This is a genomic window from Pyxidicoccus sp. M6, from assembly GCF_055568925.1.
The window spans coordinates 10,456,939-10,918,311 of the sequence record NZ_CM145714.1; the positions used below are offsets into that span (position 1 = coordinate 10,456,939).

Consider the following 461,373-nt stretch of genomic DNA (forward strand, 5'->3'; position numbering starts at 1 on the left):
ACCATGTACTCGGGCAACCGCGACTTGGCGTGCTCACGCAGCCCGGAGACACCGGGCCAGCCCTCCGCCTTCGGCACAACGTAGGCCACGAGACGCTTTTCTCCGGCGCCCTGGCCCTTGGCCACCACCACCGCATCCTTCACCGCGGGGTGAGCGCGCAGCGCCCCTTCCACCTCGCTCAACTCGATGCGGAAGCCACGCACCTTCACCTGCGTGTCCGCTCGGCCGAGGAACTCCAGCACCCCGTCCGCTCGCCACCGCGCCAAATCCCCGGTGCGGTACATCCGCTCTCCGGGCACCTTCGCGTGCGGGTCCGGAATGAAGCGCTCCGCCGTCAGCTCCGCACTGCCGATGTAGCCACGCGCAACGCCCTCACCCGCCGCGTACAGCTCTCCGGCCACTCCCACCGGCACCGGCTTCAACGCCCCGTCCAGCACGTACACCCGCGTGTTTCCAATCGGCCGCCCAATCGCCACCACCTCGCCCACCTGCGAGGCGGCCGTCATCCGGTGGCAGCTGGTGAAGAGCGTGTTCTCCGTCGGGCCGTAGCATGCCGTCACCGGCACTCCCAACTCCTCCACCACTCGCTTCACGTGCGGCGCAGACACCACGTCTCCGCCCGTCAGCAGCTGGTGCAGCCCATTCAGCACCTCCACGTCCGCGTCCACCACCTGCGAGAAGAGTCCCGCCGTCAGGTGCAACGTCGTGACTCCCTGCCCCTTCACCACCTTCTTCAACTGCTCCACGTCCCCCACCGGGCCCGCCGGGTACACCACCAGCCGCGCCCCGTTCAGCAGGCTGCCCCACACTTCCAGCGTCGACGCGTCGAAGGACACGGGCGCAATCAGCAGCAACGTCTCGTCCGGCCCCAGGTGCGCGTAGTTGGCGCCCTTCACCGTCCGCAGCACGCTTCTCTGCTCCGTCCCCACTCCCTTCGGCTTCCCCGTGCTTCCCGACGTGAAGTCCACGTACGCCAGGTTGTGCCCACTCACTCCACTCTTCGGCGCGTGCTTCGGCTGCTGGGCCAGTGCCTCAGCCACCTCCTCCAGCAGCACGCACTCCAAGCCCTCCACCGGCAGTCGCTCCGCCAGCGCGCGCTTCGTCACCACCACGCGTGGCTTCGCCTCCTCCACCATGTGCTCAAGCCGCGCTCGCGGGTACTCCACCTCCAGCGGCACGTACGCACCACCCGACTTGGCAATGGCCACCAACGCCACCACCAACTCCACCGAGCGCTCCAGGCACAGTGCGACGCGCTCCTCCGCGCCCACGCCCTTGCCGCGCAGGTAGTGCGCGAGCTGATTCGCACGCGCGTTGAGCTGCGCGTACGTCAGCCTCTCCTCCCCGCACTCCACCGCCACCGCGTCAGGCCTCAAGGCCACCTGACGCTCGAACTCCTCCGCGATGCTCGACTCGCGCGCGTACTCCTGCCCCGTCGCATTCCACTCCACCAACACCCGCTGACGCTCCGCCTCCGTCAGCAGCGACACCTCGGCGAGTCTCTGTTCCGGATTGGCCGCGGCCGCCTCCAGCAGCACGCGCAGATGCCCGAGCATCCGCTTCGCGGTCTCCGCCTCGAACAGGTCCGTGCTGTACACGAGCACGGCGCGCAGTCCCTCGGGCTCTTCCTTGAAGAGGAGCTCGAGGTCGAACTTCGCCGACAGGTCCGCCTGCGGCATCGGAGTCAGCGTGAGACCCGCGACCTCCATCCGCTGCGGCTTCGCCTGCTCCAGGTTCACCATCACCTGGAACAGCGGCGAGTAGCTCAGGTTGCGCGCGGGCTTCAGCTCCTCCACCAGCTTCTCGAAGGGCACGTCCTGGTGCGCGTACGCGCCCAGGGTGGACTCCTTCACGCGCTTCATCAGCTCGCGAAAGCTCGCCTCAACGGGCAGCTTCGTGCGCACGACCAGCGTGTTGACGAAGAAGCCGATGAGCCCTTCCAGCTCGGACTGGTGCCGGCCGGAGATGGGCGTTCCGACGCAGACGTCCTCCTGCCCCGAATAGCGCGCGAGCAGCGTCTGCCACGCCGTCAGCAGCACCATGAAGGGCGACATCCCCTCCGCCTGCCCCAGTGCCTTCAGCCGCTCGTAGAGCGCTCGCGGCAGCAGGGACTCGCAGCTCGCGCCACGGAAGCTCTGCACCGAGGGACGCGGACGGTCCGTCGGCAGCTCCAGCACCGGCGGTGCCCCGGTAAGCTGCTCGCGCCACCAGCCGAGCTGCTTCTCCAGCACCGCCCCCTGGAGCCACTCCCGCTGCCACAGCGCATAGTCCGCGTACTGCACGGCCAGCTCGGGAAGCTGGCTCGACTGGCCGCGCGACAGGTTCGCGTACAGCAGGCCCATCTCGCGCACCAGCACGTCCATGGACCAGCCGTCCGAGACGATGTGGTGCATCGTGAGCAACAGCACATGCTCGCGCTCGCCCAGCCGCAGCAGGGTGGCGCGCAGGAGCGGCCCGCGCGTGAGCTCGAAGGGCTTCTGCTGCTCCTCGCGAGCCAGCCGTCGCGCCTCCTCCTCCCGAGCCGCCTCGGGCAACGACCTGAGGTCATGCAGCGTCAGCGCGAGCGGCGCCGGCGGCGGGATGACCTGGACGGCCTGCCCGTCCTCGTCTCGGAAGACGGTCCGCAGCGACTCGTGGCGGCGGAGCAACTCCGCGAAGCAGCGCTCCAGCACGGCCACGTCGAGCACGCCCTCGAGCCGCACGGCTGCGGGCATGTTGTACGTGGGCGTCCCGGGCTCCATGCGGTCGAGGAACCACAGGCGCTGCTGGGCGAACGAGAGGGGCGCCGTCCCGTTCTCACGCGGACGCGCGGTGATGGCCGGACGCGCCGCCTGGGCGTCCTTCTTGCGAAGCTGGCGGAGGAGCTGGTCTCGCTTCTCGGGCGAGAGGGCCGCGATACGCTGATGGATGTCGCTCATGGATGTCATTCCTCGCGGGATTCCGCGTGCCCTGATGCGAGCAGGGCTTCGATGTCGCCGCCGGCGTCCTGCTCCAGCAGGGCCAGCAGTTGTTCCAGCTCTTCTGGGTCGGCATGGGTGGACTGCGCCTGCACCAGGTGGACGGAGAGCCGGGCAATGCTCGGGTTTTCGAAGAGCGCACTCAGCGGCAGCTCGACGCCGAGCTCGCTGCGAATGCGGGAGATGGTTCGGGTCGCGAGCAGGGAGTGACCTCCCAGCTCGAAGAAGTCGTCGTGGATGCCGACTCGCTCCACGCCGAGGATTTCGGACAGGATGCTCGCGAGCTGCCGCTCGATGTCGCTGCGCGGCTCGACGTACGGCTGGTCGGAGGCGATGCGAGCACCAGAGACATCCGGCAGGGCCTTGCGGTCCACCTTGCCGTTGGACGTGAGTGGCAGTGCCTCCAGCGGCATGAACGCCGACGGAAGCATGTAATCGGGCAGCCGGGTCTTGAGGTTGCGGCGGACTTCGGCCACGTCGAGGGTGTCTCGGCTGTGACCGACGACATAGGCCACGAGGCGCTTGTCTCCGGCGCCCTGACCCTTGGCCACCACCACCGCATCCTTCACCGCGGGGTGAGCGCGCAGCGCCCCTTCCACCTCGCTCAACTCGATACGGAAGCCACGCACCTTCACCTGCGTGTCCGCTCGGCCGAGGAACTCCAGCACCCCGTCCGCTCGCCACCTCGCGAGGTCTCCCGTGCGGTACATCCGCTCCCCAGGCACCTTCGCGTGCGGGTCCGGAATGAAGCGCTCCGCCGTCAGCTCCGCACTGCCGATGTAGCCACGCGCAACGCCCTCACCCGCCGCGTACAGCTCTCCGGCCACTCCCACCGGCACCGGCTTCAACGCCCCGTCCAGCACGTACACCCGCGTGTTGCCGATGGGACGGCCAATCGCCACCACTTCGCCCACCTGCGATGCGGCCGTCATCCGGTGGCAGCTGGTGAAGAGCGTGTTCTCCGTCGGGCCGTAGCATGCCGTCACCGGCACTCCCAACTCCTCCACCACTCGCTTCACGTGCGGCGCAGACACCACGTCTCCACCCGTCAGCAACTGGTGCAGCCCCTTCAGCACCTCCACGTCCGCGTCCACCACCTGCGAGAAGAGTCCCGCCGTCAGGTGCAACGTCGTGACTCCCTGCCCCTTCACCACCTTCTTCAACTGCTCCACGTCCCCCACCGGGCCCGCCGGGTACACCACCAACCTCGCCCCGTTCAGCAGGCTGCCCCACACTTCCAGCGTCGACGCGTCGAAGGAGACGGGCGCGATGAGAAGCAGCGTCTCCTCTGGCCCCAGGTGCGCGTAGTTGGCGCCCTTCACCGTCCGCAGCACGCTTCTCTGCTCCGTCCCCACTCCCTTCGGCTTCCCCGTGCTTCCAGACGTGAAGTCCACGTACGCAAGGTTCCGGCCGCCTACTCCGCTGCGAGGTGCGTGCTTCGGCTGCTGGGCCAGTGCCTCAGCCACCTCGTCCAACAGCACGCACTCCAAGCCCTCCACCGGCAGTCGCTCCGCCAGCGCGCGCTTCGTCACCACCACGCGTGGCTTCGCCTCCTCCACCATGTGCTCCAACCGCGCGCGCGGGTACTCCACCTCCAGCGGCACGTAGGCACCACCCGACTTGGCAATGGCCACCAGCGCCACCACCAACTCCACCGAGCGCTCCAGGCACAGCGCGACGCGCTCTTCCGCCCCCACGCCCTTGCCGCGCAGGTAGTGCGCGAGCTGATTCGCACGCGCGTTGAGCTGCGCGTACGTCAGCCTCTCCTCCCCGCACTCCACCGCCATCGCGTCCGGCCTCAAGGCCACCTGACGCTCGAACTCCTCCGCGATGCTCGACTCGCGCGCGTACTCCTGCCCCGTCGCATTCCACTCCACCAACACCCGCTGACGCTCCGCCTCCGTCAGCAGCGACACGTCCGCCAGTCGCTCGTCCGCGCGGGCCACCAACTCCAGCAGCGCGCCCCTCCACTGCTTCAGCAGCACTTCCATCCCGCTCGGCTCGAAGCGCGGCGTCTCGAACGCGAGCCGCAAGCGCATCCGGTCGCCGGGGATGACCGACAGCGTGAGCGGATAGTTCGTCTTCTCTCCGAGCCACACGTCCCGCACGTTCAGCCGAGTCGTCCTGCTCTTGATGGAGTCATCGATGGGGTAGTTCTCGAAGACGAGCAGGCTCTCGAAGAGCGGCTGCCGGCGAGGGACGTCACTCCAGCCCTGCACCTGCACCAGTCCGCTCTGCTCGAACTGCCGCTGCTCTGCCTGCTGCTTCTGCAAGGCCTTCAGCCACTCCGCGACGAACTCGTCTCCGGGCAGGCGCACACGGACCGGCAGGCTGTTGATGAAGAGCCCCACCATCCCTTCCACGCCTTCGAGCTCCGCGGGCCGGCCCGCCACCGTCGCGCCGAACACCACCGAGGACTCGCCCGCGTGACGTCCCAGCACCAGCGCCCAGGCGCCCTGCGTCAGCGTGTTCACCGTCACCTGGTGACGCTGAGCGAAGGCCTGCACCACCGAGGTCTCCGCATCCGTGAGCAGCACGCTCGACTCGTGCTGGCCCCTGGCCCCCTGCTGACCACGAGTCTCCAGCGGCAGCCGCGTCGCGGCGCTGATGCCTTGGAGCGCCTCGCGCCAGTAGGTTTCCGCCTTGTTCGAGTCCTGCTTCGCCAGCCACGCGATGTACTCGCGATAGGCGGGGCGGGCCTTGCCTCTGGGCTGTGCGCCCGTGCTCAGCGCCTCGTAGGTGCTGAAGACCTCCTCCAGCACCAGGCCGAGGCTCCAGCCGTCCAGCAGCAGGTGGTGGTGGCTCCAGACGAACCGCCACCGGTCCTCGCCCAGCTTCATCGCCGCCATGCGCATCAGCGGCGCCTTGCCCAGCTCGAAGCCCTGGCGGCTGTCCGCCTTCAGGTACTCATCGAGCGCGCTCCGCTGCTGCGCCTGCCCGAGGCCGCTCCAATCGAGATCCTCCCAGGGCAGCACCACCGCGCCCTGCACCACCTGCAGCGGCTCCTCCAAGCCGTCCCACGCGAAGCGCGTGCGGAGCACGGGAAGCCGCTCCACCGCGCGCTCCCAGGCGGCTCTGAAGGCCGCGAGGTCCAAGCCACCGCGCACCTCCCAGGTGAGCTGCTCGACGTACACGCCGCTTCCGGGCTCCAGCAACGAGTGGAAGAGGAGCCCCTGCTGCAGCGGAGACAGCGGGTAGACGTCTTCCACGCCCTCGCCACGGCCCAGCACCTTCTCCAACTGCGCCGTGCTGGCCTTCACCAGCGGGAAGTCCACCGCCGTCCACAATCCCGCATCCGGCTCCTGCTTCTCGCGCAGCAGCTTCTTCAGCTGCGCCTCGTACTCCTTCGCCAGCGCGTTGATGCTCTCGTGGTGGTGCAGCTCGCGGCTGTACTCGATGGCCACTTCCAGCCGGCCGCCCACCACCAGCCCATTCACGCTCAGCACGTGCCCGCGCTTCTCACCCGTCGCCTGGGCCGCTCCTGAAGTATCCGTCGAAAGAGCGAAGCGCTTCGACTCGGCTGCGATTCCGTCCACCTGACCGAGGTAGTTGAAGATGACTTCGGCCCTGGGCAGTGCACCCAGCTTGCGCCGCGTCTCTTCGTTGCCGAGGTACTTCAGCAGTCCGTACCCCAGGCCCTTGCCCGGCACGCGCCGCACCGACTCCTTCACCGCGCGCACCCACGCCCCAGCTGTCTCCTGCGCAGGCGCAGCCACCACCACCGGGTACACGCTGGTGAACCAACCCACCGTGCGCGACACGTCCAGCCCGACTTCCTCTTCGCGCCCGTGGCCCTCCAGCTCCACGCGCAGGCTCAGCGAACCCTCCGCGCTGCGCTCCTTCGGCCCACTCCACTTCGCCAGCGCCGCCGTCAACGCGGCCAGCAGCACTTCGTCCACGCGAGCGCGGTACGCACCGGGCACTTCCCTCAGCAGCGCTCCCGTCTCTTCCCGGCTGAGCTCCAGGCGGACCTCTCCCTCCAGCCCCGTCTCATTCCGCCCGCCCTCCACGTCCACCGGCAGCTTCGCCACCGACTTCGCGCCCTGCTCCTCCCAGTACGCCAGCTCCCCTTCCACCGTCCCCGCGTACTCACCCAGCTTCTTCGCCCACTGCTGGTACGAGGCCGTCTTCGGGCCCAGCTCAATCTCTTCCCCTCGGCTGGCCTGCTCGCACGCCCTCTCCACGTCCTCCACCACCACCCGCCACGAGACGCCATCCACCACCAGGTGGTGCACCACCACCAGCAGTCGCCTTCCCGCCTCTCCCATCTCGAAGAGCACCGCCTTCACCAGCGGCCCCTTCTCCAAGTCCAGGCTGCCCTGCACCTGCGTGGCCACGCGCTCGAGCTCCGACGCGCCCGCGCCGCGCAGGTCCATCTGCTCCAGCTTCAGGCTGCCGGCCTCTTCCACCCCGGCATTGCGCTGACGCCACTCCCCTTCCACCTTCTCGAACCGCATCCGCAGCGCGTCGTGGTGCCTCACCACTGCGCTCAGCGCCTTCTCCAGCACCGCTGCTTCCGTCCCCGCCTTCACCTCCAGCAGGACGGCTTGATTGAAGTGGTGAGCCTTGTTCCGCCCCTGCGCGAAGAAGTGCCGCTGAATGGGCGTCAGTTCGACCGGTCCTTCCACCGGCTCCTGCTGCGCCACGCTCACCGCCGACTTCGCCACCTGCGCCAGTTCTTCGATGGTCTGCCGCTGGAAGAGCTGTCTCGGAGCGATCTCAACTCCGGTCCTGCGTGCTCGCGAGACCACTTGCAGCGTGAGGATGGAGTCGCCGCCCAACTCGAAGAAGTTGTCCTGCACGCCGACGCGGTCGAGCCCAAGGACCTTCGCCCAGACGTCGGCCAGTGCCTTCTCCACTTCCGTGCGCGGCGCCACGTACTCGCGCGCCAGCTCCGGGCGAACGCCTTCCGGCTCCGGCAGTGCCTTGCGATCCACCTTGCCGTTCGAGGTCAACGGCAGTGCATCGAGCGCCACGAAGACCGAGGGCACCATGTACTCGGGCAGCCGCGACTTCATGCCATGGCGCAGCTCGCTCACGTCCAGTGAGTTGGGACCGTGGCCGACGACGTAGGCCACGAGGCGCTTTTCTCCGGCGCCCTGGCCCTTGGCCACCACCACCGCATCCTTCACCGCGGGGTGAGCGCGCAGCGCGCCCTCCACTTCGCTCAGCTCGATGCGGAAGCCGCGCACCTTCACCTGCGTGTCCGCTCGGCCGAGGAACTCCAGCACCCCGTCCGCTCGCCACCTCGCGAGGTCTCCCGTGCGGTACATCCGCTCTCCGGGGACGGAGGCATGCGGGTCCGGAATGAAGCGCTCCGCCGTCAGCTCCGCACTGCCGATGTAGCCACGCGCAACGCCTTCGCCCGCCGCGTACAGCTCTCCGGCCACTCCCACCGGCACCGGCTTCAACGCCCCGTCCAGCACGTACACCCGCGTGTTTCCAATCGGCCGCCCAATCGCCACCACCTCGCCCACCTGCTCGGGCCTCGTCATCCGGTGGCAACTGGTGAAGAGCGTGTTCTCCGTCGGGCCGTAGCACGCCGTCACCGGCACTCCCAACTCCTCCACCACTCGCTTCACGTGCGGCGCCGACACCACGTCTCCGCCCGTCAGCAACTGGTGCAGCCCCTTCAGCACCTCCACGTCCGCGTCCACCACCTGCGAGAAGAGTCCCGCCGTCAGGTGCAACGTCGTGACTCCCTGCCCCTTCACCACCTTCTTCAACTGCTCCACGTCCCCCACCGGGCCCGCCGGGTACACCACCAACCTCGCCCCGTTCAGCAGGCTGCCCCACACTTCCAGCGTCGACGCGTCGAAGGACACGGGCGCGATCAGCAGCAACGTCTCCTCTGGCCCCAGGTGCGCGTAGTTGGCGCCCTTCACCGTCCGCAGCACGCTTCTCTGCTCCGTCCCCACTCCCTTCGGCTTCCCCGTGCTTCCCGACGTGAAGTCCACGTACGCAAGGTTCCGGCCGCCTACTCCGCTGCGAGGTGCGTGCTTCGGCTGCTGGGCCAGTGCCTCAGCCACCTCCTCCAGCAGCACGCACTCCAAGCCCTCCACCGGCAGTCGCTCCGCCAGCGCGCGCTTCGTCACCACCACGCGTGGCTTCGCCTCCTCCACCATGTGCTCAAGCCGCGCTCGCGGGTACTCCACCTCCAGCGGCACGTAGGCACCACCCGACTTGGCAATGGCCACCAACGCCACCACCAACTCCACCGAGCGCTCCAGGCACAGTGCGACGCGCTCCTCCGCGCCCACGCCCTTGCCGCGCAGGTAGTGCGCGAGCTGGTTGGCGCGCTCGTTGAGCTGTGCGTACGTCAGCCTCTCCTCCCCGCACTCCACCGCCACCGCTTCAGGCCTCAAGGCCACCTGTCGCTCGAACTCCTCCGCGATGCTCGACTCGCGCGCGTACTCCTGCTCCGTCGCGTTCCACTCCACCAACACCTGCCGCCGCTCCGCCTCCGTCAGCAGCGGCAGCTCCGACACGCGACGCTCCGGCTCCGCGACGGCTGCCTCCAGCAGCACGCGCAGATGCCCGAGCATCCGCTGCATCGTCGCTTCCTCGAAGAGGTCGGTGCTGTACTCCAGCGTCCCCTGGAAGCCCTCCGCCGTGTCCGCGAGCGACAGGGTGAAGTCGAACCGGGACGTGCCGACATCCACATCCTTCAGGCTTGCGCGCAGCCCCGGGAGCGCCAGCTCCGACTGGAGGTCCTGCTGGAGGATGAACATCACCTGGAACAGCGGCGAGTACCCCAGCCGCCGCTCGGGCTGGAGCGCCTGAACCAGCCGCTCGAAGGGCAGGTGCTGATGCGCGAAGGCTCCCAACGTCACCTCGCGCACGCGACCCAGCAACTCACGGAAGGACGCTCCGTCCTCCAGCTTCGTGCGCAGCACCAGCGTGTTGATGAACACGCCGATGAGGTCCTCCACCTCCGCTCCGTGGCGGCCGGCCACCGGAGTTCCCACGCTCACGTCCTGCTGTCCGGAGTACCTCGACAGCAACACCTGGAGTCCTGACAGCAACACCATGAAGGGCGTCACGCCCTCGGCGCGGCTCAGCGTCTTCAGCGCGCTGGAGAGCTCCCGGGGCAGGTGCACCGGCAGGAGCGCACCGCGGAAGCCCTGGACCGCCGGACGCGGCCGGTCCGTCGGCAACTCCAGCACCGGCGGCGCCCCCGCGAGCTGCTCGCGCCACCAGGACAACTGCGCGTCCACGACCTCGCCTCGCAGCCACTCACGCTGCCACTGCGCGTAATCCCCATACTGCACGGGAAGCGCCGGCAGCACGGGAGCACGGCCCTCCACGAGCGCGCCGTAGACCTGCACCACCTCGCGGACCAGCACCCGCAGCGACCAGCCATCCGAGACGATGTGGTGCATCGACAGCAGCAGCACATGCTCACGCTCACCGAGCCGCAGCAGCGTGGCCCTCAGCAACGGTCCTCGCGTGAGCTCGAAGGGACGCCGAGCCTCTTCGCGAGCCCACCGGTGCGCCTCGGCCTCGGCTCCCTTCAGCTCGACCACGTCCAGCAGCGGGCCGGACTCCACGGGCCGCACCATCTGGACGGGCCCGTCCTCCGACTCACCAAAGACCGTGCGAAGCGATTCATGCCGGCGGAGGACCTCGCGGAGTCCCTCCTCCAGCGCGGCCACGTCCAGCGTCCCCTCCAGCCACACCGCGCCGGAGATGTTGTACGCGGAGTTGCCCGGCTCCATCCGGTCCAGGAACCACAGCCGCTTCTGCGCGAAGGACAGCGGCGCCGGCCCCTCGTGATGCACGGGCCGCACCGGCGGCGGAGCGGAGGACGACTCATCCCGGGACAGCGCCTGGAGCCGCTCCACCAGTCGAGCCACCGTCGGCGCCGAGAACACCTCGCGCAGCGGTACCTCCACGCCCAGCGACGCGCGCAGTGCCGACACCAACCGGGCCGCCAGCAGCGAGTGCCCGCCCAGCTCGAAGAAGTCATCGTGGAGCCCCACCCGCTCCACCTGGAGCAGGCGTGCCCAGAGTCCCGCCACCAGCTCCTCGGTGGGCGTGCGCGGCGCGACGAAGGCCTCGCGGCGCGGCTCCAGCGAGCGACCCTCCGGCGCGGGCAGCGCCTTGCGGTCCACCTTCCCGTTGGGCGTGAGGGGCAGCGCTTCCAACACGACGAAGGCCGACGGCACCATGTACTCCGGCAGCCCGCGTCGCAGGTGCTCGCGCAACGCGCCCACGTCCAGCGTCAGCCCCGCGCGAGGCACGGCGTACGCCACCAGGCGCCTGTCGCCGGGCACGTCCTCCCGAGCCAGCACCACCGCGGCCTGCACGTCCGGGTGGCGCGCGAGCGCGGACTCCACCTCTCCCAGCTCGATGCGGAAGCCGCGCACCTTCACCTGGAAGTCCGCGCGGCCGAGGAACTCCAGCGTCCCATCCGCCTTCCAGCGCGCCAGGTCTCCGGTGCGGTACAGCCGCGCTCCTGGCCGGCCGCTGAAGGCGTCGGGCACGAAGCGCTCGGCCGTCAGCTCCGGACGACCCCGGTAGCCACGCACCACGCCCGCGCCGCCGATGTACAGCTCTCCCGCCACGCCTACCGGCACCGGGCCCAACTGCGCGTCCAGCACGTACAGCTCGGTGTTGGCGATGGGCCGACCAATCGAGACCGGCGACTCGGCCGGTACCACCGTGTGCGTGGAGGACCAGACCGTGGTCTCCGTCGGCCCGTACATGTTGAGCAGCCGTCCGGGAAGCCGCCGCTCCAGTGACTCCGCCAGCGCGGGAGGCAGGGCCTCGCCGCCCACCATCAGGCAGCGCAGCGTGCCGAGGACGTCCTCCGCGCCCGGCTCCAGCAACAGCGCCTGCGCCAGTGACGGCGTGCCCTGCAGATACGTGGCGCCGTGCGCGCGCAGTCCCGCCAGCACCGCGGCCGCGCCCACCTCGTCACCGTGCACCACCACCTGGAAGCCGCGCGCCAGCGTCCACAACAACTCCAGCACGGAGATGTCGAAGGAGACGCTGGTGACGGCCAGCCACACGGGACGGGGGCCCACCGGCACACGCTCGTCCATGCCGGCGAAGAAGTTGGCCACGTTGCGCTGCAGCACCTGCACGCCCTTGGGACGCCCCGTGCTGCCGGACGTGTAGAGCACGTAGGCCAGGTGCTCCGGACCCGCGCCATGGCCAGGGCCCCGCGCGGACTCCGCGTCGCGCGACTCGGCCGCATCCAGCAGCACCGGGCGCACGCCCTCGACAGACAGGGTGCCGGCCAGCGACGCCTGCGTCAGCAGCAGCCGCGCCCCCGAGTCCTCCAGCATGTACGCCAGGCGCTCCACCGGGTAGCCCGGGTCCAGCGGCAGGTAGGCGCCGCCGGCCTTGAGGATGCCCAGCATGCCCACCACCAACTCCACCGAGCGGCGCGCGCACAGGCCCACCACCACCTCGGGCCCCACGCCCAGCTCGCGCAGCCGCAGCGCCACCGCGTTGGCCCGGCGGTGCAGCGCCGCGTACGTGAGCCGCTGCTCACCACAGACGAGCGCCACCGCGTCCGGCGTGCGGGCCGCCTGCGCCTCCAGCAGCGCCGCGAGCCCCGCTTCTTCATACGGACGCGCGGTGGCGTTCCACTCCACCAACACCCGCCGCCTTTCCTCCTCCGGCAGCAGGGGCAGCCGCGACAACGTGCGCGAGGGCTGCGCCACGGCGCCCTCCAGCAACGTCGCCACGCTCGCCGCCAGTCGCGCGGCGGTGGCGGGCAGGAAGAGGTCGGTGCTGTACTCCAGCGTCCCCTCCAGCCCGTCCTTCACCTGGTGCAGCGACAGCGTCACGTCGTACTGCGACGTGCCGGTGTCCACATCCTCCAGGCGGGACTCCAGGCCGGGCAGCGACGGCGCCGCGGCCGAGGCGGGCTGGAGGATGAGCATGGCCTGGAACAGCGGCGCATGACTCCGAGAGCGCGCGGGCTGCAGCGCCTGCACGAGCAGCTCGAAGGGCACGTCCTGGTGCGCATACGCCCCGAGCGTCACCTCGCGCACCCGCGCCAGCATCTCGCGGAAGGTGAGCCGGCCCTCCACGTGCGTGCGCAGCACCAGCGTGTTGATGAACACGCCCACCAGGCCCTCCACCTCCGCGCGCTGCCGGCCCGACACCGGCGTGCCGACGCACACGTCCTCCTGGCCGGAGTAGCGGTGCAGCACCGTCTGGAAGGCGGCCAGCAGCACCATGAAGGGCGTGACGCCCTCGCGCACGGCGAGCCCGCGCACGGCCCGCGTGAGCTCCGCGGACAAGCGCACGGGCAGCTTCGCGCCCCGGTACGTCTGCACCGGCGGGCGCGGAGCATCTCCCAGCAGCTCCAGCACGGGCGGTGCCCCCGCGAGCCGCTGACGCCACCACGTGAGCTGCGACTCCAGCACCTCGCCCTTCAGCCACTCGCGCTGCCACGCGGCGTAGTCCACGTACCGCACCGCCAGCGGCGGCAGCGCGGCGTCCCGGCCCTCGCGCAGGGCCGCGTAGAGCGCCGCCACCTCGCGCACCAGCACGCCCATGGACCAGCCGTCCGCCACGAGGTGGTGCACCACCACCAACAGCACGTGCTCGCGCACGTCCGCCCGCACGAGCAGTGCCCGCATCAGCCCTTGCGACACATCAAAAGGGCGGCGCGCCTCCTCCCGAAGGCGTCGTTGCAGCTCCGCCTCGCGCCTCGGCGCGGGCACGCCCGACATGTCCACGAGGGGCAGCGCCACGTCCACGGCGGGCAGCACGCGCTGCACGGGCACTCCGTCCTGCTCCATCACCGTGGTGCGCAGGGCTTCGTGGCGCCGGGTCAGCTCACCCAGCACGCGCTCCAGGGCCGCCACGTCGAGCTCGCCGGACAGCCTCACCGCCGCGGGGATGTGGTGCAGCGCACTGCCCGGCTCCAGCCTGTGCAGGAACCACAGCCGCTGCTGCGCGAAGGACAGCGGCGCGGCACCCTCGCCCGGAATGCGGGTGAGGGCCACGCGCGCGCCCCCATCGCGCTTCGCGACGATGCGCCGGGCGAGCTCGGAGAGGCTCGGCCCCTGCAGCAACACCTCCATGGGCAGCGCCACGCCCAGCCCCGTCTCCACCTCGTTCGCGAGCTCGACGGCGGCCAGCGAGTCGAGACCGTAGCGGGTGATGGGCTCCTCCACCCGGAGCTCCTCCGGCCGCAGCTGCAGCCGCGCCGCCAGCCGGGCCGCGAGCCACGCCTGCACCGCCTCCAGTCGCGTCGGCTCGCCCTCTCCGCCCAGGGCACGCACCGTGCCGCCGCCCGTGGTTCCTGACGGAGTACCGCCCGAAGACGGTCCACCCGAGGGAGCGCCGCCCGAAGACGGTCCACCGGAAGGGCCACCATCGGACGGAGGGCCCTCCTCCTCCCAGGAATGCACCACGCGCAGCTCACCCGCGAGCCAGGCTGCGCGGGTGGCCCTGCGCTGCACCTTGCCGCTGGACGTCTTGGGCAGGCTCCCCGGCTCGATGAGCACCACCGCGTGGGGGCGCACCTCGTGCCCCTCGGCGAGGCGTTGACGGATGGCGCCCAGCGCGGCCTCGGCCGCCTCCAACTGCTGACGCAGATTCGAGTAGCGGCGCAGGTCCACCTCCTGCACCAGCACGAGCCGCTCCTGCCCGCCCGCTTCCACCGCGAAGGCCGCGCCCCCGCCCGGCCTCAGCGCCGGGTGGCTCCCCTCCATGGTGAGCTCGAGGTCCTGCGGATAGTGATTGCGCCCGCGGAGGATGATGAGGTCCTTGAGCCGCCCCGTGACGAACAGCTCTCCATTCGCGTCGAGGAAGCCCAGGTCCCCCGTCCGCAGGAAGGGCCCGCGCCCGTCCACCAGCTTCCCCTGGAAGGCCGCCTCGGTCTCCTCGGGGCGCTGCCAGTAACCGTGCGCGACGCTCGGCCCCGTCACCCAGACTTCGCCCACCGCGCCCACCGGGCAGGGCTCGCGCAGCTCGGGGTGCACCACCCGCAACTCCTGGCCCTCCAGCACCGCGCCGCAGCCCACCAGCGTGCGCGCCACCGTGCCCGCGCGCGGCGGCTCCGCGAGGCCCTTCTCCAGCGCCTCGCGGTCCAGTTCGCGCAGCACCGGCGCGTGGCCCTTCGTCGCGCCCGTGACGATGAGCGTCCCCTCCGCCAGGCCGTAGCACGTGTAGAGCGACTCCCGCCGGAAGCCGCTCGGCCCGAAGGCCTCCACGAAGCGCTCCAGCGTCTCCGCGCGAATGGGCTCCGCACCGCAGAAGGCCACCTCCCAGCGGCTCAAGTCCAACGTCCGGCGCTGCTCCTCCGTCACCTTCCGCACGCACAAATCAAAGGCGAAGTTGGGCCCGCCGCTGATGGTGCCCCCCGTGCGCGACAGCACCTCCAACCACCGGAAGGGATTCTTCAGGAACGTCAGCGGCGACATCAGCGAGCACGGGAAGCCCCGGTACAGCGGCTGGAGGATGCCGCCGATGAGCCCCATGTCGTGGTACGGCGGCAGCCAGATGACGCCGACGCTGTCGTCCCGCACGCCGAAGGCCGAAGAGATGAGCCCCAGGTTGTGCAGCAGGTTGCCGTGGCTGAGCATCACCCCCTTGGGCGTGCCCGTGGACCCCGAGGTGTACTGGAGGAACGCCAGCGACTGCGCGTCGTGCTCCGGCCGCTGCCAGCCCGATTCCCCGCCCTCGGGCAGCTCGTCCGTCGCCACCCACCGCAGCGCGGCCAGATCCGGCGCCAGCTCGAAGAGGGCCTCCTTCATCGACAGCACGAAGGACGTGGTGAGTACCGCCGTCGCCCGCGCGTCCTGGATGATGGCCCGCAGCCGCGGCAGCGTCCGCTCCAGCCGCATCGGGTCCGGAGGGTAGGCCGGTACCGCCACCACGCCCGCGTAGAGGCAGCCGAAAAAACCCGCGACGTATTCCAGCCCCGGCGGATACAACAACACCGCGCGCTCACCCGGAGCGGTGGACGCCTGCAGTGCCGCGCCAATCCGCCGCGCCCGCACATCCAGCTCGCGGTACGTCAGCTCCGTGTCGGGCCCTTCCTCCTCCACGAAGCTGTAGAGGCGCTCCCCCGGTTTCTCCTCCACCCGCGCCAACAAGATATCAACCAACGACCCGGGACGCGGGAAGCGAACTGCGGACATTACATTCCTCGGTGATTAAGCCAACTTGACGAGAAGAGCGCGCTTGGCCGAGAGCCCTGTAATCGCCCTTAAAACGACTTTCACTGAGAAGACACCTATACAACTTTATTGCTTGTGGCAAACTGGGCGATGCCCGCGGCCGGTCGGGTTCCCCGACTCGCGACCGTGAGCCCGGACGACCCGCCATCACCTGGGCGGGCGTGTTTCACCGAGGACCGTGGGATGTCTCAGCCAGCGCTGTACCTGAAGCAGAACGTCGTCACCGAGCCGCTCTACAACCAATGGTACGCGTGGTGGTTTCTCGCCTCGCCCATGACGGCGCCGCTCTTCGTCGCCAACCTCCATGTGAAAATCATGGAGTCCTTCGTGGCCAACCCGGCCATCCACGTGGCGGCGCTGAAGAGCCCCGCCCTGCGAGGTGGACCCTACCTCAACTACGGCGTGGACCGCGTGGCCGAGGTGAAGGAGTTGCTGGAGCGCACGCTGAAGGAAGAGGCGCTGTCGCTCCAGTACGCGAAGGCCATGCTGGAGCTGGACAAGCTGCTGGCCACCGCCGAGGGCTACTCGCTGGAGGACCTGTACCCTCGCGTCCCGGACCTGCTGCGCGGCTACGTGGAGCTGACGTATGACTTGAACAACCGGGCCACGCCGCGCTTCTTCGAGCCACTGCTCTACCGCAGCCCGTTCCACCGCGAGTCGTCGCAGAGCCTGTCCATGCGGCTCATCCACAAGGACGCGCGGCCGTATGTCTTCAGCACTCCCCGTCTTGATACAGCGGACGGCAGCCTCCTGGTGAAGGTGCCCTACCGGCACGAGGCCATCGACCAGCTCTTCGCCATGCGCCGCACGCCCGCGCCGGTGGAGCCGGTGCGCGAGGCGCTGGGCATCCAGGAGAAGGACCGGGACACCTTCGCTGCCTTCTTCACGGAGGAGCCTCCGCGCCCCGCGCCCCGGTATGACGGCGACGGCGTGCGCGTGCGCTACTTCGGCCACGCGTGCGTGCTCATCGAGTCACGCCACGTCAGCATCCTCACGGACCCCGTCGTCAGCTACGACTTCCCCACGGACCTGCCGCGCTACACCTTCGCGGACCTGCCCGAGCACATCGACTACGTCCTCATCACCCACGGCCACGCCGACCACCTGATGTTCGAGCCGCTCCTGCAGCTGCGGCACCGCATCGGCACCGTCGTCGTCCCCGCGGCCGGCGGCGGCCGGCTGGCGGACCCGTCGCTCAAGCTGATGCTCAAGCACGCGGGCTTCAACAACGTCGTCGCCCTGGCGGAGTTGGAGTCCCTCCCGATGAAGGGGGGCGAGCTCATCGGCCTGCCCTTCATCGGCGAGCATGGCGATTTGGACATCCAGGCCAAGCTGGCCCACCTGGTGAAGCTGGAGGGCAAGTCGTTGTTGATGGCGGCGGACTCCAACGCGCTGGAGCCGCGCCTGTACGAGCACGTCCACCGGGAGGTGGGCCACATCGACATGATGTGGCTGGGCATGGAGTCCGAGGGCGGTCCGCTCAGCTGGATGTATGGGCCGCTGTTGCCCACGCCGCTGCAGCGGAAGATGGACCAGTCGCGGCGCCTCAACGGCTCCAACGCCGTGCGCGCCATCGAAATCGTCCGGCGGCTCGAGCCCGGTCAGGTCTACATCTACGCCATGGGCCGCGAGCCGTGGATGGGGCACGTCATGGTGATGGGCTACCACGAGAACTCGCCCCAGCTCGTCGAGTCCCGCAAGCTGCTCGCGTACTGCGCGGAGCACGGCATCCCCGCGGACATGCCCTACGTGCAGGCCGAGTACTTCCTGCGCTGACGCCCCGCGTGGCCCGGGACACCCCGGGCCCCGAGGCACCTCCCGAGGTCTCCCATGCAGAGCCATCCGTCCTCGGCGCCGTCCAGCGGCCGGGCCACCTTCCTGATGATTACGCCCGGTGGCGAAGGCCAGATGAAGGGCCACCTGACGCGCGTGTTGGACCTGGCCCAGGGCCTCGTCTCCCGGGGCCACCGCGTGCTCGTCTTCACCGAGGCGGCCGTCCCCGGTGAGGTGGAGGCCTCGGGGGCGGAGTTGGTGCAGGCGCGCACCTACCGGGGCATCCGGGACCGGCTGGACGCCGCGCGCGAGACGATTCCCAAATGGATGCACGTCTCCCTGCTGGCGCGCCGGGCCTGGTGGTACGTCTGCTACCGGCGTGCGGTGCTGGGCAGCGCGGAGGCGTACTTCGAGGAGCTGGAGCCGCTCCTGCGCCAGGAGCAGGTGGACTGCGTGGTGTACGACTACTTCGCCTTCGGCTCGGGGTACGCGGCGGAGAAGCTGGGCATCCCCGCCATCAGCACCGGCAACCTGGGGAGCGTCATCGATGCGGACGGGCTGCCCCTGCTGCTGCGGGCCTCCCCGCCCGGCAAGCTCGCGCACAAGATGCCCCGGCTCGCGCACGCGCTGACGGACGCGTTCATCCCCCTGCACCGCACGCGCGAGAAGCTGGGCCTGCCTCCACGCGCGGCGAAGCACGCCGAGCTCTTCCAGACCATGGGCTCCAGCGACCTCCACCTCGCCATGGTCCCCGGCAACGTGCTGGACGGCATTCCCCGCCGCGAGCGCCAACTCTACGGGGGCACCATCGCCTTCGACGGCAGCTCCAAGGCGAAGGCCGAGTCCTTCGGCCCCATCGCCCCGGGCACCCTCCTGGTCAGCACCACCAGCGTGGGCCAGGACAACGGGCTGATGCGCAAGGTGCTGGAGGCGCTCAATCCCCTGGGCCGCCCGGTGCTGGCCTCCACGGCCGGCGCCCGCGACGTCCCCACGAACCTGGGCCCCCACATCCGCACCGAGGCCTACGTCCCGCACGAGCAGGTCTTCCCCCACGTCTCCGCGCTGGTGACGCACGGTGGCTGGGGCGCGGTGGGCCGGGCGCTGCGCCACGGCCTGCCCATGCTCATCATCCCCCTGTTCGCGGACCAGCCGCTCAATGCCCTGCTATTGGAGCAGCAGGGGCTGGCCTACCACCTGCCATTGCACAAGGCCACGCCCGAGGCCATCCGTGAGCGCGTCGAGGCCCTGCTGAAGGACGAGGCCCTGCACGCGCGCGTGAAGAAGCTGTCCGAGGAACTGAAGGCCTTGCGCCGGGACAACGCGGCGCTGGATACCCTGGAGCGGCTCGCGCTCGAGACGCGCGAGCGCAGGCAGGCCGCGGCGGCCTGAAGCCCGCCGCCCCAGAAACGATTCGACGCCCATGTCCACCGCAGAGTCCCAAGTCACCGTGCGCCGCATCCTCAGCCTTGCTCGCCCCGAGGCGGGCAGGCTCTCGGTGGGCATCTTCTTCCTGTTCGTCGGCAGCGCGCTGTCGCTGGCCTTCCCGCAGGCCATCCGCCTCATCATCGACGAGGCGCTCGGCGCCAGGGACCAGCGCCTCATCGACGAGGCCACCCTGTGGATGACGGCCGTCTTCGTGCTCCAGGCCGTGGCACACGCGCTGCGCTACTACTTCTTCACCAGCGCGGGCGAGCGCGTGGTGATGCGGCTGCGCGAGCGCCTCTTCTCCAACCTCGTGTCCCAGGAGGTGGCCTTCTTCGACCGGAGCAAGACGGGCGAAATCATCAGCCGGCTGGGCGCGGACTCGGCGGTGCTGCAGCACGCGGTGAGCGGCAACATCTCCAATGCGCTGCGCAGCGGGGCGCAGGTGATTGGCGGCCTCGCGCTGCTCGTCTACACCTCGCCCTCCCTCACGCTGCTGATGCTCGTCGTGGTGCCGCCGGTGGTGGTGGCCGCCGTGGTGTACGGCCGGCGCATGCGGCTGACGTCGCGCAAGGTGAACGACGCGCTGGCCGCTTCCAACGGCGTGGCCGAGGAAATCTTCGTCGGCATCCGCACCGTGCGCTCCTTCGCCGCCGAGCGCCACGAGGTGGTGCGCTACATGGAGGCCATCGGTGAAGCGAACACCCTGGCCAACCGGCGCTCACGGCTGTCCGCCTTCTTCATCGCCGGCACCTCCTTCAGCGGGTTCGCCGCCGGCTCCATCGTGCTCTGGTACGGCAGCCGGCTGATGCTGCGCGGCGACCTGACGGTGGGCAACCTCACCTCCTTCCTCGTCTACACCACGCTGGTCTCCATGTCGGTGAGCGGGCTCACGGACTTGTGGGCGGACTTCATGCGCGCCTCCGGCAGCGCGGAGCGCGTCTTCGAGATGCTGGACCGCCAGCCCGAGATTCCCATCTCCGGCGGCGAGCGCCTGGAGGGCCTGCAGGGCCGGCTCGAGTTCCAGGGCGTGCGCTTCGCCTACCCCACGCGGCCGGACGCGCCCGTGCTCCAGGGCGTCGACCTGGCGGTACAGCCCGGCGAGGTGGTGGCCATCGTCGGTCCCTCGGGCGCGGGCAAGTCCACCATCGCCGGCCTGCTGGCGCGCATGTATGACCCGCAGGGCGGGCGGCTGCTGTTGGACGGGCGCGACCTACGCACCCTGGACCCGGAGTGGCTGCGCCAGCAGATTGGCGTGGTGGCGCAGGAGCCCATGCTCTTCTCCGGCTCCATCTTCGACAACATCCGCTACGGGCGCATGGACGCCACGCAGGCGGAGGTGGAGGCCGCGGCCCGCGCTGCCAACGCGGCCGACTTCATCTCCCGCTTCCCGGAGGGCTACGGCACGCTGGTGGGCGAGCGAGGCATCCAGCTGTCCGGCGGCCAGAAGCAGCGCGTGGCCATTGCCCGCGCCGTGCTGAAGGACCCGCGCCTGCTCATCCTCGACGAGGCCACCAGCGCGCTCGACGCGGAGAGCGAGCACCTGGTGAAGGAAGCGCTGGAGCGCCTGATGAAGGGCCGCACCACGCTCATCATCGCCCACCGCCTGTCCACCGTGGCCAACGCGGACCGCGTGCTCGTGCTGGAGGGCGGACAGGTGGTGCAGAGCGGAGACCACGCCTCCCTCATGGAGCAGGGGGGCCTGTACCGCCGGCTGGTGGAGCGGCAGTTCGTGGCCGCCTGAGCCGGCTCACGACGCGCGGGCCGACTTCGCCTCGGCGTCCGCGCGCATCTCGCGCAGGCCCTGCTCCCGCGTCATGTGGCCCTGGTAGCCCAACTCCTGACGGGCCTTGGCGTCGCTCACCGTCACCTCGCGGCCCACCAGCAGTAGCTCGGCGCGGGTGAGCGGCGGCCGGCTGCTCAGGTGGAACGTGCTCCACAGCAGGTCCGTCACCGTGGCCAGCGTCGCCGCCAGGCCGAACGGCACCGTGCGCGTGCCCGCGTCCACGCCCTGCGTCTTCAGCATCTCGGTGAGGAAGTCGCGGAACACCACCGGCGCGCCGTCGGTGAGGAAGTATGCCTCGCCTCCGCGCCCCTTCTCCGCCGCCAGAATCATGCCCTCCACGCAGTTGGCCACATGGCAGGTGGAGGTCAGGTAGCGCCCGCCGCTGAACCACGCGAAGCGCTTCGCCTTCACCGCGTCGATGATTTGCGGCAGCAGCGACGTGTCGCCCCTGCCCCAGATGAAGCGCGGGCGAACCGCCACCGTGGTGAGGTCCGCGGAGTTGACGCTCAGCACCCGCTTCTCCGCCTCGGCCTTGGTGGACGGGTAGTTGCCGATGGGGCGCTCCGGTACCGGCCACGTCTCGTTCACATTCACCAGCGGCGAGCCGTCCACCAGCACCGCCTCCGTGCTGACGTGTACCAGGCGCTTCACACCCGCCGCGCGCGCCGCCTCCAGCACCCGCTCCGTGCCTCGCACGTTGGCCTCGTAGAACTCCTCGCGCGGCCCCCAGCCCGTCACGTACGCCGCCGCGTGGAAGACGGTGTCGCAGCCCTCCATGCCGGACTTCAGCTTGTCGGCGTCGGAGAGGTCTCCCTCGAAGGGCTCGGCGCCGGCCTCCGTCACCGCAGCCACGGAGGAAGGAGAGCGCGCCAGCGCACGCACCGAGTCCCCGCGCGCCTTCAGCGCCGCGATGAGGTTCCTGCCCACGAAGCCCGAGCCGCCGGTGACGAAAGCCCGCATCCACGTCTCCCTGTCATGAGGACCCCGCGCTCCTATCACCACCCGCATCCCGCGCGGTATCCGGCGGCGGGCCGCATCGGGAGGGCCACTGGCTCCGGGGCAGGAATCCAGCGCCAGCGGCGAGGCCGACTGGCGGAATGTCGTCGTCCCACCATTGCCGCGAGGAGGGCCGTGGCTGGCGGGGGCGCGTGCTACGGAGAGCCAGGCCGCCGGCCCAGCGCCTCCGCGAACCAGGCGCCGTACACCGTGCCCACGGTCGACACGTACGGCCGGAACCCGCGCAGGGCGTACTTCACCAGGCGCTGGGCGGTGCGATGCGGACGGGCCATCTCCACCACGCGGACGCGACGCTGGAGGAAGTCCTCCCAGGAGTGCGGCCCCGCGTGCAGGTACCGGTCGTCCAGGGTGAACTGGCAGATGCTCAGGTCCGTGAAGGCCATCTGGTTGTGCAGTGGAACGCCTTCGCGGAAGAGCGACGGGAGGTGCACCACCTGGAGCACATGCCCCTCGGGCGAGTGGAACTGGAGCACGTACATCTCACTGCCATCCGCGAAGCGCCGGAGCCGGAGCAGGTCCTGCACGGGCACGGCGCGGGCCTCTTCCGTGGAGCACCGGGCATGCTCGTCACGGCCGAGGGCCATTCCCATCAGCCACTGGAACGTCGTCGCGGGGCCCCGCCTCCGGCACGGCGTGTAGCCGCTCTCCAGCATGCGCCGCGCCGTCCGCTCGAAGGCGGCAACAGAGCCGCAGTACACGTCGTAGTCCCCGTCGTCCCGCCCGCCCCCCATCTCGCCGCTGAGCCACCGCACCACGCGGCCCCCGAGCAGCCACGTGTCCTCCGCCAGGAGGTGGGCATGGGGCATCTCCCCCAGCCCGAGGATGCGGCGCACCTCCGGGATGGGAATGGGCGCACCCGACTCCAGCAGGGGACGCAGGTCCTTCTCCTCGGGGGACGTGAAGCGGCGGGCCATGAGCGGACGCGATGAAACCATGAGTGCGTTGCCTCCGTCCCGTCTCCACCGGAAACTCCCGACGGGCTGCAACCGTCAGCCGAGGAGCGCACGTGGTGGACGAAGAGCTTTCCCTGGTCGGACTCACGGAGGACATGCAGGTCAACGCCGTCCTCTTCGGCTTCATCAGCCTGTGCCAGCTCACCTTTCCGGGACGGCTCCGCTCCGTCTACCTGCTGGGCAGCCACGCGACGAGCGAGGCCGTCACGGACAGCGACGTCGACCTCGTGCTCGTCTTCAAGGAGCGCTTCCAGGAGGGAGAGTTGGAGCGCTGCACCCGGCTGCGCCGCGCCATCGGCCCCCTGTCGCGCCTCCCGTTGGATTTGAGCGCGGTGGAAGAGGCCCGGCTGCTGGAGCATGGCGAGGTCAACCTGAAGCTGTCCTCCGTGCTGCTGGCCGGTGAGGACCAACGCGAGCGGATTCCGCTGATGCCGATGGACCGGTGGCTGCGCTACTGCATGCACCGGCCCCACATGTTCATCGAGCGGGCCCGTGCACGCGCCGAGGGCGAGCCGCTGCGCTACCCGCTCGGCTACCCGGACCCTCGCGGCCAGCTGTATGGCTATGACCACCGCGAGTCGATGGACGCGAACGGCGCGCTGCACCGGGGATTCAAGGAGCTGGTCACCCTGGCCTGTCGAATCGCCACGGCGGAGGTCGCGCGCAAGGCGGGGAGGCACACGTCGTCCAAGCAGGACGCCATCGAGGCGCATCGGCTGTATGTGAATGACGCGTGGTCGCCGCTGTTCGTGGACATCTACGCGTGCCGCAAGCGCTGGGGCTATCGGGTACCGGAGGGCCTGGCGGACCGCGAGCACCTGCGTTCGCTCTGCGCCCGGATGCTGGACGCGGAGAACCACTTCCTCGCCAGCTACAGGGACTATCTGCTGGAGGAGGTGCGGCGCGGCGAGCTGGCCGACCGCGTGCTCGCCGTCCAGCGATTGGGCGAAATCATCTACCCCGGTGAGGAAGTGCCCGCTGCGCTGGAGGCGCTGAAGGATGCGCCCGAGGAAGCGCTGCGCGAGGCCGCGAGTGAGTCGCTGCGCAAGGTGAAGCAGTACGGCACCTCGCCACGGTAGCCGGCGACCCGAGCGGGCCACCGGCCACCGCGCTCCGTCTACCCGGCCCTCTGCAGCGTCTCCCCTGAGCGGGCCCGCGCCAGCAGGGTCCGCAGCCGCGCGGCGAGCGGGTCCACGTGAGGCACGGCCACGAGGGTGAAGTGGTCACCCGGCACCTCGAACACCTCCACCCCACCCTTCGCGAGCCCCCGCCAACCGAGGTCCTCCGCCTGCCCCGGCGGCCCCTCCGCCGCACGCAGCAGCACCAGTGAGCCATCGAGGGCCCGCGGCTCGTACCCGCGAGATGCCCGCCGGTTCCGAGCGAACGTCCGCCAGAGCATCCGCAGCTCCGAGCACGCCTCCGCATCCAGCGCGGCATCGGCGCCGGGCTTCTCGTCCAGCACCGCCGCCAGCTCCACGGCGTCCACGTGGTCCAGCACCTCCGCCGCCCTCGGGTGGAGGCTGGCCAGCCGCGTCAGGTGGCTCGCGAACTCCAGCACCACCTCCGCCTCCAGTTCCTCGGCCGGTGGTGCCTCGGTGCGGCCGAGCGCGTCGATGACAACCAGCAGCCCCACCTCTTCCCCGCGCTCACGAAGCTGCCGCGCCATCTCGTACGCCACGCGTCCTCCCATGGACCAGCCGCCGAGGAGGTACGGGCCTTCCGGCTGCACCTCGCGCACGGCCTCCAGGTAGCGCGCGGCCATCTGCTCCACCGTGTCGCCGGAGCCGTCCGTGGGGACCTGCAAGCCATAGAACGGCTGGTCCGCGTCCATCCGCTTCGCCAGCTCCAGGTAGGCGAGCACGTCGCCACCCACCGGGTGCACGCAGAAGAAGGGCCTCGCGTCACCGCCCTTTCTCAACGTCACCAGCGGCGAGTCCGACGTGGTGCCCGCCTCGATGCGCGCGGCCAGTCCCTCCAGCGTTGGCGCCTCGAACAGGTCGATGACGGCGAGATGTACGTCGAACAGCGAGCGCACGCGCGCCACCACCTGCGTGGCCAACAGCGAGTGCCCGCCCAGGTCGAAGAAGTCGTCGCGCACGCCCACGCGGGGCACTTTCAGCAATTCCTTCCACAGTCCGGCCAGCCGCTGCTCCGTCTGCGTGCGAGGCTCCACGTACTCCGCCCCGGCTCGATTCCGCGACGGAGCCGGCAGCGCCCTGCGGTCCACCTTGCCGTTGGACGTCAGCGGCAGCGCCTCCAGCACCACGAACGCGGAGGGCACCATGTAGTCCGGCAGCCTCGCCGCGAGGTGCTCGCGCAGCGCGGGCTCATCCAGCGTCCGGCCCGTGCGTCCCACCGCGTACGCCACGAGCTGCTTGTCCCCGGGCACGTCCTCGCGCACCACCACCACGCACTCGCTGACGCCCGGGTGCTGCGCGAGCGTGGCCTCCACCTCGCCCGGCTCCACGCGGTAGCCGCGAATCTTCACCTGATGGTCCACGCGGCCGAGGAACTCGATGCGCCCGTCCTCCAGCCAGCGCACGCGGTCTCCCGTCCGGTACAGGCGCGCACCGGCCTCACCGCTGAAGGAATCCGGAACGAAGCGCTCCGCCGTCCCGTCTGGCCGGCCGAGGTAGCCGCGGCCCACGCTCTGGCCGCCCACGTACAGCTCACCCGGCACGCCCGCAGGCACCGGCTGGCCATACCCGTCCAGCACGTACACGCGCACGTTGCCCAGCGGCCGACCCAGCGGCACCGAGCGCGTTCCCGGCACGCGCTCGCCACGCTCCACCCGTCCGGAGAGCACGCCCACCGTCGTCTCGGTGGGGCCGTAGTGGTTGAACACCTCGCACTCCGGCGCGAGCGCGTGGACGCGCTCCACCAGCGCCCACTCCGCCCGGTCTCCGCCCAGCACCAGCCGCCTACGCGGCAACAGGTCGCGCGCGCTCTCGTCCAGGAGCAGCGCCTCCAGGTGCGTGGGGACGATCTTCAACCCCTCCACCCCGTGCTTCCGCCCGTACGCCCACAGCCGCGCCGGGTCCGACGCAGCCGCAGTCCCCACGAGATGCACCGCGCCTCCGGCGCACAGCGTGGGGAACAGCGCGGTGTGGCCCAGGTCCGCCGCCAGCGTGGACACCGAGGCGAAGCTCATGCCCTGCGGCAGCTCCATCCTCCGGCTCACACCAGCCACGTAGCAGGCGAGCTGCCCGTGCTCGATGCACACGCCCTTCGGCTGTCCCGTACTGCCCGAGGTGTAGATGACGTACGCGGCATTGCCCGGCACCACGCCGCTGTCCGGAGCCTCCTCGGGCTGCGACTGCAACAGCCCGTCCTCCGCGTCGAGGCTGACCAGGAACCCTCCCTGCGAGGGCAGCTCGCTGGCCAATGCCTCCTCGGTGACGATGACCTGCACCTTCGCATCGTCGAGGACATGCCGGACACGCTCACTCATGTGCGCGTGCGCCGGGTCGATGGCCACGTACGCGCCGCCCGCCTTGAGGATGCCGAGCAGGCCCACCAGCGCATGCGCCCGCCGCTCCACGAACAGGCCCACGCGCGTCTCCGGCTCCACGCCCAGGGACTTCAGCCAGTGCGCGAGCTGGTTCGCCCGCCGCTCCAGCTCCGCGTACGTGAGTTTCTCGTCACCGGCGACCACGGCCACCGCCTCCGGCGTCCGAGCGGACTGCTCGGAGATGAGGTGGTGGATGCACTTGCGCGCATACGGCGCCGCGGTGTCGTTCCACTCCACCAGCACCCGGTGCCGCTCCGCGTCCGTCATGAGCGGCAGCGCGGACAGCCGCTGCCGGCCCTCCTCCGCCACCACCGCCTCCAGCACGCGCTCGAAGTGCCGCGACAGGCGCTCCATCGTGGAGGACTCGAAGAGGTCCGTGCTGTACATCCACGAGCACACCAACCCCTCGGGCATGGGGCTGACGAGCACTGTCAGGTCGAGCTTGGACGCGGCCGCGTCGGACTCACCGACGTGCAGCTTCAGGCCGGGCAGCTCCGGCGGCTTCAGCGGCATGTTCTGCAGGACGAGCTTCACCTGGAAGAGCGGCGCGTGCGCCATGCTCCGCTCCGGGTTGAGCGCGCGCACCACCTCCTCGAAGGGCAGGTCCTGGTGCGCGTACGCGTCCAGGGACACGCGCTTCGTCTGCTCCAGCACCTCGCGGAAGGAAGGGTTGCCCTCCAGCCGCAGGCGCATGACGAGCTGGTTGATGAAGAAGCCGATGAGGCCTTCCGTCTCCGCGTGGTTGCGGTTGGCCACGTCCGTGCCCACGACGAGGTCCGTCTGCCCGCTGTAGCGGTGCAGCAGCGACTGGAAGCCCGCCATCAGCACCATGAAGAGCGTGGCGCCTTCACGACGGGCCAATGCCTCCAGCTTCTGCGCCAGCTCCGGGCGCAGCGTGGAGACATGCCGCGCACCCTGGTACGAGCGAACCGCGGGCCGGGGCCTGTCGGCGGGCAGCTCCAGCACGGAGGGCGCGCCCGCCAACTGGCGACGCCAGTACCCGAGCTGGGCCTCCAGCACGTCGCCTCGCAACCACTCGCGCTGCCAGGCGGCATAGTCCGCGTACTGCAACGTGAGCGCGGGGAGCGGCGAGGGCCGGCCCTCGCGGTGCGCGGCGTAGAGCGTCACCACCTCGCGCACCAGCACGCCCATGGACCAGCCGTCCGAGGCGATGTGGTGCATCGTCAGCAGCAGGAGGAACTCTTCCTCCTGGAGCCGCAGCAGGGTCGCGCGCAGGAGCGGGCCCTTCGACAGGTCGAACGGCCGCAGCGCCTCCTCCGCTTCGAGCCTGCGCGCCTCCTGCTCACGCGCCTCCTCCGGAAGGATGCTCAGGTCCGCGCCCGCCAGCAGCAGCTCCGCGTCAGGGACGACCACCTGCGCGGGCCCCTCGGGCGTTTCGACGAACACCGTGCGGAGCGCCTCGTGCCGGCGCACCACCTCCTGGAAGGCGTGCTCCAGCGCGGGCACGTCCAGCGCACCCTCGACACGGAGGGAGATGGGGATGTTGTACGTGGGGCTGTCGGGCTCGAGCTGGTCCAGGAACCACAGTCGCTGCTGCGCGAACGACAGCGGCATGCGCTCCTGGCGCGACATGGGATGCGGGTGCGACGCCTCCTGCCGCTTCGTGAAGGACTGCACGCGCGCGGCCTGCTCCGCGAGGGTGTGCGCGTCGAACACGGCCTGCAGCGACAGGTCCACCGAGAAGACGCCGCGGATGCGGGACAGCAACTGCGTGGCCAGCAGCGAGTGGCCTCCCAGCTCGAAGAAGTCGTCGTGGATGCCGACCTTCTCCACGCGCAACACCTCCGCCCAGAGGGACGCGAGCTGCTCCTCCACGGGCGTGCGAGGCGCGACGAAGCGGGCCTCGTCCGAGACGGGCGCCTCCGGTGCGGGCAGGGCCTTGCGGTCCACCTTGCCGTTGGCGTTGAGGGGCAGCGCCTCCAGCCGGACCACCGCGGAGGGCACCATGTACTCGGGCAGCTTCTGTCCGAGGAAGGCGCGCAGGGCGCGGCCGTCCTCCCCCGCCGGGCCCACGACGTACGCGACGAGGCGCTTGTCACCGGGCACGTCCTCGCGTGCCACGACGACGGCCTCCGTCACGCCTGGCGCCTGGCGCAGCACGGACTCCACTTCGCCCGGCTCGATGCGGAAGCCGCGCACCTTCACCTGGAAGTCGGTGCGGCCCAGGAACTCCAACGTGCCGTCCGCGCGCCAGCGGGCCCTGTCGCCCGTGCGGTAGAGGCGTGCGCCTCGCGTGGCGGAGTGCGGGTGCGGGACGAAGCGCTCGGCCGTGAGGTCCGGGCGATGGAGGTAGCCCCAGGCCAGTCCGTCTCCCCCAACGTACAGCTCTCCCGGGACACCGACGGGCACCGGCTCCAGCGAGTCATCCAGGACGTACACCGTGGAGTTACCCACGGGCCGGCCAATGGGCACCGACGCGCCCACCGGGTCCCCTCGCCGCAGCGTGTGCGTGGTGGAGAACGTGGTGTTCTCCGTGGGGCCATAGCCGTTGACCAGCACCGCGCCCTCGGACAGTCGCGCGAGGTGCTCCCGCACGGCCTGCACCGGCAGCACGTCGCCGCCCGCGAGGACCTGCGACACGCGAGCCAGCGCTTCACCCTGGTGCCGAGCCATCTGCCCGAACAGCGCGGACGTCAGCCACAGCGTGGTGACACGGTGCTGGACGAGCAACGCGCCCATCTCCTCCAGTGACAGCTCGCGTGGCGGAGCCAGCACCAGCCGCGCGCCGTGCAGCAGCGCGCCCCAGATTTCCAGCGTGGACGCGTCGAACGCGACGGGCGCGAGCTGGAGAAGCACCTCCTCCGGGCCGAAGTGGATGAACGGCTCCGACTTCACCAGCCGCACCACGCCCCGGTGGGGAACGCAGACGCCCTTGGGCTGGCCGGTGCTACCCGAGGTGAACATGACGTAGGCCAGCGCCTCGCTCCCGAAGTCGATGCCGAGGTCCACCTCCGGCCAGGTGGAGATGAGCGCCGACTCGGAGTCCACGAGAACGAAGAGGGTGGAGGCAGAGGGCAATTCATCCGCCAGCGCCTCGCGGGTGACGAGGACGCCCACCACCGCCGTCTGGACCAGCGCCGTCAGCCGCTCCGCGGGCTGGCCCGGGTCGAGCGGCACATACACCGCGCCCGCCTTGAGGGTGGCGAGCAGTGCAACCACGAGGTCGACGGAGCGGTCCAGGCACACACCCACCCGGACACCGGGCCGCACGCCTCGCGAGCGCAGGTGCCACGCGAGCTGATTCGCTCTGCGCTCCAGCTCCGCGTAGGTGAGCTGCTGCTCTCCGGATACCAGGGCCACCGCATCCGGCGTGCTCGCGGCCTGGATGGAGAACAGCGCGTGGATGCTCGCCTCGATGGGCCGCGGAGCCCCGCGCGTGCTCCACGCCCCGAGCACGAGCTGCCGCTCCACGCCGGACATCAACAGCAGGCGGGACAGGGGCCGCTCTGGCCAGGCGACGGCCTCCTCCAGCACCACGCGCAGGTGCTCCACCATTCGCGCGGCCGTGGAGGCGTCATACAGGTCGGTGCGGTACTCCAGCATTCCGCGCAGGCCGTCCGGCGTCTCGCTGAAGACGAGCGACACGTCGAACCGCGCGGAGCCGTTGTCCACCTCCAGCTTCTCCATCCGCAGCCCAGGCAGGTCGAGCTTCGCCTCGGGCGTGTTGAGCAGCGCCAGCACCACCTGGAAGTACGGCGTGAGGCCCGGCTGCCTCGGCGGCTGGAGCGCTTCGACCAGCTTCTCGAAGGGCACGTCCTGGTGCGCATACGCGCCCAGCGTCACGTCCTTCACGCGGCCGAGCAGCTCGCGGAAGGAGCGGGCTCCGTCCAGCCGGGTGCGCAGAACGAGCGTGTTGACGAAGAAGCCGATGAGCCCCTCCGTCTCCGCCTGCGTGCGGCCAGCGATGGGCGCGCCCACGCAGATGTCGTCCTGTCCCGAGTACCGCGACAGCAACACCTGGAGGCCGGCCAGCAGGCCCATGAACAGTGTGGCGCCCTCGCGCTGGCAGAGCGTGGTCAGGGCCCGGGTCAACCGGGGCGACAGCTCGATGGGCAGCGAGGCCCCCGGACTGCCCGAGTCGACAGTGCGTCGACGGTCCGTGGGCAGCTCCAGCGTGGGCGGCGCGCCTTCGAGCTGCGTCTTCCAGTAGCCGAGCTGCGCCTCCAGCACCTGGCCCTGGAGCCACTCGCGCTGCCACGTCGCGAAGTCCGCGTACTGGATGGGCAGCGGAGGCAGCGGCGACGGACGGCCGGAGACGAAGGCCTCGTAGAGCGCGGCCATCTCCCGGATGAGCACGCTGATGGACCAGCCGTCCGAGACGATGTGGTGCATCGTCACCAGCAGCAGGTGGTGCTGCTCGGACAGGCGCAGCAGGCGCGTGCGGAGCAGCGGGCCCTTCGCGAGGTCGAACGGCAATCGCGCCTCTTCACGCGCCAGCCGGAGCACCTCGGCCTCCGGCAGGTGCCCCACCTCCTCGACGACGAAGCGGAACGACGACGCGGGAGCGATGGTCTGGACCGCCCTCCCCTCCGTGGCGCGGAACGTGGTGCGCAGCGCCTGATGCCTGCGCACCAGCTCGGTGAAGGCCCGCTCCAGGGCCGCCACGTCGAGCGCCCCCTCCAGCCGCAGCGCGGCCGGCATGTTGTAGAGCGGCGTGCCCGGCCGGAGCTGGTCCAGGAACCACAGCCGCTGCTGGGCGAAGGACAACTCCGCTTCCACCGTGCGCGGGACGATGACCGGAACCGCGGGCCCTCGCGCCATGCCGGACATGCGGCCTTCGAGCCGGCGGGCCAGCGACTCCACGGTGGGAGCTTCGAACAGCTCGCGCAGCGGCACCTCCAGCTTCACCACGGAGCGCAGGCGCGAGACGACCTGCGTGGCCAACAGCGAGTGGCCTCCCAGGGCGAAGAAGTTGTCGGTGACACCCACGCGCGGCACGCCGAGCACGCTGGCGAAGACGTCCGCCAGCGACTGCTCCAGCTCACTTCGCGGTGCGACGAAGGGCCCCCCACCGCGCAGACTGCCGGCATCCGGCGCGGGCAGCAGGCGGCGGGCCAGCTTGCCGCTCGGAGTGAGCGGCAGTGCGTCCAGCTTCACCAGCGCCGAGGGCACCATGTACTCGGGCAGCCGGCCGCGCAACGATTCGCGCAGCGACTCGGGAGCCCACGTGGCGTCAGGCGGGAGCACCACGTAGCCCACCAGCCGCCTGTCGCCGGGCACGTCCTCGCGCACCACGGCGGCGGCATCGCGCACACCGGGCGCGTCTCGCAGAGCCGCTTCCACCTCGCCCAGCTCGATGCGGAAGCCGCGCACCTTCACCTGACCGTCCATGCGGCCAAGGAACTCGATGACGCCCTCGGCCTTCCAGCGGGCCCGGTCGCCCGTGCGGTAGAGGCGCGTTCCCGGCTCGGAGGAGAACGCGTCGGGCACGAAGCGCTCCGCGGTCAGCTCGGGACGGCCGGGGTAGCCGTGCGCCACCTGCACACCGCCGATGCACAGCTCACCCTGCACGCCGATGGCGCAGGGCTGCCCGCGCTCATCCAGCACGTAGAGGCGCGTGTGCGGCAGCGGAGAGCCGATGGGCGGCAGGCGCGGCCACGATGCCGGCGGCCCCTCCAGCCGGTACGCGCTCACCACGTGCGTCTCGGACGGGCCGTACTGGTTCTCCAGCACGCACCCGGGCAGCCGCTCGAAGAGGGACACCAGCGCGGGTGTCACCTGGAGCTGCTCGCCCGCTGTCACCACCTCGCGCAGGCTTCGCGGTAGCGGCGCGCCCTGGGCCACCGCGTCCGCCAGGGCCTGGAGCGCGACGAACGGAAGGAACATTCGTTCCACGCCCCGGCGCTCCATGAGGCCGAGCAGCGCGGGCATGTCCCGCCGGGTGTCGGCCGTGGGCACCACCAGCGTGCCGCCCGCGCACCACGTGGAGAACAGCTCCTGGAAGGACACGTCGAAGCTGAGCGCCGCGAACTGCAACGTGGTGGCGTCCGGCTTCACCGACTGGCCGAGCTGCCACGCGAGCAGGTTCGACAGCGCCCGGTGCGGCAGCGCCACGCCCTTCGGCCGCCCCGTGCTGCCCGAGGTGTAGATGACGTAGCACGCGGACTCGGGAGACACGTCGAGCGCCGGAGTTCCCTCCGGCTGGCGCGCAATCTCCGCTGCCTCCGTGTCCAGCAGCACGCGGTTCCCGGCCGGCAGCGCCGAAGCCAGGGACGCCTGCGTTACAACCACCGCCACGGCCGAGTCCTCCAACATGAAGGCCAGCCGCTCAGCCGGATAGCTTGGGTCCAGCGGCAGGTACGCGGCCCCCGTCTTCAGGATGCCGAGCACGCCCACCGCCAGCTCCAGCGAGCGCTCCACGCACAACCCCACCCGGTCTCCCGGCCTCACGCCCCGCGCGAGCAGGTGGTGCGCGAGCTGGTTCGCCCGGCGCTCCAGCTCCGCGTACGACAGCCGCGAATCCTCGAAGACCACGGCCACCGCGGCCGGCGTCCGCACTGCCTGGGACGCGACGAGCGTGTGCACGCAGGCCGCGTGAGTGCTGCCCACCTTCGTGTCGTTCCCCTCTACCTGGGCCGCCGCGAGCTCGCGCACGCTGGCCACGGAAGCCGTCCCCATCTGCGTTTCGTTCCACTCCACCAGCACCTTGCGGCGCTCCGCCTCGGACAGCAGGGACAGCTCGGACAGGCGGCGCTCGGGGTGCGCCACCGCGTCCTCCAGCAGCGTGCGCAGGTGCTCTACCAAACGCGCGGCCGTGCGGTCCTCGTACAGGTCCGTGCGGTACTCCAGCGCGCCGCGCAGGCCTTCGGGCGTCTCGCTCAGCGTCAGCGTGAAGTCGAACTTCGCGGTGCCGCTGTCCAGCTCCATCAGATTCAGCTTGAGCCCGGGGACGGTCATCTCCGTCGTGGGCGTGTTGAGCATCACCAGCGCTACCTGGAAGAACGGTGTGCGCTCGGGCTGCCTCGGAGGCTGGAGGGCTTCCACCAGCCGCTCGAAGGGGACGTCCTGGTGCGCGTACGCATCCAGCGTCACGTCCTTCACGCGGCCCAACAGCTCGCGGAACGTGGGGTCGCCGTCGAGGCGCGTCCGCATCACCAGCGTGTTGACGAAGAAGCCGATGAGCCCTTCCGTCTCCGACTGCGTGCGACCGGCGATGGGCGCGCCCACGCAGACATCATCCTGGCCCGAGTAGCGCGACAGCAGCGCCTGGAGTCCGGCCATCAGCCCCATGAACAGCGTGGCGCCCTCGCCCTTGCACAGCGCCGTCAGCGACTGCGTGAGTGCCGCCGGCAGCTCCACGCGCAACCACGTGCCCGGGTTGAGGGCGTCCGCGGTGCGCGGCTTGTCCGTGGGCATCTCCAGCGCGGGCGGTGCCCCGTCGAGCTGCTTCCGCCAGTAATCGAGCTGCGTCTCCAGCACCTCGCCCTGGAGCCACTCGCGCTGCCACACCGTGTAGTCCGCGTACTGGATGGGCAGCGGAGGCAACGGCGACGGACGCCGTGCCAGCGCCGCCTCGTACAGCGCCACCATGTCGTGCGTCAGCACGGCGATGGACCACCCATCCGAGATGATGTGGTGCATCGTCACCAGCAGCAGATGGTGCTGCTCGGACAGGCGCAGCAGCCGCGTGCGCAGCAGCGGGCCCTCGGTGAGGTCGAAGGGACGGCGCGCCTCCTCGCGCGCCAGCTTCATCGCCTCGCCCTCCCGCTCAGGCTCGGGCAGTCCCGAGAGGTCCTCCACCTCCAGCGCCCACTCCGGCGCGGGCGCGATGACCTGGACGGGGCGGTTGTCCCGCGAGGCGAACGTGGTGCGCAGCACCTCGTGCCGGCGGACCAGCTCGGTGAAGGCCCGCTCCAGGGCGGCCACGTCGAGCACGCCCTCCAGCCGCAGCGCGGCCGGCATGTTGTAGAGCGCGCTGTCCGGCTGGAACTGGTCCAGGAACCACAGTCGCTGCTGGGCGAAGGACAGGTCCGCGTCGCCCGTGTCCTTGCGAGGCGTGATTCCCGGCGCGGACGCCCGGCGCGGCTCCGACGGAATCCGCGCTTCGAGCCGCCGCGCCAGAGACTCCACCGTGGGCGCCTCGAACATCTCCCGCAGCGCCACCTCCACGCCCAGCGCGGTGCGCAGCCTCGCGACGACCTGTGTGGCCAGCAGCGAGTGCCCGCCCAGGGCGAAGAAGTTATCGGTGACGCCGACGTGCGAGAGATTCAGCACGCTGGCGAAGGCCTCGGCCAGCGCCTGCTCCAGCGGGTTGCGCGGCGCGATGAGGGGCGCCTCGCCGCGCAGACTCTCCACGTCCGGAGCGGGCAGCAGATTGCGCACGAGCTTGCCCGTGGGCATCAGCGGCAGCGCGTCCAGCCGCACCAGCGCGGAGGGCAGCATGTACTCGGGCATGCGGCGCGCGAGCGTCTGGCGCAGGCCTTCCGGGTCCCACGCCGTGTCCGGCTGGAGCACCACGTAGGCCACCAGTCGCTTGTCGCCCGGCGTGTCCTCTCGGACCATCGCCGCGGCCTCGCGCACGCCGGGAGCGTCGCGCAGCGCGGCCTCTACCTCGCCCAGCTCGATGCGGAAGCCGCGCACCTTCACCTGGCCATCCAGCCGGCCGAAGTACTCGAGGACTCCGTCCTCCCTCCAGCGCGCACGGTCCCCCGTGCGGTAGAGCCGCGCGCCCGCCACACCGGAGAGCGCGTCCGGGACGAACTTCTCCGCCGTCAGCTCCGGCCTGTCGTGGTAGCCGAGCGCCACCTGCACGCCGCCCACGTACACCTCACCGGGCACGCCGATGGCGCACGGGCGGCCATGCACGTCCAGCACGTACAGCCGAGTGCCGGGCACCGCGCTGCCCACGGGCGGCAGCAGCGGCCAGGTAGAAGGTGCACCGCTCAGCCGGTATGCGCTCACCACGTGCGCTTCCGAGGGGCCGTACTGGTTCTCGAGCACGCACTCCGGCATCCGCTCGAAGAAGGACACCAGCGCGGGCGTCACCTGGAGCTGCTCGCCCGCCGTCACCACCTCGCACAGGTGCGGGGGGAACTGCTTCGCGTGGGCCACCGCCTCCACCAGTGCCCGGAGCGCGATGAACGGGAGGAAGATTCGCTCCACGTCGTGGCGCACCATGAAGTCGAGCAGCGCCGGCATGTCCTGGCGCACGCGCTGCGTGGGCACCGCCAGCGTGCCGCCGACGGACCAGGTGGCGAACATCTCCTGATACGTGACGTCGAAGTTGAGCGAGGCGAACTGCAGCGTCCTCGCCTTCGCGCGCACGGAGCGCTGGCGCTGCCACGCCACCACCGCGGACAGCGTGCGGTGTGGCACCGCGATGCCCTTGGGCCGGCCCGTGCTGCCGGACGTGTAGATGATGTAGCAGAGCGCGTCCGGCGAAAGCGGCCACCACGGGGCGTCATCGGGCAGACGCGACCAGGCCTCCGTCTCCGTGTCCACGCACACCACTCGCGCGACCATGCCCTGGGGCAGCGACGGGAGCAGGTGCGACTGCGTGAGCACCAGCGGCGCGCCCGAGTCCTCCAGCATGAAGGCCAGTCGCTCGGCGGGGTACTGCGGGTCCACCGGCACGAAGGCCGCGCCCATCTTCAGGACGGCCAGCACCGACACCACCATCTCCGGCGAGCGCTCCAGGCACAGCGCGACCCGGTCGCCGGTGTTCACGCCCTTCGCGCGCAGGTGCCACGCGAGCTGGTTGGCCTGCCGCTCCAGCTCCGCGTAGGTGAGCTGGCTGCCGTCGAAGACCACCGCCACCGCGTCGGGCGTCCGCGCGGACTGGGCGTCGAACATCTCGTGGACGCAGAGCTCGTCCGTGGTGTCCACCGCGGCGGCGTTCCACTCCACCAGCACTCGGCGCCGCTCGGCCTCGGACATGAGGGCCAGCTCGGAGAGCCGGCGCTCCGGGCGCGCCACGGCGTCCTCCAGCAGCGTACGCAGGTGCTCCATCATCCGCGCGGCCGTCGAGGCCTCGAACAGGTCACTGCGGTACTCCAGCACGGTGCTCAAGCCCCGGGGCGTCTCGGTGCAGACCAGGGTGAAGTCGAACTTGGAGGTGCCGCTGTCCACGTCCACCGGGCGGAAGGTGAGCCCGCGCGCGGCCAGCTCGGCTGACGGCGTGTTGAGCAGCACCAGCGTCACCTGGAAGAAGGGCGTGTGGCCCGCCTGCCTCGGCGGCTGAAGCACTTCCACCAGCTTCTCGAAGGGCACGTCCTGGTGCGCGTACGCGCCCAGCGTCACCTCGCGCACCCGCCTGAGGATGTCGAGGAAGCTCGGGTCCCCGTCCAGGTGCGTGCGCAGGACGAGCGTGTTCACGAAGAAGCCGATGAGCGCTTCCGTCTGCGGCTGCGTGCGCCCGGCGATGGGCGAGCCGACGCAGAGGTCCTCCTGCCCCGTGTAGCGGGACAGCAGCGCCTGGAGGCCCGCGAGGAGCCCCATGAAGAGCGTGCCCTTCTCACGCCGGCAGAGCGCGCGCAGGCCCTTCATCAGCTCCAGCGGCAATTGCACCCGATGCGAGGCGCCAGGGCTGCTCGTGTCCGTGGTGCGAGGCCGGTCGGTGAAGAGCTCCAGCGCGGGCGGTGCCCCGGCCAGCCGGTCCTTCCACCAGGCGAGCTGCTCCTCCAGCACCGGGCCCTTCAGCCAGTCCCGCTGCCACACCGCGTAGTCCGCGTACTGGATGGGCAGCGGAGGCAGCGGCGACGGCCGGCCGGAGACGAAGGCCTCGTAGAGCGCGACGACCTCGCGGATGAGCACGCCGATGGACCAGCCGTCCGAGACGATGTGATGCATCGTCACCAGCAGCAGATGCTCCGTGTCCGTCAGGCGAAGCAGCCGCGCACGCAACAGCGGGCCCCTGGACAAATCGAAGGGACGGCTGGCCTCCTCGCGCGCCAGCTTCAGCGCTTCCTCTTCGCGCTGCGCCGTCGGCAGGTGGCCCAGGTCCGTCACGTCCAGCGAGGTGGCCACGCTATCGGGAGCGAGCACCTGGATGGGCTCACCCTCTCGCGCCTGGAAGGTGGTGTGCAGCGCCTCGTGACGGCGCATGAGCTCGGCGAAGGCCCTGCCGAGCGCGGACACGTCGAGCGTGCCCTCCAGTCGCATCGCGGAGGGGATGTTGTAGAGCGCGGTGCCCGGCTGGAACTGGTCCAGGAACCACAGCCGCTGCTGAGCGAACGACAGCGGCAGCACGCCACCTCGCGCCACGCGCGGGATGAGCGAGTCGGCTGGGACTGGCGCGGGGAGGCTCGATGCAGGACGGAGGGCGGCCTCCACGGCGCCCTTCGCGGGCAGGGGCGCCAGCTCATTCCGGCCACGTGCGGGATGCCAGGCCGAGGACGTGACGGCCTCCACGCTCCCCTTTGCGTGTGCAGGCACCGACCCGGTTCGGGCAGGCGCGAGACGCCGCGCCACGAGCTCGACGGAACCGTCCGGGCGATAACGCGCGTGCGTACCCGTGCCGAACAGCCGGCCCCCGGAGTCCTCCGGCGACACGCGCAGCCGCGTGCGTGACGCCTCCGGTGCATTCCAGAAGCCCAGCGGCACGGCGTCTCCGCCGATGAAGACCTCTCCCACCACGCCCACGGGAGCGCGGCGGCCCGCACCGTCCAGGATGAACCGAGGCGCCGTGCCCTCCCGGCCCTCGGGTACCACGGGCACAGGGGACACCACGCGCACGGACGCCGCGGCCTTCAACGACGCAACAAGGTCCTCCGGCAGCCGGTCCGCGTCCTCGACCACCAGCGTGCGCACGGGCGTGAGCACCGACGCCGCATCCGGCAACCCCGCAAGCGTCCGGGCGAGCGCGGCCGTCACGCGCAGATGATTCGGAGCCGCGGTGCGCAGCACCTCCGCCAGCGGCGCGGCCGAAGACTCCTCGTGCACGCGTCCCTGTCCGCGCTGGCTCTCCTGGCGCAGCACGTCCAGGTGCCGCAGCCCCTCCATCGCGACCTCATGAGCGAAGCCGAAGTCGACGAGGCAGGCCACCTCGTCCACGTCGCACTGGCGCAACTGCTCGATGCGCGCGGCGAGCGTCTGCGGCGTGCCGAAGAGGCCACCCGCCTCCAGGTAGCGCGAGACACCCTGCTCCAGCAGCACGTCCATGTCCGCGGGCGTGAGGCCGCGCACGTCGAAGCCCGGCCCCTGGCTCGCCACGAGGCTGTTGAACAGCTCCACCGAGCTGCGGAAGTAGCGGATGAGCGGCTCGCGCGCCTGCCGCTTCACCTCTTCCACGTTGCTGGCCACGAAGGTGTGCAGCATCAGCACCACGTGGCCCCGGTCGTACCCCGCCTTGCGGCGGGCCTCGCGGTACAGGGCAATCTTTCGCGACAGCTCCTCGAAGTCCTGGCCCAGGCCGAGCACGTTGGTGAGCAGGCCCGCGCCCAGCTCTCCGGCCAGCCGGAAGGTCTCCGGGTTGAAGGCTGCCGTGAGCCACATCGGCAGCTCGGCCTGCACCGGACGGGGACGGATGGAGATGTCCACCTCCGTGCCATTCCCGTTGGTGCGGCGCACGGTGCCGCCCTTCCACAGCGTGCGCACCTCCTCCACGCCCTTGCGTACGGCCTCGGGGCGCTGGTCGAAGTTCTCCGGCGCGAAGACGAAGTCGTTGACGTTCCAGCCCGTCGCGAAGGACACGCCCGCGCGGCCGTTGGAGAGGTTGTCGACGACGGACCAGTCCTCCGCCACGCGGATGGCGTCGTGCAGCGGCAGCACCACGCTGCCCGCGCGGATGGAGACGCGCTCCGTCACCATCGCCAGCGCCGAGCTGGTGGCGACGGGGCTGGGGTACGGACCACCGAAGGCATGGAAGTGCCGCTCGGGCGTCCAAACCGCGCTGAAGCCGTGGGTGTCCGCGAACTTCGCGCCGTCGATGAGGAGCTGATAGCGACCGCGGCCGGACGCCTCCGTGTCGTTGGCGAAGTAGAAGAGGCTGAAGTCCAGCGGCCTCCGCGTGCTCTCGGCGCGCGGGGCCACGGAGCGCTCGGGAGTCTTCGAGGGGAACGCCACCGTGAGCCCGCGCGAGAGCGCCCACAGCGTCTCCAGGTCTCCGGCTCCATCGGCACCGAGCCACGTCTCGCCCGCTCGAGCATCCACGCGCGAGTCCAGCGCGTTGAAGTGGTGCACGAGGTTGCGGTGGCTGAGCATCACCCGCTGCCCCGCCCCTTCATGAGGCATCAGGCACGCCAGCGTGTCCGACTCCACCGTGGGCAGATCGGACGCCGCGCGTGATTCGCCAGAGAGGGACAGACGCAGGGCGCGCGCCGCATCCACGCTGGACGGAAGTGGCAGCGACTCGGACACAATCAGAAGCGGCGTGACCAGGGACGACAGTCCACCGAGCTCATCTTCCGTGACGAGCGCGAAGGCGCCACCGGACGCCAGGATGCCCCACAGCGCAACGGTCCGCTCGGGCGAGGGCTCCAGGCACACGGCCACCGGAACACCGGGCCCCACGTTCCGAGCACGCAGCTCCGTCGCGAATGAGTGCGCGTGCTCACGCAGCTCGCGCCAGCTCAGGCGGCGCGTTCCCTCGCGGAGCGCCACCGCGTCCGGAGTCCGCTCCGCCTGCGCAGCCAACAGCGCCGGAACAAGAACCGGGGTGGCCGCCTCGACCACTTCGGAGGTCCGGCGCTCCACGGCCGCATCTCCAAGCGCGAGCTGCGACAGCGGCTTCTCCGGCGAAGCCACCGCGTCCGCCAGCAACGTCTCCAACTGCGAGAGCAGCCGCTCGATGGTGGAGACGTCGAACAGGTCGACGGCGTACTCCAGCGTGCCGGAGAAGCCGTGCTCGTCCTCGCGCATGAGCAGCGTGAGGTCCGCCAGCGACGTTCCGTACTGCGCGGGCAGCCCGGTGACGTCGAAGTAGCCCAGGCGCAGGCCGGGGAACTCCAGCATGGGCGCGGACACGTCCTGCGTGTGCAGCAGGAAGATGGCGTCGAACAGCCGCGACAGCCGCATCTCCTCGCCGGGCTCCAGCTCCTCCAGGAGCTGCTCGTAGGGCACGTCCGGGTGGGCGAACGCGGACAGCGTGGTGTCGCGCACGCGCAGCGCCAGCTCGCGGAAGCCCGGGTCTCCGTCCAGGCTGGTGCGCAGGGCCAGCGCGTGAGCCACGTAGCCAATCTGCGGCTCCAGCTCGGGCCGCGTGCGGTTGCCGATGGACGTGCCCACGAGGATGTCCTCCTGCCCCGAGCACCGGGCCAGGAGGGCCTTGAAGCCCGCCAGCAGCGTCATGTATGGCGTGAGCCCCTCGCGCTGACTGAAGGCCTTCAGCGCCGCGCCCAGCTTCCGCGAGAAGGCAAACGAATGCCGAGCACCGCGCCTGCGCGCTCCCGGCACACGCGGCCTGTCCAACGGCAACGGGAGCGGTCCGGGCCGCCGCGCGAGCCGCTGTCTCCAGTACGCCTGCTGTGCCGCCAGGGTGCCATCCGCGAGCGCCTTGCGCTGCCACGCCGCGAAGTCGAGGTACTGCACCGACAGCTCCGGCAACGGCACCGAGACGCCGAGCGTGAAGCCCGAGTAGAGCGCCACCGCCTCGCGGATGAAGTTCACCAGCGAGAGCGTGTCCGCGACGATGTGATGGATGGTGACGAGCAGGACGTACTCGGTCTCCGCAAGCCACAAGAGTCGCACCCGCGCGAGCGGGCCCCGGTCCAGCGCGAAGGGCTCGGCGGGCTCCAGCCGCGCCAGGCGCATCGCCTCCGCCTCGCGGTCCTCCGCGAAGTCGCGCAGGTCCACCACGGGCAGCGGGATGCGCACCTCGGACAGGATGCGCGGAAGGGCCTTCGCGCCAGACTGCGGGAAGACGGTGCGGAGCGACTCGTGCCGGCGGATGACGCCGTTGAAGGCGCGCTCCATCTCGGCGACGCGGAGCGCGCCGGAGATGCGGACCGCCAGCGGCTCGTTGAAGATGGAGCTGCCCGGCTCCTGGAACTCCAGCTCCCAGACGCGCGCCTGCACGTAGGACAGCGGTAGCTCGCCCGTGCGGGAAATGGGCCGCATCGCCGTCACGGTGGCGGTCGCGGTGCTCGCGGGCCGCTCGGCCTGGAGCCGCGTCTCGATGCGCTCGGCGAGGCTGGCCACCGTGGGGGCCTCGAACAAATCACTGAGGGGAATCTGGACGCGGAACGCCTCACGCAGCCGCGTGAGCAACTGCGCCGCCATCAGCGAGTTGCCGCCCAGCTCCAGGAAGTTGTCGTCCGGGCCGATGTCCGCAATGCCCAGCCGCTCGCGCCACAGCTCCATCAACCGCTGCTCGATGTCGCTCCGGGGCGCCGCGTCCACCGGCACCGTGCGAGGGCTCTCCTCCTTCGGGACGGAGACCGTCGGCGAGACGGCCTCCACCGGGAGCACCGGCCGCGCCTCCACGGGGAAGCTGCGCTCCTCGAAGGGGTAGCCCGGCAGCGAGACGCGCCGCCGCTGCTCATGGGCGTAGAAGCCCTCCCAGTCGACAGTCGCACCCGCGCGCCACAGCGCGCCCAGCGACTCGAACAGCGTCCTTCCTTCCGACGTCGTCGAGCCGCTCTTCGGCAGCGAGGGAACCACGAGCGCATGGCGCTCGGTGCGCAGCCGCAGCTTCGCGAGCGCGGCGAGCTGCTGGTCCGGGCCTGCTTCGATGAACCAACCGCAGCCCCACTTCACCAGCGAGTCCATGCCCGCGGTGAAGCGGACGGGCTCGCGCATCTGCCGGGCCCAGTAGCGCGGCGACATCGCCTCGTCGGCGTGAATCCACGTCCCCGTGAGGCTGGAGACATACGGAATCGACGGAGCCCGCAGCGTCAGCCCGGACACCACGCGCTCCAGCTCGGGCATCAGCGTCTCCACCGCGCGCGAGTGGAAGGCATGCGCGGCGGACAGGCGCATCACGCCCACGCCCCGGCTGTTGAGGTCGCGCTCCAGCGCCTCCAGCGGCGCCAGCGGTCCGGAGACGACGCAGCGGAACGGGCCATTGTAGGAAGCCAGCTCCAGCTCGGAGGAGAGCTGCGGAATCAGCTCCTCGGAGGACAGCCCCACCGCGAGCATGCCCCCTGGCGGCAGCCGCGACATCAGCTCGCCGCGGACCACGGCGAGCCGCAGCGCGTCCTCCAGCGACAGCACGCCGGACAGGCACGCCGCCGTGTACTCACCGAAGCTGTGCCCCAGCATCGCGGAGGGACGGAAGCCGAAGACCATCCACATCCGCGCGAGCGCGTACTCCACGGAGAGCAGCGCCGGCAGCGCGAAGCGGGGCTCCGCCATCCTGGCCGCGGCCTGTGCTTCCGCGCCCGGCTCGGGGAAGAGCACCGCGCGCAGGTCCTCCTTCAGCCCGGCTCCAGACAGGAGCGCGAGGCAGGCGTCCAACTCCCGCTGGAAGGCGGGCTCGGACGTGTAGAGCTCGTGCGCCATCCGGACGGACTGCGCGCCCTGGCCCGGGAAGAGGAAGGCCACGCGCGCGGAGCGGGCCTCTTCCAAATCCTTCACCTCGACGACGGTGCCCTTCTTGCGAAGCGTCCTCGCCAGGCCGGCGGTGTCGCGGGTAATCACCGTGCGGCGGAACTCGAAGGCCTTGCGCCCCAGGGCCCGCGTGAAGGCCAGGTCCGCGAGGTCCACTTCCGGGTGCGCCTCCACGTGGTCCGCGAGCGCGCGCGACATCGCCTCCAGCGCGGGAGCAGTGCGCGCGGAGAGCGTGACCAACTGGCGAGCGCGCGAGCTGCCCTTCCCCACCGTCCTCGGCGGCGCCTCCTCCAGCACGAGGTGCGCGTTGGTGCCGCCGATGCCGAACGAGCTGACACCCGCCCTGCGCGGCTCCGCGCCCCGCTGCCAGGGGCGCAGGGTGGTGTTCACGAAGAAGGGGCTCTTCTCGAAGTCGATTTCGGGGTTGGGCCGCTCGAAGTGGAGGCTCGGAGGCAGCTCACCGTGGTGCAGCGCGAGCGCCGTCTTGATGAGGCCGGCGATGCCCGCCGCCGTGTCCAGGTGCCCGATGTTCGTCTTCACCGAGCCGATGGCGCAGTAGCTCGTCCGGTCCGTGTGCGTGCGGTACGCGCGCGTGAGCGCGGCAATCTCTATCGGGTCGCCCAGCGGAGTGCCGGTGCCATGCGCCTCCACGTAGCCAATGCTTGCCGCGTCCACACCCGCGGCGCTCAGGGCGCGAGCAATCACCTCACGCTGCCCCTGCACGCTGGGCGCCGTGTAGCTGACCTTCGCGTCCGCGTCGTTGTTGAGCGCGGAGCCCTTGATGACCGCATAGATGCGGTCTCCGTCGCGCTGCGCCTCGGCGAGCCGCTTGAGCACGACGACGCCCAGGCCGTTGCCCAGCACGGTGCCCCGGGCGCGCGCGTCGAAGGCGCGGCAGTGCCCGTCGGGCGAGAGAATCATTCCCTCCTGGAAGAGGTAACCGGTGCGCTGCGGCAGTGACACCTTCACCGCCCCGGCCAGCGCCACGTCCGAGTCCCCCATCCGCAGGGAGCGGCAGGCCAGGTGGACGGCCACGAGTCCGGTGGAGCACGCGGTGTAGACGTTGAGGCTCTCACCGCCGAGCTTCAGCTTGTACGCCGTCTTGGTGGCGGCGTTCTCTCCCGTCGTGGTGCCCAGCGCCTCGAACAGCGAGGCCGGGTCCCTCCGCGTCTGGCCGAGCAGCGAGAGCACGTGCCCGCCCGACGAGCCCGCGCCGGCATAGAGCGAGATGAGCCCCTCGGAGCGCTCCGGGTCGTAGCCCGCGTCCTCCAGCGCATTCCACGCGCACTGGAGGAAGAGCCGCTGCTGCGGGTCCATCCACTGCGCCTCGCGCGGGGACACCTCGAAGAAGCGTGCGTCGAAAGCGTCGGCACTCTCCAGCACGCCACCCGCGGGGACGAAGTCCGGGTGGCTCCGCAGTGAGTCGGGGAACAGCGGCGACGGCTCCAGCTCCTCGGACGAGAAGCGGGAGATGGACTCCACGCCACCGCGCAGGTTGCGCCAGAAGGCATCCAGGTCCGGCGCCCCCGGGAAGCGACCGGCCATGCCGATGATGGCGATGTCTCCAGAGCCCTCGTCGGAGAAGTCCCTGCGCTCCGGCGCCTTCGCCGGGGCAGGCTCGGATTGCTGCTCACGCTCCAGTCGCGCGGCGAGCCCGTGCACGGTGGGGTGCTCGAAGAAGTGGGTGACGGGCACGTCCCGGCCCAGCGCCTCACGGAGCTGCGTGCTGGCCTTCACCACCAGCAGCGAGCTGCCCCCCAGGTCATCGAAGAAGTGGTCGTGCAGGCCGACGCTCGGAACACCGAGCACTCGCGCCCAGGCCTCGGCGATGCGCTGCTCCAGCTCCGAGCGCGGCTCGGCGTTGGCCAAGTCCCGCTCCGGGCGCACCGAGTCGGGCGAAGGCAGCGCCTGCCGGTCCACCTTGCCGGACGAGGTGAGCGGCAGCGCGTCCAGCCGCACGAAGGCGGAGGGCACCATCACCTCCGGCAGCCGCTCCTTGAGGAAGCGCCGCAGCGCCGCGGGCTCCAGCGCGTCGATGACGGCATACGCCACCAGGCGCTCCTCGCGCGCCACGACGACGGACTGCCGCACGCCGGGGTACTGAGCCAGCGCCGCCTCCACCTCGGCGAGCTCCACGCGCACGCCGCGCACCTTCACCTGGGCGTCGCGCCGGCCGAGGAACTCCAGCCGTCCGTCCGCCAGCACGCGCACCCTGTCTCCGGTGCGGTACAGCCGCGCGCCGGGCGTCGAGGAGAACGGGTCCGGCACGAAGCGCTCGGCGGTGAGCTCCGGACGGTGCAGGTAGCCCCGCGCCAGTCCCGGGCCGCCCACGTACAGCTCGCCGGGCACACCGGGAGGCACCGGAGCCATCCGCGCATCGAGCACGTACACGCGGGCACCGGCGATGGCGCGGCCGATGGATGGCCGCACCGGGTCCACGTCCAGCTCGACGGTGGCGCAGATGGACACCTCGGTGGGGCCGTACGCATTGAGGAGCCGGCGGCCGGGCTTCCAGCGGGCCGCCAGCGCGGGCGTGCACGCCTCTCCGACGGAGGCGACGACGGACAGGGCGGGCAGTGCCTCCGGCTCCAGCGGAGCCAACGCCGTGGGCGTGGCCTGCAACGTGGTGATGCCGCGCTCCGCTAGCACCTGCTGGAGCGGAGGCCCGGGCAGCAGCGACTCGGCCGGTGCGAGGCACAGCTCCGCGCCGGAGAACAGCGTCGCGAAGACCTCCGCCACCGAGGCGTCGAAGCCGATGGCGGCGAGCTGCAACATGCGATGACCGGCCCGCAGCCCCAATGCGTCACGGAGGGCGCAGGCGGTATTGCTCAGGCCGCGATGCGGAAGCAGCGTCCCCTTCGGCGTCCCCGTGGAGCCGGACGTGAAGATGACATAGGCGAGGTGCGCGGGCGTGACGTCCGGAGCGGGCCTCGGCGGCGTCGAAGGCTGGCGCTCCAGCGCGTCGCGGTCCGCATCCACCAGCACCAGCAACTCACCATGCGAGGGCAGCCGGTCCGCCAGCTCCTCGCGGGTGACGAGCACGGGCGCACGGGCCTCGCGCAGCATCCATTCCAGCCGAGCGGGAGGTTGGCTGGTGTCCAACGGCAGGAAGGCGCCGCCCGCCTTGAGCACACCGAGCAGCGCCACCACCCATTCCGGCGTGCGCTCCAGGTGCACACCCACCACGACGTCCGGACCAACGCCGGAGGCGCGCAGGTGCCAGGCGAGCTGGTTGGCGCGGGCCTCCAGCTCCCGGTACGTCAGCGTGCGCTCACCCGTGGAGACGGCGGGAGCATCGGGCGTGCGGAGCAGCTGGGCCTCGAAGAGGCGGTGCGCGCAGAAGTCGGCGATGGCGGGCGCGGTGTGGCTCCACTCCTCCAGCGCACGGCGGCGCTCCTGCGGCGAGAGCAGCGCCAGCTCGGAGATGCGGCGCTCCGGAGCGGCGGCGGCCTCCGTGAGGAGGGTGCCCAGGTGCTCCAGCATGCGGCCAGCGGTGTCCGCGTCGAAGAGGTCGGTGGCGTACTCGCAGAGCAGCTCCAGACCGCTGTCCGTGTCGGTGACGGACAGTGTGAGGTCGAGCTTGGTGGCGCCCGTATCGCCCAGCGTGCTGTCCAGCGACAGGCCGGGCAGCCGCAGCGGCGCGGGCGCGGCGTCCTGGAGCACGAGCTTCACCTGGAACACCGGCGCATGCGCGAGGCTGCGCTCGGGGTTGAGTGCCCGCACCAGCTCATCGAAGGGCAGGTCCTGGTGTGCCCACGCGTCCAGCGCCACCGGGTGCAGGCGCGCGAGCAGCTCGCGGAAGCCCGGGTCGCCGGACAGGTCTCCGCGCAGCGGGAGCTGGTTGACGAAGAGGCCGATGAGGTCCGCCGTCTCCGCGCGACCGCGGTGCGCGGTATCCACGCCCACCACGAGGTCGTCCTGGCCCGTGTAGCGGTGCAGCAGCACCTGGAAGCCGGCGAGCAGCGCGACGAACGGAGTGGTGCCCTCGCTCTGGGCCAGGGCCTTCACCTGCTCCCACGTGGCCCGCTCCACGCGCCGTGCAACGTGCGCGCCCCGGTAGGACTGCGTCTTCGGGCGGGGCCGGTCCGTCGGAAGCTCCAGCACCGGAGGAGCATCCGCGAGACGCGTGCGCCACCACTCGATGAGGTTCTCGAGCCGCTCGCCGCGAAGCCACTCGCGCTGCCATGCCGCGTAGTCGGCGTACTGCAAGGGAAGCTCGGGCAGCGAGGGCGTGCGGCCGGAGAGGAAGCTCTCGTAGTGCTCCGCCAGCTCGCGCACCAACACGCGCATGGACCAGCCATCCGCGATGATGTGGTGCAGCGTGAGGAGCAGCACGTGGTGCTCGTCGCCTTCGCGCAGGAGCACGGCTCGCAGCAACGGCCCGTGGGCCAGGTCGAACGGGCAGCGGGCCTCTTCCTCGGAGAGCCGCCGCACCTCCGCCTCGCGCTCCTTCGTGGACAGTGAGCGCAGGTCGACCACCGCCAGCGGCAGGGGCAGTGTCTCCCGGATGCGCTGGACCGGCTCCCCCTGCTCTTCCACGAACACGGTGCGGAGCGCTTCGTGCCGCTGCACCAACGCCTGGAGGGCACGCTCCAGCGCGCGCGTATCCAGCCGGCCTTCCAGCCGCGAGGCGACGGGCACGTTGTAGAAGGCGCTGGCCGGCTCCAGCCTGTCGAGGAACCAGAGCCGCTGCTGCGCGAAGGACAGCGGCAGCGTCCCAGTCCGTGGCACACGGGGAATGGGCGGGAGCAGCCCCGCCGCGGAGCGCTGCTTCGCGAGCTCCCGCGCCAGCTCGGAGGCACTCACGCCACCCAGCAACAACTCCACCGGCACCGCCACCCCGAGGTCCTTCTCCAGTCCGTGAGCCAGCTCCACCGCGGCCAGCGAGTCCAGGCCGTAGCGCGAGAGCGGCGCCGCCGCGTTCAGCGTCTCCACACGAGCGCCCAGGCGAAGCGCCACGCGCGCGAGGACTCGCTCGAGCAACTCATCCACGGGCGCGGAGGAATTCGCGAGGGATGCCTCGGCTGGCGGCGCGCCGGAATTCACAGCCGCGTCGGCAGGCGCCGAGGCCGGGGCGTCCGTGCGTGACGCCTCGACCGTGTCGGCAGGCGCCGGGGCCGAGGGGCTCGCGAGTGATGCCTCGGCAGTCACGACTCCGGCGCCCGTGCCCCCCTCAGCCGGCGCCGAGCCTGGAGAGCTCACACCCAGCGAATCGACGGAAACGTTCCGCAGAGTGTCCGGCTCGTTGGAGGCCGCCCCACCCTCCGCTGACGACTGGCTCGCCGAGTCGACCGGGGCCACCGCCCTCGGAGCCAGCTCACCGAGCGCCACGCTCCAGGCGTACACCTCTTTCAAATCTCCAGCGAGGAACGCCGCCCGGCACGCGCGGCGCTGCACCTTGCCGCTGGACGTCTTGGGCAGGCTGCCCGGCTCGATGAGCGCCAGCGCATGCGGGAGCACCTCGTGCAGCTCCGACAGCCGCTGCCGGATGGAGCCCGCCACGTCCTCCATCGACCCCGTCACCTTGCGCGCGTCCACCTCCTGCACCACCACCAACCGCTCCTCACCATCCACCTCGACGCTGAAGGCCGCGCCGCATCCGGGACGCAGCGCCGGATGGCTGCGCTCCACCGTCAATTCCAGGTCGTGGGGGTAGAGGTTCCGCCCCCGGAGGATGAGCAACTCCTTGCGCCGGCCCGTGACGTACAGCTCGCCCTCTTCGAGAAAGCCCAGGTCGCCGGTGCGAAGGTACGGCCCCTCGTTCTTGTTGGTCCGCGCCGCGAAGACGCTCGTCGACTCGAACGGCCGCTGCCAGTAGCCGCCCGCCACGCTGGGCCCGCTCACCCAGATTTCGCCCACCTCTCCCGGCGCGCAGATGCGCTGCAGGTCGGGGTCCACCACGAGGACGCGATGCTCCGGCAGCGAGCCGCCGCAGCCCACCAGCGTCCGAGCCTCGCCTCTCGGCGTCTCCGCGTGTCCCTTCTCCAGCGCGGCCGCATCCACCTCCAGCAACCGGGGCTGCGCGCTCTTCGCGCCGCCGGAGACGATGAGCGTGGCCTCGGCCAGCCCGTAGCAGGGATAGAAGGCCTCACGCCGGAAGCCCCACGGCGAGAAGGCCTCCGTGAAGCGAGCCAGCGTCTCGGCGCGAATGGGCTCCGCGCCGCAGAAGGCCACCTCCCAGCGGCTCAAGTCGAGCCCCTCGCGCTCGGCGGGAGGAATGCGGCGCACGCACAACTCGAAGGCGAAGTTGGGACCGCCGCTGATGGTGCCGCCCAGCTTCGTCAGCATCTCCAGCCAGAAGCGCGGCCGCTTGAGGAACTCCATCGGCGACATCAGCGCGGTGTGGAAGCCCTGATACAGCGGCACCAGGATGCCGCCGATGAGTCCCATGTCGTGATACGGCGGCAGCCAGATGACCCCCACGCTGTCATCGCGTGTTTCAAACGCGCCGCGAATGAGCTCCAGGTTGTGGAGCAGGTTGGCGTGACTCAGCATCACGCCCTTCGGTGAGCCGGTGGAGCCCGACGTGTACTGGAGGAAGGCGAGTGAATCCGCCTTCACCTCCGGCTTGCGCCACGCGGACTCGCCCCCCGCCTCCAGCGCGTCCGTGGCCACCCAGCGCAGCGCCTTCAAGTCCGGCGCGCTCTCGAAGAGGGCCTCCGCCATGGAGGCGATGAACGAGGTGGTGAGCACCACCGTGGCGCGCGAGTCGTCGATGATGGAGCGCAACCGCGGCAACGTACGCTCCAGCCGCGCCGGGTCCGGCGGATAGGCGGGCACCGCCACCAGTCCGGAGAAGAGGCACCCGAAGAACCCCGCGAGGTACTCCGCGCCGGGCGGGTACAGCAGCACCGCGCGCTCGCCCGCGGAGGCCAGAGCCTGCAACGCCGCGCCGATGCGCCGCGCCTGCGTGTACAGCGAGCCCCGCGTCAGCGCGGTGCCTTCCCCGGCCCCGTCCTCCAGGAACGTGTAGAGGGTGTGCTCGGCGCGCGTGAGGCTTCGCTCTTCCAGGAGGTCGATGAGGGTACGAGGCGCGTGCATGGTCGAATGGCGCGGGAGGGGGAAACCCGGAACTTCCGCCCCTGCCGGAACGCCGAGAATACGTCACAACCGCGCTGGCACCGCGTATCTGGCCACCTGGCACCCGCCGTGAAGCCCGGGGGGTGGCGGGCCCTGGGTGAAACATGTCTCACCCGGGGTGCCGCGCTCCTCTGGACGACCCTCGGGAGGGAGCAGGCCGGCTCGCGCGAGGGCCCCGGTCCTTGCACATCGGACGCCTCGTCCCGAACTCAGTCGGGGGACCGGCTCCGAGAGATGGGCCGGTGTGCGGCGGCGCGACCGACCCCTCGGTCCTCCGCACGCCGGCCACTTGAGGAGGGACACATATGGCAACCCGCGACAACGAAACGGTCGTCAGGGACTTCTACCGGGCCTTCAACGAGAAGAACCTGGAGCTCATCCACACCCTGGCGCATCCGGATGCCATCGTGCAGAGCATTCCCTTCGACGAGACGGAGGTGTTCCTCGACCACTGCGAGAGCTGGGCGACCGCCATCCCGGACGGACAGGTGGACCTCACCAGCCTCATCGTCCAGGGAGACCGCGTCGTCGCCGAGTTCACCGGTCGGGGCACCCACGCGGGTCCCTTCAGGGGACCGGGCGGCGCGATGATTCCCGCTTCGAACAGTCCCCTCGAATTGCGCTTCATCGAGGTCTTCGAGCTGCGCGACGGAAAGATTGCGGAGATGCGCCAGTACTACGACGCTCTCAGCCTCATGACCCAACTGGGCGTCGGCACCCAGGCTGACATGGAGCGCGAGGTGGGAACGCCCATGCCCGACGCCCGGCACTGACGCCCACGCACACAGCGATACATGTAGACACTGGACGCGACGTGCGCGTCGGGATTCGTGTGGTTTGACACGAGCGGGCCAATCGCTCGCGGACTCCCGCAGCGGCGGCTCGCCGGAAAGCCGCACGCGCTCCTGAATGGGATTGCCTGGCGTTTCTCGCCACTCCCCACCGGGTTACATCAGTACAGGAGCTGTATCATCCGGCCCCAGAAATTCTGGGCGGCTGGACTTTGCCGCATTCACTGCGGCACGATTCCCTGGCAACCCCGCCCGCAGGGAGTGCCCATGGACCGAAGGCCCATCACCGCCGCGGCATTCGCTTCGACGCTTCTCGGATTCAGGGCTGGCTCCCGCAGGTGTACGCCACGTGGTAGCCGCGTCCGTCCGTTCCCCAATGCAACACACTGAAGTGCCGTCTGTAGAACCCGCACCGAGAAGAGGAACAATCATGAAGAAGACGCTGGGTCTCACGGGCCTGATGGTGGCCCTGCTGTCGGGTTGTGGTCCGGAGACCGTGGAGAAGCAGCCGCCCGCCGACATCCAGGCGGGACAACAGGAGGCTGCGATTGGCCCGAACCAGAACTGGCTCACCACGTACTACTCGGACGCCGCGAAGACGAAGGTCGTCGGCTTCTACGACCATTGCCCTCCGGGCTCCAGTGGGGGGACCACGTCCAACTACTACACGAACACCGTCATCACGTGCGTCGGGGGAAACACCGTCGCACCCTGAGTGACGGCGCTCGGCACCGGCGCGCCGTGCACAACGCGCGACGGTGCCTGTGAGCACTGTCACCTCGTGTCGCGCAAGGGCGATGCGGCGGCCCTGCCCCCAGGGCCGCCGTCCCCGCTGCCCCACCCAGGTCACGTCGAGCGGCTCGAGCACCGCGCCGAAGAACCTCTTCTCGGAGCTGGAAGTCATGCCTCAGCGACCGACCAGCGCCTGGAGGTGCGGGGGATACCGGTCCCCCTGCACCGTGATGTTGGCGAGGGCGGCACCGATGTCGCGGAGCTCGGCGGGCGTCAGCTCGACGGCCGCCGCTCCGACGTTCTCCTCCAGGCGATGCAGCTTCGTGGTCCCCGGGATGGGGACCAGCCACGGCTTCTGGGCCAGCAGCCAGGCGAGCGCGAGCTGGGCACGTGTCGCCTTCTTCCGCTCCGCGATTTCGCCGAGCAGGTCCACCATGCCCTGGTTCGCCTTTCGGGCCTCCGGCGAGAAGCGCGGGACGATGTTGCGGAAGTCCTTGCTGTCGAACGCCGTGGTCTCGGTGATGGCGCCCGTGAGGAAGCCCTTTCCGAGGGGCGAGAAGGGCACGAAGCCGATGCCGAGCTCCTCCAGCGTCGGCAGGATTTCCTTCTCGGGCTCCCGCCACCACAGCGAGTATTCGCTCTGGAGGGCGGCGACCGGCTGGACCGCGTGCGCACGCCGGATTGTCTGCACGCCGGCTTCGGACAGGCCGAAGTGCTTCACCTTGCCCTGCTGAATCAGCTCCTTCACCGTGCCCGCCACGTCCTCGATGGGCACGTTCGGGTCGACGCGGTGCTGATAGAAGAGGTCGATACGGTCCGTCTTGAGCCGCTTGAGCGAGGCCTCGGCCACCTTCCTGATGTTCTCGGGACGGCTGTTCAGCCCGCTCTGGGCGCCGCTGGCGTCGAAGCCGAAACCGAACTTGGTGGCGATGACCACCTGGTCCCGGAGCGGAGCCAGGGCCTCGCCCACGAGCTCTTCGTTCTTGAACGGGCCGTATACCTCGGCGGTGTCGAAGAAGGTGACGCCGCGCTCGACGGCCGCCCGGATGAGCTTGATGCCCTCCTGCGTATCCGTGGCCGGTCCATAGCCATGGCTCAGTCCCATGCAGCCCAAGCCGATGGCCGAGACTTCCAGTCCACTGTTTCCGAGTCTGCGCTTCTGCATCGCTTCTTCTCCTGGATGCCCCCCGGCGGGCCGGGCGGGATTTGCAGCAACATGGATAGAGGTAGCCCCCGGCCCCGTCGGGGACCAGTCGCTCGGAGACAATGGGCTTTGAAGCCAGGCTTGGTAATGAGTCGCAGCCCTCGAAGGGACTCTCGCGATGAAGACGGCACTCCTCCCTCAGCTCCAGATGTTCCTCGCCGTGGCGCGCCTGCGCAGCTTCAGCGCGGCGGCGCGCGAGTTCGGCATCTCCGCCTCCGCGGTGAGTCAGGCAGTGCGGCAGTTGGAGGAGCACCTGCGCGTGGTGCTGCTGACGCGCACGACGCGCAGCGTGTCGCTGACGGATGCGGGGAGGCGTCTCGTGGAGGGCGCGGGGCCGGCCCTGGGACAGGCGCTCGCCGCACTCACCGAGGTTGGCGCTCAGCCGGGAGAGGTCGTGGGCCGGCTGCGGCTATCGGTACCCCGGGCGTCGGTGCCCTTCGTCATCGCCCCGGTGCTTCCCGCCTTCCGCGCGCGCCACCCGCGCGTGGAGGTGGAGGTCGTCGTCGAGGACCGCTTCGTGGACATCGTGGCCGAGGGCTACGACGCGGGCGTGCGACTGAGCGAGGCCATCGAGCGCGACATGGTGCAGGTGCGCCTCACCGACGCGTTCCGCTTCGTGGTGGTGGCCGCGCCCGACTACCTCGCGCGACACGGCACGCCCGAGCGCCCCGAGGACCTGCTGCGCCACGAGTGCATCACCTTCCGCTTGCAAGCCACCGGGACCCTCTACGCGTGGGAGCTGGAGCGCGGCCGCAGGACGTGGCGCGTGCCAGTGCGCGGGGGCGTCGTCACCAATGACAGCGCGCTGAGTCTGACCCTGGCGGAGCAGGGCGTGGGGCTGGCCTACGCCTTCGAGCCGGCGGTGCAGGAGCGGCTCCGCACCGGGAAGCTCCAGCGGGTGCTCGAGCCCTACGCGCCGACAGTCCCGGGCTTCTTCCTCTACTACCCCAGCCGCGCCCAGCGCTCCGAGCCGCTGCGCCTCTTCGTCGAGACGGCTCGGGAGATGGTCGCGAAGTCGATGTGAAGGTGCGGCCCGAGCAGCCCCGCGGCGCCAATCCGTCCTCCCGGCCCGTGCACCCGAGCCTCGGGCCGTCAGCAGGCGTTCGCCGTCACACGGTCCCCAGACCCCGCCGTCGGATATGCCCCGGCCTCGCGGCGAGCATAGGGTGCCATGCTGAGCTTCGGGTGTGCGCGCATCGACGCGCACGCCGTCATCCGCTCGGCAAGGCGTGAAGGCTCCCCGGCGGAGTGGCGGCAAAGGCACACCTGCCCTGAAGCGCACCCATGAAGCCATCGCCCTGGGAACCTCCGACGACGTTTGACGAGTACCAACTCCTGCGACTGCTCGGCAGCGGCGCCATGGGCAAGGTCTACCTCGCCCGGGACACGCTGCTCGACCGGCTGGTGGCGGTGAAGTTCATCGCCAGCCTGGTGCCCAGTGAAGCCCAGCGCGAGCGCTTCCGCACGGAGGCCCGCGCCATTGCCCGCGTGCAGCACCCCAACGTGGTGCACATCTACCGCGTGGGTGAGGTGCAGCGCCGCCCGTATCTGGTCTCGGAGCTCCTGCGCGGCGAGAGCCTGGACCAGCTCCCCAAGCCCCAGCCCTGGAGATTCGTCCTCGAGCTCGCCCTCGGCCTCGCGCGGGGACTGGCGGCGGCGCACCGTCGCGGCGTGCTGCATCGGGACCTGAAGCCCGCCAATGCCATGTTGACCGAGGAGGGGCAGCTCAAGCTGCTCGACTTCGGTGTGGCCAAGCTCCTGGACCTGGCGAGCGGCATGCCCGAGCAGAAGCTGACACTCCCCAGGCGCGAGGGCCGCCTCACTCCGCCGTGTCCTGACGAAGACACGGTGGACCTCCCCCGGACCTCCGGCGCGGCTCAGCCATTCTTGTCTGGAGACCTCCCCAGGCCCGCCGCGACAGGGATGGTCGGAACACCGCTCTACAGGGCCCCCGAGGTGTGGCGCGGAGAGCCCGCGACCGCGCTGAGTGACCTCTACTCGCTCGGGGTACTGCTCTATGAGCTGTGCAGCGGGAGCACACCGCATCGGGCCCACGACAGCCAGTCGCTGCGAGAAGCCGTGGAGCGGCAGCCGTTCTCCCCCCTGGCGCAGGTGGCTCCGGAGGTGGAGCCAGCAATTGCCTCCATCATCTCCCGGTGCCTGGCACGAGAGCCTGGTGAACGCTTTGCATCGGCCGAGGCGCTGTGTGAAGCCCTGGAGGCACTTGAGCAACGTTTCCTGGCGCGCGCCCGCCCGCCCTCGCGAGTGACTCCGAAGCCCTTCTCCGAGCTCGTGTTGAACCCGCCGGTGCTCGCGGGACGGGAGCGCGAGTGGGCATTGATGGAGGCGGCCTGGGAGGCCGGGCAGGGCATCGTCCTGTGTGGCGAGCCCGGCGTGGGCAAGACACGCCTGATGAAGGAGTTCCTTTCCTCCAAGGGACGTCCCCTCTACTTCTCAGGCCGTCCGGGAGACCGCTCCGTGCCTTATGGAACGCACGCACGCACCTTCCGTGAGCTCTTGAAGGAATTGGAGCGGCAAGGGGTGACGCCTCCTCCGTGGGTGCTGCGCGAGCTGACCCGGCTGATTCCCGGGCCTGGCGAGCCACCCGCGCCCATGAGTGGCGAAGAGGATCGCCTGCGCTTCTACCAGGCCAAGGCAGAGCTGCACCGGATGGCCCTTCAGCGGGGCTACGACTCGATGGGCTACGACGACGTGCAGTACGTCGACGATGCCAGTGCCCGGGCCGCCCACTACATCCTCGGGCAGTTGCTGGCCGAGCCCCACGTCCCGCTGCACAGCGTGCACTGCTACCGGAAGGGAGAGCTGCAGGCAGACGTCGAGACCGTCGTTCAGCAGAGCGTGTCCGAGGGGCAAGCCATCCTCGTGGAGCTGGGCCCGCTGGACACCGAGGGCGTGAAGAGCCTGCTCGCCAACCTGGGCATGCCGGGGTTGGAGGGGCTCGCCGAACAGGTTGCCCGCTACACCCTGGGCAACCCGCTCTTCGTGCTCGAGACCCTCAAGCACCTGCTGGAGACGGATGGGCTGAAGCATGGCTTGCCCAAGCATCTGCCTCCGCCCGGCAAGGTGGGGCTCATCATCCACAGCCGCCTCCGTCGGCTGTCCACCCCCGCGCTGCAGCTGGCCCGGTTGCTGGGCGTGCTGCGCGGAGACTTCTCGCTGGAACTGGCGTCGGTGGTGCTCGGAGCAGAGCTGGCCGGGCTCCTCGAGCAGTGGACCGAGCTCGAGGCGGCGCAGGTCGTGCACGGCGCGGAGTTCACCCATGACATCTTGGGAGAGACGGTGGTGGCCACCATGCCGCCACCGGTGAAGACGGTGCTGCACCGGAAGGCGGCCGAAGCACTCGCCTCACGGGGGGCGCCTGCCGCCCGCGTCGCCGAGCATTGGCTCCAGGCTGGAGACCCTGGACGCGCAGCGCCCGCCCTGCTGCAAGCCGCAGAGGACTCCCGCTCGTCCCTCCTCGAAGAGGCCGCCGGCTTCTACTCGCGAGCAGCCGTGGCCTTCCAGTCCCAGGGCGATGAAGCGAAGGCTCGGGAAGCGCTCAGGGCGCGCCAGCAGGTGCTCGACGGAAAGTGAGGTGGGACTCTGGAGTGAAGTCGTCCCATCACGAGCGCTTTCGCCGAGGACCGCTGTGCAGCGGAAGTATCGGCTCGACCAGGGTTGCCAGGGCGTCCACGAAGAGCCGGACCTTTGCCGGAAGATTCACCCGGCTCGGATAGACGACGTGGATGGCCCGCAGCGCCGCGGGCCTGGGGCCGAAGAGGACCTTCAGCCGGCCGTCACGGACTGCATCCCGGCAGAGGATGGCCGGGACGCGCGCGATGCCGACCCCGGCGATTGCCGCCTCGCACGCGAGTTCGAGGTCGTTCACCGTCAGGACCGGGTCGATTCGAAACTTCACCCCCTCGGCCACCCACGTCTCGAACGCACTGACGCCAATGCAGCGCGCGGAGTGGAGCTCCCGGGCGCTCGGCGTGCCGTACTTCGACAAGTAGTGGGGGCTCGCCACGAAATGGACCGGCCCCTCGCCGAGCTTTCGCGCCACGAGCGACGAGTCGTCGAGCGGGCCGATGTGAATCGCGACATCCAGCCCCTCTTCGATGAGGTGGACACGGCGGTCCGCCAGCACCAACTCCACCTGCGCCTGGGGATGAAGGGCGAGGTACTTCGAAACCACGGGCGCCAGGTATCGCCGGCCGTAGAACGTCGGCGAGGAGACTCGCAGGAGGCCGGTCGGCTCCGCCTGCCGGTTCTGGACCTCACTGTTCGCCTCGTCGATTTGCGCGGCGATGGCGGCGCAGCGCTCGTAGTACGTCGCTCCGGTCCCGGTGACCCGCACGCGCCGCGTCGTTCGTTCGAGCAGCCGCACCCCGAGCCGCTCCTCCAGATTGCGGATGCGCTCGCTGACGGTCTGCTTGGTGATGCCGAGCTGGCGCGCCGCCCGGGTGAAGCTCTCCGCTCGAACGACCGCGACGAAGAGCAGCATGTCGGCTGGTGAAATCATGACCGTCAAGTCTAGCCTGACAATGAGTTCGCCTGTGGCTGCATTGTCAGGACGCCCTGGCCGCCGCATGTTTGTCGCCTCCCGCAATCGCAATCTTCAGGAGCGCCACACATGAAGCTCTACTTTGCCCCCAGAACCCGAGCGGTCCGTCCCCGATGGCTGCTGGAGGAGCTCGGAGTGCCGTACGAACTGGTCAGGCTCGACCTCGCCCGACAGGAGAACCTCACCCCTGAATACCTGGCAGTGAGTCCGCTGGGCGACGTCCCCGCCCTGGTGGATGGAGATGTCACGCTGCTCGAGTCCCTGGCCATCTGCCTGTACCTGGCCGACCGGTTCCCGGAGAAGCACCTGGCGCCGCCGTTGGGTTCCGCGGAGCGCGGCCCGTATTACCAATGGATGGCCTTCGCGGAGGTGAGCCTCGACCCCGTGGTGGTGGAGCTCTACAGGCACGCTCAGTTGCCCGAGGAGCAGAAGGCCAGCGCGAGCTCGAATGAAGCGCTCGCGAAGCTGAGGCCCCGCCTCAAGGCCTTGCTCGACACCCTCGACGTGGGCCTCGGCGGCCGTGAATACCTCGTGGGAGGGACATTCACCGCCGCCGATGTGGTGATGGCATCAATCCTCCACCTGGCACACACGCTGAAGCTGCTCGACGGGCATCCGCGGCTGTTCGAGTACACCCTGCGCCACGCTCAACGCCCGGCGGTGAGACGGGCCGTCTTGGGGTGAGACGCGTTGCATGCGGCACCCGCCGCTTGTCAGGGACTGGCGCATGCCGCCCGCTTCAGAACATGTCCCGGATGGACGGCTGCGGCCCGGAGAACAGGGCCACCGCCGCGCGCACGGTGGCGTCATCCGCCTCCAGCATCCCCGCCATCCGCAGCGCCTCCGCGGAGTGGAAGCCCGTGTAGAGCGGAGACAACCCGCGCACGTGCAGGCGCAGACTGCCATCCCCTCCCCGCCGCACACGCGCCGCGCCGTCCGACACCTCCAGCACGTAGCGCCCGCGGTTCTCCGGGAACAGGTCGTCCTCCACCTCCAGGTGCAGGGCCCCGGACAGCCCGGGCGGCCAGCCGCGCGCCTCCAGCGCCTTCGCCACGTCCAGCACCCGCACCATCCAGTACATGTCCAGCTTCACCGTGTACGTCTGCTCGAGCACGTGCAGGAGCAGCGGGTCATCCGCACCGCCGAACCAGTACGCCTCGCCCACCAGCGAGCGATGGTCCCCGAGGAAGCTCAGGATGCGCCGCGCCGCCGCGGGCGTGTTCGCCACCACGTCCGACAGGAAGAGCTCCTGCTTCCACCCCGCGAGAGACTTGCGCACCACGAACAGGTGCCCCTCCACACCGGAAGCGCCCTCGACGAGGTACCCGGTCGCCGCCCCATCTCTCGGCGCGTACACGCGGTTCCACACGTACGGCCCACGCGCCAGCCAGCCCTGCCGCCCCTGCGCCGCACGCTGGTAGCACGCGGCGACGGAGGCCTCGTCCTTCGCCTCCACCGGCCGCAGCGTCAGGGTGCGCTCGCTCACGTTCAGCATGGGCACCTGCAACCGCACCTCGTACCGCGCGCCCGCGTGCTCGTAGCCCACGCGCCGGTACAGCGGCTGCGTCGCGGGATACAGCGCGGACAGCGGCGCGCCCGAGTCCCTCGCTTCACGCAGCAGGCTCTGCATCAACCGCGTGGCGGTGCCTCGGCCCCGGTGCACCGGAGACACACCCACGCCACCCACGCCGATGATGGGCACATTCCGTCCGCCGTACCACTGCCCCATCGGAATGGACACCAGCGTCCCCGCGACGCGCCCTCCCTCGCGAAGCAGCCGCAGGCCCGACGCGCCCACGCGTTGGGTCCACGTCGCCGCCGCTGCCGGCGCCATGGCATACGACTGCGTCATGATGTCCGCGGCGGCCGCCAGCTCCTGCTCATCCCTCGGTGACCCGTACTCTCCAGATGTCGTGTCCACGTGCGTCCCCTCCCGATGCGCGCTGCCCGTACCTGCAATGGCGTAGCATGCTCAGGACGGCAGGGTCAGCCTGTCGAGGAGCAACCCGAAGAAGTCACCTTCGCCACGAAACACCCAGCCCAGGTGCGTGCGACACGCGGCGCAGTGCGCCACCTGCCACGCGAATCCGGGGAACCAGGTAGCCTCCATCGTGGGGAAGCCGTCCGCGGTGCAGCCCTCCGCCTGGGCGAAGCACCCGAAGTGGAAGACGATGCCGAAGGGGTTGACGCGCGTGTGCGAGTGCCGGCCGTTGAACGGTATGCGGTGGCGCTCGCGTGTCACGACGTTCCCACAGCGCGCGCAGCACAGCGGCGCCGCGGGCTCGCGCGTCTCCAGCGACTCCTCGGCCTTGGACTCCGGAGCTCCGGGCTCACTCCCGGACGCCGTGCCCTTGAGGAGCCGTGCTGCCCCGTGTCCGGCCGCCTGCATCATCCCCTCCGTGCCCATGCGTCTCAGGTAGCCCCTGGGCGCGCCGGGCACCAGGGCTCACGGCGCCATGCGCTGAATCTTCGCGTAGAAGGACGACGCGAACAGGTAGGCGAACGTCGCGTCGCCGAACCCCAGGAGGTCGCCGTCGCGCACGTGCGCCTCGCCGCCCGACGGCAATTCCTTCGCGTTGATGAAGGTGCCGTTGCTCGACTTCAGGTCCACCACTGTGCAGCCCACGGAGGGGCCGTGCCAGTGGAGCTCCGCATGGCGCTTGGACACGGAGGGCTCGTTCACCACCAGGTCGCAGTCCGGCTGCCGGCCCACGGTGAGCACGTCCTGCCCCTCCACGGGAGGAAGCGTGGCCACGGTGAGCGCGTCGAAGTGCAGCCAGAGGGCCACCTGCTGGCGCTCCAGGCTGGGGATGTCGCGCGCCATCGTCGTGCGGGCCGCGCCCATCTTCAGCGCGAGCTGCGCCATCACCGGACTGGGCGGCCGCTGTACCAGCACGAAAGGCCCTACCTGCTTGCAGAAGAACGGCTCCGTCAGCCGCCTGCTCAGCGCTCGCAACTCCTGGACCGTCAGCATTGCCCTGCTCCCCCACCCGTGATGTGCGGCCGGCATCCTACCCGGCGGCCTGCGCCTCGTCGCGCGTCATCAGGATGTGGCGGTATGGCACCACGCGCAGCAATTCCGCCAGCGTCGTCGTGCGCGCGGCCACCTTGTCCAGCGCGTCCTGCACCAGCGTGCGCATGCCACGCCGCCGTGCATGCCGGCGCAGCTCCACCGCGGGCGCGCCGCGCGCAATCAGGTCCTGGAGGTCCGGGTCCACCATCAGCAGCTCGAAGATGCCCAGGCGTCCCTTGTAGCCGGTGTGGTGGCACGCCTCGCAGCCCCGCCCCGCGTGCGGTTGGATTCCCTTCAGCAGCGGGCCGAGCAGCGACTCCTGTTCCGCCGTGGGCTGCACGGGCTCCACGCACTTCTCGCAGACGCGGCGAACCAGCCGCTGCGCCAGCACCGCGAGCAGCGAGTCGCTGATGTCCACGTCGTCCAGCTTCAGCCCGCGCAGCCGCGCCACCGAGCCCACCGCGTCCGCGGTGTGCAACGTGCCCAGCACCACGTGGCCGGTGGCCGCCGCGTTGAGGGCCATGCTGCCCGTCTCCAAATCACGCACCTCGCCCACCAGCATGACGTTGGGGTCCTGGCGGAGCATGGCGCGCAGCAGCGTGGCGTGTGGCATCTGCGCCGTCACCTGCTTCTGGTTCACCTTGGGGACGTAGTACTCGATGGGGTCCTCGGCGGTGATGATCTTCCTCCGGCCGTCATTGAGCCGGGCCAGCGCCGAGTACAGCGTCGTCGTCTTGCCGCTGCCCGTGGGCCCGGTGACGAGCACCAGCCCCTCCGGGTTGCACAGCAGCTGCAGGAAGAGCGTCTGCATCTCCGGGGACATGCCCAGCTTCTCCACCGGCACCAGGCCCACGCTGGAGTCGAGGATGCGGATGACCACGTCCTCGCCCACGGGGCTGGGCACCACGCTGACGCGGAAGTCCACCAGCTTGCGTCCCTCGGAGCCCTCCAACAGCGCGCGGAAGCGGCCGTCCTGCGGGCGCCGCCGCTCGGTGATGTCCAGCCCGGCGAGCAGCTTGATGCGGCTGACCACCTCCGGCAGCGAGCGCGGGTCGATGTCCGTGTACGACTGGTGGAGGATGCCGTCGATGCGGTAGCGCAGGTCCACGTCGTCGAAGTAGCCCTCCACGTGGATGTCGCTGGCCTTGAGCTCCACGGCGGTGGCGAGCACGTGGTCCAGCAGCTCCACGGGCGACGGGGCCGCGGACAGCGGCACGCGCGCCTTCAGCGAGAGGTCCGCGGTGACGCGAGGCCCGGCGCCGAAGCCCACCTCCAGCGCGGACTCCACCTCGTAGTGGTTGAGGCGCACGGGCTTCAGCGGGCGGCGCAGGAAGTCGCTGATGAGCTCGAGGACGACGCGGTTGTCCGGCTGGACCATGCCCACCGTCACCGACGCGTCCTCCGCGGCCGGGTCCACGCGGCCCAGCACCGCCACCTTGTTGCGGCGGCAGAAGGACTCCGGGAGCAGTCGGAGCGAGGGACGGTCCAACGTGAATTGGGAGAGCTCTGAGAAGGAAGGGACGTCCGCCATGTGGACCCTGGATTATCAGCCCGGGCCGCGCATGGGCTACGGGGGACCGGCCCTCCGCCTCATCGCTTCGCAGGCATGCCTCATGCCACCCGCGCTCCCGGCGTGTCCGAGCCCGCCTGCTCGTGACTGAATGCTACCGCGGGCCGGGAACCAGGCGGCCCCGGCCCCTCGCGAAAGCGCGCCGCCTGCTATCCTCGGGGTCCATGAAGCGCCCCTCCGAGCCCGACGCGCCGGCCATGCCGTCACTGCTCGTCTTCGCCATCGCGGTGCTCGTCTTCGGCTCCCCACTGCGACGGCTGTGGCTGGCGGAGGGCGCGCCCGGCTGGCTGCCCTTCCTCGTGTGGCTGGGCGTCATCGGCCTGGGCTTCTGGGCGGCGCACCGGAGCGGTGGACATGACGCTTGAGCTGGGCTCGCTCGTCGCCGCGTCCGTCGCGTACCTGCTGGTGCTGTTCCTGGTGGCCTACGCAGCCGAGCGCGGCCGCATCTCCGCGCGCATCACCCAGCACCCGTTGGTGTACTCGCTGGCGCTGGGTGTGTACGCCACGTCGTGGTCCTACTTCGGCAGCGTGGGGTACGCGGCGCGGCACGGCTTCCGCTACCTGGGCATCTACCTGGGCGTCACGCTGGCGTGCCTGCTCATGCCCGTGCTGTGGCGCCCGCTGCTGCGGCTGACACGCGAGCTGCAGCTCACCTCCCTGGCAGACGTGCTCGCCTTCCGCTACCCGGGCCAGTCCACCGGCACGGCGGTGACGCTGTTCATGCTGGCCGGCAGCCTGCCGTACCTCGCGCTGCAGGTGCGCGCCGTCGTCGAGTCCGCGAAGGTGCTCAGCCCCTCCGCGTCGCCCACGCTGGTGGGCCTGGGCTTCTGCGCGGTGCTCATCGGCTTCTCCGTCCTCTTCGGCGCGCGGCACCTCACGCCCCGCGAGCGCCACGAGGGCCTGATGCTGGCCATCGCCTTCGAGTCCCTGGTGAAGGCGGTGGCGCTGGTGGCGGTGGGCCTGTGGGCGGTGTCCTCGGTGTTCGGCGGCGTGGATGGCTTCCTCGCGTGGCTGGATGCACACCCGGAGGCGGTGGACGGCCTGCAGCGTCCGGCGCGAGACGCGTCGTGGGCACCGCTGCTGGCGCTGTCCTGCGCGGCGGCCTTCCTCACGCCCCGCAGCTACCACGTGGCCTTCACCGAGGCCCCGGAGCGCGACGCGCTGTCCACCGCGACGTGGGCCTTCCCGCTGGTGCTGCTGGTGATGAACCTGATGGTGCCGGTGGTGCTGTGGAGCGGCGACGCGCTGGGGCTGCCCTGGCCCGCGGACTTCCACGTGCTCGCGGTGCCGGCGTCGCGCGGAGCCACGGTGCTGGCGCTGCTCGCCTTCATCGGCGGAGTGTCCGCGTCGAGCGCCATGGTCATCGTCACCACGCTGGCGCTGGCGCCCATGTGCCTCACGCACCTGGTGCTGCCGCTGGGTTACGCGCGCGGCCAGCCGCACCTGTACGGCTGGCTCCTGTGGGCGCGGCGGCTGCTCATCGCCCTCATCATCCTCGCGGGCTACGGCTTCTACCGGCTGCTGGACACGCGCGGCACGGGGCTGGTGGACCTGGGGCTGGTGTCCTTCGTCGCGGTGGCGCAGTTCGCGCCGGGCGTGCTGGGGCTCCTCTTCTGGAAGCGCGGCACGCGGGCGGGACTGCTCGCGGGCCTGGGCGTGGGCGCGGTCATGTGGGCGGTGACGCTGGTGGTGCCGCTGTGGGCCTCGCCCGGCGTGGTGGCGTGGACGCGGCGGGTGGCGGTGCTGCTCGGCTTCCCTTCGGACGAGCCGTGGGGCTTCTCCACCTTCGCGTCGCTGACGCTCAACGTGCTGGCCTTCGTGGCGGTGTCGCTGGCCACGCGGCAGTCCACGCGCGAGGCGGAGGCCGCGAGGGCCTGCACGCGCGAGGCGCCGGGGCTGGCCTCGGGCGAGGTCGCCGCGGGCTCACCGGAGGAGTTCCGCCGGAGCCTCGTGCCGCTGCTGGGCGAGGAGGCCGCGGCGGCGGAGGTGGACCGGGCCCTGGCCGCGCTGGGGCTGCCTCCGGACGAGCGCCGGCCCGCGGAATTGCGCCGCCTGCGTGACGGCGTGGAGCGAAATCTCTCGGGCCTCATCGGCCCGGTGCTGGCGCGGCTGACGGTGGAGGAGGCGCTGCGGCTGGAGCCTGGGGCGCGCACCGCGCTGGCGGAGCAACTGCGCTTCGTGGAGGAGCGGCTGCGGGACGCGCGAGGCATGCAGGGCGGCACCGTCCATGCGCTGGAGTCGGTGCGGCGCTACCTGCGGCGCGTCCTGGAGGAGCTGCCGCTGGGCGTGTGCGCGGTGGGGCCGGACGGCGAGGTGGTCATCTGGAACGCGACGCTGGAGCGGATGTCCGGCGTGGAGGCGGGCGCGGTGCGCGGGCACCTGCTCGCGGCGCTGCCGGAGCCCTGGGGTGTGCTGCTGTCCGGCTTCGCGGCCGGCGCGGAGGAGGACACGGAGACGCGCGTCACCGTGGGCGGAGGCGAGCGCGTGCTGCGGCTGCACCGCTCGCTGTCCGCCGCGGGAGAGCGCGGCACCGCGTCCGAGGGCATGGCGCTGCTGGTGGAGGACCTGACGGAGCGCAAGGCGGTGGACGCGCGGCTGGCGCACCAGGACCGGCTGGCCTCGCTGGGCCGGGTGGCGGCGGGAGTGGCGCACGAGATTGGCAATCCCCTGACGGCGATTGCGAGCCTCGCGCAGAACCTCAAGTACGAGTTGGACGACGCGGAGGCGGTGCGCGAGCGCGTGGGGCTCATCCTCCAGCAGTGCCGCCGCATCGACGCGATTGTGCGGGCCCTGGTGGGCTTCAGCCACGCGGGGACGGTGGGCGGAGAGGCACGCCCTTTCATGCGAGTCGCCGTGGGCCCCCTGCTGACGGAGTCGGTGCAGCTCGCGAGGCTGGCACGGGGTTCGAGGAAGGACCGCGGGCTGCGCTTCGAGCACCGCTGCCCGGAGGGGCTGGAGGTGATGGGCGACGCGCAGCGCTTGGAGCAGGTGCTGGTGAATCTGCTGACGAACGCCATCGACGCCTCGCCCGACGGGGCGGTGGTGGAGCTGGAGGCGGAGGCGAGCGAGGGAGACGTCCACCTGAGGGTGCTGGACCGGGGACCTGGCGTCCCGCGCGAGCTGGCACAGCGCATCTTCGAGCCGTTCTTCACGACCAAGCAGCCAGGCGAGGGGACGGGATTGGGGCTGGCGCTGGTGGCGGGAATCGTGAGGGAGCACGGAGGCGTGATGCAGGTGGACAGCCGCCCCGGGGGAGGCACTAGCGTGACGGTGAGCCTGCCGGAGCCGCGCCAGACGGAGCAGGGAGTCCGCACCGGACGGGGAGCCCTGGCATGAGTCGCATCCTGGTCATCGAGGACGAGCCCATCATCCGCACGGAGCTGCGCCGCCTGCTGGTGCGCGCGGGGCACGACGTGTCCGAGGCGGGCAGCGTGCACGAGGCCTCGACGGACTACGAGCTGGACTCGTTCGACCTGGTGCTTTCGGACCTGCGGCTGCCGGGAGCTGCGGGGACGGATGTGATTGCGCTGTGTCCGGGCGTGCCGGTGCTCATCATGACGAGCTACGCCACGGTGAAGTCCGCCGTGGACGCGATGAAGCTGGGCGCGGTGGACTACATCGCGAAGCCGTTCGACCACGACGAGCTGCTGATGCAGGTGGAGCGGGTGCTGCGCGAGGGGAAGCTGGCGCGGCAGAACGCGGCGCTGAAGCGCGAGGTGGAGCAGGCGCACCCCGTGAGCGGAATGGTCGGGAGCTGCCTGGCCATGCGCGAGGTCTTCGAGCGCGTGCGCAAGGTGGCGCCCTCCCCCGCCACCGTGCTGGTGCTGGGCGAGTCCGGTACGGGCAAGGAGCTGGTGGCGCGGGCCATCCACGCGCAGAGCCCGAGGACGGACGGGCCGCTCGTCGCGGTGAACTGCGCGGCGATTCCGGAGGGGCTGCTCGAGAGCGAGCTGTTCGGCCACGAGAAGGGAGCCTTCACGGGAGCCCAGGCCGCGCACGCGGGCCTCGTGGAAGCGGCGCACGGAGGCACGCTCTTCCTCGACGAGATTGGCGAATTGCCCGCGCCCGCGCAGGCCCGGCTCCTGCGCATGTTGCAGGACGGCGAGGTGCGCCGGGTGGGCTCGACACGGCCTCGCCGCGTGGACGTGCGCATCGTCGCGGCGACCCATCGGGACTTGCCGCGCCGCGTGCAGGAGGGACTGTTCCGCCAGGACCTCTACTTCAGGCTGCGCGTGGTGGAGATACGGCTGCCACCGCTGAGGGAGCGCGGAGAGGACATCACCGCGTTGGCGAAGCACCTGCTGGAGAAGGTGTGCCGTCAGCTCGGCAAGCCCGTCGCGACGTTCTCCACGGAAGCGATGATGGCGATGACGTCACATCCCTGGCCGGGCAACGTGCGCGAGCTGGAGAATGCGATTGAGCGCGCCATCATCCTCGCGGACGGCCCGGTGGTGACACCGGACCTGCTGGCGCTGGAGCCGCCGGGAGGCGCCGAGGCGGTAGCGCTCGACCTTGGCGAGCCAGGTGCCGAGGAGGCGGGAGACTCGCCGGACTCGATGGAGGAGTACTTCCGCCGCTTCGTACTGGAGAACCAGGACCACATGGGCGAGACGGAATTGGCGAAGCGCCTGGGCATCAGCCGCAAGGCGCTGTGGGAAAAGCGCCAGAAGCTCGGCATCCCACGCACGCGGGCCTGACACCGGCCTCGTCTCCCGGCCAGCTCGCCGGGCAGGGCGACAGCATCGGCTACTCGTCAAGACGTGCGCTTCGCCAGCGCACGGGCAGCACTCAATGTGCAAGCTCGCACGTGCTCGCCATGCCTCCACCTCCGACTCCCGACTTCCGGCAACTCTTCGAGAAGAGCCCGGACGCGTACCTCGTCGTCGCGCCGGACGCGGACTTCACCATCATCGCGGTGAGCGACGCCTACCTGCGCGCCACCCAGACGACCCGCGAGGACATCCTCGGCCGCCCCCTCTTCGAGGTGTTCCCCGACAACCCGACGGACCCGAATGCCACGGGCGCGCGCAACCTGCGCGCCTCGCTGGAGCGCGCCCTGGCCACTCGCGCGCCGGACACCATGTCCGTGCAGAAGTACGACATCCGCCGTCCCGAGGCCGGAGGAGGCGGCTTCGAGGAGCGCTATTGGAGTCCCGTCAACACGCCCGTCCTGTCCGCCGAGGGCGAGGTGCGCTACCTGCTGCACCGGGTGCAGGACGTAACGGACTTCATCCACCTGTCGCGCAGTCGCGACGCGTCCCTGACGCTGGCCACCCAGGCGCGCGAGGAGACCGCGCGTCAGCGGGAATGGCTCCACACGGTCTTCATGCAGGCGCCGACGGGCATCGCCATCTTCCAGGGCCCCCGCTACATCATCGAGCTGGCCAATCCCCAGGTGTGCCGCCTCTGGGGCCGCCGTCCCGAGCAGGTGCTGGGCAGGCCCCTCTTCGAGGCCCTGCCCGAGGCCGTGGGCCAGGGCTTCGAGGAGCTGCTGAACGGGGTGCTCGCCACCGGCAAGCCCTATGTCGGCAGGGAGCAGCCCGCGAGGCTGGCGCGCCTGGATGGCGGGGGCCTGGAAGACGTGTACTTCGACTTCGTGTACGAGCCCCTCCGCGACGCCCGGGGACGGGCGGAGGCCGTCATCGCCGTCGCCTCGGACGTGACGGAGCGGGTGCGCTCTCGCCAGCGGAGGGACGCGCTCGCCGCGGAGCGGCTGCGCCTGGCCACCGAGGCCCTGGAGCTGGGAACGTGGGAGATGGACGTCACGACGGGCGCGCTGGTGTGGGACGGACGAACGCGTCTGCTCTTCGGGCTGCCAGCGGATGCTCCCGTGGACTACCCTCTCTTCCTCTCGCGCGTGCATCCCGAGGAGCGCGAGCGCGTCGACCGCCTCGTCCAGCAGGCGCTGGCGCCTGGCGGTACCGGGACCTTCTCCACCGACTACCGCATCATTCCGCTCGCGGGTGCGCAGGAGCGGTGGGTCTACTCGCAGGGCCGCACCCACGCAGACGCCTCGGGGCGCCCCATCCGCTTCCTGGGCACGGCGCTCGACATCACCGAGCGCAAGCGCACCGCGGAGGAGCTCACCCGCGGCGCGGCCACCCTCCAGGCCATCCTCCAGGCCATCCCGGATGCCCTCTACGTGGGCGATGCCACCGGCATCAAGCTGGCCAACGCCCCGGCGCTGGAGATGCTCGGCTTCACGTCCCTGGAGGAGCTGAACCAGAACATCGCCACCCTGGGGGAGCGGCTGCGGAACCAGTCCATGGAAGATGGCCACCGCCTCACGCCCGAGGAGGAGCCCTTCATGCGGGCCATCCACGGGCAGGCGGTCACCCAGGAGGTCCGCTCACGCCACCTGCAGACGGGCCGGGACGTGGTGGTGCGCTGCGCCGCCGCCCCCGTACGCATCGGGGATGACATCGTCGGGGCGGTCGCCGTCAACACCGACATCACCGAGCGCAAGCGCATCGAGGAGGAGCTGCGGCAGACGGCGTGGTTCCGCGAGCGCCTCCTCGGCATCGTCTCGCATGACCTGCGCAACCCCCTCAATGCCATCCTCCTGTCCGCCGACGCGCTGATGCGCTCGGAGTGCGCCGTCCCGCGCCACCTGAAGGCCGCGCGCCGTATCGCCCTCAGCGCCGAGCGCATGGAGCGGCTGGTCTCCGACCTGCTCGACTTCACGCGCGGGCGGCTGGGGGGTGGCATCCCCATCAGCACCCGCCCGGCCAACCTGCGCTCCCTCTGCCAGCAGGTGCAGGAGGAGCTGGAGGTGGGCCATCCCCAACGGGAGCTCCGGCTGAGCGTCCGGGGAGAGCGCTTCCAGGGCGTATGGGACGCCGACCGGCTCACGCAGCTCCTCGGGAACCTGGGCAAGAACGCGCTGGACTACAGCCCCGTGGACAGTCCCGTCGAGTTCGTGCTGCACGACGAGGGAGCGCACGTGTGCGTGGAGGTCCACAACGCGGGCCCACCGGTTCCGGCGGACCTGCTCCCGCACCTGTTCGAGCCCTTCCGGCGGGCGACGGACCAGGGCCATCCGACTTCCGGTCTGGGGCTGGGCCTCTTCATCGTCCAGCAGATTGCCCGCGCGCACGGAGGCCACGTCGAGGTGCGCTCCAACGAGGCGGAGGGGACCACGTTCACCGTGTGGCTGCCGCGCTCCGCCCCAATCTCGCGAGGCTGAGGCCGCACGAGTGACGGAAGGAGCTCCAGCCACGCGGCGGCCGCTCCGTCCTGCGTCCTGAAACAGCCGCGGTCCTGTGTCTCGGATTGACGCTCGGCGGAGCCGAAGGAGCAGCGCGCGGAGTCACTTCGCCCTGGAGTCCAGGCCGAGTGTCAGGGACCCGAGGGTTCCACCCCTGGATAGACCGGTATGTCCGGGCAGCTCGTTAGCAAGGCTCCACCACATCCCGGGGGGACGTCATGGCAGAGAAATCCTTCGCAGTCGGTGAGCCCAGACCAGGCAGCGCCGAGGCAATCACATCCATTCCTCAACAAGACACCAACAGTCGCCTGCTCTTCCTCACGGGCGCGCTGCCGTTGGTGGTGCTCGCCACGTCGTGGTTCGTGGCTCCCGGCTGGAGCTACGTCGCCACCACCGGCGCGCTCGCGATGTTCCTCCTCGTGCTCGGCCAGGCCATCTCCGGGACGCCCTTCGGCGTGCTCATCAACGAGCGCAACCTGATGAGCCTCTCGCGCGTGCAGGCCGCCCTCTGGACGGTGGTCGTCATGGGCGGCTACCTCACCATGGCCATCTCGCGCGTGAAGGCCGGCACGGCGGACGCCGTGGACATCGGAATCCCCCAGGAGCTGTGGCTGGCCATGGGCATCTCCACCACGTCCCTGCTCGGCACGCCGCTCATCCTCGGCGCCAAGCGCGCACGGAAACCGGACGACAAGCTGATGCAGAACACGTCCACCCAGCTCAACGAGTCCAAGGACGACCTCGCCCAGACGAGCCAGGGCACGCTCTACGCGAACAAGAGCCTTCAGGACGCCCGCGTCTCGGACCTCTTCCAGGGTGACGAGGTCGGCAACACCGCCCACGTCGACCTCGCCAAGGTGCAGATGTTCTATTTCACGCTCATCGCCGCGGTGAGCTACTTCATGGACGTCGCCGCCTCCGTCATGGCCGGCAAGACGGGCGGCCTGCCGCCCCTGTCCCAGGGCTTCGTCGCGCTCCTCGCCATCAGCCACGGCGGCTACCTGCTGGGCAAGGCGAACGACCACTCCAACTCCAAGCCCGCCTGACGCCACAATGCGTGCCTGACGCACCGCGCCTGCCTCCAAAGGCAGGCGCGTGCTCACGTTACGACGCATTGCATGAATCGTTACCGCGGTAACGCCCACGTCACCTTCCGTAACATCCTGACGCACCGGGCCAACCTGTAAGGTCCTGAAACTCCGGGTAGCGAGCGTTGGCAGAGGCATTGCTCATGCGGCGGGCATGCGCCCTGCCCCCTCACGCCTGCTGTCGCTCCTGGCCTTCATGGTCCTGCTGCCCGCCGGCCCCGCGGCCGCGGGCAAGATTCAAATCAACGACGAGGCGGTGCTGAACATCAGCCTCCTCCTCCAGCCGCAGTTCCAGCTCATCAAGGACGGCGCCCCCGTGGGCGACGTGGGCACGGACCTCTACCTGCGGCGGACGCGGCTGCTCGTCTACGGCAGCGTCACCAAGCACCTGTCCTTCTTCTTCGAGACGGACCAGCCCAACTTCGGCAAGGACGGCAACTTCGACGTCGCCTTCTACGTGCAGGACGCGTTCGCCTCCTACGAGGTCGCGGACAAGCTCTTCGTGGACGCGGGCTTCCTCATCGCCCCGCTGTCGCGCCACAACCTGCAGGGCGCGATTGCACTCAACACGGTGGACTACCACTCCAACGTCATCCGCTTCACGCCGGGCGTCGGGAAGGTGTGGCGCGACGTGGGCGTGCAATTGCGCGGCTTCGCGGGGCCGCTCGGCTTCCGCGCCGCCATCCTCAACGGCGCCGAGGGCAAGAAGACGACCGACGGCGTCAACGTCAACCCGGATGACCTGCCGCGCGGCGTGGCCAGCGTCCGGTACAACTTCCTCACCCGCGAGGAGGACCTCTTCTTCCAGGGCATCTACTTCGACGACAAGCCGCGCCTGTCCGTGGGCGTGGGCGCCGACTACCAGCCCTCCGCCGTGGCCACCGCCACCGGCGTCCACGACTCGGCCAACTTCGCCACCGACGTCTTCCTCGACCTGCCGCTGGCCGGGGACCAGGCCGTCGTCTTCAACACCGGCGTCTACCACTACCGCCAGGGCTTCGACGCGCCCCAGAGCGGCACCGGCTTCTTCTCCGAGGTCGGCTACCGCATCGGCCAGTGGGAGCCCGTCGTCTCCGGCGAGTACTTCAACTCGCGCGTGGTCAACCAGGACGTCCTCGTGTTGAGGCCGGGCTTCAACATCTGGTTCCAGAAGCACACCCTCAACCTCAAGTCGGAGGTCGCCATCTCCAAGGCGGGCGACATCTCCGAGGCCGACACCGGCATCACCGGCACGGCCCAGCTCCAGCTCTTCTACTGACTCTTGTCGCCCCAAGGATGCCCCGCAATGACCTCGACCCAGGACGCGTTCATCCCCCCGAAGGAGCAGTTCAGCCGGACCTCCCACGTGAAGAGCCTGGAGGACTACCAGCGCCTCTACAAGCAGAGCCTGGAGCAGCCCGAGGCCTTCTGGGGCGAGATGGCCCAGCAGCTCACCTGGTTCCACAAGCCCGACACCGTGCTGGACGTGGACGCCGAGGCGGTGGACTTCTCGTGGTTCGCCGGCGGCAAGCTCAACGTCGCCTTCAACTGCGTGGACCGTCACGCCAAGAGCCGCCCTGGTAAGCCCGCCATCATCTGGGCGAAGAACGAGCCCGGCGAGTACCAGGTCATCACCTTCCGCGACTTGCAGCACCACGTGGGCCGCGTGGCCAACGTGCTGAAGGCCCACGGCGTGCGCAAGGGCGACCGCGTCTGCATCTACCTGCCCATGGTGCCGGAGCTGGCCTACACCATGCTCGCCTGCGCGCGCATCGGCGCGGTGCACTCGGTGGTGTTCGCCGGCTTCTCGTCCGAGTCGCTGCGCGAGCGCATCCTCGACTCGGGCGCGAAGGTGCTCGTCACCGCCAACGAGGGCCCGCGCGGCCCCAAGTTCGTCCCCACCAAGGCCATCGCCGACGAGGCGGTGGAGGGCCTCACCCAGGTGGAGTCCATCCTCGTCGTGCGCCGCACGTCGAAGGAAGTCCCCATGCGCATGGGCCGCGACTACTGGCTGGACGTGGAGATGTCCAGGCACCGCGGCACCTGTCCCGCCGAGTGGATGGACGCGGAGGACCCGCTGTTCATCCTCTACACCTCCGGCTCCACCGGGAAGCCCAAGGGCGTGCTGCACACCACCGGTGGCTATCTCACGTACGCGGCCACCACGTTCCGCTACATCTTCGACATCCAGCCGGACGACGTGCACTTCTGCGCCGCCGACCTGGGCTGGGTGACGGGCCACAGCTACATCCTCTACGGGCCGCTGGCGACGGGCACCACCACCGTCATGTTCGAGTCCACGCCCACGTACCCCAACGCGAGCCGGCTCTGGCAGGTGGTGGACGACCTCAAGGCCACCATCCTCTACACCGCGCCCACCGCGCTGCGCGCCCTCATCAAGGAGGGCGACGGCTTCGTGAAGAAGTCCTCGCGCAAGACGCTGCGCCTGTTGGGCTCGGTGGGCGAGCCCATCAACCCCGAGGTGTGGCGCTGGTACCACGACGTGGTGGGCGAGGGCCGCTGCCCCGTGGTGGACACGTGGTGGCAGACGGAGACGGGCGGCATCCTCATCGCCCCGCTGCCGGGCGCCACGCCGTGCAAGCCGGGCTCGGCCACCCTGCCCTTCTTCGGCGTGGAGCCGGTGCTGGTGGATGACGAGGGCCGCATCATCGAGGGCAACGGCGTCACCGGGAACCTGTGCCTGGCGCGCTCGTGGCCGGGGCAGGCGCGCACGCTGTACGGCCACCACCAGCGCTTCGTGGAGACGTACTACTCGCGCTTCCCCTCGCTGTACTTCACGGGCGACGGCTGCCGCCGCGACGAGGACGGCTACTACTGGATTACGGGCCGCGTGGACGACGTGCTCAACGTGTCCGGCCACCGCCTGGGCACCGCTGAAGTCGAGAGCGCGCTGGTGGCCCACGAGTCCGTCGCCGAGGCCGCCGTGGTGGGCTTCCCGCACGACTTGAAGGGCACGGGCGTCTGCGCCTTCGTCACCATGAAGCCGGACTGGGCGGAGGCCTCACAGGAGCAGATGGTGGGCGCGCTCAAGGAGCAGGTGCGGCACGTCATCGGCCCCATCGCCACGCCGGACCGTGTGGTGCTGGTCAATGGCCTGCCCAAGACGCGCTCCGGCAAGATTCTGCGGCGCATGCTGCGCAAGATTGCCTCCGGCGAGACGGACAACCTGGGTGACGCCACCACCCTGGCGGACCCCGCCGTGCTCGATGAACTGCTCGCCAAGGGCATGCCCCCGCAGGCCAAGCGATGAGAGGAGAAACGTCGATGCAATCGAGTTCCCGAGAGGAAGCGCTCGAAGCGCTGGCCGCGTCACGCTGGAAGGTGGCCGCGGTGCTCACCGCGGCCATGCTGGTGGCGTACCTCGGCTTCATCCTGTTGGTGGCCTTCAACAAGCCGCTGATGGGGCATCAAATCACCCCGGGCCTGTCCATCGGCATCCTGCTGGGCGTGCTCGTCATCCTGGCCGCGTGGGTGCTGACGGGCATCTACATCCTCTGGGCGAACGGCAAGTACGACCGGGCCCTCCACCAGTACCGGAACGAGAAGTGAGGACGGCATGAACCCGACGACTCCTCCGGGCACGCAGCTGGGCCAGCCCAACACGACGGCCATCATCTTCTTCCTCCTCTTCGTCGGCATCACCCTGGCGATTACGTACTGGGCGGCGCGCAAGACGAAGTCGACCTCCGAGTTCTTCGCCGCGGGCGGCGGCGTCAGCGCCGCGCAGAACGGCTTCGCGCTGGCGGGCGACTTCATGAGCGCCGCCAGCTTCCTCGGCATCGCCGGCCTCGTGGCGATGTCCGGCTTCGACGGCCTCATCTATTCCGTCGGCTGGCTGGTGGGCTGGCCGGTGGTGACGTTCCTCATCGCCGAGCCGCTGCGCAACCTGGGCAAGTACACGTTCGCGGACGTGGTGGCGTACCGGCTGAAGCAGACGCCGGTGCGGCTGTCCGCGGCGCTGGGCACGCTCGCCGTGGTGAGCTTCTACCTGATTGCGCAGATGGTGGGCGCCGGCAACCTCATCCACCTGCTCTTCGGCCTGTCGTACGAGACGGCAGTCGTCATCGTGGGCGCGGTGATGATTCTGTACGTGCTCTTCGGCGGCATGATTGCCACCACGTGGGTGCAGATTGTGAAGGCCGTGCTGCTCCTGGCGGGCGCCACGGCGCTGGCGGTCGCGGTGCTCTACAAGTTCGGCTTCAGCCCGGTGGCGCTCTTCAACGAGGCGGCCACGCAGTACGGGCCGGAGACGCTGGCGCCCGGCAAGCTGGTGGCGAGCCCGCTGGAGGCCATCTCCCTGGGGCTGGCGCTGATGTTCGGCACGGCGGGCCTGCCGCACATCCTGATGCGCTTCTACACGGTGCCGGACGCGAAGGCGGCGCGCGGCAGCGTGTTCTACGCCACGGGGCTCATCGGGTACTTCTACCTGGTGACGTTCATCCTCGGCTTCGGCGCGTCGGTGCTGGTGGGCCGCACGGCGATTACGGGTGTGGACAAGGGCGGCAACATGGCGGCGCCGATGCTGGCCGAGGTGGTGGGCGGCACGGGCTTCCTGGGCTTCATCTCCGCGGTGGCCTTCGCCACGATTCTCGCGGTGGTGGCGGGCCTGACGCTGTCCGGCGCGGCGGCGCTGTCGCATGACTTGTGGTCCTCGGTGGTGCGCAAGGGCAAGGCGCCGGAGCACGAGCAGCTCCGGGTGGCGCGAATCGCCAGCTTCGCGCTGGGCGTGCTGGCCATCATCCTGGGCGTCATCTTCAAGGGTCAGAACGTGGCCTTCATGGTGGGCCTGGCCTTCGCCATCGCCGCGAGCGGCAACTTCCCCGCGCTGCTCCTGTCCATGGCGTGGAAGAACTTCACCACGCGGGGCGCGGTGGCCTGCATGCTGACGGGCACGTTCAGCGCAGTGGTGCTCATCTTCCTGTCACCCACGGTGCAGGTGGACCTCTTGAAGAACGCCACGGCCATCTTCCCGCTGAAGAACCCGGGCATCATCACCATCCCGCTGGCCATCGTGGTGGGCGTGGTGGTGTCGCTGCTGTTCCCGGAGCGCGAGGCCGCCGACCGCTTCGCCGAGGTGCGCCACCGGATGCACGTGGGCGCCCCCACGCCGAGCATCCCCGCGCCCGAGGCACCGGTGTCCACGGCCTCCGCCACGCCGCCGGCCGGAGTCCACCCGAGCAAGGCCTGACGACGACATCGCCCTCCCGCTCCTCCTCGACGGGAGGGCAGGGACGGGACCCGGGTCACCAAGGGGCCCGGGTCCCGCACCCGTTTTCGTGCGCAGTGCGCGTAACGCGAAGGCGTCACGGCGAAGTGGATGGATGAGAGGACGGAGCCGAGACCCGGCGTGCCGAAGTGCCCGGGCCTCGTGCCCGTCCTCGCGTGCGGCGCCTGGGACGCCTCAGGCCCGAGGTGTCACGGCCCCGTGAAGCGCCTGCCGCACCGCCGCGCGCACGGGCGCGGGCACCTCGTCGCCGGGGATGCGGCGGCAGAGGGAGACGGTGCGCTTGAGGGACTCACAGGCCTCGGTGCAGCGCGCACAGCGCCCGAGGTGGTCCTCGATGCGGACACACGTGGCCTGGTCGATGTCCTGCGCGGCGTAGTCGGACAGCTCCTGCGCCAGCTCCGGGCATCCCTGACCGCCGGCCGCCGCGTCCTCGCCCATCAGCGTGGAGAGGTGCTCCCGCAACTGCATGCGCGCACGGTGCAGCCGGCTCTTGAGGGCGCGCACCTCGATGCCCACCACGCGTGCGGACTCCTCCGCCGACAGGCCTTCGACGTCCCGGAGGATGAGCGCCTCCCGATATGTTTCCGGGAGCGCGAGGATGGCGGCCTGGAGGACCTCGCCCATCTGCCGTGCGTGCGCCTTCTCGTCGGGACGTGGGCCTTCCGTGGGCACTCCGGACGCATCAGGGGAGTCGAGCGTGAGGTGCTCCTCGGGCATTCCCGCCCGTCGCCTCCGAGCACGGAAGCAGTGGCTCCGCGCCACCTGGTAGAGCCAGGTGGACAGCTCCGCGTCGCCCCGGAAGGCGTGCAGGCCCCGGAAGGCGGTGAGCAGCGTCTCCTGAAGCACCTCCTTCGCGTCCTCCTCCGAGCCGCACATACGCAGGCCGAAGCGGTACACCTGACGCTCGTGCCGCGCGAGCAGCGTGTCCAGGGCTCCGTCGTCGCCCTCCCGTGCCGCCGCAATCAACTCCACGTCACTTCTCGCCGCCATTGAAGGGGCCTCCTCGAAAACGCCCGACCGGGGGGACGGCGGGCGCCTGTTCCGGCTGCCCGGTGAATCCTGTTTCCATCGGCCTGACTCTCAACGTGTGGGGCCACGACGATGCTCTTCCGACAACTCTTCGATGCCACGTCTTCGACCTATACCTATCTCATCGCCGACCTGGCCAGCCGCAAGGCGCTCCTCATCGACCCGGTCGCCGAGCAGGCGGAGCGCGACCTGACGCTGGTGCGAGAGCTGGGCCTCACGCTCAGTCACGTCCTCGACACGCATGTCCACGCCGACCACGTCACCGCCACGGGTCTCCTGCGGGAGCGCACAGGCGCCAGGGTGGTGGGAGGCGCGGCGGGAGCCCCGTGCGCCGACATCCACGTGAGCCACGGGGACGTGGTGCGCGTGGGCGCGCTGGCGCTCAGCGTGCTCGCCACACCGGGACACACCGACGACAGCGTGAGCTACTTCATGGGCGACCGCGTCTTCACCGGGGACGCGCTCCTCATCCGCGGCAACGGGCGCACCGACTTCCAGAACGGGAGCGCGAGCACGCTCTACGACTCCATCACCCGCGTGCTGTTCGCCCTGCCCGACGAGACGCTCGTCTACCCCGCGCATGACTACAAGGGCCACACGGTGACGACCATCGGCGAGGAGAAGCGCTTCAACAAGCGCGTCGCCGGCAAGAGCCGCGAGCAGTTCATCGACATCATGGACCACCTCGGGCTGCCGAAGCCCAAGCAGATCGACGTGGCCGTCCCCGCGAATCGAGCCTGCGGCCTCGTGCGGCCCGACGCGCACGCAATACAATGACCCCCTTTCTTCTTCGAGCGACTTCACGATGAACCCCTACCTCCTCTCCCTCCTGGGCGGCGTCCTCATCGGCGTGAGCGCCTCCCTCCTGCTCCTCTTCAACGGACGCATCGCGGGCGTCAGCGGCATCACCGGCGGGCTTCTCACGCCCTCGAGCGGAGACGTCGGCTGGCGCGTGGCCTTCATCGGCGGCCTCGTGCTCGGCGGCGCCCTGCTGTTGGCCTTCCTGCCTCGAGCGATTGGAGCCCCGGTCGTGTCGAGTGCGGGAATCATCGCCCTCGCGGGCCTGCTCGTCGGCTTCGGCTCGCGACTGGGCAGTGGCTGCACCAGCGGCCACGGCGTCTGCGGCGTGGCACGCGGCTCGAAGCGCTCGCTGGTGGCGACCACCGTCTTCGTGGCCACCGGCATGGGCACCGTCTTCGTGATGCGTCACCTGATGGGAGGTGCGTGATGAAGACCCACCTGATGGCTGGACTGGCCGGCCTGCTCTTCGCGGTGGGCCTGGGCATCGGAGGCATGACGGACCCGGCCCGGGTCATGGGTTTCCTCGACGTCACTGGCGCCTGGGACCCGAGCCTCCTCTTCCTCATGGCCGGTGCCGTCGGGACGCACGCCGTCATGCGCAGGTTCATCCTGCACCGGACGCGGCCCGTGCTCGCGCCGGCCTTTCCCAACCTGCCCCAGACGCGCGTGGACGGGCGGCTCGTCGGCGGCGCGGCCCTGTTCGGCATCGGCTGGGGCCTGGCGGGTTACTGCCCGGGGCCGGCGCTCGTCTCGCTCGCGAAGGGCGCGCCCCTGCTGGTGCTCTTCGTCGCGTCCATGCTCGCGGGCATGGCCGTCTTCCGAGGGTGGGAGGCGGCACGGACGGCTACGCGACGCGGGCCCGCCACCGGAGCGAGTCCCACCGGCGGCCGGCCGCACGCGGGCACCACGCCCTGAGCGTCACCTGCTCTTCCGCGCCCGAGCCAGCCCCTCCTGGCAGTCGGCGTAGGGCTCCGGCAGGCGCAAGCATTGGAGGAAGGCCGCTTCCGCCTCGCCGTAGCGGCGTTGGTGCAGCAGCACCGCGCCCAGGTCACGCCAGTAGAGCGGTTCCCCTGGCGCGAGTTCCGTGAGCTTGGAGCGATGCTGCCGAGCGCCCTCCAGGTTCTGTTCCTTGAACTCCAGACGCGAGAGGGCAAGGTGGGCGCCAACATTGCCGGGGTCGGTATCCAGCACGGCGGTGAGCTCCTTCCGAGCCTCTTTCCGCTGGTCGAGCTTGAACAGGACGACCCCCAGGCCATATCGCGCGTCGAGGGAGCCCGGGTCCACCTCCAGGGCCTTGCGGAAGCGCTCGCGCGCGAACTCGTAGGCCCCCTCCTCCAGGTGGACGTAGCCCAGGCTCAGGTGCGCCTGCAGGTAGCCCGGGTCGTACTCGAGCGCCTTGAGGATGTGCCGCTTCGCCTGTGAGGTGTCCTGCCGCTGGAGAGCGATGAGGCCCTTCGTGACCCACAGGTCCGGGTTCTTGGGGGAGAACTCCAGGCCCAGGTCGCAGTACGTCTCCGCTCTGTCCAGGTTCCCATTCGCCAGCTCCTGTTCGCAGAGCTCCCCGTCGAAGCGCGGACACTCGTGGACAGGTGGGGACGCGCAGGCGGAGAGGAGCAGCGCGGCGACGAAGGGCAACGCAAGAGCAGACCTTCGGAAGTGCATGGCCGGAGAAGCGTAACCCGGGGGTCCCCCAGGTGGAGGAGGGCGAGCGGATGCTGAACGGGGCCGCGGGAGGAACGGTCTCCGCGAGCGGGCAGGAGTTGCGGGGCAATGCGGCGTGTGGGGGTCATGGTCGCCGCGAGGTCGAGCGCCCCGTTCCCTCCGGCCATGACCCGCCAGCGCGGGCCCCGGTGCCGGCACTCAACGCGCGCCGGCCCCGCCGCCGTGGGTCAACGGTGCGTGTGCACGGAGACACTGGCATGCGGTGCTTCGCCCTGCGGGGCAGGTGAGTTGACGCGAAGGACACAGCCGCGCGCGAGGACAGGGGGCGCGAGGACGACGGACCGGGTCTTCCCGCGCTATGTCGGTGGAGTGGATGGGGGGATTTGATGCGACGCGCCGCCAGCAGCCCGTTGGAGGTGGATGAGGAGAAGCTCGTCCGTCGGTTCCCCGGCCTGGACCGCAAGGCGACGGGTGCGTTCTTCACACCCGCGCCGCTGGTGGAGCGCACGCTGGCGCTCGCGCTGGCGCACCTGGGCGAAGGCCCGCTCACGGTGGTTGACCCGGCGTGCGGCGCGGGCGCATTTCTCACGGCAGCCGCGAGGCTGCGGCCCGATGCGCGCCTGTGCGGCCTGGAGTTGGACCCGGAGGTGGCGCGCGCCTGCAAGTCCCGCGTGCCCGGCGCCGACGTGCGCGAGGGAGACGCGCTGCGCGGAGGTCTGGAGCCGCTCGTCGCCGCCACGCCGTCGGAGCACCGCGAGCTGTGGGTGGGCAACCCGCCGTACAACGGCACGTCGCCGGTGCTGAAGGACGCGAGCACCTACGCGCGGCTGCGTGCCCTGCTCCCGCTGGCCCTGCCTCCGGGCACGAGCCTGCGCGACGACTTCGCCTTCTTCCTGCTGGTGGCCGCGCACCGGCTCGTCTCGCGTCCCGGCGTGCTGGCCTTCATCACGCCCGCGACGCTGCTGGACGCGTTCCTCTATGCGCCGCTGCGCCAGTCGCTGCTGGCCACGCTGGCCCTGCGCGAGGTGGTGGACCTGGGCCCCGGCGCCTTCTCCGGCACGCAGGTGCGCACGTGCATCACCGTGTGGTCCTCGCTGCCGGGTCCGCGCGAGGCACCGCGCTTCGAGCGCGGAGGCGTGTGGCAGGGCTTCACGCCGGAGGCACCGGAATGGCGCCTCGCGCCCACTGCACCGGAAGCCTCCGAGCTGGACGCGCGCTGGCGGGCGGAGGGCGAGCCGCTGACGACGCTCGTCCCGGTGAGCCTGCCCGGTGTGAAGACGCGCTTCGACGAATTGCTGGTGGACGCGGATGCGGAGCGGCTGCTGGCCCGCGTGCGAGCCTTCGCCGCGGCCCGCATGGACGAGCTGCCCGACTTCGCGCGCGCCCATGGGCTGCCGGAGGAGCTGCTGCCCAAGCTGCGCGAGCTGAAGGTGGGCCCACCGCTGGAGGTGGACCCGAGCCACGTACGCCCGTTCTTCCGCTACGGAGGCGCGAGGCACCGAGGCACGGTGCCGCACGAGGCACGGGCGTACTGCTACCTGGACCGGCGCCTCATTCCACGTGGAGACCATCGGCTGCGTGGGCCGTATGACCCGCACCTGGGCGCGGTGAAGCTCCTCTTCAACGTGCGTGAGCTGCCACTGTCGGCCGCGCTGCTGGAGGAGGAGGGCTGCGTGCACGACCACCGGCACGCCCGCTTCGCGCCGCTGTACGTGCCCCGGCGCCTGCGGGATGAAGGGCTCGCCGTCACTCGCTCCGCGTCGACGCTGGAGGCATTGGGGCCGCTGGTGCCCAACCTCTCGCCTCGGGGGCAGCAGTGGGCGGAGAGCCTCGGAGGCCCGCTGGAGGCCTTCCGCGCGCTGGTGACGTTCCTCAACGGGCCCGAGGTGCAGGACGTCTGGGCCCCGGCCTTCGGTGCTTCACGCGTGGTGCCGGTGCCGCTGGTGGCTCCCGCGAAGGAGTGAACGGTTCCGGGGCGTCTCTCTTGAAAGCCCGCACGGTTTCCCCGGCACCGCGCTCGGGCAGTCGCTAGTGTGCCGCTTCTCCGCAGCGACCTACCCAGGAGGAAGGACCGACTTATGAAGATTCGAGCCCTGCTGACCGCCGCAGCCCTCACCGCCGCCATGCCCGCGCTGGCCCAGGCCCCGCAGGCCGCGCCGCCCGCCCAGGGCGAGGGAAAGGGTCAAGGCAAGGGGAGCGCGGGTGAGCAGCACGGAAAGGGCAAGGGGGCCGAGCAGACCGGCAAGGAGCCGGGGGCGCCCGCCGCTCCGGCAGCCACTCCGGAGAAGAAGGCTCCACCGAAGGGCGAGACGGCCAAGGCGATGGTGAAGGACGCCCAGGGCAAGGACGTGGGTGAAGTCACCCTGGAGCAGACGGCGCAGGGCGTGGTGGTGAAGGGCACGCTGAGCAACCTGCCGCCGGGCCAGCACGCGTTCCACATCCACGAGACGGGCAAGTGCGAGGCCCCGGACTTCAAGACGGCGGGCGGCCACTTCAACCCGACGAAGAAGGCGCACGGCATGATGTCGCCGAAGGGCAAGCACCACGGCGACCTGCCCAACCTCTACGTGGACCAGACCGGAAGCGTGAAGTTCGACTTCTTCGCGCAGAACGGCCTCACGCTGAAGCAGCTCTTCGACAAGGACGGCTCGGCGGTGATGGTGCACACGAAGGAGGACGACTACTTCACCGACCCGACCGGCGACGCCGGCGGCCGCATCGCCTGCGGCGTGGTGGAGAAGGCGCAGTAGCCGTCCCTGTGGCGGGTGCCTCTCCCATGCTGGGGAGGGGCACCCGCGAGCTGCGTCAGTGCACGGGACCCGCGACCGCGCCGGCCGCGTCCTCCTTCACCGGCGTGAAGAGCAGGTCCTGGAAGTCGTAGCTGAAATCCGTCATTGGCGACACGGGCTGCATCCGCATCTCGCCGATGGAGCCATCCGGCTTCAGCGAGAACGTCACATACGCATCCGCGTTCAGCGTGCGCTCCCTCCACTTCGCCACGAAGGTGTCGTACTGCCAATGCTCCAGCTCGCCCGTGAGCGCGGGCGTGCGGCTGAAGCGCAGGACGAGCTTCTCCCCTTCCTTCGCGATGGCCACGTCGCCGTACCACGCATCGCGGTACTTCCCGACGTAGGCATCGACAGGAAGGGACGGCCGCGACTGCGCATTGCGCGACGCGCTCGCCGCGCCCACCACCGCCTGCGCCTTGCTCTCCTTCTCCGCATCGTCCGCCTTGTACGCGGCCACCCAGTCCGTGCCCGGCGCGCCCAGGTACACATCCAGCAGCGTCCACGTGGGCGCCTCGTACCCGCCGCGCGCCTCCTGGTTCGTCAGCACGGCGATACCCAGCCGCTGCTCCGGCACGAGCACCACGCGCGACACGTAGCCCGGCAGTCCGCCCGTGTGCCCCACCAGCTTGAAGCCCCGGTAGTCGCGCAGGTTCCAGCCCAGTCCGTACGCAGCGAAGTTCGCGCGAATCCCGGCCAGCGCCTTCGACGGCTCCTTGATGGGCAGCACCGTCTGCGCGGACCACATCTCGCGCGACTGCTCCTCACTGAAGAGCCGCTTCTTCCCATCCGTGCCCGGCACCACACCCCGGTCCAACTGCGCCAGCATCCACCGCGCCAGCTCATTCACGCTGGTGTTGATGCCGCCAGCCGGCGCGTTGTTGTCGAAGGGCACCGGTGCAATCGCCTTGAGCACGCCGTCCGCCTTCGCATGCGGCATCGCCACGTTGGTGCCGGGGCGGAAGGCCGTCACGCTGGTGTTGCTCGTGCGCATGCCGAGCGGCGCGAAGATGCGCTCGCGGATGAACGCGCTCCACGTCTTCCCGCTCGTCTTCTCGATGACCTTCCCCGCGACGAGGTACAGGATGTTGTCGTACGCGTACCTGCTGCGGAAGCTGCTCGCCGGAGGGATGCGCCGCAGCCGCGCGACGATTTCCTCCTCGGTGAAGGTGGACTGCGGGAAGTAGAGCAAATCTCCCGCGCCCAGCCCCAGGCCGCTGCGATGCACGAGCAGGTCGCGAATCGTCAGCTCACGCGTGACGTAAGGGTCGAACATCTGGAACGACGGCAGGTGGTCGATGACGCGGTCGTCCCACTGGAGCTTGCCCTCGTCCACCAGCATCGCCAGCGCCGCCGCGGTGAAGGCCTTGGTGTTGGAGGCGATGCCGAACAGCGAGTCCGCCGTCACCGGCGCCTTCTCGCCCAGCTTGCGCACGCCGTAACCCTTCGCGAGCACCACCTTGCCGTCCTTCACCACGGCCACGGCGATGCCGGGCACCTCGAAGGTCTCCATGGTCCGCTGAATCGCGGCGTCGAGGTCCGACTGCGCGGCCTGCTGGGCGAATGGCGTGAGCGGGAGGATGAAGAGGAGAAGCGCGAGGGCGTATCGCACGGGAACTCCGGGTGGGGGACAGGCGACTGTCTACCGCACCCGGCACCCGTGCTACAGCGACGCCCCGCTCACACGTAGCCGAAGCGGCGCCGCGCGAACCACTCCGCGCCGAGCAGCGCAATCAGCGCCACCAGGTAGTACCAGCGGTCCCACAGCGGCTGGTCCTTCGCGCGGCCCACCTCCACCACCGGCGGGTCCAGCAGCGGCACATCCGGCAGCCCATCCTGCGGCAGCTTGTACGCCTTGCCACCGGTGACCTTGGCAATCGACTCCATGAGCTCCGGCCGCACCGAGGCATCCGACAGCTCCGGCCCCACGGCGCGCACCGCCACCGCGTCCTCGCCCGAGCCCAGGTCCGTCTCACCCTTCTTCGCCGAGGCCAGCAGCTTGTACGGGCCCGGCGCGGGCGGAGCGAACTCCAGCCGAATCACGCCATCCGCGCCCGTCGCCCCCGTCTGCACCGCCACCGGCTTCTGCGTCGCCACGGAGAACAGCTCCACGCGCACCTGCGCGTCCTGCGCGGGCTGGTAGTCCGCCATGCGCGCCTGCACCACGACGCCCACGGGCTTGCCGGGCTCCACCGACGGAGGGTCCGCCGTCACCTTCAGCGTCGTCAGGTCCGGGTCCCTCACCAGCCACCGCAGCGCATTGCCCCAGAAGCGGTCATACGCACGGTTCGGCGAGCCGTCCTTGTGCGCCTCGAAGGCCCAGTACCAGGACGCATCCGTCGCCATCACCAGCGCGCGGCCCCGACCGTAGTCCCACACCGCCACCAGCGGCGCGTTCTTCCCATTCGCCGTCATGTGCGGCACGTCCAGCAGCACCGTCGCCCCGGGGCGCGCCGTCGTGAGGTTGGCGCCCGGAATCGCCGGCAGCTCGGCCCACGCGGCCTCGGTGCTCGCCGCGCCGGTGGCGATGGCCGTCACCGGGTGACGCAGGCCCTCGGGCGTCACGCGGGCCTTGAAGGGCTCCGGATTCGCGGGGCCGGCGGCCGCCACGGGCAGCGCCTCCATCAGCGTGGGCATCGTCGCGCGGCCCTCGCCCAGCACGCTGTCGCCGCCAATCATCACGAAGGCGCCGCCGTTGTGGATGTAGCGCTCCAGGTTGCGCTCGTACTCGGAGATGGAGAGCGACGGGTCCGCGTGCCCGAAGTTCTGGAAGATGACGACGTCGAAGGTGTCCAGCTTCGTGTCGAAAATCTCCTCCATGGGGAAGGGAATCAGCGACAGCTCGCGCTCGCTCGACACGCCCGGGTCATCCGACAGCGTGCGGAGGATGTAGAAGGACACCAGGTCCACGTTGGCGTCCTGGCGCAGCAGGCCGCGCAGGTAGCGCTCGTCCCACGAGGGCCGGCCCACCACGAGCAGCACGCGCACGCGGTCTCGAATCACCTTCAGCGTGAAGGAGCGCGTGTTGTTGTCCGCCACCGCCTCGTCCGCGAAGGTGGGCACCGTCACCGTGTAGACGAAGCGCCCCGTCTGGTCCGGCGTGAAGGTGAAGGACACCGGCTTCACGTCGTCCGAGGACTCCAGGCGCACCGTCTTGCTCGCCACCGTCTTGCCTTCCTGGCTGAGCACCACCGGAATCTCGCGCCCGCTGAAGCCGCGGCCGTGAATCTCCACCTCCACGGTGAGCGAGTTGCGCACGAAGGCGAAGTCATCCACCTTCAGCCCCTCCACCGCGAGGTCCTTCAGCGCCTCCTGCCCCACGGTGAAGGTGGACACGGGGACATTCAAATCCGCCAGCGCCGCGCGAGCACGGCCCACCACGCCCGCCTTGAGCTCCTGGTTGTCCGCGCCGTCGCTGAACAGCAGCACGCCCGACAGCTTGCGAGAGCCCTGCCCCGCCCCCGCCGCCGCGCGCACCGCGGAGAGCAAATCCGTGGTGCCCGCGCGCGCCGGGTCCTTCGCCAGCGACGCGGGCGTCACCGGCGCCAGCTCCGGGTCGAAGCCGTACATCTCCACCGTGAAGCGGTCCTGCAGCGCGGCCAGTTGTGGCGCGGCCTTCTCCAGGAAGGAGGCCACCTGCGCGGTGCGCGTGGGGCCACCGGGCTCGGAGGGGAAGCTCATGGAGGCGGAGCGGTCCACCAGCACGGCGACGCGGTTCTTCATCCGCGCCACCTGCAGGTGACGGATGCCGGGCTCCAGGAGGAAGAAGAGCGCGGCCACGCCGGCGCCGATTCGAAGCAGCCAGAGGAGGACGCGGCGGTAGCGCGAGGGCTCGCGGCGCACGCCCCAGGCGGCCAGCGCCACGCCCAGCACCAGTCCGAGGGCGAGCAGCACCAGCGCCCACTGCGGGAGCGGAGAGAGGCTGACGAGCTTCCAGGCGTTGAAGGTGGGCGAGTTCATCCAGGCTTTCGGCGTCAGGCCGGTGCTGCTTCAGCGCCGCTTGTTGAGGATGAGCGGCAGGTGGACGGCGTCATCCTTGTAGTCGAGGCAGAGGGCATACATGCAGATGTTGATGCCCAGCCGCACCGCCAGCTCGCGCTGGGGCTCGCCGCCGGGAGACACATCGAACTCGTAGTCGCCGGACTCGCTGCGGCTCCACGCGCCGGCCAGGTCGTTCTGCGAGTACAGCACCGCCGCGCGCTTGCCCAGCATGGAGGCCATCAACTGGGGCTTGTTGAGCAGCCGGCCCGGCGCCGCGTCCAGCATGAAGAAGGATTTGAACACCACGTGGCTCGAGGGCACCTCGGCCAGCGGGTTCTGCGGCAGCACCCGCGCCATCTCCCGGCGGAAGGACGCGTCGAAGCCGTCCCCGTCGCTGCCGTCGTTGGCGTCCGCCAGCAGGAAGCCGCCGTAGGTGAGGTAGCGGCGCAGGTTGGTGACCTCCTCCTCGGTGAGCGCGGGGAAGGAGCCCTCGCCGCCCATGTACAGGAACGGATACTCGAAGAGCTCTGGCGAGCTGAGCGCGTAGGGGCGCGCGTCCGGCACCACCTCCACCGAGGTGCGGCGCTGCAGCTCCCAGGCGATGCGACGCAGCCCGGACAGGCGCGCGTCCCAGCGGCCGCCGTGGCGGGCCACCGCGGGGATGAAGCGGCTCTTCTCGCCGAAGGCGTCCGCCCGCCGGGCCAGCAGCGGAGCGAGCGCGGCGGTGCCGAGCAGGAGGGTTCGACGCGTCAGTCGCCGGGAGGACATGGGGAGGTTCTATATACCGTCGACGGGTATGCGCATTCCCCGGTATAGAGGGCCCCCATGGCAAAAGGCGGACAGACGCCTCCCGAGCCCGGGTCCCCGGACGTGAAGGCCGCCTGGGCCCGGAAGGAAGCGGGCGACGTGGCCGGGGCCCGGAAGGACGCGGAGCGCATCCTGGCGCAAGACCCCTCCCCCGAGGAGCGGGCCGAGGCCGAGGAGCTGCTCCGTCGCACCTCCACCCCCCGAAGCCTGTACGGCTTTGCCCTGCTGGCCGCGGCCGTCCTCATCGTGCTGCTGGTGCTCGCGATGTCCCGTTACGCATAAGCTGGAGCGGCTCGCGCCCCGTCCCGGGCGCGCACGGCATTGCGCGAAGCAATAGGAGCAGAAGCAATGGAAGGCCTCATCCAGGCCCTGAAGGCGTACGAGACGTTCAACCCCTCGGGCTGGGTGGGCATCTACCGGCTGCTGCCCATGTGGTCCGGCATCGTCCTCGGTGTCGCCGGGGTGGTGTTGCTGCTGGCGGGCGGAGGGCGCCTCTTCCGCGTGCTCGCGGGGCCCATCGGCGCGCTGCTGGGCGTGTGGTGCACGGGCATCGTCGCCACGAAGCTCGGCCTGCCGGACGTGGCGAAGCTGCCCATCATCGTCGCGACCGTGCTGCTCGCGCTGGGCTTCCTCTTCCCCCCGGTCATCACCTTCGTGGGCGTGGGCATCCCCCTGGGCCTGATTGCCGGGGAGATTGCCGGGCCCCAGGACTACCTGCTCGGCTTCGCGCCGGGCTTCATCATCGGCGGGCTGGTGGGTGCGCTGCTGCATCGCGTGGTGAGCGCGCTCGTCTCCTCGGCCGTCGGCGCGTGGCTGCTCGTCATCGGCGCGCTCGCCGCGCTGCACCAGTTCGGCGGGCTGGTGGCGGCGGTGGCCAGCCGCCCGTGGGGCGTCATCGTCGCGGCGGGCCTCTTCGCGATTGCCGGAGCCGTGTACCAGTTGGCAGTCCGCCCCTCCCCCGAGGAGGCGGACAAGCAGCGCGGCGAGCGTGAGCGACAGCAGCAGCGCCAGGCGGAGCAGCGGGCGCTCGAGAAGCGCTGGGGAGTCAAGTAACCCCGACCGCGGCGCGCTTTACCTCCACCGTCCTGGCGCGTACATTCCGCCGCCTTTCCCCCCGGAATCCCCCGTAAGGACTTGATGGGCCAGGCCAGGCGCAAGGAAAAGGACAAGGAGAAGCCGCAGGAGTCGGCACCGGAGCCCTCCCCCGGGCCGGCCGCTCCCGCGACGGAAGGGTGGGTGAAGCCCCAGGGGCTGTCCCGCCGCGGTTGGGCCGTGCTCGTCGGCCTCGTCGTCCTCATCCAGTTCCCCCTCATCCACCACGCCCTCTTCCGCGGTGACGCCGACGTGACGACGTCGGTGCCCTACACGCAGGACTTCTCGGACCCGGCGGTGGTGAAGCGCGACTTCTTCTCCACCGGCGGCTTCTGGCGAGAGGTGAACGGTGAGCTGCTCGCGCCGGGCGTGAAGAACAACCCGCTCTGGCTGCAGGCCCCGCTGCCGGACGACGTGGCCGTCGAGTTCGACGTGCGGTCCGAGGCTCCGGAGGGTGATGTCCGGTTGGAGATTTTCGGCAACGGCGTGGACCCGGCCTCGGGCTACGTCCTCGTGCACGGCGGATGGAACAACTCGCTGTCCGTCATCGCCCGCAAGGACATGGGCGCGCCCAGCATGGACGTGCTCAAGCGGCGCGCCAGCCGCAATGGCAACGAGGGCGCGGACCTCGTCGCCTCCGGCGTCTACGACAAGGACACCGCGGTGCGCGTGGAGGCGCGTGGCACGCCGGTGCAGGCGGGCCGCACGTACCACTGGCGCGTCGAGCGGCGCGGCACGAAGCTGAAGTGGACCATCGACGGCGAGCCCATGCTCGAGCTGGACGACCCCTTCCCGCTCAAGGGCCGCGGCAATGACAGGCTCGGCCTGTCCGGCAACGAGTCGCAGATCTTCTTCGACAACCTGCGCGTGGACACGCCGGACCGGCTGCCGCCCACCGCGCCCGCGGCAGCAGCGCCCACACCGCCGCCCGGCCCCTACGCGGACGACTTCAACCGCGCCACGCCAGGCGACGCGTGGAACGTCACCAACCCCTCCGCGGTGAAGCTGGAGGACGGCGCGCTGGTGGTGGAGCTCATCCACAACCGCCCCGTCTGGCTGAAGCAGCCCATCCCCACCAACGCCATGATTGAGTTCGACGCCTGGTCGGACAGCCCCGAGGGCGACATCAAGGTGGAGGCCTGGGGCGACGGCCGCTCCTTCTACGCGGGCGACTTGCGCCTCCAGTACACGGCCACGGGCTATGTCTTCATCCTCGGCGGCTGGCGCAACACGCAGTCCGCCATCGCCCGCCAGCACGAGCACACCCCGGACCGCGCGGTGCGAGACGGCCAGGTCGTGGTGCCCGGAAAGCACCACCACTTCAAGATTACCCGCCGCGGCGGCCACATCGCGTGGGAGCTGGACGGCCAGCCCTTCCTCACCCTCCAGGACTCCGCCCCGCTGGTGGGCCCGCGCAACCAGTACTTCGGGTTCTCCGGTTGGAAGACCCGCGTGCACTTCGACAATCTGAAAATCGAGCCGCTCTCCCCCTAGCGGCGAAGGAAAGCCTCACGTGCGTAGAGTCGGTATCTTCGGCTGGGGTGTCGTTGCCCCCAAGTCCAGGAACATCGAAGCTTTCGAGCGGAACCTCCAGTCCGCCGAGAGCTGGCTGTCCCCCTTCAACGGCTTCGGGCCGGACAACTTCCTCGTCGGCATGCCGGAGTTCGAGCTGACCGACTACAAGCCGTGGATTGACGCGCGCTTCCCGGCCAATCGCTTCTCCCAGTTGGAGAGGAAGATGGGCCAGCCGACGCAGTTCGCCATCGGCGCGTTCATCCAGTCGCTCCAGCAGAACCCGGGCCTGGAGCAGGAGCTGCAGGCGCTGGGGAGCCGCGCCCACGTCTACGTGGGCACCGGCCTGGGCGATTTGCCCACCATCCAGAACATCTCGCTGGACCTGTACCGTGCGCAGCGCCGGTGGGACCGCTTCTGGGCCGCGCCGGAGCGCAACTCCGTGCTGCGCAAGTGGCTGGAGACGCGCGAGCCCCTGCCGGGCCTGCCGCCGGAGCCGAGCACCGTGGAAGAGGCCACGCGCGACGAGGCCGAGGACGCGTGGTGGCACTACTGGGCCGGCCGCTCCGTGGAGCTGCGCGAGTACCTGGAGGAGCTGCGCGAGATTGAGGCCATCGGCGTGCCCGACGAGGGCGACGTCGAGTCCGCCAAGCTGGCCGTCATCAAGGAGAAGCGCACCCGCAACGCCCGGCTCCAGAAGAAGTGGATGTCGCCGGAGCCACCGTGGAACGCCGTCTCCTCCAACGTGCTGTGGAACATCCACAACACGCCGGCCTCGCAGATTTCGATGATGGGGCGCATCACCGGCATGACGTTCGCCCCGGTGGCCGCGTGCTCGTCCTTCGGCTACGGCCTGCGGCTGGCCATCAACGCCATCCAGCTGGGCCAGGCCAAGGCCGTCGTCATGGGCATGACGGACGCGGCGCCCAGCCCGCTCGTCGTGGGCGGCTTCTACAACGCGCGCGTCATCTCCGCGGACGCCGCCTTGTCCAAGCCCCTCACCGCGCTGCGCGGCACGCACATCGCTGGCGGCGCCGCCGTCTGGGTGCTGGGGGACCTGGAGCACTTCACGGCCCGGGGCTTCAAGCCGCTGGGCATGGAGCCAGTGGCCGTGGGCGTCACCGCGGACGCGGACCACATCATCACCCCGTCCAAGGAGGGCCCCACCCTGGCCATCCGTGAGGCGCTGGCCGACGCGAGCCTGACGCCGCAGGACGTGGGGAGCTGGGATTTGCACGCCACCGCCACGCCGGGTGACTTCCTGGAGGTGCAGAACCTGCGCGACGTGCTGCCGGGCACGGTGCTGATTACCGCGCGCAAGGGCACTTTCGGCCACGGCATGGCCGCGGGCGGCGGCTGGGAGCTGACGGCCCAGTACCTGGGCTACGGCCAGGGGAAGGTGTTCCCCACGCCGCTGAAGCAGACCGAGCTCAACAAGCAGATTTCCAAGGTGCACAGCCGCTTCGTCTTCGATGAGGCCGTGGCGGCGCCCGCGGGCTGCGCGGGCAAGCTGTCCATGGGCGTGGGCGGCATCAACGCCTGCGTGATTTCACGGCCCTGGAAGAAGTAGCCGCTGTTCAAGGATGGGCGCGCTTCGCGTCCGTCTCCAGCTTCGCCGCCGCCTCCGGGTCGATGCGCTGGAGCAGCTCCAGCTCCAGCTCCAAGTCCCTCGAGGAGCGGTTCTCCACGGGCAGCGAGCCGCTGGCGGTGCTGTTGTTCGCCGCCAACGCCCGCTCGCGGTTGGTGCGAGCCACGCCGTCCGTGTAGCCCACGCCAATGGACTGCTGCGTCCTGTCCAACCGCATCACCCGCAGGCCGACGCCGTTGGCCACGCGCACGCCCTCCACGAGGAAGCGCGAGGAGGTGGTGGGTCCCAGCGTGCCGCCGCCGGACTCGCGCCACTCCGTCTCCAGCACGAAGCGACCCGGGTTCTCCCGCCACGAGAGGCCCCGCTCCTTCAGCACCGCCTGCACCACCGGCCAGATTTCCGCCAACTCCTTCTGGTAGACGTGACGCGATGCCTGGTCACGCAGGTAGTTGTGACGGAGTGAGCCGGAGCAGCCGGCGAGCGCCAGCGCCGCCAGCGCGAGACACAGTCCCGCGGCGCGGGTGATGCGAGTCATGAAGAGCCCCCTGGAGTCGAGATGAACGGTGCCAGGCGGCCAGCATAGCGCCACCGCCCGGCCGTGTATTCCCGGCTATCAGGGTAGTCCCCGCTGCCTCCTGGAGGCTCAGGCCTTGGGAGTGGCCACCAGGTCGAAGTCGGGGATGTGCTCGCGCATGAACTCGCGCATCCGGTTGATGAGGGCCGCCTCGATTTGACGGGCGCGCTCGCGGCTGACGCCGTACTTGTCGCCGATGTCCTGGAGCGTGAGGGGCTCGTCGGAGGTGAGGCGGTTCTCGAAGATGTAGCGCTCCTTGCCTTCGAGCGTGCGGGCGAACTCGGCCAGCTTCTCGCGGAAGAGGGCCTTGAGCTGCTCGGCGCCGAGCCGCTCGTCGGCGCCGATGGCACCCGAGGGCAGGTAGCGGTCCGCGCGCGTGGCGCCGGAGTCCTCGTCGCCCCTGAGCGGCGCGTCGATGGACACCTCGTCGTGACCCAGCCGCTGGTCCATCTCCACCACGTCCTGCTCGGAGACGTTGAGCCGCTCCGCCAGGAGCTTGGGGCTGGCCTCGAAGCCCTGGGCGATGAGCTTCTCCTGCTCCTGGCGCAGCTTGAAGAAGAGCTTCCGCTGGGCTTCCGTCGTCCCCAGCTTCACCATCTTCCAGTTGTCCATGATGTAGCGGAGGATGTACGCCCGAATCCACCACGCGGCGTAGCTGCTCAGCTTCACTCCGCGCTCGGGGTCATACTTCTTCACCGCCTGCATCAGCCCGATGTTGCCCTCCTGCACCAAATCGAGGAGGGACAGCGGGTTGCGGTGGTACTCGTGCGCCAGCTTGACGACCAGGCGCAGGTTGGAGGCCACCAGCCGGTAGGCCGCGTTCACGTCCCCTGTCTCCCGGTACTTCCGGGCGAGCGAGACCTCCTCCTCCCGCGTCAGCAGGGGGTGGCGCTGCACCTCGCTCATGTAGGCCTGGAGGGGGTCCTTGGTCGTGAGGCTGGACGCCTCCGCCCGGGCCAGGGCCCGGGTGGGCACGAGGGGGCCCGAGACGTCCTCCTCGGGCTCCACCTCCGCCAATTCCGCGGGGTCTGGCTCGACGGAGTCCGGGTCCACCTGCGCCTCGGCCTCGGCGCCCTCCGTCTGGGCGTCGACGACCTCCGCGTCCACCACCTCGCTGGCCGGGCGCTTCGCGCGAGGGCGGGGAGCCGCCCCTTTGGTTCTTTTCCTCCCATTCGCCATGGGCGCTCCATACAGCAAAGTGCAGCGATTGTTGCCAGAGGGTAATGCAGGGGCTATGCCCATGCTTGATGAGCGACAACCAAGAGCCCACGCCGGGAAGCCCGGCGCCTGATGAAGCCCCGACGCGTCCCGCCGAATACATCGCGGACATCGGCTTCGACGAGATGAACCTCTCCGAGCCCATCCGCCGTGCACTGGCGGAGCGCGGCTATACCAACCCCACCCCCGTCCAGGCCCGCGCCTTCCGGCCGGCCATGGAGGGACGAGACCTCATCGTCCGCAGCAAGACGGGCACGGGCAAGACGGCCGCCTTCGGCCTGCCCCTGCTGGAGAAGATTCCCGCGGACGAGAAGCGCGTGCGCGCCCTCATCCTCTGCCCCACCCGCGAGCTGGCGCTCCAGGTGGCCGACGAGCTGAAGACGCTGGCGAAGCACAAGGGCGTGAAGGTGGCGGCCATCTACGGCGGCGCCTCCATGAAGCAGCAGGAGGACGCGCTCGAGGAAGGCACCCCCATCATCGTCGGCACCCCGGGCCGCGTCTTCGACCACATCAACCGCGGCAACCTGAAGCTGGACGGGTGCGACCACGCGGTCCTCGACGAAGCGGACGAGATGCTGAACCAGGGCTTCTACGAGGAAGTCACGCGCATCCTCGACCGCCTCCCCAAGACTCGCCAGGTGCTGCTGTTCAGCGCCACCGTCCCCACGGACATCCAGAACCTCATCGCCCGCTACACGACGAACGCGGAGACGCTGCTGTTGTCCGGCGACGTCTTCACGGTGGAGCACATCCACCACATCCGCTACGACGTGTCGGACGCCTTCCCCAAGCCGCGCAACCTCATCTACGTGCTGGAGAAGGAGGAGCCGCAGAACGCCATCATCTTCTGCAACACCCGCGACGACACGGCGCTGGTGACGGCGGTGCTCAACCGCAACGGCTTCGACGCGGAGCTGCTCAACGGAGACCTGCCGCAGAAGGAGCGCGAGCGGGTGATGGGCAAGGTGAAGCGCGGCGAGGTGGCCTTCATGGTGGCCACGGACATCGCGGCGCGCGGCATCGACATCTCCGGGCTGGAGTACGTCATCAACTACTCGCTGCCGGAGGACGCGGCGGTGTACCTGCACCGCGTGGGCCGCACCGGCCGCATCGGCAACAAGGGCACCGCCATCAACCTCTTCTCCGGGCGCGAGCTGGCGACGTACACCACGCTGGAGAAGAAGTACGGCATCAAGTTCGAGATGCGCGAGATGCCGGCGCCCGAGGAGGCCATGCGCCTGTGGACCGAGCGCCACGTGCGCGAAATCCACGAGGCCGCCGGCGCCTCCATCTTCGAGGGCTTCCTCCCCCTGGCCTCGCAGCTCAAGACGCGGCCGGACGCGGATGACCTCATCGCCTTCCTGCTGAAGTACTTCTTCAGCCACCTGCGCATGGAGAAGGCCGCCGCGGCAGCAGCGGCCGAGGGGCGCGAGCCCGCGCAGGAGCGCAAGCCGGAAGCGCGCGACGGTGGCCGCCGGGAGCGCGGCGAGAAGCGCGAGCGCGGGGAGCGTCGTGAGCGCGAGGAGCGCCGCGAGCGTCCGGCCCGCGCCGAGCGGCCGGAGCGCGCGGAGCCCGGTGAGCGTGAGCGGCGTCCCCGCCGGGACGAGCCCCGGCGCGAGCGCGGCGAGCGGAGCAGCGCGGCGCTGGAGGCGGGCCCCGGCGAGGTGAAGCTGTGGGTCAACCTGGGCACCGCGGATGGCCTCGGGCCGGGCAGCATCGCCACGGCGCTGGAGGATGCGGGCGCCCCGCTGGGGAAGATGGTGCGCGCGGAGCTGCGCCCCACCTTCGCGTACGTCTTCGTGGCGGAGGACGACGTCACCGCCTTCGAGACGCTCAACGGCAAGCAGCATGGCACCAAGACGCTGCGCGTGGAGCGCAGCAAGCCGCGCACGGAGCGCGAGTCCACGCCCCGCCCGCCCCCGTCCCCGGACGCGGGCCCCGGCGAGGCCAAGCTGTGGACGAACCTGGGCACCGATGACGGCATGGACGAGGCGAAGCTGCCCGCCGCGCTGGAGGCCCTGGGCGCGCCTGCCGGCAAGGTGCTCAAGGTCGTCATGCGTCCCACGTACGGCTACGCCTACGTGGCCGAGGCGGACGCCCCGGCCTTCGAGGCCCTCAACGGCAAGCCGCACGGCGACAAGCCGCTGAAGGTGGAGCGCCACCGCCCGCGCGGCGCGCGCGAGGAGCGCCGCCCGAGGCCCGAGTCCGTGCCGGACGTGCCGGGCCAGACGCGCCTGTGGGTGGGCCTGGGCCGACAGGACGGGCTGGACGAGACGGGCGTCACCGCCGCGCTCGAAGCCGCGGGGGCTCCGGCTGGCAAGGTGGTGCGCATGGACCTGCGCCCCACGTACGCGTACGTCTTCGTGGCCGATGAGGACGCGGCCGGCTTCGAGGCCACGCATGGCAAGCCACACGGCGACCGCACGCTGAAGGTGGAGCGGGCGAAGAAGAAGTAGACGTGGAAGGAAGGCGGGCCCGTCAGTCCCCGGTGCCCGCCTCTTCGGCCGCCTTCCGGCGCCGCTCCCGATGGTAGTGGGCGGCGCACAGGCCCCGGGCGAGCACGGGCTTGCCACAACCGGGCTCGCCGCAGCGGGCGGGCTCGGGGCGGCGGAGCGCCTCCGCGTCTCCAGCCGGGGCGGCATCGCTGAACATCACCTCCGCCACCGCCAGCAGCCGGTCCAGGTCCGAGCGCGACAGCCGGCGCGCCCGGACGAAGTCCTCCAGCCGGTGCACTCCCGCGTCCTGCGTGTCGTCCAGCCGGAGCAATTCCCACAGGGGCAACTCCAGCGCGGAGGCCACCTGGAGGAGTGTCTCGTAGCTGGGGCTGCGCTCGCCGCGCTCCAGCAGTGACGCGAAGGAGACGGAGATGCCGCACCGGGCGGCGAAGTCCTCCTGGGTGAGGCCCCGCCGCTCTCGCAGCGCGCGGATGCGCCGGGCCAGTCCCTGGAGATGTCCGCTCGCGGGAGAAGTGTCAGGCGAACCGGCCGGCATGGCTGTTTCCTATGGTATCCCACCCCTTCTGTTAAGGTCTCGCGCGCGATGCGGGCTCCTCTCGGAGCCCCTCTCGCCTCCAGGAGTCTTCCGAGCCATGAGCGCCGTCGAGGGTACCAACTACTTCTTCCGCAAGGCCGCGCGGATCATGGACGTGGGCACCCCCATCGAGACGCTGCTCGCCACGCCCCTGCGCGAGGTGAAGGTGCAGGTCTCCATCGAGATGGACTCGGGGGAGATTCGCACGTTCCTCGGCTACCGCATTCAACACGACAACAGCCGTGGCCCCATGAAGGGCGGCCTGCGCTACCACCCGCTGCTGGACCAGGACGAGTGCTCGTCGCTCGCGTCGCTGATGACGTGGAAGACGGCCGTCGTGAATGTCCCCTACGGCGGCGCGAAGGGCGGCATCGCCTGCGACCCGTCGCAGCTGTCGCTGAAGGAGCTGGAGCGCCTCACCCGCAAGTTCGTGGACCAGGTGCAGGACGTCATCGGCCCCACGCGTGACATCCCCGCGCCCGACGTCAACACCAACCCGCAGGTGATGGCGTGGATCATGGACCAGTACTCGCGCTACCACGGCCACTCGCCGGCGGTGGTGACGGGCAAGCCGCTGGAGCTCTACGGCTCCAAGGGGCGCGAGGCGGCCACCGGGCGCGGCCTGCTCTACGTGTGCCGTGAAATCATGCGGGACTTGGGCCTCCCGGTGAAGGGCACGCGCTTCGCGCTGCAGGGCTTCGGCAACGTGGGAAGCCACACCGCGCAGCTCCTCTGGGAGGACGGCGGCGTGGTGGTGGCGGTGTCGGACGTGCTGGGCGGCGTGCGCAACCCGCAGGGCCTGGACATCCCCTCCCTCTTCGAGCACGTGAAGCGCACCGGCACGGTGACGGGCTTCGGCGGCGGCACGCCGTGCACCAACGAGGACGTGCTCGCGGCGGACTGCGAGGTCCTCATCCCCGCGGCGCTGGGCCACGTGCTGACGCGTGACAACGCCAACGCGGTGCGCGCCCGGCTGGTCATTGAAGGCGCCAACGGCCCCACCCAGCCGGAGGCGGACGAAATCTTCGAGAAGCGCGGCATCTTCGTGGTGCCGGACGTGCTCGCCAGCGCGGGCGGCGTGACGGTCAGCTACTTCGAGTGGGTGCAGAACCTCCAGCACCTGTCGTGGGAAGAAGAGCGCGTCAACGCGGAGCTGGAGAAGACGATGAAGGAGGCCTACGAGCGCGTGGCTCAGATTGCCCGCTCGCGCAAGGTCTCCATGCGAACGGCCGCCTACATCCTGGCCATCGGCCGGGTGGGCAAGGCCACGGTGCTGCGCGGCATCTGACGCGGCCCGGCACGTCCTCGCCGTGTGTCCTCCGGTGGACGTGCCGCGTTGCGGCGGGACGCTCGGCCGCAGGGCAGCCCGCCGCGTGTCTCTTCCGCCCGGGGCCCGCATCCGGTACACGCGGCCCACATGGTTACGCTCCAGGACATCCTTGCCGCGCGGGAGCGCCTGCGCGAGGTCATCCGCCCCACGCCGTGCCCGCAGTCGGACTACTTCACGGAGAAGACGGAGTGCGCGGCGGTGTTCTTCAAGATGGAGAACCTGCAGCGCACCGGCGCCTTCAAGGAGCGCGGCGCGCTCAACAAGCTGCTGACGCTGACGCCGGACGAGCGGCGCCGGGGCGTCATCGCCGCGTCGGCGGGCAACCACGCGCAGGGCGTGGCGTACAACGCGCTGAGGCTCGGCATCAAAGCGACCATCGTGATGCCGGAGCGCACGCCCCTCATCAAGGTGTCGCGCACGCGTGACGAGTACAAGGCGCGCGTGGTGCTCAAGGGCTCCAACTACGACGACGCCTACGCGGAGGCGCTGCGCATCCAGAAGGAGGAGGGCTCCGTCTTCGTCCACCCCTTCAACGACCCGCACGTCATCGCCGGACAGGGCACCATCGGCCTGGAGTTGCTGGAGCAGTGCCCGGACCTGGAAGTGGTGCTCGTGCCCATTGGCGGCGGCGGGCTCATCTCCGGCGTCGCGTGCGCGCTGAAGGAGAAGAAGCCGGGCATCCGCGTGGTGGGCGTGCAGACGTCCACCATCGCCAGCATGAAGGCCTCCATCGAGGCCGGAAAGCTGATGGACCTCACCGCCGCGGGCACCACGATTGCCGACGGCATCGCCGTGAAGCGCGTGGGCGAGCTCACCTTCCCCATGGTGCGCAAGTACGTGGACGAGGTGGTGGCGGTGGACGAGGAGGAAATCGCGGCCGCCATCCTCACGCTGCTGGAGCAGGAGAAGAGCGTGGTGGAGGGCGCGGGCGCGGTGGGCCTGGCGGCGCTGCTCAGCGGCGACGTGCCGCAGGCGAAGGGCAAGCGCACCGCCATCATCCTCAGCGGCGGCAACATCGACATGAACGTCATCAGCCGCATCATCGAGCGGGGCCTCGTGAAGACGGGGCGCCTGGTGCAGCTCGAGGTGCGGCTGCCGGACCGGCCCGGCATGCTCGCGAAGCTCACCACGCAGGTGGCGGACCTGCGCGCCAACGTGGTGGAAATCCATCACGAGCGCGCCTTCTCCAAGGCGGGCCTGGGCGAGGCCATGGTGGAGGTGACGCTGGAGACCACCGGCCCCGGCCACATCGAGGAGCTGATGCAGTCGCTGCAGCAGCTCGGGTGGCAGGTGGCGCGCAAGTAATCCCTCGTGGGTCTTGCATGACCGCGCGGGGGCTCGGCCATACTGGCGGGCATGCGTGCTTTGCTCGTCGCCCTCGTCCTCGCCGCCGCGCCTCCTCCGTCCGCCCAGAAGGCGAAGGAGCTGGCCGCGAGCCGCGCCTGGGAGGAGTTGTACCTGGCCTTCGCCTCCGGTGACGTGAAGGACGTGCCGGACGCGCAGCGCCGCACCATCTCCGCCGCGCTCCTCAAGGGGTGCGAGGCCCTGCTGGACGAGGACCCGGTGATGGCCTTCTCCCTGGGAGAGCGCGCCACCGTGTACGAGGAGTCCCCCGGCGCGCTGCGGTGCCTGGCCCGCTCGGCGCGCAAGACGGACCAGCGCGCCTCCGCCGAGGCCGCCCTGCGCAGGGGCCTGGAGAAACACCCGAAGGACGGCTCCTTCCCGCTGGAGCTGGGCCGGCTGCTCCTGGAGGAGCAGGACGCGGAAGGGGCGCTGGCGGTGCTGGCGAAGGTGCCGCCCCGCTCGCGCGAGGCCGCCGAGGCGAAGAAGCTGGCTCAGCAGGCCCGCGCGAAGACGAGCGAGGAGGGCGCGGCGCGCAAGGAGGCCGAGCGGCTCGAGCAGCTCATGAATGGCGACGGCACGTCAGCGCCGCGCCCGTCCGGCAAGGAGGGCAAGGAAGGCAAGGAAGGCAAGGAGGGGAAGCAGGGCCGGCAGGGCGTGACGCCGGACGTGGAGCCGGCGGCGGGGCGCGACGAGGACAGGGGCGACATGCGCCGGGTGAGCCTCACCTACGAGTCCGGCACGGACGCGAGCGGCATGCGCACGCGCTCCAACGGGCGCTTCACCATCCGCTACTTCAACAACGCGCGCGACTTCGGCCAGCGCGCCGAGTACGAGGGCCAGATCGTGGCCGCGCTGGACGAGGCCTATGACTTCACCCAGCACATGCTCGGTGAGACACGCCGGGGGTCGGTGGACGTCGTCCTCTACACCCGCGAGGAGTTCTCCCGTCACTTCGGCAAGACGCGGGGCCAGGTCGTCGCGGGGATCTACTCGGATGACGCCATCCGCATCAACGACGCGGCGGAGCTGACCCAGGAGACGCGGGCCACGCTGGTCCACGAGTACGTCCACGCCGTGCTCGACGAGTTCATGAAGATTCCCGAGCAGCCCCTGCCCGTCTGGCTCAACGAGGGGCTGGCCGAGTACGTGGAGTGGCGCTACCTCAAGGTGGAGGTCCCTCGGAGCCGCAACGTGCAGCAGATGATGGTCAGCATGGCCAAGGCCGAGAAGCTGCCTCGCCTGGCGGACCTGGCGACGGTGTCCCTCATCCTCACCCGGAACCCGGACGTTGCCTATGCAACGTCCGCCCTCGCGGTGAAGGAGCTGGTGCGCCGAGGTGGGGTTGAACTGCTCATCACCTTCATCCGGGAGGTGGGTGCGGGAAAGCCCGTCGAGGACGCCCTGCGGGAGCACTACGGGGAAACCCTCGTGGGCCTCGACTGGCGCGTGCAGCAAGGCATCCTGTAGGGGAGGCGGCCAGCCGAGCCCGGTCCATTTGGTTTACCCCTCCCCGGGAGTCCCCTACACTCGCAGCCCCCCATATACGCTGCGACAGGAGCCTGGGTTGTACGCTGTCCGCAGCAAGGTGACGGATGTCGGACACGCGTGCGGCGATGAGAGAATTTCGCTTCCTGGACGAGAAGCGGAAGCTGGGAAGCCTGTCTCCCATTGAGGAGGCTCGTTGGAACGAGCTGCGCGGGCTCCTGGGCATCCAGGACTCGGCCGCCGTGCCCGATGCCTCCTGGCAGCAGCAGGCGCCACAGGGCTACTACGGCGCTGACGGCCAGTGGTACGCCTACCCCGCCCAGGCCTATGAGCAGCAGCCGCAGGGCTACTACGGCGCCGACGGCCAGTGGTACGCCTACCCCGCCCAGGCCTACGCGCAGCAGCCGCAGGGCTACTACGGCGCCGACGGCCAGTGGTACGCCTACCCCGCCCAGGCCTACGCGCAGCCGGGCTACGACCCGAACCAGGCGTATGCGCAGCCGGGCTACGACCCGAATCAGGCCTACGCACAGCCGGGCTATGACCCGAACCAGGGCTACGCGCAGCCCGGTTACGACCCGAACGCGTACGCCCAGCCGGGGTACGACCCGAACCAGGGCTATGCGCAGCAGGGCTATGACCCGAACGCGCAGGCCTACGCGGGCTACCCGCAGCAGGGAGGGTACGATCCAAACGCGCAGGCGTATGCGCAGCCGGGGTACGACCCGAACGCGCAGGGCTATGACCCGAACGCGCAGCAGGCGTATGCCGGGTGGTCGGCCGATCCGAACGCGCAGCAAGGCTATGCCGCGGACCCCGCGCAGCAGCAGGCCTATGCGGGCTATGCGCAGCCGCAGCCCTACCCCGACCATGCGCCGCAGGACCCGAACGCCTATGCGCCCCAGGCTCCGGTCGAGCAGGACGCCCTGGCCCTCAGCGCGGACGACATCGACATCCCCGCGCTGAGCGAGCCCGCGCCGTGGATGACTCCGGCCGCCACCACGGCGGCACCGGAGCAGGAAGCGCAGCAGCCCGCCGCCGCGGCCTCCTCCGAGGACGTGCTGGAGGTGACGGAAGGCGATGTGGCGGTGGACGCCACGCCGGATCCGTCCGCCTCGTTCGCGGACGTCACCGCGGACCTGATGGAGTCGGAGCCGGGCGCCGCGCCGCAGTCGATGCCGGTGGTCACCGCGGAGGAGGACTTCTCCTCGGTCGGCGAGCCGGAGCAGGCGCCGGCTCCTGCTGCCAGCGCCGAGGAAGCATCGCTGGAGGCGTCGTTCGCCGACCTGTCGATGGAGGTCGAATCGGCGCCCGAGACTCCGGCCGCGCCCGTGGCCTCCGCGGATGGGGAGCAGTCCGCCTCCGAGCTGGAGGTGGCCTCGTCCGAGGTCGAGCTGGTCGACGCGACGGCGGAGAGCGAGCCGCTGCTGGCCGAGGAGCTCACGCCCGCGCCCATGGACGATGCGTGGGCATCCGCCCCGCTCGCGGTGGAGGCCACGCAGGCCGAGGTTGCCGACGCGGGTGACATCATCGACGTCGCGGAGCTCGCGGAGGCCACTCCGGCCGCGGATGGCGCCGTGGAGCTCATGGCCCAGGACGCGGACGTGGTCACCGAGGCGGAGGCCGGGGACGCGGAGATTCCGCTCGATGCCTCCGACATGCTCGAGCCCGTGTCCGCGGACGAGGTGACTCCGATCGCGGAGAGCGGGAGCGAGTGGAGCGCTGCGTCCGACGTGGCTCCGGCTACCGAAGCCGCTGCGAGCGAGTGGAGCACTGCGTCCGAAGTGGCTCCGGCCTCCGAGGCCGCTGCGAGCGAGTGGAGTGATGCGTCCGAGGTGGCTCCGGCTACCGAGGCCACTGCGAGCGAGTGGAGTGATGCGTCCGAGGTGGCTCCAGATACCTCTGCTGCGGCCGAGTGGAGCGATTCGGCCGAGGCGGCTCCGGATACCTCTGCTGCGGCCGAGTGGAGTGCTTCGGCCGAGGTAACTCCGGCCACCGAAAGCGCCGCGAGCGAGTGGAGCGCGGGCGAAGCAACTGAGGGTGCAGCCAGCTCGTGGGACGCGAGCGCTTCGGCCGAGCCCTCTGCGGTCGCGGAGAGCTCGAGCGAGTGGAGTGCTTCGGCCGAGACGACTCCGGCCACCGAAAACGCGCCGGGCGAGTGGAGCACGGGCGAGGAGACTCCGGTCGCGGAGACTGCGGCCGGCGAGTGGAGCTCGGGAGAAGCGGCTCCGGTTGCCGAAGCTGTGGCCACCGAGTGGAGCACGGGCGAGGAGACTCCGGTCGCGGAGACTGCGGCCGGCGAGTGGAGCACGAGCGAAGCGGCTCCGGTTGCCGATGCTGTGGCCACCGAGTGGAGCTCGGGCGAAGCGGCTCCTGTTACCGAGGTTGCAGACACCGAGTGGAGTGCGGACAGCGCGGCTCCGGCTGTCGATGCTGCGGCCACCGAGTGGAGCACGGGCGAAGCGACGCCGGTTGCCGAGAACGCGGCCACCGAGTGGAGCACGAGCGAAACGACGCCGGTTGCCGAGAACGCGGTCAGCGAGTGGAGCGCGGGCGAGGAGACTCCGACCGCGGAGACGACCGCGAGCACATGGGACACGGGTACTGCGGCCGAGACGACTTCCGACGCTGAGGCAATGTGGGACACGGGCACCCCGGCTGACGTGACTCCTGTTGCGGAAGCGACCCCGGACACCTGGACCGCTGAAGCCTCTGCCGAGGCGACTCCGGCTGTTGAGGCTTCGGAAGGAGCCTGGGGCGCGGACAGCGCGGCCACCGAGTGGAACGCGGGCACGTCGAGCGAGACGACTTCGTTCGCCGAGAGCGCGTCGAGCACCTGGGACGCGGGAATTCCGGCAGAGACTCAGGCCTCCGCGGAGCTCGGCGTCTCCGCCGAGAACGCGACGATTCCGGCGAGCGTGGAGGTCGAGAGCGCTTCGGAGGACCTGTCGGGCGTGGCGGAGATTGCCCTCGACGCTTCTGACGTGACCGAGGCCGCGCAGGCGGAGATTGCCCTCGACGCCTCCGACGTGACCGAGGCCGATGCCTCGGCCGCCGCTCAGGACAACACGGGCGCGACGTGGGAGCAGAACACGCCCGCGGGCTCCGAGGAGATTGCACTCGACGCCTCCGACGTGAGCGAGGAGCCCGCTGCCACTCCGTCCTTCGGCGCTGAAGAGAACGTGCCCACGATGGAGCTGAGCGCGGCCGACGCCACTCAGGAGCCGTCGCTCGATGTCATGGACATCGAGTCGGCTCCCGAGAGCACGGAGCCGCCCACGCTCGACGTCGCCGACCTCGGCGCGGAGGCGGAGCCCGCTCCGGCCGGGTCTCCGTTCGCGGCCTCGGACGTGCCGTCGCTCGAGATTCGCCCGGTGCAGGTGGGCCCGGACCTTCAGGCCGACACGCTCGAGGTCGCGGGGGGCTCCGGCTCGCCCGCCGCTCACGAGTACGCGGGCCCGCCGTCCGCGCAGGAGATGTTCGACCTGAGCGGCAATCCCGAAGAGGCGGTGCCGCTCGCCGCCGCGGGCGAGTTCGTGGAGTACCGCAGCTTCACGTCCACCGACGACCGTGGCGTGGAGCTCCGGAGCGAGAGCCCGTCCACGGTTGCCAGCTGGAGCTCGGACTCGGCGGATGCGATGCCGCTCGTGAGCGAGGAGCAGTCCACCAGCTCCGACTGGAGTGCGAGCTCCGCGGACGCAGTGCCGCTCGCGAGCAATGCGGACTTCGTGTCGGAGATGGGCACGGCCGGCCAGTCCTGGAACAACACCACCGAGGACTCGGCGGCCATCGAGCTGCAGCCCGAGTGGGCATCGGCCTCCGAGCCGTCCACCACGGATGCCTCGACCTCCGAGTGGAGCGCGACGGGTGACGCGCCCGCCAGCGCGGCGCCTGCCGCCGAGTGGGAGACGCCGGTCGCCGAGGCCACGCCCGCCGAGGAGTCCGCACCGGTCGAGCTCCAGGCCGAGTGGGCCACGCCCATCGAAGAGGCGCCGCTCGAGGCAACGCCCGAGGCCGCACAGCCCGAATGGGCCACGGCTGCACCCGAGAGCACGCAGCCCGAATGGGCCACGCCCGAGGCTCAGCCCGAGTGGGCCACGCCCACTGAAGAAGTCCCCGCCGAGGCGGTCCAGCCCGAGTGGGCCACGCCCGCCGAGGAGGTTCCGGTCGAGGCGGTGCAGCCCGAGTGGGCCACGCCCGCCGAGGACACCGCATCCGCGCAGTCACAGTGGGCCCCCCCCGCCAGCGAAGACGCCGCCGTGACGGCCCAGCCCGAGTGGGCCGCCCCGGTCGAGGAGCTGCCTGCGGACGCCGTCCAGGCCGAGTGGTCGTCCCCCGCCGCGGAGGCTCCTGCCCAGCCCGAGTGGGCCGCCCCTGTCGAGGAGCTGCCCGCCGATGCCGTCCAGGCCGAGTGGTCGACTCCTGCCGGCGAGGCCCCTGCCCAGCCTGAATGGGCCGCTTCCGCCACAGAGACCGCGCAGCCCGAGTGGGCCACGCCCGTCGAGGAGCTGCCCGCCGACGCCGTCCAGGGCGAGTGGGCCGAGCCCGCTGCCGAGGCCCCTGCGCAGCCCGAGTGGAGCGCGGCCGAGGAAGTCGCCACCGAGGACGTCCAGGCCGAGTGGGCCGAGCCCGCTGCCGAGGCCACTCCCACGACGGCCCAGGCCCAGTGGAGCGCCCCCGCCGCCGAGGCAGCGCAACCCGAGTGGGCTGCTCCCGTCGAGGAGCTCCCCGCCGACGCCGTCCAGGCCGAGTGGAGCACGGACGCCGCGGACCCAGGCGCCCAGCCTGAGTGGGCCGCTCCCGCCGCCGAGGCCGCCCAGCCCGAGTGGGCCGCGCCCGTCGAGGAGCTCGCTCCCGAGGACGTGCAGGCCGAGTGGGCCGAGCCCACGGCCGACGGCACCCAGAACGCCCAGCCTGAGTGGAACGCCACCGCCGTGGCGCCTGCGCAGCCCGAGTGGAGCGCGCCCGCCGCCGAGGCCGCCCAGCCCGAGTGGGCCGCCCCCGTGGAGGAGCTGCCCGCCGACGCCGTCCAGGCCGAGTGGGCCACGCCCGGCGCCGAGGCCGCTCCGGAAGAGGTCCAGCCCGAGTGGGTGACGACGGAGTCCGAACCCGCCCCCGCGTGGAGCGCGCAGCAGCCCGCCGCCGAGTGGAGCGAGACTCCCGCCGAGGAGATCTCCCTCGCGGACGCGCCAGTCGAGGCCGAGTGGAGCTCCACGCCCGCCCAGACGGCCTCGTCCTTCAGCGCGCCCGCCGAGTCGGTGCCGTGGGAGCAGGAGCCGCCGCCTCCGCCGGCCTGGCAGTCCCGCGCCAGCGCCTTCGACACCGCGCCGCAGGACTTCTCCGCGACCGAGCCCGAGTCCGTGGACGTCAGCTTCGACGCCACGCCCGCGGCCACCGTCGAGGAGGAAGTCCCGGTGGAGCTCGAGCAGGAGCTCGCGGAAATCGACCTCGTGGAGGAGTCCGTGGAGCCGCCTCCCGCGGTCTACACGCCGCCGCCTCCGCCCGCGCCGCCCGCTCCCGTCATGGCCGCGGCCACCGTGGCCTCCGCCGTGCGGACTCCCGCCAGCGCCGCCCCGGCGTCCCGCATCTCCACGAGCACGCCCGTCGTTCCGCCCGCGGCCGCCCCGAGCGCCCGGGCTTCCGGCTCCGTGCCCGCGGTGACGGCCACACGGGCCTCCGGTTCCGTGCCGGCCGTGGCTCCCCCCGTGGCCGAGCCCACGCCGCCGACGCCCGCCAACCAGGTGCGCGCCGCGCGTGACCCGCTCTTCCCCCAGCCGGCCGTGGCGGACTCGGCGCCCTTCACCTCCTTCGTGGAGGGCGAGCACCGCGTCATCATCCACACCGTCGAGGGACAGGTGAAGCGCGGCACCATCCGCGACGCGGACCTGCTCGACGAGGTCATCTCCCTGGAGCAGCAGACCGGCTACGCGCCCGAGCAGATTCCCGGCAAGCGCGTGAAGGCCATCTTCTTCATGCTCACCGCCGGCGCGCGCCAGCCGCAGGCCGAGGGCCAGAAGATTCGCGTCACCTTCAACGACGGCCGCCAGGTCGCGGGCTTCTCGCAGGACTTCAAGGGCGCCACCCCGGGCTTCTTCGTCATCCCCGCGGACCAGCGCACCAACACCGCCCGCATCTTCATCTACCGCTCCAGCGTGCAGGCCGTGGCCGAGGGCTGAACGCGCCCGAAGCCCACCCGCCCGCGAAACGAAAAAGGGGCCCCCACCACAGTGGTGGGAGGCCCCTTCGTCGTTCAGAGCGGCAATCTTCAGCACCAAATGAAAGAGGGGCCTCCCGCGTGGGAGACCCCTCCGTCGTTCAGCGAGAGTGCTCGCTGCGGACGACTACTTCTTGTCCGTGGCCGTGGCCGGAGCCGCCGGCTTGGCGGCCGCGTCGGCCTTCTTCACCAGCTCGAGCTCCAGGTTCACGGTGACTTCCTCACCCACCGCCACGCCGCCCGTCTCGAGCGCCTGGTTGTAGGTCAGGCCGAAGTCCTTGCGGTTCAGCTTCGTGGTGGCGGCCACGCCGGTGCGGGTGTTGCCCCAGGGGTCCTTCGCCTCCTTGGAGGGGCCCTCGACGTCGAGGACGACGGACTTGGTGACGCCGTGCATGGTCAGGTCGCCGGTGACCTTCAGCTTGCCCGCGCCGGCCTTCGCTACCTTCGTCGACTTGAAGGTGATGGTCGGGTACTGGGCCACGTTGAAGAAGTCAGGCGACTTCAGGTGCTCGTCGCGCTTGCCGTTGCCGGTGTTGATGCCGTTCACGTCGATGGTCGCCTCGACGGTGGACTTGGTGATGTCCTTGTCGTCCAGGTTGACGGCGCCCTTCACCTCACCCAGCGAGCCCTTCACGTTCGACACCATCATGTGCCGCACGGAAAAGCCGGCGGCGGAGTGCGCGCCGTCTACGTCCCAGGCGGAGGCCAGGGCCAGCGACGGGAGGGCGAACATCAGGGCAACAGCGCTCTTCACAGAGGTCTTCATGGGGGTGTGCTCCTTGGGGTACAGCGGTTTCAAGCGCGCAGCGCGAAGCTGCGCATCGACAGGGTTCCGTGATGGAAGCCCTCGAATACGGGGGTGAGTCTGTCCTCGGGGAGGGCTGCGCCGAGGGCGAAATACAGCGGCATCAGGTGTTCGGCTCTTGGATGCGCGAGCCGTGCATTCGGTGCATCCAACCACTGCTGCAGGCCGGAGAAGTCCCGCGCCTCCAGCTTCCGCGCAATCCAACCATCAAAGGCCTGGGCCCACGGCTCCACGGACGCGTTCTTCTCGTGGAAATTCAGCCGGCGCAAGTTGTGGACGATGCCGCCGCTGCCCATCAGCAGCACGCCCTGCGCGCGCAGCGGACGCAGCACCTCGCCCATCCGTGCCACTTCGGCCGGGCTCGCTCCATACGGCATCGATACCTGCACCACCGGCAGCGTCGCCTGCGGGAAGGCGTGGAGCAACGGCACCCAGGCGCCGTGGTCCAGCCCCCGCTCCGCATCCGCCACAGCAGGCAGCCCGGCGTCCTTCAGCCGCGCCACCACGTCCGAGGCCAGCGCGGGCGCTCCCGGCGCCGCGTACTTCAGCCGGTAGAGCGGCTCCGGAAAGCCATAGAAGTCATAGATGAGCGGGGGCTGGGCGCTCGCCGAGACGCGCACCTCGCCCTCCGTCTCCCAGTGCGCCGACACCACCACCAGCGCCCGCGCCGCCGCCGCGCTGTCGCCAAAGGCCTTCAGCGCCTTCGGGTAGTCGTCCGAGTCCAGCGCCACCATGGGAGAGCCGTGGGATACGAACAGCGCCGGAGCCATCGCCCGGCTGCCCGCCTGGCCCGCGCCAAGCGCCCCGGCCACTCCCACGGCCGCCGCCCCTTGCAGTACCTCGCGCCTGTCCAGTCCGTCGCCCATGATGGGCGCCATCTAGTGCAACCCCGAGACCAGGACACGCGACATGCCAAACCCCTGGAATCACTCCACTCCCTTGGCGGCGCGTGCAAGAGGACTCTCATAACGATAGATAGACAACTCACTCTGGAAGGGAGCAGTACACCGTGGCTGGCGGATTCGAGCTGGGCTTGAACGAGCTGTTGTCCTTCGAACCTGGGGGCGGCCTCATCCACTTCGCCGGGCAGCGGGCCATGCTGATGGACCCGGTGGCGCTGGGGCTCTTGCGCAAGGAGCTCATCGACCTGCTGGGGATGACGGCGGCGCGCGGCATCTTCACGCGCCTGGGTTACGCGCACGGCTGGCGGACTGCGGAGGCGCTCAAGAAGGCGGTGCCCTGGCCGGATGAGTCCGTCTGGCGCCGGGCCGGCGGCCGTATCCACACCCTCCAGGGGCAGGTCCGCATGGAGCGCGTGGAGCGCAAGCCCGAGGAGGGCCCGGAGCCCTTCGCCGAAGCGCTATGGCGCGACTCCTACGAGGCCGAGCAACACCTGCTGCACCTGGGCCAGGCGGACCAGCCGGTGTGCTGGAGCCTCACCGGCTTCGCGTCCGGGTACATGAGCTACGTCAACGGCAAGCCCATCTACGGCACGGAATTGCGCTGCGTGGGCCGGGGCGACGCGGCCTGCCACTTCGTGGGCCGCCCCGCCGAGGAGTGGAGCACCGAGTGCACCGAGGTGCTGCGCTTCTATGAGACGCAGTGCATGGAGGGCGTGCTGGCGCAGGTGACGGACGCGCTGAAGCAGGCCGAGCGCAAGCTGCGCGCGAAGCGCCAGTCGCTGGCGCGCGCGGGCGTGACGGAGGACCCGGCCGGCATGGTGGCGCGCTCCGAGTCCATGCAGCGGGTCATCAACCTGGCGCGCCGCGCGGCGAAGGTGGACTCCACGGTGCTCGTCACCGGCGAGAGCGGCGTGGGCAAGGAGCGGATTGCGCACCTCATCCACGACGAGTCCAGCCGCGCGCACAAGGCCTTCGTCGCCGTCAACTGCGCGGCCGTCACCGAGAGCCTGCTGGAGAGCGAGCTGTTCGGCCACGCGCGCGGCGCCTTCACCGGCGCCACCCATGACCGCGCGGGCCTCTTCGAGGCGGCCCACGGCGGCACCCTCTTCCTCGACGAGGTGGGCGAGGTGCCGCCGTCCATGCAGGCCAAGCTCCTGCGCGCCTTGCAGGAGAAGGAGGTGCGGCGCGTGGGCGAGAACAACAGCCGCAAGGTGGACGTGCGCGTGGTGGCCGCCACCAACCGGGACCTCGCCGAGGAGGTGCGCCTGGGCCGCTTCCGGCAGGACCTCTACTACCGCCTGCGCGTCATCGAGCTGAAGATTCCTCCGCTGCGCGAGCGGCGCGAGGACATCCTCCCCCTGGCGCGGCTGCTGCTCGCGGAGGCCTCGGAGCGGCTGGGGCGCAAGGTGGCGGCGCTGTCTCCCGAGGCCGCGGACCAGCTCTTGCGCTACGGCTGGCCCGGCAACGTGCGCGAGCTGGGCAACGCGGTGGAGCGCGCGGTGGCCCTGTGCGAGGGCCAACGCGTGGAGCGCGAGGACTTGCCGGAAGAGGTCCGCGCCGCGCCGCCCAGCCTCGTGCCCACCGGCAACCCTCGCCGGCTGGAGGACATGGAGAAGGAGTACATCCTCGCGGTGCTGGCCCAGAATGGCGGCAACCGCGCTCGCACCGCCGAGCAGCTCGACATCGGCGTGGCCACGCTCTACCGCAAGCTCAAGCAGTACGGGCACCCCGAGGCCGCGCACTGAGCGCGGCCGTCCGGCGATGCCTTCGTCCCGCGCTCAGTTGAGGTACTGGTCCCGGTCCGGGCGGCTCTGGTTCTTCGGCACCACGCGCAGGTGCTTGGACCGGTCCTTGAGCTGCCGCTGCAGGCGCCAGTGCTGGAAGTGCAGCATCAGCCGGCGCGGGTTGGCGCCGCGCACGTAGGCGAACACCAGGAGCAGCGCCAGCACCTGCGGAATCTGGCTGTAGAAGCCAATCGTCAGGATGCGCAGCACGACGAAGCCCACGCCGATGGCGGCGAACGCATTGCCCGACAGGGGGATGCCCCAGAAGTTCGTCTCGCCCCGGCCAATGGTCAGCCCGTAGGCCACCCACAACACCGAGCACATCACCCAGCCGCCGCGGTAGCCGCCCGGCAGGAGGAAGAAGAAGCTCAACAGCGCGGTGAGCACACCCGCCAGCGCCGTGCACCCCACGGCCGCCACGAGCAACCGCTTCGAGCCCCACGTCTGCTCCAGCCAGCCGCCGATGGACCAGAGGAGAATCGCCCCGAAGATGATGCTGATGGGGTCATCCTCGATGAAGGCGTACGTCAGCGGCTGCCACAGGAAGAGCTGGCGGAAGACGGCGTCCGGATAGAGCAGGAGCAGCGGCGCCTGGTTCCCAATCCGGGCCGCCAGCAGGAACAGGGCGGAGCCCACCACGAACGCGGCAGTCAGCTTGGACGCCGTCGTATCCAGGCCGGGCAGCCCGCCACCACCCCTGCCGCCGAAGCCGCGCATCGGTCGCATTCAGTACTCCTCCCACTCGCCGAACGTAGAGCCGACCAAAGGTGGTGGAACCCCGGCCGCTTCGCAACCCCAAACGACAGAGAGCGCCCATCCCCGTCACCAGGGAGAGCGCCCTCGCACACCGACTCTTCCTACCGCCGTGGGGCCGCTCAGGCCTTCGGCTTGTAGAAGAGCGTGATGGTCAGACAGTGGAACTCCTTGTCGGAGGACTGCGTCACCACTCTGTCCACCACTTCGACGTTGGGGTTTTCCTTGAGCCACTTGGTGATGTTCTCACCCATGTTCTCGCGATCCCTCGCGAGAGTGGTGGAGAACACCTTGACTCCCGTGAAGCTGATAACGCCCATTCCGACCCTCGTCTAAACCAGAGATTCTGGACGTTTACCCCGAGACGATTCCACCTTCAAGAAACGGGGCCGACAATCCGGCCCCGGCGCGTCCGGCTGGACACCGCTCCCACCCGGGGACGGAGGGCCCGCCGTTCTTCGTCGGACAGTAGGCGGGGGCTGGCCCGGGCCGCCCGGGGGACGGCGCGGGGCCCGAGCCCGGGACTTCACCGGCTGCCGGCGGCCTTGCGCGTCAGGCAGGCGACCTCGTCCTTGCACGCGGGGCCGATGCCCTCGGGGTGCGCGTGGAAGGGCGTCTTGTCGCTCTCCTCCACGCCACACACCACGCACTTGCGCTTGCGGTTGCGGCGCTCGGCGCGGCGCTGCTCGGCGATGGCCTTGGCCCGCTCACGAGCCGTCTTCGCGTCCACCTCGTTGCTCATCTCGCGTCCCGTGTCTTGTGCGGCCATCAGAGCGCCTCGACCAGCACCGCGATGCCCTGGCCACCGCCGATGCAGGCGGACCCGATACCATAGCGCGCGCCGCGGCGCTTCAGCTCGTACACCAGCGTGGTGGTGATGCGCGCCCCGGAGGCCCCCAGCGGGTGGCCCACGGCGATGGCGCCGCCGTTGACGTTCGTCCTGTCACGCGGCAGGCCCAGCTCCTTCTCCACCGCGAGGTACTGCGGCGCGAAGGCCTCGTTCACCTCGAAGAGGTCCACGTCGGACAGCTGGCACTGCGCGCGCTCCAGCAGCCGGCGGATGGCCGGCGCGGGGCCAATGCCCATGATTTTCGGGTCGCACCCGGAGATGCCCCAGTTGACGAGCCGGGCGATGGGCTTGAGGCCGTGCTTCTCCACGAAGCTCCGCGCCGCCATCACCATGGAGCCGGCGCCGTCGCAGATGCCGCTGGCCGCGCCCGCGTGCACCACGCCGTCCTTCTTGAAGACCTTGGGCAGCTTGCGCAGCCCCTCCACCGTGGTGTCCGGGCGGTTGTGCTCGTCCTTCGCGACGACGGTGTCGCCCTTCTTCCCCTTGAGGGTGACGGGGGCAATCTCGTCGTTGAAGCGGCCCGCCTCCTGCGCGGCGGCGAAGCGCTTCTGGGTGAGGACGGCGTACTCGTCCACCTGGTCCTGCGTGAGCGCGTAGTCCACCGCGAGCTGCTCGGCGGTGAGCGCCATGGCCTGGCCGGTGTAGCTGTCCGTGAGGGCCGTCCAGAGCATGTCCTCCAGGTTGCCCTTGCCCAGCGGCAGGCCCCAGCGGGCGCCGCGGATGACGTGGGGCGCCTGGCTCATGGACTCGGTGCCGCCGGCCAGCACGACGCTCGCCTGCTCGGTGAGCATCATCTCCGCCGCGGTGACGAAGGCCTGGAAGCCGGAGCCGCACAGCCGGTTGACGCCGAGCGCGGGCACCGGGACGGGCACACCGGTGCGCAGGCCCACGTGGCGCGGCAGGTAGATGGCATCCGAGCTGGTCTGCACCACGTTGCCGTAGACGACGTGCTGGACGTCCTCGGGGGACACCTTCGCCTGGGCGAGGGCCGCCTTCGCCGACTCCACGGCGAGGTCGGTGGCGCTGAGGTCCTTCAGGCTGCCCCCGTAGGTTCCGAACGGGGTGCGCTTGCCGGACAGGAAGTAGATCTCCTCGGTCTTGGACACGCTCTTCATGGTGGTCGTCTACCTACTCTCAACGGGCGCGCGGTGCACGCACGCCGTGACGTCGTGATGTGTATGCCCGGGTCGTCAGGGCCCCCGCTTGCCCAGGAAGGCGCTGGCGACGATGGCCAACGCCATGACGGTCCACAGGAAACCCTGGAGGTTCTGCCGCCGAATCTCCTTGCGGCCGAGCCCCTGGTACCAGGAACGCCCGGCCTCCACGCGGCCTTCCCAGGTGAAGTCGCCCTTGGGGCTGAAGCCCTCCAGGCGGCGCAGGTGGGCGCGCAGCAGGCGCTCCGGCGAAGCGTCCTCCAGTGAACCCGAGCGATAGACGCCGGGGACCTCCAGGGCGGGGCGGCGGTAACCGGCGGTGATGACGAAGCCTTCCGGCGCCACCGGGGTGAGGAGGTAGAGCCGGGGCGCGTCGTCCTGGGCCAGGTGCAGCGTGGCGAAGACGCGCTCGCCCGGGTGGGCCCAGTCGTAGGAGCGCGTGGCCTTCTGGAGACGGGGCTTCTCCTCGTGACTGCCGAGCGGCACGAAGCCGAGCGCCTTCAGTTGTGTGGCCAGGGACTCCAGTTCCACGGGCAGGTCCATCTGGTCGGCGGGGGCCTCGGGCTCCACGCGGACGCTGGCGGGGAAGAGGAAGAGGATGGCGCGCCAGAGGTTGAGCGACAGCAGGACGATGGCGAGCACGAGGCCGGCGACGGCGATGCCCAGCTCGACGAGGACGTTCATGCGGGGAGGACCTCGAAGAAGTCGGGCTTCAGCGCCGGGAGGCGGTCGACGGCAGATGGCTCCAGCGCTCGAGGTCCACCTGGGAGAGGGGGTCCTCGCCACGCAGGTACTGCTCCAGGTGGCCGAGCGAGTCCACGCCGAAGAAGACCTCGTTGTCCACGAGGATGCTGGGCACGCCGAACGCTCCGGCGGCGAGCGCCTCCTCCGTGTTGCGGCGCACGCGGTCCTTCACCTCCTGCGTCTGCGCGGCGGCGAGCAGCACCGAAGCGTCGAGCCCCGCGGCCTGGATGGCGGCGGACACGGCCTCGGGTGACTCGGCGCCCTTCCCTCCTCCCCACGTGGAGGCATAGAGGGCGGACACCAGCCGGCTCCGGGCCTCCCAGTCGTCCACGGCCGCCGTCACACGCAGCGCGAGCAGCGGGTTGAACGGATGCGACGGCGGCGGCACCAGCGGCACGCCGAACCCGTGCGCGATGCGGAACGTGTGCTTGAAGACGTAGACGCGCTTGGGCGGAATCTCCGCCGGCCCCACGCTGCCGAGCGCGTTGAGCAGGCCCGCCAGCAGCACCGGCACCGGCTCCACCACGCGGCCATGCCGCGCGGCGATGGCGGGCATGCGCGTCCACGCGAGGTAGGCGTACGGGGACAGGTAGTCCAGACAGAAGCGCAGGGGAGCAGGGGCCATGCGGCTACTCTAACGCCGCCGCTGGGGGATGCGCGGTACAGCGCCGGCCCCGGAGGAGCCGCACAGGCTACGCGCTCTGCCGCACACCCGCGCGCCGCTGCAGCGCACCGCGCACGGAGCTCGCCAGGGACCGCAGGCTGGTGGCGCGCGCCTCGGTGAAGAGCGCCTCCGCCGTCTCGAGCTCCACCACCGCGGCCTCCGTCACCCGCTCACGCTCCGCGAGCGCCAGGTGCACGAGCCCCATCTGGAGCACGTTGCCCGTCAGCTCCGCCAGCGCCAGCGCACGCCGCAGGTGCGCGGTGCCCTCTTCCCCGGGCCGCAATGCCGCCACCGCGCGGCGGGCGATGATTTCATCCCACGGGTTGGCGAGCACCGGGTCCAGCGCCCGCGCCAGCGCGGCCTCCGCCGCCTCCAACGCGGCCAGGAGATTCCCCTGCTCCCGCTCGAAGCGCGACTGGTACACCCGCAGCAGCGTCTCCATGCGCAGCCCGCCCTCGCGCGTGGCCTCCAGCGCCCGGGGCAACGACTTGCGCGCCGCCGCCGCGTCCTCGAAGAGTACGTCGCGGCAGGCCTGGTACACCTGCACGTGGCACTGCAGCCACCTGTCTCCAGGCAGCACGCCCGCGAGCGTCTCCGCGCGCGTCACCACCGCGGCCACGTGCTCGTGCTCACCGCGCTCCAGGTAGTAGGGCGGCGTGAAGATGGCCAGGTTGCGCTCCATCAGCCGGGGGTTGCCCAGCCGCCGCACCAGGTCCGTCTTCTCCGTGAAGGCCGGCACGAAGGCCGTGGCGTTGCCCGTGAAGGCCGCGCGCGTCACCACCGCGAACAGGTGGAACGCCCGCACGTCCGTGAACCCGTGCGCCTCCGCCACCGCGTACCCGTCGCGCGTGGCCTGCGCGTCCAGCGGCTCGCCGCGCAGCGCCAGGTTCATGTTCATCATGTAGCCGCCCATGCCGAGCGCCCACGCCAGGCGCCGGGGGAGCCGGCCCATCGCCTCGCGCAGCCCGCGCAGGCGCGCCAACTGCTCGTACTGCGTCTCCAGCACGCCCGCGAAGCGGCCCGTGTACGCGCACAGCACCGCCTGCGACAGCAGCACGCCGGCGCGGTACGGCGACACCTCCGGCTGCTCGGCCTGCACGCGCTCCAGCAGCACCGACAGCTCCGCCGTGCGCCCGACGATGGCCAGCGCCATGGCCTGGAGAATCCGCAGCTCCGCCTGCTTCCAGAAGACGTCCGCGGGCGACGCGTACGCATCCGCCTCGCGCTCGCGCAGCACCTCGCGCAGCCGCGCGGGGCGCTCGGACTCCGGCGCGGCGCACGCCGCCTCCAGCGCCTCCCACGCCTGCTGCTGGCCCTCCTTCAAGTCCACCGTGGCCGCCCAGTGCGCGAAGAGCTTCTCCACGAAGGCCAGCGAGGTGGGCGGGTCGCTCGAGTAGCCCACCTCCACCATCGTCACCCAGATGCGCAGGAGCAGCCTGTCGCGCCCCGGGAAGTCCGGCGCGGCCTCCAGCAGCGCCGACGCCTCCTTCAACAGCAGCGTGGCCTCCAGCAGCGCCTGCGCTTCAATCGCCGCCCGGCCCGCGTCCAGCAGCGGGCCGATGGCCAGCTCCGGCTCCGACGAGCGCAGGTAGTGCCAACCCACCGTGCGGGATAAGTCCGGCCGCTGCGTGTGCAGCGTCTGCAGCGCCAGCGCCACCTGCCCGTGCGCCACGCGCCGCTCGGACTCCGGCGTGCTGTCGTAGACGGACTGGTGCACGGTGTCGTGCGTGAAGACGTAGCGCCCCTCCGCCTCCTGGAGGAACTGCCGCTCGACGATGCCGTCCAGCACCGCGAACAGCTCCACCTCGGGCAGGTCCGCGAGCGCGCGCACCATGGGCAAATCCAGGCTGCGTCCCGCGGGCGCCAGCCTGCGCAGGAGCGCCACCTGCTCCGGCGGCGAGGTGGCCAGGCGCGCGAGCACCGCGTCCTGGATGCTCGCCGGCAAGGGGCGCGTGTCCAGCCCCTCCGCCGCGGTCCACCGCCCGCCCACGCGCTTGAGCGCGTCCGCCTCCACCAGCGCGCGCAGGCACTCGGTGGCGAAGAAGGCATTGCCGCCCGTAGTGGCGTGCAGCCGCGTGACGAACTCGCGCGGCACCGACAACCCCGGCAGCACCAGCTCCACCAGCGTGCGCACGTGCTCGGCCGTCAAGGGCTCCAGGTCCATGCGCGTGGTGAGCTTCTCGTCCACCGTCTGGAAGGCGAGGCTCAGCCGGCTCAGCTCACCCGAGCGGAACGTGCCCACCACCATGCCGCGCGTGCCGTGCAGCGTGCGGATGAGCACGTTGAGCACCTCCAGCGTGGCGCTGTCCGCCCAGTGGAGGTCCTCGAAGCACAGCACCAGCGTCATCTGGCGCCCCAGCGCCTGCACCCACTCCGCGAGCGCGCCGAAGAAGGCCAGCTTCTCCTCGCCCACGGCCTGCACCGAGCCGCCCTCCGGCCCCAACAGCCCCGGCAGCAGCCGCCCCAGCTTCGGGGACAGCCGCTCCATCATCTCCACCGGCGTGTGCGGCACGAGGCTGCGCAGCGCCTGTGCAATCGGCGCCAGCGGCGCCTGGGCCTCCGCCCGGCACTGCCCGCGTCCGAAGGGCAGCTCGGCCAGCTTCGCCTGCAGCTCGAACTCCTGGAGCAGCCGCGTCTTGCCCACGCCCGCGGGCGCGCCGATGAGCACCGCGTGCGACTGGCCCCAGTCCGCCTCGGCCAGCCCGTTCATCAGCGCTTCCAGCTCCGCGCCGCGCCCCACCACCTCCGGCACGTGCAGGTAGCTGGCGCGCGCCGACAGCGGCTCCTCCGGCAGCGGCTCGCCGCTGGCCTGGCACAGCGCCTCCAGGAGCTCGCTCGCGTCCTGGAAGCGATCTCGCGGGTCCTTGGCCAGCAGCTGGAGGATGATTTCCTCCAACGCGGGCTCCACGGGCCCCAGCGTGGAGGGCCGCGGCGGCGGGCGCGTCAGGTGGTCGGCGAGCAGCGCGGCCGGCGTGGCGCGCTTGAAGGGCAGCTGGCGCGTGACGAGGTAGTAGGCCATCACCCCCAGCGAGTAGAGGTCCGCGCGCCCGTCGATGCTCGCGCCGCGCTGCCACTCCGGAGCCAGGTACTCCAGCGTGCCCTTGAGCCGGCCGGGGCTCGGCGTGCCGAGCTGGTGCATCACCCCGAAGTCCATCAGCTTCACGGCGCCGGAGCGGGTGATGCGCACGTTGCTGGCCTTGATGTCGCAGTGCACGTACAGCCGCGAGTGCAGGAAGGCCAGCACCTGCGCCATCTGGATGAGCACCCGGTACAGCGTGCGCGTGTCCAGCGGCGCGTCGCGCACCAGCGTGCTCAAGTCCTTCCCGTCCACCACCTCCATGGTGATGAAGCGGTTGCCGGCCTCCGTCATGCCCCAGTCGAAGACCTTGAGCGTGCCGGGGTGCTGGAGCTTCTTCATCGCGAAGAACTCGTGCCGGAACATCAGCACCAGCTCCTCCGTCTTCCCGGCCGTCAGCCCCGCGGGGACCTGCATCTCCTTGAGCGCCACGCGGCGCTTCTCGTGCAGGTCCGACGCGAGCCAGATGCGGCCCATGCCGCCCTCACCGAGCAGCCCCTCCACCTGGTAGCGCCCCGTCACCACCATGCCCACGTCCAGCGAGCGGCGCTCTCCGGAGGCTCCCGGCAGGGTGATGGGCGTGCGGATGCGGTCCCCCCACGAGCTTGGAGGACGGCTGCGCTCGTCCAGGACGGTTGTCTTCTCCTCGTCGCTCACAGAGGTGCGGTGGGACCCGGGGTTTGGCGGAATCCAGAGGTCGATGGAATATCACGTTTCCACGGTACGAGCACGTTCCGTGGGGCTGGTGCGGGTAACAGCGGACCTCCATTCATCGTGCACAGGCAAGTAACAACCGGCGCGCGCCCCGGCCGCGCGGCTGCCGGACAGCCCTGCCTGAAGGGGCCTCGCGGTGGGTGCGCATCCTCCCGGCAGGTGCGCCGCCGCGAAGGGGCGCACCCACGGACGGAGGCGAAGCATGCGCGCGGGCTCGAGGTGGTGGCTGGCATGCGTGGGAGCGCTGGCGGTGGCGACGGTGGCGTCGTGCGATGGAGGCGCCCCGGTGGAGGACGGCACGCCTCCGGACGTGGACGACGTGTCGGCGGCCACGGTGACGCTGGGACTGGGGCACTGCGCGGGCGTGGTGGTGGAGGACGGGCGCCATGCCCTCACGGCGGCGCACTGCGTCCAACCGCTGGAGGCGCGGGTGGACCTGTCCTTCTTCAACGGACAGCGGCTCGGTGGCACCTACGTCCACGTGGACCGGGGACGGGACGTGGCGGTCATCCGGTTGGATGCCCGGGCGCCGGTGCGCGGGCTCGAGGTGGCGGACGCGCTGCCCACGCCGGGCGAGCCGCTCATCTTCCCCGGGCGGAACGACAGGCCCGGCGATGCGCAGGAGGCCGTGCTGGAGCGGCTCGGGCGCTGCCCCTCGCTGCCGGAGGTGCCAGCCGCCCTCTTCACCACGATGAGGGGCCGGCCGGGAGACTCGGGCGCGCCGCTGGTGGACTCGCACATGCGCGTGGTGGGGCTCGTCCATGGGGGCGCGGCGTGCCGCATCGCCACGCCCACGGCAGGGTTGGGCGCGGTGGTGGAGGAACTCTCCCGGGGCGGCCCGACACTGGCGCACCAGGGCACGGCAGCGCCCCGCTAGCCCACCACCCGGACGGACGGACGGGCGACGCTTGCCCGGCGCGCCGCCGCTTCTGAACTTGAGTCGGGCACGAGGCACGCACGGAGGCGCACCATGGCGGGCAACAAGGGCAAGGGCCCGAAGGACGAACGTCCCCGGGACATTGGCGACGACCAGCAGGCGGGCTTCCACGCTGGGGAGAACTTTCAACCGCGCAACCGGGGGCAGCTCGAGGACGCGCAGGACAGGGGCGCGGCCGAGACGGCCCGGGAGCTGAACCGCAAGCAGCGCGACGCCAGCCCTGGCCCCATCGCCGACACGGACTGGGAGGCCCGGGTGGAACGCGGCGAGGAGTGGGACACGGAGCAGGTACCGGAGCGCGAGGCGCGCGGCGACGAGGAACCCGACTCCGAGGTGTCCCGCCGGGGGCTCGTGAATCCCCCACCCGAGGAGTAGTCCGACCCATTTCGGGATGGACCCGCGCGGGGCGGCGGGCACCGGGGCACGCATGCCCCGACTGGGGGCGATGCGGACCCCTTGCTCGCCGTGCGCGGTGCGGTGATGCTGGAGCCGTTGATGACCACCTCGGGAGTCGGTGTGCCTTGAAGCCAAGGGTCCTCATCGTCGAGAACTCGTGGACCATGCGAGAGACGCTGCGTCTCCTGCTGTCCGGCGAGTTCGACTGCACCACGGCCCCCGACGGCGAGGCAGGCCTCGCCCAGGCGCTCGCCCAGCCTCCAGACGTGCTGTTGTCCGACGTGAACATGGACGGCATGGACGGCTACGAGCTGTGTCGCCGCTTCCGCGCCGAGCCCACGTTGAAGGACATCCCCGTCATCTTCGTCAGCGGCTACCAGCCTCGCGAGGCGGGTGGCGCCTCGAGCCAGCCGCAGCCGGACGTGTACCTCGTCAAGCCGGTGAAGCCGCAGGTCCTCATCACCGAGATTCACGCCCTGCTGCGGAGCGACACGGACGCCCGCCGCGCCGCTCTGGGCCACAAGCTCTGACGCGCGCCTGCTTCAGCTCCCTCGATAGGTGGAGTAGCCGAAGGGGCTCAGGAGCAGCGGCACGTGGTAGTGCTCGTCCGGCGAGGCCAGCTCGAACAACACCGTGACGGACGGATAGAAGCCCTTCACGCCGAGCGCCCGGAAATACGCCCCCGTATCGAAGGTCATCCGGTAGATGCCCGGCTCCACGCGGGAGCCCTGCGGCAGGAAGTCGCGCACGCGGCCGTCGTCGTTGGTGACTCCGCGCGCCAGCTCCTTCCAGGTGCCGCCCGAGGCCTGCACTTCGAGAGTGATGGGAACCCCGGAGGCCGGCCGGCCCCGGTTCGTGTCGAGAACGTGCGTGGAAAGAGTGCTCATGACGCCAGCAGCTTCTCCAATCGGATGCGGGTGATTTTCGCCTGCTCCTCGGCGGCGATGCGCAGCTCCTCGTCCGGTGGGTTGTCCAGGCGCGCGCGCAGCAACTCCAGCATCTCCGCCGCGCCCTTCCCGGTGGCGCACACCAGGAAGATGAAGCCGAAGCGCTTCTCGTACTCGACGTTGCCGTCTGCCAGGCCCTTCAGCACCGCCTCGTCCGCGCCCTGCACCCCGCCCTGCTCCTGCGAGGACCACGACGCGGTGGAGGCGAACTTCGCGCGGAGCTGCGACTCGCCGATGCGTGGGTGGTGCGTGAAGGCCTCGCGCCAGTCTTCCGGCCCCGTCTGCTTCCAGAGCCACGAGGCCTCCGAGAACAGGTGCTCCGCGTCGCTGAAGGGACGCGCCCGCACCATGGCGTCCGCCCAGCGAGAGGAGCCGCAGCAGCGCATCAGCTCCGCGCGAGCCTCCGAGGGCAGCAGCTTGTTGAACCTCTCCAGCGCCGCGCTCATGCCGGCCGCCCGTGGACCCTCAGCCGGCTGACGCCGCCGTCGGGGAAGATCTTCAGCCGCACATGGGTGAAGGGCCCCTGCGCGCGCAGCTCGGACTCGAAGAAGTGCCGGTGGTCCGCCTGCAGCTTCGTGCGCGGCAGCAACTCCGTCCAGGTGATGTCGTGCGCGTTGGCGAAGTCCACCACCGGCTCGCGCAGGTAGCAGCCCTCCAGCGACGCGGACTCGGGGAAGTTGCCCTTGTAGTGCGCGGTGTCCACCTCCACCTTCTGCACGTTGCCCGGCACGGCGAGCTTCACCACAATCCAGTCGAAGCCCGGCAGCACGCGCTTGCGCCGCGTCTCCCAGCCCTCACCCATGTTGGCCGCGCGGCCCGGAAGAATCAGGTTGTCCTTGCCGCCGAAGAAGGCGTCGTTGCACGCCACCACCGTGCCGCCATTCTCCGCCGCCGCCAGGTCCACCGAGCCATGCGCGCGGACCCGCTTCTCGAAGTCCGGCCGCACCTCGCCATGCACGCGGAAGCGCGCCACGCCGCCATCCGGGTAGATGTTGAGGCGCAGGTGAGTCCACCGCTGCTCGCTGGCAATCGGGAACAGGTTGCGCGAGCCGCCCTGCAACCGGAGCTGCGGGAGGATGCGCGTCCACTTCGCGTCCACCAGCGACTCGGCCGAAGGCGAGCCCTCCACCTCGAGCGCATCCACGGACGCGTACTCGGGGAAGTTGCCGAGGAAGTGGTTGGTGTCGATGTCCACGCCGCGAATCACGCCCGGCAGGCCGAGCTGGAGGATGCACCAGTCATGGCCCGGCACGCGCTTGCGGCGCGACTCCCAGCCATCCATCCACTTGCCCTGCTCCGTGTACTTGCCGGGGATGAAGACGCCCCGGCCGGGCTTCAGGAGGTTCTCCTTGCCCGCGAAGAACTCATCGCTGGCCAGCAGGGCCTTGCCGCCCACGTGCTCGGCGGCGAGGTCGATGAGCTCGGTGAAGCCAACGCGCAGCTTTCCCTCTTCGGGTGCTTGCATGATGTGTCTGTCTCCAGGTGTCCCAGGTGTTTCAGGCAGCGACGCGCGCCGCGACGGGGCGGCGCACCCAGCGTCCAATCGGGCGCGGCAACGGCTGACCGCGCTCGTGAATCTTCGTTCCGCGCAGGAACGTCATCTCCACCACGCCATTCAACGTCCGCCCCGCGTAGGGCGTAATCGGGTGACGGTGTAGCAGGCGCGAGGGCTCCACGGTGAAGGAAGCCTCCGGGTCGAAGACGATGAGGTCCGCGTCCGCCCCGGGCACGAGCGAGCCCTTCACCCCGGCCAGCCCCACCAGCTTCGCGGGCGACTCGCACATCCAGCGCGCCAGCGACTCCAGCCCCAGGCCGCGACGACGCGCCTCCGTCCACACCGCCGGCAGGCTGAGCTGGAGCGAAGCGATGCCGCCCCACGCCGCGCCGAAGTCACCCTTGTCCAGGTGCTTCAGCGCCGGAGTGCAGGGCGAGTGGTCCGACACCACCAACTCGATGTCCCCCTGCGCGAGCCCCGTCCACAGCCGCTCGCGGTTCTCCGCCTCGCGGATGGGCGGCGCGCACTTGAAGTGGGTGGCGCCGTCTTCGATTTCCTCCGCGGTGAAGGAGAGGTAGTGCGGGCACGTCTCCACGGACACGGGCAGCCCCTCGCTGCGCGCGTCGCGAAGAATGGGCAGCGCCTCCGCCGACGACAGATGGACGATGTGCACACGGGTGCCGTGCTTGCGCGCCAGCTCCACCATCATCCGGATGGCGTCGTTCTCCCAGCGCTTGGGCCGCGACTCCAGGTAGCCCCGGTACGTACGCGGGTCCGCCTCCGCCGCGCGGCGCCGCACCGGAGACTCCAGCTCCGCGTGGACGATGAGCGGCACGCCCCGCCGTGTCAGCACCGGCATCGCCACGTCCAGCACCGCTCGGTCCGCGTGCGGGAACTCATCCACGCCGGACGGGCACAGGAAGCACTTGAAGCCGGAGATGCCCGCGTCGATGAGCGCCTCCAGCTGGTCCGCGTTGCCCGGAATGACGCCGCCCCAGAAGGCATGGTCCACCTGGCAGCGGCCCTCGGCGGTACGCGCCTTGAGCATCAGCGCGTCCAGCGTGGTGGTGGGCGGCAGCGAGTTGAGCGGCATGTCCACCACGGTGGTGATGCCACCAGCGGCCGCGGCGCGCGTGGCCGTCTCGAAGCCCTCCCACTCGGTGCGGCCGGGCTCGTTGATGTGCGCGTGGCAGTCCACCACGCCGGGCATCACCACCTTGTCGCCCACGTCCGTCACCGGCAGGCCCGCCGGAATCTCGGAGGGGCCCACCACCGCGGCCACCTTCCCGTCCTTCACCACCACCGCCGCCTCGCGCATGCCGCCGGGCGCCAGCACCCGCCGGCTGCGCAGCACGAACTGCTCTCCACTCATGGCTCGAATTCCTTCTCGTCGTAGCGTTCCAGGGACTCGAAGAACGCGTCCCGGTCATCCAGGTAGAGCTGCCGAGTCACCCCGCCCACCAACCGGGGCAGGCCGTACTTCATCCCCGAGATGCTGGCCCCGCCGAACCCCAGCGACAGCAGGCAGCCGAAGGTGAAGTTGAAGATGGAGGACAGGTACGGCGCGCGGCCCGGCTGCTTCTCCTGCAACTCGAAGTGCTCGCCCAGGTACGGGTGGCGCAGCAGGTCCGCGTGCTCCTGCCCCTTCGGCGGCGTGAAGCGGTCCTTCCACAGCGCGATGTCCTCGCACAGCGCCGCCAATTCCGGCCGCAGCGACAGGTCCGTCACCGTGCCGCTGCCGACGATGAGCTTGTCGAAGGTGAACTCTCCATGCGGCGTGCGGACGCGGGCCCTGCCGCCCACCTCCTCCGCGGAGAGCCACGGGCTTTCGCCGTGCAGGTGGAACCGGGGGAAGTGGCGCGCGCGCTTGAAGGTGTCCGCGGGCGGGAGCTGTCCCATCTCGATGATGCGGTGGATGAAGCGCCACCTGTCCGCGTCCGGCAGGTCCGCGTGGTGCTTGAGGAAGCCCACGAACTCCGCCCAGCGGTAGGGATTCACGTTGGGCAGCGTCTTGCGGCGGTAGAAGAGGCGCACCTCGGCGGCGCCGTGCTCCAGCGCCACCGCCGCGTTGTCGAAGGCGGACGCGCCCGCGCCCAGCACGCCCACGCTCTTCCCACGCAGTGCGTCGAAGTCGATGTCGTCGCGCGTGTGGGCGTAGAGCTCACGCGGCAGGCCGGCCACCACGGACGGCACCTCCCACCGGCCCGAGCCGTCGATGCCGGTGGCCAGCACCACCTTGCGCGCATACAGCACACCCGCCTCGCCCTCTCGGGTGTGCGTCAGGGGAGCGACGAAGCACTCCTCCTCCGCGCTCCACCTCAGCGCGCCCACCCGCGTGCGGCAGCGCACGGGAATCTCCAGCGTGCGGCGGTACCAGTTGAGGTAGTCCGCCCACATCTCCTTGGGAATGCGCTCCACGGACTCCCACGACGAGTCGCCGTGCTGCGCCTCGTACCAGGACTGGAAGCAGAGGTTGGGCAGGTTGTGGTCCGGCCCGGTGAGGTGCTTGGGCGTGCGCAGCGTGTGCATGCGCGCGAAGGTCTTCCACGGTCCCGCGAGGTCCGGCTCGCCGTCATCCACTACGAGCAGGTTCGTGACGCGCTCGCGCATCAGGCCAAAAGCAGCGGTGAGCCCGCTCTGCCCGCCGCCGATGATGAGCACGTCCAGCACCGGCTGCCCGGCCCTGGTGCAGCGCGGCAGAACCCACGGGCGCTTCGGGTACTCCAACCGCTCCAGGTCCTTCCGAATCGCGTCTTCCAGGGCGGTCAGCCCGGGGGCCGAGGGGAGCTCGGGACTGCGGGGCAGGATGCGCATGCCCCACATCGTAGCCGTGCATAGAGTCCATCAGCCAATGTCACCCGGAGGACAGGGAGCCTCTGGAAAATCCAGGGGTTTAGGACATACCGCGCCTGCTTACCCGCTGCCCCGGCGGGGTGGGTTCGTTATGCTCCCCCGCCCTTCGTCTCCGTCCCGAGGTCAACCCGCGTGATCAACGCCACCACCCGCGTCCCGGCTCCGAAGAACGAGCCCGTCCTTTCCTACGCGCCCGGCACGCCCGAGCGCCGCGAGCTGCAGGCCACGCTCAAGCGGATGAGCGCCGAGCAGATCGAGATTCCCGTCATCATCGGCGGCAAGCACGTGCGCACCGGCAAGACGGACACCGTGCGCATGCCGCACAAGCACCAGCACGTGCTCGCCACGCTGCACGAGGCCGACGCCGGCACCGTGGAGCAGGCCATCCAGAACTCCCTCTCCGTGAAGGAGGACTGGGCGCGCATGCCGTTCCAGTCGCGCGCCGCCATCTTCCTGCGCGCCGCGGAGCTGCTGGCCACGCGCTACCGCCCCATCATCAACGCCGCCACCATGCTGGGTCAGTCCAAGACGGCCCACCAGGCGGAGATCGACGCCACGTGCGAGGCGGTGGACTTCCTCCGCTACAACGTCCACTTCGCCGAGCAGATTCTGGCCATGCAGCCGGAGAACGCGCCGCAGACGTGGAACATGACGGACTACCGCCCGCTGGACGGGTTCGTCTTCTCCGTCGCGCCGTTCAACTTCACGTCCATCGCCATGAACCTCGCGGTGGCACCGGCGCTGATGGGCAACGTGGTGCTCTTCAAGCCGTCCAACACCGCCGCGTACAGCGCCTGGTACATCATGGAGCTGCTGCGCGAGGCGGGCCTGCCCGACGGCGTCATCAACATGCTGCCGGGTGACGGCCCGACGGTGGGCAACCCCGTGCTGGCGAGCCCCCACCTGGGCGGCATCCACTTCACCGGCTCCACGCCCACGTTCAACCTGATGTGGAAGACGGTGGGCGAGAACATCTCCCGCTACAAGCAGTACCCGCGCCTCGTGGGTGAGACGGGCGGCAAGGACTTCATCGTCGCGCACGCGTCGGCGGCGGATGACGTGGAGGCGCTCGCGGTGGCCATCGTCCGCGGTGGCTTCGAGTACCAGGGCCAGAAGTGCTCCGCGCCCAGCCGCATCTTCGTGCCCGAGTCCATGTGGCCGAAGCTGAAGCCCCGCCTCCAGGCGCTCATCAGCGAGATTCGCATGGGCGACGTGACGGACTTCCGCAACTTCATGGGCGCCGTCATCGACGAGAAGTCCTTCAAGAAGACGTCGGGCTACATCGACCTGGCGAAGAGCGACAACGGCGCCACCGTCGTCGCGGGCGGCGAGGTGGACCGGAAGGAGGGCTGGTTCATCAAGCCCACGCTCGTGCAGCTCCAGGACCCGAAGCACCGCATCATGCGCGAGGAGATCTTCGCGCCTGTCGTCGGCCTGCACGTGTACCCGGATTCGAAGTACGTGGAGACGCTGCGCGAGGTGGACGCGGCGGCCTCGTACGCGCTCACCGGCGCGGTGTTCGCGCGGGACCGGAAGGCCATCGACACGGCGCTGAGCGAGCTGCGCCACGCGGCGGGCAACTTCTACATCAACGACAAGCCCACGGGCGCGGTGGTGGGCCAGCAGCCCTTCGGCGGCTCGCGTGCGTCCGGCACCAACGACAAGGCGGGCTCGGCGCTCAACCTGCTGCGCTGGACGAGCCCTCGCACCATCAAGGAGAACTTCGTGCCGCCGACGAAGGTGTCGTACCCCTTCATGGACAGCGACCCGCACGAGGGCGCCATCTGAGGAGCGTATGAGCGGTCCGTTCCCCGGCATCGCCGGCCTGGACACGTACGCGCTGGTGGACGGCGGGTGCCGCGTGGAGGTGATTCCCTCCCGCGGCGCCCTCGTCACGCGGATGACGGTGGATGGCGACGAGGTGCTGTACCTCGACGAGGCCACCGTCGCCGACCCGGCGAAGAACGTGCGCGGCGGCATTCCTGTTCTCTTTCCCATCGCCGGGCCGCTGCCCGGGGACGCGTACCCCGCGGACCGGAAGATGTACTCGCTGCCTCAGCACGGCTTCGCGCGAAAGCTGCCGTGGAAGGTGCGGCAGGCGGAGGACTCGCTGCTGGTGGTGGCGCTCTCCTCCTCCGACGAGACGCTGAAGCAGTTCCCATGGGAGTTCGACGCGCAGCTCACCTTCTCCCTGGTGGGGACGCGGCTGACGTTGGACTTCGACGTGGAGAACCGGGACAGGCGGCCGATGCCGCTGCACCTGGGCTACCACCCATACTTCCGGGTGCCGGAGGCATTGAAGGCGCGAGCGACGGTGGAGACGGATGCCACGCACGCCTGGGACAACCGCCTCAAGCGCGAGGTGCCCTTCACGGGCTTGGACCTCACGCAGCAGGAGGTGGACCTGCACCTGAGGGACCACTCCGGTCCTGGGACGAAGTTGGAGCGTGGGCCGGGGAACCGGCCGGTGCACCTGTCGTGGAGCCCGGAGTTCCGCCTGCTCGTGGTGTGGACGCTGAAGGGCAAGGACTTCGTCTGCGTGGAGCCCTGGACGGCGGCGGCGGGTGCGCTCGCTACAGGTGAAGGCCTGCTGCACGTGCAACCCGGTGAGCGGGCGTCGCTCGCGTTCGACATCGAGGCGTAAGCACGCGGCTGCTCCCCGGTGCGTGGACCGGGGGGCACGACGGGCGCTGGAGTCCCTTCCCGTCTCTCGGTTCGCCCCGCCTCGCGCCGCTGCGCCAGCCCCCAACCCCCTGTCGCGCGGGTCCTGGCCTCCTGGGTGGTTCCGGACCAGAATGCGCTCAGGATGACAAGGCGCCCTCTACAGCCCCTCGACATCACCCTGCGCCACGGACGGCGTTACCAGTGGATGCGAAGGCTCTTCCTGGGCGTCTCCGTGGCGCTGACCTTCGGGCTACCGCTTTGGCACCTCCACGCGCTGGACGTGGAAGGCGCCGGCCTCGCCGCGGATTCTGGCTGGGCGAAGCTGGCGCAGGCCATGCCTGACGCGCCGCCTCCCTTCTACGGCGCACCGACGAGCATCTGGGTTGGGGTGTTCGAACTGGTCGACCCGCTGGAGGCCCTGGCCGTCGCTCTCTTTCGGGGCTTGTCGTGGAACTGGGCGTGGACAGTCCTCCCCGGGGTCGTGCTCATCGTGTTGTTGGGCCGGTTCTTCTGTGGCTGGGCGTGCCCCTATTTGCCCATTCTGGCGGCGGCGAACGCGGCGCGCTGGGTGCTGACGCGGCTGGGCGTTCCGCTCGCGGACCTGAGGGTGCCCCGCGTTACGTCCTTCGTCGTGATGGTCGGAGTGCTCGTCGTCGGCGGGCTGGCCGGAACGGTGTTGGTGCCGCTCGTCTATCCGCCCGCCATCATTGGTCGCGAGGTGTTTTGCGCCATCTTCTACGGCTCGTTTGGCGCGGCGGCGCTGGTCGTGGTGGGCGCGTTCCTCTTCGACACCTTCGTTTCTCGCGCGGGCTTCTGCCGCAGCCTGTGCCCCGGAGGCGCGATGTTCTCGGTGCTCGCGAGCCTGTCTCCGGTGCGCGTGCACAACGAGCGCGCGAAGTGCACCGACTGCACGGTCTGCGACGTGGTGTGCAACCTGGGACAGTCGCCCATGACGAACACGCTGGACTCGGGTTGCGAGCGATGTGGCAAGTGCATCGCGTCGTGTCCGACGAAGGCGCTCTCGTGGAGCCTTTCCGCGCCACCTGTGGTGCGGCTGATATCGCCGCGGGTGGAGCGCGTGGAACAAGAGTTGTCGGAGCCGAAGACGTGAACCGCCGCCCACTCATAGGCGCCATTGCCGCGGCCACCCTGCTGGCCGTCGTGCCGAAGAGGACGCGGGCCAGCCCGAAGAAGATTCGCCCGCCTGGGGCACTCGAACCTGGCGCCTTCGAGCAGGCGTGCATCGGCTGTTTCCGCTGCGCCGAGGTGTGTCCCACCAACTGCATCCGCTTCCCGTCGGTGTTCTCGCTCGACCAGGCGATGCCCTTCATCGACACCGTCCATAAGGCCTGCATCCTCTGCATGAAGTGCACGCAGGTGTGCCCCACCGACGCCCTGGTGCCTCTCCAGGCCGACCCCGACGTCATCGCGAGAGAGGTGCGAATGGGCGTTCCGGTGCTGGCGCGCTCGAAGTGCCTCCCGTGGAACGGTCAGGGCATCTGCCGGCTGTGCTACCAGGTGTGCCCGTACCCTGAGTCGGCGGTGGAGCTCGTCGGCCCCCAGAAAGCACCGCTCTTCCACCCCGAGGCGTGCGTTGGGTGCGGGCTGTGCGAAGAGGCGTGCCCCGAGAGCGCCCAGGCGATTCGCATCCTCCCCATCCCTGACCAGGAGGCCGCGCCGAAGGCGCCGCGGAATCGCCGGGGCGCGCGGAAGTCTGGCGGAGGTGGCACATGAGCCGAACGCCGGCGAAGACCATCGTTCGGAAGAGGTGGACCCGGCGCGATCTTTTCAAGGCCGCGCCCATCGCGGCAGTCGGCGCGAGCGCATTGGGTCTCGCGGTCGCAGGCCGGGTGCAGGCACCGCTCAAGAAGACCTCCGGAACCTGCCGCTTCTGCCTCATGCACTGCGGCGTGGTGACCACGGTACAGGGCGAGCGGCTGGTGAAGGTGGAGGGCGACCTCAAATCGAAAACGCGCGGATTCGTGTGCGAGCACGGCTACGCCCTGCGCGAGTTGGTGCACAGCCACGCCCGCCTGACGCACCCGCTCCTTCGCCGCGGAGAGGAGCTTCACGAGATCAGCTGGGACGACGCACTGGGAGAGCTTGCGGAGAGGCTCGAGGTCATCAAGCAGCGATACGGTGCCAGGGCGCTCGCAATCCAGACCGGCTGGCCCCTCGTACGTCACCCGCTGGTAGGCTTCCTCCACCGCTTCGCACGCGCCTTCGGAAGCCCCAACGTCGCCACGGTCGCGAGCCTCTGCGAGGCATCGCTGCGCATGGGGCAGGCCCTGACGGTGGGAACGAAGTACACGCCGGATCTCCGCAACCTGAAGACGCTGGTGGTGTGGGGCGCCAATCCGCCAGTCACGGCCCCACCCTTCGCGCACGTCGTTTCGGGGAAGGGGCTCAATGGGAACCTCGTCGTCATCGACCCGATACGGACGACGCTGGCGAAGGAAGCCACCGTGCACCTCGCGCCGCGTCCAGGCACCGACGGCGCGCTGGCGCTCGGCCTCATTCACGTCATCACCCGCGAGCGTCTCCATGACAAGAGCTTCGTTGCGAAGCACACCGTGGGATTCGACGGGCTGGCGGAGCTCGCTTCCCAGTATCCCCCCGAGCGTGTGGAGGCAATCACCTCGGTGAAGGCCGCGGACGTGGAGAAGGTGGCGCGGCTCATGGCACAGGACCGGCCCATGGGCATCTGGCAGGGTCTCGGCGTGGAGCACCACGAGAACGGCGTACAGACCGTGCGAGCCATCTCGTCCATTGAGGTGCTGTGCGGGCGCTTTGACGGCACGCACGAGCCAAGGAGCCTTCTGTCGCCGGTAGGACCGCGCTTTCTCGAGGAGATGCTGCCTGCGCTGTATCGCATGCGCACGCCCGAGCCGGTGCCTCCGCCCCTCGACGTTGCGCCCATCGGCCGCGGGCGTTTTCCGCTCTACGAAATCTTCAACCGCGAGGCACAAGGCGAGCTGCTGGCGGACGCAATCCTGGACGACCAGCCGTACCCGGTTCGCGCGCTCATCCTGTGGGCGTCGAACGCGCTGGTGACGGCATCGGGCACAGCCCGGCTCGAGAGAGCAGCGGACCGGTTGGAGCTGCTCGTCTGCGTGGATCCGTATCTCTCCGACAGCGCGCGAGTGAGCGACCTGGTGCTCCCGGCGTCTACCTTCGCCGAATCGGAGGACGTCGACGCTGACGACAAGGATGTGGCGGGCCAGAGCCTCGTGCCTCCTCAGCCCGGGTCGATGCCGGACTTCACGATCCTCACCAGGCTGGCCCACGCAGTGGGCCTCGGCCAGTACTTCCCCTGGGCAACGTTCCACGAAGCGATGAAGGCGACGCGCATTCCCTGGATGGAGGAGGCCGCTGTGCAGCCCCGCCCCGAGGTGGCGGAGGGCTATCAGCCCACCTTCGGGACGGTGACGGGAAAGGCGGAGTTCGCGTCCACCCTGCTCGAGCGCGTCGGGCAACCCGCCCTGCCCGAATGGACGCCTCCGACGGAGGCTCTCTCGGCCGAGTTCCCACTTCGCCTCGTCACGGGGCCCAGGCCGCGCGCGCGCATCAACTCGCAGTTCGCGCAGAGCCCTTCGGTGACGGCCCGCATGCGCGAGCCGGAGTTGCTCATTCATCCCGACGCCGCCGCGCGGGCGGGCATCGTCCACGGCTCGAAGGTGGAGGTGGTCTCGCCGCACGGACGCATCACCCTCCGCGCGGTGGTGACGAAGGACGTGCACCCCGAGTGCGTGGTCATGCCAGCCGGCTGGGCGCAGGCGAACCCAAACCGGCTCATCTCCGACGCAAAGCGCGACCCCGTGAGCGGCTTCCCCGCCTTCCGCTCGGGCGTGTGCCGGGTTGAACCGCTTCCAACGAGCTGAGCTCACCTCGGTCTCGAAGTCGCGTTCGACATCGAGGCGTGAGCACACGATTGCTCCCTGGCGCGCACACCGGGGGGCAGGCCGGGCGCTGGAGTCTCCTCCCGCCCTCTCGGACTTGCCCCCAGGAGTGGGCGTGCCCAGCGGTTGCCTCGAAGGCCACCAGCACGGGAGAGCGCCATGTCCACGGTCAGGTCCATGCAATCACACGGAAGGGCGCGGGTACCGGTCGCATGGGTGCTCGCCATGCTTGTGTCGGGCGTGGCACTGCCCGGCGTCGCGCGCGCCGCGGACCTGCGCACCGGGGACACCGTGGTCATCGGTCCGCAGGAGGTCATCGACGATGACCTGTATGCCTTTGCCAATGAGGTGACCATCCAGGGCACGGTCCACGGCGACGTGGTGATGGCCGCGCGGAAGGTCATTCTGCAAGGCAAGGTGGATGGCGACGTGCTCTCCGCGGCGGCGGACACGGTGGCGAACGGACAGGTGGGCGGCAGCCTCCGGAGCGCCACCAACAACCTCCAACTGGGTGCCACGGTAGGCAAGGACGCGCTGCTCGCCGGCAACAAGATGCGGCTTCTTCCCGCGGGGAACATCCCGGGAGACCTCCTCATCGCGGGGAACTCGGTGGACGTCCGCTCCCAGGTGGGAGGGGACATGCGGGCCGCCTCGCAGGTGCTCACGCTGAGCGCGCCGGTACGGGGCAGCGTGGATGCCGAGGTGAACACGCTGAACTTCGCCGAAGGCGCGAGCATCGGCGGAAACCTGAGCATCACCTCCGAGAAAGGGGTGCAGGTGCCTCCGGGCGTGGTGACGGGCAAGGTGGAACAGACGCGTGCCCATGGTGAGAGCGCGGCGGGTACGGCGCTCGGGGTGCTCTATCTCTGGGTGCGCTCCATCGTCGGACTGTTCGCGCTGGGGTTGCTGCTGGCACTCCTGGCGCCCCGGCTCGCGAGGAGCGCTCCGGCGGTGCTGCGGGAGCGCCCCTGGCAGAGCCTGGGCCTGGGTCTGGTGGCCTTCGTTGCCGCGCCCATCGCAGCCTCCGTCCTCGTCGCGGTGGGACTCATCGTGGGAGGCTGGTGGCTCGGCGTGTTCGTGCTGGGGCTCTACGCACTGGCGCTGTTCGCGAGCTTCCCGGTAGTGGGGATGCTCATCGGCAGGCAGTTACTGGAGAGGTTCGGCAGGCACGGGCCTTCACTTGTGCTGGCCTTGTTCACGGGCCTCGTCCTGCTGACACTGTTGCGCCGGGTGCCCTACCTTGGCGGAGTGGTCGCCCTGGTCACCATCTTCTTCGGACTGGGCGCACTGCTGCTGGCCATCCGGAACCAGCGCACCACCGCTGCACCGCGAGGAACACCCGCTTGACGCCCTGCGGCTCACGAACGAGCAGCCATCAGAGGCTGCTGCAGAGTTTCCGACTCTCATAGTGAGCGATGCGATGGACCAACCACCATCCTTGACGCCGAACAACGCCTTGGGCAGCACCTTCCCAGAGCGCCCATCGGCACGCATCGTGTACCGCTGGCAGTTCCTGCGTCGACGCCGGCTACGGCGCGCGTGAGCATCTGCATGTGAACCGCAACCCTTGCTAATTGTCCGAACAATGCAGCACCATTCGGACAGCATCTGTAAGAATCAATGCGCACTTGGATTGCGCGCAACCACTCGTGGTGGCAACGGCGGCCCAACCAGGAACGGCCCAGCAAGGATCAGGACTTCTGCGTGAGTGACCAAATCCTACTTCGTTTTTTAGGCGCGGGCCTCATCAACGTCGGTGGAGATGACACCAAGCTGGAAAAGCTACGGGAGACTGCGGCTGACCTAGCGCTCGAACTGCAGAGAGCGCCTTCTAAGGCAGCCTCATATGCACTTATCGCCTTCGACCCCGAAGCGCCTCCTGATGACCCGGTGATTAAGGAGGCCGTCACCGCGCTTCAGAATCGCTGGGCCACCTACGTGAACACCTTCTCTGGGACGCCGGTCGCCGTACTTCGCGCCCTGTTGCTTGATGCTCTCACCCGGGCGGCTAGTGCAAATGACAAGGTCGGCGTTGCCTTCGTGACGTCGGCACGAAACGCGCTGCCGTTCATGGAGGCCGGCAACGAGCGCGCTATCTGGGTAGATGTCATCGCGAGCATCGAGCAGCGCGTTGACGTCCGTGCAGAAGCCGAGTGGGCGACACCCGAGACGATCACTGTGCCGACAATGGCATTCCAACCTCCGGCCGCGATTGAACTCGGCACGTCGCAAGTGACCATAGAAAAAGCCGCGCTGGCAAAGAAGATCGAAGCTGCCGCCGGTCCGAATAACGCAACAGGACAAACAAATGGAAACCCCTATTGGCCGCACGGCAACCCTGCGAATTGGGTTACGGAGTTCAGTAATCGACTGGCGGATGCATTAGTCGAGGCGCTCGGCGCGGCGGTGCAAGGAGCCAAGTTCAAACCAATCGACCTGGCCTCTCCTCTCAAGGGTCTTGCTCAGGCCGTATCGGCACATGTTGATGGAACGCTTAGGGAAGTGAGCGGCGCAACTGCAGGCCTCCAGCGGCGAAACAACCTGCTCTGGTGGAAAGAGACGCTCTACTCTCCGAGCGCCCATGTCAGCTATCGCAAACTGCCGCCTTCGACTGCGGCAGCACTGATGGCCTTCGACCTGCACATACAGGTGCCAACGTTCTCGCCCGCTAGCGTCGCCGCGTTCCTGCACGAGGCGGTCATGAGCCTGCCCACCCTCGGCTCGGGCAGTACCCGACCAATCGGTGAGCTTCTAACGGAGGCCGTATGCTCCGACGATCTGACGCCGTTAAGGCACGCTGCAACAGAGCTGGTTCCTCCTCCCATGGGCCGGGGTCCCATCCTCGGCCTCGTGGGCCACGGCGCCGGCCGGCCTCCGCTCGATGCTCAAGCGTTCCGCGCGCGGGTCGGAGTGCCGGCGACTACGATGCTGACGATGTCGGAGTGGGCGACATGGATTTTCCGGGAACTGCAAGCAACACGCGCGACCAAAGAGGGAGCCGAAACAAGGAAACGGGGGCTCAAGACCCGATGAACGCGTGCTCACGACCGACCTGCTTCGCGCCCGAAAGCACCTGCGATTTAGGCTTCCTCGACCGGTCCAAGTGCCAGGCCTGGAAAGGCCGCGAGAAAGCAGGCACGCAAGATGAAGCCACTACGGACGAGCTGCTCCTGCCTTGGTCAGGGAGCGCACTTGGCCTCGTTGATCTCGGCTTTGTCGCGGGCCGCAGCAAGCCGCTGGTCGTCGGCATCGCCGGGCCGCAGAATGCCGGCAAGACTACGCTGCTTGCGGCTTGGTATTTGCTCGTCGGTCGCGGTCTAACCGGTGCGGAGAAGCGCCAGTTCGCCGGCTCCTATTCGCTCGCGGGTTGGGAAGCCGTGGCCAGCGCACTTCGGTGGAAGCCCGGCCAGCAGCCAAACTTCCCGCCGCACACGAGCAGCCGGGGTGGGCGGGCGCCCGGTCTGTTGCACTTAGCGTTCAGGGATGGCGGCGAGCAGACTCGCAACTATCTCTTTACCGACGCTCCCGGTGAGTGGTTTCAAAAGTGGGCGGTGAATCGCAATGCTGTCGATGGGGAAGGTGCCCGCTGGGTGGCAGAGCACGCCGACGTCTTTCTGCTGATCGCCGACCGTGAAGCCCTTTCCGGCCCCAACATGGGCTCAGCCCGCGGCTCATTACAGCTCCTCGCCCAGCGGTTGGCTGCCGAGCGCTCGACCCGCCCGGTGGCGCTCGTCTGGACCAAGTCCGATGTCGCTGTCGCGCCTGAAATGGAGAAGGCGATTCGCGGAACCGTACTAGGCCTCATGCCGGAAACTTTAGAGTTCTCGGTGAGCATCGCACCAAGCGACCAGAGCGCGCCCGGCATAGGTCAAGGCCTCGTCGAATTACTTGACTGGACGCTGAACACCCATCGCAAGCGCGTGTCCTTGCCTCCGGCCACCGCGAGCAGCGCCGACCCGCTCTTCATGTTTGGCGTGAGGTGAATATGAGCGCCAACGATAACTCAATCCTGCTCATCGGCGAGTCTGGTGTCGGTAAGACGCATTACGGAGCCCAAATCTTGAAGCGGTTGATGAAGGGCGACGGCCGGCTCCGCATGGACGGGGCGGCGACCAATCTAGAACCATTTGAAGCCGCGATGGAGAGCCTGAATGAAGGGATGGCAGCGGGTCATACGGCCACGACGACCTATGTCGAAAGCATCTGGCCAATTACCGATGCCCACGGCGCCAAGGCAGAACTCGTGTGGCCAGACTATGGGGGCGAGCAGATCAAGGCCATGTCGTCGACCCGACGCATTCCGGCTGCGTGGCGCGCGCGTGTGCTCTCCACGCCAGCTTGGCTACTGCTCGTCCGCCTCCAGCAGACCCGCATGAGCGACGACATCTTCTCGCGCCCGCTCGGCGACCTGAAAAAAGCAGGCGGTGAAAATCGTGAGATTCAGATTTCCGATCAAGCTAGGCTGATTGAGCTTCTTCAAATGCTTGTTTATGTTCGCGGGGCGATCAGCCCAGAACCGCTCCGCAACCCACGTCTTTGCGTGCTGCTCAGTTGCTGGGACGAGCTAGGAACCGACGACAGGCCCGCTGCGGTTCTGCAGCGACGGCTGCCCATGTTCTCGAGTTTTCTGGTGAGCACCTGGGCGGAACCAAGCGTGCTCGGTCTCTCAGCGCTGGAGCGACCACTCAGCCCTCGCAATCGTGACATGGAATACGCGGCGCGCGGCCCAGAGCAGTTTGGCTACATCGTTCTGCCCGACGGCGCGCGCTCGCCGGATCTAACGTTGCCGATCCAGCATCTTTTGACCAAAGCCTCCTGAACCTCACTCCGGCAGAAGCATGAAGGTCCAACAAGCTATCTATGGAGAGGTCCGCGGCGGACACGCCCTGCGGGTGTCAAGCGACCACGGCCGGTTTTCTTCCGAACTGACGTCGCGCCTGGATCTGCCCGACACCGCCCCGCCCGGTGCAATTTGGTCCCCTTTCCTAAGCGGTTTCCCGCACGGCGATCGCTACGTCCTCGCGCGCACCTTCTCCGATTCGGCCGCTACACGGGCGGGCATGGTCCTCTCGCACGCCGTGATTGCATCGCTCGATGAGGTATCATCGACGACTGATCTACGGTCGCTCCTGGCCTTGCTGAGCGCATCCCCGCAGATGCCCGCAACGCTGGAATCGCGTGAAGTCTCGACGTCCACCGAAACACCTGCTGTGGCCGTCGATTTGGTCTCTACCGCCGAAGCCCTCACAATCCGTGGAGCCGGACCTGTGGTCCGGATCGGGCACCAGGGGTTTGAAGACTTGGTGGTCTCCTTGTGGTTTCATCTCTGGCCCGAACTGCGGGCCGGCTTCGCCTTTCGGCTGAGCTTCGGGCCGCAGGACTTGGTCGATGTGCCAAAGCCCTCGCTCGTTTGCACCCCGACAGCTTTAGCGGCTCGCTGGGCTGGCTACCGGATCGTAGGATCCACCACGCTAAAGACCAACTCGCACGCTGCCGCAATCCTCAGCGGAGGTGCGGGAGCAGAACCTATCCTGGGCTTTGCGCGCGAGATCGGTGCGCGGCTCGACGACCTCGCTAACCTATCCCTCCTTGAGCGGGCTTACGAACTCGGATTGGCTTCGACACGAAACTTCAACGAGTGCGTCGCTGTTCTTCGGCTGGTGGAGCGGCTCTCCCCCGATCCCGCTGCGGGCGTGCAGGGCAAGACGAGGCTTGTCGATCGACTCATTGACCGGCTGTCCCTAGCCTCGGCGCACGACGTTCTCTTGCTTAGGAATTTAGGCTCCGAAGCGTTTGCTACAGCCGACACCGTATGGGCTGGCGTTCGGGCTTGGGCTGCGAGGAACCGGTTCGCCCCTGCGGAAGACGAGCAGTTCCTGTCGGTGATCAACGACGCCATATCACCTGCAGCTGCAATCCCCGCATGGCAGAAGGCGATCCTCGCCGGCTTGGCCGAAGCGTCGCGCTCTGCATCGACGCTCTTCCCGGCTGCCTTCTGGCGATGGGCAAACGCAGGCCCCGCCACACTGACCGCGCTTTTCGAGCACCTCCCCGCCGACCGTGACATTGAGGCGCGCCTCGTGAGGGCTGCGCCTCACAATTTACCTCAAGGGGTCGGCGATGCCGTGATGGCGCTCGCACTATCTAAGCGTTGGCTGCATCTTCACGGTGCCGCAGCTGGCGCAAGCCTCGGCCCACACGAGGCGCTCCATCGGCAGCTCTTCATCGATGCCGATCCGACGCACATGGACGGCGTGCGAGCAGCCATTCGTCAGGCGACGCCAGTGCAAACGCTTGATGCTGCGTGGGAGACGGCCGACCCGCGCGTCCTGCGCATTGCTTCCGAAGAAGTCGCGCGGATGCCGCAGCTCTTGAAAGATGTCGATTTCCGCGCCGCGACCGCCCAGCAGGTTTGGGCAGGCGCACTGACAATCAATTTAGACGCGTGGAAAGGGCCGGTCGATCCATGGCAGGCCTTCACCGTCGTCCTCAACAATCTCATCGACGGCAACCCGGCCAATGAGGACCTGATCTCAGCGTTGTCTACGTCGCCGGTCGCCGATCTCAGTGATTATCCTCACCGCACGGATGTCTGGCCTCGGGTCGGAAGCACTGCTCGTAGCAACCTACTAAGGGCGACGGCCGCCGGCTGGTTAAAGCACGCTACGTCGACGGCCGTGCCATACGCTCCCGATCGACAGCTCGAGAATGTCCTTCTCTCCAGCAGCCCGCTGGATCAGGAACTGCGAGCCCTGCTTCAAACCAACGTAGGTGCGGTTGTCCGGATCGTCGCGGCGTTGTCTGGCTACGACGAATCCCGCTTCCTGCACCGGCTAGAGGAACTAGCCACATCACGCCACGCCCTTCCGGTGGCCGACGCCAACGCGCTCGGCCGTCTTGTTCTCGAGAGACGTTGGCAGCGCGTGGTAAATCAGATGGCTGACTGCGTGCGGCTTGGACGAGACGACTTCAAACCCGCGCTCAGCATTTGCTATACGATGATCAGCGCCTTCACTCGCTGGTCTCTCGGACTTTCATCCATCTCATCCGACGAGAAGTGGCAGGTGTTGGAGGAACTCGCGGCCTACCTTTACCCGAAAGGGCCAGACGACAACGAGTTGTGGGAGCGAGCCGGAGGTCGGCATGCCGACCTACAGAGCTACGGCAGCGGCCTCGCCCGCTGGCGGGACGCGATAGGGCAGATCCGTCGTGGCAAGGGACCGCGCTCCCGCCATCTGATCGAGGAGATGAGCCGCGATTTCCCTCAGAACGACCAACTGCGGTACTTGGCCGCTGACCCGGAGTTTAGGAGTGGGTACCGCTGAGCGCGGGACAAGGATGAAGCGATGAACGTGGATTATCAAATCGATGCGGTTGCGAAGACCGGCTTTCCAGGTGGGCATGCCCTAGTGATAGCCGTCGCGGCCTACCCAAAGGCCCCCCCGCTACCCACCGCAGTCATAAACGACGCGCGCGAGGTCGCCGCCGTACTCACTTCGCCGACGCATTGCGGCTATGCGCCCAAGAATGTGACCCTGCTGCTGGATGGACAAGCCTCGCTTGACGCGCTCCGCCGCGAGCTCGCGGCGCTCGCATCTCGGGCCAAACCCGACGACACAGTGGTGATCTTTTTCTCGGGTCACGGCGCACGCATCGGCACCCCGGCGAGCCCCGAGAGCGCCCTCGTCCCTATTGACTGCGACCCGGCGAACTTCACGTCGACGGTCCTGTCGGAAGCGGAGTTCTCGGCCGCGCTCTCGCGCATTACGGCGCAACGTGTCGTGGTGCTCATTGACGCATGCCATTCCGGCGGAGCCGGCAGCTTCAAGGCTGCCGACGGCGTTCCACTTCCTGAGTTCGGCTTCAGCGAGAAGTCGCTGGATCGGTTGGCGCAGGGGACTGGCCGCGTCCTCATCGCATCGTCGCGAGCGTCCGAGACATCCCTCGTTCTTGCGGGAGCAACGAACAGCCTATTCACACAGCACCTCGTAGAAGCCCTGCGGGGGAGCGCCCGTACGCACGGCGACGGGCTGATCCGCATCTTCGAGGTCTTCAACTACGTTTCCGAGAAGGTGCGTGGCGCCGCGCCTGGCCGTCAGCACCCAATCTTCAAGGCGAGTGACCTTGAAGACAATTTCGCGATAGCACTTGACCGTGGCGGTACCAAGAGCACGGGGACCGCTACAGCCGTGCAGACCTTACGTGACTCGTGGCGCCAACTTGAGGAGATTCTCCCTGACCTCTACCCTGCGGGTCCGCAGGACCAGGAGATATGGGCCCGAGCCGGTGGTGACTTATCGCGACTTCGCCTCACCAGCACGGGGCGAGCGAACTGGTTCGCGGCGCTCCGAACGCTCCGGCAAGGCGGCGGCGGCGCAGAAATCAGCCAGGACACTCTCGTCAAGGCTGCGCTCGGAGACTTCCCTCACCATCCAGAGCTGCGCAGGCTGCTTAGCAGCCAATGACCAGCAGCCAATCAACGAGCGCTCTACCTATTCCAAGCGGAATTCGAACGTTCAGAGCCGGGAACCAGTTCTCAACCCCGGAAACGCGTCACTGCGGCAGTGAGCAACTGGTGCTATCCCTCTTCACCGACCTCGTCCTGCTTGCGCTACTGCGGCGGGTGCCGTTCCTAAACGGAGTCGTCGCCCTGGTCACCATGTTCGGCCTGGATGGACTGCTGTTAGCCATCCGAGGCCAGCGCGGCCCATGCCTCCCGTCAGCGATCCAGCGTGAACAGCGCTACCGCCACACGTTCTCGTTCGAGGGATTCAAGACGGCCTCAATGGAATCCCCGTACAGGATGGCCATGTATCCGGGAGGCAGGGCCAGAACGTCCAGGACGGAGGGCCGCAGGTGGAAGAGTTGCCAGACCGAGAGGGCTGTCAGCTCACGTTCCTGCCCTTCTGCTTCATCCCTGTCCGCGCTCCCGATGAACCACCCCGAGTCGCCCTGCTCCGCCTCGATGCGCCCCAGGTAGATGCGACGAAGGTCCAGGCAGCCCTTCTCCAGGACCACCTTGTCGACGAGCCGGGCCTCGGCGGGCCCCGCCCCCACGCGCGACGTCAGGGCCAACTGACGCACCAGGCACGACAGGAGCGGAGTGACATCCGCCTCCGTTCCGAGAACCAGCTGGCCTTCGATGACCGGCCTTCCCAGCCACAATTCCTCGCCCCGCTGGGAGAAGGAGAACCAGAGGCCGCCGAAGTCGAAGGACTGACCGTCCTCAAACCGGGAGCATCCCGCGTGCATTCGCGCTAGGACTCCAAACAGGGATTTGTTGGCGGTCATCGCGGAGCGCGGAAATCTGGTCATCGGATGCAGCTCGGCCCCGCCCCCACCGCGGAGCGGGAGAGCGGGGCCGGCTGGCCGCAGTGGGACGCGGAGGGGGTCAGCCCTTCTTGGCCTTGCGCTCGGCGCGGGACTCCTCGGCCACGCGTCGGCGGTAGCTGTCGCCCTCAATGCTGATGATGCTGGCGTGGTGGATGACGCGGTCGATGAGAGCGATGGCGCACGCGGCGTTGGGGAAGATGGTGGTCCATTCCGAAAACGGCAGATTGGTCGTCAAGACAATCGGCTTTTTCTCATACCTGCGCGACACCACTTGGAAGAGCAGGTCCGCGTTCCGGGCGTCGTAGGAGAGGTAGCCAATCTCGTCGATGACGAGCAGACCCGCCTGGGTGCAGTAGTGCTTCAGGCGCCGGTCCAGGGCCCTGGCGGAGTCCTGACTGCCCAGGTCGAGCAGCAGTTGGGAGGCGGTGGTGAAGAGGACGGAGTGGCCAGCCTGCACGGCGTTGTAGGCGATGTTCTGGGCAATCATCGTCTTGCCCAATCCCTGAGGGGCGACAAGGACGACATTGGCGGGGCGGGCCATGAAGTCCAGGGCCAGGGCGCTCTCGACGGCCGGCCTGTCAATGCGCTTGGGCCAGCCCCAGTCGAAGTCGGCCATCGTCCTGAGCGCGCCGAGCTTGCTGCGTGACAGGCGCCGCTCCACGCTGCGACGAGCCCGGTCCTTCGTCTCCTCCTCGGCGATGGCTTCCAGCAGCTCGGTCGGCCCCCACCTGCGCTTGGTGGCCATGGCAATGAGGTCATCGAGTGCGTCGCTGGTGTGGCTCAGGCCGAGGGCGGTGAGACGTTCTTTCAGGGGCATCATGGTGCTTGCTCCGGGTCGCCCTCGAGGAGGGCGTCGTAGGCGTTGAGGGAATGCTGGGGGACGCGCTGCTCACGCACGCGCGGGTCATCTGGCAGCACCAGGGGCAGCGGCGGAGGCGCCCCCTTCTGACGGCGTCGCTGGTCGAGGACGTGGGCGACGGAGGCGGGCCCGAGTGCGCCGCGCTCGAGCGTCTCGGCCAGGGCGGCGTCCAGTTCCGCGGCGCCGTAGCGCTCTGCTAGCGCCAGCAGCTTCACGGTGTGGTTGCCGAGGTTGTCACCGCGGTCGGCGAGCGCCTGGAGCATCTGGTCGGCGCGTGGGCAGCGGGCGCGCAGCAAGTCCCGTCCGCGCAGCTCGTGGGCGTGGGCCTTCTTCCTGGCCAGCGCGGCCAGGTGCTGGGCGTCCTCGACGAGGGCGCCCTTGTCCCAGCTGCGCACGTGCGAGGCGACCTGCTGGGCGCCGTCGAGCAGGCGCACCGTGGTGGCAGAGGCCACCAGCGTGAGAGGACGGCGTACCAGGCCATCCGGAATCGAGTAGTCATTGCCGTCGAAGCGCACGTAGGGCGTCTTGCCGGAGGAGGCGGGGCGCACCACGTCGGTGGGCAATGGGTGGGCGGGCAGCGGCAGCAGGCGGGGACGCTCGTCTTCCAGTGCCTCGGCCACCGTGCGGCCCGAGGCGTCGCCGGGCACCCGACGCTGGTGGGCCACCTCGTCCACCCAGCGCTTGAGCTGCCGATTGAGGTCGTCCAGGCCGTGGAAGCTGCGAGCGGCGAAGAAGGAATCGCGCAGGTAGCGGATGGTGCGCTCCACCTTGCCCTTCTCGTTGCCGCGGTAGGGGGCACAGGGTTTGGGCGCGAAGTGGTAATGCCCGGCGGCCTCCAGCACGCGGGGGTGGAAGCGGATGGCGTCTCCGGCCCGCTCCAGCACGACGGACTTCAAGTTGTCGTAGAGGAGGCTGCGAGGCACGCCCCCGAGCGCCTCGAAGGCCTGGACGTGGCCCTGCAGAAAGCACTCCATCGTCTGCCCCAGGAAGAAGCGTGCGTACATGGCGCGCGAGTGGCCCAGCACCAGCACGAAGCAGGAGAGCGTCCGGGAGGCCCGCCCCACCTGCACCTTGCCGAAGCTGCCCCAGTCCACCTGCGCCTCTTCGCCAGGTAGGGTGCAGCGGCGCAGGAAGGCCTCGGCCTGGGGCCCAGGGCGCACCCGCCGCACGTAGCGCTTCACCTGCTCGTAGCCCCCCGGGTAGCCCCGGGCCTTCACCATGTGGAAAAGGCGCGTGGCCCTCAGGCGCGGGTGGGCCTTGAGGGTGGCGTCGATGAAGTCCGTGTAGGGGCCCAGCACGGTGGGTTTCACCGTGCTCCTATCGGCAGGGGCCACCTGCACGTCCTCGAGGGCCGCCTCCACGGTGTCGTGGTGCAGGCCCAACTCCGTGGCGATGGTGCCCACCGGCCAGTGCTCCGCGTAGTGCAGCCGGCGGATGCGGGCACGTACCTCCGGGGCAATCATCCGCCCACCTCCTCACGGAAGGCCGCGCCGCCAACGCGGGCCCACTCGGGTGCGCGCCAAGGTGGTGTGGCGGAGGAAGGGGCTTTGGCGCCCGCAGAACGTGCAGGCGGGAGAAGGCGGCAGTGCATGCGGAGGGGGCCTCGCTGCGCTCGGCTCCGAGGCCACCTGCGTGGTGGCCTGGACCGGCGCGAGTGGCACCGTCGCCTCGTGAGCCGCCTCCGGGGGAGCCTGATGCGTCACTTTCCTGCGTCGCTCCCGGTATGCAGCCTGGCGCGCAGCGTGGGCGTGCCGCCCGTCCCGCGTGCGCTGGTAGCGCCGCCCGGCCGCACGCACCGACTCCGCGCGCGCCCTCCTGCCGCAGGCCCGCTCGCAGTAGCGCTGGCCCCGGTCGCATCCGGTGCACAGCTGAAACAGCCGTCGGCACTCCGGCCGACCGCACACCGCCAACCGCAGCGACTCCACGCGCAGCCTCCCGCGCGCGCCGACTTCTGGCGCTACGCCCCGGACTGCGCTACCCCTGCCTCACCGGCCCGCCCCTCTCGCACACCAGGGCGCGCCTCCAGGAGGGCCCTCCAGGTGTCGCTGGTGGGCCTTCCGTTTTTCAGGACGCGCGCGACCGCGGACTCCACCGGCGCACTCCCCACCCCTCAACTTTTTGGCTGCACGCGCCGACGGTGCCGGCCACGAAGTCACGGAACTCCGGGCGACCGATGACCAGGAATCAGCGCTTCCTGGAGACCATCAACACAGGGATTCCGCCTGCCGGGCCAGGCGCTCGTTACACCAGAGGACGAACTTCCGGCGTCCGATGTCCCGCTCGAAGCGCTTCGATGCGCTCACTTCGCGTGGGCCACCACGGGCATCTTCACCGGGCCGCGCACCGTCATGGAGCGGTTCCACTCCATCGGCCCGGCCGGGGTGAAGCGGGCGAAGCGCGTCAGCAGCGCCTCCAGTCCGAGCTTCACCTCCAGTCGCGCGAGCGGCGCGCCCAGGCAGAAGTGCACGCCATGGCCGAACGGCAGGTTGTTCACCCCCTCGCGGTCCATGTCGAACGTCTCCGCGCCCGGGAAGTGCGTCTCATCCCGGTTCGCCGCGCCCATCATCAGCGCCACCGGTGAGCCCTTCGGAATCGTCACACCGCGAATCTCCGTGTCCGCGGTGGTGACGCGCATGATGGCCTGCACCGGCGGCTCGTAGCGCAGCACCTCCTCCAGGAAGCGCGGAATCTGCGCGGGGTTCGCCCGCAGGCGCTCCAGCAAATCCGGGCGCTCCATCAGCACGCGCATCGCGTGGCTCATCAGGTGGATGGTCGTCTCCAGCCCCGCCACCAGCAGCAGGAACATGAAGTTCATCAACTCCGCGTCGCTCAACTGCTCACCGTCCACGCGCGCGTTGATGAGGTCCGTCACCAAATCATCCCGAGGCTCCACGCGGCGGCTGGCCAGCACGCGCCCCATGAAGTGCTCCGTCTCCTTCACTGTGGCGCGAATCTCCGCCATGCGCGGCGACTCCGCGGAGCCGGGGGGAATGGACGTAATGCTGGTGAGGTCGTCCGCCCAGCGCTTGTAGAGATGCGTCTGTGCCGGGTCCAACCCGATGAGCTCGCCGATGACGCTCGCGGGCAATGGCAGACAGAAGGCGTCCACGAAGTCCACCTCCCGGCCCTCGGGGATGCGGTCCACAATCGCTCCCGCGAAGCCACGGATGCGCGGCTCCAGGCGAGCCAGCACCGGCGGACCGAAGGCGCGGTTGACCAGCGCCCGCAGCCGCGTGTGGTTCGGCGGGTCCATCCCAATCATCGAGTCCGCGAACGGGTTGTGCCCCAGCCACGCCGGCTTCGTCGCCACGCGCATGCCGATGCTGGAGAACACCGCCGGATTCTTGAAGGCCGCCACCACGTCGTCATGCCGGGTGAGCACCCAGTAACCACCCGGGTCCACCTGGCACACCGGAGACCGGCGCAGCTCGGCATAGGTCGGATAGGGATTGGCCCGGACCTCGGGCACCAGGAGATTCACGCGTCCGCTCATGGGCTCGAATCCTCGCCCGGCAGAGGGCCCGCAGGGAACGTGGGTATCCGATGACACGTGTACTTCAACTGTCTGTAGCTACGGGCACCGCCATCGGTGCGTGCGCCCTACCCCGTCCCCAGCTCCCTCGCGAGCGACAGCAACTCCGAGCGCAGCCATCTGTTACGCGGCTCCGAGTCCGATTGCCTGTGCCAGTAAAGATGCAGCTCCAGCGGAGGCAGTGACAGCGGCATGGGCAGGAGGTGGTTGCCCAGCAGTGCATGCAGCGCCTCCGCGCGGCGCCGCGCCATGGTGAGGAGCTGGTCCGAGCCAGACACGATGTGGAACGCGGCCTCGTAGTGCCGGCACCGCACCGTGACGTCGCGCTGGTAGCCCAGGCGGCTGAGCACCAGGTCCTCCACCGTCAACCCCGTGCGGCGCGACGACACGGCCACATGCTTCGCGGCCATGTACGCCGCCACATCCAGCCTGCGCCTGCGCCGGCTCACCACGCAGAAGGTGTCGCGCAGCAATGGTTCATGGCGCAGCTCCGCGCTCGTCGGCTGCTCCACGTCGATGGACAAATCCAACCGCCCCGACGCGAGGTCCCGCTCCAGCCGGGGCCGGTCCAGCCGCACGCTGGTGACGCGCGCCTCAGGAGCGCTCTTCCGCAGCCGCTCCACGAGGTGCGGGAGCAGGGACGGCTCCAGCATGTCGGTCATCGCGATGACGAGGTTGCCCACGTCGCGCTTCGGTTCGAAGCCGCGCGTGTGGTGCACGGCCCCGTCGAGCAGCGCCAGCGCCTCGCGGATGTCCGGCGCCAGCCGCTCCGCGAACGGGGTGGGCGCCACCCCCCTGCCCTCGCGCACGAAGAGCGGCTCCCCGAGCTGGTCTCTCAGGCGGGCGAGCGCATGGCTGATGGCCGACTGGCTGAGGAAGAGTACCTCGGCGGCCCGGGTGAGGTTCCGCTCCCGGAGGACGACGTCGAACACCCGGAAGAGGTTGAGGTCCAGCCGGGCAAGCCGGGCGGAATCCTGAACTGGGTTCATACCAACACATGACCAACATTCACTGGATGCATCAAGCCCGGATGCGGAGGATGGGGGTACCCACGTCAGAAGGAGGACCGCGATGGACTTCGAACCGAGCGCCCGTACCAAGGACTACCTGGAGCGCATCAAGCGGTTCATGCGCGAGCACATCGAACCGGCGGAGGCCGGCTTCCGCGATTACGTCAACGCCCACTGCCACGGCGGTGACTGGACGACGTGGAAGGTGCCGCCGGTGATGGTGGAGCTGAAGGCCCGCGCGAAGGCGGAGGGCCTGTGGAACCTCTTCCTTCCCGACGAGAAGCTCGGCGCCGGCCTCAGCGTCCTCGAGTACGCGCCGCTGGCCGAGGAGATGGGCCGCAGCTTCATCGCCCCCGAGGTCTTCAACTGCAACGCCCCGGACACCGGCAACATGGAGGTGCTCTGGAAGTACGGCTCCGAGGAGCAGAAGGAGCGCTGGCTCAAGCCGCTGCTCGCGGGCGACATCCGCTCCGTGTTCTGCATGACGGAGCCCGACGTGGCCTCGTCGGACGCCACCAACATGCAGGCCACCGCCACCCTCGACGGCAACGAGGTGGTCCTCAACGGCAGCAAGTGGTGGTCCTCCGGCCTCGGCCACCCCAACGCGAAAATCATCATCTTCATGGCCCGCACGCCCGACACGGGCGGTGACCGCCACCACCAGCACTCCATGGTGCTGGTGCCTACGAACGCCAAGGGCGTCAACATCAAGCGCATGCTGCCCGTGTTCGGCGACTACGACGCGCCGCACGGCCACGGCGAGGTGCACTTCGACAACGTGCGCGTGCCCCTCTCCAACATCATCTCCGGCCCCGGCATGGGCTTCGAGATTGCCCAGGGCCGGCTCGGCCCCGGCCGCATCCACCACTGCATGCGGTGCCTCGGCGCGGCGGAGAAGGCGCTGGAGCTGATGATTGACCGCGGCATGAAGCGCACCGCCTTCGGCAAGCAGCTCCTCAACCTCGGCGGCAACCGCGAGCGCGTCGCCGAGGCGCGCGTGGCCATCGACCAGGCGCGGCTGCTCACGCTCTACGCCGCGTGGAAGATGGACGAGGTCGGCGCGCTCGGGGCCATGACGGAGATTTCCGCCATCAAGGTCGCCGCGCCCAGCGTGCTCCAGAAGGTGGTGGACGACGCCATCCAGGTTCACGGCGGCGCGGGCGTGTCCCAGGACACGATGCTGTCCGGCTTCTTCGCCCAGGCGCGCACGCTGCGTCTCGCGGACGGCCCGGACGAGGTGCACAAGGGACTCATCGCCCGCATCGAGCTGGCGAAGCGCGGCTACTCCCGGAGCTGAACGACATGTCCGACAAGCGCATCTTCATCACCGGTGGCGCCAGCGGGTTGGGCAAGTCCATCGCCCTGCGCTTCGCTCGCGCGGGGTGGAAGGTCTGCATCGCCGACCTCCACGAGGCGCGGGGCGCGGAGACGCTGGCCGAGCTCGGGGCGAATGGGCTCTTCCTCCGCTGTGACGTGACGCGCGAGGAGGACCTCCACGCGGCAGCGGAGATGCTCCAGTCCCGCTGGGGCGGCGTGGACGTGGTGGTGAACAACGCGGGCGTCGCGCAGGCCGGCGCCATCGAGGACGTGTCCATCGACAACTGGCGGTGGATCATCGACATCAACCTGCTGGGCGTGGTGCGGGGGTGCAAAGTGTTCACCCCCGTCTTCAAGCGACAGCGCCACGGGCACCTCGTCAACGTCGCCTCCATGGCGGGCCTGCTCGATGTGCCGATGATGAGCAGCTACAACGCCACCAAGGCGGCCGTCGTCTCGCTGTCGGAGACGCTGCACAACGAGCTGGCGGAGGACAACATCGCCGTCAGCGTGGTGTGCCCGTCGTTCTTCAAGACGAACCTGGGCGACTCGCTGCGCACCACGGACCCGCGGCTGGGGGCCACCATGGCGCGGCTGTTGGAGCGCTCGTCCATCACCGCGGAGGACATCGCCAACGACGTCTTCCGCGCGGTGGAGAAGAAGGAGTTCTACGTCCTGCCCCACGCGGAGGGCCGCAAGGCGTGGTTCCTCAAGCGCTTCCTCCCGCGCGACTTGTACGTCAAGGTGATGCGCAAGAGGACCGCCCGGATGCGCCCGAGCCCCGGCCCCGCACCGACGACCTGAGGGAGAGAACGCGCCATATGCCTTCCAACAGCCCCATCGACCAGGGACGCGCCGTCCGCCCCGGCGAGGAACTGAACGTCCCCGCTGTCGACGCCTGGCTCAAGGCCCTCGTTCCCTCCCTGGAGGGCACGCCGGAAATCACCCAGTTCTCCGGCGGCGCCTCCAACTGGACGTACCGGCTGAAGTACCCCAACCGGGACCTCATCCTGCGCCGCCCTCCCGCGGGCACGAAGGCCAAGTCCGCGCACGACATGTCGCGCGAGTACAACGTGCAGAAGGCCCTCAAGCCGGCCTACCCGGTCGTGCCGAACATGGTCGGCCTGTGCCAGGACGCGTCCGTCATCGGCTCGGACTTCTACGTGATGGAGCGCGTCGAGGGCATCATCCCGCGCAAGCACATGCCGCGCGGGCTGGAGCTCGACAAGGCCACCACGCGCAAGCTCTGCCTCAACGTCATCGACAAGCTGGTGGAACTGCACCAGGTGGACGCGGCCTCCGTGGGGCTGACGTCGCTGGGCAAGGGGCCGGGCTACCCGAAGCGACAGATTGAAGGCTGGTCGGACCGGTACGAGAAGGCGCGCACCTGGAACGTGCTCAGCTTCAAGCGCGTGCGCGACTGGCTCAAGGCGAACACGCCGGATGACGTCGCCACCTGCATCATCCACAACGACTGGCGCTTCGATAACGTGGTGCTGGACCCGGGTGACCCCACGCGTGTCATCGGCGTGCTCGACTGGGAGATGGCCACGCTGGGCGACCCGCTGATGGACCTGGGCAACACGCTGGCCTACTGGATTCACGCGGATGACAACTTCATGCTGCGGATGACGCGCCGCCAGCCCACGCACCTGCCCGGCATGCTGCGGCGCGAGGAGGTGGTGGAGTACTACCTCGACAAGATGAAGCTGAAGCCGGGCAACTGGACCTTCTACGAGGTCTACGGCCTGTTCCGGCTCGTGGTCATCATCCAGCAGATCTACTACCGCTATCACCACAAGCAGACGCGCAACCCGACGTTCAAGAACTACTGGCTGCTGGCCAACTACCTCGGCCTGCGCTGCGAGCGGCTCATCCGCACGAAGGGAGCCCGCTGATGGGTGTGGTGTACCTCGTCCGGCACGGGCAGGCCTCGTTCGGGGCCGCGGACTATGACCAGCTCTCGGAGACGGGCGTGGCGCAGTCACGGGTGCTCGGGGAGACGCTGCGCTCGAGGCTGCCGCGCGTGGACGCGGTGGTGACGGGGACGCTGACGCGCCACCGGCAGACGGCCGAGGCGTGCCTCGCCGCGCTGAAGGTAGACGCCCCGCCGAAGCGCGTGCCGGGGTTCGACGAGTTCGACCTCGACGAGCTCATCGTCCGCCACTCGCCGCGCTACGCGGACCGCACGCTGCTGATGCAGGACATCGCCTCGGCGACGGAGCCGCGCCGCGCGTTCCAGGAGCTCTTCACGGAAGTGGTGGCCCGCTGGGTGAGCGGCCGGCACGACGACGAGTACACCGTGTCCTGGCGCACCTTCCGGGACGGCTGCATCCGGGCGCTCGACGAGCTCATCCTCGAGCTGGGCGCCTCCAGGAGCGCGCTGGTGTTCACCTCCGGCGGCCCCATTACCGCCATCTGCCAGGACCTGCTGCGCATTCCGGACGAGCACGCCTTCCGCCTCAACACGGCCCTCGCCAACTGCGGCGTCACCAAGGTCGTCTACAGCGAGCGGGGACGCTTCCTCTCCACGCTGAACGAGCACAGCCACTTCGAGGGCCCGCAGCGAGCCCTCCTCACCTACCGCTGAGGGCCGCCCTCCATGCGAAAGAACATCCTGATTACCGGCGCCAGCTCCGGTCTCGGCGAGGGCATGGCGCGCGAGTTCGCCGCCCTGGGCCGCAACCTCGCGCTGTGCGCGCGCCGCACCGAGCGGCTGGACGCGCTCAAGGCGGAGCTGCTCCAGAAGCACCCGGGCATCACCATCTCCGTGCGCGCGCTGGACGTGAATGACCACGCGCAGGTGTTCAGCGTGTTCGACGCCTTCGCGCAGGAGCTCGGCAGCCTGGACCGCATCATCGTCAACGCGGGCATCGGCCTGGGCAAGCGCATCGGCACCGGCCACTTCGCCACCAACGTGCAGACAGCCCAGACGAACTTCGTCTCCGCGCTCGCGCAGTGCGAGGCGGCGGTGGGCATCCTCCGCAAGCAGGGCGACGGGCACCTGGTGACGATTTCCTCCATGAGCGCCATGCGTGGGATGCCCCGGCACCTGACGGCGTACGCCGCGACGAAGGCCGGCCTCTCCACGCTCACCGAGGGCATCCGAGCCGAGCTGCTCGGCACGCGCATCAAGGTCAGCACCATCTTCCCCGGCTACATCCACACGGAGCTCAACGCGGGCGCGAAGAACCTCCCGTTCGCCGTGGACTCCGAGAAGGGCTCGCGCGCCCTGGTGAAGGCGATTGAGCGCGAGCCGGTGAAGGCCTACGTGCCCGGCTGGCCCTGGGCCGCCGTGGGCTTCCTCCTGCGCAACCTGCCCCTGAAGCTCGTGGCGCGGATGTCTTGACCGTCGCTGGTCTCACGCGGGAGTGACGGCTAGCGTTCGCGGCCCCATGACCGCCAACGTCTCTCCTCCCGCGCAGTCCACCGCCGACGCGCCTCCGGCCCGACTCGGGCTGATGGCTCGCTTCGGCCCCGGCATCCTCGTGGCGGCCACGGGCGTCGGCGCTGGCGACCTGCTCACCGCGAGCCTCGGTGGCTCGACGGTGGGCGTGTCCATCCTGTGGGCCGCCGTCGTCGGCTCCGTGCTGAAGGCGTTCCTCAACGAGGGCATCGCCCGCTGGCAGCTCGCCACCGGCACCACGGTGCTGGAGGGCTGGGCGCGGTTCGGCGCGGGCCTTCGCTACGTCTTCTTCATCTACCTGCTCGGCTGGAGCTTCTTCACCGGCGGCGCGCTCATCTCCGCGTGCGGCGCCGCGGGCGACGCGCTGCTGCCGCTGAGCAGCGACGCGGAGACGTCACGACGCATCTGGGGCGTGGTGCACTCGCTCGTCGGGCTGGGGCTCGTCTGGTACGGCGGCTTCCGCCTCTTCGAGAAGCTGATGGCCGCGTGTACCGCGCTGATGTTCGTCGCCGTCCTCTTCACCGCCGTGGGCTCGGGCCCGGACTGGGGCGCCGCCGCGCGAGGCCTCGTGCTTCCAGCCTTACCGAAGGGCGGCACGGCCTGGGTGTTGGGACTCCTTGGCGGCGTGGGCGGCACGGTGACGCTGCTCTCGTACGGCTACTGGATTCGCGAGAAGGGCCGCGAGGGGGCGAAGTGGCTGAAGACGTGCCAGGCGGACCTCGCCGTGGGCTACGCGCTCACGGGCATGTTCGGCATGGGCATGGTGCTCATCGGCTCCACGCTGAAGCTGCAGGGCAGCGGCCTCAAGGTGGCGAACCTGCTCGCGCAGCGGCTCGGTGAGGTGATGGGCCCCGCGGGCTACTGGCTCTTCCTGCTCGGGTTCTGGGGCGCCGTCTTCACCAGCCTGCTGGGCGTCTGGGAGGGCGTCCCCTACCTCTTCGCGGACTTCCTCCGCATCCACGGCAAGCGGCCCGAGCCGCAGATGGACTTGAGGAACACCCGGGCCTGGCGCCTGTACCTCGTGGCGCTGGCCCTGGTCCCCCTGCCCATGCTGTGGGCGCCGCTGCAGCGCGCACAGCTCGCCTACGCGGTGGTGGGCGCGCTTTTCATGCCGCTGCTCGCCGCCACGCTGCTGGTGATGAACAACCGGCGCGCGTGGATAGGGGCGCTGCGCAACAACTGGCTCACCAACGCCGCGCTCGTCGCCACGCTGCTCTTGTTCCTCGTCGTCGGGCTCGACGAGGCGCTCGAAGCGCTCCGCAAGCTCCAGGGCCCGTGAGCGAGGCTCAGGCCCGCGCGGCCCGCGCCGCGCCGTCGTCGTTCTCCGCGCCGTAGCGCAGCGACTCCCACGCGAGCATCACCTTCTTGCGCGCGGGCCCCCAGCGGTAGTCGCCGAAGACGCCCGTCTTGCGCAGCACGCGGTGGCAGGGGATGAGCAGCGCCACCGGGTTGTCTCCCACCGCCGAGCCCACCGCGCGCACCGCCTTGGGGTTTCCAATCGCGCGGGCGATGTCCTCGTACGTCGCCACCTGCCCCGGGGAGATGCGCAGCAACGCCTGCCACACCTGCACCTGGAAGGGCGTGCCCTTCACCAGCACCGACAGCGGCGTGGGCTCGCGCGGAGGCGCCTCGGGGAAGATGCGCTCCGCCCACGACGCGGTGCCCTCGCGCGACGCCAAGAAGGTGGCGTGGGGCCACTGCTCCTTCAGCGACGCCAGGGCTTCCTCCGCGGACTCGCCGGTGAGGAAGTGCAGGCCGCAGATGCCCCGCTCGCAGGCGGCGATGAGGCAGTCGCCAAAGGGCGACGGGTGGATGCCGTAGCGGATGGTGAGCCCCTCGCCGCCGAGCTTGAACTCTCCCGGCGTCATCGCGGTGAGGGTGACGAAGAGCTCGTGCAGGCGCCCGCCGCCGGACAGGCCCACGGAGTAGGACGTGTCCAGCACGCTGCGCCGCTCGGCCAGCAGACGGCGGGCCGAGCTGAGCGTGTGTACCTGGAGGAAGCGCTTGGGGCTGATGCCCGCCCAGCGCGTGAAGAGGCGCTGGAAGTGGAAGGGGCTCAGGCCCACGTGCGCGGCCACGTCATCCAGGGACGGCTGCTCGCGCGCATGGGCGTCGAGGTAGAGGATGGCCTGCTCGATTCGTGCGTAGTCGCTGGTCGCCATGGAAGGGTCGCTCCTGCTCCTGGGTATGGCCGCCGGACCGCGTGCAAACAACCCGGTTCTTGCGCCCACCTGGCGCCGCCGAAGGCCGCAAGGAGCGGGTCGTCCGGCCGGGGCGTGCTCCCTACCCTGCCTCGCGTTCCACCCCTTCCGGAGTCCCTGATGCGTCTGTACGACTATGCCCCTTCCGCCAACGGCTACAAGGTCCGCCTCCTGCTCTCCTGGCTCCAGAGGCCCTATGAGCTGGTGCCCGTGGACATCTTCGCGGGAGAGAGCCACACGGAGGACTTCCTCCAGAACAAGAACCCCGACGGGCGCGTCCCCGTGCTGGAGCCGGAACCCGGCCGCTTCCTCGCCGAGTCCAACGCAATTCTCCTCTACCTCGCGCGCGGCACGCCGCTCCTGCCCGAGGATGCTTTCGAGTGCGCCCACGTCCACCAGTGGCTCTTCTTCGAGCAGAACAGCGTGGAGCCCAACGTGGGCACCGTGCGCTTCTGGCGTCTGACGGGACGCGCCTCGCACCATCCGGAGACCTTCCGCCTGCGCACGGAGCGGAGCCACGAAGCACTGGCCGCGATGGAGCGCCACCTGCGCGGGCGCGCATTCTTCGTGGGCGAGCGCCCCACCGTCGCGGACATCTCGCTGTACGCGTACGCGCACGTGGCGCCCGAGGGTGGCATCGATTTGAAGCGCTACCCCGCCGTGGCCGCGTGGCTGGAGCGCGTGAAGGCGCGGCCCGGTCACATCGGCGCGCTGGCGCCGTACACGGCCAACGCGCACGTCGTCATCGCTCCGGCGGCGTGACGGTTTCAGCTGACTGCGCGCATCCCGACCCGCCTCGCGTCGCGCCGCGCGGACGGCCCCTCCGGGAGCGTTGCGGAAGCGTCCTCTTCGGAAATGTCGGGGGTTTTGCGCGGGCGGTCTCAACCGGTCATCGCAACGACCCGGGCGAAATGTCCCGACATTTCCGAACAGCATGCCCTCGACCCGCACCCGGCCCGCCTCCCCCATGGCGTAGCGGCGAAGCCATCCAGAAGCCCCTGATATCCCTGGAACTCACTGAACATCTCGCAACGTCCTTCAGGGATGCGCGGCTTGACTCGCCGCGGGCAGAGGACTAATCCGTACCCGCGATGAAGCACTTCCGCTCCATGTGTCGAATGTCGAAGCCGGGTGGGCCCCAGCCCGCCAGCGTCGGCTGACGTCCACACCGACACTGACGAGCCACCGGAGCCCACCCACCCGCGAGGGTTGGTGGGCTTCGTCGTTCCTGGACGCGCGCTCTCCCTCGCCCCTTCTACCCGAGGAACCCGCGTCCCATGCCCACGCCCAGCACTCCATTCCCCGCGCCCACTCCGCGCCTCTTCGACCTCGCCCTGCCCGGCTTGAAGCTCGAGGCCGGCGCACGTGTCTCGAATCACCTCGTCCGTGGCTGGTGGTGGGGTCCGGAGGAAGACCTCCCCTGGCTCCACTCGCACGCGCGCGTGCTCTCGGAAGAAGAGGCCCGCGCGAGCACCCTGCGCGTCGTCCGCCGCACCGTGACCGAGCAGCGCAACGCCGTCGAGCGCGCCCGCCCCCATGGAATCACCCGCGCCCCCGCTCGCGTCCCCACCGTGCTGCTGGTGCACGCGCTCACGGGGGACATGCGCGCGGGTGGAGAGGGCGGCTGGTGGGAGCCGCTCATCGGCCCCGGGCGCGCGCTGGACCCGGCGCGCGTGCGGCTGCTGTGCTTCAACAACCTGGGCTCCTGCTACGGCACCACCGGCCCCGCGGATGAGGGCTTCCCGGGGCGGCTCGACGACGTGCGCTTCGGACCGCCGCCGCCCGTCGGCAAGGGAGACCTGCGTCAGGACGAGGCACGGCTGCCGGCCACGATTACGCCGTGGGACCAGGCGCGCAGCATCCTCCTCGCGCTGGACGCGCTGGACGTGGAGGAGGTCGAGCTCGTCACCGGCGGCTCGCTGGGAGGGATGATTGTCCTCTGCCTCGCGGCGCTGGCGCCGGAGCGCTTCGCGCGCATCGCGCCCATCGCCACCGCCGAGTCCGCCACGTCATGGGTGGTGGGCTTCAACCACGTGGCGCGGCAGGCGATTCTGCTGGACCCGGGCTTCCCGGAGGCGCCGCACCGCGGGCTCGAGTTGGCGCGGCAGCTCGCGATGCTCACGTACCGCGCGGAAGCGGGACTGGAGCGTGGCCAGGCGCGTCCCGCCGCGTGGTCCTCGCGCGCGCTATACCCGGTGCAGAGCTACCTGGAGCACCAGGGCCGCAAGCTGGAGGCGCGCTTCGACGCGCGCGCGTACCTCGCGCTGCTGGGGGCCATGGACCACCATGACGTCTCGCGCTGCGTCGACCGGGGGCTGCCTCGCATCCGCGCGAGCGCGCTGTGCGTGGGCATCGACCAGGACCAGCTCTTCCTCCCGCACCACATGGAGGCACTGGCCCGTCGCCTGCGAGAGCACGGCCTCCACGCCGAGCACGCGGTGCTGTCCAGCCCGTACGGGCACGACGGCTTCCTCGTGGAGTGGGACTCCATGGCCGCGCTCCTCACCCGCGCGCTCGCGCTGCCGCCCGGGTTGGGCTCAGCCGCCCGCGCCCAGGTGGCATAGCGCCGCTCACCCCGTCTTGCGCTGTCCCGACGGCTCCGAAGCGGCGGACGTGTGGTGGGACCACGTCGGCGGCTCGGACTCGCGGGTGAAGGCGCGCAGCCGTCGGTACTCCTGGTACGACGCCTGGAGCGTCAGCACGTCCCCGGCGTGGATGACCTCTTCACCCGCCGGGTTGAGCTTCTCCTCCCCGGCGCGCAGCAGCGACAGCGTCAGCGTGCCGAACCTGTCTCGCAGGTTGGCGATGTTGAGCCCGGGCAGCCCTTCGCGCGCGTCGAACTGGGACACCACCATCAGGTGCTTGCCCAGGTGGAAGGAGTGGATGATGCGCGGGTCCATGGCCGCCAGCGCCATGGCGGGCGCGGCGAGCGACGAGCTGGACAGCGCCTCCGCCTTGAAGGTGTCGCGCACCTTGCCGCTCAGGTCATCGTCGAAGAGGCGGATGACCACGCGGATGTCCGGGTTGAGCTTGCGCGCGTCGAGGGCGATGTTGAGGTTGGCCAGGTCATCGTCCGTGGCGCAGACGATGGCCGAGGCGTGCTTCACGTTGGTGCGCGGCAGGCACAGCGGGCTGCGCGTGTCGTCGATGAGCAGCGGCACCTGCTCGTCCCGCAGCGCGGACACGAAGGCGGCGTCCTCGCGCTTCTCCACCACCACCACGTCGCGGCCCATCTCACGGAGCTGCGTGACGACGCGGTAGCCCACCCGGCCCGCTCCGCACACCACGACGTGGCCCTTCATCGTCTCGGTGACCACTTCAATCCACTCCTTGTCGTTCTTGTGCCGGGCGAAGAAGAGGTACGCGAAGCGCACCACACCGTCCGCCACCAGGGCGATGCCCACCGGTGGAATCACCAGGTTGACCAGCTCGATGACCCAGTCGCGCACGTACGGCAGCGACGGCTGGCCGTACATGAGGAAGTAGACGTGGTGCAGGCCCTCACCGAAGGTGATGCCGGTGCCGTCCGGCCCCACGTAGCGCAGGCAGAACAGCAGCGGCCCCAGGATGAACAGGGCCGCGGACAACACCAGCGTGGTGCGGAAGCGCCGGATGAGCGCCCGCAGGTAGCGCAGGTTCACCTGGACCTGGCGGCGGGACAGCTTCAAGGCGCCTCCTCGAGGACGGGGACGACTAGGACGCCGGGGTGATTTCGGTTGCCGCCGCGTTGCGCGCGCGCCGCCGCTCCACCAGCCACACCAGCAGCACGCCCAGCTCGTAGCAGGCCAGCATGGGGCCCGCCATCAGCGACAGATTCACCACGTCGCCCGTGGGGGTGATGATGGCCGCGGCGATGAGGCACACCACGAAGGCATGGCGCTGGTACTTGAAGAGCCATCGCGACTGAACCACGCCCACCACGCCCAGGAGCGCCATCACCAGCGGCAGCTCGAAGATGATGCCAAAGGCGAGGATGAGCAGCAGCACCAGCGAGAGCTGCTCGTCCATGCTCAGCATGGGCCGCGTCCACCTCGCGGCCTCGTGCTGGGCGATGCCGGACGCCAGCTCCTTCTCCAGCCTCCACACCTCCTGCAGCTCTTCCGAGTGCGTAGGCGCCGCGCCGCCCACCAGGCTGACCGCGCTGTCCATGGCCGCCGCCGCCGCCACGTAGTCCTGCTTGCCGAACGCGCTCACCGCCTCCACGCGCTTCTCCACGGCCTGCTTCAGCACGCCGCGCGCCTGGGTACCGAACCCCTCCGAGGCGGAGTCCAGGAGCCGCCCCAGCGCGTCCAGCCGGGAGCGCAGCTCCACGCCCCCCGCGGGCGCCTGCTTGGGCTCGGTCACCTGGCCCTCGCCGGTCGCCCGCAACAGCTCGTTGGTCTCCTTCGCGAGCGAGCCCGCCCGCTCGGCGTCACCCACGCGCAAAAAGCGCAGCACGTCCTCCGCGCGCAACTGGGCCGTGTCCAGCCGCTGCTCCAGCGCCAGCGTCTCCTCCTCGTTGAGGAGGAACTTGAACATGGAGGGCAGCACCGCGAAGTAGCAGAAGCTCGCGCCGAGGATGAAGGCGATGGAGCCGAACGCCACGAAGGGCGCGGCGAACCGGCGCTCCTCCGGGTACAGCCCCGGCGATACGAAGCCCCAGATTTGAAGCAGGATGACGGGCGTGGTGAGGAAGATGCCGCAGTACACGCCCACCTTCATGAGGACGTTAATTTCCTCGATGCCGGACGTGTAGATGAGCGCGCGGTTGCCCTCGGGGAGCGCGTCCAGCACCGGCCGCATCAGCAGGCCGAAGATGGGCCGGGCGAAGACGAGCGAAACGGCGCCCAGCACCAACACCGCGATGGTGCACTTGAACAGGCGCGAGCGGAGCTCCGCGAGGTGCTCCATCAGGCTCATGCGCAGCTCGGGCTCCGGGGAGACGGGCGGGGGGCTCAGGGCTCAGCTCCGTTTCGGCGCGTTGCGCGCCACCGTGCCGGGGACGGGGACCGGCGTATCAGGGGTGAGTGCCACCGGCTCGGCCGCGGGGGCCTGCGGGGCCTCGCGCAGGAAGGAGGGCTCCGCCGGACGGGGCCCGGACGCGTCCAGTTCCAGCACCTGCGTCGTCGTCCCCGGGGCGGGGGCCGGCGCGGCGGCGTCCGGGGCCGGGGCCACCGGGCTCGCATTCGCGGCATCGGGAGGAAGGACGGGGGCCTCGGGCAGGCTCACCGAGGAAGGGGGCGGCGTGTTGGAGAAGGACGACCCGGGGCGCACGGGCGGCGTGGGCGCGGAGACGTCCTGGTCCATGGTGTAGAACTCCCGCTCCACGACGTTGCGCACCTCGTCCGTCTGGCGGCGGAACTCCCGCATGAACTTGCCGATGCCACGTGCCAGCTCGGGCAGCCGCTTCGGCCCGAGAATGAGCAGCGCGGCCACCGCGATGAGCACCATCTCGCCTGCGCCGATGTTGAACATGTCCTGACGCGCTCCCGGGAAAAGCAGCCCGGGTTATCGCGCCCCGGACGGGCCGGCGCAACCGCTCGTCGCTTCCATGCGTCCGCCCGACACCGTGGGAGGGTGGCAGGCGGGCAGGCGGGGCAAAAAGCCCCATCACGAGTGGGGAGAGGCCTCGGGGGACAGCGGGACGGCGCCCCCCTTGGCCGGCGCCACGGCCAGGGCCCGGGCCTGCTCCCGGGCGCGCACCCGGTGCTCCACCGTCCGCATCATCGGCGGCACCAGGAGGGCGAGGGCGATGGAGAACCCGGCCACCTTCGTCATGCCCCCCAGGGTGCCGTCCGGCAGGTCCGTCAACAGCTGCACGCTGACGAAGGCGCCCACCGCGGCGGCCATGTGCTGGATGGCGGACTGCAGCGACATGAAGCGCGCGCGCACCGGATTCTCGGGCACCCGCGAGGTGAGCGTGTTGTAGGCCACGTTGCGCATGCCCATGGACAGCATGAAGGCCATGAAGAGCACCGGCACCGGCAGCCACTGTGGGTAGTGCACGAAGCCGATGTACGTGGACACCACCGCCAGCGCCGAGCCCACCGAGCCCACGACGAAGGCGCCATGCCGGTCCACCAGCGGGCCCGACACGCGCAGCGTGACGAAGCTCACCAGCCCGCCCACGAAGTACGCGAAGCCGAGGCTCTCACGCGGGTAGCCCAGGTTCTTCTGCACGTAGGCGGAGATGTTGGGGACCATGACGAAGCTGGCCATCATCACCAGCGCCGTCATGACGTAGGAGAGCTGCACGTCGCCGCGCGAGAGCAACTCCCGCACGCCCACCGTGTGCACCGGCCGGCCCGAGTCCAGGTGGCCGCGCACCGCGGGCAGGTAGAAGATGGCGCCCGCCGCCACGAGCAGCCCCAGCACCGCCACCACCAGGAAGGGCGTGCGCCAGCTGCCCCACTCCGCCAGCCACAGGGCCATGGGCACGCCAGCAATCGATGCGATGGAGAAGGCCCCCATCACCGCGCCCAGCGCGCGTCCCCGCCGCTCCACCGGCACCAGGTCCGCGATGATGGACAGCGACAGCGACGTGGCCGGCCCACCGAAGATGCCGGCCGCCACGCGCGCCAGGAGCAGCGTGTACAGCCCCGTGGCGAGCCCGCCCACCGCGGTGGACAGCACCAGCCCCAGCATGGACACCGCCAGCGCCTTGCGCCTGTCATAGCGGTCCAGGAAGTAGCCGCCCACGAGCCCCGCCACGCTCGCCGCCGCCGTGTACGCGCCGCCGATGGTGCCGATGTGCGAGGCGGCGATGCCCAGCCCCTTCGCGAAGTCCGGCCCCAGCGGCATCACCATCACGAAGTCCAGGATGTTGACGAACTGGACCGCGCCGATGAGGAACACCACCGCGCGCTCGGAGACCTGACTTTGAGTGGCCATGTACGGCCTCTTCTCTAAGCCATTCCCACGCGCCGCGCACGTCTACACGCGGAAACGACGCACCTCGGCACGGAGGATTTCCGCCTGCCGCTGGAGGTTGTCGATGGCCTCCTCCAATTGACGCACCGAGCGGGTCTGGTGCTCGGACACGCCCTTGATGGTCTCCACCGCCTTGAGCACCTGCTCGCTGCCCTTGGTCTGCTCCTTCTGGGCGCGGTTGAGGTGCGTCACCATCTCGTTGATGCTCTCAATCGAGCGCGTAATCTGCTTGCTGCCGTGCGCCTGCTCCTGGCTGCTGCGCTGCACGTGGGCGGTGAGCGCCTTCATCTTCTCCGCGCTCTTCATGATTTGTTCGCCGCCCTTGGCCTGCTCGTTGGAGGCCTTGGAAATCTGCGACACCGTCTCGCTGATGCGGTGGATGGAGGCCGTCACCTGCTTGCTGCCGCGCGCCTGCTCCACGGTGGCGCGGGCAATGGCCTTCACCATCTGCGTGGACTTCTCCGTGCTCTCGTTGATTTTGCGCAGCGCCCCTTCCGCCTCGCGGCCGAGCTGAACGCCCTCCTCCACGTTGCGCACGCCCTGGTTCATGACGACGACGGCGTTGCGGCTCTCCTCCTGGATGCTGCGGATGAGCTCGGCAATCTCCTTGGTGGACGCGCCGGTGCGCTCGGCCAGGTCCTTGATTTCCTCCGCCACCACCGCGAAGCCCTTGCCGTGCTCGCCGGCCTGCGCGGCGATGATGGCCGCGTTGAGCGCGAGCAGGTTCGTCTGCTCCGCCACGTCGTCGATGACGTTGAGGATGTTGCCAACCTCGGAGATGCGCCGGCCCAGGCTGTCGATGACGCCCGCGGCCGTGCGGCTCGTCTCCTTGATGCGGTCGATGCCGGTGAGCGTCTTGCGCAGGGACTCCACGCCCGTCTTCGCGTCCTCGAAGACCTGCTCGGACAGGCGGGCCGTCTCCTTCGCGTTGGTCTCCACCTGACCAATCGCCGCGTCCATCTGGCTGATGGCCGAGGACGTCTCCTCCGTGGAGGCGGACAGCTCCTGGATGTTCTTGGCCACCTCCTTGATGGAGAACGTCATCTCTTCAATGGCGCTGGTGGTCTCCTCCACGCTGGCGGCCATGGCCTGGACGTTCTCCGCCACCTCGTCGTTGGTGGCGGCCATCTCCATGATGGAGGAGCTGCTCTCCTCGGCGCTCTGGTAGAGGACCTCGACGTTCTCGGCGATGCCGCGCAGCGAGGCCATCATCTCCACCATGGAGGAGGACGTCTCCTCCACGCGGGCCTGCACGGTGCTCGCGCCGGAGGACACGGTGGTGCCGGTGCGGTGAATCTGCTCGATGACGCCCGCCACCACGTCCGACACGCCGCGCACGCGGCCCAGCGTGTCGCGCCAGCTCTGGGCAATGCGGTTGAGCGCCTCGGCGAGCTTGCCCAGCTCGTCCTCGGTGCTCACGTCCACGCGGCCGGTGAGGTCCGCCTCCGCCAGCCGGCGCGCCATGCTCATCATCGCGTCCAGCGGCACGAGGATGAACGCGCGGGAGAGGAAGAAGGCCACCACCAGGAACAGCGCCAGGCCGATGCCGAAGGCCAGCAGCACCACGTGGCGCAGCGAGGACACCATGGAGTCCAGCCCGGTGAAGTCCACCACCACCAGCGACTGCCCCATGCCGCTCTCGCGCAACGACACCGGGCGGGCCACGGCCCTGTCTCCATTGGAGAAGCGGAAGCCGTCCAGCGGCGCGCCCGGCGAGCGGGCCCGGAGCTCCTGCTCGAACCAGGGCGGGGGCGGCGCGGGGTGGGTGATGACAATCCGGCCATCCGCGGCGACGACACCGAGCACCGCGAAGTCGTCGTCGCCTCCGTGCAGGTCTCCCAGGCCGGTGGACGAGCCCGTGTCGGACTGGGCGGCCAGCACCCGGGCAATCTGCTCGGCCTTGTCCTCGCCGTGCTTCAGCAGGCGACCCTCGAGATAGGCCTCCACCCGCGACGGGACGACGAAGAAGAGCGTCCCGAGGATGAGGGCGAGCACCAGGGCGAAGGAGCCGAGCAGCAGGCTTCGCAGGCCGGGTTTCTTGAAGCGGGCAGTCAAGCCCGGGCACTGTAGGGACTGAATCACCGGCAGGGCAAGAACCGGGGCCCCCACCCCGCCCCTCCGCCCGGTGGGGACCTGACTTCCCCGTGCCTGGATGCGTAAGGTTCTACGTGATGACCGCTACCCTGCTGCTGACCGACCCGCTCTTCCAGAGGCATGACCCGGGCCAGGGCCACCCGGAGTCCCCCGCGCGGCTGCAGCGCGTGCTGGGCGTGCTGGCGAGCACGCCGGTGGCGGGCACGCTGATGGCGTCGCCCCGCTCGGCCACGGACGCGGAGCTGGCGTCGGTGCACACCCCGGAGCTGCTCGCCTACCTGGACCGCCTGAGCGGGCACCCGGCGCAAATCGACCCGGACACGCAGGTGTCGCCGGACAGCGTGGACGCGGCGCGACTGGCGGCGGGTGCGTCGGTGCAGGCGGTGGAGGCGGTGATGAAGGGCCAGGCCAGCAATGCCTTCGCGCTGGTGCGGCCGCCGGGGCACCACGCCGAGCCGGGCCGGGCCATGGGCTTCTGCCTCTTCAACAACGTGGCCGTCGCCGCGGAGGCCGGGCGCAGGCTGGGCGCGGAGCGTGTCCTGGTGCTCGACTGGGACGTGCACCACGGCAACGGCACGCAGGCGGCGTTCTGGGGCCGGCGCGACGTCATGTACCAGTCCGTGCACCAGTACCCGTACTACCCCGGCACGGGCGCGGCGCCCGAGGTCGGCGTGGGCGAGGGCGAGGGCTACACCCTCAACATCGGCCTGCCCGGGGGCAACTCGGACGCGGACTACGGGATGTTGTTCGAGGAGCTGTTCCTCCCCGTGGCCGAGGCGTACCGGCCGCAGCTCGTGCTGGTGTCCGCCGGCTTCGACGCGCACCAGCACGACCCGATTGGAGGCATGGACCTCACCGAGCGCGGCTTCGCGGCGATGTGCTCGGCGGTGAAGTCCATGGCCGAGCGCGTGTGTGACGGCCGGCTCGTGCTGCTCTTGGAGGGAGGCTACTCGCTGGAGGGGCTGTCCCAGTCCGTGCACGCCTGCGTGGAGGTGCTCGCCGGGCGGAAGGACTCATTCCCCACCCGGCCCACGCACGCGGACGCGAAGCACGCGCTGAATGCCAGTCGCGACGCGCTGAAGCCGTACTGGTCCGTGCTGTAGCGGCCCTGTCACGCATGCTGCGGCTGCGCCTGCGGGCGCCGCACGTAGCGCTCCACGGTGCCCAGCAGCTGGTCCAGGTCCACCGGCTTCTTGAGGTACCCGGACACGCCGAGCGCGGCGACGTCCCGCGCGCTCACCCCCTGGCCGGAGACCACCACCACGGGGAGGGAGGCGAGCGTGGCGTCGGCGAGCTGCAGCTCGCGGAACTCCCAGCCGCTGATGTCCGGCATCATCAAATCGAGCAGGATGACGGCCGGGCGCGCGCCACGCCGCAGGAGCTCCAGCGCCTCGCGCCCGCTGCGGGCGAGCAGCACGCTGTAGCCCTCCATCTCCAGCACGTCCTTGAAGGCGAGCAGGATGTCGGCGTCGTCATCCACCGCCATCACGCTGTTCCATGGCGTCATGCCCCGTCCTCCCCGGAGACCATAAGGTGCGGACGGGCAGGCCCACATGCCATCGGCCTGGCGACGCAGCCCCCGGACACGTCCGTGGCCCCCTGGGGCTGGACGCCCGCCCGCCAGTCCACACGTCCCGCGACATTTGTGTCCCCCCTCGCGTCCAACCGTGCGAGAAGCCAGACGCACGGAGGAGCACTGCATGGCGGAGATGAGCTACCGGACGGCGCTGGTGACGGGGGCGTCGAGCGGCCTGGGACGCGGGCTGGCGCTGTGGCTGGCCAAGCGCGGCCTGCGCGTGTTCGCCGCCGGACGGCGGCTGCCCCAGCTCGAGGCCCTGTCCGCCGAGGCCCAGGCGGCGGGCGCCACCGTGGAGCCCCTGGAACTGGACGTCAACCAGGCCGAGGCGGCGATGGAGCGCATCCGCGAGCTCGACGGCGAGTGCAGCGGCCTGGACCTGGTCGTGGCCAACGCGGGCGTGGGCGGCGTCACGAACGGCAAGCGCATGCAGTGGGAGAAGGTCCGGAGCATCATCGACACCAACGTCACCGGCGCCGCCGCCACGCTGACGGCCGTGCTGCCGCGGATGGTGGAGCGGCGGCGCGGGCACGTGGTGGGCATCTCCAGCCTCGCGGCGTACCGGGGGCTGGCGGGCCACGCGGCCTACTCCGCGTCCAAGGCCTTCCTCGCGACGTTCATGGAGAGCCTGCGCGTGGACCTCGCCGGCACCGGCGTGCGCGTCACCTGCGTCTACCCCGGCTTCGTGAAGAGCGAGCTGACGGCGAAGAACGACTTCCCCATGCCCTTCCTCATGGAGACGGACGCCGCCGTGGAGCTGATGGGCAAGGGCATCCTCCGCGGCGACACGGAGCTGTCCTTCCCCTGGCAGCTCGCGCTGCCCACGCGCCTCGCGAAGGTGCTGCCCAATCCCCTCTTCGACGCCGCCGCGCGCCGGCTGCGCTGACGCCTTTCCGCCCGGAGAAAGCCCGATGACGACCTTTGCTCCACCGTTCGTCTCCAACTTCAACGCGCTCGCGGACCAACGCTCGCCGTTCTGTCTCGGCATCGACCCGTCGAAGGATTTGCTCACCCGCTGGGGGCTGCCGGACACCGCCCAGGGCCTGCGCGAGTTCTGCGACCGGCTGGCCGACGCCGCCGGGGACACGGTGGCGCTGGTGAAGCCGCAGAGCGCCTTCTTCGAGCGGCACGGGCCCGACGGCCTGAAGGTGCTCCAGCACGTGATGAAGCGCTTCAAGCAGGCCGGCGCCCTCACGCTGCTGGACGTGAAGCGCGGTGACATCGGCTCCACCATGGACGCGTACGCGCAGAGCCTCTTCGGGCCGGACAGCGCGTACCACGTGGACGCCGCCACCTTCACCGCGTACCTGGGCTTCGGCGCGCTGGTGAAGACGCTGGACCTGGCTCGCGCGGCCAATGCCTTCGCCTTCATCGTGGTGCGCTCGTCCAACCCCGAGGGCACGTCCCTCCAGACGTCGAAGGGAAGCGACGGCCGCACGGTGGCGGAGGCGCTGGCGGACGACATCCGCGCGTACAATGAGAAGCCCGGCACGGGCGCGCCACCGGTGGTGGGCGCCGTCATGGGCGCCACCCTGCCCGACAGCGACAGGGGCGTGGTGGAGCGGCTGGGCGGCACGCTGATGCTCACGCCGGGCATCGGCGCGCAGGGCGCGGGCTTCGATGACCTGAAGCGCCTGTTCGCCGGGCGCGAGCTGCAGGTGGTGCCCACCGCCACGCGCTCCGTGCTGGAAGCAGGCCCCGACAAGGCCCGCCTGCGCGACGCGCTGGAGCGACACCTCGAGCCCGCGCGCCGCTTCCGCGACGGCGCGAAGCGCTGAGCCCCTCGCGAAACACGAAGGCCCCGCGCCCTCCCGAGAGGGGCCGCGGGGCCTCGCATGATTCCGCTTCGACGCCGGACTACTGCGCGCCCATCATGAACTGGTCCACGTCGACCTGGTTCTTGTCGGGCACGGCGTCCTTGGGCTCCGTCCCTTTCTTGAAGAACATCAGCTCCGCGCCCTTGGCGCCGGGCGGGGCAATCTTGCCCGTCTTCTTGTCGATGTAGAGCCGCACCAGGTCCATGGACTGCCACGGGTAGAACTCGCCCTGCGGCCGGCCCTCCAGGGCGCGCTTCATGTAGTTGAGCCAGATGGGCAGCGCCGCGCGGCCGCCCGTCTCGTAGCGGCCCAGCGGGTGCGGGTTCAAGTCGTAGCCCACCCACGCCACCGTCACGAGGTCTCGCGTGTACGCGGCGAACCACGCGTCGAACGAGTCGTTGGTGGTGCCCGTCTTGCCCGCGGCGGGCTTGCCCAGCCTCGTGGCCGGGCCGCCGGTGCCCTGGAGCACCACGCCGCGCAGGAGGTGCGTGAGGATGAAGCCCGTCTCGGGGCTCATCACCTGCTCGCCCGGCTCGAAGAGGCGCGCGTAGCCGGCGGCCACGCGGTCCTGCAGCGGGGCCCACGGGTCGTCGAAGGCGGTGTGGTCCTCCAGCGTGCGGCCCCAGCGGTCCTCCACCTTGCGGATGAAGTACGTGGGCTTCTTGCGGCCGTAGCGGTTGAACGTCGCGTACGCGTTGGCCAGGTCCACCGGGTACACGCACGACGAGCCGAGCGCCGCGGAGAAGTCCATGTTCATGGGCGTGGACAGGCCCAGCTTCTGGCTCCACGCGGCCATGTTCTTCACGCCCACCGCGGCGAACGTCTTCACCGCGGGGATGTTCATGGAGTTGACGAGCGCGGTGCGCAGCAGCACGTCGCCCACGAACTCCTCGCTGTAGTTCTCCGGCTTCCACGACACCTTGTTGTCCGGGTCGTGCTCGACAATCGGCGAGTCGACGATGACGGTGGCTTCCGTCCAGTTGAGTTGCTCCAGCGCCGCCGAGTAGACGAAGGGCTTGAAGGAGCTGCCCGGCTGGCGGCAGGCCTGGAACGCACGGTTGAACTCGTTGTCGTCGAAGTCGTACCCGCCCACCATGGCGGTGAGGTACTGGCGGTGGGGGTCGATGGAGACGAGCGCGCTCTGCGCCTCGGGCGTCTGCTCCAGGCGGAAGAGCGTCACGCCCTCGTCCGGAATCTCCTCGGCCAGCTTCTTGTCCCACTGCTCCTTGTCGTCGGTGAGGTCCTTCTTCGTCACGTGGCGCAGGACGATGACGTCGCCCACGGCGATGGCCTTCTTCACCGACGTAATCATCATCGCCGGGTAGTAGCCCTCCGGGTTCACCTTGCGCGCCCAGCGCATGCCCAGCAGCGGCAGCCGGCCCGGGTACGGCCCCACCTGCACGTCCGCGCCCTTGCCGTCCGAGTCAATCGCGGTGACGACGCCGACGTAGAGCCGGTTCTCCACCAGCTCCTGCTTGCCCATGGCCTTCTTCGCGCGGTCGATGAAGGCCTTGATGTCCTCCGCCTTCGCGAGCTGCTGCACCGGCCCGCGCCAGCCCTGGCGCTTGTCCACGGAGAGCAGGCCGTCCAGCACCGCGTCCTGCGCGGCGCGCTGGCGCTCGCTGTCCATGGTGGTGAAGACCTTGAGGCCCTCCTTCAGCAGCACGGGGTTGCCGTACCGGTCCACCACGTCCTTGCGCACCTGCTCCACGAAGAACGGGGCGAACTCGTGGAAGACGTCCTCCACCGGGTACACCTTCACCGGCTCGGCGTTGGCGGCGTCGTGCTCGGCCTGCGAAATCATGCCCTCGTCGAGCATGCGGCGCAGCACGTACGAGCGGCGCTTGCGCGCGGCCTCCGGACGCAGGAAGGGCGAGTAGCGGCTGGGCGCCTGCGGCAGGCCGGCGATGAGCGTCATCTCCCCCAGCGTCAAGTCGCGCACGTCCTTGCGGTAGTAGTTCTCCGCCGCGCTCTGCACGCCGTAGCTGTGGTGCCCGAGGAAGACGTTGTTCAGGTAGAGGTAGAGAATCTCTTCCTTCGTCAGCGCCTGCTCCAGCCGGAAGGCGAGGATGGCCTCGCGAATCTTGCGGGTGAGCGTCTTCGCGGTGGCGCTCTTGTAGCCCTCCGCGGAGATGAGCACGGCCTTCGCCGTCTGCTGCGTGAGGGTGGAGCCACCCTGCACGCCGCCGGAGCGCAGGCCCAGCTTGGACGCCACCGTCTTGAAGCCGGCGCGCGCGGTGCCCAGCACGTCCACGCCGAAGTGGTCGAAGAAGCTGGAGTCCTCGCTGGCGATGAAGGCCTGCACGAGCCGCTTGGGGATGCGCTCGTACGGCACCACCTTGCGGCGCTCGTTGTAGAACTCGCCGGCCAGCACCGCGTCGTCGGTGTAGACCTCGGTGACGATGGGCGGCCAGTACTCGTCCACCTTGGGGATGGCGGGCAGCCCCTCGGAGTACTTGTAGTAGATGACCGTCACGGCCACGGCGGCCGCGGTGGCACCGGTGAGCGTCAGCCACGCAGCGGCCTTCAGGAGGAACTTCCACCAGCGCCCGTGAGGGACGCCGTCGAGCACCAGCTTCGAGCGGCTGCGGTCAGGAGTCTTGGGGTCGGCCATACGCGTTTCGGAACCTTGCGGGCTTCAGGGCACCAGTGCGGCCCGCTTGAGCACGTCCCTCAATTCCGGTGGGAGGGGGGCCTCCACGGCCACCTTCGCACCGCCATCGGGATGCGGGAATTCAATGCGCTCGGCGTGCAGGAACAGCCTCTTGAGCCCCCAGCGCGCCCGCACGTCGCGGTTGAAGGCGAAGTCACCGTATTTCTTGTCGCCCGCCACCGGGTGTCCGATAGCGGCCAGATGCCTTCTTATCTGATGGGTGCGCCCCGTCTCGATGGAGCAGGACAGGAGCGCTGCGTCGCCCGATTGCTTGACGACCTTCCACCGGGTGAGGGCCTCCTGCATGTTCACCCCGCGACGGGCCTTGGACTCGGCCGTCTGCTGGTGCTCCGAGAGGGGCAGGTCGATGACGCCGGAATCCTTGGGCATCCGCCCCTTCACCAGGGTGAGGTACCGCTTCTTCGACAGGCCCTCGGTGAAGACCTCGGTGAAGTGGACCATCGCCGGGCGGCGCTTGGCGACCAGGATGACGCCGGACGTCTCGCGGTCCAACCGGTGGGCGGGGGACGCGGCGAAGTCGTTGCGGACGGCCTTGGGGCCCAGGTAGGCGCGGACGTAGTCCACCAGCGTTCCGCCGGTGATGCCGCTGCCGGTATGGACGGCCATACCGCTGGGCTTGTCCACGGCCATGAGCCAGTCGTCCTCCTTCAGAATGACGAGCCGGCTGGGGTCCACCGGCGGGGGCGGGGGCTTTGGACGGTCCGATTTTGGACGGTCGTCGGCCGTGAGTTGGTCTGCGTCGCCGCGGATGGTGAGCACGTCTCCCTCGGCTAGCAACTGCTCAGGCTGGGCACGTTTCCCGTTCACCCGCACCTTCTTGGTGCGAATCATCTTGAACAGGTGGCTCACCGGAACATTGGGGAGCCTCTTGCGCAGGTGCTTGTCCAGCCGCATCCCGGCGGTGTCGGCTTCGATTCGGTACTCGATCATTTGTGCTGGCGCACGGACCAGACCACACGAATAATCCCCGGTCCATGGCGAAAGCCCCCAGTATCGAGAAGCTTCTTCAGAGTGGCTCGGCGGAATGGAACCGGATGCGCAAGTCCGGTCAGGTTCCTTCCGACCATACCGGCGCCACCTTCAGCCAACTGTTCTCCGCCAACACGGACCTCTCCGGCCTGGGCCTCGTCGGCTCCGAGTGGGAGCGGTGCGACCTGTCCAAGGTCAACTTCCGGGACGCGGACCTGTCCAACGCCTACTTCCACGGCGGCCGACTCCAGGACTGCGACTTCCGCGGTGCCAACCTGGAAGGCGCCACCTTCGAGAAGTTGAAGCTCCTGCGCTGCGACTTCACGGGCGCCAAGGGCCTGGAAGAAGTGGAGATGGACGACGTGGACATGGACCGCGTCGTCGGCCTGGACGGCGAGGAGGCCCCGCCTCCGCCGCCTCCGCCGGCCCAGGGCATCACCGCGTTCACCCGTGAGCAGCGCGAGAAGGCGCTGGGCGTGCAGGCGGCCGCCGTCATGCAGGGTGGTGAGCCGAGCGGCGACGAGCTGCCGCCCTTCCGGCCGCAGGACCCGCCGGGCTCGCTCTTCTTCCGCGCGCTCAAGCGCATGGCCATGCCGCCGCTGTGGGTGCTGGACGTGCCGGGCCTGCGCCCGCTCCTGCCGCAGCGGCTGCCCCCGGGCAGCTCGCTGGAGACGCTGTACCGCGAGGCGGTGAAGACGCGGCTGGAGAACAAGAAGCCGGCGGCGGACCCGGCGGTGGTGGAGCGCGCGCAGAAGGCGGTGCGCATGGGCGCGAAGGACGCTTCCGTGGCGGCCATGTACCTGCGCGAGGTGGGCGTGCTGCCGCTGGCGCGCTTCTCGGCGGCGCAGGTGCTGAAGGCGGCGCTGCGGGAAGAGGTGGAGGTGGATGACCTGACGGGCTCCATCGACCCGCGCACCACGGGCGCGCTGCTGGAGCTGCGGCTGGTGCACGAGGTGGTGGAGCACCTGCAGGAGGCGCGGCGCCGGCTGGCGGCCACGCAGCTCTACACGTCGCTGCTCGAGGCGGGCTTCAACCCGGAGAACAACTGGGAGGAGGCGCTGGAGTCGAGCGACCAGGCGATGGAGCTGGCGCAGGCGGCGACGGGCGAGGACCGCAACGCGCTGTTCGAGGGCTTCCAGGTCTTCGCGGCGCTGCCGGAGGAGGCGCGGCTGCGGCGGCTGGCGTACCTGGCCGAGTCCGTGTCCAACCTGGAGCTGGTGAGCCGGCTGCCGGAGGGCATGGAGCCCGCGTGGATCAACGGCCCGGAGACGCGCGAGTGCCATGACCGGGAGATGACGTACGTCCAGGCGCTGAAGGCGCAGGACATCCCGACGAAGGCGGCCGCGCTGGCGAAGGCGGAGCTCGGCGTGCCCGAGGGCGAGGTGCCCGAGGAGAGCGACGACGACCTCTTCGTCCACGTGCGCTGTGACGTCTGCGGCAAGGAGAAGCTCATCGTCCAGTCGCCGGACGTCTGACGTCTGAGTGAATGGCGAGGCCCGCGGGGCCGCTGTGCTCGGAGACGCTTCCGGGCCTGGCGGCCCCGTGGTGTTTCCGGGGGCTCCCACGGCCCGTCACGTTCCCATCACTCCCCCCTGGTACGGGTGTGCGCCAGGTCCCGGAGAGTTCCTCCGGTCCATGGCCATTCCAGAAGGCGCCCCGTCCATGTCCCGAGCGCACCCGCTGTTCCTCCTCCTCTCCGTCCTGGCCGTCGGGCTGCTCCCGCGCGAGGCGTCTGCCATGTGCAAGGACGGAGAAATCGTCTCCACGAAGCTCCCCAACGGCTGCGTGTCGCGGAAGATGTGCGTCGACGGCGGCTATGAAGGGCTCGGATGCGATGCCACCGCCACCGTGGCCTGCACCGGGTGCGGCGGCCAGGCGGGCGTCAGGGCCTGTACCGAGTCCTGCCAGGTCACCGGCTGCAACGTCGGCCCAGAGGTCTGCAACAACTGCGACGACAACGGGGACGGCTTCGTCGACAACAGTTGGAATGGGACCAACGTCGCGCCCCTGACGGAGTCCTGCAATCCGAACGCGTGCAGTCAGGCGGGGATGCGGACGTGCACCTCCGGTGTGTGGAGCGCGTGCTCGGGTTGTGGCGGCACCGTGGCCTGCCAGGGCTGCGGCAACAAGGCCGGCACCCGGGCCTGCGCCTCGAATTGCTCCGTGGCGCCGCTGTGCAATGTGGGCGCGGAGACGTGCAACAACTGCGACGACGACGCGGATGGGCTCGTCGACGAGAACCTGACGCGCAACGCGTGCACCAGCCCGTCCGGCTGCGGGGGCGTGGAGACGTGCGTCAGCGGCCAGTACACGTGCAGGTACCAGGCAGGAACGCGCCGCGCGTGCTCGGAGCTGACGGCCTCCTGCCCCGGCTCGACGGCGGAGTGCCGCGCGGATGGAAGCTCAGGCCCGTGCCAACCCGCCTCGGCCCGCGCCGAGGACTGCAACTCCTGTGACGACGACCTCGACGGCGTCGTGGACAACGTCCCCGGCGGAGGAACGGGCAGCATGACGCGTCCCTGCACGAACTCCGTGGGGGAGTGCCCGGGGGTGAACCAGGTGTGCGAGGTCCGGCCCACCAATGGCGGCGTCTGGCTCGACAACCGGTGGGGCGCCTGCGTGGGGCCGCCGGAGACGTGCAACGGCGAGGACGACGACTGCGACGACGGCATCGACGAGGGCGAGGTCTGCCGCCTCGAGAGCAGTCCTGCCTGCATCAACCCCGCGGACTGAAGCGCCGCGTCCGTCACCCTGGAACTCATGCCCACTGGCGCGCGGAAGGCGCGGGGGCTCCCCCTTTGGAAATCTGGAGGAAGTGCGATGAAGCGGCTGCTCGCAGCGATGGTGGTGTCCGCCTGGGTCTTCGGCGCCTGTGGCCCGGGCAATGCCCCCCAGGAGAAGGTCCGGGAGCAGGAGCCCGGGATGCAGCGCCAGCCCCTCGCCCTTCCGGCGGAGGTCCTCCTTCCGACAGAGGCCGATGAGGGCGGATACGCCGCGGGCAACGTCGACAGCACCTCTGGCGTGAGTCCGGATGGCCAGGCCACCTACACCATTCCCCTGTGGGTGCCCGCCGGCCGCGCCAGCATCCAGCCGGACCTGTCACTGCGCTACGCCGGCAACGCGGGCAACGGGCCGCTGGGAATGGGCTGGACCCTGTCCGGCTCGTCCCGCATCACCCGATGCAGGCGGACGGTCCTCCAGGACGGCGCCGCGGAGCCCATCACCTTCACGGCAGCGGATGCCTTCTGCCTGGACGGTCAGCGCCTGGTGGCGGTGCAGGGCGCTTACGGCGCCGCCGGCACCGAGTACCGCACCGAGATGGACAGCTTCGCCAAGGTGGTCTCCCTGGACACGGACGCGATGGGCCCCGCCTTCTTCCGCGTCTACCTCAAGGACGGCAAGGTCCTCACCTACGGCCAGCTCAACGGCTCCACCTTCACGGGTGAGCGAATCCGCGTCGCGCCCGCAGGCGACACGGACTTCAGCACGACGCGTGACGGGCTGGCCCACCGCTATGCGTGGGCGCTCGCGCGAGTGGAGGACCGCAGCGGCAACTTCCTCTCCATGCACTACACCGTGGAGGACGACGCGGCCCATTCCGGCTACGAGCACCTGCTGACGCGCATGGAGTACACGGGCTCGTCGCTGGGCGCCGGGGCCCCCCCGAAGCGCTTCGTCTACTTCGAGTACGAGGCCCGGCCGGACGCGAGCACGCAGTACGTCTCCGGCTTCAAGCTCCGGACCCGCAAGCGCCTCAAGGCGCTGAGGATGCACGGGCCCCGGCCGGATGCGCCGGGCCTCCTGCGCAGCTACGTGTTCACCTACGTCCAGGCCACCTTCCATGGCAGCAGCGAGCTGCGGACCGTCAGCGAGTGTGATGGGAGCGGGGTCTGCAAGCGGCCCCTGGCCTTCCTCTACTCCCAGCCCGGCCTCACCCTGTCTGAAATAGACACCGGCGCGACCGACCTGACGGACCGCGCCGGCGTCTCGAGCGACCGCGACATCTGGATTCTCCAGCCCGCGGACGTGGACGGCGACGGACGGGATGACCTGCTGTACCGCAAGGCGACCGGTACGTACGACGCGTATAACGCCGCCTTCTTCAAGTGGGTGGTGCGGAAGACCCTGCCGTCGGGCACGGGCGTCGGCGCGCCCGTGGACCTGGCGCTTCCGGTCACGTGCTCCTCGCCCATGGAGGGGGAGAACGGCCGTTGGTTCGACCTCAACGCCGACGGCCGCACCGACGTCAGCATCGTGCAGAAGCCCAGCTGCGGCCCTCCGCCTCCGCGTCAGCTCAACAACTACCTGGGTGGCAGCGGCGGCTTCGTGCAGCAGGACACCGGCGAGGCCGGGGACGTACGGTTCGCGGACCTGGAGGGAGATGGAGCCGTGGAGCTCCTCCAGGTGTTGAACCAGACCACGGGGCAGCCGCAGCTCTCCTACCGGCCCAACGCTGGCGGAGTCCTGCAGTCCTTCCTGCCAGTGAATGCCTCGCTCTGGAGTGACAACATCGGCTTCGCGCTGGACCTGAATGCCAGCGGGCGGATGAGCCTGCTCGTCACCGACAAGACGGGGTTCTCCTTCCCGGTGGGCCAGCGCTACTGGGCCGTGGAGAAGCGCAACGGCGTCTTCACGAAGCAGGAGACCACGCTCGTCCGCACCGACGTCAACGAGAAGGTATACGTGTTCGCGGACGTCAACGGCGACGGGCTGCCGGATGCCCTCCGCTCTCCCCTGGCCGGTGGCGACATCGAAATCCTGCTCAACACCGGCAACGGCTTCGCCGCGCCGGTGGCGCAGAACCTGCCGGACTTCGCGAAGCCGAGCGCCTGGTCGAAGGACAATGGCGTGCGCGTCCTGGACTACGACCTCGATGGGCGCGACGACCTGCTGCTGATGGACGCGCGGCCGGGGCTGCAGAGCCCCGTGGTGCTGCTCGCCCGGGATGCCGGTTTGAGTCCCTATGTGCCCCCCATGCCGGTGGGGAGGACCACCCCCGCGGGCTACCTGCTGTCCCAGGTGCTCGACGTGAATGGCGACGGGATGACGGACATGGCCCAGGTGGTGAACGGCACGCTGCGCATCTACAAGCGCACGGGCCCCATGCCGGGACTGCTGGTGCGGGCCGAGGACGGCCTGGGGGCCGTCACCACGTTCCTCTACAAAACCATCAGTGACTCATCGGTGTACCAGCCCGGCACGGCATGCGGCCTGCCGCGGGCGTGCGTCCGCAAGGGCCGCTGGGTGGTGTCCGAGCACCGGGTGGACGCGGGCGAGGGACAGCCCACGCGCGCGAAGCAGTTCTTCTACCAGGACGGCCGGGTGGACCTCGCCGGCAGGGGGTGGCTGGGCTTCGCCGCGGTGGTGACCACCGACGTGCAGACGGGAGCCGTCGTGCGCACCGAGTACGACCACCAGACGAGGGTGGGCACGCACTATCCCCGGGCCATGAAGCCGGTCCACGAGACGATGGAACTGGTGGACAACGGCTGGCGCACCGTCCGCGAGCGCTCGCTGGTGTACCGCAGCACCACTCGCCCGGGGACGAGCGGCATCTCACAGGTGGTGACGCTGCTCCCCTCCACCGCGAGGGAGACGGAGCTCGTCCATGCGCTGGGAGCCCCGACCACCTCCGGCTTCTCGCGCACCACGGACACGACCTGGCAGTACGACGACCTCTACGGGAACCTGCTGTCGAAGACGCAGCAAACCCTGGGCGGTGACGAGGGGACCTGGAGCGCCACGTACTCCAACACCCCGTCGACGTGGCTCGTGGGCCTGCCCACACGCGTCCAGGAGGAGAGCACGGTGGGCGGCATGTCCACCACGCGCGCACGGCGCCTCGAGTACGCCCCCGGCACCGGGCTGCTCGAAAGGGAAATCATCGAGACGGGAGATCCGCAGACGGAGCTGACCACCACCTTCGTGCGGGACGCGGACGGGGTGGTGTCGCAGGTGAAGCGCGAAGCTCCCGGGTTGCCGGCGCGCATCACCACCTATGGACATGACCCGGTGGACCGGACGACCCCGGCCTGGATGACGAACGCCGCGGGCCACACCGTGGAGTACGCCTACCACTCAGGCCTGGGCGTGCTGGCCGCCAGCGTGGACGAGAACGGCGTGCGGACGGAGTGGAAGTACGACGGCTGGGGCCGGCTGCGGAAGGAGGATGGCCCCACGGACGCGGACACCGCGGTGAGCTACACGCACGACGACGTTCCGGGGCAGGTCTTCCAGGTGCACTCGCGGACGGCGGGTGGGCAGGAGACGTGGACGGGGTATGACCGGCTGGGACGGGCCGTGTCGAGTCGCAGCCGCGGCTTCGACATGAACACCTTCGTGGACATCTCCCAGGTCTACAACGGGCTGGGCCAGCTCTCGGAGGTCCGCACGCCCAACCCGCGCGGCGGGACGCGGCCGGTGACGACGGCGTACCAGTATGACCTGCTGGGCCGCCGCGTCCGGGTGACCAGGCCCGACGGCAACACCGTCATCACGAGCTACGAGGGCAGGCCCGAGGGCATCTGGACCCGCACCGTCGACGAGAAGGGCAACGTCCGCCGGCTGCTGGTGGACGCGAACGGCCGCACGGTGCGCAGCGAGGACGAAAAGCAGCCGGGGGTCGTGGTGGCGACGACCTATGAGTACGGGCCCTTCGGGCTGCTCCGCCGCAGCCTCGACGGCGACGGCAACACGGTGGTGGTGGAGTACGACCGGTGGGGCCGCCGCACGCGGCAGGTGGACCCCGACTCGGGCGAGGACATCACGCGCTACAACGCCTTCGGCGACGTCGTGGAGACGCGGGACGGCAACGGCGATGTCACCGTGTACGAGCCCGACGCGCTCGGCCGGGTGGTGCACCTCACCGGCCCGGATGGCGAGTCCGTCTTCCAGTGGGACCAGGGAGCCCACGCGCTGGGGCGGCTGACTGGCAGCACGCGGAAGGGAGACCCGACCACCACGCTGGACGACATCAGCGTGGTCCACACCTTCGACGCCCTGGGACGGCCCTCCACGGAGACCTGGAGCGTGGGCGGCCCGGGCGGCACGGCGCCGCAGGTCCATGTCTTCGAGCAGGGCTACGACGCGACCTACGGTCGTCCCTTGCAGGTGACCTACCCGGACGTGAATGGCCACAGACTGAAGGTGGAGTACGGGTATACGAGTTGGAGCGGCCAGCTCAACGTGGTGAAGGAGCCGGGCGCCAGCGGCAGGGTGCACTGGCGCGCGGACGCCGTCACGCCGACGGGCCAGCTCTCCCAGGAGACGTACGGCAACGGCGTGGTGACGCGGCGTCTCTACGACGTGCTGGGGCGGCTGCGCTTCATCGACTCCAAGCTCCAGCCCGGCGGCACCCCCATCCAGGGGCTGGCCTACACGTACGAAGCCAACGGCAACCTGCGCGGCCGGTTCGACCGGTTGTCGAAGACCTCCGAGGACTTCGCCTACGACGCGCTGGACCGGCTGACGCGCTGGACGGTGACGCAGGCCTGCCGCACGTCGGTGCAGGAGTACGGCTACGACGACCTGGGCAACCTGCTGTCGCGCACGGTGCTGCAGGGCACGGGCGTGGCCGGCACGTACACCTACGGAGCGGGGACGGCGGGGCCGCACGCGGTGACGGGCTCGAGCGAGGGCACCTACCACTACGACGACGCCGGCAACCAGGTGGAGGCTCCGGGCCGGCAGGTGCAGTACACGGGCTTCCGCCTGCCCTCGTCGGTGACGGACGGCGCCCTCGCGGTGTCCTTCCGCTACGACGCGCACAACCGCCGGACGGTGAAGACGGGCTCGGACGGCTCGGTGACGATGTACCTGGGCGGGCTGTACGAGCGGCGCCAGGCGCCGGACGGCACCGTGACGCACGTGTTCCAGGTGATGGGCGCCAGACGCTCCGTGGCGCAGGTGCAATGGAAGGAGGTGGGGGCGACGGTGGAGGAGCAGTGGCTGTATCTCCATCCGGACCACCTGGGCTCGGTGGAGACGGTGACGGACGCCACCGGCGCCGTGGTGGGCCGCTCGAAGTACGAGCCCTTCGGGCAGCGCCGCCGGCCGGATGACCTGACGGTGCCGCAGACCGCGGCGTCCGGGACGGTGAGAAACGGCTTCACGGGTCATGAGCACGACGACGAGCTGCGCCTCATCAACATGCGCGGACGCATGTATGACCCGCAGCTGGGCCACTTCCTCAGCCCGGACCCCTTCGTCCAGGCGCCGCTCTTCAGCCAGTCCTTCAACCGCTACAGCTACGTCTTCAACAACCCGCTGAGGTTCACGGACCCGTCCGGCTTCGTCGCGACGGAGCGCATCTGGTACTACGACAGTTGGTACGGCGGCTGGGTCTCCCGAGGCATGGTGGGAGGAACCCCTGCGGAATCTCGCTCACCGGACATCGGGCAGGGCCGCGGCTTCTTCGAGTACATGCCGGGCTACCACGATGTTTCCTTCCGCATCGCGCCGCGCGCCATGCAGGAGAAGGGCTACGAGAGCTCGGGCTGGGGTGGCTCGGGGCCTCCGCCGGGCATGGAGACCATCGTGCGTGCCCCGAGGTACGACCCCACCGCCAACATCAATCCCATCAGCGGTCAGCAGAGCCTGCTTGAGTACCGGCTCACGCAGTTCTTCGCCGGCACGACGATGGGCGTCAGCGCGGGGCTGCTGCCCTTCGGGTACATGCTGCCGCTTCCCGAGAACATGTCGACGGAGGGGCGCCTGGGCTTTGGAGTGGGCATGGGCGCCGCGAGCCTCTACGAGCTGTACCAGGGGCTCAGCAGCATCCTGGGCGGTTTGAGGGCGATCATCGCGGGCGCTGGCGGAACCATCGCCACGGATGGCCTCGGCGCCGTGCTGGGTGTCCCCCTGGCGCTCGCCGGCGCCGCCTCGGTGACCGTCGGCGGGGTGATGGTGGTCGACGCGGGCAGGAAGGGGGCCAAGGCGCTGGACGTCCTCATGATGTCCAATGAGTCCGGAGGCAGTGGAGGCAGCCCACCGGCTCCATCCAAGCGAGCCCCGACCTCCTCCAGTCGCGAGTACTTCGACCTGGATGAAGCTGCCAGTGCCGCCCTGGGCGAGGATGCGTCTATCACCGGACGCATTGGCGACATCGGACCCGTGAAGAATCAAGGCGTCATCAACGACCTCAGACAACTCGGCTACGACCCCAGTGACTTCCGGGCCGTGCAGTACGAAGCAACAGGCGGGAACGGCAGCTACATCATCACGGTGTTCGAGTCCGAGGGTGGCGTCTACTTCGGGCCGCATCTCTCGTCGGCCAACTTCTAGCCGCAGCAGACCCTTGCGAGTCAGTCATGGAAGAAGACAAGAGGCAGCAGATTGTCGCTCGCGCCATTTCCCTCGTCCGCGATCACTTCGACCACCTCAATGCGGGAAGGCTGGCGGATGCTCGCGGTCAACTGTTCTTCCCGCCAGGCATGAGTGACAAGCCGCTCGACATCTACGTCGAGAGCATGAGGAAGCTGGCACCGTTCCAGGTGCTTTCGCTCTCGGACAAACGATTCGAAGATGTTCGCCAGCGGCGCCACGGCCCTGTCGCCGTTGTCTGGCTGGATGTCGCGGTGCGCTGCGCTCTCGGCGAGAAGGCGTCGGAGATGACGGTGTGGTGGTTTCCGGAAAGCGACCGATACCAGATATCGGCGCGCCCTTCGGATTGGGTACTGGAAGGGTCACGCGGCAACTGAAGGGAGCCGTGCCGCGATTCATCCACCCCTGTGGCGACTGGCCGCTCACATCTTCCCGCGAGCTGACTCCACCGGAAGCACGTACGTCACGGGCCTGGGCAGCATCACCCGCACCTCATCGCCCGCGCGGATGAGGCCGGGCCGCTCCACCCAGGCCACGAGGCCCCGTCGCTGCCACGCGGCCTTCACGAAGCGGCTCGCGAGCTTCTCCGTGTCCGGGTGGTGCGCCTCAATCACGCGCCCTGGCCCGGTGCACGGCTCGTTCTCCCCTTCCACCGCGAGCACCGCGTCCTCGGGGAAGAACAGCCGTGTCCCCGGCGGAAGCTGCGTCAGCGTGGGGATGCCCGCGACTTCGAGATTGGCCCCCAGCCACGACGCGAGCACCTTGGGAATACCCAGCGTCTCCGCCACCTGGGCCAGTTCCTCTGAGGACACGAGCGACAACTGCCGCGTGTTGCGGATGGGCGCGCCCTTGGGGAACCAGGGCGTGCGCACGTCCGCGGGCCGCGTGAGGCCCGCGTGCCTGTCCCCTTCGATGCCCTCGAAAGTCACCTTCGTCTCGGCCAGCTCATGCGTGACGAAGGTCTTCTTTTCGGTGCACACGAGGACTCGCACTGTGCGTCCGGACAGCTGCGGGGAGCGGGGAGACATGGGCGTTCTTCTAACTCAGAGGAGTGTGAGCTGCTGCGGCTTGCCTCCGAGCGGGCGTGCGTCGATGCCCGCGTCGCGCAGCGCCTGCGCCAGCTCCTCCGCGAAGCCGTGGCAGGTAATCACCTCGCTCGCGCCCGTGGCCTTGGCGTAGGACACCAGCGAGGGGAAGTCCGCGTGGTCCGACAGCGGAAACGCCACGTCCGCGCCGTAGCGCCGCGCCGCGCCCCGGTCCACCGCCCAGCCCGTCAGCACCGCCGTGGCCCTGGGCCACAGCGCCGCCAGGGCGCCTCCTCGTGCCTGGTGCGGTGGAATGAAGAGCACCTCGCCCGGATCCACCTTCCCGGTGAAGAGGCGCACGTTCTCAATCGGCACGCCCAGCTCCGCGTAGAGCTGAGCGACTTCATAGATGGACTCGTGCGCCACCAGCTTGAAGCCTCGGCCGGCGAGGTACTTCATCGCCTCCTGGCTCTTGCCCAGCGGATAGCCGAGCAGCACCGGCACCGCGCCTCGCTCCAGGTGCTTGCGAATCCATGCCTCCACCTCGCCCAGCACCTCCGCGCGAGGCGGGAAGCGGTAGCGCGGATGACCGAAGGTGGACTCGATGACGAGCGTGTCGCACTCGGCCACCACCGTGGCCTCGGCGGTGAGTGAGGGCGCGACGTTGAGGTCGCCCGTGTAGACGATGCGCTTCCCGTCCGAGCGGATGGCTCGGAGCTGCGCGCTGCCGAGGATGTGACCCGCAGGCAGCAGCTCCAGCGTCAGCGGCCCCAACTCGAAGGGCTGGCCGTAGGGCACCGCGAGCGGCGCATTCACCGGCCCCAACCGGTGCGCCATGAAGCGCAGCGTGGCCGCGGTGGCGATGGTGCGCTCGTGCCGGGCGATGTGGTCCGAGTGCCCATGACTGACGAAGCACAGCGGAGACTTCCGCTTCGCATCCAGCGACAGGGGGGTGCCCGTCAGGTGCATCCCGTTTCGGCGCAGCTCCACACTCATGGGAAGGGCCCCGGATATAGCGCGTCCCGGCGGCGCTGGCCCTGCTCTCTTCCCCACCCTGCCCGCCCGGCTGCCCGGCGTGCCACTACCCGCCGCGGGACTTCGAGCGCCACCACGCCCACGCCGCCGCGCCCACGTCGGACACCAGCACGCCGAGGAGGATGAGCCCGCCACCCGCCCACTCGCGCGCGCCCAGCACCTCGTAGCCCAGCGCCACCGAGTAGGCCGCGGCGAACACCGGCTCCATGGAGTAGATGACCGCCGCCCGCACCGCCGTGGTGCGCGCCTGTCCCCACGTCTGCACGCTGATGGCCACCGCGCTGGCCAGCACGCCGCACACCAGCACCGCCGCCACGAAGGACGGATGCCACTCCACCCGCCGCGTCACGAAGGGCAGGCACAGCGCGGACAACAGCGCCACGCTCCACAACTGCACCGCCACCAGCCCGGCCACGCCCTCCTTGGGCGCGTACCGCTCCGTGAGGGTGATGTGGCACGCGTACGCCACCGCGCAGCCCAGCGTCAGCACGTCGCCCCGCGCGAGGCCCTCGCCCTCCCCGCCGGCCTCCGGCCGCGTGAGGAAGTAGAGCCCCACCGCCGCCAGCACCACGCCCATGAGCGACGTGGCCTTCGGCACGCGCTTGAAGAGCACCAGTGACAGCAGCGGGACGAACACCACGCTCATCCCGGTGATGAACGCCGAGCGCGACGGCGTCGTCAGCGTGAGCCCCACCGTCTGCAGCGCGAAGCCCACGAAGAGGAACGCGCCCAGCACCAGGCCCCGTCGCAGGTTGACGGGGTTCAGCACCTTCCGCCCCGCCAACGCGCTCAGCACGGCAGCGCCCACGGAGAAGCGCAGCGTGAGGAACGAGAACGGGTCGCCATACCCCAGGGCGTCCTTCACCACCACGAAGGTGACGCCCCAGAAGAGGGTGATGAGGGCCAGGGCCCCGTCCGCCTGGAGCCGCTGCGTGCGCTCCGGGCGGACCGCGCCGCCAAGGGTTTCGGGAGTCGAGGTGCTCAGGACGCGTTACGGGATGAAGAAGAAGGTGACACCGAGGATGGCGTAGACGCCCAGCAGCATCACGCCCTCCAGCCAGTTGGACTCGCCGTCGAGCGCAATCAGCGTGGCCGCGCCGGTGCCCACCGCCATGCCGATGACCTCCATGTGGCTGAACTCCAGCGTGAGGTTCTGCCCCAGCGGAATGGACAGCAGCACCAGCACCGGCGCCACGAAGAGGGCAATCTGCTTCGAGGACTCGAAGGCGATGTTGAACGCCAGGTCCATCTTGTTCTTCAGCGCCATGATGATGGCCGTCGAGTGCTCGGCCGCGTTGCCCACCACGGCGATGATGATGACGCCCACGAACGTGTGCGTGAAGCCGAACGTCGCAATGGCCGCTTCGATGGCGTGCACCAGGAACTCGGCGACGATGACGACGCCCAGCGTGGCGGCCAGCAGGATGATGGTGGCCTTCTTCGTGCCCCACGCCGGCAGCTCCTCCGGCGTGCCGTGGTCCTCGCCCGCGTACAGGTGCGCGTGCGTCTTCAGCGAGAAGAGCAGCGACAGCGCGTAGACGATGAGCAGGATGACGGAGATGGTGACGGACATCGGGAAGAGGACCGCGTCCGCCGCCGAGCCGCGCACCGCGTGGAACAGGTCCGGAATGGCCAGCGCGGTGAGCGCCAGGAACATGATGGACGAGCCGGACAGCGCCGCCGTCGTGTTGAACTTCTGCACGCGGAACTTCAGGCCACCGGCGAGAATCGCCGCGCCCAGCACCAGCAGGATGTTGCCGAGGATGGCGCCGGTGATGGACGCCTTCACCACGTCCGCGTGGCCGGAGCGCAGCGCGGCGAGCGCGATGATGAGCTCCGCGGCGTTGCCGAAGGAGGCGTTCATCAGGCCGCCCAGGCCGCTGCCCAGCTTGTGGGCGATGACCTCGGTGGCCTCACCCATCAGCCGCGCCAGCGGAATCAGCGCGATGGAGCAGAGGATGAACGTCCACACACCCGGGAAGAGGAAGTGGGAGGCGATGGCAGCGGGGAAGGCCACCACCAACAGGCCCATGAAGACGCGGTCGGCGTTGAGCCACGTCCCGTCCTCATCGGGCTTGGGAGAAGAGGCGGGTGGTGTAGGCGTGACGGAGGCGGGCGTGCTCACAAAAGTCCTCGCTGCGAGAAGGGCTCGGGGCGGGACGCTTTTGGCGCACCCCGAGGCCCCAACGCAACCCCCCGGCGCGTCACGGCGCCAGTTCGCGCTCCAGGACCACCAGGGCCTTGGCCCGGCCCGCCGCGTCCCAGGCCTCGTTCGCCTTCCGGGTCAGCTCGGGCGGCGCGGGCCGGAAGCCCAGCCCCGCGAAGGTGCGCAGCGAGGCGGTGTTGTCCTCGTCCACGTCCGCCTGGACTCGGACCTCGCCCTGGCGCCGGGCCTCCTCCATGAGGCACGTCAACAGGCGCGTGGCCACCCCCATCCGCCGGGCCCGCGGCGCCACCACCAGCGAGCGCACCCAGACGCCGTCCAGGGGCAGCGCCTCCTGACGGTACGAGTCCACCCAGGCGAAGCCTCGCATGCGGCCCTCCGCGTCGAAGGCCCCGGCCGCGGCCCCGCGCCGCCCGGCCGCGTCCACCCCCCACCGCTCGCGGAGCTGGCGGCGCAGGAAGCCGGTGGACACCACCAGCCGCTCGCCCGCGTAGACGAGCAGCGCGTCCAGGTCGTCGGCCCGGAGGAGGCGCACCTCCAACGGCCCCACGAGCCGGCGCCGGAAGGGCCGTGACCAGCCGGAGAAGAAGAAGTCCCGCACGCTCCGGTAGACTACCCGCCCTCCCGGCCGGGCCCACACCGCCGCCAGCGCCCGTTGCGTCATCCACAACGCCGGCCGGAAAGGCCGGGGCAGCGGCACCACCCACTGCCCGCGCTTCACCGCCACCACCCGCCCCAGCGTCACCCCGCCCGGCACGTCCGCGCCTCCCAGCAGCGGAGCCGTCCGCCACGGGCGCGTGGACACCACCACCTGCGCCACCAATTGGCGGCCCTGGCGCAGGAGCGCCACGTCCCCTCGCGCCAGCGCCCCGGGCCCGCAGCGCAGCACCCGCACCGCGTCCCCGCCGCGCAGGAAGGGGGCGAGGCTGGCCCCCACACCATGCACCCACAGCCGCTGCCCGGGGGGCAGGGCCTCCAGGACGCCCAGCAGCACGTGGATGGAGGGGTTCTTCCGCGACGGCATGACCCTGGCCTTCGAATTTCGTAGCCGACACCGGCCCGTGCGGGTTTCTACCGCGCTCCGCCCGGGCCCGATATGAGGGGACGCGCGCCTGCCTGCCATCTGTGCGCGCGAAGGAAGGACGAGTCCATGGACGCGGTACCCGAGGGTTCTCACGTTCCCCAGCGGGGCTGGTGGAGTCGCAACTGGAAGTGGGTGGTACCCGTGGGGTGCCTGGGGGCCCTGGCCTCGTGCGGCTGCCTGGGCATCGGCATCGCGTGGTTCGCCTACTCGTCGCTCTCCAAGATGGGGGCGTACACGGAGGCGGTGGCGATGGCCACCGGCGACGACCAGGTGAGGAACGAGCTGGGCACGCCCATCGACACCGGCCTGCCCCGACAGTCCTCGGTGAACTCGACCAACGGCCGCACCGAGGCCCGCTTCGACATCCCCCTCGACGGCCCCCGCGCGGACGGCACCCTGCACGTGGACGCGACGCAGGAGCCGGGCGACCCCGAGTGGCACTACCGCACCCTCAACGTGGAGCTGGAGGACGGCCGCGTCATCGACCTGCGCGAGGGCGCGGAGCCCGGTGAGGAGGCGGAACCCGAGGAGCCGGAGCCCGAGGAGGATGGGCCGCCCATGCCGCCTCCCTCGCCGAAGCCGCCCGTCCCTCCCGAGCCGCCCTTCGGCGCCGAGCCGCCCGGCCGCGACTCGGACACGCCCGAGGAGGACGCCAAGGGCAACCACGACATCGAGCTGTAGGGGCATGCCCCAAAAGCGAAGGGGCGGCGCGGGGAAGGTCCCCACGTCGCCCCTCGCGGCTTCACGGCCGTGTGCCGGGGACTACTTCAGCTTGTGCAGCTCGGCACGCAGCTCGGGCAGGACCTTGAAGAGGTCCGCCACGATTCCGTAGTCCGCCACCTGGAAGATGGGGGCCTCGGGGTCCTTGTTGATGGCGACGATGGTCTTCGAGCTCTTCATGCCCGCCAGGTGCTGGATGGCGCCGCTGATGCCGGCCGCGATGTAGAGCGCCGGGGCCACCACCTTGCCCGTCTGGCCGACCTGCAAGTCGTTGGGCACCCAGCCCGCGTCGCACACCGCGCGGGACGCGCCCACCGCGGCGCCCAGCTCGTCGGCCAGGGCCTCAATCTCCTTGAAGTCGCCCTTGGTGCCGCGACCACCGGAGACCACCACGCGCGCCTCGGTCAGCTCGGGGCGGGCGCTCTTCACTTCCTTGAAGTCGACGTACTTCGTCTTGGAGTCCTCCACCTTCGGGGTGAAGGTCTTCACCTCGGCGGCGCCCTGGCCACCCGCGGCCGGGGAGAACTCGGTGGCGCGCAGGCTGAACACCTTCACCGGCGTGGTGAGCTTCACCTCGGCGAAGACGTTGCCGGCCCACATGGGGCGGTGGAAGGTGACGTCGGCCCCGCTGCCGCCGAAGCCCATGACGTCCGTGGCCATGGCGGCCTTGAGGCGGGCGGCCAGGCGCGGCATCAGGTCCTTGCCCTGCGCCGTGGAGGCCATGCCCACGTAGTCCGCCTTGATGTCCGTGGCCAGCGTGGCCAGGGCCGGGGCGTACGTCTCGGCGAGGTAGTGCTCCAGCGCAGGAGCGGCGCCCACGTGCACGGCCTTGGCGCCGGTGCCCTTGAGCTCGTCGGCGACCTTCGCGGGGTCCTTGCCGATGAGGGCGATGTGCAGCTCGCCGCCGGCCTTCTCCGCGAGCTGCTTGCCCGCGGTGATGGCGTTGAAGGTGGCCTTGCGAAGGTGCCCGTCCGGCTGCTGCTCGGCGATGATGAGAACGATTGGCATCTGGTGGCTCCGTAATCTCTAGATAGTTCGCAGAATCAGACGACCTTCGCCTCGTTGTGGAGCTTCTCCACCAGGGCCGGCACGTCGGCGACCTTGATGCCCGCCTTGCGCGCGGGAGGCGCCGACATCTTCAGCACCTGAATCTTCGGCGTGACGTCCACACCCAGCTTGGCCGGCGTCAGCTCTTCAATCGGCTTGCTCTTGGCCTTCATGATGCCGGGGAGGCTGGCGTAGCGCGGCTGGTTGAGGCGCAGGTCCGTGGTGACGATGGCGGGCAGCTGGCACTCCAGGGTGGCCAGGCCGTTGTCGACCTCGCGCACCACGCGCACCGTCTTGCCGTCCGCGCCGATGACGAGCGCGGGGACCTTGTTCTTCTCCTGCTCGCTCTCCAGCGACTCCACCTTGGAGGCGAACGTCGCCTGGCCCCAGCCGAGGAACTCGGCGAGGTACTGGCCCACCTGGTTCTGGTCATCGTCGATGGACTGCTTGCCGAGGATGACGAGGTCCGGCTTCTCCTTCTCCACGACCTTCTGGAGCAGGCCGGCGATGCCGAGCTGGTCCAGGGGGCCGGTGTGGTTCACCCACACCGCGCGGTTGGCGCCCATGGCGAGGGCGTGCCGGAGCTGCTCCTGCACCTCCTTGCCGCCGATGGACACCACCACCACTTCACCCTGGTGCTTGGCAACGAGGCGCAACCCCTCCTCGACGCCAATCTCGTCGAAGGGGTTGATCTTGTACTTCAGCCCCTCCTGAACGATGCCCGAGCCATCGGGCTTGACCTTGATCTTCGACTCGGGGTCTTCCACGCGCTTGGCGGTGACGAGAATCTTCACGGTGGTGCTTCTCCTTACCGGGAGACGTTTGAAGTCTGTGAGACAGTCCGTACGCGCGGGGTTGACGCGGCGCGCGAACAGTCCGGGTTAATAGGCATCCGGGAAGCACGGCGGCAACGGGAAACGGCCGCCGGCCTCAGTTCCGCTTTTCTACTTGAACAGTTCGCGCGCGATGACGAGCCGCTGGACCTGGCTGGTTCCCTCGTAGACCTGGATGAGCTTGGCGTCGCGCATCAGCTTCTCCACGGGGTAGTCCTTGATGTAGCCGTAACCGCCGTACACCTGCACCGCGTCGGTGGCGACCTTCATGGCCATGTCCGCGGCGAAGCACTTGGCGTAGCTCGACTGGAGGCTGTTGCGCTTGCCCTCGTCCAAGAGCCACGCGCTCTCGTAGGTGAGCATGCGGGCGGCGTGGGTGTTCATGGCCATGTCGGCAATCATGAACTGGATGGCCTGGTGCTCGATGATGGGCTTGCCGAACGTCTTGCGCTGGGTGGCGTACTCCATGGAGTACTCGAGCGCGGCGCGGGCGATGCCCACGGAGAACATGGCCGTCAGCGGGCGGCTGTTGTCCAGGGTGGCCATGGCGACGGCGAAGCCCTGGCCCTCCTCGCCGATGCGGTTGGCCACGGGCACGCGCACGTCCTCGAACGTCAGCGACACCGTCTCGCTGGCGCGCTGGCCCATCTTGTTCTCGTGCTTGCTGGCGGTGAGGCCCTTGGGACGGCCCTCCACCACGAAGCACGTAATCCCCTTGTGCTTCTTCGCCTTGTCCACCGTGGCGAACACCGTGTACTGCTCGGCCTGGCCGCCGTTGGTGATGAAGCACTTGGCGCCGTTGAGGACGTAGTGGTCACCGTCGCGCACGGCGGTGGTCTGCATGTTGGCCACGTCGCTGCCGGCCTCGGGCTCGGTGAGGCAGAAGGACGAGAACTTCACCCGCTCGGCGAAGTGGCCCAGCAGGCGCTTCTTCTGCTCCTCCGTGCCGTGGAGGATGATGGGCAGGTTGGCCAGGTCGTTGGCGATGATGGACGTCGCCACGCCCGCGCAGCCCCAGCTCAGCTCCTCCGCGACGATGACCTGCTCCAGGTGGGACAGGCCCACGCCGCCGTACTCGGCCGGGATGGCCATGTTCAGCAGGCCCAGCTCCCACGCGGTGGACAGCAAGTCCCGGGGGAAGGTGGCCGTCTCGTCGTAGTGGGCGGCCTTGGGGCGCACCACCTCGCGGGAGAACTTGCGCGCGGCCTCCTGGAGTGCGCGCTGGTTTTCGGTGAGCTGGAATTCCATGCGATTCCTCGTGACTCGGGATGCTCGTTGACTCTGGAGTCAACGAATACATGCCGCGCCGCGAAATCGCCAGTCCTATGAGCCGGGCTCCCGCCCCGGGCGGCTCCCACCTGCCCTGCCGGTTCCCTCCGCAGGGCAGTCAGGCGGCCGACGGAGGCGTAAGTTCCAGGAGTACACCCCGTCCGGCCGCCGGCACACGCGCCGGCCCGGGACGCGCGGATGCGCCCCGGAGCCGGGTCGGTGCGGGTATCGAGCAGCCTTCACCCGGTCAGCGGACTAGGGGCCACCGAAGAGATACGAGATGTGCATGAAGTTGAAGAGCCGCGTGTAGTTCGACGAGTAGTTCACCTCGTCCGGGGCATCCTCCTCGGAATAGACAAGGGTGCCGGTGGCGCCGTCGATCGTCCGCTTGACGACGACGTCGACGAACACCTTGTCTTCTTCGGTCCGGGAGGACTCGGTGTACAGGGAACCCGCGCTGTCCAGCGCCGACGTGAACGAGGAGCCGCCGACGTTCTCCGGGAACGGACCGTACGTGCCCTCGAGGGTGGCGACGCCGTCATTGGTGACGTGCCACCGCTGCTGGGCAGTGACCTCGGAGTTGAACGTGTAGAGGGCCAGCCAGAAGCCTGTCGTCGGGTGCGCGCGCGCGTCGAGGAGCGAGATGCCGACCGGAAGCCCGGTGACGGGAATGAACGTTCCGTCGGGAGTCCGCACGACCCAGTCGCTATAGCTGGAGCTGCGCTCGAGGCCGAGCATGAAGCCCTCGGCGTTCCACGCATGCAACTTGTGTCCGGACGAAACGACCTCCCCCGTGGAGTTGTAGTACGTGGTGTCCGAGACGTTGGTGGCGTCGCAGGTGTAGAGGATGGCGCCGGTGCCCGCCTGCATGACGAAGCTCTCCACGTCCACGGAGGCACCGCACCCGGGCGCCGCGAGCTTGATGTCATCCAGGTTTCCATCCGAGGGGTACGAGCGGTTCCTTCCTTCGAGCTTGAAGCTATCCGGAACGAAGATCTTCACCCGCTGTGGTTTCTCACCCCCATCGACGTAGTAGATGCGGCCGTCGGGTGAGAGCACCGCATGGTCGAAGATGGTGTCGCTGCCGCAGCCGAAGCCCACCTGCACGCGCGAGGGCGACAGGACGCTGGAGACGGCATCGTGGCAGCCGGACCCCTCCGAGAGCGTGCCCCAGATGAGCACGTCGTTCCCAGCCGGCATATCGGTGTGGCACCAGTTGTCGTCCCCGCACGTCGGCTCCCAGAGATAGCTGCTGCCGGCACAGTCGTTGGAGGTGCTGCACCGGCCCTGCTGGAGCTCGCAGAGCTTCGTCTCCGTGTTGCAGTCCTCATAGGGCTGGCATTGCGCGGCCGACACGCAGCGGCCCTCTCCGAGCGCACAGGCGTGGTCCTCCCCGCAGACCTCCCAGGCCTGGCAATGCGCCTTGGTCTCGCACATGCCCGCGCGCAGCTCGCACCGCCGGTCCGCCGAACAGGCCTCCCAGGCATTGCACTGGTCATCGCCGCCGCACCCGACGCAGACCCCCTGCTCACAGCGCAGGCCCGGCAGACAGCCCGAGTCGTTCTCGCAAAGCCCCGGGGCCGTATCCGTGCACGCGAGGAACAGCACCGCACCACACACCACGAACGAGCGAATCACCAGCTGCCCCCCACATTGACGTTGCCGCCGCCGTCGCCATCCGATTCGAACGACACGGCCGACAGACCCCAGAAGGTGAGCCCGGTGAGCGCGATGACGCCGCCACCAATCATCAGGGTGTTGGCCAACGTGTTGTACGTCTTCACCTGGTCGTACTTGGAACGGTCCGCCGGCACCAGGAGGCCCCCGGTGTAGCGGCGCGAGAGGTCGTTGGTGAGGCTCTTGCTGCGCAGGCCGAAGAATCCGCCGGCGCCCAGCGCGACCGCGCCGCCAACCGTCGCGTAGATGCCCGTCTTCCGCATCCACTTGGAGGACGAGCTCGGCCGGGGCTCGCCGTCGAGCGACTCGGAGAGCGACGCAGGGTCCTCCTCGTACCGCGAGCCGGATTCGGTGGAGGGCGCCGGCGCGGCCGCCACGGACCGCGGCTCGGTGCGGACATCCTCCTGGGGCCGGGTCGGTGCATCCACCGGTGCCGGGGCGTCCGCCACGGCGTCAGAGGACAGCGCGGTGAGGGCCTTCTCGAGCTGCTCGACCGCGAAGTGCGCCGGCCGCAGGTCCAGGAACCCCGGGATGAAGCGGAAGCTGACGGGCTCCGTCCGCTTCCCCTGGCCGGTAATCAGCGACATGGTGACGGAGACCTCCCCGTCGGCCCGCGCCGCTTCGGCGTAGATGACGGCGCCCCCACGCCCGAGCTCCGCCAGACACTCCGTCGTCGCCCGGGGCGCGCACGACGCCTTCAACGGCACGGGGGCGCGCAGGATGAACGTCCCCCGCCGCCGGTCACTGGAGCGGACTCCGGATACGATGAGCCCCTGCGCATCCGCGAGGAGCTTGGGTTCTAGATTTCCCTGTACCGGATAGAGGCCGACAACGACCTGCGCGCTAGCAATTCCAGGCAACGCGAGGACCGCCGCCAGCACGAACAATCGAACGACGCGCGCGCGTAGCATCGGCGCGGCAATCTATTTAAACACTACACGAATGTAAATATTCCCAGCCAAAGACGGGAATACCTGTTTTGTCTTCAAATGTCTGGGTTATCTTTGCACCATGCCGGCCACCTCGCCATCCTCCGCGGACAGGCGGGTGGCCGTCATGATTCGCAGCCTGGCTAGCGCTCGGCCGGGGGCCTGGCGCTCTTCGGGACCTTCTCCCAGTCGGCCAGGAACTTCTTGATGCCCGCGTCGGTGAGCGGGTGGTTGGCGAGCTGGGTGATGACGCTGTAGGGCAGCGTGGCGACGTCAGCGCCCATGCGCGCGGCCTGGAGGACGTGGACCGGGTTGCGCACGCTGGCCACGAGCACCTGCGTGGTGAAGTCGTAGTTCCGGTAGATCTCCAGGATGTTGGAGATGAGCTCCATGCCGTCCTGGGAGATGTCGTCCAACCGGCCCACGAAGGGCGAGATGTACGTGGCGCCGGCCTTGGCGGCGAGCAGGGCCTGGTTGGCGGAGAAGCAGAGGGTGACGTTGGTGCGGATGCCCTCGGCGGTGAGCGCCTTGACGGCCTTCATGCCCTCGACGCCCATGGGAACCTTCACGACCACGTTGTCGTGAATCTTCGCGAGGCCGCGCCCCTCCTTCACGAGCTCCTCCGCCTCCAGCGAGACGCACTCGGCGCTGATGGGCCCGTCCACGATGGCGCAGATTTCCCGGATGGTCTCCTCCAGGGGGCGCCCCACCTTGGCGAGGAGCGACGGGTTGGTGGTGACGCCGTCCACGCAGCCCATCGCATAGGCCTTGCGGATCTCCTCGACGTCTGCGGTGTCGATGAAGAACTTCATCTCGTCCCTCTCCTGGGAAGTAGCTGCGGTTGAATGAAGGTGGATGTACCCGGGCCGCGAAGCCCAGGCGAGCAGGCGCGTAACCGATGCCCTCCCATGCGTCAAGGGTGGCCACCGTGGGGTGCTGAAGGGTAGAAGGTCCGGCCATCACCATGGCCCGCGCCCCTCGCTCCGCCGCCAAGAAGCCCCGCCTTCGCGCCCTCCCCGGCCGCCCCGCTCCCTCTGCTCCCGCATCGGACGCCGAGGCCACGCTCGCCTACGCGAAGGGCGTGCTGGAGGCCGAGGCGCGAGCCATCCTCAACGTCACGGAGCGCCTGGGCGACGCCTTCGTCCAGGCCGTGAAGCTGGTGCGCGAGTGCGCGGGCCAGGTGGTCGTCACCGGCATGGGGAAGGCGGGCCACATCGGCCAGAAGCTGTCCGCCACGCTGGCGTCCACGGGCATCCGCTCGGTGTACCTGCACCCGGCCGAGGCGGTGCACGGAGACCTGGGCCGCGTGGCGCGCGGAGACGTCGTCCTCGCCCTGTCCAACAGCGGCTCCACGGAGGAGCTGCTGCGCCTGTTGCCCGCGTTCAAGCGGATGGCCACGCCGGTCATCGCGCTCACGGGGGATGCGCGGAGCCCGCTCGCGCGAGGCGCGGAGCTGGTGCTGGACATCGGCCCGATTGAAGAGGCGTGCCCCATGGGGCTGGTGCCCACCGCGTCCACCGCAGCGCTGCATGCGCTGGGGGACGCGCTGGCCATGGCGGTGCTGCGCTCGCGGCCCTTCGGCACGGAGGACTACGCGCTGCTACACCCCGGCGGGAAGCTCGGGCGCTCCGTGCAGCGCGTCTTCGAGCTGATGCGCAGCGGCCCCGCCAACCCGCTGGTGCTGGATACGGCGCCCCTGTCGCAGGTGGTGGGGGTGATGACGAAGACGCCGGGCCGTCCGGGCGCCGCGTGCGTGGTGGACAAGGGCGGGAAGCTGGTGGGCATCTTCACCGACGGCGATTTGCGCCGCCGCGTGGAGGACGGTCTCACCGACTTCACCGTGCCGGTGCGAGACGTCATGGGCAAGCACCCGCGCTGCGTGACGCCGGAGACGCTGGTGATGGCCGCCACCGCGCAGATGCGCGAGCTGAGGGTGGACCAGCTCCCCGTCGTGGATGCCGAGGGCAACGCCGTGGGCCTGCTCGACGTGCAGGACCTGCTGGCCGCGAAGTTCGTCTGACGGTGGACGGCCGGTAGCCCCGGGGTCGGAGGCGGGGCCTGTCAAGCCTCGCCGCGGAATGTCCCACGGAAAGTTGCTCGCGCGTCTCCCCCGCCGGGTCCCCAACCCGGCCTGGAGACAATGGCCCGGGGTCGCCTCCTGGACCCACGCGAGGGCTGTCCTTGAGCGAGCCGGACGACGACGTCGACCTGACCGAGGGGTACTACCGCCGCTACGGCGAAGCCGTGCATCGGAGGTGCCGGCGGCTGCTGGGTGACGAGGCCCTGGCGTGGGACATGACGCAGGAGGTGTTCCTGCGGGCCCATGCGCACCTGCGGCACCTGCGCGGTGCGAGCTCGCCGCTGTCATGGCTGCTCACGGTGGCGGACCGGCAGTGCTTCTCGGTGCTGCGGCGCCGGCGCACGGAGGCCGCCTCGGAGCTGGCCCTGCGCGCGCCGACGCCGGGGGCCCGGGCCGCGCCGGATGATGCGTTGGAGCGGTGGTTGATGGACGCGGACCTGGTGCGCCACGTGCTCGCGCACTGTCCCGAGGACGTGCAGCGCATCGTCGCGCACCGCTTCCTGGATGAGCTGGAGCAGGAGCAGATAGCCGCGCTGCTCGACGTGTCGCGCAAGACGGTGCAGCGCAAGCTCCAGGCCTTCTTCGACATCGCGCGGAGGCTGCTGGATGCCCCCGCGGCCGTCCCGCAGAAAGGAACCGCCCTCGTATGAGCTCTCCATCCGTGCCCCATTTCCCGGGCATGCCGGACCTGTTGCTCGAGCGCTACCTGTGCGGGGAGCTGCCCCCGGACGAGACCCTGCGCGTGGAGGAGGCGGCGCGCGCGTCTCCGGCGCTCGCACTGCACCTGGAGAACCGGCGTGCCGCGCAGCGAGCGTTCGCGGAGGCGCGGCCGTTCACTCCGGTGCGAGCGCGGCTCGACGCGCAGCGGGCCACGGAAGCGCGTACCGGGTGGGCACGGCTCGCGAGCGCCCTGCGTGAACGCGCGCTGGAGGCACGACACGCGCGCAGCCCCCTTGCGACCGCTCGATGGGCGATTCCCGCGCTCGCTCTCTGCGCGGTGCTGACGCTGGTGGCGGTGCGCGCCCTGCCCTCCAACGGCGACACCGGGGACCACGTGAGCGTGCGAGGCGGGCTCACGGCGCGGGTCCTCATCAAGCGCGGCGAGGCCGTCTTCGAGCAGGGGCCCGGAGTGGTGCTGCGCCCGGGAGACCGCGTGCGCATCGAGGTGGAGGACGTGGAGGGCGGCACCGTGTACGTCGTGGCGCTCAGTGACCGCGGGCGCGCCACGCCGTTGCATGGCTTCGCGCAAACGGGAGGCCCCGTGAAGATGGAGTCCGGGCGGTTCGTGCTCCCCGGGAGCCTGCAACTGGACGCGGCGCCTGAGCGTGAGGCCTTGGCCGTGGTGCTCGCCCCGCGAGAGGACGGCGCCCCTTCCCCGGAGGAAGTGCTGCGCTGGGCGGAAGCGGCAGCGAGGAGCACGGACTTTCCTCCCCACCCTTCCCCGCTGGCCGGCACCCGCCATGCGGTGCGGGAGTTGCCCAAGGAGCTGCCATGACCGCGGCCAGGGCGCACGCCGCGAGACTGGCGCTCACGCTGGCGCTGATGGCAACAGTCCCCGCCCACGCGGAGAGCCGCTTCGCGCTCAGCGTGGGCCACAACGTGGGCCTCGCCACGGACGAGCCCCTGCGCTGGGCGGAGCGGGACGCGGAGCGCATGGACGCACTCTTCGGCCAGCTCGGCGGCGTGCCCGAGGACCGCCGAATCCTCCTGCGCGGCGAGGACCCGGCCAGCGTGCGGCTCGCCCTGGCCCGGGTGCGTGGCCGCATCGAGGAAGCACGGCGCATGGGCGAGCGCACCCTGCTCTTCTTCTTCTACTCGGGCCACGGCGACGAATCCTCGCTGCACCTCGGAGGACAAGCCCTGCCCCTCGCCGAATTGCGGCGCCTGCTCGCCGACGTGCCCGCCACCGTCTCCGTCGCCGTGCTCGACGCCTGTCACAGCGGCGCCGTGGTGAGCGGACGCGCGAAGGGCCTGTCCTCCGCGCCCGCCTTCGACGTGTCCTTCGTCCGACAGGTCGGCCCCGAGGGCCGCGTGTTCATCACCTCCGCCGGCGCGCACGAGGTGGCCCAGGAGTCCGACAACCTCCAGGGCTCCTACTTCACGCACCACCTCATCTCGGGCCTGCGCGGCGCGGCGGACGTGGACGGCGACGCACGGGTGAGCCTCGCGGAGGCCTATCACCACGTCTACCACCGCACCCTCATGGGCTCTCACGGCTCCACGGCGGCGGTGCAGCACCCCGAGCTCTCCAGCCAGCTCGCGGGCGAAGGAGACTTGTTCCTCACCGCGCTGGAGCGCTCACAGGCACGGCTGGAGTTGCCCCCCGCCGTGGGCGACAGCGTGGTGCTCGTGGAGGAGCGCACCCTCCAGGTGATGGCCGAGGTGGAGCCCCGTCCGGACACACCGGTGCAGGTGGCACTGCCCGCCGGCCGCTACCGCGTCCAGGTCCGCCGGGGCGCGCAGGTGCTCTTCGGCCGCGTGTACCTCCCATGGGGAGAGCGCCAGCGCCTCCAGCCCGAGTCCCTCGAAGTGCGCACGCTGGCCCTCCACCAGCGCAAGGGCGCGCTCCTGGAAAGCGATGGCTGGAGACTGCAAGCGGGCCTCGGCGTGGGCCGCGCCGCCACGCCCTCGGGAGGCTGGGGTCCACAGGCCGGCGTGTTCCGCGCGCTCGAGGAGCCTGGCCGCCTGGGGCCCTCCTTCGTCGGAGGCCTCACGCTCGGCGTCACCCGCGCCTCCACCGAACGGCTCCGGCTGGACCAGGTGGAGCTCGGCGCCTGGAGCGGCGTGGGCATCGCGGGCGCATTCGACCGCATCTGGGCCGGAGCCCACGCGGGCGTCGGCGTGCTGGGCATCTTCCAGCGCGCGAGCAGCCTCGAAGCTGCGCGGCGGCAGAGCATGGACCTGCCCGCCACGAGGCTCCGCGCGGGCGCCGGTGCGGCCGTCTTCGCCGCGCTCTCCGCGGAGCTTCCCATCAGCGCGCGCGCAGGCCTCTTCGCGCGCCTGGGCGGCCACGTCGCGCTGACGCGACAGGACGGCGTGCTCCGCCTGAGCCCCGTGCCCACGCTGCTGCTCGGCAGCACCTGGGGTCTGTGAAGCAAGCATCTCCGCGCGCATGTCCCGCGCAATGCGCGTCAGGCGTCTCCACCGTCGCACCGGCCGGCGACGCCCGCGCCCCTCCCCGAGAACACGGGCCTCGGAATGGAGCGGGCGTCACCGGCCCGGTGCTCACTTCGAAAGACGGAGCGGAGGGCACATGACGACATGGAAGGTCCGTAGGACCCTGACGACGGGAATGCTGGCGCTGCTGACGCTGGCGGGTTGCGGCGACATCCTGGGCGACGACGCGGAGGACGAGACGCTGCTCTCGGTGGAGGGCACGCTGAAGGCCACCGGCGGCGAGCTCGACGAGGCGAAGGCGAAGAAGCTGCGCGCCGCGCTCGTCTGGGAGCGCTACCCGGAGAGCACCCTGGAGTGCTTCAAGGCGCTGCAGCCCGGGGAAAATACCCTCAAGTGCCTGAGCCTGGACACGCCCTATGACTACCAGCGCGCCACGATGGACGTGAAGGTGGACGCGCGCACGCCCACCACCGTGCGCATCCCCATCCACCAACTGCCGCCCGCCTCGGTGCTGAATGGAGAGCCGGGCTCACGCCTGGGCCTCGCCAGCGTGGTGATGTACGTGGACGGCAACGACAATGGCCAGCTCGACATCGTCAGCACCACCGCGACGACGAGCCCCGACACCGTCATCGGCTTCCAGGAGGGCTACACGCAGGAGTCCCAGTCCTACTACTGGATTGTCTACCGCGAGGGCGCGCTCCATCCGCTCTACCAGCACCTCGCCTCATGCCCGGAGCCTTCGCAGGGCTACTCCGTCGCGGAGTACCGCTTCGGTCCCTACAGCGAGGAAGAGCCCCAGACGTTCGACGGCTGCTTCCTGCACCGGGGCCGCGTGTCGATGAACGTCATCATCGACACCGACATGCAGTCCTTCAACCAGCTCGCGTGCGAGGACGCCTACGGAGTCACCTTCCCCGAGCGGGCCCCCGCCACGTCACCCATTCCGCAAGGCGCCGAGACGTGGTGCTCCCACTACTTCGGCAACGCGACGCAGACGCTGTTCGTGAAGGAGCACCCGGAGCGCTTCTGCGTGGATGGCAACGTGAAGGCGTATGGCGTCATCGACATCGCGAGGAACCGCTGGGACGACCGCGCCAACCCGCCCGCGTGGTGGCCGTGCGAGGTGTCCCCGCCGGCCCCCTGAAAGCGCGCGCCTACTGCCCCAGCTTGGCCTGCAGCGAGGCCCGGTTGGGGTAGTTCGGCGCGTCGGCGGCGAGCTTCTCCCAGAGCGCCTTCGCGCCCTTCTCGTCGCCCTTGCTCTTGAGCGTGTCGCCCAGCTTCTCCACCGCAGCCGGGTCGGCCTGCACGGCCACTCCCCACACGCGCGCGGCCATGGGACGGCCCAGGCCCACCAGCGCCCACGCCATGCCCGCCTTCGCACGGCCGTTCTCCGGCTGGAAGGGCACCACGCGCGTGTAGTTGGCGAGCGCCTCCTGGTAGCGGCCGCGAGCCAGGTGCTCCTCGCCCTCATCCACCAGCTTCGCCAGGCCCTGCTCCAGCTCCGGCGTGCGCTCGGTGTTCTGCACGGCGTCGATGGCCTCCTGCGACAGCGGGCGCGGTGCGTCCGGCATCGCGGGAGTCGTGGGCGCCTGCGACAGCCGGATGCGCCGGTCCTCCGCGCGCGAGGCGAGCAGCTTCTTCCGGCCACCGGCCTTCACCGTCTCGTCCACCAGCGTGCTCAGCCGCTTCGCCATGGGCGCGCGCTGCGAGCCCGGGTGCGCGGCCAGCATGGCGTCGAAGCCCGCGCGCGCCTGCTTCAGCGCGGCCAGGTCCTCGCCCTTCGTCTCGAAGAGCAGCGCGGAGCGCGAGTAGAGCGCCTCCTCGTGCGTGGGCTCCACCTCCAGCACCGCGCCGTACGCCGCCAGCGCGCCGCCCGAGTCACCGGAGAGGACCAGCGCGTTGGCGCGCATCAGCTCCACGTCCAGCACCGGTGCCAGCGCCGCTCGCGCGCAGGCCGCCGCGCCCGCGGTGTCGCCCTTCTTCGCGCGCTCCTGCGCCGCCGCCGACATGTCCTCCACCGTCGTGCCCGCGGAGAAGCCGCAGCCCGCCGCGTCCGCCGTCGGCACGGGCGTCTTGCCCAGCTTCTTGCGCTGCGCGAGGAACAAATCACGCGCCGGCTTCGCCCGCGCCTCGGCCTGCAGGAGGTAGGTGACGGCGTCCGTGTTGCGGCCGTTCACGTAGTAGAGCCGCCCCAGCGACGAGGCGATGTCGAACGTCTTCTCGCGCTCCTTCAGCCCCTCCGTGGAGTCGAGCTGACGCAGCAGCTCCTCCGCGGACGGCGGCGCGCGGCCGGTGCCCGACATGGGCGGATGGCCCGCGGGCAGCTCACCCGACGGGGCCGCGGCGCCGGTACCGTCCAGGCTGGGATGCCCCTCGGGCAGGGCTCCAGAGCCGGCAGTGGTGCCCTGCGCGGCAGCGGGCGGGTTGGCGGGCGATGCCGTGGTCCCCGGGGGGATGGCCGGGTGGCCGGGCGGGAGGTTGGACGGCTCGGCGGAGAGCAGCGCCGCGGTGGCCAGGGCAAGGGACAGGTTCATGAGTCGTTGCTCGAGTAGCTCGCTTCGGGCCACCACGTGGCCTCGCTCCTGCGGACGTCCTGCGGGGCGAGTTTCCCGAGGAGCTCCTGCACCGTGACGCCCAGCACCGGGTGCTTCAGTTCCGGCGCCAGCTCGGCCAGCGGCTCGAGCGCGAAGCGGCGCTTGTGCAATTCCAGGTGTGGCACCTGGAGGTTCGGGTCCGCCACCACCTGTCCCTCCCAGAGGAGGATGTCCAGGTCGATGGTGCGCGGGCCCCAGCGCACTTCGCGGCGGCGCCCGAGGTCCTTCTCTATCTGCTGGAGGATGACCAGCAACCGCTGGGGCGGCAGGTCGCACTCCAGCGCCACCACGGCATTCAGGTAGCGCGGCTGCGGCGGCCCCACGGGGGCGCTATCGAAGAGGGAGGAACAGCGAAGCACCGCCACCGCGTCGATGCGGGACAGTGCAGTCAGGGCGCCGACGAGGTGGGCCTCGCGGTCACCTTCATTGGAACCCAGCCCGACGTAGACGGTGGTGCTCAAGGCTCAATCTCAACCGGATTGACCAGGGTTCCGATTCCCTCGATCTCCACCTCCACCGTGTTCCCTGCCTCCAGTTTCCCCACACCCGACGGCGTCCCCGTGCTCACCATGTCGCCCGGCAGCAGCGTCATGCCCTGCGAGATGAAGGAGACCAGGCGGGCGGGACTGAAAATCATGTCGGACGTCCGGCTGTCCTGGCGCACCTGCCCGTTCACCCGGCAGACAATCCGCAAGTCGAGCGGGGACAGCCCCGTCACGGCCCACGGCCCGGCGCAGGCGAAGGTGTCGTAGCCCTTCGCGCGCGTGTGCTGGATTTCGCGCTTCTGGATGTCGCGCGCCGTCACGTCGTTGAAGCAGGTGAGGCCCCAGATGGCGCGCGCGGCCGTCGCCTCGTCCGCGCCCTTCACCTTCTCGCCGATGATGAGCGCCAGCTCCGCCTCGTAGTGCACCTCCTGGCTCGCCTTCGGAATGCGGATGGGCGAGCCCATGCCGTTGAGGGCGGTGGAGGGCTTGATGAAGATGAGCGGCTCGGGCGGGACGGGCTTGCCCATCTCCTCCGCGTGCTTGCGGTAGTTCTGCCCGATGCAGACGACCTTGGATGCGTCCGAGGGCACCAGCAGCGTCAGCGAGGACAGCGAGCGGCGGATGCCCGTGTCCTTGCCTCCGGCCCACGGCGCGGCGGTGAGGACCACCACCTCGCTGCCCTCGACGCGGCCGTGGTGCGCACGGCCTTCGTGCTGGAAGCGGCAATAGCGCGCCGTCGTCATGATGCGGACCTCTGGAAGCCGAGCACGTCGGCCATGTCGTAGAGCCCTGGCGCCTTGCCCACCGCCCAGCGCGCGGCGCGCAGCGCGCCCAAGCCGAACTGGTCTCTGCTGGTGGCCCGGTGGGTGAGCTCGATGCGCTCGCCCTCGCCGAAGAAGAACACCGTGTGCTCGCCCACCACGTCCCCGCCGCGCAGCGTCTGCACGCCAATCTCGTTGGCCGGCCGGGCGCCCACCATGCCGTGGCGAGCGAAGGTGAGGTCGTCCTGCGTGCGGCCCAGCGCCCCGGCCAGGACTTCCGCCAGCCGCAGCGCGGTGCCGCTGGGCGCGTCCTTCTTCATGCGGTGGTGCGCCTCCAGCACCTCCACGTCGAAGCCCTGCCCCAGCACCCGCGCCAGTTCCGCCGCCATGCGGAAGACGACGTTGACGCCCACGGACATGTTGGGCGCGGCGACGATGGGAATGGACTTCGCGCTCGAGGCCAGCGCCGCGGTGGACTCGGGGGAGAAGCCGGTGGAGCCCACCACCAGCGCCACGCCACGCGCCGCGCACGCCTTCGCGTGGGCCACGCTGACTTCCGCGCTGGTGAAGTCGATGACGACGTCCGCCTTCGCGGCGTCCAGCGCACGGCCCAGGTCATCCACCACCTGGACCTCCAGCGCGCCCTGCCGCGCGGCAAGCCCCGCGTCCAGCCCCACCGCGGCGCTGCCCGGGCGCTCCGTGGCGCCCACCACCTTCAGGTCTTCCGCGTCCCGCGCCAGGCGCAGCAGCGTGCTGCCCATGCGGCCCGTGACGCCGGTGATGACGGTGCGAATCATGAGTGCCGGCGCTCCTGGCAATGAAGAATCGGCCCTCAGGCCTTGAGCAGCCCCAGCGTGCGCAGTTCGTCGCGCAGCTTCGCCGCGTTGGGCTCCGTCATCTGCACCAGCGGCAGGCGGATTTCCGGCCCGAAGAGGCCCATGAGGTGCAGCGCCCACTTCACCGGAATGGGACTGGACTCCACGAAGAGCAACCGGTGCAGGTTGTTCATCCGCACCTGGATGTCGCGCGCCTTGGCGAAATTCCCCGCGCGCGCGTTGGACACGATGTCCGCCATCATCCGCGGCGCCACGTTGGAGGACACGGAGATGACGCCCTTGCCGCCGCAGGCCATGAAGGGCAGCACGGTGAAGTCGTCACCGGACAACAGCGTCATCCGGTCGCCACACTTCTCGAGGATTTCGAGCGCGCGGAACATGTTGCCGGTGGCCTCCTTGATGGCCACCACCTCGGGGATGTCGCACAGCCGCTGCACCGTCTCCGGCAGCAGGTCCACGCCGGTGCGGCCCGGCACGTTGTACGCGACAATCGGGAAGCCCGGGTGCGCGCGCGCAATGGCGCGGAAGTGCTCCACCAGGCCCGCCTGCGTGGGCTTGTTGTAGTACGGCGTGACGATGAGCGTGCCGTCCGCGCCCGTCTCGCGCACGCGCTTCACGCCTTCGATGGCCTCCGCCGTGCTGTTGGAGCCGGCGCCGCCCACCACCGCCGCGCGCCCCTTCGACTCCTCCACCGCGACTTTGACGGCCCGGGCCCGCTCGTCGGGCGTCATCGTCACCGACTCGCCCGTGGTGCCCATCGGGATGAGCACGCTGGTGCCGCCTTCAATCTGGTAGCGCACCAGCGCCCGGTAGGCCTGCTCGTCGAACGCCCCGTCACGAAACGGGGTGGCCAGCGCCGTCATGGAGCCTTCGAAGGTCTTCATGCCGGCGCTTATACGGCTAGGCCCGCTCGCCGCGCCAGAGATCCTCGACGCGCTCCCGTTCGCGGACAACCCTCCACGCCTCCCCATCCACCATGACCTCGGCCGGCCGGGGACGGGAGTTGTAGTTGGAAGCCATGCTCATCCCGTAAGCCCCGGCGCTCATGAAGGCATACAGCTCGCCCGCCTGGGGGAGGACCAGGGGCCGCGCCCGGGCCAGCACGTCGGTGGACTCGCACACCGGCCCCACCACGTCCACCTCCACCGCCTTCCCGCGCCGCTTCACCAGCGGCTGGAGGGAGTGGTGCGCCTCGTAGAGGGCCGGGCGGATGAGGTCATTCATCCCCGCGTCCACGACGACGAAGTGCTTCGCGGGCGTCTTCTTCCGGTACAGCACGCGGGTGAGCAGCACGCCCGCGTTGCCCACCAGCGCGCGGCCCGGCTCCAGCACGAGGTGCGCGCCGGTGCCCTTCGCCGCCTCCAGGACGATGCGCGCGTACTCCTCGGGGGAAGGAGGCGTCTCGTCCGTGTAGGTGATGCCCAGGCCGCCGCCCACGTCCAGGTACGCCAGCGGGTGCCCCTGCGCCTTGAGCTCCGTGTAGAGGCCGGCCACCTTGGTGAGCGCGGAGCGCATGGGCGAGCCCTGCGTGAGCTGCGAGCCGATATGGCAGTCCAGCCCGGCCGCGCGCACGCCCTTCAGCTTCTTCGCGCGCGTGTAGAGGGCGACGGCCTCCTCGAAGGGCACGCCGAACTTGGACGTCTTCAGGCCGGTGGAGATGTACTTGTGCGTGCGCGCGTCCACGTCCGGATTCACGCGCAGCGCGAAGGGCGCGCGGCGGCCCAGGCGGCGGCCCACCGCGTCCAGCGCCTCCAATTCCTCGGCGCTCTCCACGTTGAAGAGGAGGATGCCCGCGGCCAGCGCCGCCTCCATCTCCTCCTGCGTCTTGCCCACGCCGGCGAACACCGTCTTCTCCGCCGCGCCGCCGGCCGCCTTCACTCGGGCCAGCTCGCCGCCGGAGACGATGTCGAACCCGCCGCCCAGCCCGGCGAAGAGCCGGAGGATGGCGAGGTTGGAGTTGGCCTTCACCGAGTAGCAGATGAGGTGCGGCGTGTCGCCGAAGGCCTCCGACACCACCCGGAAGTGCCGGGTGAGCGTGGCCGCGGAGTACACGTAGGTGGGCGTCCCCACCGACTCGGCGATGGCCGGCAGCGGCACGCTCTCCGCGTGCAGCACACCCTTGCGCCAGTTGAAGTGGTTCACGTTGGCTCGTTGTCGCCGGGTGCGACGATGCCCGCGTCCGCCGTCGGCGTGAGGGTGGGCCCCGAGGGCTCGAGGGGGCCGCGGTTGGGGTCCTCCGGAGGCGGCTGCGTCTCCGTGGCCGGCGCGGGCGGCGGCGCCGGTGGCTTCGGCGAACCCTTGATGCCACACGCCACCAGCACCAGCGCGAGGCCGGTGGCGACACACACGGACGGGAGGACGCGGCGCATGGCTAGAAGCTGATGCCCAGCCAGCCACGGATGGTCTGCGGCGTCTCCAGGTCCTCCCCGATGGAGCCGTACGTCTTCAGGCCGCTCATCGGGAACAGGATGCCGTACGCCACGCCGGCGATGAAGCCGTCCTCCGTCTTGTAGTCCGCGCCGACGTTGGCCTCCACGCCCAGCGCCTTGCTCGTGAAGGACGGGGTGGACTCCGCGTAGAGCGCCTGCGAGTAGATGAGGCGGCCGTACAGGTCGAAGCCGTCCGTGATGGAGTACTTCGCCGAGGGGCGCACGTAGAAGGCGTCGGTGATGCCGCCGAGGATTTCGCGCCAGAGGATGAGGTCCACGCGGTAGTCGCGGTTGAACCGGAAGTTGCGGATGGCGTTGTCGGAGCAGCCGCCGGAGCCGCAGCTGTACTGCGGGCCCTCCACGTCACCCGGCGCGGTGGCGCCGTTGCTGCCGGTGCCGGCGCGGGCCGGGTAGTTGCCGAAGCCGGGCGCCTTGTCACCGGAGGCGAAGCCCACCTCCAGGCCGAGCGACAGCTTGTTGTTGGCGACCTTCACCTCGCCCTGGGCCACGCCGCCGAACTGGGCGATGCGCAGGCTCTGGTTCTGCGTGGGGTCGTTGATGCCGCTCACGTCCGTGGCGCGGTTGGTGATGTTGCCGAACTGGCCGGCCAGCTCGAACTCCAGGCGCCAGGTGCGCTCCTCGTAGCGCAGCCAGAGGTCCGGGACGTAGAGCTCGGCGGAGCGGGGGATGAAGCCCGTGCCGGAGCCGTTCGTCGTGCTGCCGTCGTACTCCCAGTTCTGGGTGCGGTAGGTGAAGTGCAGGCCGTACTGGAGCACGCCCTGGTTGTTGTCCAGCTTGGAGCGGATGACCGCGTCCGTGTCCCGGCGGGCGATGGCCAGCACCAGCCCGTGGCTGTCGTCGGCCTGGGTGAGGTCCACCGGCTCGCCCTGCGAGCCGCGCCCGTCGACGACGCCCTCGGCGTTGAAGTCGAGCATGGGCGTCACGTACCAGCCCTCGAAGGGGTTGGTGACGAACTGGATGCGGTCCACCGTGTCGCCGAAGTCGCAGTCGAAGCAGGTGCCGTCGTTGCGCAGCATCCCGAGGCCCCACTGGCTGCCCATGCGGCCGAAGCGCAGGATGCCCACCGGAGTCTTCACCTCGCCGTAGGCGCGGCGAATCTTGATGGAGTCCTCCAGCATGTCCACGGCGGAGTCCTGGCTCTCCGAGAAGATGCCGAAGAGGTTCCGCTGGTCACCCGGGTAGAGGTAGTCCGGCTGCGAGCCCAGCACCACGTTGTCCAGGCCGAGAATCTCCGTCTTGATGCTCACCTGCTCGGAGACGTTGAACACCGGCTCCATGCGCAGGCGCATGGTGGCGAAGGACTGGGTGTTCTCCGAGGCGCCGCGGGGCGAGCGCGGGAAGAGCTCGTCGCCGGGCGCCTTGCCCAGGTCGAACTTGTAGAAGAGCGTGGGGCGCACGCGGAAGTAGCCGTCGAGCGTGAAGACCTCCAGCTTCTTCTTCTCCTCGGGGAACTCCTCGTTCCACTCGGTGGAGTCGACGGACTGCTTGGCGGCCTCGGCGCGGATCTCCTCGCGCAGCTCCTGCTTGGCGGCATCCAGGTCCTCGCGGGTGACGGACTCACCCGGGGTGGCGCCAGCGGCGGGGGCCGGTTCAGCGGAGGGAGCAGCGGGCGCGGCGGGCGCGGCCTCGGTGGCGGCGGGCGCGGGCGCGGGCGTGCCACCGTCGGGCACCGGCGTCTGGGCGGTGGCCGTGGACGAAGCGACGAGCAGCGCCGCCAGCAGGGCGTGAGACATGGGCAACATTCTCCAGGGCCGCGCGGGGCGGCCGGGTCTGAAAGGCGGGCGATTCAAGCCACGGGACATGGGGGTGTCAACGCTTACTGGCCCGAGGCTTTGGCGCGTGAACGCCTGAGCGGGGCTGGCATTTCGGACAGAAGTGGGTGGTGCGGCCGCCCTGGGTGAAGGACTCGACGGGCGTTCCGCACTTGGAGCATGGGCCGCCGGCACGGCCGTAGACGAGGAACGGGTTCTCCGAGCGGCCCTCCTCCAGGTACACCGGCTCCTCCCCCTCCTGCTCCTTCAGGCCGAAGTCGATGGTGGCCCGGATGGCGGCCACCAGCCGCTTCCAGTCGTCGGGGGTGAGGGAGGCGGGCTCCCGGGAGGGGTGGAGGCCCGCGCGGAAGAGGGCCTCGGCGGCGTGGATGTTGCCCAGGCCGGTGATGCGGGCCTGGTCCATCAGCGCCACCTTCAGGGGCTGCCGGGACGGGGCCACGGCCTTTTCGAGCTGGCCCGCGGTGAGGCCGTCCGCCAGTGGGTCCCTCCCCAGCGCCTTCACCACGTCCATCTCCCGCAGGAGGGCGGCGGGGCCAGGCTCCAGCCGCCCGAACATGCGCGGGTCGCTGAAGTGGATGACGTGGCCGTCGTCGAGGTGGAAGCGGGCGCGGCTGTAGGGTTCCTTCTGCGCTTCCGTGCGGCGGACGAACTTGCCCGTCATGCCGAGGTGGCCCAACAGGCCCCGTCCTCCCTCGAAGGCGAAGAGGAGGTACTTGCCCCGGCGGACGAGGGACTCCAGCCGCCCGGACAGCTCGGAGAACCGGCGGCGCTCGGCGCCTCGGAAGATGCGGGTGTCGTCGGCCTCGGCCCGCACGAGGCGCCGGCCATTGAACCAGCGCACGAGGTTGCGCCGGGCAATCTCCACTTCCGGAAGCTCAGGCATCCGCTCGGGCACATAGCACCGGGCCCGGGGGCGGCGCGCGCATTTCCGACATGTCCTGCCGCTCACACCCGCCCGAGTTTCTTCACGCCGGGGCTTTTTGCCTCCGCTATGCAGGCGCCTTTCGGACCTGTCCCAACCCCTTCTTTCGGAGGCAGCATGGCGGACGTTCCCCAGAAGAAGTACACGCCGATGCAGTTCCCCCACCTCAAGGGCCTCAAGGGCCTGAGCGACGCCGTCCTCGACACGCACTTCAAGCTGTACGAGGGCTACGTCAACCGCACCAACAAGCTGACCGAGTCGCTCTCGGGCCTCCAGCTCAAGGGCGAGGCCGCGGGCACCAACCCCGCCTATGCGGAGATGACCCGCCGGCTGGGCTTCGAGTACAACGGCATGGTCCTCCACGAGTACTACTTCGGCAACATGAAGCCGGGCGGCTCGGGCGGCTCGCCTCCGGGGAAGCTGAAGAAGGCCATGGAGGAGAGCTTCGGCTCCTTCGAGAACTGGCTGACGGACTTCAAGGCCGTGGCCACCATGCCGGGCATCGGCTGGGCCGTGACGTTCCAGGACCCGCGCACGGGCTGGCTGTCCAACCACTGGATCACCCTGCACGAGACCAACAACATCGCCGGCTTCAAGCCCATCATCATCATGGACGCGTGGGAGCACGCCTTCACCCCGGACTACAAGGCGAACGAGCGCGGCAAGTACGTGGACGCGTACTTCTCCAACATCGACTACGACGCCTGTGAGGGCCGGCTGAAGTAGTCGTCGCCGGACTCCTTCCCGGCGAGAAGCTCAGGCGGAAGGCTCCTCACCCTCGTCCTTCTTCTCCCGGGGCTCGGAGGTGCTGGAGCTGGGAGTCTCACCACCGCTCCGCTCCCGGACCTCGCGTGCCGAGGCCTGGGGGCGCAGCCGCAGTGAGCCCGTCTCGGGCGGCAGCGGCTGCCCGGCCCGGAGCGCGGCCACGCTGCGCTCCAGCGCCGCGAGCAAATCACTCTGTGATGGAGCCCCCGCCGTGGCCCCCGCGTGCACCACGGGCCGCCGCTCCGCCCCCTTCGGACGCGTGCGCGCGGCGCGGCGCTCGATGAAGGCCAGCAGCCGCTCGCGGTGGACGTCGTGGTAGCGCTGGGGCTCGAAGTGCGTGGCGCGGGCCTCCACGAGGTGCAGCGCCGCCTCCAATTCGCGCTCATGGGGGCGCGCGCCCGCGAGTGCCAGCTCCGCGAGGCTGTCCTGCGAGACGACCTCCTCCGCGTAGTGGAGCGTGGACAGGAGCAACCCACGTCCATGGGGCCGCACCGCGCACAGGTGTCCCCTCTGGTAGAGGACGAAGCGGCCGATGCCCACGCGCCCCGATTCCTGGAGCGTGGCCACCAACAGCGAGTACGCCCGCTCGGCCCCTTCCGCGGGGACCAGGTGGTAGGGCGTGTCGTAGTAGATGGGGTCTATCTCCCCCGCCTCCACGAAGTCCTCCAATTCGATGACACGGCTGGACTCCGGGTCGAAGGCCTCCAATTCCCCGCGCGTCACCGCCACGTGGCGACCGTCCGCGAGCTCGTAGCCCTTCACCACGTGCTCGTACGCAACCTCCTCGCCGTCCGCCGAGCACACCCGCTTGTTCTGGATGCGGGCGCCGTCCGCGTCATGCAGCAGGTGGAATTGCACCTGCCTCGGGCTGACGGCGCTGTAGAGCCTCACCGGTACGCTCACCAGGCCGAAGCCCAGCGAGCCCACCCACACGGGACGTGACATCCGCGCCTCCCTCGGCGCCCCATTCGGGGCACCCGTACCCCCAAAGGTCCGTACCGCGTCCGCGTGCCGCAAGGCTCGCCGGGCCCCCCGGTGGGGACGCGGGGCGGCGCATCCCCCGTTTGGATGGATTCCGCCGGCCGCACGTCCCCGCGAAGACGAAGCATCACGCGGCGCTTGCCGTGAGGCGGGCGCTGCCCAAGAGTCCGGCTCGCTCAAGACGCACAACTGACGGAAAGGAAGGAACACCCGGTCATGCAGCGAATCCTCTCAATGGTACTGGGCCTCACCCTGGCAATGGGCCTCTCCACGGGCTGCGCCAAGCAGCGCATCTCCGCCGAGAAGGCCATCGCGGCCACCCTCATCTCCGACGAGCAGGAGGAGGAGCTCGGCAAGCAGGTGAAGCAGGAGCTGGAGACGAAGGAGAAGATCAAATACGTCCAGGACCCGTCCGTCGTCGACTACGTGAAGACCATCTCCTCGCCCATCCTCCGGCAGGCCACCAAGGACCGGCCCGGGGTGAAGTGGAAGGTCAACGTCATCGACGACCCGAAGACGGTGAACGCGTTCGCCACGCCGGGCGGCTACCTGTACGTCTACACGGGCCTGCTGCTGGCGGCGGACAACGAGGCCGAGCTGGCCGGCGTCATGGCGCACGAGGCGGGCCACGTGGTGGGCCGTCACTCCGCGCGCGCCATGGTGAACCAGATGGGCCTGCAGACCGTCACCCAGGCGGCGCTGGGGCAGAACCCGAGCGCGGTAGCCTCCATCGCCGCGCAGCTCGTGGGTGGTGGGACGATGCTCGCGCACGGACGCAGCGAGGAGACCGAGGCGGACGAGTACGGCGCCCGCTACGCCTCCGGCGCCGGGTATGACCCGCGCGGCCTCATCACCTTCTTCCAGAAGCTCCAGCAGGAGCAGGGTGAATCGCCGGCCTTCATGAAGTGGCTGAGCACGCACCCGGCGAACAAGGACCGCATCGCCCACCTGCAGAAGGTCATCTCGCAGAACAACCTGCGCGGCAGCAACAACGCGCCGGGCGGGCTGCCGGCCATCCAGCAGAAGCTGGGCAAGAAGTAGCGCTCAGTGCAGGTGGGAGGGGGGCTCGCCCTCCATCTCCGGCAGGGTGGGCTCGGGGGACTGGCCCCGGGCCACGCGCCGCCTCCACCGGAAGCGCGCCAGCCGCGACTTGTGGGCGCTGCTGGCGCTCTTCGCCGCCCCGGGCGTCATGATGGGCGGCTCCAGCGGCGCGGGCTGGTTGAAGTCGCGCGCCCCCTTCTCCTTCCCCTCCGCGGACGCGTGCTCGAGGATGGCGTTGATTTCGCCGCCGAGGATGAAGACGAGCCCGGAGATGTAGAGCCACAAGAGCAGCACCACGACGCCGCCGATGGAGCCGTAGGTGACGTTGTATTTCCCGAAGTGCTCCACGTACTGCGTGAAGCCCCACGTGGCCACCAGCCAGCTGCCCGTGCCCAGCGCCGAGCCGGGGGTGATGTACTTGAACCGCTGCTTCACGTCGGGGAGCAGGTAGTAGCAGAGCGCGAGCGCCAGCATGACGAGCGCCGCGGTGAAGGGCCAGCGCAGCCAGGACCAGAGGACGTAGAACGCGCTGACGATGTGGAGCTTGTTGGCGAGCCACTCTCCCAGCCGCCCGCCGAGCAGGAACAGGGTGAAGGACAGGGGAATCAGCAGCGAGCCCATCAGCGTCACCAGCATGGCCAGCCCCTGCGTCTTCCAGATGGGACGGGACTCCGACACGTCGTAGGCGAGGTTGAGCGCCTTGCGCAGGGCATCCACGCCGCGCGACGCCGTCCACAGCGCGATGACGAGACCGGCCGTCAGCAGCTTCGGCCGTGGCTGGTTCACCAGCGATTGCAGATGGTCCGTCACCAGCCCCAGCGCATCGCCGGGGACGAGGGGACGGATGCGGTCCACCATGGCGTCCACCGCGCCGGGCGCGAAGGGCATGTACGCGACGAGCGTGAAGAGGAAGAACAGGAACGGAAACAGCGAGAACAGCAGGTAGTACGACAGCTGCGCGGCGATGTCGGTGACGGTGTCCTCCTGGAACTCCTTCACGAGGCGCCGGCCGAACTCACGCCACGTCAGGTACTTGAGCCTGGGCAGTCGCATCTCCCCTCCTCGCTCGCTTTCCCCCGGGGGAACGAAGGTGGGGATGGCGAGGAGGGTTGGCAGCAGGCGGGCAGGCAGGCGCCCGTCCGGGCAGCCGGCGGCTCAGACGACGTTGGGCGGGAGGTATCTGCCCAGGAGTGGACGAAGCCGGGTGCGGACCTCGTCGGGGATGCGGGTGCGCTCGGTGGCGATGGCCAGCGCGAGCGCGGAGTCACAGCGACACGCATTGCCGCGGCCCTCGGCGATGCGGGGCAGCGCGCGGCGGATGAATGCGGCGGCGGTGAGGGTGGCGGACTGGACGTGGTGGGAGACCTGCATCAGCCGGTCCTCATGCGCCTGCTCCGGCGGCGGCGTGCGCCACGCGTCGTAGTCGGAGACGAGGGCCACCATGGCGTAGTGCAGCTCGGCCTCGCGCGCGAGGCGGGCCTCGGGCATGGCGGTCATGCCCACCACATCCGCTCCGGAGGCCTGGTACAGGAGGCTCTCCGCGCGCGTGCTGAGCGAGGGGCCCTCGATGCAGACGTAGGTGGCGTCGCGGTGGACGGTGGGGCCCAGCGGGTCCGCGGCGGAGGCGAGCACCTGCCGGAGCGTGGAGCAGAAGGGGTGGCCGAGCTCCACGTGGACGGCGACGTCGTCGTAGAAGGTGCAGGGCCGGCGGTAGGTGCGGTCGATGACCTGGTCCGGCAGGACGAGCTGAAGCGGCTGGAGGTGCTCGCGCAGGCTGCTGACGGTGCCAGTGGCGAGGACGTGGGTGACGCCGAGCATCTTCAGCGCGAAGAGGTTGGCGCGGTACGGGGCGCGGGTGGCGTTGTAGAGATGACCCGGCCCATGGCGGGACACGTAGACGACGGGCACACCCTCCAGTTCCGTGGTGACGATGGAGCCGGCGTGCGGGCCGAAGGGTGTCTCCAGGGTGTGGGATTCCCCCCGACCGAGAACTCCGAGCGTCTGTCCGAGACCGTGGTTCCCGATGATGCCCACCCTGACGGCCATGTGCCTCCTCTTGGCGTGAGTGCCAACAGTGCGGACCATAGCGCGGGCACCTGACGCCGCGAGGGAAGAAGACTGGTAGTTTTCGCATTCGTCATGCGTCCCTACCCACTCCTCGCCCTGCTCTTCGCCTCCAGCCCCGCCGCCGCGGCCGTCCCCACCGGATGTCAGGAGGACTACGCCACGTGCAAGGAGGACTGCTCCATCGAATATGGCGGCAGCGGCCGCGCCATCAAACAGCTCACCCAGTGCCTGGCCGAGTGCCAGGAGACGCTGGACCACTGCGCCAACCGGCACTCGTCGCTGAAGGATTTGCCGCCCGGCGTGGCGGACGACGAGCCCCGCCCGTCCCGGAGGAACTCGTCCGAGAAGAAGCCGTCGAAGAAGGACATCCGGGAGGATGACCCGTGGGCCGACGAGGCGCCGGCACCGAAGCGCTCCCACAAGGACGACCCGTACGGTGACACGTCTTCGTCCGACTCCAAGGGTGGGACGGAGAAGAGGGAGTCCTATCGAGCCTCGGAGGCGCCGCGTGAGGAGGTGCCCCCGCCCGCGGACTCGCCCCGGCCGAGGGGTGCCCCGGGCTCTCGGGCGACGTCGGGCCGCGCGGATGCGGAGGAGATGGTGACGGGGACGTCCGCGAAGCGCAGCGGATACCGTGCGTCGGACAAGGAGCCGGAGCCCGAGAAGTCGCTGGGGCTGGAGGGCCTGGAGCCACTGGACGCGAAGCCGGAGCCCGAGCCCGTGGCGAAGTCGGGAGCGAAGGGGGCGAAGGAGAAGCCGGCTCCCGCGCGCGAGCCCGAGCCCGTGAAGTCCGAGCCGGCGAAGCCCGCGGCCTCCGCGAGCACCGCGTCCGAGAAGGACCCGCTGCTGGACGAGGAGCCCGCCGTGCTGCCGGCGCCGGCGCCCGAGCGCAAGCCGTCGACGGCGACGACGAAGGCGCCGCCCAAGCAGCCTCCTCCTCCCGAGCCCAAGAAGGACATCTCGGAGTGGGACCCGAACGGGGACTGAACTGCTGGAGAGACTCTAGATTCGATTCGCTTATCCGAACGCAACGACAACCCAAACCACGTCCCCTTCACTTAAAGGAATGGAAGCTTCCGCCAAAGAGTGAATCGACCCTGAAGAAGACAAGCGCCACCACGCACACTCGCACCTATCTCGCACATACCCGAGAAGACTTGCCTCAAAGGCCGCCATGAGCCGACTTCCATCAAACACCAATGACCAGCAGAATGATTCAAGCACAGAAATCGAGGGAGACGATCCACCAAAGCAAGCCATTGACACATATCCCTTAGACAACCTGCTTATTCGAACGGAGGTCCGATCAATCATTGACGTCATTCGACGAATCAGCCAAACCATGGTTGTCTTGGATCCGGATTTCCAGCGGGACTTTATCTGGAAAGAAGATCGACAGAGCAGACTTATAGAATCCGTACTAATGCGGATTCCACTGCCCGTCTTCTATCTTGCTGAAAATGCTGCTGGGCGCCTTGTTGTCGTAGATGGTCTCCAGCGTCTCTCAACGCTTAACCGCTTCTATGCCGGGGACCTCGTCCTCAATATCCCAAGCAACAAAGAGCTTCACGGGAAGACATTCTCAATGCTCCCACAGAAACTTCAGAATCGATTCGAAGATGGCCAACTGACGCTCTATTTGATTGATCCCAAAGTACCAGATCGAGTGCGCCTCGACATTTTCGAACGCGTCAACTCAGGCGTCCCCCTTACTCGTCAGCAAATGCGCAATGCTTTGTACAACGGCCCAGCAACTCGCCTCTTGCGCGAACTGAGTAGTTCCAAAGAATTTATACGCGCAACCGATGAAGTCCTAAACACAGAGACACATCGAAACAACATGCGAGACCGCGAGGTAGTTAATCGATTCCTCGCGTTTCACGTGCTTGGCTGGACAGACTACATCAAGAGAGGCTCCGGAGACCTTGACGAGTTTCTCGGAAGCGCACTGGATCAAATCAACAAACTCCCAGAAGCAAAGCACTCGGAACTCGTAAATGCATTTCGAAAGAGCATGAGAATCAACCACCACATCTTTGGAAACCGCGCCTTCAGAAAATATAGTGATCCCGCCGAGCGCAGAAAGCCATTCAACGTAGCCCTGTTTGATGTATTTTCAGAATTATTCGCACGCTACGACGAATCACAAATTCTAAACAAAGAACAAACAGTCCGACAAGCCGTCAACGCGCTCATGCAACAACGCGAATACTCAAATGCAATCACCTACGCAACGACGTCACCCGAGAACGTGAAAACCCGGTTCCAAATGGCAGAACTCAAACTGGCAGAGGCGATCGGTGATTCATAAACTCCACCTGAGGAATTTCAAGTGCTTCTCAGACCAGAACATTCCTTGTGGGCCGCTCACACTCTTGACCGGCTTCAATGGAGGTGGGAAGTCAACGGCTCTCCAAGCACTGCTATTGCTCCACCAAGCCCTGGCAGACGGCGTTGAGAGCGCGACACTACGAAGGACGCTTCCCTTAAATGGAGCCTTGCTTTCACTCGGAAGCCTTCGTGATGTTGTAGACAAAATAAATGGAGGCACAGGCTTTAAAATTGAAATCTCATCCAATCACATCAACATCGAATGGGACTTCAACAGCATCGAATCCGCTCGCGAGGCCTTGTCTGTACCTGTTTCCAAAGTGAAATGGTCAACCACAGATGCGGCCAACGAACACAGAGAAGCAAGTGGAGTTCTCATCCCTGCTGCACTCTGCGAAATATCATCTGCCGTCGAACTGCTCAGAGCACTTGGAACGCTAAAGTATGTTCCCGCAGACCGCGTTGGCCCCGAGCAAACATACCCTCTTGAAGAGCCGCAACGACACGAAACTCTCGGCCCGCGAGCCGAACGAGCCGTCGGAAGCCTCTTCGTCAACAGCGACTTCATCGTTGACCAAGACTTACGCCATCCAAGCAGACTTGATACTTTGACTTTTCCGCGACAAGTCGAAGCATGGCTGTCTGACATATTCCCCGGAGCCCTAATCGAAGTACAAAAGGTATCGAACACCAACCTCGTAACACTTGGGGTGCGCACAAGCGACGTAACGGACCTGCATCGTCCCCAGCATGTTGGTTTTGGTATGACATATGTACTACCAGTTCTGGTTGCGCTGCTCTCATCTCGCCAAGGCGACGTCGTCGTAATTGAGAATCCCGAGGCCCATCTACACCCGCGCGCCCAGGCAAGAATAGGATCCCTGTGCGCCCGAGCAGCCGCTTTCGGCGTGCAAGTTCTAGTCGAAACCCACAGCGACCATGTACTCAATGGCATTCGGGTTGCTGTACATCAAGGCAACATCAAACCAAGCGACGTCACAGTACTCTTCTTCTCGCCGAGAAGCGATGAGCCTGTACGCACCTTGAACATCGATCGGCGTGGGCGCATTCCACATTGGCCCCACGGCTTTTTTGACGAAAACGAGCGCCTCCTTGATGTCCTGCTGGAGCCAATCCCCACGCAGAGCGAAACATGAGCAATGCACACATCGTCCTAAATGAACTATCTGCAGGCCACACATCACCAACAGCGCGGCCCAGTGGCGTCGATCTGCTGAAAACCTTGGCACAAACAATTCACTTCATCCGGCAAAGCGTAACCCAGCATGATGAAGCATTCATCGTTCCCGTAGTGCCCGATGGCATCGGAGCAATGCAACTGCCGGATGGCAGTACGGTACTAAAGGCACTGAAAGCTCTTGCGGCTCAGGATCATGTTGCAGCAATGTTACTTCGCCATGTCCTGAACGAAGGGCCATGGTTTGACACGTCAGGGAATGTAAGCTCTTTCCAACCGAATACCGACCGCGTTTCTGCCACAATCTATGGGCAAGCCGCCACAGGCGTGCGCGCGGCACTCGATCTGGATGGATTAACCTTGAGCTTTGACAACATTCCATGGCAAACAATCACACTACATCCAGTCGTGACAACAGTTGATGGATCTACTCGGGCAGAGCAATTAGAGAACCTTTGGACTCCCAGCACTACCCCATCTCACATCGTAGCGCTTGAAAGGCACGTATCAGTACTGCCTGAATATGAAGACCCAGGTCATCACGACCCATCAAGCCCTAACTACAAACAGGGAAAATCACATCTGCCTCGCGCGGCCAAGCATATCCTACGGCACAGCTTGCCCACAGATTCAACAAAGACAAAGTGGTGGGCCCGCTGCGAGCACAATTTCTTTCACCGCTTTCAAGGTGTACCACAGGGACAGCGAGTGCGCGTCCATTGGAATGGGACTACCAACCCCAAGGCTCGCGAATCTTCGAGGGAGGAGGATATCCCCATCGGCATACGCAACACCCTTCGGCAGAGAGATCCTGCTAGAGATTGCGGCTGTCGCGAACTAAACTAACTGCCACCCGACACAAGCATCAACAACACCTCCCTACATTAAATGCATTTCATAAAACTCCCCTGCCTCCGAAACGTCGCGTGAAGAGATACAGCCGCCGGTGGGCTCGCCCCGGCCGAGGGGTGGTGCTCCGGGCTCGCGGGCGACGTCGAGCCGAACGGACGCGGAGGAACTGGTGACGGGGACGCCCGCGAAGCGCAGCGGGTACCGTGCGTCGGACAAGGAGCCGGAGCCCGAGAAGTCGCTGGGGCTGGAGGGCCTGGAGCCGCTGGACGCGAAGCCGGAGCCGGAGCCGGAGCCCGAGCCCGTGGCGAAGTCGGGAGCGAAGGGTGCGAAGGAGAAGCCGGCTCCCGCGCGCGAGCCCGAGCCCGTGAAGTCCGAGCCGGCGAAGCCCGCGGCCACCGCGAGCACAGGGACAGAGAAGAAGGACCCGCTGCTGGACGAGGAGCCCGCCGTACTGCCGGCGCCAGCGCCCGAGCGCAAGCCGTCGACGGCGACGACGAAGGCGCCGCCCAAGCAGACACCTCCGCCCGAACCCAAGAAGGACATCTCGGAGTGGGACCCGAACGGGGACTGAGTGGCCCTCGCCCGAGTCGCCGCTTGATTCACGTATCCGTCCGGCGAACGCCGTGCCGAGCCGCTTGAAGACGGTCGGGTGCTGTGCTCGGCAGTGGTCGCGAGCAGCACGACGTCCCAGGGCGTGAGCAGGTGGACGGGATGGAGCTGAGCGAGGGTGCTCAGGAGGAGTCGGCGGCGCGCAGGCGCTTCCACTCGTGGGGCAGCAGCTCGCCGATGCGCGAGTGGGGGTGCGTCTGCACGCGCAGCAGCACGTCGGCCAGGTACTCCTCGGGGTTGACGTCGTTGACCTCGCAGGTGGCTACCAGCGCGTAGAGTCCGGCGAGGTTCTCACCCGCGGCCTCGTGGCCGACGAAGAGAAAGTTTTTGCGGCCCAGAGCTGCCTTTCGCAGGGCACCCTCGCTCCGGTTGTTGTCCAACGGGAGTCGTTCATCGGAGACAAAGCGGCTCAGCGCGTCCCATTGCTTCAGCGCGTAGGAAATGGCCTGCCCCAGTGGCCCCTTGGGCGGATGCCGTGGGGCCTGCGTCTCCAGCCAGGCGCGCAACTGCGCGAGGACGGGCACGCTGTGCCGCTGGCGCAGCTCGCGGTGGGCGGCCGTGCGCACCACGTCCGCCTCGCGCGCCTGGGCCTCCACCCGGTAGAGGGCCAGGATGAGGTCCAGGGCCTCGCGCGCCTCGGGCGCGGTGGCGAGCGCGTCGAAGAAGCGACGGCGGGCATGCGCCCAACATCCGACGCGGGTGCGCCCGTCCGGCAGCGTCACCGGGTTGTAGCCGGTGTACCCGTCCACCACGAGCGCGCCCGTCGTGCCGCCCAGCACGTCCAGGGGCGTCCTGCCCCCGCGGCCCATGCTGAAGCGGTAGCCGATGAGCCATTGGCCCTTCTCGTTCTGGGTGAGGAACGTCCAGAGGTAGCCCAACTTCGTCTTCTTCACGTCCAGCACGCGCAGCGGCGTCTCGTCGGCCCACACCACCTCGGCGGACGCAATGCATTGCAAGAGGTGGCGGGACAGCGGCAGCAGTACCGAAGCGGACAGGTGGAAGAGGTCCGTCAGGGTGCTGCGGCTCATCGGCACCCCGCCTCTCTCAATCCGCTGCGCCAGCCGGTGCAGGGGCATGGAGTCAGCGCACTTGGACGTCACCACGTGCGCCAGGAAGCCCGGGCCGTACTCGCCTCTGTCCACCACCTTGGCGGGGGCGGGCGCCGTCACCACGCCCTGGCCGCACTTGCACGAGAGGACTTCCTGCACGTGCACCTGGCGCTCGAAGCGGGCGGGTATGTACTCGTACACCTCGGTGGTGCGCCCCTTGCCCAGCGGCTTCAAGTCCTCGCTGCCGCACGCGGGGCAGTGGCGCTCCTCGGCCGGGACGGCGTGGCGAATCTCGCGCGTGGGCGCCTCCTCCGCCTTGCGGGCCGCGCGCTCGCGTCGCTTCTTCAGCGCCGCCTCGTCCCGCGTCGCCTGCGCCTGCGCGCTCGCTGCGTCCGCGCGCAGCTCGGCCGCTACCGGCGGCAGGCGCTCCGCCTTGCGTCCGAAGACGTGGCGCTCCAGCGCCGCCATCTTCCCCTCCAACGAGGTCAGGCGCGCTTTGAGCTCCTCGGCTTCCTCGCGCCAGGGGCAGAAATGGTCGAGGGGCAGCTCTCGCGGCACCTGGGCTCAACACCGCCCCGGGTAGGGCATTCGCCACGTGACGTGCTCAGGTACCTGGACGCCCCGGGGGAGTCCAGGCAGGCTGGCGCTTCACCTGAGCCACGTCGATGCCGTCCAACAGCATCGCCAATTGCGTGGCGTCCAGCGGCACCGACTGCGCGTCGGCGTCCACCGGCGGCAGCCGGAAGCGGCCCGTCTCCAAGCGCTTGTAGTACAGGACGAAGCCGCCCCGACTGAAGGTGAGGATTTTCACCCTGTCGCCCCGCCGGCTGACGAAGGCGAAGAGGTGCCCGGAGTAGACGTCCTCGCCCCACGAGGTGCGTACCAGGGCCATGAGCCCATCAATCGACTTACGCATGTCCACCGGAGAGGTGGCCAGCAGGATTCGCACCGAGGCCGGCAGCGTCAGCACGCGGTGCGCCCCAGCGCCGCCACCAACCGCGCCACGTAGTCCACGTCCGTCCCGGGACAGAACCGCACGCGCGCCCCGCCGACGGTGAGCACCTCCACCGTCACCTCCTCGGCCCTGAGGGGAGGACTCACCTGCACGGGCAGCAGGCGCACGGGCGGCTCCGCCTCGGCACTCACCTGGCGCCGACGCCGGTACACCCACGACTGCAGCGTGCTCAGCCGCAGTCCGCGGCCCTCGGCGAACTCTCGCTGCGTCTGCCCGCTCGCTTCGAACTCCTCGGCGACCCGCAGCCACTCCGGTTTCTCGGCCCTCTTCTGCATCCGTCGAGGGATGACCCGAACGGCTCAACCCGGCAATGCCCCGCAGCACGTCATCCGCCGTACGGATACTGATTCACGGCGTGGGGCCGCGTGCGCGCTCCACGTCGAGGATGTTCTGCCAGAGCGCGAAGGGTGAGGCACCCGCGTAGCCGCTCTCCTGGCCGTCATTGCACTCGATGACAATCCACCGGCCGGAGACCTCCTGCGCCACGTCCACCACGAGGAACGGGACGGCCAGCCTCCGCGCCACCTCGCGGCCCAGCCCGAGCGCCTCGCGCTGCTCCTCCGCGTTCATCGTGTATGACGAGCCCTGCCACCAGTAGGGCCCCCACCCCACCAACTCGCCGCGCCACCAGAAGGTGCGGAACTCGAAGGAGCTGGGGATGCGGTCCGGTGCGCCCTCCTCCACCCGGCGCAGCGGGCGCAGCTCGCGACACACGACGCGCTGCCAATGCAGGATGGAGTCCTTCGCATACACCTCCATCGCGCGGCGGAACTGCTCCGGGCCCTCGATGATGGAGAGGGACTTCTGGTGGCGGCTCGTCTGCCGCTCGCCCTTCACGAAGACGGGCCACCCGAGCAGCCGCTCCACCGTCTCCGCATCTGGCCGTTCGTCGAACCAGACACTGCGCGGCGTGAGGTCCGTGAGGCGCGGGTACCAGTGCGGCAGCTCGGTGGCCAGCAGGTGCTGCTCCGGTGAGTGCACCAGTCGCCCGCCCTCCGCTTCCAGCTCGCGGTAACGCTCCGCGTAGTCGTTCCACACGCCGACGCGGGCGATGACCTCGAGCGACCCGGGCAGGGCGTACGGGCGGCGACACGCGAAGAACCGGTCGAAGGCGAAGTCGTAGATGCCCTTCCCCGTCGGCGCGGTCAGCACCCACAGCCGGTCTTCCACACGCAGCAGGTCCTCACCCGGACGAAGCATTGCGCGAGCCTACGCTGGCTTCCTCGCCACCCGCACGAGCACGAGACCCGGCGCAGCGCTGGAGGGAGCGCCAGACAGCAGGTGCCCACGGGTCCGCGCCCCATCGTCCCTCCCGCGAGGCAGCCTGGCCCAGCCCCAGCCGACCGTCGGGGCGTCCATGTCGCGGAGTCTCTATTGCGACCTGATGCCGCCGCGCCCCAGCTTGCCAGGGGGTCGGGCAATGCCCCTCCCCGGAAAGAGCTGGACGACATGAGAACTCGACAGAGGGTGGTGCTCCTCGGTGCGCTGGGTGCACTGGGGTTCGGATTGGGTTGTGCGGGCACGAAGGAAGCAGGCAAGGACGTCGGCGCCGCCATACCCGGCGTCTCCCAGCACCGGGATGGCCTCATCACTGGCGTCCAGGGCGACAACATCGCCGTGGCCGACGCCAACAATCCCAACGAACCGGTCGCCTGGTTCCATATCAGCGCCGATACCAAGATTGAGCGCGAGGGTCAGCGGGTGGAGCTGAACCAGCTCTCCGAAGGAAGCGCGGTGCGGGTCTCCTTCGAACCGGCCACCGGCGCCGAGAAGACCTCCAAGATCGAAGTCCTCACCGGTGACCAGGCAAAGCAACTGGAGCAGAAGCTTCAGGGTCAGCCTGAGACTCCTCCGCCTCCGCCCACGCAGACCCCATAGTACGGCCCCACCACGAGCACCCTCGACGAGCCGCCGTGTCCTCTCATGCGGCGGCCCGCTTCCTCTTCCATGCCCTCGAAGCAGGACCACCGCCGCGTCGAGGCGACGAACAGATTGCATTCGCTGTTCAGCCTCAGTGAACAATGAGACATGGACCGCTTCGATTCGATGCGCGTGTTCACCCGCATCGTCGAGTTGGGGAGCTTCACCAAGGCAGCGGCCGACCTGCGGCTGCCACGCGCCACCGTCACGCTCGCCGTGCAGCAACTGGAGGCGCGGCTCGGCGTCCGGCTGCTGCACCGGACGACGCGCGAGGTGAACACGACGCCCGAGGGCCAGCGGTACTACCAGCGCTGCTCGCAGGTGCTCGCGGACGTGGAGGACGCCGAGGCCGAGCTGTCTCCACGGGAAGGCACACCGCGAGGCAAGGTGCGGGTGCACATGGTCGGCGGCATGGCGGCGTACGTCGTCATCCCCGCGCTGCCCACGTTCCGAGAGCGCTACCCGCAGGTGGAAGTCGAGGTGGGCACGGGAGACCGCGCCGTCGACCTCGCACGAGAAGGCGTGGACTGCGCCTTGCGCGCGGGCGTGGTGGACACGCCGAACCTCGTGGTGCGGCGCCTGGCGCCGATGCCGCAGGTAACGTGCGCGAGCACTCTCTATCTCACGCAGCGCGGAGAGCCGCGCTCACTGGAGGCGCTGGAGCGGCACCACGCGGTGAACTACCTGGAGCGCTCCACCGGCAAGCCGTACCCGCTGGAGTTCATGGTGCGCGGCGAGCTGAAGACGGTGCGGATGGCGAGCGCGCTGACGGTGACGGACTCAGAGGCCTACCACGCCGGCTGCCTGGCCCACTTCGGGCTCATCCAGGTGCCGGAGTACCGGGTGGCGGGGCTCATCGCCGAGGGCAAGCTGCGCGAGGTGCTGGCCCAGATGCGGCCTCCGCCCATGCCGCTCGCGCTGGTCCATCCGTATCCGAGGAAGGCACCACCTCGCGTCCGCGTCTTCATGGAGTGGCTCGTGGCCCTGTGCACGAAGCAGTTCGGCACCGTCGCGGAGTCACCACCATCCACCGGCCCCGAACCCAAGCCACCCCGGCGTGCCTCACGGGGACGGTGACTCCTGGCCGTCATGACACCCGGCAACAAGAGTTTCTCGATTTCCAATCAACGCAACGACCACGTCTGCTTCAGTGCGGGGAAAGATGAACTCCCCTGTCGTGCATGAGCGGAAACTTGCCGAAGGCGGAGGCACATAGACTCCGCCGCCATGACGCGACCCAAGAACGTCCCCCCCGAAGCGACCTTTGATGCCGACGCTGCCCTCTGGCGCGAAGGTGGCCCGAACGAGGCGCGTGAGCGGCTGTGGATCCATCCGTCGGGCCTATTGCTGCTCGACGCCACACGCAAGAACGGGAAGCTCGACGGCAAAATCAAGTGGTCGCTCGGCTACCACGAGATGTCCGAGTACGCGCCGCGCGTGGCCATGCAGGCCGCGCTTGGCCTGCCGACGGGACCAACCGGCACGATGATTGCGACGTTCGCGGACGGCGCGCTGGTCGAGGTGCGCTTCCGTCCCGGCTTCGACTTCCCGGACACGCTGCGGGTCGAGCTCCGTGACGGTGTCATCGACGGCACCGTCGACTGGGTCATCGGGCCGACCAATGGTGGTGCGCTGTTCGAGCACGCCGGCACCACGCTCCTGCCCAAGGTCTTCAAGGTTCCCAAGCCCTGGCCCCATCGCGTGACGGCGGTCTTCTCCAAGGGCAAGCTGAAGAGCGCGACGTTCTTCAACAAGGACGGCACGCCCCTCGACGCGAGCCCCACCAAGGTCACCGAGTGGGGTGAGAACATCGAGGCGGGTGCCATCACCGGGTACATCGAGCGCGGCGACTTCGCGGCGGACGCGGCGCGCTTCTTCCCGAAGGAGCGCCGCATCTCGAAACCGAGCAGCAAAAAGGTTCGCAAGGTTCCCGCGGGTCGCCTGCTCGACGACGTGGTGACCGGCGGTGGCGTGCCGGTGATGACCCTCGCGTTCGACTTCAATAGCTATGGCTTCGACTGCAAGAAGGAGGACCTGTACGGAGCCAACGACGACAAGTACGTCGGCATCGCAAGTGATGGCTCCGGCGAGATGTTCCTCCTCGATGTCACCACCGGAGAAGTCGTCCGCTACGCGCACGAGGAAGGCACCGTCGCACCGGCCTTCAAGTCACTCGATGAGCTCGCCTTTGCACTCCTCCGCATCGAGGCCGCCGCCAAGAAGCTGATACCGAAGGCGAAGCTCGCGGCGCTGTTCAAGCGGCTCGGACTCACGACGGCCGGCGCGCTGTTGAAGGAGTACTGAGCGCGAAACCCGGGCGATGAGGGCACCGCTCCCGGCATGGCGCACGGGGCGGTGACTCAAATCAGGCAGACGAGCACGCCTTCACCTCTCGCGGCAGCAGCCTCGTAGAGCGAGCCCTGGCACGTTGGCAAGCCACTCTCCAGCCTCCGCATCCTCCCGAGACTGTTCGAGGATGCACGAGTCCACTGGAATGGCCTGGTAGACGGCGTCGAGTCCCCTGGATGCGAGACTACGCCGCCTGCCGCTCGCCCTCCGGAGGCAGCGGCGCCGAGGGCGGTGGCCGCACGTGCGCCGTCTGCGTCAACCTCACGCCCACGAGCACGAGCACGCCGCCCACCGCAATCTCCCAGTGCAGCGCCTCGCCCAGCAGGGCCCACGCCGCCAGCGCGGTGGCCGGCGGCTGGAGGTTCGAGAAGATGGCCACCTTCGACGCCGGCACCTTCGACAGCGCGTAGTACCAGATGAGGTACGCCACCACCGACGTCATCAGCCCCAGGTACACGATGGAGCCCTTCGCCACGTTGCTCGCCGCCAGCACCTCGGTGGGCTTCGCCATGACGGGCGCCATCAGCAGCATCATCAGAGTGGCCGCCGTCATGCTCCACGCCGTCGCGCGAATCGTCCCGTGCTCCGCCACGAAGGGCTTGCCCTCCGTCGTGTACAGCACCCACGCCACCACCGCGCCGAGGATGAGCATGTCCCCCAGCAGCGAGCCGCTCGCGTCCGCCAGCCCCCGCCCCAGCAGCAGCACCACCACGCCGACGAACGCCGTGACGATGCCGCCCACCGCGCGCACCGAGACGCGCTCCTGCCCTCGCGCCAGGCTCAGCAGGTACACGCCCATCGGCGTCAGCGAATAGAACAGCGCCGCGTGCGCCGCCGAGGACTTCGACAAGCCGTAGAAGAAGAACGCCTGGTTCACCGGCCCCGCCAGGAGGCCCAGCACCAGCACCCGCTTCCACTCGTGGCGCGGCGGCAGCTTCGGCCCCGGCGTCAGCCCCAGCAGCAGCACGAACACCGCGCCGCTCAGGATGAAGCGCCACAGCACCACCGTCAGCGGTGGCAATTCCGTCATCGCCCGCTTGCCCGCGAGGTACGTGCCCGCGCTGATGAACACCTGGACACACATCCCGGCGTACACCAGGCCCAGCGAAGAAGGAGCAGTCGTGGAGGTCAGGGGTCGAGCTGGCTGAGCGCCCATTGCGCCGCTGTACGTACCAACTCGCTTTCATCCCCGCAGAGCTTTTCGAGCAACCGCCGCGAGTCCGCCCGCTTCGCGACGCCCAGTGCATACACCGCGTTCCGCCGGAGCCCGTCGTAACGGGCGCGTGCCAGCGCTGTACCGGGCACCAGGTGCTCGTACTGTTCCGGTGTCAGCCCCGCCAATTCCAGCGTGCCCAGCTCGGCAATCGCTCGCGGTGCGAAGCGCGGGTGCTCCGCGAACACCGGACGCCGGTTCAACGGGCACACCTGCTGGCAGATGTCGCAGCCGAAGATGAGGTTGTCGAACTTGAGACGGAACGCCTCGGGCACCTCGCGCTCGCGGTTCTCAATCGTCTGGTAGGACAGGCACGCCCGCGCGTCCACACGGCCGTTGCCCACCAGCGCTCCCGTGGGACAGGACATGAGGCACCGGCGGCACGAGCCGCACCGGTCCACCGCCGGGCCCTCGCCATATGCGTCCACCTCCGCGTCGAGCACGAGCGTGGACAGCAGCACCCACGAGCCATACGGCTCGGTGATGAAGCAGCCGTTCTTCCCCACGTAGCCCAGCCCCGCGCGCGCCGCCCACACCTTCTCCATCAGCGGGCCACTGTCCACGCTCCCGTAGGTGCCCAGGCCCGGGAACATGGTGGCCACCGACTTGCGGAAGGCCTTCATCCTGTCCCGCAGCGTGGAGTGGTAGTCGCGCCCCCGCGCATAGCGGGCGATGGGCGAGTCCACCGTCTCCTCGTCGTCGCGCCAGTAGTTGTTCGCGAACACCACCACCGTCTTCGCGCCCGGGAGCAGCTTCTGTACGTCCAGGCGCTCGGCGGCCCGCTCTCCCATCCAGTCCATGTCCGCCGCGTAGCCGGACTCCAGCCACTCCATCAGGAAGGCAGGCGGAATCGGCTCGGCGCGCGCGAAGCCCACCAGGTCGAAGCCAACGAGGCTGGCGAGCTCACGGAGCTGGGCGGTGGGCAGCGTTTCCATCAGACGTCTTCTACGGCGTGCTCTTCGGCTTCTCCGGTATCCACTTCACGTCCGGCACGCCAGCCCGGTGGTTGGCCAGCCGCGCCATGACGAACAGCAGGTCCGACAGCCGGTTCAGGTAGACGACCACGGCCTGCGGAATCTTCCCTTCACGCAACAGCGGCACGGTGCGGCGCTCCGTGCGGCGGCACACGGTGCGCGCCAGGTGCAGCGCCGCGGCGGCCTGGGTGCCCCCGGGGAGGACGAAGTGGGTCATCTTCGGCAGCTCGGCCTCGAAGCTGTCGATGGCGCGCTCCATGTCCTCCGCCCACTCCGCCTTCAGCTCCGGAATGTACGAGGACGCCTTCGTCCCCGTGGGCGTCGCCAGCACCGCGCCCAGCGTGAAGAGCTGGTCCTGGATTCGGTGCAGGAGCGCGTCCAGGTCCGTCGGCATCGTGAAGCCGCGGGCCACGCCGATGGTGGCGTTGAGCTCGTCCACCTCGCCGTACGCGTCCACGCGCTCGTCGTCCTTGGGCACGCGTCCGCCACCGAACAGACCCGTCTCCCCGGCGTCTCCGCTCTTCGTATAGATCTTCATCGCCGCCGGCTTGTAACGGCACCGAGTGTGCGACGTCCACGGGAAGGCGGACGAATACATCAAAGACTTGATCCAGACTGGCGGCGATCCTACATGGCCGCATGCGGCAATATCTCTCCCTGCTCGACCACGTCCTCACCCATGGGACGAAGAAGGGCGACCGGACCGGCACTGGCACGCTCAGCGTCTTCGGCCACCAACTGCGGTTCGACCTCACGCAGGGCTTCCCGCTCGTCACCACCAAGAAGCTGCACGTGAAGTCCATCCTCCATGAGCTCCTGTGGATGCTCGCGGGGGACACCAACGTGCACACGCTCCAGGCCAACAACGTCACCATCTGGGACGAGTGGGCCAACGCGGACGGCAGCCTCGGGCCCGTGTATGGCCACCAGTGGCGCTCGTGGACCGCGCCCAACGGCGAGCACATCGACCAGATGAAGCTCCTGGTGGAGGGGCTGAAGAAGAACCCCGACTCGCGCCGGCACATCGTCAGCGCGTGGAACGTGGCGGACCTGCCCTCCATGAAGCTGCCGCCCTGCCACGTGCTCTTCCAGTTCTACGTGGCCGACGGAAAGCTGTCCTGCCAGCTCTACCAGCGCAGCGCGGACATCTTCCTCGGGCTGCCGTTCAACATCGCCTCGTATGCACTGCTGACGATGATGGTGGCGCAGGTCACGGGCCTGAAGGCGCACGAGTTCATCCACACCGTGGGTGACGCGCACCTGTACCTCAACCACGTGGAGCAGGCGAAGACGCAGCTCTCCCGCGAGCCGCGTCCCCTGCCGCGCATGCGCCTCAACACCGACGTGAAGGACCTCTTCGCGTTCAAGTACGAGGACTTCACGCTCGAAGGCTACGACCCGCACCCCGCAATCAAAGCGCCCGTGGCCGTATGAGACTGTCCGCCATCGTCGCCATGGCCTCCAACCGGGTCATCGGCGCCGGCAACCAGCTCCCGTGGCGGCTGTCCGCGGACCTGGCCCGCTTCAAGAAGCTCACCATGGGCCACACGCTGGTCATGGGCCGCAAGACGTACGAGTCCATCGGCCGACCGCTCCCGGGCCGCACCTTCATCGTCGTCACGCGGCAGAAGGACTACGCACCCGCGGGCGTCACGGTGGCGCACTCGGTGGACGAGGCGCTCTCGCTGGCCCGCGCGCGCGGCGATGACGAGGTGTTCATCGCGGGTGGCGGAGACGTCTACGCACAGACGATGGACCGGTGGAACCGGCTCTATCTCACGCGCATCGACCGCGAGTTTCCCGGCGACGCGTACTTCCCCGACGTGGACCTCTCCGCCTGGCGGCTCATCGAGGACGAGCAGCACCCCGAGGCCGAGCTTCCGCACGCGTTCCTCACCTACGAGCGCTGAGGCGCGTCACCGGTACAGGCGGAAGAAGCGGAACGCCTTCGGCCACTCGCGCCGGGGCTTGAAGGCGATGGCGACTTCCTGGCCACCGAGCGCGGACTCGGTGAGCACCACATGCGCCTCGCAGGCCCGGCCCTGCTCGAACTCCGCGTCCGTCACGCGGCACACGGCCTTGTAGAACGGGCCGGAGAGCCACTCGGCCACCTCGGGCGTGTCCTTGAACTTCAGGTATGCCGCGAGCGACGCGTGCGCCGCCGCCAGCACGGCGTGCCCGGTGGGCACCGAGTCGCGGATGAGGATGTACATCTTCAGCGGTGCGGCGGGCTTCGGCGCGGGGATGTCCCGGTTCATGCAGCCTCCCTGAGTCCTTTCGGACGCTGCCCCGGAAGCCCGCTGACACCCGACGCAGTCTAATCGGGCGTTTGATGTGCCGTAATTTTGATATTGATTCGCAAGATTGAAATACAGTCCCTCGGCTGGTAGACCGGTGGGCATGAATCGCGCCGCCCTGTCCGTGCTGTGCCTGCTGTTCGTGCTGCCCCTGTCGGCCCGCGCCGCGGGCACCTCCGAGGAGCGGACCTGGCACCGGCTGATCGGCATCCTCCAGTACCTGGAGGCGGACTATCCCAACGCCATCGAGTCCCAGTCGGAGTTCGAGCTCGCGGAGCAGAAGAGCTTCGCGGCCGAGGCGCTGGACGCGGCGAAAGATTTGGGCCCCGCGGCGGAGGCCTTCGTCCCGCGAGTGAAGGCCATCCAGGACCGGGTGAACAAGGCACAGGACGCGCAGGGCGTGAGCAAGGACTGCGGCGCGCTGGTGGAGGACCTGGTGCTGGCCGGCGGCCTCGCGCGCAGCCCGCGCCGCGTGCCGGACCTGAAGCGCGGCGAGGCGCTCTACCAGACGAACTGCGCGGCCTGCCACGGCGCGGACGGCCACGCCAACGTGCCCATCGCCGCCACCATGGAGCCCACGCCCGCCAACTTCCAGGACGCGGAGTTGATGGGCGGCCTCACGCCCTACAAGGCCTTCAACACCACCAGCTTCGGCGTGCCGGGCACCGCGATGCCGGCCTACCCCACCCTCTCCGAGGAGGAGCGCTGGTCGCTGGCCTTCTTCGTCTTCACCCTGCGCCAGCCCGCGTGCGACGGCACCCCGCCGAAGGCCTCGCTGGAGAAGCTGGCCAACTCCACCGATGACGACCTGGTGAAGGAGTTCGGCCAGGAGAACCTCTCGTGCCTGCGCCGCAAGCTGCCGGACGCGGACGAGGAGCGCTCGCTGCTGGCCGCGCGCGAGGGAATCGAGGAGGCCATGCGCCAGGGCGCCGCCGGCAACCCCGCGGCCGCGAAGGCGGCGCTGCTGGACGCGTACCTCAACGGCGTGGAGCCGGTGGAGCCCAAGCTGCGCGCGAGAGACCCGGACCTGGTGCTCCGCCTGGAGAAGGCCTTCCTCCAGGCGCGGCTGGCGGCGGAGAGCGGCAGTCCGCACCTGCAGGACGACGGGCGCGAGCTGGTGTCCATCCTGGACCAGGCGCGCCGGAGCACGGGCAGCTCGGCGGACCTCGTGTCCACGATGTGGCTGACGCTGCTCATCATGCTGCGCGAGGGCTTCGAGGCCACCATCATCGTCGCCGCGCTGCTGGCGGCGCTGAAGAAGATGAAGGCCACCGAGCACATCCGCGTGGTGCAGGCCGGGTGGATGTCCGCGCTGGTGGTGGGCGCCATCTCCTACGTGCTGTTCCGCCACCTGCTGGCCGGCGCGCAGCGCGAGTGGATGGAGGGCGTGGCCGCGCTGGTGGCGGTGGGCATGCTGCTGTACGCGGCGCTGTGGCTCAACGCGCGCTCCAGCATGAGCCAGTTCATGGGCGAGCTGCGCCAGAAGATGCAGGGCGCGCTGGGGCGCGGCAGCCTCGCGGGCCTGTTCTTCATCTCCTTCACCGCCGTGCTCCGCGAGAGCTTCGAGACGGCCATCTTCCTCCAGGGCCTCGCGCTGGACTCCCCGGCGGGCGTGGCCTGGGGCGCGCTCCTCGGCGTGCTGGCCATCGCCGTGCTGGTCCTCTTCGTCAACCGCATGGGCTACCGGCTGCCCATGAAGACGCTCTTCAACGCGTCCACCATCGTCCTCCTCGTCACCGCCGTCATGCTGCTCGGCAAGGGCCTGCACTCGCTGCAGGAGGTGGGTGCCCTGCCGCTGGCACCGGTGCGCTTCTTCACCGTGGACCTGCTGGGCATCTATCCGGACGCCTGGTCGCTCGTTCCCCAGGCGCTCCTGGCCGCCGCGCCCCTGGTCTGGCTGATGCTGCGCCGCCGGGGCCGCGCCCAGCGTGTGAGTGAGGCTTCCGCGAGCTGAGCCGACGCGACGGCGGGCCCCGCCTTGCGGTAGCGTGGCCCGGGTGAAGTCCTCGCGATTGCTGTCCTTTTCGCTGACGCTCCTCCTCCTCACGGGCCCCGGTGCCGCGTGGGGGCAGGAGACGTCCGGAGAGGAGCCGGCCCAGGTCCCCACCTCCGAGCTGACCCCACCCCCGCTCATCCCCGTCGCCGCGCCCGGGACGGACCGCCCTTCGCGCGTGAGCCCTTCCGCCGAGGGCGCGGACACACTCGAGACGCTGGAACAACGCGAGGACGCCGCCACGTCGTCCCTCAGCGAGCCGTCCCGGCCCGGCCCGGCCGTCGCGCATGCGAAGGACCCGGTGCCCCGCGTGGCGCTGGAGTTGGTGGGAGGCACGGCCGGCGGCATCGTCGCGGGCACCATCGGCCTGGTGGCCGGCTATGTCCTGGCGCTGCCCACGGTGGGCTGCGACGACTGCCGCGTCGTGTCGCTGGTGGGTGGCTTCGCCGGCGTGCTGATTGGCATCCCCGCGGGCACGTGGGTCGGCGGTCGCGTCATGGGCGGCCGGGGCACGCTGCTCGCCACCACGGGTGGGAGCCTCGTGGGTTGGGGCGGCGCGCTGCTGGGCTCGTTGCTCCTGGACACGGAGGACAGTGACGCGCTCTCGCTCGCGCTGCTGGTGATGCCCCTTGCCGGCGCCACCGCGGGCTACGAGCTGTCCCAGCCCTCAGCCACGCCCGCTCCGCCGCCACGCCTCTCGCACAAGTCCCAGGTCCGTGTGGTGCCCGTGGCGGGGATGACGGAGCACGGGCCCCGCCTCGGGCTGATGGGCCGCTTCTGAGAGCGGCCGCGGCCCGGCGCTTCAGCGGGTCGTCTTCTTGCGCGCCGTCTTCGTCGTCCGTTGCGCCGTCTTCGTTGTCCGTTGCGCCGTCTTCGTTGTCCGTTGCGCCGTCTTCGTCGTCCGTTGCGCATTCGCGGCGCGGACACTCGCCCTGACGGCGGCCCTTCGATTGATTCGCGCGGCGCGCTCCGAGTCGGCGGCGGAGTCCTCGAGAGCGCCCATCGCGGCCAGCGCCTCACGCGTGGGCGCGTGCTTGTGACAGAGCATCACCAGGTTGGCGGCGCGCAGCACGCGCGGGGTGAAGATTGGAGGCGTGCCCAGCCTGGGCAGCAAGCCGAGCAGCACCGGCACGTCGTCGAGCTTCGACTGCCAGGACTCACCCCGCGCCCCCTTCCCGATGTGCCATACCTCGCGCCCGATGTACGCCGCGACCAGCTCGGCGAACCACGGCGAGACGGGCTTCTTCACCAGGGCCGTCACGGCCGTGGCGAGGCGGCGGCTGTTTCTGAGCACCTTCCAGGCCTTCACCTCCGCGGGCGTGATGTCGGCCGTGTGCACCACCGTCACCAGGGAGCCTTCGAGGTCGTCGGCGAGCAGCACGTCATCCGCGTCGTCGTCCACCTGCTTCTCCCAGGAGGAGACGGCTTTCTTCACGAACTGCTTCTCGTCGGCGTACTCGCTGTACGCGCCATGCTCCTCGATGTCGCCGAGCAGGCCCCGCAACGTCCGCAGCACCACGCGCGCGATGGCCGCGTCCTCTTCCTTCTTCAGGAGCGCCGTGCCCTCACGGACGAGGCTGCGCGGGTCGAGCGTGCGGGCGCGCTCCGCGAAGTCCCGCACGGCGGGCGAGGACTCCGCCGCCGCGGCGCCCTTTCGCAACGAGACGACAAACCTCCGGAGTGCATCCTCGGTGACGAGCATGCCGCCCATCCTGCCCCCGAAACGACGGCGTGGCGACTACACGCGGAAGTACTGGAGCGACTCCTCGCGCACGCGCCCTTCCTCCATCAACTTCTCCAGCGTGGCCAGCGCGCTGCGCTCGGCCACCGGGTGCAAGAGGGGCGGCGTGTCCGCGTAGGCCGTGGCCACCACCTGCGCCAGCGTGGCTCCCTGCGGCGGCAGCGCCTGGAGGATGAGCGTCTCCCGCAGCGCGCGGTGCTTCAGGTACTCCTCCAGCTTCGCGGGCCCGTCCGGCAACGGCGAGCCGTGCGCGGGGTACAGCGTCGTCACCGGCCAGTCCCTCAGCCGCGCGAGCTGCGTCAGGTACTCGCGCATGTTCCCCTCGGGCGGGTCGATGACGATGGTGCCCACGCCCGCCACCATGTCCCCCACCACCGCCGCCCGGCTGCGCTCGTCCACGAGGCAGATGTGGCCCTGCGCGTGCCCCGGCGTGTGAAACACGTGCCAGCGCTGCGGCACGTCGCCCGCCAGCTCCAGCACCTCGCCGTCCTCCAGCAGCCGCTCCACCGGAAAGTCCAGCCGGTCCGCCGTGCGCGCATGGCACCACAGCGGCACGCCCAGCCGCTCCTTCACCGCGCGCGCACCGCCGATGTGGTCTCCATGGTGGTGGGTGAGCACCACCGCCACCACCTTGAAGCCCTCCGCCTTCAGCCCCGAGAGCAGCGACAACAGCTTCGCGTACTGCTTCACGTCCGAGGCGCCGGGGTCCACCACCAGCAGCTCACCGTTGCCCAGCACGTACGCATTCGTGTGCGTGGCCGGCGGCAGCGTGGGCGTCTCCAGCGCGACGACGCGCACGCCCTGCTGGAACTCGATGCGCTGCGCGACGTAGCCCGGGCAGTACGGCGGCGTCGTCATCCGCGCCCGCGCGTCCGCCTCGTCCGTGAAGTGCCCCAGCACCTGGAAGGCGTGCAGCGCGGGCGGGTGCAGCAAGGCCGAGCCGTCGCCCCACCGCGCCAGCGCCTCGGCCGGCGTCACCCACGCACCCTCGGCCAGCTCGCCGGGCCACCACTCCGCGCTCGAGTGCGCCGGGGCCTCCACCAGGTAGAAGCGCGTGTCGAAGCGCACCGGCAGGGACGGCGGCGTCACCCAGCGGCCCGCCGCGCGGAAGTCCTCCGCCCGCAGCTCCAGTCCCTCCGACTTCAGAATCTCTCCCCAGCCCCGCTTCCCCTCCAGCAGCGCCGTGCGCAGCTCCTTCAGCTTCTCGGGGGACAGCGCCTGCGCGCCTTCCGCCACCAACACACCGGCCTCCTCGAACAGCTCGCGCGCCGCGGCCGAGCGCAGCGCGGCCTCCTCACCCGTCGCGCCGTGCACGGGCACCTCGGCGTCCGCGGCGTCCAGCTTCCCGCCCGGGAAGGCGTAGAAGCCGCCCGCGAAGGAGAGCTGCTTGCCGCGCTTAACCCAGAACACCTCCACGCCGGTGGCCGCGCGCCGGTAGAGCACGGCCACCGAGGACGGACGGGGCTCGACGGGGGTGTGTGACGAGTCCAGGCCGAGGCCCAGACCAGGGAGACGCTCGCTCATGGTTGCACCGTCTGGCCGAGGAGCCGGCCCATCAGCTCGTGCGCCTTCTCCGCCTGGTCCGGCCTTACGTACAGACGGATGAGGCGCACCGCGCCACTGTAGCGCTGATACAGCGGCGTGTAGCGCGCCACTTCCGTCAAACGCCCCGTGGAAGCGTCGATGATGAACAGGCTCGGCCCCTTGCTTCCGGGGCCCGAGGCATACTTGCTGAGTACGTTCTGCGACTCGACGACGTAGTGTTCGAAGTTGTTCGACACCAGCGCGCTACGCAGCACGTCCAAGTCGTAGCCCGTGTCACGCTCGGTGAACTGCGCCAGCAGCTTGAAGCCCTGCCGCCGGCTGATGCGCTCCGCCCAGCGGTTCTTCGAGCGGCGCAGCGTGTACCAGAGCGCCGAGTCGTCGCAGAGGAGGAAGGCCTCCGGGTCCGCCGGAATCTCGAACTCGCCGGGCGACTCCTCGTAGTAGCGCCGCAGCATGTAGTCGAAGTTCACCGACGTGTGGTGCAGGTACACCGACACGAACATGTGGTAGCGGCTCAGCAGGAAGTCCTCGAAGGCGAACGCCGCCGCCCGGCTCAGCGCGAGGTACGCCCGCCCGTCCTTCACCGCCGGGTTGAGGTTGTTGATGATCCAATCCATGTCGTACCGGCCGTAGTTGACTCCCGTGTAGAAGGAGTCCCGCAGCAGGTAGTCCATGCGGTCCGCGTCCAGCTCGCCGGAGACAATCGCGCGCAAGAGCGGCGCCCAGTCCACGCCCTGGTGCGTGAAGCCCGGGTCCTTCGGCGGCTTCGCGCCGGTAATCAGCGCCACCGCCGCCATGGGCGAGATTCCCAGCGAGCCGAAGTGCTCCTCGACGATGGGCGTCAGCGAGCTGTCGAGGAGGATTTTCGCCGTGAAGTCCTCGTGGGTGGCCTGCTCGCCCTCCGCCGTGGCGTCCAGCCAGGAGGGCAGGCGCAGGAGGGCGCGCTTCGGAGCGATGCGCTCCGAGGCATGGGACAGCGGCATGTGGCCCAGGTCATGGCAGAGCACCGCCAGGCGGACGGCCGCACAGAAGCGCTCCCGCACCTCGTCCGGCAGGGACGAGCGCGAGGCCACCGCGCCGAAGACGCGCGAGGCCACGTGCATGGCGCCCAGGGAGTGGACATGGCGCGTGTGCGTGGCGCCCGGGAAGGCGAGGTCCCCGAAGCCCAGCTGGCGCACGTAGCGAAGCCGCTGGTAGTGCCGGCTGTCGATGACGGCCTTCTCCGCGTCGGAGACGGGGATGGTGCCGTGGATGGGGTCGCGAATGCGCATGGTCCTCTTTCCATACTCCTGGATACCTCTCCGGGAGGTAGCCAACCGTACTTCATACCCTTCTGGGAGGTAGCCCAGGAGGTAGCCAACCGTCATCCACGGACTGGGATCGATGCGGGGGACGTGCTAACCCTTCCGCCACCTACGAATGCACATCATCCTGCTGCACAACCGCGACCACGACCTCCTCGAGGACGACCCCGGACGGGAGGCCCGCGAGGATGTCGTGCGCGTCGCCTCGGCGCTGGCCGAGGCCCTCTCCCGCGGAGATACCCTCGCCGAGCCGCTCGCCATCGAGGGCGACCGGCTGGACTTCGTGGACACGCTGCGCCGGCGCCAGCCGGACCTCGTCATCAACCTCTGCGAGTCGCTCGCGGCGGACAGCCGTGGAGAGATGGCGGTCCCCTGCCTGCTGGACGCGCTCGGGCTGCCCTACACCGGCTCGTCCGCCCTCTCGCTGGGGCTGGCGCTCCACAAGCCGAAGGCCAAGGAGGTGCTGAGCGCGCGCGGCGTGCCCACCCCCGCCTTCCGCGTGGTGCAGAAGCTGGAGGACGCGCTCGCCATTGATTTGCCGTGGCCCCTCATCGTCAAGCCCGCGCGCGAGGACGCCAGCGTGGGCGTCACGGCGGACTCCGTCGTCCGTGACCGCGCCGCGCTTGTGCGCGCCTGTGACGCGGTGCTCCGCACCTTCCACCAGCCCGCGCTGGTGGAGCAGTTCATTCCGGGGCGTGAAATCTACGTCCCGCTGCTGGGCAACCAGCCGCGCCAGCCACTGCCGCTGACGGAGATTCACTTCGGCCGTACCTTCGAAGAGCGGCCGAACATCGTCTCCTACACCGCCAAGTGGGAGCCGGACTCGGACGAGTACCGCGATACGACCAGCGGGCCCTGCCAGGTGGACGGAGCGCTGGAGGCGAGGTGCGTGCAGGTGGCGCTGGAAGCGTTTGCAGCACTGGACTGTCAGGACTATGGACGGGTCGACCTCCGGGTGTCTCCGGAGGGCGTGCCCTACGTCATCGACATCAACCCCAACTGTGACCTCCACCCGAGCGCCGGGTTCGCCAAGGCCGCCAAGGCCGCCGGCATGGATTACGCGGCCCTGGCGTCCCGGCTCGTGGAGGTCGCTCTCGAGAGAGCACATGGACATCCGGCCACTCGCCGCAAAGGACAGGGAGCCCCTCGCCGCGCTGATTCGAAGGATCGAAACCTTCTCGCCGCAGGAGGTTGAGGTCGCCATCGAGCTGGTGGACATCGCGCTGACGGCGGGCAACAGGGACTACTCCATCATCGTCGCGGAGCGGGACGGGCAGCTCGTGGGCTACGTCTGCTACGGCCCCACGCCGATGACGGAGGACTCCTACGACCTGTACTGGATTGCCTCCGCGCCCGAGGTGCGGGGCCAGGGCGTGGGTGCGGCGCTGGTGTCCGGCATGGAGGGTGACCTGCGCCGCCGCAAGGGCCGCCTCATCCGCGTGGAGACGAGCGCCACGGAGGCCTACGGCCCCACGCGCGGCTTCTACGCGTCCATGAAGTACGGCGAGGAGGCGCGCATCCGCGACTTCTACAAGGTGGGCGACGACCTCATCATCCTCACCAAGCGGTTGTAGTTCCGCGGAGGACGCGGCGCGGGGCGGTTGAAGACAACAGCCCCTTCCCTCGTTAGAAGGGGCGTGATGACCCGCCCCTTTCGCCTGACGCCCCTCGCCGCCGTGTCCCTGTGCGCCCTGCTGACGGGCGCGCCCGTTGCCCTCGCCCAGGCCCCCGCCGCGCCCGCGCAGAAGTCCGCGGCTCCGGGGGCCGCGGCTTCCAGGTCCGCGCCCGCGAAGGCCCAGGCCGAAGTCTCGGACGTGGTGAAGGCCCCCCGCCCGAAGGGGGGCGAGTACTTCGGCCTCTACCTCATGGACAAGAAGGTGGGCTGGCTCTTCACGGACGTGGAGCTGCTGCCCGGCGAGCCCACGCGGGTGAAGGCCACCAACCAGCTCGTCTTCAAGGCCATGGTGTCCACGCGCCTGTCCGAGCGCCTGCACCGTGAGGAGCGCATCTACGAGGCGAAGCCCGGCGGGCGCCTCCTGTCCTTCACCGTGACGCAGAAGGGCGACGGCGGAGACCAGGTGCTGGAGGGCACCGCCACCGACGACGGCGTGCGCGTGGTGCGCAAGCGCCCGGGCCACCCGGACGAGACGCTGCCCAAGCAGCCCCCCGCGAAGGAGCGCGTGGAGGACGCGGACCCGACGCGCGTGGCCCTCTTGCGCAAGGCGCAGGTGACGGGCTTCACGCTCGACGGGCTCGACTTGGAGACGTATGCGCTCACCACCACCATGGAGCCCCCGGAGCAGCGGGTGGTCAACGGCGTGAAGGTGAAGCTCAGCAAGGTGAGCACCCTGTCGGAGAAGGAGAAGGTGCCCATCACCTCGTACATCACCCAGCACGGAGAGGTGGTGCTGGTGGACTTCGGCCAGACGATGCAGGCGCGCAAGGAGCGCGAGGCCGTCGCGAAGCGGCTGGACCTGGTGGAGGTGTTCGGCCTCACCCGCGTGGTGCTGCCCAAGCCGCTGCCCGAGGCCGCGCGCGCGGTGCCGGGCAAGGTGACGCTGGTGGTGCAGGGGCTGCCGGAGAAGTTCCGCGAGGAGACGTACCGGCAGAAATTCAAGGCGCTCCCGGACGGCAGGGTGGAGGTGACGCTGTCGGCCGCCGCGCCCGCGGAGGCCGCGCGCAAGCCCCGCCCGGTGACGGACCCGGACGGCGGGGAGAACCTCAAGTCCTCCATCATCGTGGAGAGCGACGCCCCGGCCATCCGCGAGCAGGCGAAGAAGATTGTCGGTGACGAGAAGGACGCATACCGCGCGGCCCAGAAAATCAACACCTGGGTGGCCACCATGCTGACGAAGGACTACGGCGCCAGCGCGGACCGGGCCACGGACGTGCTGAGCCAGCGGCGCGGGGACTGCACGGAGCACTCGCTGCTGGCGGTGGCCCTGCTGCGCGCGGCGGGCATTCCGGCGCGGCGCGTGGACGGCGTCATCTACATGGTGAACTCCGACGGCGTGCCCGCCCTCTACTGGCACGAGTGGGTGGAGGCCTTCGTGGGGGAGTGGACCCAGATGGACCCCACCTTCAACCAGGTGGTGGCGGATGCCACGCACTTCGGCTTCGGCGAGGAGGGCAACGCGGAAATCACCCCCCTCATCGGCTCACTGAAGGTGACGGACGTGAAGTGAGCGTCCGCCCGCACCTGCTGGCCGGGTGTCCCGGGCCCCAGTCCCACAGCCCCATGGCCACGCGTTGACGGTTGGACTATTCAGGGCCCCTGCCTCAACACACTCCCGAGGGGGGCCAGAATGCAGAAGCTGAAGAAGGCGTTGGGTGTACTCACGCTCGCGGCGGCCATGGGCTGCGGCGACGGTGGCGAAGGTCGTATCGTCGGGTTCGTGGTGGATGGCCAGAGCGGCCAGCGCATGAACTTCTTCCAGGCGAGCGACGGCAAGAACAACCTCGATGACGACGACGCCTCCAAGTCCCAGGTGTACGCCGTCATCCGCGGCGAGTTCCACCGCGCGAAGCCCTGCGGCAAGGGCGACCTGTCCGAAGAGAACAGCATCGAAGCGGACGGCTGCTACCAGATTGATGGCATTCCGCTGGGCGAGGAGTTCCCCATCTTCGCGCAGGCCCCGGGCTACGAGCGCTTCATGGGCCGCTACACCATGCAGACGTGGGACGAGGACGTGAAGCAGGAGAGCGCGCAGGAGGTCGTCAACCTGCGCATGTTCCCCACGGGCTTCGCGGTGGACTATCGCTTCCTCGTCAACCTCAATGGCCGCGCGGTGCCGGACGTGAAGGTGAACTGTCAGTACCGCATCGACCAGACCAACACGCTGCAGACGGCGGGCAGCTTCCTGGCGCCGGAGGCGACGGGCAGCACCACGGTGAGCGGCACCTCGGACGCCAACGGCATCGCGGTGATTCCGGGCGCGCAGCTCGTCAACGGCGCCCCGTACCACTGCGAGGCGGTGCTGGGCAGCGCGGTGGACGGGCGCGTGCTGTCGGGCCAGACGGACATCGTCGCCGGCATGAGCCAGCCGGAGCAGGCGATGTCCGTCGCCAACCCCGGCGCGACGGACGCCGTCCTCTACGCGCTGTACTCCAACGCGGATGACCCGGACGCACTGCTGGGCAACGACGGCAAGCTGGTGGTGACGTTCAACCGGCCGGTGGAGCTGGCACCGAGCACGGCGGACTGCCGGGTCGCCCAGCTGTTCACCTCGGACATCGACGCGGACGGCAACATGGGCCGCTTCGTGACGGACCAGGCGAACAACGGCGCCTCGGAGACGGTGACGGCCGACGTGTCCGCGGACGGCCTGACGCTGACGGTGGGCTACAAGACGCCGGAGACGCCGCTCGACGCGGGCGACCGCAACACGCTGGTGCGCTTCAGCGGCATCATCGTCCGCCCGCGCGGCACCGCGGACACCATCAACGTGCGCTACATCGGCGCGCTGGGCACCTGCGCCGAGGCCAACGTGTACGGTAATGCGCAGCAGCTCCGCAGCGTCCGCTCGGGAGCCCAGTCGAGCAGCATCCGGCTGTTCTAGTCCTCACCGGCACACGTGAGTGACATCGCGGGGCGCGGGGCCTGGAAGGGCCTTCCGCGCCCCGCGCGTTTTGGCGTCGGACACCATGCGCATGATGCCCCGCATGCACAGACTTCGTGCTGGGGGATGACAATTTTCATCCCGGAGGGGGACATCATGGAATCCAATACACGCGCCAGTGCGCTGGCCCCCGGTCAGGTCATCGTCTCGCTGAACTTCGATGACTGTGTGGCCAGCCAGCTTCAGGCCGCGGCCATGCTCGAGGCGCGGGGCATGCGCGGCACCTTCTACATCATCAGCGGCAGGCTGGGCACGTCGGGCCGCCTCACGCTCGGTCAGCTACGCGCCCTCCGGGACGCCGGGCACGAGATTGGCGGCCATACGCTGACCCACCCGCACCTCACGTCGCTCTCGGTGGACGACCAGCGGAAGGAAATCTGCAATGACCGGGTGGCGCTGCTCAACGCCGGCTTCCGGGTGACGTCCTTCGCGTACCCGTTCGGCGACAAGAACTCCACCACGCGGCAGATTGTCATTGATTGCAACTACAACTCGGCTCGGGAGAGCGGCGGGCTGCGCTCGCCCGGAGGCAGCACCAGCAATCCCTATGCGGAGTCGGTGCCCGCCGCGGACGTGTATGCCATTCGCACGCACGGCTCGGTGCAGGACACCACCTCGCTCGACACGCTCAAGGCGTGGGTGACCAACGCGGAGAGCTCGGGAGGCGGCTGGGTGCCCATCGTCTTCCACCACATCTGCGGCCCGTGCGACCCGCCGCAGCAGTACTCCATCTCTCCGGCCAACCTGACGGCCTTCCTGGACTGGCTGGCCCCGCGCGTCTCGCGCGGCACCACCGTGGCGTTGATGGACACCGTGGTCGGCGGCTCGCTGAAGCCGCCCGTGCCCTGGCCGCCCTCGCAGCTCTTCAAGAACCCGTCGCTGGAGACGGACAGCAACGGCGACGGCACGCCGGACTGCTGGCAGCGAGGAGGCTTCGGCACCAACACGTATACGTGGACGCGGACCTCGGACGCGCACAGCGGGAGCTGGGCACAGCAGGTGCGCATCACCAGCTACACCAGCGGCGACCGCAAGCTCATCAGCCTGCAGGACAGCGGCACGTGCTCGCCCGCGGCCGCCACCGGCCACCGCTACCGCATCTCCGCCTGGTACAAGTCCACCGTGCAGGTGCGCTTCAAGGCATACATCCGCGACAGCTCGGGCGTCTGGGATTACTGGAGCCAGGGCCCCCTGCTGCCGGCCGTCAGCAGCTACACCCGCGCCGAGTGGACGACGGCGGGAGCCCCCAGCTCGGCCCGCCGGCTGAGCCTCGGCATGTCCATCGACAGGGTGGGCTCGCTCTACGTGGATGACCTCTCGCTCACCGACATCGACGCGACGACGACGGCCCGGGAAGGCTACCGGCGCCTCGAGCAGGTGGAGGAAGTCGAAGCCACGATGTCGCCCTGAGCCCGCGGACGCTCAGGCACCCGCCGGGGGCGCGGCCAGCCGCTGGGCCAGCGCCTCCGCGTCCGTGAGGGGCCGCTCGCAGACGAAGCCCCGGCAGAGGTACGCCGCGCCCTTCCCGCCCACGGGCTCGCGGCCCTCGAAGATTTCCCTCAGCAGGGCCGGCACCGGCGCGCCCGCCTCCTTCCAGCCGAAGGAGAACGTGGGCGCGTAGACGTGATTCGCGGAGGCCACCAGCGGCGCCACCGCCTCGCGCGTCCCGGAGAAGGTGACGCCCGCCGCGCCGTCCAGCAGCGCGTCCGCCGCGAGCCCCAGGTAGCCGTAGCCCATGGCGTTCTTCACCAGCCCGTCGCGCATCCGCGCCACGTACTTCTCCGGCAGCTCCAGGTGCTGCTTGTCCCCGGTGAGCGCCGCCAACTCCACCTGAGCCTCCGTCAGCGTGGACGCGCCCGAGGGGAAGGCGTTGTCGAAGAGGCCATACGTCGCCACCACCAGGTCCTTCTGCCCGCGCGGCGCGGTGAGGTACGCCGCCTTCTCCGCGTCCCAGAAGAGCTCCACCGCGCGCCGCACCAGCGAGTCCGCCGCCGCCAGGTACTTCACGTCGTAAGTCGCCTGGTAGAGCGCGGTGAGCCCCGAGGCGAAGTCCCCGTAGTCCTCCAGGAAGCCATCGATGCGCGCCTGCCCGTCCTGGTACGAGCGCGCCAGCCGCGTCCCATCCCACAGCTTCGCGAGCACGAAGTCCGCCGCGGCCGCCGCCCGCCGAGCCCAGTCCGGCCGCTCGAAGACGCGCGAGGCGAGCGCCAGCCCGCGAATCATCAGCCCGTTCCAGCCCGCCAGAATCTTGTCGTCCCGCCCCGGCTTCACCCGCCGCTCGCGCGCGTCGAAGAGGAACTGTCTCGCCGCGGCCAGCTCCCGCTCCACCTGCTCCGGCGACATGCCGCACTGGTGCGCCAGCTCCACCGCGGGGACGACGACTTCCAGCACAGTGGTGCCGTGCTCGAAGTTGCCCGAGGGCGTGACGCGGAAGTGGCGCAGCACCAGCTCGGCCTGGGACTCCGGCAGCGCGGCCTGAATCTGCTCCGGGCGCCAGACGAAGAACTTCCCCTCCTCGCCCTCGCTGTCCGCGTCCTGGGCCGCGTAGAAGGCGCCGCCCGCGTCCGTCATCTCGCGACGGACGTACTCCACCGTCTCCTCCACCACCTTGCGCCACAGCGGCCGGGGCTCCACCTGCTGCGCCTGCGCGTAGAGGTGCAGGAGCTGCGCGTTGTCGTAGAGCATCTTCTCGAAGTGGGGCACCAGCCACCGCTCGTCCACCGAGTACCGGTGGAAGCCTCCGCCGAGCTGGTCGTAGATGCCGCCCAGCGCCATGCGCTCCAGCGTGCGGAACACGCCGTCCCTCATCGCCTCCCCGCCGCCGCGCCGCCACGCACGCAGCATCAGCGCGAGGTTCATCGGGTTGGGGAACTTGGGCGCGCCGCCGAAGCCGCCGTACACCGGGTCCACCTGCTGGGACATGTACCGGCCCATGGCCACCACGTCCCCGGCGGACACCGCGCCAGGGGCCGCGTCCAGGCCGTAGGCGGCCAGCTCGCCCAGGCCCTCCTCGAAGGCGCGGGCCTGCTTCTGGATGTCGTCCTGCTTGTTCATCCACGCGTCGTGCAGCGCGGCCAGGAGCCGGGGGAAGCCGGGGCGGCCGTACCTGTCCTCCGGCGGGAAGTAGGTGCCGCCGTAGAAGGGCTTCAAGTCCGGCGTGAGGAACACCGTGAGCGGCCAGCCCCCGCCCTGCCCCATGAGCTGCACGACGCCTTGATAAATCTGGTCCAGGTCCGGCCGCTCCTCGCGGTCCACCTTGATGTTGATGAAGCCCTCGTTCATCCGCCGGGCGATGTCCGGCGACTCGAAGGACTCGTGCGCCATGACGTGGCACCAGTGGCAGGCGGAGTAGCCCACCGACAGCAGGATGGGCTTGTTCTCCGCCTTCGCCCGCGCGAGCGCCTCTTCGCCCCAGGGGTACCAGTCCACCGGGTTGTGGGCGTGCTGGCGCAGGTAGGGCGAGGGCTCCTGGCCCAGCCGGTTGGTGGGGCCAGAGGGCGGGGTATGCGCGGCCATGGGGACTCCTGGGTGGGGGCCTTCCTCCGAGATAGGGACCGCCCGCAGTGCGAGCAAGCAGAAAGGTCACCACAGGCCTCTGGCCAACGGGCGCCTGGTGCGCTTTGTCCAAAGGCGTGAGCCCGCCGCCCCCCTCACCCGCTCCCTCCCCTCCCGCCGGCCCGGGCATGAAGGCGTGCCTCGCCGTGCTCGCGGTGGGCATGGTGGCGCGGCTCGTGCTCGCGCTGGGGACGGACGTCTACTTCGACACGGCGTACTACTGGCAATGGGCGCGGCACCTCGCGTGGGGGTACTACGACCATCCGCCCATGGTGGCGTGGCTCATCGCCGTGCTCGGCGTGCACGCCACGGCGCTCGTGTGCGGCTTGGGCACGGTGGCCGCGGTGTGGGGCCTGGCGCGGGACGTGTACGGCAGCCGAGAGGCGGCGTGGCGCGCGGCGGCGCTGTGGAGCGTGGTGCCCGCGGGCGTGGTGGCGGGCGTGTGGGCGACGCCGGACTCTCCGCTGCTCCTCTTCTGGACGCTGGCGTTGTGGGCCCTGTGGCGCGAGCGCTGGGTATTGGCGGGGCTGGCCTGTGGGCTGGCGCTGCTGTCGAAGTACCCGGCGGTGTTGCTGGGTCTCGCCTTCCTGCTGGCAGCGGCGCGAGCGCGGCGGCTGCCCTGGGGCGCGTGGCTCACCGGCGCGCTGGCGGTGCTGTGCTTCGTGCCGGTGGTGTTGTGGAACGCGCGGCACGAGTGGGTGGGCTTCCTCTTCCAGTTCCACCACGGCCTGAGTGGCGGGCGCGGCGGATGGGACACCCTCGGGCAGTACCTCGCGGGGCAGCTCGCGCTGGGCGGGCCGGTGCTGTTCCCCCTCACGCTGGTGTACGCGGTGCGCGGCCCGCGCGAGCAGTTCCTGCTGCGCATGGCGGCGGTGGTACCGCTGCTCTTCTTCGGCTACGCGGCGGCGCGCACACCGGGCGAGGCCAACTGGCCGGCGGCGGCGTACGTCGCGGCGTGCGTAGGCGTGGCCGGTATGCGCCCCGTGTGGCAGCGGGCCGCCGCCGTCTCCGCCATCGCCGTGGTGCTGGTGGTGGGCTCGCACGTGTTCTTCCCGGTGGTGGCGGTGCGCGCGCAGCGGGACACGGTGCTGTGGCGCACGCACGGGTGGACGGTGCTGCGCGAGCTGGCGACGCCTGAGAAGCTCTTCCCAGGGCTGGACGCGCGCAACGTGGCCGCCATCTACGCGCCGGACTATCAGCTCGCGTCGCAGGTGGCGTACCAGACGGGCCGCGTCACGGACACCGCGCCTCCGGCGAGATTCAGTCAGTACGACCTATGGCCAGAAGTGCCACTGGCTCCCGGACAGGAGGTGCTCTGGGTCATGGAGGAGGGAGGCCCCGGGCCGCCGGAGAAGCTGACGGACCGGTTCACCGCGATGAGCGACGCGGTTCCCCTCGTCAGCGAGTTCCGCGGCCGGCGGCTGCACAAGTTCTGGGTGTGGCGGTTGTGGGGAGTGAAGCATTGACGCGGTCCTCCGGAGGGCGGAACCTCGAGGCTCCGGGAGGGTGACGGGCATGAGGAGGCTCGACAACGTGCTGCGTGCCCGGCTGGGGCGCCTGGAGCCGCTGCTCGGCGCGCGGGCATCGCTCGCGCCGGACCGGGCCTGCGCGCCCACGCCGTGCGAGCTGGCGGAGCGGGTGACGGCGGGTCAGGGTGATGAAGCCCAGATGCGGGCCTTCGTCGAGGGACTCTGTGCCATCGTCGAGGCGCTGGCGGCGGACTTCCCGAGCAACGTCTTCTGGGACCTCGACTACCCGGTCCGATGTCTCTGGGATGCTGGGGCACCGAGTGACATGGAGGCCTTCGCGCGGCGGGTGGTGGCGCTGTGCCACGGCTTCGGCGTCCGCTCTCCGCTGCGCTTCCGCTACGCGCACGACTTCGTCTTCGGCTACGACTGGGCACGCTGGGTGATGCGCGAGCCGGAGCAGCGCGCCGCCGTCCGTCCCTTCGATGCAGCCTTCTTCGACTACCTCGAAGGCCGGCGGCAGGAACTGCTCGCGCTCGTCGCGCACGATGATGCGAAGTACTCGCGGTTGAAGGGCGCGGAGTTCCGCAACCCGTTCGGCTTCTCGCGCGAGCCCGACGAGGAGACGCGGCTTCACCAGGCGCTCGCGCGCGAGGACCTCATCCCGGTGAAGGCGTGGCGGCTGGATGGGGACCCGCGATGGCACCTGCCCTTCGCCGACCTGCGCACGGAGGTGGCGCACCGACTGCGCCTGTCGCGGGGCACTGCCTCATGACGAGCCTGCGTGTCTGACTTTAGGCCTCGCGGCTATCGTCGTAGCCGAGGACTAGCGCGTCGGCAGCTCTCGGAACGTGATGCCGTCCAGCTCCAGGCGGCGCACGGCATCCATGAAGCGCTCCGTGCCGATGACCATCGTTGCGAAGTTGCCGACCCGAAACACGTCCAGTTCCGGAGGCAGAGAGGCCGCATCCAGAATGGGTTCATCCGGCCGCCCAAAGCCCTTTCGGCCACAGGTCGGGCACGGTGGAGGCTCGTCCGGGGGAATACAGTCAGGATGGAGTCGGCCGCGCGGCTCGATTTGAAGCTCCAGCAGCTCCGGCGGGTTCTTCTGGCGGAATCGCAGCTCCGTGCGGCAGCCCAGCAGCCCGCGCAGGCCTTCCGTCTGGAGGGACTCCAGCGCGTCACGGCGCACGAGCCACAGGATGTTCCCCTGGGACGTGAATGCGCCGAACTTCCCGGATGCAGTCCCCACCAGAGGGCCGAAGTTCGTGCCGGGAGGTAACGCGGCATCTGGCGGCGCTAGAGGGCGCACCAGCTCCCGCAGACGCGCGAACTCGCGGAACGGCTCGGGTCGGGCCTTCTCGAACTCGCGGCGCTCAGGCAACTGCGACAGGTCCACGGCGGGGTAATGATGCGCTGGGCTCGCCCACGTGGCACCGCACGTGTGGCAATGCGCTCCGGGAAGCCCCCATCGGTGAGCAGCGTTGTAGCTGGCCGTTACCGCTTCATCCTCGCGCAGCCAAAAGAACCGACTCATCTGCCGGAAGACCTCACGCTCCAGGGCGGGAATAGTAGGGCTGAATGGGGCCACCGACGAGTTCGAATCGGTGAATCAGCTCGCCCGCGTGCTGGAAAATCTGGGTTGGAGATGCATTGGGATACCGCTCCGCGAAGTCGCGCCACGCTTTGTTCCATGCGCCTCCGCGTCCATCACCATCGTGAATCCGTCTGTGAAGTTCGCGAGGGATGGGCATGGTGTAGTTGTGGATCTTGACGCCCTGGCGCTCGAACCACCGAGCAAGGTCTTCGGCCCGGGGAAAGATGTGATGCTTTTCCCAGCGACCGGGCGTGAGCTGACGTGAAGGCGGGATGACCTGTTGCGGAGCACCGCCCCAGTCGGGAAACACCATGACGGAGCCCTTGGGCAGGTTCTGCGCGGCCCCCCAATTCAGCTGAGGCCCCATGCCCGGTGCTGCCGCAGCGGCGGGAGGACGTGTTGGCGGAAAGCGAGCTGGCTCGGCTTCACCAGGCAAGCTCCCGCACGGATAGAAGCCGCAGGCGCCTCCCAGACAGAGCAGGGAAACGCACTGGTCCTCCTCGGCCGTTTGGCACTCCACTTCCGCCTCTTCCCATGCCTGCTGCATGGGGGGCCTGGTGACGGTGGTGCAGCCCAGCCAGGACACGGCAACCAACGAAAGCCACAAGGCATGCAATATCCGCATAGCCAGGAAAACCCATCATTGCCGCGCTGGCCTATATAAGTAAGTGCGTCATCGCGCGCAGCGTTCGCGCACTCCAGCGGCATGCGAAGCTCGCCCACGCGCTCCGTCAGCGCCGTGACGTGGCGCCGCTCTTCCTCCGGCCGCGAGCAGCCAGTCGCGCCGGCTCGACAACTCCGGCACGCATCTGCAACGCCTCCGCCTCGCGAGCCTCCGCCGCCATCAGACGCGAGCGTAGCGCGCACGACTCTTCAAAGAAGGCATCCCCGGTCCACGGCCCCCAGAGCTACTCCCCCTTCGCCGCCTTGTCCTCGCGCCACCACTGCGTCATGCGCTCGTGGACCTCGGCCTCGTAGCCTTCCTTGCTCGGGCGGTAGAAGACGGAGCGTTCCAGCGGCGGAGGCAGGTACGTCTGCCCCGGCGCGTAGTGGTTCGGGAAGTTCCACGGGGGCTGGTAGCCCTTGCCGTGGCCCAGGTCCTTCATCAGCTCCGTGGGCGCGTTGCGGAGGCTCAACGGCGGCGCGGCGTTGGGGTGCTGCTCCAGCGCCTCCATCGCGGCGTTCATCGCCTGGTAGGCGCGGTTGCTCTTCTTCGCCGTGGCCAACGTCACCACCGCGTGCGCGACGAAGAGCCGGCCCTCCGGCATGCCCACGGAATGGAACCCCTCCTCGCACGCCCGGACGATGGTGATGGCCTCGGGCATCGCCATGCCCACGTCCTCCACGGCAATCACCTTCAGCCGGCGCCACAGCGACACCACGTCGCCCGTCTGGAGCAGCTTCGCCGCCCAGAAGATGGCCCCCTGCGCGTTGGAGCCCCGGCACGACTTCTGGAGCGCGCTGAGCAAATCGAAGTGCTCGTCCCCGTCCTTGTCGTGGCGCGACAGGCTGGTGCCCACGGCCTCGCGCGCCGTCTCCACGGTGATTTCCGCGCCGTCGGACGTGAGGTTCGCCGCCAGCTCCAGCGCGCCGAGCGCCTTGCGCACGTCACCCGCGCCGCCCTTCGCCAACAGCGTCAGCGCCTCCTCGCTCACCGTCAGCTTCCGCGTGCCGAGCCCGCGCTTCTCGTCCGCGAGCGCACGGGTGAGCGCGCGCTGGAGGTCCGCCAGCGTGAGCTCCTTGAGCTGGAAGACACGGCACCGGCTGATGAGCGCGGGCCGCACCTCGAAGCTGACGTTCTCCGTGGTGGCGCCGAGCAGGACGAGCAGCCCGCTCTCCACGTGGGGCAGCGCCTGCTCCTGGACATTCTTCGCCCAGCGGTGGATTTCGTCGACGAAGAGCACCGTGCGCCGCGAGTAGCGGTTGCGCTGGAGCTCCGCCTCGGCCACCACCTCGCGGATGCGGGGGATGCCGTCGGACACTGCGGAGAGGATGACGAACTCCGCGTCCACGCTCGACGCCAGCATCTTCGCGAGCGTCGTCTTGCCCACGCCCGGCGGCCCCCAGAAGAGGGACGACACAATCGACTTCCGCTCCATGAGCTGGCGCAGCGGCGCACCCGGGCCGAGCAGGTGGGCCTGCCCGATGAACTCATCGGGCGTGCGCGGGCGCATCCGCTCCGCGAGCGGTGCGAAGCGGTTCATGTCGACGGAGGCGGAGAAGAGGTCGGGACCTGCGCTCATCGCTCCGGAGGCTCCACCGTGCGGGCCCCCCGGTCAACCTTCGGACTCCACCTCTCCGAGGAGCACCTGCCCCTGGGTCAGGTCGGTCAGCGCAGTGCGGAACGCGTCCACGCGGGTCACGGGCAGTTCGAAGCGATAGCCCACCGTCGCCCCGTACTCCTCGGACACCACCGTGGCCTCGTACTCGGGCAGCAGCCTGCGCACACCGTCGATGCTCGCGTACTCCAGCTCGACGGAGAGTCGGACCTTGCGCACACGCTCGGTGGTGGGAAGGCTCTCCAGCGCCTGCTGCACGCAGCCCGTGTAGGCGCGCACCAGCCCGCCCTTCCCGAGCAACGTGCCGCCGAAGAAGCGCGTGACGACCACGGCCACATCACCGACTCCGCCGTGCAGCAGCGCGGTGAGCATGGGCCGGCCCGCGGTGCCGTGGGGCTCGCCGTCGTCGCTCATGCCCACCTGCGCCGTCGAGCCGGGAGGCCCCACGACGTACGCCCAGCAGTTGTGGTTCGCGTCGGGGAACTCCTCACGCACCCGGGCGATGAAGGCCTTCGCCTCTTCCACCGTCGGTGCGGGAGCGGCAGTGGTGATGAAACGGCTTCGCTGAATGTCCTGCTCCACCCGGTGGAGCCCCGCCGGAATGGGGTAGCGCTTCTCGTCCATGGATGCGTGTCCGCACTCTCGCACATCCCCATCGTGCGCCAACGCCCTACCAGACTGTCGCAGTAGACTGACGCCATGCTCTTCGGACGGAAAGCGCCCAGGACTCGCTCCGAGCTCATCGCCGAGGCGGACCTCGCGCGCTCCAAGGGCCGGCTCAAGAAGGCCATCGAGGGCTATCGCAAGGCGCTGGAGCTCGAGCCCAAGGACCCCGTCGTCCACGGCAAGCTGGCACCGCTCCTGGCCCGGGCCAACCAGCCCGAGGCCGCGCTTCAGAGCTTCCAAACCGCGGCCCAGGGGCATCTGGAGAAGGGGTTCGCGGACAAGGCCATCGCCGTCTACGCGCAGGCCGCGGACACGCTTCCCCACCGCGTGGACCTCTGGCGGCAGTTGTCCCAGCTCCATCTCTCCAAGGGAGTCCGCGCCGAGGCCGTCCGCGCGTTGATTCGCGGACGGTTCCACTTCAACCGCCGGAATGAGCGGCGCGAGGCCATCACCCTCCTGCAGGAAGCGCTGACGCTCGACCCCGACCTGTTCGAGCCCAAGCTGGACCTGGCCCTGCTGCTCGCGCGCCAGGGCCAACGCTCCGAGGCACTGGCGTTGCTCGAACCGCTGGCCAGCGGACCTCAGGGGCCCGGGGCCGCGCGGCTCCACTGGACGCTCCTGCGAATCTCTCCGGGCCTGGGGACCGGGTGGCGCTGGCTGCGCTCCGTGATGACGCGGCGCTGACGTCCCGGCTACCCGCGGCCACGCGCCCGGTACAGGTCGTCGTAGAGACTCAGGAACAGGTGCCCGCCCAGGAGGAGGCCCTGCTCGATTTCCTCCGCGGTGTGCGCGTCCGCGTCGTAGGGCCCGTCGAGCTGCCGGTAGAAGCCGTCCGCATGCTCCTCGTCGAGCGTCGCGTGCGTGGGGTAGTGCACCACCTGCGAGGCCTCCAGCCAGCCGCGCGAGACGATGCCGCGTCCCAGCTCCAGGGAGATGCCGCTGAACAGGTCCTCGATGACGCCGAACACCGCGAGCCCCGTGAGCGTCGAGTCGAACGACGCCACCCCCGTCAGCGCGGCGTTGAACGCACGGACCTCCGGCCAGGGCGCGCGGCCCACGCGAGCCCCATCCACGCCGAGCCGCTCCAGCAACAGCCGGAACGTGCGCTCATGGCCGTGCGCCAGGTGGCCGCGCCCGTGCTCGTCGAAGACGTTCTCCACCAAAGGCAGCCGCTGCTCCGGCCGGGGCAGCCGGCTCGCGAGGATGGCCATGGGCCGCGAGAAGTGCGCGACGGCGGCGAAGAACTGGACCTGTGTCTCCACGAAGTCCGCGCGCTCGAAGGAGCCGTCCCGCAGCGAGCGCAGGTAGGGCGCGTCCAGGGCGTTCCACTCCGCCTTCAGCCCGGCGATGCGCTGGCGCAGCTTCAGATTTCGGACGAGGGAAGGTGCACCCATGCTGGCGCCTCTATCGGAAAGGAGAGGTCGAGTGAATAGACGGTACACACCGAGTCGGGAGGGAGCCCCGCGCCGCGCAACCAGCCGACGTGGTCCTCCAACCGCTCGTCGATGCTGAAGCAGGCCAGCGCGTCCGTACCCCGCGCCACCCATTCCTCACCACACGTGCGCAGATAGGACGCCCAGCCGTGCAGCCAGGCGCTCGGCGGAGCGGCGAGGTGGACCAGCGGCCAGGGGCTCCGGGTCGACAGCCGCTGCAGGTCCTTCGCACCCGCCGTGCTGCACCAGCCCGCTCCTTCCAGCCTCCGCCCGGGGGCCGGCCCCAGGCAGAGCCCGTCTCCCAATGGACGCGCGGGCCCTCCCCGGGGTTCCAGCGCCGCGAGCTTCGAAGGAGGAACGAAGTAGAGCGCGAGCCGGCTCGCCGGCCGTCCCATCCGCAGCGGGTTCCACCCTCGCGCGGTGCGCATCACATCACCGCGCGCGCCACGCATCGCCGCGCCATAGAGGAACCGCGTGCGGCGCAGCGCGGGGATGCGGAACAGATACAGGAGCCCCTCGAGGATGAGCCGCCGCGACAGCCCCGTGCCGCGCGCGTGCGGAGCCAGCTTGAGGTCGCAGATGTAGAGCGCGTCCAGCGCGCGCTCACCGCGATGGACCTTCCGGGCCACACCTGTCACCGAGCCCAGCAGCTCGTCACCGCGCAGGGCGAGCAGGAAGTACGCCTCCCCCATGGACGAGAAGAACGGGTGGTACTCCGGCCCGTGGTCGATGAAGAAGTGGTCCGCCCCGTCGGCGAGCGGATAGAGGATGCCCTGCTCCAACTGGCGCAGGCGCTCGACATAGGGCGCGAGCGAGTCCGGCCGCGCCACGACGAAGCGCACGTCCTTCATGTGCCCGGGGCCTTGCGGAAGCCGACCTCGATGCGCTCGTAGAAGAGGCTGCGGTCCCTGGCGAGCAACTGTGCTCCGAGCGCGTCGTCGAACGCGAAGGCCGGCTCGAAGAAGCGCCGGAGGTTGCGCTGGTTGTTGAGCTGCCGGAGGAGCACCGCACAGCCCGGCCGCGCCTCACGGGCGAGCAGCCCCGCCCAGCTCGCGACGAGCGCGTCGTCCGACCAGTCGAAGATGTTGGAGAGCGAGATGACGTCGAAGCGCCCCAGCCCGGGCACGTCCGGCAGCGAGCCCTCCACCAGCGTGAGCGGCACGGGCCGGTCCGAACGCAGGTATTCCGGCGCGTCCTCCACGCGGTAGAGGCCCAGCAGCACGTGCTGGAGGAACGGGTTGCGCGGGGCGTCCTCGCGGCGCAGGCCCCGCTCGAAGACGGACTGGAAGTAGCCGGGGTACGAGCCGGGCTTCGCGTGCTGCGTCGCCGCCGGACCGAACATGGCGTGGAGGAACGGCACCGCGAGCGCGAGCTCGAACGCCACGGGCCAGTACGGCGAAGCGAACCAGCGGGCGAGCATCGCTTGCCGATCCGCGCCAGGCGTGGCCGGCTCGAAGAAGGCGGCCAGCTCCCGCGCGGGCGCGACGAATTCCTCGATGAAGTGACGGAGCGTGCGGAAGAGGCCCTCGAACTCGCCGCGCTGGTTCAGGCCCGCGGGGTCCGCGCTGCCCATATTGAAGCGCACCCACGGAACGGTGCCGAGCGCGCCCGCCTTCTCCCGCACGTGCGCGAGCTGGCGCGGGTTGAAGTCGAAGCCGACCAACTCCAACCCGGGGTGGCGACGAGCGAGCGTGAGGAGGGTGCAGCCACCGGAGGCCACCGTGAGCACGGCCCGGGCCTTCGTGCGTTCGATGAGCGCCAGCTCCAGCTCGGGGTCTTCACGAACGACAGCGAACTTCAGTCTGTACGGCGACGGCGTTGGGCTCACGAGCGGTATGAATGGCAGGAGGTGCAATCGACGGCTGCATCAACTGTATGGCATCTTCGAACCCACCGGACCAGCTCATGCCGTTGCCGACAGAAGCCCTCACATCCACCCAGTTGCGTGCACTGGAACAGGTCGACGCGCGGCACATTCCCCGGCTGCTGCTCTTCCTCGCGCTCTACGTCGTCGCGGCGGTGCTGTCCGTCCAGCTCGCGGGAGAGAACCCTGCTCTCGCATGGCCCCTACGTGCGGTGCTGTACGTCCTCGCCGCGGCGTCATTGCATGGCATCAGCCTGTTCACCCATGAGGCGGTGCACGGCAGCCTGTCCCGGCGGAGGTGGCTCAACCGGCTCGGAGGCATGCTGTGCGCGCTGCCCGTGCTGCAGAACTTCGCGGCGTACAAGGTGCTCCACCTGCGGCACCACGTGGACCTCGGCGGCGGGAAGGACCCGGACCACTACGGCAACTACACCGGGCGCCGCTGGCTGGAGATGGCGATGCACATGGGACGGCTGCTGCTCGGCTACCCCGCCTACATCACCATGATTCCCATCCTGGGCTGGCGGCACGGCACGTCCTCCGACCGCCGGTGGATTGAGCTGGAGGTGGCGCTGCTCGCGGTGTCCGCCGCGCTCGCCGTGGCCTTCGTACCCGGGGCGGTGCTGCTCCACGCGTGGGTGATTCCCATGGTGGTCATCAACACGCTGGTGAACATCCGGGGCATGAGCCAGCACACGTTCCTCCCGGAGAGCAACCATCCGGTCCGCGGCTCGCGCACCATCCTGTCCAACCCGGTGACGCGCTTCTTCATGTGCAACGAGAACTACCACCTCGAGCACCACCTGTACCCGCGCGTGCCCTGGTACAACCTCCCCGAGCTGCACCGCGCGCTGCGCGCGGAATTGCTGGCCCAGAGGGCTCCCTTCATCCCGTCCTACTTCTCGTTCGTGCGCGGCGTCGTCACCGGCTCGCTCGTGCGCGCGGCGCCGAGCGGCACGCCGGATGCCTGAGCGGCCGTACCTGCACGAGGTGCTGCTCGCCTCGTTTGGCGCGGTGCTCTCGCTGGCGCTCGTGCTGGTCGCGGGCTTCGGCTCGCCCGTCACCTCACAGGTGCTGGGGGCGACGGTGCTGTTCGTGGCCAGCGTGGCGCTGCTCGCGCGGCTGGACGGCGCTGCCCATGCGATGGGCGTGCGCCTCGCCGATGCCGCGGGCACCACGTCCGGCGTGCAGCGGGCACGCATCGCGGACAACACGTTCCGCGTATGGCAGGGGTGGCTCCTCTCCCATTCGTTCCGCATGCGGCTGCTGCTCGCGTATGCGGCGACGTTCTTCTTCTACGCGTCGGTGAAGCACACGGTGCCCGCGCTCGGGCTGCCTTCGTACGACGCGGTGCTGCTCGCCTGGGACGAGCGCCTGTTCGGCGTCACGCCGGCGGTGTGGCTCCAGCGCTGGAGCCGACCGTGGGTGAATGACGTGTTCAGCGCGAGCTACCTCGCCTTCCACGCGTACCTGCACCTGGCGATGGCGTGGGCCGTCATCGGGCCTCGCGCGCGGGCGGAGCGTTTCTTCGTGCACGTCTTCTCCGCGTACGTGCCGGGCATCGCGGGCTACTACCTCGTGCCGGGACTCGGACCGGCGGTGGCGTGGCCCGCGCTGTTCACCATCCCCATCGAGGGCGGGTGGCTCACCTCGCTGAACGCGGCCGTGGTGGCGGGCGGCTCTTCCGCCTACGACATCTTTCCGAGCCTGCACACGTACATCACGCTCGTGTTGCTGGAGCATGACCGGCTCGCGCATCCGCGGCGCTTCAAGGTCCTGATACCGGTTGCGCTCGCCATCGTGTCGTCCACGTTGGTGCTGCGCTACCACTACGCCGTGGACGTGCTCGCGGGCGTGCTGTGGTTCGCCTTCTTCCGCGCCGTGTACCCGCGCATCCGCGAGCGCCGGAACCGTGTTGCTCCTGTCACACCGGTGTCCATGCAACCCCCTTCCCTTCCATAGCGCCCCTGATTCGTCGGAAGCTCCGGGCTCCTCACGGGAGGTACACCATGTTCAAGGGTCAGGACCTGCAGTACGTGCTGGACTGGATTGCCGTTCGGGAACTGGTTGCGGAGTACGGGCAGGCCATCGACTTCGGCAAGGACACCGGAGACTGGAATCGCTGGGTGAATTGTTTCACGCCCCAGTTGATAGCGGACTACACCCGGCTCTTCGGCGGCGAGCCCATCACCCTGGCCCGCGAAGAGATGGGCAAGCTGGGGAGCGATGCCCTCGCCCCGTACACCCGCGTCCAGCACGCCACGGCCAACACGGTGCGGACGCACTTCAAGAGCGCCACCGAGGCCCAGGTGATGGCCTACGCCGACGTCGCTCACTTCTTCTCACTGAACGGCGTGCCCCAGGAGTGGACGCTCGTCATCCGCTACACGCACGACGTGGAGAAGACCGCCGAGGGCTGGAGGATTCGCAAGGTGCTGCTGGACCCCATCCACCATCGCGGCAATCTGCTGGGCGCGGAGTTCGTCAAGGGGAAGCGACTCGTCTGACCTCGTCGGGTCCGGCGTCTCGCGCTGCCAGGCTCCTGCGCAACGCGCCTGGCAGCGTGAGCGCCACCACGAGCGTGGCCAGCGCGCCTCCGGCTCCGGCGACCATCAGCGTCACTGGAGCCGAGGTGGCATCCAGCAGCAGGCCGCCGCCGAGATAGGACACCGCGGCGGCCACGCCAATCGCGCCGTAGAAATTGCCGAAGACGCGGCCAAGCATTCCCGGCGGCACCACGCGCTGAAGCAGCGTGTTGCAGGCCACGTCCATCGCGGCGATGCCGAGCCCTCGCACCGTCTGCATCGCGAGCGCGGCGGAGACGGCCCAGGCCAGGCCCGTGAGCAGGTTGCCCACGCTGCTCACGGCGAAGCCGAGGACGAGCAGCAGCGGCATCGACGCGCGAGCACCGTAGCGCGCCAGCACCCCGTAGCCGCACACCAACCCGACGCCGACCGCGCCCAGCAGGAGCCCTACCGCCGAGTCCCCCGCGTGGAAGGTGTCCTTCGCCAGCACCACCAGCGCCACGTCATCGACGCCGTTGAACGCGACGACGGCGCAGAAGCCCAACGCGATGACGCGGACGGCGGGAGCGCTCCAGATGTAGCCGAGGCCCAGCCTCGCCTGTCGCAAGAGCGACGGCGCTGGGCCGTGGTCCCCACTCGGGGCCGGAGGCAGTGAAGGCACCGGGAGCAGCATCAGCGCGGAGAGAAAGAACGACACTGCGTCGATGAGGAGCACGCCCCGGATGTCCACGAGTGGCAACAGCGCCGCGGCCACCAAGGGCCCCAGCGCTTCAGCGGCGTTGGTGCCGAAGCCGAGGGTGGAGTTCGCCACCTCCAGCTCGCGCTCCTTCACCAGCGCCGGCACGGCGGAACGGGACGCGGGCTGGAAGACATGTCCGGCCACCGCGCGCAGTCCCACCAGGGCCAGCAGCACGGGCAGCGGCGGGAGGAAGAGCGCGAGCGTCAGCAGGAGCACGCCCTGGATGAGCTCGCAGGCAACCATCACCCGCTTGAGGTCGAACCGGTCGCTGATGGCTCCGGTGAGGGGTCCCAGCAGCGCGGGAGCGAAGTCTCCAACGAGGAGCAGCAGCGACACCGCGAGCGCCTGCCCGGTGGTTCCGGCGACATGGAGCATCAGCGCCACGAGGCTGAGCGAGTCTCCCGTGAAGGAGACGACTCGCGCGGTCCACAGCGAGCGGAAGGCCCGGTTGCGCAGCAGCAGGCGTGAGGCTCGAGGCTCGGCTCCCTCCTCCTCGACCGAAGCCGTCATGCGCGCCTCCTCGGGTTCACTACGAGAATGGCGCGCACCGTAGACGAGCGAGCGGAGCCACTCCAGCGCCTGCCATCGCGATGCGCCGGCACTCTCGGGCAGACGTCCCTCGACCGCCCAGGTGGGCTTTCCCCTGCGCCGCCACACCATGAGCCCGATGGCGGGCCCCACGGTGGCGAACCGCGCGACATTGGACTGGACTCCCTCCCGCGCGCTCCGTATCCAGGTTACAGGATGGAACGACTGCATCCGCCTTGTGAGACCGCGATGTCCGAGCTGAAGACAGCGATGGAGCCGGCAGCCCGGCAGCGCTTCCCGGCCGCAGCCCGGCTGGAGCGCCACCGGCACGTAACGGGGTACACCGCCGTCATCATCGCTGGCGGATATGTCGAAGCGGGCGACTCCGGCCGCTTCCGGCTGCGCGAGGGCACCGTGGTCTTCCACCGCGCCTTCGAGGCGCATGCGAACCACTTCGACACCACCGGGGCCGTCGTCCTCAACCTGCCGCTGTCCTCCTCTGCGCCGGAGCTGTCCGCGGGGCGGCTTCGCGACGTGGACGCCGTGGTGAGGCTGGCCGAGAAGAACCCGGCGGCGGCGGCGGACCTCGTCGCCTCGACACTGGTGGCACCTGTCGTCGGCCCCGGGGACTGGCCGGACCTGCTCGCGGCGGCGCTGCGCGACAATCCCGCACTGGGGCTGACGGCCTGGGCGGAGGCGATGGGCCTCGCGGTGGAGACGGTGACTCGCGGCTTCAAGCGCGCCTATGGCGTCTCGCCCAAGCGCTACCGGGCCGAGGTGCGCGCGCTCCAGGCCTGGCGGCGGTTGCCCCGCTCGACGTCACCGCTCGCGCAGGTGGCCCTGGAGCTGGGCTTCAGCGACCAGGCGCACATGACTCGCGAGGTGCTCGCTCTCACAGGCTGGACGCCCGCGGCCCTCCGGCGTGCGTCCCCTCCCAAAGGTCAACTGGATTCAAGAGCAGCTCGCCGCTAGCGACTACACCCGGAGGTCATGAACCGACGCGACCTCCTCTCCGCCCTGCTCACCCTTCCCCTCGCCGCCTCGGTGGGCTGTACCTCACGTGGCACGCGAGCCCCGGCGGCCACCCCTCGCACCCGCTGGAAGGCCGGCGGCTGCGAGGGAATGGACGCGCTCTGCTTCCTCAATCCCCTGACCGGGGACTCCTTCTACACGCGCTTCTACGCCGACGAGCTGGCGCGCTTCCTCCCTCGCTTCGCCCCCGAGGCCGTCCGCACGCTCCAGCAGCTCAAGGAGTCCTCGGCGAAGCAGAACCGGATGATGGGCCCGTTCCTATGCGTGGTGTTCTCCGCCGGGCCGACGGAGACGCTCTCGGACCTGCGCAGTTCGCTCGCCAGCGCCGAGACGCAGCTGCTGCCCGGCTTCCGTGCCAGCCCCTACTGGGAGCAGGAGGCGTGGGACTGGCTTCTCGCGTCCCGTCCCGCGCTGGCCCACGTGCTCGAAGCGCTGGAGACGGCCGGCTTCCCCGCGTTCCGCCGGGAGGTACTCGGAGACCGCGTGGAGCAGCGCGCGGCGGCGTTGCTCCAGCGGCTGGCCGGCGTGGACGTCATCGCCGAGCAGGAGCGGCTGGTGGGCCGCCGACTCGAGCAGGACATCACCATCGACCTGCTGCACTTCTCCCAGCCGCACGGCATCAAGGTCATCGGCCAGCGCTTCCTTTCGCACCAGACGTACCCGAACGAGGTGGTCATCCGGATTGCAGCCCACGAAATCCTGCACCCGCCCTTCGACTCGGAGCATCCCTCCACCCGCGCGGCGATGGACGTGCTGGGCCGGGACACGTTGCTCGCCCGCATCATCGCGGAGCACAACCCAAGCTTCGGGTACACCACGCTCAAGGGCCTCTTCGACGAGGACACCGTCGAGGCGCTGGAACAGCTCATCAACGAGCGGCTCGGTGTCGCCGTTCCGGCACGCGAGCGCTGGCGCAAGGCCGATGACGGCATGCACGTGCTGGCCGCCGGGCTCTACGGGCTCCTCAAGGCCGACGGCTACGAGCGCACCGGCGGAACCATCCAGGAGTGGCTGGGCCGTGCCGCGCGGGAAGGACGCCTGGCGCCCGAGTCACTGCACGCGTCCGCGGCCTCCGTGCTGGAGCTGCCAGCCGACCGACTCTGGACGCGAGACGGCGCATTGCGTCAGTGAGCATCTCGCGAGGGCTGGCGGCATAATGGGACCTCTTGGGTACGCTCACCCTCAGCGCTTCCCCGCTCCTCTGGGAGCAGTTCCTCGCCGGTGCGCTCGACCGCGAGGCAGGTGCTCGCTCGGAGCTGCATCCCATCCTGACGCGCTGGCAGCGCTCGCGCATGCTGGGCGCGCCGAGCACGGGCCTGCCGGATGAAGGCCCCAGCGTCGGACATCAGGCCCTCGTCGAGCGGCGCGCGCGGCTGGAGCCGGTGTGGCACGAGCTCGGGGGAATGATGGAGGTGCTCGCGGCGGCGCCTCTTCCCTCGGGACGTGTGGCGCTGCTCGCGGACCGGGACGGCGTCATCCTCGCCACGCGCACGTCGGGCGGGGACTTCAGGGACCATGCGGACGCGGTGCGCCTCATCGAGGGCGCGCGCTGGGATGAGATGTCTCGGGGCACCAATGCCATCGGCACCGCGCTGACGGAGGCCTCCTCCGTGGCCGTGGTCGGACCCGCGCACTATGCGCAGCGGCACCATGGGCTCGTCTGCTACGCGGCCCCGGTGCATGACCCCTTCGGGGAGCTGGTGTGCGTGCTGGACGTCACGGGGCCGGCCACCGCGGCGGACCCGCTCGTGCTGGTGGCGGTGGTGAGCATGGCGTACGCGGCCGAGGCCCGCCTGCGCGAGGTGGCCTGGGCGCGCGTGGCGGCGGCCGCGCGTGGTGGGCTCGAGGCACGGCTGGCTCGCGAGGATGGGCCGGTGCTCATCGTCGAGGCACCGGGGCGTGTGCGCCATGCGAACGGCGCGGCACGTACGCTGCTCGGTGAGGAATTGGCCACGAGCACGAATGGAGTGCTCGGGCTGTCGTGGCAGGAGTTGAAGGTGGCGGCGCTGCGCGGTGAATCGCTGGAGGTACGGCCCTCCGAGCGGGGCACGCAATGGCGGGTCCATGCGGAGGCGGTGGGCGAGAGCGGCGGTGGCGCGACGCTCGCGGTGCTCGTGAGGCTGGAGCCGCTCGTGTCGCGGACGCGGCCGGTGGAGGCACCGATGGTCGCGGCAACTCCCGCGAGCGATTCGAGAACCGCGGCGGCAAGCGGAACGCGCGCCGCCGTGCTCCCGGAAAGCGGACCCTGGGCCGCTCTCAAGGGGAGTGACCCGCACCTCTGCGCCACGCTGCGCGAGGCGGCACGCTTCGCTCCGACGCCGCTTCCGGTGCTGTTGCTATCGGAGACGGGGACCGGGAAGGAACTGCTCGCGCGGGCCCTGCACTCCGCGAGCACGGTAGCCTCGGGCCCCTTCGTGGCCGTCAACTGTGGAGCGCTGTCTCCCTCGTTGCTGGAGAGCGAGCTGTTCGGTCACGCGCCGGGCGCCTTCACGGGCGCACGCTCGGGAGGCGCGGACGGCAAGCTCGCGGCGGCGGACGGCGGCACGCTGTTCCTCGATGAGCTCGCGGAGATGCCTCCGGCGCTCCAGGTGTTGCTGCTGCGCGTGCTGGAGGACGGGAGCTATTCGCGCGTCGGTGAGTCGCGCGTGCGGCACTCGCGCTTTCGGCTCATCGGAGCCACGTGCCGGGACCTCGATGCGGCGGTGCGTGCCGGCACGTTCCGCTCCGACCTGTACTACCGCCTCCAGGGAGCCATGCTGCGGCTGCCTCCGCTGAGGGAGCGCTCGGACGTCGGAGAGCTGGCACAGGCGATTCTGGATGGACTGGCGGAGGCCTCGGGCCAGGTGCGGCCCACGCTGTCCCCCGCCGCGCTCGCGCGCCTTTCCGCGCATCGATGGCCCGGCAACGTGCGCGAGTTGAAGACGGTGCTGCGACTCGCGCTCGTGAGGGCCGCAGGTGCGCCGGTGCTCGACGTGGATGCGCTGCCGCCCGACCTGGGAAAGGGGCCGATGCCCGCCGCGTCTGGAGTTGCTTCCACGCCCCCTCCCATGGAGCCCGTGGCAGCCGCGCCCGCGAGGACCGACGACGGCGCTCCACGTGCGCTGCGCGAGCTGGAAGCCCACGCCATCCAGGAAGCGCTCGCACGCAGCGGCGGCAACGTGGCGCAGGCCGCGCGCCGGCTGGGCATTGCCCGCAGCACGCTGTACCGGATGGTGGAGCGCTTCGGCCTCACGCTGCCGCCCCGCTCGTGAGGCGCGGTACCTCGGCACCGCGTTCGCATTGTCCACCGTGACGCGCCGGGCCACGGGACGCTTGTGTCGCGCCGTGCTCCACCTGTGTCCGCGACAGTGTCGCAGAGCGGGACACGACGCGCCGCGACGTCGGTGCATGCGCTGCTGGCACGCGTGCTGCTCTGGGACGGCGGCGTCCCAACCCGCAGCCCACGTGAAGGAGTGCGTCAATGCTCTACGCCGCCCCGAATCAGCCCGGCTCGAAGGTGAAGTTCAAGGCCCGCTATCAGAACTTCATCGGCGGTCGCTGGGTCGAACCCGCCCGTGGCCAGTACTTCCAGAACATCAGCCCCGTCACCGGCCAGCCCTTCTGTGAAGTCGCCCGCTCCACCTCCGAGGACATCGACAAGGCGCTCGACGCCGCCCATGCCGCGCGCCTCTCGTGGGGCCGCACGTCTCCCACCGTCCGCGCCAACATCCTCAACAAGATTGCGGACCGCATGGAGCAGAACCTGGAGATGCTCGCGGTGGCGGAGACGTGGGACAACGGCAAGCCCGTGCGCGAGACGCTCGCCGCGGACCTGCCGCTGGCCATCGACCACTTCCGCTACTTCGCCGGCTGCATCCGCGCGCAGGAGGGCTCCGCGGGCGAGCTCGACGCCGACACCGTCGCCTACCACTTCCACGAGCCGCTCGGCGTGGTGGCGCAAATCATCCCCTGGAACTTCCCCATCCTGATGGCGGCGTGGAAGCTCGCCCCGGCGCTGGCGGCGGGCAACTGCGTGGTGCTCAAGCCCGCGGAGCAGACGCCCGTCGGCATCCTCGTCCTCACCGAGCTCATCCAGGACCTCCTCCCGGAAGGCGTGCTCAACGTCGTCAATGGCTTCGGCATCGAGGCCGGCAAGCCCCTGGCCAGCAGCAACCGCGTGGCGAAGGTGGCCTTCACCGGTGAGACGACCACCGGCCGCCTCATCCTCCAGTACGCCAGTGAGAACCTCATCCCGGTGACGCTGGAGCTGGGCGGCAAGAGCCCGAACATCTTCTTCGACGACGTCATGGCCCACGACGACGACTTCTTCGACAAGGCGCTCGAGGGCTTCGCCATGTTCGCCCTCAACCAGGGCGAGGTGTGCACCTGCCCGTCGCGCGGTCTCATCAGCGAGCGCATCTACGGCCAGTTCATCGAGCGCGCCCTGGAGCGCGTCAAGCGCGTGAAGCCGGGCAACCCGCTCGACACCGAGACGATGCTCGGCGCGCAGGCGTCCAGCGACCAGCTCGAGAAGATTCTCGGCTACATCGACATCGGCAAGAAGGAGGGCGCCAAGGTCCTCACCGGCGGCGAGCGCGCGCACCTGCCCGGTGACTTGAAGGACGGCTACTACGTGACGCCCACCGTCTTCCAGGGCCACAACAAGATGCGCATCTTCCAGGAGGAGATCTTCGGGCCCGTGGTGAGCGTCACGACGTTCAAGGACTTCGACGACGCCATGCGCATCGCCAACGAGACGCTGTACGGCCTGGGCGCCGGCGTGTGGACGCGTGACATCAACCAGGCCTACCGCGCCGGGCGCACCATCGAGGCCGGCCGCGTGTGGACCAACTGCTACCACCTCTACCCGGCGCACGCGGCCTTCGGCGGCTACAAGCAGTCCGGCATCGGGCGTGAGAACCACAAGAAGATGCTGGACCACTACCAGCAGACGAAGAACCTGCTCGTCAGCTACAGCCCCAAGGCCCTGGGCTTCTTCTAATGGTGGAACGGGTCGCGGTGACGCCCGAGGCCGCCGCCGTCATCCGCCAACTGCGCGAAGCGCATGGGCCGCTGATGTTCCACCAGTCCGGTGGCTGCTGCGACGGCAGCGCGCCCATGTGCTACCCGCAGCGCGAGTTCCGCATCGGCCAGCGGGACGTCTTCCTGGGCGAGGTGGAGGGCTGCCCCGTCTACATCGGCGGCGCGCAATTCGAGTACTGGCAGCACACGCACCTCACCATCGACGTGGTGCCGGGGCGCGGCGCGGGCTTCAGCCTGGAGTCTCCGCTGGGCGTGCGCTTCCTCACCCGCAGCCGCGTCTTCACCGATGAGGAGTACGAGCAGATGAAGCACGCCCCGCCACCGAGGCGGGGACCGCCGGAGTAGTCACCGCCGGCACCGGGACGTCAGCGCGCCCGCTTCTCTCCCCCCAGCGCGCTGGCGTCCCGGAAGTCTTCACTCTCGCTGGAGCGAAAAGCAGATATTGAATTACTGCTGCAATGGGGTGGGCTGACGGAACCACGCGGGCATGCGGGCCCTGGTCAGGTCCTCCCTCGACTCCCGAAGAGGAGCAGGCAGGATGCGCGAGCGGTCTGCTTCCCCCGAAGCGGGCCGCTTCATGCGTCTCACGAAAGGAACCGACATGGCCTCCCGCTCCCTTCCGCTGTTCCTCCTGGGTGCCGCCGTCCTCGGCGGCTGCGGTGCTCCCGAGACTCCCGCCACCACCGAGCAGGGCGAGGGCGCGCTCGTCCCCGCCGTGGAGACCTCCGAGCCGTCCAACGCCGTCACCTCCTTCGCGTACTGCGATGACGTGACGACGTGGGACACCAACTGGGCCAGCCTGGAGTCGCAGGTGCTCACGCTCGTCAACCAGCGCCGGGCCGCGGGTGCCACCTGTGGCGGCGTGGCGAAGGCGCCCGCGCCCGCGCTCACGCTGGACACGCGGCTGCGCTGTGCCGCGCGCCACCACTCGCGCGACATGGCGACGAACAACTTCATGAGCCACACCGGCTCGGACGGCACCACGCCGTGGCAGCGGATGACGTCGGCGGGCTACACGTACCGGAGCGCCGCGGAGAACGTCGCGGCGGGCTACTCCACCGCCGCCGCCGTGGTGAATGGCTGGATGTCCAGCACCGGCCACTGCAACAACATCATGAACCCCGGCCTCCGCCAGATTGGCATCGGCTACGCCTGGTCGTCGACGAGCACCTACAAGCACTACTGGACGCAGGACTTCGGCACGCCCTGAGCGGTAGAGTCCCGCGGCGCGGCGTCCGGCCCCCCCGGGCGCCGCGTCTGCTATGGACCTCGTCCTCCTGCTCGTCGGCCTCGTCAAAGTGGTCTTCGGCGGCCTCGTCGCCGCGCTGGGTATCTGGCTCGGGCTGCGCGGCCTGAGCCGCATCCTCGGCACCAACCCCGTGGAGGAATTGCGCCAGGGGAACACCGCCGCCGGCGTCGTCCACGCCGCGAGCCTGCTGTCGCTGGGCCTGCTGGTGCAGCACGCGGTGCAGGCCACGTCGGACGCGGTGGACCTCACCGTGCGCACCCCGCCCTTCCAACCGCTGATGGTGGGCAAGCTGCTCGCCGTCGCGGTGCTGCACGTGGGCCTGTCCCTGGGCGTGGGCGTGGCGGTGCTGGCCATGGGCGTCCTGCTGTACGACAGGATGACGCCCGGCATCGACGAGCTCGCCGAGGTGCGCAAGGGCAACGTCGCCGCCGCGCTCATCCTCTCCGCCATCCTGGTGGTGCTCGCGCTCCTGACGGCGCCGGGGCTCCAGGCGGCGCTCAACGGCCTCATCCCCTTCCCGCAGCTCCCCGAGGGGACGCTGCGCGCGCCCGCGTGACGGAACGGGAGGGCGCGGCCATGGCCTCCGGCTCCACGAAGACGCTCCTCAAGGTGCTGCTCGCGGTCATCGCCTTCGGGAGCTGTTTCTGCTGCTGCGGGCTGGGCATGCTCGGGCGGTTGGCGGAGCTGGACGTGCGCGCGCCGCTGCCCGGCTTCCCGAGCAGCGTGCGCGTGGTGGACCTGGGCGCGGTGCTGCTTCCCTCCGGCACGCCGCCGCAGCGTGCGCGCAACTACGAGTGGAAGGCGGAGAACATCAGCCCCCCGCAGCACTCCCTGGCCTACGGGCTGGGCACGGACCTGATGTTGGAGCTGGAGGAGGAGCACGCCGCGCTGGGCCGCCGGCTGCGCTACCGCTCGCTGGGCCCCGAGCGCTTCACCTACAACGCCCCGGTCGGGTGCACCGCTGACATGCGCTGCATCTACGAAGAGTTGATGCGCACCAACGCGGAGCCGGTGCGCGCGCTGGGCGAGCGCTTCGTCACCTCCATCCGCGAGCGCGGACTGGACGCCTCGCAGGCCGCGCAGCTCATCCTCGGCTTCGTGCAGCGCATCCACTACGAGCTGCCCGCGGACGAGCCCTTCGGCGTCGTGCCTCCGGCGCTGGTGCCCGCGGAGGACAGGGGCGACTGCGACTCCAAGGCGTTGCTGGCGGTGATGCTGCTTCGGCAGGCCGGCATCGACGCGGTGCTGCTCTACTCGGACCCGCTGTCGCACGCGGCGGTGGGCGTGGGGCTGCCCGGCAACGGCACCCGCCTGCGGTTCGGTGGGCGCAGCTACCAGTACGCGGAAGTCACCGCCGAGGGCTGGCCGCTGGGGATGATTCCCCCGCAGTACGACAAGCCCCTGCTGTGGAAGGTGCTGCCGCTCGACGAGAAGCCGGGCACGGCGGGCTAGAGGCCGCCGTGCCCTCCGTCACGTCTCGGGCGTGGGCTCGGACGCGGCGAGGATGTCACGCAGGTAGCCCTCGTAGGCCTCCTTCATCGGGAGCTCCGAGTCCACCTTGAGCCGCCGCCGCGACGTCTGCGTGCGCTGGCCGTTGCGCGGGTCCACGCCCTCCTTCATGTACTGCTCCCAGTAGATGGCGGAGCCCCGGCGCTGCCAGAGCGGCACCTCGTTGAAGTTGATGCCGCGCTGGAAGAGCAACTCGTTCTTGTAGCCCACGTTGCGCCCGTCCAGCTCGCGCGTGGCCTGCGTCGCCGTGCGGCCCTCCTTGCGCAGCGTCCAGTAGCACCAGCCGTGCAGCGCGCACCGGGTGCCGTCCGACTGCCTCCACTGGAAGTAGTCCAGCACCGCGCGCACGTTGGTGCCCAGCCACGCGCGGCCGTCGAACATGGCCGGCACGCCCGCCGCGTGCGTGAAGGTGGCGCTGGCGAGGCCCGCCGACAGCGAGACGAGCTTCTCCATGGAGCGGTCGAACAGCGACCACTCCGGCCGGAAGAGGACGGAGATTTCGTCGCTCTGCGTGTACGCGTAGATGCCCTGCAGGTCCTCCAGCAGCGCGCCGGCGGTGCGCACCATCAACTGGTGGAAGGCCGGGTCGAACGGCTTCTCGAAGCGCTCGCCGGTGAAGCGCGAGAAGCCCCGGCCGTCCACGCGCAGCACCGTCCACGCGCCCGGCAGCAGGCGCAGGCCGTGGAATACCTCCCCCTGTCGCATTCGGTTCGCCAGCTCATCCGGTTCCATCGGCCTCCTCCTTCCATTCCTCGACGCGGAAGTCGCCTTCCTCCGTCAATGTCACGTGGTACAGCGCATCGAAGCCCTCGGCGCGGCTCGGCCGCGTCAGCTTCTTCACCGTGGCGAACAGCGCCACGTCCGGCACCCTCGCCCGTCCCTGCCGTTGCGCGTTGCGCTCCAGGCACCGCTTCAGGTCCGACGCGAAGTAGTAGCCGACGACGCGCGCGCCGTGCTCGCGCCCCAGGGCGATGAGGGGCGCGCGCTCCTCGGGCGACGGGTTGGTGTTGTCCACCACCACCGAGCGCCCCGCCGCGAGCGCCTCGGCGATGTACCGCCGCTGCCTCGCCTCCTTCCGGCGCGCGTGAGGCCACTGGTCCTTGCTCACCAGCACGTGCGTGTCCGCGAAGCGCTGCCGTTGGAAGCTGCTCTTCCCAGAGCCCTGCAGACCGATGAAGAGGACCAGTTCCATGGCGGAGCCCCTTCCGACGCGACGCCACTCCAACCTCTGACGCCCCTCCCCATGGAGTGGCACCGGCACGCGCGGATGTCATCTACCTGGGGGGCGAATTGACTCTCCGTGAATATCTGAATTATCTAAGTCATCTCGTTTTCCTTGTTTCCCGATGCTGTTGCCACCCGCTGCAGAGGAGACACCGAGATGAAGCTTCCCTTCTCGCCGTACTCGGATTGCTGGCGCCCGCTCACCGTCCTGGCCCTGGGCTGGGGCATGACTGTTCCACTGCCGGCGCTCGCCGCACGGCAGCCGGACGCACGGCCCGGCGTGGCGCGCGCCTCGGAAGCACTCGGGCAGGCGCGGCTCGTGGAGTCGGCCGCGGTGGCGAAGGCCGGCCTCGTCGCGGGCTACGAGGGCCGCACCGAGGGCCGCTTCGCGCTCGTCACCGGCGCGGGGCGCGTCTTCCACCGCACGGACGCGGCGGTGCGCTCCCTGCGCACGGTGGACGTGCCTGCCACGGCGGTGCAGCTCCACACGTGGGAGGAGGAGGGCGCGGACGGCGTGCGCCAGGACTTCTTCGCCTACAGCCGCGGCGGCACGGAGCTCATGGGCCGCGTGCAGCCCACGAGCTACTTCATCCGCCTGGAGGGCACGCGGTTCGACCCGCTGCGCGGCGCCATGCCGCTGGTGACGGGGCTGCTCTCCGCGGACCCGGACAACACCCTGGAGCTGGTCCAGTTCCAGGGCACGCCGCTGCCGGAGTTCCGCGCGGCGATTGAAGCCTCGGGCGGCAAGGTGCTGCGCTTCCTGACGGACCACACCTTCCTGGTGGAGCTGGACGCGAGCGCGCACAAGCGCGTGGCGGAGCTGCCCTACGTGCGGTGGGTGGGCCCGTACCATCCGGAGTACCGCGTGGAGGCGCCGCTGCGTGAGTCGCTGCTCGGCCGCTCAGCGCGCCTGGAGCCGCAGCGCTACTCCATCATGGTGGGTGAGAACGGGGCGGCGCGGCAGGCGGAGGTGGCGGACCTGGTGCGCAGGCTGGGCGGCACCGTGGAGCTCGTGGAGCCGGGCGGCTGGCGCGTGGAGGCCACGCTCACCCAGCCGCAGCTCGAGCGGCTGGTGCGCTCCAACGCGGTGCAGTTCATCGACCGCTGGGGCGGGCCCGGCGAGGTGGACATGAACAACGTGCGCGCCATTGGCGGCGCCGCCGCGCTGGAGACGCTGAAGGGCTGGACGGGCCAGGGCGTGCGCGGCGAAATCTTCGACACCGAGCTGCGCACCACGCACCAGGAGTGGGCCAACGCGCCCATCATCCACAGCACGTCCAGCGCGGGCAGCGCCCACGGCACCTCGTGCTACAGCATCAACTTCGCCCGGGGCGTGGACACCAACGCGCGAGGCCTGCTGCCCTCGGGCCAGGGCATCTTCTTCCTCTACAGCGAGTCCACGCAGTTCGGCGGCACCAAGTCCCGCTACGACATCAACCGCGAGCTGACGGACCCGGCCGGCGCGTACCGCGCGGTGTTCCAGACGTCGAGCGTGGGCAGCGCGCTGGGCACCACGTACACCACCATCTCCGCCGAGGTGGATGACTACCTGCTCAAGTACCCCATCCTGAGCACGCAGTCGCAGAGCAACTCGGGCACGCGCAACTCGCGGCCGCAGGCGTGGGCGAAGAACATCGTCTCCGTGGGTGGCATGTACCACTACGACAACACCAACCGCGCGGATGACCGCTGGAACGGCGGCGCGAGCATCGGCCCGGCGGCGGACGGCCGCATCAAGCCGGACCTCGCGTACTTCTACGACGCCATCCGCTCGGCCAACAACACGAGCAACACGTCGTACTACAACTTCAGCGGCACCAGCGCGGCCACGCCGCAGACGGCGGGCCACTTCGGGCTCCTGTTCCAGATGTGGCACAACGGCGTGTGGAGCGGCTTCGGCGGCGGCACGGACGTCTTCGCGAGCCGCCCGCAGATGGCCACCGCGAAGGCGCTGATGATCAACATGGCGTACCGCTACAACTGGCCGGCGGGCGGCACCAACGGCGACCTGGACCGGTACAAGCAGGGCTGGGGCACTGCGGACGTGAAGCGCCTGTATGACCGCGCGGCGGTGACGAGCATCATCAACGAGACGGACGTGCTCACGCCGCTGTCGAAGAAGACGTACAACGTCAGCGTGGCCACCGGACAGACGGAGCTCAACGTCACCCTGGTGTACACGGACCCCGCCGGCACCGTGGGCGCCGCGCAGGCGCGCATCAACGACTTGTCCCTGCGCGTGACGTCTCCCTCTGGCGTCATCTACTGGGGCAACAACGGCCTGACGGCGGGCAACGTGTCCACGTCGGGTGGCGTGTCCAACAAGCTGGACACGGTGGAGAACGTCTTCCTCGCCAATCCCGCGGCCGGCACGTGGACCGTGGAGGTGCTGGCGGACGAGCTCGTCCAGGACGCGCGCCCTGAGACGACCGCCATCGACGCCGACTACGGCCTCATCGTGAGCGGCGGAAAGATTTTCTAGCTTTGATGTGAAGCGGGGCCGGTGCATTCCGGGCAGGGGCACCGGCCCCGTTTATTTCAGTCGCGTGGCCGCCGACGCCTCGACACGACGGCGGGTCGAGGCCGGCTGCGCCCGTGCTCCAGGAGCCAGGGCGTCAGCGGGTGCCCGTGCAGGGCATTCACCACACGGGGGCGCAACTGGTCGCGCACCGTGGTCCTCATCAAGACATCGGTGGCGAGACGTTCCATCGTCTGCGGCGCAAAGAGCATCCGGTTCTCCGCGCCGTCCGCGGAGATGACGGCCCGGAGACCGAGTGCGAGCCGTGGCCTGGAGAAGAAGACTGCCTGCTTGCCCGAGAGGTCTGCCAGGGCCGCGCGAAGAGCCATGACGACGCCGTCCACGTGAGCGCGACGCCTGCGACTGTCCATGCGCTCCGCGTAGTAGTAGGACCAGACACTGCATCCTTCGCCTTCGCACCACTGGAGCGCGCACCGGACGCGGGAGTCCTCCCACTCGGCGTCGAAGGACAGCGGCTCGGGGTGGAGGCGTGGCGCATCCCCGATGAGCTCCAGGAGCCGCTCGGCAAGCCCTCCGGCGTAGTGCAGCCGCGTGCTCTCCCCCGTCCGGCGGTCCGTGAAGAGGGCCCTCACTCCGGAGGCCAGGAACGCCACTTCGCGGCAACGGTGCGAGAGCTTCTCCGCATCGAAGGTCGTCGTCTCGAAGAGGGTGGCGTCAGGGACGAGGCGGATGCGGATGACTTTCTCGGCGGCGATGGGAAGCGGCTCCGCCGGCTGGACCTCCCGGGACTCCCCCACGGGACGGCCCTCGACTCCGGACAGGTGCCACTGGTGTGCTCCATCCCACGTGTCCACCTCGTAGCGGGACGAGAGCGCGAGGGCGATGGGCATGCAGGCGCCCCAGCCCCAATCATCGAGCATGCTGTCCCGGCCCCACTCGGGCCCCAGCGGCGTCCGTTGCCCCATGCCTCGTCCCCTCACCACCTCGGCCAGCTCCGCGGGGGACGAGAAGCGGCCGGTGGAGACGAGGGTGAGGGCGCCATCCGCGCCAACCTCCAGCGTGAAGTCCCGGCACGCGCCCCGCCGTGCGTCCGAGTAGACGGCGTCCAGCATGGAGTAGACGAGGCGGTGCAGCCCAGCGGCGCCATTGTCCCCGACGTACATCCCCGGCCGCTTGCGCACGGCCTGGACGAAGTCGAGCTCGACGATGTCGGACGCCCCGTAGCTGTAGCTCTCAGTCACCCGTATCCCTCTGTCGAGAGTCTACCCGCCGGCCACCTGTTTTCCCTCTGGCGCGCGCATCCTTTCGGCCTCGTGGATTCAGTCGCGCGGCCGGCGATTCGTCACCACGGCGGGACGGGGCCGCGCTCGCGCGTGCTCCACGAGCCAGGGCGTCAGCGGGTGCTCCCGCAGGGCCTCCACCATCCGTGGGAGGAGCTGGTCGCGCACGGCATGCGCGAGGTCATCGGCTTCGAGCCGGTCCTCGGTGGGCCACCAGTACGGCATCATCACCTCGGCGCCCTCCTGGGCGATGATGGCCCGCAGCCCGCGCTCGAGGCGTGTCCTGGAGAAGGCTCGGGCCCGCGCCCCCATGAGCACCGCGAGGGCCTCCTGGAGGGCCAGGAAGACGCCGTCCACGTGCACGCCGTGCCTGCGCGTGCGAACCGATTTGACATACGAGTACACGCCGCCCTCGTCTTCACACCACTGGAGCGCGCACCGGACGCGGAGGCCCTCCCACTGGACGTCGAAGGACAGCGGCTCGGGATGATGGAGCGGCACGTCCGCGGTGAGCTCCCGGAGCCGCTCGACGATGCCTCCAGCGTAGTGCAGCCGCGTGCTCGCTCGCGTCCGTTGGTCCGTGAAGAGGGCCCGCAGCCCGGGAGCGAGGAACGCCATTTCGCGGCAGCGGCGTAAGAGCTTCTCCGCGTCGAACGTCGTCGTCTCGAAGAGGGCGGCGTCAGGGACGAGGCGGATGCGGATGCCCTTCTCAGCCGCGATGGGCAGCGGCTCCGCCGGATGGACGTCCCGGGGCTTCCCCACGGGACAGCCCTCGATTCCAGACAGGCGCAACTGATGCGCTCCGTCCCACGTGTCCACCTCGTAGCGGGACGAGAGCGCGAGGGCGATGGGCATGCTGACGCCCCAACCCCAATCCTCGAGCATGCTGTCCCAGCCCAGTTTCAATTCAATCCGCCGCGAGCTCTTCTGCATGGTGCGTCCCAGCACCGTCTCGGCGAGCTCCGGCGGGGACGCGGAGCGGCCGGTGGAGAAGACGGAGAGGGCGCCGTCCGCGCCAACCTCCAGCGTGAAGTCCTGGCAGGTCCCCCGTCGCGCGTCCGAGTAGACCCCGTCCAGCAGGTGGTAGGCGACCTGGTGCAGCCCATTGGCGCCCGTGTCCCCGACGACGCGCCCCGGCGCACCGCGGTTGGACAGAATGTTGGAGTGGTCGAAGTCCGACACATTGCCCTCTGTTGCCCGTGCTCCTGCCTGACGCCAGTCTACCCGCCGGGAGGCCGGCCGCCCTTGCCAGGCCAGCCGAAGCAAATGCTGTCAGCGGTGGCCAGCGCGGAGGCCGAGAAATCGGGCTTCGGCGCCGCGCCCCCCTGAACGGCTCCAGTCCGGATGGCCTGACGCGTGCCCGACGACATGAGAGTCGCGAGCCCCTCCGAACCGCTGGCCGTCCCCGCGCCCTGGTGGCATGACGTGCCCATGGCTCGTGACGTCTCCTTCTTCGACCACCTTGGCGCGCTCCTCTCCCGGGAGCGCGAGGCCGAGAAAGCCCGCCTGGCCTCCCTCGCGGAGAGCCTCTCCCTCGCCGAGCGCGAGGAGCACGGCCTGTCCGTCCTGGACCTGGAGTCCATCGAGGAGGAGGTGGGCCTGGGCGGCCGCTTCCTCGTCACCCTCGCCCGCGCCGACCGCCGCGCCCTTCCCACGCGCCTGCACAACGGCGACCTCGTCGCCATCCTCCCCCGCCGCGCCGAGGTGAAGGAGCCCGCGCGCGCCCTCATCTCCCGCGCCACCGCCACGCGCATCCAGCTCGCCTTCGACCGCTCGCCCCCGCCGTATGTCCACGAGGGGCTGCTGCGCCTCGACGTCGTCCCCAACGACGTCACGTATGACCGCCTCCGCGCCGGCCTCCAGCGCATCAAGGCCATGGACAAGGGCGCCGAGCGCCGCAAGCGCGAGGTGGTGCTCGGCAACGAGCCCCCGCGCTTCGACAAGCCGGCCGACTTCGAGCCCACCCGCCCCCTCAACCCCGAGCAGCTCGACGCCGCCGCCCGCGCGCTCGCCTCCGAGGACTTCTTCCTCGTCCACGGCCCGCCCGGCACCGGCAAGTCCACCGTGCTCGCCGAAATCGCCGCGCAGGCCGTCGCGCGCGGACAACGTCTGCTCTGCACCGCCGCCAGCAACGCGGCCGTGGACCACCTGCTGGACCTCTGCCTGGACAAGGGCCTGCGCGCCATCCGCGTGGGCCACCCCGCCCGCGTCGCCCCGCGCCTCCAGGAGCACACGCTGGACATCGTCGTGGAGGACCACCCGGACCGCGTCGTCTCGCGCGAGCTCTTCGACGAGGCCTTCTCGCTCCTGGGCTACGCGCGCCGCCAGCGCACGCAGGGCCGCAGCCGCGAGCGCTTCGCCAACGCGCGCGCGTCCACCACCGAGGCCAAGGGCATGCTCGACGAGGCCCGCGCGCTGGAGAAGAAGGCCGTGCGCGCCGTGCTCGCCCGCGCGGACGTCATCTGCGTCACCCTCGCCAGCCTCGACTCCGGTGTGCTCTCCAACGAGGAGTTCGACCTCGCCCTCCTCGACGAGGCCACCCAGGCCACCGAGCCCCTCGCGCTGCTCGGCTTCCTGCGCGCGCCGAAGGTCATTCTCGCCGGAGACCCGCAGCAACTCCCGCCCGCCGTCCTCTCGCAGGAGGCCGCCAAGGCCGGTCTCGGCGTCAGCCTCTTCGAGCGCCTGCTCAAGGACCACGGCGAGGGCGTCAAGCGCATGCTGCGCGAGCAGTACCGGATGAACGCGCGCATCATGGACTTCCCCTCGCGCGAGATGTACGGCGGCGAATTGCGCGCCCACCCCTCCGTGGCGGACCGCACGCTCGCGGACGTCCTCAACCCCGGCGCCGAGGTGGACGCCCCGCCCGTCCTCTACCTCGACACCGCCGGCAAGGGCTTCGACGAGGAGGTGGAGCCCACCACGAAGAGCCTCTTCAACGACGGCGAGGCAGACCTGATTGAGAAACGCGTGAAGGCCCTGCTCGCCCTGGGCCTGTCACCGCGGGAGCTGGCCGTGATTGCGCCCTACAGCGCCCAGGCCCACCGCCTGCGCGAGCGCGTGGAGGCGCTGCATCCCGAAATCGAAGTGGACACCGTGGATGCCTTCCAGGGCCGGGAGAAGGACGCCATCCTCGTCTCCCTCACCCGCTCCAACGGAGAGGGGCAGCTCGGCTTCCTCACGGACCTGCGCCGTATGAACGTGGCCCTCACCCGCGCGCGCCGGCACCTCTTCGTGGTGGGTGACTCCGCCACGCTCAGCGGCCACCCCTTCTACGCGCGCTTCATCGAGGGCACCCAGGCCACCGGCGCCTGGCGCTCCGTCTGGGAGTGGCCAGACGCAATGGAATGACCATGGCCAGGGGTCGGGGTCCAACGCGACCCAACCCTGGGGTACTACGCAAGGAAGTGCGACCCACCAGCGCCAGAATTGTCGCAACGCTGCACAATTTTTGTCACCCCATGCGTCTGGATTTGGGGTGCTGTCCTGGAATTCCGAGCGCTTGGCAGGGCTCCAGTGTCCGGCACGGGACATGCTTTCTCCCACGGTGGGGAGGAACCGCCACATGTCTCAACGGCCCACGGTGACTCAGGAAAACGACGTCTGGGTGATTCGCATCGAGAAGGACAACGGCAAGATGCAGGAGTACCGCTGCGCGACGGAAAACCAGGCGCGGCAGCTCGCGCTGGTGCTGTCGAAGCCCGACACGGGCGGCCCGCCGCGCGCTCCGGCCGAGCGATAGAGAAGACTCCTCCCGCCGCCCTCCGGCCACACGTGGCGTGAGGCGGCGGTTCTCTCGCGAGCCTCGACAGGGTAAGGCACGGGGGCAGGAGGCTCCCGTGTCCGCACCCTTCGAGTCGTTCACCGTCGATGCCCAGGGCCTTGCCCTCCACGTGCGCCAGCGCCATGCGTCGGGCACGCCGGCCGTCCTGTTCCTCCACGGCTGGCTGGACCACTCGCACAGCTTCGACGCGCTCACCGCGCACCTGCCGCTGGACTGGCGCCTCGTGCTGCTGGACTTCCGGGGCATGGGCCGCAGCGGGCACGTGGGCGGCGGGGGCACCTACAGCTTCAGCGACTACTCGCTCGACGTGGAATTGGCGCGCGTGGCCCTGGGCCTGGACGCGGTGCACCTCGTCGGGCACTCGCTGGGAGGCATCGTCTCGCTGGCCTACGCGGCCGCGCGGCCCGAGGTGGTGAAGAGCGTCTTCCTCATCGAGAGCCTGGGCCCCACCGCGGGAGACCCGGCCCGCGCGCTGGAGCGGCTGCGCGGCTCGCTCGACGACGTGCACCGTCCGCCCAACCGCAAGCGATACCCCAGCGTGGAGGCCGCCGCCGCGCGTCTGCGGGAGAACAATCCGTCCCTGCCCGAGCCCGCCGCGCTGCACCTCGCCCGCCACGGCACGGAGGCCTTCGAGGACGGCGTGGCCTTCACGTTTGATCCACGCCACCGCCGCCGCTTCGGCATGGCGTACGACGAGGCACAGTGGATGGCCGTGCAGGCCGGAGTCCGGTGCCCCGTGCGACTGCTGCGCGGAAGCGAGGGGCTCGCACCACCCGAGGCCGTGCTGCGCCGCCGGCTGGACGGGCTGCCCACGCTCTCCGGGGCGCCGCTCACCGTCCCCGGAGGCCACCACGTGCACATGGAGCAGCCCGAGGCCGTGGCCCGCGCCGTCACCGACTTCATCCGCGCGGTCTGAAGCCCTCCAAAAAGGTCGGGAAAAACCTTTCACCCTCCAGGGCAAGGCCGTTCCCACCTGTCGTCCTTTCGGGGACTTCCTCCTCCAAGCTCCTGATTTCACGAGCCCACCCGGACGCGAGCCGGTTGGTACGCGATTTGATTGGGGAGGGCGCGGTGGATCACGCACGAGGCCAGGTCGGGTGCGTGTGGGGAGAAGGGTGGGGAGCGGAAGATGAGGATGGGGCTGAGGGGGCGTGTGCTCGCGCTGGCGTTGCTCGCCACCACCGGGGTGGCCTGCCACGAGGGGGACCAGACCCGCGCGGTGCAGGCAACGGCGGTGCTGGACGTGGACGTGCTCGACTTCGGCGAGGTGCCGGTGGGCGAGTGGCGGGAGAAGGAGGTGCGCATCCGCAACGTCGGGTACGTGCCCTTCTTCGCGCTCGACGCACTGAAGCTCGGCGACAACCCTTCCTATGAAGTGGAGCTCGGGGAAGGCGGCGGGAGGGTGGAGCCCGGTGAGTCGCACCTCGTGAAGGTGCGCTTCCACCCGCTGAAGGAAGGCACCTCCGAGGACACGGTGCACGTGACGACGGACGCCAACCAGGGCGCGGAGGGCCAGGTGCGCGTCACCGGCATGGGCACGCCCACGCCCATCGGCGTGTACCCGCCCCTGCTGGACTACGAGACGCTGGAGGTGGAGAGCGAGCGCACGCTGGAGGTGACGGTCACCAACCCGGTGGACCTGCCACTGACGCTGGTGGTGCAAGGCGACAATCCGGACCCCTTCACCCCGGACACCATCACCATCCCGCCCTTCTCCTCGCAGAAGGTCAGCACGAAGTACCTGCCCCGGACGCTGGGCAGCATGGGCGCGCGCCTGGAGGTCCGTTCATGCGAGGGCTGCACGCCGTCCGTGGTGGACCTGAAGGGCAACTCGGTGGCCAACGCCTTCGCGTTCGACCCGGCGCCGGTGCCCTTCGACCAGATTCCGGTGCACGAGCGCACCGAGTCCTTCACCCGCGCGCGCAACATCACCTGGCGCCCCGTCACCATCTCCAAGCTCGTCACCAGCGACCGCGCCTTCGTGCCGCTGTCCAAGCCGGAGGGCAGCGTGGTGCAGCCGGACGAGACGGTGGAGGTGAAGATGGAGTTCGCCGCCCGCTTCTCCGGCCCCAACGTGGGCGACCTCACCGTGCACTACGCGTCCGACAAGGACCGTCAGTCGCAGGTGATTCTGGACGCGCGCGGCGGCCGGCCCACGCTGGCGGTGACGCCCGTGAATCTGGACTTCGGCGAGCTGCCGGTGGGCGGCAAGGTGGAGAAGGTCATCCGCATCACCAACGCGGGCAGCAATGGGGATTTGCACGTCACCGGCGTGCGCGCGGACGGCGCCAGCGCCCAGTTCACCGTGGACGTGCCCACGCGCGGCACGCAGCGCTACGCGTGGAGCGGCGGCGCCTGGCCCACGCTGGACGCCAACTCGCTGGCGATTGCCCCGGGCAACGACGCGCTGGAGCTGAAGGTCTACTTCGAGCCCAAGTCCGAGGGGAACTGGCAGGCCACGCTGTACGTGCGCTCGGACGACATGTTCAACCCGGAGCGGTCCATCGTCCTCACCGGCCGCGCCCGCGCGAGCGGCCCGTGCGTGTATGAGCTGCTGCCGCAGCCGGCCATGGACTTCGGCAACGTGGTGCCCGGCCGCGGCGCGGTGCTGGGCTTCTACTTCCGCAACCCGGGCCGCGCCGAGTGCGCGGTGAAGGACATCCACATCTCCAACGACGGGGGCGGCGCCTTCTTCATGCCGGGCGGCAAGCTCACCGGTGGCGTCGTCGTCTACGACACGGCCTTCAGCGCCATGGTGGCCTTCCGGCCTCCCGCCGAGGGCTCGTACACGGGCGAGCTGAAGATGACGGTGAACAACCCGGCCTACCCCACGGTGACGCTGCCCCTGAAGGGCGTGTCGCGCGCGAGCTGCCTGGTGGCCACGCCGTCCTTCGTGGACTTCGGCCCCATCCGCTACGACTGCGCCGCGGCGCCGCGCAGGACGTACGTGGCCAACCGCTGCAGCGAGCCGATTACGGTGTCCGGCGCGGAGATTGGCAACGGCACCAGCAACCAGTTCACCCTGCTGACGCCGCTCAACACGCCGCGCGTGCTGGGGCCGGGCGAGGGCTTCGAGCTGGAGGTGGGCTACGCGCGCAACGTGCACGGCCAGCACTACAGCCCGCTGTACCTGCGCACGGACACGGAGGCCGCCCCGTTCCTCGTCCCGCTGCTCGCGGAGACGAACCACGAGGGCATCCAGGTGGACCGCTACACGCAGGGCACGGACAGCCAGCTCGACGTGCTCTTCGTGGTGTCCAACACCACCACCATGTCGCCGTACCAGAGCCGGCTGAAGGCGGCGATTCCGGACTGGCTGCAGACGGCGAAGCAGCACGGCGTGGACGTGCGCGTGGGCGTCACCAGCACGGGCCTCGTGGCGCGCGGCCAGCAGTGCGGCGGCGGCGCCAACGGCGGCGAGGCCGGGCGCCTCTTCCCGGTGAATGGCAGCAACCCGCGCGTGGTGTCCGGCACCGCCGGCAACGCGGCGGCGGACATCCAGGAGAACCTGGACGTGGGCCTGTGCCACAACCTGGTCCAGGGCCTGGAGACGATGCGCGCGGCCCTGTCCGCCCCGCTCTCCGAGCAGGTGGATGACCCGCGCACCGCGCAGCCCAACGACGGCAACGCGGGCTTCACCCGCGCGGCGGCGCGCATGGCGGTGGTGGTGCTGGCCGACGAGGACGACAACTCGGGCTTCAGCCCGGACAGCTACATCCAGTTCCTCCAGACGCTGAAGGGCACGGGCATGTCCCACCGCAGCCAGCTCTACGCGCTGGTGCCCACGGACAGCAGCTGCTCCACCGCAGGCAACGAGGCAGACCGCTTCGTCAGCGTGGCGAAGGGCACGGGCGGCCAGGTGGACTCCATCTGCCGCTCGGACTACCGCCCGCTGCTCGAGTCCGTCATCCAGCGCGCCGGGGCCCTCCAGGCGGACTTCCCGCTCACCGCGGACCCGTCGGGCACGGCGGAGATGACGGTGCGCGTGCAGGGGCAGGTGCTGCCCGCCAGCCAGTGGACGTATGACGCGGCCCGCAACTCCGTCGTCTTCAACGCCGGCGCGGTGCCCACGCCCGGACAGGCCGTGGAGGTCCGCTACCGCAGCGTGTGCAAGGCCCCTCCGGCCTCGCCATGAGGTTTCACGGACTCGGGGGTTGACAGGGGAGCCCGTGCGTTTCGGGAAATGACGCGCCGCGGGCTTCCTCCCCCAGCCCCGGCGCGGCTATCGTGGCGGCCGTCGTGGAAACGTTCGGCCGCTACGAGCTGCTCCGGAGAATCGCCGTCGGCGGCATGGGGGCCGTCTACCTCGCGAGGCAGAAGGGCCCCGTGGGGTTCCAGAAGCTTCTGGTGTTGAAGCGGCTTCTGCCCCACCTGTCCGAGGACGACGAGTTCATCCAGATGTTCCTCGACGAGGGGCGCATCGCCGCGCACCTGAACCACCCGAACATCGCGCAGATCTACGATTTGGGCGACGTGGACGGGCAGTTCTACATCGCCATGGAGTACGTGCATGGCGAGGCGGTGGGGCCGCTGGGCCTGAGGGCACAGCAGCGCAAGGTGACGATTCCCCTGGGGCTCAAGTGCCGCATCATCGCGGACGCGGCGGCGGGGCTGGACGGGGCGCACAACGCGCGCAGCCCGTCCGGGCGGAAGCTGGCGCTGATCCACCGGGACGTGTCGCCGCAGAACGTGCTGGTGGGCTTCAACGGTGGCGTGAAGCTCATCGACTTCGGGGTGGCGAAGGCGTCCGGGAAGCTGTCCCAGACGATGGTGGGAACCATCAAGGGCAAGCACGCGTACATGTCCCCGGAGCAGGCGCGGGGCGAGCCGCTGGACTGCCGCTCGGACATCTTCGGCCTGGGGACGGTGTTCTACGAGCTTTTGACGGGCGCGCGCCTGTTCAAGCGGGACACGGAGTTCGCCACGCTCAAGGCGGTGGTGGGGGCGAAGATTGTCCCGCCGTCGGAGCTGGTGCCGGACATCCCGAAGGCGCTGGACGCGATTGTGCTCAAGGCGCTGGCGCGCAAGCGCGACGAGCGCTTCTCCACGGCGGCGGAGCTCCAGCTCGCGCTGGAGGAGTTCCTGATGCAGCAGAAGCTGCACGCCACGCCCGCGCACCTCGCTGCGTTCATGCAGGACATGTACGCGGAGGAGTTGGAGGAGGAGCGCTTCGCCGCGGAGCCGACCGTCATCCACTACGACCCGAAGCTCGCGGCGCGGCTCGCGGCGGGCGGCACCGGGGCCGAGGCGAAGACGGCGAAGCAGGGTGGCGGCTCGACGCCCGGGGCGGTGCCGGTGAAGTCCTCTGGAGGCTCGTCCGCGTCGGCGGCGCCGGTGAAGACAGCGGGGAGCTCTTCCGCTTCAGCCTCCCCCGTGAAGCAGGCGGGAAGCGCGTCGGCACCCTCGACGCCCGTGAAGGGCGCGGGTGCCACGCCGTCCGCTTCGAGTGCGTCCGCCACTCCGGGCCGAAGCGCGGGAGCCCATGCGACCACGCCTGCCGCTCCCATGCCCGCCGCTCCGGTCCGCACCGCCACGGTGAACAAGATGCCCGCGGCGGCAGCGCCCGCGAAGCCCACTCCGCCGAAGCCCGCGCGGCCCGCGGGGGCGGAGGAGTCTCCCCCGCCCCGGCGCGTTCCTCCTCGCAGTGGAGGCCACGGCGAGGGCGAGCGGTAACGGCGCTTCACGCCGGGACGCCTCCCGTGGGGATGGGCCTTCTCGCCGTGGAGACCACGGCGAGCGGCAGGCGCACCTACCGGTCCCGGCCGTTGAACTTCTTCACGTTCAGGCCGTCGAGCTCCACGCCGTCCAGGCAGCGCACGTTGATGGCGTGCATCTCCTTGCCGCCCGGCACGATGCCGCGCGCGAAGGAGCGCACGCCGCACGTGGAGCAGAACAGGTGGTGGATGACCTTCTTGTTGAACTGGTAGTCGGTGAGGTCCTTCTCACCGGACTTCAGCGTGAAGCTCTCCACGGGCACGAAGCTCAGCAGCGTGCCCGTCTTCTGGCAGATGGAGCAGTTGCACGACACCAGGGGTTGGGACAGGTCCAGCTTCACGGAGTAGCGGACCTTCCCGCAATGACAGCCACCTTCGTAGCTCTTGAGCTCGGTCATGGGCGCGCATCCTGCCGCCGTGTCCCCGTGCCTGCATTGGAGAAATGCGACACGCAGTAGCATGAGCGACACCATGGCCCCTTCCCACCTCACCCTCTGTCTCGGGCTCCTGCTCCTGCTGTCCTGGTGCGCCTGCTCACCGAGCTACGTGCGGCACACCGCCCGGGTGCGTGAGTTGGCGGAGGCACGGCGCTACCCCGAGGCACTGCAGGCCCTGGACACCGAGGCGGAGCACGAGTCGCTGGACCGGCTGCTGGTGCTGGCGGACCGGGGCGCGCTGCTGCATCAGGCCGGTGAGTGGGAACAGAGCGCCCGGGCCCTCCACGAGGCAGCGGAGCTCGCGGACGAGCGCGAGACGGTGCGGCTGTCGCAGGAGCTCTTCGGGAGCGCGCCCTGGCGGATGGGGACGCTGGAGCGGCAGGCGCTACACTCGCTGAACGCGCTCAACTACCTCCAGCTCGGCCGGTGGGAGGAGGCGGCGGTGGAGGCACGGCTCACGGATGCGCTGCACCTGAAGCAGCACCTGGAGGCGCGGCACCGCACGGAGCTGGAGCGCAACCTCGCGCTGGTGCCCTTCGACGATGACTTCCGCGCGGACCTGGAGCGGCTCGCCTTCGGGCTGTACGTGAGCGCGCTGGCACACGAGCTGGAGGGGAACGAGACCTCGGCGTTCATCGACTACCTGGACGCCTGGCGCGTCACGCGGCGCGCGCCACCGGGGGCACCCTCGCACCTGGAGCACCTGATACCGAAGCTCGTGGAGGAGGCTCGGCGGTTGGGACGCGCGGAGCTGCCGGAGCTGGAGCGGGCCTGGCCGGAGCCCGTGACGCCCGCCGCACCGGACGAGGGGGAGCTGGTGGTCTTCGTGGAGGCGGGCCGCATCCCGGAGCGCTGCGTCGCTCCCGTGGGTGAAACCAGTGTCTGGTCCGTCTGCGCGCGGAGCTGGTCTCACGCGAAGGCGCGAGGTGGATGTCTCCCCGGGTCGCCCCTCGGTGCTCGTCGTGCGGATGGAGTGAGCGCTACCGGGCGCGCTGACCGGCGCTCCTCGCGCCCTCCTGGAACTTCCGCGCCTCTTCCGGGTGGAAGCGCTCCAACAGCTTCAGCTCCAGGTCCACCGCGCGCGGAGAGGTCCGAGGGCTGGGGCGCCGGCGTGCCCTGCCGTACACGGAAGATGTGCAGGTAACCGCGCCCTTCCGCCTCCCAGCCCCGGAGCAGGAACCCGGAGGACGTCGGCATGTCGCCCTCCCCTGGTCTCACGGGCACGGAGCACGTGCGCACGCCATCCTCCGCCGTCTCCCCGCCGCCGCACGCCCCCGCCACGTCCCGGGCCTCGGCCCAGAGGCGCTCCAGCGGCACGTCATAGGCGTAGTCGTAGAGCTGCTGTCGCAGGTACCCCTCTTCCGCGAGCCGCTGGCGCATGCCGCCGCAGCCGGCGGCGACCAGTACGGCACCCGCGAGGCATGCGATGCGAAAGGGGAGGCTCATTCCCGTGCAGTCAACCCCGTACGGGCCTCGCACGACAAGCCGCCGGGACGTCGCCCTACAGGCTCGCCAGCGCCACCCGGTACAGCGCGCGGTAGCCCATGCGCGGCGCGGGCTCGAAGCGGTCCGCGTTGAAGATGTCCTTCAGCAGCGCCAGCCCCTCCGGCGAAGACTGAAGCCCCAGCAGCGAGGACTCCAGCGTGCTCACCAGCTCCGGCGGCAGGCCCATGGCCACGGGCACGCCGTCATTGGGCGCCTCGTCCGTGTATGCAATCAGCTCGAAGCGGCGTCCGGAGCCCGCGCCCAGCACGTCCTCCACGCCCGTGGCGAAGGACAGGCCCGTGGAGGCCGGCGGGCAGAAGACGCTCGCCACGTCCGCCTTGCCATCCAGCACCGCCTCCAGCGCGCCCCGGTACGAGCCCGTGAAGTGCTGCGCGAAGAAGGCCCGCGTCGGCTCGTGCCCCTGCGCCTTCAGGTACGCCGTGGGCAGGAGGTAGCCCGCCACCGAATCCCGGTCCACCCACGCCGCGGTGGTGCCCTTCAGCCGCTCCACCGTCAGCCCCGCCCCCGCCCGGCACACCAGCGCCGCCCGGTAGGACGACATGCCCCGGCGCACCCCGCGCACCACCACCCGCACGCCCATGGCCTCCATGCGCGCGCAGACGAAGGGCGGCGCCCAGGCCGCGTCCGCCCGCCCGGACAACAGGTCCTTGGCGAGCGTCTCGTAGCTGGGCGCCACGGACACCTCCACCATCTTGCCCAGCGCCCGCTGGAGGAACGCCGCGAGCCGCTCCGCGCGCTCCCGTGCCGTCTCGTTGCCCAGCGAGGGAGGAAGCCCGAAGCGGAACGAGTGGCGGGGCCCGGATGGGACTTGGAGGGTCATTCAGCCCCCTAACTACCCCTCCCTGCCCAGTCGCGCCACTTCGTCGTCGGCCAGACCGAACGTCGCCTGGAGCATGTCGAGGATGCGCTGCTCCGCCAGGCTCGGCTCGCCCCCCGCGTGGGCAATCTTCGTGGCCAGCCGGTAGGCCTTCACCCGCTGGACGTGGGTGGTGAGCCCGTGGGCCAGCACCTGGAGCCGCTGGGGCAGCCCCTCCGCCGCCAGGGCCGACACCGCCTCGCTCACGAAGCTCTGCGCGCGCTCCGGGCTGACGTTCTCGAAGAGGGGGTCCGCCGCGAAGCTCTCCACCAGCGCCCGGGCCTCCGCTTCCTTCAGCCTCCCGTCCGCGGCGCTCACCAGCACCATGACCTCCGCGAACAGGCGCTCCAGCGGCTCGCCCAGCGCCTCCGCCAGACTGCCGCCGTTCTCGATGACGTCGATGATTTGCGCCACCTCGTCCTCGGAGATGCCCAGCGCGGCCTGGAACGTCTTCAGGAGGCCCAGCTCGTTGCGCGTGGCCCGCTGGTCCGCCAGCGCCACCGCCGCCGCCAGCCCGAAGGCCAGCATCCGGTTCTTGTGGTCCGGCAGCCGGCGCCGCAGCGAGGCCAGCACCTCCTCCAGGTCCCTGGCCTCGGAGAGCCGCTTCGCGCTCGTCTCCACCAGCGCGTTCAGCTCCTCCGGCTTCGTGCCCTCGAACTCCGGCCGCTCCAGCACGCGGGTGAGCAGCGTCTGCATCTCCCGCTGCGACACGTTGCCGTCGGCCATCGCCGCCAGCAGCATCGCCTCCACCAACGCGCCGTTGCGCTCCTTGCGCGCTGTCACTGCCTGCTCTCGAGCCATGGGCTGGCGCTCCCTTGCGTATCCTTCGTTTCCGTCGTCGGCACCCCGTCCTCCCGCGGCGCATTCAGCGGGTCGGGGTTGAGCGTCTTGTCCAGCAGGTGCGTCGGCCGCACGTTCATCATCGCGTTGAGCACGCTCTGACGGACGTTCGGAATCTCCTTCCCCAGTTCCTCCATCAGCTTCTGCATCCGCTTGCGCTGGAGGTTCTCCTGCGAGCCGCACAAGTCGCAGGGGATGATGGGGAACTGCATCAGCTCCGCGAACTTCGCGATGTCCTTCTCCGGCGCATAACACAGCGGGCGGATGACCACGTTGCGCCCGTCGTCGCTCTTCAGGAGCGGCGGCATCGCCTTGAGCGAGCCGGCGAAGAAGAGGTTGAGCAGGAGCGTGTGGATGAGGTCGTCCCGGTGGTGGCCGAGGGCAATCTTGGTGCAGCCGTGCTCCACCGCTGACGTGTAGAGGATGCCGCGGCGCATGCGCGAGCACACCGCGCACTGCGTCTTCCCGGGGGGCGTCTTCTCCAGGACGATGCTGTAGGTGTCCTCCTTCAGCATCTTGTAGGCGTAGCCCTCGCGCTGGAAGTACGCCTCCAGCTTGTCCGCGGGGAAGCCCGGGTGACCCTGGTCCAGGTTCACCGCCAGCAACTCGAACTTCACGGGCGCTTTGCGCTGCAGCTCCCGCAAGAGGTGGAGCATCGTGTAGGAGTCCTTGCCTCCCGACACGCCCACCATGATGCGGTCCCCCGCCTCGATGAGGCGGTGGTCCGCGATGGCCCGGCCCATGTGGCCAAGCAGAGTCTTTTCCAGGCGCTGGACGTCGTTCATCGGCGTGGCCATCCTAGCGGCGGCCCGGGAAAAAACACCTCAAAGGGGAGCCCGGGTCCGCTAGCCTGCCCAGCCCGATGCCGACCTACCCGCAGGGTGCCGTGGACGTGGTGGATGCCGCAGGGGCGCAGAGCGCCACCCGCAAGCTCGAGGAGGCGCGCGAGGTGGCCGTGGACCTGGAAGCGGACTCCATGCACGCCTTCCGCGCCCGGCTGTGCTTCCTCCAGCTCGCCACCGACGAAGACGTCTTCCTGTTCGACACGCTCCAGCCGGGCGTCGAAGCCCGCCTGCTCGCCCCGCTGATGGCCGACCCGGCCCGCACCAAGTTCTTCCACGCCGCCCAGGGGGACTTGCAGTTCCTCGCCGAGGTCGGCGTCCGGGTGCAGGGCCTGTTCGACACCCACCGGGCGGCCACGCTGCTGGGCTGGCCCAAGGTGGGCCTGGCCGATGTCGCCCGCGAGCGGCTGGGCGTGGAGCTGCCCAAGGAGCACCAGCAGTCCGACTTCTCCATCCGCCCGCTGCCCGCCGGCATGCGCGACTACATCGCCAACGACGTGCGCTACCTCTGCGAGCTGGGGCGCAACGTCCGCGAGGCGTGCCGCGAGGCGGACATCCTGGAAGAGGTGCTGCTGGACTGCGTCCGCCTGTGTGACGAGGCCGTGGCGCGGCCCGACGTGGGCGCGGACTTCAAGCCCAAGCTGCCGCGCGCGGGGCTGAATCCCGCGCAGCTCGCCCTGGCCAACGCCATCGCCCAAGCCCTGCACCGCAAGCGACTGGAGTGGGCGGAGAAGGAGAACGTCCCCATGGGGCGCATGCTCTCCAACATGGCGATGGGCGACATCGCCGTGAAGCTGCCCGCCAATCCGCGCGAGCTGGCGCGCATGGCCGGCGTGCGCGGCGCGTTCGTCCGCACCTTCGGCGACGAAGTCCTCGCCGTGGTGCGCGACCTGGTGGAGAAGTCCCGCAAGGGCGAGCTGGAGCCCGAGCGCGAGGCCAAGGGACCGCGCGACGCCAACCGGCGCAAGCGCGAGGACGCCCTCAAGCAGTTCCGCGTGGAGAAGGCCACCGAGCGCAAGGTGACGCCCAGCGTGGTGCTGCCCAATCCCATCCTCGACATGCTGGCTGGCCGGCCGCCCCAGGGCCTGGACGAGCTGGCCCAGGTGCCCTACTTCGGCGAGAAGCGGCTGCGGCTCTATGGGCCGGCCCTCATCGAGCTGCTCGCGAAGTTCCCGGTGCTCAACGCCTGACACATGCGGTGACACCGTCACCGCAATCTTCTCCCCGCACGCAGGGAGGCAGTCGTGCAGGCCCTCCCGCGTCAGTCCTGACACCCACGCGGGACGCTACCGCCGCGAGCACGCGAGTGGTGGAATGCGCGCGCGTCGCGGGCCGCCATGTCCTGTCCCGCGAACGTGGAGACCTTCCCGATGCGGCTCGGATACCTCGGCGCGGCCACAGGGCCCCTGCTGGCGCTCACCCTCGCGGGCTGCGTGAGCACGCGGCACGAGCCACCGCCCGCCCCCGTCGCCCCGGCCGCGAAACCGGCGGCCCGCGCCCGACCTCCCTCCGATGCGGAGGCGCGCGCCCTCACGCCCCCGGGCCTTCGGTTGGACCGGAGCGTGCGGCCCCTGCGGCAGTCGGTGACGCTGGAGCTGGACCCGCGCCAGGACACGTTCCGCGGCACGGCGGACCTCGAGCTCTCCGTGGACGCGCCGCCGCGCGAGCTGTGGCTCCATGGCGAGGAGCTCTCGGTGGAGGCCGCCACCCTGGAGATGAATGGCCGGAAGGTGGTCGTGGCCGCGCTGCCCGTGGGCGACCACATCGCCTTCGTCCCCGAGGAGCCTCTGGGTAGGGGCACCGCCACGCTGCACGTGGAGTACACGGGCCGCGCGCGAGCGGGCGAGGACTCCGGCGTCTTCCGCGCGGAGGAGAACGGACGCTGGTACGCGATGACGCAGTTCGAGGCGCTCTACGCGCGGCGCGCCTTCCCCTGCTTCGACGAGCCCGGCTTCAAGATTCCCTGGGAGCTCACCCTGCGCGTGCGCGCGGAGGACGGCGCGTATTCCAACTCGCCGGTGGAACGCGAGGACGCGGGCGCGGACGGATGGAAGACGGTGCGCTTCAAGCCCACGCCGCCCCTGCCCAGCTACCTCGTGGCCTTCGCGGTGGGGCCCTTCGACGTGGTGGACGCGGGCAAGGCGGGCCGCAATGGCGTGCCGGTGCGCATGCTCGTCGCGCACGGCCGCGGCGCCGAGGCCACCTGGGCCGCTCGCGCCACGCCGCCGTTGCTGGAGCAGCTGGAGGCATGGTTCGACATGCCCTACCCCTTCGCGAAGGTGGACGTGCTCGCGGTGCCCGGCGGGCCGGGCGGCGCCATGGAGCACCCGGGCCTCATCACCTTCGGCGCGCAGCTGATGCTGGGGCCGTTGGAGGGGGACTCGGTGTGGCGCCAGCGCATGTTCGCGGAGACACAGGCGCACGAGCTGGCGCACCAGTGGTTCGGCAACCTCGTCACCATGGAGTGGTGGGACGACCTCTGGCTCAACGAGTCCTTCGCGGACTGGCTCGCCTTCAAGGTCATCACGCAGTGGCAGCCCGGCTGGCGCTGGGACGTGCGCCGCGTGGAGGCGCGCGGCCATGCCATGGAGTCGGACCAGCTCGTCAGCGCGCGCAGCATCCGTCAGCCCATCCAATCCTCTGGTGACATCAACGGCGCCTTCGACGGGATTACCTACGGCAAGGGCGCCGCGGTGCTGGCCATGTTCGAGTCCTGGCTGGGGCCGGACGCCTTCCAGCTCGGCGTGCGCCGCTACCTCCAGGCCCACGCGCGCCGCACCGCCACCACGCAGGACTTCTTCCAGTCCCTCTCCACCGTCGTGGACCGGGACGTGGCGTCCGCGTTCTCCACCTTCCTGGACCAGCCCGGCGTGCCGCTCGTGTCCGTGGAGCTTCAGTGCCCGAAGGACGGGCCACCCAAGCTCGCGCTGGCGCAGCGGCGCTACCTGCCGCTGGGCTCTCCCGGGGGCCAGGACGTGAAGCCGTGGCAGGTGCCCGTGTGCGTTCGCTACACGGCCGGCGGCACGGAGGGCCGCGCGTGCACGGTGCTCACCGAGCCCACGGGCACGCGGGTGCTGGATGAAGCGAAGACTTGCCCGGAGCAGGTGCACCCCAACGCGGACGGGCGCGGCTACTACCACGCGCTGCTCGCCGGGGACGGGCTGGAGCGGCTGACGCGCCGGGGCGGCAAGGGGCTGAGCGTCACCGAGCGCCGCGTGCTGATGGACGACGCGCAGGCGCTCGTGGCCAGCGGGGATTTGGACGTGGCCCAGGCGCTCACGCTGACCACGCGGCTGCTGCGCCCGGAGGACCCGGACCTGGTGGAGGGCGCGGCGGGCGTGGTGGGCAGCGTGCGCGACGAGTTCGTTCCCGACACGCTCCTGCCGCACCGCGCGCGCTTCGTGCGCGGCCTCTTCGGCCCGCTCGCGCGCCGGCTGGGCTTCGTGTCCCGCCCGGGCGAGAGCGAGGACGAGCGGATGCTGCGCCCGACGCTGGTGTGGATGGTGGCCACCGTGGGCCAGGACGCGGTGCTGCGCGCCGAGGCCCGCAAGCTCGCGCTGCACTGGCTGGAGAAGCGGAGCGTCCTCTCGACGGACGCGGCCTCCGCCGTGCTCGGCATCGCCGCGGCCGGAGGCGACGCCGCCCTGCACCGGCGCCTGCTCGAGGCCCTGCGCACCACGACGAGCGACCGCGAGCGCGAGCTCATCATCGGCGCGCTGGGCAGCTTCAAGGACCCGGCGCTGTCCCGCGCCAGCCTGGAGCTGCTGCTGGCCCCGGACATGGACGCGCGCGAGGCGCTGCCCATCCTCTTCACCCAGCTCTCCGAGCCGCCCACCCGCGTGGGCGCCTTCGGCTTCCTGCGCGAGCACTTCGAGCCGCTGCGCCAGCGGCTGCCGCGCGACGTCTCCATATGGCTGCTGGCCAGCGGCGGCTTCTTCTGCGACGCCGAGCACCGCCAGCAGGCGGCCGACTTCCTGGGCCCACACGCGGAGCGGATGGAGGGCGGCGAGCGCACCCTGGCGCAGGCCCTGGAGCGCGTGGACCTGTGCATTGCTCAACGCAAGGCCCTGCGTCCCGGCCTGGAGCGATTCCTCGCGCGTTACTGACGGCGGGTGCCGGGATGTGCGCCCGTGCACGCTCCGAAGGTCCAGGGGTGGGCGTTGCCAGGGTCCGCGGGTGAGCGTTGTGACGGCGCACCGTTGAACACGTACCCGAGGGCCCCCCAGTTCAGGTTGCCACCCGGACGAGCGTGCATAGCTTTGTCCTCCTCACGGAGGTGCGCGCAATGCTGGGAGCCAGAATGGATGGTGCACGCGCCGATGTGTCCCGCTGCATCGCCGCGAGCCTCCAGTGCCAGGCCTCCTGTGAGGAAGGCATGGCGCGGCTGGTGGCCCGTGGACAACCGGTGGGCGGGGAGATGGTGCGCCTGCTCCGGCAGTGTGCGGAGCTGTGCGAGCTGAACGTGCGCGCGCTGCGCAAGGAGAGCCGGCTGGCCCGCCGCACCGCCAGCCTGTGCTTCGAGCTGGGCAACCGCGTGGCCCGCACCGCGTGGCTGGACGCGGAGGACCCGGACTCGTACGCGCTCGCCCGGGATGCGCTGCAGTTGGCCCGCGCGTGCAGGCCCCTGCTGTTCGCCCACTGACACCGCGACTTCGCGGACGCTCTCTCAGAGCGACACGCCGTACAGGGCGCCGTACTTCTCGCGCAGGTACGCGAGGAAGTCCTCGTCGGTGAGCCCGCTGCCCGTCACGCCGCGCACCAGGTCCTCCGCCGGCAGACGGAAGCCCTGGCTGTGGACGTTGGCGCGCAGCCAGTCGCGCAGCGGCAGCATCTCGCCCCGGCGCAGGTGGCCGGAGAGGTCCGGCAGGGCCCGCTCCGCGGCGCGGTAGAGGGACGCGGCGTAGAGGTTGCCCAGCGCATACGTGGGGAAGTAGCCCAGCTCGCCCCAGGCCCAGTGGATGTCCTGGAGCACGCCGCGCGTGTCATCGGGTGGAGTCACGCCCAGGTACTTCTCCATGCGAGCGTTCCACGCGGCGGGCAGCTCGGACAGCGGCAACTCGTCACGGACGAGCAACAGCTCCAGCTCGTAGCGCACGGCGATGTGGAGGTTGTACGTCACCTCGTCGGACTCGATGCGGATGAGCGAGGGGCTCACCTCGTTGACGGCCGCGTGGAAGTCCTCCACGTCCACGCCATGCAGCGCGTCCGGGAAGGCTGCGCGCAGCGCGGGGAAGTAGTGCTCCCAGAAGGGCCGGCCGCGGCCGACGATGTTCTCCCAGAGCCGCGACTGTGATTCGTGAATGCCCATGGAGGGCGCGGCGGCCAGCGGCGTGCGGTAGTGCTCGGGCGCGAAGCCCTGCTCGTAAAGGCCGTGGCCCGCCTCGTGGATGGTGCTGAAGATGGCGGACAGCGGGCTGGACTCGTCGATGTGCGTGGTGAGGCGCACGTCCAGCGGGTGCGTGCCGCCGGTGAAGGGGTGGATGCTGAGGTCCTGCCGGCCCGCCTCCAAATCGAACCCCATGTCCTTCAGCAGGCGCAGGGTGAAGGCCCACTGCGCGTCCCTGTCGTAGCGGCGCCCGTCGAAGAGGGGCGGCACGGGACGGCGCGCGGAGGCGAGCTTCCCCACCATGGGGATGAGGTGCTCGCGCAGCGCCGTCAGCACCGGGGTGAGCCGCTCCACGCGCATGCCGGGCTCGTGGCCCTCCAGCAGCGCGTCGTAGCGCTCGCCGCCGTGGCCGTAGGCGTCCGCCTGCTCGCGGCGCAGCTCCAACAGTCGCCGCAGCGCGGGCTGGAAGACGGCGAAGCGCTTCTCCTTCCGCGCCTCGCGCCACGCATGGAGGGCGCGGCTCTGGGCCTCGGCCAGCGCCTTCACCAGCGCGGAGGGCACGCGCACCTCGCGCTCGCGCTCGCGGCTGAGCACGCGCACCATGGCGCGCTCGTCCTCCGTCAGGCTGTCCTGGGAAGCCGCCTTCGCGAGGGCTTCACCGAGCCGGGGGTCCACCAGGCGCTCGTGGTGGAGGCCCTGGACGGTGGAGAGCTGGTGGGCGCGCGCGGGGCCCGCCTTGGCGGGCAGGTACGTCTCCTGGTCCCAGGTGGCCAGGCCGATGAGGCCCTGGAGGTCGCGGAGCTCCTGCATTCGGGAGAGCAGCCAGGTATCCATGCCGGGGCTTCATAGCGCGCTTCTCGGCGGGCTTTCGCGACAGACGCACTCGGGGGTATGAGGGCTGCGCGATGGCCAACGTCCTTCAGTTCTTCATGTCCCCCGATGATGAAGTCGCCTTCTTCCGCTTCCTGGAGCGCTTCAACCTCGAGGTGTATCCGCGCCGTGTCCCCGAGGACTGGGAGACGTTCCGCGCCACCATGGAGAACATCCCCCGCCTGCCGCCCGAGGAGCTCTACATGGTGGCTGTCGACATCGGCGCCGCCATCGTGGACAAGGTGAAGCGCGGGCCGGACAAGGGCCACTGGCGCATCGACGAGGTGCGCTCGCCCGTCATCTTCATGGAGCGCTCGCGCACCAACGAGGAGGGCGAGCTGCTCAACGGCCAGTTCTGGGCGGAGCTGGACATCACCGCGCAGACGGGCCGGAAGAACGCGGCGCCCGACAAGTTCCGGCGCCTGTTCATGGAGATTGAGGAGTTCGTGAAGAAGACCTACCGCAAGGGCGACCCGAAGGACTTCTTCGTCGGCCCCAAGGCCGCGCGCCTCTGCAAGGAAGGACTCGTGCTGCGCGACTCCGCGTTCCGCGGCGGCACGGTGGTGCCCTACAAGTAGGCGGCGGGTGCCACTCCGGGCTCCGCCACGGGCAACGAGAAGAAGAAGGTGCTGCCGTGCCCTTCCCGGGACTCCACCCGGAGGGCGCCGCCGTGCGCCTCGACGATGCTCTTGACGATGCTCAGCCCCAGCCCCGTGCCCAGCTTGCCCGAGCCGCGCCCCTTCCAGAAGCGCTCGAACAGGTGCGGCACGTCCTGGGAGGGGATGCCGGGCCCGGAGTCCTCCACCGCGATGCACACCTGCCCCGCCTCCCGCCGGGCCCTCAAGGCGACGGTGCCACTCCAGGGGGTGAACTTGATGGCGTTGCCCACGAGGTTGGCGAGCACCTGGAGGACGCGCGCCCTGTCGGCGCGCACGTGAGACGCTCCGGGCCCCACCTCCACCGTCAGCGACTGGTTCTTGTCCTGGACGAGCGGCCGGAGCACCTCGAGCGCCTGCTGGAAGAGCCCGTCCACCGACAAGGACTGGAGCGCCAACGGCATCGGCATGCCCTGCAGGCGCGCCCGGTCGAGGAGCCCGCCGATGAGCCCCTCCATCTGGTCCACCGCCTTGAAGGTGCTCGCCAGGCGCCGGTGCTCCGTTTCATCGGGGCGCGCGGCCCGCTTGAGCAGCTCGGTGTTCATCCGCACCACCATCAGCGGCGTCTTGATGTCGTGGGAGACGACCGCGAGCAGGTCCTCGCGCCAGCGCACGGCTTCCTGGGCCTGCTGGTAGAGCAGCGTGACGTCCACCAGCGCCGAGAGCCGATGGGCCAGCACCTCGAAGAGGACGGAGTCGGCGGGGCCATACCGTCCCGCCCGGGCGGCCACGAGGCTCAGCACCCCGAGCGTGCGCCCACGCACCCGGATGGGCAGGCGGAGGTTGGACGGGAACCCGCTCCACTCGGCGCGCTCCACGCCCAGGTGCTCCGGCGGCAGGCTCTCGGGCGACACCGGGGAGGCCATCCAGGGATGGGACGCCAGCGCCCGGCTGACGAAGGACTCCTGCCCCAGGGAGGTACCGGGAGGCTCGGCGGCCATCAGGGCGATGCGCTCCCCCCGGCCGCCGGGCTCCTGCCGCAGGAGGTCGATGGCGCAGCAATCCGCCCACTCGGGCACCAGCAGGCGCGCGAGCCCCGGAAGCGAGGAGCGGTAGTCCACCGACGAGGACAGCGCGGCGCCCACCTCCGCCAGGAAGGCCTGGCGCCGGTGGGCCTCCCGCGCCTCCCGGAGGGCATGACGCTCCCGCTCCAGGAGCTCCCGCTGGACGCGCTCCAGGGCCTGGGCGCGCTCACGCAGGCGCACCTCGCGCATCAGCGCGTACTGCCGCTCCAGCGTGGCCGCGAGCTGGTTCGCCACCGCGTCGAGGAAGGCGAGCCCCTCCTCTTCCAGGGTTCCGTCCGCTTCCACCTGGAGCGCTCCGAAGACGCGCCCCTTCGAGACCAGCGGGAGGGTGACCAGGCCCGGCTCCAGACGCGTGGGCGGCTCCGGGAGCGGCCAGCCCTCCACTCCGTCCAGCCCCACCCCCGCCTCCGCCGGGGACTCCATGGCCTTCGACCCCACCAGGTACGCATACGTGGCGGCCGCCTGCTCGTCCTCCGCGCCCAGCTGCTCGTCCGTCATCTCCACGGTTCGCCAGACCGTCACGCGCGGGCGCTCCAGCCAGGCTTCACCGGCCGCGTCCACCCCTTCGAGCAGGCGGGCGGTGCGCAGGGGAAGCGTCTGGGTCGCGAGCGCCATCAGCTCCGGGAAGGTGTGCTCCATCTTCGTGGAGCCGGTGAGCAGCTTGCTGATTTCGTAGAGGTAGCCGAGGTGGCGGCGGGCATGCTCCAGCTCGCGGAAGACGGCGGGCGCGCGCGTGGGCGGGGTGGGAGCGCCCGAGCCCGGCCCGGAATCCGACAGGCTCCCTTCCTTCACGCGAGGACCTCCTGACCAGGCCCTCGGGGGAGCGCTACTTCCGGCGTCCCCGCTTGGAGGCCGGACGGCGCCGCGGCTTCGGACCTTCTCCCGAAGATGGGGTCAGGTTCCCGCTCCCGCCATCCAACCGCAGCCCCCCCTTGCCCAGGGTGAAGCGATGGCTCCCACTATCGTGGCCACTGCCGCGCGTCTTCACCACGGTCAGCATCGGGACGAGCAGGCCCTCTTCCCGGGCATAGCGGAACATGAAGATGTTGTCGGCGAGCGGGGACAGTCCGCGCTCGCTGATGGCGTCCGTGACGAAGAGCGAGCGCGCCTCGAGGGTGAAGAGGCTCGTCACGCCCAGGGTGCGCAGGCGGAGGACCAGGGCATGGAGCAACTGCCGCAGCTCCTCCGACACGAGCTCCTGCGCCTCGATGTCACTGGCGCTGTCGAGCACCACCCGGGAAGGCCCCAGCTCGCGGATGCGGCTCTCCACGATGGGGAGGGCGCGCGCCGCATGCAGGTGCTCGCGTGGCAGGTAGAGGACTTCCACCTGCCCGGCCTCCATCGCCTCGCGCAGCGGCAGCTCCAGCGCCTCGGCGGCCTGGAGGAGCTGGGTGGGCTCTTCGTCCAGGGCGAGGTACAGCGCGCGCTCCCCGCGGCGCGCCGCCTCCAGCGCGAAGTGCAGCCCCAGCGTGCTCTTGCCCGTGCCCGGGCTGCCCGAGACCAGGGACACGCTCCCCTCGAGCAGCCCTCCGTCGAGCAGCGCATCCAGCCCTGGCACCCCGAAGGAGACCCTCGCCCTGCGGGGCGCGGGCGGCACCCGAGGCTCCAGGGGCGGAGCCTTTTCGGTGCGCGGGTAGACGCAGAAGCCCCCGGCGCCAATCGTCACCGAATGCCGTCCCCGGGCATGCGCGGTGTTCCGCAGCTTGAGCACCTCCAGGTAGCGGTGGCGGTCGAGGCCCTCCATCTCCCAGCTGAGGTGGAGGATGCCGTCCATCACCGTCTCCTCCACGCCGAAGCGGGTGAGCTGGGACGTGCCCGCGGGGATGTCATTGGCGAAGAAGCCCACGGCCTGGTGGTTCTGCATGATGTTCGCCAGCCAGAACACCTTGTCCCGCACGATGCGCTTGTCCTCGATTCTGTGGAGGAACACGGACATCGAGTCGACCACCACGCGCCGGGCCCCGAAGGCCGCGACGCGGCGCTGCATCTCCAGGATGTCCCGGTCCACCATGATGTCCGGCTGGGGGATGAAGACCAGCTGCACGGTGCCCCGCTCCAGCTCCCGGTCCAGCTCCCAGCCGAGCCCGCGGGCGGTGGCGCGCAGGCGCTCCCCGGTCTCCTCGAAGGAGAAGTAGAGGCCCCTCTCGCCGTGCTCCCGGGCGCCCCGGTAGAGGAACTCCAGCCCGAGGATGGTCTTCCCCGAGCCCGCCACGCCCGAGGTGATGATGCTGGAGCCCAGGGGGATTCCCTCGCCGAGCAGGTCGTCGAGCCGGGAGATGCCCGTCCTCATGCGGGGAGTGGCCCCTTGCCCCCGCGGCATGCCCGCTTCGCGCCGCAGGGTGATGCTCGGCGCGTAGACCTCCACGCCGGCATCGGTGATGACGAACGGATGGTCCTCACGGCTGTGCGAGGTGCCCCGCATCTTGACGACCCTGAGCAGCCGCTGCTGCTCCCCGGATATCTCCTGCTGCTTGGCGACGATGATGCCATCGATGGCGGAGTAGGCCGGATGCTCGAACAGCTCGGGGCTGTACTCTCCGAGCAGGAAGGTGGTGCACTCCCAGGCCATCAGCCGGACGGCGAGCTCGTAGGTGAACTTGCGCAGCTCCTCGTTCGAATGGGACAGGTCGTCGAAGACCTTGAAGCTGTCGATGACCACCATGGAGGGCTGGAACTGCTTGAGGTGGTCCATCAGCAGGTTGCTCGTCAGCTCCAGCCCCTGGTTCCGGAGCATCGTCCCGAGGTCGATGAAGCGGATGGCGTCGTCCAGCTTCGCCGGGTCGAAGAAGGCGAAGGGCCGCAGGTAGAGCAGCGTCTTCGCGGTCGGCTCGGAGAGGGTGTTGAAGTAGAGGACCCGGCCGCCCTGGGCGATATGGTGGAAGCAGATCTGCTGGGCGAGGATGGTCTTCCCCGAGCCCGGAGGCCCGGCGAGCACCGTCATCACCCCCTTGGGCAGGCCGCCGTGGAGGATGGCGTCCAGGTTGGGGATGCCGGTCTCCAGCCGGGCAATCACCTGCCGCTCCGTGCGAGCGCTCATGAGCTTCCACCCCTCTCGTCCGCGGGCTGGGGCTGGACCTTGCGCAGCTCCGCATGGAGGCCCGGCGTGAGGATTTCTCCGGTGAGCACGCCGAGCACCCGCAGCAACTCGACGACCAGGAACACCAGTGACTCCTCGAGGAGCGCCACGGCAACCCGTGGCGCGGCTTCGCGCAGCGCCCCGAAGTCCGTGCCGCTCGCCTCCAGCTTGAGCGGCGCCAGGTGGGGATACACCCTGACGCCCTCGTGGAGCACGCGGTCCACGATGGCCATCAGGGTGACTTCGCCCAGGCTCAGGTGGGCCCGGCGCCAGAGCGTGGCCAGGGCGCGGTCGAAGACATCCACCAGCTCCTGCTGTGACAGGTGCCCCGCCCAGCCGTCGCGCCAGGCACCCACGACTTCGCTGTGGTGGCTACGCTCGGGCATCGCGGGTGGCGGGTTCCGGACTGCGTGCGGACTGCTCCTGGGCGCATAATGGGGCCTACCCGGAAAGTCCACCCTCGGCGGGAGCTGCTGTCGTCTGGCTCATGAACCGGTGGCCGCTTCCGCCGCCTTGCGGAGCATGGGCGCCTCGGAGAGGAACTTCAGCTCCGGGTGCTTGTCCTCGGCGTGCTGGAGCGCCCAGTCGTCGCGGAACAGCACGAGCGGCAGGCCGTCGCGGTCCTGCACCGTCTGGCGGTTGCCCTCCCAGTCGAACGACTTGGGGTCGAAGTTGGGGCCCACCACCCAGCGCGCGTGACTGAAGGGCAGCCGGTCCAGGGCAATCTTCGCCCCGTACTCGTGCTCCAGCCGGTACTGCAGCACCTCGAACTGGAGGGCGCCCACCACTCCGACGATGGGGTCCTTCATGCCCATCTGGAGCTGCTGGAAGATCTGCACCGTGCCCTCTTCCGAGAGCTGCTCCAGGCCCTTCTCCATCTGCTTGCGGCGCAGCGGGTCCTTGGAGCGGACGACGGCGAAGAACTCCGGGCTGAAGCGGGGCACGCCCTCGAACTCCACGTCGGTGCCGCCCTCGGCCAGCGTGTCGCCGATGCGGTACTGGCCCGGGTCGAACAGGCCGATGACGTCCCCCGGCCAGGCGTCCTCAATCGCCGTGCGCTCGGCGGCCATGAACTGGCTCGGCTTGGCCAGGCGCACTTCCTTGCCCAGGCGCGAGTGGAAGGCGCTCATGCCCTTCGTGTAGCGGCCGCTCACCACGCGCATGAAGGCGATGCGGTCTCGGTGCGCCGGGTCCATGTTCGCCTGAATCTTGAAGACGAAGCCCGCGAACTTGGGGTTGGTGGGCTCACGAGGCCCGGTCTTCGTGGGACGGGACGTCGGCGCGGGCGCCAGGTCCAGGAACTCGTCCAGGAAGGGGCGCACGCCGAAGTTCGTCATCGCGCTGCCGAAGAACATGGGCGACAGCTGTCCCGAGTCGTGCTTCTCGCGGGTGAACTCGTCACCGCCGATGTCCAGCAGCTCGATGTCGCTGTGGAGCTTCGCCAGCTCGGCCTCGGTGAGGACGGTCTTGATTTCATCCGAGTCGATGGAGACCGAGCGCTCCGCCACTTCCGACTCGCCGTGCGAGCCCTCGGCGGAGAAGATGTGGACGACGCGGGCCTTCCGGTCATAGACGCCGCGGAAGTCCGGCCCCATGCCGATGGGCCAGTTCATCGGGTAGGAGCGGATGCCGAGCACCTGCTCCAGCTCGTCCATGAGGTCCAGGGGCTCGCGGCCGTACCGGTCCAGCTTGTTGACGAAGGTGAAGATGGGGATGCCGCGCATGCGGCAGACCTTGAAGAGCTTCTTGGTCTGCGGCTCGACGCCCTTGGCGGCGTCGATGAGCATCACCGCCGAGTCGGCCGCCGCGAGGGTGCGGTAGGTGTCCTCGGAGAAGTCCTGGTGGCCCGGGGTGTCCAGCAGGTTCACCGCGTGGTCGCGGTAGACGAACTGGAGGACGGACGACGTCACGGAGATGCCGCGCTCCTTCTCCAGCTCCATCCAGTCGGAGGTGGCGTGGCGCCGCGCGCGCTTGGCCTTCACGCTGCCGGCCAGGTGGATGGCGCCGCCGTAGAGGAGCAGCTTCTCCGTGAGCGTGGTCTTGCCCGCGTCGGGGTGGGAGATGATCGCGAAGGTGCGCCTACGGGCGACCTCCCTGTCGAGCTCGTTCGTCATGACCGGAGGCCAACTATCACGCGCGGTCTTTCCTTGCAGCCCGCATCGAGCGCCGGGCGGTCAGGCCGGAGACCGGGCGGCGTGGCGGGCCTTTCCGACGGAGGTGGAGCGCCACCTCTCGCCTGCTCGCCCGCCCTGCCGCGGGTGAGGGGGACTGGGACTGGCCGTTGGCATTCCGCCGCCCCACCTTCGAGGTAGCCATGGGCGTGGAATGGAAGGACAACATCGACGTGGCGGACCTGCTGGAGCGGGTGGCGGACCTGCTGGAAGAGCAGGACGCCATGCCCTTCCGGGTGAACGCGTACCGCAAGGCCGCGACGACGATTGCGCGGTGGCCCAAGCCGGTGGCGGAGGTGCTCGCCTCGGAGGGTGAAGCCGGGCTGCGCGAGCTGCCCGGAGTGGGCCGGAGCATCGCCGCGGCGGTGTCGGAGTTCGTCCGGACGGGGGCACTGGGCCTGTTGGACCGGCTGGAGTCCGAGGCATCGCCCGAGCAACTGCTCGCGAGCGTGCCCGGCATCGGCCCGGAGCTGGCGCACCGGATTCACGCGGAGCTGGGCGTGCGGACGCTGGAGGAGTTGGAGCAGGCGGCGCACGACGGGAGCCTGGAGGAGGTGGACGGCTTCGGGCCCCGGCGCGGGCAGCAGGTGCGCGACTTGCTCGCCGCGCGGCTGGGACGACAGCGGCGCGGGGCGGCGCGGCTGCGGGCGGCTCCGGCGCGAGGGGCTCAGCCGGAAATCGGGCTGCTGCTGGACATCGACGAGGAGTACCGGCGGCGCGCGGCGGCGGGAGAGCTACGCACGATTGCGCCGCGCCGGTTCAATCCGTCGGGCGAGGCGTGGCTGCCGGTGCTGCGGCGCAAGGTGGACGGGTGGAACATCCGCGCGCTGTTCTCCAACACGGCGCTCGCGCACCAGCAGGGCACCACGAAGGACTGGGTGGTGCTCTACTTCGACAAGGACGACGAGGAGGGCCAGTGCACCGTCGTCACCGCGCACGGCGGTCCGCTCCACGGCAGGCGCGTGGTGCGCGGCCGCGAGGTGGAGTGCCTCGCGTACTACGGCGTGGAGGCGGAGGAGACGCAGCCGGGGGCGTGAAGCCGGCAGGGCCCGGACACACCCGGGCCCCGCCCGTGTCACTGCTCAGTCGTACGTCGCGATGTACTGGAAGATGGCGGCGTAGAACTCGGGCTCGTCGAACGTGTCCGGCCCCACGCCCACCACGTCCAGGTGGTCCTGCGAGATGACGCTGGAGGTGGACGTCATCGTCGCGCTCGGCGGCGCGTTGAGGTCCGTCACGGCGGCCAGCGACGTGTCGTTCGCCACCGAGTCGAAACCAAACGTCGACTCCGTGTAGCGCAGGCGGTAGCCCATCTGCTGCGAGTTGATGCCCACGAGGCCATCGTCGTCCGCCTCGTTCTTGACGCCGTCGCCGCAGCCGCCCGCGCCGTCGTTGTCGCCGTCATTCGCGCAGTACCCGTCCCCGTCGATGTCGAAGAGGAACTCGCTCAGCAGGTACAGCGCCGGGTTCACATTCACGCCGTTCTGCGCGGTGATGAGCGACACGTACCGGCCCGCGTAGCTGGTGCTCACCGGGTAGGTCGTGTTGAACGCCTTCATGCCGGTGGTGACGCCGTCCGTGGACGCGTAGTCGTTGAAGACGAGCTGCTTCGCGGCCGCGTACGCGTCATTGCCCGACGCGTACACGATGTCGCCGTAGTACTTCGCCAGCGCGGCGATGACGCTCGTCACGCCCGGCTTCAGGTCCAGGATGTACTTCGCCACCGGCGAGCCCCGGTGCGGCGAGGACACGCTCACCAGCACCGCCACCGTCGTGGCGCCGCGCCGCTCGCGCAGCACCCGCGCCGCCTTGCGCGCGTCGATGCCACCCTGCGAGTGGCCGATGAGGTTCACCTTCGACGCGCCCGCCGTCGCCATGAAGCCTTCGACGTCGTTGGCCAGGTCCAGGCCCCGCACCTCCGAGGATTGGAACGGCGCCACCTGCGCCACGAAGGACTTCTGCCCCGCGTCGATGTCCTCGTTGCAGTCCGTCTCGAGGAGCGCGTCACACGCATCTCCCACGAACATGCCGTAGTCGTTGCCCCAGTAGTCGTAGCCGAGGATGTCGTCGAACCCGGCCATGCCGTGGGCGAACACCACCGGGTACGTCGTCCTGGCCGCACCCGCGCGGGCCTCGGGGGAAAGCCCGAGCACTCCCGCGCACACCGCTGTCACGAGGACTGCCTGAAGCCTCTTCATCTCCGGCTCCTTCACACCTGCTGAGGGGGGTTTTGAAACACTTGCGCCTCCCGGATTGCCCGGGAGAGCAGGTCAAAACTCGCACGGTTGACATTTGAGTCAACGAGTCGGATTCCACCCTCAGTCCGTCCGTCCGCCCCTTCACAGAAGGGACGGACTTTTGACGCAGTGCGCTCAGAGTGCGGGTGTGTAGAGCTCGGTGGAGGCGAGGGCGCCGCTGGTGCCCAGGCCGCCGCAGACGAGCACGCGGCCGGAGCCGGGCAGCTTCGCCACGTTCGTGTTCGTCATCGGCGTGGACATGGTGCCGCCGCTCGTCCACAGGCCGGTGACGGGGTCATACACCTCCGAGGAGTCCAGCAGACCCACGCCGGTGCCGCCGTCACCGCCCAGCACCAGCACGCGGCCGGAGGGCTCCAGCAGCGTGGCCATGGGGCCGTAGCGCGCGGCGGACATGGACGCCACGGTGGACCACGTGCCGGTGGACGGCTCGTACACCTCGGCGGTGGCCGTGGTGCCGCGGCCGCTCCAGCCGCCCGCCACCAGCACCCGGCCGTCGCGCAGCCCCACCGCCACGTGCCCGTAGCGCGTGGCCGTCAGCGAACCGGTGGCCGTCCACGTGTCCGTGGCCGGGTCATACAGCTCCGCGGTGTTGGTGTCCCCGTCCGGCGTGGTGCCGCCCACCACCAGCACGCGGCCGGACTGGAGCAGCGTGGCGGTGTGGTAGAGGCGCTTCTTGCTCATGCTCGGGGCGGCGCGCCAGGTGTTCGTCACCGGGTCGAAGAGCTCGGCGGTGTTGAGCAGGGTGCTGAAGCTGGAGCCGGAGCGTCCGCCCGCCACCAGCACCCCGCCGGAGTTCAGCAGCGTCGCGGTGTGGCGCGAGCGCGTCGTGGCCAGCGCGCCCGGGGTGGTCGACCAGACGGACGTGGCCGGGTCATACACCTCCGAGGAGGACAGGAAGACGGACGAGGTGCTCTGCCCGCCCGCCACCAGCACCTTGCCGGAGGCGAGCTTCGTGGCGCTGTGCAGGAAGCGCGGCGTGACGAGCGTGCCCGCCGCCACCCACGTCCCGTCGTGCTCGTCGTAGCGCTCGGCGCCCATGAGGGCGCTGTTGCTGGTGGTCGTCCCGCCCGCCGCCAGCACCGCGCCGGAGTCCAGCGTGGTGACGGAGTGGAAGTAGCGCGTCGCCGTCATGGAGCCCGTCAGCCGCCACGGCGGCGCCGGCGCGACGTAGCGCTCCACCGTGGCGGTGGCCGGCCCGCCGTCCGGACGGCCACCCGCGACGAGCACGTCGCCGGTGTTGAGCAGCGTGGCCGTGTGGCCGAGCCGGCTCGTCGTCATGGAGTACGTGGTGTACCAGCGGTTGCTGGTGGGCTCGTACAGCGCCACCGTCTGGAGGTACGGCTCGCCGCCATCGGTGCCGCCGGTGACGAGCACCTCGCCCGAGTGCAGCAGCGTCGCGGTGTGCTGCGCGCGCTCCATGGGCAGCGTGCTGGTGGTGGGCGTCCACGTGCCGCTCGCCGGGTCATACAGCTCGGCGGTGCGCGTGGCGGTGAGCTCGTCCACCAGGCCTCCCGCCACCAGCACCTTGCCGGACAACAGCAGCGTCGCGGTGTGGCCCGAGCGCACGCCACTCATGGCCGCCACCACCGTCCACGTGAGCGTGGCCGGGTCATAGACTTCCGCCGTGCGCAGGAAGGTGCCGCCCGGGCCCCTTCGCCCGCCCGTCACCAGCACCTTGCCGGACGCCAGCAGCGTCGCGGTGTGCCCCACCCGCGGCGTGGACAGGCTGGCCGTCTCCGCCCACGTGCCCGTCGCCACGTCGTAGAGCCGCGCGGTGGCGAGCCCGCCGCTGGCGCCCTCGCCGCCCGCCACCAGCACCTTGGGGCCGGAGGAGGTGGAGACCAGCGTCGCGGTGTGGCCCGAGCGCAGCGAGTCCAGGCTGCCCGTCGCCGTCCACTGGCCGGTGGACGGCTCATACAGCTCGGCCGTGCCGGTGGAGGACGCGCCCGAGTCACCGCCCACCACGAGCACCTTCCCGGACGGCAGCAGCGTCGCGGTGTGGCGCCGCCTCACAGCCACCATGGAGCCCACGTTGGACCAGCGGGCTGCCTTCACGTCGTAGAGTTCCGTGCTCGCTGTCTGACCACCCGCCACCAGCACCGCGCCGGAGCGCAGCAGCGTCGCGGTGTGGTCCACACGCTGCGTGGACATGTTGGAAGCAGGCGTCCACGTCGAGCTATCGCTCAGCACCTCGATCGAGGCTTCCTGGTTATTCAGCGCTTCTGAAAAATCCTCGTGTGAACAGCCCGCCATGGCGAGCGTCATCACGAGCGCGGCCATTCGGCCGAACCCAGCAGGGCAATTCATGGGGAGGAGGTCCTTTTTTGCGACTTGAGGGGGAACGTGGGCGGGGGCCCACGCCTTGTCGCCTTTACTCCAGCCCGCGCGCCGGAGGCCATTGCGTCGGTCAGAAGTGAACACTACGCCCCGGGTGGGGCCACCCGTACCCAGCCCTGGAGGGCAGGCGGGCTAGCTGCTGGCGGACGTGTAGTGGCCGATGGAGCGCAGCCAGACGCGTCGCGAAATCCAGGCAAAAACCGCGGAGCCCACGACAGCGCCCCCGAGCGCGTGCGGCGGCAGGCGCCCCAGCATGGCCTCCGCGGGGAACGTCGTCATCAGCGCGAGGGGGATGACGTACGTGAAGAAAATCGTCAGCGCGCCCTTGGCCACGCCCTGGAACACGGAGGACGGCCAGCGCGCGAAGTCGAAGATGGACGTGAAGAGGTACGTGAGGTTGTCCACGCGCACGACGAAGAAGGCCGCGCTCACCGTCAGAATCCACAGCGAGTAGAGCAGGAGCGTGCTCGTGCCGAGCAGCAGCACCGACGACAGCACGCCCGTCACCGACGGCACCCGGTCCAGCTTCGCGAAGGCGTAGACGAACAGCCCCAGCCCGGTGAGCACGTTGAAGGCGCGCCACGGGAGGAAGCGCTGCGTAGACACGAGGAACTGCGCATCCGCGGGCTTGAGCAACACGAAGTCCAGCGTGCCCTTGCGGATGTGGTCCACCACGCCCGTGAGGCTGGGGTTGATGGCCCCTTCGAGGATGCCCTGCAGGAGCGTGAACCAGCCCACCACCAGCAGCGACTCGCCGAAGCTCCACCCCTCCACCACGGGCCGCTCGCCGAAGACGACGAACAGCGGCGCCAGCGCGGTGAAGGTCCAGAAGAGGGACGTAATCCCTTCCGTGAAGAAGTCCGCGCGGTACTGGAGCGCCAGCAGGCCGGACGCCTTGAGCTGGATGCCGAACAGCCGCCAATAACGCCGCACCGTGCCCACGCCCTACCCTCCGAACGCCGCGAAGCGGCGCACGCCCTGCTTCCACACCACCACGGCGACGCCGGACAGCACCGCCACCCACGCCCACTGCGCGCCCAGCAGCGCCAGCGCCTCCCGCCACTCGTGCGCGCCCGTCATCAACTCCACTGGCAGGCCAATCTGGTAGCGGAAGGGCAGCCAGTCGATGACCGTGCGCAGCCCCGCGGGCAGCAGCTCCACCGGGTACATGTACCCGGAGCAGACGAAGTACAGGACGAGCCACACCTCCATCACCTTCTGGCTGCTGCCGAGGAAGAAGCTCAGCGCGCCGATGGTGACGTTGGCCAGGAAGGAGATGGCCCACCCGCCCAGCACCGCGAGCACGAAGAAGGCCCACTGCCACGCGTGCTGCGGCACCGCCCGGCTCCCCACCAGCACCACCGCGAGCACCGTCACCGGCACGGCCACCAAAAGGCGCATGGGGAAGCCGGCGATGTTCTCCGCCGCGTAGGCCCATAGCGGAGAGATGGGGCGCAACAGGCGCATGGACAGCGTGCCCTGCCGCACCTCCCAGTTGATGAGCCACGCGGCCCAGGAGCTGGTGAGCTGGCGCACCGCGAAGGTGGCGAGGAAGTAGCCCACGAAGTCCGCCTGCCCGAAGCGGCCCACCGGCGCGCTCCGCGCCACCGCCATCCACAGCACCATGTTGACCAGCGGCATGGTGGTGGACAGCACCCAGATGAGCATCTCCGCTCGGTAGGCCACCGCCTCGGCGAAGCCCACCTTGAGCAGCGTGGGCATGGCGCGCAGGGTGTTGCGGAAGCTCATGCCGGCACCGACTCGCCCGCCGGGGCTTCATGGGAGGCCGCCTCGCGGCGCGCCTTGTTCTCCGCGAACAGCTCGCTCATCACCTCTTCGAGCGGCGCGTTCTCCACCGTGAGGTCCGTCACCGGCAGCCCCGCCAGCGCGCGGCTGATGGTGGCGTTGACGGCCTCCTGCCGCACCTGGAGCACCGCGGTGCCGGCCTCGTGCGTCACCACCCGGCCGCCCAGCGGAGCCAGGCGCGCGGCGTCCACCTGCTCGGACAGGCGCAGCACCACGCGCTTCTCCGGGCGCACGCGCTGCACCAGCGCGTCCAGGCTGCCGTCGTAGGACAACAGGCCCTTGTCGATGACGATGACGCGGGGGCACAGCGCCGCCACGTCGTCCATGTAGTGGCTGGTGAGGATGAGCGTGGCGCCGTACTTCTCGTTGTAGTCCTTGATGAACGTCCGCATGGTGGCCTGCATGGACACGTCCAGGCCGATGGTGGGCTCGTCGAGGAAGAGCACGCGCGGGCGGTGGATGAGCGCCGCGGCCAGCTCGCACTTCATCCGCTCGCCCAGGGAGAGCTGCCGGGTGGGCTTGCCGATGAGGTCGCCGATGTCGAGCAACCCAATCAGCTCGTCCATCGTCTGCTTGTACTGGGCCTGGGGCACGTCGTAGATGGCGCGGTTGAGCTCGAAGGTCTCCGAGGGAGGAAGGTCCCAGAGGAGCTGCTGCTTCTGCCCCATGACGAGCATGATTTTCTTGAGGAAGGCCTCTTCACGCAGCCGCGGCACGTGGCCGTCCACCGTCACCTCGCCGTCCGAGGGGTGGAGCAGCCCGGAGAGCACCTTGAGCGTCGTCGTCTTGCCGGCGCCGTTGGGGCCGAGGAAGCCCACGCGCTCGCCCGGGCGGATGTCGAAGGAGATACCGTCCACGGCCTTCACCGTGGTGTAGCTGCGGTGGACGAGCGAGCGGAGGGCCGCCTTCAGGCCCGGCGGGCGCTTGTGGACTTTGTAGTGCTTGCGCAGGCCGCGAACGGAAATCATGAGGAACCAGGGTTTAACGCGGTCGCCCCCGGGTGGCGACCTTCCCGTTGAAGCCTTGGCGGGATGACAACGGATTGACGTGGACCGCGCCCGTCCCCGGAGACGGCGCGCCACGAAGTGAAGGTGCGGTCGGGATGAGCAACGCGTACAGCAAGGACCTGGAGCGGTGGATGCCGAGGCTCATCGCCGTGTGGCGTGCCTCGCGCGGGCGGAGTGACGGGCCGGAGACGCGCCTCACCCCGCAGGAGGTGAAGGAGGTCGGCGCGGGCGTCCGCCAGCTCTCCCTCGGCCTGACGCGCGAGCGGCAGCTCGCCGGTGCGCGGTACATGGATGACCCGCGCCTGCTCGGCGCCTACCTGCTCTTCTACTGGCCGGTGTCCTACGCGCAGGCGCGGCAGGTGCTGGGGGAGTTGCCCAACCGGCCCCGGCAGGTGCTGGATTTGGGCAGCGGCCCGGGCCCGGTGGCCTTCGCCGCCATGGACGCGGGCGCCAGCGAGGTGACGGCCGCGGACCGCAGCAAGGCCGCGCTCAACCTGGCGCGAGCGCTCGCCACCGAGGCCGGCGAGGCGCTGGCCACGCGCGAGTGGGACCCGACGAAGAAGGGCGCCCCGCTGCCGGAGGGCAACTTCGACCTGATTACGATGGGCCACGTCGTCAACGAGCTGTACGGCACCGGTGACGCGGCCACGGCCCCGCGCGCGGCGCTCTTGGAGGCGGCGCTGGCGAAGGTGAAGCGCGGCGGCAGCCTGCTCGTCATGGAGCCGGCGCTGCGCGAGACGAGCCGCGCGCTGCTCCACGTGCGCGACGCCATGGTGGAGCGCGGCTACGCCATCCGCGCGCCGTGCATGTACCGGGGCGCGTGCCCGGCGCTGGTGAAGGAGACGGACTGGTGCCACGCGGAGCGGCCCTGGCCCATGCCTCGCGTGGTGGAGGAGCTGGCGCGCGCGGCGAGCCTGCACAAGGAGGCGCTGAAGATGAGCTACCTCGTGCTGGCGCCGAAGGGAGAGGCCTGGCCGGAGCTGCCGCCGGGACGGCTGTTCCGCATCGTCTCCGAGCCGCTGGAGGGCAAGGGGCGCAAGCGCTACATCGGCTGCGGCGCGGAGGGGCGCGTGGGCCTGGCGATGCAGGAGAAGCACCGCAACGAGCGCAACGAGCGCTTCATGCAGCTCAACCGCGGGGACGTCATCTCGGTGACGGAGACGGAGCCCAAGGGCGACGGGCTCGCGCTCGACGACCGGACCGAGGTGCGGATGGTGGCGCCGGCCGGCAAGGGCATTCCGCCTCCGCCGCCGAAGGAGGACGCGCCGTCGAACCCGGGAACCAGCCCGAGCCCGGGCGCGCCCTCCTGAGGTTGTCCGGCCACTGGCTACGCGTGGCCAACTCCCCGCGCTGCGTCGGCTACGGCCGGGCGTGCGCGTAGCCGCCGGTGAGCACGTCCTTCATGTGGCGGAACGCGCGCACGCTGTCCTTCATCGCGCTCCACGCGCCCTGGGCGAGGACGGTGGCCTGCACACGAACGAGCCGCAGCCGGGGCTCGCGGGCGGGGGTGGCGCGCGCCTTCGGGGGATTCATCAGGGAGGCGATGTTCATGGGACGCTCCGGGGGTTTGGAGTCCACGGAAGTGTCCACGTTGCCCGCAAAGTCAGCGTTGCGGCCGGGCAACTTCGACGTCACATCGCGTGTGCCCGAACCAGCACGGCCGGAGAGCAGCCGGCGCAGCGTCCACTGACGGACGTCTCCCTGCCCTCGGGACGGGCGACAACGTGGGGGAAGCAAGGAGAGGGGGCGGAAGCGCTCTGGTACGGTGACAGCCTTCCTTCTCTTCCACGAAGCGAGCCCCGTGTCCGCCTCTGCCAAGCCGTTGCGTACGCTGTACCCGCCCATCGAGCCCTACCACACCGGTCGCCTGCGCGTGTCCCCTCTCCACGAGGTGTACTACGAGGAATGCGGCAACCCGAAGGGCAAGCCGGTGGTCTTCGTCCACGGTGGCCCGGGCGGCGGGACGGACCCTCGGCAGCGGCGCTTCTTCGACCCGGAGGCATACCGCATCGTCCTCTTCGACCAGCGCGGCTGCGGGAAGAGCACCCCGCACGCGAGCCTGGAGGAGAACACCACCTGGGACCTCGTGGCCGACATGGAGAAGCTGCGCGAGCACCTGGGCATCGACCGGTGGCAGCTCTTCGGCGGCTCGTGGGGCAGCACCCTGTCGCTGGCCTACGCGGAGACGCACCCGGAGCGCGTCACGGAGCTGGTGCTGCGCGGCATCTTCCTCCTGCGCAAGCGCGAGATTGACTGGTTCTACCAGCGCGGCGCGGACGCCATGTTCCCGGACGCGTGGGAGCACTACCTCGCGCCCATTCCGCCCGAGGAGCGCGGGGATTTGCTGGCCGCGTACGCCCGCCGGCTGATGGGAAGCGACGCGCAGGCACGGCAGGAGGCCGCGCGCGCGTGGAGCGTGTGGGAGGGCCGCACGAGCTGCCTGTACCCCAACGCGGAATTGGTGGCGCGCAACGCGGGGGACTCCTTCGCCCTCGCCTTCGCGCGCATCGAGTGCCACTACTTCATCAACAAGGGCTTCCTGCGCAGCGACACGCAGCTGCTCGACGACGTGCACCGCATCCGCCACATCCCGGCCGTCATCGTCCAGGGGCGCTACGACGTGGTGTGCCCGCCGGAGAGCGCGTGGGCGCTGCACAAGGCCTGGCCGGAGGCGGAGCTCGTCATCGTCCCGGATGCAGGCCACTCGGCGAACGAGCCCGGCAACACGTCCGCGCTGGTGGAGGCGACGGACCGCTTCAGGCCGAAGTAACCGCGGGCACGGGCTCCGGCTCGCGGGGCCGCAGCCGGAGGATGAGCCACAGGCAGAGGAGCGCGAGCACCGTCACCGCGCCCTCGGCCGCCACCGCGCCCGCCCACTGGCCCACCACCACGGCCACGCCGTTGAAGAGCGCATGGGCACCCACCGCGAGCCAGTACCACCGCACCTGCCCCCGGACGAAGCGCTGGAGCACGAGCACGGACATGGCGACGTGGAACACCATGGCCCCCATGCGCTCCCAGGCGCCCAGCAGCGGCTCCCACCAGCGCAGCCCCGCGAAGGATTCCTTTGCCTTCCGCACCCCCTCCATCGCTTCCGGAGGGAGCTTCAGCGTGGACGGGTCCACCTGGGACAGCGCCACCATGTTGATGAGCGCGAGCGCGGCCATGCCGCCAACGAGCACCGCGGACTCCAGCCCGCCGTGCCCCAAGCCGAAGCCCACCGCGTCCTTCCAGCGCCGGAAGTCCTTCAGCGGCCCGCGGAAGGCCAGCAGGCGCGCCGTCTCCTCGAAGAGGCCCGCGGTGAGGCACAGGAGCGCGAGCCACACGGCCATGAACGTCGGAGACGTCTTCAGCGGCTCGCGCAGCACGTACTGGAGGACCTGTACCAGCGGCACGCGGGTGAAGAGCTGGGACAGTGCGAAGGCCGCCGCGCCCCAGCCCACCACCTTCCACGCCACGCCGAGCCGGCGACGCGCCCAGAGCACCGCCGCCACCGGCATCAGCACGTCGAAGGCGATGGCCACCAGGAACCCCACAGCCGCGCCGACATTCACGCCAGAAGCCGAAGCCATGTGAGCACCCTCCCTCGCGTCTCCGGTCTACTCCACCCGCCGCTCCGTCACCACGAAAGCCGGATTCAGCGGCGAGGAGCGGACCGGGCGCTCCTCGCCGCGCCTCGGCCCGAGGTGCCACGCGGGTTCCAGCGGCCGGACACCGTCCTCAGTGTCCCGGAGGGGCAACCCCGCCCCGACCTCGGGAGGTTCCGACGTGCGCTCCACTTCCGCCCTCATCCTGGGTGCAGCTCTCTGCGTCTCCTCCGCGTGGGCGCAACATTCGTCCTACGACCCGCGGAAAGAGACGCAACACCAGTCCGCGCAACAGCAGTCCGCGAAGGACGACACGGTGGTGGAGGACGTCACCATCGCCTTCGCCGAGGTGCCCGACGACTACCTCACCCGCGCGCAGTCGAAGTTCAGCAGCGACCGGAAGGAGTCGGCGCAGGACCTGCGCAAGGCGGCCGCGGCCATCGAGCTCTCCGCGGCCCACGCGGGTGGCGAGGCGAAGACGGGGCTCGAGGACGCCGCGAGAGACTTGCGTCAGGTGGCCAAGGGCGTGGAGGACCGCAGCGTGAAGTCCTCGGCCGAGCTGAAGCAGTCGCTCGCGAGCGCCGCGCACGCGCTGGCGAACGCGCACTACCTCGCCGCCGAGGAGGCGTGGTCCCGCAACGAGGCCAGCCGCGCGGGCCACGAGCTGGCCGCCTCCGGCCAGTACCTGGAGCACGCGGCGAAGTGGACGGGCAAGGAGGCGGAGACCGCCGTGCGCACCAGCGTGCGCGGCGCGAAGAGTCTGTCGGGGGACCTCATCGAGGGAGCGGGCTTCGTCCCCAACAAGGTGGGCGAGGGCATCGCCGCGGTGGGCCGCGACATCGAGAAGGTCGGCGGCATGGTGAAGGCCACCGGCGGCGCCGGGAAGTCTGGCGAGGAGCAACAGGGCGTGGGTGGTTCAGGCGTGCCGAAGCCGGAGCAGGACACCCCCGGCGTGGACGAGAAGCCCAACCATGAGGAGTACGAAAAGGACTCGTACGAGCAGGGCTACGAGGACGGGCGTGAGGACCGCCCCAAGGACGAGAACCCGCTCCCGTGAGACACCGGCCAGCGAGGGCGTGGCACGAACCTTCCGCGCACCCGCCCTCACCGGCCGCACCTTCGTCAGCGGCCGCCGAGCGCCGTGGCCAGCTCCTCGTAGATGTGGATGGCGCTGCGGATGGACTTCTCCCAGTCGCCCAGGTGCAGGCTCTCGTTCTCCGAGTGGGCGTACGTGTACGGGTCCTCCACGCCGATGAGCAGCGCGGGCACGCCGCCCAGCTCGCGCGCGAAGGGCTCCACGAAGGGAATGGACGCGCCGCAGCCGATGGCCACCGCCTTGCCGCCGTAGCCCTTCTCCAGCGCGCGGAACGCCGCCTGGAACGCGGGATGCGACGGGTCCGTGTACCACCAGCCCGACGCGCCCTCGGTGTGGAAGTCCACCTCCAGACCCCACGGGCACACCTTGCGCAGGTGCGCCTTCAGCCGCTCCTCCACGTCGCGCGCATCCAAATCCGGGACGATGCGGATGCCCACGCGCGCCCACGCCGAGTCGCAGATGATGTTGCGCGCGTCCTTGCGGCTGCTGGCCTGGATGGCGTTGATGGTGAGGCTCGGCTGCCGCCAGTTCATCTCCCAGACGTGCTGCCCGCCGCCCAGCACCTGTACGCCGGGCAACAGACCCACCTGCTCGCGGAAATACGCCTCGTCGCCCGGCAGTGAGCGGATGCTCGCGCGCTCCGTGTCCGTCGGCGGCCGCACGCGCTCGCGGATGCCCTCAATCGCGATGGAGCCATCCGGGTTCGTCAGCGTGGCCAGCATGCGGCACAGCGCCATGACGGGGTCCGGCACCGGCCCACCCCACATGCCCGAGTGCACCGCCTGCTTCAGCCCGCGCACCTCCACGTCCACCGTGACGAGCCCGCGCAGCGCGGTGGTAATCGACGGCAGCCCCGTGTCGAAGTTGGACGTGTCCGTGAGGACAATCGCGTCCGCCTTCAGCAGCGCCGCGTGCTTCTTCAGGAACGCGGAGAGGTGGTTGCTGCCAATCTCCTCCTCGCCCTCGATGATGACCTTCACGTTGAGCGGCAGCCGGCCCGCACCCTTCAGCCACGCGTCCACCGCCGACGTGTGCACCACGATGCCGGCCTTGTCGTCCGCCGAGCCGCGCCCGTACAGCCGGCCGTCCCGCACCACGGGCTCGAAGGGCGGGCTCTTCCAGGCACCCGCATCCCCGGCTGGCTGGACATCATGATGCGCGTACAGCAGCAACGTGGGCCTGCCCGGCGCCTTGAGCACCTCGCCATAGACGTACGGATGGGCCCCCTCGATTTCGAGGAGCTGAACGTTTTCAAAACCACGGTCCTTGAGGAGCTTCGCGGTGGCCTCGGCGCTGCGGCGGACCTCGGCCGCGTCAAAGCCGGGAAAGGAAACACTGGGAATCCGTACGAGGGCCTTGAGGTCCTCGAGGTAGGCGTGCTTCTGGGCTTCGAAGTGGAAGAGTGCCTTGTCGGTGGACATGGGCCTCCCATAACCCAAAAGGCAGGCAGGCGCCTTCATGTGGCCCATGCGGACCTCGCCGGGTCAGGTATCATGCGCCGCCATGCCTGAGACTCCGACTCTGCTGCTCGTCGACGACGACAGCTTCGTGCGCCGTATCCTCAAGGACGTCATCTCCGAAACAGGCATCGAGCTGCGACTGCTCGAGGCGGCGGATGGAGAAGAGGGACTGGCGGTAGCCGCGCGCGAGAAGCCCGCGGTGATGTTCCTGGACCTCTTCATGCCGAAGAAGAGCGGCCTGGAGGTGCTGGGGGCCATCAAGAGCGTCTCTCCGACGACACGCGTGCTGGTCATCAGCAGCATGGACGCCGAGCCCGTGGTGGAGCAGGCCATGGCCGCGGGCGCCGTGGGTTTCGTGGGTAAGCCCTTCCACCCGCTGGAAATCGCCTCGGCCGTGCGCCAGGCGCTGGCTCACTGACTCACGGGGTGTCTGCGTGTCGTCTCCTGCTGTCGGTTACTGGGTTGCGGACAACCTCGGACGCGTGCTGGGCCCGCTGGCCCTCCAAGCACTGAGAGAGCTCATCGCCTCCGGGCGATTGAAGGCGGCGGTGCGGGCCTCGCGGGACGGCACCCAATGGGTGGCCCTGCAGGAGATGCCCGAGCTGCGCGACTTGTTCGCCACCGCGCACCCCTCTCAATCCGTGGAGCAGCAGCAGGCCGAGCGGCTCCGCACCCAGCTGCGCGGCCTGCAGAATCTGTCCGCCCACGACATCTTCGGCGTCAAGCCGCACGCGAGCCTGGACGAGCTGCGACTGGCCTACTTCCGCATGGCCAAGCGCTTCACGCCGGACCACATGGCCCCGGACACGCATCCGGAGCTGAAGAAGGTGTCGGCGGAAATCTTCGAGTTCCTCTCGAAGCGCATGCGCGAGGCCGAGGCGCTCTACATGCAGGGTGCGCAGCAGCCCCGCCCCGCCCCGCCGCGGCTGGACATGAATGGCGCCGCGCCGGCCGTGGCTCCGGTGGCTCCTGTCGCCGCCCCTGTCGCTCAGGTGAGGCCGCCCGTCGCTCCGGTGGCTCCGGCACGTGCGCCCGTCGCACCGGTGGCGCCTCCCGTGGCCGCGCCGCCGCCCCGTCCTCCGCCCGTGGTGCAGATGGCGGCCGCGCCCATGCCGGCACGAGCTCCCGTGGCGCCTCCGCCCGCGGCGCCCTCGCCTCCGCTGCGCACGCACACGCTGCCCTCACAGTCCCCCGCGCCCGCGCCGTCGGTGCGCAAGGCGGCGGCAGCGCCTACGTACTCCGCCGCCGAGTTCGTGGGTCTGGAGCGCCGCTCCGATGACCGCATCCACGCGGACGTGCGCGTGACGATTCAGAACGCGGGCATCTTCACCGACCACCGCATCATCAACCTGTCCTCGGGCGGGCTCTTCATCGCCACGGACAAGCCGCTGCGGCTGGGCACCCAGGTGGAGCTGACGCTGCGCTTCGATGACCCGGCACGGGTGATGACGCTGCGCAGCTCCGTCATCTGGGAGAACTCACTCGAGGACGGGAAGAACCCGCGCGGCTACGGGCTCCGGCTCAGCCACCTCCGCCCCGAGGAGAAGGAGTTCATCCAGAAGTTCCTCGTCAAGGCGAAGCCGCCGAAGAAGTAGCGCCCGACGAGGGCTCGCGGCCTAGAGCATCTGACCGAGGAACACCGCCCCGGTCATCACGAAGGCGGCCATCACCGCCATCACCGCCTTCAACTCCAGGTCATCGCGGCCCATCACGTTCAGGAAGTTCATTGTCGGTACCTCCGTTCTTGCCCCTCGCCCATCCCTACGGGGTGCGGCGAAAGCCATTGCACAGACGCTCCCGCGGCAGCGAAGTGACGGCTTGCGGACGCTCGGGGTGCCCCCCAGGATGACGCCCGTGTCCGTCTCTTCCGTCGACTACCGGTTGCTCGAAGGACTCCCCATCGCCGCCGCGGTGGTCCGTGGTGAGCACCTGCTGCACGCCAACGCGGCCATGGCCCACGTGTTCGGCGTCCCGCTGCCCGAGCTGCTGGCCATGCCCGTCACCGCCATCATCGCCCGCTTCATCCCCGAGGAGCGCGGCTGGGTGGAGCCCATCTACGAGACGTATTCCCGCGGCGGCCCTCGCCCCGAGCAGCCTCGCTGGGTCCGCATCCGGCGCGCCGACGGGCAGCAGCTCACCCTGAGCGTCCACCATGCACCGGGGCTCACGCCGGAAGACACGGTGGTGCTGATGCAGAACGCGGAGGGCGAGGACTCCGTGCGCCGGCTCACCGAGGCGCTCGCGGCGGCCGCCGCGGACATGGTGCACTGCCGCGACGAGCAGACGGTGCTGGAGAAGGCCGTGGACGCCGTGCACCGCCAGGGCTTCTACGTCACCGTCATGCGGCTGGAGGGCGACATCTTCCGGCACGGGCCCATGCGCCAGGAGGCCGCCAGCGTGGCCGAGGCCGAGCGGCTCTACGGCATGCCCATTGGCGACGTGCGGATTCCCTCCGCCGCCGTGCCGCACTTCCGCGAGGTGCTGGGGCGCCGCAAGGCGGCCTTCCATCCGGACATCTTCGCCGTGGTGAGCCGCATCCACCCGCCGGAAGTCCTGGCGAACATCCGCAAGCTCTACCCACCGGAGGCGCAGGGGCTGGACGCGCCCATCCTCGTGGACGACGTGCCCTACGGCATCCTCTCCGTGCAGGGCACCACGATTACGCCGGCGGGCGCGGGCACGCTGGAGCTCTTCGCGCAGCTATTGGGCGGCGCGCTGGAGAACGTGCGCCACCACCAGACGCTGGCGGTGCGGCTGGACGAGGTGTCACGGCTGCAGGACGAGCTGGTGGCGCGCGAGCGGCTGACGGTGCTGGGCGAGGCCGCGGGCGTGGTGGCCCACGAGGTGCGCAACCCGCTGGGCGCCATCCTCAACGCGGTGGCGGTGCTGCGGCGCGAGGCGCACCTGGGCCCCACCGGTCAGGCCGCGGTGGGCATGCTGGAGGAAGAGGTCATCCGGCTGGAGGACATCGTCAAGGACCTCCTCGACGTGGTGCGCCCGCTGGAGCCGCGCCCCCGGCCCGTGCAGTTGGGCGAGCTGGTGCGCCGCGCGCTCGGGCAGCTCCACGGCCCGCCGGATGCGCCCACGCTGCGCTTCACCGTGGACGAGGCCCCCGAAACGCCCACCATCGAGGGCGACGAGACGCTGCTCCAGCTCGCGGTGACGCACCTGGTGCGCAACGCGGTGCAGGCGTCCCCCGCGGGCGGCCGGGTGCGGCTGGCGGTGGAGCCGGCGCAGGGCGGCGTACGCCTGGTGGTGGAGGACGAGGGGCCCGGCATCCCCGACGTGGACCCGCGCCGCATCTTCGAGCCCTTCTTCCTCACGCGCGCCAACGGGCGCGGCCTGGGGTTGGCCATCGTCCGGCGCGTGGTGCTCGCGCACGAGGGCACCGTGCGCGCCATGGCGAGGCACGGCGGCGGCGCCCGCTTCGAGCTGTGGCTGCCCACCGCGTCCTCGCGCGCGTCCGCCGGGTGAGCCGCTGCTGGAAGCACGAGGACCGGGTGTGCTCCCGGCCCCAGGGAAGGAAGCCCGGGCCTCCCTCCCCTTTCAGGGGCCATAACGCCAGGTACAGCGCCCGCCTCCTCGACATGGCCAGGGCCCGGCGCCCGGTACATAAGAACGAGGGTGTCCGCACCATCACCGTCCGCCCCTCACCACGCTCCGTCGGCGCGCGGCTCCCGGCTGGCTTCGCTCGCGGTGGCCAGCGCGCTGTTCATGGAGTTCATCGACTCCACGGCGCTCTCCACGGCCCTCCCCGCGCTGTCCACGGCCTTCGGCACCGACCCGGTCCACCTGAAGCTGGCGCTGACCTCGTACATCCTGGCGCTCGCGGTCGTCGCCCCGGCGAGCGGCTGGGTGGCCGACCGGTTCGGCCCCCGGCGGGTGTTCATGGTGGCCATGACGGTGTTCCTGGCCGGCTCGGTGCTGTGCGGCTTCTCCCGGACGCTGGAGCAGATGGTCCTCTTCCGCACCCTCCAGGGCGTGGGTGGCGCGCTGATGACGCCGGTGGGCCGGCTCATCGTGGTGAGCTCCGCGCCACGTGAGCGGCTCGTGGCCGCGATGAGCTGGTTCACCATGCCGGCGCTCGTCGGGCCGCTCGTGGGGCCGCCGCTGGCGGGCTTCATCCTGGGCATCGGAAGCTGGCCGTGGATCTTCTTCATCAACGTCCCCGTCGGCGTGCTGGGCATGCTCGCGGTGCTGCGCTTCGTGCCGCCGCTGCACCAGCCCGACCCGGGCCCGTTCGACACGAAGGGCTTCATCCTCGCGGCCATCGCCATCACCGCGCTGATGGGCGCGGCCGAGACGGTGGGCGTGGGCCTCGTCCCCCTCTCCGTGCAACTCGTGCTCTCGGGCATCGCCGTGGCGGGGCTCGCCGCGTACATCGCGTATGCGCGGAAGAAGGAGCGGCCCGTGCTGAACCTGCGGCTGATGAGCTTCGACACGTACCGGGCGAGCCTCATCGGCGGCACCCTGGTCCGCGTGGGCCTGGGCGCGACGCCGTTCCTCCTGCCGCTGCTGTTCCAGCTCGCGATGGGCTGGACTCCCGTCCAGGCGGGGCTCGTCACCATCGGCACGGGCGCCGGGGCGCTGGCGTGCAAGCCCGTGGCGCCCAAGGTGCTGCGGCGCTTCGGCTTCCGCAACACGCTCATCGCCTCCAACGTGGTCACCGCCGTGCTGACGGCGCTCCCCGCCGTCTTCCGCACGTCCACGCCCATCCCCTTCATCGTCACGGCGCTGGTGGTGGCCGGCTTCATGCGCTCGCTGCAGTTCACCGCGCTCAACACCGTGGCGTACGCGGACATCCCCCAGCGGGCCATCAGCAACGCGTCCACGCTGTCGGTGGTGACGCAGCAGATGGGCATGAGCCTCGGCATCAGCTTCGGAGGCCTGATGCTCCACCTCGCGCGCGGCAGCGACACCACGCCGCTGACGCCCGGGCGCTTCATCCTGCCCTTCCTCGCCGTGGGCCTGGTGTCCATGCTGGCCGGCCCGCTCTACCAGCGGCTGTCCCCCGGCGCGGGCGCCTCCATCGGAGGCCGGGCGGCGGCCTGAGCGGACGCCCGCCCCTCGGCGCGTACAGACACGGCCCGGGCTGATTCCGTTGCGCCGCCGCTATTGCCTGCATATACAGGCAACATGGACTCCACGGCCCCCGACAGCCCGATTCCGACGCCGTGCCTCTGCGAGACGCTCCGGCGCGCCACGCGCATGGTGACGCGGATGTACGACGACGCGCTGAGGCCCGCGAACCTGCGCATCACCCAGTTCTCCATCCTCGCCCACCTCCACAAGAGCGAGGGCATGCGGGTGAGGGACCTCGCGGCGGGCCTCCAACTGGAGGAGACGACGCTGACGCGCAACCTCCGCCTCCTCGAAGAGGAGGGTTGGGTGGCCACCCGGGCCGGCGAGGACCGGCGAGAGAAGTACATCTCCATCACCCGCTCCGGACAGCAGGTCCTCACCAGGGCCGTGCCCCTCTGGCGCGCCGTGCAGGAGCGCCTCCAGGAGCGCGTCTCCACGGCGACCTGGGACTCGGCGTTCCGCGCCCTGCCGAAGATTGCCGCGCGCGCCGCGCAGGACTGACAACCTTCCAGGCGGCAGGGGCCCCACCCCACCGCCATTTTCTTCACCCGATTACCTGTAGCTACAGGCAATCAACCCATACCGCGATTCACAGGCGAGAGGACACACCGATGTCACGCATTCTCATCACGGGCAGTTCGAAGGGGCTGGGCAGGGCCACGGCGCTGGAGCTCGCGCGGCGGGGGCACGAGGTCATCGCCACGGCACGCAAGGTGGAGACGCTCGCGGACCTGCCCGTCGCGCAGCGCATTGCGCTCGACGTGACGGATGACGCCTCCGTCCGCCGCGCCGTTGAACAGGCCGGCCGGGTGGACGTGCTCATCAACAACGCGGCGGACATCGTGGTGGCGCCGCTGGAGTCGGTCCCCTTCGAGGAGGTGCGCAACCTCTACGAGACGAACGTCTTCGGGGCGCTGCGGATGATTCAGGCCTTCACCCCGGCGATGCGCGAGCGCCGCTCCGGCACGGTGGTGAACATCTCCTCCGTGGTGGGCCGCATGTCGCTCCCGCTCACGGGCATCTACTGCTCCACCAAGTGGGCCCTGGAGGCGCTCAGCGAGTCGCTGCGCCTGGAGCTCGGCCCCTTCGGCGTCCGCGTCGTCGTGGTGGAGCCCGGGCTGGTTGGAACGGGGGCGCTCGACGACCCGCGTGCGCACTTCGGGAAGGATGACCCGTACCTGCCCCTCCGGCGCCAGTACCCTCCCCGGGAGCAGCTGACGCCTCCGGAGGCCATCGCCCGCACCATCGCCGACGCGGTGGAGGCGCCGGAGCAGAAGTTCCGCTGGCCCGCCGGCGCCGATGCCGAGGCGCTCCTCGCCGCGAGGGCGAAGCTGGATGACTCCGCCTTCGACACCACGCTGCGCTCGGCGCTCAAGCTTCCGTGATGAACGCCCGGCCCTCCGCGACGGCGGCCCATCCGGCCGTCGTGCTCGTGATTCTCTGCTCGGCGGTGTTCATGGCCGCCCTGGACATGTTCATCGTGAACGTGGCGCTGGGCGCCATCGGCACGGACTTCTCCGTCACGTCGCTGTCCCACCTGAGCTGGGTACTCAACGGGTACACCATCTTCTACGGCGCCCTGCTCGTCCCCGCCGGGCGCCTGACGGACACGCTCGGGCGCAAGGCAGGCTTCCAGCTCGGCCTCGTGCTCTTCACGGTGGCCAGCCTCGGCTGCGCACTGAGCGGAAACCTGTGGGTGCTGGTGGCGTTCCGCTGCCTCCAGGCGGTGGGCGCGGCGGTGCTCACACCCGCGAGCCTCGGCCTCGTGCTCACCGCGCTCCCCGAGGAGAAGCGCTCGCGCTCCATCCGCATCTGGGCGTCCAGCGGAGCGCTGGCGGGGGCCGCCGGGCCCGTGGTGGGCGGGCTGCTCGTGGCCTCGTCGTGGAAGGGCATCTTCCTGCTCAACCTGCCCATCGGCATCGCCGCGTTCCTCGCGGCCTCGCGGTTCGTCCCCTCCGTCAAGCAGGAGCGCGCCGCGCACCTGCCGGACTTCCTGGGCAGCGTGCTGCTCATCGTCTCCATCGGGGCGCTCGCGCTGGGCCTCATCGAGGCACCGGGCTGGGGATGGAGCTCCACGGCGGCCGTGCTCTGCTGGGGCGTCTGCGCGGCCTCGCTGGTGGCCTTCATCATCAGCTCGGCATGGCACCCGAGCCCGGTCATCGAGCTGTCCCTGCTCAAGCACCGGACCTTCGCGTGGTCCAACATCACCGTACTGCTGCTGTCGGTGACGTTCGCCGCGGAGCTGCTGTCCGTCATCCTCTTCATGGAGCAGCGCTGGCACTGGACCGCGCTCCAGACGGGGCTCGCGGTGGCGCCGGGGCCCTGCATGGTTCCGCTCTTCGCCATCATCGGACAGCGCCTGGGCAGGAAGCTCCCGGTGGGCGTCATCACCGGCGCGGGCGCGCTGCTGCAGGGACTGGGCGCGGCCGTCCTCCTCGCGAGCGTCGGCGGGGAGGCGGGCTACGTCACCACCGTCCTCCCCGGCTGGCTGCTGGTGGGCGCGGGCAACGGGCTGGCGTTCCCCACGGCCATCGCCTCCGCCACCGTGGAGCTGCCTTCGCACCAGAGCTCCACCGGCAGCGCCGTGGTGAACATGAGCCGGCAGGTGGGCATGGTGCTCGGCACCAGCATCCTCGTCGTCATCCTCGGCGGCGCGGACGCGGCGGACCCGGGAGGCACCTTCTTGCGAGGCTGGTGGTTCGCCGCGCTCGTGGCGCTCGTCGCCGCGACCACCGCGCTCGGCATCTCCCGTCCGACGGCGGTGGGCGTGCCGCAAGCCCGGGTTCCGCAGCATTGAAGTGACGCGGAGTGCCCGGCAGTCCCCCCGCTGCCGGGCACTCCCCTTCCGTCAGCGGAAGTACGGCGTCAGGGCCACGCCGATGCGGGCCACCAGGTCCTCCGTCTGCAAGCGCTCATCCCCGCTCAGCGAGGGAAGCCCCGCCGTCAGCACGTCGCGCGCCTCGCGCAGGGTGGCGTAGGCCCCCAGCGTCTGCTGCGCCTTCAGCACATCCACCATGGTGCGGCGGGCCGTGTGGCTGCGCACCCCGTCCGTGTTGAGCAGGATGGCCTTGATGTCCGGGAGCATCCTCGACATCAGCTCCGGCGTCGGGTTCGGGTTGGAGGTGAACTCGTCCCGCTCCGAGGCGGGGTCCAGGTAGAGCCGCGCGAAGATGCGCCGCGTGAGCTCGTCCGCGCGGGCCACGTAGCTCGGCGAGGCCCCCGGAGGAATCACCATCGGCGGACGGAGGTTCGTCATCGCCAGCTCATAGGCCGTCACCTGGGCCTGCGGTTCCGCCACGCGCACGAAGTTGAGGAGCGGGTGGACCTGGTAGATGAAGTAGTAGACGAACCGGCTCCACGGCAGCGTGCTGTTGAGCATGAAGGCCTGGGCCCGCAGGTACACCGGACCGTGGTGCCCGGAGATGGGCTCGGCGAAGCGGTCATACGTGCTGCAGTAGGGGTCGGTGCGCCGGTGCTCGTCGGTGCAGAAGGCCTGGGTGGGCAGCGACGGTGACAGGCCATAGAGGTAACGCACGGCCTGCACGTCATACGGGCCCGGTCCCTCCATCCGAGCCGCGTCGTCTTTGATGACGTAGTCCATCACCGACGAGGAGTAGAGGCTGCCGGGACTGCCGTCGTACACGAGCGAGCCCGCGAAGTTGTGCCGCAAACCCAGCGTGTGGCCAATCTCATGGAGCACGATGAACGTGAGGAACCGCTCCACCTTCTGCTTCTTCGTGAGCCCCGCCAGCAGGCCGCTGCTGCCCGAGGCCGCTCGCGCCCGGAGCAGGTCCGAGGCATGCAAGTCACATAGCGGTGCGCCGCTCATGCCAGCCCATGACAGCCGGAGCGGAGCGCGCGGCGCCGGCTCCGCCAGCTCGGAGAGGGCCGCGTCCCCGTCGAGCTCCTCGTCCGCGACCAGCACCCAGCTCACGGGGAAGTAGACGCTGGCGCCTCGAATCTCCCCGGTGTTGGGGTTGGTGCGCCAGTTCGCCATGGCGAAGGGCATCATCTCGTCCGTGTCGAAGATGAAGACGTTCTGGTCGTCGTCCGCGAAGCTCAGGCCGCTGTCGCCGATGTCCGCCTCGAACACCTTGAAGCCGAACACCGCGTTCCAGCCCTCGATGCCGCGCTTCACCGCGCCCACGAGGTCATAGTCCTGGAAGCGCGGGTCCTGCTGCGCCTTCAGGATGGCGTCGGTGATGTGCCACCGGATGGGCGTCATGCCCGGGTGGACGTTCCACTTCACCGCCACCTGCTCGATGACCTGCGCGGCGGTGTTGGGGATGATTCGCCGCTCGCCGCGGAAGTAGTGCTCCCGGGGCGGCAGCGGGGTGGGCGTGTAGCCCGGGCCCTCGGAGTACCTGCGCAGGGCGATGCCCAGCGTGCCGGCGGTGCGGAAGACGTTGTCCTCCATGAAGACCGGGGCCAGCTCGTCCGGGACGTCCGCATAACCGGTGTAGACCTGCTCGAAGGTGATGCCGTCCGAGATGCGGCGGAAGCGCTGCGCGAAGCTCAGCTCCACCTGGAAGTGGACGCCGCTCTCCCCCAGCTTGTCGCCCACCACGCCGAAGCGGTTGAGGCCCTCGGTGGGGTCGATGAGCACGTACTGACTGGCGCCGGGCAGGCGGTTGAACGGGGCGTAGCCGGTGACGATGGGGTACGCCTCGACGAGCACCTGGGGATGGAACACGTCGCTCATCACCTTGCGCGTGTCGACGTCGAAGACGAAGAGCTTCCCGTTCTGCTCCTCGAAGCTCACCACCCGCGTGCCCAGGGAGGTGGCCGCGGTGTAGACCACGCCACCCGGGTGGGCCTGCTTGGAGTAGGCGGAGAGGAACCACTGCTGGTGCAGCTCGCTGCGCCGGATGGCCAGGTAGAAGCTGGCGCGCGCGTCGTCCACCACGCCGTCGAGCTTCTGGGCGATGTGCTGCTGCTCGCCGGGGCTCAGCTCACGAGGGATGGCGACGAAGGCATCGTCCAACGACACCGGGAGGACGGCCTCGGGTGCTTCGGGTGTGGGCACCGCCGAGGTGTTGCCGCAGCCCGCGCTCAGGGCGAGCGCCAGGGACAGGGTGCTCCACCAGACGCGCCGCGTGTAGGGACTCCAAGGGGACATGGTGCACTCCGGACAACCGGATGGAGGGATTTCCATCCGGTGCCGGGGCAACGACACCAATCCATGACGTCCCTCACGCCTCGCGAGGCGAGCGGGAGATGTGCTCCACCGCGCAAGGAATCACCTCCTCGGGCGATATGGCATTCATGCAACAGCGTTGCGGCATGCCCCGCGCCTCACGGCCGGGGGCCGTACACCGGCAACGCAGCGCCCACCTCGTAGGCTCCGAGGTCCGGCGCGGCGCCGCTGTAGCCGTCGTTGATGCCGGGGATGGCCTGCCCCGCGTTCTCCGCGGCCGAGCCCGCGCGCACGCGCAGGTCAGGCGCCGCGGACTTCGTCATCGGCGCGGACGGGTACGCGACGGAGGCCGCGAAGACGCCGAGGTCCACCTGCACGGCGTTCTTCTCCTGGGTGCTGGCGCGCAGCGCGGTGAGGCTGGTGAAGCTGGTGCCACCCCACGTCCCGGTGAAGGTGCCCGTGGTGGAGCCCAGGCCGTCATGGTTCATGTCCGCGCCGGCCGTCACCAGGTCCGCGAGCGCCAGCACGCGCCCCGAGCCGCTGCTGTAGCCGTTGAAGCTCGCGCCCGGGCCTCCGATGAACAGGTTGTTGCGCGTGTACAGGCGCCCCACCGGCCGGCCCGCGTAGATGCCAAACGCGTCCCCGTTCTTCACCACCGTGTTGTGCAGCAGCACGTCCCCCGAGCTGCCCCGGTACAGTTTGAAGGCCACGTGGACCGCGTTGTAGACGACGTTCCGGATGAAGTACGTCGGCCCACCCAGGCCCGGCTGGGACGACATCGCGATGAAGTTGTGGGTGAGCCGGTTCCGCACGATGCGGCAGTTGTGGAAGCAGAAGTCCGCCTCGATGCCGTCATCCGCGTTGCCGTCGAGGTCGTTGTTCAGGATGTCGATGCTGAACTGGTCCACCGCCTCGTCGTCCTCCAGCAGGGAGACTCCATCGCGGAAGCCGGTGACGCGGTTGTGCAGGATGACGTGCCCCGGGCCGGTGACGGCGATGCCCTCGCCCAGGTTGTCGCCGTCCACGCCGAGCGACGACTCGGCCCACGTGGTGAGGCCCGTCACGACGTTGTCCGCGATGTACGCGTTCTCCGCGCGCAGGTAGGTCACGATGCCGTCTCCGCCGTAGGTGCTGCTGGCGTTGACGGTGCAGCGAGTCACCGCGACGTGCTTCGAGCCGTTGAAGCGGATGCGCCCGTTGACCGTGAGCCCGTCCAGGTGCACGTAGCTCCGCTCGAACAGGTTGACCTGCCCGTTGATGACGGTGCCCGAGGTGCCTCGAAGGAGGATGGGCTTGCCGGCGGTGCCGTCCTTCTCCCAGGTGAAGCCGCTGTACGTGCCCGCTCCGAGCTGGAGGATGTCCCCCGGCTGGGCGCTCGCGGCGACGCTCGCGAAGGTGGCCGGCGTCACGGCCTTCACGGGCGCACCCGCCATTGGCGCGGGCACCGCGCGCGTGGTGGCGCTCGCCGTGCGCGTGGCCGTCCCGCCGTCCGGGTCCGTGAGCGTCAATTCCAGCTCGTACGACGTCCCCGGCTGCAGGTCGAACACGCTGCCCGAGTGCCGGCTGCCCCAACTGAAGCCCTCGTTGTCGCCCGCTGACACGCGGCGCAGCGGCATCGACTCGCGCCACGTGCTGGTGCCCGCGGACCGGTAGCGCACCGTCACCACGCCGTTGGCGTTGGCATCGCCGGTGAAGGCCCATTCCACCGTCAGATGGTTCAGCGTCGGATAGGGCACGGTGACTGCGCCGGCCACCGTGGCGTTGGGACCGCCCGTGCCGCCATCCGTGTTCCCACCGGTGCCCGCGTCGGAGCCCGCGTCGGTGACGATGGCGCCCGCGTCGTGGCCGGCGTCCACCGGATCCTCGTGAGCGCCACCGTCCTTCGTGCCGCCTTCTCCCCCTCCACACCCCGCCCACACCAGCAGCCCGGCCACACACCCCAGCGTCAGCAATACAGGACGATTCATAACCTCTCGCAGCGGTCCGTTCGGTGGATGTTCACCGGACGCCAGCACGGAGCGCTGTCTTCCCGCAACGGAGTTTCACCGCCGCGACGTGGCCCGCCGCCCCCATCCAGCTCCGGGGTGAGGGCCTCTGAGTGCGGCGCCCACCCTGGGGATTTCCCATAGACAAAACTCCCCGCCGTCAGGGCAACTTTCCATCTCTGACAAATCAACTCCCAGAAGTCGGCCTCACTCTTCTGGGTGATTACACATGCAATTCATTGTCATAGGGTGCAGGCATCGCATCTCCCATTGAAGGAGCCCCATGCCTCCCAAGATTCGACCTCCCTCCATCTCCATCCCCAAGAGCCCCAAGGTCGACGTGCCGCGGTCGCCGAGCCCCACGAGCTCCACGCCCCCTCGCAGCCCGTCGCCATCGCAGTCCACGCAGGCCAGTGCGTCTTCCTCCACGGGGAAGAAGCGCCCCGCGCCGGACGACTTCGAGCCGAGCAGCTCGAAGCGGCCCAAGCGGGCCGCGGCGACGGGCGGCCAGCCGCCCTCGGCCGCGGAGCTGTACAAGCAACAGAAGGAGGCGGGCCTGCAGGACGTCCATGCCGCTCGCACGGGTGACATGTCCGCCCTGCGCACCGTGAAGGACGGTCCCGAGGACAGACTCAACGAGCTGGCCCACTACGGCAGCCAGGCCAAGGACAAGAAGGGCATCTTCTACGAGGGCGCCGCGGACAAGCGGGGACTCGGGCCCCAGCAGGTCCTCACCTCGGTGCCGGACCGCGACAAGAGCGAGCACACCAAGGTCTTCAAGGAGATGACGGGCGGTGAGCCCAGCTCGACGAAGTACCAGCAGAAGCTCGGCACCGCCGACAAGGGGACGGACTACGAAATCCTCCACGGCATGGGCCATGGCGAGGGTGGCAGCAAGACGCAGACACGCCAGAACCTGGCCTCCGCCTCCCATGGCGCCAACACGGCCATGATTCCCGCGGACAAGGCCATCAGCGGCAACCCCAACATCCTCGTGGACACGCAGTTCACCATGCGCCGTGGCACCGAGCGCGCCGAGTACATCGACCAGCGCTTCATCCACAAGGACCGCCCCGGAGAGCCCCTCTACGAGAAGCGCATCGACGGCGACATGCCCCGCGTCACCACCAGCCAGTACAAGCAGATCCAGAAGGAGGTGGAGCACCTCAAGCACCCGGACCTCGACACCGCCGTCGCGATGCTGAACTTCCACGACGGCAAGGGCCCCGGCAAGAGCTGAGCCCCGCATCGTCTCGAGCCGTAGGCTCCTCGCCGGAGCCTACGGCCCCCAGTGGAACATGGTGCCGTCCTGGGACGCGCTCCACAGCTCGTCCGACGTCAGCCCCTCCAGCGTCGTGAAGCCCTGGGTGCCGAAGCGGAAGTCGCGCCACTGCTCTCCGTCGAAGCGCACGAGGTCGTCCGTGTCCAGGTGCGCGAAGACGGCCCCCTTGCCGAAGGCCACCACGTCGAAGATGTCGGGCGAGACGCCGCCATCCACGTAGATGGGGTACGCAGGCTTCGTGCGCCACACGCCCCCTTCGCGCTCCAGGAGCAGCCCCTGGTCTCCCGCGGCGTACGCCAGGCCCGGGCTCACCACGTGGACGGAGTGGAGGGCGTGCTGCCCGGTGGAGGACGGCGGCAGCGACTCCTGCAGCCAGGGCCCTCCATCCGGGTTGTAGCGGTAGGCGACCGGAGATGCCGTCGGGGGCTCGCCGCCCATGGCGTAGCCCACGGCGATGAGCGTCCGCGGCTCGGTGCCATGAATGGAGCGGAGGTCCGCTTCCACGTGCGCCACCCGCGCCGGGGGCGCCGGGTAGTCCCAGCGGACGATGTCCCCCGCCTCGTTCACCGCGTAGAGCGTCGTGCCTCCATCCTGCTCGAAGCCCACCATGTCCTGGATGGCCGCCGCGCCTCCGTCGAAGGCGGCGCGCGAGCAAGGCTCCGCGGCGGTTATCGTCCGCGTCGCGAGCCGGCCTTCCCAGGAGCCCATGAAGACGCGCCCGTCGCTCGGCCGTGCCCAGGCGGTGGCCCACCCTCCGAGGCAGTCGGTGAACTGCTGCACCTGGACGCCGCCGTCCGCCTCCCGGCGCACGGAGGCGACCACGTCGTTGTTGTCGCTCACGAACCAGGCCCGGCCGCGCGCGTGCGGGGCCACGTCCCGCAGGTGCGCGCCGGCGACGAGCGGCTCCGCCTTCCACTCGACGCCGTTACAGACGGGCGCCGGGTCCACGACATGGTCGCAGTCGTTGTCCAGGAAGTCGCAGCGCTCCTCCATCCCCTTGGAGATGGACGCCGCGTGGTCATCACAGTCCGTGCCCCCGGAGTCCTCTCTCACGTAGCCATCGCCGTCCTCGTCCACCGCGCTCAGCGTCAGCACGACCTCGGCGGCCCCCTGGGCGGGGATGAGCACCTTGTCGGCCGTGACGCTGGCCACCACCTTCCCGTCGCACGCGTGCTCGCGGGCGGAGGCCGTCACCTTCACGGAGCTGCTCCACCCGGGCCTGCGCATGAAGCCCGTCTCGCGGGTGCCGCTCGCCTCCGTCACCGGAGGGTCCACCCGCAGCTCCAGCGTCTTCGAGGAGTCCTCCACGTCCACGAGTCGCAGCGCGACGCAGCCCGGACGGAAGCCGTCGTACGTCAGCAGCACGCGGACGTCGCAGGGGTGGTCCGCGTTGCATCCGCTGGGATTCTCCTCCTCGAGCTCCGCGATGTCCGGCACCGTGCAGGTGATGAACACCAACCCGAGCCCAACCCCGAGCCCCACCAGGGCCAAGGCGCGCTTCATGGCGAGACCTCCGCTCGCTGCGACGGGGTGTCGTCGCGCGTGAGGAACCAGGTGATGGCCGCTCCGGCGGCGGCGGTGACGGCCGCGCCCAGCAGGAGGTTGGCCGCGAGCGCCTGCCCCCGCGCGCTGTCCAGGTGCGCGGCCCGGTCGTCGTAGAAGAGTTCGCCGCGCGCGGCGTCCACGCTGCTCCGGGACTTCAGGCCGAAGTAGCCACCCGCGCCGCCGAGCACCGCGCCGGCGCCCAGCAGTGCAATCGGGAGCACGAGGGAGGAGCGCGAGGAGCGCACCTCCGTTTCCGTCGCGAGCGCCGAGGGAGGAAGGATGTCGGGAGACGGCGGAGTCTGCGCGAGCTGCGGGTCCTGCACCGTGCGCGGCGCGTCCGCCGGCGTGCGGGGATTGCGCGACTGGTTGCGCTGCACGCTCTTGCGCACGTCCTCGAAGTCTCGCGTCACCTTGGGGGACACCTTCACCGGAAGGCTCGCATCGGGCCGCAGCGAGAGGCCGGCGCGGAAGGCCGCGAGCGACTCCTGCCGCCGCCCCAGGTCCGCGAGCACGAATCCCTGGTAGATGGCCGCCTGGGCCCGCTGGTCGTCGTCGCGTGCGGCGAGCTTCGCCGCGTCGAGCTCCACGAGGGCCGCTTCGAAGTCGAGGTCATCATACGCACGGGCCGCGGCCGCCATGCGGTCATGGAAAGAGGGGCTGCTGGAAGCCGCGGGCTGGCTCCACGCCGACGAGGCCAGCATCAGCACGAGGCCGAGCACGATTCGCAGGTACATGGGCGCGGAAGATAGCATCGCGGCTCCGCGCCCCCGCCGTCGCGAAACGACTCGTAACGACTCGTGCGTGCTCTTCTGTGCACACGCCGTCTCGGCCGTTTCGACACCACGGTGCAGCTGCCATCGACGCTGTAATCGCATGAGCGTGGGAACGAGAGGGCGCGGGCAACACGTCATGGGGAAGCCCGTCCGTCTCCACGTCTCCTCTCGAGGGCAGCCATGCACACGGAGCGTTCGACTGGAGCGCGGAGTCCCGCGCGCCATGGCATCGGACCCGCCGAGCGGCCCCCATGCCGCCACCGTCGGGGGCGTGCCTTGACGCCCTGTCTCGCGCGCCTGCCAGTGCATCCGCTCCCGTTCCTAGCTTGGAACTGAGTGCGGGGCGCGCCTGCCGCGGCCCCTGGGGAGGAGAGCACCATGAGTCTGGACACCCCGCGTGGGCGCACCGAGGGCGGCGCAGGACTTCCGCCCACCCTGACGCCCGACCGAGTCGAGCAACTGAGGGCCCTCCTGCGCGGCGGGCTCGTCCGGCCCGAGGACGCTGACTACGAGGAGAGCTGCCGTCTCTACAACGCCATGATTCGCAAGCGCCCGGCGCTCATCGCCCGGTGCGCCGACGTGGCGGACGTCATCGCCTCGGTCGCCTTCGCCCGCGCGCAGCGCGTCCCCCTGTCCATCCGCGGCGGCGGACACAACGGCGGCGGGCTCGGCCTCTGTGACGCGGGCCTGGCCATCGACCTGTCGCGCATGCGCGGCGTCCGGGTGGACCCGCTCGCGCGCACGGTGCGCGTCGCGGGCGGAAGCGTCTGGGGAGACGTGGACCACGCCACGCACGCCTTCGGGCTGGCCGTTCCCTCGGGCATCATCTCCACCACGGGCGTGGGAGGGCTCACCCTGGGCGGCGGCATCGGGCACCTCTCGCGGCGCTTCGGCCTCACCATCGACAGCCTGCTCGCCGTGGACATGGTGCTCGCCGACGGACGCTTCATCACCGCGAGCGAGGACCAGTACCCGGACCTGTTCTGGGCGGTGCGAGGCGGCGGCGGCAACTTCGGCGTCGTCACCTCGTTCCTCTTCCGCGCCCACCCGGTGGACACCATCCTCGGCGGGCCCACGCTGTGGCCCGTCGAGCGCACCGCCGAGGTGATGCAGTGGTACCGCGAGTTCATCCTCTCGGCGCCGGAGGAGCTCAACGGCTTCTTCGCCTTCATGACCGTCCCGCCCGGGCCGCCCTTCCCGAAGGAGCTGCACCTGAAGAAGATGTGCGCGGTGATGTGGTGCTACAGCGGAGACCCCGCGCGGGCGGATGAGCTGTTCGCTCCAGTGCTGGCGCTCCGCCCGGTGCTGCACGGCGTGCAGCCCATGCCCTTCCCCATGCTGCAGACCGCCTTCGACGCGCTCTACCCGCCAGGCCACCAGTGGTACTGGCGCGCGGACTTCGTGAAGGAGTTGAGCGACGCGGCCATCGCCCGGCACGAGGAGTTCGCCAGGCAGATGCCGACGATGCAGTCCTCCATGCACCTCTACCCCATCGACGGCGCGGTGCACCGGGTGGGCCCCAAGGACACCGCCTTCAGCTTCCGCGACGTGAAGTGGGCCGAGGTCATCGTCGGGGTGGACCCGTCACCGGCCCAGGCGCAGGCCATCACCACCTGGACGAAGGACTACTGGGAGGCGCTGCACCCCTACTCCGCGGGCGGCGCCTACGTGAACTTCATGATGGAGGAGGGCCAGGAGCGGGTGCAGGCGACGTACCGGGACAACTACGCCCGGCTGCTCGAGGTGAAGACCCAGTACGACCCGGAGAACCTCTTCCGCATCAACCAGAACATCCGCCCCACGGGCGCGGCGCTGCCTCACTGAGGCGCCGCGCGCCTGGCCTCACAGCTTCGCGAGGGCCGCCTCGTAGTTCGGCTCCTGGGCAATCTCGGGCACCTGCTCGGCGTGGAGGACCTTCCCCGTCTCATCGAGGACGACCACCGCGCGCGAGTAGAGCCCGGCCATGCCGCCGTCCTGGATGGTGACGCCGAACTGCCTGCCGAAGTCGCCGCGGAAGCCCGAGAAGGTCAGCGCCCTGTCGATGCCCTCGGCGCCGCAGAAGCGCTTGAGGGCGAAGGGCAGGTCCATGGAGACGTTGATGACGGTGACGCCCGGCTTCTCCGTCGCCCGCTTGTTGAACGTGCGCACCGACGTCGCGCACACGCTGGTGTCGACGCTGGGGAAGATGTTGAGCACGCGCTTGCCCGGGATGGACGAGAGCTTCTTGTCGGCGAGGTCCACGCCGGTGAGCGTGGCGTCCGGGGCCGCGCTGCCCACGGCGGGCAGGCTGCCCGCGGTGTGGATGGGATTGCCCTTCAGGGTGATGTTGGCCATGCGTGCCTCCTGGAATGGGAGCGGGCGCCCGTCGTAGCGACATCCCACGACGGGCGCCAGTGAATCAGGGGCGGAACGTTCCCCTGTGCGCGCTCGGCCTCGATGGCTCAGCGCTTCGGCGCCTTGCCGGTCGTCTCCGTGATGAACTCGACACGTCGGTTCAGGCGCTGCTCCTCGGGCGTGCTGTTCCCATTCAGCGGGCGGCTCGGTCCATAGCCCGTCGCGGTGAGGCGAGAGGCCGCGACGCCGCGCTGGATGAGGTACCTGCGCACCATGTCCGCGCGCTGCTGGCTCAGCCTGCGGTTGAGCTCCTCCGGACCGGTGTTGTCCGTGTGCCCCTCGATGCGGACCGAGAGCCGGCGGTGGGCCTTCAGGTAGTCCGCGATGGCATCCAACTGCCGCTTCTCCTCCTCCTGGAGGGCGAACTCTCCCGTCGGGAAGAGGACGTGGTGGTCCATCGGCGGGCCCGACACCTCGGCCGGAGGCGCCTCCTCGGGCGGAGGCGTCTTCTCGGGCGGCTGCTCGGTGGGCGTCTCCTTCGGAGCGGGGCAGCCGTTGTGCGCGGCGTCCCCGGCCTCCTTCGGGCAGGCGTCCTTGTCGTCCGGAATGCCATCGCCGTCCGTGTCGCGCACGGGGCAACCGCGATTCGCCGGGTCGCCGGGCTCCTTCGGGCAGGCGTCCTCGTCATCCGGAACGCCGTCGCCATCCGCGTCGGGCGCGGGGCAGCCCTTGTAGCGCGGGAGCCCCGGCTCGTTGGGGCACGCGTCCTCGCGGTCCACCACGGAGTCGCCGTCCGAATCGCGGTCCGGGCAGCCCTGGTTCTCCACGGCGCCGGCCTCCAGCGGGCAGCGGTCCTTCCCGTTGGCCACCGTGTCTCCGTCGTCGTCCTGGTCCGGGCACTGCTCGGGCGTGTGCGTCCGTCCAGCCTTGCACGGGTCCTCGCGCTCGGGCGGCGTGTGCGCCCAGGCGATACCCGCGTTGATGCGGAGCGAGGGCGTGCCCGGGATGTCCGTGAAGCCATGCCCCGCCATCGCGAAGGCCTCGAAGCCGCCGCCCACCGGCAGCCGCAGGCCGCCGAGCAGCTCCAGCGCCACGTCCGGCTCCACGAGCGACTCGGCCGCCTCCAGCGCGATTTCGCCGCGCAGTCCCTCGCCGCGCGTGGCCACCACCAGCCCCTGCTCCAGCTCGGTGCCGAAGTCGCGGCCGGGCTCGACCTCCGTCGAGCGAATCCTCACGCCCGCGCTGGCACCCAGCGACACCGGACCCACCTCGCGTCCCACTGCCACGCGGGGCGCAATCTGGAAGCCCGCCCAGCCGTCCTGCCGGCCGAAGGCGCTCGCCGTTCCGCCGGGCAGTCCGATGTCCAGGCCGAGGCCGAGGAACACCGGCGCGCCGTCCTCGCGGCGCAGCAGCGAGTAGCGCGCGCCCAGTTCCGGCGTCCCGAGCCCGAAGGACTTCGGCTCCGACACGCCGGCCAGCTCGTCCGCGCCACTGCCGCCCTGGGCGATGATGAGGGGCAGCTTCGCGGAGAGCTCCAGGCGGTCGGTGGGAGACCACGCACCGGCGAGCCAGCCCGCCACGCGGTAGTCGATGATGTCGCGCTCGATGCCATCACCGCCCTCCAGGAGCAGGATGCCGCGCTCGTAGCCGGCCATGAGCATCAGCCGGTAGCCGCCCTCGGGCAGCACGTGGCCCGTGTCCACGAACATCGAGTCGGTGGCACCGGGCTGGAAGCGCAGGCGCTCCAGGTCGATGGGAATGATGGGCCCGGCGCTCTGGGCCAGAGCGGCGGGGGCAAGGAAGACGGCCAGCAGCGCGGCCAGCGCCCGGCACGGAGCCTGTGTACGCAAGGAGAGGTCCATTCGCGAAGAAGGGGGTTCGTGCGAGCTGTTTCAGGAGCGGCGGCGGCGCAGCCCGCTCCACAAGGCCATTCCCACCAGGAGCACCAGCGACGAGGCCGTCCCGCTGCCCGTGCTCTGGCAGCCGCCTCCGGCGATGGACACCACCTGGGTCTGCACCGTCACCTCGAAGATGCACTGCGCGGAGTTGCCGGCCGCGTCCGTGGCGGTGATGGAGACGCGCGAGGTCCCCGCCGGGAAGCTGCTACCCGAGGGCGGCGATTCAGTCACCGTCGGGGTAGAGACGGCGTCGGTGACCTGGGTGGAGCCGTACGTCACGGGCGTGCCGGAGGGCCCCTCCGAGTTCACCGTCATGTTCCCCGGGCACGTCAGGGTCGGAGGCGTGGTGTCCTCGACGATGACCTGGAACGTGCACGTGGACGTGTTGCCCGCGGCGTCCGTGGCGGTGACGGTGACGTCCGTGGTGCCGAGCGGGAAGTTGCTGCCCGAGGCCGCCGAGTACGTCACGGTGGGGCTGGCGGTGACGTCGTCCGTCGCCGTCGCCGGAGTCCAGGTGACGGTGGCGCCCGAGGCGCTCGTGGCCTCCTCCCTCTGCGTCCCCGGACACGTGAGGGTGGGAGGCGTCGTGTCCCCGGCATTCCCGACGCTGAGGTCCACCGTGGCGACGGTGCTGTCCAGACCGCAGTCCCGGACCTGGTACGTGAAGCTGTCGGGGCCCGAGTAGCCCGGGGCGGGCGTGTACGTGAGGTTCGGCGGCGTGCCGCTCAGCGTCCCGTGGGCCGGAGGCGTGACGATGGTCCAGGTCAACGTCTGCCCCACGTCCGGGTCGTTGGCGACGAGGGTGATGGCGACGGGAACGCCGAACGCCGTGGAGAGCGACTGGGCCTGCACCGTGGGCGCGGTGTTGGCGACCACCGTCACCATGCGCCCGCCCGGAATGCCATTGGCGAAGACGGACAGGGCATACGGCCCCGTCGGGGCGTCAGCCGGGACGGTCACCGTCGCGCTCGTGGCGGACATCGCCGTCGCGGGCAGCGTCCAGAGCCGTCCGCCCTCGGCGCCCCGCAGCCGCACCAGGGGGAAGTCCGCCGGGGAATCCGCCTGATTGCCGCTGCCTCCACCCGAGATGCCCCGGAAGCGCTGTCCCTGGAGCGCGGTCGGGCAGGTCTGGAAGAGGACGTCCGGCTGACTCACCACGGGGCGCCCTGCCGGCTGCGCGCCGGTGCCCTCGAACAGCTCCGCGCTCGTCGCCGCGTTGCCGCCCGCGAGCAGCACCTCACCCGAGGGCAGCGCGGCGGCGATGAGCCCTCCGCGCGAGAGCGGGGCACTGACGGGCGTCCAGTCACGGATGGCGGGGTCGTAGACATCCGCCGTGGTGGCGGGCGTGCCCGGCGCGCTCTGGCCTCCTGCCACGAGGACCTTGCCCGACGGCGCGAGCGTCGCGGCGTGGAACGCGTGGGCCTGGGACAGCGCGGGGCCGGCGGCCCACGAGTTGGTGCCGGTGTCGTAGAGCTCCGTGGACGTGAGCGCCGCGGCGCCCGAGAGCCCGCCCGCCGCCAGCACCTGGCCGGAGGGCAGCAGCGTCAACGTGAGCCCCTCGCGGCCCTGCGCGAGGCCCGTGGCGGTGGCCCAGGTGTTGGTGGCCGGGTCGTAGACCTCCGCCGAGGCGAGCGCCACGCCGCCGGCATTACGTCCTCCCGCGACGAGCACCCGGCCATCCGGAAGCAGCGTGGCGGCATGCGCGGACCGGGGCGTGGCGAGGGAGGCCGCGGGCGTCCACGTGTTGGCGGTGGAGTCATACAGCTCCGCCGTCGCGAGCACCGTGGCCCCCTGCTGCCCGCCCACGACGAGCACCCGGCCGTCGGCGAGGAGCGTGGCGGTGTGGAAGTGACGGGCACCGGCGAGCGCCGCGGCCGGGCTCCAGGCATTGGTGGCCGCATCGTAGCGCTCGGTGGAGCCCACCGAGTTGCCTCCGCTCAGGCCACCGGCGACGAGCACTCCGCCAGAGCGCAGCACCGTCGCGGTGGCGCGCTCGCGGGGAATGGAGAGGGACGCCGCGAAAGTCCACGTGTTGGCCGCCCGGTCATAGAGCTGCGCCGTGGCGAGCGCCGCACCACCGCCGTCCCGGCCTCCGGCGACGAGGACGCGGCCCGTGGGCAGCAGGGCCACCAGGGGGTCTTCCCGGGTGCCACCCAGCACGCCCGCCGGGGTCCACGCGTTGACGCCCGGGTCGTAGAGCTCCGTGGCCGCGAAGAAGGTTGTGGGTCCGCTTCCGCTGTGGCCGCCCGTCACGAACACCTTGCCGGAAGGGAGCAGCGTCGCGGTGTGGTTCTCCCGCCCCGCGACCATGTTGCCCGCGGAGGACCACGTCCCGGTGGCGGGGTCATAGATTTCCGAGACCTGCTGCGCGGGCTGACTGAACTGGGAGCCGCCAGACACCAGCACCCGGCCGTCGGGCAACAGCGTGGCCATGTGGCCCGAGCGCACGAAGGCCATGCTGCCCGTGGCGGTCCACGTGTTGCTCGCCGGGTCGTACAGCTCCGCCTGGGACATGGCCTGGGTGGGGCCGAAGCCACCGGCCACCAGCACCCGGCCGTCCGGCAGCAGCGTGCTGGTGAAGTAGTGCCGCCCGACGAGGAGTGGCGCGACGGAGGTCCAGGTGCCCGTCGCGGGGTCATAGAGGTCGGCCCCGGGGACTTCACCACTGCCGCTGAAGCCGCTGATGGCCAGCACCCGGCCGTCCTGCAACCGCGTGGCGGAGTGCGCATTCCGGCCCGCCGTCATGCTGCCCGTGGCCGTGAAGGCATTGGTGGCGGGGTCGTACAGCTCGGCGGTGGCGACCCGGACTCCACCACTCGTCGTGCCACCGGCAATCAGCACCTGCCCCGAGCCGAGGAGGGTGACGGTGGGCTGGAAGCGGGCCTGCACCATGGCGCCCGTGGCCGACCACGTGTTCGTCGCGGGGTCGTAGAGGAGCCCGCTCGTGGCCGAACCGGGGAGCACGAGCACCCGGCCGTCGGGGAGCAGCAGCGCCTGCGTGATGATGCCGGGGCTGCCCGTCGTCCCCGCGGAGGTCCACGCGTTGGTGGCCGGGTCGTACAGCTCCGCGGCGGTGATGGCGCCCGTGCTGTTGCTGCCATTGACGACCAGGACCTTGCCGGAGCCGAGCAGCACGGCGGCATGCTGCGAGCGCGCACTGGCCATGGACGCCGTCGCGGTCCAACCGGGGGCCACGGCCAGCGGCGTGGAGGTGGAAGCCACGGCGTCGTGCTCGGCGGGCGCGGGGCTCTCCTTCGCACAGGAGAGCAGCAGCGCGCTCCCCACGAGCACCAGCGCCCTGCGCCAGACATCGCGATGTGACGGCATCACGGGAACTCCGATTCGAGGGACCGGTCAGGCTTATACACTCGCTCGGGGCCAACGTGGTTGCTTCTACAACCCGGCCCCGCCCTGTAGCGTCCCGTCGATGGATTCCCGCGTGTGCGGACCTACCCGTACGTCTCGCGCTTGATGCGCTTGTCGGAGATGCCCAGCGCGTGGAGGTGGCCGAGCACCGTCTCCATGAAGCGCGGTGTCGCGGGCGTGCGCGTCTCCAGCGCCTTGCGCCGGTCCCACGGAGTAATCGCCGGGCCGCACGCGTAGACGAGACAGGTGTCGCGGTCCGGAATCAGCTCCTCCAGGAGCGCCTCGCTCACGCGCCCCTTGCGCACGTGCGGGCCGAAGCGGGACTCGTCCGTCTCGCGGGTGAGGGTATGCACCACTCGCACGCGGTCCGGGTGTTCCAGCTCCAGGGTCTTGAGCTCGTCGCCGTAGAGCACGTCGCCCCACGTCTTGCTGGAGAAGAGGAACGTGTGGCGCGGCTTCAGCTTCCGGTGGAGCGCGTCCTTGAGGATGGCGAAGTTGGGCACCGCGCCGGAGCCCGCGACGAGGTGGACGATGTGCCCGGTGCGCTCCTCCACGTCGTCCGGCAGCACGTACGGGCCCATGAAGCCCGTCACCTTCATCCGCGCGCCGGTGAGCCGGCCGTGCACGAGGAAGGGGGACAACAGCGGCGGGTAGCGCGTGAGGCCGGGGATGAACTCCTCGTCCTTGACGGTGATGGCCACCAGCGGCTCGTGCGGCGCGGAGGCGAGCGAGTACGAGCGCTGCGGCTCCTTGCGGCCCTTCTGCTCCTGGAGGTACGCGCACAGCCGGCCGAGCGCGGGGAACTGGTGCGGGTCGATGTTGAGGAACTGCCCGGCCTTGTACTCCAGCGGCGCGCCGCCGAAGTCGAGGAACAGCGTGGCCGTGTCGTGCGTGTCCATGCGCACGCTGGCAACGGTGCACTCATATTCCACGGGCTTTCTACTTCCGCGTGACACGGGGGCTTCGGCGCTCATGCATCATCCCTTAGCCCAACCCGGGCCCCGGCGCCGAAGCCTTTGCGCCGTGCGTCTGACGCGCGGCGGCGTTCGTTCCGCCTTGTGAAACGTGGCCATGTCGAGGCAGAGCAGGTCTGTCCCGCGGTCGGTGGAGAGCGTTGGCTGTCCGACGGCCGGCCGTGCGGGCGTACGGCGGACGGGCGCCGGTGATGACCGGCGCGTGTCAGCAGGACTACATCTTCTGGTGGGTAGTGGCGGGACTGGAGCGCCCGGAGACATGGCCGCACGCCCGGGTTCCAGCCGAGTCATGCTCTCGGGGTCGTTCCGAGACGGAGGCAACGGACGCGTGCTGCGCATTCTCTTCGAGCTGATGGCCAGGCTGCCGGAAAAGGCGCGACGCCACGTGGTGCGCGCGCTGATGAACGGCGTCTGGGACACGCTGGCGCACGAGGTGGTGAAGGGACGGGAGAACATTCCAGAAGAGCCCTGTCTCTTCATCTGCAACCACCTGTCCAACGCGGACGGCTTCACACTGGAACGGGCCTTCCAGCCCCGGAAGGTGGCCTTCCTCGCGGGCGTGAAGCTGCAGAGCACGACGATGACGCGGCTGGCGTCGGAGGTGATGGACACCATCGCCATCAAACCGAACTCGCCGGACATCGAGGCGATGCGGCGCGCGGTGGAGACGCTCAAGGGCGGCAAGTCCGTGCTCATCTTCCCGGAGGGCGCGCGCAGCCGCACCGGCGCGTTGCTCGAGGCGAAGAAGGGCGTGTCGCTGATTGCGAAGCGCGCGGGCGTGCCGGTGGTGCCGGTGGCGCTCCAGGGCACCGAGAAGCTGATGCCCATCAATGACAGGGACATGGGCGGGGAGCGGCTCTACGAGGCGGACGTCATCGTGCGCTTCGGCAAGCCGTTCCGCGTGGAGGACCTGGAGCCGGAGGTGGCCGGGGCCAGTGACGCGCGTCAGGCGCTGGTGGACGCGATGATGCGCCGGGTGGCCGGATTGCTCCCCGAGCGGTACCGCGGCGTCTATGGCGACGACCCGGCTTCCGAGCCCGTGAGACGGCAATCGTCGGAGCAGCCCTCCGCTCCGGCGCCGTGAGCCGTCGCGCGGCCCGCGGGAGCCCGGCCTGGAATGAGTCGTTGCGGCCCGCGCCGGGACGCGGACAATGGGCGGCGCCGTGACGACTCCCAGAAGCGACGAACAGGTCTACATATCCACCCTGCCCGGACTGGAGCCCGCGCTGGAGGCGGAAGCCGCCGCGCTGGGCTGGAAGCCGCTCCGCATGGAGGGCGGCATCGAGCTGACAGGGCCCGCGGGTCTGCACCAGGAGGCCAACCTCCGCCTGCGCACCGCCAGCCGTGTGTTGCTGCGCCTGGGCGCGTTCCGCGCGGGAGACTCCGACACGCTCGCCGACCGGCTCGGCGCGCTGGACCTGTCACGCGTCTGGGACAGCCGCACGCCGCCCAAGCTGTCGGTGAGCATGCACCGCTCGCAGGTGCCGGGGACGGATGTGGTGTTCTCCGCCGCCGCGTATGCGTGGGGCCTGCCCTCGCTGGAGCAGGCGGGAGCGCTCGACGAGGAGGGCGGAGGCACGGGCCTCACGTTGCTGGTGCGCGTGGAGGGTGACTCATTCACCGTGAGCGCGGACACGAGCGGCGAGCCGCTGCACCGGCGCGGCTACCGGCAGGAGGTGAGCCGCGCGCCGCTACGCGAGACGCTCGCGGCGGGCATCCTGCGGCTCGCGGGGTACGAAGGCACGGAGCCACTGGTGGACCCGATGTGCGGCTCGGGCACGTTCCTCGTCGAAGGCGCGTGGATGTCCATGCGTCGTGCGCCGGGGCTGATGCGTCACTTCGCCTTCGAGTCGTTCCCTTCCTTCGACGCGGAGGCCTGGGCCCGGCTCAAGGCGCGCGTGGAAGCGGAGGCACTGCCGGTGCCTCGCGCGGCGCTCCATGGCTTCGACATCAACGCGGGCTCGCTGGGCACGGCGCGGCGCAATGCGCGGCGTGCGGGCGTGACGCTCACGCTGGAGCGCCATGACGTGCGCACGCTGGCGGCGCCCGCGGCAGGACCCGGGCTGGTGGTTGCGAATCCACCGTATGGCAAGCGCGTGGGTGAGGCGGAAGACCTGCCCGGGCTGTACAAAGCACTGGGCCATACGCTGCGGCGCGGCTTCTCGGGCTGGCGCGCGGCGGTGATTCTCCCTGACGACAACACGCTGGTGAAGGCACTGGACCTGCCAGAAGCGCGGAACCTCCCCGTGCGCAACGGCGGCCTGCGGTGCCGCCTGCTGCTCACGAATCCTTCGTCCGCGCGGCCATGAGCCGGAGTGGGGTGGATTGGCAGGGGCTCACGGCTGGATGGGCGCCCTGTACCCTCGTCCCCAGAAGACGAAGAGCGAGAGCGCGACGAGCAGGAAGTTGAACGGAGTATTCGCGGCCTCGCCACGCGAGACGTGGAAGACAATCGCGCTGAACTGGAGCGCCGCGCAGCCCAGCGCGGCGAGGACCGTCAGGCCCGGTTTGATACGCGCGAGCGCGGGCAGGACGATGCCAAGCCCGCCGCACAGGTCGACCACCGCCGTCGCGTACAGGAACGCCGCCGGAACCTGTCCCGCCCACGGAATCATCGCCGCGAGCTGCGGGACGGGAGTCATCAGCTTCCAGAGGCCCGTGCCCGCGAAGACGAGCCCCAGGAGCGCCTGGACGACCCACAGGCCAACGTGAAGAGCTTTGGACGGCGTCGCGCTGCCGCCGACCGGAGCAGCCATGGCATTTCTCGGGGTCATGCTGGTTACCTTTGTGTGCCTGGTCACAAATAGTGACCTTGGCTAACTTGCATACCGCGCGGACGCCGTGAAGGAGGCACATTGAAGTCACCAGGTAACGGCAAGATGACCAGGAGCTACGACGACGACTGCGTCGCGACGCGCGAAATCCTGAGTCTCGTCGGCGACAAGTGGAGCGTGCTGGTCATCGTCAACCTCGGCGAAGGCACGATGCGCTTCAGCGACCTCAAGCGCGCCATCGAGGGAATCTCGCAGCGCATGCTGACCCTCACGCTGCGCAACCTCGAGCGAGACGGGCTCGTGACGCGGACCGTGTTCCCGACGATTCCGCCGCGCGTGGACTATGAGCTCACGCGGCTCGGACGAACGCTGCTCGAACCGGTGACGGTGCTCGCGACCTGGGCGCAACAGCACCGGCCGGAAATCCAGCGCGCCCGCGAGGCCTTCCAACGCGCCGCGAAGTCGAAGTGAGCGCGCCCCCTCGCTCCCCGAGGAACCTCGGGCCTCGCCCCCACGCCGCAGTGCGTCTGAGCCTGCCTGGCGGACAGCCGGGCTGCGCAATTTGCGCAATGACAGACGTGAAACACGGAATTGAGTGAAAGCCGCGCACTCACGAGCCGGCAGCCGGGCGAGGCGATACAGACCCTATTTACATCCATGTCTCAGGCACTGGAGCATTCCCACCACATGGGTCTGCTCCGAGCCTTCTTCTTCGTACCCACGGAATCTCCCCTCCCCTCCAGGTCCTCGCGGCTCGCGGCCCTTGGCACCGTGCTGCTCCTCGTGCTGATGCTGGCGCCCCCGGCCCACGCGGCGGCGACACAGGCAACGGTCCACGTGGTGGACGGCTGGCGCTACCGCTGGGGCGACTCCCCGCTCGGAGCCGACAAGACTCCGGACTGGGCGAAGCTGTCGGGCACGGAGGACGGCTGGCAACCCGTGGCCGCGTACCGCGAGCCGCCGGGCCGGGGCACCCAGACGATGCTCTGGCTGAGCATCCCCATCCCGGACGGGCCGTGGCAGGAGCCCACGCTCTACCTCGGCAACGTCGCCACCGCCTTCGAGGTCTACGCTGGCGGCCAGCGCCTCTACGCGAGCGGGACGATAAATCCCTCCGACCGCGAGCGCATGGACAACATGTCCTGGCACCTCGTGCCGCTGCCGCCCGCGATGAAGGGCCAGCGCGTGCTGCTGCGAATCCAGAGCAGCGGTCCCACCGTCGGCGTGACGCGCGACGTGCTGGTGGGCGCGCAGCACGAGCTGCTGGGCGCCGCGACGCGCACCGGACTGGCGCCCTTCGTCATGGGCGTGGTGCTGATTGCCATCGCCCTGGTGTCCGCGGGCGCCGCCGCAGTGCGCCGTCAGGGGCGGCTGCTCGTGGCCCTCACCGTCTTCTCCGCGGGCTCGGGCGTGCTCATGCTCGGCGCGAGCGGCCTGTTCATGTCGCTCTGGAACGACCCCACGCTGGGAACGCGCCTCATCCTGCAGGGCTCCTACGGCATCCTCCCCGGCCTCGCGTGGTTCGTCTCGGACATGGTGGGCGAGGGCCGGCTGCGCTGGTTCCGCCGGTTCGCGGCGGTGGTCTCCGTCCCGGCCGTGCTCCTGTCGGTGCTCGTCATCGTCGACGCGCCCACGGCCATCTGGCTCCTGAACCCGTTCGTCCTCTACTCGATGCCCGGCATGTTCGTCTGCTTCGGCGTCGTGGCCGTGGAGGCCTGGAAGGGCAACGTCGATGCCCGCATCTTCGCCGCCGGCCTGGGCTTCGTCCTCCTGTTCTTCGTCCTCAGCATCCTCCCCATGCTCGGCCTGGCGCAGACGGGCGTCAGCCTGGTCCACTGGGGCTTCCTGGTGCTCACGCTGTCGCTGGTGGGAATCGTTGGACGTCGCTCCTCGCTGGTGGTCAGCGCGCTCGCGCTGCACACGCGCCAGCTCGAGTCGCGCAGGACGGAGGTGCGCCAGCTCGCCGACAGCATGGGCAGCGGCGCCGGAGAGCTGGCCGCGGTGGCGCAGCAGCTCCGCGCCACGGCGGAGGAGCAGACGGCCGGCATCAGCCGTCAGGCCACGGCGCTCCAGCAGCTCGAGGCGACGGTGGAGGAAATCCGCCAGAGTTCCCACGTGACGGCCGACAAGACGCGCATCCTCGCCTCCTCCGCGGAGACGGCCGAGCAGGTGGGCCGCGACGGCGGCGCCGCGCTGGAGCGCACGCTGGCGGACCTCTCCGCCATCCGCACCGAGGTGTCCGAGATGGCTCGCCACATCCTCGCGGTGGAAACGCGCACGCGCGAAGTCACCGGCATCGTGGACGCGGTGAAGACACTGGCGGACCAGTCCAACATGCTGGCCATCAACGCGGCGATTGAGGCGGTGCGCAGCGGTGACAGCGGCAAGGGCTTCGGCGTGGTGGCGCGGGAGATGCGCAGCCTCGCGGACCAGTCCATCCGGGCCACCGAGCGCATCCGCGACGTGCTCGACGGCGTGAGCGCCAGCATGCGCGAGGCCGCGAAGGTCAGCGAGCAGGGCGAGCAGCGCGTGCGCGGAAGCGTGGACGCGGTGCGCACCTCGGGCGCGCAGCTCCAGAAGCTGGCCGCCATCATCAGCGACACCAGCTCCAGCGTGCGCCAGATTACCGCCGCCGTGGCCCAGCAGGACGCAGGCACCGCCCAGATTGCCCAGGCCATCCAGGAGCTGTCCGGGCAGATGAAGCGCACGCTGAAGGTGGTGGAGGAGACGCGCACCGTCACGAGCTCCGTGCAGTCGGTGGCCGAGCGCCTGTCCGGCCTCGCCCAGCAGGCCCTCGGCTCCGGCACGCTCGACACACAGGCGGCGCCGGCGCGGTAGCGCGTCTACCCCGGCCTGCGCAGGGACTGGCGCAGGCGCTCCGCCTCGGCGCGGTGCACGCAACCGTCCACGTGGTCGTTCACCATGCCCATCGCCTGCATGAAGGCGTAGGACGTGGTGGGCCCCACGAAGCTCCAGCCGCGCTGGCGCAGCTCCTTCGACAGCGCGACGGACTCGGGTGTGGTGGGCATGCTCCGCAGCACCTCCCACGTGAGGCGCCGGGGCCGGCTGTCCTCCGAGGGCTCGAAGCGCCAGAGGAACGCCGCGAGCGAGCCCTCCTGCTCCACCAGCTCGCATGCGCGGCGCGCGTTGTTCACCACGGACTCAATCTTGCCCCGGTGGCGGATGATGCCCGCGTTGCCCAGCAGCCGCTCCACGTCCTTCGAGGTGAAGTGCACCAGGCGCGTGAAGTCGAAGCCGAGGAACGCCTCGCGGAAGGCCTCGCGCTTGCGGAGGATGGTGAGCCAGCTCAGGCCCGACTGGAAGCCTTCGAGGCAGAGCTTTTCGAAGAGGCGTCGGTCCTCCGTCACCGGCCGGCCCCACTCCGTGTCGTGATACGCGATGTAGTCCGGCGCGCTCCCCGCCCAGCGGCATCGCAACCTTCCGTCCACTCCCTCGACGAGTCCTTCCATCATCCGCGCATCCTCGCACGTCGCGCGCGCCGCTTTCGACGCATGTGAAGCACCCGCCGGACATGCGGTACGTGCAGTGAGCCAGCGCGTCTCGCGCGGTTTCGTATTAGGGAGAAAGGCCGTGGAGACGTGGCTCACACCGTTCGACGCACCCCCCGCGCCGCATGACGTCGCGGGCCGCTTCCCGAGTCCGTTCGACGAGCAGGGCCCTCACGTGCTTGCTCGCCGGGCGGCGGAGCAGCTCCAGGCGGAGCTCCGCGCGGGGCACGTGGCCCCCGGGATTCCGGCCGCGCTGCTCGACAGCCGCGAGGGCGGGAAGATGTTCGGCGTGCTCGTGGTGAGCGAGCCCGGTGGACGCATCGGGTTCCTGCGAGCCTTCTCCGGAATGCTCGCGGGACGGTGGGATGTGCCGGGCTTCGTGCCGCCGCTGTTCGAGCGGGAGGTCCGCTCCAGGCTGGAGCCCGAGGGCGAAGCGTTGGTGAAGGCGCTTCATGGGCGTGCGGAGGAACTGCGCACGTCGCCGGAGTTGGTGGAGCTGCGGGCGGCGCGCGAATCACAGCAGGCGCGACATGCGGCGGAGCGCGCCGCGATGCGCGGCCGGCACGAGGAGCGGCGGAAGCAACGTCATGCGCGCAGGGCAGCGCTCGCGGATACGGAGCGCGCGGCCCTCCATGCGTTGGACCAGGAGAGCCGGGGTGACAAGGCGGAAGCGCGTCGGATGGATGCGGCACAGGAAGAAGAACGGCGCACACTCGCGTCGAAGCTGAAGCGACTGGAGCGGCGGCTCGGAGCACTGGACCGGCTGCGGCGCATCGTCAGCCGTGCGCTCATGAAGCGGCTCCATGACACGTACGTGGTGCCGAACGCGCGGGGTGAGCGCCGTCCCCTTCGCGCGCTGTTCACCTCGGGCGAGCCGCCTTCCGGTGCCGCGGACTGCGCCGCGCCGAAGCTCCTCGCGCACGCGTACAGGCTCGGGCTTCAGCCGCTGGCGCTCGCGGAGTTCTGGTGGGGCGCTCCGCCTCCTTCGGGTGGCCGCGTCTCCGGTGCGTTCTATGCCGCGTGCCGAGACAAGTGCGGGCCCCTGCTCCCGTACATGCTGGAGGGCCTGTCCGTCGCTCCGCCCCGGGCCTTCGCGCCTCCCGCGCCGACGAGTGACGGACTGTCCATCCTCTTCGAGGACACCTGGCTCGTCGTGGTGGACAAGCCGCACGGCCTGCTCTCCGTGCCCGGCCGGGAGGCGTCGCTGACGGACTCCGTGCTCACGCGACTGCGCGAGCGGTATCCCCATGCGACGGGCCCGCTGCTCGTCCACCGGCTCGACCTGGACACTTCGGGGCTGTTGGTCGCGGCGCTCGACGCGCGGACTCATGCGACGCTCCAACGCCAGTTCCTCCATCGCGAGGTGCACAAGCGCTATGTCGCCTGGGTCCAGGGGCTCGTGAAGGGCGAGCGCGGCACCATCGACTTCCCCATGCGCGTGGACCTCGATGACCGGCCCCGGCAGATTCACGACCCCGTGCACGGAAAGCCCGCGGTGACGGAGTGGCAGGTCCTGGAGCGCCTGGGTGAGCGCACGCGCGTGGCCTTCTTCCCTCACACCGGCAGGACGCACCAACTCCGCGTGCACGCGGCGCATCCGCTCGGCCTGGGCGCGCCCATCGTCGGAGACCGACTCTACGGCCACCCCGGTGAGCGCCTGTTCCTGCACGCGGAGGCGCTGACGTTCCTCCACCCGGGCACGGGGCAGCGCGTCTCCTTCGAGCGGCCCGCGCCCTTCTGAACAACGTTGCCCCATCCGCCAGACGCAGCGCTCGAGCAGCAATCGTAGAGATAGTTGTCGCGCGCGCACCATTCGTCCCTCTTTCGTCCCACGCGCAACACCGAGGCGTACGGCCTCGATATTGGGTTGCAGCACGTCCGCTCTTGGGGGGCGGACCGCAGGGGGAGAAAGCACATGGGGGACCTGTCTATTGGGGGAAGCAGTCCCGAAGTCCGTCTGAATCCAGCGCCAGAGCCGCGTGAAGACGCAGCGGCCAACGGGCCGGACTCGGGGCCACCGGCGCACGAAGCAGCACCCACGCCGGACACCGTGGACCAGCAGGCGCGGGAGGCGGAGCGAAGAGCCGAGCAGGCCCGCCGGGAAATGGAAGAGGCCCTGCGCCGCGAGCGGGAAGCCGTCGAGCAGCAGGAACGGCAACGGGCGCAGGAGCAGGCCGCGGCGAAGAAGGCAGAGGCCTCGCGAATGCTCCGCCTCGCCAGCGGGCTGCGCGACATGGGCGCGCAGCTCCGAGGTCAGAGCCAGTTCTCCGAGCGTTCAGGCGACGCGGAAGCGCGGCTCGGGCAGGCCGGTGCACCCGCCTCGCCATCCCTGCCCGCCGGGCCCGTCTTCAAGGCGAGCAGCTTCCAGAGCATGGACATGCGCACGGCCTTCGCCGCCAAGGCCACCGAGCCGGGCTTCAACGGCACGCTTCGGAGCGACCTGCCCTCGGAGCGGCCCATCATCAACGTGCCCGACGCGCCCTGGGTGGGAGCCACCGAGGATGAGTGGCGGGGATGGAACGAGCAGTTCCGCAAGTCCATCGCCGAGCCCGAGCTGCAGGCGAAGGCGAAGACGAACCTCGTCGACGTGCTCGGCGCGGGCGTCAACGCGCTGATGCGCGACGAGAAGGGCAACGTGCGCAACACCCAGGCCTATGTCGCGGGACGCTCCAACGTGCTCGGCAACCGCGACGTGCCTGCCTTCTTCCGGTACTTCCCCGACGACAAGAACCCGCGGATGCAGCTCTATACGCTCTGCCGGGACAGCAACCCGATGGACCCGTCGAATCGCAAGAACTGGGCTACCTTCGAGGTCGCCGGCCCCTTCTTCAAGGCCTACAACGACCCCGTCTACACGAACCATCGGCTGGGCACGAACTCGGCCCTCGGCTTCCCGAACTCGGGCACCGAGGAAGTCACCAGGGACACGAAGTGGCCGTTCGCCCAGGACCCGGAGGTGCGCGGGTTGCTCGACGCGCTCCCCCCGGGTGGCACGCTCAAGGTGCAGCACTTCCAGAACGGATGGATGGTGCTGATGGGCACCAACAAGGTGCAGTCCTTCACCGAGGACGGGAAGCGGATGGGCTCGCCCTACGCGGTCGACGGCATGGGCTCCGGCTCGCTCACCCCGCCGGGCTTCGTCGGAGTGCGGAACGGCCGGCTGTCACTGGACGGCAAGCCCTTCCGCCACGTCACCGCCAACATCCAGCCGCTCCTCTTCGAGACGCCCGAGCAGCTCACCACCGATTTGGACGGCCTCCAGCGGCACGGCGTGAAGGAGGTGCGCGTCGCGCTCGCGAACAGCGAGATGAGCGCCCAGGAGATTGGCGACCGGCTCCAGCGCGCGCTCGACGAGTGCGAGAAGCGCGGCATCAAGATGACGCTCGTGCTGGCGGGCAACTACAGCGAGTCCCGCTACAACCTCTGGACGCCTGACGGCCACCCCGAGCACGGGCAGAAGTGGAAGGCCGGCGCGCTGCGGCCCGGCGGCGACGAGAAGTTCCTCGTCGACGACCCCAACCCCGCCTTCAAGTCCAAGCTGCTCGGCCACGACTGGATTACGGGGGGCTACAAGCAGAACTACCTGCCCTTCGTGGACACGCTCGTCACGCGCTTCAAGGACAACAAGAACATCCTCGCGTGGGAAATCGCGGGCGAGCTGAAGGACCCCACGGGCGACGGCAAGGCGCTGGTGACGTTCATGCGAGACATGGCCGCGCGCATCAAGGCCATCGACCCGAACCACCTCATCACCCCGGGCATCGTCTCCACCCGGCAGGCGGGCCTGAACGATTCCCAGAAGGTGGCGCTCTACGGCGACCCCAACATCGACTACGTCAGCGTGCACAAGTACGACGACGAGCCCGAGGACGACTGGGAGCTGGCCGCGAACCTCCAGAAACCGTACGTCATCGCGGAGTCGGGCTTCGACGGAGGCAGCGACGCGGCGGCCTCCACGAAGAAGCTGAGCAAGTACTTCGACACGCTGTTCAACGACCAGCGCGCGGACTCCGTGGGCCTGTGGGGCGTGGAGTTCGGCGTGCCCCACGGCGCCGGTGACGACAAGTACTTCCGGGGCGACCAGCAGGAGGCCATCTTCGCCCTCTGGAAGCAGTGGACGGAGACGTTCAGCAAGGGCTGAGCGGCGCTATCCGCCGTGGGAGGGGGCCTCGCCCAGCGCGGCCTCCTTCACGGCGCGCAGCCGCGCTCGCACCTCGGCCAGGTTGGTGCCGTCGTAGCGCAGCGCGTTCGGGTGCGAGAAACCCTCGTTCCACGGCTGCGCGGGGACGATGACGAGCCCGCGCGGCCTCCACGTGAGCCAGCGATGGATGTACTCCGGCCAGTCGTCCACCAGCACCTTCCCGTAGACGAGCCCCTTGTCCATGGTGACGGTGACGCGCGCGTCCGGCACGTGCGCCTGGCACCACTGGAGCTTCTCCGCCCACGCATTCGTCGAGCTCGACGGGCCCTTGGTGAGCACGTGCAGCTCGAACTCCAGCGCGCGCAATTCGTTGAGCACGTCGAAGCCGTGCTGCCGCCGCTCCAGCCGCGCCCACCAGCCCGGCTGCCCGCGGATGAGCTCCTGCCGTGCCCGCAGCCACGGAGTGTCCTCGAACTGCTCCGTGAGCGCAGGCTCGCCGGGACTGCGCAGCCGCTCCAAATCCCGCAGCATGGCTCCCTGGTAGTCGCAGAGCGTCCCGTCCATGTCGACGAGCGCCACCAACTCCGACCGCTTCACCGTCTCCGCCATGAGGGCCGTTCTACTCCAGCCCGGACGGTGGCCGCTCGTGCGCGGCCCACCGTGCGGGCTCAGGCGCCCGCGGGCTCCGGGGCCTCGGAGGACTCCGGCGCGGACGGCTCCGTCTCGGACGGCACGGTGGGCTTCACGCCCAGCTCGCGCGTCAGCTTCGGCGTCACGCCCGTCTCCGCCAGCAGCCGCTCCAACTGCACGCGCGCGCGGCGGTTCTCCCGGTGCACCTTGCGCCCGAGAATCAGCTCGTTCTTCAGCGAGTGCTCCCAGCCCGTCAGCTCCGTCACCGTCACCTGGTAGCCGAAGGCCTCCAGCGTCAGCGCGCGGATGACGTTGGTGAGGTGCGAGCCGAACTCCCGCCGGTGCCAGGGGTGCGAGTACAGGAGCGACAGCGAGCCGCTCGTCGCCACCACCGGGCGCTTCTCCTTGAGCTGCGCGGCCACCTCCGCCTGACAGCACGGCACCACCGCCACGTGGTCCGCCCCGTGGCGGATGGCCGCCACCAGCGCGTCGTCCGTCGCGGTGTCGCACGCGTGCAGCGCCATCAAGAGGTGGATGCGCTCCGGATATTGCGCCTGGTCGATGTGCGCCGTCTGGAACTGCATCCGCTGGAAGCCCAGCCGCTCCGCGCGCCCCTTCGCGCGCTCGGTCAGCTCCGGGCGTCCTTCAATCGACAGCAGCGTGCCGCTGGGCGCGTCCTTGAGGTACAGCTCGTACAGGACGAAGCCGAGGTAGGCGTTGCCGCTGCCCGCGTCCACCAGCACGGCGTCCTTGTGGCGCGCCTGCACGTCTTCAATCGCGGGGCGCAGCAGGCCCATCAGGTGGTTCACCTGCTTGAGCTTGCGCAGCGCGTCCGCGTTGAGGTTCCCCTCCCGCGTGAGCAGGTGCAGCTCACGCAGGAGCGCCGGGGACTGGTCCGGCAGGAGCTCGCGCCGGACCTGCGAGGCTTTGACGTTGCGCCTCAGACGGACACCACCTCGAGCACCTCGGGGATGGCCTCACGCAGGCGCCCCTCGATGCCCATCTTCAGGGTGGCCGTGGACGACGGGCAGCCCGCGCACGAGCCCTTCATGTGGAGGTAGACGATGCCGTCCTCGAAGCGGTCCAGCGTGATGTCGCCACCGTCCATGGCCACCGCCGGGCGGATTTCGCTGTCCAGGATGTCCTGGATGCGCGACTGGATGGAGCCGCCGTCGCCGGCCGTCGCCTCGCGCGCCGCCGCCACCGCCGCCTCGTCCACCACCGGCTCGTTGGCCGTCAGGTGCGAGTCCAGCGTGGCCATGACCGAGTCATTCAGCTCGTCCCACTCGCCCTCCTCGCCCTTCGTCACCGTCACGAAGTTGCTGCCAATCATCACCGCCGTCACGCCGCGCACGTCCATCAGCTTGAGCGCCAGCGGAGACTTCGCCTGGGCGTCCTCGCGCTTCGTGAAGTTCAGCGCGCCGCCGGCCAAAAGCCTCCGGTCCACCACGTACTTCAGCGTGCTGGGGTTCGGGGTCCACTCGAGCTGGATGTTCACCGACATTCAATTCTCCTGAGGCCCTTCCTGTAAGGCGCCGGCTGCCCCATAGCAACCTGACTCTCCATGATGCAAACCTCCCCGCTCCCTTCCGTTGCCCGTCAACAAGAATTTCAAGAAATTTCAGAACCCTCCGTGGAATCCGCTATACTGGCGGGGTCATGTTGATGAGCAGCCACCGCCATACCCCGGAGCCCACCGTCGCGACGCCGCGCGTGCCGGCGAGCGTCTTCGAGGGGCTGTTCGTGCGGGCCCTCAAGGCGGAGGGGAGGCTGGCGGCGGAGCTGGAGGCGCTCGGCTACGACATGAAGAAGCCGGAGATGGACTACCCCGTCCAGCTCTGGCAGCGGGCCACGGCCCTGGCGCGCCTGGAAATCTATCCGGAGCTGAGCGAGGAGCAGGCGTACCGGCAGCTCGGACGCCAGCTCGTCACGGGCTTCGCGGCGACGCTCATCGGCCGCGTGGCCGCGGTGGCCCTGCCGATGATTGGCCCCCTGCGCGCCCTGGAGCGGGTGCCGCGCTACCTGTCGATGATGGGGCGCCCGGACATCGAGGTGACGCTGACGCCCGCGGGCGAGCGCGGCCAGCGGATTCAGTTCAAGGACCGCTACAACCGGCCGGACCTCACGGCGGGCGGGCTGGAGCACATGTTGGAGCTGGCCAAGGTCCAGCCGCGCATCACCGTGGAGGAACGCAACCCCGAGGGTTACCGTCTGCTGGTGCGTTGGTAACGTCCGCGCCCCGGAGCCTCGAGTGTCCTACCCTCCCCGCCTCGCCCACCTCGCCACCCGCGCCGTGGTGGCGGCGAAGTTGATGCCCACGTACGCGCGGGCCCACCACATCGACGAGGAAGAGGCCTCGCAGCGGCTTTTCACCGCGCTCGCCGGGCGCATGCTGCCCGCGCTCCTCGATGCCGCATGGGCCGCCATGCGGGGCAAGTCGAAGCGACTCACCGACGACGGCCTTCTGGAGAAGGTGGCCACCACGCTGGCCGAGCGCCCCCTGCGTCCCGGCAGAGTCGCGGAGCTGAATCCCGCCTGGAGCGCCTTCCTCATCCTCGTGGACCTGGAAATCGGCACCGCGGGAGACGCCGCGCGCCGGGTCATGGAGACGGACGAGGGACGCCGCCGGGGTGACGACGGGCTGGCGGAGGCCGGGCGCTTCCTTGCCGCGGAGCTGACACGGGGGAAGTAGCCCCCTGGCGCGGCTGGCGGCACCGGGGCCGCACCGTTATAGGCTCGCGTCACCGAGCCCAGGGCTCGTCGCCCACGCCACCGACTCCGACCCCGCGCCGATGTCCACCTCGCTGCCCACCACCCTGCGCATCCTGCCTTCCATCACCGAGGTCCCCCGCGCCGCGTGGGATGCCCTGGTGGACGAGGCGAGCGTTCCGTTCCTGGAGTGGACCTTCCTCGAGTGCCTGGAGGAGAGCGGCAGCGCGGCGCCGGAGCGGGGCTGGCATCCCCGTCACCTGACGCTGTGGCGTGGCGCGCGGCTGGTCGCCGCGGCTCCCGCGTACCTGAAGGACGACAGCCACGGCGAGTTCGTCTTCGACGGCCCGTGGGCCACCGCCGCCGAGCGCGCGGGCCTGCGCTACTACCCGAAGCTCGTCATCACCGTGCCCTTCACTCCCGCCGCCGGCCGCCGCGTGCTGGTGGCCCCGGGTGAGGACCGGCACGCGCGCGAGGCCGAGCTGTACGCCGCCGCGCTGGAGTACGCCCGCGCCGAGCGCCTGTCCGGCGTCCACGTCCTCTTCCCCACCCAGGAGGAACTGCCCGTGCTGGAGGCGCAGGGCTTCGCGCTGCGCCTGGGCATCCAGTACCAGTGGCTCAACGAGGGCTACCGCACCCTGGATGACTTCCTCGCCCGCTTCCACTCCAAGCGGCGCACCCAGCTGCGCCGCGAGATGCGCGCGCCCGCCGAGCAGGGCATCGAACTGCGGACGCTGCGCGGCGACGCGCTGGCGGACGTGGACGCGGACACCGCCTGGCGCCTGTATGTCTCCACGGTGGACAAGTACCCGTGGGGCATGCGGTTTCTCACCCCGGACTTCTTCGCGCGGATGCTCGCCCGCTTCCGGCACCGCTGTGAGTGGGTGGAGGCGCGCCGGGAAGGGAGGCTGGTGGCCGGCGCGTTCAACCTCGCTGGCCCCGGCGCGCTGTATGGTCGTTACTGGGGCTGCTTCGAGGAGCACCCCTTCCTGCACTTCAATGTCTGCCTGTACCACCCGGTGGAGCAGGGAATCGCCCGGGGGCTGGAGCGCTTCGAACCGGGCCACGGCGGAGAGCACAAGCTCACCCGGGGATTCGAGCCGCGTCTCACATACAGTGCGCACCTGCTCCTCCACCCCGGGCTGGACCGCGCCGTGCGCGGCTTCCTGGCCCACGAGCGGGCAGCCGTGGAAGGCGGCCTGCCCCAGTGGCGGGCGGAGACTGGTTTCAAGGAGGGGGCCTGAAAATCCCTCCTCCCATCGTCATTAAAGGGAGCCCGACACACCCATGGCGCAGAAGCACGAGCACGATACCTCCGTCGTCACGGAGACAGCACCCAAGCAGAAGCTCAAGAAGCCTCCGCTCTACAAGGTGCTCCTGCACAACGACAACTACACGACGCGCGAGTTCGTCGTCGCCGTGCTGAAGGAGATCTTCCACAAGTCGGAGACGGATGCCGTGCAGATCATGCTGCACGTTCATTACAACGGAGTCGGGGTTGCCGGCGTCTATACGTTCGAGGTCGCCGAGACGAAGATCAAGACGGTGGAGGCCGCGGCTCAGGAGAATGGGTTTCCCCTGCGGCTTTCCATGGAACCCGAGGAAGGTTGAAACGTGGCAGGACCGCTGATTGCCAAAGAGTTGCAGGCCAGCTTCCGCACCGCCCTGGAAGAGGCGCGGAAGATGCGCCACGAGTACCTGACGCTGGAGCACCTGCTCCTCGCGCTCACCCGGGACTCACGCACCCGTGAAGTCCTGAAGGCGTGCGGCGCCAACGTGAAGCGCCTGCAGGAGCGCCTGGCCTCCTTCCTGGAGGAGACGGTGGAACGGCTGCCCGAGGGCGTGGAAGCCGAGCCCCAGCAGACCATCGGCGTGGAGCGCGTGCTCCACCGCGCCGCCATGCATGCCCTGTCCGCCGAGCAGAAGCTCATCGACGGCGGCGACGTGCTGGTGGCCATGTTCCGCGAGGAGGAGAGCCAGGCGCTCTACCTCCTCCAGCAGGAGGGCGTCACCCGCCTGGACCTGCTGAACTACATCTCCCACGGCATCTCCAAGGGCGAAGAGGGCGCCGGGGGCGAGGCCTCCGAGGGCGCTCCCAGCCGCGGCGCGGCCATGGGGGATGACGACGAGGGTGAGTCTCCGCGCAAGAGCCCGCTGGAGGCGTACACCACCCAGCTCAACATCGAGGCGAAGGAAGGGCGAATCGACCCGCTCATCGGCCGCGAGAAGGAGCTGGAGCGCACCATCCAGGTGCTCTGCCGCCGCCGGAAGAACAACCCGCTCTACGTGGGCGAGGCGGGCGTGGGCAAGACGGCGATTGCAGAGGGCCTGGCCCTGCACATCCACGAGGGCCGGGTGCCGGAGGCGCTGAAGAACTCCGTCGTCTACTCGCTGGACATGGGCGCGCTGCTCGCGGGCACCAAGTTCCGCGGCCAGTTCGAGGAGCGCCTCAAGGGCGTGCTCAAGGCACTGCAGGAGCAGAAGGACGCCATCCTCTTCATCGACGAAATCCACACGATTGTGGGTGCCGGTGCCACCAGCGGCGGCTCGATGGACGCGTCCAACCTGCTCAAGCCCGCGCTGGCCAGCGGCCGGCTGCGCTGCATCGGCAGCACGACGTTCCAGGAGTACAAGTCCGCCTTCGAGCGCGACAGGGCGCTGTCCCGCCGCTTCCAGAAGATTGAGGTGGGCGAGCCCAGCGTGGAGGACACCGTCCTCATCCTGGGGGGCCTGAAGAGCCGCTACGAGGAGCACCACGGCGTGAAGTACGCCACGGAGGCCATCCGCGCCGCGGCGGAGCTGTCCGCCAAGCACATCAACGACCGGTTCCTGCCGGACAAGGCCATCGACGTCATCGACGAGACGGGCGCCGCCGAGCGGCTCAAGCCGGAGGGCACGCGCACCAACAACGTCACCGCCGCGGACGTGGAGACGGTGGTGGCGAAGATGGCGAGGATTCCCGCCAAGAGCGTGTCCGCCAGCGAGGGCATCCAGCTGCAGAACCTGGAGAAGGAGCTCCAGGGCGTCATCTTCGGGCAGGACTCGGCCATCAAGGACCTGGTCAGCGCCATCAAGCTGGCGCGCTCCGGCCTGCGTGCGCCGGAGAAGCCCATCGGCTCGTTCCTCTTCTCCGGCCCCACGGGCGTGGGCAAGACGGAGCTGGCCAAGCAGCTCGCGCAGACGCTGGGCGTGGAGTTCCTGCGCTTCGACATGAGCGAGTACTCGGAGAAGCACACGGTGAGCCGGCTCATCGGCGCGCCTCCGGGCTACGTGGGCTTCGACCAGGGCGGCCTGCTCACGGACGCCGTGCGCAAGCACCCGTACGCGGTGCTGGTGCTGGATGAAATCGAGAAGGCCCACCCGGACCTCTTCAACATCCTGCTCCAGGTGATGGACCACGCGACGCTGACGGACAACAACGGCCGCAAGGCCGACTTCCGCAACATCGTCCTCATCCTCACCACCAACGCGGGCGCCCAGGAGATGAGCACCAAGGCCATCGGCTTCGGCGACCTGCAGAAGCCGGCGGATGCCACCCGCGCGAAGAAGGCGATTGAGCGCACCTTCACCCCGGAGTTCCGCAACCGGCTCGACGGGTGGATTCTCTTCTCCGGCCTGCCGCCGGAAATCATCCTGAAGGTCGTGGACAAGGAGGTCCGCCTCCTCCAGAAGATGCTGGACGAGAAGAAGGTGAAGCTGGAGCTCACGCCCGCCGCCCGCGCGTGGCTGGCCGAGCACGGCTACGACCCGGCCTTCGGCGCGCGTCCCATGGCCCGCCTCGTGGACAACTCGCTGAAGAAGCCGCTCGCCGAGGCGCTCCTCTTCGGGGATTTGAAGAACGGCGGCGTGGCCCGCTACGACGTCGAGGGCGACAGCCTGAAGCTGCAGACGCAGCCGGCCGCCGCCGAAGCCGCCCCGGTGTAGTCACCGGCTGCGACGTGAAATGAAAAGGCCCCGGCTCCTCACGTGGAGTCGGGGCCTTTCTCTTGCGAGGCGGTGCCGGCGTCATGGCCCGTGGCAGCGGGACATGAAAAGGCCTCGGCTCCTTCGCGGAGTCGAGGCCGGGTGCTTCGAGACGGCGCTGAGTGCTTCAGCCGACGCGGTAGCTCTTCACCGCGCTGGAGAGCTGCTCGGAGATGATTTGCAGCGTGGTAGCGGCCTCGCCGGTGGAGCCGATGCGGGCCACCGTCTCGTCCATCATCTTGGAGAGGTCGTTCACCGCCAGGGTGATTTGGTTGATGCCCACGTTCTGCTGGCTGACGGCGGCGGCAATCTGACGGACGGCGGCGGCGTTGTCCTGGACGATGGAGGACAGCTCGCGCAGGTTCTGCCCGCTGTTGCGCACCTGGGCGAGGCCCGACTCCATGCGCTCGGCGCCGCGCTCGGTGATTCGCACCGCGGCCGTCACCGAGTTGGCGATGTCGTCCAGCAGCTCGCGCACGCGGGTGGTGGCCTGGATGGACTGGTCCGCCAGCGCGCGGATTTCACGCGCCACCACGCCGAAGCCCTTGCCGTGCTCACCGGAGCGGACGGATTCAATCGCCGCGTTGAGCGCGAGCATGTTGGACTGGTCCGCTAGGTCCTTCACCGTCTGGGTGATGCCGCCAATCTGCTGCGTGCGCTCGCCCAGCTCGACAATCTTCTGGGCAATCTCACCCACCTGGGCGCGGATGTCGTTGAGGCCCGCCATGGTGAGCTCGATGGAGGCCTCGCCGGACTTGGCCAGCGCGTCCGCGCGCTCGGCGACGCTGAGCACGCTCTCCGCCTTCTGCGCGGCGAGCATGGACGTCTGCTTGATTTCCTGCGCCGTCACCTGCGTCTCCTGCAGGGCGGCGGCCTGACGGGAGATGGTCTGCGCCTGCTCGGTGGAGGAGGCGTTGAGGTGCTCGGTGGACTGGGTGAGCGCGGTGGCGGCCTGCTGGAGGTTGAGCGTCACCTCGCGCAGCCGGCCCACCATCTGCGCGAAGGAGTTGGCCAGCCGGCCCACCTCGTCGCCGCTCTTCACCTGGATGGGACGGGTGAGGTCACCCGACTCGACGATGTGGCCCGCCACCTCCGTCAGGTTGCGCAGCGGCCCGACGATGCTGCGGCCGAACAGCGCGGACGCCGACACGCCCAGCACCACCAGCAGCAGCGCGAAGCCCGCCATGCGCCAGCGCAGCTCGCTCACCTGGCCGGAGATGTGCTCCAGGGCCATGCCCACGTGCACCGTGCCCAGCTTGCCGCCCGCCACCGGGGCGGCGACGTTGATGGCGTGCAGGCTCTCGCCGTCGGCCTCCAGGTCCACCACGCCCGAATCGCCCGCCGCGAGGATGGCGGCCTTCAGCGGCTCCGGAAAGGCCTTGGCGAAGGAGTGCGCCACGATGGCGCCGCTGGCGTCCTGGACGAAGATGTACTCCAGGTCGTCGCTGTCCCGGCTGACGGTCAGCATGGGCTGGAGCGTGCCGTCGCCCGCGGTGATGCCCTGCTCGGCGGCCACCGCGATGCTGCGGGCCACCAACTGCCCCTCCTCCGTGTGGTTGGCCATCAGCCCGCTCTCCAGGCGCTGCGTGGCGATGGCGGTGAGGCACAGGGCCAGCGTCGAGCTGATGACCGCGGTGAGGAGGATGAACTTCGGCGCCAGCCCCAGGGACTGACGGAACTGCTGGGTGAGCTGCGCGGTGAGCGACGGTTGCGTAGGATTCACGGAATCACCACCGGAGGGACTGCGTCAGGACAGCACCCGTGTCGCGGGGGCGGACGGGTGAGGTGGAAACGGGGCTCATCGGGAGGAACCTCCCTCGCCCCGGGCGCGGAAGCCGGGCAATGAGCAACTCTGGAGGATGAGCTCGGGCAGCGAGGCCAGGGGCACGCCCTGGTCCGTGGCCTTCAATTCGAGCGCGGCGCGAGGCATGCCGAAGACGACGGACGAGGCCTCGTCCTGGGAGAAGGTGACGCCGCCCGCGTTGCGGATGGCCAACAGGCCCCGCGCGCCGTCCTCGCCCATGCCGGTGAGCACCACGCCGCCGCTGCGCCGGCCGAAGACGGAGGCCAGCGACGCCAGCAGCACATCACCGTTGGGGCACGGCCCGCCCCGGGTGCGCTGCAGCCGCGCCACGCCTCCCGCGTCCACCAGCAGGTCGTGCCCGTCGAGCGGGAAGTACACGCGGCCCGGCTCCAGGCGCTCGCCTTCCTTGGCGATGTCCACCGGAAGCGGCGTCACCTGGGACAGCCAGCGCACCATGCCCTGGGTGAAGCCCACGGTGATGTGCTGCGCGATGAGCAGCGGGACGGGGAAGTCCTTGGGCAGCTTCGCCAGCAGGTCCGCCAGCGCGGGCGGGCCACCGGTGGAGGCCACGATTCCGAAGACATCCACCCGGGCGCCCGTGGGCACCGGCGGCGGCACCACGCCGGTGCGCGGGCGGCGCGAGATGACGGGCACCTCCGCCATCAGGCACACGGAGTGGGCCAGGTCCCTGCCCCACTTGCGCAGCTCCTCGACGTTGGTGACGTTGGGCTTGCCGATGAGCTCCAGCGCGCCGGCATTCATGGCCTGGAAGCCCAGGTCCACGCCGCGCTGCTCGGCCACCGCGCTCACCACGAGGATGCGCGCGGGCGCCGCGGACATGATGGCGGCGATGGCCGCCGGGCCGTCCAGCCCCGGCAGCAGCAGGTCCATGGTGATGACGTCCGGCCGCAGCAGCTTCGCGAGCTGCACGGCGCGGTTACCGTCACCAGCCCGGCCCACGACTTCAATCCGCGGCTCCTCGGTGAGGAGCGCGGTCAGCGTGTTCGCCATGGTGGGGGAGTCATCCACCACCAGGACGCGGATGGACCGCTTCAGACTCACGTGCGAGTCCCCCTGCGGCTCATGACATCCAGCACCTCGGCGAGCAGGCGGCCCGCGGCACACTCACGCTTGCTGAGGTAGCCGTCCGCGCCCGCCGCCAGGCCGCGCTCGCGGGCCGCGGCGCTGTCGTGCGCGGAGACGAGGATGACGGGCAGCGATGCCGTCTCCTTCTTCTCGCGGAGCTTCGCGATGAGCTGCACGCCGTCCATCTCCTCCATGTCCAGGTCGCAGATGACGACGTCGTACGTGTCCGTCGCCAGCCGGTCCAGCGCCCGGGCGCCACTGGCCGCCAGGTGCACCGTGAAGCCGCCGGCCTCCAGCATGGCCCGGTGCAGCGCGCGCGCGGTGAGCGAGTCGTCCACCACCAGCGCCCGCTTCTGCGCCACCACCTGCGCCTGTCCGGAGTCCGACACCAGCCAGTCCGGGCGGCAGATGAGCAGCAGCTCACCGCGGCTGAGCGTGGCCGCGCCCTGCCAGGCCGGCACGTCGCGCACCTCGGAGGGCAGCGGGCGGATGACCAGGTCCCTGTCTCCCACCACCGCGTCCACCGCGAGCGCCACGCGCTTGCCACCGCTCTGCACGATGAGCAGCGGCTGCCCCTCCGTGGGTGGCGCCAGGGCGCGCAGGCCGAGCCGCGCCCCCAGGTCCACCACCGGCAACAGCTGCCCCTGGTACTCCATGTGCGCCCGGCGCTTGCCCAGGCGCAGCGAGTCCGCGCGGGCCAGTTGCGTGGCCTCCACCGCCAGCATGGGCAGGCCCACCAGCGTCTCCGTGGCGCGCACCACCAGCACCGGCGAGCTGCCCAGGTCCACCGGCAGCGTCAGCATGAAGCGCGTGCCCTGCCCCTGTGCGCTGGCCACCTCGATGCGGCCCTGCAACCCCTCCACCGAGGCGCGCACCGCGTCCAGGCCCACGCCGCGCCCGGAGGTGTCCGTCACGTCCGTGCGCGTGCTGAAGCCGGGCCGGAAGATGAGGTCGCGCACCTGGTTCTCGTTGAGCCGCGCCGACTCGTCCGCGGTGACGAGCCCGCGCGACTCCGCCACCTTGCGCACGCGCTCCACGTCGATGCCCGCGCCGTCGTCCGCGCACTCCAGGTAGAGCAGGTTGCCCTGCTGCTCCACGCGCATCGTCAGCGCGCCCTCGTGGTGCTTGCCCGCGCGCTCGCGTTGGGACGGCATCTCCAGGCCGTGGTCCACCGCGTTGCGGAGCAGGTGCACCAGCGCGCCCTGGAGCTTCTCCAGCAGGCGCCGGTCCAGCGACAGCTCCGAGCCCACCACCGACAGGCGCGCTTCCTTCCCGAGCTGGCGGGACAAGTCGCGGACCATGCGCTGCAGCGGGTCCAGGATGGTGCGCACCGGGCGGGTGGTAATCGCCTTGAGGCCCTCTTCCAGCGCATCGACGATGTCGCCCGTCTCCTCGCCGTCGGTGCGCAGCGAGCGCGACGTGCCGGCGAGCTGCGTGCGCGCCTCCGCCGTCTCCGCCAGCAGGCCCTGCTTCGCGAGCAGCGTCACCACGCGGTCCAGCTCGCGGCCGCGCTCCTCGAAGCGCAGGCGCACCTCGCGCAGACGCTCCACCTCGCGCATCAGCGCCGTCACCTGCCGCGCCGACACGCGCCAGCCCGCGTCCGCGGACTCGGGCGCCAGCTCCGGCATCGCCGGGGCGGACTCGGCCGCGGCGGCCGGAGCGGGGGCCTCCACGGCCACCTGCGCGGCGGGCACGGACATGGCCAGGGAGACGGGAGCGCCCGTCGCGGCCGCGGCCGATTCCGGAGGCGGCGCGTCCGCCACGAGCTGGGCCAGGGCGGCGGCCGGGTCCGGCAGCGAGTCGCCGCGTCCGTCCGCGTGCGCCTGGGCGCGCAGCAGGAAGAGGTCCAGGCCGTGCAGCAGGATGTCCACCACCGGCCGCGGCATCTTCTGCGGGTTGGCCTTCAGCGGGGCGAGCGCGTCCTCCAGCTTGTGCGCGATGTCGCTCAGGTCCTGCATGCCGAGCGACGCGGCGCTGCCCTTCAGCGTGTGGAGGTGGCGGCCCAGCCGCACGTAGAGCTTGGACAGCGAGTCCACCTCCAGGCCGTCGCGCTCCAGCTCCAGCAGGTCCATGGTGACCTTCTGGACGACCTCCTGGGCCTCGACGGCGAAGCCGGCGACGAGCCCCTGCAGCAGCGGATCAACGGGCATGACGTCCTCCCGTGCCGCGCTGGGCGAACAAACGCTTCAAGTCAATCAAGTGGATGAGCTGGCGGTCCTGCGTGAAGACTTCCATGACGGCGCCCTCGGCGCGCACGCGCGCGGCCTCCACCGCGCTCATGGGCAGCGTGGTGGGGCGCGGAATGGCCTCGCAGTCCAGCGCGCACAGCTCGCCGTCACCGCGGTCCACCACCAGCAGCACGGCCGGGTCCTGCCGCCAGCCGTGGCCGCCCAGGAGCGACGCGAGGCTGAGCGCGGCCAGCACCTGGCCCTGGAAGCGCAGCACGCCCACGACGTGCGGGGCCGACAGCGGCACCGGCGTCACCATCTTCAGCGGCAGCGCGGCGCGCAGCGACTCCAGGGAGAGCGCGTAGCGCTCCTCGCCCAGGGGGAACTCGGCAATCCAGTGGACGGCCTCCTCCACCGCCGTCTCGCCCTGCTCGCGGAGGCGGGCCGCGCGCCGCTCGAGCAGCTCGCGCGCCTCCACTTCCTGGGCTTCTTCCATCGTCCGCGGGGTGACCTTCATTCCAGCGTCCCCTGATTGAGGTAGGCGTCAGCGGACGCCTGGTAGAAGCGCGCGGGCAGTGCCTCGGGCCCGTCCACCAACTGGTCGGGCGGGAGGCGCTCGGCGCGGGAGCGCAGCGTGCGCATCAGCGGCACGGCCGCCTCGCGCGCTCCGGAGCGCTCACGAAGAAGGGCCAGCTCCAACAGGCCCGGCAGGTAGTCCGGCGACTGGCGCACCAGCGCCTCCAGCACGGCGGTGGCGCCGACCTCGTCGCCCTCCTCGATGCGCTCCAGCGCGCTGAGGTGGATGCGCGAGGGCACGGGCGGCGGCGCGGCATCCACGCGGGCCGGCTTCGCGGCCGGGGGCGACGCCGGACGCTCCGGCTTCGCGGGGGCCCGGACGCTGTCGGAGGCGCGCGTGCGCGACGAGGACGGCGAGGCGGACTCGCCGGGGCCGAGGAGGCGGAAGCACTGCAGCTCTGGAGGCCCCTCCCTCACCATGCCCGGGGGGACGCGGTCCACCTCGACAGCGCCCAGGAAGAGCAGCCCGCCCGGGTTGAGCGTGCGCGACAGCAGCGTAATCGCCGCGTCACGCGCGGCGGGAGTGAAGTAGGTGAGCACGTTGCGACAGAGGATGAAGTCGAAGCGGCCGAACCGCTCCGGCAGGGGTGCCAACAGGTTGCCCTGGGCGAAGGTGGTGACTCGGCGGACGACGGGGAGGATGGTGACTTCGCGCTCCCCCGTCTCCACGTAGAGGGGAAACAGGCGCGGCGCGGACTCGCGGCGGGACCAGGAGCCGTAGGTGGCGCGGCGGGCCGTCTCCAGGCTGGACTCCTGGAGGTCCGTGCCCAGCACCTCCACCGGGAAGCCGTGCGGCAGGGACGCCTGGAGACACGCGGCCAGCGAGTAGGCCTCCTCGCCCGTGGCACAGCCCGCGCTCCAGCCGCGCAGCGCGAGCGCGCCCCGGCGCAGCGCCGCGGGCACGCCCTCCTGGGAGATGAAGCGGAAGTGCTCCGGCTGGCGGAAGAAGTACGTCTCGCCCACCAGCACCGCGCGCGCCAGCGTGGAGGACAGCGGGGACACCGGGAGCATCAGCTCTCCGAGCAGGTCCACGGCGGAGCGCCCGCGCGTGAGCTCCGCCCGCATGACGCGCTCCACCGCCTCGGTGGCGATGGCGTCGTCGCGGAAGCCGGTGATGGCGGCCACCACCTCCCGCGCGCGGGTGAGCAGCCGCGGGTCGAGCTCTCCGCTCATGCGGTCCGCCTGGCCTCCGCGGCCTCCAGCATCGTAGGCAGCTCCCGCAGCAGGCCGCGGGCGATGAAGACCTTCGGGTCCAGGATGGGCAGCGCGCGCCCTCCGGCCCGCAGCATGCCGATGAGCCCTTCGCGCAGCGGGCCATGGTCCGCCCCGCCCACGCGCTCGCGCCGCTCGATGTCCGTGGAGGCGTACTCCTCCGGGTCCTTCACCGTGTCCACCGCCAGCGCCAACGCCATGCCGTCCACCTCGATGACCACCAGCATGCGCTCCACGCGCGCCAGCTTGTGCTCCACGCCCAGCCGGCGCGCCACGTCCAGCACGCAGAGCGCGTGGCCCCGCACCTCGACGTACTCGCGCAGGTAGGTCGGGCCCGTGGGCAGCGGCCGCGTCGCCGGGTGCAGCAGCACCTCGCGCACGGCGTCCAGCGGAATGGCGAACTCCAATTCGCCCACCGTCACGCGCAGCACCAGCAGCGAGCCCGTGCGGGCCCGGCGCCGCGCGCTGGCCAGCGACTCGCCCACCGTGTGCAGCAGCTCGTCCGCGCGGAAGGGCTTGGCGAGGAAGGCCTCGGCGCCCAGTCCCAGACACGCCTCGGCGCGCGACTTCTCCGAGGAGATGATGATGACGGGGATGTCCGCGGTGGCGGGGTCCGCCTTCATCCGCTGGAGCACCTCGTCGCCGTCCATCTCCGGCATGGACAAGTCGAGGAGCACCGCCGCCGGCAGGAGCCGGCCCACCTTGTCCAGGGCCTCACGGCCGTTGCTGGCCGTGTGGATGGTGTAGTGGCCGGAGAGGATGGCGCGCTCCAGCGCGAGAATCGCGTCGCTGTCGTCGACGAGCAGCAGGGACGGCAGGCTCACGGCATCAGGCCTTCGAGAGGAACTGACGGACGGTCTCCGTCAATTCGTGGTGGGACACCGGCTTCTGGATGAAGGCGTTGGCGCCGGCCTCGGTGCCCTTCTGGCGCAGGTCCGCGTTCTTCTCCGCCGTGAGCAGGAGGATGGGAACCGAGCGGACCTGGGGCATCTGGCTGGCGCGCACCTCCTTCACGAAGGTGATGCCGTCCATGCCGGGCATGTTGATGTCCGCGATGACCAGGCTCACCGGAACGAGGCGGAGAATCTGCAGCGCCCGCGTCGCATCGTCGGCCTCGACGGTCGAGACCTTGAGGTTCATCAAATAGATTTTGACGATGTTGCGGACCGTCGGGCTGTCGTCCACCAGCAAGACGTTGGTGCTCTGGGTGGTCACTGTGATGCGGCTCCTCCGCAAGGCCCGCGCTGATGCGGGAAGCCCCTGCGACTGTTGAGGACTCTACCGTGAGCGCTCTCACGGGAGAAAGCGGGGCACGTCGGGCCCGCCTTGATACCGAGCGGGCAGGTGCCCGATGACCCCGGGACAATTCCCGGAGTCATCGCAGGCTAGGGGAAAACGGCTACTCGGCTGCCGGCTTGGGCGCGTGGGTCGGGGACTCCGCGCCCTCGGTCTCCGGCTCTACCGGCGGCGCACCCACCGCATGGTAGCCACCGTCCACGTGCACCATTTCGCCCGTGGTGGAAGGCAGCCAGTCGGAGAGCAGAGCACACGCGGTGCGCGCCACCATGTCGTGGCTGTCCTTCGCGCTCCAGCCCAGCGGCGCCTGCTTGCCCCAGCCCTGCTCCAGCGACTTGAAGCCGGGGATGCCCTTGGCGGCGATGGTGGCCAGCGGGCCCGCGGCCAGCGCATTCACGCGGATGCCCTTGGGGCCCAAATCCCTCGCGAGGTAGCGAACCGTGGCCTCCAGCGCCGCCTTGCACACACCCATCCAGTCATAGATGGGCCAGGCCATGCGGTTGTCGAAGTCCAGCGTGACGATGGAGCCGCCCTTCGTCATCAGGGGCAGGCACGCCACGGCCAGCTCCTTGAGGGAGAAGGCGGAGATGCGGAACGCCGTCTGGACGCTCTCCCACGGGGTGTTGAGGAAGTTGCCGCCGAGCGCGTCCTCGGGAGCGTAGGCGATGGAGTGCAGCACGCCGTCCACCCGGTCCCACCGCTGGCGCAGCGACTCGGTGAGCGCGGTGAAGTGGGCGGGGTTGGTGACGTCCAGCTCCAGGACCTCCAGGCCGGGCTTGAGGCGCTTGGCGCTCCGGTCGGTGAGGGACTTGGCGCGGCCGAAGCCCGTGAGGAGGATGTCGGCGCCCTGCGCGAGCGCGTGCTCTGCGATGCCGTAGGCGAGGGACTGGGGCGTGAGCACCCCGGTGATGAGCAGCTTCTTGCCTTGGAGCAGCATGAAAGGCGGCCTCGTCGGAAAGTGAGTGGGAAGCGCGCTGTCTACCACTCCTGCCGGGTGGAGCGGGACGAAACCCGGGCGCCACCTGGGGCGTAGCGCCAGGACGCGGAGGCCATCGCCCGCCGTGGCATCCAGCACCCGGTGGTGGTGGATGACGACGTCCGCTCCGCTTCCGCTCCGGTGGCGGGCAAGGCGGAGCGGCCGGCCGCGCCCGGAGACGGAACGGATGCGCAGGTGACGGACGCCGGAGAGGTGCGGGCCGGCCCGGGGATGCGGTCCGCGAAGCTGACCGTTGACTACTGCGCCAAGGCGGCCAAGGCCGTTTGCCTCGTCGACCGTCGCCGCCTGGGCATCCGAGTGCTCCCGGGGGACGGGGCTTTCCCGGGTGAAGCCACGCTCACGTGGCGCATGAATCCATCTGCTTCCCGCTGAGCGGACCGGCGTCCGGGCAGCCACGGAGGCTCAACAAGATGCGGCGAAAAACCCCCATCGGGGCGCCCTTCCCAGTAAAAGACGACACCGCCATGGCGAATTTCCAGGACACGTTCCTTTCCGGCGCCAACATCGACTTCATCGAAGGGCTCTACGCCCGCTACCTCGAGGACCCCACCAGCGTGGATGCAAGCTGGCGCGAGGTCTTCGAGCGCAATGACGGTGCTGGCAGACCCATCTTCAGCACCAGGCTGCTGGAGGCGGCCGCGGCCCCCGTGGCCCCCGCCTCTGGCAAGGCGAACGGCAAGGCCGCCGCCGCGGCCCTGAAAGAGGCCGTGGCGCAGGCCCCCGCCGCCGCGCCCGCTCCCGCCGTCGCCCAGGATGTCGTCGGACTGCAGGCGAAGGTGGATCAGACGATTACCGCCTTCCGCCTGCGCGGCCACCTGCGCGCGAAGCTGGATCCGCTGGACCGCCCCCGCCCGCCGCTGGAGCACGTGGCCGACGTGGGTATGGTGGACGACGGCCACTTCTCCGCCCGCGAGCGCGAGCAGCTCGTCGAGTGCAACAACGTCTTCCCCGAGCCGCGCGTGCGCCTCGGTGACCTCCTCGGCCGCCTGCACCGCACGTACACCGGCAGCATCGGCGTGGAGTTCATGCAGATGCTCGACAGCGGCCGGCGCCGCTGGCTGATGCAGCGCATGGAGCACGCGGAGAACCGCACCGGCTTCTCCGTGGAGGACCAGCGCCACATCCTCACCCAGCTCTCCTACGCGGAGGGCTTCGAGCACTTCCTCCACACGAAGTACGTGGGCGCCAAGCGCTTCAGCCTCGACGGCGGCGAGTCGCTCATCCCCATGCTGGACGCCATCACCGAGGTGGGCACCGCCATGGGCCTCAAGGAGGTCGTCATCGGCATGGCCCACCGCGGCCGCCTCAACGTGCTGACGAACATCCTCGGCAAGAAGCCGGATCAAATCTTCAGCGAGTTCGACGGTCCGAAGGACCCGAAGGCCTACCTCGGCCGCGGCGACGTGAAGTACCACATGGGCTTCTCGTCGGACCGCACCACGCGCCAGGGCAAGAGCGTGCACCTGTCGCTGGCCTTCAACCCCAGCCACCTGGAGTGCGTGAATCCGGTGGTGGAGGGCCGCGTGCGCGCCAAGCAGGACCGCGGCGGTGACACCGAGCGCACCGGCGTCATGCCGCTGCTCATCCACGGCGACGCGGCCTTCATCGGCCAGGGCATCGTGCCGGAGACGCTCAACCTCGCCGGCCTCAAGGGCTACACCACCGGCGGCACCGTCCACGTCGTCATCAACAACCAGGTCGGCTTCACCACCGACCCGCACGACTCGCGCTCCTCCATCTACGCCACGGCCATCGCGCAGATGCTGGACATCCCCATCTTCCATGTGAATGGGGACGACCCGGAGGCCTGCGTCCACGTGGCGCGGCTGGTCGCCGAGTACCGGCAGACGTTCAAGAGCGACGTCGTCATCGACCTCGTCTGCTACCGCCGCTACGGCCACAACGAGGGCGACGAGCCCTCGTTCACGCAGCCGGCCATGTACGACATCATCCGCAAGCACCCGACGGTGCGCACGCTCTACGCCGCCGCGCTGGCGGAGAAGGGCCGCATCCCCGCGGAGGAGTCCGAGGCCATCAAGCAGCGCTGCCAGCAGGATTTCGACGCGGCGCTCACCCGCGCGCGCCAGGAGAGCCAGTTCAAGGAGCCCAGCGCGCTGGAGGGCCTGTGGAAGCCGTACAAGGGCGGCTCGCTGAAGAGCGCCCCGCAGGTGTCCACGGGCGTGGACAAGCAGGTGCTGTGCGACGCGCTGAAGAAGCTGTCCACGGTGCCCGAGGGCTTCAACGTCCACCGCGACGTGGAGCGCACCGTCATCAAGAAGCGCCTGGGCATGCTGGACAGCGGCGACCTGCAGTGGAGCGAGGGCGAGTCGCTCGCCTACGCCACGCTGCTGTCCGCGGGCTACAACGTCCGCATCACCGGCCAGGACGCCGAGCGCGGCACCTTCAGCCACCGGCACGCGGTGCTGCACGACGTGCAGACGGGTGAGAAGTTCGTGCCCCTGCGCCAGTTCGTCACCGGCAAGGGTGGCTTCCACATCTACAACAGCGCCCTGTCCGAGATGGGCGTGCTCGGCTTCGAGTACGGCTACAGCCTGGACGTGCCGGACGGCCTGACCATCTGGGAAGCCCAGTTCGGCGACTTCGCCAACGGCGCTCAAATCATCATCGACCAGTTCATCGCCGCTGCGGAGAGCAAGTGGCGCCGCCTGAGCGGCATCACCCTGCTCTTGCCGCACGGCTACGAGGGCCAGGGCCCCGAGCACTCCAGCGCGCGTCTGGAGCGCTTCCTGGATTTGTGCGCCGAGGACAACATCCAGGTCTGCTACCCCACCACGCCCGCGCAGATCTTCCACCTGCTGCGCCGCCAGGTGGTGCGCCCCGTGCGCAAGCCGCTGGTCATCATGTCGCCCAAGAGCCTGCTGCGCCGCCCCGAGGCCACCAGCAAGATTGACGAGCTGGCCACGGGCGCATTCCAGGAGGTCATCCTGGACAAGGTGGCGCCGGCCGGCGTCACGCGGCTCATCCTGTGCAGCGGCAAGGTCTACTACGACCTGGTCAAGGCCCGGGACGAGCGCAAGGACGACAGCATCGCCATCGTCCGGCTCGAGCAGCTCTACCCGTTCCCCTTCGACGAGCTGGCAGGCCTCGTCGCGAAGATGCCGAAGCTCGCGGAGCTCCTCTGGGTCCAGGAGGAGCCGCGCAACGCGGGCGGCTGGCACTTCATGTTCCCCCGCCTGCACGACCTGGCGTCCACGCGCTCGCAACAGCCGCTGAAGATCGGCTACATCGGGCGCGCGGAGGCCGCCAGCCCTGCCACCGGCTTCCCCAAGACTCACGAATACGAGCAGCAGCTCATCATCGAGGAAGCCATCTTCCGAGGGACCAAGAATGGCCGTTGAACTGAAAGTGCCCCCCCTGGGCGAGTCCATCACCGAGGCCGTCGTCGGAAAGTGGAACAAGAAGCCCGGTGACGCGGTCTCCGCCGACGAGCCCCTCGTCGTGCTGGAGACGGACAAGGTCACCATCGACGTGCCCGCGCCTTCCGCCGGCTCGCTGGCCAGCATCGCCTTCAAGGAGGGCGACAAGGTCCGCGTGGGCGAGGTGCTGGGCCTCATCGAGGCCGGTGCCGGTGCCGCCGCCGCGAAGCCCGCGGCCGCCGCGCCAGCTCCGGTGCAGGCGCCTGCTCCCGCCGCCGCGGCCGCGGCCGTGGACACCCGCGCCACGCCCACCGCTCGCAAGGTGGCCGAGGAGAACCAGGTGGACCTCACCGGCGTGAAGGGCAGCGGCGCCGGTGGCCGCATCTTCAAGGACGACGTGCTCGGGCAGATCAACCGTCCGGCCGCTCCGGCGCAGGCGCCCGCCGCCGTCCCGGCGGTGCCGTCCGGCCCGCGCCCCAACGCCGCGCGCGAGGAGCGCGTGCGCATGACGCCGCTGCGCAAGCGCGTGGCCGAGCGCCTCATCCAGGCGCAGTCCACCGCCGCCATGCTCACCACCTTCAACGAGGTGGACATGGGCGAGGTGATGGCCCTGCGCAAGAAGTACAACGAGAAGTTCCAGGCGAAGCACGGTGTGAAGCTCGGCTTCATGAGCTTCTTCATCCGCGCGTCCGTCGAGGCCCTCAAGGCCTTCCCGCAAATCAACGCGGAAATCGACGGCGAGGACGTCATCTTCAAGCACTACTACGACATCGGCGTGGCGGTGAGCGGCAGCCGCGGCCTCGTGGTGCCGGTGGTGCGCAACGCGGACAAGCTGGGCCTGGCGGACCTGGAAAAGACTGTCGGTGACTACGGCACCCGCGCCCGCAACGACAAGCTGGGCCTGGCCGACCTGCAGGGCGGCACCTTCACGATTACCAACGGCGGCATCTTCGGCTCCATGCTGTCCACGCCCATCCTCAACCCGCCGCAGACGGGCATCCTGGGCATGCACAACATCGTCGAGCGCCCCGTGGCGCGCGACGGCCAGGTCGTCATCCGGCCCATCATGTACGTGGCCCTCACGTACGACCACCGTCTGGTGGACGGCCGCGAGGCCGTGCAGTTCCTCGTGCGCGTGAAGGAGTGCATCGAGGACCCCGAGCGCCTGCTGCTGGAGGTCTGACGCGACTCGCCATCTCCTCGCGGAAACCCGCAGGAGACATACAGAATATGAGTCCCGGGCTCTAAGGAACTCGGGCATTCACGGGCGGCCGGCTGGACTTCCAGTCGGCCGTTTCACTACAAAGCGAGATGTCTCCCGGTAGTCGGGGGGCGGGACGAAAAGGCGGCTCTCAAGACGCCGCCTTGCAAGACTGAGGAAGTGCAATGGCAACCGGTACCGTGAAGTGGTTCAACGACGCGAAGGGCTTCGGCTTCATCACCCAGGACGGGGGCGGTGAGGACGTGTTCTGTCACCACACGGCCATCAACATGGATGGCTTCCGCACCCTGGCCGAGGGCCAGAAGGTGGAGTTCGAAGTCACGCGCGGCCCCAAGGGCCTGCAGGCGCAGAACGTCCGCGCGGCGTAACGCGCCCGTCAGCCACTCCTTTCGGACTGGCAGATGAAAGAAGCCCGGCCCCCTCGCAGGGACCGGGCTTCTTGCTTTCCAGCGGTGTGCGCCGCGGGGACTACAGGTTGCGCTTGAAGTGGTCCATGACACGCTCCCACTGGCGCTCGGTGACGACGGGGTCCGGCACCATGTGCGTCAGGCCGCTCAGCGGGAGGAGGTCGTGCGGCTTGCCGGCGCGGAAGAGCGCGTCGGACAGCTTCAGCGTGTGGAAGAAGTACACGTTGTCATCCGCGGTGCCGTGGATGAGCAGCAGCTTGCCGATGGGCTTGTCCAGCTTCGCGTAGGTGAGCAGCGAGCTCTTCTCGTACGCCTCGGGGTGCTCCTGGGGCACGCCGAGGTAGCGCTCGGTGTAGTGCGTGTCGTAGTCGAGCCAGTCCACCACCGGGGCGCCAGCCACCGCGGCCTTGAAGACGTCCGGGCGCTTGAGGACGGCCAGGGCGGACATGTAGCCGCCGAAGCTCCAGCCTTCGATGCCCACGCGGTTGATGTCGATTTCCGGCACCTCCTTGGCGAGCTCCTGGATGGCGGCGGCCTGGTCTTCAATCGTGACGCCGGCGAAGTCGTACTTCACCTCGCGCTCCCACTTCGCGCCGCGCAGCGGGGTGCCGCGCCCGTCGAACTTCACGACGATGAAGCCCTGGTCCGCCATCCACTGGGCCATGAGATGGGCCGCCATGTTCTGGTACACGACGGTGGTGGTGGGGCCGCCGTACACCTCGACGATGACGGGCAGCTTCTGGCCCTTCTTGAAGTTGCGCGGGCGGGTGATGGAGGCCCAGAACTTCTTCGGGCCCACCTGGCGCACCTCGAAGTTGGGGACGAAGGGCGGCTCCTCGGCGATTTCAGGCAGGTCGCCCACGCGGGTGCCATCCGCGCGCAGGACGGTGGACTTCGACATCGTCTTCGCGCCGGAGGCATTGAGCACCACCAGGCCGCCATTCTTGGAGACGGTGCCGCCCTCGGTGCCAGGGCCGTTGGCGCCGCTGGACACCTTCTCCGGGGCGCCGCCGTCCTTCACGCGCCACAGGTAGACCTCGGTGGGGTTGGGGCCGCCGTTGAAGTAGAGCGTGCGGTCCTTCTGGACGAAGCGCGCCAGCATGCGGAAGCCCGCGTCCGGCTTCACCACGCTCTTCTCCAGCGAGCCGTCCGCCTTGCGCAGCTCCACCTCGGGGCCGCCGTTGCGCTCGGTGTACCAGAGGAAGCCGCTGCCATCCTCGAGCCACAGCGGGAAGTCCTGGTCCAGGTTCACCCAGGCTTCGTCCTTCTCCGTCAGCAGCTCGCGCGTCTTGCCCGTGGCCGGGTCCACCGCGAGGAGCTGCTCCTCCGTCTGGTTGCGGTTCTGCACCAGGATGGTGAGCGGGCCGCCCTTGGGCCACGTGACGGTGGCGAGGTACGGGTACTTCGCCACGTCCCAGCTCACCCACGCCGTCTTGCCGCCGGACGCGGACGTGACGCCCAGGCGCACCTTGGCGTTGGCCTTGCCGGGGCGCGGGTACGGGAAGTCCTCGCCGCCGCGCTCGGGGTGCATGACGTCGACGATGGTGAGCTTCTCCACCTCGGAGGTGTCGGACTCGGTGTAGGCGATGGACTTCGCGTCCGGGCTCCACCAGTAGCCGGAGAAGCGGCTCATCTCCTCCTGGGCGACGAACTCGGCGAGGCCGTGCGTCTTCGTCTCGGTACCGCCAGTGGTGACGCGCTGCTCTTTGTTGCCGGCGATGTCGATGCGGTAGACGTCGTGCTCGCGCACGTAGGCCACCTGCTTGCCGTCCGGAGAGAACTTCGGGTCCAGCGTGCCCGCGCCCGTCTTGAGCTCCGTCACCTTGCCGGTGGCGCGCTCCACCACGTAGAGGCGACCGGACAGGGGTACCAGCAGGCGGGTGCCGTCCTCGGAGATTTGATAGCCGGTGAAGCCACGGGCGCTGACGCGCATGCGCTCACGGCGGGCCTTCTCCTCGGGGGTGAGCGTCTCCTCGGCGCCCTTGAGGATGGCCTCGGGGGTGAGGAGCTCCTTCGCCTGGCCGGACTCCACGTCGAACGCGTAGAGCATCTGCACGTTGGAGGTGGGGGAGGTGCGCAGGAAGAGGACGGACTTCTCGTCCGGGGCGATTTTCACGCCCACGGGCCGGCCGCTCATGAAGCGGCGCGTCTCCGAGTACTGGCGCAGGAACGGGTCAGGCTTGCGCTGGGGCTGGGACATGACGGGTAGGGGCTTCTGCTCCTGGGCGAAAGCGGGGGTGCTCGCGAGGAAGAGCGCTGCGGTGAGGACCTGGCGCATGCGTAGTCGAATACCCGCGGGGGGCGGGTCTCCTTTCATGGAAAGGTGCGGGGAAGCCTACACTCGGCCGCCACGCGGCCCGCACAAACGCCTGCCGGGCGGGAGGATTCCCGAGGTCATGGAGACAGAAGACGACGCCCTGCGGCACCTGCGGCTGGCCGGCGTCATCCGGCTGGGACTGGGTGGCGGGCGCGGGCCGAACGATGCGTACGTCTTCGACCCGCACCGGCTCGCCCTGCCCTCGTGGGCCTTCGCGCTGGGCGAGTCCGGGCCGCCCGCGCTGCTGGTGACACTGGACAGGCACCTGGACACGGTGGTGCCGAGGCGGCCGGAGGCGGTGCCGGACCGCTCGGCGGGCGTGAGGGCGCTGGACGAGCACGCGCGGTACGCGCTGGATGTGCGCAACTACGACCACCTGCTCGCGGCGATGGAGGCGGGGCTGGTGGGGGATGCGCTGCTGGTGGCGCGGGCGAGGCCTCGCGGGGCCTTCGTGGGGGACTCGTACGTGGACACGCGGGGCCGAGCGCACCGGCTCGTCGTCGTGCCCACGGTGGACCGCGCGGCGGAGGCGTGGAACCACCCGGCTCCTGGCGACCTGGTGCGCGAGGTGCTGGAGGGCGCGGAGCAGGTGCTGCTGGACGTGGACCTGGACTGCTTCACGTCGCTGAGCGATGCGGACCCGACCACGGTGCTGCCGTGGCCGAAGGCCGTCATCCGCGAGTTCCTGCTGCCCGAGGGCTCGGAGCCGTTCTGGGACGCGGTGCTGAAGAAGACGGTGGCGCTCACGCTGGCGCGCGAGCCGCATCACTGCGGTGGATTGCTCGCATCGGGGGAGTTGTTCCGCGACGTGGCGGAGGTGCTGTTCCGCGAGCTGCTGCGCACCGAGCCGCCGTGACGCGCGTCTACAGCGGCGAGTCCAGGAAGCCGGGCCTCAAGTCGGTGAGCTGACCACCGGCGATGGAGAAGCGGCTGCCCACGGGCGGGTTCGTGTCGTTGAGCACGTAGCCGAAGTCGAAGCGGAACGGCATCACGTTGAACTGGGGGAACAGCAGCCGCGCGCCCACGCCCACCGTGTGCACCATGTGCGGCTTGTCGTTGAACGCGCTGCCCGAGTCGAAGAACAGCACCCCGCCCAGGTGCACCGTGCGCACGACGAGCGGCGCGGTGCGGTACTCCACGTTGAACAGCAGCAGCCGCTTGCCGGAGTACGCGTCCACGCGCGCGCCTCTCAGCCCGTTGCCACCGCCGAGCAGCGTCACCCGGTCGAACAGGTCGTCGATATTCACATCCAGGAGCCCGCGCGCCACGAAGCGCCCGCCGAGCACCTTGGGCGAGGCCTGCCACAGCTCCGCCGCCCAGCGCCGGTTGTTCCACTCCGCGCCCTCGCCGAGCTGCCGGCGGATGGCCGCCGCGGCGGAGGCGGTGGTGAGCGCGTCGCCCAGCCGGAAGCGGTAGCGCGCCGCCACGCCGAGCTCCGCGTAGTGCGACTCGGTGCCGAAGACGGGCGGCGCATAGCGCACCGTCAGGGACGCCGAGTGCCCCATCTGGAAGTCCTCGGAGAGCGCGTACGAGTCCACGTCGCGCAGCACCTCGTAGCGGGCCTCGAAGGCGCGGAGGGACAGTGACGCGTAGCCGGCGTCCTCGGCGCGCGGCAGGTAGTTGCGGCGGAACCAGTCGAGCTGCGCGTCGCTCAGCATGGACGCGGCCGGCGGGTCATAGGCGTAGTGGTACGCGCCCAGCGTGCCGCCCACGTTCCACTTGTAGCGCGTGCCGTACGAGCGCGTGTACGAGACTCCGCCGGCCACCTCCTCCGTCTCGTAGACGTAGGGCACCGCGGGCCCGTCGGGGAACGGCAGCTGCCAGATGTCCGCGCCGCGGTACACGCGGTTGGTCTCCACGTTCCACGCCACGGACGCGCTGGTGCTCCACGGCGTGGACAGCGAGTACAGCGGCCGGCTCACGGAGAGACTTCCACGCGAGCCCTCGGCCCGGCCGCTCTCACGGCCGATGATGATGGCGGCGGACTCGGCGAGGGACCAGCGGCTGCCGAACAAGCGCGGGTCCGTGTAGCTCTGCCCGAGGCTGAGCGTGTCCAGCCGCAGCGTGAAGTCCACCGCCAGCTTCTTCCCGCGCCCGAAAAGGTTCTGCTCCGTGCCCTGCAGGCGCAGGTACTGGAGCAGCGAGCCCACCGCGGAGAAGTCGCTGTTGAGCCGCAGCGACCACAGGTCCTTCGTGACGACGAGCAGCGACACCGTACCGGGCGCGCGCCCCTTCACCGGGACGATGCGCGCCACGGAGAACAGACGCAGCGAGCGCAGGTTGCGCGTCGTCTCCTCGACGAGCGCCGAGGAGTAGCGCTGGCCGGGCTGAATCAGCGCCTCGCGGCGGACCACCTCCTCGCGGGTGCGCACGTGGAAGATGTTGAGGAAGCCGGGGTATGGGTCCGTCTCCGCGACGACCTCCTCGGTGGAGACGAGGATTTCTTCGAGCACCCTGCCCTCGGGCTCGGGCTCCAGCTCGCGGCCCTGCTGCTTCAACGTCGCGGCGACGAGGGCCTCCTCGTAGTTCGCCTTCTGTGCCTCCGCGTCCTCCAGCGAGGCGGCGCCCGGAGGCACCGCCGGGGGCTCGGTGCCCTCCTCCTCCACGAAAGCGGCGCGAGCCGGCGACGGCGCGGTCGCACCGGAAGTCGCAGGCGGCTCTCGCGTCGGCGCGGGCTCGGAAGGCGCGGTCGCATCCGGCGTCCGCGGAGAGACCACGGCAAGTGGCGCGACGAGGAGGGCGAGCAGCGGAAGGGGCACGCGCGCATCCTGGCATGAGCCACGCTCATCGCCAGTGGCAACGTCGGGCGCGCGGCCCTGTCATGACGCGGGTACCCGATGGACCGGCCGGGCGGACATGGCGCGCCACGAGACGCGACAGGCCTCATGTCGACACCACGCCGCAGCCCGCCACTCTCCCTTGCGCAACTCCGGAAGCCTCTCGCCGCGCGCCCCTGACGTCACGCCGCGGCCCGCAAATCTCCCTTGCGCAGCTCCGGCAGCTTCTCGCCGCGCGCCACCGCGGAGACAATCCGCGCCAGCTGCGCCACCCCGTCCGACAACGCGGCCGGCCCCGGCTGGAGGATGAAGGTGCTCTTTACCTCGTAGAGCTGGTCCTCCACCACCGCCGGCACCTCCGCCCAGCCCGGGCGCGCGACAATCTTCTCCCGCTTCGCCTTGCGTCCGCACCAGCTCGCGATGACCGCGTCCGGCTTGCGCCGCGCCACCTCCTCCGGCTCGAAGATGCGGCCCTTCGCGCCGTGCGACGCGCGCGACTCGCGGCACACGTCCTCGCCACCCACCAACTCCACCAGCTCGGACACCCAGCGGATGCCGGAGATGAGCGGCTCGTGCCACTCCTCGAAGAAGACGCGCGGCCGGCGCGGCAACCGGTCCGCCGCCTCCGCGTGACGCTCCAGGTTCGCCGTCAGCTCGTCCGCGAGCCGCGCCGCGTCCTCCGCCCGGCCCACCAGCGCGCCCGTCAGCCGCACCGCCTGCAATATCTCCGCGACCGAGCGCTGGTTGAACAGGTACACGGGCACGCCGCGCTTGCACAGCTCGCGGCCGAGGTCCGCCTGCAAGTCCGAGAACCCCAGCACCAGGTCCGGCTTCAGGTCGAGGATGCGCTCGAAGTTCGCATCCAGGAACGACGACACGCGCGGCTTCCTGCGCGCCTCCGGCGGCCGCACCGTGAAGCCGGACACGCCCACCACCAGGTCTCCAGCGCCAATGCGGTAGAGCACCTCCGTCGTTTCCTCCGTCATGCACACCACCCGTCGGGGATATGGCGGCGCGGAGGAGAGCAGCTCGGACAGTCGCGCATTCATCCGCGGCACCCTAACGCGCCCACCCCGCGGCGTCCGTGCACAAGCAGGCAGACAACCGGGCCCGCGTCCCACCCCGCGTCACCCGGAGTGCAGGCCCGGAAACGTGTCAGATGCACGACGTTGCACCGCTCGCGCCGGAATCTCGGCCTTTGCCGCACTGCGCCAACCCGGCAGGTCGCTTGGGCACTGGAGGTTTGCAGTGCTAGCATCGCGGGGCATGTTCGACCGGAGCGTCGCATGCCTTCCCGGTCGCCGGGGGCAGACATGATCGAAAGCAACGCCCCAACGAACGGCGCGCCCCCCGAGATGGAGGACCCGCTGCTGGGCAGGGTCCTGAACGAGCGCTTCCGCATCCTGGAGACCCTCGGTGCCGGCGGCATGGGCCGCGTCTACAAGGCCGTGCAGGCGCCGTTGGACCGCCTGGTCGCCCTCAAGGTCCTCAACCCGCAGTACGGCGAGGGCAAGGACCCGGGCTTCCAGAAGCGCTTCTTCCTGGAGGCCAGCGTCACCGCGAAGCTGCGCCATCCGAACACCGTCACCGTCATCGACTACGGCAAGACGGACGACGGCATCTATTACATCGCGATGGAGTACCTGGACGGGCTCACGCTCAGCCAGCTCATCACGCAGGTGGGCCCGCTGCCGTGGGCGCGCGCGCTCAACATCACGCAGCAGGTGGCGCGCTCGCTGCGCGAGGCCCACAAGGTCGGCCTCATCCACCGCGACCTGAAGCCCGCCAACGTCATGGTCCTCAACCAGGAGACGGACCACGACGTGGTGAAGGTGCTGGACTTCGGCCTCGTGAAGTCCTTCATCGGCGACGCGGGCCCTGTTCCACAGGACACGTCGCTCACCCAGGCCGGCATCATCCTCGGCTCGCCGCAGTACATGGCGCCGGAGCAGGCGCGCAACGTCGCCGACCCGCGCAGCGACGTGTACAGCATGGGCGTGGTGCTCTATCAGATGCTGATGGGCCGCCCGCCCTTCCTCGCGTCGCAGAGCATCGACGTCATCGTCAAGCACATCAACGAGCCGCCTCCCGCCTTCGGCGCCATCTGGCCCAGCCACGGCGTGCCCGCCGAAGTGGAAGCACTGGTGATGAAGTGCCTCGCCAAGGTGCCGGCGGAGCGCTACCAGTCAATGGACGAGGTGCTGGAGGCCATGCGCCGCCTGGCCTCCAGCGTCGGCGTCAGCGGTGTCTTCAGCGGCCCGCGCCTGACGAGCACCGGCAGCGGCCCCATCAGCGGCCCCTTCTCCGCCACCGGCTCCGGCCCCAGCACCATGGCGCTGGACATCTCCGTGGAGGAGGAGGCGACAAAGCCCAACCGCAAGCCGCTGTTCATCGGCCTGTTCGCGGGCTCGCTGGTGCTGGGCCTCGGCGTGGCCGCGTTCCTCGCGACACGCCCCTCCATGCCCCAGCCGCTCCCCCTGTCCGCCACGGCGCAGATGCCCGCGCAGGAAGCCCCCGCCGCGCGCCCCACGGCGGCCGCCGCGGCGCCCTCGGTGCTGGGCGCCGAGGACGAGGAGCTGGCGCTGGCCGAGCTCAGCCCCGTCAAGCCGGTCCGGTTCCTGATCGCCAGCGAGCCCAGCGGCGCGCGCGTGACGTACCGGGGCCAGGACGTGGGCGAGACGCCGCTGAACCTCGAGGTGACACCGGAGGCAGGTGGCAAGGCCAGCGCGGAGCTGACCTTCAGCCTCGCGGGCTACCAGTCCGTGAAGGTGACCGCCGAGGGTGAAGCCCCCGAGGCGCGCTTCCTCCAGAAGCTCCAGCCCAAGAAGAAGGCGGCCACGAAGCCCGGCAAGGCTTCCGGCTCGTCGACCTACAAGGACAACCCGTACCAGTGAAAACCCCCTCAGCCCTGAAACGTGCGGGCTTCCTCGCGTTGTGTCTCTTCGCGGGGGAGGCCCTGGCGGACGCGCGTCTCGAAGCACGCCGCCACTTCCGCAACGGCATGAGCCTCATCGCCCAGAAGCAGTACGACGAGGGCATCGCCGAGTTGGAAGCCGCGTACGCCATCAAGCCGCACCCCAACGTCCTCTACAACATCGCCCGCGCGTACCACGACGCCGACCGGTTGAAGGAGGCGCTGGACGCGTACCAACGCTACCTCGCCAGCAACCCGCCGGACGCGTCCACGGTGACGACCACCATCGCCGTCCTCGAGCAGAAGCTGAAGGCCGAGGAGACCACCGCGTCCACGTCGCCCGAGGACAAGTCCGCGCTGCCCATGCCGCCGCCGCCCGCCAGCATCCAGGCACAGCAGCAGCTGGGCTCGCTGCTGGAGCGGCTGGAGAAGGCGATTGAGCGCGCCGAGTCCATGCCCGCCGGTGGCGCCACGCCCGCGGCCCCCGCCCCCACCACCGTGGCGGCGGGCCCGGCCACCGTCGACGCCGCCGCGTCCGCCGCCGACCAGGGCGCGGTGCCCTACGAGGAGCGCGTGGTGACGGCGAGCCGCCGTGCCCAGTCCTCGTTGGAGGCGCCCAACGCCACCACCGTCATCACCCAGGAGGACATCCGCCTGTCGGGCGCCACCAGCCTGCCGGACCTCCTGCGCCGCGTGCCCGGCGCGGACGTCATGGCGCTGGGCGTGGGCAGCGCCAACGTGTCGCTGCGCGGCTTCAACCAGCGCATCGCCAACAAGGTGCTGGTGCTGGTGGACGGCCGCACCGAGTACCAGGACTTCCTCGGCCTGACGCTCTGGTCCTCCATTCCCATCGGCCTGGAGGAAATCGAGCGCATCGAGGTGATTCGCGGCCCGGGCAGCGCGCTGTACGGCGCCAACGCCATGCTGGGCGTCATCAACATCATCACCCAGGCCCCGGGCACCGGCCCGCGCGCGCGCTTCTCCGTCACCGGCGGCACCGGCAACACGGTGAATGGCTCGTTCCTCAGCCACGGCAAGTCGGGCGCGCTGAGCTACCGCGCCTCGGTGGCGTACTCGCAGGCGGACAAGTGGAGCCGCGACTTCGCCAGCAACCGGCCGGACATGGAGCTGAAGGACCCGGACCCGGACATCGGTCTGCGCGGCGCGCGCGGCACGCTGTCCGCCGTCTACACCTTCGCGGACGACCGCAAGGTGGGCCTGTCCGGCGGCGTGCACCGCTACACCACGGAAATCTATCCGCTGGGCCTCTTGCGCAACTACTTCATGGACGGCGTCAACGCGTACGCCAAGGGCGACGTGGAGCTGGGGCCGCTCAAGCTGAAGACCTTCTGGAACCACATCTCCGGTGACGCGGGGCCGCAGTACGAAGCCATCGGCCAGCGCTCGCTGGGCACGAGCCTCAGCTCCAACCTCTTCAACGCGGAATTGCTCTTCGCGCGCGCCTTCCACCTGGGCGGCGAGCACCAGCTCAACGTGGGCGTGGAGGGCCGCCTCAAGCGCGTGGCGTGGAACTACCTCGGCCCGCTGCGTGAAGAGGTCCACGCCGCCGCCTTCGTGCAGGACGAGTGGCGGCTGGTGGAGCCCCTGCGGCTCGTCGCCAGCTACCGCGTGGACCGGCACCCGCTGCTGGACAACGGCACGCCGGGCCTGGCGCACTCGCCGCGCGTGTCCGCGCTGTTCATCCCCTTCGAGGGCCAGGCCTTCCGCGCCAGCGCGGCCTCCGCCTTCCGCGAGCCGACGTTCCTCGAGTCGTACACGCGCATCCCCGTGCCCGTGCCGGGCGTCAACGGCGCCAGCGCGCTCACCACCGGCAGCACCACCCTGCGCGCCGAGCGCCTCACCGCCTTCGAGCTGGGGTGGCGCGGCGAGGCCGCGGAGCTGGGCCTGGACTGGGACGTGGCCCTCTACCAGAACACGGTGAGGGACCTCATCGGCCTGTCCGCGGTGCAGCGGCTGCCGGCCGGTGATTCGTACGACGCGGAGACGGGCTCATACCTGCTCGGCCGCTCGTTCTTCCAGAACGAGGACGCCGTCTACACCGCGCGCGGCCTGGAGGTGGGCGCCAACATGGCCCCGGTGGACGGCCTCGGCCTCAAGGCGAGCATCGCCTTCCAGAACGTCTCCTCGGACCGCGAGGAGGAAGAAGAGTGCGGCCCGTGCAGCCAGGCGCCGGCGCTCAAGCTGTACGCGGGCGTCACCTACCGTACCAAGGCGGACCTGGAGTTCGGCCTGGACGCGTCCTTCACCTCGTCCACCACGTGGATTGAGCGCGAGCCCGCCGCGGCGGACCCCACCAGCATCGAGTTCCTCTCCAACCCCCTGAAGGCCTATGCCGTGGTCAACGCGCGCGTGGGCTACGAGGCCGTGAAGGACACGGTGGACGTGGCGCTGGTGGGCAGCAACATGACCGGCGCGCACTCCCAGCATCCCTTCGGCAATCGAATCGAGCGGCGCGTCTACGCGACGCTGACGGTGACTCCATGAGCCGCCCCACCCCGTCCTGGACGAAGGCCCTCGGGGGCCTCGTCCTCACCTCCGTCATCGGCCTCGGCTGCGAGGCCCCGCCCGTGGTCCCCACCGCGGACTTCCGGCAGAACACCCACACCGCCCGCATCGAGGGCAGCCTGGTGGTGAATTCGCGCGCGAGGGGCAACGCCATCGTGTTCCTCTACGACGCGGAGCGGCCTCCGCCGCCGCAGGGCACGGGCCGCCCCATCGCCTTCACCGTCGTCCCCGCGGAGCAGCTCTTCGGCCCCGCGCTGGGCGGCAACCTGCCCGGCCCCTTCACCGCGCCCTTCACCTTCAGCCTCGTGCCGAAGGGGCGCTACATGCTGCGCGGCTTCATCGACGCTGACACCTGCGGCGCCACCACGACGCAGCCGTGCCACCGCCCGGACTTCAACCCCTGGTACGGCGTCACCAGCGAGCCCAACGAGGGCGACGTGGGCGGCGCGGCGGTGGACCCCTCCACCGGCCAGCCCCTCACGCTGGAAGTCACGGAGAACGCGGACGGAGAGCCCCAGCCGCTCGCGGGCGTCTCGGTGAGCTTCTCCGACACGGCCCGCGTGCCCCTGGACCGGCCTGCCTTCCAGGTGGCGCAGGGCGACGGGCTGATGGGCTCCACCCAGAAGGTGCTGCGGCTGCGTCCCTTGGTGGTGCAGGGCGGCGCGGTGGACCAGCGCCCGCCCGGCTTCATGGTCAGCTACGTGGACGCCAACAGGGACGGCGTGCCCGACGACGCCAACAAGGACGGCGTGCCGGACCTCTGGCCGCGCGTGGTGGTGCGCAAGCTGTCGAACAAGGTGCCCGCCGGCCTCGTGGAGGACAACGACCTGGACCGCAACGGCGTGTTGGACGTGGACGGCGAGGACTACCCCCACGCCGACGGCACCCAGGACGGCAGGCCGGACCTGGTGGTGCTCGCCGCGGGCCTGGTTCCGGATGGACCCATCGCCGCCCTCACGGATGAGCAGGGCAACCCGCGCATGACGCCCGCCGTGATTCCGGAATTGCAGGTGGTGGTGCGGCCGCAGGCGCTCGACGCTAGCAATCCCTCGGCGCCTGCTCCCCTCAGGGACCTGCCCAAGGGGCGCTACACGCTCGTGCTGATCCAATCCACCGGCCAGACGTGGCGTGTCCCCAACGAACTGGACCCCAACATCGCCCCTGGCGTAGGACTCCCCTCCGACCCGACACAGGCCTTCATCGTGGAAGTCCCGTGAGCGCCTCCGCTTTGACTTCGGCCTGTCCTTCCGTCAACATGACAAAGTTTCCAGGGGAACAGCCCCACCTGAGGTTGATGATCCGATGAAGGCCGGAACCCTCCCCTCTCCTGAGCCCGTACCGAACCGCTCCACGACGGAGAAGGCCGGACCTCTCGGGGCGCGCCCTGCCGCGGGCGCCGCGCCGCAGCGGGTCCTCCTCGTGGACGACAGCCGCTCCATCCGGACGCTGCTGAAAATCTACCTGATGGCCCGCAACTTCGAGTTCCTGGAGGCGGAGTCCGCCGAAGAGGGACTGAAGGTGGCGGAGTCGGGTCCGGTGGACCTCATCCTCACCGACTTCCACATGGACGGAATGAACGGCGCGGACTTCGCGGCGCAGATTCGCGCGAGCCCGAACCCGAAGCTGTCCAAGGTCCCCATCCTGATGATGACGGGCGACCCGAACGTGGCGGAGGTCCGCGCGCTCGGTCAGAAGGCCGGTATCAGCGCCTTCGTCCGCAAGCCGGTGAGCTGCGCGCAGCTCATGACGCTGGTGGACACCATCCTCCCGCTGCCGCGCAAGTAGGCACCGAGGGAGTCGCAGCAACGACGCCGGGCTTCCGGACCGCTCAGGCGGGACGGGCCCGGCGTTCGCTTTTCGAGTCGCGAGCCCGGCGCTTGCGCAGGGCCTCCGCGCCGCGAATCGCGAACAGCAGCGCCAGCACGGCGGCGTAGATGAACGGCTCGGTGACGTCCTTCTTCACGCGCCACACGAAATGCACCACGCCCAGCACCGCGGCCACATAGGCCAGCCGGTGCAGCTTCTGCCAGCGCGGGAAGCCGAGCCGGCGCACCCACGCATTCGTGGACGTCACGGCCAGCGGCACCAGCAGCACCAGCGCGGTGAAGCCCACGGTGATGAAGGGCCGCTTGCCGATGTCCTCGAGAATCGCGCCGGGCTTCAGCCCCTGGTCCAGCACCGCGTACACGAGGAAGTGCGAGGCCGCGTACGTGAAGGCCAGCAGGCCCAGCGTGCGGCGGATGCGCGCGGGCCACGTCCAGTTGAAGACGAGCCGCAGCGGCGTGCACGCCAGCGACGCCACCAGCAGCACCAGCGCGAAGAGCCCCGTCTGGTTGAGCACTGCCTCCACCGCGTTGGGGCCCAGGTCCCCACGAGGGCCCTGCACGGCCATCATCGCCAGCGGAGCGAGGCCGCCCACGGCGAGGGCGGGGTTGAGCCAGGGAAACGGACGCGAAGCCATGACAGTCGCTCAGTAGAACTTCCGCAGGTCCATGCCCGCGTAGAGGTGCGCCACCTGCTCCGCATAGCCGTTGAAGGGCAGCGTGGGACGGCGCTCGAAGCCCTCGCCGATGCGCCGCTCCGTGGCCTGGCTCCAGCGCGGGTGGTCCACGGCGGGATTCACGTTGGCGTAGAAGCCGTACTCGTCCGGCCCGGCGAGGTTCCACGTGGTGGGAGGCATCTCCCGCGTCAGGGAGATTCGGACGATGGACTTGATGCCCTTGAAGCCGTACTTCCACGGCACCACCAGCCGCAGCGGCGCGCCGTTCTGGTTGGGCAACTGCCGCCCGTAGAGCCCCGTGGCCATCAGCGTCAGCGGATGCATCGCCTCGTCCAGGCGCAGGCCTTCCACATAGGGCCAGTCCAGCGTGCCACGCCGCTGGCCGGGCATCTGCTCCGCGTCATGCAGGGTGGTGAAGGCCACGTACTTCGCGTTGCCCGTGGGCTCCACGCGCTCGAGCAACCCGCCCAGCGGGAAGCCCAGCCACGGAATCACCATGGACCAGGCCTCCACGCAGCGCATGCGGTAGACGCGCTCCTCCAGCGGGAACCAGGACGTGAGCTGGTCGATGTCCACCGTCTGGGGTTTGTGCACCTCGCCATCAATCACCACGGTCCACGGCCGGGGCTTGAGCGTGTGCGCGAGGCGGGCCGGGTCGTTCTTGTCGAGGCCGAACTCGTAGAAGTTGTTGTACGTGGTGACGTCCTCGTACGGCGTGCGAGGCTCGTCGGTGTCGTACGGCCCCTTCCCCTTCGCCACCGGCGCAGTCACGAGGCCCGCGTCCGGGACGTAGGCGTCCATGAAGCGCGTCTGCTTGCGGCCCAGCAGGTACAGGCCTCCGGCGACGGCGGCGGCGGTGCCCGCGAAGAGGCCGGCGTTCTTCAGGAACTCGCGGCGGCGCAGGTAGTGCGACTCGGGCGTGATTTCGGAGCTGGGAGGCTCGGCGGGCGGCTTGTCGCTCATGGCCCTTGTTATACGGCCCAACCCGTCCGGCGGTTACCGGGAGACGCCCTCCTGCTCCCGCAGCAGTCCGGCCAGCCGGGCCGCCTCCCGGGCGCGGACGTCCCGCATCCGCCACAGCCGCCACCAGGGCGTGCCGGGCGACTCGTGGTGCTCCCAGTGGTAGCCGAAGAAGTAGCAGGACAGCATGGCCCACAGGTGGTTGCGCGGCTGGGTGCGCGCGTGGTGGGGCGCCATGTCCGGCGTCTCCGGGCGCCGGTGCGGCAGGTACGTGCCGAAGTAGAAGAGCTGCAGCGTGCCCAGGAGCGCCGGCACCACCCAGAAGCCGAAGATGCGCGGCTGGGACACGCCCAGGAAGACGAACACGTTGAACTTGGCCGCCATGACGCCCAGCTGCGGCAGCGTGGTGTAGCGGACCATGAACGTCGCCAGCCACGGCCAGAAGGCCTGGGTGCGCGTGGAGAAGTCCGGGTCGTCGTCACCCGTCGGCTGCGCGTGGTGCGCGCGGTGATTCACCACGAGCCGGCGGTACGACAGCCCCGCGAAGAGGAAGCAGGCGACCGTGCCTGCGACTTCGTTCACCCACCGGTGCCGGGACACGGTGCCATGCATGGCGTCATGGCCGGTGATGAACAGGCCCGTGCACAGCCAGGCCTGCAGGGCGACGTGCAGCCAGGTGAGCGGGGCATCCCAGGGCAGCCCGGGCGCGGCGAAGAGGTAGACGAGGTGCCCGCCCCACGCGGCGAGGATGCACAACGCGAGGACGACGCCCCAGGGGTCGGGCGGTGCCGGTCGGGGCTGGCGGGCCGGAGTCTCCATCTCTCCTGCTAACTGGCCATGCCCCGCCCGCCGCGCATGGAAAAGCGCCGCGCGGCGGACGGGACGACGGCCGGTGGCTACTTCCGCACGGCGGTATCGGACGTGGAGCCAGCGGACTCGCGCGCCAGCTCCTCGGCGGTGACGTAGCGCGGCTCGATGTCCACCGGCACGTCCTTGAGCCTCTCCAGCACCTTCTGCACGGGCGGGCGCACCACGCCCATCTTCGCGAGCAGCAGCTCCGCGGCCTTGCGGTCACCCCGGCCCTGAATCTCCATGAGCTGCTTCGTCAGCGAGGTGACGGACTGGCGAATCTTCTCCGGCACCACCGCGAAGGTGCCGTCCGCGTTCACCTTCACCGCGCCGGTGTCGAGGAAGTGATTGAGCTGGAGGGCGATGCCCTTGCCGTGCGCCTCGTCCACGCCGAAGCGGATGGAGCGGAACGCGGAGGCGAGGAACGTCGTGTACATGGTGCGCTCGAGCTGCTTGTCGATGACGCCCTTGTCCACGAGCTGCTGCAGCGCCCACAGGCCGGAGATGTCCGCCTTGGCCTCCTCCAGTGCGCTGGACGCCACCTGGAGCGCCTGGCGCACCGTGGTCTGCTTCCCCTCCACGGTGATGTTGTGCGGGCCCAGGCCGTGCATCAGCTCGTGCATGAGGATGTGCGTGAAGAAGGCGTCGAAGGACACGTCCTGCTGGTCCTTCGCGGTGAGCGCCACCTTGGCGATGGGGACGAGCACGCGCTCGAACTTGGCCTCCTGGATGTTCTTCAGCATGACGCGCTTGGAGCCCATCTTCTCCGTCACGCGCTCGTCGTTGGGGAGGTTGTAGGCGGCCGTCTGCACGCCGCGGTTGGCGTCACCGGAGGAGAAGAGGCTGTTGACGACGCGGATGGGCGCGAGCGCGCCGAGCTTCGGGTTGCGCATCTTCGCGTCGATGGGCAGCTCGTTCTCCAGCGCCTGGAGCTGGCCGCTGAACTTCGCCAGCTTCTGCGTCTCCGCCTCGTCGCGCAGGCCGAGGAAGGACTCGAAGGCGGCCTTGTAGTTGAACCAGTTGTCCTCGTAGACCTCGTAGGGCCCGATGGTGGGCTCGACGGTGGCGTCGAGCTGCATCCACGCCACCTCGCTGGCGTAGTAGTCGTTGGACAGGAAGGCGTCCGCGCGGGCGTTGAGGAAGGCCTTGAGCGTGGGCTGCTTCGTGAGCGCGGCGGCCTCGCGCAGCAGCGTGGCGGCCTGGGTCAGCTCGCCCTGGTACTCGACGCTGTACGGGACGGTGATGAACTTGCCGTCCGTGCCGCGGCGGATGGTGGTGTAGAAGCCAGTGGCCTCCTTCTGCTGCGCCTCGGGGAGGGACTTCACCCACGCTTCCACTTCGGCCTTGGTGGCACCGGCCGGGTAGAAGTTGGCGGCGTCCGGCTTGGGCGGCACGCCGGGGAGGAAGGGGCGCGCCTCATCGAGGCTGCTCCACGGTCCCTTGTCGAGGAGGAACGCGTGCAGGCGCGCGCGGCCCAGCGGCGTGTCGTCGTGCTGCAGGTCCAGCAGGAGCGTCACGTTGCCGGCCCAGCGCTGGTGCAGGAAGAGGGCATCGACAATCTTCGACGCCTGGACGAGCTTGCCGAGGGCGCGCTTCTCGGAGTCGGGCAGGGCCTTGAGGTCCACCTTGAGCTCGACGGGGGCGAAGCGCGCCGTCATGCGCTGCAGCTCGGTGGCATCCGGGACGCGCGCGGGAGTCTTCTCCGCGGCGGAGGCAGCGCCCGACAGCAGCGCCGCGCCGACGAGGGACAGGAGGGTACGGTTCATGGCCCCCTTCCCTACTCCAACGCGGCGGCGCCCGACAGCACGCCGTGTGGCGAGTGGTGGCTGCGTGGCAGGGGTATTGCTGATGCACGGTGTCACCTCCATCCAACGCATGTCAGAGGTAGCACGTAGACTCCTCTACCTCATGGGTTGTATAGAGGAGGTGGTGGCGTGGGCGTCGAGGAGGAGTACGCAAGGAGGGTGCAGGGGATGGGACAGGTCGAGCTGCTCGCGTTCTGGGAACGGGTGAAGCTGCGCGAGAGAATCGAGGGCTGGGCCCCTGGCAGAGCCTTCGAGTTCCTGTTGCTGCGGGCATTCCAGCTCGAAGGTGCACGAGTCGTATGGCCCTACGCGAGCACCCTCGAATAGATGGGGGCATCTACGTGGATGGACTCGCCTGTCTCGTGGAGGCGAAGGACCATGCCGAGCCCATCGGCTTCGATGCCATCGCCAGACTCGCCCTGCGGATGCAGCGCCGCCCGCCGCCCGCGGTGGGATTGCTGTTCAGCACCAGTGGCTTCACGTGGCCCGCGTTGAAGGCCTTGACGGCGCACCCGATTCGAAACGTGCTGCTCTGGAATGACACGGACATCGCCCTGGCCCTGAGCCACGGCATGCGCTCGGCCCTGCGACGCAAGTGGCGCGCCGCCGTCGAGGCTGGCGTCCTGGACCATCCCTTCATCAGGAGGACTTTCAATGAAGCCCTACGTCGTGACGTCCAGCGACGCCGCCGCGGTCGTGCTGGGCAGGCTGTTGGGTCCCGAGCTCGAGCAAAGCGTCGAGCTGATTGCCGGGCGTGACTGGGTCCACGCCGTGAGCCGTGCTCGCGCCCTCTCCTATGGAGGTTCCATCGTGGCCCTGGTACTGGGCCCGCGTGGGAAGCGAGGCGCCGACGCGCGTGAATGGGACAGGGCGTATGCCTATTCGCTCATGAACCCGGACGGAGAACGCATGGGCCTGCCCATGAGAGTGATTCTGCTGAAGTCTTCTCCGGAAGGGCTCCTCTTCCAGGAGCCGTCCCTCCTCCGGCAGCTCGCCGGTCGCGAGCCCACCCCGGAGCACCTCGAATGGGCACGCACGTCTCCGCGCCGGGCCCTGGCGGCCCTGCTGGGTGTGAAGCCCTCCGGACTCACCCAGGCGCTCCGCTCCAGACTGGAGGGTGTGGACCTGAGGCCTCTCACCTCACTGCCTCCAATTCGAAGGCTTCAGAAATTCATTCACGCGCAAATACAACGCTCCGAGCGGCGGCAGGAGCGGGAGGGGATTTCCGCGAGTGAACCGCGATGACGAAACGCGGCGCGACGAACGTCGGAATGGGCTGACAACATGCGCGGGCCCTGGATGACCCAGGCACCTGGTGCCCGGCCCCCCGAGCCGGGCTCGCGAGGAACCCCCGACATGACAAAGACAACCACCGCATCCGCTCCCCGCTGGCGTGCCCTGCTCGCCGTGCTCGCCACGCTCGCCCTGGGCTTCACCTCCGCGCCCGCCTTCGCCGCGGACGAGGTCCGCCTGCTGAAGGCCTTCAGCGCCGTGAGCAGCCACTACGGCCAGGTCTGGCAGGACGTCAGCTATACGCTCGTCGTGAAGAACCTCGCGTACGAGAAGTTCGTCTACATCCAGCAGAAGCAGCCCGACGGCTCCTGGGTGCTGCTCCCCGCGTCCTACGTGGGCCCCGCCAACAACGGCTTCGAGCTCTGGAAGGTGACGCAGCAGTACCAGAGCTGGGGCACCGAGCCGCAGCCCACGCGTGATTTGGAGTTCGTCGCGCGCTTCGTCGTGGGCGGCACCTCCTACTGGGACAACAACGGCGGCGCCAACTACCACCTCGGCCGGAATGACGGGCCTCTGCTCAATGGCACCCACGTCCTCGTGGACGCCAGCTACTGGCGCGACAACGGCGACCTCGACGTCAGCATCGACGTGAAGAACCTCGCGTACACGAAGAGCGTCACGGTGGTCTACACCACGGACAACTGGGCCACCTCGCACGAGGCCGCCGCCTCGTACGTCAACGGCTACACCTACGCGTACGCCTACATCCAGAGTCCCAACGCGCAGAACGTGGAGCGCTGGCAGGCCCACGTCCCGGCCATCTCCGGCAGCGCGCTCCAGTTCTACGTCCGCTATCAGGTGAACGGGCAGACGTACTGGGACAGCAACTTCGGGTACAACTACCCGCACATCCACGCCACCCCGTAGCCCTGGGTGGGAGGAGCCCCGGGGGCGTCCGCCGGTACGGCCGGTGGACAGGCCTCCGGGCTCCAGCCCTCGACAGGTCCATTTCCATGGTTATGGGGGAAGCGACGCTCGCGCTCCATGGGGGCGCTGGAGGCCTTTCTACATGACTGTCGAGAACTCCCCCCGGCGGGAAACCCACGCCTTCCAGGCGGAAATCAACCAGCTCCTCAGCCTGGTCATCAACTCGCTCTACAGCCACAAGGAGATCTTCCTCCGTGAGCTGGTGTCGAACGCGTCCGACGCGCTCGACAAGCTGCGCTTCCGCTCCATCACCGAGCCCGAGCTGCTCGCCGATGACGCGGCGCTGGAGCTGCGCATCATCCCGGACGCCGACAAGGGCACCCTCACGATTGAGGACACCGGCATCGGCATGACGCATGACGAGCTGGTGAAGAACCTGGGCACCATCGCCCACTCCGGCTCGCGCGAGTTCCTGGAGTCCCTGGCGCAGCGCGGCCAGAAGGACGTGCAGCTCATCGGCCAGTTCGGCGTGGGCTTCTACAGCGCCTACCTCGTCGCGGACCACGTGGAGGTGGTCAGCCGCGCTCCCGGCAAGGACCTGCCGGCGTGGAAGTGGGCGTCGGACGCGAAGGGCTCCTTCACGGTGGAGCCCGCCGAGCGCGCCACGCGCGGCACCGCCATCACCCTCCACCTCAAGCCGGAGCAGAAGGAGTTCCTGGAGGAGTACCGGCTGCGCACGCTGATTACGCAGTACTCGGACTACGTGGGTCACCCCATCAAGCTCCAGGTGAAGAAGGCCACCGGGACGGGGGACGACGCGAAGACGGAGACCGCGCTGGAGGTGGTCAACAAGGCCAGCGCCCTGTGGCAGCGCTCCAAGTCCGAAATCACGGATGAGCAGTACCAGGAGTTCTACAAGCACCTGACGCACGACTGGGAGCCGCCGCTGGCGTGGACGCACTTCCGCACGGACGGCAACCAGCAGTTCACCGGCCTGCTCTTCGTGCCCAAGCACCCGCCGTTCGACTTGAACGCGCAGCAGCAGCGCGGCGTGCGCCTCTTCGTGAAGCGCGTCTTCATCATGGACCGCTGCGAGGAGCTGGTGCCGCAGTGGCTGCGCTTCGTGCGCGGCGTCATCGACTCGGATGACCTGCCGCTGAACGTGTCGCGCGAGCTGCTCCAGGACTCGCAGGTGGTGCGCGCCATCCGCAAGCACGTGGTGAAGAAGTCGCTGGAGCTGCTGGAGAAGCTGGCCAAGGACAAGCCGGAGGACTACCGCGAGTTCTGGAAGTCCTTCGGCACGGTGCTGAAGGAGGGGCTGGCCACCGAGGCCGAGAACAAGGACAAGATTGGCGGCCTGCTGCGCTACGAGAGCTCGCGCGAGGAGGGGCACACCTCGCTGGCGGACTACGTGTCGCGGATGAAGGAGGGCCAGGAGGCCATCTATTACATCTACGGCGAGTCCCGGCAGGCGGTGGCGGACAGCCCGCACCTGGAGGCGCTGAAGCAGCGCGGCTACGAGGTGCTGTACATGACGGACCCGGTGGACGAGTGGGCCGCGCAGGGCCTGCGCGAGTTCCAGGGCAAGCCGCTCGTGTCCGCGCTCACGTCGGACCTGAAGCTCCAGGCCACGGACGAGCAGAAGAAGGAGCAGGAGCAGCGCGCGGAGGGGCTGAAGTCGCTCACCGCGAAGATGAAGGACGTGCTCAACGACTCCGTGCGCGAGGTGCGCGTGTCGGACCGGCTCACGGACTCGCCGGTGTGCCTCGTGGTGCCCGAGGGCGGCTCGCCCGCGTACCTGGAGCGGCTGCTCCAGCAGCGCGGCAAGGGCATGGGCATGCCTCGCGTGAAGCGCATCATGGAGGTGAACCCCAACCACCCCGTGATTGCGCACCTCAAGGCCGTGCACGAGCGGCAGCCGGACGCGGCACAGGTGACGGAGTGGATTGAGCTGCTGCACGACCAGGCGCTGCTCACCGAGGGCAGCACCATCTCCGACCCGAACCGCTTCGCGCGGCGGATGACGGGGCTGCTCACGCAGGTGGCCGCGCAGGCCGCGCAGTCGCCCCTGAGCGGGACCGCGGCCGTGGCGCAGACGCCGGTGCAGGAGGCCGCGCAGCCGGCCGCGACTCCACCGACCGCGAGCTGATTGCGGTGTGAAAGGAAGGGGCCGCGGACGCTGGCGGCCCCTTCCGATGCCCGGCCCGCCCTCTCGGGCGAGCCGACGTGAGCGGGAACCAGAGCGGAGCCGCCGTGCTCGCGGCTCCCGCTCCCGTGCTTCCGGCCTACGTCACACCGCGGGCGGGCTCATCGCGGGCTGCGGCTCCGCGACCGTCGCGCGCGGCGTGTTGCGGCGGAACTTCAGGCCGACGAGGGGCCGCAGGACGGGCACCCGGAAGAAGACCTCCGTCAGCGCCCACGTCCCCAGAATCGTGATGACGGTGATGAGGGCGAAGAGCGCCCACGGGCCCATCGGCAGCTTCAGCAGCGGATAGGCGAGCACCACCAGCACCACCTCGTGGAGGATGTAGAACGGGAAGGCCCTGTCCCGGGCGTACTTCAGCCACGGCTTCGTCGTGGTGACGAGCGTGCGCGCCCAGCCGAGCGCCGCCAGCATGAAGCACCACCCGGCCAGGTAGTGCATCAGCACCGTCACCGCATAGGGGCGGTCGATGTTCGGGATGATGGCTCCGCCGGTGATGACCGCCACCACCGTCATCAGCTTGCGCTTCTCCACCAGGAGGTCCCAGAAGCGGGGACTGCGCCCGAGGAAGTTGCCGATGACGAAGAAGTAGAGCAGGTGGCTGAACAGCCAGTAGTCATTGATGAGCGCCATGTTCGCCGGGTAGTTCCGCAGGGCGATGCTGATGAGCGCCGATGGCAGGAACAGCAGCCAGACGTTCACCCCGCGCGTCACCCACCCCTCGAACCACGTGCAGAAGCGCTGGGCGCTCTCCGTGCGCAGCCACATGTACAGCGGCACCATCAGCACGTTGTAGAGGAACAGGTAGCAGAGCAGCCAAAGGTGGTGCCAGCTCAGGCTGCCCGCCGGCCACGGGACGAACTGCAGGACGGACGGCCAGAACTCCAGGTAGCTGCCCGAGAAGCGGCCCTGGAGGAGCCGCTCGATGTAGATTTGCGGCGGGGTGATGAAGAAGACGCCGAACAGCAGCGGCACCAGCAGGCGCTTCGCGCGGTCCCCTATCAGCGCCTTCACCGAGCGCTGGCGGAACGCGTAGGCGGTGGCCACGCCGGAGATGAGCAGCAGCAGCGGCAGCCGCACCTGTCCCGCGGCGAGCATGGGGTTCTTCAGCTCGGTCAGCTCGACTGGACTTTTCACAATCCACTTGAAGGGCCCGAAGATGAGCCCCACGTGGTGGACATGGACCAGGATGATGGCCACGAACCGGATGAAATCCAGGTCCGGGCGATACTGTGAGGAGGGGTGCGGAGAAGCGCTCATGGAGGAAAATTCCGGGAAGAGTCGCACAGGAGACTAACCGGGAGAACCCACGTCCCCCTAGTCCCCCCTGACCCACCCTACCCTCCTGGTTGCTGCGCGGTTCCCGACAGGGCTCGCGACCTCGGGGCCTCCTCCTCAATCCGGACCGAGGTGCCACCTTCCGCCTCCCCGAGACACGCAGGGAGACGGGCTCATGGGTTCGGAGGAGCTGCTGGGCTACCTCGAGGACTGCCGCGTCCTCGCCCTCCAGGAAATCCAGCGCATCATCCCCGCCGAGCAGCGCGAGGCATCACCGCTCTACGCGCTGATGCTGGACTACCCACTGCGTGAGGCCAAGGGGCTCAGGCCCGCCCTGTGTATCGCCACGTGCCGCGCGCTGGGCGGGAAGCTGGACGCGGTGGTGCGCTCGGCGGCGGTGCTGGAGCTCTTCCACAACGCGTTCCTCATCCACGACGACATCGAGGACGGCTCGCTCATGCGCCGCGGGGGCCCCACGCTGCACCGCACGCACGGGCTGCCCATCGCCGTCAACGTGGGGGACGCCATGCTGGCCCTCGCGCTGCAGCCGCTGCTCGACAACGTGGCGGTGCTCGGGCTGGGGCCGGCGCTGCGCATCCTCCAGGCGGTGGCGCGGATGACGCGCGAGTCGGTGGAGGGCCAGTCGCTGGAGCTGGAGTGGATTCGCGGCGGCGTGCTCGACGTCACGGATGACGACTACGTCCGCATGGTGGAGCAGAAGACGGCCTGGTACAGCTTCATCACCCCCGTCATCGTCGGCGCCATCACCGCGCGGGCGCCGCAGGAGCGCATCGACGCGCTCGCGGCCTTCGCGCGCTCGCTCGGCATCGCCTTCCAGATTCAGGACGACGTCCTCAACCTGCGCGGCCAGGAGTCGGACTACGGCAAGGAAATCGCCGGGGACCTCTGGGAGGGCAAGCGCACCCTCATGCTGCTGCACATGCTGCGCGGCGCGTCCGCGCCGGAGCGCCAGGAAGTGGCTCGCATCCTCCGCCTGCCCCGCCCGGAGGAGCCCGGCACCGAACCAGTCGCCGCGTCCGGGGCCGCGCTCGAGACGTTGATCTCGGAGCTGCGGGAGGAAGGGGCGCTGACTCCGCCCGGGGAGGCCCGGCTGAGGGAGGCGCTGCGGACGCAGGGCCCGCGGAGCCCGGTGAAGACCGAGGCCGACGTGCGCCTGCTGCTGTCCCTCATCGAGCGCCAGGGCAGCCTGGAGCATGCGCAGGGCGTGGCCCGGAAGTGGGCGGAGGACGCGGAGCGGCGGCTGGCGGAGTGCCACGCGTGGCTGCCCGACTCCGTGCATCGGCGGCCGCTCGACTCGCTGGTGGCCTACGTGCTGGCGCGGGTCCGGTGAGGAGGGGCCATGGACGAGCTGCTGCGTTTGCTGATGGGCACGCCGGTGACGCCAGCCGGGCTGGAGCCGCTGCGCGTGCGCTCCTTCATCTGGGAGGAACTGCACCGCATCCATCGCGTGCTCCTCCAGGGCACGCTGCCCTCGGGCACGGGGGCCGCGCCCACGAATTCCGTTGGAGCACCTCCGCACTCGGGCGAGGTGGAGGCGCTCGTGCAGCGGGCGCGGCTGTTGCTGCTCGAGCACCCCGTCGCGGCGCAGGCGGCCTTCTCCGCGCTGGTGGCCGAGGGGCGGCGCTTCGCGGCCACGCCGGAGGGACGAGCGTGGGCCACGGCGCTCGCCGCGTCTCCGCTGATGCGGCATGCCAGCGAGCTGTGGGGAGCGCTCGGGCTCGACATGCTGGAGGAGGACCCGAACACCGTCCTGCCCTCGGCGTGGCTGGACGCGCTGCTGCGGAGCGCGGAGTCCCCCAACCTCGCCGCCGCGCGGGCCACGCCCGCCGACCCTCCCGGAGGTGAGCCCCGGAATGGCGAGCCTCGATGAAGTCCGTGAAGACTACTGCGACGAGAACCTGCCCGTGCTGCTGCTGCTCGGGCTCGTCTCCTCCCTGCGGCGGCTGGACGCGCTGCTGCCCGCGCCGGGGGTTGGCTCCGAGAGCCCGGCGCCCTCGCGGGAGCGGCCCTCCAGCGAGGGGCGCTTCCCGTACCTCGTGCTCGGGCTCATCGCGTTCCGGAGCCGGCTCCTCTCCATGCTCGCGCCCGTCCACGACGCCGCTCGTCCGGCGGCTCCGCGCGAGGCACCGCCCATGGAGGTGCCCGTCAACGAACCTCGACCCGCTTCCGCTGGCGGCCCGCGCATGGAGTCGCGTGCCCGCGCCCCCGGCCCCCCGCGCGCGGAGGCACCGCCCGGGCTCCGGGAACTGCTGCGCTGACCATGCGGCGCGAGGAACCGCATGGTGGGCTCGCGAGCGAGCTCGCGGAATTGCTGCCCCGGCTGGACTACTTCCGGCGCTCGCCCGCGCGGCTCGGCGGCCGGGGCGGGCACAAGGAATGGCAGTACTTCCTCGTCAACGCCGGGCCGGCGCACCTGCTCGTCAACTTCAGCCTCCAGGACGACCCGTGGGCCCTCGACCCTCGACGCGCGGAGGTGGCGCGGCTCACCGTGCTCGTCCGAAGCGACACCTGGTCCGGCGCCATGGAGCGCTTCCCCGACTCCGAGGTACACGTCCTCCCCGGCCACATCGACGCGCGCTTCGGCCCCAACACCCTGCGCTTCGAGCAGGGCCGCTATCTCCTCGCCCTCTCCCTCCGCGAGCACTCCCTGTCCGCCGAGCTGGAGCTGGTGCCCACCATGCGGCCGCTCCTCTTCACCAACCACCCCCTCGCCCCGGGAGAGCACCTCTCGTGGGTCGTCGTCCCCCGGCTGGAGGCGCGCGGCACCGTCACCCTCGGAGGCCACACGTACCGGGTGGACGGAGCGCCCGCGTACCACGACCACAACTGGGGCCACTTCCGCTGGGGCGGCGACTTCTCCTGGGAGTGGGCCCACGCGCTGCCCTCCGATGCTGCGCACCGGTGGAGCGCCGTCTTCGCCCGCATGACGGACCGGCGCCGGACGAGCGTGCGCTACCAGTCCCTCTTCCTCTGGAGGAGCGGCGGCGCGGTGCGCACCTTCAGGGACCGCGACATCCGCCTCGTCCACCAGGGCCGCTTCCAGCCCACGCACCGCCTCACCGTCCCGCCGGAGATGACGCTGCTCGCACCGGGCACCGCTTGCGATTTGCCCGCGAGCACGGAGCTGCGCGTGGACACCGGCGGAGACACCTTCCACCTCCGCTTCGCCGCGGAGGAGCTGGCCCAGGTCATCACCCCCGGCGAGCGCGAGCCCTGCACCGTGTCCGTCCTCAACGAGCTCAGCGGCCGCGTCGTGTCGCGCGGGTGCATCGGCGGAGAACCCTTCGAGCTGGAGGCGACCGGAGTCTATGAGCTCATCCGCGACTGAAGGCCCGGTGGGCCGGCTCCTCTCCGAGTCCTTCACGGCACTCGCGAGCGAGCAGCCCGCGCTGCACGCCCGCATGTGCACGCAGTTGCAGGGCCGCAGGGTGGAGGTGTGCGTGGGCGCGGAGCGCTTCCAGCTCGCCTTCGCCGCGGATTGCGCGCGCGTGGAGCCCGCGGGGCCCGAGGCGGACGCGCTGCTCCTCACCGGCCGGCACGTCATCGCCGACGTGCTGGACGCGCGGCTGTCGCTCACCCAGGCCGTGCTCACCGATGCGCTGGAGGTGGTGGCCCCAGTGCCCTCGCTGATGGCGCTGCACGAGGGGCTCGTCACCTACGTCCACGGGGCGGTGCGCTGCCCTTCGTTCCCCTCGCTGCTCGCGCGGCTGCGCGCGGTGTGCCGCGAGGGCGCTCCTTCCTCTCCTTCCACCGCGAGGTGAACCCCATGAAGTCCGAGCCCAACGCCGCCCCCGTCGCGGGCGGCAACGAGGGAAACCCTCCCGCCCGGAAGGGCATTGCCCGTGTCCACATCTACGGCGGCGGCATCGCCGGACTCACCGCCGCGCACGAGCTGGCGCTCCGGGGCTTCCGCGTGCGCGTCATCGAACCCGCGCAGGAGTGCGACGAGACGGGCCAGCTCGAAGGGCTGCCGCTGCCCGTGGAGCGCCGCATGGCCGTGGGCGGGCTCGCGCGCACGCAGTTCCTCCGCGTGGACTGGGGCGCGCGAGGAAACTTCGTCGGTGGGAGCGAGCCCACCGAGCCCAACCGCATCTACCTGGCGTACGGCCAGGACTTCGACGCGGGCGACGGCACGAGCAACGTCCCCGCGAACGTGAAGGAGAAGGTGGAGAACTTCCTGCGCTCCTGCGGCTTCTTCAACCGCGGCGAGGGGCAGGGTGTGCTCCACGTCCGCGTCCCCTCGGACGTCGACGAGAACCAGCCACCAGGTCAGCGGTGCAGGCGCAACGCGCGGGCGCTCCACCAGTTCCTGACCACGGACCCCTACCCTGGCCGGCTGAAGCTCGACTCCGCGCGCGTCGTCCTCCTGGGAGCCAGGGAGGCCCGGGAGCTCGAGGACCTGAAGGCCATGGCGCCACTCACGAGCCTGGAGGACGAAGGCCTGTGGCTGGAGCTGGTGCACTTCCTGCCCGGCGAGCACGGCTTCCGCTTCTTCCCCTCGTACTACCGCCACCTCTTCTCCACGATGATGGAGACCCCCCTCCTCGACGAGAACAACCGGCTCACCGGCCGCACCGTCTTCGACAACCTCGTCCCCTCCAGCTTCTACGGCATCGCCGCGAAGGGACGCCGCATCCGCTTCCTCCGCCGCGCGCCGCCCTCCCGCCCCGCCGAGATGCTCCGGGAGCTGAGGGATTTGACCGACTCGGGCTACCCGGCCTCGGACACCGCGCAGTTCACCCTGCGCATCTGGCGGTACATGTCCACCTGCTCGGAGCGCCGGAAGGCCGACTACGAGGGCATCTCCTGGTGGGAGTACCTGGAGGGCTACGACGCGAAGACGAACACGCGCCGCTACAAGTACAGCGACGCCTTCAAGCGCGACATGCAGTTCGCCCCGCGCGTGCTCGCAGCCTTCGACAGCCAGTGGGGCGATGCGCGCACCAACGGCAACACACTGGCGCAGCTCTACCTCAACAACCTGCTGCCGCTGCCCAAGACGGACGGCACCCTCAACGGACCCACCACCCTGGCCTGGCTGCGCCCCTGGCGCCGCTACCTGCGCGAATACCTCAAGGTGGAGTTCCACGCGGGCGAGCTGAGCCGGCTGGAAATCGACCCGGAGACCGGCGAGCTCACGCCCTACTGGACGCCGAAGGGCAAGCCCAAGGCGGAGCCGGACCTGGTGGTCACCGACCCCGTCGTGAGGACGCAGCGCGACGAGCCGTCCTCCGCGGAGAAGGTGGACTACTACGTCATCGCCACCGACGCGGCGACCGCCGAGACGTTGACGCAGGACCTGGACCCCATCGGCGTCATCGCGGGGCTGCGGGGCTTCACCTCGAAGGTCCCCGTCAAGCCGCGCGAGACGGGTGAGCCGCGGGAGCGCGAGAAGGGCGAGTTCCCCGGCAAGGTCCCCTGGGACCGCTTCCAGACGCTCACCGGCATCCAGTTCTTCTTCCCCGCCGCCTTCCGCCTCGCCGAGGGCTACCTCTACTTCCTCGACGCGCCGTGGGGCCTGTCCGCCATCAACAGCCAGCAGTACTGGGCCACGCCGCCCACGTTCGACCGGAACGGCTTCGGCGCCGTGCTCAGCGTGGACATCGGCAACTGGTTCCTCGAAGGCCAGACGAGCCCCGCGGACTGCTCGCGGGACGAGATTGCCCACGCGGTGTGGGAGCAGATTCGCCAGGCCACCGAGCTGCACAAGATGCCGCTGCCCAACTCGGCCCCGTACGACTTCGCGCTCCCGGACCCGGCCTGGTACTCGCTGGACCGCTTCATCCGGTTCGAGACCGACCCCGCGTCGCGCGTGGAGCGGCCGAGCCAGAACCTGGCGCCCTACCTCATCCCCATCATGGGCGACTGGGACAAGCGCCCCGGCACCGAGCCGTGGGACCCGCTCCGCCCCCCGCCGCCCCCTTCGCAGACGCCCCTCAGCGCCGTGCTGTGGCAGGCCACGCACGGCGGCTATCCGGTGCACTGGGACAAGCTCGTCTTCGCGGGCACCTATCTCAAGACCTTCACGCGCATGACGACCATGGAGGCGGCCAACGAGTCCGCGCGCCACGCCGTCAACGCCATCATCGACCACTACCTCTACAAGCATGGCATCGCGCCCCGCCCGCCCATTCCCTCCGCGGCGCGGAGCCCGATGCTTCCCACGCTCGACGACCGGGAGGTCATCAAGGGCACGCCCGAGTTCCGGATGACGCCCATCGGCGAGTACTGCCGCATCTGGGACCCGGAGAAGAACGAGCTGGCGGAGCTGGCGCCGCTGCGCGAGCTGGACGCGAAGCTCTTCGCCCAGGGCCTGCCCCACGTCTGGGACGTGCTGCGATTGGAGCCGCTCGCGATGCCACTCATGCCGTCGCTCGGCAAGCCGGGCGGGCTGGAGCCGCTGCTGGAGCTGCTGCGCAAGGTGCGCGAGTGGCTGGAGACGATGCTCAAGGTCCCCAAGCCGGAGAAGAAGCAGACCTTCTGGTGAGGCGGGAGCGCACCATGGCCGAAGACACGTCGACACGCGTGCGCCGCGGCCCCGCGCGGGTGCACATCTATGGCGCCGGAATCGCCGGGCTCACCGCCGCGCACGAGCTGGCCCGCCGCGGCTTCCGCGTCCGCATCTACGAGCCCGCGCAGGAGTACGACGAGCTGGGACGGCACGAGCCCGGAGACGCCTCGGGCCTGGAGACGGACCCCAAGCTCGCCGTGGGCGGCATGGCCCGCTCGCAGTTCCTCCGCGTGGGCAAGGGCGCCCGGGGGAACTTCCCCGGAGACGGAAGCGCTGTCACCTCCGATGCGTTCCGCTTCGTCTACGACTACTCCCGGGACTGGACCGACTCCGGACTGAGTCCGACGGAAGCGTCGAACTTCCTGTTGCAGAGCGACCTGCGCCCCCAGCAGGAGCGCTTCCCCGGCGTCCTCTACATCCGCATTCCCGAGCCCCTCAGCGGCAAACGGACGCCCACGCGCCAGGTCACCGCGGAGACCCTGCGGGACATGCTGGTCTCACCTCCCGTGTGGGCCGACGTCCAGATAGACCCGTCCCGAATCGTCATCGTCACCCAGGAGGAGAAGCGGTTCGCGAAGGAGATGGGCGTGCCCTTCCCTCCGCTGAAGGACAAGGACGAGCTGACGCTGGAGGTGGCCCACTTCCTGCCCGGCGAGCACGGCTTCCGCTTCTTCCCCTCGTACTACCGCCACCTCTTCTCCACGATGGTGGAGACGCCCATCCTCGACGACGAGGGACGGCCCACCGGCCGCCGCGTCTTCGACAACCTCATCCCCTCCAGCTTCTACGGCATCGCCGCCAGGGGACGCCGCATCCGCTTCCTGCGCCGCGCGCCCTCCACGCGCCCCGTGGAGGTGCTCCAAGAGATGAAGGATCTCTTCACGTCCGGCTACCCCGTCACCGACATGCTCCAGTTCACCCTGCGCATCTGGCGCTACCTCAGCACCTGCTCCGAGCGCAGGAAGGCCGAGTACGAGAAGGTCTCCTGGTGGGAGTACCTCGAAGGTTACGAGCCGGAGACGGGCGCGCGCCGATACAAGTACAGCGACGACTTCAAGCGCGACATGCAGTTCGCCCCGCGCGTGCTCGCCGCGTTCGATGGCGCGTGGGGAGACGCGCGCACCAACGGCAACACGCTGGCGCAGCTCTACCTCAACAACCTGCTGCCGCTGCCCAAGACGGACGGCACGCTCAATGGGCCCACGACGCCCGCGTGGTTCCGTCACTGGCGCCGCTACCTCCAGGAGTCGCTCCGCGTCGAGTTCCGCGAGGGCCGGCTGACGCGGCTCGAGCTCGATGACGAGGGCCGGCTCGTCCCCTACGTCTACGGGCTGCTGCGGTCCTGGGACAACTCCATGGGGGAGCGGCCGGACACGACGGCCTACATGGCCGACAGCCAGGAAACGGCGGAGCCGGTGGACTACTACGTCGTGGCCACGGACGCGGTGGCGGCGGAGCAGGTGACGAAGGGCCTGCCGCCCCTCGGCGTCATCGAAGGACTGCGCGGCTTCACCACGCTGATTCCGCCCAACCCACGCGGCCCCGAGCCCGCGCAGGAGCGGGAGCCCCAGGTGCTTCCGGGCCACGTGCCGTGGGACCGCTTCCAGACGCTCACCGGCATCCAGTTCTTCTTCCCCTCCTCCGTGCGCCTCGCCGAGGGCTACCTCTACTTCCTCGACGCGCCGTGGGGCCTGTCCGCCATCAACAGCCAGCAGTACTGGGCCATGCCACCCACCCTGGCCATGGATGGCTTCGCCTCGGTGCTCAGCGTGGACATCGGCAACTGGTACGTGCGCGAGCCCGGAGCTCCGAGTCCCTCCACCAGCTCACGCCACGAGATTGCAAAAGAAGTCTGGCGACAGATCTACCAGGCCACCGAGCAGCACAACGCGCCGCTCCCCCAGGCCCGCCAGTTCGAGTTCCCCCTGCCGGAGCCCGCCTGGTACTCCATGGACCGGTACCTCCGGTTCGAGTTCGACGCGAAGCTGGGCAAGGAGCGCCCGGTGGAGAACCGCGCGCCCTATCTCATCCCCATCGTCGGGGACTGGGACCGCAGGCCCGGCGCGGACCCGTGGGACCCGCTGGCGCCCGAGCCCGAGGAGCAGCCGAAGCGCCTCCTTCCCCGCGGGCTCTGGCAGGCCACGCACGGGGGCTACCAGGTGCACTGGGACCAACTCCTCTTCGCGGGCACCTATCTCAAGACCTTCACGCGCATGACGACCATGGAGGCGGCCAACGAGTCCGCGCGCCACGCCGTCAACGCCATCATCGACCACTACCTCGCCCATCCTCCGCCCGAGGAGGAGGCGCAGGTGCGAAGCCGTGCCCGCGCGAGCGCCCTGTCCTCCGTGCCCGAGTACCCCGGCCAGGGGACGCTCACCGGCACGCCCGACTTCCGGATGACGCCGCTGGGCGAGTACTGCCGCATCTGGGACCCGGAGAAGAACGAGCTGGCGGAGCTGGCTCCCCTGCGCGAGCTGGACGCGAAGCTCTTCGCCCTCGGCCTGCCGCACATCTGGGACGTGCTGCGCCTGGAGCCCCTGGCCCTGCCGCTCCTGTCTCCGCTCGAGCCGTTCGGAGGTGCCGAGGCGATGAAGACCTTCCTGGAGCGCGTCCGCACGACGCTGGACGCGCTTCGCCTGGGAGCACCGTATGTCTTCTGATGAAGAACCGGCCCCCGTCCGCATCGGTCCGGCCCGGGTCCACATCTATGGCGGCGGCATCGCCGGGCTCACCGCCGCGCACGAGCTGGCTCGCCGCGGCTTCCGCGTCCGCGTCTACGAGCCCGCGCAGGAGTACGACGAGCTGGGCCGGCCCGAGATGGGGCAGTGGAACGTCTCGGACGGAAACCCCACGCTGGCCGTGGGAGGAAGGACCCGCTCACAGCTCATCGGCGTGGCGAAGGGCGCGCCGGGAAACTTCCCGGGGGACGGCCGTCTCACCACCAGCGATGCGTTCCGCTACTTCTACGACTACACGGACGACTGGACCGGGCCGAACGGCAGCCTGATGCCGATGCGCGCCCTCGACTTCCTGAACCGCAGCGACCTCCACCCCGCGGATGTGTTCCCCGGCATCCTCCTCATCCGCCCGCCGCCTCCCAAGGAGCATGAATACACGCCGACGCGCGAGGCCGCCGCGCGGGCGCTGCACAAATTCGTGACGGATGGCTCGCTGGTGGGGTTCTTCCCCCTGGGAGGCTCGGCCCTGAGTCAGGAGCGGGTCATCCGGGTGGACTACGCGGAGGAGCTCTTCGCGGAGAAGATGGAAGTGCCCTTTCCGCCAATGCCGGACAAGGACCAGCTGTTGCTGGAGGTGGTGCACTACCTGCCCGGCGAGCACCGCTTCCGCTTCATCCCCGCCTGCTCCCGGCACCTCCTCTCCACCCTGGAGGAGGTGCCCCTCCTGGACGCACACGGCACGCCCACCGGACGCCGCCTGTCGGACAACCTGGTGCCCGTGCGCGTCCAGGGCCTCGCCGCCGGGGGCCGCGGCCTCCCGTCCCTGCACCACGCCTCGGGCCCGCGCACGCCCGACACCGCGCGGCTCACCCTGCGCCTGTGGCGCTACCTGAGCACCTGCTCCGCGCGCAGGAAGACCGGGTGCGAGGGCAGCTCCTGGTGGGAGTACCTGAACGCGAATGGCGCGACGTATGGAGAAGGCTTCGAGCGCGACCTGCGCTTCGCACCCGGGCTGCCGGAAGCCTTCGACGCGGACGCGGGTGACGCGCGCACCCTGGGCAACCTGCTGGCGCAGCGTTACCTCGACATGCTGCGCCCGGGCAGGCGGAAGGACTGCACGCCGAACGGGCCCGCCACACCCGCGTGGCTCCGGCCCTGGCGCGACCACCTCGCGAAGCACCTGCGGGTGGAGTTCGTCCGGGGCCAACTGACGCGGTTCGCCTACGAGGAAGAGCGCCTCGTCCCCTACGTCACCGGCACGTACGAGATGGGCTGGAACGAGGAGGAGGAGAAGCCCGACACGGGCGCCTGGGTGGTGTTCGAGTACACCAAGGAGCCCGTGGACTACTACGTCATGGCCACGGATGCCGTCACGGCGGAGCGGATGACGAAGGACCTTCCGCCCGTCGGCGTCGTGGCGAAACTGCGGGGCTTCACCTCACGGATACGGGCAGACCCTCGCGGGTCCGCGGGAGAGCAGCAGCGTCGGAGCCGATACTTCCCCGGCCACGTGCCCTGGGACCGGCTCCAGACGCGCACCGGCATCCAGTTCTTCTTCTCCACCTCCGTGCGCCTCGACGAAGGGTGCCTGTACCTCGCGGACACGCCGTGGGAACTGTCCGTGCTCAACAGCGACCGGTACTGGGCGGCTCCGCCCACGCTCGCCAGGGACGGCTTCACCTCGATGCTCAGCGTGGATATCGGCCGCTGGCACGTGAGAGAGCCCGGGGTGAAGCGGCCCACCCGATGCACACCGCATGAGCTGGCCTGGGAGGTCTGGCGGCAGCTCCGCGCGGCCCTCGAGCCGCACACCCACGGCGCCACCCTACCGGAGCCGTCCTGGTACCACGTGGACCGCTTCATCCGCTTCCGGGCCAATCCGCGCACCGGCCGGAAGCGCCCGGGCAAGGCCCTGGCGCCTTCCTTCGTCGCGGGCGTGGGCGACTGGGAGAACAGGCCAGGCACCGAGCCGTGGGACCCGTGGGCGCCCGCCCCTCCGGCGCGACCTCCAGAGGCGCTTTCCGAAGACCTGTGGCAGGCGCAACACGGTGGCTATCCGGTGCACTGGGGACAGCTCGTGTTCGCCGGCCCGTACCTGAAGACGTTCAGCCGGACGTCCTCCATGGAGTCCGCGAACGAGTCCGCGCGTCATGCGGTGAATGCCCTCCTCGACCACTACGTGGCCCACTCCGTGCGGGGGGATGCGGGGCTTGCCACACCCCTGCAGGGGAGCCAGGGCCCGCCCGCGTCCGGAATGACGCCCGTGGGCGAGTACTGCCGCATCTGGGACCCGGAGAAGCACGAGCTGCCGGAACTGGAGCCGCTGCGCCAACTGGACGCGAAGCTCTTCGCCGCCGGAATGCCGCATGTCTGGGACGTGCTGCAACTGGAGCCCCTGGCCCTGCCCCTGCTGGCGGACCTGGAGTCGGGGGACGACGCCCGGGCCCTGCGCTCCTTCCTGGAGCTGCTGCGCGAGCCGCTGGAAGCGATGGTGAACATCGTCTGACCGGAGGCTCCATCTCCGTGAGGAGGAGCGCCGCATGGCCGGACAGAAGGACGACCTGCCACCAACCGGGCCCCCCCCCGACCGAGAGGGCCCTGGGCGCGTGCACATCTACGGCGGAGGCATCGCCGGGCTCACCGCCGCGCACGAGCTCGCCCGCCGCGGCTTCCGCGTGTGCCTCTACGAGCCCGCGCGCGAGTACGACGAGACGGGCCATCCCGAAAACGGGCCCTCGGTGGGAGGACTGGCCCGCTCGCAGCTCATGCGCGCGGGCAAGGGCGCCCTGGGAAACTTTCCTCGACAGGGGACCTTCACCACCAGCGGCAGGTACCAGCTCCGCTACCCCTTCACCCCGGGCTTCGCGCCTGGCGAGGAGGGGGAAATCGAGAACCAGTACATGGTGCGGGAGTTCATCGCCTGGGCCGGCTTCTTCCGCGGCCAGTCGCCCGGCGTCCTCCACATCCGCGTGCCGAAGACGCCGGGCTACGCGGACTCCGGCTCGCCGGACAGGCAGCGCTACCTCAAGCGGTGCGACCAGGCGGTCGTGGTGAAGGAATACCTCCAGCGCGCCATCCTCTCGGGTGAGCGGCCCTCGCCGCACCTCGCACCGGAGCGCGTCATCATCGTGGACGAGGAACAGGAGCGCTTCGCCGAGGAGCTGGGAGAGCCCTTCCCTCCGCTGGAGGACAAGGACGAGCTGACGCTGGAGGTGCTGCACTTCCTGCCCGGCGAGCACGGCTTCCGCTTCTTCCCCTCGTACTACCGCAACCTCTTCTCCACCCTGGTGGAGATTCCCATCCTCGACGACGTGGGACGGCCCACCGGCCGCCGCGTCTTCGACAACCTCGTCCCCTCCAGCTTCTATGGCATCGCCGCGAAGGGACGCCGCATCCGCTTCCTGCGCCGCGCGCCCTCCACGCGGGCCTTCGAGATGCTCCAGGACCTGAAGGACCTCGTCTCGTCCGGCTACCCCGTCACCGACATGCTCCAGTTCACCCTGCGCATCTGGCGGTACATGAGCACCTGCTCGGCGCGCAGGAAGGCCGACTACGAGGGCATCTCCTGGTGGGAGTACCTCGAGGGCTACGAGCCGAAGACGGGCGCGCGCCGCTACAAGTACAGCGAGGCCTTCAAGCGCGACATGCAGTTCGCCCCGCGCGTGCTCGCCGCGTTCGACGGCACGTGGGGCGACGCGCGCACCAACGGCAACACGCTCGCGCAGCTCTACCTCAACAACGTGCTGCCGCTGCCGAAGACGGACGGCACCCTCAACGGGCCCACCACGTCCGCGTGGTTCCGCCCCTGGCGCCGCTACCTCCAGGAGTCCCTGGGCGTCGAGTTCAGCGATGCGAAGCTGGTGCGGTTCGCGCTCGATGACGCGGGCCGCCTCGTGGCCTTCGTGCGCAAGGGCGAGAAGGAACCCGAGCAGCAGGACTCCTACGGCCAGGGACGCTTCGGCATGGACGAGCCGGTGGACTACTACGTCGTGGCCACGGACGCCGTCACGGCGGAGACGGTGACGAAGGACCTGCCGCCCATCGGCGTCATCGACGGGCTGCGCGGCTTCACCTCCACGATTCCAGCCAACCCGCGCGGGTCCGAGCCGGAGCAGCCGCGCCAGGACGGCGTGCTCCCCGGCCACGTCCCGTGGGACCGCTTCCAGACGCTCACCGGCATCCAGTTCTTCTTCCCCGCGTCCGTCCGCCTCGCCGAGGGCTACCTCTACTTCCTCGATGCGCCCTGGGGCCTGTCCGCCATCAACAGCCAGCAGTACTGGACCACGCCGCCCACGCTCGAACAGGACGGCTTCGGCGCGGTGCTCAGCGTGGACATCGGCAACTGGTACGTGAACGAAACGGGCATGCCGAGTCCCTCGGACTGCTCGCGCTACGAGATTGCGCAGGAGGTATGGCGGCAGATTCGCCAGGCCACCGAGCAACACCAGGCGCCGCTCCCCCAGGCCCGCCAGTTCGCGTTCGCCCTGCCGGAGCCGTCCTGGTTCCACCTGGACCGCTTCATCCACTTCGGGACCGGCGAGGAGGCCGGCCCGGAGCGCCCCGTGAAGAACGGCGCGCCGTACCTCATCCCCATCGCCGGCGACTGGGAGCGCAGGCCCGGCACCGAGCCGTGGGACCCGCTCGGAGCGGAGGTGGAGAACCTGGCGGAGCAGCGGCTTCCCGCGGGGCTGTGGCAGGCCCCGCACGGCGGCTACCCGGTGCACTGGGACCAGCTCGTCTTCGCGGGGACGTACCTGAAGACCTTCACGCGCATGACGACCATGGAGTCGGCGAATGAGTCCGCGCGCCACGCGGTGAACGCCATCCTCGACCACTACCTGACCCACCTGCAGGAGCCGCCGCTGGTGGAGGCGCGGCGCCGGGACATGGCGGTCCCCACCACGTCGGTGCCCGCCGTGCCCGAGTACAGCGGCCAGGGGACGCTCACCGGCTCGCCCGAGTTCCGGGTGACGCCCATCGGCGAGTACTGCCGCATCTGGGACCCGGAGAAGTACGAGCTGCCCGAGCTGGCCCCCCTGCGAGAGCTGGACGCGAAGCTCTTCGCGCAGGGACTGCCGCACGTCTGGGACGTGCTGCGTCTGGAACCCCTGGCCCTGCCCCTGCTCGTCTCCCTCCCGGCCTCGGGAGGCGGGGAGGCGTTGAAGTCCTTCCTGCAGCGGGTGCGCGAGCTGCTGGACACGCTGATGAAGCCCCTCGCGCCCCAGCCCGGGGCGTGAGCCCTTCAGCGCGGCCGGAGGCCCAGGCCGGGCGCCAGCGTGGCCGCCATGGCGCACGGGTCCACCACGCCCTGGTCGCGCATCCACGCTTCCGCCTGCTGGCGGTACAGCGCGCCCTCCTCCCCACCCATGAGCGCGCCCAGCGCGTACCGCGCGGCTTCCCGGTGGAGCGCCATGTCCGCGACCCCGAAGCCCGCCACGGCCTCCACCAGCAGCGTCCGCGCCGTCTCCACGTCGCCTTCGAGCCGGGCCACTCCCGCGCGCACCAGCGCGGCCAGGGGCCTGGCCATCGCCAGCGACTCTCCGTCGATGCGGCGGGCCTGGTCGCGCGCGTCCGCCAGCAGGGCGCGCCGCGTCCAACGCGCCTCCGCGTCCGTCGGCGGCGACTGCCGTGGCCCCAACTGCTCCGCCGCCGCGAGCGCCACCCGGGCCCGCGCGTGCCGCACGTGCGCGTCGTAGAAGCGCAGCGAGGGCGTGGCGCGGTACAGCCCGGCCCACCGCGACTGCACCTCGCGCCAGGCCGTCCAGGGGTGGCCCTCGTACAGCGCGGTGTGGACGTGGGCCACGAAGAGGCAGTAGCTGACGCGGTGCGAGTGCGCCACGTCGCACGCCTCGCGCTCGTCCTTCGCGGGCGCGAAGCCGTGCTCCAGGGCCTCCAGCGCCTCGCCCGCCAGCGCCCAGGCCCGCGAGCCCTGGCCGCGCGCGAGCCACGGCAGCATGCAGTCGCCCAGGCAGCTCTCGATGATGCCGAAGATGTCCCCGCGCCGCGTGGAGTCCTCCAGCAGCAGCTCCAGCCGTTCACCGAGCCGTCCCAGCTCCCCGCGCATCGCCAGCGCGCCCTGGTGGTAGGCCGCGAGCATGTCCAGCTCCCACGAGACGCCGGTGCACCGCTCGCGGAGGACCTTCTCGCCGCGCTCGCACGCGTCCAGGGCCTCCAGCCACTCGCCGTGGGTGAAGGCGCGGGTGGCGCGGGCCAGCAGCGTCCAGCCCTCGTCGCAGGCGTCTCCCGTCCAGCGCGCGAGTCGCTCCGCCTGCGCCACCAGCTTCCGGGAGTGCCGCTCCATCCACCGGCCCTTGAGGTGGGCCTCCATGGCGGCCTCGCACGCCAGGGCCCGGCACACGGAGGAGGCGTCGCCCACCTCCAGCACGCGCCGCAAGTAGCGCATGCGGAACGCATCCGCGAGCACGCTGTCCACCTGCGCGAAGCTGCACGAGGCCGACCACAGCGCCTCCAGCTCCGGGCGCTCCCCCGCGGGCACCTGGCTGGCGGCGCGCGCCGTCGGCTCCCGGTGCGAGTGGAGGAAGCGGAGCCGGTTCCACGTGGCCGACAGCAGCGCGTGCCGCCGGGAGCGCGGCACGGGCACCCCCACGTCCGCGAGGACGCCGCGCAACAGCCGCCAGCCCCTGGCCACCTGACCGCACTTGATGGACTGCTCGGCCGCGTGGCGCTTCAGCGTGTGGACCCGGTCCGGGTCCGTGTCCCCGAGCGCGGCCGCGGCCTCCAGGTAGCGCACGGCCGCGTCCGCCCGCCGGCCCAGGTTGGCGAGCGCATCTCCCAGCCGCTGCAGGAGCGCCGGCCGGTCCGCCTCCTCGCCCAGCAGCTCGAGCGCCTTCGCGTAGAGCTGCGCGGCGTGCTCGAAGGCCAGGGCATGCGCGGCGCGGTCGGCGGCGCGGACCGCGTGACGCCCCGCGCGCTTCGGCTCGCCCGCGCCCTCCCACTGGGCCACCAGCAGCTCCCAGTCGTCCGAGCCGGACTGCTCCAGCGCCTGGGCCAGGCCCTGGTGCCGCCGCGTGCGCGAGGCGGGGCCCAGCAGCTCGAGCGCCGCCTCGCGGGTGCGGTCATGGTAGGTCGTCACCGCGTCCGCGTGCTCACCGCAGCCCAGCCGCAGCAGCGACGCATCGCAGAGCGTGGAGACGAGCGGCCGGCTTCCCGTGTCGAGCCCCGCTCCCGTCAGCAGCACGTCGCGAGGCACCGGCACGCCGGCCACGGAGGCCACCTCCACCAGGGCGCGCTGCGGAGGCGGAAGCGCACGGAGCCGTTCCGCCAGCATCCGCTGGATGTCGAGCGGGAGGGTGACGTCCGGCGCCGCGCCCCGGCTGGCGGCGGACGCGAAGTACCGGGCCACCTCGCCAATGACGAAGGGGCTGCCTCCGGCCTGTCCCGCCAGGGAGCGCAGGTCCTCCGCGCTCATGGGCGTCCCCTCCAGCCACTGCCGCGCGAGCACCTTCGCCTCTCCCGTCGACAAGGGCCCCAGCGGCAGGTCGCGGACGCGGGACGCGGGCAGGCTCAGTCCACCCACCGGGCACGCCCTGCCGTCGTCCCCATCGCGCCGGGTGAGCACGAGGAGAAGCGCGGGCGGGGCGGGCTCGCGCAGGAGCTGCTCCAGGAGCCGCGCCGAGTCGGCGTCTCCCCAGTGCGCGTCGTCAATCCACACCACCACCGGGCCGGTGCGGGACAGGCGGGTGAGCAGCTCCCGCAGGGCCTCGGTGCCCAACCGGCGCAGCTCGACATCCGAGGGGAGTGCGCCGGGCAATGGAGGGCTCCGGAGCGCGGGCACCCGCCCCAGCACGGGGAACAGGCGCACCAGGGCGTGCGCATGCTCCGGGACGAGCGCCGTCTGTTCCGCGGCGCCGAGCTGGGAGAGGTGCGTCGCCAGCGCGTCGACGATGGGGTCCAGCGACAGGTACGCCACGACCTCGCGCGGATGGCAGCGCCCCTTGAGGACGAGCGGGATGTCCTGGCGCCGGAGGAACTCGCGCACCAGCGTGGACTTGCCGATGCCGGAGGGCCCGTGGATGTCCACGGTGAGCTGCCGGCCCCAGCGCGAGACGGCGCGGAGCGCGTCGTCCAGGACGGCCAGCTCGGTGGCCCGGCCCACGAAGGAGGCCTTCGGAGGTCCGAAGAGGGCGTCCCCATCCCAGAGCGGCGCGTCCTCGGGGAGCAGCTCGCGCGCGAGCCGGGCCAGGAGCGTGCCGGCGTCCGGCCGCGCGCCGGGCGTGAGGGAGAGCAGCGCCATGGCCATCTCGGCCAGGTCGTCGGGGACGCCGGACGCGAGCCGCCGCGGGTCGGGCGGGGGCGAGGTGCGCCGGCGCTGGAGGAGCAGCTCCGGGTCTCCGGTGAGGAAGTAGGCCGTCTCGTCGCGGAAGGGACGGAAGCCGGTGAGCGCCTCGTACAGCATGAGCCCCACGGCATACAGGTCCGACGCAGGGGTGAGCGGTCCGCCCTGGAGCTGCTCCGGGGCCATGTACGGCAGCGTGCCCGCCGCGGAGGAGCCGCCTCGCGACAGCGGCCCCGCCAGCAGCTCCGTGGCCAGGCCAAAGTCGACGATGACGACGCGGCCCTCGGGCGCGACGAGCACGTTGGCCGGCTTGATGTCGCGGTGGACGAGCCCGGACGCGTGCAGCGCCTGCAACCCACGCACGAGCTGCACCAGCGCGGCGCGCAGGCGCGGGGCGGCCTCGGGCGGCAGCGGGGCCAGGTCCGGCGACACGACGCCGGCCTCGTGGGGAACGGGCAGCCGCCGCGCGCGGGTGAGCTCGGGCCGGACCCACTTGAGGAAGTCGCGGCCCTCGACGAGCTCCATGCTGAAGCAGCAGTAGTCATCGCCGACGAGGAGGTCGTGGAACTGGACGAGGTGGGGATGGCTGATGCCCGCGCGGGAGCGGAACTCGCGCTTGAGGGCATGCAGCGCGGAGGGCCCGGACTGGCGCATCACCTTGAGGGCCACGTCGCGACGGAGCTCGGTGTCATGGACCCGGTAGACGGTGCCCATGCCGCCTTCGCCCATGCGCCCCATGAGGCGGAAGCGCGTGCTGCGCGCGAAGGGCCGCAGGTTGGGTGGCAATCCCGTCCGTGGACCTGGCTCGTCGGACATCCCCTCCTCCATCTCCGTGGCAGTCACCGAGGAGAGAGAGTCACGAAGGTCCGGATGTGAACGAAGATTCAGGCGTGACTGGACTCGCGGGAGAGCAGCTCCGCCTCGCGCGCGAGAGCGCGGAGCCGGGCCTTGATGCGCTGGAACTGCTGGCGCAGCACGGCGGCCTTCCGGGCGAGCGCCTCGGATGACATCGGCTCGTCCGGGTCCGCCAGCCGCTTCGCCACATCCGTCCACGACATGCGCCGGTCGATGCGCAGCTCCAGCAGCGTCTGCTCATAGGGCTCGAGCTGGGAGCGCAGCGCGCGGATGCGGTCCTTGACGTCCGTGCGGAGCCAGGGGCGCGTGCGGGACCAGTCGTGGTGGGCCTGGTGCTCGAAGGCGCCCTCGCTCATCGGCACCTCGCGGCCGGAGGGCGCGGCGGCCATCCGGTAGGCGACGTTGCGCGCGACACGGTGGGCCCACGTCCGGAAGGAGCTCTCCCAGCGGAAGGACGGCAGGTCCATCAGCAGCGTCTCGCTGAAGATGGCGTACGCCTCGCGCGCGCGCTCCCGGTCCTTCAGGAGCGAGCCCAGCAACCGCATGAGCTCCGCCCCGTAGCCCGCCAGGGCCTCCTCCACGGCGCGCCCCACGTCGCCTTCCTGGCAGTACTGGTGGATTCGCTGCTCCAATGCGTCGCGTGCGTCGGCCTGCATGGCGTCCCCCCACTCGAATCTGGAGACGCCCTCTCCGGCTGGCGAGGCCATGGAAAGCACCGTGCGAGCCGGCTGGCGGCCCGCGCGAGGGAGCCCTTGCAGTCACGCCGAGGGCAGCACCACCCGGTCCGCCCCGCTTCGCTCCAGCGCGTGGCCCTCCCCGAGGAGGCAGCGGCCAGACTGACGCCAGCCAGGCGGGCGAGCCCCTGCAACGGCCACGGAGCCCGTCAGGCCTCCGCCGGCATCCCGGGTATCCGGCGACTCGCTCGGACGCGTGTAGGTCTGCGCTATCCTCCGGGCCACTTGGAGAGGGGTTCCCCGACATGAAGCGAGCAGTCCTTGGAGTGGTGGCCGCCATCGTGCTGGCCGCATGCGCGAGCGCGGAGAAGGCGGGAGACCGCGCCGCCGCCGTGGGTGACTGGAAGGGTGCGTACACGGCGTATCGCCAGGCGGTGGCGAACGACCCGGACGACATGGAGCTGAAGGGCAAGTACGAGCAGGCCCGCGAGCAGGCGCTCCAGGACGCGCAGAAGCGCGCGCAGACGTGCGCGCAGGTGGATGACTGGAACTGCGCGCTGTCCGAGTCCGACTTCGCGCTCTCCATCGACGGCGGCAACGCGGACCTCGCCGCCTTCCGCGTGCGCGCCGCGACGCGCGTGGCCATGGGCCTGCTGGAAGGCGCGGCCGAGAAGGCGCGCACCGGCCACTTCCCCGAGGCCGTCGACGATATGCAGCGGGCCACGCAGCTGTCGCAGGCGCCCGAGGTGAAGACCCGCTCCGAGCAGGTGCGCCGTCAAATCGTCACCAGCGGCAAGGCCCGCGCGGACGGCTACCGCCAGGAGCGCAACCTCATCGCGGCCAACGGGCTGGCGCAGCTCGTCTCCGGACTGGACGGCTCGCTGGCCGGCTGGGCGCAGGGCATCAACGCGGAGTACGAGCAGTGGGTCACCGTGGAGTACGAGCGGCTGGCGCGCGAGGGCGACGCCGCGAAGCAGCAGCACGACTGGGCGCTCGCGCAGGAGCGCTACCGCGCGGCGCTGGACCTGCGCCAGGGCGGCCGCGCCGCGCCGGCGGAGGAGTACGTGCGCATGGTCGGCGAGGGCGAGCGGCAGCTCGTCAACCGCGACTGGAACCGGGCCGCGGACGCGTACCGGGGCGCGGTGCGCACGGGGCAGGATGACGGCTACGCCACGCAACAGCTGGAGCGCGTGGAGCCGCGTCCCTACCGCGTTTCGGTGCGCTCGCTGCTGGTGTCGCCCGTGCGTCCGGACGGCAACGCCTGGGTGGGCGTGACGAGCCCCATCTTCGCGCGGCTCGCCGAGCGCCTGGCGCAGATGGCGGAGCGCCGCGGCCTGTCTGACGTGGTGATGGACATGGCCATGGCCATTCCCCAGGACAACCAGCCCCGCGTGCGCGTGGAGGTGCTGCTGCCGGACGGCACGCGCCTGACGACGCCCGCGAAGCACGGCATCTACACGGGCTTCGAGTCCGAGTTCGTCATCCTCGGCAACGCCTTCGACGAGACGCCGCTCACCTTCCAGGTGTTCATCGAAGACCCGCGCGGCGGCGAGCTGCTGGGCTCGGTGGACGTGCCGGTGCGCGAGGTGGTGGCGCAGCGCAACGTGGCGCTGAAGAGCCGCACCGTCCTCGGCCTGAAGCTGGCGACGGCGAACGGCGAGGGCCGTGCGCCGGGCTCGATGCAGGGCATGGCCCGCGTGGAGCCCATGCCTCCGCCGGGCTCGCCGGGCCACGCCGCGTCTCCGGCGCCCTGACGCACCATGAGCCCGCCCCGAGCAGGACCGGGGCGGGCATGCGGCACGGCCCTCAGTCGTACGTGACGATGAGCGAGCCGTCCGAGTAGCCCTCCCTCGCGCCGAACACCTCGACGAAGTACCGCCCCGGCGCGAAGCCGTTGAGGTTGCAGTTCTCGGTGCTGTGCTCGTTCAGGCCGCGGCAGTCATAGGCGCTCCGCGTCGGCTCCGCTTCCCGCTGCACGTAGAGGTCCGCGTTCCCCGAGCCCCGGAGCCGGACATGGACGTTGCGCTCGCCGCCGTCCTCGCGCTCCGGAATCCGCACGGTGAACATCTGGGATGAGCCCGCGGCTCCGGACAGGCCGGTGACCTCGACGCCGGGCTCGAGCGGAATGTAGCCGCCCCTCCAGGTCATCTTCAGCGTCACGTTGGAGAAGTTGGTGAAGGCCCGGACCATCCCCCACCACGTCCCATGGGCTGGCGCCGGGAAGACGCACTCCTCCTCATTGCCCGACTTGTACGGGCGGCAGTCATAGACGGTGGTCGATGGGGGGGTGTTGAAGCGCACGTACAGGTCGGCGTCACCCGTGCCGCCGGTGATTGTGAACTTCAGGTCCTTCACGCCTTCGGGGACCTCTGCCAGCCAGGGAATGGCCGCGCCTTGTGAGGTCCCCAGTCCCACGAGAGGGATGTCCTTCTCCAGCTCCGGGATGGGTGGTGGCATCAATGGCTGCCCTCCCTCCGCCGCGGGGCTGTCCAATGCGGAGGCGGAAGCCCGCACCGCTTCAGGAGGCGCCTCCGGGGGAGGAAGCTCCGTGCAGGCGCCCGCCATCAAAGACAGCCATGCCGCACCCACGACACCGCGCAATCGTTTCTCAGCCATGCGTCCCCCAGCGTGGAAAGGCGTAGGGAACGCATGCTGCCCGCGACGATGCCTGGATGACAAGGGCACGCCGGCCTGCATCTACATATCAAACAGCATCAGCCGGCATGGCCGGGCCGTCGCTCAGGCGATGAGGTCGAAGTGCGCCTGGAGCGTGGCCCCCGGCGAGGCAGGCGGCCACGGCTGTCCCAGCATGACCACGTTCCACGCCTGCCGCATCTGCCGCGCCGCGCGCTCGGGCGGCATGCGGCCCACGGCGGTGCACAGCCCGGGGGACAGCAGGCTCCGGATGGGTTTGCGAGGATTGGCCGCGTTGTGCGCCTGCACCTCGCGCAGCGTGGCGCGAAATGCCAGCCATGCATTCACCGTGTCGGGCACGGCCATGGGAATGCGCATCGTGGGAGCGCTCACCAGCCACGGAATCTCCGCGTGGCGCGTCTCGATGATGAGCGCCGAGCCCACGGGCAGCTCACCCTGGTGCTCGGCGCGCAGCCGCTCCTGGAGGCGCGTCTGGAGGTCCCAGCCGAAGAACTGGCTGTAGACCAGGTCGATGCCGCCATCCATGTAGCCGAAGCTATTGGCCGGGCTGACGATGGCATCCGCGCGCTCGCCGAAGATGTCGCCGCCGGAGACCTCCACGCCTTCACAGCCGAAGAACGCCTTGCGCCACGCCATCACCATGGCGCTGTTCAAATCGCGAAGCTTGAGGACGAGCTGGGACATGCGGCCCGCATATGCCCTGCGGGGAGCGCTTCGCAACCCGCGAAGCCATGTCACACTGCCGGCCCATGCCCGCCCCCTTTCTGGCCATGGTGACCGTGGACGTCGTTGGGATGTCCGCGAAGGACAAGAAGGCCGCCCTCGCCGAGCTCCAAGCGGAGCTCTCCAGGCCCGGCCGGACCTTCCGGCCCCGACTCTTCACCACGTGGCTGGTGCGCTTCGACGACGGCAGCTTCGACGCCTTCATCCAGAAGATGGAGGAGCTGCGCACCCGGTTCCCCGGGACGTTCAACTACCAGTCCGTGGGCTGGGATGCCGACCACTTCCCGGTCTTGAACCCGACGGGCCCCCTCCCCACCCCGCTCGCCGCGCCCCGAGCCGCACTGGCAATGGCAGACAGCAACGCTACCGTGCTTCCCTCCCCCGAGGATGACTCTGGAAAGGTCTCCGCTCATGAGCGCCCTGCTCGCCGCCGTGCTCCTGGCACTCGCAAGCGCCCCAGCGCCCGCGGGGGCAAACAGTCAGGAGGAACCTCCCAGCGAAAGCCCCGGAAGCGCTCCCGCTGAGCAGCCCCCCGGGCAGGGCACGGACATCTTCGGCAATCCCATCGAGGAGCCACCGGACCTCTGCGAGGACGCGATGTTCCAGGACCTGGGCCCGGGGCGGCTGCTGCCTCGCGCCGAGTTCCTCGAGCGCAACTACATCCACTACAACGCGCCGGCCCTCGGCCCCGACATCAACACGCCGCTGCTCTTCGAAGCCCAGGTGGCGCCGCACCTGTTCTTCTTCAACAACCTCAACCGCGTCGAAAGCAACGCCCGCTGCGACCGCTTCCTGCAGGCCGTCTCCGTCAGCTTCATCCTCCGCATCCGGATGGTGGGAGACACCTCCTCGCCCGTCCGGCCGCCGTCATACATCCCCCGCCTCAACTACCAGGGCTTCTGGTTCCAGCAGCGCGGGCCGCGCGCACTGACGATGTGGGGGCTGCGAGCGAGCCTGGGCCACCACTCCAACGGCCAGCAGTACTGCCGCTACGACGAGAACCGCCGCATCCCCGACGAGGACGACCCGAGCGCCCCGCCCTGCCCTTCCGGCAACGTCGACCAGCTCAACGTCCGCTCCGGCGACTTCTCCACGAACTTCCTCCAGCTCGCCGGCCACGTGGCCCTCCTCACCCTGGACGCGAACCGCTACGAGCAGCGGCGCTTCCAGGTGGGCCTCGTGGGCGAGGTGAATCCCCGGTGGCTCGACTTCCTGCCCGGCACCATCGACTCGGAGCAGTTCGCGACGTACGGGCCGAACCGCCTGCGCCTGGAGCTGGGCTACGCCGAGCACCTCGCGGACCTGGCTCTCCTTTCCGGCGTGGCGAGCGCGGACGCGAGCCTGGAGGTCTTCTCCAAGACGGGCCCCGGAGTGGCCCGCTACCGCCTCCTGGTGCAGGGAGCGTATGTGCCGGACGTGCTCGGAGGTGTCGGCCTCTTCGCGCGCTTCGTCTCGGGCCAGGACTACCTCAACATCCTGTACCTGCGCCCGGCCATCCACACGGTGCAGTTCGGCTTCATCTGGGATTTGTCGCCGCGCCTCACCTACCGCTTCCGGCCCGGCCACCAGCCCTCAACGCCCCAGGTCCATCAGTAGCGCCTCCGCCGCGCGCCGGCCGGAGCCCAGCGCTCCGTCGATGGAGCCGTTGTCGCGGTGGTCTCCGCAGACATACAGCCCCGGAGACAGCCGCACCGTGCGGCGCGGAGGCTCCAGCGCGGACGGCGGCTGCGCGGGCAGCGCATTGGGAATGACATACGTGCGCAGGTGCCGCCACGCGGACACGGCATTGCCGAACCAGCCCGTCAATTCCTCACGCACCCGCGCCTCCAGGACCTCCGCCGCCGCGGACGCCCCCACCACGGACACGGACACCAGCGCCTGCCCCGCGGGCGCGTAGGCCGGTGACACCTCGCTCATCACCGCCACGTTGTTCACCACGCCGCGCCCCTCGCCATTGAGCAGCAGCCACGGCCCGTGCACCGGAGGCTCCGGCGCGGCGAAATACAGACACGTCACCCGGTTCATCGCGTGCGGAGGCAGGCCGGGCAAGAGCGACAGCGCGCCCGCTGCGTCCGCCGCCACCACCACCGCCTTCGCGGGAATCGTCTCGCCATCCACCAGCCGCACGCGGTGGCCCCACACGTCCGCCACCGGCGCGCGCAGCCGCAGCACGCCCGAGGGCAGCTTCGCGGCGAGCTGCTCCGGAATGGCGCCCATGCCCCGCTCCGGCACCACCGTGTCGCCGGTGGCGAACATGCGGAAGACGAACTCCAGGAAGCGGCTCGACGTGGCCAGCTCGCGCTCCAGGAAGATGCCCGCGAAGAAGGGCCGCAGGAAGCCCTCCAGCATGCCGTCCGTGAAGCCCAGCTCCCCCAGGTACTTCGACGCGGAGCGCTGGGGCCGCAGCCACAGGTCCTCCAGCTCGCCGGACATCACCGCCTGCCGCAGCTCCAGCACGCGCAGCTTGTCGCCGAACGTCCCGGGCCCATCGAACAGGTGCGACAGCGCCTCCACCGGCCTCCGCAACGGGTCCGTCACGGTGTGAAGCCGCCCGTTACGCCACACCTTTGCACCCGGGATGAAGCGGCGAAGTCCGAGCGCGGGGAGCTCCAGCGCCCGCCGGCCCTCCGGGTAGGCCGTGAGGTACACCTGGAAACCTCTATCCAGCAGGAAGCCCTCGTGGGCATCCGTGCGGACCCTGCCTCCCGGTGCGTCCGCTCCGTCGAGCAGCAACACCTGGAGCCGCGCCGAGACGAGCGCCCGTGCGCACGCCAGCCCCGCAAGCCCCGCGCCCACGACGATGACGTCCGGGTTCGACACGTGCCCTCCCACATCCACGCCACAAACCCTTCACCCTGGCTTGATAACCAGCTCGGGCACAAGTGAGACTCCCGGGTGGTTGCGGGCAACGGACACTTGTGGCTGAACATAGTCAGGCTGCCCGTTAGCCTGGACAGCTGGTGCTGGCCTCTTCACCAGCACCTTTACCCGGAGAGAAAGCAGGAACTCCCATGTTGATCGTGATGCGACCCGACGCGACGGCCCAGGACATCGAGCGTGTGAACGACGAGATCCGCCGTCGTGGTTGGCAACCGCACACGATTCCAGGGGGCACTCGCACCGCCATCGGCATCACCGGCAACCCCGGCGCCGTCGAACCCGAGCCCTTCCGCGTCCTCCCTGGCGTCGCTGACGCCGTCCCCATCTCGCAGCCGTTCAAGCTCGTCAGCCGCGAGGTGAAGCCGGAGAGCACGCAGCTGAGCATCGGCGGTCTCACCCTCGGCGGCGCGGCGTTCCATGTCATCGCCGGCCCCTGTTCCGTGGAGTCGCGCGAGCAGATTCTGGAGACGGCGCACGCGGTGAAGAAGTCGGGCGCCACCATGCTGCGCGGCGGCGCGTTCAAGCCCCGCACCAGCCCCTACGAGTTCCAGGGCCTCAAGGGCGACGGCCTCGCGCTGCTCGCCGAGGCGCGCAAGGAGACGGGCCTGCTCGTCACCACCGAGGTGAAGGACACCGCCACGCTGGACGCGGTGTGCGACGCCACGGACATCCTCCAGATTGGCGCGCGCAACATGCAGAACTTCAGCCTCCTGGAGGCGGTGGGCGAGCGCCGCAAGCCGGTGCTCCTCAAGCGCGGCATCAGCGCCACCATCAAGGAGCTCCTGATGGCGGCCGAGTACATCGTCGCCCGCGGCAACACGCAGGTCATCCTCTGCGAGCGCGGCATCCGCACCTTCGAGACGATGACGCGCAATACGCTGGACCTCAACGCGGTGCCCATGCTCAAGGCGCTCTCGCACCTGCCTGTCTTCGTGGACCCCTCGCACGGCATCGGCGTGCGCAAGGCGGTGCCGGCGATGATGCGCGCGGCGACGGCGGTGGGAGCCGACGGCATCATCGTCGAGGTCCATCCGGATCCGCCGCGCGCCAAGTCGGACGGCGCCCAGTCGCTGGACTTCTCCGAGTTCGACAAGGCCATGCACGAAGTTCGCGCCATCGCCCAGGCGATGGGCCGCGAAGTCGTGAGACTGGGGTAGGCCATGACGCTCAAGGATGCGCTGGGCAAGGTCATCGGCCGGCGCGACCTCACCCGCGAGGAGATGGCCCGAATCATGGGCCTGATGCTCGCGGGAGAGGCGTCGCCTGCCCAGGTGGGCGCGCTCGCCACGGCGCTCAAGATGAAGGGCGAGACGGAGGACGAAATCCTCGGCGCGGCGGAGGCCATGCGGGCCTGCGCGGCGAAGCTCGCTCCGAAGGCGGAGGTGGTGCTCGACACGTGCGGTACGGGCGGTGACGGGGCGCACACCTTCAACATCTCCACCGCGGTGGCCTTCGTGGCCGCCGGGGCGGGGGTGACGGTCGCCAAGCATGGCAACCGCGCCGTCTCCAGCCGCTGCGGCAGCGCGGACGTGCTGGCGGCGCTGGGTGTCTCCATGGAGCGCCCGCACGAGCGTGTCGCGCGCGACATCGACGAGCACGGCGTGGGCTTCCTCTTCGCGCCCTCGCACCACAGTGCGCTCAGGCACGTGGCGCAGGCGCGGAGGGATTTGGGCTTCCACAGCGTGTTCAACCTGCTGGGTCCGCTGACCAACCCGGCCGGTGCGCGCTACCAACTGTTGGGCACCTTCGACGGCAGGCGCGTGGAGCAGACGGCGCGCGTGCTGGGGCGCCTGGGCAGCCGCCGCGCGTGGGTGGTGCACGGGGACGACGGGCTGGACGAAATCTCTCCCTGTTCGCCCACGCGGGTAGCGGAGCTGCGCGAGGACGGCACTGTGAGGACCTTCACGGTGACGCCTGCGGACGCGGGGCTGGACGTGGTGCCTCGCGAGGCCATCGCCGGCGGCGACGCGGACGAGAACGCGAAGCGGCTGCGCTCGCTGCTGGACGGGGAGCGTTCCGGGCTGCGCACGGCGGTGGTGCTCAACGCGGCGGCGGCGCTGGTGGTGGTGGGGCTCGCGTCCGATTTGCGCGACGGCGTGCGGAAGGCGGAGCACGCCATCGACTCGGGAGCGGCGTTGCGCAAGCTGAACGCGCTCGTGCACGGGGCCGCGTCGTGAGCGGGGCACAGCGGGAAGGGGCGGCGTCCTCCGGGACGCTGGACCTCATCATGGCGCGCAAGCGCCGGGAGCTGGCCGTGCGTCCGCCCATGGCGCCGCGCCCGCGTCCGGCGCCGCGTGACTTCGCGGAGGCCCTGGTGGCGAAGGTGCCAGGGCGTCCGGTGAGCGTCATCGCGGAGGTGAAGCGCAAGAGCCCCTCGGGCGGCGCGTTTCCGCACGCGGACGTGGTGGCGGTGGCCCGGGCCTATGAAGCCGCGGGGGCCAGCGCCATCAGCGTGCTGACGGACGGGCCGGACTTCGGCGGCAGCCTGGAAGACCTGGTGGCGGTGCGGGCGGCGGTGTCCGTCCCGGTGCTGCGCAAGGACTTCCTGGTGGCCGCGCGCGAGGTGGAGGAGAGCGCGCTGTGGGGCGCGGACGCGGTGCTGCTCATCGCGGACGCGCTCGAGGACGGCGAGCTGCGGGAGATGCTTGCCACCGCGCGCGAGGTGCGCGTGGCCGCGCTGGTGGAGGCGCACACGGAGGCGCACGCCGAGCGCGCGCTGGCCGCGGGCGCGGAGCTGGTGGGCATCAACAACCGCAACCTCGCCACGCTGAAGACGGACACGGGCACGGCGCTGCGGGTGATGCCGAGGCTGCGCTCTCGTGCCCGCGCACTCGTGGCGGAGAGCGGGCTCAAGACGCTCGCGGACCTGGTCGCCGCGCGAGAAGCGGGCGCGGACTCCGTGCTGGTGGGCGAGTCCCTGCTGCGCGAGGCGGAGCCCGGGCGGGCACTGAGGCGCCTCATCGGCGCGGAGGGCTCCCCCGTATGAGCGTCCGCGTGAAGGTATGCGGCGTCACCCGGCTGGAGGACGCGAAGGCCGCGTGGGAGGCGGGCGTGGACGCGCTCGGCCTCAACTTCTACGCGAAGTCCCCGCGCTACGTGGACATCGTCAAGGCGGCGCAGTTGGCCGCCACGCGCCCTCCCCTGGGCGCGGTGGTGGGCGTGTTCGTCAACGCGTCCGCCGAAGACATCCGCGCGAGGGTGCGCGACTGCGGCCTCACGGCCGTGCAGCTCCATGGAGACGAGCCGCCGGAGGCCTGCTCGGGCTACGGCGTGCCCGTCATCAAGGCGCTGCGCGTGCGTGGGCCGGAAGACGTGGCGCGCGCTCGGGAGTACGTGGGCGTGGGTGACGTGGCGGGGCTGCTGCTGGACGGAGCGGCTCCCGGGTACGGCGGCGGAGGCGTCGGCTTCGACTGGTCGCTGGTGGCCTCGCTGACGGGCATCGGCGTGCCCGTGCTGGTCGCCGGAGGCCTGAAGCCGTCCAATGTGGCCGAGGCGGTGCGGGCGACGCGGCCGTACGGTGTGGATGTGGCCAGTGGGGTGGAGTCGGCCCCCGGCATCAAGGACCAGGACGCGGTGCGCGCCTTCGTGCGGCTCGCGAAGTCCATCAACCTCTGGGAGTAGACGATGACCACGGAGACCACCGTCGGACGCTTCGGGCGTTACGGCGGGCGTTACGTGCCGGAGACGCTGGTGCCGGCGCTGCTGGAGCTGGAAGAGGCCTACGCGAAGGCGGGCGCGGACCCCACGTTCGCGGAGGAAGTCGCGCGCGTGCTGAAGGAGTTCGTGGGCCGGCCCACGACGCTGACGCCCGCGCGCCGGCTCACCGAGGCGTGGGGCGGCGCGCACGTGTGGCTCAAGCGCGAGGACCTCGCGCACACGGGCGCGCACAAAATCAACAACACCGTGGGCCAGGTGCTGCTCGCGAAGAGGATGGGCAAGAAGCGCATCATCGCGGAGACGGGCGCGGGCCAGCACGGCGTGGCCACGGCCACCGCGTGCGCGCTCTTCGGCCTGCCCTGCGAGGTGTACATGGGCGCGCTGGACGTGGAGCGCCAGTCGCTCAACGTCTTCCGCATGCGCGCGCTGGGCGCGGTGGTGAAGCCGGTGGAGTCCGGCTCGCGCACGCTGAAGGACGCGATGAACGAGGCCATGCGCACCTGGGTGTCGCAGGTGGCGGACACGCACTACGTCATCGGCAGCGCGGCGGGCCCGCATCCGTATCCGACGATTGTGCGCGACTTCCAGTCGGTCATCGGCAAGGAGCTGCGCACGCAGGCACAGGCTGCCTTCGGGAAGCCGCCGGACGCCATCATCGCGTGCGTGGGCGGCGGCTCGAATGCGATTGGCGTGCTGCACCCGTTCATCGGCGACAAGGACGTGCGGCTCGTCGGCGTGGAGGCCGGAGGCCACGGGCTGGATACGAAGCAGCACGGCGCGTCGCTGACGCTGGGGACGGAGGGCGTGCTGCACGGCTCGCGCTCGCTGGTGCTCCAGGACGAGGACGGCCAGATTCAGGAGGCGCACAGCATCTCCGCCGGCCTGGACTACCCGGGCGTGGGGCCGGAGCTGGCGTACCTGGCGAAGACGGGGCGGATGGAGGTGCGCACCGCCACGGACGACGAGGCGCTGGCGGCCTTCTACGAGGTGGCGCGCACGGAGGGCATCCTCCCCGCGCTGGAGACGTCCCACGCCTTCGCGCGAGGCCGCGAGCTGGCGCGCGAGCTGGGCAGGGGCAAGTACCTGGTCATCAACTGCTCGGGCCGCGGCGACAAGGACGTGGCCACCATTTCCGCGCGCGGAGTGCCGCCGCCGGTGGGGGTGAACTCGTGAGCGGAGAGATTGCGCAGGCCTTCGTGAAGGCGAAGGCGCGGGGCGAGGGCGTCCTGGTGGCATACGCCATGGCGGGAGACCCGGACCTGCCGCGCTCGGTGGACGTGTTCGCCGCGCTGGTGGAGGGTGGCGCGGACATCATCGAAATCGGCGTGGCGTTCAGCGACCCGATTGCCGACGGCCCCGTCATCCAGGGCGCCTCCGAGCGCGCGCTGAAGGCGGGCTCCACGCTGAAGCGCGTGCTGGACGAGGTGGTGCCCGAGGTGCGCAAGCGCTGCCCGCAGACGCCGCTGGTCATCATGACGTACGTCAACGTCATCATGGCCATGGGCGAGGAGCGCTTCGCGAAGCTGGCGCGCGAGCGCGGCGTGTCCGGAGCGATTCTCCCGGACCTACCGCCCGAGGAGAGCGCGAACCTGCGAGCGACGTTCGACGCGGCGGGCGTGGACCTGATTCCGCTGTGCGCGCCCACCACGCCGAAGCCCCGCGCCGAGGCGATTGCCCGCGAAGCGCGTGGCTTCGTCTACTGCGTGTCCGTGGCCGGTGTGACGGGCATGCGCGCGGAATTGCCGGCGGACTTGTCACAGCGGTTGGACCTGGTGCGCAAGGCATCACCGGTGCCGGTGGTGGCGGGCTTCGGCATCTCCACGGCGGAGCAGGCGCGCACGCTGTCGGCGCACGCGGACGGCGTGGTGGTGGGCAGCGCGCTGGTGCGTGCCGCGCACGCGGACGGGCCGAGCGCGGCGAAGGCGCTGTGCGCGGACATCAAGCGCGGCCTCAAGCGCTGAGCAGCGGGCGCTGAGAAAGGGGCGGTTCCACCCGCCCCTCTCGCGGAGACTCAGGTCGAGATGCGGAGCGCCGTCCGTGCCGCCCAGCGGTACAGCCCGCCCACCGCGATGGCGCCGAGCACCACCGCGATGAGCATGGCCGGCACCTCCCCCAGCTCGAGCGGCAGCGCCAGCGGCTCGCCCTTGCCCGTCGAGACAATCAACCCGGCCAGCGCGACGTTGAACAGACTCTCGCCCACGATGAAGCCGGACATGACGAGCACGCCCAGGCGGTTGGCGGCCTCGCCCCAGCTCCGCTTGCTCGCCGCGCGCTCGAAGGCCCAGCCCGCCAGCGCGCCCACGACCACCGGCGCCGTGACGGTGCTGGGCAGGTAGATGGCGAGGCCCACGCCCAGCGGCGGCAGGCTGTAGCGGCCATTGCTGGCCTTCTTCACCACGAAGTTGATGACAACCAGGGTCAGGCCGAGCGCGGCCCCCCACAGCACGAGGTCCCACCGCAGGTTGCCGCCAATCACGCCCTTGGCCAGGGTTGAAATCAGGGTCGCCTGAGGCGCGGCCAGCGGCTGCGCCGAGATGGCATTGGAGTTGGGTGCACCCGCGAAGCCGTAGGCCCTGTTCAGCAGCGCCAGCACAGGCGGAACCACGGCCGAGCCGGCGACCACGCCGATGAGCAGGGCCACCTGCTGCTTCCAGGGCGTCGCGTCCACCAACTGGCCCGTCTTCAGGTCCTGCAGGTTGTCGTTGCCGATGACGGCCACGGCCAGCACCACCGTGGTGACGAACAGCGCGAACGCCACCAGCGCGGGGGCCGCCTCGGGCCCTGTCACCTGCCGTCCGACGACGCCGACGCTGAGCGCGGCGCCCAGGATGGTCAGGATGGCGATGCCCGAGACAGGCGAGTTCGACGAGCCGATGAGGCCGGCCATGTAGCCGCAGACGGCGGCGGCACAGATGCCCGCGAGCAGGACATAGCCGATGCCCACGGCGACCAGCGGCACGCTCAGGTGCGCCAGCACGGTGCCCTGGAGGAAGCTCGCCAGGAGCCAGCCGGCCGGCACCAGGGAGAGCAGCGTCACCAGCCCCACCGTGCGGATGGGCAGGTCCTGCTCCGTGCGCTCGAGCGCCTGGCCCTGCGTCCCGGCACGCCGCGCCGTCTCCAGCGCGGACCGCAGGCCACCGATGACCGGCTTCGCGAGCCCCGCCAGGGTCACGATGGCCGCCGCGCCGATGGCGCCGGCGCCGAGCATGCGCACCTGCGAGCTCCAGACGCGCAGCGCGTGCTCCGACGCCGTGGCGTCCGGCATCGGGGTCATGGACGTGAGGACCGGAACCAGGATGCCCCACGCAATCACCAGACCGGCCAGCATCGCGATGCCGACCGTGATGCCCATCAGGTGTCCCGCGCCGATGAGCGCCAGTGAGCTGGCGGCACCGATGCCGGTGGCGCCACCGCCCACCCTGAAATACCCGGCCACCTCACCCGCCATCAGCCTGGCGGCCGCGGCCGCCGCGAACAGGGCCGAGGCAATGCTGCCCCAGATGACGGACATGAGGCCGGCCTTGCCTTCGGTTGCACCGGAGCGCGAGGAGGTGCCGACCTTGAGCACCTCGGCGGCCGCCACGCCTTCGGGATAGGGAAGGTCGGAGGCGGAGACCAGCGCGCGACGCAGCGGCACGGTGTACATCACGCCGAGCACGCCGCCAGTCGCACACGCGCCGAACGTCGGCCAGAACGGCACGTCGGTCCACCAGCCGGTCATCAACAGGCCGGGCAGGACGAAGATGACGGACGCGAGCGTGCCCGCCGCCGAGGCCAGCGTCTGGACGATGTTGTTCTCCTGGATGGTGGCGTTCTTGAAGGCGCTCAGGAGCGCCATCGAGATGACCGCCGCGGGGATGGAGGTCGCGAAGGTGAGGCCGACCTTCAAGCCCAGGTAGACCTGCGCCGCGGTGAACACCAGCGTGATGAGGACCCCGAGGGTCACCCCGCGCAGGGTTATCTCCTTCGGCTGGGAAGATGTGACGGTGTTCAAGTGGAGCGCTCCTTCACGGGGAAGCCCTGGACGGCGGCTCGGAGAGAAATGGCGCCGAGGATACAGGCGTCCCGTGCGGATGCGTATTTGTCAGCCGCCCGCGCGAGACTGTCCAGCCTCGTGCGCTCCCACGCGGAAGACACGGGTCCTCCGGAGCGCCGTCTGGCACGATGCGCGCCATGAAGACCCGAGGTCCCCAGTTGGTGCTCGTCCGTCACGGTGAGACGGAGTGGAGCCGGAGTGGCCAGCACACGGGCCGCACGGACATCCCGTTGCTCGAAGACGGGCGGAGGATGGGCCGACTGCTCGCGGAGCCGCTGAAGGCCTGGCACTGCGCTCAGGTGTGGACGAGCCCGCTGAGCCGCGCAGCGGAGACGTGCGCGCTGGCCGGCTACGGCGACGTGGCCCGGAAGCGGGATGACCTCATGGAGTGGGACTACGGCGACTACGAGGGCCGCACCGGAGACGACATCCGCAAGGAACGCCCGGGCTGGGCTTTGTGGAAGGATGGAGCGCCCAACGGAGAGAAGGCTGCGGACGTGGGCGCCCGCGTGGACCGCGTCATCGCGGAAGTCCGCGGGGTCCATGGCGACGTGCTCATCTTCGCCCACGGCCACCTGCTGCGGGTGCTCGCGGCGCGGTGGCTGGGCCTGCCCCCGGACTGCGGGCGGATGTTCATGCTGGGCACCGCGTCCATCAGCGTCCTCAGCCTCGACGGTGACGGCACGCAGCCCGTCATCGTCACCTGGAATGACATGACGCACCTGCGCTGAGGGGTTGCGGTTTCCCCTTAAGACTCTTGGCGGGCAGTCGGTTCATGGCTTGACCCTCCAGGCCGGACTCCGCCGCGATACACGCTCTCGACTCGGGCCCGGCCTGGACTCTGGTGTATCCCGGACATGGCTGTCTTTGTGCTCACGCATTCCAAGACAGCCACTCGCAGCCATCCACCACATACGCGGGCCCGGGGGGTCTATGAGCGCTGTCTCGTCGTCACCGAACTTCAATTATGGGTTTCCGGCACCGGGGCCCCAGTCGCCGACGCCGCAGAAAATCATGGACCACGTGTACTTCCTCACGGAGGAAGCCTGGAAGGAGGTCCGCGAGCTCGAGCGGTTCGACTACATCATCATCGGCAGCGGCCCCTGTGGACTGGCCTTCGCGGAGCGGACCTACAAGCACAATCCCAACAGCCGCATCCTGCTGATTGAGCGGGGCCCCTTCTTCCTCCCGGAGCACTTCCAGAACCTGCCGCTGCCCTATCAGCAGACCCTGGGGGGACTGAGCGAGACATTCCCCTGGACGTTGTCGGCCAGGACCGCGGGGCAGCCGCCCGGAAACATCGGCTTCCAGCACGGGATGGTGCCGTTCTTCGGTGGCCGCAGCATCCAGTGGAGCAGTTGGTGCCCGCGCCCCACACGGGAGGAGATGGAGTACTGGCCCGAGGAAATCATCCGCGAGGCCGAGGAGCGCTTCCCCGACGCCGAGCGGCTGCTCAACGTCATCCCCGCGGACAAGATCGACAACGACCTCGACGAGGTGACGCTGGCGAAGACGTCCAGGCAGCGGCCCATCTACGGCGTCATGCAGAAGAAGCTGCAGTCCATGCTCGCCGAGAATCTGGGGCGCATCACCTCCGCGACGCGCTCCATGGCCGCGCCCATCGCGGTGGGGGCGGGCATCCAGGAGGGCCTCGACTTCGCGAAGTTCTCCACGCCCGCGCCGCTGCTCGACCTGGCGACCCGCCAGGCCGCGCTGAGCGCGGAGGGCACCGGGAGCCCGATGAGAATCGTGACGGACTGCGTGGTGAACCGCATCCGCCAGCAGGACGGCGTGGCGACGGCGCTCGAGACGTCACGAGGCGTCGTCAACCTGGGCAACGCGAAGCTGGTGCTGGCCATGGGCACCCTCCCACCCACCACGCTGCTCCTGAACTCGTTCCCCCAGGTGAAGCACGCGGGCACGCGCTTCACCGCGCACTTCATCACCTCGGTGGTGGCCCGGGTGCCGAGGAAGGACTACGCGTTCGCGAGCAAGCTGGCGGAGATGGAGCTGGCCGCCATCTACATGGCCGGGACGAATGCCCAGAGTGGAATGCAGTACCACGTCCAGCTCTCGGTGCTCTCCGACAAGGAACCCGAGCGCAATGCCCAGCGAGCGGCCCGGTACATGCCCGACGTGGTGGCGACGGCCTCGCCCACGCAGCTCAAGAGCTCCAAGGAATACCTCGTCTTCGTCTGCGCGGTGCTGGGGGAGCTGGACTTCCGCAACCGCGACAACTGGCTGCGCCTGGACGGGGAGAAGGACCCGACCACGAACGTGATGCTGCAGGTCCTGGCCAATGAGACGGACCGCGCGACGTGGGACACCATGGATGAGGGGACCTTCCAGATGCTGGAGCTGGCCCTGTCTCCGCAGGGCGGCTCCCACGTCGAGTACTGGCATGGAGCGCCCAACGAGGGCACGTGGCAGAAGGAGCGTCCGCCCCGCGAGCAGCGCCGGGTGCCGGGGCTGGTCCACGAGGGCTCCACCCTGTGGATTGGTGAGGGTGAAGAAGCGGTGGTCGGGCTGGACTACCGGCCCCGGGGAGTCCACAACGTCTACGTCACGGGCGGAGGCCTCTGGCCCGCGGGAGGCTCCTGGAACCCCACCATGACCATGGTCGCCCTGACGCAGCACCTGGCAGACCAGCTCGCCGGCCGCGCCGTCGCGACGACCGGAACGGCGGACGCCGCCACGACGACCCGGCTCCCCGTGGCGTCCGTGCGCTAGCAGGAACGGGCCACGCGCCCCACCCGGGCCATTCATTCCATCGATGGCCCGGGTGAAGTACCGCGTCTGACGCCTACAGCCTTCCGTCGAGGAAGTTCTTCACCAGCTTCGGCCCCTCGGGAGTCAGCACGCTCTCGGGGTGGAACTGGAAGCCCACCACGGGCTTCGTGCGGTGACGCAGCGCCATGATGAGCCCGTCCTGGCTCCACGCGGTGGCCTCCAGGCCCGAGGGCAGCGTGGACGCCTCGACGATGAGCGAGTGGTACCGCGCCGCCGTGAAGCCCTGGCTCACGCCCGTGAACACGCCCGTGTTGCCGTGCTGGATTTGAGCCGCCTTCCCGTGCACCGGCTCCGGAGCGCGAATCACCTTCCCACCGAATGCCGCGCCGATGGACTGGTGTCCCAGACACACGCCCAGCACCGGCACGCGGGACTGGGCAATTGCCGCGACGCTGACACCGGCCTCGTGCGGCGTGCACGGCCCTGGAGAGATGACGAGGTGCGAAGCCCCCGTCGCCGCCACACCCGCGACGTCGAGCGCGTCATTGCGCACCACCTTCACCTCGGCGCCCAGCGTGTACAGCAACTGGACGAGGTTGAAGGTGAACGAGTCGTAGTTGTCGATGACGAGAATCACCGGCCACCTCCCTCGCGAGCCAGGCGGAGCGCGGCGGCCATGGCACCGGCCTTGGCCTCCGTCTCGTCCGCCTCCTTCGACGGCACCGAGTCCGCCACCAGGCCCGCGCCCGAGGTCCACATCGTCCTGTCCCCGTCCACGAAGAAGGTCCGCAGGGCAATGGCCACGTCCAGCGTGCCGCAGAAGGACAGGTAGCCCACCGCGCCCGCGTACGGCCCGCGCCGCTGCGGCTCCAGCTCGTCGATGATCTGCATCGCGCGAATCTTCGGAGCGCCCGACACGGTGCCCGCGGGGAACGTGCTGGCCAGCGCGTCCAGCGCGTCGTACTTCGAGTCCAGCTTCCCGCGCACCTGCGAGACGATGTGCATCACGTGGCTGTAGCGCTCGATGACCTTCATGTCCTCGACACGCACCGAGCCCGGCGCCGCCACGCGGCCCACGTCGTTGCGGCCCAGGTCCACGAGCATCACGTGCTCGGCCAGCTCCTTCTCGTCGGCGAGGAGCTCCTTCTCCAGCGCCAGGTCCTCGGCCTCGGTAGCGCCACGACGGCGGGTACCGGCCAGCGGCCGCACCACCACGTCGCCGTCGCGCACCTGCACGAGCAGCTCCGGCGAAGCGCCCACCAATGCACGCGCCTCACCCAGCTCCACGAGGAACAGGTACGGCGAGGGGTTCACGCGCCGCAGGGCCCGGTAGAGCGACAGCGGCGGAGGCGCACCGAGCGCCTCGAAGCGCCGGGCGAGCACCACTTGGAAGATGTCTCCCGCGCGGATGTACTCCTTCGCCCGCTCCACCGCGGCCTCGTAGCCGGCGCGGTCCCAGCAGGCGACAGGCGCCGTATCACCGCGCATGCGAGGACCGGGCGCATACGCCTCCGGAGGCAGCGGCTTGAGGAGCTTGTCCGCCAGCGCCTGCGCGCGCTCCTCCGCGTCCTTCAACGCGGCGGCCGAGCTGCCATGCATCGAGGGCCGTGCGATGGCCGTGGCCTTCAGCGTGCCCGTGCGCGAGTCATGGGTGACGAAGTCCTCGCAGATAAGCCATTCCGAGTCCGGAAATGAAGTATCGCGCGCGTGCCGGTCCGGCACGGTGGGCTCCAGCCACGAGAAGCAGTTGTAGCCCATGTAGCCCACGAGCCCGCCCAGGAACGGGGCCTCGCCCGGAAGACGTGCGACGGCGAGCTCGCGCCACAACGTGCGCAGGACGTCCAGGGGCTTGCCTTCACGGCGCTCCTCGCGTGAGCCACGCCACAACGTGGCTCCGGTAGCGTCCAGGCGCACGCGCCCGGCCGGCTGCGAGCCCACGTGGCTGTAGCGCCCGAAGCGCTCCCCGCCGTAGCAGGACTCGAGGATGAAGCCGCGCGAGCCGCCGCCCAGCTTCAGGTACGCCGACAGCGGCGTATCCAGGTCTGCTGGCAGCTCCACCGACACCGGCACCGCCTCGCCCTTCTCCGCGAGCTGGCGATAGGCCGACTTCCGCTCCTGTGCATCCATCTTCATGACTGGCTCTGCCCTTCTAGGGCTTCGTTTCCGCCATGGCGCCCGAGGCCTTCACCTCGGAGAAGACGCCATCGGCGAGCTTGTACTTCGTGCGCTCCGTCGTCTTCACTTCCTTGCCCGACTCATCCTCCTCACTGTTCGTACGGACCACCGTGAGGCCCTGCTGCTTCGGCTGGAAGGCGACCTTGAACGAGGAGACGCTGGGCGGATCCGACAGCCCCCCCACCTCCAACGCCAGCTTCGCCTTGCCCAGCACACCCTTCTTCTTCCCCGGCACCGTGTAGCTCACGTACGTGGTGCTGTAGTCGCTGCACGCCTCGGGCGCCGAGTCCACCTGCACCAGCGCCAGCCCCGCCGTCTTCGCCGGGACGAGCGCCACCTTCGCGGCCCCGCCGTCCACGCTCATGTAGGCCTGGCCCGCGGGAACGATGTCTACGCTGCTGACACGACGGGGCGGCTTCACGTTCGGCTCCAGCACGCGGACGCGAATCTTGAAGTCGCCGCTCATCACCACCGTGGCCACTTCCTGCTCGCCGTCGTTGTCGAAGTCGGCCTCGAAGCGGAACGGCGTGAGCGTGTTGCCGAAGAGCCAGCCCTTGAAGAGCTTGTCGGCCGCCGGGTCGAGGTACTCCACCATGTACCAGTGGTTGACGTACTCCCCCACCTTGAGACGCTCCGGCCCACGCTTCAGCACGCGCACGGCGGCGCCCAGCGGCAGCGTGGTGACGACGGTTCCATCCGCGGCGGCCGTCTCGCGGAGGTTGGCCTCGTCCACGCCCACATAGAGACGCTCCGCCTTGCCGGACGGCTCGAACGTCGTGAAGTCATAGCTGTCCAGGGCGCGCTTCGCCGGGTCTGCGCCCTCATCCAGGGCTCTGGCCGTGTAGTGGAGCTCGGGCTCGGGCGACTGGGAGAGGACGAGCGACAGCAACAGGGCGGGCGTCATGCGAAAGCATCCAGGCAGGAGGTGCTGGTGTCATCCCACGTCCGGCACATCCATCCAAGGGGACGGGATATTCCCAAAGGGCGTCCTTCCGCCCCTTGTGACACGTGAGTGCCAGAGGGGCATGCCGGGAGGCAATGGTCCGTAGGGAGGACACACACCTCGGGTGGCCACCATCAGGCTGCCTCGCTATCTGAATGAGGCTTTGAGCGCCTCCCATCCCTTCCCGCTCATCACGGTGACGCCGCAGGGGCTGTACTGCGCACCCGGAGACTTCCACATCGACCCCTGGCGTCCCGTGGAGCGAGCCCTCATCACGCACGCGCACGGAGACCATGCTCGCAGTGGCAGCCGCCGCTACCTGGGCGCCCGAGCAGGCGAGGGGCTGCTGCACCGGCGGCTGGGCTCGGACGCAACCATCGACACGCTGGAGTATGGCGAGCGGCTGACAATCCATGACGTCACCGTGAGCTTCCACTCAGCGGGCCACGTGCTGGGCAGCGCGCAGATTCGCATCGAGCACAAGGGCGAGGTCTGGGTGGTGTCCGGCGACTACAAGCGCGCGCCGGACCCGACGTGCGCGCCCTTCGAGGTGGTGCGCTGCAACACCTTCATCACCGAGGCGACGTTCGGCCTGCCCATCTATCGCTGGGACGACACGCGCCTCGTGGCGGAGGACATCCTGAAGTGGTGGCACACCAACCGCGAGTCGGGGCGCTCCGCGGTGCTGTTCTGCTACGCGCTGGGCAAGGCGCAGCGCATCCTCGCGGAGCTTGCACGGCTGACGGACCGGCCGGTGTTCGTGCACGGCGCCCTCAACAGCCTCATCGAGGTGTATCGCGACGCGGGCGTGCACATGCTTCCGACACAGTTGGTGTCGGAGGTGGAGAAGGGCACGTCCTTCGCGGGAGCGCTGGTGCTGGCACCACCGAGCGCGGGCGGCTCCACGTGGATGCGCCGCTTCGGTGAGCACGAGACGGGATTCGCGTCCGGGTGGATGCGGGTGCGAGGCAACCGGCGCCGGCGCGGATTCGACCGTGGCTTCGTGCTGTCGGACCACGCGGACTGGCCGGACCTGCTGCGCACGGTGGCGGATACGCGGGCGGAGCGGGTGCTGGTGACGCACGGCTACTCGGAGCCGCTGGCGCACTACCTGAGAGATGCCGGCGTGGACGCGGCGCCCCTGGCCACGCCCTTCGAGGGCGAGGCGGAGGACTGACGTGTGAGGCGACTGGCGGACCTCTACGAAGCACTGGACCAGACGACGTCCACGAACGCGAAGGTGGACGCGCTGGTGCGCTACTTCAAGGAAGCGCCCCCCGAGGACGCGGCATGGGCGCTGTACTTCCTCACGGGACAGAAGCTGAAGCGGCTGCTCACCACGAAGCTGCTGGTGGGGTGGACGCAGGAACTGACAGGCATTCCCGGCTGGCTCTTCGAGGAGGTCTACGCCTCCGTGGGAGACCTCGCGGAGGTCATCGCCCTGCTGCTCGATGGATTGGAGCGGCCGACGGAGCCCGAGGAACTGCCCCTCTCCGTCTGGCTGGAGCAGCGCCTGCTGCCGCTGAGGGATTTGGACGTCACCGAGCAGCGCGAGCGCGTGGTGTCGTGGTGGAGGGCCATGCCCCGGCGCGAGCTGTTCCTGCTCAACAAGATGCTCACCGGCGAGCTGCGCGTAGGCGTCTCCGCGACGCTGGTGATTCGCGCGGTGGCGCAGGTGGCGGGACTGCCGCCGCCCAGCGTGGCGCACCGGCTGATGGGCACGTGGACGCCGACACCGGGCTTCTTCAAGCAGCTCGTGTCGCCGGATGTCTCGGATGGAGACCGCTCGCGGCCCTACCCCTTCTATCTGGCCTCGCCGCTGGAGCAGCCGCCCGAGTCCCTGGGAGACCGCGCGGACTGGCTGGTGGAATGGAAGTGGGACGGCATCCGTGGGCAGCTCATTCGCAGACAGGGGGGCGTGTATTTGTGGAGCCGGGGCGAGGAGCTCATCACCGAGCGCTTCCCCGAAATCACCGAGGGAGCCGCCGCGCTGCCCGAGGGCACGGTGCTGGATGGCGAGGTGCTCGCGTATGAAGACGGCAAGCCCCTGCCCTTCGCGCAGCTCCAGCGGCGCATCGGCCGGCAGAAGCTGACGCCGAAGGTGCTCGCGGAAGCGCCCGCGGCCTTCATCGCCTATGACCTGCTGGAGCTGGGTGGAAAGGACGTGCGCGAGCTGCCCCTGCGCGAGCGGCGCGCGAAGCTGGAGGCGCTGCTGAAGGACCGGCCGCGCTTTCCCATCTCTCCGGCGGTGCAGGCGTCGACGTGGGAGGAATTGGCGAAGGTGCGAGGCGAAGCGCGTGAGCGCAACGTCGAAGGCTTCATGCTCAAACGCCTCGACTCCGCGTACCTCACGGGGCGCAAGCGGGGCGACTGGTGGAAGTGGAAGATAGACCCCTTCACCGTGGACGCGGTGCTGCTCTACGCGCACCCAGGCCATGGCCGGCGCTCATCGCTGTACACCGACTACACCTTCGCGGTGTGGAACGGCACGGAGCTGCAGCCGGTGACGAAGGCGTACTCCGGCCTGACGGATGAGGAGATTGGCCGGCTGGACCGGTGGATTCGCGCGCACACGAAGGAGAAGTACGGGCCGGTGCGCTCGGTGGAGCCGGAGCAGGTCTTCGAGCTGCACTTCGAGGGCATCCAGACCTCGCCGCGTCACAAGTCGGGCGTGGCGCTGCGCTTCCCGCGCATCGCCCGCTGGCGCACGGACAAGAAGCCCCAGGACGCGGACACGCTGGACTCGCTGAAGGAGTTGCTCCATGCCAGCCGGTAGGTCGCGAAGCCTGAGGGCCCAGATTGCCGCTCGTAGGAAGGCGCTGCGCTCCGGCAACGAAGGCGGCGGAGCCCCCGCGATGCAGGGCCCTCCCGCGAAGAAACGCCGCCGCACTGTCAGACGCCGCCGCGCAGCGGAGAGCACCGCAACCACCACGCCGCAGATGGGAACGCCCATGGAGCGGCTGCGCGGCTGGTTCGCATCGAAAGGCTGGACGCCATACGCGTTCCAGGAGGAGGCCTGGGCCGCGTACGCACGCGGAGAGAGCGGCCTCATCCACGTGCCCACGGGCGCGGGAAAGACCTACGCGGCCTACATCGCTCCGCTCGCGGACGTGGCGGAGCGCGGCCAGAAGGGACTCCAGGTCCTCTACGTGACGCCACTGCGCGCGGTGTCACGCGACGTGGAGAAGGCCCTGCTGGAGCCGCTGCGCGTGCTGGACGCGGACATCGACGTGGAGAGCCGCACCGGAGACACGTCCTCCTCCGTGCGCCAGCGCCAGCGAGAACGCCTGCCCGAGGTGCTCATCACCACGCCGGAATCCCTCTCACTCCTCCTCTCCAACGAGCGCGCCTCGGAGCTGTTCTCCTCGCTGCGCTCCGTCATCGTGGACGAGTGGCATGAACTGCTCGGCTCCAAGCGCGGCACGCAGATGGAGCTGGCCCTGGCCCGCCTGCGCCGCTTCGCTCCGGAGACGCGCACGTGGGCCCTGTCCGCCACGCTGGCCAACCTGGACGAGGCCGCGCGTCACGTCGTGGGCACCAGCCAGGAGCCAACACTGGTGAGCGCGGACCTGGAGCGCCCGGTGGCGGTGCACACGCTGCTGCCGGACTCGGTGGACAGCTTCCCCTGGTCCGGCCACCTGGGCTTCTCCATGTTGGCGCGCGCGGCCGCGTGGCTGGACCCGGAGCAGCCCACGCTCGTCTTCACCAACACGCGCTCGCAGGCGGAGCGCTGGTTCGAGGGTCTGCGCTTCGCCCGCCCAGAGTGGGAGCACCTCGTCGCGCTGCACCACGGCTCCATCGACCGCGAGGAGCGCGAGCGCGTGGAGGCCGGCCTCAAGGACGGCGCACTGCGAATCGTGGTGTGTACGTCGTCGCTCGACCTCGGCGTGGACTTCGGGCCCGTGGAGCGCGTGGTGCAGGTGGGCAGCCCCAAGGGCATCGGCCGGACGATGCAGCGCGCGGGCCGCAGCGCACACCGCCCCGGTGCCACGTGCCACATCCTCTTCGTCCCCACACACGCGCTGGAACTGGTGGAGATGGCCGCTGCCAGGGACGCCATCCTCCGCCGCGAAGTGGAACCGCGCACGCCACCGGGGAAGCCATTGGACGTGCTCGCGCAGCACCTGGTGACGTGCGCCATGGGTGGAGGCTTCACGCGAGAAGCCATGCGCGACGAGGTCCGCACCGCCGCCGCCTACGCGCACCTTACCGACGATGAGTTCGAGTGGACGCTCGCCCTGGTGCGCGAGGGAGGCCTCACGCTGCGCGCCTATCCGGAGTTCCGCCGCGTGGTTGAGCATGAGGGCCGCTTCACCGTCGCCGACGCGCGCATCGCCCGCCTGCACCGCCTCAACATCGGCACCATTACATCCAACGCGGTGGTGCAACTGCGTTACTGGAGCGGCGGCAAGCTGGGCAACATCGAGGAGGCGTACATCAGCCGGCTCAGGCCCGGTGACACCTTCCTCTTCGCGGGCAAGCGGCTGGAGTTCAGCCGCTTCAAGGACATGACGGCCTACGTGAAGCCCGCGAAGGCGAAGGCCACGCAGACACCGCGCTGGAATGGCAGCCGCCTGCCGCTCTCCAGCTCACTGGCCCACGCCGTGCGCCGCACCCTCGACAGCGCCCGCCACGGTGACGTCACCACCGACGAGCTCGCCGCCGCCTGGCCCGTGCTGGAAGCGCAGGAGCGGCTGTCTCGCATCCCCGCGGCAGGCACGCTGCTCGCGGAGGTATGCGAGACGCGCGACGGCCACCACCTCTTCCTCTACCCGTTCGAGGGGAGGCTGGTACACGAGGGCCTGGCCGCACTGCTCGCCCTGCGCCTCACGCGTCTGCAGAAGGCCACCTTCAGCCTGTCCGTGAATGACTACGGCCTGGAGCTGCTGACCCCGGCGCCCTTCCCCTTCGAGGAGGCACTGCGCCCCGCCCTCTTCACCCGCGAGCGTCTGGTGGAGGACGTGCTGGAGAGCGTCAACGTCAGCGAGCTGGCGAAGCGCCAGTTCCGCGACATCGCCCGCGTGGCGGGGCTGGTGCTGCCGGGGCTGCCCGGGGCGCGCAAGTCGACGCGGCAGGTGCAGGCCAGCTCTTCGCTCCTCTATGACGTCTTCCTCAAGTACGACCCGGACAACCTCCTCCTCGTCCAGGCCCGCCGCGAGGTGCTGGAGCAGCAATTCGAGCAGGGCCGCCTGGGCCGCACGCTGGAGCGCCTGGAGAAGAGCCCCGTGGAGCTCGTCCACGTGCGCAGGCCCACGCCCCTGGGCTTCCCGCTCGTCGTCGAGCGCATCAGCGCCAGCGTCTCCAACGAGTCTCTATTGGAGCGCGTGGAGCGATTGAAGGAGCGATGGACGCGAGACGATGCCAGGTCCGCGTAGGCGGCACCCTCCTGGAGCTGCTCCCCGAGCGCGCCCTGCACTGGCCCGAGGCCGGAGTCCTCGCCGTCGCGGACCTGCACTGGGGCAAGACGGAGAGCTTCCAGCAGCACGGCATCCCCCTGCCCGGCGGCGTCCTGGAGGATGACCTCGCGCGCCTGTCCGCCGCCCTCACCTCCACCGGCGCTCGCCGCCTGCTCCTCCTGGGCGACCTCATCCACTCCCGCCAGGGGCTGACGCCCGCGCTCGTCCAGCGGCTCGCCGCCTGGCGCGAGTCCCACGCCTCCGTGGAGTTGGTGCTGGTGCGCGGCAACCACGACCGCCACGTGAAGACGCTTCCTCTCGAGTGGCGCCTCGAGGTCCTTGAGTCCCACGCCGACGAGGGCCCCTTCCGCTTCGCCCACCACCCGGAGCCCACGCCCGGCCGCTACGTGTGGGCGGGCCACCTCCATCCCATGGTGCGACTGTCCGGTGGAGGAGACAGCCTCCGTCTGCCCTGCTTCCATGTGGGCCGCGACGTGGGCGTGCTGCCTGCCTTCAGCGCCTTCACCGGAGGGCTCAACGTCTCTCGCCGCTCCGGCGAGCGCGTCTTCGCCATCGCCGAACCCGCCGTCGTCGAGGTGTAGGATGAGCACCGCCAAGCGCCGCCGCATCCTCGGCATCATCGCCACCGACACCACCTTCGAGCGCAGCGAGCACCGCGGCCGCGAGGCGTGGGTGGGCAAGTGCCTGCACTGCAACACGTACCTCTGGGTGGGCCTGGATGGCGAGCCCATCAGCCGCGCCACCATCGAGCACATCCTCCCGCAGACGGCTGGCGGCACCGACGCGCTCACCAACCTCGGCCTGGCCTGTGCCCGCTGCAACCAGGGCAAGAGCCGCCACGACGTGAAGTACCGCCGCGACGCGCGCGCCCGGGAACTGGTGGAGAAGCTCCTGGCCCGGCGCCGCGAACGCTGGCGCGAACCGGACGTAGAAGACACGGAGTGAGGGCATCCAGGCGCTGATGAAGCGGATGACTTCCTCTGTCACCGCCTGTAGCAAGACGTCCGCTGTCTCACGCCGCGTGCGCTGGAAGCTGTCGTCTCTGGGCGCCGGGGGAGCGCGTTGATCCTCCCGGACATGCTGCCGCTCAAACGCCCCTTCCGCCCCGTAGAAGAGAGATTCATCTCCTCCCGACCGCAACCTGCCGCCTCCGCACGCGAAAGTGGTATCCGACTGTCGTTACATCAGAATGGTTGACACTGCCGTGTCGATGAATGATGGTCCCGCGCCGCGTCAGGGTTGGGAGAAGGAGGAGGGCCCCGCCCACGGCGCTTCGCATAGAGGTTTCGTTGGACGTGACTGCTTCGGATTCCGCGCGCCAGGAGCCGCCGCCCGCCCGCCCTTTCAGGGCCGGGAACGACCTCTCGCTCCCCGCGTCCGGCCACGTACGCGCCTCCCTTCGCCCTCCTGTCACCGCTGTTGCTGAAGTCCCCTTGCCCATGGTCCTGGTATGAGCGGCCCTCTCTTCCCACGCTGGACGAACACGGTGTCGCGGCTGTCCGCCGCGGCGCTCCTCGCCGTGCCCGCCATCGGCATCGGCGGCCTCATGGCCTACGTACGCTCGCCGTACGTCACCAACCAGCAGATGCCGATTGAACAGCCCATCGAGTTCGACCACCGCCACCACGCGGGTGACGAGCAGATCGACTGTCGGTACTGCCACTGGACGGTGGAGAAGTCGCCCTCCGCGGGCATCCCCTCCACCACGGTGTGCATGTCCTGCCACGCCCAGGTGTGGAACAAGAGCCCGTACCTCGTCGAGGTCCGCAAGGCCTTCTTCTCGGACCAGCCCATTCCCTGGGTCCGCGTCCACAACCTGCCGGACTTCGTCTACTTCAACCACTCCATCCACGTGAACAAGGGCGTGGGCTGCGCCACCTGCCACGGCCGCATCGACCAGATGGCCGCCGTCGAGCAGCACGCGCCGCTGACCATGGCGTGGTGCCTGGACTGCCACCGCAACCCCGAGCCCAACCTGCGCCCGGCCGAGTTCATCACCTCGATGACCTGGTCGCCGCCGGCTGACAAGGCAGAGGCCGCCGCGCTCGGCAAGAAGCTGAAGGAAGAGTACGACGTCCACTCGCGCACGAGCTGCTCCACATGCCACCGATGAACACGAAGCGCGACGCCGCCCCGTCGCAGGAAACCTCCTCCTTCGCGCTCCCGGTCGTCTCGGACCGGCCCGCCCCCGCGGCTGACGCCGTCGGTGAGGCGCTGGAGCACGCCGCCGCCAACGCCTCCGCCAGCGAGCCCGGCTACGGCCGGACCTACTGGCGCAGCCTCGAGGAGCGCCTCGGTACCCCCGAGTACCTCGAGGAGACCCGACCCGAGTTCCCCGTCGGCGCGGACCTGCCGCCCAGCGGCTTCGTCCGCCGCGAGTTCATGCAGCTGCTCGGCGCGTCGTTGGCCCTGGCCGGCGCCACGGCCTGCAGCACCCGTCCCCAGGACGAGCGCCTGCTGCCGTACACCAAGACGCCGCCCGAGGTGGCCCCGGGCAACCCGCTCCACTACGCGTCCGGCATGACGCTGGCCGGCCACACCTCCGGCCTGCTCATCACCGCCCGCGAGGGTCGCCCCATCAAGATTGAGGGCAACCCCCAGCACCCCATCAACCAGGGCTCCGCTGGCCCGTGGGAGCAGGCCTACCTGCTCTCGCTCTATGACCCGAACCGCGCCCGCGTGCTGCGCCAGGGCAAGAGCCCCCGCGCCCTGCGCGTGCTGGCCGAGGACACGGCCAACCTGGTCAACAAGGCCGGCCCGGCCGACGGCGGCGCCCGCGTGCGCTTCCTCACGGACCCCATCAACTCGCCCTTCATCGGCGACCTGCGCAACCGCATCCTGAAGAAGCTGCCCAACGCGCGCTTCTACAGCTACACGGCGCAGACGCAGGACGCGGAGTCCGAGGCCGTCCGCGCCCTCTTCGGCAACCAGCCCGTCTCCGCCCGCTACGACTTCTCCCAGGCGGACATCATCCTCTCGCTGGATGCGGACTTCCTGGAGAGCCGTCCCGCCAACCTCACCTACGCCCGCCAGTTCGCGGACCGCCGCGACCCGAAGAACGGCGCCCTCAACCGGCTCTACGTCGCCGAGGCCCGCTTCTCCATCACCGGCGGCATGGCGGACCACCGCCTGCGCGTGAAGTCCTCGGAAGTGCTCGCCGTCGCCGCCGCCGTGGCCCAGGCCATTGGCGGCCCGGCCTCGGGTGTCGCGGGTGCCGCCGCCGGCAAGGCGCAGCTCGGCGACAACCTCAACGCCTGGGTCCAGGCCGTCGTCGCGGACCTGCGCGCCGCCAAGCCCGGCCGCACCCTGGTCGTCGCCGGCGAGCGCCAGCCCGCCGCGGTCCACGTCCTGGCCCACGCCATCAACGCGGCGCTCGGCAACACCGGCACCACCGTCCACTACGTGGCGGCCCCCGTGGCGGAGGCCACCGGCCTCTCGCAGGTGCGCGCCCTGGTGGAGGACATCAAGGCCGGCCGCGTGGACACGCTGGTCATCACCTCGTGGAACCCTGTCTACTCGCTGCCCGGCGACGCGGGCCTGGCCGAGCTGCTGAACCCGGCCACCAACACGGACCGCGCGAAGCTCTCCGTGCTCTACACGGGCCTCTACGAGGACGAGACCAGCCAGTACGTGGACTGGTTCGTCCCCGCGGCGCACCCGCTGGAGACGTGGAGCGACGGCCGCGCGGCCGACGGCACGGTGGCCATCGCCCAGCCGCTCATCCAGCCGCTCTTCAACGGCGTGCCGGAGTCCGAGCTGCTGGCGCTCTTCCTCGCCGAGTCCTACCGCCCCGCGTACCAGCTGCTGCGCGAGTACTGGCAGGGCCAGTCCGGCGCCGCCGCGGCGGACTTCGAGACCCGCTGGGAGACGTGGGTGTCCGAGGGCATCATCCCCGGCACCGCCTCCGCCGCCGCCACGGGCACGCCGGACTTCGGCGCGGCCACCGCGCTGGTGACGGGCTACAACCCGCCCGCGGCCGGTGAGCTCGAAATCAACTTCGTCCACGACTACAAGGTCTTCGACGGCCGCTTCGCCAACAACGCCTGGCTGCAGGAGCTGCCCGAGCTCATCACCAAGATGGTGTGGGACAACGCGGCCCTCATCAGCCCGGAGACGGCGAAGAAGTTGAAGGACCTGCAGCCGGGCAGCCTCGCCGAGCTGAGCTACGGCGGCCAGAAGCTGACGGTGCCGGTGTGGATTGTTCCCGGCCACGCCGACGACACCGTCACGGTGGCGCTGGGCTACGGCCGCAACGGCCTGCACGAGGTGGTGGCCAAGGGCGTGGGCTTCAACGCCAACGTCCTGCGCCGCACCGCCGCTCCCTGGTTCGACGGCGGCGCCACCCTCACCCCGGCCAAGGGCAGCTACAAGTTCAGCCTCACGCAGACGCACTGGCGCATGGAAGGCCGCCCCGTGGCGCTGGACATGCCGGTGTCCGAGCTGGAGCACCCGTCCAAGGAGACGGAGCACATCCTCGAGCGCGTGAAGGGCGAGCTGAAGCCGGGCATCCAGGACAACCTGCCCGGGTACGACTACGGCAACGGCTACAAGTGGGGCATGGCCATCGACCTGTCCCGCTGCACCGGCTGCAGCGCGTGCGTGGTGGCCTGCCAGGCGGAGAACAACATCCCCGTCGTGGGCAAGGAGCAGGTGGCCCGCAGCCGCGAGATGAACTGGCTGCGCATCGACCGCTACTTCGTGGACGCGCCGGAGTACGAGGCCAAGAAGCAGCTGGACCCGAACCCGAAGATGGTCATGCAGCCGGTGATGTGCGTGCACTGCGAGAAGGCCCCCTGCGAGTACGTCTGCCCGGTGAACGCCACCGTGCACTCGGACGAGGGCCTCAACGACATGGTGTACAACCGCTGCGTCGGTACGCGGTACTGCTCCAACAACTGCCCGTACAAGGTCCGCCGCTTCAACTACCTGCACTACACCTCCGGCAAGACCTCCACCGAGAAGATGCTGATGAACCCGGACGTGACGGTCCGCAACCGCGGCGTCATGGAGAAGTGCACGTACTGCGTCCAGCGCATCGAGCGCGTGCGCATCAACGCCCGGGTGGAGAAGCGCCTCATCCAGGAGAAGGAGCTGATGACGGCCTGCCAGCAGACCTGCCCCACGCAGGCCATCACCTTCGGCTCCCTCAACGACCCGCAGCAGCGCGTGTCGCAGCTCCAGAACACCGAGCGCGCGTACAAGCTGCTCCACGAGCTGGGCACCCGCCCGCGTACCTCGCACCTCATCCGCGTGCGCAACCCCAACCCCGCCCTCGAGCCCGCGAAGCCTGAAGCGGCCACCCAAGGGAGCCACTAATCATGGCTGAGACTGCTATCACCGCTCCGCTCGACCCGCTTGAGCCGCGGGACCTCGTCGCGCGGCACCACGACGACGCTTCGCTCAACGAGACGCTCCTGGCCCACGTCTGGGCCAAGCCGGGCAAGGGCTGGTTCATGCTCTTCGGCCTGACGCTCAGCGCCCTCGGCCTGCTCGTCATCGGCGTCACCTACACGCTGGCGCGCGGCATCGGCGTGTGGGGCAACAATCAGCCCGTCGGCTGGGCCTTCGACATCATCAACTTCGTCTGGTGGGTCGGTATCGGCCACGCCGGTACGCTCATCTCCGCCATCCTCCTGCTCTTCCAGCAGAAGTGGCGCACGAGCATCAACCGCTTCGCGGAGGCCATGACGCTGTTCGCCGTCATGTGCGCGGGTCTCTTCCCGCTGCTCCACACCGGCCGCCCCTGGTTCGCCTTCTGGCTGTTCCCGTACCCCTCCACCCTGGGCGCGTGGCCGCAGTTCCGCTCCCCGCTGGTGTGGGACGTGTTCGCCATCTCCACGTACCTCACGGTGTCCGCGCTGTTCTGGTTCGTGGGCCTCATCCCGGACCTGGCCGCCCTGCGTGACTCGTCCAAGACGAAGGCGCAGCGCCTCATCTACGGCCTCTTCAGCCTCGGCTGGCGCGGCTCGGGCCGTCACTGGCACAACTACAAGATTGCGTACCTGCTGCTGGCCGGCCTCTCCACGCCGCTGGTGGTCTCGGTGCACACCATCGTGTCCTTCGACTTCGCCGTGTCGCTGCTCCCCGGCTGGCACGCCACCATCTTCCCGCCCTACTTCGTGGCCGGCGCCGTGTTCAGCGGCTTCGCGATGGTGATTACGCTCATGGTGCCGGCCCGCAAGTACCTGGGCCTGCGGGACGTGATTACGGACCGCCACCTGGAGAACATGAACAAGGTCATCCTGGCGACGGGCCTCATCGTGTCCTACGGCTACATGATGGAGCACTTCATCGCCTGGTACTCGCAGAACCAGTACGAGTACTGGACCTTCTATGTGAACCGCGCCACGGGCCCCTACGCCGGCGTGTACTGGCTGATGATTGCCTGCAACGTCATCACGCCGAACATCTTCTGGTTCAAGAAGTGCCGCACCAGCATCCCCATCATGTGGGTGGCCTCCATCATGGTGAACATCGGCATGTGGTGCGAGCGCTTCATCATCATCGTCACCTCGCTCAGCCAGGACTTCCTCCCCTCGTCGTGGGGCATCTACGCGCCCACCTGGGTGGACTGGAGCATCTACATCGGCACGCTGGGCCTGTTCGGCACCCTGTTCCTCCTCTTCCTGAAGTTCGTGCCCGCGGTCGCCGTGAGCGAGGTGAAGGAGCTCCAGCTCGAGCTCAAGCACGCCGCCCACCTGAACGCGCACGACGGTGCGGAAGCCGGCGCTGGCACCCTCACCCACGGAGCCCACTAGAGCCATGGAAGCCACAGTCCTCGAATCCTGGGTCCTGGCCGAGTTCGCCACGCCAGACGCCCTCGTGGATGCCACCCGCCAGATGCGCGAGAAGGGCTTCCAGGGGATGGACACCTACTCTCCGTACCCGCTGCACGGCGGCTCGGAGGCCCTGGGTCTGCCTCCCTCGAAGGTGCCCTTCATCGCCCTGGGTGGCGGCCTCACCGGCCTGGTGACGGCGCTCGCCATGCAGACGTGGATGAACACGGTGGACTACCCGCTCAACATCGGCGGCCGCCCGCTGCTGTCGCTGCCCGCCTGGGTGCCCATCACGTTCGAGCTGAGCGTGCTCTTCGCCGCGTTCGGCATCTTCTTCGGCCTGCTCGCCCTGAGCCGGCTGCCGCAGCCGTACCACCCCGTCTTCGAGTCCGACGCCTTCCGCAGCGCCTCCACGCACGGCTACTGGCTGAGCGTGCCGCAGCCGACGGGTCAGGACGCCACCGCCGTCATGGATCAGCTCAAGTCCCTGGGCGCCACCCAGGTGACCCTCGTCACGGGAGAGAAGGAATGAGGTGGCTCATCCCCGCCGCCGGACTCGTCGCGCTCTCGGGCTGCGACGTCTCCTCCGAGTTCCTCCAGCGCATGGAGGTGCAGGCGAAGTACGAGTACTACGAGGCGTCCGACTTCTGGGCGGACGGCCGCGCCATGCGCACGCCGCCCGCGGGCACCGTGCCGCGTGAGCGCCCGGTGGGCAACCCCGGCATCAGCACCGGCCGCACCAACGGGACGCTCGTCGCCAACATCCCCGTCGAGGTGGACAAGAAGCTGCTGGCGCTCGGTCAGAAGAAGTACAACATCGTCTGCTCGCAGTGCCACGGCGTGCTCGGCGACGGCAACAGCATCGTCGCGGAGAACATGGCGCTGCGCCTGCCGCCCTCGCTGCTGGAGCTGCAGGGCAAGCCGGCCGGTCACTTCTATGCCGCCATCAACGAGGGCTACGGCGTGATGCCGTCCTTCTCGGGTGAGCTCGACGTGGGCGAGCGCTGGGCCGTGGTCGCCTACGTGCGCGCCCTCCAGGCGGCCCGCAACACGCGCTCGGGCGAGACGCCCGTTCCGCAGGAGAACCGATGAGTCCCCCCGTCACCACCGCGCGCGCCTCGGACCTCGCGCGCTACACCGCCACTCCCAAGCTGATGGTTCCCGCGTTCGGCGTGGGCGTCCTCGGCCTGCTGGCCACCCTCGCCGGCTATTTCGCCACCAGCGCCAAGGGAGAGGCCGCGCACGCGTACCTCATCGCCTTCGTCTACTGGCTGGGTATCAGCGTCGCCTTCCTCATCATGGTGGCCATCTTCCACACGGCCAAGGCGAAGTGGCTCATCGTCCTGCGCCGCACCATGGAGACGGCCGCCGCCTCGGTGCCCATCTTCGTCGTGCTGTTCCTGCCGCTGCTGGCCATGGTGAAGGACCTGTATCCGTGGTGGCCGGGCTCGCCCCTGGCCGCGGAAATCCACGGCATCGAGGTGGAGCACCTGGCGCACAAGCAGCACTACTACCTGAACCCGGGGTTCTTCTACTTCCGCCAGGTCCTCTACTTCGGCGTGTGGGCCTTCGTGTCGTGGCGGCTGCGCTCGTGGAGCGTCAAGCAGGACGAGGTGGGCGGGCTGGACCTCACGGTGAAGCAGCGCCGGTTCTCCCCGGGCTCGCTGCCCTTCCTTGCGCTCACCATCACCTTCGCTTCTTTCGACTGGCTGATGAGCCTCACGCCGCTCTGGCAGTCCACCATCTTCGGCGTCTATTACTTCGCGGGCAGCTTCCTGGCGGCCTTCTGCGTCCTGACCATCGTCACGGCCCGGGCCACGGGTGCGAACCTCTACGGCAGCGTCGTGAAGCTGGACCACTTCCACAACCTCGGCAAGCTGATGCTGGCCTTCACGGCATTCTGGGCCTACATCGCCTTCTCCCAGTTCCTGCTGGTGTGGATTGCCAACATCCCGGAAGAGGCGCCCTGGTACGGCCTGCGCATCTTCGGCCCGTGGCGCCCGGTCTCCATCGCCATCTTCTTCCTGCACTTCGTGGTGCCCTTCTTCACGCTGCTGTCGCGCAACCTGAAGCTGCAGCCGGGCAAGCTGTCGGTGGTGGCGGTGTACCTGCTGGCCATCCATTTCGTGGACCTGTACTGGCTGGTGTGGCCCGCGCTGACTGGTAGCACTGGCCCCACGTTCCACTGGACGCTGGTGACGGCGTTCCTCGGCGTGGGCGGCATCTCGGTGGGCTTCGCCCTCATGCAGGCGCGCAACAACTTCACGCTCCCGGTGAAGGACCCCTACATCGCCGAGTCCCTGAGGTACGTGCAGCCATGAAGAAGACCCAGTCGGAGCTCGAGTCGCGCGTCATCGTCGGTGCGCACGGCGTTGCGGCCGAGGAAGACCACCTCGTCATGGGCAAGGTGGTGGGCATCGGTGTCGGCTCGCTCGTCATCTTCCTGGTGGGCATCCTCTGGGCCTGGCGCATCCAGGTCCGCACCATGGAGGAGGCGCAGCCGAACGGCCCGCCGCCGCTGCCCGCCGCCCTGGGGCAGTACGAGGTCGGCATCGTCAACCAGCGCCTGTTCGAGCAGGACTGGCACGCGGCGGACAAGATTGGCGGCCAGCACCAGGCGCTCGGCGCCGGCTGGGGTGACCAGCCCGGCGTGAAGGCCCATCCCACCCTCGACGAGGCCATGGAGCGGGTCATCACCGAGTCGCGCAACCCGCCGCCGGCCCCCACCCCGGCCCCTCCGTCGCCTGCCCCGCAGACGCCTCCGCCCCACGGCGGCCCTGCGTCACCGAGGCAGTAGCTTCCGGCCTCCCCCTGACGTAAGAGCCGTCCTGCCATGAAGCCCGCTCTCTCCCACGTCCACCCACGTGCCACCGGCCTGGGACTGCTCACGGCGGCGCTGGTGCTCGGCACTGCGCTGTCCGCGTCCGCCATGCCGGGCGCCGGCAAGGTGCCTCGCGCCATCGTCGAGGCCCAGCAGGACCTGCCGCCTCAGGTGAAGGGCGTGGACGTGGAGGAGCACCTGGGGGACCCGCTCCCCCTGGACGCGCGCTTCACGGACGAGGAGGGACGCGAGGTCAAACTGGGCGACGTGCTGTCCAAGACGAAGCCCACCCTGCTGACGCTCGTGTATTACAACTGCCCCATGCTCTGTAACCTGGTCCTCAACGGCCAGGTGAAGGCCATGCAGGAGCTGGGGCTGGAGCTCGGGCAGGACTACGAGGCGGTGACGGTCAGCATCGACCCCGAGGACACCGCGGCGGAGAGCATCAACCGCCGCCGCCGTCACCTGCAGTCCATGGGCAAGCCGGAGCGCGCGCCCTGGCACTTCCTCATCGGGACGGACGCCGAAATCCACCGGCTCGCGGGCGCGGTGGGCTACAAGTACACGTACGACTCCAGCACCAAGCAGTACGCGCACCCCGCGGTGGTGCTGGCCATCACCCCCGAGGGAAGCATCTCCCGGTACCTCTACGGAGTGAACTTCCCTCCCAAGGACATGAAGCTGGCGTTGCTGGAGGCGGCCGGAGGCCGCGTGGGTACCAGCTTCGACCGCGTCGTCATGTCCTGCTTCAAGTATGACACCGCGAGCAAGCGGTATGGCTTCTACATTTTCGGGTTCATCCGCCTGGGCGGCACGCTGGTGTTCTGCGCCCTGGCGACGATGCTGATCTATTTCTGGAGGCGCGAGCTGAAGAAAGGCGCGGCGGCATGAGCGAGCTTCTCAACAACATCCTGTTCCTCCCGGAGGCCGCGTCCACGTTCGCGGAGCGGGTCGACCTGCTGCATCACTTCGTCGTCGGCACGACGATGGTGATGTCCGCGGGCGTCGGCCTGGCGGCCCTGTTCATGTTCTTCCGGTACCGTCGCCGCCTCCCGGCCCAGGCGACGGAGTACGTCGTCCCCACGCTGAAGACGGAGTTCCTCTTCGTCTCCGTGCCCCTGGTCTTCTTCCTGGCCTGGTTCGGCATCGGCTTCCGGGACTTCACCTGGGTCACCACGCCGCCCAAGGACGCGATGGACGTCTACGTCATGGGCAAGCAGTGGATGTGGAAGTTCGCGTACCCCGAGGGGCCCAACGGCGTGAATGTCCTTCACGTCCCGGCCAACCGCCCGGTGCGCCTCCTCATCACCTCGCGCGACGTGCTGCACTCGTTCTACGTGCCGGCCTTCCGCATCAAGCAGGACGCGCTGCCGGGCCGCTACACGCAGATCTGGTTCGAGGCGACCAAGCCGGGCACGTACCAGGTGCTGTGCACCGAGTACTGCGGCCTGTCGCACTCGAAGATGCTGGCCGAGGTGGTGGTGCTCCCGGCGGAGGAGTACGACGTCTGGATCAAGGAGCAGCGCCGCGGCCGCCTGCAGGACCGTCAGGACGCGCTGGCGGACACCTCGCTGGTGCCGCCGGTGGCCCGCATGGTGGAGCAGGGCCAGGTGCTCGCGGGCTCCGAGGGCTGCCTCAAGTGCCACTCGGTGGACGGCTCGAAGCACATCGGCCCCACCTTCCTTGGCATGTTTGACCGCGTGGAGAAGCTCGATGACGGGCAGGAGATCCGCGTGGACGAAGCCTACATCACCCAGTCGATGATGGACCCGGGCGCCCACCTGGTCGCTGGCTACCAGAACGTGATGCCGACCTACCAGGGCAAGCTGCAGGGCCCGGAGACGGCCGCCATCGTCGAGTACATCAAGTCGCTGCGCACTCCGAACGTTCGCGAGGGCGCTTCCGAGGGACCCGCCTATGACGCCATCCAGTAGCATCGCCTCCCCGGGCGCGTCTCCCGCGCACGACGAGCACCACGACCACCACCCGAGCTACCTGGTCGACGGCACCACCATCAAGTCGTGGCTGCTGACCGTGGACCACAAGCGCATCGGGCTCATGTTCCTGTTCTGGGTCCTGCTCTTCTTCCTGGTGGGCGGCATCTTCGCGCTGCTCATCCGGGTGGAGTTGCTCACGCCCGGTCCGACCATCATGGACGCGATGACGTACAACCGTACGTTCACGCTCCATGGCCTGGTCATGATCTTCCTCTTCATGATTCCGGCGATTCCGGCCGTCTTCGGCAACTTCATGCTGCCGCTGATGCTGGGCGCCAAGGACGTGGCCTTCCCGCGCCTGAACCTGCTGTCGCTCTACATCTATCTGGGCGGCGCGGTGCTGGCGCTGTGGGGCATGCTCAACGGCGGCCTGGACACGGGCTGGACGTTCTACGCGCCCTACAGCACGCACACGACGACGACGGTGGCGCCCGTGCTCTTCGGCGCCTTCATCATCGGGTTCAGCTCCATCGTCACGGGCATCAACTTCATCGTCACCGTGCACACGATGCGCGCCCCTGGCATCACCTGGTTCAAGATGCCCCTGTTCGTCTGGGCCATCTACGCCACCAGCTGCATCCAGGTGCTCGCCACGCCGGTCATCGGCCTGCTGCTGGTGCTCGTCACCGTGGAGAACCTGTTCGGGTTCGGCCTGTTCGACCCGGCCCGCGGCGGTGACCCGGTGCTCTTCCAGCACCTGTTCTGGTTCTACAGCCACCCGGCCGTGTACATCATGGTGCTCCCCGCCTTCGGCGTGATGAGCGAGATTGTCTCCGCCTTCAGCCGCAAGAACATCTTCGGCTACCGCGCGGTGGCGTACTCCTCCCTCGGCATCGCCTTCGTGGGCTTCTTCGCCTGGGGCCACCACATGTTCGTCTCCGGCCAGTCCACCTTCGCGGGCGGTCTGTTCGGCGTGCTGACGATGCTGGTGGGCGTGTTCACCGCCATCAAGGTCTTCAACTGGGTGGGCACCGTCTACAAGGGCGCGGTCGACTTCAAGACGCCCTTCGCCTACTTCTGCGGCTTCCTGTTCTTCACCGTCTTCGGCGGCATGACGGGAATCGCCCTGGGCACGACGTCGCTCGACATCCCCTGGCACGACACCTACTTCGTGGTGGCGCACTTCCACTTCATCATGGTGGGAGCCACCATCATGGCCTTCCTGGCCGCGCTCCACTACTGGTTCCCGAAGATGTTCGGGCGCACGTACCACGAGGGCTGGGGCCTGGTGTCCGCGGCGCTCATCATCCTCGGGTTCAACGCCACGTTCATTCCCCAGTTCCTCCTGGGCAACAACGGCATGCCGCGCCGCTACTACGAGTACCCGGAGCGCTTCCAGGCGCTCAACGTGGCCTCCACGGCGGGTGCCTCGCTGCTGGCGTTCGGCTTCGTCATCATCGCCATGTACCTGACGTACGCGCTGTTCTTCGGGAAGGTCGCCGGCAAGAACCCGTGGCGCAGCAAGGGCTACGAGTGGCTGACCGAGTCTCCGCCGCCGACCCACAACTTCGTGGGTCCGCAGCCGACCTACCCCGAGGAGCCGCACTTCTACGTGGATCCGAAGAAGGCCGAGGTGCCCGATGCAGTCTAGTGCTTCCACCGCCGACGGGACGACGGCTCCCGTCCCCCGGCTCGCCATGCACTTCGCGTCGCTCGAGGTGCAGAACCACGCGGCGCGCCTGGGCATGTGGCTGTTCCTGGCGACGGAAATCCTGCTCTTCGCGGGCCTCTTCGTCTGCTACGGCGTCTACCGCTTCCTCTTCCCGGAGGCGTGGGCGGCGTGCAGCCGCAGCCTGGACCTGACGCTGGGCACGGTGAACACCGTCGTCCTCATCACCTCCTCGCTCACCGCGGCGCTCGCGGTGCACTACGCGAAGGAGGGCAAGAACAAGATGGTGGCGGTGCAGATTGCCCTGACGCTGCTGATGGCCTGTGGCTTCCTCGTCATCAAGTACTTCGAGTACTCGCACAAGTTCCACATCGGCACCCTGCCGGGCCGGTACTACTTCTACGAGGGCATCCAGCTGCCGGGCGCGCCGCTGTACTTCACGGTGTACTTCTGCTCGACGGCGCTGCACGGCCTCCACGTCATCATCGGCATGATCGTCCTCACCTTCTCCATGGTGCGGGCGCTCCGGAAGGGTGACTTCGGCCCGAACAACTACACGATGGTCGAGCTGGGCAGCATGTACTGGCACCTCGTCGACCTGGTGTGGATCTTCCTGTTCCCGATGCTGTACCTCGTCTGAAGGACTCCTCCACCATGGCCATTGCGAACGAATCCCGCCAGGAAGCACACAACATGGAGGAGCACCACGGCGCCGGGCGTTACTGGATCATCTGGGGCGCCCTCCTGGTGCTGACGCTCGTCACCGTCTTCACCGGCAAGATGCACCTGCCCAGCTTTGGTCTGTTGCTGGCGCTCGTCATCGCCACGACGAAGGGCACGCTGGTGACGCTGTACTTCATGCACCTCATCGACCACAAAGGCGCCAACCGCCTGGTGTTCGCCGTGTCCATCCTCTTCGTGATGCTGATGCTGGCGGTGCCGCTCATCGACCTCGGCACCCGCTTCCGTCCCGCCAACCCGCCCGGCTCGCAGTACAGCGACCTGCAGCCCCCGGACATCGGTGCCAACGTGAAGGAAGGCCGCTTCGGCGGCGGCGTGCGGCACCACGGCTCCGAGGAGCAGTCCGAGGGCCACTGAGTCACTCGGAAGGCTTCGGGGCCTGCTGAAGGCCCCACCCACGCGCGGCGCCGAGGGACTTCCCCGGCGCCGCGTTGCTTTTGCGGGCTTGTGGCTTCACCTCACGGCTGGGAGCGCGCGGCGCCGAGGGACGTCCCTGGCGCCGCGTTGCTTCAGCCGGCCGCTACAGCTTCACCTCGAGGTTGAGGGCGAGCGCGGTGTCGGTGTTCACCTTGCCGGGGGGCGGCGCGCTGTCCGTCTTCACCAGGAAGCTGGCGCTCAGGGACAGCGCCTCCGTCAGGCCCACCGACAGCTGCGTCTGGCTGCTGGCCAGCACGCGCGAGTCGCCGATGACGCTGAGGAGCACTTCCACGTCCTCCTTGAAGAGGACGTTCTTGCTGAGGCCGTAGCGGAACACCGCGCCGAAGCGGGGGCCGCCCAGGTCCACGTCCTCCAAATCCAGCCGCGTGGGGTAGTACTGGAAGCGCGTCTCGTGCGCGTAGCGGAAGGCCGCGTCCGTGCGCAGGTAGGACTCCTTGCCCTCCGGCGTCTTATCGTCCCACCAGAGGATGCCGAGACCACCCTCGCCGTAGCTGCGCGACTCCACGCTCTTCACGTGGTCCATTTCCGAGCCGATCAGCGCGTAGCCGCTGAGCACCTGCGTGAAGCGGCGGTCGCCGCGAAGCTCCGCGCCCGCGTTGAGGGCCACCACCTGGGCGAGGGACTCCTCGCCCTCCAGCTCGGGCGGGCGGCTGCGGCCGTAGGAGCCGTACGCCTTGAAGGCGTAGATCCAGTGCTCCGTCTTGCGCTGCCCGCTGGCCAGGCCGCTGAACGTGAAGGTGGAGGCGTTGCCGGTCAGCGAGATGAGGCCCGCGCCCAGGGTGACGTCCCAGACCGCCTTCTTCGGGGCGGCAGCGGCCTCGGCCGGAGCGGCGGCAGGCGCGCCGGCAGCGGGCGCGGCGGCAGGCTGGCCCGCCGCGGCGGTGGCGGCGCGCTCGGCGGCCTCGGCGGCGCGGGCGCTGGCCTCGGCGGCGCGCTCGGCGGCGGCGGCCGCGCGCTCGGCGGCGGCGGCGGCGCGCTCCTCGGCACTGGCCGGGGCAGGAGCGGGCTCAGACGCCGGAGCGGCCCGGGGCGCGGAGGGAGCGGGAGTGGTGGGAGCAGGCGCCTGAGCCTGCAGGGACGTGGCAATCAGAAGGGCTGCGGAAAGCATTGGGGTCTCCAGTTCGAAGCCGCCCCTTCCTGCTCCATGGAGAGGGCGTGATTCAATACCCAGTTGCCGATTCCAGCCGCCGTGGATCCCGAGAGGTCCCTTGAACCCCACCCGACTCCTGCTGCTTTCCGCATTGCTGCTGCCGGCATGGGCCTCCGCCCAGCGCGTAACCGTCCCCGTCGACGTAGGCGTGGGGCCCGCCGCGTTCTTCTTCTTCGGCCCCGTCTTCGACGACCAGCCCGTGCACACCGGTCTCAAAATCTCAGTGGATGCGGTGTTGGACCGTGACTGGCTGAGAGAGAATCAGCGCCACATCCCGAAGCGCTATCGCAAGCAGGCGCAGAGCGTGGACGAGATTCGCATCTCCCCGTCCATCTTCATCCCGGACACGCTCATCATCTCCCCGCAGACGCGTCACACCGGCATGTACGGCGCCACGTGGAAGCCGCTGTCGCTGGGCCTGCCGCTGTCGCGCAGCCCGGTGCGTCTGTCCGTGGGCGGCGGGCTGCTGCTGACGTACGCGTACCTGCACTCGGACACGCTGCCCAACACGCACTTCCTGCGGCCCGGCGCGGAGCTGGGCGTGGACCTGGAGCTCCAGTTCTCCAAGCGCTTCCTCGTCAGCCTCGGCTGGGAGTCCGCCCTCTACGTGCCGCAGGAGCTGGGAGGCCTGGGGCTGCCGGACCGCGTGCGCGACGGCATCTTCCACGTGGGCCAGGCCTACCTCCAGCTCCACGTCCGCTTCCCGTACACCACGCGGCTGTGAGCCGGGCCTGAGGCGCACGCGCCGTCTGCTGCGCGTGAGGACGGGCGCGGCTAGCCTGCGCCGCCATGCACCTGGTCCTTGCCACCGAAGCGCAGAAGGCCGAGAGAGACCGCGTCACGCACTCTGCCTGGGGCTCGCCGCTGACGGTGGAGCAGTTCCATCAGCGCGAGCTGCGGCTGCGCTCCCACCCGTGGTGCGCCGCGGGCATGAAGACGTGGCTGCTGTGCGAGGACGACGGCCGCGTGCTCGCCTCGTGCGAGACGTTCCACAACGACAGCTACCTGCGCGGCGCGGACGGCCGCTACGCGCACGGCGACAGCTTCTCCATCGCCAGCGTCTTCACCGAGGACTACCTGCGCGGCCGCGGCCATGCCACGCGGCTGATGGACCTCGTCGCCACCGAGCTGGAGCGTGCCTCGCCGAAGGGCCACGCGGCCGTCCTCTTCTCCGACGTGGGCGCGCCCCTCTACCGGCGCTCCGGCTACGAGGAGGTGCCCGCCTGGGACTGGAACCTGCCCGCCGGCGAGGCATCCGCCTCACGTCGCGTGGACGCGCTCCGCCGAGACGCGGACGTGGCGGCGGCGCTGGAGCGGATACGGCGACCGGACGCGCCCTTCTATCTCTGGCCGAGCCCCGCCCAGTTGGACTGGCACCTGGAGCGCGAGCGCGTCTACTCGGAGCTGTTGCCCCGTCCCCGCCCCGAGGCGTGCGGCGCGACGGTGGGCGACTCCACCGCCCTGTGGGCGATGATGGCCCGCTATGGCGAGCTGGTGGTGCTGATGCTGGACGCCCGCTCCGACGCGGACGCCGCCGTGCTGCTGGAGACGGCGCGCGCCGTGGCACACCGGGCGGGCCTGGCGAAGGTGGTGCTGTGGGAGGAGCCGGCCACCGCCGCGCTGCTGGCGCGCATGCCCGGAGCCACCCGCGTGGCGAGGGACGGCTCGCTGCCCATGCTACGGCCCCTGCGGCCGGGCCTGCCTCCGGCCGCGAGTATCCCCTTCCCTCGTGCGCTCTGGGTTTGAGAGCAAAGGCGGAAAGGATGGGGGCCATGGCCTGGTGTCGCCACCTCATCCTCGTTTCTCCCCTGTGCGTGAGCGCCGCGCGGGGCGCAATGGAGCCCGCGGCCAGGCGTATCCGCATCATCCCCCGAGTCCCGCCCCCTCCGTGTGAGCGCCCTGCCAGGGAGACGGAGCCCACGGCCCGGTGCACCCGCCTCCCCGCTCGTGCCCTCGGGTCCGAGCGCTCCGCCGGATAGGATGGACCTCCATGGCCAAGCGCACCCGCATCATCGAGGGGACCTGGAACTGCACGTCCTGTGACACGAAGGGCATCCTCGCGCGCCACAAGCTCTGCCCGAACTGCGGCAATCCCCGCGAGCTGACGGGCAGGGAGTCGGAGTTCGACTTCGGCGACGTCGACGCGAAGACGGGCAAGGCGAAACGCGAGGGCGTCTCGGACGCGCAGGCGCTGGAGCTGGCCGGCGCGGGCGAGGACTGGTTCTGCGCCTACTGCGGCGCCGCCAACCGCGGAGACATGCCCCGCTGCAAGCAATGCAGCGCGGAGCGCACCGACGACGCGAAGGCGACCACCAGCAAGGACCTCCCCTCCCCCGAGGCCGCGCCCCAGCCCGTGGCGCCGCCGAAGAAGGGCATGGGGAAGAAGGGCCTCATCGCGCTGGGCCTGCTGTTCTCCTGCTGCTTCGGCTCCGCCGTGTTCGGCATCTGGGGCAGCCGCACGCACGAGTACGACGGTGACGTCACGGGCACGGAGTGGAAGCGCGCGGTGGTGCAGGAGCGCTTCACGCCCGTGGCGAAGACGGGCTGGAAGGACGAGCTGCGCGGCACGTCTCCGCGCATGCCCGTCAACGGCGCGGGTGAGGTGGCGGGAGTCACCAACGTGCGCGACTGCGTCTCGCGCCAGCGCGGCACGCGCCGGGTGGCGGACGGCACGGAGCGGGTGTGCCGGACGAAGTCGCGCCGCGTGGCCTGCGGCACCGAGGAGAAGTGCCGCCGCCGAGACAAGGGCAACGGCTTCGTGGAAGAGGTGTGCGAGGACGTGACGAAGTACTGCAGTGAGAGCTACGAGGACTGCCAGAACGAGACGCGCTACCGCACCGAGCCCGTCTACGCGACGCAGTGCATCTACGACACCTACGAGTGGAAGCAGGTGGGCCGCCGCGAGTCCTCCGGCACGGATGACCGGCCGCGCTGGCCGGAGCTCTCCATGAGCGGCGTGGACCGGCTGCGCCGCGAGGAGCAATACGCCGTCCACATCCGCTACGAGGACGACGGCCAGAAGCAGCACGTGCTGGAGCCGAAGAGCGAGCAGGACTTCCTGGCGTGGAGGAAAGGCCAGGGCGTCCGCCTCACGGTGACGAACCTGGGGAAGGTGGAGCAGGTCGTCCCGCGTTGAGTCACCGAGGTCAACCATCCATGGAGTGCACCTGCTGTGGCGCCTGCTGCGTGGCGCCGGACATCGCCGCGCTGGACAAGCCGCTGGGCCTGCGCTGCCCGCACCTCGGCGAGGACAACCTCTGCCGCGTGTACGAGCAGCGCCCGTCCGTCTGTCGCGACTACGCCGCGGACGAGGTGTGCCGCCTCATCGAGGCGCCCACCCTGGACGAGCGCGTGAAGAAGTACCTGGACCTCTTCGGCCTCGCGGAGGAGGCCCGCGCGGTGAAGGAGCAGGGCTGTCCCACCATGCGCAGCGCCCGCCGCCTGGCCGCCGCCCGCCCCTCCGATGGGACGCCTTCCGGAAGCCGCGGCGGGTAGACACCCGGCCGCATGGGCGTTATCCCGGGCCCGTGCGATTCCAGCCCACCCAGCCCTTCGTCCCCGCGCCCGGTCTGGCGAACGAGCACGCGCAGACCATCTACGCGTCGCTCGTGCGCCCCACCCACGCGCCCACGGCGCGACGTGAGCGCCGAGAATTGCCCGACGGCGACTTCGTCGACCTGGACACCTTCGACGGCCCGCGCGGCGCGCCGCACGTGGTGGCGCTGCACGGCCTGGAGGGCTCGTCCCAGGCCGGCTACATCACCGCCATCCTCCGCGGCGCGGCCGAGCGCGGCTGGGGCGCCACCGCGCTCAACTTCCGCTCGTGCAGCGGCGAGCCCAACCGGCTGGCGCGCTCGTACCACTCGGGTGACATCCACGACGCGCTGCTGGTGCTGACTGAGGTTCGCGCGCGCGTCACCGGCCCCCTCTTCGCAGTGGGCTTCTCGCTGGGCGCCAACGTGCTGTGCCGCCTCCTGGAGGAACAGGGCGACAGCGCGCCCGTGGACGCGGCCGCCTCCATCAGCGCGCCGTACGATTTGGACGCCTGCTGCCGGAAGATTGACGGCCCCGGCCCCTTCCACCGGCTGTACCGCGAGCGCTTCCTGCGCACGCTGAAGCAGAAGGCGCGCGAGAAGCTGAAGCGCTTCCCCGGCGCCTTCGACACAAGGGCCCTGGAGGCCGCGCGCTCCATCCGCGCCTTCGACGACGCCGTCACCGCGCCGCTGCACGGCTTCCGGGACGCGACGCACTACTACGCCGAGGCGTCCTCCGGCCCCCGGCTGCACTCCATCCGCCGGCCCACGCTGCTCCTGAGCGCCGCGGATGACCCGATGCTGGAGTCCCCCGTCATCCCCCCGAGCGCCACCGACAACCCGCTGCTGAGCGTGGTGCTCACCGAGCGCGGCGGACACGTGGGCTTCGTCGGCGGCCGTGCGTACCGGCCGCGGTTCTGGGCGGAGGACCAGGCGCTGGAGTTCTTCGCCGCGCGCGTGCGCTAACCGAAGGACAGCAGGAAGCCCAGCTTCGCCGTGGGGCGCGTGTTGCGCACCCGCCAGGGCTTGATTTCCTCCGGCGCCAGCGCGTCGCGGTAGGGCTCGTCCAGGTCCTCCATGCCGGGGCCGTACAGCTCCATGACGCTGAAGCCTCCCCGGATGAAGAACGTCAGGTTGCCGGGCGCCTGCACCTCCAGGCCCAGCAGCGCGCTCGCGTACGTGTAGCCCACGCGCTCGAAGGAAGGGCTGGGCGGCAGCGTCCGGTCCGACATCCTCCGCTCCAGGCTGCGCGCGTCCGCGGGCTCCGCATGGCCCAACTCCAGCGTCAGCGCTGGCGTCATCCACCCGCGCAGGGGCAGCAGCGTGAGCCCCGCGCGCGCGCCGCCGCGAATGCCGTTGTGCGTGGCGCCCAGGTGCAACCGCAGCTCGTGTCGGGGACGGAAGGACAACGAGAGCCCCGCGCCCTCGGGCATCCCCGCGTCCAGCATCAACCCGAAGGGCGCGAGCCGCTCCGGGTCCTGAACCCGAGCCTGCACCCGCGCCGGGGACGCCGGAGGCGCCGAGGGCCGCGCGCCCGCCGCCAGCGCCACCCGCGCCGTCAGCAACAATCCCAGCAATGTGAGCGCTGACGCCGCCCCCATGAACCGCCTCCAACTCCCCACCACCGCCATCCCGACCTGCCGCACCCTGGTGGAGCGTGCCCGCCTCCACCTCCTCCGCCTCCACCGCCCGAACCGGTACGGACGGCGATGCCGCCCACCCCGATTCCGCGATGCCCGACCGCCCCGCCCTGCCGCTCCACCCGAACAGGACGGCGAGCCGCCCCTCCAACCCGCCGCCCCTCCATCCGCCGTGGACCGGACTCCGTCGAGGCCCCACCTCGCCGGAGTCCATCGCCTTCCCCGCCCCACCCCTACCGCCACGAGCTCGCAGTCCTCCGAACTCCGAAGTGCCGCTGCACCCGCGCCGCCACTCCCCCTTGCCGGCCTGTCTGCTCCGGCCCACGCCCGCGAGACCTGCCTCCCCACTCCAGGCACCGCCTCGACTTCGCCCTGCCCCCACCTGCCCGGCACGTACGGCGCTCCCCACGCCCCCATCCCCCGTCCGCCGTACCCGCCGTTCCCAGCCGAGGGGGGGTTGAAGCATCTCCCGTGCCAGTCCCTGCCAGAGGCCAGAAGCCCTGTGATTTCCGTTGCTTGCGGGAGAATGCGGCGTGCGTCCGGGCCCGGGGCCGGAGGGAAACCGGAAAAAACTCCGGCCCCCGGGGGGGACCGTCCTAACGTGCCGCGCGCCCGTTGAGGTGGAGGAGAACCGCTTTGCGCCTGCCGGCCGCCGCAGCCCTGCTCGCTCTCGTCGCCTGCTCCCGGACGACGGAAGGCCCCACGCCCCGTATCCAGGGAGCCATCAACCCGCTCACCCGCAACGTCACGCCCCCGCGCATCTGCAATGCGCAGGGAGGCGAGCGTGGCTGGCGGCTCGAGGTGGCCGGTGAGTCCTTCGCCCCCGTGCCCGCGGATGTGCTGGAGGACGACCCGCCCGGAGTGGCGCTGCCGGAGATCACCCTGCGCGGCCCCACCACGCTCACGCTGACGAGGGACCGCGTCTTCTACGTGCGCGCGGAACTGCTGCTGCTGGACGTGCCCACGCGGGACTCGACGCCGCCGGCGGAGCTCCCCGAGGGCAGCTACACGCTGGAGGTGAGCAACCCGGTGGGCGGCAGCACCTCGCTGGCGGACGCGGTGGTCGTCGTCGGGCCTCCCACCGTCACGAGCGTGGTGCCTCCGGCGAGCGGCTACTCGTTCGTGGAACCCACGCCCATCGTCATCAACGGGACGGGCTTCCGGACCGGCACCTTCCCAACCATCGACCTGCGCGGAGCCGACGGCGCGACGCGCTCGCTGTTCGTCCTCGACGTCCCGTCGGCCACGCGCATCGAGACGGAGATTCCTTCCGGCACGCCCGAGGGCGTCTACGACCTGGTGCTCACCAGCACGGAGGGCTGCGCCAGCACGCTGTCCCAGGCCGTGCGGATCACCTACCCGCGGCTGGGCACGATCACCGTGTCGCCACGCACCGGCAGCCAGCTGAGCAACGACGCTGTCACCTTCACCAACGCGCCAACTGGCGCACAGCGCGCCTTCACGGGGCCACCGAGCATCTTCATCCTCGCGCCGCTGAAGACGAATCCGTCGGAGGTCGTGCGGATTCCGCTGCGCGACATCACCTACCAGTCGCCCGCGCAGGTGACGGCGGTGGTGCCCAGCTGCTCCGGCTTCGACGAGCCGGACGCCACCGGCCCGGCGTGCCCCAACGGCATCGTGGTCGGAGGCCCCTACGCCTTCGAGATTGGGGACCCGGGAGGCGCGGTGGGCGAGGTGCCCGCGTCCCGAGGCTTCACCGTCACCGTGGGAGCGGGCCTGGCGTCGAACACGACGGCGTGCGCCCTGTCTCCCGAGAACTGCGGAGCGTCCGCGCCATGAACGCCCTTGCCCTGCTCGCCGCGCTCTCCACGCTCGCCGCCTCGGAGCCCTCGACCTCGAACGGGCCCGACAGGAACATCCTGATTGCCCCCAAGGTGGGCTTCTTCAAGACGACCACGCCGCTGAGCGGAGACCTCTACCTCGCCGCCGAGGTGGGCTACGTCACGCCGCTGCTGGAGCGGCGGCTCGCGGTGGTGCTGGAGGTGAACTACCACCGGCCGAAGCTGACGGGCACGGTGACGGACCCGCAGCTCGGTGGCTTCGGCGCGCCGCCGCCGGACGGGAGCTATTCCGTCGCCCTGCGCGAGGTGGCCTTCCAGTTGTCGGCCGTGTACCGCTTCGAGCACGCGCTCGGCACGCTCACGCCGTACGTGGGCGGCGGCCCCGGCCTGTACCTGCACCGCGCGACGTCGGACATCTTCGGCACCGTGGCCTCGGAGAGCGACGGAGGCTTCGGCCTGCAGGCACTGGCGGGCATCGAGATGCCGCTCGGCTCGGGAGGCGCCTTCCTGGAGGCGCACTACCACTTCGCCCCGGTGGACCTCGTCACCACCGGTGACGTCAACGCGGGTGGCTTCCTCGCGAGCCTGGGCTACCGCCTGCGCCTCTAATCAGAAGGTCCCCATCATCCCACCCAGCACGCTGCCGCCCTGGGTGGTGGCGACGAGCGGCGTCACCGTGACGCCGCGTCGCTCCGCGAGTCGCGAGGCGCCGCGCACCGCGCGCCAGTGCGAGACCTCGTAGCCGATGACCGCGCCGACGACGGCGCCGATGGGCCCGGCGACGCCGAGGATGACGCCCTTGCCGAAGGCCATGGTGGGCATGGTGCCGATGACGCCCAGGCCCATGCCCATCGCCGCGCCGAGGTAGGCGGCCCAGAGCTTCCCCTCACCCCCGAGAAGACTGCCGATGGCCCACGCGCCCACGGGCGCGGTCCCGGCGACGCTCAGGAAGGTGGTGAGGAAGGACGTGAGGATGCACATCCGCTCCGTCTCCCGTAAGCAGCGCGTGCCGACGAGGGCATCCATCGCGGCGGCACCGCTCAGCGTCAGCGCGCTCGCCCCCGCGAGGTCGAGCAGCGAGCGCAGCAGCGGCACCCCGAGCGGCTCCGGCTCCAGGTACACCGAGGGGGCCGTGGCGTTCGGCGAGGGCAGGAGGCTCAGCGAAGGGGACTCCGTTCGCGCGGAGGCCTGAGCCGGCTCGGTGGCTGCGTCCTCCACGGAAGGATGGATGTCTTCAGCGCTCGCTTCATACCGCTCGGGCGACGCAACAGGGACCTCGGCCGCGTCCTCCACCGCGGGCGGCGTGAGGACCTCGGGCGAAGCAGCACCGGTGTCGGTGGGCGCCGCGTCCACGGCCGTGTTGGCCGTCTGCCCGGGGAAGTCGATGGGCTCGAACGGCGCGCCGGCCTCCTCCGTAGGCGCCTGCGTGCTCTCGGGGAACGCATTCCACGCGCCCTCCTCCGTCGTCTGCGCCCGGCCGGACCTGGGAACGAGCATGAGGAGGAGCAGCAGCGGCACGAAGCGGACGACACCCATGGCGTCCAGCGTAGCCGCGAGGCCCCCGTCCCGCCCATGCCCCCTCCCGGCCCGCATGGCTCCGCGCGTCAGGCCTGCCCCACGGGCGGCTTCAGCACGCGGAGCAGGTCCTGCGCGAGCAGGTCGTCCATGGCCTGCTTCACCGCGCCGAGCAGGTGCTGGAGGGCCTCGGTCGTCTCACCGTGGGCCTCGCGCACATTCTCGTGCCGGCCGTCGAAGATGCGCAGCCGGCCGGGCACCAGCGCGATGACCGGCAGCACGGGGTGGCGCTTGCGCAGCAGCCCGAGGAACAGCGGGTGGTCCTCGTCCGGCCTGCGCAGGTCCACCACCACGAGCGCCGGCGGCGCGGAGGAGATGGCGGCGAACGCATCATCCGTGTCGCCCGTCGCGGAGACGGACAGCCCCGGCTCCTCGAGCATGCGTCGCAACAGCTCGCGCGAGGGCGTGTGGGGACCGACGATGAGAACGCGGCGCATCGCCTGTAGAATCTAGCCCTTCCACACCGCGATGGCGGCCCCCACGAAGGCGACCGCCGTGCCCACCCCCCGGGCGAGCGTCACCGGGCGCCCCTCCACCATTGCATCCCACACGATGCTGGTGAGGAGCTGTGCGCCCATCAGCAGCAACGCGGACTGGACCGCGCCCAGGCGGCCGATGGCCCACGGCATGCCCAGGACGATGACCACGCCGCACAGGCCCGGCAGCAGGTGCCAGGGGGTGAGCCCGTCGAAGAAGCGGCCCTGGCCACCGGCGGGCGCCGCGGCCTCGGGCCAGAAGCCCGGCACCGAGCGCGCCACGACGTAGACGGCGAAGGTGGCCACCGTCGCCACCACCATGTTCATGAGGACCGCACTGAGCAGCCCCCATTGGCCCGCGAAGCGGCGGTTGAGACCGGCCTGGGCCACCACGGCCAGGCCGCACAGCAGGGGTACGAGCGAGATGAGACGCATGCCGCGCGCTGGGTACCGTGAACCCTCCCCCCTCCGCAAGAGAGGACCCCGGCCGGTGGGGGAACGGGAGGTCAGGCGACAGCCCAACCTTCCAGGTTTTCTTGATGGTGGCGAAACGCGGGTTCCCGAGCTACTTCCCCCGCGCGCGTATGGGTACTCCCACCGAGCTTCACTTCGATTGCGGCACCCTGGTGGCCCCGGTGCTGCCGGACGACGCCCGCCTGCTTGGTCTGTTCCAGAGGGACGTGCGCACCGGGGTGTACCGCGCGCCCGCGTGGCACTACCGGGACGTGGTGCTGCGGCTGCGAGAGCTGGGCCTGCCGTACGAGGACAAGGCGAAGCGCTTCGAGCCGCTGGAGCTGGCACTCACCTCTCCGATTGAGCCCTTTCCGCACCAGCGCGCGGCGCTGGACGCGTGGACGAAGGCGGGAGGCCGGGGCCTGGTGGAGCTGCCCACGGGCGCGGGCAAGACGCTGATGGCGGTGCTGGCCATTGCCCATGTGAAGCGGCCGACCCTGGTGGTGGTGCCCACGTTGGACTTGATGGCGCAGTGGCAGGGCGTGCTCGCGCGCCACTTCTCCGTGCCGGTGGGGCTGCTGGGCGGCGGGGTGAGTGACAGGCAGCCGCTGACGGTGACGACGTACGACTCGGCGGCGCTGCAGACGGAGTTCCACGGCAACCGCTTCGGCCTGCTCGTCTGCGACGAGTGCCACCACCTGCCGGCGCCGAGCTACCGCTTCGTGGCCGAGGGCTCGCTGGCGCCGTACCGGCTGGGGCTCACCGCGACGCTGGAGCGCACGGACGGCGGCGAGCGCGTGTGCGAGGAATTGCTGGGGCCGCGCGTGCACCGCACGGACATCCGCGAGCTTCAGGGCGAATACCTCGCGCCCTACGAGGTGAAGCGCGTGGAGGTGCCGCTGCCGCCGGACGAGAAGGCGCGCTACGACGCGGCGCGGGCGCTCTACGTGGGCTTCGTGCGCAGGCTGGGCGTGCAGCTCTCCACGCCGGAAGGTTGGGCGCGCTTCCTGGCGCAGAGCCAGCGCAGCGACGAGGGCCGCGCGGCGTACCGGGCCTATCGCGAGCAGCGGCGCATCGCCCTCACCTCCAGCGCCAAGCAGGAGGTGCTGTGGCGCATCCTGCTGGAGCACCGCGAGGACCGCGTCATCGTCTTCACCGACGACAACGAGACGGTCTACACGCTGGCGCGCAGGCTGCTGCTGCCGGCGCTCACGCACCACACGCCGGTGCCGGAGCGCAAGGCCCTGCTGGCCGCCTTCGCGAGCGGCGAGCTCCCGGTGCTGCTCACCTCGCGCGTGCTGAATGAAGGCGTGGACGTGCCCGACGCGCGCGTGGGCGTGGTGCTCAGCGGAAGCGGCAGCGTGCGCGAGCACGTGCAGCGCCTGGGGCGAATCCTCCGCAAGCGCCCGGGGAAGCGCGCGCTGCTGTACGAGGTGTGCTCGGCGCAGACGGCGGAGAGCGGCATCAGCGAGCGGCGGCGCCAGCACGACGCGTACCAGGGGGAGGCGTGAGGTGCTGACGCGCGACCTCCTTGCATACCGTGTCCGTGAGGGCGTGCTACGCCCCGCCTATGTGAAGCGCGACGACGCCGCGCTGCTTGCCTTCGCCCAGGAGCTGCTGGCCGAGGCGGAGGCCTCGCGCGGCGTCATGCTGGACGACGTGGAGGAGTCCTTCGGGCTGAAAGCCGGCGCCTTCACGCGTCCCAAAGTGGCGCGCGGGTTGGTGAAGCTGCTGCTGGACCGGCTCTCTTTCGACGAGCCTTCCCCCGGCGTGAGCGAAGCGCGCTGGGAGCGGCTGAAGACCGCGGCCTCGGTGCTGCGCACGCTGCCTCCTGACGCGACCGTCGAGTCCTACGAAACACGGCTCGCGCAGGCCCTGCCCGCGCCACTGCCCGAGGTCCGCGAGGCGCTCTACTCCGACCTGCCGGGGCACCGGCGGCTGGTGGGCTGGGATGCCGAGCCCCTCACCGCGCAGGCCCTGGTGGACCGCTACAACCTCGCGCTCGCGCAGGGCCCGCTGCTGACGGCACGGCGCCTCACGCTGCGGGCGCTCGCGCCCGAGTTGCTGCGCGTGCGCAAGGTGCTCCGCTGGCTGAAGTTCTGCCGGCTGGTGGCCGAGGTGCGGCACGTCGGCGAGGACTGGTCGCTGGAAGTCGAAGGCCCGGGGGCGATGCTGGCCCTGCAGAAGAAGTACGGCCTGCAGCTCGCGTCCTTCCTCTCCGTGGTGCCGGTGCTCGGCCGATGGGAGCTGACGGCCACGGTGGAGACGGCGCGCAAGCACGCCACGCTCGCGCTCAGTGACAAGGACCCGCTGGTGTCACCGCTCCCCACCTCGCTGGGCCACGTGCCGGAGGAGGTCGCCTCGCTCGCGCGGGGCTTCGAGGACGACACATGGGAGCTGGACCTCACGCCGCTGCCACGTCACATGGGCGCGGCCGGGTTGTGCGTCCCGGACCTGACCTTCCGCCACCGCGAGTCGAAGCGCGAAGTGGCGCTGGAGCTCTTCCACGCGTGGCACGCGGCACCGCTGGCGCGGAGGCTGGAGGAGCTGCGCTCGCGGCCGGACCACGGACTGTTGTTGGGAGTGGACCGCGCGCTGGCCAGGGAGTCGGCGGGGCGCGAGGCGCTGGAGGCCCATCCTCAAGTCCTGCTCTTCAACGGCTTCCCGTCCGCGAAGAAGCTGCGCGAGCGGCTCGCGCGACTGGGAGCGGAGGCGCCCCGGAGATGAATGGCGTGGAGATTCGGTCAGCCCGGCTTCGGTTTGAACTGCGCGGCGAGCACGCTGAGGATGCGGATGGCGGTGCGGTCCAGCTGGCGGGCGCGGCGCATGAGGCGGCGCAACTCGGCGGATTCGCCGTAATCGCTCGGCGGCTCCGCGGCCCACTTCACTTCCTGCGACGGCTTGAGCCCCAGCGCTTCGTCCGCGGAGATGGAGAGCACCACGCACAGCCTGCGGAAGGTCTGGATGCTCGGCAGCATGTGGCCGCGCTCCAGTCGCCCATAGACTTCGCTCGCGATGCCGATGCGCTCCGCGACGTCCGCCTGGGTCAGGTTGAGGCGGGTCCGGGCGAGGCGCGCAGCTCCTCCGAGGCGGGATGCGAGTGTCTTTTCCATGGGGTCGTTAACCTACCGGGTCCGCCTATGTCGATATGACTTGAGAGGTTGGCATCCAAGAACTTCCTGGGTAGTCTTGTAGGCTGGTGACCCCGTGCATCACACCGACCTCACGGGTCATGCGGCAGTGGATGTGAAGCCATGTTGACCTTCCTGTTCGTGGACGAAGACCCACGCTCACTCGCGGCGATGCGGCGTCTGGTGAGGGATTTGCCAGGCTGCAAGCGCTTCGCGCGCGGCGTGGCGGAGGCGCTCGCCCTCGTGAGGGAAGAGCCTCCCGCCGTCGTGGTGAGCGGAGAATTGCTACCAGATGGTGACGGACTGAACCTGTTGGAGCAGGTGCGCGCGCGCTACCCACGCACCCTCTGCGCGCTGCACGCGGCGCTGCCGCCACTGTCGCTGCGCACGCTCGGCATCACCTGGATGGACCGCGCCGCGCCGCCGTCAGAAGTGCACGCGCTCCTGCGCGAGCTGGTCGCGGGTGTGGCGCCCCAGCCGGCCTGATACGTCGGGTTTCCCGTGGAGCTGCGCCGCGGAGGGTGGACACGCGACCATACGGGTCCAGTGACAACTTCGTCAGTAGTACTGCCCCACGTACCGCCCTCAAGTTGCACCCGTTGGAAAGACTGGCCGGCTGGGCCTCCGCGCCTGCGGCACCTGGCCGGCCCAGGGGGGACCGGACAGGTGTCCGGAGCGCCCCTGTCCCCCACGTATCGCTCCCCGTGCTCAGGTACCGAGCGGGAAGAACTTGAGGATGGAAGTACCGTAGTCCTTGGTGGACGCGAGCACGACCAGGTACGGCTTTCCGCCGGATTCGACGGTATGGGTGGCCAGGAAGAACTCGTCTGGAGTGGCCTCGAGCACCACCCGCTCCTGTCCCGCCGAGTACTGCACGACCCGACTCTCGAAGCATACGAACAGGTGGCCTCCGAGATGGGTCGTGTCGATAGCGCTCCCATCCTGCTGCACAAGCAGGGGCCTGTCGTCCGCCGGCATGAAGCCAATACGGTCCCCTTCGTTTCCAAGGACGTAGAAGCCTCGTCCCGCCGGGTCCATCCGGGTGACGGTGTAGCCCGTGAGTCGCGAGAGTGACGCACGGAAGTCTCGAAGCGCCCGCTCCCCTTCCGAGGGCTCCGTCACTGGCATGAATCGGTCGTCCCCCACGGTCCACTCCCTGCCCCGAAAGTCCCAGACGTGCAGCCGTGGGGAGAACCAGCAGAGTCCCGTGGGCGGCTCCATCTGGGGGGAGAGCGCGAGACGACGCATGGAGTCCGCCTGGAAATCCACCTCCAGCGCGAACTGCTCTTCCGAGGGGAAGAGGTAGCAGCGCTGCCCATCCGGGGAGACCAGGCAATTGCCAATCGAGTAGTCCGTCACGGCATCCGGGAAGGCCAGCCGCCGCACGCTCTCGCCGGAAGGACAGGCGACGATGCGCAGCCCGGAGTACCCCGAGTTGACGAGAAGCTGAGCGTGGCCGCTGCGCACTCGGGCGATGTAGATGTCTTCCTGAAAACGTGTTTCACGGCACGCACCCAACAGCAGCATCCGGCACCTCCACATGGGGACACCCGCGGTGTCCGGCTACATCCTGAGCCTCTTCCTCGGGTCGACCGACCCTGGCTTCAGTGCCCCGCAGTGGGGACAAGCAGCTCCGGTGTGCTGCCCGCTCGAGCTGTAGGTCTCCAGTTCGGCGCCGCGGCCCACATGAAGTGGGTCGCGATGACGAAAGGAGCCATTGGGAAGCTCGAATACCTGGGCACCTTTCACGCGCATGCTGGTCCGCTTGAACAGGTTGAGCGGGGGAATCGTCTCTGAATCCCTGGGAACTCGCGGCGGGTTCAGGTACGGAGGTTGGCTCCCTGGGGTTGGATTGGGAAGGATGCCACAGACAGGGCACTTCTCCTCCTTCTCCTTGCACTTCGTCCGGGTATCGGCGACGTCGGTCGGCACGGCCTTCGCCGAGTCCCGGACCTTGGATGCGGCATAAACGGTAACGCCCAGACTCACCAGCGCCAGCACCGCATCGTAGAGGATGGTGGGTGGGGTAACGGGCGGAAGGTAGGGGGCAGGGACGGCCCATGGGAGTGACTCAGGCGCGGCCCTGCACGGCGCTCGCGAGCTGCTCCGTCAGCAGGTCGATGGTGTAGTCCGGACTGACGACGGGATTGGCGAGCAGGGCCCGCACGGACGGAACCTCGTCGAACCCGGGTCCGGCCATCAGGTCCAGCCCGACGAACTGGGCAATGCCTCGCTGGGTCCGGATGCCATGCTTCCGGGCCCTTTCGTGGGCCGCGGTCACCCGGGCCAGCAGCGTGGCGTCGTCCAGCGCGCCCGTCGCCTCCGGGACATCCCGCCGGTACTGCTCCGCGAGCTGACGGTCGAACATCTCACGCCAGGCTTCTTCCAAGTCGAGCAACTGCTCAGCGCTGAGCTTCAGCATGCGTCCTCTCCAAACGCCTCACCCCGCCACCGGGCGCGAGTCCGCGGTCGCCTCCGCGCAGACCTCGATGCGCGGCTCTCCGCTGGCGGATTCCAGGACGAAGCACTCCACCGGCCCGAACAGCGCGGCCCGCTGCTGGGGCGTGCAGCTGGCCAGGAAGGCCCGCAGGACCCGCGGGTCATAGAATCGGAAGTAGAGCCGCTTGCCTGTCTGCGCTTCCTCCACTTTCAAGAAGTGGCGGAAGTGCCGCCGGACCCCCGGCAGGCTCGCCCGGCTGGTGAGGAATACGCCCCAGCTCTGTCCCCATCCCTCGGCGACCAGCGCTTCCAGGAAGCCGGGCTCGCGAGGCACCGCCATCAGGCTACTTCGGAAAGACATCCTGCCGAATTGCCAGGACGACGTCCCCTTCCTGCGCGGCGGCGACGACGACGACATCATCTTCGAGGACGAAGACGAAGAGGATGACGCGGAGGGGCACTGCATCCGCTGCGGCACCGAGCTGGAGTTGGATCCGGACAGGCCGTATTGCGAGCCCCACTACGCTGTCTGGGCACGCTTCAGCAATCCCGACTACACGGACCGATACTGTCACGGCTGCGGCGATGAACACCCAGCGACGAAGAACAAGCCGTTCTGCCGTGACTGCTACTACGAG

General features: G+C 69.9%; 353 protein-coding genes (1 of these 353 only partly in view). 195 read left to right on the top strand and 158 right to left on the bottom strand.

The features are described from left to right. Both ACVTJA_RS40995 and ACVTJA_RS41000 read right to left on the bottom strand, forming a co-directional pair. Positions 1–2,918, bottom strand: the 5' portion of a protein-coding gene (locus ACVTJA_RS40995; protein WP_465828727.1) for a non-ribosomal peptide synthase/polyketide synthase. The gene continues 16,573 nt to the left of window position 1, outside the view; the window shows 2,918 of its 19,491 coding nt (coding positions 1–2,918); the start codon lies at positions 2,916–2,918; the stop codon falls past the left edge of the window. A gap of 5 nt (positions 2,919–2,923) precedes the next feature. Then, positions 2,924–16,069 carry an amino acid adenylation domain-containing protein gene (locus ACVTJA_RS41000; protein WP_465828729.1) on the bottom strand — a complete coding sequence of 4,382 codons (13,146 nt, stop codon included), beginning with the start codon at positions 16,067–16,069 and terminating at the stop codon, positions 2,924–2,926. Between the two features lie 222 nt (positions 16,070–16,291). Between ACVTJA_RS41000 and ACVTJA_RS41005 the strand changes: the two genes are divergently transcribed. The 3 genes from ACVTJA_RS41005 to ACVTJA_RS41015 are packed head-to-tail and all read left to right on the top strand — an operon-like array spanning position 16,292 to position 21,047. Next, on the top strand, positions 16,292–17,884 hold the full coding sequence (locus ACVTJA_RS41005) for an MBL fold metallo-hydrolase (protein ID WP_465828730.1): 1,593 nt from the start codon (positions 16,292–16,294) through the stop codon (positions 17,882–17,884). Positions 17,885–17,938: 54 nt separating this feature from the next. After that, positions 17,939–19,270 (top strand): glycosyltransferase, encoded by a 1,332-nt coding sequence (locus ACVTJA_RS41010; RefSeq protein WP_465828732.1) that lies wholly within the window; start codon positions 17,939–17,941, stop codon positions 19,268–19,270. Positions 19,271–19,301: 31 nt separating this feature from the next. Next, positions 19,302–21,047 carry an ABC transporter ATP-binding protein gene (locus ACVTJA_RS41015; RefSeq protein ID WP_465828734.1) on the top strand — a complete coding sequence of 582 codons (1,746 nt, stop codon included), beginning with the start codon at positions 19,302–19,304 and terminating at the stop codon, positions 21,045–21,047. Between the two features lie 6 nt (positions 21,048–21,053). On the opposite strand, the gene ACVTJA_RS41020 is transcribed toward ACVTJA_RS41015, so the two are convergent. Further along, positions 21,054–22,049, bottom strand: a complete 996-nt coding sequence (locus ACVTJA_RS41020; RefSeq protein ID WP_465828736.1) for an NAD-dependent epimerase/dehydratase family protein — start codon at positions 22,047–22,049, stop codon at positions 21,054–21,056. Positions 22,050–22,240: 191 nt separating this feature from the next. After that, complete coding sequence (locus ACVTJA_RS41025; RefSeq protein ID WP_465828738.1) at positions 22,241–23,041, bottom strand: Gabija anti-defense Gad2 family protein; 801 nt, start codon at positions 23,039–23,041, stop codon at positions 22,241–22,243. Between the two features lie 74 nt (positions 23,042–23,115). Here ACVTJA_RS41025 and ACVTJA_RS41030 point away from each other — a divergent pair, with 74 nt between their 5' ends. Next, positions 23,116–24,138 carry a nucleotidyltransferase domain-containing protein gene (locus ACVTJA_RS41030; RefSeq protein WP_465828740.1) on the top strand — a complete coding sequence of 341 codons (1,023 nt, stop codon included), beginning with the start codon at positions 23,116–23,118 and terminating at the stop codon, positions 24,136–24,138. A 38-nt stretch (positions 24,139–24,176) separates the two neighbouring features. On the opposite strand, the gene ACVTJA_RS41035 is transcribed toward ACVTJA_RS41030, so the two are convergent. Then, positions 24,177–50,057: a non-ribosomal peptide synthase/polyketide synthase gene (locus tag ACVTJA_RS41035; RefSeq protein WP_465828742.1), complete on the bottom strand. Its 25,881-nt coding sequence runs from the start codon at positions 50,055–50,057 to the stop codon at positions 24,177–24,179. Positions 50,058–50,401: 344 nt separating this feature from the next. Between ACVTJA_RS41035 and ACVTJA_RS41040 the strand changes: the two genes are divergently transcribed. Together ACVTJA_RS41040 and ACVTJA_RS41045 are read left to right on the top strand one after the other, a co-directional pair. Beyond that, positions 50,402–50,869: an ester cyclase gene (locus tag ACVTJA_RS41040; RefSeq protein ID WP_465828744.1), complete on the top strand. Its 468-nt coding sequence runs from the start codon at positions 50,402–50,404 to the stop codon at positions 50,867–50,869. Between the two features lie 448 nt (positions 50,870–51,317). Continuing rightward, on the top strand, positions 51,318–51,602 hold the full coding sequence (locus ACVTJA_RS41045; protein ID WP_465828746.1) for a hypothetical protein: 285 nt from the start codon (positions 51,318–51,320) through the stop codon (positions 51,600–51,602). Between the two features lie 192 nt (positions 51,603–51,794). Here ACVTJA_RS41045 and ACVTJA_RS41050 read toward each other — a convergent pair whose 3' ends face one another. Continuing rightward, positions 51,795–52,784 carry an aldo/keto reductase gene (locus tag ACVTJA_RS41050; RefSeq protein WP_465828748.1) on the bottom strand — a complete coding sequence of 330 codons (990 nt, stop codon included), beginning with the start codon at positions 52,782–52,784 and terminating at the stop codon, positions 51,795–51,797. 157 nt (positions 52,785–52,941) lie between these two features. Between ACVTJA_RS41050 and ACVTJA_RS41055 the strand changes: the two genes are divergently transcribed. Then, positions 52,942–53,847, top strand: coding sequence for a LysR family transcriptional regulator (locus tag ACVTJA_RS41055; RefSeq protein WP_465828749.1), 906 nt, complete (start codon positions 52,942–52,944; stop codon positions 53,845–53,847). 260 nt (positions 53,848–54,107) lie between these two features. After that, entirely contained in the window at positions 54,108–56,417 is a 2,310-nt protein-coding gene (locus tag ACVTJA_RS41060) for a serine/threonine-protein kinase (RefSeq protein WP_465828751.1), read from the top strand. 28 nt (positions 56,418–56,445) lie between these two features. Here the strand turns inward: ACVTJA_RS41060 and ACVTJA_RS41065 are convergent, their stop codons facing one another. Beyond that, positions 56,446–57,327, bottom strand: coding sequence for a LysR family transcriptional regulator (locus ACVTJA_RS41065; protein ID WP_465828753.1), 882 nt, complete (start codon positions 57,325–57,327; stop codon positions 56,446–56,448). Between the two features lie 129 nt (positions 57,328–57,456). Here ACVTJA_RS41065 and ACVTJA_RS41070 point away from each other — a divergent pair, with 129 nt between their 5' ends. Further along, the gene (locus tag ACVTJA_RS41070) at positions 57,457–58,071 is read left to right on the top strand and encodes a glutathione S-transferase family protein (RefSeq protein WP_465828754.1); all 615 of its coding nucleotides are present in this window, start codon (positions 57,457–57,459) and stop codon (positions 58,069–58,071) included. Positions 58,072–58,126: 55 nt separating this feature from the next. On the opposite strand, the gene ACVTJA_RS41075 is transcribed toward ACVTJA_RS41070, so the two are convergent. The 4 genes from ACVTJA_RS41075 to ACVTJA_RS41090 are packed head-to-tail and all read right to left on the bottom strand — an operon-like array spanning position 58,127 to position 61,931. Continuing rightward, positions 58,127–59,308 (bottom strand): GNAT family N-acetyltransferase, encoded by a 1,182-nt coding sequence (locus tag ACVTJA_RS41075; RefSeq protein ID WP_465828756.1) that lies wholly within the window; start codon positions 59,306–59,308, stop codon positions 58,127–58,129. A 51-nt stretch (positions 59,309–59,359) separates the two neighbouring features. Continuing rightward, a complete protein-coding gene (locus ACVTJA_RS41080; protein ID WP_465828758.1) occupies positions 59,360–59,794 on the bottom strand; it encodes a cereblon family protein in 435 nt (144 codons plus the stop codon). A 39-nt stretch (positions 59,795–59,833) separates the two neighbouring features. Beyond that, positions 59,834–60,361: an FHA domain-containing protein gene (locus ACVTJA_RS41085; RefSeq protein WP_465828760.1), complete on the bottom strand. Its 528-nt coding sequence runs from the start codon at positions 60,359–60,361 to the stop codon at positions 59,834–59,836. 37 nt (positions 60,362–60,398) lie between these two features. Further along, a complete protein-coding gene (locus ACVTJA_RS41090; protein WP_465828762.1) occupies positions 60,399–61,931 on the bottom strand; it encodes a GspE/PulE family protein in 1,533 nt (510 codons plus the stop codon). Positions 61,932–62,134: 203 nt separating this feature from the next. Between ACVTJA_RS41090 and ACVTJA_RS41095 the strand changes: the two genes are divergently transcribed. The 9 genes from ACVTJA_RS41095 (at position 62,135) to ACVTJA_RS41135 (ending at position 75,453) form a co-directional block, all read left to right on the top strand. Further along, complete coding sequence (locus tag ACVTJA_RS41095; RefSeq protein WP_465828764.1) at positions 62,135–62,335, top strand: hypothetical protein; 201 nt, start codon at positions 62,135–62,137, stop codon at positions 62,333–62,335. Beyond that, positions 62,325–65,306, top strand: coding sequence for an ATP-binding protein (locus ACVTJA_RS41100; RefSeq protein WP_465828765.1), 2,982 nt, complete (start codon positions 62,325–62,327; stop codon positions 65,304–65,306). The genes ACVTJA_RS41095 and ACVTJA_RS41100 overlap by 11 nt, the downstream gene beginning before the upstream one ends. Beyond that, positions 65,303–66,667, top strand: coding sequence for a sigma-54-dependent transcriptional regulator (locus ACVTJA_RS41105; RefSeq protein ID WP_465828767.1), 1,365 nt, complete (start codon positions 65,303–65,305; stop codon positions 66,665–66,667). Before ACVTJA_RS41100 ends, ACVTJA_RS41105 begins: the two co-directional genes overlap by 4 nt. Positions 66,668–66,786: 119 nt before the next feature. Then, a complete protein-coding gene (locus ACVTJA_RS41110; RefSeq protein ID WP_465828770.1) occupies positions 66,787–69,156 on the top strand; it encodes a PAS domain-containing sensor histidine kinase in 2,370 nt (789 codons plus the stop codon). 239 nt (positions 69,157–69,395) lie between these two features. Continuing rightward, positions 69,396–70,223: a hypothetical protein gene (locus ACVTJA_RS41115; RefSeq protein ID WP_465828773.1), complete on the top strand. Its 828-nt coding sequence runs from the start codon at positions 69,396–69,398 to the stop codon at positions 70,221–70,223. Between the two features lie 196 nt (positions 70,224–70,419). Then, entirely contained in the window at positions 70,420–71,523 is a 1,104-nt protein-coding gene (locus ACVTJA_RS41120; RefSeq protein WP_465828775.1) for a hypothetical protein, read from the top strand. 27 nt (positions 71,524–71,550) lie between these two features. Next, on the top strand, positions 71,551–73,515 hold the full coding sequence (gene acs, locus ACVTJA_RS41125; protein WP_465828777.1) for an acetate--CoA ligase: 1,965 nt from the start codon (positions 71,551–71,553) through the stop codon (positions 73,513–73,515). 14 nt (positions 73,516–73,529) lie between these two features. Next, entirely contained in the window at positions 73,530–73,814 is a 285-nt protein-coding gene (locus tag ACVTJA_RS41130; RefSeq protein ID WP_465828779.1) for a DUF485 domain-containing protein, read from the top strand. 7 nt (positions 73,815–73,821) lie between these two features. Next, entirely contained in the window at positions 73,822–75,453 is a 1,632-nt protein-coding gene (locus ACVTJA_RS41135) for a sodium:solute symporter family transporter (protein WP_465828780.1), read from the top strand. Positions 75,454–75,666: 213 nt separating this feature from the next. On the opposite strand, the gene ACVTJA_RS41140 is transcribed toward ACVTJA_RS41135, so the two are convergent. Beyond that, complete coding sequence (locus tag ACVTJA_RS41140) at positions 75,667–76,482, bottom strand: sigma-70 family RNA polymerase sigma factor (protein WP_465828783.1); 816 nt, start codon at positions 76,480–76,482, stop codon at positions 75,667–75,669. Positions 76,483–76,593: 111 nt separating this feature from the next. Between ACVTJA_RS41140 and ACVTJA_RS41145 the strand changes: the two genes are divergently transcribed. Genes ACVTJA_RS41145 through ACVTJA_RS41155 form a run of 3 tightly spaced genes read left to right on the top strand, consistent with a single transcriptional unit; the run spans position 76,594 to position 78,237 of the window. Then, entirely contained in the window at positions 76,594–77,298 is a 705-nt protein-coding gene (locus tag ACVTJA_RS41145) for an MBL fold metallo-hydrolase (protein WP_465828785.1), read from the top strand. Positions 77,299–77,326: 28 nt separating this feature from the next. Continuing rightward, positions 77,327–77,749, top strand: a complete 423-nt coding sequence (locus tag ACVTJA_RS41150; protein ID WP_465828787.1) for a YeeE/YedE family protein — start codon at positions 77,327–77,329, stop codon at positions 77,747–77,749. Continuing rightward, positions 77,749–78,237 (top strand): DUF6691 family protein, encoded by a 489-nt coding sequence (locus ACVTJA_RS41155; protein WP_465828791.1) that lies wholly within the window; start codon positions 77,749–77,751, stop codon positions 78,235–78,237. The genes ACVTJA_RS41150 and ACVTJA_RS41155 overlap by 1 nt, the downstream gene beginning before the upstream one ends. A 3-nt stretch (positions 78,238–78,240) precedes the next feature. Here the strand turns inward: ACVTJA_RS41155 and ACVTJA_RS41160 are convergent, their stop codons facing one another. Next, entirely contained in the window at positions 78,241–78,957 is a 717-nt protein-coding gene (locus ACVTJA_RS41160; RefSeq protein ID WP_465828795.1) for a tetratricopeptide repeat protein, read from the bottom strand. Between the two features lie 413 nt (positions 78,958–79,370). Here ACVTJA_RS41160 and ACVTJA_RS41165 point away from each other — a divergent pair, with 413 nt between their 5' ends. Together ACVTJA_RS41165 and ACVTJA_RS41170 are read left to right on the top strand one after the other, a co-directional pair. Beyond that, a complete protein-coding gene (locus ACVTJA_RS41165; RefSeq protein WP_465828799.1) occupies positions 79,371–80,948 on the top strand; it encodes an HsdM family class I SAM-dependent methyltransferase in 1,578 nt (525 codons plus the stop codon). A gap of 114 nt (positions 80,949–81,062) precedes the next feature. Then, entirely contained in the window at positions 81,063–81,734 is a 672-nt protein-coding gene (locus ACVTJA_RS41170; protein WP_465828802.1) for a superoxide dismutase family protein, read from the top strand. A 55-nt stretch (positions 81,735–81,789) separates the two neighbouring features. Here ACVTJA_RS41170 and ACVTJA_RS41175 read toward each other — a convergent pair whose 3' ends face one another. The 3 genes from ACVTJA_RS41175 to ACVTJA_RS41185 form a co-directional block, all read right to left on the bottom strand. Further along, a complete protein-coding gene (locus ACVTJA_RS41175) occupies positions 81,790–83,382 on the bottom strand; it encodes a serine hydrolase (RefSeq protein WP_465828805.1) in 1,593 nt (530 codons plus the stop codon). A 68-nt stretch (positions 83,383–83,450) separates the two neighbouring features. After that, a complete protein-coding gene (locus ACVTJA_RS41180) occupies positions 83,451–85,730 on the bottom strand; it encodes a glutamine amidotransferase (protein WP_465828809.1) in 2,280 nt (759 codons plus the stop codon). A 30-nt stretch (positions 85,731–85,760) separates the two neighbouring features. Further along, positions 85,761–86,519, bottom strand: a complete 759-nt coding sequence (locus ACVTJA_RS41185) for a DUF4159 domain-containing protein (protein WP_465828811.1) — start codon at positions 86,517–86,519, stop codon at positions 85,761–85,763. 57 nt (positions 86,520–86,576) lie between these two features. Between ACVTJA_RS41185 and ACVTJA_RS41190 the strand changes: the two genes are divergently transcribed. The 4 genes from ACVTJA_RS41190 (at position 86,577) to ACVTJA_RS41205 (ending at position 90,732) form a co-directional block, all read left to right on the top strand. Further along, the gene (locus ACVTJA_RS41190; RefSeq protein ID WP_465828813.1) at positions 86,577–86,840 is read left to right on the top strand and encodes a molecular chaperone DnaJ; all 264 of its coding nucleotides are present in this window, start codon (positions 86,577–86,579) and stop codon (positions 86,838–86,840) included. A gap of 66 nt (positions 86,841–86,906) precedes the next feature. Next, positions 86,907–87,611, top strand: a complete 705-nt coding sequence (locus ACVTJA_RS41195; RefSeq protein ID WP_465828815.1) for a hypothetical protein — start codon at positions 86,907–86,909, stop codon at positions 87,609–87,611. Positions 87,612–87,695: 84 nt separating this feature from the next. Beyond that, the gene (locus tag ACVTJA_RS41200) at positions 87,696–89,144 is read left to right on the top strand and encodes a DUF6250 domain-containing protein (RefSeq protein ID WP_465828817.1); all 1,449 of its coding nucleotides are present in this window, start codon (positions 87,696–87,698) and stop codon (positions 89,142–89,144) included. Between the two features lie 19 nt (positions 89,145–89,163). Continuing rightward, entirely contained in the window at positions 89,164–90,732 is a 1,569-nt protein-coding gene (locus ACVTJA_RS41205) for a beta-ketoacyl synthase N-terminal-like domain-containing protein (protein WP_465828818.1), read from the top strand. A 7-nt stretch (positions 90,733–90,739) separates the two neighbouring features. On the opposite strand, the gene ACVTJA_RS41210 is transcribed toward ACVTJA_RS41205, so the two are convergent. Further along, positions 90,740–91,285, bottom strand: coding sequence for a hypothetical protein (locus ACVTJA_RS41210; protein ID WP_465828820.1), 546 nt, complete (start codon positions 91,283–91,285; stop codon positions 90,740–90,742). Between the two features lie 108 nt (positions 91,286–91,393). After that, entirely contained in the window at positions 91,394–92,503 is a 1,110-nt protein-coding gene (locus ACVTJA_RS41215) for a sigma-70 family RNA polymerase sigma factor (protein ID WP_465828822.1), read from the bottom strand. A gap of 68 nt (positions 92,504–92,571) precedes the next feature. On the opposite strand from ACVTJA_RS41215, the gene ACVTJA_RS41220 reads away from it, so the two are divergent. Continuing rightward, positions 92,572–94,998, top strand: coding sequence for a DEAD/DEAH box helicase (locus tag ACVTJA_RS41220; protein WP_465828824.1), 2,427 nt, complete (start codon positions 92,572–92,574; stop codon positions 94,996–94,998). A 22-nt stretch (positions 94,999–95,020) separates the two neighbouring features. Here ACVTJA_RS41220 and ACVTJA_RS41225 read toward each other — a convergent pair whose 3' ends face one another. Further along, positions 95,021–95,533 carry a helix-turn-helix domain-containing protein gene (locus tag ACVTJA_RS41225; protein ID WP_465828826.1) on the bottom strand — a complete coding sequence of 171 codons (513 nt, stop codon included), beginning with the start codon at positions 95,531–95,533 and terminating at the stop codon, positions 95,021–95,023. A gap of 97 nt (positions 95,534–95,630) precedes the next feature. Here ACVTJA_RS41225 and ACVTJA_RS41230 point away from each other — a divergent pair, with 97 nt between their 5' ends. The 4 genes from ACVTJA_RS41230 (at position 95,631) to ACVTJA_RS41245 (ending at position 105,907) form a co-directional block, all read left to right on the top strand. After that, positions 95,631–96,860, top strand: coding sequence for a Glu/Leu/Phe/Val family dehydrogenase (locus tag ACVTJA_RS41230; RefSeq protein WP_465828827.1), 1,230 nt, complete (start codon positions 95,631–95,633; stop codon positions 96,858–96,860). Positions 96,861–96,989: 129 nt separating this feature from the next. Then, complete coding sequence (gene ilvA, locus ACVTJA_RS41235; protein ID WP_465828828.1) at positions 96,990–98,207, top strand: threonine ammonia-lyase; 1,218 nt, start codon at positions 96,990–96,992, stop codon at positions 98,205–98,207. Positions 98,208–98,258: 51 nt separating this feature from the next. Further along, positions 98,259–99,713, top strand: a complete 1,455-nt coding sequence (locus tag ACVTJA_RS41240) for a peptidase MA family metallohydrolase (protein WP_465828830.1) — start codon at positions 98,259–98,261, stop codon at positions 99,711–99,713. A gap of 125 nt (positions 99,714–99,838) precedes the next feature. After that, a complete protein-coding gene (locus ACVTJA_RS41245) occupies positions 99,839–105,907 on the top strand; it encodes a DUF6982 domain-containing protein (RefSeq protein ID WP_465828832.1) in 6,069 nt (2,022 codons plus the stop codon). Positions 105,908–106,072: 165 nt separating this feature from the next. Here ACVTJA_RS41245 and ACVTJA_RS41250 read toward each other — a convergent pair whose 3' ends face one another. Both ACVTJA_RS41250 and ACVTJA_RS41255 read right to left on the bottom strand, forming a co-directional pair. Beyond that, positions 106,073–106,711, bottom strand: a complete 639-nt coding sequence (locus tag ACVTJA_RS41250) for a YceI family protein (RefSeq protein WP_465828833.1) — start codon at positions 106,709–106,711, stop codon at positions 106,073–106,075. 29 nt (positions 106,712–106,740) lie between these two features. Next, entirely contained in the window at positions 106,741–107,616 is an 876-nt protein-coding gene (locus ACVTJA_RS41255; RefSeq protein WP_465828835.1) for a DODA-type extradiol aromatic ring-opening family dioxygenase, read from the bottom strand. 143 nt (positions 107,617–107,759) lie between these two features. On the opposite strand from ACVTJA_RS41255, the gene ACVTJA_RS41260 reads away from it, so the two are divergent. After that, entirely contained in the window at positions 107,760–109,397 is a 1,638-nt protein-coding gene (locus ACVTJA_RS41260; RefSeq protein ID WP_465828837.1) for a sigma 54-interacting transcriptional regulator, read from the top strand. 33 nt (positions 109,398–109,430) lie between these two features. Here ACVTJA_RS41260 and ACVTJA_RS41265 read toward each other — a convergent pair whose 3' ends face one another. From ACVTJA_RS41265 to ACVTJA_RS41295, 7 genes are all read right to left on the bottom strand, one after another. Further along, positions 109,431–110,162, bottom strand: a complete 732-nt coding sequence (locus tag ACVTJA_RS41265; RefSeq protein ID WP_465828839.1) for a rhomboid family intramembrane serine protease — start codon at positions 110,160–110,162, stop codon at positions 109,431–109,433. 149 nt (positions 110,163–110,311) lie between these two features. Next, positions 110,312–110,509: a hypothetical protein gene (locus ACVTJA_RS41270; RefSeq protein WP_163995518.1), complete on the bottom strand. Its 198-nt coding sequence runs from the start codon at positions 110,507–110,509 to the stop codon at positions 110,312–110,314. A 206-nt stretch (positions 110,510–110,715) separates the two neighbouring features. Further along, complete coding sequence (locus tag ACVTJA_RS41275) at positions 110,716–110,931, bottom strand: hypothetical protein (protein ID WP_465840645.1); 216 nt, start codon at positions 110,929–110,931, stop codon at positions 110,716–110,718. Between the two features lie 26 nt (positions 110,932–110,957). After that, the gene (locus ACVTJA_RS41280) at positions 110,958–112,154 is read right to left on the bottom strand and encodes an acetyl-CoA C-acetyltransferase (RefSeq protein WP_465828841.1); all 1,197 of its coding nucleotides are present in this window, start codon (positions 112,152–112,154) and stop codon (positions 110,958–110,960) included. 75 nt (positions 112,155–112,229) lie between these two features. Continuing rightward, the gene (locus ACVTJA_RS41285) at positions 112,230–112,877 is read right to left on the bottom strand and encodes a hypothetical protein (protein ID WP_465828842.1); all 648 of its coding nucleotides are present in this window, start codon (positions 112,875–112,877) and stop codon (positions 112,230–112,232) included. A gap of 28 nt (positions 112,878–112,905) precedes the next feature. Then, positions 112,906–113,562 (bottom strand): DsbA family protein, encoded by a 657-nt coding sequence (locus tag ACVTJA_RS41290; protein WP_465828843.1) that lies wholly within the window; start codon positions 113,560–113,562, stop codon positions 112,906–112,908. Positions 113,563–113,629: 67 nt separating this feature from the next. After that, a complete protein-coding gene (locus tag ACVTJA_RS41295; protein WP_465840646.1) occupies positions 113,630–117,205 on the bottom strand; it encodes a serine/threonine-protein kinase in 3,576 nt (1,191 codons plus the stop codon). A gap of 388 nt (positions 117,206–117,593) precedes the next feature. Between ACVTJA_RS41295 and ACVTJA_RS41300 the strand changes: the two genes are divergently transcribed. The 3 genes from ACVTJA_RS41300 (at position 117,594) to ACVTJA_RS41310 (ending at position 119,254) form a co-directional block, all read left to right on the top strand. Then, on the top strand, positions 117,594–118,268 hold the full coding sequence (locus ACVTJA_RS41300) for a S1 family peptidase (protein WP_465828845.1): 675 nt from the start codon (positions 117,594–117,596) through the stop codon (positions 118,266–118,268). A 93-nt stretch (positions 118,269–118,361) separates the two neighbouring features. Beyond that, a complete protein-coding gene (locus ACVTJA_RS41305) occupies positions 118,362–118,703 on the top strand; it encodes a hypothetical protein (RefSeq protein ID WP_465828846.1) in 342 nt (113 codons plus the stop codon). 146 nt (positions 118,704–118,849) lie between these two features. Next, positions 118,850–119,254, top strand: coding sequence for a response regulator (locus ACVTJA_RS41310; protein ID WP_465828848.1), 405 nt, complete (start codon positions 118,850–118,852; stop codon positions 119,252–119,254). A gap of 12 nt (positions 119,255–119,266) precedes the next feature. Here ACVTJA_RS41310 and uraH read toward each other — a convergent pair whose 3' ends face one another. The 5 genes from uraH to ACVTJA_RS41335 are packed head-to-tail and all read right to left on the bottom strand — an operon-like array spanning position 119,267 to position 123,980. Beyond that, entirely contained in the window at positions 119,267–119,611 is a 345-nt protein-coding gene (uraH, locus tag ACVTJA_RS41315; RefSeq protein ID WP_465828850.1) for a hydroxyisourate hydrolase, read from the bottom strand. Then, entirely contained in the window at positions 119,608–120,117 is a 510-nt protein-coding gene (uraD, locus tag ACVTJA_RS41320) for a 2-oxo-4-hydroxy-4-carboxy-5-ureidoimidazoline decarboxylase (protein ID WP_465828852.1), read from the bottom strand. The genes uraH and uraD overlap by 4 nt, the downstream gene beginning before the upstream one ends. Further along, on the bottom strand, positions 120,114–121,136 hold the full coding sequence (gene alc, locus ACVTJA_RS41325; protein ID WP_465828853.1) for an allantoicase: 1,023 nt from the start codon (positions 121,134–121,136) through the stop codon (positions 120,114–120,116). The genes uraD and alc overlap by 4 nt, the downstream gene beginning before the upstream one ends. A gap of 31 nt (positions 121,137–121,167) precedes the next feature. After that, positions 121,168–122,538, bottom strand: coding sequence for an allantoinase AllB (gene allB / locus ACVTJA_RS41330; protein ID WP_465828855.1), 1,371 nt, complete (start codon positions 122,536–122,538; stop codon positions 121,168–121,170). Continuing rightward, positions 122,535–123,980 carry an FAD/NAD(P)-binding protein gene (locus ACVTJA_RS41335; RefSeq protein ID WP_465828857.1) on the bottom strand — a complete coding sequence of 482 codons (1,446 nt, stop codon included), beginning with the start codon at positions 123,978–123,980 and terminating at the stop codon, positions 122,535–122,537. Before ACVTJA_RS41335 ends, allB begins: the two co-directional genes overlap by 4 nt. A gap of 171 nt (positions 123,981–124,151) precedes the next feature. Between ACVTJA_RS41335 and pruA the strand changes: the two genes are divergently transcribed. The 11 genes from pruA to ACVTJA_RS41390 all read left to right on the top strand — a co-directional run bounded on the left by pruA (position 124,152) and on the right by ACVTJA_RS41390 (position 139,047). Then, positions 124,152–125,807, top strand: a complete 1,656-nt coding sequence (gene pruA / locus ACVTJA_RS41340) for an L-glutamate gamma-semialdehyde dehydrogenase (protein ID WP_465828859.1) — start codon at positions 124,152–124,154, stop codon at positions 125,805–125,807. A gap of 7 nt (positions 125,808–125,814) precedes the next feature. Further along, complete coding sequence (locus ACVTJA_RS41345) at positions 125,815–126,663, top strand: aldose epimerase family protein (protein ID WP_465828861.1); 849 nt, start codon at positions 125,815–125,817, stop codon at positions 126,661–126,663. A gap of 162 nt (positions 126,664–126,825) precedes the next feature. Then, positions 126,826–127,794 carry a 4Fe-4S binding protein gene (locus ACVTJA_RS41350; RefSeq protein WP_465828863.1) on the top strand — a complete coding sequence of 323 codons (969 nt, stop codon included), beginning with the start codon at positions 126,826–126,828 and terminating at the stop codon, positions 127,792–127,794. Beyond that, a complete protein-coding gene (locus ACVTJA_RS41355; RefSeq protein WP_465828865.1) occupies positions 127,791–128,417 on the top strand; it encodes a 4Fe-4S dicluster domain-containing protein in 627 nt (208 codons plus the stop codon). The genes ACVTJA_RS41350 and ACVTJA_RS41355 overlap by 4 nt, the downstream gene beginning before the upstream one ends. Continuing rightward, the gene (locus ACVTJA_RS41360; RefSeq protein WP_465828868.1) at positions 128,414–130,564 is read left to right on the top strand and encodes a molybdopterin-containing oxidoreductase family protein; all 2,151 of its coding nucleotides are present in this window, start codon (positions 128,414–128,416) and stop codon (positions 130,562–130,564) included. The genes ACVTJA_RS41355 and ACVTJA_RS41360 overlap by 4 nt, the downstream gene beginning before the upstream one ends. Before the next feature lie 243 nt (positions 130,565–130,807). After that, positions 130,808–131,929 (top strand): DUF8173 domain-containing protein, encoded by a 1,122-nt coding sequence (locus ACVTJA_RS41365; protein WP_465828870.1) that lies wholly within the window; start codon positions 130,808–130,810, stop codon positions 131,927–131,929. Positions 131,930–132,286: 357 nt separating this feature from the next. Continuing rightward, entirely contained in the window at positions 132,287–133,615 is a 1,329-nt protein-coding gene (locus ACVTJA_RS41370) for a GTPase-associated system all-helical protein GASH (protein WP_465828872.1), read from the top strand. Beyond that, complete coding sequence (locus ACVTJA_RS41375) at positions 133,612–134,565, top strand: TRAFAC clade GTPase domain-containing protein (RefSeq protein WP_465828875.1); 954 nt, start codon at positions 133,612–133,614, stop codon at positions 134,563–134,565. Before ACVTJA_RS41370 ends, ACVTJA_RS41375 begins: the two co-directional genes overlap by 4 nt. A gap of 2 nt (positions 134,566–134,567) precedes the next feature. Further along, on the top strand, positions 134,568–135,401 hold the full coding sequence (locus ACVTJA_RS41380) for a TRAFAC clade GTPase domain-containing protein (RefSeq protein ID WP_465828877.1): 834 nt from the start codon (positions 134,568–134,570) through the stop codon (positions 135,399–135,401). A gap of 19 nt (positions 135,402–135,420) precedes the next feature. Continuing rightward, entirely contained in the window at positions 135,421–137,907 is a 2,487-nt protein-coding gene (locus ACVTJA_RS41385) for a GAP1-N1 domain-containing protein (RefSeq protein WP_465828880.1), read from the top strand. A 21-nt stretch (positions 137,908–137,928) separates the two neighbouring features. Further along, positions 137,929–139,047, top strand: coding sequence for a caspase family protein (locus ACVTJA_RS41390; RefSeq protein WP_465828884.1), 1,119 nt, complete (start codon positions 137,929–137,931; stop codon positions 139,045–139,047). A 277-nt stretch (positions 139,048–139,324) separates the two neighbouring features. On the opposite strand, the gene ACVTJA_RS41395 is transcribed toward ACVTJA_RS41390, so the two are convergent. The 5 genes from ACVTJA_RS41395 to ACVTJA_RS41415 form a co-directional block, all read right to left on the bottom strand. Next, the gene (locus ACVTJA_RS41395; protein ID WP_465828888.1) at positions 139,325–139,834 is read right to left on the bottom strand and encodes an immunity protein Imm33 domain-containing protein; all 510 of its coding nucleotides are present in this window, start codon (positions 139,832–139,834) and stop codon (positions 139,325–139,327) included. Positions 139,835–139,973: 139 nt separating this feature from the next. Continuing rightward, a complete protein-coding gene (gene istB, locus ACVTJA_RS41400; protein WP_465824711.1) occupies positions 139,974–140,735 on the bottom strand; it encodes an IS21-like element helper ATPase IstB in 762 nt (253 codons plus the stop codon). Beyond that, positions 140,732–142,237: an IS21 family transposase gene (istA, locus tag ACVTJA_RS41405; RefSeq protein WP_465824713.1), complete on the bottom strand. Its 1,506-nt coding sequence runs from the start codon at positions 142,235–142,237 to the stop codon at positions 140,732–140,734. The genes istB and istA overlap by 4 nt, the downstream gene beginning before the upstream one ends. Before the next feature lie 836 nt (positions 142,238–143,073). Next, entirely contained in the window at positions 143,074–144,267 is a 1,194-nt protein-coding gene (locus ACVTJA_RS41410) for a cytochrome P450 (protein WP_465828891.1), read from the bottom strand. Positions 144,268–144,374: 107 nt separating this feature from the next. Beyond that, positions 144,375–145,295, bottom strand: coding sequence for a LysR family transcriptional regulator (locus ACVTJA_RS41415; protein WP_465828895.1), 921 nt, complete (start codon positions 145,293–145,295; stop codon positions 144,375–144,377). Positions 145,296–145,377: 82 nt separating this feature from the next. Here ACVTJA_RS41415 and ACVTJA_RS41420 point away from each other — a divergent pair, with 82 nt between their 5' ends. Genes ACVTJA_RS41420 through ACVTJA_RS41445 form a run of 6 tightly spaced genes read left to right on the top strand, consistent with a single transcriptional unit; the run spans position 145,378 to position 151,318 of the window. Next, the gene (locus ACVTJA_RS41420) at positions 145,378–146,613 is read left to right on the top strand and encodes an acyl-CoA dehydrogenase family protein (RefSeq protein ID WP_465828898.1); all 1,236 of its coding nucleotides are present in this window, start codon (positions 145,378–145,380) and stop codon (positions 146,611–146,613) included. A gap of 5 nt (positions 146,614–146,618) precedes the next feature. After that, entirely contained in the window at positions 146,619–147,437 is an 819-nt protein-coding gene (locus ACVTJA_RS41425; protein WP_465828902.1) for an SDR family oxidoreductase, read from the top strand. Positions 147,438–147,454: 17 nt separating this feature from the next. Continuing rightward, on the top strand, positions 147,455–148,531 hold the full coding sequence (locus ACVTJA_RS41430; protein WP_465828904.1) for a phosphotransferase family protein: 1,077 nt from the start codon (positions 147,455–147,457) through the stop codon (positions 148,529–148,531). Next, a complete protein-coding gene (locus ACVTJA_RS41435; RefSeq protein WP_465828907.1) occupies positions 148,531–149,223 on the top strand; it encodes a histidine phosphatase family protein in 693 nt (230 codons plus the stop codon). Before ACVTJA_RS41430 ends, ACVTJA_RS41435 begins: the two co-directional genes overlap by 1 nt. A gap of 12 nt (positions 149,224–149,235) precedes the next feature. Continuing rightward, positions 149,236–149,982, top strand: a complete 747-nt coding sequence (locus tag ACVTJA_RS41440) for an SDR family oxidoreductase (protein WP_465828909.1) — start codon at positions 149,236–149,238, stop codon at positions 149,980–149,982. A gap of 46 nt (positions 149,983–150,028) precedes the next feature. Further along, positions 150,029–151,318 (top strand): Nramp family divalent metal transporter, encoded by a 1,290-nt coding sequence (locus tag ACVTJA_RS41445; RefSeq protein WP_465828911.1) that lies wholly within the window; start codon positions 150,029–150,031, stop codon positions 151,316–151,318. Between the two features lie 7 nt (positions 151,319–151,325). Here ACVTJA_RS41445 and ACVTJA_RS41450 read toward each other — a convergent pair whose 3' ends face one another. Then, positions 151,326–152,201, bottom strand: coding sequence for a bifunctional transcriptional activator/DNA repair enzyme AdaA (locus ACVTJA_RS41450; RefSeq protein WP_465828913.1), 876 nt, complete (start codon positions 152,199–152,201; stop codon positions 151,326–151,328). A 159-nt stretch (positions 152,202–152,360) separates the two neighbouring features. On the opposite strand from ACVTJA_RS41450, the gene ACVTJA_RS41455 reads away from it, so the two are divergent. Then, positions 152,361–153,002: a glutathione S-transferase family protein gene (locus tag ACVTJA_RS41455; RefSeq protein ID WP_465828915.1), complete on the top strand. Its 642-nt coding sequence runs from the start codon at positions 152,361–152,363 to the stop codon at positions 153,000–153,002. A gap of 515 nt (positions 153,003–153,517) precedes the next feature. Continuing rightward, positions 153,518–154,804 carry an alpha/beta fold hydrolase gene (locus ACVTJA_RS41460; protein ID WP_465828918.1) on the top strand — a complete coding sequence of 429 codons (1,287 nt, stop codon included), beginning with the start codon at positions 153,518–153,520 and terminating at the stop codon, positions 154,802–154,804. Between the two features lie 6 nt (positions 154,805–154,810). On the opposite strand, the gene ACVTJA_RS41465 is transcribed toward ACVTJA_RS41460, so the two are convergent. The 5 genes from ACVTJA_RS41465 to ACVTJA_RS41485 all read right to left on the bottom strand — a co-directional run bounded on the left by ACVTJA_RS41465 (position 154,811) and on the right by ACVTJA_RS41485 (position 161,204). After that, on the bottom strand, positions 154,811–155,908 hold the full coding sequence (locus tag ACVTJA_RS41465) for a potassium channel family protein (protein ID WP_465828920.1): 1,098 nt from the start codon (positions 155,906–155,908) through the stop codon (positions 154,811–154,813). A 25-nt stretch (positions 155,909–155,933) separates the two neighbouring features. Continuing rightward, complete coding sequence (gene tatC, locus ACVTJA_RS41470) at positions 155,934–157,139, bottom strand: twin-arginine translocase subunit TatC (RefSeq protein WP_465828922.1); 1,206 nt, start codon at positions 157,137–157,139, stop codon at positions 155,934–155,936. A 42-nt stretch (positions 157,140–157,181) separates the two neighbouring features. Then, positions 157,182–157,694 carry a Sec-independent protein translocase subunit TatA/TatB gene (locus tag ACVTJA_RS41475; protein ID WP_465828924.1) on the bottom strand — a complete coding sequence of 171 codons (513 nt, stop codon included), beginning with the start codon at positions 157,692–157,694 and terminating at the stop codon, positions 157,182–157,184. Positions 157,695–157,829: 135 nt separating this feature from the next. Continuing rightward, a complete protein-coding gene (locus ACVTJA_RS41480) occupies positions 157,830–159,110 on the bottom strand; it encodes an MFS transporter (protein ID WP_465828926.1) in 1,281 nt (426 codons plus the stop codon). 42 nt (positions 159,111–159,152) lie between these two features. Then, positions 159,153–161,204, bottom strand: coding sequence for a methyl-accepting chemotaxis protein (locus ACVTJA_RS41485; protein ID WP_465828928.1), 2,052 nt, complete (start codon positions 161,202–161,204; stop codon positions 159,153–159,155). A gap of 116 nt (positions 161,205–161,320) precedes the next feature. On the opposite strand from ACVTJA_RS41485, the gene ACVTJA_RS41490 reads away from it, so the two are divergent. After that, the gene (locus ACVTJA_RS41490) at positions 161,321–162,346 is read left to right on the top strand and encodes a histone deacetylase family protein (protein WP_465828930.1); all 1,026 of its coding nucleotides are present in this window, start codon (positions 161,321–161,323) and stop codon (positions 162,344–162,346) included. Positions 162,347–162,354: 8 nt separating this feature from the next. Here ACVTJA_RS41490 and ACVTJA_RS41495 read toward each other — a convergent pair whose 3' ends face one another. Continuing rightward, entirely contained in the window at positions 162,355–162,750 is a 396-nt protein-coding gene (locus ACVTJA_RS41495) for a response regulator (RefSeq protein ID WP_465828932.1), read from the bottom strand. Between the two features lie 193 nt (positions 162,751–162,943). On the opposite strand from ACVTJA_RS41495, the gene ACVTJA_RS41500 reads away from it, so the two are divergent. Further along, entirely contained in the window at positions 162,944–163,705 is a 762-nt protein-coding gene (locus tag ACVTJA_RS41500) for an SDR family NAD(P)-dependent oxidoreductase (RefSeq protein WP_465828934.1), read from the top strand. Between the two features lie 25 nt (positions 163,706–163,730). After that, the gene (gene pyrF, locus ACVTJA_RS41505; RefSeq protein ID WP_465828936.1) at positions 163,731–164,597 is read left to right on the top strand and encodes an orotidine-5'-phosphate decarboxylase; all 867 of its coding nucleotides are present in this window, start codon (positions 163,731–163,733) and stop codon (positions 164,595–164,597) included. Positions 164,598–164,676: 79 nt separating this feature from the next. On the opposite strand, the gene ACVTJA_RS41510 is transcribed toward pyrF, so the two are convergent. Beyond that, positions 164,677–167,250, bottom strand: a complete 2,574-nt coding sequence (locus ACVTJA_RS41510; RefSeq protein ID WP_465828938.1) for a penicillin-binding protein 1A — start codon at positions 167,248–167,250, stop codon at positions 164,677–164,679. A gap of 24 nt (positions 167,251–167,274) precedes the next feature. After that, on the bottom strand, positions 167,275–168,240 hold the full coding sequence (locus tag ACVTJA_RS41515; protein WP_206725196.1) for an RluA family pseudouridine synthase: 966 nt from the start codon (positions 168,238–168,240) through the stop codon (positions 167,275–167,277). 44 nt (positions 168,241–168,284) lie between these two features. Here ACVTJA_RS41515 and ACVTJA_RS41520 point away from each other — a divergent pair, with 44 nt between their 5' ends. The 4 genes from ACVTJA_RS41520 (at position 168,285) to ACVTJA_RS41535 (ending at position 177,977) form a co-directional block, all read left to right on the top strand. Next, positions 168,285–169,754, top strand: coding sequence for a pentapeptide repeat-containing protein (locus ACVTJA_RS41520; RefSeq protein WP_465828940.1), 1,470 nt, complete (start codon positions 168,285–168,287; stop codon positions 169,752–169,754). A 187-nt stretch (positions 169,755–169,941) separates the two neighbouring features. Then, positions 169,942–171,012: a hypothetical protein gene (locus tag ACVTJA_RS41525; RefSeq protein ID WP_465828942.1), complete on the top strand. Its 1,071-nt coding sequence runs from the start codon at positions 169,942–169,944 to the stop codon at positions 171,010–171,012. Positions 171,013–171,099: 87 nt separating this feature from the next. Next, complete coding sequence (locus ACVTJA_RS41530; protein WP_465828944.1) at positions 171,100–177,561, top strand: RHS repeat-associated core domain-containing protein; 6,462 nt, start codon at positions 171,100–171,102, stop codon at positions 177,559–177,561. 26 nt (positions 177,562–177,587) lie between these two features. Further along, positions 177,588–177,977 (top strand): hypothetical protein, encoded by a 390-nt coding sequence (locus ACVTJA_RS41535; RefSeq protein ID WP_465828946.1) that lies wholly within the window; start codon positions 177,588–177,590, stop codon positions 177,975–177,977. Positions 177,978–178,022: 45 nt separating this feature from the next. On the opposite strand, the gene ACVTJA_RS41540 is transcribed toward ACVTJA_RS41535, so the two are convergent. The 5 genes from ACVTJA_RS41540 to ACVTJA_RS41560 all read right to left on the bottom strand — a co-directional run bounded on the left by ACVTJA_RS41540 (position 178,023) and on the right by ACVTJA_RS41560 (position 182,425). Further along, positions 178,023–178,628, bottom strand: coding sequence for an MOSC domain-containing protein (locus ACVTJA_RS41540; protein WP_465828948.1), 606 nt, complete (start codon positions 178,626–178,628; stop codon positions 178,023–178,025). A gap of 15 nt (positions 178,629–178,643) precedes the next feature. Continuing rightward, positions 178,644–179,621, bottom strand: a complete 978-nt coding sequence (locus ACVTJA_RS41545; RefSeq protein ID WP_465828950.1) for an MBL fold metallo-hydrolase — start codon at positions 179,619–179,621, stop codon at positions 178,644–178,646. Positions 179,622–179,706: 85 nt separating this feature from the next. Beyond that, complete coding sequence (locus tag ACVTJA_RS41550) at positions 179,707–180,531, bottom strand: DMT family transporter (protein WP_465828952.1); 825 nt, start codon at positions 180,529–180,531, stop codon at positions 179,707–179,709. A gap of 120 nt (positions 180,532–180,651) precedes the next feature. After that, positions 180,652–181,785, bottom strand: a complete 1,134-nt coding sequence (cax, locus tag ACVTJA_RS41555) for a calcium/proton exchanger (protein ID WP_465828954.1) — start codon at positions 181,783–181,785, stop codon at positions 180,652–180,654. Between the two features lie 79 nt (positions 181,786–181,864). After that, positions 181,865–182,425 carry a GNAT family N-acetyltransferase gene (locus ACVTJA_RS41560; protein WP_465828956.1) on the bottom strand — a complete coding sequence of 187 codons (561 nt, stop codon included), beginning with the start codon at positions 182,423–182,425 and terminating at the stop codon, positions 181,865–181,867. Positions 182,426–182,974: 549 nt separating this feature from the next. Here ACVTJA_RS41560 and ACVTJA_RS41565 point away from each other — a divergent pair. After that, positions 182,975–183,589, top strand: coding sequence for a cytochrome c oxidase assembly factor Coa1 family protein (locus ACVTJA_RS41565; protein WP_465828958.1), 615 nt, complete (start codon positions 182,975–182,977; stop codon positions 183,587–183,589). Between the two features lie 81 nt (positions 183,590–183,670). On the opposite strand, the gene ACVTJA_RS41570 is transcribed toward ACVTJA_RS41565, so the two are convergent. The 6 genes from ACVTJA_RS41570 to fsa all read right to left on the bottom strand — a co-directional run bounded on the left by ACVTJA_RS41570 (position 183,671) and on the right by fsa (position 190,195). Beyond that, entirely contained in the window at positions 183,671–184,636 is a 966-nt protein-coding gene (locus ACVTJA_RS41570; RefSeq protein WP_465828960.1) for an electron transfer flavoprotein subunit alpha/FixB family protein, read from the bottom strand. Between the two features lie 35 nt (positions 184,637–184,671). Further along, positions 184,672–185,469: an electron transfer flavoprotein subunit beta/FixA family protein gene (locus tag ACVTJA_RS41575; RefSeq protein ID WP_465828962.1), complete on the bottom strand. Its 798-nt coding sequence runs from the start codon at positions 185,467–185,469 to the stop codon at positions 184,672–184,674. Between the two features lie 150 nt (positions 185,470–185,619). After that, positions 185,620–186,756 (bottom strand): acyl-CoA dehydrogenase family protein, encoded by a 1,137-nt coding sequence (locus tag ACVTJA_RS41580; RefSeq protein WP_465828964.1) that lies wholly within the window; start codon positions 186,754–186,756, stop codon positions 185,620–185,622. 276 nt (positions 186,757–187,032) lie between these two features. Beyond that, entirely contained in the window at positions 187,033–188,415 is a 1,383-nt protein-coding gene (locus ACVTJA_RS41585; RefSeq protein WP_465828966.1) for a hypothetical protein, read from the bottom strand. Continuing rightward, positions 188,412–189,314, bottom strand: a complete 903-nt coding sequence (locus ACVTJA_RS41590; RefSeq protein ID WP_465828968.1) for a hypothetical protein — start codon at positions 189,312–189,314, stop codon at positions 188,412–188,414. Before ACVTJA_RS41590 ends, ACVTJA_RS41585 begins: the two co-directional genes overlap by 4 nt. 212 nt (positions 189,315–189,526) lie before the next feature. After that, positions 189,527–190,195 carry a fructose-6-phosphate aldolase gene (gene fsa, locus ACVTJA_RS41595; RefSeq protein ID WP_465828970.1) on the bottom strand — a complete coding sequence of 223 codons (669 nt, stop codon included), beginning with the start codon at positions 190,193–190,195 and terminating at the stop codon, positions 189,527–189,529. Positions 190,196–190,347: 152 nt separating this feature from the next. On the opposite strand from fsa, the gene ACVTJA_RS41600 reads away from it, so the two are divergent. The 5 genes from ACVTJA_RS41600 (at position 190,348) to ACVTJA_RS41620 (ending at position 195,727) form a co-directional block, all read left to right on the top strand. After that, entirely contained in the window at positions 190,348–191,403 is a 1,056-nt protein-coding gene (locus ACVTJA_RS41600) for a KpsF/GutQ family sugar-phosphate isomerase (protein WP_465828971.1), read from the top strand. Positions 191,404–191,564: 161 nt separating this feature from the next. Next, positions 191,565–192,113, top strand: a complete 549-nt coding sequence (locus tag ACVTJA_RS41605; protein ID WP_465828973.1) for an RNA polymerase sigma factor — start codon at positions 191,565–191,567, stop codon at positions 192,111–192,113. Beyond that, positions 192,110–192,958, top strand: coding sequence for a hypothetical protein (locus ACVTJA_RS41610; protein WP_465828975.1), 849 nt, complete (start codon positions 192,110–192,112; stop codon positions 192,956–192,958). The genes ACVTJA_RS41605 and ACVTJA_RS41610 overlap by 4 nt, the downstream gene beginning before the upstream one ends. Next, a complete protein-coding gene (locus ACVTJA_RS41615; RefSeq protein ID WP_465828977.1) occupies positions 192,955–194,556 on the top strand; it encodes a caspase family protein in 1,602 nt (533 codons plus the stop codon). Before ACVTJA_RS41610 ends, ACVTJA_RS41615 begins: the two co-directional genes overlap by 4 nt. A gap of 160 nt (positions 194,557–194,716) precedes the next feature. Further along, positions 194,717–195,727, top strand: a complete 1,011-nt coding sequence (locus tag ACVTJA_RS41620; RefSeq protein WP_465828980.1) for a hypothetical protein — start codon at positions 194,717–194,719, stop codon at positions 195,725–195,727. A gap of 10 nt (positions 195,728–195,737) precedes the next feature. On the opposite strand, the gene ACVTJA_RS41625 is transcribed toward ACVTJA_RS41620, so the two are convergent. From ACVTJA_RS41625 to mutM, 9 genes are all read right to left on the bottom strand, one after another. Beyond that, entirely contained in the window at positions 195,738–197,117 is a 1,380-nt protein-coding gene (locus ACVTJA_RS41625) for a tetratricopeptide repeat protein (RefSeq protein ID WP_465828983.1), read from the bottom strand. Then, complete coding sequence (gene folK, locus ACVTJA_RS41630) at positions 197,114–197,638, bottom strand: 2-amino-4-hydroxy-6-hydroxymethyldihydropteridine diphosphokinase (RefSeq protein ID WP_465828984.1); 525 nt, start codon at positions 197,636–197,638, stop codon at positions 197,114–197,116. The genes ACVTJA_RS41625 and folK overlap by 4 nt, the downstream gene beginning before the upstream one ends. Then, positions 197,635–198,405: a fumarylacetoacetate hydrolase family protein gene (locus ACVTJA_RS41635; protein WP_465828986.1), complete on the bottom strand. Its 771-nt coding sequence runs from the start codon at positions 198,403–198,405 to the stop codon at positions 197,635–197,637. Before ACVTJA_RS41635 ends, folK begins: the two co-directional genes overlap by 4 nt. Next, the gene (gene dapB, locus ACVTJA_RS41640; RefSeq protein WP_465828988.1) at positions 198,402–199,220 is read right to left on the bottom strand and encodes a 4-hydroxy-tetrahydrodipicolinate reductase; all 819 of its coding nucleotides are present in this window, start codon (positions 199,218–199,220) and stop codon (positions 198,402–198,404) included. Before dapB ends, ACVTJA_RS41635 begins: the two co-directional genes overlap by 4 nt. Before the next feature lie 35 nt (positions 199,221–199,255). Next, entirely contained in the window at positions 199,256–200,143 is an 888-nt protein-coding gene (gene dapA, locus ACVTJA_RS41645) for a 4-hydroxy-tetrahydrodipicolinate synthase (RefSeq protein ID WP_465828991.1), read from the bottom strand. Between the two features lie 16 nt (positions 200,144–200,159). Beyond that, positions 200,160–201,401, bottom strand: coding sequence for a diaminopimelate decarboxylase (lysA, locus tag ACVTJA_RS41650; protein ID WP_465828994.1), 1,242 nt, complete (start codon positions 201,399–201,401; stop codon positions 200,160–200,162). Next, a complete protein-coding gene (locus tag ACVTJA_RS41655) occupies positions 201,398–201,628 on the bottom strand; it encodes a hypothetical protein (protein WP_465828996.1) in 231 nt (76 codons plus the stop codon). The genes lysA and ACVTJA_RS41655 overlap by 4 nt, the downstream gene beginning before the upstream one ends. 2 nt (positions 201,629–201,630) lie before the next feature. After that, on the bottom strand, positions 201,631–203,442 hold the full coding sequence (locus ACVTJA_RS41660) for a TIGR04551 family protein (RefSeq protein ID WP_465828998.1): 1,812 nt from the start codon (positions 203,440–203,442) through the stop codon (positions 201,631–201,633). A gap of 76 nt (positions 203,443–203,518) precedes the next feature. Then, complete coding sequence (gene mutM / locus ACVTJA_RS41665; RefSeq protein WP_465828999.1) at positions 203,519–204,364, bottom strand: bifunctional DNA-formamidopyrimidine glycosylase/DNA-(apurinic or apyrimidinic site) lyase; 846 nt, start codon at positions 204,362–204,364, stop codon at positions 203,519–203,521. A gap of 156 nt (positions 204,365–204,520) precedes the next feature. On the opposite strand from mutM, the gene ACVTJA_RS41670 reads away from it, so the two are divergent. After that, entirely contained in the window at positions 204,521–205,129 is a 609-nt protein-coding gene (locus ACVTJA_RS41670; protein WP_465829001.1) for a superoxide dismutase, read from the top strand. A gap of 30 nt (positions 205,130–205,159) precedes the next feature. Here ACVTJA_RS41670 and ku read toward each other — a convergent pair whose 3' ends face one another. Further along, positions 205,160–206,113 (bottom strand): non-homologous end joining protein Ku, encoded by a 954-nt coding sequence (gene ku / locus ACVTJA_RS41675; RefSeq protein WP_465829003.1) that lies wholly within the window; start codon positions 206,111–206,113, stop codon positions 205,160–205,162. Between the two features lie 252 nt (positions 206,114–206,365). On the opposite strand from ku, the gene ACVTJA_RS41680 reads away from it, so the two are divergent. Further along, complete coding sequence (locus ACVTJA_RS41680) at positions 206,366–207,190, top strand: M48 family metallopeptidase (RefSeq protein WP_465829005.1); 825 nt, start codon at positions 206,366–206,368, stop codon at positions 207,188–207,190. Positions 207,191–207,193: 3 nt separating this feature from the next. Here ACVTJA_RS41680 and ACVTJA_RS41685 read toward each other — a convergent pair whose 3' ends face one another. Both ACVTJA_RS41685 and ACVTJA_RS41690 read right to left on the bottom strand, forming a co-directional pair. Continuing rightward, the gene (locus ACVTJA_RS41685) at positions 207,194–208,243 is read right to left on the bottom strand and encodes a YihY/virulence factor BrkB family protein (protein ID WP_465829007.1); all 1,050 of its coding nucleotides are present in this window, start codon (positions 208,241–208,243) and stop codon (positions 207,194–207,196) included. 102 nt (positions 208,244–208,345) lie between these two features. Beyond that, the gene (locus ACVTJA_RS41690; protein ID WP_465829009.1) at positions 208,346–209,236 is read right to left on the bottom strand and encodes an MTAP family purine nucleoside phosphorylase; all 891 of its coding nucleotides are present in this window, start codon (positions 209,234–209,236) and stop codon (positions 208,346–208,348) included. 93 nt (positions 209,237–209,329) lie between these two features. On the opposite strand from ACVTJA_RS41690, the gene ACVTJA_RS41695 reads away from it, so the two are divergent. From ACVTJA_RS41695 to ACVTJA_RS41715, 5 genes are all read left to right on the top strand, one after another. After that, positions 209,330–210,244 (top strand): hypothetical protein, encoded by a 915-nt coding sequence (locus tag ACVTJA_RS41695; RefSeq protein ID WP_465829011.1) that lies wholly within the window; start codon positions 209,330–209,332, stop codon positions 210,242–210,244. 187 nt (positions 210,245–210,431) lie between these two features. After that, positions 210,432–211,568 carry a DUF262 domain-containing protein gene (locus ACVTJA_RS41700; protein ID WP_465829012.1) on the top strand — a complete coding sequence of 379 codons (1,137 nt, stop codon included), beginning with the start codon at positions 210,432–210,434 and terminating at the stop codon, positions 211,566–211,568. Beyond that, entirely contained in the window at positions 211,558–212,745 is a 1,188-nt protein-coding gene (locus ACVTJA_RS41705; RefSeq protein WP_465829014.1) for an AAA family ATPase, read from the top strand. The genes ACVTJA_RS41700 and ACVTJA_RS41705 overlap by 11 nt, the downstream gene beginning before the upstream one ends. Next, positions 212,742–213,632 carry a hypothetical protein gene (locus ACVTJA_RS41710; protein WP_465829016.1) on the top strand — a complete coding sequence of 297 codons (891 nt, stop codon included), beginning with the start codon at positions 212,742–212,744 and terminating at the stop codon, positions 213,630–213,632. Before ACVTJA_RS41705 ends, ACVTJA_RS41710 begins: the two co-directional genes overlap by 4 nt. A 175-nt stretch (positions 213,633–213,807) precedes the next feature. Continuing rightward, a complete protein-coding gene (locus ACVTJA_RS41715) occupies positions 213,808–214,209 on the top strand; it encodes a hypothetical protein (protein WP_465829017.1) in 402 nt (133 codons plus the stop codon). 160 nt (positions 214,210–214,369) lie between these two features. Here ACVTJA_RS41715 and tnpC read toward each other — a convergent pair whose 3' ends face one another. The 4 genes from tnpC to ACVTJA_RS41735 all read right to left on the bottom strand — a co-directional run bounded on the left by tnpC (position 214,370) and on the right by ACVTJA_RS41735 (position 217,511). Continuing rightward, positions 214,370–215,842, bottom strand: coding sequence for an IS66 family transposase (tnpC, locus tag ACVTJA_RS41720; RefSeq protein ID WP_465840439.1), 1,473 nt, complete (start codon positions 215,840–215,842; stop codon positions 214,370–214,372). 58 nt (positions 215,843–215,900) lie between these two features. After that, entirely contained in the window at positions 215,901–216,266 is a 366-nt protein-coding gene (gene tnpB / locus ACVTJA_RS41725; RefSeq protein WP_465829018.1) for an IS66 family insertion sequence element accessory protein TnpB, read from the bottom strand. Further along, the gene (gene tnpA, locus ACVTJA_RS41730; RefSeq protein WP_465829020.1) at positions 216,260–216,586 is read right to left on the bottom strand and encodes an IS66 family insertion sequence element accessory protein TnpA; all 327 of its coding nucleotides are present in this window, start codon (positions 216,584–216,586) and stop codon (positions 216,260–216,262) included. The genes tnpB and tnpA overlap by 7 nt, the downstream gene beginning before the upstream one ends. 73 nt (positions 216,587–216,659) lie before the next feature. After that, a complete protein-coding gene (locus ACVTJA_RS41735; protein ID WP_465829022.1) occupies positions 216,660–217,511 on the bottom strand; it encodes an ATP-grasp domain-containing protein in 852 nt (283 codons plus the stop codon). Between the two features lie 249 nt (positions 217,512–217,760). Between ACVTJA_RS41735 and ACVTJA_RS41740 the strand changes: the two genes are divergently transcribed. The 3 genes from ACVTJA_RS41740 to ACVTJA_RS41750 all read left to right on the top strand — a co-directional run bounded on the left by ACVTJA_RS41740 (position 217,761) and on the right by ACVTJA_RS41750 (position 220,535). Next, positions 217,761–218,189 (top strand): hypothetical protein, encoded by a 429-nt coding sequence (locus ACVTJA_RS41740; protein WP_465829024.1) that lies wholly within the window; start codon positions 217,761–217,763, stop codon positions 218,187–218,189. A 150-nt stretch (positions 218,190–218,339) separates the two neighbouring features. Further along, positions 218,340–219,308, top strand: coding sequence for a LysR family transcriptional regulator (locus tag ACVTJA_RS41745; RefSeq protein ID WP_465829026.1), 969 nt, complete (start codon positions 218,340–218,342; stop codon positions 219,306–219,308). A 150-nt stretch (positions 219,309–219,458) separates the two neighbouring features. Next, positions 219,459–220,535, top strand: a complete 1,077-nt coding sequence (locus tag ACVTJA_RS41750) for an SMI1/KNR4 family protein (protein ID WP_465829028.1) — start codon at positions 219,459–219,461, stop codon at positions 220,533–220,535. Between the two features lie 229 nt (positions 220,536–220,764). Here the strand turns inward: ACVTJA_RS41750 and ACVTJA_RS41755 are convergent, their stop codons facing one another. From ACVTJA_RS41755 to ACVTJA_RS41765, 3 genes are read right to left on the bottom strand one after another with little or no spacing between them, the layout of a single operon-like run. Beyond that, positions 220,765–221,736 carry a DMT family transporter gene (locus ACVTJA_RS41755; RefSeq protein WP_465829030.1) on the bottom strand — a complete coding sequence of 324 codons (972 nt, stop codon included), beginning with the start codon at positions 221,734–221,736 and terminating at the stop codon, positions 220,765–220,767. Continuing rightward, a complete protein-coding gene (queG, locus tag ACVTJA_RS41760; protein ID WP_465829032.1) occupies positions 221,709–222,728 on the bottom strand; it encodes a tRNA epoxyqueuosine(34) reductase QueG in 1,020 nt (339 codons plus the stop codon). Before queG ends, ACVTJA_RS41755 begins: the two co-directional genes overlap by 28 nt. Positions 222,729–222,738: 10 nt before the next feature. Next, positions 222,739–223,305 (bottom strand): cob(I)yrinic acid a,c-diamide adenosyltransferase, encoded by a 567-nt coding sequence (locus ACVTJA_RS41765; RefSeq protein ID WP_465829034.1) that lies wholly within the window; start codon positions 223,303–223,305, stop codon positions 222,739–222,741. A gap of 101 nt (positions 223,306–223,406) precedes the next feature. On the opposite strand from ACVTJA_RS41765, the gene ACVTJA_RS41770 reads away from it, so the two are divergent. Further along, positions 223,407–224,201, top strand: coding sequence for a thymidylate synthase (locus ACVTJA_RS41770; protein ID WP_465829036.1), 795 nt, complete (start codon positions 223,407–223,409; stop codon positions 224,199–224,201). Next, entirely contained in the window at positions 224,198–224,677 is a 480-nt protein-coding gene (locus tag ACVTJA_RS41775) for a dihydrofolate reductase (RefSeq protein ID WP_465829037.1), read from the top strand. The genes ACVTJA_RS41770 and ACVTJA_RS41775 overlap by 4 nt, the downstream gene beginning before the upstream one ends. A gap of 6 nt (positions 224,678–224,683) precedes the next feature. Here the strand turns inward: ACVTJA_RS41775 and ACVTJA_RS41780 are convergent, their stop codons facing one another. Beyond that, positions 224,684–225,025, bottom strand: coding sequence for a hypothetical protein (locus tag ACVTJA_RS41780; RefSeq protein ID WP_465829039.1), 342 nt, complete (start codon positions 225,023–225,025; stop codon positions 224,684–224,686). 142 nt (positions 225,026–225,167) lie between these two features. Here ACVTJA_RS41780 and ACVTJA_RS41785 point away from each other — a divergent pair, with 142 nt between their 5' ends. Beyond that, positions 225,168–227,018: an FTR1 family protein gene (locus ACVTJA_RS41785; RefSeq protein WP_465829041.1), complete on the top strand. Its 1,851-nt coding sequence runs from the start codon at positions 225,168–225,170 to the stop codon at positions 227,016–227,018. Positions 227,019–227,076: 58 nt separating this feature from the next. Further along, a complete protein-coding gene (locus ACVTJA_RS41790) occupies positions 227,077–227,838 on the top strand; it encodes a GlsB/YeaQ/YmgE family stress response membrane protein (RefSeq protein ID WP_465829042.1) in 762 nt (253 codons plus the stop codon). A 21-nt stretch (positions 227,839–227,859) separates the two neighbouring features. Here the strand turns inward: ACVTJA_RS41790 and ACVTJA_RS41795 are convergent, their stop codons facing one another. From ACVTJA_RS41795 to ACVTJA_RS41805, 3 genes are read right to left on the bottom strand one after another with little or no spacing between them, the layout of a single operon-like run. Then, positions 227,860–228,759 carry a hypothetical protein gene (locus tag ACVTJA_RS41795; protein ID WP_465829044.1) on the bottom strand — a complete coding sequence of 300 codons (900 nt, stop codon included), beginning with the start codon at positions 228,757–228,759 and terminating at the stop codon, positions 227,860–227,862. 36 nt (positions 228,760–228,795) lie between these two features. After that, on the bottom strand, positions 228,796–230,322 hold the full coding sequence (locus tag ACVTJA_RS41800; protein ID WP_465829045.1) for an MBL fold metallo-hydrolase: 1,527 nt from the start codon (positions 230,320–230,322) through the stop codon (positions 228,796–228,798). Further along, positions 230,319–231,614 carry an HD domain-containing protein gene (locus tag ACVTJA_RS41805; protein WP_465829047.1) on the bottom strand — a complete coding sequence of 432 codons (1,296 nt, stop codon included), beginning with the start codon at positions 231,612–231,614 and terminating at the stop codon, positions 230,319–230,321. The genes ACVTJA_RS41800 and ACVTJA_RS41805 overlap by 4 nt, the downstream gene beginning before the upstream one ends. A 148-nt stretch (positions 231,615–231,762) precedes the next feature. On the opposite strand from ACVTJA_RS41805, the gene ACVTJA_RS41810 reads away from it, so the two are divergent. The 5 genes from ACVTJA_RS41810 (at position 231,763) to ACVTJA_RS41830 (ending at position 237,676) form a co-directional block, all read left to right on the top strand. Then, entirely contained in the window at positions 231,763–232,842 is a 1,080-nt protein-coding gene (locus ACVTJA_RS41810) for a D-alanine--D-alanine ligase family protein (RefSeq protein ID WP_465829049.1), read from the top strand. A 16-nt stretch (positions 232,843–232,858) separates the two neighbouring features. Continuing rightward, the gene (locus ACVTJA_RS41815) at positions 232,859–233,221 is read left to right on the top strand and encodes a GNAT family N-acetyltransferase (RefSeq protein ID WP_465829050.1); all 363 of its coding nucleotides are present in this window, start codon (positions 232,859–232,861) and stop codon (positions 233,219–233,221) included. 66 nt (positions 233,222–233,287) lie between these two features. After that, on the top strand, positions 233,288–234,832 hold the full coding sequence (locus ACVTJA_RS41820; protein WP_465829051.1) for a transglutaminase domain-containing protein: 1,545 nt from the start codon (positions 233,288–233,290) through the stop codon (positions 234,830–234,832). Between the two features lie 120 nt (positions 234,833–234,952). Beyond that, entirely contained in the window at positions 234,953–236,206 is a 1,254-nt protein-coding gene (locus tag ACVTJA_RS41825) for a hypothetical protein (protein WP_465829052.1), read from the top strand. A 156-nt stretch (positions 236,207–236,362) separates the two neighbouring features. After that, a complete protein-coding gene (locus ACVTJA_RS41830; protein ID WP_465829053.1) occupies positions 236,363–237,676 on the top strand; it encodes a polysaccharide deacetylase family protein in 1,314 nt (437 codons plus the stop codon). A 12-nt stretch (positions 237,677–237,688) separates the two neighbouring features. Here the strand turns inward: ACVTJA_RS41830 and ACVTJA_RS41835 are convergent, their stop codons facing one another. After that, positions 237,689–239,782 carry a thioredoxin domain-containing protein gene (locus ACVTJA_RS41835; protein WP_465829054.1) on the bottom strand — a complete coding sequence of 698 codons (2,094 nt, stop codon included), beginning with the start codon at positions 239,780–239,782 and terminating at the stop codon, positions 237,689–237,691. Between the two features lie 167 nt (positions 239,783–239,949). Here ACVTJA_RS41835 and ACVTJA_RS41840 point away from each other — a divergent pair, with 167 nt between their 5' ends. Next, complete coding sequence (locus ACVTJA_RS41840; RefSeq protein ID WP_465829056.1) at positions 239,950–241,287, top strand: ArnT family glycosyltransferase; 1,338 nt, start codon at positions 239,950–239,952, stop codon at positions 241,285–241,287. Positions 241,288–241,336: 49 nt separating this feature from the next. Continuing rightward, positions 241,337–242,062, top strand: coding sequence for a ferrochelatase (locus tag ACVTJA_RS41845; RefSeq protein WP_465829058.1), 726 nt, complete (start codon positions 241,337–241,339; stop codon positions 242,060–242,062). Between the two features lie 51 nt (positions 242,063–242,113). Here ACVTJA_RS41845 and sitI6 read toward each other — a convergent pair whose 3' ends face one another. From sitI6 to ACVTJA_RS41865, 4 genes are all read right to left on the bottom strand, one after another. Next, complete coding sequence (sitI6, locus tag ACVTJA_RS41850) at positions 242,114–242,824, bottom strand: SitI6 family double-CXXCG motif immunity protein (protein WP_465829060.1); 711 nt, start codon at positions 242,822–242,824, stop codon at positions 242,114–242,116. Positions 242,825–242,837: 13 nt separating this feature from the next. Continuing rightward, on the bottom strand, positions 242,838–243,509 hold the full coding sequence (gene sitA6 / locus ACVTJA_RS41855) for a SitA6 family polymorphic toxin lipoprotein (RefSeq protein WP_465829061.1): 672 nt from the start codon (positions 243,507–243,509) through the stop codon (positions 242,838–242,840). 283 nt (positions 243,510–243,792) lie between these two features. Beyond that, the gene (locus ACVTJA_RS41860) at positions 243,793–245,127 is read right to left on the bottom strand and encodes a replication-associated recombination protein A (protein ID WP_465829063.1); all 1,335 of its coding nucleotides are present in this window, start codon (positions 245,125–245,127) and stop codon (positions 243,793–243,795) included. A 33-nt stretch (positions 245,128–245,160) separates the two neighbouring features. Next, the gene (locus ACVTJA_RS41865) at positions 245,161–245,787 is read right to left on the bottom strand and encodes a YigZ family protein (RefSeq protein ID WP_465829065.1); all 627 of its coding nucleotides are present in this window, start codon (positions 245,785–245,787) and stop codon (positions 245,161–245,163) included. A 75-nt stretch (positions 245,788–245,862) separates the two neighbouring features. Between ACVTJA_RS41865 and ACVTJA_RS41870 the strand changes: the two genes are divergently transcribed. Continuing rightward, a complete protein-coding gene (locus tag ACVTJA_RS41870; RefSeq protein ID WP_465829066.1) occupies positions 245,863–246,513 on the top strand; it encodes a tetratricopeptide repeat protein in 651 nt (216 codons plus the stop codon). 8 nt (positions 246,514–246,521) lie between these two features. Here ACVTJA_RS41870 and ACVTJA_RS41875 read toward each other — a convergent pair whose 3' ends face one another. From ACVTJA_RS41875 to ACVTJA_RS41885, 3 genes are read right to left on the bottom strand one after another with little or no spacing between them, the layout of a single operon-like run. Beyond that, the gene (locus ACVTJA_RS41875) at positions 246,522–247,223 is read right to left on the bottom strand and encodes a TenA family transcriptional regulator (RefSeq protein WP_465829067.1); all 702 of its coding nucleotides are present in this window, start codon (positions 247,221–247,223) and stop codon (positions 246,522–246,524) included. Further along, a complete protein-coding gene (locus tag ACVTJA_RS41880) occupies positions 247,193–248,113 on the bottom strand; it encodes a GNAT family N-acetyltransferase (RefSeq protein WP_465829068.1) in 921 nt (306 codons plus the stop codon). The genes ACVTJA_RS41875 and ACVTJA_RS41880 overlap by 31 nt, the downstream gene beginning before the upstream one ends. After that, on the bottom strand, positions 248,110–249,090 hold the full coding sequence (locus ACVTJA_RS41885; RefSeq protein ID WP_465829070.1) for a DUF3419 family protein: 981 nt from the start codon (positions 249,088–249,090) through the stop codon (positions 248,110–248,112). Before ACVTJA_RS41885 ends, ACVTJA_RS41880 begins: the two co-directional genes overlap by 4 nt. A 77-nt stretch (positions 249,091–249,167) precedes the next feature. Between ACVTJA_RS41885 and ACVTJA_RS41890 the strand changes: the two genes are divergently transcribed. Genes ACVTJA_RS41890 through ACVTJA_RS41900 form a run of 3 tightly spaced genes read left to right on the top strand, consistent with a single transcriptional unit; the run spans position 249,168 to position 251,633 of the window. Beyond that, positions 249,168–250,097, top strand: a complete 930-nt coding sequence (locus ACVTJA_RS41890) for a fatty acid desaturase family protein (RefSeq protein WP_465829072.1) — start codon at positions 249,168–249,170, stop codon at positions 250,095–250,097. After that, positions 250,090–251,088 (top strand): phosphatase PAP2 family protein, encoded by a 999-nt coding sequence (locus ACVTJA_RS41895; protein WP_465829074.1) that lies wholly within the window; start codon positions 250,090–250,092, stop codon positions 251,086–251,088. The genes ACVTJA_RS41890 and ACVTJA_RS41895 overlap by 8 nt, the downstream gene beginning before the upstream one ends. 47 nt (positions 251,089–251,135) lie before the next feature. Then, entirely contained in the window at positions 251,136–251,633 is a 498-nt protein-coding gene (locus ACVTJA_RS41900; protein ID WP_465829076.1) for a nuclear transport factor 2 family protein, read from the top strand. Here ACVTJA_RS41900 and ACVTJA_RS41905 read toward each other — a convergent pair. After that, complete coding sequence (locus ACVTJA_RS41905; RefSeq protein ID WP_465829077.1) at positions 251,611–252,900, bottom strand: MFS transporter; 1,290 nt, start codon at positions 252,898–252,900, stop codon at positions 251,611–251,613. The two genes, ACVTJA_RS41900 and ACVTJA_RS41905, sit on opposite strands and share 23 nt — an antisense overlap. 267 nt (positions 252,901–253,167) lie before the next feature. Here ACVTJA_RS41905 and ACVTJA_RS41910 point away from each other — a divergent pair, with 267 nt between their 5' ends. The 8 genes from ACVTJA_RS41910 (at position 253,168) to ACVTJA_RS41945 (ending at position 261,673) form a co-directional block, all read left to right on the top strand. Further along, positions 253,168–253,890, top strand: a complete 723-nt coding sequence (locus ACVTJA_RS41910; protein WP_465829079.1) for a helix-turn-helix domain-containing protein — start codon at positions 253,168–253,170, stop codon at positions 253,888–253,890. A gap of 18 nt (positions 253,891–253,908) precedes the next feature. Further along, on the top strand, positions 253,909–255,081 hold the full coding sequence (locus ACVTJA_RS41915; protein ID WP_465829080.1) for a hypothetical protein: 1,173 nt from the start codon (positions 253,909–253,911) through the stop codon (positions 255,079–255,081). Between the two features lie 35 nt (positions 255,082–255,116). Further along, a complete protein-coding gene (locus ACVTJA_RS41920) occupies positions 255,117–257,201 on the top strand; it encodes a sigma-54-dependent Fis family transcriptional regulator (protein WP_465829082.1) in 2,085 nt (694 codons plus the stop codon). A gap of 209 nt (positions 257,202–257,410) precedes the next feature. Next, on the top strand, positions 257,411–258,931 hold the full coding sequence (gene adh, locus ACVTJA_RS41925; RefSeq protein WP_465829084.1) for an aldehyde dehydrogenase: 1,521 nt from the start codon (positions 257,411–257,413) through the stop codon (positions 258,929–258,931). After that, entirely contained in the window at positions 258,931–259,317 is a 387-nt protein-coding gene (locus tag ACVTJA_RS41930) for a DUF779 domain-containing protein (protein ID WP_465829086.1), read from the top strand. Before adh ends, ACVTJA_RS41930 begins: the two co-directional genes overlap by 1 nt. 256 nt (positions 259,318–259,573) lie before the next feature. Continuing rightward, on the top strand, positions 259,574–260,182 hold the full coding sequence (locus ACVTJA_RS41935) for a CAP domain-containing protein (RefSeq protein ID WP_465829088.1): 609 nt from the start codon (positions 259,574–259,576) through the stop codon (positions 260,180–260,182). A 52-nt stretch (positions 260,183–260,234) separates the two neighbouring features. After that, entirely contained in the window at positions 260,235–260,777 is a 543-nt protein-coding gene (locus tag ACVTJA_RS41940) for a DUF350 domain-containing protein (protein ID WP_465829090.1), read from the top strand. A gap of 20 nt (positions 260,778–260,797) precedes the next feature. Continuing rightward, complete coding sequence (locus ACVTJA_RS41945) at positions 260,798–261,673, top strand: transglutaminase-like domain-containing protein (RefSeq protein WP_465829092.1); 876 nt, start codon at positions 260,798–260,800, stop codon at positions 261,671–261,673. Between the two features lie 18 nt (positions 261,674–261,691). On the opposite strand, the gene ACVTJA_RS41950 is transcribed toward ACVTJA_RS41945, so the two are convergent. Together ACVTJA_RS41950 and ACVTJA_RS41955 are read right to left on the bottom strand one after the other, a co-directional pair. Continuing rightward, complete coding sequence (locus ACVTJA_RS41950) at positions 261,692–262,462, bottom strand: tRNA(His) guanylyltransferase Thg1 family protein (RefSeq protein ID WP_465829093.1); 771 nt, start codon at positions 262,460–262,462, stop codon at positions 261,692–261,694. After that, positions 262,449–262,922 (bottom strand): AAA family ATPase, encoded by a 474-nt coding sequence (locus ACVTJA_RS41955; RefSeq protein WP_465829094.1) that lies wholly within the window; start codon positions 262,920–262,922, stop codon positions 262,449–262,451. Before ACVTJA_RS41955 ends, ACVTJA_RS41950 begins: the two co-directional genes overlap by 14 nt. A 189-nt stretch (positions 262,923–263,111) precedes the next feature. On the opposite strand from ACVTJA_RS41955, the gene ACVTJA_RS41960 reads away from it, so the two are divergent. Beyond that, entirely contained in the window at positions 263,112–265,436 is a 2,325-nt protein-coding gene (locus tag ACVTJA_RS41960) for a S8 family serine peptidase (protein WP_465829095.1), read from the top strand. A 56-nt stretch (positions 265,437–265,492) separates the two neighbouring features. On the opposite strand, the gene ACVTJA_RS41965 is transcribed toward ACVTJA_RS41960, so the two are convergent. Together ACVTJA_RS41965 and ACVTJA_RS41970 are read right to left on the bottom strand one after the other, a co-directional pair. Next, the gene (locus ACVTJA_RS41965; RefSeq protein ID WP_465829097.1) at positions 265,493–266,674 is read right to left on the bottom strand and encodes a DNA topoisomerase subunit B; all 1,182 of its coding nucleotides are present in this window, start codon (positions 266,672–266,674) and stop codon (positions 265,493–265,495) included. Positions 266,675–266,752: 78 nt separating this feature from the next. Beyond that, a complete protein-coding gene (locus tag ACVTJA_RS41970) occupies positions 266,753–267,895 on the bottom strand; it encodes a DNA topoisomerase subunit B (RefSeq protein ID WP_465829099.1) in 1,143 nt (380 codons plus the stop codon). A gap of 249 nt (positions 267,896–268,144) precedes the next feature. Here ACVTJA_RS41970 and ACVTJA_RS41975 point away from each other — a divergent pair, with 249 nt between their 5' ends. The 5 genes from ACVTJA_RS41975 to ACVTJA_RS41995 all read left to right on the top strand — a co-directional run bounded on the left by ACVTJA_RS41975 (position 268,145) and on the right by ACVTJA_RS41995 (position 276,167). After that, on the top strand, positions 268,145–270,061 hold the full coding sequence (locus tag ACVTJA_RS41975; protein WP_465829100.1) for an AAA domain-containing protein: 1,917 nt from the start codon (positions 268,145–268,147) through the stop codon (positions 270,059–270,061). A 214-nt stretch (positions 270,062–270,275) separates the two neighbouring features. Beyond that, positions 270,276–270,452, top strand: coding sequence for a hypothetical protein (locus ACVTJA_RS41980; RefSeq protein ID WP_465829101.1), 177 nt, complete (start codon positions 270,276–270,278; stop codon positions 270,450–270,452). A 97-nt stretch (positions 270,453–270,549) separates the two neighbouring features. Further along, positions 270,550–271,410, top strand: coding sequence for an alpha/beta fold hydrolase (locus ACVTJA_RS41985; protein ID WP_465829102.1), 861 nt, complete (start codon positions 270,550–270,552; stop codon positions 271,408–271,410). Positions 271,411–271,623: 213 nt separating this feature from the next. Next, a complete protein-coding gene (locus tag ACVTJA_RS41990) occupies positions 271,624–274,629 on the top strand; it encodes a choice-of-anchor D domain-containing protein (protein ID WP_465829103.1) in 3,006 nt (1,001 codons plus the stop codon). 104 nt (positions 274,630–274,733) lie between these two features. After that, the gene (locus ACVTJA_RS41995; protein WP_465829104.1) at positions 274,734–276,167 is read left to right on the top strand and encodes a serine/threonine protein kinase; all 1,434 of its coding nucleotides are present in this window, start codon (positions 274,734–274,736) and stop codon (positions 276,165–276,167) included. 76 nt (positions 276,168–276,243) lie between these two features. Here the strand turns inward: ACVTJA_RS41995 and ACVTJA_RS42000 are convergent, their stop codons facing one another. After that, entirely contained in the window at positions 276,244–276,606 is a 363-nt protein-coding gene (locus tag ACVTJA_RS42000; RefSeq protein WP_465829105.1) for a GFA family protein, read from the bottom strand. A gap of 73 nt (positions 276,607–276,679) precedes the next feature. On the opposite strand from ACVTJA_RS42000, the gene ACVTJA_RS42005 reads away from it, so the two are divergent. Next, complete coding sequence (locus tag ACVTJA_RS42005; protein WP_465829106.1) at positions 276,680–277,789, top strand: COG3014 family protein; 1,110 nt, start codon at positions 276,680–276,682, stop codon at positions 277,787–277,789. A gap of 357 nt (positions 277,790–278,146) precedes the next feature. On the opposite strand, the gene ACVTJA_RS42010 is transcribed toward ACVTJA_RS42005, so the two are convergent. From ACVTJA_RS42010 to ttcA, 3 genes are read right to left on the bottom strand one after another with little or no spacing between them, the layout of a single operon-like run. Continuing rightward, positions 278,147–278,971 carry a phosphate/phosphite/phosphonate ABC transporter substrate-binding protein gene (locus ACVTJA_RS42010; protein WP_465829108.1) on the bottom strand — a complete coding sequence of 275 codons (825 nt, stop codon included), beginning with the start codon at positions 278,969–278,971 and terminating at the stop codon, positions 278,147–278,149. Positions 278,972–278,983: 12 nt separating this feature from the next. After that, positions 278,984–279,808 carry a TerB family tellurite resistance protein gene (locus ACVTJA_RS42015; protein ID WP_465829110.1) on the bottom strand — a complete coding sequence of 275 codons (825 nt, stop codon included), beginning with the start codon at positions 279,806–279,808 and terminating at the stop codon, positions 278,984–278,986. Next, positions 279,787–280,644: a tRNA 2-thiocytidine(32) synthetase TtcA gene (ttcA, locus tag ACVTJA_RS42020; RefSeq protein WP_465829111.1), complete on the bottom strand. Its 858-nt coding sequence runs from the start codon at positions 280,642–280,644 to the stop codon at positions 279,787–279,789. Before ttcA ends, ACVTJA_RS42015 begins: the two co-directional genes overlap by 22 nt. A gap of 65 nt (positions 280,645–280,709) precedes the next feature. Here ttcA and ACVTJA_RS42025 point away from each other — a divergent pair, with 65 nt between their 5' ends. The 3 genes from ACVTJA_RS42025 to ACVTJA_RS42035 all read left to right on the top strand — a co-directional run bounded on the left by ACVTJA_RS42025 (position 280,710) and on the right by ACVTJA_RS42035 (position 285,331). Next, complete coding sequence (locus tag ACVTJA_RS42025) at positions 280,710–281,879, top strand: ribonuclease D (RefSeq protein WP_465829113.1); 1,170 nt, start codon at positions 280,710–280,712, stop codon at positions 281,877–281,879. Between the two features lie 147 nt (positions 281,880–282,026). After that, complete coding sequence (locus tag ACVTJA_RS42030) at positions 282,027–284,795, top strand: M1 family metallopeptidase (protein WP_465829115.1); 2,769 nt, start codon at positions 282,027–282,029, stop codon at positions 284,793–284,795. A gap of 194 nt (positions 284,796–284,989) precedes the next feature. After that, positions 284,990–285,331, top strand: a complete 342-nt coding sequence (locus ACVTJA_RS42035; protein ID WP_465829117.1) for a four-helix bundle copper-binding protein — start codon at positions 284,990–284,992, stop codon at positions 285,329–285,331. 24 nt (positions 285,332–285,355) lie between these two features. Here the strand turns inward: ACVTJA_RS42035 and ACVTJA_RS42040 are convergent, their stop codons facing one another. Further along, a complete protein-coding gene (locus ACVTJA_RS42040) occupies positions 285,356–286,849 on the bottom strand; it encodes a carboxypeptidase M32 (RefSeq protein WP_465829119.1) in 1,494 nt (497 codons plus the stop codon). Between the two features lie 71 nt (positions 286,850–286,920). Between ACVTJA_RS42040 and ACVTJA_RS42045 the strand changes: the two genes are divergently transcribed. Continuing rightward, the gene (locus ACVTJA_RS42045; protein WP_465829121.1) at positions 286,921–287,463 is read left to right on the top strand and encodes a hypothetical protein; all 543 of its coding nucleotides are present in this window, start codon (positions 286,921–286,923) and stop codon (positions 287,461–287,463) included. Here the strand turns inward: ACVTJA_RS42045 and ACVTJA_RS42050 are convergent. The 4 genes from ACVTJA_RS42050 to ACVTJA_RS42065 all read right to left on the bottom strand — a co-directional run bounded on the left by ACVTJA_RS42050 (position 287,454) and on the right by ACVTJA_RS42065 (position 293,756). Continuing rightward, positions 287,454–289,358 carry an ATP-binding protein gene (locus ACVTJA_RS42050; protein WP_465829123.1) on the bottom strand — a complete coding sequence of 635 codons (1,905 nt, stop codon included), beginning with the start codon at positions 289,356–289,358 and terminating at the stop codon, positions 287,454–287,456. The genes ACVTJA_RS42045 and ACVTJA_RS42050 overlap by 10 nt on opposite strands. A 34-nt stretch (positions 289,359–289,392) precedes the next feature. Continuing rightward, positions 289,393–291,603 (bottom strand): DUF7125 family protein, encoded by a 2,211-nt coding sequence (locus ACVTJA_RS42055; RefSeq protein ID WP_465829124.1) that lies wholly within the window; start codon positions 291,601–291,603, stop codon positions 289,393–289,395. After that, positions 291,600–292,028 (bottom strand): hypothetical protein, encoded by a 429-nt coding sequence (locus tag ACVTJA_RS42060; RefSeq protein ID WP_465829126.1) that lies wholly within the window; start codon positions 292,026–292,028, stop codon positions 291,600–291,602. The genes ACVTJA_RS42055 and ACVTJA_RS42060 overlap by 4 nt, the downstream gene beginning before the upstream one ends. A gap of 99 nt (positions 292,029–292,127) precedes the next feature. Continuing rightward, positions 292,128–293,756 carry a peptide chain release factor 3 gene (locus ACVTJA_RS42065; RefSeq protein ID WP_465829128.1) on the bottom strand — a complete coding sequence of 543 codons (1,629 nt, stop codon included), beginning with the start codon at positions 293,754–293,756 and terminating at the stop codon, positions 292,128–292,130. Between the two features lie 200 nt (positions 293,757–293,956). Between ACVTJA_RS42065 and ACVTJA_RS42070 the strand changes: the two genes are divergently transcribed. Beyond that, complete coding sequence (locus tag ACVTJA_RS42070) at positions 293,957–294,850, top strand: helix-hairpin-helix domain-containing protein (RefSeq protein WP_465829130.1); 894 nt, start codon at positions 293,957–293,959, stop codon at positions 294,848–294,850. A 45-nt stretch (positions 294,851–294,895) separates the two neighbouring features. Here the strand turns inward: ACVTJA_RS42070 and ACVTJA_RS42075 are convergent, their stop codons facing one another. From ACVTJA_RS42075 to ACVTJA_RS42095, 5 genes are all read right to left on the bottom strand, one after another. Beyond that, complete coding sequence (locus ACVTJA_RS42075) at positions 294,896–296,011, bottom strand: esterase/lipase family protein (RefSeq protein WP_465829132.1); 1,116 nt, start codon at positions 296,009–296,011, stop codon at positions 294,896–294,898. A 174-nt stretch (positions 296,012–296,185) separates the two neighbouring features. After that, on the bottom strand, positions 296,186–298,222 hold the full coding sequence (locus ACVTJA_RS42080) for a Kelch repeat-containing protein (RefSeq protein ID WP_465829134.1): 2,037 nt from the start codon (positions 298,220–298,222) through the stop codon (positions 296,186–296,188). Between the two features lie 318 nt (positions 298,223–298,540). Continuing rightward, a complete protein-coding gene (locus ACVTJA_RS42085) occupies positions 298,541–299,341 on the bottom strand; it encodes an ABC transporter permease (RefSeq protein WP_465840647.1) in 801 nt (266 codons plus the stop codon). Between the two features lie 12 nt (positions 299,342–299,353). Then, complete coding sequence (locus ACVTJA_RS42090; protein ID WP_465829136.1) at positions 299,354–300,157, bottom strand: ABC transporter permease; 804 nt, start codon at positions 300,155–300,157, stop codon at positions 299,354–299,356. Further along, positions 300,154–301,182 (bottom strand): ABC transporter ATP-binding protein, encoded by a 1,029-nt coding sequence (locus ACVTJA_RS42095; protein WP_465829138.1) that lies wholly within the window; start codon positions 301,180–301,182, stop codon positions 300,154–300,156. The genes ACVTJA_RS42090 and ACVTJA_RS42095 overlap by 4 nt, the downstream gene beginning before the upstream one ends. A gap of 134 nt (positions 301,183–301,316) precedes the next feature. Between ACVTJA_RS42095 and ACVTJA_RS42100 the strand changes: the two genes are divergently transcribed. Beyond that, complete coding sequence (locus ACVTJA_RS42100) at positions 301,317–302,531, top strand: small ribosomal subunit Rsm22 family protein (RefSeq protein WP_465829140.1); 1,215 nt, start codon at positions 301,317–301,319, stop codon at positions 302,529–302,531. Between the two features lie 49 nt (positions 302,532–302,580). On the opposite strand, the gene ACVTJA_RS42105 is transcribed toward ACVTJA_RS42100, so the two are convergent. Then, on the bottom strand, positions 302,581–302,772 hold the full coding sequence (locus ACVTJA_RS42105) for a hypothetical protein (RefSeq protein ID WP_465829142.1): 192 nt from the start codon (positions 302,770–302,772) through the stop codon (positions 302,581–302,583). A gap of 250 nt (positions 302,773–303,022) precedes the next feature. On the opposite strand from ACVTJA_RS42105, the gene pip reads away from it, so the two are divergent. Continuing rightward, positions 303,023–303,991, top strand: coding sequence for a prolyl aminopeptidase (gene pip, locus ACVTJA_RS42110; RefSeq protein ID WP_465829144.1), 969 nt, complete (start codon positions 303,023–303,025; stop codon positions 303,989–303,991). On the opposite strand, the gene ACVTJA_RS42115 is transcribed toward pip, so the two are convergent. After that, entirely contained in the window at positions 303,978–304,793 is an 816-nt protein-coding gene (locus tag ACVTJA_RS42115; protein ID WP_465829146.1) for a YhfC family intramembrane metalloprotease, read from the bottom strand. The two genes, pip and ACVTJA_RS42115, sit on opposite strands and share 14 nt — an antisense overlap. A gap of 196 nt (positions 304,794–304,989) precedes the next feature. On the opposite strand from ACVTJA_RS42115, the gene ACVTJA_RS42120 reads away from it, so the two are divergent. Continuing rightward, positions 304,990–305,865, top strand: a complete 876-nt coding sequence (locus ACVTJA_RS42120; protein ID WP_465829147.1) for a hypothetical protein — start codon at positions 304,990–304,992, stop codon at positions 305,863–305,865. A gap of 65 nt (positions 305,866–305,930) precedes the next feature. Here the strand turns inward: ACVTJA_RS42120 and ACVTJA_RS42125 are convergent, their stop codons facing one another. Further along, the gene (locus tag ACVTJA_RS42125) at positions 305,931–307,325 is read right to left on the bottom strand and encodes a M20/M25/M40 family metallo-hydrolase (RefSeq protein ID WP_465829148.1); all 1,395 of its coding nucleotides are present in this window, start codon (positions 307,323–307,325) and stop codon (positions 305,931–305,933) included. An 82-nt stretch (positions 307,326–307,407) separates the two neighbouring features. Between ACVTJA_RS42125 and ACVTJA_RS42130 the strand changes: the two genes are divergently transcribed. The 7 genes from ACVTJA_RS42130 to ACVTJA_RS42160 all read left to right on the top strand — a co-directional run bounded on the left by ACVTJA_RS42130 (position 307,408) and on the right by ACVTJA_RS42160 (position 315,243). Continuing rightward, positions 307,408–307,782, top strand: coding sequence for a response regulator (locus ACVTJA_RS42130; RefSeq protein WP_206725081.1), 375 nt, complete (start codon positions 307,408–307,410; stop codon positions 307,780–307,782). 16 nt (positions 307,783–307,798) lie between these two features. Beyond that, positions 307,799–308,959, top strand: coding sequence for a TIGR02266 family protein (locus tag ACVTJA_RS42135; protein WP_465829150.1), 1,161 nt, complete (start codon positions 307,799–307,801; stop codon positions 308,957–308,959). A 250-nt stretch (positions 308,960–309,209) separates the two neighbouring features. Continuing rightward, positions 309,210–310,838 carry a sensor histidine kinase gene (locus tag ACVTJA_RS42140; RefSeq protein ID WP_465829152.1) on the top strand — a complete coding sequence of 543 codons (1,629 nt, stop codon included), beginning with the start codon at positions 309,210–309,212 and terminating at the stop codon, positions 310,836–310,838. 240 nt (positions 310,839–311,078) lie between these two features. Then, positions 311,079–312,416 (top strand): DHA2 family efflux MFS transporter permease subunit, encoded by a 1,338-nt coding sequence (locus tag ACVTJA_RS42145; RefSeq protein WP_465840648.1) that lies wholly within the window; start codon positions 311,079–311,081, stop codon positions 312,414–312,416. Positions 312,417–312,500: 84 nt separating this feature from the next. Next, the gene (locus ACVTJA_RS42150) at positions 312,501–312,947 is read left to right on the top strand and encodes a MarR family winged helix-turn-helix transcriptional regulator (protein WP_465829154.1); all 447 of its coding nucleotides are present in this window, start codon (positions 312,501–312,503) and stop codon (positions 312,945–312,947) included. 110 nt (positions 312,948–313,057) lie between these two features. After that, a complete protein-coding gene (locus ACVTJA_RS42155) occupies positions 313,058–313,831 on the top strand; it encodes an SDR family oxidoreductase (protein ID WP_465829155.1) in 774 nt (257 codons plus the stop codon). Next, positions 313,831–315,243 (top strand): MFS transporter, encoded by a 1,413-nt coding sequence (locus ACVTJA_RS42160; RefSeq protein ID WP_465829157.1) that lies wholly within the window; start codon positions 313,831–313,833, stop codon positions 315,241–315,243. Before ACVTJA_RS42155 ends, ACVTJA_RS42160 begins: the two co-directional genes overlap by 1 nt. Before the next feature lie 51 nt (positions 315,244–315,294). On the opposite strand, the gene ACVTJA_RS42165 is transcribed toward ACVTJA_RS42160, so the two are convergent. Continuing rightward, positions 315,295–317,565, bottom strand: a complete 2,271-nt coding sequence (locus ACVTJA_RS42165) for a zinc-dependent metalloprotease (protein ID WP_465829158.1) — start codon at positions 317,563–317,565, stop codon at positions 315,295–315,297. 176 nt (positions 317,566–317,741) lie between these two features. Further along, on the bottom strand, positions 317,742–319,550 hold the full coding sequence (locus tag ACVTJA_RS42170; protein WP_465829159.1) for a right-handed parallel beta-helix repeat-containing protein: 1,809 nt from the start codon (positions 319,548–319,550) through the stop codon (positions 317,742–317,744). 301 nt (positions 319,551–319,851) lie between these two features. On the opposite strand from ACVTJA_RS42170, the gene ACVTJA_RS42175 reads away from it, so the two are divergent. Then, on the top strand, positions 319,852–320,808 hold the full coding sequence (locus ACVTJA_RS42175; RefSeq protein ID WP_465829161.1) for a hypothetical protein: 957 nt from the start codon (positions 319,852–319,854) through the stop codon (positions 320,806–320,808). A 39-nt stretch (positions 320,809–320,847) separates the two neighbouring features. Here the strand turns inward: ACVTJA_RS42175 and ACVTJA_RS42180 are convergent, their stop codons facing one another. Both ACVTJA_RS42180 and ACVTJA_RS42185 read right to left on the bottom strand, forming a co-directional pair. After that, positions 320,848–322,353, bottom strand: a complete 1,506-nt coding sequence (locus ACVTJA_RS42180) for a putative metal-binding motif-containing protein (protein ID WP_465829162.1) — start codon at positions 322,351–322,353, stop codon at positions 320,848–320,850. Further along, positions 322,350–323,147 (bottom strand): hypothetical protein, encoded by a 798-nt coding sequence (locus ACVTJA_RS42185; RefSeq protein WP_465829164.1) that lies wholly within the window; start codon positions 323,145–323,147, stop codon positions 322,350–322,352. The genes ACVTJA_RS42180 and ACVTJA_RS42185 overlap by 4 nt, the downstream gene beginning before the upstream one ends. A 399-nt stretch (positions 323,148–323,546) precedes the next feature. Here ACVTJA_RS42185 and ACVTJA_RS42190 point away from each other — a divergent pair, with 399 nt between their 5' ends. Continuing rightward, the gene (locus tag ACVTJA_RS42190; protein ID WP_465829166.1) at positions 323,547–324,992 is read left to right on the top strand and encodes an FAD-binding oxidoreductase; all 1,446 of its coding nucleotides are present in this window, start codon (positions 323,547–323,549) and stop codon (positions 324,990–324,992) included. An 18-nt stretch (positions 324,993–325,010) separates the two neighbouring features. Here the strand turns inward: ACVTJA_RS42190 and tpx are convergent, their stop codons facing one another. The 4 genes from tpx to ACVTJA_RS42210 form a co-directional block, all read right to left on the bottom strand. After that, positions 325,011–325,502 (bottom strand): thiol peroxidase, encoded by a 492-nt coding sequence (gene tpx / locus ACVTJA_RS42195; protein ID WP_465829168.1) that lies wholly within the window; start codon positions 325,500–325,502, stop codon positions 325,011–325,013. Positions 325,503–325,609: 107 nt separating this feature from the next. Next, entirely contained in the window at positions 325,610–327,352 is a 1,743-nt protein-coding gene (locus ACVTJA_RS42200) for an OmpA family protein (RefSeq protein WP_465829169.1), read from the bottom strand. Positions 327,353–327,394: 42 nt separating this feature from the next. Continuing rightward, a complete protein-coding gene (locus ACVTJA_RS42205) occupies positions 327,395–330,727 on the bottom strand; it encodes an HYR domain-containing protein (RefSeq protein ID WP_465829171.1) in 3,333 nt (1,110 codons plus the stop codon). Between the two features lie 122 nt (positions 330,728–330,849). Further along, the gene (locus ACVTJA_RS42210; RefSeq protein ID WP_465829172.1) at positions 330,850–331,740 is read right to left on the bottom strand and encodes a ferredoxin reductase domain-containing protein; all 891 of its coding nucleotides are present in this window, start codon (positions 331,738–331,740) and stop codon (positions 330,850–330,852) included. Between the two features lie 328 nt (positions 331,741–332,068). Between ACVTJA_RS42210 and ACVTJA_RS42215 the strand changes: the two genes are divergently transcribed. Together ACVTJA_RS42215 and ACVTJA_RS42220 are read left to right on the top strand one after the other, a co-directional pair. Continuing rightward, on the top strand, positions 332,069–332,824 hold the full coding sequence (locus tag ACVTJA_RS42215) for a lysophospholipid acyltransferase family protein (RefSeq protein WP_465829173.1): 756 nt from the start codon (positions 332,069–332,071) through the stop codon (positions 332,822–332,824). 67 nt (positions 332,825–332,891) lie between these two features. Continuing rightward, positions 332,892–334,049 (top strand): THUMP domain-containing class I SAM-dependent RNA methyltransferase, encoded by a 1,158-nt coding sequence (locus ACVTJA_RS42220; RefSeq protein WP_465829174.1) that lies wholly within the window; start codon positions 332,892–332,894, stop codon positions 334,047–334,049. A gap of 27 nt (positions 334,050–334,076) precedes the next feature. Here ACVTJA_RS42220 and ACVTJA_RS42225 read toward each other — a convergent pair whose 3' ends face one another. After that, entirely contained in the window at positions 334,077–334,496 is a 420-nt protein-coding gene (locus ACVTJA_RS42225) for a DoxX family protein (RefSeq protein ID WP_465829175.1), read from the bottom strand. A gap of 99 nt (positions 334,497–334,595) precedes the next feature. Between ACVTJA_RS42225 and ACVTJA_RS42230 the strand changes: the two genes are divergently transcribed. After that, positions 334,596–334,985 carry a winged helix-turn-helix transcriptional regulator gene (locus ACVTJA_RS42230; RefSeq protein WP_465829176.1) on the top strand — a complete coding sequence of 130 codons (390 nt, stop codon included), beginning with the start codon at positions 334,596–334,598 and terminating at the stop codon, positions 334,983–334,985. Between the two features lie 216 nt (positions 334,986–335,201). Further along, complete coding sequence (locus ACVTJA_RS42235) at positions 335,202–337,352, top strand: methyl-accepting chemotaxis protein (RefSeq protein WP_465829177.1); 2,151 nt, start codon at positions 335,202–335,204, stop codon at positions 337,350–337,352. A gap of 5 nt (positions 337,353–337,357) precedes the next feature. On the opposite strand, the gene ACVTJA_RS42240 is transcribed toward ACVTJA_RS42235, so the two are convergent. Next, a complete protein-coding gene (locus ACVTJA_RS42240) occupies positions 337,358–337,987 on the bottom strand; it encodes a DNA-3-methyladenine glycosylase I (RefSeq protein ID WP_465829179.1) in 630 nt (209 codons plus the stop codon). Positions 337,988–338,105: 118 nt separating this feature from the next. Between ACVTJA_RS42240 and ACVTJA_RS42245 the strand changes: the two genes are divergently transcribed. Then, on the top strand, positions 338,106–339,764 hold the full coding sequence (locus tag ACVTJA_RS42245) for an RluA family pseudouridine synthase (RefSeq protein WP_465829181.1): 1,659 nt from the start codon (positions 338,106–338,108) through the stop codon (positions 339,762–339,764). 174 nt (positions 339,765–339,938) lie between these two features. Further along, the gene (locus tag ACVTJA_RS42250; RefSeq protein WP_465829183.1) at positions 339,939–342,164 is read left to right on the top strand and encodes a glycoside hydrolase 5 family protein; all 2,226 of its coding nucleotides are present in this window, start codon (positions 339,939–339,941) and stop codon (positions 342,162–342,164) included. 6 nt (positions 342,165–342,170) lie between these two features. On the opposite strand, the gene ACVTJA_RS42255 is transcribed toward ACVTJA_RS42250, so the two are convergent. From ACVTJA_RS42255 to ACVTJA_RS42265, 3 genes are all read right to left on the bottom strand, one after another. Continuing rightward, entirely contained in the window at positions 342,171–342,773 is a 603-nt protein-coding gene (locus tag ACVTJA_RS42255) for a 5' nucleotidase, NT5C type (protein ID WP_465829185.1), read from the bottom strand. Positions 342,774–342,832: 59 nt separating this feature from the next. Beyond that, positions 342,833–343,591, bottom strand: coding sequence for a class I SAM-dependent methyltransferase (locus tag ACVTJA_RS42260; RefSeq protein ID WP_465829187.1), 759 nt, complete (start codon positions 343,589–343,591; stop codon positions 342,833–342,835). Between the two features lie 143 nt (positions 343,592–343,734). Then, on the bottom strand, positions 343,735–344,298 hold the full coding sequence (locus tag ACVTJA_RS42265) for a NifU family protein (protein ID WP_465829188.1): 564 nt from the start codon (positions 344,296–344,298) through the stop codon (positions 343,735–343,737). 155 nt (positions 344,299–344,453) lie between these two features. On the opposite strand from ACVTJA_RS42265, the gene ACVTJA_RS42270 reads away from it, so the two are divergent. The 5 genes from ACVTJA_RS42270 to clpA all read left to right on the top strand — a co-directional run bounded on the left by ACVTJA_RS42270 (position 344,454) and on the right by clpA (position 349,427). Next, complete coding sequence (locus ACVTJA_RS42270) at positions 344,454–345,023, top strand: DUF2378 family protein (protein ID WP_465829190.1); 570 nt, start codon at positions 344,454–344,456, stop codon at positions 345,021–345,023. A gap of 22 nt (positions 345,024–345,045) precedes the next feature. After that, complete coding sequence (locus ACVTJA_RS42275; RefSeq protein ID WP_465829191.1) at positions 345,046–345,486, top strand: hypothetical protein; 441 nt, start codon at positions 345,046–345,048, stop codon at positions 345,484–345,486. Between the two features lie 100 nt (positions 345,487–345,586). Then, a complete protein-coding gene (locus ACVTJA_RS42280; RefSeq protein ID WP_465829193.1) occupies positions 345,587–346,747 on the top strand; it encodes a GNAT family N-acetyltransferase in 1,161 nt (386 codons plus the stop codon). A gap of 43 nt (positions 346,748–346,790) precedes the next feature. Then, entirely contained in the window at positions 346,791–347,114 is a 324-nt protein-coding gene (locus tag ACVTJA_RS42285) for an ATP-dependent Clp protease adaptor ClpS (RefSeq protein WP_206725055.1), read from the top strand. Between the two features lie 3 nt (positions 347,115–347,117). Then, the gene (gene clpA, locus ACVTJA_RS42290) at positions 347,118–349,427 is read left to right on the top strand and encodes an ATP-dependent Clp protease ATP-binding subunit ClpA (RefSeq protein WP_465829195.1); all 2,310 of its coding nucleotides are present in this window, start codon (positions 347,118–347,120) and stop codon (positions 349,425–349,427) included. A 166-nt stretch (positions 349,428–349,593) separates the two neighbouring features. Here clpA and ACVTJA_RS42295 read toward each other — a convergent pair whose 3' ends face one another. The 8 genes from ACVTJA_RS42295 to fabI all read right to left on the bottom strand — a co-directional run bounded on the left by ACVTJA_RS42295 (position 349,594) and on the right by fabI (position 358,545). Next, the gene (locus ACVTJA_RS42295) at positions 349,594–351,189 is read right to left on the bottom strand and encodes a methyl-accepting chemotaxis protein (protein WP_465829196.1); all 1,596 of its coding nucleotides are present in this window, start codon (positions 351,187–351,189) and stop codon (positions 349,594–349,596) included. Between the two features lie 75 nt (positions 351,190–351,264). Next, complete coding sequence (locus ACVTJA_RS42300; protein WP_465829197.1) at positions 351,265–352,332, bottom strand: chemotaxis protein CheB; 1,068 nt, start codon at positions 352,330–352,332, stop codon at positions 351,265–351,267. Continuing rightward, a complete protein-coding gene (locus ACVTJA_RS42305) occupies positions 352,329–354,506 on the bottom strand; it encodes a hybrid sensor histidine kinase/response regulator (protein WP_465829199.1) in 2,178 nt (725 codons plus the stop codon). Before ACVTJA_RS42305 ends, ACVTJA_RS42300 begins: the two co-directional genes overlap by 4 nt. Next, positions 354,496–355,041 carry a chemotaxis protein CheW gene (locus ACVTJA_RS42310; RefSeq protein WP_465829201.1) on the bottom strand — a complete coding sequence of 182 codons (546 nt, stop codon included), beginning with the start codon at positions 355,039–355,041 and terminating at the stop codon, positions 354,496–354,498. Before ACVTJA_RS42310 ends, ACVTJA_RS42305 begins: the two co-directional genes overlap by 11 nt. After that, a complete protein-coding gene (locus ACVTJA_RS42315) occupies positions 355,038–356,273 on the bottom strand; it encodes a CheR family methyltransferase (protein WP_465829203.1) in 1,236 nt (411 codons plus the stop codon). The genes ACVTJA_RS42310 and ACVTJA_RS42315 overlap by 4 nt, the downstream gene beginning before the upstream one ends. After that, the gene (locus ACVTJA_RS42320; RefSeq protein WP_465829205.1) at positions 356,270–357,136 is read right to left on the bottom strand and encodes a response regulator; all 867 of its coding nucleotides are present in this window, start codon (positions 357,134–357,136) and stop codon (positions 356,270–356,272) included. Before ACVTJA_RS42320 ends, ACVTJA_RS42315 begins: the two co-directional genes overlap by 4 nt. A 4-nt stretch (positions 357,137–357,140) precedes the next feature. Beyond that, positions 357,141–357,527 carry a response regulator gene (locus ACVTJA_RS42325; protein ID WP_206725047.1) on the bottom strand — a complete coding sequence of 129 codons (387 nt, stop codon included), beginning with the start codon at positions 357,525–357,527 and terminating at the stop codon, positions 357,141–357,143. 184 nt (positions 357,528–357,711) lie between these two features. Continuing rightward, positions 357,712–358,545, bottom strand: coding sequence for an enoyl-ACP reductase FabI (gene fabI, locus ACVTJA_RS42330; protein ID WP_465829206.1), 834 nt, complete (start codon positions 358,543–358,545; stop codon positions 357,712–357,714). Between the two features lie 524 nt (positions 358,546–359,069). On the opposite strand from fabI, the gene ACVTJA_RS42335 reads away from it, so the two are divergent. The 3 genes from ACVTJA_RS42335 to ACVTJA_RS42345 all read left to right on the top strand — a co-directional run bounded on the left by ACVTJA_RS42335 (position 359,070) and on the right by ACVTJA_RS42345 (position 363,572). Next, positions 359,070–361,964, top strand: a complete 2,895-nt coding sequence (locus ACVTJA_RS42335) for a 2-oxoglutarate dehydrogenase E1 component (protein WP_465829208.1) — start codon at positions 359,070–359,072, stop codon at positions 361,962–361,964. Continuing rightward, the gene (odhB, locus tag ACVTJA_RS42340; RefSeq protein WP_465829209.1) at positions 361,954–363,165 is read left to right on the top strand and encodes a 2-oxoglutarate dehydrogenase complex dihydrolipoyllysine-residue succinyltransferase; all 1,212 of its coding nucleotides are present in this window, start codon (positions 361,954–361,956) and stop codon (positions 363,163–363,165) included. The genes ACVTJA_RS42335 and odhB overlap by 11 nt, the downstream gene beginning before the upstream one ends. Positions 363,166–363,368: 203 nt before the next feature. Beyond that, positions 363,369–363,572, top strand: coding sequence for a cold-shock protein (locus ACVTJA_RS42345; protein WP_141332297.1), 204 nt, complete (start codon positions 363,369–363,371; stop codon positions 363,570–363,572). A gap of 100 nt (positions 363,573–363,672) precedes the next feature. On the opposite strand, the gene ACVTJA_RS42350 is transcribed toward ACVTJA_RS42345, so the two are convergent. Beyond that, positions 363,673–365,889, bottom strand: a complete 2,217-nt coding sequence (locus tag ACVTJA_RS42350; protein WP_465829210.1) for a DPP IV N-terminal domain-containing protein — start codon at positions 365,887–365,889, stop codon at positions 363,673–363,675. Positions 365,890–366,007: 118 nt separating this feature from the next. Between ACVTJA_RS42350 and ACVTJA_RS42355 the strand changes: the two genes are divergently transcribed. After that, positions 366,008–366,784 carry a hypothetical protein gene (locus ACVTJA_RS42355; protein ID WP_465829211.1) on the top strand — a complete coding sequence of 259 codons (777 nt, stop codon included), beginning with the start codon at positions 366,008–366,010 and terminating at the stop codon, positions 366,782–366,784. A 7-nt stretch (positions 366,785–366,791) separates the two neighbouring features. Here the strand turns inward: ACVTJA_RS42355 and ACVTJA_RS42360 are convergent, their stop codons facing one another. Together ACVTJA_RS42360 and ACVTJA_RS42365 are read right to left on the bottom strand one after the other, a co-directional pair. Beyond that, positions 366,792–368,687 carry a BamA/TamA family outer membrane protein gene (locus tag ACVTJA_RS42360; RefSeq protein WP_465829213.1) on the bottom strand — a complete coding sequence of 632 codons (1,896 nt, stop codon included), beginning with the start codon at positions 368,685–368,687 and terminating at the stop codon, positions 366,792–366,794. 200 nt (positions 368,688–368,887) lie between these two features. Beyond that, positions 368,888–369,754 (bottom strand): cobalamin-binding protein, encoded by an 867-nt coding sequence (locus ACVTJA_RS42365; RefSeq protein ID WP_465829214.1) that lies wholly within the window; start codon positions 369,752–369,754, stop codon positions 368,888–368,890. Between the two features lie 264 nt (positions 369,755–370,018). Between ACVTJA_RS42365 and ACVTJA_RS42370 the strand changes: the two genes are divergently transcribed. The 4 genes from ACVTJA_RS42370 (at position 370,019) to ACVTJA_RS42385 (ending at position 375,930) form a co-directional block, all read left to right on the top strand. Next, complete coding sequence (locus ACVTJA_RS42370) at positions 370,019–371,599, top strand: serine/threonine protein kinase (RefSeq protein WP_465829216.1); 1,581 nt, start codon at positions 370,019–370,021, stop codon at positions 371,597–371,599. Continuing rightward, entirely contained in the window at positions 371,596–374,124 is a 2,529-nt protein-coding gene (locus ACVTJA_RS42375) for a TonB-dependent receptor domain-containing protein (protein WP_465829218.1), read from the top strand. Before ACVTJA_RS42370 ends, ACVTJA_RS42375 begins: the two co-directional genes overlap by 4 nt. Continuing rightward, the gene (locus tag ACVTJA_RS42380) at positions 374,121–375,362 is read left to right on the top strand and encodes a hypothetical protein (RefSeq protein WP_465829219.1); all 1,242 of its coding nucleotides are present in this window, start codon (positions 374,121–374,123) and stop codon (positions 375,360–375,362) included. Before ACVTJA_RS42375 ends, ACVTJA_RS42380 begins: the two co-directional genes overlap by 4 nt. An 85-nt stretch (positions 375,363–375,447) precedes the next feature. Continuing rightward, positions 375,448–375,930, top strand: a complete 483-nt coding sequence (locus ACVTJA_RS42385; RefSeq protein ID WP_465829220.1) for a response regulator — start codon at positions 375,448–375,450, stop codon at positions 375,928–375,930. A 43-nt stretch (positions 375,931–375,973) separates the two neighbouring features. On the opposite strand, the gene ACVTJA_RS42390 is transcribed toward ACVTJA_RS42385, so the two are convergent. The 4 genes from ACVTJA_RS42390 to ACVTJA_RS42405 form a co-directional block, all read right to left on the bottom strand. Continuing rightward, on the bottom strand, positions 375,974–376,606 hold the full coding sequence (locus ACVTJA_RS42390) for a protein-methionine-sulfoxide reductase heme-binding subunit MsrQ (protein WP_465829221.1): 633 nt from the start codon (positions 376,604–376,606) through the stop codon (positions 375,974–375,976). A gap of 9 nt (positions 376,607–376,615) precedes the next feature. Continuing rightward, complete coding sequence (msrP, locus tag ACVTJA_RS42395; RefSeq protein WP_465829222.1) at positions 376,616–377,608, bottom strand: protein-methionine-sulfoxide reductase catalytic subunit MsrP; 993 nt, start codon at positions 377,606–377,608, stop codon at positions 376,616–376,618. Positions 377,609–377,641: 33 nt separating this feature from the next. After that, positions 377,642–378,424 carry a fatty acid desaturase gene (locus tag ACVTJA_RS42400; RefSeq protein WP_465829224.1) on the bottom strand — a complete coding sequence of 261 codons (783 nt, stop codon included), beginning with the start codon at positions 378,422–378,424 and terminating at the stop codon, positions 377,642–377,644. 77 nt (positions 378,425–378,501) lie between these two features. Further along, on the bottom strand, positions 378,502–380,220 hold the full coding sequence (locus ACVTJA_RS42405; RefSeq protein ID WP_465829226.1) for a dipeptidyl-peptidase 3 family protein: 1,719 nt from the start codon (positions 380,218–380,220) through the stop codon (positions 378,502–378,504). 207 nt (positions 380,221–380,427) lie between these two features. Between ACVTJA_RS42405 and ACVTJA_RS42410 the strand changes: the two genes are divergently transcribed. The 4 genes from ACVTJA_RS42410 to htpG all read left to right on the top strand — a co-directional run bounded on the left by ACVTJA_RS42410 (position 380,428) and on the right by htpG (position 384,568). Then, positions 380,428–380,586 carry a hypothetical protein gene (locus ACVTJA_RS42410; RefSeq protein ID WP_465829227.1) on the top strand — a complete coding sequence of 53 codons (159 nt, stop codon included), beginning with the start codon at positions 380,428–380,430 and terminating at the stop codon, positions 380,584–380,586. A gap of 35 nt (positions 380,587–380,621) precedes the next feature. After that, on the top strand, positions 380,622–381,017 hold the full coding sequence (locus ACVTJA_RS42415) for a hypothetical protein (protein WP_465829229.1): 396 nt from the start codon (positions 380,622–380,624) through the stop codon (positions 381,015–381,017). Between the two features lie 598 nt (positions 381,018–381,615). Continuing rightward, the gene (locus ACVTJA_RS42420; protein WP_465829230.1) at positions 381,616–382,419 is read left to right on the top strand and encodes an endonuclease; all 804 of its coding nucleotides are present in this window, start codon (positions 381,616–381,618) and stop codon (positions 382,417–382,419) included. A gap of 142 nt (positions 382,420–382,561) precedes the next feature. Then, a complete protein-coding gene (htpG, locus tag ACVTJA_RS42425; protein ID WP_465829232.1) occupies positions 382,562–384,568 on the top strand; it encodes a molecular chaperone HtpG in 2,007 nt (668 codons plus the stop codon). Between the two features lie 141 nt (positions 384,569–384,709). Here htpG and ACVTJA_RS42430 read toward each other — a convergent pair whose 3' ends face one another. After that, positions 384,710–385,822, bottom strand: coding sequence for an acyltransferase family protein (locus ACVTJA_RS42430; protein WP_465829233.1), 1,113 nt, complete (start codon positions 385,820–385,822; stop codon positions 384,710–384,712). A 253-nt stretch (positions 385,823–386,075) separates the two neighbouring features. Between ACVTJA_RS42430 and ACVTJA_RS42435 the strand changes: the two genes are divergently transcribed. Genes ACVTJA_RS42435 through ACVTJA_RS42475 form a run of 9 tightly spaced genes read left to right on the top strand, consistent with a single transcriptional unit; the run spans position 386,076 to position 400,350 of the window. Next, positions 386,076–387,251, top strand: coding sequence for a polyprenyl synthetase family protein (locus ACVTJA_RS42435; protein WP_465829234.1), 1,176 nt, complete (start codon positions 386,076–386,078; stop codon positions 387,249–387,251). Positions 387,252–387,260: 9 nt separating this feature from the next. Next, the gene (locus ACVTJA_RS42440) at positions 387,261–387,791 is read left to right on the top strand and encodes a hypothetical protein (RefSeq protein ID WP_465829236.1); all 531 of its coding nucleotides are present in this window, start codon (positions 387,261–387,263) and stop codon (positions 387,789–387,791) included. Next, a complete protein-coding gene (locus tag ACVTJA_RS42445; RefSeq protein ID WP_465829237.1) occupies positions 387,775–388,179 on the top strand; it encodes a hypothetical protein in 405 nt (134 codons plus the stop codon). The genes ACVTJA_RS42440 and ACVTJA_RS42445 overlap by 17 nt, the downstream gene beginning before the upstream one ends. A gap of 2 nt (positions 388,180–388,181) precedes the next feature. After that, positions 388,182–389,249, top strand: coding sequence for a hypothetical protein (locus ACVTJA_RS42450; RefSeq protein ID WP_465829239.1), 1,068 nt, complete (start codon positions 388,182–388,184; stop codon positions 389,247–389,249). After that, positions 389,230–389,682, top strand: a complete 453-nt coding sequence (locus ACVTJA_RS42455) for a sterol-binding-like protein (RefSeq protein ID WP_465829240.1) — start codon at positions 389,230–389,232, stop codon at positions 389,680–389,682. Before ACVTJA_RS42450 ends, ACVTJA_RS42455 begins: the two co-directional genes overlap by 20 nt. A 5-nt stretch (positions 389,683–389,687) precedes the next feature. Then, positions 389,688–392,408 carry an NAD(P)-binding protein gene (locus ACVTJA_RS42460; RefSeq protein WP_465829242.1) on the top strand — a complete coding sequence of 907 codons (2,721 nt, stop codon included), beginning with the start codon at positions 389,688–389,690 and terminating at the stop codon, positions 392,406–392,408. A gap of 14 nt (positions 392,409–392,422) precedes the next feature. Then, positions 392,423–395,095 carry an NAD(P)-binding protein gene (locus ACVTJA_RS42465; RefSeq protein WP_465829244.1) on the top strand — a complete coding sequence of 891 codons (2,673 nt, stop codon included), beginning with the start codon at positions 392,423–392,425 and terminating at the stop codon, positions 395,093–395,095. Beyond that, complete coding sequence (locus tag ACVTJA_RS42470) at positions 395,085–397,619, top strand: NAD(P)-binding protein (protein WP_465829246.1); 2,535 nt, start codon at positions 395,085–395,087, stop codon at positions 397,617–397,619. Before ACVTJA_RS42465 ends, ACVTJA_RS42470 begins: the two co-directional genes overlap by 11 nt. Before the next feature lie 34 nt (positions 397,620–397,653). Then, the gene (locus ACVTJA_RS42475; protein ID WP_465829248.1) at positions 397,654–400,350 is read left to right on the top strand and encodes an NAD(P)-binding protein; all 2,697 of its coding nucleotides are present in this window, start codon (positions 397,654–397,656) and stop codon (positions 400,348–400,350) included. 5 nt (positions 400,351–400,355) lie between these two features. On the opposite strand, the gene ACVTJA_RS42480 is transcribed toward ACVTJA_RS42475, so the two are convergent. Both ACVTJA_RS42480 and ACVTJA_RS42485 read right to left on the bottom strand, forming a co-directional pair. Next, a complete protein-coding gene (locus ACVTJA_RS42480) occupies positions 400,356–404,225 on the bottom strand; it encodes a serine/threonine-protein kinase (RefSeq protein WP_465829249.1) in 3,870 nt (1,289 codons plus the stop codon). A 68-nt stretch (positions 404,226–404,293) separates the two neighbouring features. After that, entirely contained in the window at positions 404,294–404,971 is a 678-nt protein-coding gene (locus tag ACVTJA_RS42485) for an RNA polymerase sigma factor (protein ID WP_465829251.1), read from the bottom strand. A 272-nt stretch (positions 404,972–405,243) separates the two neighbouring features. Here ACVTJA_RS42485 and ACVTJA_RS42490 point away from each other — a divergent pair, with 272 nt between their 5' ends. Beyond that, complete coding sequence (locus ACVTJA_RS42490) at positions 405,244–406,692, top strand: hypothetical protein (protein WP_465829253.1); 1,449 nt, start codon at positions 405,244–405,246, stop codon at positions 406,690–406,692. Between the two features lie 52 nt (positions 406,693–406,744). Here ACVTJA_RS42490 and ACVTJA_RS42495 read toward each other — a convergent pair whose 3' ends face one another. Together ACVTJA_RS42495 and ACVTJA_RS42500 are read right to left on the bottom strand one after the other, a co-directional pair. Beyond that, positions 406,745–407,395: a PPC domain-containing protein gene (locus ACVTJA_RS42495; protein ID WP_465829255.1), complete on the bottom strand. Its 651-nt coding sequence runs from the start codon at positions 407,393–407,395 to the stop codon at positions 406,745–406,747. 282 nt (positions 407,396–407,677) lie between these two features. Further along, entirely contained in the window at positions 407,678–408,277 is a 600-nt protein-coding gene (locus ACVTJA_RS42500; RefSeq protein ID WP_465829257.1) for a macro domain-containing protein, read from the bottom strand. A 65-nt stretch (positions 408,278–408,342) separates the two neighbouring features. Here ACVTJA_RS42500 and ACVTJA_RS42505 point away from each other — a divergent pair, with 65 nt between their 5' ends. Further along, positions 408,343–408,840, top strand: a complete 498-nt coding sequence (locus ACVTJA_RS42505; RefSeq protein WP_465829259.1) for a hypothetical protein — start codon at positions 408,343–408,345, stop codon at positions 408,838–408,840. Positions 408,841–408,913: 73 nt separating this feature from the next. Beyond that, on the top strand, positions 408,914–409,912 hold the full coding sequence (locus ACVTJA_RS42510) for a hypothetical protein (protein WP_465829261.1): 999 nt from the start codon (positions 408,914–408,916) through the stop codon (positions 409,910–409,912). Here ACVTJA_RS42510 and ACVTJA_RS42515 read toward each other — a convergent pair. Beyond that, positions 409,889–411,136 carry an NAD(P)/FAD-dependent oxidoreductase gene (locus ACVTJA_RS42515; protein ID WP_465829263.1) on the bottom strand — a complete coding sequence of 416 codons (1,248 nt, stop codon included), beginning with the start codon at positions 411,134–411,136 and terminating at the stop codon, positions 409,889–409,891. The genes ACVTJA_RS42510 and ACVTJA_RS42515 overlap by 24 nt on opposite strands. A gap of 191 nt (positions 411,137–411,327) precedes the next feature. Between ACVTJA_RS42515 and aroF the strand changes: the two genes are divergently transcribed. The 6 genes from aroF to trpA are packed head-to-tail and all read left to right on the top strand — an operon-like array spanning position 411,328 to position 416,814. Then, entirely contained in the window at positions 411,328–412,353 is a 1,026-nt protein-coding gene (gene aroF / locus ACVTJA_RS42520) for a 3-deoxy-7-phosphoheptulonate synthase (RefSeq protein WP_465829265.1), read from the top strand. Positions 412,354–412,356: 3 nt separating this feature from the next. Next, positions 412,357–413,373 (top strand): anthranilate phosphoribosyltransferase, encoded by a 1,017-nt coding sequence (gene trpD, locus ACVTJA_RS42525; RefSeq protein WP_465829267.1) that lies wholly within the window; start codon positions 412,357–412,359, stop codon positions 413,371–413,373. A gap of 50 nt (positions 413,374–413,423) precedes the next feature. Beyond that, positions 413,424–414,182, top strand: coding sequence for an indole-3-glycerol phosphate synthase TrpC (locus ACVTJA_RS42530; RefSeq protein WP_465840649.1), 759 nt, complete (start codon positions 413,424–413,426; stop codon positions 414,180–414,182). Continuing rightward, positions 414,179–414,817, top strand: coding sequence for a phosphoribosylanthranilate isomerase (locus ACVTJA_RS42535; protein ID WP_465829269.1), 639 nt, complete (start codon positions 414,179–414,181; stop codon positions 414,815–414,817). The genes ACVTJA_RS42530 and ACVTJA_RS42535 overlap by 4 nt, the downstream gene beginning before the upstream one ends. A 3-nt stretch (positions 414,818–414,820) precedes the next feature. Next, entirely contained in the window at positions 414,821–416,026 is a 1,206-nt protein-coding gene (gene trpB / locus ACVTJA_RS42540) for a tryptophan synthase subunit beta (protein WP_465829271.1), read from the top strand. Continuing rightward, on the top strand, positions 416,023–416,814 hold the full coding sequence (trpA, locus tag ACVTJA_RS42545; RefSeq protein WP_465829273.1) for a tryptophan synthase subunit alpha: 792 nt from the start codon (positions 416,023–416,025) through the stop codon (positions 416,812–416,814). Before trpB ends, trpA begins: the two co-directional genes overlap by 4 nt. Before the next feature lie 50 nt (positions 416,815–416,864). On the opposite strand, the gene ACVTJA_RS42550 is transcribed toward trpA, so the two are convergent. Then, positions 416,865–418,847, bottom strand: coding sequence for an OPT family oligopeptide transporter (locus tag ACVTJA_RS42550; protein ID WP_465829275.1), 1,983 nt, complete (start codon positions 418,845–418,847; stop codon positions 416,865–416,867). A gap of 179 nt (positions 418,848–419,026) precedes the next feature. Between ACVTJA_RS42550 and ACVTJA_RS42555 the strand changes: the two genes are divergently transcribed. After that, positions 419,027–419,620: a histidine phosphatase family protein gene (locus ACVTJA_RS42555; protein WP_465829277.1), complete on the top strand. Its 594-nt coding sequence runs from the start codon at positions 419,027–419,029 to the stop codon at positions 419,618–419,620. A gap of 283 nt (positions 419,621–419,903) precedes the next feature. Further along, positions 419,904–421,619, top strand: a complete 1,716-nt coding sequence (locus ACVTJA_RS42560; RefSeq protein WP_465829279.1) for a GMC oxidoreductase — start codon at positions 419,904–419,906, stop codon at positions 421,617–421,619. Between the two features lie 73 nt (positions 421,620–421,692). On the opposite strand, the gene ACVTJA_RS42565 is transcribed toward ACVTJA_RS42560, so the two are convergent. Genes ACVTJA_RS42565 through ACVTJA_RS42575 form a run of 3 tightly spaced genes read right to left on the bottom strand, consistent with a single transcriptional unit; the run spans position 421,693 to position 424,698 of the window. Further along, a complete protein-coding gene (locus ACVTJA_RS42565) occupies positions 421,693–422,256 on the bottom strand; it encodes an anthranilate synthase component II (protein ID WP_465829280.1) in 564 nt (187 codons plus the stop codon). Then, positions 422,253–423,746, bottom strand: coding sequence for an anthranilate synthase component I family protein (locus ACVTJA_RS42570; RefSeq protein ID WP_465840651.1), 1,494 nt, complete (start codon positions 423,744–423,746; stop codon positions 422,253–422,255). The genes ACVTJA_RS42565 and ACVTJA_RS42570 overlap by 4 nt, the downstream gene beginning before the upstream one ends. Before the next feature lie 22 nt (positions 423,747–423,768). Then, positions 423,769–424,698 (bottom strand): SH3 domain-containing protein, encoded by a 930-nt coding sequence (locus ACVTJA_RS42575; RefSeq protein WP_465829281.1) that lies wholly within the window; start codon positions 424,696–424,698, stop codon positions 423,769–423,771. 202 nt (positions 424,699–424,900) lie between these two features. Here ACVTJA_RS42575 and ACVTJA_RS42580 point away from each other — a divergent pair, with 202 nt between their 5' ends. The 17 genes from ACVTJA_RS42580 (at position 424,901) to ACVTJA_RS42660 (ending at position 444,455) form a co-directional block, all read left to right on the top strand. Next, positions 424,901–425,914, top strand: coding sequence for a ligase-associated DNA damage response exonuclease (locus ACVTJA_RS42580; protein WP_465829282.1), 1,014 nt, complete (start codon positions 424,901–424,903; stop codon positions 425,912–425,914). Positions 425,915–425,917: 3 nt separating this feature from the next. Continuing rightward, positions 425,918–427,513 carry an ATP-dependent DNA ligase gene (locus tag ACVTJA_RS42585; protein WP_465829284.1) on the top strand — a complete coding sequence of 532 codons (1,596 nt, stop codon included), beginning with the start codon at positions 425,918–425,920 and terminating at the stop codon, positions 427,511–427,513. Continuing rightward, the gene (locus ACVTJA_RS42590; RefSeq protein ID WP_465829285.1) at positions 427,500–430,112 is read left to right on the top strand and encodes a ligase-associated DNA damage response DEXH box helicase; all 2,613 of its coding nucleotides are present in this window, start codon (positions 427,500–427,502) and stop codon (positions 430,110–430,112) included. Before ACVTJA_RS42585 ends, ACVTJA_RS42590 begins: the two co-directional genes overlap by 14 nt. Then, positions 430,082–430,735: a ligase-associated DNA damage response endonuclease PdeM gene (gene pdeM / locus ACVTJA_RS42595; protein ID WP_465829287.1), complete on the top strand. Its 654-nt coding sequence runs from the start codon at positions 430,082–430,084 to the stop codon at positions 430,733–430,735. The genes ACVTJA_RS42590 and pdeM overlap by 31 nt, the downstream gene beginning before the upstream one ends. Before the next feature lies 1 nt (position 430,736). Next, entirely contained in the window at positions 430,737–431,099 is a 363-nt protein-coding gene (locus ACVTJA_RS42600; RefSeq protein WP_465829288.1) for an HNH endonuclease, read from the top strand. A 505-nt stretch (positions 431,100–431,604) separates the two neighbouring features. Continuing rightward, complete coding sequence (locus tag ACVTJA_RS42605) at positions 431,605–432,267, top strand: cytochrome c3 family protein (protein WP_465829290.1); 663 nt, start codon at positions 431,605–431,607, stop codon at positions 432,265–432,267. Further along, positions 432,264–435,470 carry a TAT-variant-translocated molybdopterin oxidoreductase gene (locus tag ACVTJA_RS42610; protein ID WP_465840652.1) on the top strand — a complete coding sequence of 1,069 codons (3,207 nt, stop codon included), beginning with the start codon at positions 432,264–432,266 and terminating at the stop codon, positions 435,468–435,470. The genes ACVTJA_RS42605 and ACVTJA_RS42610 overlap by 4 nt, the downstream gene beginning before the upstream one ends. Before the next feature lie 2 nt (positions 435,471–435,472). After that, the gene (gene nrfD / locus ACVTJA_RS42615) at positions 435,473–436,912 is read left to right on the top strand and encodes an NrfD/PsrC family molybdoenzyme membrane anchor subunit (protein WP_465829292.1); all 1,440 of its coding nucleotides are present in this window, start codon (positions 435,473–435,475) and stop codon (positions 436,910–436,912) included. A 4-nt stretch (positions 436,913–436,916) separates the two neighbouring features. Then, entirely contained in the window at positions 436,917–437,462 is a 546-nt protein-coding gene (locus ACVTJA_RS42620) for a DUF3341 domain-containing protein (protein WP_465829294.1), read from the top strand. Continuing rightward, entirely contained in the window at positions 437,459–438,022 is a 564-nt protein-coding gene (locus ACVTJA_RS42625; RefSeq protein WP_465829296.1) for a c-type cytochrome, read from the top strand. Before ACVTJA_RS42620 ends, ACVTJA_RS42625 begins: the two co-directional genes overlap by 4 nt. Further along, on the top strand, positions 438,019–439,251 hold the full coding sequence (locus tag ACVTJA_RS42630; RefSeq protein WP_465829298.1) for a hypothetical protein: 1,233 nt from the start codon (positions 438,019–438,021) through the stop codon (positions 439,249–439,251). The genes ACVTJA_RS42625 and ACVTJA_RS42630 overlap by 4 nt, the downstream gene beginning before the upstream one ends. Next, complete coding sequence (locus ACVTJA_RS42635) at positions 439,248–439,727, top strand: hypothetical protein (protein WP_465829300.1); 480 nt, start codon at positions 439,248–439,250, stop codon at positions 439,725–439,727. Before ACVTJA_RS42630 ends, ACVTJA_RS42635 begins: the two co-directional genes overlap by 4 nt. Positions 439,728–439,763: 36 nt before the next feature. Next, positions 439,764–440,642: an SCO family protein gene (locus ACVTJA_RS42640; protein ID WP_465829302.1), complete on the top strand. Its 879-nt coding sequence runs from the start codon at positions 439,764–439,766 to the stop codon at positions 440,640–440,642. After that, positions 440,639–441,685 (top strand): cytochrome c oxidase subunit II, encoded by a 1,047-nt coding sequence (coxB, locus tag ACVTJA_RS42645; RefSeq protein ID WP_465829304.1) that lies wholly within the window; start codon positions 440,639–440,641, stop codon positions 441,683–441,685. Before ACVTJA_RS42640 ends, coxB begins: the two co-directional genes overlap by 4 nt. Beyond that, complete coding sequence (gene ctaD, locus ACVTJA_RS42650) at positions 441,669–443,339, top strand: cytochrome c oxidase subunit I (protein ID WP_465829305.1); 1,671 nt, start codon at positions 441,669–441,671, stop codon at positions 443,337–443,339. The genes coxB and ctaD overlap by 17 nt, the downstream gene beginning before the upstream one ends. Further along, on the top strand, positions 443,329–443,997 hold the full coding sequence (locus ACVTJA_RS42655; RefSeq protein WP_465829306.1) for a cytochrome c oxidase subunit 3 family protein: 669 nt from the start codon (positions 443,329–443,331) through the stop codon (positions 443,995–443,997). Before ctaD ends, ACVTJA_RS42655 begins: the two co-directional genes overlap by 11 nt. A 14-nt stretch (positions 443,998–444,011) precedes the next feature. After that, complete coding sequence (locus ACVTJA_RS42660) at positions 444,012–444,455, top strand: cytochrome C oxidase subunit IV family protein (RefSeq protein WP_465829308.1); 444 nt, start codon at positions 444,012–444,014, stop codon at positions 444,453–444,455. 163 nt (positions 444,456–444,618) lie between these two features. Here the strand turns inward: ACVTJA_RS42660 and ACVTJA_RS42665 are convergent, their stop codons facing one another. Beyond that, on the bottom strand, positions 444,619–445,644 hold the full coding sequence (locus ACVTJA_RS42665; protein ID WP_465829310.1) for a DUF481 domain-containing protein: 1,026 nt from the start codon (positions 445,642–445,644) through the stop codon (positions 444,619–444,621). Between the two features lie 100 nt (positions 445,645–445,744). On the opposite strand from ACVTJA_RS42665, the gene ACVTJA_RS42670 reads away from it, so the two are divergent. The 5 genes from ACVTJA_RS42670 to ACVTJA_RS42690 all read left to right on the top strand — a co-directional run bounded on the left by ACVTJA_RS42670 (position 445,745) and on the right by ACVTJA_RS42690 (position 450,185). After that, a complete protein-coding gene (locus tag ACVTJA_RS42670) occupies positions 445,745–446,410 on the top strand; it encodes a hypothetical protein (RefSeq protein ID WP_465829311.1) in 666 nt (221 codons plus the stop codon). A 65-nt stretch (positions 446,411–446,475) separates the two neighbouring features. Next, positions 446,476–447,432: a GNAT family N-acetyltransferase gene (locus tag ACVTJA_RS42675; RefSeq protein ID WP_465829313.1), complete on the top strand. Its 957-nt coding sequence runs from the start codon at positions 446,476–446,478 to the stop codon at positions 447,430–447,432. A 244-nt stretch (positions 447,433–447,676) separates the two neighbouring features. Next, positions 447,677–448,822, top strand: a complete 1,146-nt coding sequence (locus ACVTJA_RS42680; RefSeq protein ID WP_465829315.1) for a hypothetical protein — start codon at positions 447,677–447,679, stop codon at positions 448,820–448,822. Between the two features lie 20 nt (positions 448,823–448,842). Continuing rightward, the gene (locus ACVTJA_RS42685) at positions 448,843–449,181 is read left to right on the top strand and encodes a YkgJ family cysteine cluster protein (protein ID WP_465829317.1); all 339 of its coding nucleotides are present in this window, start codon (positions 448,843–448,845) and stop codon (positions 449,179–449,181) included. A 32-nt stretch (positions 449,182–449,213) separates the two neighbouring features. After that, positions 449,214–450,185 (top strand): hydrolase, encoded by a 972-nt coding sequence (locus ACVTJA_RS42690; protein ID WP_465829318.1) that lies wholly within the window; start codon positions 449,214–449,216, stop codon positions 450,183–450,185. Here ACVTJA_RS42690 and ACVTJA_RS42695 read toward each other — a convergent pair. Next, entirely contained in the window at positions 450,182–450,820 is a 639-nt protein-coding gene (locus ACVTJA_RS42695; RefSeq protein ID WP_465829320.1) for a hypothetical protein, read from the bottom strand. The two genes, ACVTJA_RS42690 and ACVTJA_RS42695, sit on opposite strands and share 4 nt — an antisense overlap. Before the next feature lie 675 nt (positions 450,821–451,495). Between ACVTJA_RS42695 and ACVTJA_RS42700 the strand changes: the two genes are divergently transcribed. Together ACVTJA_RS42700 and ACVTJA_RS42705 are read left to right on the top strand one after the other, a co-directional pair. After that, on the top strand, positions 451,496–452,659 hold the full coding sequence (locus ACVTJA_RS42700) for a hypothetical protein (protein ID WP_465829322.1): 1,164 nt from the start codon (positions 451,496–451,498) through the stop codon (positions 452,657–452,659). After that, the gene (locus ACVTJA_RS42705; protein WP_465829323.1) at positions 452,656–453,270 is read left to right on the top strand and encodes an outer membrane beta-barrel protein; all 615 of its coding nucleotides are present in this window, start codon (positions 452,656–452,658) and stop codon (positions 453,268–453,270) included. Before ACVTJA_RS42700 ends, ACVTJA_RS42705 begins: the two co-directional genes overlap by 4 nt. Here the strand turns inward: ACVTJA_RS42705 and ACVTJA_RS42710 are convergent, their stop codons facing one another. The 3 genes from ACVTJA_RS42710 to ACVTJA_RS42720 form a co-directional block, all read right to left on the bottom strand. Then, the gene (locus ACVTJA_RS42710) at positions 453,271–454,197 is read right to left on the bottom strand and encodes a hypothetical protein (RefSeq protein ID WP_465829324.1); all 927 of its coding nucleotides are present in this window, start codon (positions 454,195–454,197) and stop codon (positions 453,271–453,273) included. A 68-nt stretch (positions 454,198–454,265) separates the two neighbouring features. After that, the gene (locus tag ACVTJA_RS42715; protein ID WP_465829326.1) at positions 454,266–454,673 is read right to left on the bottom strand and encodes a response regulator; all 408 of its coding nucleotides are present in this window, start codon (positions 454,671–454,673) and stop codon (positions 454,266–454,268) included. 12 nt (positions 454,674–454,685) lie between these two features. Continuing rightward, positions 454,686–455,147 carry a DMT family transporter gene (locus tag ACVTJA_RS42720; protein ID WP_465829328.1) on the bottom strand — a complete coding sequence of 154 codons (462 nt, stop codon included), beginning with the start codon at positions 455,145–455,147 and terminating at the stop codon, positions 454,686–454,688. Positions 455,148–455,296: 149 nt separating this feature from the next. On the opposite strand from ACVTJA_RS42720, the gene ACVTJA_RS42725 reads away from it, so the two are divergent. Both ACVTJA_RS42725 and ACVTJA_RS42730 read left to right on the top strand, forming a co-directional pair. Next, positions 455,297–456,676, top strand: a complete 1,380-nt coding sequence (locus ACVTJA_RS42725) for a DEAD/DEAH box helicase (protein ID WP_465840653.1) — start codon at positions 455,297–455,299, stop codon at positions 456,674–456,676. A gap of 1 nt (position 456,677) precedes the next feature. Further along, a complete protein-coding gene (locus tag ACVTJA_RS42730) occupies positions 456,678–457,892 on the top strand; it encodes a DUF790 family protein (RefSeq protein ID WP_465829330.1) in 1,215 nt (404 codons plus the stop codon). 17 nt (positions 457,893–457,909) lie between these two features. Here ACVTJA_RS42730 and ACVTJA_RS42735 read toward each other — a convergent pair whose 3' ends face one another. Next, positions 457,910–458,278: a helix-turn-helix transcriptional regulator gene (locus ACVTJA_RS42735; protein WP_206724971.1), complete on the bottom strand. Its 369-nt coding sequence runs from the start codon at positions 458,276–458,278 to the stop codon at positions 457,910–457,912. A 141-nt stretch (positions 458,279–458,419) separates the two neighbouring features. Here ACVTJA_RS42735 and ACVTJA_RS42740 point away from each other — a divergent pair, with 141 nt between their 5' ends. Beyond that, on the top strand, positions 458,420–458,782 hold the full coding sequence (locus ACVTJA_RS42740) for a response regulator (protein ID WP_465829332.1): 363 nt from the start codon (positions 458,420–458,422) through the stop codon (positions 458,780–458,782). A 222-nt stretch (positions 458,783–459,004) separates the two neighbouring features. Here the strand turns inward: ACVTJA_RS42740 and ACVTJA_RS42745 are convergent, their stop codons facing one another. The 3 genes from ACVTJA_RS42745 to ACVTJA_RS42755 form a co-directional block, all read right to left on the bottom strand. Beyond that, entirely contained in the window at positions 459,005–459,823 is an 819-nt protein-coding gene (locus ACVTJA_RS42745; protein WP_465829334.1) for a hypothetical protein, read from the bottom strand. A gap of 544 nt (positions 459,824–460,367) precedes the next feature. Continuing rightward, positions 460,368–460,718, bottom strand: coding sequence for a hypothetical protein (locus tag ACVTJA_RS42750; RefSeq protein WP_465829335.1), 351 nt, complete (start codon positions 460,716–460,718; stop codon positions 460,368–460,370). Positions 460,719–460,736: 18 nt separating this feature from the next. Beyond that, positions 460,737–461,075 (bottom strand): DUF4123 domain-containing protein, encoded by a 339-nt coding sequence (locus tag ACVTJA_RS42755; protein ID WP_465829337.1) that lies wholly within the window; start codon positions 461,073–461,075, stop codon positions 460,737–460,739. Positions 461,076–461,373 lie beyond the last annotated feature (298 nt).

Bases quoted from the DNA above. Each gene is read 5' to 3' on its own strand.
- ACVTJA_RS41280 (WP_465828841.1), bottom strand. From the start codon at position 112,154: ATGAAGAGCGTGTCCAAGACCGAGGAGATCTACTTCCTGTCCGGCAAG.
- ACVTJA_RS41350 (WP_465828863.1), top strand. From the start codon at position 126,826: ATGACAAGGCGCCCTCTACAGCCCCTCGACATCACCCTGCGCCACGGA.
- ACVTJA_RS41520 (WP_465828940.1), top strand. From the start codon at position 168,285: ATGGCGAAAGCCCCCAGTATCGAGAAGCTTCTTCAGAGTGGCTCGGCG.
- ACVTJA_RS42575 (WP_465829281.1), bottom strand. From the start codon at position 424,698: ATGACGCCCGCCCTGTTGCTGTCGCTCGTCCTCTCCCAGTCGCCCGAG.
- ACVTJA_RS42170 (WP_465829159.1), bottom strand. From the start codon at position 319,550: ATGAATCGTCCTGTATTGCTGACGCTGGGGTGTGTGGCCGGGCTGCTG.
- ACVTJA_RS41775 (WP_465829037.1), top strand. From the start codon at position 224,198: ATGAGACTGTCCGCCATCGTCGCCATGGCCTCCAACCGGGTCATCGGC.
- ACVTJA_RS42180 (WP_465829162.1), bottom strand. From the start codon at position 322,353: ATGAAGCGCGCCTTGGCCCTGGTGGGGCTCGGGGTTGGGCTCGGGTTG.
- ACVTJA_RS41915 (WP_465829080.1), top strand. From the start codon at position 253,909: ATGAACCGACGCGACCTCCTCTCCGCCCTGCTCACCCTTCCCCTCGCC.
- ACVTJA_RS42190 (WP_465829166.1), top strand. From the start codon at position 323,547: ATGAGTCTGGACACCCCGCGTGGGCGCACCGAGGGCGGCGCAGGACTT.
- ACVTJA_RS42130 (WP_206725081.1), top strand. From the start codon at position 307,408: ATGCCTGAGACTCCGACTCTGCTGCTCGTCGACGACGACAGCTTCGTG.
- ACVTJA_RS42745 (WP_465829334.1), bottom strand. From the start codon at position 459,823: ATGCTGCTGTTGGGTGCGTGCCGTGAAACACGTTTTCAGGAAGACATC.
- ACVTJA_RS42025 (WP_465829113.1), top strand. From the start codon at position 280,710: ATGCCGACCTACCCGCAGGGTGCCGTGGACGTGGTGGATGCCGCAGGG.
- ACVTJA_RS42250 (WP_465829183.1), top strand. From the start codon at position 339,939: ATGGGGGACCTGTCTATTGGGGGAAGCAGTCCCGAAGTCCGTCTGAAT.
- adh (WP_465829084.1), top strand. From the start codon at position 257,411: ATGCTCTACGCCGCCCCGAATCAGCCCGGCTCGAAGGTGAAGTTCAAG.
- ACVTJA_RS41145 (WP_465828785.1), top strand. From the start codon at position 76,594: ATGCTCTTCCGACAACTCTTCGATGCCACGTCTTCGACCTATACCTAT.
- ACVTJA_RS42155 (WP_465829155.1), top strand. From the start codon at position 313,058: ATGTCACGCATTCTCATCACGGGCAGTTCGAAGGGGCTGGGCAGGGCC.
- ACVTJA_RS41440 (WP_465828909.1), top strand. From the start codon at position 149,236: ATGCGAAAGAACATCCTGATTACCGGCGCCAGCTCCGGTCTCGGCGAG.
- ACVTJA_RS42305 (WP_465829199.1), bottom strand. From the start codon at position 354,506: ATGCCCGTTGATCCGCTGCTGCAGGGGCTCGTCGCCGGCTTCGCCGTC.
- ACVTJA_RS42720 (WP_465829328.1), bottom strand. From the start codon at position 455,147: ATGCGTCTCATCTCGCTCGTACCCCTGCTGTGCGGCCTGGCCGTGGTG.
- istB (WP_465824711.1), bottom strand. From the start codon at position 140,735: ATGATGCCCCTGAAAGAACGTCTCACCGCCCTCGGCCTGAGCCACACC.
- ACVTJA_RS41375 (WP_465828875.1), top strand. From the start codon at position 133,612: ATGAACGCGTGCTCACGACCGACCTGCTTCGCGCCCGAAAGCACCTGC.
- ACVTJA_RS41895 (WP_465829074.1), top strand. From the start codon at position 250,090: ATGCCTGAGCGGCCGTACCTGCACGAGGTGCTGCTCGCCTCGTTTGGC.
- ACVTJA_RS42410 (WP_465829227.1), top strand. From the start codon at position 380,428: ATGGGACAGGTCGAGCTGCTCGCGTTCTGGGAACGGGTGAAGCTGCGC.
- ACVTJA_RS41700 (WP_465829012.1), top strand. From the start codon at position 210,432: ATGAGCCGACTTCCATCAAACACCAATGACCAGCAGAATGATTCAAGC.
- ACVTJA_RS42140 (WP_465829152.1), top strand. From the start codon at position 309,210: ATGACGCCCGTGTCCGTCTCTTCCGTCGACTACCGGTTGCTCGAAGGA.
- ACVTJA_RS42695 (WP_465829320.1), bottom strand. From the start codon at position 450,820: ATGGGGGCGGCGTCAGCGCTCACATTGCTGGGATTGTTGCTGACGGCG.
- ACVTJA_RS41835 (WP_465829054.1), bottom strand. From the start codon at position 239,782: ATGGCCGCGCATACCCCGCCCTCTGGCCCCACCAACCGGCTGGGCCAG.
- tpx (WP_465829168.1), bottom strand. From the start codon at position 325,502: ATGGCCAACATCACCCTGAAGGGCAATCCCATCCACACCGCGGGCAGC.
- alc (WP_465828853.1), bottom strand. From the start codon at position 121,136: ATGCAAGCACCCGAAGAGGGAAAGCTGCGCGTTGGCTTCACCGAGCTC.
- ACVTJA_RS42220 (WP_465829174.1), top strand. From the start codon at position 332,892: ATGGGCGGCGCCGTGACGACTCCCAGAAGCGACGAACAGGTCTACATA.
- ACVTJA_RS42270 (WP_465829190.1), top strand. From the start codon at position 344,454: ATGTTGATGAGCAGCCACCGCCATACCCCGGAGCCCACCGTCGCGACG.
- ACVTJA_RS41120 (WP_465828775.1), top strand. From the start codon at position 70,420: ATGCGCCCTGCCCCCTCACGCCTGCTGTCGCTCCTGGCCTTCATGGTC.
- ACVTJA_RS42355 (WP_465829211.1), top strand. From the start codon at position 366,008: ATGGAGACAGAAGACGACGCCCTGCGGCACCTGCGGCTGGCCGGCGTC.
- ACVTJA_RS42740 (WP_465829332.1), top strand. From the start codon at position 458,420: ATGTTGACCTTCCTGTTCGTGGACGAAGACCCACGCTCACTCGCGGCG.
- ACVTJA_RS41065 (WP_465828753.1), bottom strand. From the start codon at position 57,327: ATGCTGCTCTTCGTCGCGGTCGTTCGAGCGGAGAGCTTCACCCGGGCG.
- ACVTJA_RS41615 (WP_465828977.1), top strand. From the start codon at position 192,955: ATGACCGCGGCCAGGGCGCACGCCGCGAGACTGGCGCTCACGCTGGCG.
- ACVTJA_RS42260 (WP_465829187.1), bottom strand. From the start codon at position 343,591: ATGGGCCTGCTGCGCCCCGCGATTGAAGACGTGCAGGCGCGCCACAAG.
- ACVTJA_RS41105 (WP_465828767.1), top strand. From the start codon at position 65,303: ATGAGTCGCATCCTGGTCATCGAGGACGAGCCCATCATCCGCACGGAG.
- ACVTJA_RS41655 (WP_465828996.1), bottom strand. From the start codon at position 201,628: ATGCGCCGCGTCCTCCCGTCCGTGTGTGTCGCCACCGGCCTCGCGCTG.
- ACVTJA_RS41195 (WP_465828815.1), top strand. From the start codon at position 86,907: ATGGAAGGCCTCATCCAGGCCCTGAAGGCGTACGAGACGTTCAACCCC.
- ACVTJA_RS42705 (WP_465829323.1), top strand. From the start codon at position 452,656: ATGAACGCCCTTGCCCTGCTCGCCGCGCTCTCCACGCTCGCCGCCTCG.
- ACVTJA_RS41190 (WP_465828813.1), top strand. From the start codon at position 86,577: ATGGCAAAAGGCGGACAGACGCCTCCCGAGCCCGGGTCCCCGGACGTG.
- htpG (WP_465829232.1), top strand. From the start codon at position 382,562: ATGACTGTCGAGAACTCCCCCCGGCGGGAAACCCACGCCTTCCAGGCG.
- ACVTJA_RS41445 (WP_465828911.1), top strand. From the start codon at position 150,029: ATGACCGCCAACGTCTCTCCTCCCGCGCAGTCCACCGCCGACGCGCCT.
- ACVTJA_RS41345 (WP_465828861.1), top strand. From the start codon at position 125,815: ATGAGCGGTCCGTTCCCCGGCATCGCCGGCCTGGACACGTACGCGCTG.
- ACVTJA_RS41230 (WP_465828827.1), top strand. From the start codon at position 95,631: ATGAGCGCCGTCGAGGGTACCAACTACTTCTTCCGCAAGGCCGCGCGG.
- ACVTJA_RS42445 (WP_465829237.1), top strand. From the start codon at position 387,775: ATGGCGAGCCTCGATGAAGTCCGTGAAGACTACTGCGACGAGAACCTG.
- tatC (WP_465828922.1), bottom strand. From the start codon at position 157,139: ATGAGCCTGATGGAGCACCTCGCGGAGCTCCGCTCGCGCCTGTTCAAG.
- ACVTJA_RS41565 (WP_465828958.1), top strand. From the start codon at position 182,975: ATGGACGCGGTACCCGAGGGTTCTCACGTTCCCCAGCGGGGCTGGTGG.
- ACVTJA_RS41755 (WP_465829030.1), bottom strand. From the start codon at position 221,736: ATGGGCGCTCAGCCAGCTCGACCCCTGACCTCCACGACTGCTCCTTCT.
- ACVTJA_RS42710 (WP_465829324.1), bottom strand. From the start codon at position 454,197: ATGGGTGTCGTCCGCTTCGTGCCGCTGCTGCTCCTCCTCATGCTCGTT.
- ACVTJA_RS42095 (WP_465829138.1), bottom strand. From the start codon at position 301,182: ATGATTTCCGTTCGCGGCCTGCGCAAGCACTACAAAGTCCACAAGCGC.
- ACVTJA_RS41625 (WP_465828983.1), bottom strand. From the start codon at position 197,117: ATGAACCTGTCCCTTGCCCTGGCCACCGCGGCGCTGCTCTCCGCCGAG.
- ACVTJA_RS42660 (WP_465829308.1), top strand. From the start codon at position 444,012: ATGGCCATTGCGAACGAATCCCGCCAGGAAGCACACAACATGGAGGAG.
- ACVTJA_RS42530 (WP_465840649.1), top strand. From the start codon at position 413,424: ATGGCGCGCAAGCGCCGGGAGCTGGCCGTGCGTCCGCCCATGGCGCCG.
- ACVTJA_RS41935 (WP_465829088.1), top strand. From the start codon at position 259,574: ATGGCCTCCCGCTCCCTTCCGCTGTTCCTCCTGGGTGCCGCCGTCCTC.
- mutM (WP_465828999.1), bottom strand. From the start codon at position 204,364: ATGCCTGAGCTTCCGGAAGTGGAGATTGCCCGGCGCAACCTCGTGCGC.
- ACVTJA_RS42185 (WP_465829164.1), bottom strand. From the start codon at position 323,147: ATGCTATCTTCCGCGCCCATGTACCTGCGAATCGTGCTCGGCCTCGTG.
- ACVTJA_RS41185 (WP_465828811.1), bottom strand. From the start codon at position 86,519: ATGTCCTCCCGGCGACTGACGCGTCGAACCCTCCTGCTCGGCACCGCC.
- ACVTJA_RS41610 (WP_465828975.1), top strand. From the start codon at position 192,110: ATGAGCTCTCCATCCGTGCCCCATTTCCCGGGCATGCCGGACCTGTTG.
- ACVTJA_RS41660 (WP_465828998.1), bottom strand. From the start codon at position 203,442: ATGTCTCACGCCCTGCTGGCGGCGCTGCTCGTCGCTTCGTCCACGGCC.
- ACVTJA_RS41620 (WP_465828980.1), top strand. From the start codon at position 194,717: ATGACGACATGGAAGGTCCGTAGGACCCTGACGACGGGAATGCTGGCG.
- ACVTJA_RS41535 (WP_465828946.1), top strand. From the start codon at position 177,588: ATGGAAGAAGACAAGAGGCAGCAGATTGTCGCTCGCGCCATTTCCCTC.
- ACVTJA_RS42055 (WP_465829124.1), bottom strand. From the start codon at position 291,603: ATGAGCGCTCGCACGGAGCGGCAGGTGATTGCCCGGCTGGAGACCGGC.
- ACVTJA_RS41975 (WP_465829100.1), top strand. From the start codon at position 268,145: ATGGCTCGTGACGTCTCCTTCTTCGACCACCTTGGCGCGCTCCTCTCC.
- ACVTJA_RS42070 (WP_465829130.1), top strand. From the start codon at position 293,957: ATGGGCGTGGAATGGAAGGACAACATCGACGTGGCGGACCTGCTGGAG.
- ACVTJA_RS41435 (WP_465828907.1), top strand. From the start codon at position 148,531: ATGGGTGTGGTGTACCTCGTCCGGCACGGGCAGGCCTCGTTCGGGGCC.
- ACVTJA_RS41945 (WP_465829092.1), top strand. From the start codon at position 260,798: ATGGCCTCCGGCTCCACGAAGACGCTCCTCAAGGTGCTGCTCGCGGTC.
- ACVTJA_RS42335 (WP_465829208.1), top strand. From the start codon at position 359,070: ATGGCGAATTTCCAGGACACGTTCCTTTCCGGCGCCAACATCGACTTC.
- allB (WP_465828855.1), bottom strand. From the start codon at position 122,538: ATGAGTGGAGAGCAGTTCGTGCTGCGCAGCCGGCGGGTGCTGGCGCCC.
- ACVTJA_RS41250 (WP_465828833.1), bottom strand. From the start codon at position 106,711: ATGAAGACCTCTGTGAAGAGCGCTGTTGCCCTGATGTTCGCCCTCCCG.
- ACVTJA_RS41420 (WP_465828898.1), top strand. From the start codon at position 145,378: ATGGACTTCGAACCGAGCGCCCGTACCAAGGACTACCTGGAGCGCATC.
- ACVTJA_RS41150 (WP_465828787.1), top strand. From the start codon at position 77,327: ATGAACCCCTACCTCCTCTCCCTCCTGGGCGGCGTCCTCATCGGCGTG.
- ACVTJA_RS41115 (WP_465828773.1), top strand. From the start codon at position 69,396: ATGGCAGAGAAATCCTTCGCAGTCGGTGAGCCCAGACCAGGCAGCGCC.
- odhB (WP_465829209.1), top strand. From the start codon at position 361,954: ATGGCCGTTGAACTGAAAGTGCCCCCCCTGGGCGAGTCCATCACCGAG.
- ACVTJA_RS42535 (WP_465829269.1), top strand. From the start codon at position 414,179: ATGAGCGTCCGCGTGAAGGTATGCGGCGTCACCCGGCTGGAGGACGCG.
- ACVTJA_RS41805 (WP_465829047.1), bottom strand. From the start codon at position 231,614: ATGCGCATTCGCGACCCCATCCACGGCACCATCCCCGTCTCCGACGCG.
- ACVTJA_RS41955 (WP_465829094.1), bottom strand. From the start codon at position 262,922: ATGGAACTGGTCCTCTTCATCGGTCTGCAGGGCTCTGGGAAGAGCAGC.
- ACVTJA_RS42555 (WP_465829277.1), top strand. From the start codon at position 419,027: ATGAAGACCCGAGGTCCCCAGTTGGTGCTCGTCCGTCACGGTGAGACG.
- uraH (WP_465828850.1), bottom strand. From the start codon at position 119,611: ATGAGCACTCTTTCCACGCACGTTCTCGACACGAACCGGGGCCGGCCG.
- ACVTJA_RS41290 (WP_465828843.1), bottom strand. From the start codon at position 113,562: ATGGCCCCTGCTCCCCTGCGCTTCTGTCTGGACTACCTGTCCCCGTAC.
- ACVTJA_RS41785 (WP_465829041.1), top strand. From the start codon at position 225,168: ATGAATCGCGCCGCCCTGTCCGTGCTGTGCCTGCTGTTCGTGCTGCCC.
- coxB (WP_465829304.1), top strand. From the start codon at position 440,639: ATGAGCGAGCTTCTCAACAACATCCTGTTCCTCCCGGAGGCCGCGTCC.
- ACVTJA_RS41200 (WP_465828817.1), top strand. From the start codon at position 87,696: ATGGGCCAGGCCAGGCGCAAGGAAAAGGACAAGGAGAAGCCGCAGGAG.
- ACVTJA_RS42310 (WP_465829201.1), bottom strand. From the start codon at position 355,041: ATGAAGGTCACCCCGCGGACGATGGAAGAAGCCCAGGAAGTGGAGGCG.
- ACVTJA_RS41080 (WP_465828758.1), bottom strand. From the start codon at position 59,794: ATGGGCACGGAGGGGATGATGCAGGCGGCCGGACACGGGGCAGCACGG.
- ACVTJA_RS41180 (WP_465828809.1), bottom strand. From the start codon at position 85,730: ATGAACTCGCCCACCTTCAACGCCTGGAAGCTCGTCAGCCTCTCTCCG.
- ACVTJA_RS42655 (WP_465829306.1), top strand. From the start codon at position 443,329: ATGCAGTCTAGTGCTTCCACCGCCGACGGGACGACGGCTCCCGTCCCC.
- ACVTJA_RS41090 (WP_465828762.1), bottom strand. From the start codon at position 61,931: ATGGCGGACGTCCCTTCCTTCTCAGAGCTCTCCCAATTCACGTTGGAC.
- ACVTJA_RS41285 (WP_465828842.1), bottom strand. From the start codon at position 112,877: ATGAACGTCCTCGTCGAGCTGGGCATCGCCGTCGCCGGCCTCGTGCTC.
- ACVTJA_RS41480 (WP_465828926.1), bottom strand. From the start codon at position 159,110: ATGGCCACTCAAAGTCAGGTCTCCGAGCGCGCGGTGGTGTTCCTCATC.
- ACVTJA_RS41070 (WP_465828754.1), top strand. From the start codon at position 57,457: ATGAAGCTCTACTTTGCCCCCAGAACCCGAGCGGTCCGTCCCCGATGG.
- ACVTJA_RS42265 (WP_465829188.1), bottom strand. From the start codon at position 344,298: ATGTCGGTGAACATCCAGCTCGAGTGGACCCCGAACCCCAGCACGCTG.
- ACVTJA_RS41570 (WP_465828960.1), bottom strand. From the start codon at position 184,636: ATGCCAATCGTTCTCATCATCGCCGAGCAGCAGCCGGACGGGCACCTT.
- ACVTJA_RS41860 (WP_465829063.1), bottom strand. From the start codon at position 245,127: ATGAGCGCAGGTCCCGACCTCTTCTCCGCCTCCGTCGACATGAACCGC.
- ACVTJA_RS41870 (WP_465829066.1), top strand. From the start codon at position 245,863: ATGCTCTTCGGACGGAAAGCGCCCAGGACTCGCTCCGAGCTCATCGCC.
- ACVTJA_RS41865 (WP_465829065.1), bottom strand. From the start codon at position 245,787: ATGGACGAGAAGCGCTACCCCATTCCGGCGGGGCTCCACCGGGTGGAG.
- ACVTJA_RS41840 (WP_465829056.1), top strand. From the start codon at position 239,950: ATGAAGGCGTGCCTCGCCGTGCTCGCGGTGGGCATGGTGGCGCGGCTC.
- ACVTJA_RS41820 (WP_465829051.1), top strand. From the start codon at position 233,288: ATGACCCGCCCCTTTCGCCTGACGCCCCTCGCCGCCGTGTCCCTGTGC.
- ACVTJA_RS41890 (WP_465829072.1), top strand. From the start codon at position 249,168: ATGCCGTTGCCGACAGAAGCCCTCACATCCACCCAGTTGCGTGCACTG.
- ACVTJA_RS41905 (WP_465829077.1), bottom strand. From the start codon at position 252,900: ATGACGGCTTCGGTCGAGGAGGAGGGAGCCGAGCCTCGAGCCTCACGC.
- ACVTJA_RS42465 (WP_465829244.1), top strand. From the start codon at position 392,423: ATGGCCGAAGACACGTCGACACGCGTGCGCCGCGGCCCCGCGCGGGTG.
- ACVTJA_RS42450 (WP_465829239.1), top strand. From the start codon at position 388,182: ATGCGGCGCGAGGAACCGCATGGTGGGCTCGCGAGCGAGCTCGCGGAA.
- ACVTJA_RS41365 (WP_465828870.1), top strand. From the start codon at position 130,808: ATGCTTGTGTCGGGCGTGGCACTGCCCGGCGTCGCGCGCGCCGCGGAC.
- ACVTJA_RS42060 (WP_465829126.1), bottom strand. From the start codon at position 292,028: ATGCCCGAGCGTAGCCACCACAGCGAAGTCGTGGGTGCCTGGCGCGAC.
- ACVTJA_RS41360 (WP_465828868.1), top strand. From the start codon at position 128,414: ATGAGCCGAACGCCGGCGAAGACCATCGTTCGGAAGAGGTGGACCCGG.
- ACVTJA_RS41780 (WP_465829039.1), bottom strand. From the start codon at position 225,025: ATGAACCGGGACATCCCCGCGCCGAAGCCCGCCGCACCGCTGAAGATG.
- ACVTJA_RS41900 (WP_465829076.1), top strand. From the start codon at position 251,136: ATGTTCAAGGGTCAGGACCTGCAGTACGTGCTGGACTGGATTGCCGTT.
- msrP (WP_465829222.1), bottom strand. From the start codon at position 377,608: ATGAGCGACAAGCCGCCCGCCGAGCCTCCCAGCTCCGAAATCACGCCC.
- ACVTJA_RS42210 (WP_465829172.1), bottom strand. From the start codon at position 331,740: ATGAGCGCCGAAGCCCCCGTGTCACGCGGAAGTAGAAAGCCCGTGGAA.
- ACVTJA_RS41215 (WP_465828822.1), bottom strand. From the start codon at position 92,503: ATGGCGAATGGGAGGAAAAGAACCAAAGGGGCGGCTCCCCGCCCTCGC.
- fsa (WP_465828970.1), bottom strand. From the start codon at position 190,195: ATGAAGTTCTTCATCGACACCGCAGACGTCGAGGAGATCCGCAAGGCC.
- ACVTJA_RS42685 (WP_465829317.1), top strand. From the start codon at position 448,843: ATGGAGTGCACCTGCTGTGGCGCCTGCTGCGTGGCGCCGGACATCGCC.
- ACVTJA_RS41795 (WP_465829044.1), bottom strand. From the start codon at position 228,759: ATGCTCGTCACCGAGGATGCACTCCGGAGGTTTGTCGTCTCGTTGCGA.
- ACVTJA_RS41095 (WP_465828764.1), top strand. From the start codon at position 62,135: ATGAAGCGCCCCTCCGAGCCCGACGCGCCGGCCATGCCGTCACTGCTC.
- ACVTJA_RS41010 (WP_465828732.1), top strand. From the start codon at position 17,939: ATGCAGAGCCATCCGTCCTCGGCGCCGTCCAGCGGCCGGGCCACCTTC.
- ACVTJA_RS41100 (WP_465828765.1), top strand. From the start codon at position 62,325: ATGACGCTTGAGCTGGGCTCGCTCGTCGCCGCGTCCGTCGCGTACCTG.
- queG (WP_465829032.1), bottom strand. From the start codon at position 222,728: ATGGAAACGCTGCCCACCGCCCAGCTCCGTGAGCTCGCCAGCCTCGTT.
- ACVTJA_RS41020 (WP_465828736.1), bottom strand. From the start codon at position 22,049: ATGCGGGCTTTCGTCACCGGCGGCTCGGGCTTCGTGGGCAGGAACCTC.
- ACVTJA_RS41980 (WP_465829101.1), top strand. From the start codon at position 270,276: ATGTCTCAACGGCCCACGGTGACTCAGGAAAACGACGTCTGGGTGATT.
- acs (WP_465828777.1), top strand. From the start codon at position 71,551: ATGACCTCGACCCAGGACGCGTTCATCCCCCCGAAGGAGCAGTTCAGC.
- ACVTJA_RS41875 (WP_465829067.1), bottom strand. From the start codon at position 247,223: ATGGGTGCACCTTCCCTCGTCCGAAATCTGAAGCTGCGCCAGCGCATC.
- ACVTJA_RS41270 (WP_163995518.1), bottom strand. From the start codon at position 110,509: ATGGGCGTTATCAGCTTCACGGGAGTCAAGGTGTTCTCCACCACTCTC.
- nrfD (WP_465829292.1), top strand. From the start codon at position 435,473: ATGGCTGAGACTGCTATCACCGCTCCGCTCGACCCGCTTGAGCCGCGG.
- ACVTJA_RS41005 (WP_465828730.1), top strand. From the start codon at position 16,292: ATGTCTCAGCCAGCGCTGTACCTGAAGCAGAACGTCGTCACCGAGCCG.
- ACVTJA_RS42080 (WP_465829134.1), bottom strand. From the start codon at position 298,222: ATGTCCACGCAGCGTGTGGACCACACCGCGACGCTGCTGCGCTCCGGC.
- ACVTJA_RS41335 (WP_465828857.1), bottom strand. From the start codon at position 123,980: ATGCGCATCCTGCCCCGCAGTCCCGAGCTCCCCTCGGCCCCCGGGCTG.
- ACVTJA_RS42625 (WP_465829296.1), top strand. From the start codon at position 437,459: ATGAGGTGGCTCATCCCCGCCGCCGGACTCGTCGCGCTCTCGGGCTGC.
- sitA6 (WP_465829061.1), bottom strand. From the start codon at position 243,509: ATGCGGATATTGCATGCCTTGTGGCTTTCGTTGGTTGCCGTGTCCTGG.
- ACVTJA_RS42090 (WP_465829136.1), bottom strand. From the start codon at position 300,157: ATGAGCTTCCGCAACACCCTGCGCGCCATGCCCACGCTGCTCAAGGTG.
- ACVTJA_RS42440 (WP_465829236.1), top strand. From the start codon at position 387,261: ATGGACGAGCTGCTGCGTTTGCTGATGGGCACGCCGGTGACGCCAGCC.
- ACVTJA_RS41735 (WP_465829022.1), bottom strand. From the start codon at position 217,511: ATGCTTCGTCCGGGTGAGGACCTGCTGCGTGTGGAAGACCGGCTGTGG.
- ACVTJA_RS41940 (WP_465829090.1), top strand. From the start codon at position 260,235: ATGGACCTCGTCCTCCTGCTCGTCGGCCTCGTCAAAGTGGTCTTCGGC.
- ACVTJA_RS42205 (WP_465829171.1), bottom strand. From the start codon at position 330,727: ATGCCGTCACATCGCGATGTCTGGCGCAGGGCGCTGGTGCTCGTGGGG.
- ku (WP_465829003.1), bottom strand. From the start codon at position 206,113: ATGTCACGTCCCGTGTGGGTGGGCTCGCTGGGCTTCGGCCTGGTGAGC.
- ACVTJA_RS41415 (WP_465828895.1), bottom strand. From the start codon at position 145,295: ATGAACCCAGTTCAGGATTCCGCCCGGCTTGCCCGGCTGGACCTCAAC.
- ACVTJA_RS42045 (WP_465829121.1), top strand. From the start codon at position 286,921: ATGGCCAACGTCCTTCAGTTCTTCATGTCCCCCGATGATGAAGTCGCC.
- ACVTJA_RS42075 (WP_465829132.1), bottom strand. From the start codon at position 296,011: ATGAAGAGGCTTCAGGCAGTCCTCGTGACAGCGGTGTGCGCGGGAGTG.
- ACVTJA_RS41015 (WP_465828734.1), top strand. From the start codon at position 19,302: ATGTCCACCGCAGAGTCCCAAGTCACCGTGCGCCGCATCCTCAGCCTT.
- ACVTJA_RS41395 (WP_465828888.1), bottom strand. From the start codon at position 139,834: ATGCACGCGGGATGCTCCCGGTTTGAGGACGGTCAGTCCTTCGACTTC.
- ACVTJA_RS41055 (WP_465828749.1), top strand. From the start codon at position 52,942: ATGAAGACGGCACTCCTCCCTCAGCTCCAGATGTTCCTCGCCGTGGCG.
- ACVTJA_RS42665 (WP_465829310.1), bottom strand. From the start codon at position 445,644: ATGCTTTCCGCAGCCCTTCTGATTGCCACGTCCCTGCAGGCTCAGGCG.
- ACVTJA_RS41050 (WP_465828748.1), bottom strand. From the start codon at position 52,784: ATGCAGAAGCGCAGACTCGGAAACAGTGGACTGGAAGTCTCGGCCATC.
- ACVTJA_RS41385 (WP_465828880.1), top strand. From the start codon at position 135,421: ATGAAGGTCCAACAAGCTATCTATGGAGAGGTCCGCGGCGGACACGCC.
- ACVTJA_RS42605 (WP_465829290.1), top strand. From the start codon at position 431,605: ATGAGCGGCCCTCTCTTCCCACGCTGGACGAACACGGTGTCGCGGCTG.
- ACVTJA_RS42680 (WP_465829315.1), top strand. From the start codon at position 447,677: ATGGCCAAGCGCACCCGCATCATCGAGGGGACCTGGAACTGCACGTCC.
- ACVTJA_RS41110 (WP_465828770.1), top strand. From the start codon at position 66,787: ATGCCTCCACCTCCGACTCCCGACTTCCGGCAACTCTTCGAGAAGAGC.
- ACVTJA_RS42385 (WP_465829220.1), top strand. From the start codon at position 375,448: ATGAAGGCCGGAACCCTCCCCTCTCCTGAGCCCGTACCGAACCGCTCC.
- ACVTJA_RS41220 (WP_465828824.1), top strand. From the start codon at position 92,572: ATGAGCGACAACCAAGAGCCCACGCCGGGAAGCCCGGCGCCTGATGAA.
- ACVTJA_RS41170 (WP_465828802.1), top strand. From the start codon at position 81,063: ATGAAGATTCGAGCCCTGCTGACCGCCGCAGCCCTCACCGCCGCCATG.
- pyrF (WP_465828936.1), top strand. From the start codon at position 163,731: ATGACGACCTTTGCTCCACCGTTCGTCTCCAACTTCAACGCGCTCGCG.
- ACVTJA_RS42675 (WP_465829313.1), top strand. From the start codon at position 446,476: ATGCACCTGGTCCTTGCCACCGAAGCGCAGAAGGCCGAGAGAGACCGC.
- ACVTJA_RS41740 (WP_465829024.1), top strand. From the start codon at position 217,761: ATGAGAACTCGACAGAGGGTGGTGCTCCTCGGTGCGCTGGGTGCACTG.
- ACVTJA_RS41830 (WP_465829053.1), top strand. From the start codon at position 236,363: ATGGAATCCAATACACGCGCCAGTGCGCTGGCCCCCGGTCAGGTCATC.
- ACVTJA_RS41525 (WP_465828942.1), top strand. From the start codon at position 169,942: ATGTCCCGAGCGCACCCGCTGTTCCTCCTCCTCTCCGTCCTGGCCGTC.
- ACVTJA_RS42125 (WP_465829148.1), bottom strand. From the start codon at position 307,325: ATGTCCACCGACAAGGCACTCTTCCACTTCGAAGCCCAGAAGCACGCC.
- ACVTJA_RS41035 (WP_465828742.1), bottom strand. From the start codon at position 50,057: ATGCACGCGCCTCGTACCCTCATCGACCTCCTGGAAGAGCGAAGCCTC.
- ACVTJA_RS41770 (WP_465829036.1), top strand. From the start codon at position 223,407: ATGCGGCAATATCTCTCCCTGCTCGACCACGTCCTCACCCATGGGACG.
- ACVTJA_RS42495 (WP_465829255.1), bottom strand. From the start codon at position 407,395: ATGCCACCACCCATCCCGGAGCTGGAGAAGGACATCCCTCTCGTGGGA.
- ACVTJA_RS42150 (WP_465829154.1), top strand. From the start codon at position 312,501: ATGGACTCCACGGCCCCCGACAGCCCGATTCCGACGCCGTGCCTCTGC.
- ACVTJA_RS42460 (WP_465829242.1), top strand. From the start codon at position 389,688: ATGAAGTCCGAGCCCAACGCCGCCCCCGTCGCGGGCGGCAACGAGGGA.
- ACVTJA_RS42040 (WP_465829119.1), bottom strand. From the start codon at position 286,849: ATGGATACCTGGCTGCTCTCCCGAATGCAGGAGCTCCGCGACCTCCAG.
- ACVTJA_RS42455 (WP_465829240.1), top strand. From the start codon at position 389,230: ATGAGCTCATCCGCGACTGAAGGCCCGGTGGGCCGGCTCCTCTCCGAG.
- ACVTJA_RS42500 (WP_465829257.1), bottom strand. From the start codon at position 408,277: ATGTCCCAGCTCGTCCTCAAGCTTCGCGATTTGAACAGCGCCATGGTG.
- ACVTJA_RS42400 (WP_465829224.1), bottom strand. From the start codon at position 378,424: ATGGAGACTCCGGCCCGCCAGCCCCGACCGGCACCGCCCGACCCCTGG.
- ACVTJA_RS41695 (WP_465829011.1), top strand. From the start codon at position 209,330: ATGCGTCCCTACCCACTCCTCGCCCTGCTCTTCGCCTCCAGCCCCGCC.
- ACVTJA_RS42600 (WP_465829288.1), top strand. From the start codon at position 430,737: ATGAGCACCGCCAAGCGCCGCCGCATCCTCGGCATCATCGCCACCGAC.
- ACVTJA_RS41810 (WP_465829049.1), top strand. From the start codon at position 231,763: ATGCACATCATCCTGCTGCACAACCGCGACCACGACCTCCTCGAGGAC.
- ACVTJA_RS42145 (WP_465840648.1), top strand. From the start codon at position 311,079: ATGGAGTTCATCGACTCCACGGCGCTCTCCACGGCCCTCCCCGCGCTG.
- ACVTJA_RS41745 (WP_465829026.1), top strand. From the start codon at position 218,340: ATGGACCGCTTCGATTCGATGCGCGTGTTCACCCGCATCGTCGAGTTG.
- ACVTJA_RS42010 (WP_465829108.1), bottom strand. From the start codon at position 278,971: ATGACCCTCCAAGTCCCATCCGGGCCCCGCCACTCGTTCCGCTTCGGG.
- ACVTJA_RS42100 (WP_465829140.1), top strand. From the start codon at position 301,317: ATGAGCAACGCGTACAGCAAGGACCTGGAGCGGTGGATGCCGAGGCTC.
- ACVTJA_RS42105 (WP_465829142.1), bottom strand. From the start codon at position 302,772: ATGAACATCGCCTCCCTGATGAATCCCCCGAAGGCGCGCGCCACCCCC.
- dapA (WP_465828991.1), bottom strand. From the start codon at position 200,143: ATGAAGACCTTCGAAGGCTCCATGACGGCGCTGGCCACCCCGTTTCGT.
- ACVTJA_RS41825 (WP_465829052.1), top strand. From the start codon at position 234,953: ATGCAGAAGCTGAAGAAGGCGTTGGGTGTACTCACGCTCGCGGCGGCC.
- ACVTJA_RS41025 (WP_465828738.1), bottom strand. From the start codon at position 23,041: ATGGTTTCATCGCGTCCGCTCATGGCCCGCCGCTTCACGTCCCCCGAG.
- ACVTJA_RS41135 (WP_465828780.1), top strand. From the start codon at position 73,822: ATGAACCCGACGACTCCTCCGGGCACGCAGCTGGGCCAGCCCAACACG.
- ACVTJA_RS42000 (WP_465829105.1), bottom strand. From the start codon at position 276,606: ATGACCGAGCTCAAGAGCTACGAAGGTGGCTGTCATTGCGGGAAGGTC.
- ACVTJA_RS42280 (WP_465829193.1), top strand. From the start codon at position 345,587: ATGTCCACCTCGCTGCCCACCACCCTGCGCATCCTGCCTTCCATCACC.
- ACVTJA_RS42345 (WP_141332297.1), top strand. From the start codon at position 363,369: ATGGCAACCGGTACCGTGAAGTGGTTCAACGACGCGAAGGGCTTCGGC.
- ACVTJA_RS41425 (WP_465828902.1), top strand. From the start codon at position 146,619: ATGTCCGACAAGCGCATCTTCATCACCGGTGGCGCCAGCGGGTTGGGC.
- ACVTJA_RS41455 (WP_465828915.1), top strand. From the start codon at position 152,361: ATGCGTCTGTACGACTATGCCCCTTCCGCCAACGGCTACAAGGTCCGC.
- trpB (WP_465829271.1), top strand. From the start codon at position 414,821: ATGACCACGGAGACCACCGTCGGACGCTTCGGGCGTTACGGCGGGCGT.
- ilvA (WP_465828828.1), top strand. From the start codon at position 96,990: ATGGTTACGCTCCAGGACATCCTTGCCGCGCGGGAGCGCCTGCGCGAG.
- ACVTJA_RS41800 (WP_465829045.1), bottom strand. From the start codon at position 230,322: ATGAGCGAGCGTCTCCCTGGTCTGGGCCTCGGCCTGGACTCGTCACAC.
- ACVTJA_RS41500 (WP_465828934.1), top strand. From the start codon at position 162,944: ATGGCGGAGATGAGCTACCGGACGGCGCTGGTGACGGGGGCGTCGAGC.
- fabI (WP_465829206.1), bottom strand. From the start codon at position 358,545: ATGCTGCTCCAAGGCAAGAAGCTGCTCATCACCGGGGTGCTCACGCCC.
- ACVTJA_RS41950 (WP_465829093.1), bottom strand. From the start codon at position 262,462: ATGGAACCGGATGAGCTGGCGAACCGAATGCGACAGGGGGAGGTATTC.
- ACVTJA_RS42620 (WP_465829294.1), top strand. From the start codon at position 436,917: ATGGAAGCCACAGTCCTCGAATCCTGGGTCCTGGCCGAGTTCGCCACG.
- ACVTJA_RS41085 (WP_465828760.1), bottom strand. From the start codon at position 60,361: ATGCTGACGGTCCAGGAGTTGCGAGCGCTGAGCAGGCGGCTGACGGAG.
- dapB (WP_465828988.1), bottom strand. From the start codon at position 199,220: ATGATTCGCACCGTCATCACCGGCGTCACGGGCCGCATGGGCAGCACG.
- ACVTJA_RS42505 (WP_465829259.1), top strand. From the start codon at position 408,343: ATGCCCGCCCCCTTTCTGGCCATGGTGACCGTGGACGTCGTTGGGATG.
- ACVTJA_RS41255 (WP_465828835.1), bottom strand. From the start codon at position 107,616: ATGGGCGACGGACTGGACAGGCGCGAGGTACTGCAAGGGGCGGCGGCC.
- ACVTJA_RS41140 (WP_465828783.1), bottom strand. From the start codon at position 76,482: ATGGCGGCGAGAAGTGACGTGGAGTTGATTGCGGCGGCACGGGAGGGC.
- ACVTJA_RS41600 (WP_465828971.1), top strand. From the start codon at position 190,348: ATGGCCCGCGCCCCTCGCTCCGCCGCCAAGAAGCCCCGCCTTCGCGCC.
- istA (WP_465824713.1), bottom strand. From the start codon at position 142,237: ATGATTGCCCCGGAGGTACGTGCCCGCATCCGCCGGCTGCACTACGCG.
- ctaD (WP_465829305.1), top strand. From the start codon at position 441,669: ATGACGCCATCCAGTAGCATCGCCTCCCCGGGCGCGTCTCCCGCGCAC.
- ACVTJA_RS41165 (WP_465828799.1), top strand. From the start codon at position 79,371: ATGCGACGCGCCGCCAGCAGCCCGTTGGAGGTGGATGAGGAGAAGCTC.
- ACVTJA_RS42480 (WP_465829249.1), bottom strand. From the start codon at position 404,225: ATGTCCGACGAGCCAGGTCCACGGACGGGATTGCCACCCAACCTGCGG.
- ACVTJA_RS42485 (WP_465829251.1), bottom strand. From the start codon at position 404,971: ATGGCCTCGCCAGCCGGAGAGGGCGTCTCCAGATTCGAGTGGGGGGAC.
- ACVTJA_RS41545 (WP_465828950.1), bottom strand. From the start codon at position 179,621: ATGAGTGTGGAGCTGCGCCGAAACGGGATGCACCTGACGGGCACCCCC.
- ACVTJA_RS41960 (WP_465829095.1), top strand. From the start codon at position 263,112: ATGAAGCTTCCCTTCTCGCCGTACTCGGATTGCTGGCGCCCGCTCACC.
- ACVTJA_RS42420 (WP_465829230.1), top strand. From the start codon at position 381,616: ATGACAAAGACAACCACCGCATCCGCTCCCCGCTGGCGTGCCCTGCTC.
- ACVTJA_RS41450 (WP_465828913.1), bottom strand. From the start codon at position 152,201: ATGGCGACCAGCGACTACGCACGAATCGAGCAGGCCATCCTCTACCTC.
- ACVTJA_RS42510 (WP_465829261.1), top strand. From the start codon at position 408,914: ATGTTCCAGGACCTGGGCCCGGGGCGGCTGCTGCCTCGCGCCGAGTTC.
- ACVTJA_RS42610 (WP_465840652.1), top strand. From the start codon at position 432,264: ATGAACACGAAGCGCGACGCCGCCCCGTCGCAGGAAACCTCCTCCTTC.
- ACVTJA_RS42630 (WP_465829298.1), top strand. From the start codon at position 438,019: ATGAGTCCCCCCGTCACCACCGCGCGCGCCTCGGACCTCGCGCGCTAC.
- ACVTJA_RS42370 (WP_465829216.1), top strand. From the start codon at position 370,019: ATGATCGAAAGCAACGCCCCAACGAACGGCGCGCCCCCCGAGATGGAG.
- ACVTJA_RS41060 (WP_465828751.1), top strand. From the start codon at position 54,108: ATGAAGCCATCGCCCTGGGAACCTCCGACGACGTTTGACGAGTACCAA.
- ACVTJA_RS42235 (WP_465829177.1), top strand. From the start codon at position 335,202: ATGGGTCTGCTCCGAGCCTTCTTCTTCGTACCCACGGAATCTCCCCTC.
- ACVTJA_RS41990 (WP_465829103.1), top strand. From the start codon at position 271,624: ATGAGGATGGGGCTGAGGGGGCGTGTGCTCGCGCTGGCGTTGCTCGCC.
- ACVTJA_RS42165 (WP_465829158.1), bottom strand. From the start codon at position 317,565: ATGTCCCCTTGGAGTCCCTACACGCGGCGCGTCTGGTGGAGCACCCTG.
- ACVTJA_RS42065 (WP_465829128.1), bottom strand. From the start codon at position 293,756: ATGACGAACGAGCTCGACAGGGAGGTCGCCCGTAGGCGCACCTTCGCG.
- ACVTJA_RS41580 (WP_465828964.1), bottom strand. From the start codon at position 186,756: ATGGAATTCCAGCTCACCGAAAACCAGCGCGCACTCCAGGAGGCCGCG.
- ACVTJA_RS41410 (WP_465828891.1), bottom strand. From the start codon at position 144,267: ATGAGCGGACGCGTGAATCTCCTGGTGCCCGAGGTCCGGGCCAATCCC.
- ACVTJA_RS42470 (WP_465829246.1), top strand. From the start codon at position 395,085: ATGTCTTCTGATGAAGAACCGGCCCCCGTCCGCATCGGTCCGGCCCGG.
- ACVTJA_RS41515 (WP_206725196.1), bottom strand. From the start codon at position 168,240: ATGATCGAGTACCGAATCGAAGCCGACACCGCCGGGATGCGGCTGGAC.
- ACVTJA_RS41765 (WP_465829034.1), bottom strand. From the start codon at position 223,305: ATGAAGATCTATACGAAGAGCGGAGACGCCGGGGAGACGGGTCTGTTC.
- ACVTJA_RS41245 (WP_465828832.1), top strand. From the start codon at position 99,839: ATGTCGGACACGCGTGCGGCGATGAGAGAATTTCGCTTCCTGGACGAG.
- tnpA (WP_465829020.1), bottom strand. From the start codon at position 216,586: ATGCAGAAGAGGGCCGAGAAACCGGAGTGGCTGCGGGTCGCCGAGGAG.
- ACVTJA_RS41155 (WP_465828791.1), top strand. From the start codon at position 77,749: ATGAAGACCCACCTGATGGCTGGACTGGCCGGCCTGCTCTTCGCGGTG.
- ACVTJA_RS41040 (WP_465828744.1), top strand. From the start codon at position 50,402: ATGGCAACCCGCGACAACGAAACGGTCGTCAGGGACTTCTACCGGGCC.
- ACVTJA_RS41880 (WP_465829068.1), bottom strand. From the start codon at position 248,113: ATGAAGGACGTGCGCTTCGTCGTGGCGCGGCCGGACTCGCTCGCGCCC.
- ACVTJA_RS42030 (WP_465829115.1), top strand. From the start codon at position 282,027: ATGTCCTGTCCCGCGAACGTGGAGACCTTCCCGATGCGGCTCGGATAC.
- ACVTJA_RS41300 (WP_465828845.1), top strand. From the start codon at position 117,594: ATGCGCGCGGGCTCGAGGTGGTGGCTGGCATGCGTGGGAGCGCTGGCG.
- ACVTJA_RS41265 (WP_465828839.1), bottom strand. From the start codon at position 110,162: ATGCGACCGATGCGCGGCTTCGGCGGCAGGGGTGGTGGCGGGCTGCCC.
- ACVTJA_RS42350 (WP_465829210.1), bottom strand. From the start codon at position 365,889: ATGCGCCAGGTCCTCACCGCAGCGCTCTTCCTCGCGAGCACCCCCGCT.
- ACVTJA_RS41475 (WP_465828924.1), bottom strand. From the start codon at position 157,694: ATGTTCAACATCGGCGCAGGCGAGATGGTGCTCATCGCGGTGGCCGCG.
- ACVTJA_RS41130 (WP_465828779.1), top strand. From the start codon at position 73,530: ATGCAATCGAGTTCCCGAGAGGAAGCGCTCGAAGCGCTGGCCGCGTCA.
- aroF (WP_465829265.1), top strand. From the start codon at position 411,328: ATGTTGATCGTGATGCGACCCGACGCGACGGCCCAGGACATCGAGCGT.
- ACVTJA_RS42590 (WP_465829285.1), top strand. From the start codon at position 427,500: ATGCCAGCCGGTAGGTCGCGAAGCCTGAGGGCCCAGATTGCCGCTCGT.
- ACVTJA_RS41225 (WP_465828826.1), bottom strand. From the start codon at position 95,533: ATGCCGGCCGGTTCGCCTGACACTTCTCCCGCGAGCGGACATCTCCAG.
- ACVTJA_RS41000 (WP_465828729.1), bottom strand. From the start codon at position 16,069: ATGTCCGCAGTTCGCTTCCCGCGTCCCGGGTCGTTGGTTGATATCTTG.
- ACVTJA_RS41910 (WP_465829079.1), top strand. From the start codon at position 253,168: ATGTCCGAGCTGAAGACAGCGATGGAGCCGGCAGCCCGGCAGCGCTTC.
- ACVTJA_RS41495 (WP_465828932.1), bottom strand. From the start codon at position 162,750: ATGACGCCATGGAACAGCGTGATGGCGGTGGATGACGACGCCGACATC.
- ACVTJA_RS41460 (WP_465828918.1), top strand. From the start codon at position 153,518: ATGCCCACGCCCAGCACTCCATTCCCCGCGCCCACTCCGCGCCTCTTC.
- ACVTJA_RS41430 (WP_465828904.1), top strand. From the start codon at position 147,455: ATGCCTTCCAACAGCCCCATCGACCAGGGACGCGCCGTCCGCCCCGGC.
- ACVTJA_RS41210 (WP_465828820.1), bottom strand. From the start codon at position 91,285: ATGACTCGCATCACCCGCGCCGCGGGACTGTGTCTCGCGCTGGCGGCG.
- ACVTJA_RS41670 (WP_465829001.1), top strand. From the start codon at position 204,521: ATGGCGGACGTTCCCCAGAAGAAGTACACGCCGATGCAGTTCCCCCAC.
- ACVTJA_RS42750 (WP_465829335.1), bottom strand. From the start codon at position 460,718: ATGCTGAAGCTCAGCGCTGAGCAGTTGCTCGACTTGGAAGAAGCCTGG.
- ACVTJA_RS42380 (WP_465829219.1), top strand. From the start codon at position 374,121: ATGAGCCGCCCCACCCCGTCCTGGACGAAGGCCCTCGGGGGCCTCGTC.
- ACVTJA_RS42315 (WP_465829203.1), bottom strand. From the start codon at position 356,273: ATGAGCGGAGAGCTCGACCCGCGGCTGCTCACCCGCGCGCGGGAGGTG.
- uraD (WP_465828852.1), bottom strand. From the start codon at position 120,117: ATGAGCGCGGCGCTGGAGAGGTTCAACAAGCTGCTGCCCTCGGAGGCT.
- ACVTJA_RS42635 (WP_465829300.1), top strand. From the start codon at position 439,248: ATGAAGAAGACCCAGTCGGAGCTCGAGTCGCGCGTCATCGTCGGTGCG.
- ACVTJA_RS41530 (WP_465828944.1), top strand. From the start codon at position 171,100: ATGAAGCGGCTGCTCGCAGCGATGGTGGTGTCCGCCTGGGTCTTCGGC.
- ACVTJA_RS42735 (WP_206724971.1), bottom strand. From the start codon at position 458,278: ATGGAAAAGACACTCGCATCCCGCCTCGGAGGAGCTGCGCGCCTCGCC.
- ACVTJA_RS41685 (WP_465829007.1), bottom strand. From the start codon at position 208,243: ATGCGACTGCCCAGGCTCAAGTACCTGACGTGGCGTGAGTTCGGCCGG.
- ACVTJA_RS42725 (WP_465840653.1), top strand. From the start codon at position 455,297: ATGGGTACTCCCACCGAGCTTCACTTCGATTGCGGCACCCTGGTGGCC.
- sitI6 (WP_465829060.1), bottom strand. From the start codon at position 242,824: ATGAGTCGGTTCTTTTGGCTGCGCGAGGATGAAGCGGTAACGGCCAGC.
- ACVTJA_RS41540 (WP_465828948.1), bottom strand. From the start codon at position 178,628: ATGTCTCCCCGCTCCCCGCAGCTGTCCGGACGCACAGTGCGAGTCCTC.
- ACVTJA_RS42175 (WP_465829161.1), top strand. From the start codon at position 319,852: ATGCCTCCCAAGATTCGACCTCCCTCCATCTCCATCCCCAAGAGCCCC.
- ACVTJA_RS41490 (WP_465828930.1), top strand. From the start codon at position 161,321: ATGACCGCTACCCTGCTGCTGACCGACCCGCTCTTCCAGAGGCATGAC.
- ACVTJA_RS42475 (WP_465829248.1), top strand. From the start codon at position 397,654: ATGGCCGGACAGAAGGACGACCTGCCACCAACCGGGCCCCCCCCCGAC.
- ACVTJA_RS41510 (WP_465828938.1), bottom strand. From the start codon at position 167,250: ATGGCCGACCCCAAGACTCCTGACCGCAGCCGCTCGAAGCTGGTGCTC.
- ACVTJA_RS42640 (WP_465829302.1), top strand. From the start codon at position 439,764: ATGAAGCCCGCTCTCTCCCACGTCCACCCACGTGCCACCGGCCTGGGA.
- ACVTJA_RS42405 (WP_465829226.1), bottom strand. From the start codon at position 380,220: ATGAACCGTACCCTCCTGTCCCTCGTCGGCGCGGCGCTGCTGTCGGGC.
- trpD (WP_465829267.1), top strand. From the start codon at position 412,357: ATGACGCTCAAGGATGCGCTGGGCAAGGTCATCGGCCGGCGCGACCTC.
- ACVTJA_RS41930 (WP_465829086.1), top strand. From the start codon at position 258,931: ATGGTGGAACGGGTCGCGGTGACGCCCGAGGCCGCCGCCGTCATCCGC.
- ttcA (WP_465829111.1), bottom strand. From the start codon at position 280,644: ATGGCCACGCCGATGAACGACGTCCAGCGCCTGGAAAAGACTCTGCTT.
- ACVTJA_RS42560 (WP_465829279.1), top strand. From the start codon at position 419,904: ATGGACCACGTGTACTTCCTCACGGAGGAAGCCTGGAAGGAGGTCCGC.
- ACVTJA_RS42755 (WP_465829337.1), bottom strand. From the start codon at position 461,075: ATGGCGGTGCCTCGCGAGCCCGGCTTCCTGGAAGCGCTGGTCGCCGAG.
- ACVTJA_RS41635 (WP_465828986.1), bottom strand. From the start codon at position 198,405: ATGACGACGGCGCGCTATTGCCGCTTCCAGCACGAAGGCCGTGCGCAC.
- ACVTJA_RS41275 (WP_465840645.1), bottom strand. From the start codon at position 110,931: ATGAGCAACGAGGTGGACGCGAAGACGGCTCGTGAGCGGGCCAAGGCC.
- ACVTJA_RS42015 (WP_465829110.1), bottom strand. From the start codon at position 279,808: ATGGCTCGAGAGCAGGCAGTGACAGCGCGCAAGGAGCGCAACGGCGCG.
- ACVTJA_RS41295 (WP_465840646.1), bottom strand. From the start codon at position 117,205: ATGGTGGTGACGGGGCGCTACCAGGTGGAGGGGCTGCTCGGTGAGGGC.
- ACVTJA_RS42570 (WP_465840651.1), bottom strand. From the start codon at position 423,746: ATGGATGCACAGGAGCGGAAGTCGGCCTATCGCCAGCTCGCGGAGAAG.
- ACVTJA_RS42285 (WP_206725055.1), top strand. From the start codon at position 346,791: ATGGCGCAGAAGCACGAGCACGATACCTCCGTCGTCACGGAGACAGCA.
- ACVTJA_RS41710 (WP_465829016.1), top strand. From the start codon at position 212,742: ATGAGCAATGCACACATCGTCCTAAATGAACTATCTGCAGGCCACACA.
- ACVTJA_RS42365 (WP_465829214.1), bottom strand. From the start codon at position 369,754: ATGAATGCGCGACTGTCCGAGCTGCTCTCCTCCGCGCCGCCATATCCC.
- ACVTJA_RS42715 (WP_465829326.1), bottom strand. From the start codon at position 454,673: ATGCGCCGCGTTCTCATCGTCGGTCCCCACACGCCCTCGCGCGAGCTG.
- ACVTJA_RS42035 (WP_465829117.1), top strand. From the start codon at position 284,990: ATGGATGGTGCACGCGCCGATGTGTCCCGCTGCATCGCCGCGAGCCTC.
- ACVTJA_RS41845 (WP_465829058.1), top strand. From the start codon at position 241,337: ATGAGGAGGCTCGACAACGTGCTGCGTGCCCGGCTGGGGCGCCTGGAG.
- ACVTJA_RS42225 (WP_465829175.1), bottom strand. From the start codon at position 334,496: ATGGCTGCTCCGGTCGGCGGCAGCGCGACGCCGTCCAAAGCTCTTCAC.
- ACVTJA_RS41680 (WP_465829005.1), top strand. From the start codon at position 206,366: ATGCAGCGAATCCTCTCAATGGTACTGGGCCTCACCCTGGCAATGGGC.
- ACVTJA_RS42240 (WP_465829179.1), bottom strand. From the start codon at position 337,987: ATGATGGAAGGACTCGTCGAGGGAGTGGACGGAAGGTTGCGATGCCGC.
- ACVTJA_RS42390 (WP_465829221.1), bottom strand. From the start codon at position 376,606: ATGGCTTCGCGTCCGTTTCCCTGGCTCAACCCCGCCCTCGCCGTGGGC.
- ACVTJA_RS41750 (WP_465829028.1), top strand. From the start codon at position 219,459: ATGACGCGACCCAAGAACGTCCCCCCCGAAGCGACCTTTGATGCCGAC.
- ACVTJA_RS41390 (WP_465828884.1), top strand. From the start codon at position 137,929: ATGAACGTGGATTATCAAATCGATGCGGTTGCGAAGACCGGCTTTCCA.
- ACVTJA_RS42490 (WP_465829253.1), top strand. From the start codon at position 405,244: ATGAAGCGAGCAGTCCTTGGAGTGGTGGCCGCCATCGTGCTGGCCGCA.
- ACVTJA_RS42115 (WP_465829146.1), bottom strand. From the start codon at position 304,793: ATGGCTTCGGCTTCTGGCGTGAATGTCGGCGCGGCTGTGGGGTTCCTG.
- ACVTJA_RS41380 (WP_465828877.1), top strand. From the start codon at position 134,568: ATGAGCGCCAACGATAACTCAATCCTGCTCATCGGCGAGTCTGGTGTC.
- ACVTJA_RS41240 (WP_465828830.1), top strand. From the start codon at position 98,259: ATGCGTGCTTTGCTCGTCGCCCTCGTCCTCGCCGCCGCGCCTCCTCCG.
- ACVTJA_RS42005 (WP_465829106.1), top strand. From the start codon at position 276,680: ATGGCCCCTTCCCACCTCACCCTCTGTCTCGGGCTCCTGCTCCTGCTG.
- ACVTJA_RS41690 (WP_465829009.1), bottom strand. From the start codon at position 209,236: ATGGCCGTCAGGGTGGGCATCATCGGGAACCACGGTCTCGGACAGACG.
- ACVTJA_RS42160 (WP_465829157.1), top strand. From the start codon at position 313,831: ATGAACGCCCGGCCCTCCGCGACGGCGGCCCATCCGGCCGTCGTGCTC.
- ACVTJA_RS41305 (WP_465828846.1), top strand. From the start codon at position 118,362: ATGGCGGGCAACAAGGGCAAGGGCCCGAAGGACGAACGTCCCCGGGAC.
- ACVTJA_RS42435 (WP_465829234.1), top strand. From the start codon at position 386,076: ATGGGTTCGGAGGAGCTGCTGGGCTACCTCGAGGACTGCCGCGTCCTC.
- ACVTJA_RS41045 (WP_465828746.1), top strand. From the start codon at position 51,318: ATGAAGAAGACGCTGGGTCTCACGGGCCTGATGGTGGCCCTGCTGTCG.
- pdeM (WP_465829287.1), top strand. From the start codon at position 430,082: ATGGACGCGAGACGATGCCAGGTCCGCGTAGGCGGCACCCTCCTGGAG.
- ACVTJA_RS42255 (WP_465829185.1), bottom strand. From the start codon at position 342,773: ATGGCGGAGACGGTGAAGCGGTCGGAGTTGGTGGCGCTCGTCGACATG.